410 protein-coding genes, 7 tRNA genes, 3 rRNA genes, 9 pseudogenes and 1 riboswitch (1 of these 430 running past the window's edge) are annotated in these 461,373 nt (G+C 57.9%); of the genes and pseudogenes, 250 read left to right on the top strand and 179 right to left on the bottom strand.

Translation table 11 applies throughout. The annotated features are described in order from the left end of the window. Positions 1–33: 33 nt before the first annotated feature. Positions 34–381 (top strand): DUF4156 domain-containing protein, encoded by a 348-nt coding sequence (locus AC6I7J_RS17015; RefSeq protein ID WP_021507764.1) that lies wholly within the window; start codon positions 34–36, stop codon positions 379–381. 145 nt (positions 382–526) lie between these two features. Here the strand turns inward: AC6I7J_RS17015 and epmB are convergent, their stop codons facing one another. Then, entirely contained in the window at positions 527–1,555 is a 1,029-nt protein-coding gene (epmB, locus tag AC6I7J_RS17010; protein ID WP_058759602.1) for an EF-P beta-lysylation protein EpmB, read from the bottom strand. 40 nt (positions 1,556–1,595) lie between these two features. On the opposite strand from epmB, the gene efp reads away from it, so the two are divergent. The 3 genes from efp to epmA all read left to right on the top strand — a co-directional run bounded on the left by efp (position 1,596) and on the right by epmA (position 3,590). Continuing rightward, on the top strand, positions 1,596–2,162 hold the full coding sequence (gene efp, locus AC6I7J_RS17005; RefSeq protein ID WP_021507762.1) for an elongation factor P: 567 nt from the start codon (positions 1,596–1,598) through the stop codon (positions 2,160–2,162). A gap of 151 nt (positions 2,163–2,313) precedes the next feature. Then, entirely contained in the window at positions 2,314–2,448 is a 135-nt protein-coding gene (locus AC6I7J_RS17000) for an entericidin A/B family lipoprotein (protein ID WP_031279745.1), read from the top strand. A gap of 164 nt (positions 2,449–2,612) precedes the next feature. Then, positions 2,613–3,590 carry an elongation factor P--(R)-beta-lysine ligase gene (gene epmA / locus AC6I7J_RS16995; protein WP_021507760.1) on the top strand — a complete coding sequence of 326 codons (978 nt, stop codon included), beginning with the start codon at positions 2,613–2,615 and terminating at the stop codon, positions 3,588–3,590. Positions 3,591–3,654: 64 nt separating this feature from the next. On the opposite strand, the gene degS is transcribed toward epmA, so the two are convergent. The 3 genes from degS to zapG form a co-directional block, all read right to left on the bottom strand. Continuing rightward, on the bottom strand, positions 3,655–4,728 hold the full coding sequence (degS, locus tag AC6I7J_RS16990; RefSeq protein WP_021507759.1) for an outer membrane-stress sensor serine endopeptidase DegS: 1,074 nt from the start codon (positions 4,726–4,728) through the stop codon (positions 3,655–3,657). Positions 4,729–4,814: 86 nt separating this feature from the next. Then, on the bottom strand, positions 4,815–6,185 hold the full coding sequence (gene degQ, locus AC6I7J_RS16985; RefSeq protein WP_031279744.1) for a serine endoprotease DegQ: 1,371 nt from the start codon (positions 6,183–6,185) through the stop codon (positions 4,815–4,817). 108 nt (positions 6,186–6,293) lie between these two features. After that, positions 6,294–6,698, bottom strand: a complete 405-nt coding sequence (gene zapG / locus AC6I7J_RS16980) for a Z-ring associated protein ZapG (RefSeq protein WP_021507757.1) — start codon at positions 6,696–6,698, stop codon at positions 6,294–6,296. A gap of 184 nt (positions 6,699–6,882) precedes the next feature. On the opposite strand from zapG, the gene zapE reads away from it, so the two are divergent. The 5 genes from zapE to sspB all read left to right on the top strand — a co-directional run bounded on the left by zapE (position 6,883) and on the right by sspB (position 10,545). Next, on the top strand, positions 6,883–8,010 hold the full coding sequence (gene zapE / locus AC6I7J_RS16975; protein WP_058759600.1) for a cell division protein ZapE: 1,128 nt from the start codon (positions 6,883–6,885) through the stop codon (positions 8,008–8,010). A 238-nt stretch (positions 8,011–8,248) separates the two neighbouring features. Further along, entirely contained in the window at positions 8,249–8,677 is a 429-nt protein-coding gene (rplM, locus tag AC6I7J_RS16970) for a 50S ribosomal protein L13 (RefSeq protein ID WP_021507755.1), read from the top strand. Between the two features lie 15 nt (positions 8,678–8,692). Further along, positions 8,693–9,085 (top strand): 30S ribosomal protein S9, encoded by a 393-nt coding sequence (gene rpsI, locus AC6I7J_RS16965; RefSeq protein ID WP_021507754.1) that lies wholly within the window; start codon positions 8,693–8,695, stop codon positions 9,083–9,085. 329 nt (positions 9,086–9,414) lie between these two features. Beyond that, a complete protein-coding gene (gene sspA / locus AC6I7J_RS16960; protein ID WP_021507753.1) occupies positions 9,415–10,056 on the top strand; it encodes a stringent starvation protein SspA in 642 nt (213 codons plus the stop codon). Between the two features lie 3 nt (positions 10,057–10,059). Next, a complete protein-coding gene (gene sspB, locus AC6I7J_RS16955) occupies positions 10,060–10,545 on the top strand; it encodes a ClpXP protease specificity-enhancing factor (protein WP_021507752.1) in 486 nt (161 codons plus the stop codon). A 111-nt stretch (positions 10,546–10,656) separates the two neighbouring features. Here sspB and AC6I7J_RS16950 read toward each other — a convergent pair whose 3' ends face one another. Continuing rightward, positions 10,657–12,411, bottom strand: a complete 1,755-nt coding sequence (locus AC6I7J_RS16950) for a sulfite reductase subunit alpha (RefSeq protein ID WP_021507751.1) — start codon at positions 12,409–12,411, stop codon at positions 10,657–10,659. A 53-nt stretch (positions 12,412–12,464) separates the two neighbouring features. After that, a complete protein-coding gene (locus AC6I7J_RS16945) occupies positions 12,465–17,996 on the bottom strand; it encodes a glutamate synthase-related protein (protein WP_498006233.1) in 5,532 nt (1,843 codons plus the stop codon). An 884-nt stretch (positions 17,997–18,880) separates the two neighbouring features. On the opposite strand from AC6I7J_RS16945, the gene arcB reads away from it, so the two are divergent. Next, positions 18,881–21,214 (top strand): aerobic respiration two-component sensor histidine kinase ArcB, encoded by a 2,334-nt coding sequence (arcB, locus tag AC6I7J_RS16940; RefSeq protein ID WP_498006231.1) that lies wholly within the window; start codon positions 18,881–18,883, stop codon positions 21,212–21,214. Positions 21,215–21,471: 257 nt separating this feature from the next. Here the strand turns inward: arcB and AC6I7J_RS16935 are convergent, their stop codons facing one another. Next, positions 21,472–21,807, bottom strand: coding sequence for a hypothetical protein (locus AC6I7J_RS16935; protein WP_104188002.1), 336 nt, complete (start codon positions 21,805–21,807; stop codon positions 21,472–21,474). 306 nt (positions 21,808–22,113) lie between these two features. Here AC6I7J_RS16935 and mtgA point away from each other — a divergent pair, with 306 nt between their 5' ends. Continuing rightward, positions 22,114–22,836 (top strand): monofunctional biosynthetic peptidoglycan transglycosylase, encoded by a 723-nt coding sequence (gene mtgA / locus AC6I7J_RS16930; protein ID WP_031279742.1) that lies wholly within the window; start codon positions 22,114–22,116, stop codon positions 22,834–22,836. A gap of 5 nt (positions 22,837–22,841) precedes the next feature. Here mtgA and npr read toward each other — a convergent pair whose 3' ends face one another. The 11 genes from npr to AC6I7J_RS16875 form a co-directional block, all read right to left on the bottom strand. Continuing rightward, the gene (npr, locus tag AC6I7J_RS16925; RefSeq protein WP_058759594.1) at positions 22,842–23,114 is read right to left on the bottom strand and encodes a PTS phosphocarrier protein NPr; all 273 of its coding nucleotides are present in this window, start codon (positions 23,112–23,114) and stop codon (positions 22,842–22,844) included. Continuing rightward, positions 23,111–23,965 carry an RNase adapter RapZ gene (gene rapZ, locus AC6I7J_RS16920; RefSeq protein ID WP_021507744.1) on the bottom strand — a complete coding sequence of 285 codons (855 nt, stop codon included), beginning with the start codon at positions 23,963–23,965 and terminating at the stop codon, positions 23,111–23,113. Before rapZ ends, npr begins: the two co-directional genes overlap by 4 nt. A gap of 52 nt (positions 23,966–24,017) precedes the next feature. Continuing rightward, complete coding sequence (gene ptsN / locus AC6I7J_RS16915; RefSeq protein WP_031279741.1) at positions 24,018–24,500, bottom strand: PTS IIA-like nitrogen regulatory protein PtsN; 483 nt, start codon at positions 24,498–24,500, stop codon at positions 24,018–24,020. 166 nt (positions 24,501–24,666) lie between these two features. Beyond that, positions 24,667–24,954: a ribosome hibernation promoting factor gene (gene hpf, locus AC6I7J_RS16910; protein ID WP_010618250.1), complete on the bottom strand. Its 288-nt coding sequence runs from the start codon at positions 24,952–24,954 to the stop codon at positions 24,667–24,669. A 21-nt stretch (positions 24,955–24,975) separates the two neighbouring features. Then, complete coding sequence (rpoN, locus tag AC6I7J_RS16905) at positions 24,976–26,409, bottom strand: RNA polymerase factor sigma-54 (protein WP_031279740.1); 1,434 nt, start codon at positions 26,407–26,409, stop codon at positions 24,976–24,978. Between the two features lie 48 nt (positions 26,410–26,457). Then, complete coding sequence (lptB, locus tag AC6I7J_RS16900; protein ID WP_010618248.1) at positions 26,458–27,183, bottom strand: LPS export ABC transporter ATP-binding protein; 726 nt, start codon at positions 27,181–27,183, stop codon at positions 26,458–26,460. A gap of 5 nt (positions 27,184–27,188) precedes the next feature. After that, the gene (gene lptA / locus AC6I7J_RS16895) at positions 27,189–27,743 is read right to left on the bottom strand and encodes a lipopolysaccharide ABC transporter substrate-binding protein LptA (RefSeq protein WP_031279739.1); all 555 of its coding nucleotides are present in this window, start codon (positions 27,741–27,743) and stop codon (positions 27,189–27,191) included. Then, positions 27,718–28,290 (bottom strand): LPS export ABC transporter periplasmic protein LptC, encoded by a 573-nt coding sequence (lptC, locus tag AC6I7J_RS16890; protein ID WP_021507740.1) that lies wholly within the window; start codon positions 28,288–28,290, stop codon positions 27,718–27,720. The genes lptA and lptC overlap by 26 nt, the downstream gene beginning before the upstream one ends. Next, a complete protein-coding gene (kdsC, locus tag AC6I7J_RS16885) occupies positions 28,287–28,853 on the bottom strand; it encodes a 3-deoxy-manno-octulosonate-8-phosphatase KdsC (RefSeq protein WP_021507739.1) in 567 nt (188 codons plus the stop codon). Before kdsC ends, lptC begins: the two co-directional genes overlap by 4 nt. 13 nt (positions 28,854–28,866) lie before the next feature. Continuing rightward, entirely contained in the window at positions 28,867–29,847 is a 981-nt protein-coding gene (kdsD, locus tag AC6I7J_RS16880) for an arabinose-5-phosphate isomerase KdsD (protein WP_021507738.1), read from the bottom strand. Positions 29,848–29,859: 12 nt separating this feature from the next. After that, the gene (locus tag AC6I7J_RS16875) at positions 29,860–30,843 is read right to left on the bottom strand and encodes a calcium/sodium antiporter (protein ID WP_021507737.1); all 984 of its coding nucleotides are present in this window, start codon (positions 30,841–30,843) and stop codon (positions 29,860–29,862) included. Between the two features lie 227 nt (positions 30,844–31,070). On the opposite strand from AC6I7J_RS16875, the gene mlaF reads away from it, so the two are divergent. From mlaF to murA, 7 genes are all read left to right on the top strand, one after another. Further along, positions 31,071–31,886 (top strand): phospholipid ABC transporter ATP-binding protein MlaF, encoded by an 816-nt coding sequence (gene mlaF, locus AC6I7J_RS16870; RefSeq protein ID WP_021507736.1) that lies wholly within the window; start codon positions 31,071–31,073, stop codon positions 31,884–31,886. Positions 31,887–31,890: 4 nt separating this feature from the next. Continuing rightward, a complete protein-coding gene (gene mlaE / locus AC6I7J_RS16865) occupies positions 31,891–32,673 on the top strand; it encodes a lipid asymmetry maintenance ABC transporter permease subunit MlaE (RefSeq protein WP_021507735.1) in 783 nt (260 codons plus the stop codon). Between the two features lie 4 nt (positions 32,674–32,677). Then, a complete protein-coding gene (mlaD, locus tag AC6I7J_RS16860; RefSeq protein WP_021507734.1) occupies positions 32,678–33,220 on the top strand; it encodes an outer membrane lipid asymmetry maintenance protein MlaD in 543 nt (180 codons plus the stop codon). A gap of 19 nt (positions 33,221–33,239) precedes the next feature. Next, positions 33,240–33,878, top strand: a complete 639-nt coding sequence (mlaC, locus tag AC6I7J_RS16855) for a phospholipid-binding protein MlaC (protein WP_021507733.1) — start codon at positions 33,240–33,242, stop codon at positions 33,876–33,878. After that, positions 33,878–34,183, top strand: a complete 306-nt coding sequence (gene mlaB, locus AC6I7J_RS16850; RefSeq protein ID WP_021507732.1) for a lipid asymmetry maintenance protein MlaB — start codon at positions 33,878–33,880, stop codon at positions 34,181–34,183. Before mlaC ends, mlaB begins: the two co-directional genes overlap by 1 nt. Positions 34,184–34,297: 114 nt before the next feature. Continuing rightward, positions 34,298–34,555: a BolA family iron metabolism protein IbaG gene (gene ibaG / locus AC6I7J_RS16845; protein ID WP_007886637.1), complete on the top strand. Its 258-nt coding sequence runs from the start codon at positions 34,298–34,300 to the stop codon at positions 34,553–34,555. A gap of 46 nt (positions 34,556–34,601) precedes the next feature. After that, entirely contained in the window at positions 34,602–35,861 is a 1,260-nt protein-coding gene (gene murA / locus AC6I7J_RS16840; RefSeq protein ID WP_021507731.1) for a UDP-N-acetylglucosamine 1-carboxyvinyltransferase, read from the top strand. 63 nt (positions 35,862–35,924) lie between these two features. On the opposite strand, the gene AC6I7J_RS16835 is transcribed toward murA, so the two are convergent. Both AC6I7J_RS16835 and ispB read right to left on the bottom strand, forming a co-directional pair. Further along, on the bottom strand, positions 35,925–36,218 hold the full coding sequence (locus AC6I7J_RS16835) for a helix-turn-helix domain-containing protein (RefSeq protein ID WP_021507730.1): 294 nt from the start codon (positions 36,216–36,218) through the stop codon (positions 35,925–35,927). Between the two features lie 238 nt (positions 36,219–36,456). Continuing rightward, positions 36,457–37,428: an octaprenyl diphosphate synthase gene (ispB, locus tag AC6I7J_RS16830; protein WP_021507729.1), complete on the bottom strand. Its 972-nt coding sequence runs from the start codon at positions 37,426–37,428 to the stop codon at positions 36,457–36,459. A gap of 254 nt (positions 37,429–37,682) precedes the next feature. Here ispB and rplU point away from each other — a divergent pair, with 254 nt between their 5' ends. The 3 genes from rplU to cgtA all read left to right on the top strand — a co-directional run bounded on the left by rplU (position 37,683) and on the right by cgtA (position 39,692). Further along, positions 37,683–37,994 carry a 50S ribosomal protein L21 gene (gene rplU, locus AC6I7J_RS16825; RefSeq protein WP_021507728.1) on the top strand — a complete coding sequence of 104 codons (312 nt, stop codon included), beginning with the start codon at positions 37,683–37,685 and terminating at the stop codon, positions 37,992–37,994. Positions 37,995–38,009: 15 nt separating this feature from the next. After that, complete coding sequence (gene rpmA, locus AC6I7J_RS16820; protein ID WP_006121751.1) at positions 38,010–38,267, top strand: 50S ribosomal protein L27; 258 nt, start codon at positions 38,010–38,012, stop codon at positions 38,265–38,267. Between the two features lie 249 nt (positions 38,268–38,516). Continuing rightward, a complete protein-coding gene (gene cgtA, locus AC6I7J_RS16815) occupies positions 38,517–39,692 on the top strand; it encodes an Obg family GTPase CgtA (RefSeq protein ID WP_058759590.1) in 1,176 nt (391 codons plus the stop codon). 294 nt (positions 39,693–39,986) lie between these two features. Here cgtA and AC6I7J_RS16810 read toward each other — a convergent pair whose 3' ends face one another. Genes AC6I7J_RS16810 through AC6I7J_RS16790 form a run of 5 tightly spaced genes read right to left on the bottom strand, consistent with a single transcriptional unit; the run spans position 39,987 to position 44,837 of the window. Further along, entirely contained in the window at positions 39,987–40,403 is a 417-nt protein-coding gene (locus AC6I7J_RS16810) for a hotdog fold thioesterase (protein ID WP_058774892.1), read from the bottom strand. 3 nt (positions 40,404–40,406) lie between these two features. Then, on the bottom strand, positions 40,407–41,165 hold the full coding sequence (gene dhbA, locus AC6I7J_RS16805) for a 2,3-dihydro-2,3-dihydroxybenzoate dehydrogenase (protein WP_058759589.1): 759 nt from the start codon (positions 41,163–41,165) through the stop codon (positions 40,407–40,409). Beyond that, positions 41,165–42,016 (bottom strand): isochorismatase family protein, encoded by an 852-nt coding sequence (locus AC6I7J_RS16800; protein WP_215800410.1) that lies wholly within the window; start codon positions 42,014–42,016, stop codon positions 41,165–41,167. Before AC6I7J_RS16800 ends, dhbA begins: the two co-directional genes overlap by 1 nt. An 18-nt stretch (positions 42,017–42,034) precedes the next feature. Continuing rightward, entirely contained in the window at positions 42,035–43,648 is a 1,614-nt protein-coding gene (locus AC6I7J_RS16795; protein ID WP_058780376.1) for a (2,3-dihydroxybenzoyl)adenylate synthase, read from the bottom strand. A 10-nt stretch (positions 43,649–43,658) separates the two neighbouring features. Continuing rightward, a complete protein-coding gene (locus AC6I7J_RS16790) occupies positions 43,659–44,837 on the bottom strand; it encodes an isochorismate synthase (RefSeq protein WP_498007238.1) in 1,179 nt (392 codons plus the stop codon). A 179-nt stretch (positions 44,838–45,016) separates the two neighbouring features. Between AC6I7J_RS16790 and fepB the strand changes: the two genes are divergently transcribed. Beyond that, a complete protein-coding gene (fepB, locus tag AC6I7J_RS16785; protein ID WP_498006226.1) occupies positions 45,017–45,982 on the top strand; it encodes a Fe2+-enterobactin ABC transporter substrate-binding protein in 966 nt (321 codons plus the stop codon). Here fepB and entS read toward each other — a convergent pair. Then, on the bottom strand, positions 45,977–47,227 hold the full coding sequence (entS, locus tag AC6I7J_RS16780) for an enterobactin transporter EntS (protein WP_058774889.1): 1,251 nt from the start codon (positions 47,225–47,227) through the stop codon (positions 45,977–45,979). The genes fepB and entS overlap by 6 nt on opposite strands. Before the next feature lie 146 nt (positions 47,228–47,373). Between entS and fepD the strand changes: the two genes are divergently transcribed. Genes fepD through AC6I7J_RS16765 form a run of 3 tightly spaced genes read left to right on the top strand, consistent with a single transcriptional unit; the run spans position 47,374 to position 50,137 of the window. Further along, entirely contained in the window at positions 47,374–48,363 is a 990-nt protein-coding gene (fepD, locus tag AC6I7J_RS16775; RefSeq protein ID WP_031279737.1) for a Fe(3+)-siderophore ABC transporter permease, read from the top strand. Beyond that, a complete protein-coding gene (fepG, locus tag AC6I7J_RS16770) occupies positions 48,360–49,343 on the top strand; it encodes an iron-enterobactin ABC transporter permease (protein ID WP_021507718.1) in 984 nt (327 codons plus the stop codon). The genes fepD and fepG overlap by 4 nt, the downstream gene beginning before the upstream one ends. Beyond that, a complete protein-coding gene (locus AC6I7J_RS16765) occupies positions 49,340–50,137 on the top strand; it encodes an ATP-binding cassette domain-containing protein (RefSeq protein ID WP_058780378.1) in 798 nt (265 codons plus the stop codon). The genes fepG and AC6I7J_RS16765 overlap by 4 nt, the downstream gene beginning before the upstream one ends. Before the next feature lie 79 nt (positions 50,138–50,216). Here AC6I7J_RS16765 and AC6I7J_RS16760 read toward each other — a convergent pair whose 3' ends face one another. Together AC6I7J_RS16760 and fes are read right to left on the bottom strand one after the other, a co-directional pair. Beyond that, positions 50,217–54,101, bottom strand: a complete 3,885-nt coding sequence (locus AC6I7J_RS16760) for an enterobactin synthase subunit F (protein WP_498006222.1) — start codon at positions 54,099–54,101, stop codon at positions 50,217–50,219. Next, positions 54,094–55,368 (bottom strand): enterochelin esterase, encoded by a 1,275-nt coding sequence (gene fes / locus AC6I7J_RS16755; RefSeq protein ID WP_348879927.1) that lies wholly within the window; start codon positions 55,366–55,368, stop codon positions 54,094–54,096. Before fes ends, AC6I7J_RS16760 begins: the two co-directional genes overlap by 8 nt. A 262-nt stretch (positions 55,369–55,630) precedes the next feature. Between fes and AC6I7J_RS16750 the strand changes: the two genes are divergently transcribed. Beyond that, positions 55,631–57,907, top strand: a complete 2,277-nt coding sequence (locus AC6I7J_RS16750; RefSeq protein WP_498006220.1) for a TonB-dependent siderophore receptor — start codon at positions 55,631–55,633, stop codon at positions 57,905–57,907. Positions 57,908–57,913: 6 nt separating this feature from the next. Here the strand turns inward: AC6I7J_RS16750 and pmrB are convergent, their stop codons facing one another. The 3 genes from pmrB to dacB are packed head-to-tail and all read right to left on the bottom strand — an operon-like array spanning position 57,914 to position 61,067. Further along, positions 57,914–58,975, bottom strand: a complete 1,062-nt coding sequence (gene pmrB, locus AC6I7J_RS16745) for a two-component system sensor histidine kinase PmrB (RefSeq protein ID WP_058774882.1) — start codon at positions 58,973–58,975, stop codon at positions 57,914–57,916. Beyond that, positions 58,972–59,634, bottom strand: coding sequence for a two-component system response regulator PmrA (gene pmrA, locus AC6I7J_RS16740; protein WP_021507711.1), 663 nt, complete (start codon positions 59,632–59,634; stop codon positions 58,972–58,974). The genes pmrB and pmrA overlap by 4 nt, the downstream gene beginning before the upstream one ends. After that, on the bottom strand, positions 59,634–61,067 hold the full coding sequence (dacB, locus tag AC6I7J_RS16735; protein ID WP_031279733.1) for a serine-type D-Ala-D-Ala carboxypeptidase: 1,434 nt from the start codon (positions 61,065–61,067) through the stop codon (positions 59,634–59,636). The genes pmrA and dacB overlap by 1 nt, the downstream gene beginning before the upstream one ends. Before the next feature lie 248 nt (positions 61,068–61,315). Between dacB and greA the strand changes: the two genes are divergently transcribed. Further along, positions 61,316–61,792, top strand: a complete 477-nt coding sequence (greA, locus tag AC6I7J_RS16730; RefSeq protein WP_021507709.1) for a transcription elongation factor GreA — start codon at positions 61,316–61,318, stop codon at positions 61,790–61,792. A gap of 128 nt (positions 61,793–61,920) precedes the next feature. Here the strand turns inward: greA and yhbY are convergent, their stop codons facing one another. Continuing rightward, on the bottom strand, positions 61,921–62,214 hold the full coding sequence (yhbY, locus tag AC6I7J_RS16725) for a ribosome assembly RNA-binding protein YhbY (RefSeq protein WP_010617345.1): 294 nt from the start codon (positions 62,212–62,214) through the stop codon (positions 61,921–61,923). A 126-nt stretch (positions 62,215–62,340) separates the two neighbouring features. Between yhbY and rlmE the strand changes: the two genes are divergently transcribed. The 17 genes from rlmE (at position 62,341) to AC6I7J_RS16640 (ending at position 80,448) form a co-directional block, all read left to right on the top strand. Further along, complete coding sequence (gene rlmE / locus AC6I7J_RS16720) at positions 62,341–62,970, top strand: 23S rRNA (uridine(2552)-2'-O)-methyltransferase RlmE (RefSeq protein ID WP_021507708.1); 630 nt, start codon at positions 62,341–62,343, stop codon at positions 62,968–62,970. Between the two features lie 174 nt (positions 62,971–63,144). Further along, the gene (gene ftsH, locus AC6I7J_RS16715) at positions 63,145–65,073 is read left to right on the top strand and encodes an ATP-dependent zinc metalloprotease FtsH (RefSeq protein WP_021507707.1); all 1,929 of its coding nucleotides are present in this window, start codon (positions 63,145–63,147) and stop codon (positions 65,071–65,073) included. 85 nt (positions 65,074–65,158) lie between these two features. Next, positions 65,159–65,992, top strand: a complete 834-nt coding sequence (folP, locus tag AC6I7J_RS16710; protein WP_021507706.1) for a dihydropteroate synthase — start codon at positions 65,159–65,161, stop codon at positions 65,990–65,992. A gap of 4 nt (positions 65,993–65,996) precedes the next feature. Next, the gene (gene glmM / locus AC6I7J_RS16705) at positions 65,997–67,331 is read left to right on the top strand and encodes a phosphoglucosamine mutase (protein ID WP_021507705.1); all 1,335 of its coding nucleotides are present in this window, start codon (positions 65,997–65,999) and stop codon (positions 67,329–67,331) included. A 217-nt stretch (positions 67,332–67,548) separates the two neighbouring features. After that, positions 67,549–67,884, top strand: a complete 336-nt coding sequence (gene secG / locus AC6I7J_RS16700) for a preprotein translocase subunit SecG (protein WP_010617340.1) — start codon at positions 67,549–67,551, stop codon at positions 67,882–67,884. Positions 67,885–67,930: 46 nt separating this feature from the next. Beyond that, positions 67,931–68,017 (top strand) — tRNA-Leu (locus tag AC6I7J_RS16695). Positions 68,018–68,076: 59 nt separating this feature from the next. Beyond that, positions 68,077–68,153: transfer RNA gene (locus tag AC6I7J_RS16690), tRNA-Met, on the top strand. Positions 68,154–68,365: 212 nt separating this feature from the next. Next, on the top strand, positions 68,366–68,818 hold the full coding sequence (rimP, locus tag AC6I7J_RS16685; RefSeq protein ID WP_031279732.1) for a ribosome maturation factor RimP: 453 nt from the start codon (positions 68,366–68,368) through the stop codon (positions 68,816–68,818). A 24-nt stretch (positions 68,819–68,842) separates the two neighbouring features. Beyond that, positions 68,843–70,330, top strand: a complete 1,488-nt coding sequence (gene nusA / locus AC6I7J_RS16680; protein WP_021507703.1) for a transcription termination factor NusA — start codon at positions 68,843–68,845, stop codon at positions 70,328–70,330. Positions 70,331–70,347: 17 nt separating this feature from the next. Beyond that, on the top strand, positions 70,348–73,038 hold the full coding sequence (gene infB, locus AC6I7J_RS16675; protein ID WP_021507702.1) for a translation initiation factor IF-2: 2,691 nt from the start codon (positions 70,348–70,350) through the stop codon (positions 73,036–73,038). 64 nt (positions 73,039–73,102) lie between these two features. Next, a complete protein-coding gene (rbfA, locus tag AC6I7J_RS16670) occupies positions 73,103–73,510 on the top strand; it encodes a 30S ribosome-binding factor RbfA (RefSeq protein WP_021507701.1) in 408 nt (135 codons plus the stop codon). Beyond that, the gene (gene truB, locus AC6I7J_RS16665) at positions 73,510–74,454 is read left to right on the top strand and encodes a tRNA pseudouridine(55) synthase TruB (protein WP_498006217.1); all 945 of its coding nucleotides are present in this window, start codon (positions 73,510–73,512) and stop codon (positions 74,452–74,454) included. Before rbfA ends, truB begins: the two co-directional genes overlap by 1 nt. A gap of 132 nt (positions 74,455–74,586) precedes the next feature. Then, positions 74,587–74,856 (top strand): 30S ribosomal protein S15, encoded by a 270-nt coding sequence (rpsO, locus tag AC6I7J_RS16660; RefSeq protein WP_010615981.1) that lies wholly within the window; start codon positions 74,587–74,589, stop codon positions 74,854–74,856. A 308-nt stretch (positions 74,857–75,164) separates the two neighbouring features. Continuing rightward, positions 75,165–77,297, top strand: coding sequence for a polyribonucleotide nucleotidyltransferase (gene pnp / locus AC6I7J_RS16655; RefSeq protein WP_058770684.1), 2,133 nt, complete (start codon positions 75,165–75,167; stop codon positions 77,295–77,297). Positions 77,298–77,489: 192 nt separating this feature from the next. Further along, positions 77,490–78,374 carry a lipoprotein NlpI gene (nlpI, locus tag AC6I7J_RS16650; protein WP_021507697.1) on the top strand — a complete coding sequence of 295 codons (885 nt, stop codon included), beginning with the start codon at positions 77,490–77,492 and terminating at the stop codon, positions 78,372–78,374. Between the two features lie 105 nt (positions 78,375–78,479). Then, a complete protein-coding gene (yrbN, locus tag AC6I7J_RS16645) occupies positions 78,480–78,536 on the top strand; it encodes a protein YrbN (protein ID WP_098053093.1) in 57 nt (18 codons plus the stop codon). 16 nt (positions 78,537–78,552) lie between these two features. Continuing rightward, positions 78,553–80,448 (top strand): DEAD/DEAH family ATP-dependent RNA helicase, encoded by a 1,896-nt coding sequence (locus AC6I7J_RS16640; RefSeq protein ID WP_058759574.1) that lies wholly within the window; start codon positions 78,553–78,555, stop codon positions 80,446–80,448. 62 nt (positions 80,449–80,510) lie between these two features. Here the strand turns inward: AC6I7J_RS16640 and AC6I7J_RS16635 are convergent, their stop codons facing one another. Continuing rightward, complete coding sequence (locus tag AC6I7J_RS16635) at positions 80,511–81,257, bottom strand: SDR family NAD(P)-dependent oxidoreductase (RefSeq protein ID WP_498006215.1); 747 nt, start codon at positions 81,255–81,257, stop codon at positions 80,511–80,513. A 181-nt stretch (positions 81,258–81,438) separates the two neighbouring features. Here AC6I7J_RS16635 and AC6I7J_RS16630 point away from each other — a divergent pair, with 181 nt between their 5' ends. Next, on the top strand, positions 81,439–82,353 hold the full coding sequence (locus AC6I7J_RS16630; protein WP_059009545.1) for an AraC family transcriptional regulator: 915 nt from the start codon (positions 81,439–81,441) through the stop codon (positions 82,351–82,353). 3 nt (positions 82,354–82,356) lie between these two features. Here the strand turns inward: AC6I7J_RS16630 and AC6I7J_RS16625 are convergent, their stop codons facing one another. The 3 genes from AC6I7J_RS16625 to ubiU form a co-directional block, all read right to left on the bottom strand. After that, positions 82,357–83,367 carry a luciferase-like monooxygenase gene (locus AC6I7J_RS16625; RefSeq protein ID WP_021507693.1) on the bottom strand — a complete coding sequence of 337 codons (1,011 nt, stop codon included), beginning with the start codon at positions 83,365–83,367 and terminating at the stop codon, positions 82,357–82,359. Positions 83,368–83,483: 116 nt separating this feature from the next. Next, a complete protein-coding gene (locus AC6I7J_RS16620; RefSeq protein WP_058770682.1) occupies positions 83,484–84,368 on the bottom strand; it encodes a U32 family peptidase in 885 nt (294 codons plus the stop codon). 9 nt (positions 84,369–84,377) lie between these two features. Beyond that, the gene (gene ubiU, locus AC6I7J_RS16615) at positions 84,378–85,373 is read right to left on the bottom strand and encodes a ubiquinone anaerobic biosynthesis protein UbiU (protein WP_498006213.1); all 996 of its coding nucleotides are present in this window, start codon (positions 85,371–85,373) and stop codon (positions 84,378–84,380) included. A 205-nt stretch (positions 85,374–85,578) separates the two neighbouring features. Between ubiU and ubiT the strand changes: the two genes are divergently transcribed. Both ubiT and AC6I7J_RS16605 read left to right on the top strand, forming a co-directional pair. Next, positions 85,579–86,103: a ubiquinone anaerobic biosynthesis accessory factor UbiT gene (ubiT, locus tag AC6I7J_RS16610; RefSeq protein WP_058759570.1), complete on the top strand. Its 525-nt coding sequence runs from the start codon at positions 85,579–85,581 to the stop codon at positions 86,101–86,103. Then, on the top strand, positions 86,097–86,603 hold the full coding sequence (locus tag AC6I7J_RS16605; RefSeq protein WP_021507689.1) for a GNAT family N-acetyltransferase: 507 nt from the start codon (positions 86,097–86,099) through the stop codon (positions 86,601–86,603). The genes ubiT and AC6I7J_RS16605 overlap by 7 nt, the downstream gene beginning before the upstream one ends. Here AC6I7J_RS16605 and AC6I7J_RS16600 read toward each other — a convergent pair. Beyond that, positions 86,587–86,874, bottom strand: a complete 288-nt coding sequence (locus AC6I7J_RS16600; protein ID WP_058770681.1) for a GIY-YIG nuclease family protein — start codon at positions 86,872–86,874, stop codon at positions 86,587–86,589. The two genes, AC6I7J_RS16605 and AC6I7J_RS16600, sit on opposite strands and share 17 nt — an antisense overlap. A 77-nt stretch (positions 86,875–86,951) precedes the next feature. Between AC6I7J_RS16600 and AC6I7J_RS16595 the strand changes: the two genes are divergently transcribed. Continuing rightward, the gene (locus AC6I7J_RS16595; protein ID WP_058759569.1) at positions 86,952–87,365 is read left to right on the top strand and encodes a YhbP family protein; all 414 of its coding nucleotides are present in this window, start codon (positions 86,952–86,954) and stop codon (positions 87,363–87,365) included. Positions 87,366–87,399: 34 nt separating this feature from the next. Here AC6I7J_RS16595 and AC6I7J_RS16590 read toward each other — a convergent pair whose 3' ends face one another. Further along, the gene (locus tag AC6I7J_RS16590) at positions 87,400–87,921 is read right to left on the bottom strand and encodes a type 1 glutamine amidotransferase domain-containing protein (protein WP_021507686.1); all 522 of its coding nucleotides are present in this window, start codon (positions 87,919–87,921) and stop codon (positions 87,400–87,402) included. Between the two features lie 237 nt (positions 87,922–88,158). On the opposite strand from AC6I7J_RS16590, the gene AC6I7J_RS16585 reads away from it, so the two are divergent. Beyond that, positions 88,159–89,193: a permease gene (locus tag AC6I7J_RS16585; RefSeq protein WP_282954766.1), complete on the top strand. Its 1,035-nt coding sequence runs from the start codon at positions 88,159–88,161 to the stop codon at positions 89,191–89,193. Here AC6I7J_RS16585 and nrdG read toward each other — a convergent pair. Together nrdG and nrdD are read right to left on the bottom strand one after the other, a co-directional pair. After that, positions 89,188–89,652: pseudogene (gene nrdG / locus AC6I7J_RS16580) on the bottom strand (anaerobic ribonucleoside-triphosphate reductase-activating protein); the annotation flags it as partial. The gene AC6I7J_RS16585 and the pseudogene nrdG overlap by 6 nt on opposite strands. After that, the gene (gene nrdD, locus AC6I7J_RS16575; protein WP_498006210.1) at positions 89,649–91,787 is read right to left on the bottom strand and encodes an anaerobic ribonucleoside-triphosphate reductase; all 2,139 of its coding nucleotides are present in this window, start codon (positions 91,785–91,787) and stop codon (positions 89,649–89,651) included. The gene nrdD and the pseudogene nrdG, both read right to left, overlap by 4 nt. Before the next feature lie 278 nt (positions 91,788–92,065). On the opposite strand from nrdD, the gene AC6I7J_RS16570 reads away from it, so the two are divergent. Continuing rightward, positions 92,066–94,450 (top strand): beta-N-acetylhexosaminidase, encoded by a 2,385-nt coding sequence (locus AC6I7J_RS16570; protein WP_282954764.1) that lies wholly within the window; start codon positions 92,066–92,068, stop codon positions 94,448–94,450. Positions 94,451–94,562: 112 nt separating this feature from the next. On the opposite strand, the gene ridA is transcribed toward AC6I7J_RS16570, so the two are convergent. The 4 genes from ridA to argF all read right to left on the bottom strand — a co-directional run bounded on the left by ridA (position 94,563) and on the right by argF (position 97,688). Continuing rightward, positions 94,563–94,949, bottom strand: a complete 387-nt coding sequence (gene ridA / locus AC6I7J_RS16565) for a 2-iminobutanoate/2-iminopropanoate deaminase (protein WP_498006207.1) — start codon at positions 94,947–94,949, stop codon at positions 94,563–94,565. A gap of 78 nt (positions 94,950–95,027) precedes the next feature. Continuing rightward, positions 95,028–95,492, bottom strand: coding sequence for an aspartate carbamoyltransferase regulatory subunit (gene pyrI, locus AC6I7J_RS16560; RefSeq protein WP_010615964.1), 465 nt, complete (start codon positions 95,490–95,492; stop codon positions 95,028–95,030). An 11-nt stretch (positions 95,493–95,503) separates the two neighbouring features. Next, a complete protein-coding gene (gene pyrB / locus AC6I7J_RS16555) occupies positions 95,504–96,439 on the bottom strand; it encodes an aspartate carbamoyltransferase (protein WP_058770675.1) in 936 nt (311 codons plus the stop codon). A gap of 241 nt (positions 96,440–96,680) precedes the next feature. Continuing rightward, positions 96,681–97,688 carry an ornithine carbamoyltransferase gene (gene argF / locus AC6I7J_RS16550; protein ID WP_136545806.1) on the bottom strand — a complete coding sequence of 336 codons (1,008 nt, stop codon included), beginning with the start codon at positions 97,686–97,688 and terminating at the stop codon, positions 96,681–96,683. A 162-nt stretch (positions 97,689–97,850) separates the two neighbouring features. Between argF and rraB the strand changes: the two genes are divergently transcribed. Together rraB and miaE are read left to right on the top strand one after the other, a co-directional pair. After that, positions 97,851–98,270: a ribonuclease E inhibitor RraB gene (gene rraB / locus AC6I7J_RS16545; protein ID WP_010615961.1), complete on the top strand. Its 420-nt coding sequence runs from the start codon at positions 97,851–97,853 to the stop codon at positions 98,268–98,270. A 56-nt stretch (positions 98,271–98,326) separates the two neighbouring features. Beyond that, positions 98,327–99,088, top strand: a complete 762-nt coding sequence (gene miaE, locus AC6I7J_RS16540) for a tRNA isopentenyl-2-thiomethyl-A-37 hydroxylase MiaE (protein ID WP_088516037.1) — start codon at positions 98,327–98,329, stop codon at positions 99,086–99,088. Positions 99,089–99,250: 162 nt separating this feature from the next. Here the strand turns inward: miaE and AC6I7J_RS16535 are convergent, their stop codons facing one another. Next, positions 99,251–99,733, bottom strand: a complete 483-nt coding sequence (locus AC6I7J_RS16535) for a YlaC family protein (protein ID WP_021507677.1) — start codon at positions 99,731–99,733, stop codon at positions 99,251–99,253. Between the two features lie 102 nt (positions 99,734–99,835). Beyond that, a pseudogene (locus tag AC6I7J_RS16530) lies at positions 99,836–101,551 on the bottom strand (flagellar biosynthesis protein FlhA); the annotation flags it as partial. Between AC6I7J_RS16530 and AC6I7J_RS16525 the strand changes: the two are divergent. The 6 genes from AC6I7J_RS16525 (at position 101,541) to AC6I7J_RS16500 (ending at position 107,311) form a co-directional block, all read left to right on the top strand. Beyond that, positions 101,541–102,443 (top strand): flagellar motor protein MotB, encoded by a 903-nt coding sequence (locus AC6I7J_RS16525; protein ID WP_236569444.1) that lies wholly within the window; start codon positions 101,541–101,543, stop codon positions 102,441–102,443. The pseudogene AC6I7J_RS16530 and the gene AC6I7J_RS16525 overlap by 11 nt on opposite strands. A 258-nt stretch (positions 102,444–102,701) precedes the next feature. Next, the gene (locus tag AC6I7J_RS16520) at positions 102,702–103,304 is read left to right on the top strand and encodes a hypothetical protein (protein WP_021507674.1); all 603 of its coding nucleotides are present in this window, start codon (positions 102,702–102,704) and stop codon (positions 103,302–103,304) included. A 125-nt stretch (positions 103,305–103,429) separates the two neighbouring features. Then, positions 103,430–104,869: a circularly permuted type 2 ATP-grasp protein gene (locus AC6I7J_RS16515; RefSeq protein ID WP_058770669.1), complete on the top strand. Its 1,440-nt coding sequence runs from the start codon at positions 103,430–103,432 to the stop codon at positions 104,867–104,869. Then, positions 104,863–105,792, top strand: coding sequence for an alpha-E domain-containing protein (locus AC6I7J_RS16510; RefSeq protein ID WP_498006204.1), 930 nt, complete (start codon positions 104,863–104,865; stop codon positions 105,790–105,792). Before AC6I7J_RS16515 ends, AC6I7J_RS16510 begins: the two co-directional genes overlap by 7 nt. Next, positions 105,789–106,589, top strand: coding sequence for a transglutaminase family protein (locus AC6I7J_RS16505; protein ID WP_498006202.1), 801 nt, complete (start codon positions 105,789–105,791; stop codon positions 106,587–106,589). Before AC6I7J_RS16510 ends, AC6I7J_RS16505 begins: the two co-directional genes overlap by 4 nt. 17 nt (positions 106,590–106,606) lie before the next feature. Then, the gene (locus tag AC6I7J_RS16500) at positions 106,607–107,311 is read left to right on the top strand and encodes a proteasome-type protease (protein WP_031279727.1); all 705 of its coding nucleotides are present in this window, start codon (positions 106,607–106,609) and stop codon (positions 107,309–107,311) included. Positions 107,312–107,355: 44 nt separating this feature from the next. On the opposite strand, the gene AC6I7J_RS16495 is transcribed toward AC6I7J_RS16500, so the two are convergent. Then, positions 107,356–107,976, bottom strand: coding sequence for a response regulator transcription factor (locus AC6I7J_RS16495; protein ID WP_021507669.1), 621 nt, complete (start codon positions 107,974–107,976; stop codon positions 107,356–107,358). Positions 107,977–108,251: 275 nt separating this feature from the next. Between AC6I7J_RS16495 and olsF the strand changes: the two genes are divergently transcribed. Further along, complete coding sequence (olsF, locus tag AC6I7J_RS16490) at positions 108,252–109,955, top strand: bifunctional ornithine lipid synthase OlsF (protein WP_498006200.1); 1,704 nt, start codon at positions 108,252–108,254, stop codon at positions 109,953–109,955. Between the two features lie 256 nt (positions 109,956–110,211). Continuing rightward, positions 110,212–113,055: a sensor domain-containing protein gene (locus AC6I7J_RS16485; protein WP_498006198.1), complete on the top strand. Its 2,844-nt coding sequence runs from the start codon at positions 110,212–110,214 to the stop codon at positions 113,053–113,055. 64 nt (positions 113,056–113,119) lie between these two features. Here the strand turns inward: AC6I7J_RS16485 and ftnA are convergent, their stop codons facing one another. Further along, complete coding sequence (gene ftnA, locus AC6I7J_RS16480) at positions 113,120–113,626, bottom strand: non-heme ferritin (protein WP_058774869.1); 507 nt, start codon at positions 113,624–113,626, stop codon at positions 113,120–113,122. A gap of 456 nt (positions 113,627–114,082) precedes the next feature. Here ftnA and AC6I7J_RS16475 point away from each other — a divergent pair, with 456 nt between their 5' ends. Genes AC6I7J_RS16475 through AC6I7J_RS16465 form a run of 3 tightly spaced genes read left to right on the top strand, consistent with a single transcriptional unit; the run spans position 114,083 to position 116,328 of the window. Continuing rightward, positions 114,083–114,751, top strand: coding sequence for a nucleoside recognition domain-containing protein (locus tag AC6I7J_RS16475; RefSeq protein ID WP_021507665.1), 669 nt, complete (start codon positions 114,083–114,085; stop codon positions 114,749–114,751). Beyond that, entirely contained in the window at positions 114,741–115,214 is a 474-nt protein-coding gene (locus AC6I7J_RS16470; protein ID WP_021507664.1) for a YjiG family protein, read from the top strand. The genes AC6I7J_RS16475 and AC6I7J_RS16470 overlap by 11 nt, the downstream gene beginning before the upstream one ends. Before the next feature lie 10 nt (positions 115,215–115,224). Continuing rightward, a complete protein-coding gene (locus AC6I7J_RS16465; RefSeq protein WP_058759555.1) occupies positions 115,225–116,328 on the top strand; it encodes a M20 peptidase aminoacylase family protein in 1,104 nt (367 codons plus the stop codon). A gap of 6 nt (positions 116,329–116,334) precedes the next feature. Here AC6I7J_RS16465 and AC6I7J_RS16460 read toward each other — a convergent pair whose 3' ends face one another. After that, positions 116,335–116,949, bottom strand: coding sequence for a hypothetical protein (locus AC6I7J_RS16460; RefSeq protein ID WP_498006196.1), 615 nt, complete (start codon positions 116,947–116,949; stop codon positions 116,335–116,337). A gap of 315 nt (positions 116,950–117,264) precedes the next feature. On the opposite strand from AC6I7J_RS16460, the gene prfC reads away from it, so the two are divergent. From prfC to mrdA, 10 genes are all read left to right on the top strand, one after another. Then, on the top strand, positions 117,265–118,854 hold the full coding sequence (gene prfC / locus AC6I7J_RS16455) for a peptide chain release factor 3 (RefSeq protein WP_021507661.1): 1,590 nt from the start codon (positions 117,265–117,267) through the stop codon (positions 118,852–118,854). Positions 118,855–119,113: 259 nt separating this feature from the next. Further along, on the top strand, positions 119,114–119,704 hold the full coding sequence (gene osmY, locus AC6I7J_RS16450; protein WP_021507660.1) for a molecular chaperone OsmY: 591 nt from the start codon (positions 119,114–119,116) through the stop codon (positions 119,702–119,704). A 98-nt stretch (positions 119,705–119,802) separates the two neighbouring features. Beyond that, positions 119,803–119,964, top strand: coding sequence for a DUF1328 domain-containing protein (locus AC6I7J_RS16445; RefSeq protein ID WP_007893192.1), 162 nt, complete (start codon positions 119,803–119,805; stop codon positions 119,962–119,964). A 178-nt stretch (positions 119,965–120,142) separates the two neighbouring features. Continuing rightward, the gene (locus tag AC6I7J_RS16440; RefSeq protein WP_031279725.1) at positions 120,143–121,195 is read left to right on the top strand and encodes a patatin-like phospholipase family protein; all 1,053 of its coding nucleotides are present in this window, start codon (positions 120,143–120,145) and stop codon (positions 121,193–121,195) included. Beyond that, positions 121,192–121,968 carry a TatD family hydrolase gene (locus AC6I7J_RS16435; RefSeq protein WP_222985838.1) on the top strand — a complete coding sequence of 259 codons (777 nt, stop codon included), beginning with the start codon at positions 121,192–121,194 and terminating at the stop codon, positions 121,966–121,968. The genes AC6I7J_RS16440 and AC6I7J_RS16435 overlap by 4 nt, the downstream gene beginning before the upstream one ends. A gap of 413 nt (positions 121,969–122,381) precedes the next feature. Further along, positions 122,382–123,161 (top strand): deoxyribose-phosphate aldolase, encoded by a 780-nt coding sequence (gene deoC / locus AC6I7J_RS16430; RefSeq protein WP_058770662.1) that lies wholly within the window; start codon positions 122,382–122,384, stop codon positions 123,159–123,161. A 111-nt stretch (positions 123,162–123,272) separates the two neighbouring features. Next, on the top strand, positions 123,273–124,595 hold the full coding sequence (deoA, locus tag AC6I7J_RS16425) for a thymidine phosphorylase (protein ID WP_498006193.1): 1,323 nt from the start codon (positions 123,273–123,275) through the stop codon (positions 124,593–124,595). Between the two features lie 94 nt (positions 124,596–124,689). Further along, a complete protein-coding gene (deoB, locus tag AC6I7J_RS16420) occupies positions 124,690–125,913 on the top strand; it encodes a phosphopentomutase (RefSeq protein ID WP_021507655.1) in 1,224 nt (407 codons plus the stop codon). Between the two features lie 34 nt (positions 125,914–125,947). Continuing rightward, entirely contained in the window at positions 125,948–126,661 is a 714-nt protein-coding gene (deoD, locus tag AC6I7J_RS16415; RefSeq protein ID WP_021507654.1) for a purine-nucleoside phosphorylase, read from the top strand. A gap of 257 nt (positions 126,662–126,918) precedes the next feature. Next, positions 126,919–128,808: a penicillin-binding protein 2 gene (gene mrdA / locus AC6I7J_RS16410; protein ID WP_498006191.1), complete on the top strand. Its 1,890-nt coding sequence runs from the start codon at positions 126,919–126,921 to the stop codon at positions 128,806–128,808. Here mrdA and AC6I7J_RS16405 read toward each other — a convergent pair whose 3' ends face one another. The 5 genes from AC6I7J_RS16405 to AC6I7J_RS16385 form a co-directional block, all read right to left on the bottom strand. After that, the gene (locus tag AC6I7J_RS16405) at positions 128,809–129,519 is read right to left on the bottom strand and encodes a GGDEF domain-containing protein (RefSeq protein WP_021507652.1); all 711 of its coding nucleotides are present in this window, start codon (positions 129,517–129,519) and stop codon (positions 128,809–128,811) included. After that, positions 129,516–129,902, bottom strand: a complete 387-nt coding sequence (locus AC6I7J_RS16400) for a DUF1987 domain-containing protein (RefSeq protein ID WP_021507651.1) — start codon at positions 129,900–129,902, stop codon at positions 129,516–129,518. The genes AC6I7J_RS16405 and AC6I7J_RS16400 overlap by 4 nt, the downstream gene beginning before the upstream one ends. Before the next feature lie 6 nt (positions 129,903–129,908). After that, entirely contained in the window at positions 129,909–130,460 is a 552-nt protein-coding gene (locus AC6I7J_RS16395) for a SiaB family protein kinase (RefSeq protein WP_104093971.1), read from the bottom strand. Between the two features lie 10 nt (positions 130,461–130,470). Continuing rightward, positions 130,471–131,694, bottom strand: coding sequence for a SpoIIE family protein phosphatase (locus AC6I7J_RS16390; protein ID WP_334316667.1), 1,224 nt, complete (start codon positions 131,692–131,694; stop codon positions 130,471–130,473). 93 nt (positions 131,695–131,787) lie between these two features. Beyond that, a complete protein-coding gene (locus AC6I7J_RS16385; protein WP_498006188.1) occupies positions 131,788–133,113 on the bottom strand; it encodes a methyl-accepting chemotaxis protein in 1,326 nt (441 codons plus the stop codon). A 193-nt stretch (positions 133,114–133,306) separates the two neighbouring features. On the opposite strand from AC6I7J_RS16385, the gene AC6I7J_RS16380 reads away from it, so the two are divergent. Next, positions 133,307–133,382: transfer RNA gene (locus AC6I7J_RS16380), tRNA-Phe, on the top strand. A 394-nt stretch (positions 133,383–133,776) separates the two neighbouring features. On the opposite strand, the gene AC6I7J_RS16375 is transcribed toward AC6I7J_RS16380, so the two are convergent. Further along, complete coding sequence (locus AC6I7J_RS16375; protein ID WP_498001478.1) at positions 133,777–134,115, bottom strand: integrative conjugative element protein, RAQPRD family; 339 nt, start codon at positions 134,113–134,115, stop codon at positions 133,777–133,779. Positions 134,116–134,220: 105 nt separating this feature from the next. Between AC6I7J_RS16375 and AC6I7J_RS16370 the strand changes: the two genes are divergently transcribed. Beyond that, a complete protein-coding gene (locus AC6I7J_RS16370) occupies positions 134,221–134,793 on the top strand; it encodes a hypothetical protein (protein WP_498001476.1) in 573 nt (190 codons plus the stop codon). Between the two features lies 1 nt (position 134,794). Here the strand turns inward: AC6I7J_RS16370 and AC6I7J_RS16365 are convergent, their stop codons facing one another. After that, the gene (locus tag AC6I7J_RS16365) at positions 134,795–135,436 is read right to left on the bottom strand and encodes a hypothetical protein (RefSeq protein WP_498001474.1); all 642 of its coding nucleotides are present in this window, start codon (positions 135,434–135,436) and stop codon (positions 134,795–134,797) included. 383 nt (positions 135,437–135,819) lie between these two features. Here AC6I7J_RS16365 and AC6I7J_RS16360 point away from each other — a divergent pair, with 383 nt between their 5' ends. After that, the gene (locus AC6I7J_RS16360) at positions 135,820–136,632 is read left to right on the top strand and encodes a hypothetical protein (RefSeq protein WP_498001472.1); all 813 of its coding nucleotides are present in this window, start codon (positions 135,820–135,822) and stop codon (positions 136,630–136,632) included. A gap of 302 nt (positions 136,633–136,934) precedes the next feature. Here the strand turns inward: AC6I7J_RS16360 and AC6I7J_RS16355 are convergent, their stop codons facing one another. From AC6I7J_RS16355 to AC6I7J_RS16330, 6 genes and pseudogenes are all read right to left on the bottom strand, one after another. Next, entirely contained in the window at positions 136,935–138,278 is a 1,344-nt protein-coding gene (locus AC6I7J_RS16355) for a hypothetical protein (RefSeq protein ID WP_498006186.1), read from the bottom strand. Between the two features lie 566 nt (positions 138,279–138,844). Beyond that, a pseudogene (locus AC6I7J_RS16350) lies at positions 138,845–139,612 on the bottom strand (TIGR03747 family integrating conjugative element membrane protein). A 25-nt stretch (positions 139,613–139,637) separates the two neighbouring features. Continuing rightward, positions 139,638–140,014, bottom strand: a pseudogene (locus tag AC6I7J_RS16345) (type IV conjugative transfer system coupling protein TraD); the annotation flags it as partial. A 68-nt stretch (positions 140,015–140,082) separates the two neighbouring features. Further along, positions 140,083–140,589, bottom strand: a pseudogene (locus AC6I7J_RS16340) (integrating conjugative element protein). Then, positions 140,586–141,221, bottom strand: a pseudogene (locus tag AC6I7J_RS16335) (transglycosylase SLT domain-containing protein). The pseudogenes AC6I7J_RS16340 and AC6I7J_RS16335 overlap by 4 nt, the downstream one beginning before the upstream one ends. After that, positions 141,200–141,915 (bottom strand): annotated as a pseudogene (locus AC6I7J_RS16330) (TIGR03759 family integrating conjugative element protein). The pseudogenes AC6I7J_RS16335 and AC6I7J_RS16330 overlap by 22 nt, the downstream one beginning before the upstream one ends. A gap of 107 nt (positions 141,916–142,022) precedes the next feature. On the opposite strand from AC6I7J_RS16330, the gene AC6I7J_RS16325 reads away from it, so the two are divergent. Both AC6I7J_RS16325 and AC6I7J_RS16320 read left to right on the top strand, forming a co-directional pair. Then, positions 142,023–144,275, top strand: coding sequence for a retron Eco8 family effector endonuclease (locus AC6I7J_RS16325; protein ID WP_498006184.1), 2,253 nt, complete (start codon positions 142,023–142,025; stop codon positions 144,273–144,275). 120 nt (positions 144,276–144,395) lie between these two features. Beyond that, positions 144,396–145,493, top strand: coding sequence for a reverse transcriptase family protein (locus AC6I7J_RS16320; protein ID WP_498006182.1), 1,098 nt, complete (start codon positions 144,396–144,398; stop codon positions 145,491–145,493). A 282-nt stretch (positions 145,494–145,775) separates the two neighbouring features. Here the strand turns inward: AC6I7J_RS16320 and AC6I7J_RS16315 are convergent. Further along, positions 145,776–146,266 (bottom strand): annotated as a pseudogene (locus AC6I7J_RS16315) (DUF3577 domain-containing protein). 26 nt (positions 146,267–146,292) lie between these two features. On the opposite strand from AC6I7J_RS16315, the gene AC6I7J_RS16310 reads away from it, so the two are divergent. Next, a complete protein-coding gene (locus AC6I7J_RS16310) occupies positions 146,293–146,550 on the top strand; it encodes a hypothetical protein (RefSeq protein WP_498006180.1) in 258 nt (85 codons plus the stop codon). Between the two features lie 93 nt (positions 146,551–146,643). On the opposite strand, the gene AC6I7J_RS16305 is transcribed toward AC6I7J_RS16310, so the two are convergent. The 6 genes from AC6I7J_RS16305 to AC6I7J_RS16280 form a co-directional block, all read right to left on the bottom strand. Then, positions 146,644–148,704 carry an FAD-binding oxidoreductase gene (locus tag AC6I7J_RS16305; RefSeq protein WP_498006178.1) on the bottom strand — a complete coding sequence of 687 codons (2,061 nt, stop codon included), beginning with the start codon at positions 148,702–148,704 and terminating at the stop codon, positions 146,644–146,646. A 14-nt stretch (positions 148,705–148,718) separates the two neighbouring features. Beyond that, a complete protein-coding gene (locus AC6I7J_RS16300; RefSeq protein ID WP_309473858.1) occupies positions 148,719–149,333 on the bottom strand; it encodes a glutathione S-transferase family protein in 615 nt (204 codons plus the stop codon). A 159-nt stretch (positions 149,334–149,492) separates the two neighbouring features. Further along, positions 149,493–150,848, bottom strand: a complete 1,356-nt coding sequence (gene celB, locus AC6I7J_RS16295; protein ID WP_021507630.1) for a PTS cellobiose transporter subunit IIC — start codon at positions 150,846–150,848, stop codon at positions 149,493–149,495. A gap of 124 nt (positions 150,849–150,972) precedes the next feature. Beyond that, entirely contained in the window at positions 150,973–152,280 is a 1,308-nt protein-coding gene (locus AC6I7J_RS16290) for a 6-phospho-beta-glucosidase (RefSeq protein ID WP_264441647.1), read from the bottom strand. Further along, the gene (locus AC6I7J_RS16285; protein ID WP_230201125.1) at positions 152,273–152,617 is read right to left on the bottom strand and encodes a PTS lactose/cellobiose transporter subunit IIA; all 345 of its coding nucleotides are present in this window, start codon (positions 152,615–152,617) and stop codon (positions 152,273–152,275) included. The genes AC6I7J_RS16290 and AC6I7J_RS16285 overlap by 8 nt, the downstream gene beginning before the upstream one ends. Before the next feature lie 59 nt (positions 152,618–152,676). Further along, positions 152,677–152,982 carry a PTS sugar transporter subunit IIB gene (locus AC6I7J_RS16280; protein ID WP_021507627.1) on the bottom strand — a complete coding sequence of 102 codons (306 nt, stop codon included), beginning with the start codon at positions 152,980–152,982 and terminating at the stop codon, positions 152,677–152,679. A gap of 291 nt (positions 152,983–153,273) precedes the next feature. On the opposite strand from AC6I7J_RS16280, the gene AC6I7J_RS16275 reads away from it, so the two are divergent. After that, a complete protein-coding gene (locus AC6I7J_RS16275; protein ID WP_348879966.1) occupies positions 153,274–154,218 on the top strand; it encodes a MurR/RpiR family transcriptional regulator in 945 nt (314 codons plus the stop codon). Positions 154,219–154,234: 16 nt separating this feature from the next. Here AC6I7J_RS16275 and AC6I7J_RS16270 read toward each other — a convergent pair whose 3' ends face one another. Together AC6I7J_RS16270 and AC6I7J_RS16265 are read right to left on the bottom strand one after the other, a co-directional pair. Beyond that, entirely contained in the window at positions 154,235–155,323 is a 1,089-nt protein-coding gene (locus AC6I7J_RS16270) for a tartrate dehydrogenase (protein WP_498006175.1), read from the bottom strand. A gap of 16 nt (positions 155,324–155,339) precedes the next feature. Next, entirely contained in the window at positions 155,340–156,650 is a 1,311-nt protein-coding gene (locus AC6I7J_RS16265; protein ID WP_136547046.1) for an MFS transporter, read from the bottom strand. Between the two features lie 130 nt (positions 156,651–156,780). Here AC6I7J_RS16265 and AC6I7J_RS16260 point away from each other — a divergent pair, with 130 nt between their 5' ends. The 4 genes from AC6I7J_RS16260 to AC6I7J_RS16245 all read left to right on the top strand — a co-directional run bounded on the left by AC6I7J_RS16260 (position 156,781) and on the right by AC6I7J_RS16245 (position 160,943). Further along, positions 156,781–157,689, top strand: coding sequence for a LysR family transcriptional regulator (locus tag AC6I7J_RS16260; RefSeq protein ID WP_058780408.1), 909 nt, complete (start codon positions 156,781–156,783; stop codon positions 157,687–157,689). A gap of 118 nt (positions 157,690–157,807) precedes the next feature. Beyond that, the gene (locus AC6I7J_RS16255) at positions 157,808–158,353 is read left to right on the top strand and encodes a winged helix-turn-helix transcriptional regulator (RefSeq protein ID WP_058780409.1); all 546 of its coding nucleotides are present in this window, start codon (positions 157,808–157,810) and stop codon (positions 158,351–158,353) included. Beyond that, a complete protein-coding gene (locus tag AC6I7J_RS16250) occupies positions 158,350–159,390 on the top strand; it encodes an HlyD family secretion protein (protein ID WP_498006173.1) in 1,041 nt (346 codons plus the stop codon). The genes AC6I7J_RS16255 and AC6I7J_RS16250 overlap by 4 nt, the downstream gene beginning before the upstream one ends. Further along, positions 159,387–160,943 (top strand): DHA2 family efflux MFS transporter permease subunit, encoded by a 1,557-nt coding sequence (locus AC6I7J_RS16245; RefSeq protein ID WP_058774855.1) that lies wholly within the window; start codon positions 159,387–159,389, stop codon positions 160,941–160,943. Before AC6I7J_RS16250 ends, AC6I7J_RS16245 begins: the two co-directional genes overlap by 4 nt. A gap of 18 nt (positions 160,944–160,961) precedes the next feature. Here AC6I7J_RS16245 and uxuA read toward each other — a convergent pair whose 3' ends face one another. From uxuA to AC6I7J_RS16230, 3 genes are all read right to left on the bottom strand, one after another. Continuing rightward, on the bottom strand, positions 160,962–162,026 hold the full coding sequence (uxuA, locus tag AC6I7J_RS16240) for a mannonate dehydratase (protein WP_166719824.1): 1,065 nt from the start codon (positions 162,024–162,026) through the stop codon (positions 160,962–160,964). Positions 162,027–162,158: 132 nt separating this feature from the next. Beyond that, a complete protein-coding gene (locus AC6I7J_RS16235; RefSeq protein ID WP_215480857.1) occupies positions 162,159–162,863 on the bottom strand; it encodes a response regulator in 705 nt (234 codons plus the stop codon). Continuing rightward, entirely contained in the window at positions 162,863–166,114 is a 3,252-nt protein-coding gene (locus AC6I7J_RS16230; RefSeq protein ID WP_498006170.1) for a transporter substrate-binding domain-containing protein, read from the bottom strand. The genes AC6I7J_RS16235 and AC6I7J_RS16230 overlap by 1 nt, the downstream gene beginning before the upstream one ends. A gap of 370 nt (positions 166,115–166,484) precedes the next feature. Between AC6I7J_RS16230 and AC6I7J_RS16225 the strand changes: the two genes are divergently transcribed. Continuing rightward, positions 166,485–167,447, top strand: coding sequence for a sensor domain-containing diguanylate cyclase (locus AC6I7J_RS16225; protein ID WP_275026419.1), 963 nt, complete (start codon positions 166,485–166,487; stop codon positions 167,445–167,447). A gap of 27 nt (positions 167,448–167,474) precedes the next feature. Here AC6I7J_RS16225 and AC6I7J_RS16220 read toward each other — a convergent pair whose 3' ends face one another. Beyond that, entirely contained in the window at positions 167,475–169,343 is a 1,869-nt protein-coding gene (locus AC6I7J_RS16220; RefSeq protein WP_021507615.1) for an amidohydrolase, read from the bottom strand. Positions 169,344–169,505: 162 nt separating this feature from the next. Here AC6I7J_RS16220 and AC6I7J_RS16215 point away from each other — a divergent pair, with 162 nt between their 5' ends. Next, the gene (locus tag AC6I7J_RS16215; RefSeq protein ID WP_021507614.1) at positions 169,506–170,414 is read left to right on the top strand and encodes a LysR family transcriptional regulator; all 909 of its coding nucleotides are present in this window, start codon (positions 169,506–169,508) and stop codon (positions 170,412–170,414) included. On the opposite strand, the gene AC6I7J_RS16210 is transcribed toward AC6I7J_RS16215, so the two are convergent. Next, positions 170,415–172,004: an MFS transporter gene (locus tag AC6I7J_RS16210; RefSeq protein WP_498006167.1), complete on the bottom strand. Its 1,590-nt coding sequence runs from the start codon at positions 172,002–172,004 to the stop codon at positions 170,415–170,417. 215 nt (positions 172,005–172,219) lie between these two features. On the opposite strand from AC6I7J_RS16210, the gene AC6I7J_RS16205 reads away from it, so the two are divergent. Next, positions 172,220–173,041 (top strand): alpha/beta fold hydrolase, encoded by an 822-nt coding sequence (locus AC6I7J_RS16205; RefSeq protein ID WP_215480860.1) that lies wholly within the window; start codon positions 172,220–172,222, stop codon positions 173,039–173,041. 270 nt (positions 173,042–173,311) lie between these two features. On the opposite strand, the gene treF is transcribed toward AC6I7J_RS16205, so the two are convergent. Both treF and AC6I7J_RS16195 read right to left on the bottom strand, forming a co-directional pair. Beyond that, positions 173,312–174,970: an alpha,alpha-trehalase TreF gene (treF, locus tag AC6I7J_RS16200; RefSeq protein ID WP_058759659.1), complete on the bottom strand. Its 1,659-nt coding sequence runs from the start codon at positions 174,968–174,970 to the stop codon at positions 173,312–173,314. A 348-nt stretch (positions 174,971–175,318) separates the two neighbouring features. Continuing rightward, the gene (locus tag AC6I7J_RS16195; protein ID WP_058770640.1) at positions 175,319–176,173 is read right to left on the bottom strand and encodes an SDR family oxidoreductase; all 855 of its coding nucleotides are present in this window, start codon (positions 176,171–176,173) and stop codon (positions 175,319–175,321) included. 101 nt (positions 176,174–176,274) lie between these two features. On the opposite strand from AC6I7J_RS16195, the gene AC6I7J_RS16190 reads away from it, so the two are divergent. Beyond that, the gene (locus AC6I7J_RS16190; protein ID WP_021507610.1) at positions 176,275–176,646 is read left to right on the top strand and encodes a winged helix-turn-helix transcriptional regulator; all 372 of its coding nucleotides are present in this window, start codon (positions 176,275–176,277) and stop codon (positions 176,644–176,646) included. A 22-nt stretch (positions 176,647–176,668) separates the two neighbouring features. Here the strand turns inward: AC6I7J_RS16190 and yghX are convergent, their stop codons facing one another. Beyond that, positions 176,669–177,559, bottom strand: a complete 891-nt coding sequence (yghX, locus tag AC6I7J_RS16185) for a YghX family hydrolase (protein WP_215480862.1) — start codon at positions 177,557–177,559, stop codon at positions 176,669–176,671. A gap of 568 nt (positions 177,560–178,127) precedes the next feature. Here yghX and AC6I7J_RS16180 point away from each other — a divergent pair. The 7 genes from AC6I7J_RS16180 (at position 178,128) to nhaR (ending at position 184,687) form a co-directional block, all read left to right on the top strand. Beyond that, complete coding sequence (locus tag AC6I7J_RS16180; RefSeq protein WP_125308900.1) at positions 178,128–179,552, top strand: cytochrome ubiquinol oxidase subunit I; 1,425 nt, start codon at positions 178,128–178,130, stop codon at positions 179,550–179,552. Continuing rightward, positions 179,553–180,557 carry a cytochrome d ubiquinol oxidase subunit II gene (cydB, locus tag AC6I7J_RS16175; RefSeq protein ID WP_021507607.1) on the top strand — a complete coding sequence of 335 codons (1,005 nt, stop codon included), beginning with the start codon at positions 179,553–179,555 and terminating at the stop codon, positions 180,555–180,557. It begins immediately after the preceding gene. A gap of 1 nt (position 180,558) precedes the next feature. Further along, on the top strand, positions 180,559–180,726 hold the full coding sequence (locus AC6I7J_RS16170) for a DUF2474 domain-containing protein (protein ID WP_021507606.1): 168 nt from the start codon (positions 180,559–180,561) through the stop codon (positions 180,724–180,726). Between the two features lie 399 nt (positions 180,727–181,125). After that, positions 181,126–181,992, top strand: coding sequence for a helix-turn-helix domain-containing protein (locus AC6I7J_RS16165; RefSeq protein ID WP_150360677.1), 867 nt, complete (start codon positions 181,126–181,128; stop codon positions 181,990–181,992). 251 nt (positions 181,993–182,243) lie between these two features. Continuing rightward, complete coding sequence (locus AC6I7J_RS16160) at positions 182,244–182,387, top strand: hypothetical protein (protein WP_498006164.1); 144 nt, start codon at positions 182,244–182,246, stop codon at positions 182,385–182,387. 189 nt (positions 182,388–182,576) lie between these two features. Next, the gene (gene nhaA, locus AC6I7J_RS16155; protein WP_031279712.1) at positions 182,577–183,755 is read left to right on the top strand and encodes a Na+/H+ antiporter NhaA; all 1,179 of its coding nucleotides are present in this window, start codon (positions 182,577–182,579) and stop codon (positions 183,753–183,755) included. A 29-nt stretch (positions 183,756–183,784) separates the two neighbouring features. Beyond that, a complete protein-coding gene (gene nhaR / locus AC6I7J_RS16150; RefSeq protein WP_058780421.1) occupies positions 183,785–184,687 on the top strand; it encodes a transcriptional activator NhaR in 903 nt (300 codons plus the stop codon). 51 nt (positions 184,688–184,738) lie between these two features. On the opposite strand, the gene rpsT is transcribed toward nhaR, so the two are convergent. Continuing rightward, positions 184,739–185,002 (bottom strand): 30S ribosomal protein S20, encoded by a 264-nt coding sequence (rpsT, locus tag AC6I7J_RS16145; protein ID WP_013507813.1) that lies wholly within the window; start codon positions 185,000–185,002, stop codon positions 184,739–184,741. Between the two features lie 319 nt (positions 185,003–185,321). On the opposite strand from rpsT, the gene ribF reads away from it, so the two are divergent. The 10 genes from ribF (at position 185,322) to folA (ending at position 199,064) form a co-directional block, all read left to right on the top strand. After that, the gene (ribF, locus tag AC6I7J_RS16140; RefSeq protein WP_058774845.1) at positions 185,322–186,260 is read left to right on the top strand and encodes a bifunctional riboflavin kinase/FAD synthetase; all 939 of its coding nucleotides are present in this window, start codon (positions 185,322–185,324) and stop codon (positions 186,258–186,260) included. A 27-nt stretch (positions 186,261–186,287) separates the two neighbouring features. After that, on the top strand, positions 186,288–189,107 hold the full coding sequence (gene ileS / locus AC6I7J_RS16135) for an isoleucine--tRNA ligase (RefSeq protein ID WP_088516070.1): 2,820 nt from the start codon (positions 186,288–186,290) through the stop codon (positions 189,105–189,107). Then, entirely contained in the window at positions 189,107–189,607 is a 501-nt protein-coding gene (gene lspA / locus AC6I7J_RS16130) for a signal peptidase II (protein WP_021507598.1), read from the top strand. Before ileS ends, lspA begins: the two co-directional genes overlap by 1 nt. A 9-nt stretch (positions 189,608–189,616) precedes the next feature. Next, positions 189,617–190,087, top strand: a complete 471-nt coding sequence (gene fkpB / locus AC6I7J_RS16125) for an FKBP-type peptidyl-prolyl cis-trans isomerase (protein ID WP_021507597.1) — start codon at positions 189,617–189,619, stop codon at positions 190,085–190,087. After that, complete coding sequence (ispH, locus tag AC6I7J_RS16120) at positions 190,068–191,021, top strand: 4-hydroxy-3-methylbut-2-enyl diphosphate reductase (RefSeq protein WP_021507596.1); 954 nt, start codon at positions 190,068–190,070, stop codon at positions 191,019–191,021. The genes fkpB and ispH overlap by 20 nt, the downstream gene beginning before the upstream one ends. 223 nt (positions 191,022–191,244) lie before the next feature. Beyond that, positions 191,245–192,060, top strand: coding sequence for a 4-hydroxy-tetrahydrodipicolinate reductase (gene dapB / locus AC6I7J_RS16115; protein WP_021507594.1), 816 nt, complete (start codon positions 191,245–191,247; stop codon positions 192,058–192,060). 470 nt (positions 192,061–192,530) lie between these two features. Continuing rightward, the gene (gene carA, locus AC6I7J_RS16110; RefSeq protein ID WP_031279710.1) at positions 192,531–193,679 is read left to right on the top strand and encodes a glutamine-hydrolyzing carbamoyl-phosphate synthase small subunit; all 1,149 of its coding nucleotides are present in this window, start codon (positions 192,531–192,533) and stop codon (positions 193,677–193,679) included. A 13-nt stretch (positions 193,680–193,692) separates the two neighbouring features. Then, positions 193,693–196,917, top strand: a complete 3,225-nt coding sequence (carB, locus tag AC6I7J_RS16105; protein ID WP_021507592.1) for a carbamoyl-phosphate synthase large subunit — start codon at positions 193,693–193,695, stop codon at positions 196,915–196,917. Between the two features lie 234 nt (positions 196,918–197,151). Next, positions 197,152–198,294 carry a porin gene (locus tag AC6I7J_RS16100; RefSeq protein WP_088516073.1) on the top strand — a complete coding sequence of 381 codons (1,143 nt, stop codon included), beginning with the start codon at positions 197,152–197,154 and terminating at the stop codon, positions 198,292–198,294. 287 nt (positions 198,295–198,581) lie between these two features. Beyond that, positions 198,582–199,064 carry a type 3 dihydrofolate reductase gene (gene folA / locus AC6I7J_RS16095; protein ID WP_031279709.1) on the top strand — a complete coding sequence of 161 codons (483 nt, stop codon included), beginning with the start codon at positions 198,582–198,584 and terminating at the stop codon, positions 199,062–199,064. Between the two features lie 234 nt (positions 199,065–199,298). Here folA and apaH read toward each other — a convergent pair whose 3' ends face one another. Genes apaH through lptD form a run of 6 tightly spaced genes read right to left on the bottom strand, consistent with a single transcriptional unit; the run spans position 199,299 to position 206,124 of the window. Continuing rightward, positions 199,299–200,168, bottom strand: coding sequence for a bis(5'-nucleosyl)-tetraphosphatase (symmetrical) ApaH (gene apaH, locus AC6I7J_RS16090; RefSeq protein WP_498006160.1), 870 nt, complete (start codon positions 200,166–200,168; stop codon positions 199,299–199,301). Positions 200,169–200,220: 52 nt separating this feature from the next. Further along, on the bottom strand, positions 200,221–200,598 hold the full coding sequence (gene apaG / locus AC6I7J_RS16085; RefSeq protein ID WP_021507588.1) for a Co2+/Mg2+ efflux facilitator ApaG/CorD: 378 nt from the start codon (positions 200,596–200,598) through the stop codon (positions 200,221–200,223). A 4-nt stretch (positions 200,599–200,602) separates the two neighbouring features. Beyond that, positions 200,603–201,427, bottom strand: coding sequence for a 16S rRNA (adenine(1518)-N(6)/adenine(1519)-N(6))-dimethyltransferase RsmA (gene rsmA / locus AC6I7J_RS16080; protein ID WP_021507587.1), 825 nt, complete (start codon positions 201,425–201,427; stop codon positions 200,603–200,605). Further along, complete coding sequence (gene pdxA, locus AC6I7J_RS16075) at positions 201,420–202,412, bottom strand: 4-hydroxythreonine-4-phosphate dehydrogenase PdxA (protein WP_059010320.1); 993 nt, start codon at positions 202,410–202,412, stop codon at positions 201,420–201,422. The genes rsmA and pdxA overlap by 8 nt, the downstream gene beginning before the upstream one ends. Then, the gene (gene surA, locus AC6I7J_RS16070; RefSeq protein WP_031279707.1) at positions 202,402–203,697 is read right to left on the bottom strand and encodes a peptidylprolyl isomerase SurA; all 1,296 of its coding nucleotides are present in this window, start codon (positions 203,695–203,697) and stop codon (positions 202,402–202,404) included. The genes pdxA and surA overlap by 11 nt, the downstream gene beginning before the upstream one ends. A gap of 54 nt (positions 203,698–203,751) precedes the next feature. Then, positions 203,752–206,124 (bottom strand): LPS assembly protein LptD, encoded by a 2,373-nt coding sequence (gene lptD / locus AC6I7J_RS16065; protein WP_230857095.1) that lies wholly within the window; start codon positions 206,122–206,124, stop codon positions 203,752–203,754. 182 nt (positions 206,125–206,306) lie between these two features. Here lptD and djlA point away from each other — a divergent pair, with 182 nt between their 5' ends. Next, a complete protein-coding gene (gene djlA / locus AC6I7J_RS16060) occupies positions 206,307–207,119 on the top strand; it encodes a co-chaperone DjlA (RefSeq protein ID WP_021312869.1) in 813 nt (270 codons plus the stop codon). A gap of 14 nt (positions 207,120–207,133) precedes the next feature. Here the strand turns inward: djlA and rluA are convergent, their stop codons facing one another. The 3 genes from rluA to polB all read right to left on the bottom strand — a co-directional run bounded on the left by rluA (position 207,134) and on the right by polB (position 213,233). Next, the gene (rluA, locus tag AC6I7J_RS16055) at positions 207,134–207,793 is read right to left on the bottom strand and encodes a bifunctional tRNA pseudouridine(32) synthase/23S rRNA pseudouridine(746) synthase RluA (RefSeq protein ID WP_346302387.1); all 660 of its coding nucleotides are present in this window, start codon (positions 207,791–207,793) and stop codon (positions 207,134–207,136) included. A gap of 21 nt (positions 207,794–207,814) precedes the next feature. Beyond that, positions 207,815–210,721 carry an RNA polymerase-associated protein RapA gene (gene rapA, locus AC6I7J_RS16050; RefSeq protein WP_215786593.1) on the bottom strand — a complete coding sequence of 969 codons (2,907 nt, stop codon included), beginning with the start codon at positions 210,719–210,721 and terminating at the stop codon, positions 207,815–207,817. A 151-nt stretch (positions 210,722–210,872) separates the two neighbouring features. Next, positions 210,873–213,233, bottom strand: coding sequence for a DNA polymerase II (gene polB, locus AC6I7J_RS16045; RefSeq protein ID WP_088517914.1), 2,361 nt, complete (start codon positions 213,231–213,233; stop codon positions 210,873–210,875). 168 nt (positions 213,234–213,401) lie between these two features. On the opposite strand from polB, the gene AC6I7J_RS16040 reads away from it, so the two are divergent. Beyond that, positions 213,402–214,166 (top strand): DedA family protein, encoded by a 765-nt coding sequence (locus AC6I7J_RS16040; RefSeq protein ID WP_058759640.1) that lies wholly within the window; start codon positions 213,402–213,404, stop codon positions 214,164–214,166. Here AC6I7J_RS16040 and thiQ read toward each other — a convergent pair. The 4 genes from thiQ to sgrR form a co-directional block, all read right to left on the bottom strand. Further along, positions 214,163–214,864: a thiamine ABC transporter ATP-binding protein ThiQ gene (gene thiQ / locus AC6I7J_RS16035; RefSeq protein ID WP_021507579.1), complete on the bottom strand. Its 702-nt coding sequence runs from the start codon at positions 214,862–214,864 to the stop codon at positions 214,163–214,165. The two genes, AC6I7J_RS16040 and thiQ, sit on opposite strands and share 4 nt — an antisense overlap. Then, positions 214,848–216,458 (bottom strand): thiamine/thiamine pyrophosphate ABC transporter permease ThiP, encoded by a 1,611-nt coding sequence (thiP, locus tag AC6I7J_RS16030; protein WP_498006156.1) that lies wholly within the window; start codon positions 216,456–216,458, stop codon positions 214,848–214,850. Before thiP ends, thiQ begins: the two co-directional genes overlap by 17 nt. After that, complete coding sequence (gene thiB, locus AC6I7J_RS16025) at positions 216,434–217,420, bottom strand: thiamine ABC transporter substrate binding subunit (RefSeq protein WP_498006154.1); 987 nt, start codon at positions 217,418–217,420, stop codon at positions 216,434–216,436. The genes thiP and thiB overlap by 25 nt, the downstream gene beginning before the upstream one ends. A 46-nt stretch (positions 217,421–217,466) precedes the next feature. Next, a riboswitch (TPP riboswitch) is annotated at positions 217,467–217,560 on the bottom strand. Between the two features lie 70 nt (positions 217,561–217,630). Next, positions 217,631–219,292: an HTH-type transcriptional regulator SgrR gene (gene sgrR, locus AC6I7J_RS16020; protein WP_058774832.1), complete on the bottom strand. Its 1,662-nt coding sequence runs from the start codon at positions 219,290–219,292 to the stop codon at positions 217,631–217,633. Positions 219,293–219,546: 254 nt separating this feature from the next. Here sgrR and AC6I7J_RS16015 point away from each other — a divergent pair, with 254 nt between their 5' ends. Next, complete coding sequence (locus AC6I7J_RS16015) at positions 219,547–220,728, top strand: MFS transporter (RefSeq protein ID WP_021507575.1); 1,182 nt, start codon at positions 219,547–219,549, stop codon at positions 220,726–220,728. Between the two features lie 92 nt (positions 220,729–220,820). Here AC6I7J_RS16015 and leuD read toward each other — a convergent pair whose 3' ends face one another. The 5 genes from leuD to leuL form a co-directional block, all read right to left on the bottom strand. Beyond that, complete coding sequence (gene leuD, locus AC6I7J_RS16010; protein WP_021507574.1) at positions 220,821–221,426, bottom strand: 3-isopropylmalate dehydratase small subunit; 606 nt, start codon at positions 221,424–221,426, stop codon at positions 220,821–220,823. A 3-nt stretch (positions 221,427–221,429) separates the two neighbouring features. Then, positions 221,430–222,836 carry a 3-isopropylmalate dehydratase large subunit gene (gene leuC, locus AC6I7J_RS16005; RefSeq protein ID WP_058759634.1) on the bottom strand — a complete coding sequence of 469 codons (1,407 nt, stop codon included), beginning with the start codon at positions 222,834–222,836 and terminating at the stop codon, positions 221,430–221,432. 4 nt (positions 222,837–222,840) lie between these two features. After that, positions 222,841–223,932: a 3-isopropylmalate dehydrogenase gene (gene leuB / locus AC6I7J_RS16000; RefSeq protein ID WP_058759633.1), complete on the bottom strand. Its 1,092-nt coding sequence runs from the start codon at positions 223,930–223,932 to the stop codon at positions 222,841–222,843. A 2-nt stretch (positions 223,933–223,934) separates the two neighbouring features. Continuing rightward, entirely contained in the window at positions 223,935–225,497 is a 1,563-nt protein-coding gene (leuA, locus tag AC6I7J_RS15995) for a 2-isopropylmalate synthase (protein WP_021507571.1), read from the bottom strand. Between the two features lie 93 nt (positions 225,498–225,590). Beyond that, the gene (leuL, locus tag AC6I7J_RS15990) at positions 225,591–225,674 is read right to left on the bottom strand and encodes a leu operon leader peptide (protein ID WP_125308910.1); all 84 of its coding nucleotides are present in this window, start codon (positions 225,672–225,674) and stop codon (positions 225,591–225,593) included. 731 nt (positions 225,675–226,405) lie between these two features. Here leuL and ilvI point away from each other — a divergent pair. The 21 genes from ilvI to secA all read left to right on the top strand — a co-directional run bounded on the left by ilvI (position 226,406) and on the right by secA (position 251,680). Further along, positions 226,406–228,130, top strand: a complete 1,725-nt coding sequence (ilvI, locus tag AC6I7J_RS15985) for an acetolactate synthase 3 large subunit (protein WP_058774831.1) — start codon at positions 226,406–226,408, stop codon at positions 228,128–228,130. 2 nt (positions 228,131–228,132) lie between these two features. Then, on the top strand, positions 228,133–228,624 hold the full coding sequence (gene ilvN / locus AC6I7J_RS15980; protein ID WP_010615603.1) for an acetolactate synthase small subunit: 492 nt from the start codon (positions 228,133–228,135) through the stop codon (positions 228,622–228,624). Positions 228,625–228,821: 197 nt separating this feature from the next. Further along, positions 228,822–229,832: a catabolite repressor/activator gene (cra, locus tag AC6I7J_RS15975; RefSeq protein WP_010615604.1), complete on the top strand. Its 1,011-nt coding sequence runs from the start codon at positions 228,822–228,824 to the stop codon at positions 229,830–229,832. Positions 229,833–230,324: 492 nt separating this feature from the next. Next, entirely contained in the window at positions 230,325–230,783 is a 459-nt protein-coding gene (gene mraZ, locus AC6I7J_RS15970) for a division/cell wall cluster transcriptional repressor MraZ (RefSeq protein ID WP_021507569.1), read from the top strand. Between the two features lie 2 nt (positions 230,784–230,785). Further along, on the top strand, positions 230,786–231,727 hold the full coding sequence (gene rsmH / locus AC6I7J_RS15965; RefSeq protein WP_211724840.1) for a 16S rRNA (cytosine(1402)-N(4))-methyltransferase RsmH: 942 nt from the start codon (positions 230,786–230,788) through the stop codon (positions 231,725–231,727). Next, positions 231,724–232,044: a cell division protein FtsL gene (ftsL, locus tag AC6I7J_RS15960; RefSeq protein WP_021507567.1), complete on the top strand. Its 321-nt coding sequence runs from the start codon at positions 231,724–231,726 to the stop codon at positions 232,042–232,044. Before rsmH ends, ftsL begins: the two co-directional genes overlap by 4 nt. Positions 232,045–232,060: 16 nt before the next feature. Continuing rightward, positions 232,061–233,830: a peptidoglycan glycosyltransferase FtsI gene (locus AC6I7J_RS15955; protein WP_021507566.1), complete on the top strand. Its 1,770-nt coding sequence runs from the start codon at positions 232,061–232,063 to the stop codon at positions 233,828–233,830. Further along, positions 233,817–235,304, top strand: coding sequence for a UDP-N-acetylmuramoyl-L-alanyl-D-glutamate--2,6-diaminopimelate ligase (gene murE, locus AC6I7J_RS15950; protein WP_088516655.1), 1,488 nt, complete (start codon positions 233,817–233,819; stop codon positions 235,302–235,304). The genes AC6I7J_RS15955 and murE overlap by 14 nt, the downstream gene beginning before the upstream one ends. Next, entirely contained in the window at positions 235,301–236,662 is a 1,362-nt protein-coding gene (gene murF, locus AC6I7J_RS15945; RefSeq protein ID WP_394515618.1) for a UDP-N-acetylmuramoyl-tripeptide--D-alanyl-D-alanine ligase, read from the top strand. Before murE ends, murF begins: the two co-directional genes overlap by 4 nt. After that, on the top strand, positions 236,656–237,738 hold the full coding sequence (gene mraY / locus AC6I7J_RS15940) for a phospho-N-acetylmuramoyl-pentapeptide-transferase (protein ID WP_021507563.1): 1,083 nt from the start codon (positions 236,656–236,658) through the stop codon (positions 237,736–237,738). Before murF ends, mraY begins: the two co-directional genes overlap by 7 nt. Positions 237,739–237,740: 2 nt before the next feature. Further along, positions 237,741–239,057: a UDP-N-acetylmuramoyl-L-alanine--D-glutamate ligase gene (gene murD, locus AC6I7J_RS15935; protein WP_394515617.1), complete on the top strand. Its 1,317-nt coding sequence runs from the start codon at positions 237,741–237,743 to the stop codon at positions 239,055–239,057. Continuing rightward, positions 239,057–240,271, top strand: a complete 1,215-nt coding sequence (ftsW, locus tag AC6I7J_RS15930; protein WP_021507561.1) for a cell division protein FtsW — start codon at positions 239,057–239,059, stop codon at positions 240,269–240,271. Before murD ends, ftsW begins: the two co-directional genes overlap by 1 nt. After that, the gene (murG, locus tag AC6I7J_RS15925) at positions 240,268–241,326 is read left to right on the top strand and encodes an undecaprenyldiphospho-muramoylpentapeptide beta-N-acetylglucosaminyltransferase (RefSeq protein ID WP_059010288.1); all 1,059 of its coding nucleotides are present in this window, start codon (positions 240,268–240,270) and stop codon (positions 241,324–241,326) included. The genes ftsW and murG overlap by 4 nt, the downstream gene beginning before the upstream one ends. Before the next feature lie 70 nt (positions 241,327–241,396). Beyond that, positions 241,397–242,872, top strand: coding sequence for a UDP-N-acetylmuramate--L-alanine ligase (murC, locus tag AC6I7J_RS15920; RefSeq protein ID WP_031279704.1), 1,476 nt, complete (start codon positions 241,397–241,399; stop codon positions 242,870–242,872). Then, on the top strand, positions 242,865–243,785 hold the full coding sequence (locus tag AC6I7J_RS15915) for a D-alanine--D-alanine ligase (protein WP_058770620.1): 921 nt from the start codon (positions 242,865–242,867) through the stop codon (positions 243,783–243,785). Before murC ends, AC6I7J_RS15915 begins: the two co-directional genes overlap by 8 nt. Position 243,786: 1 nt before the next feature. Beyond that, positions 243,787–244,626, top strand: a complete 840-nt coding sequence (gene ftsQ / locus AC6I7J_RS15910) for a cell division protein FtsQ (RefSeq protein WP_021507557.1) — start codon at positions 243,787–243,789, stop codon at positions 244,624–244,626. After that, the gene (gene ftsA, locus AC6I7J_RS15905; RefSeq protein ID WP_013507861.1) at positions 244,623–245,879 is read left to right on the top strand and encodes a cell division protein FtsA; all 1,257 of its coding nucleotides are present in this window, start codon (positions 244,623–244,625) and stop codon (positions 245,877–245,879) included. Before ftsQ ends, ftsA begins: the two co-directional genes overlap by 4 nt. A 71-nt stretch (positions 245,880–245,950) precedes the next feature. Continuing rightward, complete coding sequence (gene ftsZ, locus AC6I7J_RS15900) at positions 245,951–247,105, top strand: cell division protein FtsZ (RefSeq protein ID WP_021507556.1); 1,155 nt, start codon at positions 245,951–245,953, stop codon at positions 247,103–247,105. A 101-nt stretch (positions 247,106–247,206) separates the two neighbouring features. Next, a complete protein-coding gene (gene lpxC / locus AC6I7J_RS15895; protein ID WP_031279703.1) occupies positions 247,207–248,124 on the top strand; it encodes a UDP-3-O-acyl-N-acetylglucosamine deacetylase in 918 nt (305 codons plus the stop codon). A gap of 272 nt (positions 248,125–248,396) precedes the next feature. Then, positions 248,397–248,897, top strand: a complete 501-nt coding sequence (gene secM, locus AC6I7J_RS15890; protein ID WP_141496248.1) for a secA translation cis-regulator SecM — start codon at positions 248,397–248,399, stop codon at positions 248,895–248,897. A gap of 77 nt (positions 248,898–248,974) precedes the next feature. Beyond that, positions 248,975–251,680, top strand: a complete 2,706-nt coding sequence (secA, locus tag AC6I7J_RS15885; RefSeq protein ID WP_058780441.1) for a preprotein translocase subunit SecA — start codon at positions 248,975–248,977, stop codon at positions 251,678–251,680. 40 nt (positions 251,681–251,720) lie between these two features. Here the strand turns inward: secA and AC6I7J_RS15880 are convergent, their stop codons facing one another. Next, entirely contained in the window at positions 251,721–252,059 is a 339-nt protein-coding gene (locus tag AC6I7J_RS15880; protein WP_227746431.1) for a winged helix-turn-helix domain-containing protein, read from the bottom strand. A gap of 233 nt (positions 252,060–252,292) precedes the next feature. Between AC6I7J_RS15880 and mutT the strand changes: the two genes are divergently transcribed. Next, positions 252,293–252,688, top strand: a complete 396-nt coding sequence (gene mutT / locus AC6I7J_RS15875) for an 8-oxo-dGTP diphosphatase MutT (protein WP_010618124.1) — start codon at positions 252,293–252,295, stop codon at positions 252,686–252,688. A 26-nt stretch (positions 252,689–252,714) separates the two neighbouring features. Here the strand turns inward: mutT and yacG are convergent, their stop codons facing one another. The 3 genes from yacG to coaE are packed head-to-tail and all read right to left on the bottom strand — an operon-like array spanning position 252,715 to position 254,277. After that, complete coding sequence (gene yacG, locus AC6I7J_RS15870) at positions 252,715–252,912, bottom strand: DNA gyrase inhibitor YacG (RefSeq protein WP_021507551.1); 198 nt, start codon at positions 252,910–252,912, stop codon at positions 252,715–252,717. An 8-nt stretch (positions 252,913–252,920) separates the two neighbouring features. Further along, on the bottom strand, positions 252,921–253,664 hold the full coding sequence (gene zapD / locus AC6I7J_RS15865; RefSeq protein ID WP_498006148.1) for a cell division protein ZapD: 744 nt from the start codon (positions 253,662–253,664) through the stop codon (positions 252,921–252,923). Positions 253,665–253,668: 4 nt separating this feature from the next. After that, on the bottom strand, positions 253,669–254,277 hold the full coding sequence (gene coaE / locus AC6I7J_RS15860) for a dephospho-CoA kinase (RefSeq protein ID WP_088516649.1): 609 nt from the start codon (positions 254,275–254,277) through the stop codon (positions 253,669–253,671). A 207-nt stretch (positions 254,278–254,484) separates the two neighbouring features. On the opposite strand from coaE, the gene AC6I7J_RS15855 reads away from it, so the two are divergent. Further along, complete coding sequence (locus AC6I7J_RS15855) at positions 254,485–255,525, top strand: GMP reductase (protein WP_021507548.1); 1,041 nt, start codon at positions 254,485–254,487, stop codon at positions 255,523–255,525. Between the two features lie 30 nt (positions 255,526–255,555). Here AC6I7J_RS15855 and hofC read toward each other — a convergent pair whose 3' ends face one another. The 4 genes from hofC to nadC form a co-directional block, all read right to left on the bottom strand. Further along, positions 255,556–256,755 carry a protein transport protein HofC gene (hofC, locus tag AC6I7J_RS15850; RefSeq protein ID WP_498006146.1) on the bottom strand — a complete coding sequence of 400 codons (1,200 nt, stop codon included), beginning with the start codon at positions 256,753–256,755 and terminating at the stop codon, positions 255,556–255,558. Further along, positions 256,748–258,136 carry a type II secretion system protein GspE gene (gspE, locus tag AC6I7J_RS15845; protein ID WP_058770613.1) on the bottom strand — a complete coding sequence of 463 codons (1,389 nt, stop codon included), beginning with the start codon at positions 258,134–258,136 and terminating at the stop codon, positions 256,748–256,750. The genes hofC and gspE overlap by 8 nt, the downstream gene beginning before the upstream one ends. Further along, positions 258,129–258,578 (bottom strand): prepilin peptidase-dependent pilin, encoded by a 450-nt coding sequence (gene ppdD / locus AC6I7J_RS15840; protein ID WP_058759497.1) that lies wholly within the window; start codon positions 258,576–258,578, stop codon positions 258,129–258,131. The genes gspE and ppdD overlap by 8 nt, the downstream gene beginning before the upstream one ends. Before the next feature lie 176 nt (positions 258,579–258,754). Then, positions 258,755–259,651, bottom strand: coding sequence for a carboxylating nicotinate-nucleotide diphosphorylase (gene nadC, locus AC6I7J_RS15835; RefSeq protein ID WP_059010285.1), 897 nt, complete (start codon positions 259,649–259,651; stop codon positions 258,755–258,757). Positions 259,652–259,833: 182 nt separating this feature from the next. Here nadC and ampD point away from each other — a divergent pair, with 182 nt between their 5' ends. Both ampD and ampE read left to right on the top strand, forming a co-directional pair. Continuing rightward, a complete protein-coding gene (gene ampD, locus AC6I7J_RS15830; protein WP_010618114.1) occupies positions 259,834–260,385 on the top strand; it encodes a 1,6-anhydro-N-acetylmuramyl-L-alanine amidase AmpD in 552 nt (183 codons plus the stop codon). A gap of 16 nt (positions 260,386–260,401) precedes the next feature. Beyond that, on the top strand, positions 260,402–261,256 hold the full coding sequence (gene ampE, locus AC6I7J_RS15825) for a beta-lactamase regulator AmpE (protein WP_031279700.1): 855 nt from the start codon (positions 260,402–260,404) through the stop codon (positions 261,254–261,256). Here the strand turns inward: ampE and AC6I7J_RS15820 are convergent. From AC6I7J_RS15820 to aroP, 3 genes are all read right to left on the bottom strand, one after another. Next, positions 261,238–262,191 carry a glycoside hydrolase family 43 protein gene (locus AC6I7J_RS15820; protein WP_498006144.1) on the bottom strand — a complete coding sequence of 318 codons (954 nt, stop codon included), beginning with the start codon at positions 262,189–262,191 and terminating at the stop codon, positions 261,238–261,240. The two genes, ampE and AC6I7J_RS15820, sit on opposite strands and share 19 nt — an antisense overlap. Next, positions 262,188–263,594: a glycoside-pentoside-hexuronide (GPH):cation symporter gene (locus AC6I7J_RS15815; protein WP_031279699.1), complete on the bottom strand. Its 1,407-nt coding sequence runs from the start codon at positions 263,592–263,594 to the stop codon at positions 262,188–262,190. Before AC6I7J_RS15815 ends, AC6I7J_RS15820 begins: the two co-directional genes overlap by 4 nt. A 154-nt stretch (positions 263,595–263,748) precedes the next feature. After that, positions 263,749–265,104, bottom strand: coding sequence for an aromatic amino acid transporter AroP (gene aroP / locus AC6I7J_RS15810; protein WP_021507540.1), 1,356 nt, complete (start codon positions 265,102–265,104; stop codon positions 263,749–263,751). A gap of 512 nt (positions 265,105–265,616) precedes the next feature. Between aroP and pdhR the strand changes: the two genes are divergently transcribed. The 4 genes from pdhR to lpdA all read left to right on the top strand — a co-directional run bounded on the left by pdhR (position 265,617) and on the right by lpdA (position 272,680). Then, positions 265,617–266,381: a pyruvate dehydrogenase complex transcriptional repressor PdhR gene (gene pdhR, locus AC6I7J_RS15805; protein WP_021507539.1), complete on the top strand. Its 765-nt coding sequence runs from the start codon at positions 265,617–265,619 to the stop codon at positions 266,379–266,381. A gap of 126 nt (positions 266,382–266,507) precedes the next feature. Then, positions 266,508–269,174, top strand: coding sequence for a pyruvate dehydrogenase (acetyl-transferring), homodimeric type (gene aceE / locus AC6I7J_RS15800; RefSeq protein WP_021507538.1), 2,667 nt, complete (start codon positions 266,508–266,510; stop codon positions 269,172–269,174). A 14-nt stretch (positions 269,175–269,188) separates the two neighbouring features. Continuing rightward, positions 269,189–271,081, top strand: coding sequence for a pyruvate dehydrogenase complex dihydrolipoyllysine-residue acetyltransferase (gene aceF / locus AC6I7J_RS15795; protein WP_498006141.1), 1,893 nt, complete (start codon positions 269,189–269,191; stop codon positions 271,079–271,081). 174 nt (positions 271,082–271,255) lie between these two features. Next, the gene (lpdA, locus tag AC6I7J_RS15790) at positions 271,256–272,680 is read left to right on the top strand and encodes a dihydrolipoyl dehydrogenase (RefSeq protein WP_021507536.1); all 1,425 of its coding nucleotides are present in this window, start codon (positions 271,256–271,258) and stop codon (positions 272,678–272,680) included. Between the two features lie 148 nt (positions 272,681–272,828). Here the strand turns inward: lpdA and AC6I7J_RS15785 are convergent, their stop codons facing one another. Further along, on the bottom strand, positions 272,829–272,975 hold the full coding sequence (locus tag AC6I7J_RS15785) for a Hok/Gef family protein (protein WP_021314460.1): 147 nt from the start codon (positions 272,973–272,975) through the stop codon (positions 272,829–272,831). Between the two features lie 766 nt (positions 272,976–273,741). On the opposite strand from AC6I7J_RS15785, the gene acnB reads away from it, so the two are divergent. Together acnB and yacL are read left to right on the top strand one after the other, a co-directional pair. After that, on the top strand, positions 273,742–276,339 hold the full coding sequence (acnB, locus tag AC6I7J_RS15780; RefSeq protein ID WP_141496256.1) for a bifunctional aconitate hydratase 2/2-methylisocitrate dehydratase: 2,598 nt from the start codon (positions 273,742–273,744) through the stop codon (positions 276,337–276,339). Positions 276,340–276,507: 168 nt separating this feature from the next. Beyond that, positions 276,508–276,870: a protein YacL gene (gene yacL / locus AC6I7J_RS15775; RefSeq protein WP_031279698.1), complete on the top strand. Its 363-nt coding sequence runs from the start codon at positions 276,508–276,510 to the stop codon at positions 276,868–276,870. Between the two features lie 39 nt (positions 276,871–276,909). Here the strand turns inward: yacL and AC6I7J_RS15770 are convergent, their stop codons facing one another. The 4 genes from AC6I7J_RS15770 to AC6I7J_RS15755 form a co-directional block, all read right to left on the bottom strand. Continuing rightward, positions 276,910–278,229, bottom strand: coding sequence for an MFS transporter (locus tag AC6I7J_RS15770; RefSeq protein WP_021507533.1), 1,320 nt, complete (start codon positions 278,227–278,229; stop codon positions 276,910–276,912). Between the two features lie 41 nt (positions 278,230–278,270). Further along, positions 278,271–279,224 (bottom strand): phosphoglycerate dehydrogenase, encoded by a 954-nt coding sequence (locus tag AC6I7J_RS15765; protein WP_215480887.1) that lies wholly within the window; start codon positions 279,222–279,224, stop codon positions 278,271–278,273. A 171-nt stretch (positions 279,225–279,395) separates the two neighbouring features. After that, positions 279,396–280,280 (bottom strand): dihydrodipicolinate synthase family protein, encoded by an 885-nt coding sequence (locus tag AC6I7J_RS15760; protein ID WP_498006138.1) that lies wholly within the window; start codon positions 280,278–280,280, stop codon positions 279,396–279,398. Positions 280,281–280,291: 11 nt separating this feature from the next. Continuing rightward, positions 280,292–281,446: an iron-containing alcohol dehydrogenase gene (locus tag AC6I7J_RS15755; RefSeq protein ID WP_058780452.1), complete on the bottom strand. Its 1,155-nt coding sequence runs from the start codon at positions 281,444–281,446 to the stop codon at positions 280,292–280,294. 188 nt (positions 281,447–281,634) lie between these two features. Between AC6I7J_RS15755 and dtnK the strand changes: the two genes are divergently transcribed. The 3 genes from dtnK to AC6I7J_RS15740 are packed head-to-tail and all read left to right on the top strand — an operon-like array spanning position 281,635 to position 284,647. Then, a complete protein-coding gene (gene dtnK / locus AC6I7J_RS15750; protein WP_498006136.1) occupies positions 281,635–282,906 on the top strand; it encodes a D-threonate kinase in 1,272 nt (423 codons plus the stop codon). Next, on the top strand, positions 282,851–283,879 hold the full coding sequence (locus tag AC6I7J_RS15745; RefSeq protein WP_168715021.1) for a D-threonate 4-phosphate dehydrogenase: 1,029 nt from the start codon (positions 282,851–282,853) through the stop codon (positions 283,877–283,879). The genes dtnK and AC6I7J_RS15745 overlap by 56 nt, the downstream gene beginning before the upstream one ends. Before the next feature lie 6 nt (positions 283,880–283,885). Then, complete coding sequence (locus tag AC6I7J_RS15740; protein ID WP_022547144.1) at positions 283,886–284,647, top strand: DeoR/GlpR family DNA-binding transcription regulator; 762 nt, start codon at positions 283,886–283,888, stop codon at positions 284,645–284,647. Positions 284,648–284,725: 78 nt separating this feature from the next. Here AC6I7J_RS15740 and speD read toward each other — a convergent pair whose 3' ends face one another. The 3 genes from speD to AC6I7J_RS15725 form a co-directional block, all read right to left on the bottom strand. After that, on the bottom strand, positions 284,726–285,535 hold the full coding sequence (gene speD, locus AC6I7J_RS15735) for an adenosylmethionine decarboxylase (protein WP_021507527.1): 810 nt from the start codon (positions 285,533–285,535) through the stop codon (positions 284,726–284,728). Positions 285,536–285,554: 19 nt separating this feature from the next. Next, positions 285,555–286,409, bottom strand: coding sequence for a polyamine aminopropyltransferase (speE, locus tag AC6I7J_RS15730; protein WP_260641688.1), 855 nt, complete (start codon positions 286,407–286,409; stop codon positions 285,555–285,557). A 109-nt stretch (positions 286,410–286,518) separates the two neighbouring features. Beyond that, positions 286,519–286,866: a YacC family pilotin-like protein gene (locus AC6I7J_RS15725; protein WP_021507525.1), complete on the bottom strand. Its 348-nt coding sequence runs from the start codon at positions 286,864–286,866 to the stop codon at positions 286,519–286,521. Between the two features lie 177 nt (positions 286,867–287,043). Between AC6I7J_RS15725 and cueO the strand changes: the two genes are divergently transcribed. After that, positions 287,044–288,657, top strand: a complete 1,614-nt coding sequence (gene cueO / locus AC6I7J_RS15720; protein ID WP_498006133.1) for a multicopper oxidase CueO — start codon at positions 287,044–287,046, stop codon at positions 288,655–288,657. On the opposite strand, the gene AC6I7J_RS15715 is transcribed toward cueO, so the two are convergent. Beyond that, positions 288,644–289,939, bottom strand: coding sequence for a cystathionine gamma-synthase family protein (locus AC6I7J_RS15715; protein ID WP_498006131.1), 1,296 nt, complete (start codon positions 289,937–289,939; stop codon positions 288,644–288,646). The genes cueO and AC6I7J_RS15715 overlap by 14 nt on opposite strands. Positions 289,940–290,093: 154 nt before the next feature. Between AC6I7J_RS15715 and hpt the strand changes: the two genes are divergently transcribed. The 4 genes from hpt (at position 290,094) to AC6I7J_RS15695 (ending at position 293,728) form a co-directional block, all read left to right on the top strand. Continuing rightward, on the top strand, positions 290,094–290,630 hold the full coding sequence (gene hpt, locus AC6I7J_RS15710; RefSeq protein ID WP_021507522.1) for a hypoxanthine phosphoribosyltransferase: 537 nt from the start codon (positions 290,094–290,096) through the stop codon (positions 290,628–290,630). A 245-nt stretch (positions 290,631–290,875) separates the two neighbouring features. Next, positions 290,876–291,802, top strand: a complete 927-nt coding sequence (locus AC6I7J_RS15705; RefSeq protein WP_021507521.1) for an ABC transporter ATP-binding protein — start codon at positions 290,876–290,878, stop codon at positions 291,800–291,802. After that, positions 291,799–292,569, top strand: coding sequence for an ABC transporter permease (locus tag AC6I7J_RS15700; RefSeq protein ID WP_021507520.1), 771 nt, complete (start codon positions 291,799–291,801; stop codon positions 292,567–292,569). The genes AC6I7J_RS15705 and AC6I7J_RS15700 overlap by 4 nt, the downstream gene beginning before the upstream one ends. A gap of 151 nt (positions 292,570–292,720) precedes the next feature. Continuing rightward, positions 292,721–293,728: an acyltransferase family protein gene (locus tag AC6I7J_RS15695; RefSeq protein WP_498006129.1), complete on the top strand. Its 1,008-nt coding sequence runs from the start codon at positions 292,721–292,723 to the stop codon at positions 293,726–293,728. A gap of 36 nt (positions 293,729–293,764) precedes the next feature. Here AC6I7J_RS15695 and panD read toward each other — a convergent pair whose 3' ends face one another. The 9 genes from panD to thpR all read right to left on the bottom strand — a co-directional run bounded on the left by panD (position 293,765) and on the right by thpR (position 300,871). After that, complete coding sequence (gene panD, locus AC6I7J_RS15690) at positions 293,765–294,145, bottom strand: aspartate 1-decarboxylase (RefSeq protein WP_021507518.1); 381 nt, start codon at positions 294,143–294,145, stop codon at positions 293,765–293,767. Between the two features lie 85 nt (positions 294,146–294,230). Then, on the bottom strand, positions 294,231–295,085 hold the full coding sequence (gene panC / locus AC6I7J_RS15685) for a pantoate--beta-alanine ligase (RefSeq protein ID WP_021507517.1): 855 nt from the start codon (positions 295,083–295,085) through the stop codon (positions 294,231–294,233). Positions 295,086–295,100: 15 nt separating this feature from the next. Next, entirely contained in the window at positions 295,101–295,895 is a 795-nt protein-coding gene (panB, locus tag AC6I7J_RS15680) for a 3-methyl-2-oxobutanoate hydroxymethyltransferase (protein ID WP_088516660.1), read from the bottom strand. A gap of 82 nt (positions 295,896–295,977) precedes the next feature. Then, positions 295,978–296,463, bottom strand: coding sequence for a 2-amino-4-hydroxy-6-hydroxymethyldihydropteridine diphosphokinase (folK, locus tag AC6I7J_RS15675; RefSeq protein ID WP_498006127.1), 486 nt, complete (start codon positions 296,461–296,463; stop codon positions 295,978–295,980). Beyond that, positions 296,460–297,875: a polynucleotide adenylyltransferase PcnB gene (pcnB, locus tag AC6I7J_RS15670; protein WP_206099480.1), complete on the bottom strand. Its 1,416-nt coding sequence runs from the start codon at positions 297,873–297,875 to the stop codon at positions 296,460–296,462. Before pcnB ends, folK begins: the two co-directional genes overlap by 4 nt. A 38-nt stretch (positions 297,876–297,913) precedes the next feature. After that, entirely contained in the window at positions 297,914–298,849 is a 936-nt protein-coding gene (gluQRS, locus tag AC6I7J_RS15665; RefSeq protein ID WP_371824662.1) for a tRNA glutamyl-Q(34) synthetase GluQRS, read from the bottom strand. Positions 298,850–298,919: 70 nt separating this feature from the next. After that, positions 298,920–299,375, bottom strand: a complete 456-nt coding sequence (dksA, locus tag AC6I7J_RS15660) for an RNA polymerase-binding protein DksA (RefSeq protein WP_021507512.1) — start codon at positions 299,373–299,375, stop codon at positions 298,920–298,922. 239 nt (positions 299,376–299,614) lie between these two features. Continuing rightward, a complete protein-coding gene (gene sfsA, locus AC6I7J_RS15655) occupies positions 299,615–300,331 on the bottom strand; it encodes a DNA/RNA nuclease SfsA (RefSeq protein WP_021507511.1) in 717 nt (238 codons plus the stop codon). Then, on the bottom strand, positions 300,332–300,871 hold the full coding sequence (thpR, locus tag AC6I7J_RS15650; RefSeq protein WP_215480895.1) for an RNA 2',3'-cyclic phosphodiesterase: 540 nt from the start codon (positions 300,869–300,871) through the stop codon (positions 300,332–300,334). Positions 300,872–300,906: 35 nt separating this feature from the next. Between thpR and hrpB the strand changes: the two genes are divergently transcribed. The 6 genes from hrpB to fhuB all read left to right on the top strand — a co-directional run bounded on the left by hrpB (position 300,907) and on the right by fhuB (position 312,268). Then, positions 300,907–303,384 carry an ATP-dependent helicase HrpB gene (hrpB, locus tag AC6I7J_RS15645; RefSeq protein ID WP_498006125.1) on the top strand — a complete coding sequence of 826 codons (2,478 nt, stop codon included), beginning with the start codon at positions 300,907–300,909 and terminating at the stop codon, positions 303,382–303,384. Between the two features lie 98 nt (positions 303,385–303,482). After that, positions 303,483–306,017 carry a bifunctional glycosyl transferase/transpeptidase gene (mrcB, locus tag AC6I7J_RS15640; RefSeq protein ID WP_150059262.1) on the top strand — a complete coding sequence of 845 codons (2,535 nt, stop codon included), beginning with the start codon at positions 303,483–303,485 and terminating at the stop codon, positions 306,015–306,017. Positions 306,018–306,345: 328 nt separating this feature from the next. Further along, positions 306,346–308,565: a ferrichrome porin FhuA gene (gene fhuA, locus AC6I7J_RS15635; RefSeq protein WP_141496270.1), complete on the top strand. Its 2,220-nt coding sequence runs from the start codon at positions 306,346–306,348 to the stop codon at positions 308,563–308,565. A 44-nt stretch (positions 308,566–308,609) separates the two neighbouring features. Then, positions 308,610–309,404: a Fe3+-hydroxamate ABC transporter ATP-binding protein FhuC gene (fhuC, locus tag AC6I7J_RS15630; protein WP_021507505.1), complete on the top strand. Its 795-nt coding sequence runs from the start codon at positions 308,610–308,612 to the stop codon at positions 309,402–309,404. A 9-nt stretch (positions 309,405–309,413) separates the two neighbouring features. Beyond that, a complete protein-coding gene (gene fhuD, locus AC6I7J_RS15625; protein WP_021507504.1) occupies positions 309,414–310,292 on the top strand; it encodes a Fe(3+)-hydroxamate ABC transporter substrate-binding protein FhuD in 879 nt (292 codons plus the stop codon). After that, the gene (gene fhuB, locus AC6I7J_RS15620; RefSeq protein WP_309785117.1) at positions 310,292–312,268 is read left to right on the top strand and encodes a Fe(3+)-hydroxamate ABC transporter permease FhuB; all 1,977 of its coding nucleotides are present in this window, start codon (positions 310,292–310,294) and stop codon (positions 312,266–312,268) included. The genes fhuD and fhuB overlap by 1 nt, the downstream gene beginning before the upstream one ends. A gap of 35 nt (positions 312,269–312,303) precedes the next feature. Here the strand turns inward: fhuB and hemL are convergent, their stop codons facing one another. Continuing rightward, on the bottom strand, positions 312,304–313,584 hold the full coding sequence (hemL, locus tag AC6I7J_RS15615) for a glutamate-1-semialdehyde 2,1-aminomutase (protein WP_498006121.1): 1,281 nt from the start codon (positions 313,582–313,584) through the stop codon (positions 312,304–312,306). A 221-nt stretch (positions 313,585–313,805) separates the two neighbouring features. Between hemL and erpA the strand changes: the two genes are divergently transcribed. Beyond that, positions 313,806–314,153 carry an iron-sulfur cluster insertion protein ErpA gene (gene erpA / locus AC6I7J_RS15610; protein ID WP_021507501.1) on the top strand — a complete coding sequence of 116 codons (348 nt, stop codon included), beginning with the start codon at positions 313,806–313,808 and terminating at the stop codon, positions 314,151–314,153. Positions 314,154–314,186: 33 nt separating this feature from the next. Here erpA and AC6I7J_RS15605 read toward each other — a convergent pair whose 3' ends face one another. The 3 genes from AC6I7J_RS15605 to mtnN form a co-directional block, all read right to left on the bottom strand. Continuing rightward, complete coding sequence (locus AC6I7J_RS15605) at positions 314,187–314,438, bottom strand: hypothetical protein (RefSeq protein WP_058780468.1); 252 nt, start codon at positions 314,436–314,438, stop codon at positions 314,187–314,189. Between the two features lie 105 nt (positions 314,439–314,543). Continuing rightward, positions 314,544–315,350, bottom strand: a complete 807-nt coding sequence (gene btuF / locus AC6I7J_RS15600; RefSeq protein ID WP_058774800.1) for a vitamin B12 ABC transporter substrate-binding protein BtuF — start codon at positions 315,348–315,350, stop codon at positions 314,544–314,546. Beyond that, entirely contained in the window at positions 315,343–316,041 is a 699-nt protein-coding gene (gene mtnN / locus AC6I7J_RS15595) for a 5'-methylthioadenosine/S-adenosylhomocysteine nucleosidase (protein WP_498006119.1), read from the bottom strand. The genes btuF and mtnN overlap by 8 nt, the downstream gene beginning before the upstream one ends. 98 nt (positions 316,042–316,139) lie before the next feature. Between mtnN and dgt the strand changes: the two genes are divergently transcribed. From dgt to AC6I7J_RS15580, 3 genes are all read left to right on the top strand, one after another. Continuing rightward, entirely contained in the window at positions 316,140–317,633 is a 1,494-nt protein-coding gene (gene dgt / locus AC6I7J_RS15590) for a dGTPase (RefSeq protein WP_021507497.1), read from the top strand. A 136-nt stretch (positions 317,634–317,769) separates the two neighbouring features. Continuing rightward, complete coding sequence (degP, locus tag AC6I7J_RS15585; RefSeq protein WP_058759526.1) at positions 317,770–319,209, top strand: serine endoprotease DegP; 1,440 nt, start codon at positions 317,770–317,772, stop codon at positions 319,207–319,209. Positions 319,210–319,410: 201 nt separating this feature from the next. Beyond that, the gene (locus AC6I7J_RS15580; protein WP_021507495.1) at positions 319,411–320,568 is read left to right on the top strand and encodes a CdaR family transcriptional regulator; all 1,158 of its coding nucleotides are present in this window, start codon (positions 319,411–319,413) and stop codon (positions 320,566–320,568) included. A gap of 38 nt (positions 320,569–320,606) precedes the next feature. Here AC6I7J_RS15580 and AC6I7J_RS15575 read toward each other — a convergent pair whose 3' ends face one another. The 4 genes from AC6I7J_RS15575 to map all read right to left on the bottom strand — a co-directional run bounded on the left by AC6I7J_RS15575 (position 320,607) and on the right by map (position 325,937). Next, on the bottom strand, positions 320,607–320,999 hold the full coding sequence (locus AC6I7J_RS15575) for a DUF3461 family protein (protein ID WP_010616197.1): 393 nt from the start codon (positions 320,997–320,999) through the stop codon (positions 320,607–320,609). A gap of 294 nt (positions 321,000–321,293) precedes the next feature. Continuing rightward, on the bottom strand, positions 321,294–322,118 hold the full coding sequence (gene dapD, locus AC6I7J_RS15570; RefSeq protein WP_021507493.1) for a 2,3,4,5-tetrahydropyridine-2,6-dicarboxylate N-succinyltransferase: 825 nt from the start codon (positions 322,116–322,118) through the stop codon (positions 321,294–321,296). Positions 322,119–322,290: 172 nt separating this feature from the next. After that, a complete protein-coding gene (gene glnD / locus AC6I7J_RS15565; RefSeq protein WP_021507492.1) occupies positions 322,291–324,945 on the bottom strand; it encodes a bifunctional uridylyltransferase/uridylyl-removing protein GlnD in 2,655 nt (884 codons plus the stop codon). Positions 324,946–325,142: 197 nt separating this feature from the next. Then, entirely contained in the window at positions 325,143–325,937 is a 795-nt protein-coding gene (map, locus tag AC6I7J_RS15560) for a type I methionyl aminopeptidase (RefSeq protein WP_021507491.1), read from the bottom strand. A gap of 317 nt (positions 325,938–326,254) precedes the next feature. Between map and rpsB the strand changes: the two genes are divergently transcribed. The 21 genes from rpsB (at position 326,255) to AC6I7J_RS15455 (ending at position 350,549) form a co-directional block, all read left to right on the top strand. Further along, entirely contained in the window at positions 326,255–326,974 is a 720-nt protein-coding gene (gene rpsB, locus AC6I7J_RS15555; RefSeq protein WP_031279692.1) for a 30S ribosomal protein S2, read from the top strand. A gap of 180 nt (positions 326,975–327,154) precedes the next feature. Beyond that, positions 327,155–328,006 carry a translation elongation factor Ts gene (gene tsf, locus AC6I7J_RS15550; protein WP_058780470.1) on the top strand — a complete coding sequence of 284 codons (852 nt, stop codon included), beginning with the start codon at positions 327,155–327,157 and terminating at the stop codon, positions 328,004–328,006. A gap of 153 nt (positions 328,007–328,159) precedes the next feature. Beyond that, positions 328,160–328,885, top strand: a complete 726-nt coding sequence (gene pyrH / locus AC6I7J_RS15545; protein WP_010616191.1) for a UMP kinase — start codon at positions 328,160–328,162, stop codon at positions 328,883–328,885. Positions 328,886–329,033: 148 nt separating this feature from the next. Next, a complete protein-coding gene (gene frr / locus AC6I7J_RS15540) occupies positions 329,034–329,591 on the top strand; it encodes a ribosome recycling factor (protein WP_021507488.1) in 558 nt (185 codons plus the stop codon). 115 nt (positions 329,592–329,706) lie between these two features. Continuing rightward, positions 329,707–330,909 carry a 1-deoxy-D-xylulose-5-phosphate reductoisomerase gene (gene ispC, locus AC6I7J_RS15535; protein WP_498006117.1) on the top strand — a complete coding sequence of 401 codons (1,203 nt, stop codon included), beginning with the start codon at positions 329,707–329,709 and terminating at the stop codon, positions 330,907–330,909. A 165-nt stretch (positions 330,910–331,074) separates the two neighbouring features. Then, positions 331,075–331,827: a (2E,6E)-farnesyl-diphosphate-specific ditrans,polycis-undecaprenyl-diphosphate synthase gene (gene ispU / locus AC6I7J_RS15530; protein WP_021507486.1), complete on the top strand. Its 753-nt coding sequence runs from the start codon at positions 331,075–331,077 to the stop codon at positions 331,825–331,827. 18 nt (positions 331,828–331,845) lie between these two features. After that, complete coding sequence (gene cdsA / locus AC6I7J_RS15525) at positions 331,846–332,703, top strand: phosphatidate cytidylyltransferase (protein ID WP_010616187.1); 858 nt, start codon at positions 331,846–331,848, stop codon at positions 332,701–332,703. Between the two features lie 12 nt (positions 332,704–332,715). After that, positions 332,716–334,065, top strand: a complete 1,350-nt coding sequence (gene rseP, locus AC6I7J_RS15520) for a sigma E protease regulator RseP (protein WP_498006115.1) — start codon at positions 332,716–332,718, stop codon at positions 334,063–334,065. 51 nt (positions 334,066–334,116) lie between these two features. Further along, complete coding sequence (gene bamA, locus AC6I7J_RS15515; protein ID WP_021507483.1) at positions 334,117–336,528, top strand: outer membrane protein assembly factor BamA; 2,412 nt, start codon at positions 334,117–334,119, stop codon at positions 336,526–336,528. A gap of 113 nt (positions 336,529–336,641) precedes the next feature. Continuing rightward, positions 336,642–337,139: a molecular chaperone Skp gene (gene skp, locus AC6I7J_RS15510; RefSeq protein ID WP_021507482.1), complete on the top strand. Its 498-nt coding sequence runs from the start codon at positions 336,642–336,644 to the stop codon at positions 337,137–337,139. 3 nt (positions 337,140–337,142) lie between these two features. After that, entirely contained in the window at positions 337,143–338,168 is a 1,026-nt protein-coding gene (gene lpxD, locus AC6I7J_RS15505) for a UDP-3-O-(3-hydroxymyristoyl)glucosamine N-acyltransferase (protein WP_058780471.1), read from the top strand. A gap of 194 nt (positions 338,169–338,362) precedes the next feature. Beyond that, on the top strand, positions 338,363–338,818 hold the full coding sequence (fabZ, locus tag AC6I7J_RS15500; protein WP_013507953.1) for a 3-hydroxyacyl-ACP dehydratase FabZ: 456 nt from the start codon (positions 338,363–338,365) through the stop codon (positions 338,816–338,818). A 3-nt stretch (positions 338,819–338,821) separates the two neighbouring features. Then, complete coding sequence (gene lpxA, locus AC6I7J_RS15495) at positions 338,822–339,610, top strand: acyl-ACP--UDP-N-acetylglucosamine O-acyltransferase (protein ID WP_021507480.1); 789 nt, start codon at positions 338,822–338,824, stop codon at positions 339,608–339,610. 3 nt (positions 339,611–339,613) lie between these two features. Further along, complete coding sequence (lpxB, locus tag AC6I7J_RS15490; RefSeq protein WP_058774796.1) at positions 339,614–340,762, top strand: lipid-A-disaccharide synthase; 1,149 nt, start codon at positions 339,614–339,616, stop codon at positions 340,760–340,762. Further along, positions 340,755–341,381, top strand: coding sequence for a ribonuclease HII (gene rnhB, locus AC6I7J_RS15485; protein ID WP_058774795.1), 627 nt, complete (start codon positions 340,755–340,757; stop codon positions 341,379–341,381). Before lpxB ends, rnhB begins: the two co-directional genes overlap by 8 nt. A gap of 31 nt (positions 341,382–341,412) precedes the next feature. Then, positions 341,413–344,895 (top strand): DNA polymerase III subunit alpha, encoded by a 3,483-nt coding sequence (gene dnaE, locus AC6I7J_RS15480; protein ID WP_058780472.1) that lies wholly within the window; start codon positions 341,413–341,415, stop codon positions 344,893–344,895. 12 nt (positions 344,896–344,907) lie between these two features. Further along, positions 344,908–345,867 carry an acetyl-CoA carboxylase carboxyl transferase subunit alpha gene (gene accA / locus AC6I7J_RS15475; protein WP_021507476.1) on the top strand — a complete coding sequence of 320 codons (960 nt, stop codon included), beginning with the start codon at positions 344,908–344,910 and terminating at the stop codon, positions 345,865–345,867. A 389-nt stretch (positions 345,868–346,256) separates the two neighbouring features. Next, positions 346,257–348,407, top strand: coding sequence for a lysine decarboxylase LdcC (locus AC6I7J_RS15470; RefSeq protein WP_058759535.1), 2,151 nt, complete (start codon positions 346,257–346,259; stop codon positions 348,405–348,407). A 75-nt stretch (positions 348,408–348,482) separates the two neighbouring features. Continuing rightward, positions 348,483–348,872, top strand: coding sequence for a VOC family protein (locus tag AC6I7J_RS15465; RefSeq protein ID WP_058770579.1), 390 nt, complete (start codon positions 348,483–348,485; stop codon positions 348,870–348,872). Between the two features lie 54 nt (positions 348,873–348,926). Continuing rightward, positions 348,927–350,225 carry a tRNA lysidine(34) synthetase TilS gene (gene tilS / locus AC6I7J_RS15460; protein WP_498006111.1) on the top strand — a complete coding sequence of 433 codons (1,299 nt, stop codon included), beginning with the start codon at positions 348,927–348,929 and terminating at the stop codon, positions 350,223–350,225. Positions 350,226–350,240: 15 nt separating this feature from the next. Further along, on the top strand, positions 350,241–350,549 hold the full coding sequence (locus tag AC6I7J_RS15455; protein ID WP_031279691.1) for a c-type cytochrome: 309 nt from the start codon (positions 350,241–350,243) through the stop codon (positions 350,547–350,549). 39 nt (positions 350,550–350,588) lie between these two features. Here the strand turns inward: AC6I7J_RS15455 and rof are convergent, their stop codons facing one another. After that, positions 350,589–350,852, bottom strand: coding sequence for a Rho-binding antiterminator (gene rof, locus AC6I7J_RS15450; protein ID WP_021507471.1), 264 nt, complete (start codon positions 350,850–350,852; stop codon positions 350,589–350,591). After that, a complete protein-coding gene (locus AC6I7J_RS15445) occupies positions 350,839–351,039 on the bottom strand; it encodes a YaeP family protein (protein ID WP_021507470.1) in 201 nt (66 codons plus the stop codon). Before AC6I7J_RS15445 ends, rof begins: the two co-directional genes overlap by 14 nt. Positions 351,040–351,255: 216 nt before the next feature. Here AC6I7J_RS15445 and arfB point away from each other — a divergent pair, with 216 nt between their 5' ends. Continuing rightward, positions 351,256–351,666, top strand: a complete 411-nt coding sequence (gene arfB, locus AC6I7J_RS15440; protein ID WP_058774792.1) for an alternative ribosome rescue aminoacyl-tRNA hydrolase ArfB — start codon at positions 351,256–351,258, stop codon at positions 351,664–351,666. Positions 351,667–351,698: 32 nt separating this feature from the next. On the opposite strand, the gene proS is transcribed toward arfB, so the two are convergent. The 6 genes from proS to metN form a co-directional block, all read right to left on the bottom strand. Beyond that, positions 351,699–353,417: a proline--tRNA ligase gene (gene proS / locus AC6I7J_RS15435; RefSeq protein WP_058759538.1), complete on the bottom strand. Its 1,719-nt coding sequence runs from the start codon at positions 353,415–353,417 to the stop codon at positions 351,699–351,701. A 91-nt stretch (positions 353,418–353,508) separates the two neighbouring features. Further along, positions 353,509–354,216 (bottom strand): tRNA (N6-threonylcarbamoyladenosine(37)-N6)-methyltransferase TrmO, encoded by a 708-nt coding sequence (tsaA, locus tag AC6I7J_RS15430; RefSeq protein ID WP_498006109.1) that lies wholly within the window; start codon positions 354,214–354,216, stop codon positions 353,509–353,511. Continuing rightward, positions 354,213–354,614, bottom strand: a complete 402-nt coding sequence (gene rcsF / locus AC6I7J_RS15425; protein ID WP_494261001.1) for an envelope stress sensor lipoprotein RcsF — start codon at positions 354,612–354,614, stop codon at positions 354,213–354,215. The genes tsaA and rcsF overlap by 4 nt, the downstream gene beginning before the upstream one ends. A gap of 127 nt (positions 354,615–354,741) precedes the next feature. Beyond that, positions 354,742–355,557, bottom strand: coding sequence for a MetQ/NlpA family lipoprotein (locus AC6I7J_RS15420; protein WP_021507465.1), 816 nt, complete (start codon positions 355,555–355,557; stop codon positions 354,742–354,744). Positions 355,558–355,594: 37 nt separating this feature from the next. Further along, positions 355,595–356,248 carry a methionine ABC transporter permease MetI gene (locus tag AC6I7J_RS15415; protein ID WP_021507464.1) on the bottom strand — a complete coding sequence of 218 codons (654 nt, stop codon included), beginning with the start codon at positions 356,246–356,248 and terminating at the stop codon, positions 355,595–355,597. Then, a complete protein-coding gene (gene metN / locus AC6I7J_RS15410) occupies positions 356,241–357,272 on the bottom strand; it encodes a methionine ABC transporter ATP-binding protein MetN (RefSeq protein WP_498006106.1) in 1,032 nt (343 codons plus the stop codon). Before metN ends, AC6I7J_RS15415 begins: the two co-directional genes overlap by 8 nt. Before the next feature lie 188 nt (positions 357,273–357,460). Between metN and gmhB the strand changes: the two genes are divergently transcribed. From gmhB to dkgB, 7 genes are all read left to right on the top strand, one after another. After that, a complete protein-coding gene (gene gmhB, locus AC6I7J_RS15405; protein WP_058759541.1) occupies positions 357,461–358,021 on the top strand; it encodes a D-glycero-beta-D-manno-heptose 1,7-bisphosphate 7-phosphatase in 561 nt (186 codons plus the stop codon). 406 nt (positions 358,022–358,427) lie between these two features. After that, positions 358,428–359,969, top strand: a 16S ribosomal RNA gene (locus AC6I7J_RS15400). An 88-nt stretch (positions 359,970–360,057) separates the two neighbouring features. After that, a tRNA-Glu gene (locus AC6I7J_RS15395) sits at positions 360,058–360,132 on the top strand. A 215-nt stretch (positions 360,133–360,347) separates the two neighbouring features. Then, a 23S ribosomal RNA gene (locus AC6I7J_RS15390) occupies positions 360,348–363,252 on the top strand. A gap of 223 nt (positions 363,253–363,475) precedes the next feature. Beyond that, a 5S ribosomal RNA gene (gene rrf, locus AC6I7J_RS15385) occupies positions 363,476–363,591 on the top strand. Together the 16S, 23S and 5S rRNA genes with 2 tRNA genes alongside form the textbook arrangement of a ribosomal RNA operon. Before the next feature lie 100 nt (positions 363,592–363,691). Beyond that, a tRNA-Asp gene (locus AC6I7J_RS15380) sits at positions 363,692–363,768 on the top strand. A gap of 170 nt (positions 363,769–363,938) precedes the next feature. Then, a complete protein-coding gene (gene dkgB / locus AC6I7J_RS15375; RefSeq protein ID WP_498006104.1) occupies positions 363,939–364,742 on the top strand; it encodes a 2,5-didehydrogluconate reductase DkgB in 804 nt (267 codons plus the stop codon). 11 nt (positions 364,743–364,753) lie between these two features. Here the strand turns inward: dkgB and yafC are convergent, their stop codons facing one another. Then, positions 364,754–365,662, bottom strand: a complete 909-nt coding sequence (gene yafC, locus AC6I7J_RS15370; RefSeq protein WP_125310440.1) for a DNA-binding transcriptional regulator YafC — start codon at positions 365,660–365,662, stop codon at positions 364,754–364,756. A 100-nt stretch (positions 365,663–365,762) separates the two neighbouring features. On the opposite strand from yafC, the gene AC6I7J_RS15365 reads away from it, so the two are divergent. Together AC6I7J_RS15365 and AC6I7J_RS15360 are read left to right on the top strand one after the other, a co-directional pair. Beyond that, entirely contained in the window at positions 365,763–366,941 is a 1,179-nt protein-coding gene (locus AC6I7J_RS15365) for an MFS transporter (protein ID WP_021507311.1), read from the top strand. A gap of 148 nt (positions 366,942–367,089) precedes the next feature. Beyond that, entirely contained in the window at positions 367,090–367,890 is an 801-nt protein-coding gene (locus AC6I7J_RS15360; RefSeq protein WP_031279675.1) for an endonuclease/exonuclease/phosphatase family protein, read from the top strand. Positions 367,891–368,083: 193 nt separating this feature from the next. Here AC6I7J_RS15360 and mltD read toward each other — a convergent pair whose 3' ends face one another. After that, a complete protein-coding gene (gene mltD, locus AC6I7J_RS15355) occupies positions 368,084–369,460 on the bottom strand; it encodes a murein transglycosylase D (RefSeq protein ID WP_031279674.1) in 1,377 nt (458 codons plus the stop codon). A gap of 71 nt (positions 369,461–369,531) precedes the next feature. Further along, complete coding sequence (gene gloB, locus AC6I7J_RS15350) at positions 369,532–370,287, bottom strand: hydroxyacylglutathione hydrolase (protein WP_021507308.1); 756 nt, start codon at positions 370,285–370,287, stop codon at positions 369,532–369,534. A gap of 40 nt (positions 370,288–370,327) precedes the next feature. Here gloB and AC6I7J_RS15345 point away from each other — a divergent pair, with 40 nt between their 5' ends. Continuing rightward, positions 370,328–371,062: a class I SAM-dependent methyltransferase gene (locus AC6I7J_RS15345; RefSeq protein WP_021507307.1), complete on the top strand. Its 735-nt coding sequence runs from the start codon at positions 370,328–370,330 to the stop codon at positions 371,060–371,062. Here the strand turns inward: AC6I7J_RS15345 and rnhA are convergent. Continuing rightward, positions 371,047–371,614: pseudogene (gene rnhA, locus AC6I7J_RS15340) on the bottom strand (ribonuclease HI). The gene AC6I7J_RS15345 and the pseudogene rnhA overlap by 16 nt on opposite strands. On the opposite strand from rnhA, the gene dnaQ reads away from it, so the two are divergent. Beyond that, positions 371,568–372,299, top strand: a complete 732-nt coding sequence (dnaQ, locus tag AC6I7J_RS15335) for a DNA polymerase III subunit epsilon (protein ID WP_058776026.1) — start codon at positions 371,568–371,570, stop codon at positions 372,297–372,299. The pseudogene rnhA and the gene dnaQ overlap by 47 nt on opposite strands. A 134-nt stretch (positions 372,300–372,433) precedes the next feature. After that, a tRNA-Asp gene (locus AC6I7J_RS15330) sits at positions 372,434–372,510 on the top strand. A gap of 100 nt (positions 372,511–372,610) precedes the next feature. Here AC6I7J_RS15330 and AC6I7J_RS15325 read toward each other — a convergent pair. After that, a complete protein-coding gene (locus AC6I7J_RS15325; protein WP_021507305.1) occupies positions 372,611–374,104 on the bottom strand; it encodes an NCS1 family nucleobase:cation symporter-1 in 1,494 nt (497 codons plus the stop codon). A gap of 144 nt (positions 374,105–374,248) precedes the next feature. Between AC6I7J_RS15325 and AC6I7J_RS15320 the strand changes: the two genes are divergently transcribed. From AC6I7J_RS15320 to puuE, 3 genes are read left to right on the top strand one after another with little or no spacing between them, the layout of a single operon-like run. Further along, positions 374,249–374,971 carry a GntR family transcriptional regulator gene (locus AC6I7J_RS15320; RefSeq protein WP_058758029.1) on the top strand — a complete coding sequence of 241 codons (723 nt, stop codon included), beginning with the start codon at positions 374,249–374,251 and terminating at the stop codon, positions 374,969–374,971. Further along, a complete protein-coding gene (gene hpxA, locus AC6I7J_RS15315; protein WP_021507303.1) occupies positions 374,968–375,699 on the top strand; it encodes an allantoin racemase in 732 nt (243 codons plus the stop codon). The genes AC6I7J_RS15320 and hpxA overlap by 4 nt, the downstream gene beginning before the upstream one ends. Before the next feature lie 35 nt (positions 375,700–375,734). Then, positions 375,735–376,688 carry an allantoinase PuuE gene (puuE, locus tag AC6I7J_RS15310; protein WP_021507302.1) on the top strand — a complete coding sequence of 318 codons (954 nt, stop codon included), beginning with the start codon at positions 375,735–375,737 and terminating at the stop codon, positions 376,686–376,688. A 74-nt stretch (positions 376,689–376,762) separates the two neighbouring features. On the opposite strand, the gene hpxZ is transcribed toward puuE, so the two are convergent. From hpxZ to AC6I7J_RS15290, 4 genes are read right to left on the bottom strand one after another with little or no spacing between them, the layout of a single operon-like run. Continuing rightward, positions 376,763–377,146, bottom strand: a complete 384-nt coding sequence (gene hpxZ, locus AC6I7J_RS15305; protein WP_058769325.1) for an oxalurate catabolism protein HpxZ — start codon at positions 377,144–377,146, stop codon at positions 376,763–376,765. 2 nt (positions 377,147–377,148) lie between these two features. Beyond that, on the bottom strand, positions 377,149–378,546 hold the full coding sequence (locus AC6I7J_RS15300) for an AtzE family amidohydrolase (RefSeq protein ID WP_058769326.1): 1,398 nt from the start codon (positions 378,544–378,546) through the stop codon (positions 377,149–377,151). Further along, on the bottom strand, positions 378,543–378,728 hold the full coding sequence (gene hpxX / locus AC6I7J_RS15295; RefSeq protein ID WP_104092603.1) for an oxalurate catabolism protein HpxX: 186 nt from the start codon (positions 378,726–378,728) through the stop codon (positions 378,543–378,545). Before hpxX ends, AC6I7J_RS15300 begins: the two co-directional genes overlap by 4 nt. 11 nt (positions 378,729–378,739) lie before the next feature. Beyond that, entirely contained in the window at positions 378,740–380,326 is a 1,587-nt protein-coding gene (locus AC6I7J_RS15290; protein WP_498006100.1) for a gamma-glutamyltransferase family protein, read from the bottom strand. Between the two features lie 192 nt (positions 380,327–380,518). Here AC6I7J_RS15290 and hpxU point away from each other — a divergent pair, with 192 nt between their 5' ends. From hpxU to katG, 10 genes are all read left to right on the top strand, one after another. After that, complete coding sequence (hpxU, locus tag AC6I7J_RS15285; RefSeq protein WP_021507298.1) at positions 380,519–381,358, top strand: MurR/RpiR family transcriptional regulator HpxU; 840 nt, start codon at positions 380,519–380,521, stop codon at positions 381,356–381,358. Positions 381,359–381,552: 194 nt separating this feature from the next. Then, positions 381,553–382,338 (top strand): transporter substrate-binding domain-containing protein, encoded by a 786-nt coding sequence (locus AC6I7J_RS15280; RefSeq protein WP_264249316.1) that lies wholly within the window; start codon positions 381,553–381,555, stop codon positions 382,336–382,338. Positions 382,339–382,350: 12 nt separating this feature from the next. Then, positions 382,351–383,019: an amino acid ABC transporter permease gene (locus AC6I7J_RS15275; protein WP_021507296.1), complete on the top strand. Its 669-nt coding sequence runs from the start codon at positions 382,351–382,353 to the stop codon at positions 383,017–383,019. After that, the gene (locus tag AC6I7J_RS15270) at positions 383,016–383,672 is read left to right on the top strand and encodes an amino acid ABC transporter permease (protein ID WP_021507295.1); all 657 of its coding nucleotides are present in this window, start codon (positions 383,016–383,018) and stop codon (positions 383,670–383,672) included. The genes AC6I7J_RS15275 and AC6I7J_RS15270 overlap by 4 nt, the downstream gene beginning before the upstream one ends. Then, the gene (locus AC6I7J_RS15265; RefSeq protein ID WP_021507294.1) at positions 383,653–384,384 is read left to right on the top strand and encodes an amino acid ABC transporter ATP-binding protein; all 732 of its coding nucleotides are present in this window, start codon (positions 383,653–383,655) and stop codon (positions 384,382–384,384) included. The genes AC6I7J_RS15270 and AC6I7J_RS15265 overlap by 20 nt, the downstream gene beginning before the upstream one ends. A 21-nt stretch (positions 384,385–384,405) precedes the next feature. After that, positions 384,406–385,641 (top strand): pyridoxal-phosphate-dependent aminotransferase family protein, encoded by a 1,236-nt coding sequence (locus AC6I7J_RS15260; protein ID WP_498006097.1) that lies wholly within the window; start codon positions 384,406–384,408, stop codon positions 385,639–385,641. Next, positions 385,638–386,897 (top strand): allantoate amidohydrolase, encoded by a 1,260-nt coding sequence (gene hpxK / locus AC6I7J_RS15255; protein ID WP_058781167.1) that lies wholly within the window; start codon positions 385,638–385,640, stop codon positions 386,895–386,897. Before AC6I7J_RS15260 ends, hpxK begins: the two co-directional genes overlap by 4 nt. Before the next feature lie 12 nt (positions 386,898–386,909). Next, entirely contained in the window at positions 386,910–387,404 is a 495-nt protein-coding gene (uraD, locus tag AC6I7J_RS15250) for a 2-oxo-4-hydroxy-4-carboxy-5-ureidoimidazoline decarboxylase (protein WP_215480041.1), read from the top strand. Further along, the gene (gene uraH / locus AC6I7J_RS15245; RefSeq protein WP_021507290.1) at positions 387,401–387,736 is read left to right on the top strand and encodes a hydroxyisourate hydrolase; all 336 of its coding nucleotides are present in this window, start codon (positions 387,401–387,403) and stop codon (positions 387,734–387,736) included. Before uraD ends, uraH begins: the two co-directional genes overlap by 4 nt. 245 nt (positions 387,737–387,981) lie before the next feature. After that, positions 387,982–390,180, top strand: a complete 2,199-nt coding sequence (katG, locus tag AC6I7J_RS15240) for a catalase/peroxidase HPI (RefSeq protein ID WP_215480042.1) — start codon at positions 387,982–387,984, stop codon at positions 390,178–390,180. 41 nt (positions 390,181–390,221) lie between these two features. On the opposite strand, the gene AC6I7J_RS15235 is transcribed toward katG, so the two are convergent. The 5 genes from AC6I7J_RS15235 to fadE form a co-directional block, all read right to left on the bottom strand. After that, positions 390,222–390,638 carry a helix-turn-helix domain-containing protein gene (locus AC6I7J_RS15235; RefSeq protein ID WP_021313564.1) on the bottom strand — a complete coding sequence of 139 codons (417 nt, stop codon included), beginning with the start codon at positions 390,636–390,638 and terminating at the stop codon, positions 390,222–390,224. Then, positions 390,635–390,946, bottom strand: coding sequence for a type II toxin-antitoxin system HigB family toxin (locus tag AC6I7J_RS15230; protein WP_058758055.1), 312 nt, complete (start codon positions 390,944–390,946; stop codon positions 390,635–390,637). The genes AC6I7J_RS15235 and AC6I7J_RS15230 overlap by 4 nt, the downstream gene beginning before the upstream one ends. Before the next feature lie 121 nt (positions 390,947–391,067). Beyond that, positions 391,068–391,838: an amidohydrolase gene (locus AC6I7J_RS15225; RefSeq protein ID WP_498006094.1), complete on the bottom strand. Its 771-nt coding sequence runs from the start codon at positions 391,836–391,838 to the stop codon at positions 391,068–391,070. Next, on the bottom strand, positions 391,826–392,986 hold the full coding sequence (locus AC6I7J_RS15220) for a pyridoxal phosphate-dependent aminotransferase (protein WP_498006092.1): 1,161 nt from the start codon (positions 392,984–392,986) through the stop codon (positions 391,826–391,828). The genes AC6I7J_RS15225 and AC6I7J_RS15220 overlap by 13 nt, the downstream gene beginning before the upstream one ends. A 184-nt stretch (positions 392,987–393,170) precedes the next feature. Next, positions 393,171–395,621, bottom strand: a complete 2,451-nt coding sequence (gene fadE / locus AC6I7J_RS15215) for an acyl-CoA dehydrogenase FadE (protein WP_021507285.1) — start codon at positions 395,619–395,621, stop codon at positions 393,171–393,173. 229 nt (positions 395,622–395,850) lie between these two features. Between fadE and lpcA the strand changes: the two genes are divergently transcribed. Beyond that, positions 395,851–396,429: a D-sedoheptulose 7-phosphate isomerase gene (gene lpcA, locus AC6I7J_RS15210; protein WP_021507284.1), complete on the top strand. Its 579-nt coding sequence runs from the start codon at positions 395,851–395,853 to the stop codon at positions 396,427–396,429. Positions 396,430–396,477: 48 nt separating this feature from the next. After that, positions 396,478–397,245 carry a class II glutamine amidotransferase gene (locus AC6I7J_RS15205; RefSeq protein ID WP_021507283.1) on the top strand — a complete coding sequence of 256 codons (768 nt, stop codon included), beginning with the start codon at positions 396,478–396,480 and terminating at the stop codon, positions 397,243–397,245. Here the strand turns inward: AC6I7J_RS15205 and dpaA are convergent. Further along, the gene (gene dpaA / locus AC6I7J_RS15200) at positions 397,216–397,959 is read right to left on the bottom strand and encodes a peptidoglycan meso-diaminopimelic acid protein amidase (protein ID WP_021507282.1); all 744 of its coding nucleotides are present in this window, start codon (positions 397,957–397,959) and stop codon (positions 397,216–397,218) included. The genes AC6I7J_RS15205 and dpaA overlap by 30 nt on opposite strands. Positions 397,960–398,203: 244 nt before the next feature. Between dpaA and dinB the strand changes: the two genes are divergently transcribed. Then, positions 398,204–399,259, top strand: a complete 1,056-nt coding sequence (gene dinB / locus AC6I7J_RS15195) for a DNA polymerase IV (RefSeq protein WP_058758014.1) — start codon at positions 398,204–398,206, stop codon at positions 399,257–399,259. Between the two features lie 109 nt (positions 399,260–399,368). On the opposite strand, the gene pepD is transcribed toward dinB, so the two are convergent. After that, the gene (pepD, locus tag AC6I7J_RS15190; protein ID WP_021507280.1) at positions 399,369–400,829 is read right to left on the bottom strand and encodes a beta-Ala-His dipeptidase; all 1,461 of its coding nucleotides are present in this window, start codon (positions 400,827–400,829) and stop codon (positions 399,369–399,371) included. Between the two features lie 254 nt (positions 400,830–401,083). On the opposite strand from pepD, the gene gpt reads away from it, so the two are divergent. From gpt to crl, 3 genes are all read left to right on the top strand, one after another. Then, positions 401,084–401,542 (top strand): xanthine phosphoribosyltransferase, encoded by a 459-nt coding sequence (gpt, locus tag AC6I7J_RS15185; RefSeq protein WP_021507279.1) that lies wholly within the window; start codon positions 401,084–401,086, stop codon positions 401,540–401,542. 120 nt (positions 401,543–401,662) lie between these two features. Next, positions 401,663–402,910 carry an esterase FrsA gene (gene frsA, locus AC6I7J_RS15180; protein ID WP_498006089.1) on the top strand — a complete coding sequence of 416 codons (1,248 nt, stop codon included), beginning with the start codon at positions 401,663–401,665 and terminating at the stop codon, positions 402,908–402,910. 109 nt (positions 402,911–403,019) lie between these two features. Then, the gene (gene crl, locus AC6I7J_RS15175; protein ID WP_021313042.1) at positions 403,020–403,421 is read left to right on the top strand and encodes a sigma factor-binding protein Crl; all 402 of its coding nucleotides are present in this window, start codon (positions 403,020–403,022) and stop codon (positions 403,419–403,421) included. Positions 403,422–403,502: 81 nt separating this feature from the next. Here the strand turns inward: crl and ompC are convergent, their stop codons facing one another. Continuing rightward, positions 403,503–404,585 (bottom strand): porin OmpC, encoded by a 1,083-nt coding sequence (ompC, locus tag AC6I7J_RS15170; protein WP_021507277.1) that lies wholly within the window; start codon positions 404,583–404,585, stop codon positions 403,503–403,505. Between the two features lie 246 nt (positions 404,586–404,831). Here ompC and proB point away from each other — a divergent pair, with 246 nt between their 5' ends. From proB to AC6I7J_RS15120, 10 genes are all read left to right on the top strand, one after another. Then, a complete protein-coding gene (gene proB, locus AC6I7J_RS15165) occupies positions 404,832–405,935 on the top strand; it encodes a glutamate 5-kinase (RefSeq protein ID WP_498006087.1) in 1,104 nt (367 codons plus the stop codon). A gap of 10 nt (positions 405,936–405,945) precedes the next feature. Further along, a complete protein-coding gene (gene proA / locus AC6I7J_RS15160) occupies positions 405,946–407,199 on the top strand; it encodes a glutamate-5-semialdehyde dehydrogenase (RefSeq protein WP_498007237.1) in 1,254 nt (417 codons plus the stop codon). Between the two features lie 353 nt (positions 407,200–407,552). Then, positions 407,553–408,284, top strand: a complete 732-nt coding sequence (locus tag AC6I7J_RS15155; RefSeq protein ID WP_031279669.1) for a S24 family peptidase — start codon at positions 407,553–407,555, stop codon at positions 408,282–408,284. Positions 408,285–408,696: 412 nt separating this feature from the next. After that, positions 408,697–408,975 (top strand): transcriptional antitermination N peptide, encoded by a 279-nt coding sequence (locus tag AC6I7J_RS15150; RefSeq protein ID WP_021507273.1) that lies wholly within the window; start codon positions 408,697–408,699, stop codon positions 408,973–408,975. 178 nt (positions 408,976–409,153) lie between these two features. After that, complete coding sequence (locus AC6I7J_RS15145; protein WP_059011010.1) at positions 409,154–409,621, top strand: lysozyme family protein; 468 nt, start codon at positions 409,154–409,156, stop codon at positions 409,619–409,621. A 2-nt stretch (positions 409,622–409,623) separates the two neighbouring features. After that, positions 409,624–409,968 carry a DUF7940 domain-containing protein gene (locus AC6I7J_RS15140; protein WP_031279668.1) on the top strand — a complete coding sequence of 115 codons (345 nt, stop codon included), beginning with the start codon at positions 409,624–409,626 and terminating at the stop codon, positions 409,966–409,968. Further along, positions 409,965–410,258, top strand: coding sequence for a hypothetical protein (locus AC6I7J_RS15135; protein WP_498006085.1), 294 nt, complete (start codon positions 409,965–409,967; stop codon positions 410,256–410,258). The genes AC6I7J_RS15140 and AC6I7J_RS15135 overlap by 4 nt, the downstream gene beginning before the upstream one ends. Further along, positions 410,206–410,409 carry a hypothetical protein gene (locus tag AC6I7J_RS15130; RefSeq protein WP_498007247.1) on the top strand — a complete coding sequence of 68 codons (204 nt, stop codon included), beginning with the start codon at positions 410,206–410,208 and terminating at the stop codon, positions 410,407–410,409. The genes AC6I7J_RS15135 and AC6I7J_RS15130 overlap by 53 nt, the downstream gene beginning before the upstream one ends. Positions 410,410–410,459: 50 nt before the next feature. Then, the gene (locus AC6I7J_RS15125) at positions 410,460–412,205 is read left to right on the top strand and encodes a putative phage tail protein (protein ID WP_021507268.1); all 1,746 of its coding nucleotides are present in this window, start codon (positions 410,460–410,462) and stop codon (positions 412,203–412,205) included. 198 nt (positions 412,206–412,403) lie between these two features. Continuing rightward, positions 412,404–412,479, top strand: a tRNA-Thr gene (locus AC6I7J_RS15120). A 205-nt stretch (positions 412,480–412,684) separates the two neighbouring features. Here the strand turns inward: AC6I7J_RS15120 and AC6I7J_RS15115 are convergent. Then, positions 412,685–414,103, bottom strand: coding sequence for an aldehyde dehydrogenase family protein (locus tag AC6I7J_RS15115; protein WP_498006083.1), 1,419 nt, complete (start codon positions 414,101–414,103; stop codon positions 412,685–412,687). A gap of 104 nt (positions 414,104–414,207) precedes the next feature. Between AC6I7J_RS15115 and AC6I7J_RS15110 the strand changes: the two genes are divergently transcribed. Next, a complete protein-coding gene (locus AC6I7J_RS15110) occupies positions 414,208–415,110 on the top strand; it encodes a LysR family transcriptional regulator (RefSeq protein ID WP_498006081.1) in 903 nt (300 codons plus the stop codon). Between the two features lie 24 nt (positions 415,111–415,134). On the opposite strand, the gene AC6I7J_RS15105 is transcribed toward AC6I7J_RS15110, so the two are convergent. Next, entirely contained in the window at positions 415,135–417,033 is a 1,899-nt protein-coding gene (locus AC6I7J_RS15105) for a flagellin N-terminal helical domain-containing protein (protein ID WP_498006079.1), read from the bottom strand. Positions 417,034–418,237: 1,204 nt separating this feature from the next. Between AC6I7J_RS15105 and AC6I7J_RS15100 the strand changes: the two genes are divergently transcribed. The 4 genes from AC6I7J_RS15100 to AC6I7J_RS15085 all read left to right on the top strand — a co-directional run bounded on the left by AC6I7J_RS15100 (position 418,238) and on the right by AC6I7J_RS15085 (position 423,220). Then, entirely contained in the window at positions 418,238–419,215 is a 978-nt protein-coding gene (locus AC6I7J_RS15100) for a glycosyltransferase family 2 protein (RefSeq protein WP_283341808.1), read from the top strand. 16 nt (positions 419,216–419,231) lie between these two features. After that, complete coding sequence (locus tag AC6I7J_RS15095; protein ID WP_058758004.1) at positions 419,232–420,539, top strand: oligosaccharide flippase family protein; 1,308 nt, start codon at positions 419,232–419,234, stop codon at positions 420,537–420,539. Then, entirely contained in the window at positions 420,536–421,531 is a 996-nt protein-coding gene (locus AC6I7J_RS15090) for a glycosyltransferase family 2 protein (RefSeq protein ID WP_498006076.1), read from the top strand. Before AC6I7J_RS15095 ends, AC6I7J_RS15090 begins: the two co-directional genes overlap by 4 nt. 399 nt (positions 421,532–421,930) lie before the next feature. Next, positions 421,931–423,220, top strand: a complete 1,290-nt coding sequence (locus AC6I7J_RS15085; RefSeq protein ID WP_498006074.1) for an HAAAP family serine/threonine permease — start codon at positions 421,931–421,933, stop codon at positions 423,218–423,220. Positions 423,221–423,319: 99 nt separating this feature from the next. Here the strand turns inward: AC6I7J_RS15085 and AC6I7J_RS15080 are convergent, their stop codons facing one another. From AC6I7J_RS15080 to dbpA, 4 genes are all read right to left on the bottom strand, one after another. Beyond that, complete coding sequence (locus AC6I7J_RS15080) at positions 423,320–424,876, bottom strand: methyl-accepting chemotaxis protein (RefSeq protein ID WP_414057308.1); 1,557 nt, start codon at positions 424,874–424,876, stop codon at positions 423,320–423,322. Between the two features lie 235 nt (positions 424,877–425,111). Then, positions 425,112–425,480, bottom strand: coding sequence for a hypothetical protein (locus AC6I7J_RS15075; protein WP_498006072.1), 369 nt, complete (start codon positions 425,478–425,480; stop codon positions 425,112–425,114). Positions 425,481–425,988: 508 nt separating this feature from the next. Further along, positions 425,989–426,951 carry a chemotaxis protein gene (locus AC6I7J_RS15070; protein WP_021507259.1) on the bottom strand — a complete coding sequence of 321 codons (963 nt, stop codon included), beginning with the start codon at positions 426,949–426,951 and terminating at the stop codon, positions 425,989–425,991. 141 nt (positions 426,952–427,092) lie between these two features. Further along, positions 427,093–428,472, bottom strand: a complete 1,380-nt coding sequence (dbpA, locus tag AC6I7J_RS15065) for an ATP-dependent RNA helicase DbpA (protein WP_278708103.1) — start codon at positions 428,470–428,472, stop codon at positions 427,093–427,095. 391 nt (positions 428,473–428,863) lie between these two features. Between dbpA and AC6I7J_RS15060 the strand changes: the two genes are divergently transcribed. Further along, positions 428,864–429,061, top strand: coding sequence for a hypothetical protein (locus AC6I7J_RS15060; protein ID WP_010618157.1), 198 nt, complete (start codon positions 428,864–428,866; stop codon positions 429,059–429,061). Between the two features lie 109 nt (positions 429,062–429,170). On the opposite strand, the gene AC6I7J_RS15055 is transcribed toward AC6I7J_RS15060, so the two are convergent. Beyond that, positions 429,171–430,532 (bottom strand): amidohydrolase family protein, encoded by a 1,362-nt coding sequence (locus AC6I7J_RS15055; RefSeq protein ID WP_498006070.1) that lies wholly within the window; start codon positions 430,530–430,532, stop codon positions 429,171–429,173. A gap of 89 nt (positions 430,533–430,621) precedes the next feature. Further along, positions 430,622–431,482 carry a LysR family transcriptional regulator gene (locus AC6I7J_RS15050; protein WP_498006068.1) on the bottom strand — a complete coding sequence of 287 codons (861 nt, stop codon included), beginning with the start codon at positions 431,480–431,482 and terminating at the stop codon, positions 430,622–430,624. A gap of 87 nt (positions 431,483–431,569) precedes the next feature. Between AC6I7J_RS15050 and AC6I7J_RS15045 the strand changes: the two genes are divergently transcribed. The 6 genes from AC6I7J_RS15045 to yniD all read left to right on the top strand — a co-directional run bounded on the left by AC6I7J_RS15045 (position 431,570) and on the right by yniD (position 437,269). Next, the gene (locus AC6I7J_RS15045) at positions 431,570–432,742 is read left to right on the top strand and encodes a cyanate transporter (RefSeq protein WP_152391320.1); all 1,173 of its coding nucleotides are present in this window, start codon (positions 431,570–431,572) and stop codon (positions 432,740–432,742) included. 227 nt (positions 432,743–432,969) lie between these two features. Next, positions 432,970–434,619, top strand: a complete 1,650-nt coding sequence (gene lldP, locus AC6I7J_RS15040; protein ID WP_021507254.1) for an L-lactate permease — start codon at positions 432,970–432,972, stop codon at positions 434,617–434,619. Then, complete coding sequence (gene lldR / locus AC6I7J_RS15035) at positions 434,616–435,401, top strand: transcriptional regulator LldR (RefSeq protein WP_021507253.1); 786 nt, start codon at positions 434,616–434,618, stop codon at positions 435,399–435,401. Before lldP ends, lldR begins: the two co-directional genes overlap by 4 nt. Then, positions 435,401–436,591, top strand: coding sequence for an FMN-dependent L-lactate dehydrogenase LldD (gene lldD, locus AC6I7J_RS15030; RefSeq protein ID WP_058769356.1), 1,191 nt, complete (start codon positions 435,401–435,403; stop codon positions 436,589–436,591). The genes lldR and lldD overlap by 1 nt, the downstream gene beginning before the upstream one ends. Before the next feature lie 62 nt (positions 436,592–436,653). Beyond that, on the top strand, positions 436,654–437,082 hold the full coding sequence (locus AC6I7J_RS15025; RefSeq protein WP_498006064.1) for an OsmC family protein: 429 nt from the start codon (positions 436,654–436,656) through the stop codon (positions 437,080–437,082). A gap of 79 nt (positions 437,083–437,161) precedes the next feature. Next, positions 437,162–437,269: a small membrane protein YniD gene (yniD, locus tag AC6I7J_RS15020; protein ID WP_021507251.1), complete on the top strand. Its 108-nt coding sequence runs from the start codon at positions 437,162–437,164 to the stop codon at positions 437,267–437,269. A 111-nt stretch (positions 437,270–437,380) separates the two neighbouring features. On the opposite strand, the gene AC6I7J_RS15015 is transcribed toward yniD, so the two are convergent. Together AC6I7J_RS15015 and AC6I7J_RS15010 are read right to left on the bottom strand one after the other, a co-directional pair. Next, positions 437,381–437,620: a hypothetical protein gene (locus AC6I7J_RS15015; protein WP_021507249.1), complete on the bottom strand. Its 240-nt coding sequence runs from the start codon at positions 437,618–437,620 to the stop codon at positions 437,381–437,383. 111 nt (positions 437,621–437,731) lie between these two features. Next, positions 437,732–438,055, bottom strand: a complete 324-nt coding sequence (locus AC6I7J_RS15010; RefSeq protein WP_125310664.1) for a hypothetical protein — start codon at positions 438,053–438,055, stop codon at positions 437,732–437,734. A gap of 58 nt (positions 438,056–438,113) precedes the next feature. Here AC6I7J_RS15010 and AC6I7J_RS15005 point away from each other — a divergent pair, with 58 nt between their 5' ends. The 5 genes from AC6I7J_RS15005 to AC6I7J_RS14985 all read left to right on the top strand — a co-directional run bounded on the left by AC6I7J_RS15005 (position 438,114) and on the right by AC6I7J_RS14985 (position 441,987). Further along, on the top strand, positions 438,114–438,299 hold the full coding sequence (locus tag AC6I7J_RS15005; protein WP_021507248.1) for a hypothetical protein: 186 nt from the start codon (positions 438,114–438,116) through the stop codon (positions 438,297–438,299). Between the two features lie 208 nt (positions 438,300–438,507). After that, positions 438,508–438,816, top strand: coding sequence for a PTS sugar transporter subunit IIB (locus AC6I7J_RS15000; RefSeq protein WP_031279665.1), 309 nt, complete (start codon positions 438,508–438,510; stop codon positions 438,814–438,816). An 88-nt stretch (positions 438,817–438,904) separates the two neighbouring features. Continuing rightward, positions 438,905–440,221 carry a PTS sugar transporter subunit IIC gene (locus AC6I7J_RS14995; RefSeq protein ID WP_498006062.1) on the top strand — a complete coding sequence of 439 codons (1,317 nt, stop codon included), beginning with the start codon at positions 438,905–438,907 and terminating at the stop codon, positions 440,219–440,221. Further along, positions 440,221–440,535 (top strand): PTS lactose/cellobiose transporter subunit IIA, encoded by a 315-nt coding sequence (locus AC6I7J_RS14990; protein ID WP_010618140.1) that lies wholly within the window; start codon positions 440,221–440,223, stop codon positions 440,533–440,535. The genes AC6I7J_RS14995 and AC6I7J_RS14990 overlap by 1 nt, the downstream gene beginning before the upstream one ends. A gap of 12 nt (positions 440,536–440,547) precedes the next feature. After that, positions 440,548–441,987 (top strand): glycoside hydrolase family 1 protein, encoded by a 1,440-nt coding sequence (locus AC6I7J_RS14985; protein ID WP_498006060.1) that lies wholly within the window; start codon positions 440,548–440,550, stop codon positions 441,985–441,987. Positions 441,988–442,038: 51 nt separating this feature from the next. Here AC6I7J_RS14985 and AC6I7J_RS14980 read toward each other — a convergent pair whose 3' ends face one another. Beyond that, positions 442,039–443,418 carry an NAD-dependent succinate-semialdehyde dehydrogenase gene (locus AC6I7J_RS14980; protein WP_021507244.1) on the bottom strand — a complete coding sequence of 460 codons (1,380 nt, stop codon included), beginning with the start codon at positions 443,416–443,418 and terminating at the stop codon, positions 442,039–442,041. A 152-nt stretch (positions 443,419–443,570) separates the two neighbouring features. Between AC6I7J_RS14980 and AC6I7J_RS14975 the strand changes: the two genes are divergently transcribed. Beyond that, entirely contained in the window at positions 443,571–444,458 is an 888-nt protein-coding gene (locus AC6I7J_RS14975) for a LysR substrate-binding domain-containing protein (protein ID WP_211726365.1), read from the top strand. Here the strand turns inward: AC6I7J_RS14975 and AC6I7J_RS14970 are convergent. Together AC6I7J_RS14970 and AC6I7J_RS14965 are read right to left on the bottom strand one after the other, a co-directional pair. Then, complete coding sequence (locus AC6I7J_RS14970) at positions 444,453–445,472, bottom strand: LacI family DNA-binding transcriptional regulator (protein WP_146068673.1); 1,020 nt, start codon at positions 445,470–445,472, stop codon at positions 444,453–444,455. The genes AC6I7J_RS14975 and AC6I7J_RS14970 overlap by 6 nt on opposite strands. Before the next feature lie 93 nt (positions 445,473–445,565). Next, entirely contained in the window at positions 445,566–446,213 is a 648-nt protein-coding gene (locus AC6I7J_RS14965) for a CPBP family intramembrane glutamic endopeptidase (RefSeq protein WP_021507241.1), read from the bottom strand. Between the two features lie 534 nt (positions 446,214–446,747). Between AC6I7J_RS14965 and AC6I7J_RS14960 the strand changes: the two genes are divergently transcribed. Next, the gene (locus tag AC6I7J_RS14960) at positions 446,748–447,047 is read left to right on the top strand and encodes an I78 family peptidase inhibitor (RefSeq protein WP_058758053.1); all 300 of its coding nucleotides are present in this window, start codon (positions 446,748–446,750) and stop codon (positions 447,045–447,047) included. Between the two features lie 250 nt (positions 447,048–447,297). After that, the gene (locus AC6I7J_RS14955; RefSeq protein WP_021507239.1) at positions 447,298–447,615 is read left to right on the top strand and encodes a hypothetical protein; all 318 of its coding nucleotides are present in this window, start codon (positions 447,298–447,300) and stop codon (positions 447,613–447,615) included. Between the two features lie 12 nt (positions 447,616–447,627). On the opposite strand, the gene AC6I7J_RS14950 is transcribed toward AC6I7J_RS14955, so the two are convergent. Then, positions 447,628–447,879 carry a biofilm development regulator YmgB/AriR family protein gene (locus tag AC6I7J_RS14950; protein WP_021313231.1) on the bottom strand — a complete coding sequence of 84 codons (252 nt, stop codon included), beginning with the start codon at positions 447,877–447,879 and terminating at the stop codon, positions 447,628–447,630. A 393-nt stretch (positions 447,880–448,272) separates the two neighbouring features. Between AC6I7J_RS14950 and AC6I7J_RS14945 the strand changes: the two genes are divergently transcribed. Further along, the gene (locus AC6I7J_RS14945; protein ID WP_088516215.1) at positions 448,273–449,571 is read left to right on the top strand and encodes a multidrug efflux MFS transporter; all 1,299 of its coding nucleotides are present in this window, start codon (positions 448,273–448,275) and stop codon (positions 449,569–449,571) included. On the opposite strand, the gene AC6I7J_RS14940 is transcribed toward AC6I7J_RS14945, so the two are convergent. Continuing rightward, positions 449,504–452,590, bottom strand: a complete 3,087-nt coding sequence (locus AC6I7J_RS14940) for a beta-galactosidase (RefSeq protein ID WP_498006057.1) — start codon at positions 452,588–452,590, stop codon at positions 449,504–449,506. The two genes, AC6I7J_RS14945 and AC6I7J_RS14940, sit on opposite strands and share 68 nt — an antisense overlap. A 489-nt stretch (positions 452,591–453,079) precedes the next feature. Then, positions 453,080–453,232 (bottom strand): hypothetical protein, encoded by a 153-nt coding sequence (locus AC6I7J_RS14935; protein WP_222985686.1) that lies wholly within the window; start codon positions 453,230–453,232, stop codon positions 453,080–453,082. Between the two features lie 18 nt (positions 453,233–453,250). Here AC6I7J_RS14935 and iraP point away from each other — a divergent pair, with 18 nt between their 5' ends. The 4 genes from iraP (at position 453,251) to AC6I7J_RS14915 (ending at position 456,680) form a co-directional block, all read left to right on the top strand. Further along, positions 453,251–453,505, top strand: a complete 255-nt coding sequence (iraP, locus tag AC6I7J_RS14930; RefSeq protein ID WP_021507236.1) for an anti-adapter protein IraP — start codon at positions 453,251–453,253, stop codon at positions 453,503–453,505. A gap of 85 nt (positions 453,506–453,590) precedes the next feature. Beyond that, the gene (locus tag AC6I7J_RS14925) at positions 453,591–453,896 is read left to right on the top strand and encodes a PsiF family protein (RefSeq protein WP_058757988.1); all 306 of its coding nucleotides are present in this window, start codon (positions 453,591–453,593) and stop codon (positions 453,894–453,896) included. Between the two features lie 199 nt (positions 453,897–454,095). Then, the gene (gene lpxO, locus AC6I7J_RS14920) at positions 454,096–455,007 is read left to right on the top strand and encodes a lipid A hydroxylase LpxO (protein WP_021507234.1); all 912 of its coding nucleotides are present in this window, start codon (positions 454,096–454,098) and stop codon (positions 455,005–455,007) included. Positions 455,008–455,153: 146 nt separating this feature from the next. After that, the gene (locus tag AC6I7J_RS14915; protein ID WP_498006054.1) at positions 455,154–456,680 is read left to right on the top strand and encodes an FAD-dependent oxidoreductase; all 1,527 of its coding nucleotides are present in this window, start codon (positions 455,154–455,156) and stop codon (positions 456,678–456,680) included. Positions 456,681–456,753: 73 nt separating this feature from the next. Here AC6I7J_RS14915 and proC read toward each other — a convergent pair whose 3' ends face one another. Then, the gene (gene proC, locus AC6I7J_RS14910) at positions 456,754–457,566 is read right to left on the bottom strand and encodes a pyrroline-5-carboxylate reductase (RefSeq protein ID WP_021507232.1); all 813 of its coding nucleotides are present in this window, start codon (positions 457,564–457,566) and stop codon (positions 456,754–456,756) included. Between the two features lie 144 nt (positions 457,567–457,710). Between proC and AC6I7J_RS14905 the strand changes: the two genes are divergently transcribed. Next, positions 457,711–458,154, top strand: coding sequence for a YaiI/YqxD family protein (locus tag AC6I7J_RS14905; RefSeq protein WP_010616571.1), 444 nt, complete (start codon positions 457,711–457,713; stop codon positions 458,152–458,154). Here AC6I7J_RS14905 and AC6I7J_RS14900 read toward each other — a convergent pair whose 3' ends face one another. Continuing rightward, positions 458,155–458,841, bottom strand: a complete 687-nt coding sequence (locus tag AC6I7J_RS14900) for a DUF2076 domain-containing protein (protein ID WP_058775202.1) — start codon at positions 458,839–458,841, stop codon at positions 458,155–458,157. It abuts the gene before it with no gap. Positions 458,842–459,173: 332 nt separating this feature from the next. On the opposite strand from AC6I7J_RS14900, the gene aroL reads away from it, so the two are divergent. Continuing rightward, entirely contained in the window at positions 459,174–459,698 is a 525-nt protein-coding gene (gene aroL / locus AC6I7J_RS14895) for a shikimate kinase AroL (protein WP_021507230.1), read from the top strand. A 110-nt stretch (positions 459,699–459,808) separates the two neighbouring features. Beyond that, entirely contained in the window at positions 459,809–460,000 is a 192-nt protein-coding gene (locus AC6I7J_RS14890; RefSeq protein WP_021507229.1) for a YaiA family protein, read from the top strand. A 76-nt stretch (positions 460,001–460,076) separates the two neighbouring features. On the opposite strand, the gene AC6I7J_RS14885 is transcribed toward AC6I7J_RS14890, so the two are convergent. Further along, positions 460,077–460,271: a hypothetical protein gene (locus AC6I7J_RS14885; protein ID WP_132466392.1), complete on the bottom strand. Its 195-nt coding sequence runs from the start codon at positions 460,269–460,271 to the stop codon at positions 460,077–460,079. A gap of 17 nt (positions 460,272–460,288) precedes the next feature. On the opposite strand from AC6I7J_RS14885, the gene AC6I7J_RS14880 reads away from it, so the two are divergent. Further along, a complete protein-coding gene (locus AC6I7J_RS14880; RefSeq protein WP_058757986.1) occupies positions 460,289–461,047 on the top strand; it encodes an IclR family transcriptional regulator in 759 nt (252 codons plus the stop codon). A 182-nt stretch (positions 461,048–461,229) separates the two neighbouring features. Continuing rightward, positions 461,230–461,373 carry the beginning of an OPT/YSL family transporter gene (locus AC6I7J_RS14875; protein WP_058769365.1) on the top strand. Its footprint extends 1,416 nt past the window's final position, so the window shows 144 of its 1,560 coding nt (coding positions 1–144); it begins with the start codon at positions 461,230–461,232; its stop codon lies off the right edge, out of view.

The raw sequence follows: 461,373 nt of genomic DNA, 5'->3' as shown, positions 1-461,373 counted from the left end.
GCCCGACACTGATGATAATAAATGGGGATTATAATGCGGATTAACCTCTCGCTCGGACTGGCAGTCGGTACCTTACTGCTGGCGGGCTGTAGCACCTCCAACCAACTGAGTGCCGCCGGCGAACGTGTCACCTTTGTTGATCAACAGCCAGGCAGCCAATGTCAGCTGCTGGGCAATGTTACCGGCTCGCAGAGCAACTGGCTGACCGGCTCAGGTGGTGAAGGCAGTTCACTGCGCGGTGCGGCCAACGACCTGCGTAACCGCGCAGCGGAGATGGGCGGCAACGTAATTTATGGTGCCACCAGCCCGACGCAGAACCTGCTGTCTGCCTTTGCCCCGCTCGACAGCAAAATGTCGGGTCAGGTGTATAAGTGCCCGTAATGGCAGAGCAGCAATAAAAAAGCCGCGATAGCGGCTTTTTTGTTTTTGAGTTCAGCCCCTGCGCGGTCGCCATCAATGGCTCCTGCGGAGATGGCGCCGACTGTAGGGTGCGCATTCATGCGCACCGGGCAGCTGGCAGGGAACGTCACTCCTGACGTAGCTGCAGATCCAGCGGCGTTTTGCTCGGCTCACCACCAATTTCTCGCGCCAGCTTCGGCACCATATAGCCCGATACCATGGTCAGCAGCTGCCGCACCAGCGCCCGCGCCTGCTCATCCGGCACAAAGAAGTGCGCCGCACCCTGCACCTTATCCAGCACATGTAAATAGTAGGGCAGGATGCCGGCATCAAACAGCGCATTGCTGAGCTGTGCCAGAGTCTGCGCATCGTCATTAACGCCGCGCAGCAGCACGCTCTGGTTCAGCAGGGTGACGCCGGCGCGCTTTAGCCTCTGCATGCGTTCGCGCAGCGCCTCGTCAATCTCCTGCGCGTGGTTGATGTGGCTGACCAGCAGCACCTGCAGACGCGTATCCGCCAGCAGCTGGCATAGCCCTTCGGTAATGCGCGCCGGGATCACTACCGGCAGCCGGCTGTGAATGCGCAGGCGTTTCAGGTGCGGAATGTTTTCCAGCGCGCCAATCAGCCACGCCAGCTCCTGATCTTTCGCCATCAGCGGATCGCCGCCGGAGAAGATGATCTCGTCGAGCTCGGGATGGGCGGCAATGTAATCAATCGCCGCCTGCCAGTTGCGCTTGTTGCCCTGATTATCCTGATAGGGGAAATGCCGGCGGAAGCAGTAGCGGCAGTTCACCGCGCAGCCGCCCTTGACCAGCAGCAGCGCGCGGTTTCTATACTTATGCAGTAAGCCCGGCACCACGCTGCTCTGCTCATCGAGCGGATCGGTGCTGTAGCCCGGCGCATCGGTAAACTCCTGACGGCTGGTCAGCACCTGCAGCAGCAGCGGGTCCTGCGCATTGCCGCGCTGCATGCGCTGAATAAAGGCGCGCGGTACGCGCAGGGCGAACAGACGGCGCGCCTCGCTCCCGGCTGCCAGATCCGCGTGGTTTTCGAGGGCTAAAAGTTGCAGTAATTCAGCAGGATCGGTGACAACATCAGCAAGTTGCTGCAACCAATCTTCTCTGACGGGGGGATTTAGGGTTACAATGTGTGCCATTTTTTTGGCTATTACCAGTTAATATCTACAGAGGGCCTTTATGGCGACTTATCTTAGCAACGATTTTCGTGCCGGTCTTAAAATCATGTTCGAAGGCGAACCGTATGCCATCGAATCCAGTGAATTCGTTAAGCCGGGTAAAGGCCAGGCGTTTGCACGTGTTAAAATGCGTCGTCTGCTGACCGGTTCACGCGTTGAGAAAACCTTCAAGTCTACCGACTCCGCCGAAGGCGCAGACGTGCGTGACATGACGCTGCAGTACTCCTACAACGACGGTGACTTCTTCTACTTCATGCACCCTGAAACCTTCGAACAGTATCAGGTTGAAGCCAAGGTGCTGGACGACGTGACCAAATGGCTGCAGGACAACGCCGAGTGTATCGTAACCCTGTGGAACGATAAACCGATCGCCGTTCAGCCACCGAACTTCATCGAAGCAGAAATCACCGAAACTGACCCAGGTCTGAAAGGTGATACTGCCGGTACCGGCGGCAAGCCAGCGACGCTGTCTACCGGCGCCGTGATCAAAGTGCCACTGTTCGTACAGATTGGCGAAGTGGTAAAAGTGGACACCCGCTCTGGCGAATACGTTTCCCGCGTAAAATAATCGTCAAATCAGGCGCATCATCGATGCGCCTTTTTTATTTCCGCGCTCTTCCCCGCACCGCGTCTTTTTTCAGCAGCTTAACCGCCATCATGGCGTATCCGGTCTATGCTTTAAAAGCTGTACTTTTACTGCAACCAACAAGGATATGGCTATGTTAAAGAAAAGTATTGTCGCGATTTTCTCGGTACTGGTGCTTTCCTCGCTGCTTTCTGCCTGTAACACCACGCGTGGCGTAGGCGAAGATGTTGAAGCGGGCGGTCAGGCAATTCAGCGCAGCGCGCAGTAACTAAAACCGGTGCGAAACCTGCTTTCGTACCGGCTTTCTCTTCCTCCTGTTGTCCTGCCAGCACCTGTGATTTCTGAAACTGCCTGCCGCGACGGCGGTGCCGTTGTTTGCCGTCAGCAATACGGGTAGACTTCCTCCCCTTGTCTGTATAAGGAGTCATCACCATGAGCGAAACGGCAAGCTGGCAGCCGAGCGCACCCATTGCCAATTTGTTGAAACGCGCCGCCATCCTGGCGGAAATCCGGCGTTTCTTTGCCGATCGCGGCGTACTGGAAGTGGATACGCCTGCCATGAGCCAGGCGACGATCACCGACATCCATCTGGTGCCATTCCAGACGCGCTTTGTCGGACCTGGGGCGGCAGACGGGCGCGATCTGTGGCTGATGACCAGTCCGGAATATCACATGAAGCGCCTGCTGGCGGCGGGCAGCGGCCCGATTTATCAGATGGGGCGCTGCTTCCGTAATGAAGAGGCCGGGCGCCACCATAATCCAGAATTCACCATGCTGGAGTGGTATCGGCCGCACTACGACATGTATCGGCTGATGAACGAAGTCGACGACCTGCTGCAGCAGGTGCTGGAGTGCGACAGCGCCGAATCGCTATCGTATCAGCAGGCGTTTATCCGTCATCTGGAGATCGATCCGCTGTCGGCGGACAAGGCGCAGCTGCGCGAAGCGGCGGAAAAGCTGGGTGAGGGCGAGCTGGCGAATCGCGAAGACGATCGCGACACGCTGCTGCAGCTGCTGTTTATGCTGGGCGTGGAACCGAAAATTGGTCTCGATAAGCCGTGCTTCGTCTATCACTTCCCGGCCAGTCAGGCGGCGCTGGCGGAGATCAGTACCGAAGATCACCGCGTGGCAGAGCGTTTTGAGGTCTATTACAAAGGCGTGGAGTTGGCCAACGGTTTCCGCGAACTGACCGACAGCCGCGAACAGCGTCAGCGTTTTGAGCAGGATAATCGTCGTCGCGCCGCGCGCGGTTTGCCACAGCATCCGATTGATACTTACCTGCTGGATGCGCTGGCGCACGGCATGCCGGCCTGTTCCGGCGTGGCGCTGGGCGTCGATCGCCTGATTATGCTGGCGCTGAAGGCCGATGCGCTCAGTGAGGTGATCGCTTTCCCGGTCGATCGCAGCTAGTTACGCCGCGTTTCTGCACACCCGGCCGCGGCTCAGCGACAGCGCTGTCCGCGGCCGGGTGCGTTTACGGCGAGGTATTATTGGCCGCTTCCGGAAACTCCTGGATGGTAACCGGCAGCGTCATCTTCTGCTCATTGCGCAGCACCTGCACATCAATCACCGATCCCGGGCGGATTTCTGCCACCTGGTCCATGGTCTCCTGCGCGGACAGCGCCGGCTTACCGTTTACCTGCAGCAGGACATCATTGGCCTGAATGCCGGCGCGATCCGCCGGACCGCCCGGCGTCACTTCACTAACAATAATGCCCTGCACCCGATCGAGGTTGCTGCCCTGACCGTGCAGCGGCGGCAGCTCGCGCCCGGTAATACCGATATAACCGCGGATCACCCGGCCATCGCGAATCAGCTTATCCATAATTTTGGTCGCCAGCGCGGTCGGAATGGCAAAACCAATGCCTTCCGGAGTTTCGCCGTCGTTGCTTTTGTCGAAGGTCAGCGTGTTGATGCCCATCAGCTCGCCCAGCGAGTTAATCAGCGCGCCGCCGGAGTTCCCCTGGTTGATCGAGGCATCGGTTTGCAGGAAGTTCTGCCGACCGGAGGAGCTCAGACCGATGCGGCCGGTGGCGCTGATGATGCCCTGGGTGACCGTCTGGCCGAGGTTGTACGGGTTGCCAATCGCCATCACCACATCACCAATATGCGCGACACGTTTGGCGTTAATCGGGATCACCGGCAGATTAGAGGCGCTTATTTTTAACACCGCCAGATCGGTCATGGCGTCGGAGCCCACCAGCGTCGCTTCAAAAAAGCGTCCGTCCTGCAGCGCGACGATAATCTGGTCAGCGTTATTGATGACATGTTTGTTGGTGAGGATGTAGCCTTTCGCGTTCATGATGACGCCGGAACCGAGCGTGGTAATGCCGCGATTATTGTTACCGTGCGCGCTGCGGTTATAGACGTTGACCACCGCCGGCACAGCACGGCGCACGCCCTGATTGAAACTGAAGGGCGCTTCATCGGCGCTGCTGTCGTGATCAAAGGTGACGTTGCTGCCCATTCGCAGCGCCGGGATCGCGACAAGCAGTAAACCTGCCACGATCAGGCCCATCACCACAGAACGTAAAAGTTTAAGAAACATGGTGTTATTTCAGGCAAGAGTTGATCGCAGGGCAGAATAGCACGAGAAGGGCGGACAAACACCTGCTTGTCCGCCCGTTGCGAGGATTATCGCAGAAGCAGGTAAATACTCTCGTCGCCGCGCACCACGTTCAGCGCCAGTACCGGCGGTTTGCCCTCCAGCACTTTGCGCATCTCGGCGAGGCTCTGCACCCGCGTACGGTTGACGCCGACAATCACATCGTCTTTCTGCAGGCCAACCTGTTCTGCCGGCGTGCCTTTTTCGATGGTATCGACTTTGACCCCTTTATCGCCGGCTTTGGTATTGCCGTCACTGAGCGTGGCGCCCTGCAGCGCCGGCGACATCAGCTGGGCGCTGGCGGTGCTCTGCGCGCTCTGTTCCAGCGTTACGGTCACCGTCAGCGGTTTGCCATCGCGCAGCAGACCGATTTTCACCTGCTGGCCTGGCGGCGTGGTGCCGACTTTCACCCGCAGCTCGGCAAAACTGGTGATTGGCTTATCGTTAATGGCGGTGATGATGTCGCCCGCTTTGATGCCCGCCTGTTCCGCCGCCGACTTCGGCAGCACTTCAGAGACAAATGCTCCGCGCTGCGCATCGACGTTAAACGCTTTCGCGATATCGGCGGTCATTTCTGTCCCTTTGATCCCGAGCTGACCGCGCTTCACTTCGCCGAACTGAATCAGCTGCTGCGCCAGGTTCATCGCCATGTTGCTGGGGATGGCAAAGCCAATACCAATATTGCCGCCGCTCGACGCCAGAATGGCGGTGTTAATGCCGATCAGCTCGCCATTGAGGTTCACCAGCGCGCCGCCAGAGTTACCACGGTTGATGGCGGCATCGGTCTGAATAAAGTTTTCCAGCCCTTCCAGATTCAGCCCGCTGCGGCCCAGCGCCGAGATAATGCCAGACGTCGCCGTCTGGCCGAGGCCGAACGGGTTGCCGATCGCCACGGCGAAATCACCCACTTTCAGCGCGTCAGAATCAGCAATTTTCACCTGCGTGAGGTTTTTTGCGCCTTCTACCTGAATCAGCGCGATGTCGGTTTGCTCGTCATGACCAATCAGCTTTGCGTCATATTCGTTGCCATCGCTCAGCTGCACGCTGATTTTATCCGCACCGTTTACCACGTGATTGTTGGTCAGGATGTAGCCTTTAGCTGCGTCGATGATGACGCCGGAACCCAGTCCTTCAAACGGCTGTGGCTGAGACTGCCCGGGCGCCTGGCCAAAGAAGCGCTTCAGCGGCTCGGGAATATCCTGGCCCTGCTGACCGCTGTCGGTGCCCTCGACATGCACGCTGACCACCGCCGGCAGCACTTTTTCCAGCATCGGTGCCAGGCTTGGCAGTGCTTGTCCCTGAATCTGTGCCGGCAACGTGGCCATGGCACCCGGCGTCGCCGCCAGACTCATCCCAATGCTCAAGGCTAATGCGCTTAACAGTCGTGCTGGTTTTTTCATTGCTATGACGCTCTCGCTGCGAAAAGGGGGATAAAAGAAGTGTGACAGTTATTGGTAATAAGCGTTCGGAAAACAAAAAGGGCACAGCCATGCTGTGCCCCAAAAGGATTAACTGCGGGTGGTGCGTTCGCCGCTGCGCAGCAGGCCCGATGCGCCTTCAGAGTAGTCGCGCGGGATCTGCACCGGCGCCTGGTCGTTATCGGCCTCGGCTTCCGTCAGCTGGTAAGCAAACGGGTTTTTCTCGCCCGGCAGATTTGGCAGCAGGTCATTCGACCCTTTCGCCATATGCTGATACAGCTGGCGATAGTCGCGCGCCATGTTGTCCAGCAACTCTGCGCTGCGCGCAAAGTGGTTGGTGAGCTCTTCGCGGTAATCCGCCAGCTCCGCTTTGGATTTTTCCAGTTCGTACTGCATGCTGCGCTGCTCACGCAGCTTTTTGTTGCCAAAACGCATCGCTACCGCGCCGACAATAATGCCAATCACTAAACCAATCAGCCCGTATTCCCAGGTCATAATGACTCCCGTGTAATTTCCGTTGCTTCGTAGGGCATTGCTTCTGTTTCAACTTCAATAGTAGCCACTATACCCGTTAATCCATCGGAAGTGGAATCCTCGGGCTGTATCGCTTAGTGTAGAGCGGCCTAATTTTCGACAACCGACACGTGAATCGGACTTTTTCAGGGATTCTGAGAGAACCATGCAAACCTCATCTCCGCTTGCGCGCTATGAGCAGGCGCTGTCGCAGGGCGAGTTTCGTCCGGACGATGTACAACGTGACGCCATCACCCGTTTAGATCGCATCCAGCAAGGCCTGATTGCCCGCCAGCAGCAGCCGCAGCCGGCAGCTAAAGGGCTGTTTGGCCGCTTATCAAAGCTGATGAATAAAGCGCCGGAGAGCCATGAAGCGCCGGTGCGTGGCCTGTATATGTGGGGCGGCGTCGGACGCGGTAAAACCTGGGTAATGGATCTGTTTTTTCAGTCTATTCCTGGCGATCGCAAACTGCGTCTGCATTTCCATCGCTTCATGCTGCGCGTGCACGAAGAGTTAACGCAGCTGCAGGGCCACAGCGACCCGCTGCTGATTGTCGCTGACCGTTTCAAAGCGGAAACCGATATTCTCTGTTTCGACGAGTTTTTCGTCTCCGACATCACCGACGCAATGCTGCTAGGTACGCTGATGGAAGCGCTGTTTGCCCGCGGCATTACGCTGGTGGCGACCTCCAACATTCCGCCGGATGAGCTGTACCGCAACGGCCTGCAGCGGGCGCGTTTTCTGCCGGCTATCGAGCAGATCAAGCGCCACTGCGATGTGATGAATGTCGATGCCGGCATTGATTATCGCCTGCGCACCCTGACATCGGCCCATCTGTGGAATTTCCCGCTTAACGACGCAACGCACGCGGAGATGGAGCGCATGTTCAGCGCGCTGTCCGGTAAACCGCGCGGCGACGCGCCGGTGCTGGAGATTAACCATCGCCAGTTGCCGACGCTCGGCGTTCACGAAGGCGTACTGGCCATCAACTTCCTCGCGTTGTGCGGTGAAGGGCGCAGCCAGCACGATTACATCGAGCTGTCGCGCCGCTTCCACAGCGTGCTGCTGTACGATGTGCCGGTGATGATTTACAAAACGGAAGACCAGGCGCGGCGGTTCCTCGCGCTGGTGGATGAGTTCTACGAGCGCCACGTCAAGCTGGTGGTGGCGGCAGAAACCTCGCTGTTTGAAATCTATCAGGGCACGCGGCTGAAATTCGAATATCAGCGCTGTCTGTCGCGCCTGCAGGAGATGCAGAGCGAGGAGTATCTTCGCCTGCCGCACCTGCCCTGAGGGGCAAACAGAAATCACCGCTTCGGGCGCAAAAAGAGTCGATCTTTAGATTCGACTTCTCTATAATCTTGCGACCCCACGTTACAGCACAGGCTTTCTTTTCCCGGAAAACTGTGTGATCCGGTAACTCTACCTGAGGGGGTGGGCTTGCTGGGCGAATTGGTCGTGTGAGCCTCAATCGTTAACTTAGCGTTTGGGATTTCACCAACGTGTAACTTTTATTTGGGTAAGCTTTTCAATGAAAACTTTTACAGCTAAACCAGAAACCGTACAGCGTGACTGGTATGTTGTTGACGCAACTGGCAAAACCCTGGGTCGCCTGGCGACTGAACTGGCGCGCCGTCTGCGTGGTAAGCACAAAGCGGAATACACTCCGCACGTTGATACCGGTGATTACATCATCGTTCTGAACGCTGACAAAGTTGCTGTAACCGGCAACAAGCGTAACGACAAGATTTACTATCACCACACTGGCCACATCGGTGGTATCAAGCAAGCGACCTTTGCAGAGATGATCGAACGCCGTCCTGAGCGTGTGATTGAAATCGCGGTTAAAGGCATGCTGCCAAAAGGCCCACTGGGTCGTGCTATGTACCGTAAACTGAAAGTTTACGCAGGTAACGAGCACAACCACGCGGCGCAGCAACCGCAAGTTCTTGACATTTAATCGGGATTATAGGCAATGGCTGAAACTCAAAACTACGGCACTGGTCGCCGCAAAAGCTCTGCCGCTCGCGTCTTTATCAAGCCGGGTAGCGGTAACATCGTAATTAACCAGCGCTCTCTGGAGCAGTACTTCGGTCGTGAGACTGCACGCATGGTCGTGCGTCAGCCGCTGGAGCTGGTTGATATGGTTGGTAAACTGGACCTGTACATCACCGTTAAAGGTGGTGGTATTTCTGGTCAGGCTGGTGCGATCCGTCACGGTATCACCCGCGCTCTGATGGAATACGACGAGTCTCTGCGTTCTGAACTGCGTAAAGCGGGCTTCGTTACCCGTGACGCGCGTCAGGTTGAACGTAAGAAAGTCGGTCTGCGTAAAGCACGCCGTCGTCCACAGTTCTCCAAGCGTTAATTGCTGGCTGCTTCGGCAGTTACAATTGGCTCAAAAAACCCGCTTCGGCGGGTTTTTTATTGCCTGAATCGCGGCTTTTTCAGCGCAAAAACGCGAGCTTTCCCCGCATTTTGCCCGCAAATGATTATCCCCGCCCCACAAGCTGCTTAAAATCTGGTAAACTGACTGACACTTTGCGCCCGCGAGTCGCGGCGTTGTGCATACTGCTCCTGTCGGGACGACCGGACAATGCCCGTAACGCCCGGCTGTGTGCGAATCTGATGAGCAGGTGAGTCGCCGCGTGGTTGGCTATTCGCAGTATTTTTTTGTGAACAAACTTGGAGGTTTTCATGGCTGTCGCTGCCAACAAACGTTCGGTAATGACGCTGTTTTCTGGTCCGACTGACATTTTCAGCCATCAGGTACGTATCGTGCTGGCTGAGAAGGGCGTCAGCGTGGAGATCGAGCAGGTTGAAACGGATAATCTGCCGCAGGATCTGATTGACCTCAACCCGTATCGCACTGTGCCAACGCTGGTCGACCGTGAACTGACGCTGTATGAATCCCGCATCATCATGGAATACCTCGATGAGCGTTTCCCGCATCCGCCACTGATGCCGGTTTATCCGGTCGCGCGCGGTGAAAGCCGTCTGATGATGCACCGCATTGAGCAGGACTGGTACAGCCTGATGCGTACCATTGAAACCAGCAGCGGTGCCGAAGCCGATGCCGCGCGCAAGCAACTGCGCGAAGAGCTGCTGGCCATTGCGCCGCTGTTCTCACGTACGCCGTTCTTTATGAGCGAAGAGTTCAGCCTGGTTGACTGCTATCTGGCGCCGCTGTTGTGGCGTCTGCCGCAGCTGGGTGTGGATCTGGCTGGCGCAGGTTCGAAAGAGCTGAAAGGCTACATGACGCGCGTATTTGAACGTGACTCCTTCCTCGCTTCTTTGACGGAAGCCGAACGTGAAATGCGCCTGCAAGCCCGGGGCTAATCTATGGAAATGTCGCAACTTACTGCCCGCCGTCCCTATCTGCTGCGGGCCTTTTATGAATGGCTGCTCGACAACCAGCTGACGCCGCATCTGGTGGTGGATATCAATCTGCCTGGCGTACAGGTGCCGCTGGAGTACGCTCGTGACGGACAGATTGTCCTGAACATCGCACCGCGCGCGGTGGGTAACCTTGAGCTTGCCAACGATCAGGTGCGCTTCAATGCGCGTTTCGGCGGCGTGCCGCGCCAGGTATCCGTGCCGATGGCTGCGGTGCTGGCGATTTACGCGCGCGAAAACGGCGCCGGCACCATGTTCGAACCGGAGCCGGCTTATGAGCTGTCCGGCGACGAGCAGGAAGGCGGCCAGGAAGAGACGCTGATGTCGGTGATTGATGGTGACCGTCCGGACGATGCGACGGATGACGACTCTTCACCGGATGACGAACCGCCGCCGCGCGGTGGACGTCCTTCACTGCGCGTAGTGAAGTAAATCGCGGAAAATAAAAAACGGGCTGATTAGCCCGTTTTTTTATGCCTGTGTCGCAGCGCGGCTTAGCGCGCGGCAGACCAAAGGGAGCGTAGCGCTCCCTTTGTACCGATCTTAATAAACGTCGCGCAGATAACGCTTATCTTTCTTCAGCTGATCGATATAGGCTGCGGCACGTTCGCTGGAAAGACCACCGAACTGACGCACCACTTCATACAGCGCGGCATCGACATCCTTCGCCATGCGTGAGGCATCGCCACAGACATAGAAGTAGGCGCCTTCCTGCAGCCAGGCGTACAGCTCAGCGCCTTTCTCCAGCATGCGGTTCTGCACGTAAATCTTCTCTTCCTGATCGCGGGAGAAGGCCAGGTCGAGATGCGTCAGCAGACCGCTCTGCTGCCAGCCCGCCAGCTCATCCGCGTAAATGTAATCATGTTCCTGATGCTGGTCGCCGAAGAACAGCCAGTTTTTACCTTCAGCACCGGTCGCCTGACGCTCCTGCAGGAAGGCGCGGAACGGCGCGATGCCGGTACCCGGACCGACCATGATCAGCGGGGCGTTATTGTTCGCCGGCACGCGGAACGCTTTGTTCGGCGAAATAAAGATCGCCGGCTTCTCTCCGCGACGCACGCGTTCAGCCAGATAGGTTGAGCACACGCCTTTACGCTCGCGGCCACCGCTGTGATAGCGCACGGAAGCGATGGTCAGATGCACCTGGTTAGGGTGCGCCTTCGAGCTGGACGAAATGGAGTAAGCACGGTGCTGCAGCGGACGCAGCATCGCCACCAGCTCCGGCACCGACAGGCTGCGCTTCAGCTCGAGCTGCAGCAGATCCAGCGTATCTTTGCCCCACAGCCAGTTGGCCAGAGTGTCTTTATCGTCGTGCTGCAGCACGTGCAGCAGCTCCTGGTTGGTTGTGTGCTGTCCGACCCACTCAATCAGCTTGCGCGACGGCTCAGAAATCTCGAACTGATAGGTCAGCAGATCGCCGAGGTTACGGTCAAAGCCCGGCACCGGGGTTTCGTAGTCGGCTTTCAGTTCGCTCAGCAGCAGGCTCACCAGCCCGGCATCGTTCACCGGGATCACGCCCAGCGCATCACCGGCTTCGTATTTCAGGCCGCTGTCGCTCAGGTCAAATTCGAAGTGACGGATATCTTTGGCGGACTGCTCGCCTGACAGACGCTTATTGGTCACCAGCGCCGCCGCGTATGGGTTTTGCTTGTTGCTGCCTGGGATTACCGGCGCTTCCGGCGCGCTCTCCAGCACCGTGCCGCTGCTGCCCGCGCTGGCGGCAAACTGTGGCATGGCGCTGCCAATCCACTCGCTGGAAGGCTCTTCGTAATCGATGTCGCAGTCGATGCGATCCACTACGCGTTTCGCCCCCAACTGCTCCAGGCGCATATCAATGAACTTACCGGCCTGGCAGAAACCGTCGTAGCCGGTATCGCCGATTGCCAGCACGGCAAAGTGCATCTGCTCCAGACGCGGCGCGGTGCTGGCTGAGATGGCCTGCCAGAACAGCTGTGCGTTGTCTGGCATTTCGCCTTCGCCGTAGGTGGAGGTGACGATCAGTACATGACGCATGGTGGCGAACACATCCAGATCCACTTCACCCAGCGCCTGCACTACCGGCACCAGGCCTTTAGCGCGCGCCGCTTTGGCTGCGGTCTGCGCCAGCGCTTCGGCGTTACCGGTCTGGGAACCAAACAGAATATGCAGCTGGGTGGTGGCGCTGGCGCCCGCTGCCGGTGCGGTCTGCTTGTCTTCTAATACCAGCAGGCGCGAGTGGAGACCGGCGAGAAACCCCGCCAGCCAGTATTTCTGTTCGCCGTTAAACGGCGCGTCTTCAGGAATGTAAGGAATCTTCATGGATATCAGTACTCAAACCGTTTTATCGTCATCAATCTTCTTTCGCAGCGCAATCAGGAGAGTTTCCCGACCGCGGCGGCAATCTCTGGCAGTGCGGCGCGTGCAAACAGCTCTTCAAAATCAGGTAGATGGCCCAGCACCTCACGGTTGCAGGCGTCCTGATAAATGATCCAGCCATAGGTTGCCAGGCTGTCCATGGAGCGAATGTTGCGCTGCGTCAGCGCGGCTTTGTAATCCGACATACGCTTGGCGGCGATCAGGCTTGCCAGCTCATCATCGCTGTAGTTCTCAATGGCCGCACGGGCATGACGCTGCAGCTTGCTGACCAGCGCGAAATCTTCGGTCATCAGCAGGTTGCGAACCGCTTTCTCGACTGCCGCGTCTTCCACCGCTGTGCCTTTCGGCAGTTTGCCCAGCGCCAGCTGCTGCGCGAAGCTCAGAACGGTGTAGTTATTCAGCAGAACAAACATCTCCTGCGTATCGGTCGCGCCGTAGGCCGGTACCGCACCGTCGGCGATGGTTTTGCCCGCACGCCAGGCTGATTTGAACTTGGCAACCTGATGCGCGGCCAGCGACGTGGACAGCTCTTCCAGTAAATCCTTACGCGTTTTCGCTTTCAGGATCTCGCCGCCGTCCTGGTACAGCAGCAGCGAGCGTGGCATCACGTAAACGAAGTGCTGACACTCGGTTTCCCAGTGCTCCAGCAGCCACGCCGCGCGCGGCGACTGGGTGGCTTCGAGGTGCCAGTGCAGCATGGTCAGCACTGCCTGCTTGTGCACCTGCGCCATTTCGTCTTCGTCAGCGATGGAGCCGAACAGCACCGAATCACCGGCGGCGTGCGCGGCCAGGGAACGGTACGGATCGTACTGATAGGCGAAGCCGCCGCTCATGCCGTTACCGAAACCTTTACCAAAGGTGCCGAGGTTAAGAATCGCGCCGTTGGTCATGTATTCACAGCAGAAGTCGCCGACGCCTTCCACCACCGCGGTGGCGCCTGAGTTACGCACGGCGAAACGGTCACCGGCCTGGCCCTGAACAAACAGACGACCGCCGGTCGCGCCGAACAGCGCAAAGTTACCGATCAGCACGTTGCCGTCGCTGTCCTGTGCGCCGCCGCCCGGTGACATCACCACCAGTTCGCCGCCACACTGACCTTTACCGACGCCATCGTTACAGGTGCCGTAATGCTTCATCTGCATGCCGTCGTTGCAGAACGCGCCAAATGACTGACCGGCTGACCCGCGGGTATCAATCTGCACTGTGCGCGGTGCCAGATATTTCCGGCCACGGTCATCCTGCAGTACCGCCGGCAGCGCGGCCAGCTGCTGCGCCGACAGCTCGTGGTTCAGCATGCGCTCAATATCGATCGCCAGCTGACCGCCAACGCTCTTGTTACGGTTGTTCAGCGTTACGCCGTTACCCAGCGTAATCTCGCGGCGGGCAGCATCAACCAGCTGCGCTTTCAGCTCGTCTGCCCAGCCATCGTCCAGCTCGAAATCTTTTTCCAGATACACCGGCTGAGCGATCTTCTGCTCCGGCACCACAGTCAGCATGGCGCGCAGATCGAGTTTGCCCACTTCCAGCGGATGATCCATCAGGTGCAGCAGGTCAGAGCGGCCGCGCGCTTCACGCAGCGAACGCAGACCGAGGCGTGCGAGGAACTCACGCACTTCCTGCGCCACGTTGATGAAGTACTGCGCCAGCTGACGCGGATCGCCATCGAAGGCTTCAGCGTTAGTGGTGAGGCCAGCCGGGCATTTGACGTTACAGTTTTTCGCCATCACGCATTTCAGCATCATCAGCGCGGTGGTGCCGAACTCGAAGCTGTCGCCGCCGAGCAGCGCTGATTTGATCACGTCGCTGCCGGTCTGCTGTGCGCCGGAGCAGCGCAGCTGCACTTTGTCACGCAGCCCGTTAGCGCACAGCGCCTGGTGTACTTCGGCGATACCGATTTCTGCCACGCGCCCGGTGTATTTCAGGCTGGTGACCGACGCCGCGCCGGTGCCGCCGGTGTTACCGGCGACGTTGATGACGTCTGCGCCGGCTTTTGCCACGCCGACTGCGATAGTACCGATGCCTTCAGACGACACCAGTTTGACGATAACGCGCACGCGCGCCGCTTTACAGTCGTGGATCAGCTGCGCCAAATCCTCGATAGAATAAGTATCGTGATGCGGCGGCGGTGATACCAGCTCAACGCCCGGCGTACCGCCACGCGCGGCCGCAATCTCCACCGTCACTTTCGGTGCTGGCAGCTGACCGCCTTCGCCCGGTTTAGCGCCCTGGCCGATTTTGATCTCCAGCTCTTCCAGCATCGGGTCGGCCAGATAAGCCGCCCACACGCCGAAACGACCGGACGCCAGCTGTTTGATGCGCGATGCGCGAATGGTGCCGTGACGTGAATAGTGTTCGCCACCTTCACCACAGTTACTCATTCCGCCCACCATATTGGTGCCGTGCGCCACCGCTTCGTGCGCCGGCGCGACCAGCGCGCCGTGGCTCATGGCGCCTGAGGCGAAGGTACGGGTGATTTCGTGCGCCGGCTGGACCTCTTCCAGCGGCAGCGAGGGCAGCGCGGTAAAGATTTTTGCCAGATAGTCTGCTGCCTGACCGTAAGCGGTAATGTACAACACGCCTTCAGTGATGCTGCTGCTTTCGATCTCATCGTTAAAGCGGGTTTTCAGCGCGCGTGACAGCGCGGCCAGACGCTCGCTCTCCGGCTTCAGGCCGGCAATGGCATCAATCAGACGCAGCTCAAACTGGTTGAGGCTGCCGTTCACCGCTTCGCAGCGCAGGCCGCGAATGGCGAAGCCGTTGTTGACCAGCGAGTAGCGGCCCAGCTTGCGGCCAAATTCGGCTTCGCTGTCCACGTGGGTCAGATCGCACGGCAGCGCGAGGATGTCGCGCAGTGCCGCCGGACGACGCTTACGCTCAGCGTGCATCAGGCTGGAGAACTGACGGTAATCCGGCGTGATAGCAAAGCTGTCGATCACCGCATTCGGGATGCGCTCGAAGCTGCTGTCTTTAAACGACTCGGCTTTGATGCTGAACGCGTTGTCCAGCCTGGCCAGCGTCATCAGACGGATAAAGTTGTCCTCTTCGCGCGCTTTGTCGGCGAAACGAATCGGCTGCTCTGTCATATCAATAAAGGTACGTACCGCGATGGTGCCATACGAGTGGCCCGCACCCTCAGAACGTTCTTTGAACAGACCCAGCAGTGGCACTTCGGCTTCGCCCTGAATTTTCAGCGCGCTCTGGTGCCAGTCCACCGCCATCTGCGCGATGGCCGGGAAGCCCGCGCCGCCTACCGGGGTTTTGATATTCGGGAAATATTTCTTCAGCACCGGATCTTCGGTATCGAGGAAGTTCGGCTCGAAGAACTCACCGCAGCTGTAGCTCTCAACGGTACACAGGCCCACTTTGCCCATGGTTTTCATCAGCGCTTTTTCTGCCGCTTTGGCATAGCGTTTGAACGCTTTGTTGCCTTCTTCACCTTCGCCAAACTTCTCTTCTGCACGCATCTGTACGCCCAGCGGATACACGGCAGAGGCGCCGAAGCCGAGCGTGGCGGCGATATGGTGTGAGGAGATGCTCTGGCCGCTCTCGACCACCAGTGACACATCCAGACGCAGGCCTTCCTGCACCAGACGCTGGTTGATGGCCGACACCATCAGCAGCATCGGAATGGCAGCATGAGTTGAAGAGATATGGCGATCGGTAATCACCGCGATGCCGCCCTGCTGACGGGCAAAATCCACCACCTGCTGCGCCAGGTTATCGATAGCGTTTTCCAGCGCTTTGGCGTTGGCGGCGCGGCTGACGATGTCTTTACCGATGACTGGCTCATACAGCATCTCGAAGCGCGCATACGGCGCCACTTTCTGCTCGCGCAGACGCAGCATGTCCAGGTGCGTCAGAATTGGGCTTGGCACGATGATCTGCTGGCCTTTACTGCGGCCGAGGTGCGGTTTAGCGCCGAGCGCCACGCGCAGCGTCATGCCGTCCGCTTCACGGATGGAGTCGAGCGGCGGGTTGGTGACCTGTGCAAAGCGCTGCGAGAAGTAGTGCGCCATGCCGCCTTCATGATCGGACAGGCCATTGATGGCGTTGCCGTAACCCATCGCGGAGATCTTCTCAGCGCCGGTTTGCAGCATCGGGTCCATCATGAATTTGAAGCTTTCCTGGTTGTAGTAGTAAGCCACAAAGCGCTGATAGGTTTTCAGGTCGCCGCGATAGCGCAGCGGCGAGCCGAGTTTCTCTGCCGGCACTTCCGGCAGCTGCTGCAGTTCAACGCGTGCCGCCTGCACCAGGGAGAGATAATCTTTTTCCGCCGCCAGCTTTTCCAGCGCCTGCACGGTGGTGTAAGAGCGTTTCTCTTTGTGATCGTAATAGAGCATGCCGCCAGCTTCGATACGGCCACGGCGCAGCACGCTCTCCGGTGGGAAGGCGATCTGGCCGGCTTCTGACATCGCACCGATGTATTCAGCGGTTTCTACGGAGCGCAGCGGACGCAGACCAAGACGGTCCAGCCGTGCGCCAATCACTTCGCCGTTACCGAAGATCAGCGCGGCGGGGCCGTCGTTCTTCTCTTCATACAGCGAGAAGTATTCGAGCATGGCGCGCACTTCAGCCGACAGCGAGGTGTCGTTTTCCCACGCCGGCGGCATCATTGAAACCACGGCGTTGATCAGATCGAGGTTATCTTCCATCAGACGGCTGTGGATGCTCTGATCGAGACGTGAACTGTCAGACTGGCCTTTTGGCCGCACGATCTTTTTGCCGCGCGCCAGCATCAGTGCCGCTTCCGCGATGCGGTTTTTACGGTCCGTGTTCAGCTCACCGTTGTGCGCCATCAGACGGAACGGCTGCGCCATCGTGGTATGCGGATCGGTATTGGTGGAGAAGCGGGTATGGAAAAACAGTCCGCGCACCTGATGATCGGGATCGGTCAGATCTTTGAAGTAGGGAATCACTTCGTTGGAGTTCAGGCGGGCTTTGAACACCTGAGTACGCGACGACAGCGACAGCGGATAAAGGCCGCCGAATTCGCTTTCGGTAAAAGCGCGTGCTTCGATGTCCAGCAGCGCACGGTAAATGTGGCGCTCGAAGTCGCTCTGCTCGGTAACGTCCTGCGGTGCGGCAAACACCCACTGCACGATCGGCAGCTGGAACTGCTGTGCGGCCGGGCGCGTGACGCTGTTGTCCAGCGGCATATCACGCTTCAGCAGCACCGGGAAGTTGTAAGCGGCCAGCGTCTCTTCAACCAGACGCTCTGCGTTCGTGCGCAGCGCCGCATCTTTTGGCACAAAGAAGTTGCCCACGCCAAAGCGGCCCGCTTCCAGCGCCTGACCGGTCAGCTTACGGAAGAAGTTCAGGGAGAGGTCAACGTTAACGCCTGCACCATCGCCCACACCCTCTGCAGACATCCCGCCACGGTGCGGTACCGTGCACAGGGCGCTATGCGCCATCTGCAGGATTTCATGGGTCTGCTCGCCGTCCTTGCGGGTAATAAAACCTACACCACAGCTGTCGCTTCCTGCTGATGGATCATACAAACCCCAGGGGTTAGGTTGTTGAGTGGACATTGAGGGTCTCCTTAAACTGCTTTAGACATTACCTGCATTATTTCAGGCACAGAGCGCTGCTGCGTGCTGTATCAATTTGTTTTCGCGCGCTTTTACGCGGACGTCGCAACACCGGACAACGACAATCAAGGCACTGATTCACGTCCTTGATTGGCTGTCCATAAAATCCGGTCTCTAAGGGAGATAACTTGCATCCAGAGGGAGTCTTCTTGCTGCATAGATATGCCGAGACACAGTCCCGACTGGAAAGCATCCAGCGGAATTCCAACTTATCGGGAAAGCGAACTCAGGTCAAATAGCCAGCTTTATTACGGTTAATCAGCCTTTTTGCGATTTAACTGTATGATTATTATGTTTTTATTACGTAAATATATGTCAATCTGACCTTTCTGATTCCCTTATGAAGTGTGAGCCGTCTCACTGTGTGATCGGCCTCATATTTCCAGACCATGCTGTTGAATGTGGGGATGCCAGCACAAAATTCTGTTTGGACCGTTTCGTGCACAGCATGTATCTGTTTTTCTTATGGCGGAACATTTGAATCAAAACGCGGTTGCCATTAGTAAAATTAATTAACCAGGGTGTGATTAAAACAGCACTTAAGCTGAATGGATATGCAATAACGGAAGGCAACCATCAGGAGGGATGGCTGCAGAAAGCGGATGCGCCGGGCACGCGGCACCGGGACCCGCAAAAGCGCGGCCCTCCAGATTATTCAGTTAGCAGAATTAGTCAAGCGCTTTAGGCATAAAGGCGGGAACGTCGGCGAAACGCCGCGCTGTTGCACCATAACAGGGCGTAAAGTCAGTCCGCACGGCGCGTGCGGCGGCGCAGCGCGCAGATAATTACGCTATGATGAGCCAGATTCGTTCAGGGAGCGCGTAATGAAACAGATTCGTCTTTTAGCACAGTACTACGTGGATTTAATGGTCAAGCTCGGGCTGGTGCGGTTTTCGCTGCTGCTGGCTTCGGCGCTGGTGGTGCTGGCAATGGTGGTGCAGATGGCGGTCACCATGGTGCTGCGTGGCCACGTTGAAAGTATCGACGTCGTGCGTTCGGTGTTTTTTGGCCTGCTGATTACCCCGTGGGCGGTCTACTTTCTCTCCGTGGTGGTCGATCAGCTGGAGGAGTCGCGCCAGCGGCTGTCGAAGCTGGTGGATAAGCTGGAGGAGATGCGCACGCGCGACCTTGAACTGAATCAGCAGATGAAAGAGACCATCAGCCAGCTGAACCAGGAAATCAGCGACCGTATTAAAGCAGAGCAGGCGCGCGAGCAGGTGATGGATAAGCTGCGCGAAGAGATGACGCGGCGTGAACAGGCGCAGATTGAGCTGGAGCAGCAATCTTCCTTCCTGCGTTCGTTCCTTGATGCCTCGCCTGACCTGGTGTTCTATCGCAACATCGACAAACAGTTCTCCGGCTGTAACCGCGCCATGGAACTGCTCACCGGCCTGAGCGAGAAGCAGCTGATTGGCCTGACGCCGCGCGACATTTATGACGAAGATGCCGCCACCAAAGTGCTGGAGACCGATGAGAAGGTGTTTCGCCACAATGTGTCGCTCACCTATGAACAGTGGCTGCAGTATCCGGACGGGCGCAAAGCCTGCTTTGAAATCCGCAAAGTGCCGTATTACGACCGCGTCGGTAAGCGCAGCGGCCTGATGGGCTTCGGACGCGATATTACCGAGCGTAAGCGCTATCAGGACGCGCTGGAGAACGCCAGCCGTGAAAAGACCACCTTTATCTCCACCATCAGCCACGAGCTGCGTACGCCGCTTAACGGCATCGTCGGGTTAAGCCGCATCCTGCTGGATACCGATCTCAACCAGGAGCAGCTGAAGTACCTGAAAACCATTCACGTCTCGGCCATCACCCTCGGCAACATCTTTAATGATGTGATTGAAGTCGACAAGATTGAGCGGCGCAAAGTGCAGCTGGATAACCAGCCGCTGGATTTCACCGGCTTCCTCGCCGACCTGGAAAACCTCTCCGGCCTGCTGGCGCAGCCGAAAGGTCTGAAGTTTGTCATGGCACCGGAGTTGCCGCTGCCGCACAAAATCTCCGCCGACGGCACGCGCCTGCGCCAGATTCTGTGGAACCTGATCGGCAATGCCGTGAAGTTTACCCGGCAGGGCGAAATCGTGGTGCGCGTCGCCTATCGCCAGGACGAAACGCTGCACTTTGAGGTGCAGGACTCCGGGATGGGCATTCCGCAGGAAGAGCAGGACAAAATCTTCGCCATGTATTACCAGGTAAAAGATCAGCACGGCGGTAAACCGGCCACCGGCACCGGGATTGGCCTGGCGGTGTCACGCCGGCTGGCGCAGGCGATGGGCGGCGACATTACTGTTAGCAGCGCACCGGGTCAGGGCTCGTGCTTTACCGTGGAAATCCACGCGCCGCGCGTGGCGGATGAAGTGGAAGATGAGGATCAGGACGACAGCATGCCGCTGCCGGCGCTGCACGTGCTGCTGGTAGAAGACATCGAACTCAACGTGATTGTGGCGCGCTCGGTACTGGAGAAGCTGGGTTGCAGCGTGGAGGTGGCGATGACCGGCGGTGAGGCGCTGGCGATGTTCGATCCGCAGGAGTTCGACCTGGTGCTGCTGGATATCCAGCTGCCGGACATGACCGGCCTCGATGTGTCGCGCGCCATTCATCAGCAGCATGCCGGCGTGACGCTGCCGCCGCTGGTCGCGCTGACTGCCAACGTGCTGAAGGATAAAAAAGAGTATCTCGATGCCGGCATGGACGATGTGCTGAGCAAACCGCTGGCGGTGCCAGCGCTGACCGCGATGATCAAGAAATTCTGGGATTACCAGGCTGAAGCGGAAGCGGTGGTGAGTGACGCCGACGCGGAACAGTCACGCACGCTGCTGGATGTCGACATGCTGGAGCAGTATATCGAGCTGGTTGGTCCGGGGCTGATCACCCAAAGCCTGACGATGTTCGAGCAGATGATGCCGGGTTATCTTGAGGTGCTGGACTCCAATATGATGGCGCGTGACCAGAAGGGCATCGCCGAAGAGGGGCACAAAATCAAAGGCGCGGCGGGCTCCGTCGGCCTGTTGCATCTGCAGAATCTGGCGAAACAGATTCAGTCACCGGAATTGCCGGCCTGGTGGGATAACGTGCAGGAGTGGGTTGACGAGCTGAAGCACGAGTGGCGGCACGACGTTGAAGTATTACGGAACTGGGTTGCGGAGCGGGAAAAATAGCGCGGGCCAGAAAAAAAATGACCCCAGTCGAAACCGGGGTGCGCGAATACTGCGCCAACACCAGGGAAATGGGCGCTGCTGCTATTATTAGAAATCGAATACAAAAGCAACAGCGTGGTATTGGTTAACGCTTCAAAATCACCTTAGCAAATTCGCCACAGCTTGTGACAAGATTCATTAAATTGTGTGATGTTGAGCAGCGTTTAAATACAGAAAACATTAATTTGCTGACACAGTCAAGCAAGGAATCAATTTCTTTAGCGTATTGCACTATTTTTGAGCAAATGTTCGGTTTTTTGCCTGGTTTTCCCACAGTCGCGGTCCGGAAAGCGCTGCGCAGCGAAGGGAAACGGCAAAAAGCGCAGCGCAACGGCCGTTTTTATGCTCATGTTATTGATTCTAATAATGAATAACCAGATTTTGCCGCGGTTATCCAAAACGTTTTGGAAACCCCCGGCTGAAAGTTCCAGTTCGGGCATTGAACGGTTAGCGTAAACCGGATGGGCGGTAAAACGTTTTACAGGTTGCGCCCTGGCCTGAAGCGTAATTGTCGCTATTTGCGCCGTGTTTTTCAGAATGGTCTCGGTTGTCAATGAACATCTTCACTGACTACTAAAGATGATAGTTAAACATTGTGAAAGGTTTAACGTGAGCAGTATCACAATCGGTTAAGTATTTATGCCCGTGGGCGCTGCGCGATTTTTCTGCATGGAACCGATTCCTTTTTGCCGGAAGTGCTTGATGCGACTGGCTCTAATAGAGGAACGATGGTTGCCCGCGCAATGAGTTTGGCTGGTGGTCGCGATGCCGCAGAGATAAAATTCCGGCTTGCATCACCGCTATTTGAAATCATGACCTGAGTAATTGATTAATCCAGGGAACCGGTAAGAGACGATTGCATGAGTAAGAGTAAAGGGAAGATGGTCCAGCGCCTGAAGCGGCTGGCTGGCAGGGTGCTTCTGGCATGGCTGGGTCTGTGGCTGGCCGGTATTGTGCTGTTCGCATTTTTGCCGGTGCCGTTTTCGGCGGTAATGGTGGAGCGGCAGCTTGGCGCGTGGTTCAGCGGACGCTTCGATTATGTCGCCCATTCAGACTGGGTGGGAATGGATGAGATTTCACCGTGGATGGCGCTGGCGGTGATCGCCTCGGAAGATCAGAAGTTTCCTGAGCACTGGGGCTTTGACGTGCATGCCATTCAGCAGGTGCTGGACAATGACGGCAGCGAACGGATGCGCGGCGCTTCAACGCTGTCTCAGCAGACGGCGAAGAATCTGTTCTTGTGGGATGGCCGCAGTTGGGTGCGCAAAGGGCTGGAGGCCGGGCTGACGGTGGGACTGGAAACGGTATGGACCAAACGCCGCATTCTGACGGTGTACCTGAATATTGCGGAATTCGGTAATGGAGTGTTTGGTGTGGAAGAGGCATCGCAGCGCTATTTCCACAAGCCTGCCAGCCGGCTGAGCATGGCGGAAGCCGCTTTGCTGGCGGCGGTGCTGCCGAATCCGATTCGCTTCCGCGCGGATGCACCGTCCGGCTACATTCGTCAGCGCCAGCAGTGGATTATGCGCCAGATGCGCCAGCTGGGCGGCGAGGGTTTTCTCAACCGTTACCAGCTGCACTGACGCGGTTAGTCTTCGTCAAAACCGGCTTCAAACAGCTCAATGACCGCGGCCAGCGCCTGGGTTTCCTGCGGGCCGCTGGCCTCGATTTCGATATGACCGCCTTTAGCGGAGTCGAGCATCAGTAGCGCAATCACGCTGCTGGCTTCGGCTTCGGTACCGGCCTCGTTACGCAGCAGCACTTCCGCATCAAAACTCTGCACCAGCTCAAATAGCTTCATCGCCGGGCGCGCATGCATACCCAGCTTATTTCGAATCTCAACGGTTTGCTTCACGGTCATGATTTGCGTTTTTCCAGGGTGCGATGACGGGACTGCACATTTTTACCGCGCGAACGGAAATAGTCTGCCAGCTGTTCGGCAATGTAGACCGAACGGTGCTTACCGCCGGTACAGCCAATCGCCACCGTCAGATAGCTGCGGTTATTGGTTTCCAGCATCGGCAGCCACAGCTCGAGATAGCTGCGCGTCTGGTAGATAAAGTTGTGCACTTCGGTGTGACGATCGAGGAAGGCCGCCACCGGACGATCGAGCCCGGTCATCGGACGCAGCTTCGGATCCCAGTGCGGGTTAGGCAGGAACCGCACGTCAAACACGTAATCGGCGTCGATCGGGATGCCGTGCTTGAAGCCGAAGGATTCAAACACCATGGTGAGTTCACGCTCACGCTTGCCCAGCAGGCGCGTGCGCAGCATTTCTGCCAGCTCATGCACCGACATCTCTGAGGTATCGATGATCAGATCGGCACGCGAGCGCAGCGGCTCCAGCAGATCGTTTTCCTCATCAATGGCGCTTTCCAGCGACAGATTTTTGCTGGAGAGCGGATGCAGGCGGCGCGTGTCGCTGTAGCGGCGGATCAGCGTGTTGCGATCGGCGTCCAGAAACAGCAGCTGCGGCGAGAACGCTTCCGGCAGATTGTTCAGTGCCTGCTCAAACACCTCCGGTGATTCCGGCATGTTGCGCACGTCAATGCTAACCGCCGCTGAGATATTGCGCTCGGTTAAGGTGTTCGCCAGCTCCGGCAGCAGCACCACCGGCAGGTTATCGACACAGTAGAAGCCCATATCCTCAAGGGCGCGCAGCGCGACTGATTTTCCTGAGCCTGACCGACCGCTAACGATCATCAGCACCATCACATTTCTCCCGTGTTAAACCGGCACGCAGGCCGGTAAAAGTGTCTGTCGCTTAAGCGTGATCTTCCTGAGCTTCTGTAATGATGGCGTAGAGCTCTTCATCGCTCTGTGCCGCGCGCAAACGGCGGCAGACGGTTTTATCCGCCAGGCGTTTCGCCACCAGCGACAGGGTGTGCAGATGGGTTTTGCACTGGTCTGCGGGCACCAGCAGGGCAAACAGCAGGTCAACCGGCTGGTTGTCGACGGCGTCAAAGGCGATAGGCTGGTCGAGGCTGATAAACACGCCAACGGCGCGCAGCGTATCCTCCTCCAGCTTGCCGTGCGGGATGGCGATGCCGTTGCCAATGCCGGTACTGCCCATGCGTTCACGGGTCAGGATGGCTTCAAAAAGCGTCTGGTGCGGCAGATTGAGCTGCTTAGCGGCCAGCTCGCTGATAATTTCCAGCGCGCGCTTTTTACTCTGGCAGTGTACGCCGCTGCGGGTGCAGTCCAGCGAAAGGACCGCGCTCAATTCCAGTGTCAGATCGTTGTTCATCATCGTTTCACTTGCGTGTTCACATAGCCGTAAGGCACGTACCGGGACACCGCGAACGGGCAGGGCAGGTGACTGCAGGCGCTTGCGCAGATGACAAAACGGGGCGGTGACCCGCCCCATTTCTCCTCTGAGTGCTGAACCCGTCAGCACTCTGCAAGCGTGAAGGTTAGTGTTTTTTCAGTTTGTCTTTGTGTTTGGTCAGCTGACGGGCCAGCTTGTCAATCAACCCGTCGATGGCCGCGTACATGTCTTCCGCTTCCGATGTGGCGTGCAGCTCCCCGCCGTTGACGTGCAGGGTTGCTTCCGCAATCTGCGTCACCTTCTCCACTTTCAGAACAATATAAACCTGATTGATACGATCAAAATAGTGTTCCAGTTTGGCAAATTTGTTATTTACAAATTCGCGCAGTGGGTCGGTTATCTCAACATTCAGTCCGGTAAGGTTTAGCTGCATAGGTCTTCCTTCTTGTTTCGGTCAAACCAGCTGCTTGCGCTGGTTTGATGGCGGTATAGATAAAGACTCGCGATACTTAGCAACCGTACGTCGCGCCACCATGATGCCCTGTTCAGATAACATGGAGGTCAGTTTGCTGTCGCTCAAGGGTTTTGCGGGATTTTCCGCGGAGATTAATTTTTTCACCAGTGCACGGATCGCCGTCGACGAGGCTTCGCCACCGCCTTCGGTGCTGACGTGACTGGAGAAAAAATACTTCAGTTCAAAAATGCCACGCGGGCTGTGCAAATACTTTTGCGTGGTGACGCGGGAAATGGTGGATTCATGCATATCCACGGCCTGGGCGATATCCGCCAGCACCATCGGACGCATATACTCTTCACCCTGTTCAAAAAACGCCTGCTGCTGTTCGACAATACAGCGCGTCACTTTCAGCAGCGTGTCGTTGCGGCTCTCCAGGCTCTTAATCAGCCAGCGGGCTTCCTGTAAGTTGCTGCGAATAAACTGACTGTCACTGTCATTACGCGCAGAACCGCCCATCGCGGCGTAATGCTGATTAATCTTCAGGCGCGGCAGGCTGTCAGCGTTCAGCTCCACCGTCCAGCGCGTGCCAGTCTTGCGCACCAGCACATCGGGAATTACATACTCGGGCTCGCTGGTATTGATGGACTGCCCGGGGCGCGGATCGAGCGACTGGATCAGCAGCATCGCTTCCTTCAGCACCTCTTCCTTCAGCCGCGTCACGCGCATCAGGCTGCGGAAATCGTGGTTAGCCAGCAGGTCGAGGTGCTCGCTGACAATCAGCCGTGCTTCGTTCAGCATCGGCATATCAGCCGCATACTGCGACAGCTGCACCAGCAGGCAGTCACGCAGATCGCGTGCGCCGACGCCCACCGGATCGAAACGCTGTACGCGCTTCAGCACCGCTTCCACCTCTTCCAGCGTCAGCTCTTCGTCACCAATACTGTCACAAATGTCCTGTAAGCTGACGGTGAGATAACCGGTATCGTCGATGGCATCGACGATGGAGGTAGCGATGGCGCGGTCGGTGTCGGTGAACGGCGTCAGTTCTACCTGCCACATCAGATAGTCCTGCAGCGACTGCGTGGTTTCACCCTGATACACCGGCAGCTCGTCGTCCTGGTAATCGGTGCCGGTGCCGGAGGGCGTGCCGGCCGTGTAGATCTCGTCCCAGGTAGCATCGAGCGGCAGCTCTTCCGGCATCTCTTTCTGTTCGAGTGCCTCACGGGTATCTAACGCCTCGTTCTCCTGAAATTCGCGGGCGTCGACTTCATCGTGCAGATCGGTTTGTTCAAGCAGCGGATTGCTTTCCAGCGCCAGTTGCAGTTCCTGCTGGAGTTCAAGCGTAGAGAGTTGCAGCAAGCGGATTGCCTGCTGCAACTGGGGGGTCATCGCCAGCTGTTGGCTGAGCCTGAGTTGCAAACCTTGCTTCATAATCCGGCTAGAATTTCCTAAGCAAATGTCGGGTATGCCGACACCTTATCAGAGTCTGAACTCTTCGCCCAAATAAACCCGCTTAACCTGCTCATCTGCAAGAATTTCATCTGGCGTGCCGTGGGCAATCAGATGGCCCTGGCTGACGATATATGCGCGCTCACACACCGCGAGCGTTTCACGCACGTTGTGGTCGGTGATCAGCACGCCGAGGCCGCTGTCACGCAGATGTTCGATGATCTTTTTGATATCGATAACGGAGATGGGGTCAACACCGGCAAAAGGTTCATCCAGCAGGATAAACTTTGGATTGGCGGCCAGCGCACGGGCAATCTCGACGCGGCGACGTTCACCGCCCGACAGCGCCTGGCCCATGCTGTCGCGCAGATGGCCGATGTGGAACTCGTCCATCAGCTCATTGGCGCGATCCTGACGCTGCTCTTCCGTCAGGTCGTCACGCACCTGCAGTACCGCCATCAGGTTGTCGTAGACGCTCAGACGGCGAAAGATCGACGCTTCCTGCGGCAGATAACCGATGCCGCGCCGCGCGCGCGCATGCAGCGGCAGAATACTGATATCTTCTTCATCAATGATGATGCGGCCGGCATCACGCGGCACGATGCCTACCACCATGTAGAAGGTGGTGGTTTTACCGGCCCCGTTGGGGCCCAGCAGGCCGACAATCTCGCCGGATTTCACCTGCAGGCTGACATCTTCTACTACGCGACGGCCTTTGTAGGCTTTCGCCAGGTTTTCAGCGACTAATGTGGCCATAGCGATCAGTTACTCTTTTTGGGGCTCGCAGACGAACCGTTTTTATCCTGCAACTGCGACGGCACCAGCACGGTGGTGACGCGCTTGCTCTGGCCCTGACTGTAGGCCTGCATTTTCTGCTCTTTCACCAGATAGGTGATGCGATCGCCTTTGATGTTGCTGTCCTGCTGCTCAATAAAGGCGTTGCCGGTCAGCTCGACGAAATCGTTGGCCAGCTCATAGTGCAGTTTGGCGGCGTGACCCTGCACCGGTTTGCCGTTGTCCTGCATCTGATAAAAGGTGGCCGGATTGCCGTAGGCATCGACGATGGTTTTGTTGCTGTCGCCGCCGGGACGGGTTACCACCACTTTATCGGCGGTAATTTTGATGGTGCCCTGGGTCACGATCACGTTACCGGTAAAGGTGGCGACGTTACCCTGCAAATCGAGCGCCTGGTTCACCGAGTCGATGTTAACCGGCTTGTCCGAATCGCCCGTTAACGCCAGCGCCGGCAGGCTGGTTGCCAGCAGCGCACTCACCAGCAGCAACTTAAGGCTATTTTTGTTCATTTTGAATTTCATAGGAGGTTTTGACCTTTTCAAGCAGCTCGGCATTCTTTGTCCGTAGGTTGCCGCGCATCTTCATGCCAGTGGAGTTAAAACTGCGGCCAAATAGGGTGACCTGATCGTCAGACGTCACATCCTGGCTGACCAGATTAACCTGAGCATTATCCGTGATGATGCGCTCAAGCTGGGAATCCTGCGTCAATGTGTGTACTTCAACGTGGCCATAAAGATACAGCATACGATCTTTCGTCAGCTTTGCCTTGTCAGCACGAACCGACCACGTGGGCACTTTGTTTTCGTCGTAAGTGGTCATCACCGGATTATCGAACCAGCTCACTTCTTCGGCCGAAAAGTAGGTCACTTTATCCGAGACCAGCTTATAGGCCAGCGCACCCGTCGGGTTATACACCACGGTGCTGGAGTTGGCGCTGGTGTAGGTCGGCGCCTGATCGTTGGTCGCCACCGGCGTGGCGCTGTCGTCCTGGTTGGTAAGATTCCAGCCGATCAGCACCAGGGCGATCAGCGCCAGAATCAGCGTTATCCAACGCCTGCTTTTACTCATACTGATTGCCCTTTGGCATCCTCAAATTTGTTCTGCGCCAGCAAAATCAGGTCGCATAGCTCACGTACTGCACCGCGACCGCCAGCAATGCGCGTCACGTAATGCGCGCGCGGCAGTAATACCGGATGCGCATCGGCGACGGCCACGCTCAGACCCGCCTGTGCCATTACCGGCCAGTCGATCAGGTCGTCACCAATATACGCGACCTGATCTGCCGATAGTGACAGTTTATCCAGGAGTTCGCGCCAGGCCAAAAGCTTATCCGACTGTCCCTGGTAAAGATGCGTAATGCCGAGCGTTTTACAGCGATCTTCCAGCAGTTTAGCGCGACGGCCGGTAATAATAGCCACTTCGATGTCCGAGGTCAGCAGGCAGCGCACGCCGTAACCGTCGCGCACGTTAAAGGCCTTTAGCTCTTCACCGCTGTTGCCCATGTAAATCAGGCCGTCGGACATCACGCCATCGACATCGCAAATCAGCAGGCGGATGTTGGCCGCCCGCGCCATCACGTCGGCGCTCACCGGGCCGTAGCAGGTGTCGACCATCGTGGTTTCAGCACTCATTGTTGTTTCCCGTTCAGACCACGCCAGCGCGCAGCATGTCATGCATATGTACCACACCGAGCAGGCGATCGTCATCGGCCACCAGCAGCGCAGTGATGTTTTTGTTTTGCATCAGATTAAGCGCGTCCACCGCCAGCAGGTTAGGGCGCACGCGAATCCCGCCGCGCGTCATCACATCCTGGATGCGGGCCGACTGGAAATCGATGCCCATATCGAAGATGCGGCGCAGGTCACCGTCCGTGAAAATCCCTTCGATTTTCATCAGGTCGTCGACAATCACCGTCAGGCCGAGGTTTTTGCGCGTGATTTCCAGCAGCGCGTCGCGCAACGAGGCGTCACGGGTGACGTGGGGAATTTCATCGCCGCTGTGCATAATGTCGCTGACGTGCAGCAGCAGTTTGCGCCCCAGCGCGCCGCCCGGGTGCGACAGCGCGAAATCTTCCTGCGTGAAGCCGCGCGCTTCCAGCAGCGCCACCGCCAGCGCATCGCCCATCACCAGCGTGGCGGTGGTGCTGGAGGTCGGTGCCAGCCCGAGCGGACAGGCTTCCTGCGGCACTTTCACGCATAAATGCACATCGGCAGCCCTGCCCATGGCGCTCTCCGGACGGCTGGTCAGGCAAATCAGCTGCACTTTCTGCCGTTTGAGCACCGGGATCAGCGCGAGGATTTCGCCTGACTCGCCGCTGTTCGAGATGGCGATCACCACATCGTTGGTGCTGACCATGCCGAGATCGCCGTGGCTGGCTTCACCCGGGTGGACGAAGAACGCCGGCGTGCCGGTGCTGGCGAAGGTGGCGGCCATTTTCTTGCCGATATGGCCGGATTTGCCCATGCCCATCACCACCACTTTGCCACGGCAGGCAAAGATCATTTCGCAGGCGCGGCTGAAGTCGGCGTTAATATACTGGTCGAGCTGTTCCAGCCCTTCGCGTTCAATGCGCAGTACCGCTTTACCTGCCTGCTGGAAGTCGAAATCCGGTTGCTGATGTGACATGGTCAGTCATCCTTAATAGCTTGCGATAAGCGTGGGGCTGAGCCACAGCCACAGCACCCACACGATAAATCCACCTAACAGCAGCGTGCCCGCTATGCGGCCGATGCGGCGCTTGCGCAGCAGGCACAGCAGGGCGAACAGCACGCTGACGCCCAGCATAATCCAGTAATCCCGTGCAAAGGCGTGCGCATCGATCGCGCCGGGATGCACCAGCGCCGGCAGGCCCAGCACAATCGCCAGATTGAAGATATTGGCGCCAATCAGGTTGCCGATGGCGATATCGTCTTCGCCTTTCAGCGCGCCGGCCAGCACCGTGGCCAGTTCCGGCAGGCTGGTCCCGACGGCAATCAGCGTCAGTCCCATCACCAGTTCGCTAACGCCGAAGTAATCCGCAAACACCGTGGCGTTGTCGATCACCATGCGCGTCGACATCGGCAGAATAATCAGCGCCACCGCCAGCCAGAGAAACGCCACTGTGTTGCCGCTTTCGTCGCGCGGCAGCTCCGCCAGTTGTTCACGCGTCAGGGTGTCATTATTATCGCGCTCGGCCCGCCGGGCGATGCGGATCGCCACCAGCAGATAACCCAGCGCCAGCAGCAGCAGTGCCACGCCATCCAGCCGGCTGAGCTGGTTATCAAACAGCATGATGCCGCTGAGCAGTGAGACCAGCAGCAGCAGAGGGAGTTCGCGGCGAATCAGATTGGAGTGTACGGTTAAAGGGTGCAGCAGCGCAGCGCCACCCAGAATCAGCAGAATATTGGTGATGTTCGAGCCCAGCGCGGTACCCACGGCTAAATCCATCTGACCATGCTGCGCGGCAGAAAACGAGACGATCAGTTCCGGCAGTGAAGTGCCAATGCTCACCACCGTCATGCCAATGATCAACGGGGGAATGCCAAGGGATCGACACAGGATCGCGGCGCTGAACACCAGGCGGTCAGCTCCGTAAGCCAGTAAAATCAATCCGATAAACAGCAGGGCAGTGGCTACGAACATGAAAAATCCTTGATGGATAACGGTGCCGGCAAACCTTGTCCGACAGGTAAAAGCAGTGCGCGTGCGGAATCAGGCGCTGATTTTGACTGTCTGAGAGGCAAAAGTAAATTTTAAGGCCGTTTTCGCCACACCGGACGGGTAAGTTTCTGTAAAACTATCGTGCATTGTGGTTTACCAGGCTACCATCCACCACGTTAATTACGCCCGATCCGTTTAAAGAGGTAATGATGATCCAGCAGCAAACGAATCTGGTTGAGGTTCGTGGCGTCAGTTTTACGCGCGGCAATCGCACCATCTTCGACGACATTTCGCTGACCGTTCCGGCGGGCAAAGTCACGGCGATTATGGGCCCTTCCGGCATCGGTAAAACCACCCTGCTGCGCCTGATTGGCGGGCAGCTGCAGCCGGACAAAGGTGAGATCTGGTTTCGTGACCAGAACATTCCGACGCTGTCGCGCCGTAAGCTGTATGACGTGCGTAAAAAAATGAGCATGCTGTTCCAGTCCGGTGCGCTGTTCACCGACCTTAACGTCTATGAAAACGTTGCCTGGCCGCTGCGCGAACACACCCGGCTGCCAGCGGAATTGCTGCACAGTACGGTGATGATGAAGCTGGAAGCCGTCGGACTGCGCGGCGCAGCCCAGCTGATGCCGGCCGAACTCTCCGGCGGCATGGCGCGCCGGGCGGCGCTGGCGCGTGCAATTGCGCTGGAGCCGGAGCTGATCATGTTCGACGAACCCTTTGTCGGCCAGGATCCCATTACCATGGGCGTGCTGGTCAAGCTGATCGATGAGCTCAACCATTCGCTGGGCGTCACCTGCATTGTGGTTTCACACGATGTGCCGGAGGTCTTGAGCATTGCCGACCATGCCTATATTGTTGCCGGGCAAAAGATTATTGCTCAGGGTAGTGCGCCGCAGCTGAGGGAGAATCCCGATCCGCGCGTGCGCCAGTTTATTGAGGGTCATGCGGATGGTCCGGTGCCGTTCCGCTTCGCTGCCGGAGATTACCTCAGCGATCTGACCCGCACAGGGAGAAGCTAAACTGATGTGGTTACAGGCACTGGCGTCATTTGGGCGTCAGGGAATTAACACCTGTGCGGCCTTTGGCCGGGCGGGCTTAATGCTCTTCCATGCGCTGGTGGGTAAACCGGCGTTTCGTAAGCATGCGCCGCTGCTGGTGAAGCAGCTGTATAGCGTGGGCGTGCTGTCATTGCTGATCATTGTGGTCTCCGGCCTGTTCATTGGCATGGTGCTGGGGCTGCAGGGCTATCTGGTACTCACCACTTACAGCGCGGAAACCAGCCTGGGTATGCTGGTGGCGCTGTCGCTGCTGCGCGAACTGGGGCCGGTAGTCACCGCGCTGCTGTTTGCCGGGCGCGCCGGTTCGGCGCTCACTGCGGAAATTGGCCTGATGAAAGCCACTGAGCAGCTCTCCAGCATGGAGATGATGGCGGTCGATCCGCTGCGCCGCGTAGTGTCGCCGCGCTTCTGGGCCGGCTTTATCAGTATGCCGCTGCTGGCGCTGATCTTTACCGCGGTGGGCATTGCCGGTGGCGCGCTGGTCGGGGTGGCCTGGAAAGGCATCGACCCGGGCTTTTTCTGGTCGGCGATGCAGAACGCGGTGGATTTTCGTACCGATGTGATCAACTGCCTGATCAAGAGCGCGGTGTTTGCCATCACGGTGACCTGGATCGCGCTGTTCAATGGGTATGACGCCATCCCGACTTCGGAAGGGATCAGTCGCGCGACGACGCGTACCGTAGTCCATGCTTCGCTGGCGGTGCTTGGACTGGATTTTGTGCTGACGGCACTGATGTTTGGGAATTAATGCAATGCAAAGCAAAAAAAACGAAATCTGGGTTGGCGTGTTTATGCTGGCTGCGCTGCTGGCGCTACTGTTCCTCAGCCTGCGCGTCGCCGATCTTAAATCGCTGGGTACCGAGCCAACGTGGAAGCTGTACGCCACCTTCGATAATATCGGCGGCCTGAAAGTCAGCTCGCCGGTGAAAATTGGCGGCGTGGTGATTGGCCGCGTCACCGACATTTCACTGGATGACAAAACGCTGTCGCCGCGCGTCACCATGGACATCAGCGAACAGTATGCCAATAAAATTCCTGACACCAGCTCGCTGGCGATTCGCACCCAGGGTCTGCTGGGTGAGCAGTTCCTCGCGCTCAACTTAGGTTTTGACGATCCGGAGCTTGGCTCGGCGATGCTGAAAGATGGCGGCACGCTGCGGGATACCAAATCGGCGCTGGTGCTGGAAGACCTGATCGGCCAGTTCCTCTACAAGAGCGGCGACAACAAGGACAATGAGAAATCGTCGGGCGCCGCCAGCGCGAGCGCCCCGGCAGCACCTGCTACAACGGAATAACCCAGAGAGGTACAACACGATGTTAAAACGTTTCCTGATGGTGGCCCTGCTGGCCATCGCGCCGCTGGCGGCAAACGCAGCGGACGCCAACCAGAGCAATCCGTACAAGATGATGAACGAAGCGGCGGAGAAGACCTTTACCCGCCTGAAGAACGAACAGCCGAAGATTAAGCAGGATCCGAATTACCTGCGCGAAATCGTGCGCCAGGAGCTGCTGCCGTACGTGCAGATTAAATACGCGGGGGCGCTGGTACTGGGCCGTTACTACCGCGAAGCCACGCCGGCGCAGCGCGACGCCTACTTTGCCGCGTTCGGGGATTACCTGGCGCAGGCTTATGGTCAGGCGCTGGCGTTGTACCACGGCCAGACTTACCAGATTCAGCCTGAGCAGCCGATTGGCGATGCCAATATCGTGGCGATTCGCGTCACCATCATCGATCCCAACGGTCGTCCGCCGGTGCGCCTTGATTTCCAGTGGCGCAAGAACAGCCAGACCGGCAACTGGCAGGCTTATGACATGATTGCCGAAGGCATCAGCATGATCACCACCAAACAGAATGAGTGGAGCGATCTGCTGCGCACCAAAGGCATCGACGGCCTGACTGCGCAGCTGAAAACCTATGCCGCGCAGCCTATCACCCTGGACAAGCAGCAATAATGAGCGAACCGTTACGCTGGCAGCGCACTGCCAGCACGCTGGCCCTGAGCGGCAAACTGGACCGCGATACGCTGCTGGCGCTGTGGCAGGCGCGTGACAGCGCCATGGCCGGTATCACCACGATTGACGTGGCGGCGCTGGACCGGGTTGATTCTGCCGGGCTGGCGCTGCTGGTGCATCTGCGCGAAATCGCGCGGGCGCAGGGCACAACGCCGCTTTTCAGTGGTATCACCGATAAGCTCGACTCGTTAATCAAGCTGTACAACCTGCAGCAGATTATTGTTTCTGCGGAACAAATCGCCTGATTAACGGCGCTGCTGACAAAGCCCCTGATTTTTTCAGGGGCTTTTGCGTATTTAAGAGTCAGGCGCTTTCCTCTAAGATATCCGCCTTATTATTATCAAGTGAAGCAATGAGCGATGGAAAATAGTGAAGTTCAGGCCGTGCTAATGCAGGCGCTGCCGTTAGAAGAAGTACATGTCCTCAGCAACGATGGCAGCCATTTCCAGGTCATTGCCGTGGGCGAAATGTTTGGCGAGCTGAGCCGCGTAAAGAAACAGCAGGCTGTGTACGCGCCGCTGATGGAATACATTGCGGATAACCGTATTCATGCGGTGTCCATCAAGACTTATACCCCAGCCGAGTGGGCGCGCGACCGTAAACTCAACGGTTTCTAAGCGCCACTCTGGCTGTTTTGTTGATAGATAATTGAGAGCCGTGTTAATGGACAAATTTCGTGTGCAAGGCCCCACCCGTTTAAGCGGTGAAGTGACCATTTCCGGGGCGAAGAATGCTGCGCTGCCGATTCTGTTTGCTGCGCTGCTGGCTGAAGAGCCGGTAGAGATTCAGAACGTGCCGAAGCTGCGTGACATCGATACCACCATGAAGCTGCTGAGCCTGCTCGGTGCGCGCGTGGAACGCAATGGTTCGGTCCACGTTGATGCGCGCGAAGTTAATGTCTTCAGTGCGCCGTACGATCTGGTGAAAACCATGCGTGCCTCCATCTGGGCGCTGGGGCCGCTGGTGGCGCGTTTTGGCCAGGGCCAGGTTTCTCTGCCGGGCGGCTGTGCGATTGGTGCGCGTCCGGTCGATCTGCACATTACCGGCCTGGAGCAGCTGGGTGCCGAGATCAAACTGGAAGAGGGCTATGTTAAAGCCTCTGTGGATGGCCGCCTGAAGGGCGCGCACATTGTGATGGATAAGGTCAGCGTGGGCGCGACCGTGACCATCATGAGCGCCGCAACGCTGGCGACGGGCACCACTATCATTGAAAACGCGGCGCGTGAACCGGAGATTGTCGACACGGCAAACTTCCTTAACACGCTGGGCGCGAAAATCAGCGGCGCCGGCACCGACAAGATCACCATCGAGGGCGTTGAGCGCCTCGGCGGCGGCGTCTATCGCGTGCTGCCGGACCGAATCGAAACCGGCACCTTCCTCGTGGCCGGCGCTATCTCGCGCGGCAAAGTGGTGTGCCGCAATGCGCAGCCAGACACGCTGGACGCCGTGCTGGCGAAACTGCGTGACGCGGGTGCGGAGATTGAAGTCGGCGAAGACTGGGTGAGCCTGGATATGCACGGCAAGCGTCCGAAAGCGGTTAACATCCGTACCGCACCGCACCCGGGTTTCCCGACCGACATGCAGGCGCAGTTCACGCTGCTCAACCTGGTGGCTGAAGGCACCGGCGTGATTACCGAGACCATCTTCGAAAACCGCTTCATGCACATCCCTGAGCTGATTCGTATGGGTGCGCACGCCGAAATCGAAAGTAACACCGCTATCTGTCACGGTGTTGAAACTTTGTCCGGCGCGCAGGTGATGGCGACCGATCTGCGTGCGTCAGCCAGTCTGGTACTGGCAGGCTGCATTGCTGAAGGTGCGACGCTGGTGGATCGTATCTACCACATCGATCGTGGCTACGAGCACATTGAAGACAAGCTGAAAGCGTTAGGCGCCAACATCGAGCGCGTCAGCGGCGAGTAATCCTTTGTCCTGATTGCCAGGCATGAAAACCAGTCACGACAGCGTGGCTGGTTTTTTTTTGCTTTACCCGCGTGAGACGATCTTTTTCAGATCCTGGGGCGATCGAATGCGCTTTTTACGATCCAGCAGACGCTGTGTGACCGGATCAAAATAGCGGCTGGGCCAGATCTCGGAAGGATGGACCTTCAGCGCCGTGGCGATCAGCCATTCACCTTTAGGCCAGGGGCGTGACAGCGCGTTGGCCAGCGTCGATGAACTGAGGCCAGATTGACGTGACAGGGCGGCCAGTGACGTACCGCGCTTGCGCAGGGCCGCAATGATATCTGCCGGATGCCAGTCTTCTCTCCTTGCATGCATAACTCTCTTCTCCGTGTCCGTGTTAGTGCTCCATCTCTGCAGCGCTGTGGCTCTCCTGCGCAGAGATAACTGGAAAAATCCGGATTTTTATAGCAAATAATTTCCATATGTTTCCAGTAATTGTTTTGCCTGTGCACGAAACTGCGCAGTTTTTCGCAAAAATGCTGCAAGGGAATGTAATCAGACCGGCAGAGCAGGGGGGAGAAATAAAAACGGGGCCGGACGGCCCCGTAGCAGGTCAGAAATCGCGCTGCACCGACATGTGTGCCAGCGCTTCCAGCGCGCTGCGCCACGGCGTTTCTGGCAGTGCCTGTAGCGCGGCGATGGCTTTATCCGCCTCTTCTTCGGCGCGTTTGCGCGTCCATTCCAGCGAACCGGTTTGCTGCATTGCCGCCAGCACCGGCTCCAGCAGATGACGGCCATTACCCTCTTCGATCGCCTTGCGGATCATCTGCGCCTGCTCGGGCGTGCCGTTGTGCATGGCGTGCAGCAGCGGCAGCGTCGGCTTACCTTCGCTCAGATCGTCACCGGTATTTTTGCCCAGCGTCTCGCCGTCGGCGCTGTAATCCAGCAGATCGTCGATCAGCTGAAACGCCGTACCGAGATAGCGGCCATAATCCTGCAGCGCTTTCTCCTGCGCCGGCGTGGCCTCCGCGAGGATAGCCGAAGCCTGCGAAGCGGCTTCAAACAGGCGGGCGGTTTTGCTGTAGATCACCCGCATGTAGCTCTCTTCGGTGATATCCGGATCGTTGCAGTTCATCAGCTGCAGCACTTCCCCTTCGGCGATCACGTTCACCGCTTCGGACATCAGCGCCAGGATCTTCAGCGATCCCATGCTGGTCATCATCTGGAAGGCGCGGGTATAGATAAAATCCCCGACCAGCACGCTCGCCGCATTGCCGAACGCGGCATTAGCGGTGGCTTTGCCACGGCGCATATCGGATTCATCCACCACATCATCGTGCAGCAACGTCGCCGTGTGGATAAATTCGATCAGCGCCGCATTGGTCACATGCAGCGATCCCTGATAATTCAGCGCGCGTGCTGACAGCACCGCGATCATCGGACGGATGCGTTTGCCTCCCCCGCTGATGATGTAATAGCCCAACTGGTTAATCAGTGAGACATCTGAATTCAGCTGGTCGAGGATGGTCTGGTTGACGGCCGCCATGTCCTGCGCGGTTAATTCGTTAATCTGTTCTAAGTTCATTCGTCTGTTCAGCTTTGACTCGTTTTCTGCATGGTAAGCGCTTTTACCCAGCGTGAGTTCAGGTAATCTGTTACTGATTGTACTTGAAAAATCGGGTTGAGAAACGTTTGCATTCGTCCTGCGCTTTTTTTCTGCAAGAGAGTGCAAAGTGCACTTGTCTTCTGCTGGAGTTTTGCGTAGAATTCGCGCCCTATTGTGAATATTTATCGCGCCGCCTGATGAACAGAAAGGCATGCGCAGAAGCGGAGTTTTATATGTACGCGGTTTTCCAAAGTGGTGGTAAACAACACCGAGTAAGCGAAGGTCAGACCGTTCGCCTGGAAAAGCTGGACATCGCAACCGGTGAAACCATCGAGTTCGACCAGGTTCTGATGATTGCAAATGGCGAAGACGTGAAAATCGGCGCGCCACTGGTTTCAGGCGGTGTGATCAAGGCAGAAGTTGTTGCTCACGGTCGTGGCGAGAAAATTAAAATCGTTAAGTTTCGTCGTCGTAAACACTACCGTAAGCAAGCTGGTCACCGTCAGTGGTTCACTGATGTGAAAATCACTGTGATCAGCGCGTAAGAGGAGATCTGACAAATGGCACATAAAAAGGCTGGTGGCTCGACTCGTAACGGTCGCGACTCCAATGCAAAACGTCTGGGTGTTAAGCGTTTCGGTGGTGAATCTGTTCTGGCAGGTAGCATCATCGTTCGTCAGCGTGGTACCAAATTCCACGCCGGTAACAACGTAGGTTGTGGTCGTGACCACACTCTGTTTGCTACCGCAGACGGCAAAGTTAAATTCGAAGTTAAAGGTCCTAACAACCGTAAATACATCAGCATCGTTGCTGAGTAAGGTTGTTGTGCCGCAGACGATTAACGTCTGAACACACGAATGAAAGGCCCCGCAGCTTTGCGGGGCTTTTTACATTCTGCCGCAGGTTACGGCAATCACGCTGACCTTGCGCCTCAGTTTGCTGTACACTTTATGTACACATAGCTTTGCCAATCCTGTATTATCCGCCGCCGGTCAGCGCAGAAGACCCTGGCGGACCCGTTTGTCGCCCGCAGCGTGGCGCAAACGACAGTGTGACGGAGATAAAAAATGAAGTTTGTTGATGAAGCGACGATCCTGGTGGTCGCGGGTGATGGTGGCAACGGTTGCGTCAGCTTCCGCCGCGAGAAGTACATTCCCAAAGGGGGACCGGACGGCGGTGACGGCGGTGACGGCGGTGATGTTTACCTGCTGGCGGATGAAAACCTCAACACCCTGATCGATTATCGTTTCGAAAAATCTTTCCGCGCCGAACGCGGCCAGAATGGCCAGAGCCGTGACTGTACCGGTAAACGCGGTAAAGACATCATTGTTAAAGTGCCGGTGGGTACGCGCGTGATCGATCAGGGCACGGGCGAAACGCTGGGCGACATGACGCGCCATGAGCAGAAGCTGATGGTGGCGAAGGGTGGCTGGCACGGTCTGGGCAACACCCGCTTCAAATCGTCCGTGAACCGTACGCCGCGTCAGAAAACCATGGGCACGCCGGGCGAGAAGCGCGACCTGCAGCTGGAACTGATGTTGCTGGCAGACGTGGGTATGCTGGGTCTGCCTAACGCTGGTAAATCGACCTTTATCCGCGCGGTATCAGCGGCGAAGCCAAAAGTGGCGGATTATCCGTTCACTACCTTAGTGCCAAGCCTCGGCGTGGTACGTATGGACAGCGAAAAGAGCTTCGTGGTCGCCGACATTCCCGGCCTGATTGAAGGCGCAGCGGAAGGCGCGGGTCTCGGAATTCGCTTCCTCAAGCATCTGGAGCGCTGCCGTGTGCTGCTGCACCTCATCGACATCGCGCCAATCGACGAATCCGATCCGGTAGAGAACGCCCGCATCATTCTCGGCGAGCTGGAGAAATACAGCGACAAGCTGTACCAGAAACCGCGCTGGCTGGTATTCAATAAAACCGACCTGCTGAGCCGTGAAGAGGCGGAAAGCCGCGCTAAAGCGATTGCCGAAGCGCTGGGCTGGGATGAGAAATACTATCTGATCTCCGCTGCCAGCCGTGATGGTGTCAATGAGCTGTGCTGGGATGTGATGAGCTTTATCATCGCGAATCCAAAAGAAGCGGAAGAAGAAGCGAAGCAGCCAGAGAAAGTGGCCTTTATGTGGGATGATTACCACCGTGAAGCGCTGGAAAATGCTCAGGAAGTGGAAGAAGACGAAGACTGGGATGACGACTGGGATGAAGACGACGACGAAGGCGTCGAGATCATTTATCAGCGTTGATGTCAGCAAAAAAAGCGGCCAGATGGCCGCTTTTTTTATTGCTGCTTAGCGCAGAGCACCAGCCCGCACCATCATCCCTCTCCCTGTGGGAGAGAGCACCAGCCCGCACAAACATTCTCTCTCCCCGTGGGAGAGAGCACCAGCCCGCACCATCATCCCTCTCCCTGTGGGAGAGAGCACCAGCCCGCACAAACATTCCCTCTCCCCGCAGGAGAAAGCACCAGGCCGCACCATCATTCCCTCTCCCCGTGGGAGAGGGCAGGGTGAGGGCATCAGGCCGCAGCGGAGCCAAACCTACCCCAGCACCGCCACCGTCAGCCGCGAACTGCAACACAGCTGATCGCGACTATTGCGTATCTCAATCTGCCAGCTCTGATTGCGCGCCCCCAGATGCAGCGGACGACAAACACCGCGCACCTCGCCGCTGCTCACCGCCCGATGATGGCTGGCGCTCACCTCAATGCCCACCACGCTTTTACCTTCTTCCACGCTCAGGTAACCGGCAATGGAGCCCATCGACTCCGCCAGCACCACCGACGCGCCGCCGTGCAGCAGGCCAAACGGCTGCTGCGTGCGGTTGTCTACCGGCATGGTGGCCTCCAGATAATCGTCACCGATCGCGGTAAACACGATGCCCAGATGCGCCACCAGCGAGTTATCGCCCAGCTGATTCAGCGTGGCGAGATCCACCGTACGTTTCCAGATTGCCATGCCTCAGGCTCCCAGCGTTGCGCCACCGTCCACCACAATATCCTGCAGCACCACGTGGCTGGCAAGATCCGAGGCCAAAAACAGGATGTTGTTCACGATCTCCTGCGGCTGGGCGATCTTACGCAGCGGGATCCCCAGTTTGTACTGATCCGGGAAACCGTTGATCATCTCCTGCTCGGCTTCCGGCGTATGCCACAGGCTGCGCTGCATATCGGTATCGGTTGATCCCGGTGAGACAATATTGCAGCGCACGCCATACGGTGCCATCTCAAGGCCAACCGTCTGGCACAGGCTGCGCAGTGCTGCTTTGGACGCGCCATAGGCTGACATGCCAAGGCGCGGGGCGTGCGCGGCGTTAGAGGCGATGGTGACAATCGCGCCAGCGCGCTGCTGGCGGAAGACCGGCAGCGTCTGCTGGAACAGGTTAAACGCGCCGCCGGCGTTCACGGCGAGGCACGCCTGCCAGTCAGCAAACGACAGCGCATCGGTGCTGCCGATGCGCAGAATACCCGCGCCGTTCACCAGGATATCCAGCCGCGGCTGGCTGGCCAGCAGTGACTGACAGCAATCGCGCACCGCAGCGCTGTCGGCGACGTCCAGCTGGCAGGTGGCAAACGGATAGTCATCCTGGCCAAAGTGCAAATCAAAACCGGTCACCTGCGCACCGGCCTGATGGAACGCCAGCGCGGTGTGATAGCCGATGCCTTTACCGGCACCGGTCACCCAGACAATTTTTCCGCTGAAATCAAAACAGGCGCTCATTATGCTGGTACCCGTGACAGCAGCGCCCACCAGCCATCAATGCTGGGGTTTTTCGCCAGGTTGATGAAGTCGATATCGCTGTGCACCTGACGCCAGCGCGCCGCCAGCGCCATCACGCGCACCGAATCCAGCCCATAATCGATCAGGTTTTCATCATCTTCCGGCACGTCATCATCTTCCAGCAGCGGCAGAATCAGCGCGCGCAGCGCGTCCTTGCTCTGTGGCAGCGGCATCAGGTCGGCGGTCATCACCACTTTGCCACTGCGGCCTGCGGTGTAGGTCAGCGCCATCATATGCTCGTCGCGCGAGAAGTCGGCCAGCGCATCGGCCACCATAAACGGCTGGATGTTACGCATGAAGGCGTCGGTAGCGGTGGTCAGGCAGCCGATGTGGGCATACACGCCAGTAATGATCAGCTGATCGCGGCCCATCTCCTGCAGGATAGATTCCAGCGGCGAGCGCACGAACGCGCTGTAGCGCCATTTAGTCAGCACCTGATCATCCTGATCCGGCGCCAGCGCGTCGACGATCTTCTGCTGATCCGGATGTTTGTTCAGCCCCGGTCCCCACATATCATTCAGCAGCGCGCGATCCTCATCGCTTTGCTGGTTGGGCTGGGCGGTATAGAACACCGGAATGCCCTGCGCTTTGCAGTAAGCGCGCAGGCGGGCAATGTTCTCCACCACCTGATTCACCAGCGGGCTGTCTTCGCCCCAGAAGTTGAGGAAATAGGCCTGCATATCGTGAATCAGCAGCGCCGCGCGCTGCGGCTCCAGCGCCCATTGTACTTTGTTAGCCGGCAGCTCAGTGGCGGCGGGCAGCGCATAAGACGTCAGTTTTGGAATAGCCATTACAATCTCCGGAAAAAATCAGGCTTGCGTCTGCTCAGCAAGCTGTTGGCGTAAACGTTTTTTATCCACTTTGCCCACCGGAGTCAGCGGCAGGGCGTCGACGCAGGTAATGCGGTCGGGAAGTTTGAATTCGGCAATGCCCAGCTCGCGCAGATGGCGGCGCAGCGCGACCGGTTTCACCGGCTGGCGCGCCACAATGAAGGCACAGCTCTTTTCACCCATCAGCTCGTCATGCATGGACACCAGCGCGGCGTGGATCACATCCGGATGGCGCAGCAGCAGGTTTTCGATCTCTTCTGCGGCGATCTTCTCGCCACCGCGGTTGATCTGATCCTTTTCGCGTCCCTGTACGGTGATGTAACCCTGAGCGTTGATCTCAATCAGATCGCCTGAGCAGTAAAAACCGTTGGCATCGAAGCTGGCGGCATTGTGCTCCGGGCTGTTGTAGTAGCCCCGGAAGGTGTAAGGGCCGCGCGTCATCAGGCGACCCACCTGGCCCGGCGGCAGCGGATTGCCGTTCTCGTCGGCCACCCACACTTCGTCATCTTCCGAAATCGGACGCCCCTGGGTAGTCAGAATGGTTTGCTCGTCATCGCCGAAGCGCGTGTAGTTAACCAGCCCTTCCGCCATGCCAAACACCTGCTGCAGCTGGCAGCCGATTTCACGCTGAATGCGTGCGGCCAGCGTTTCGCCCAGTTTGGCTCCGCCCACCTGAATGCGCTGCAGCGAGGCCAGCGCTGTATTGCTGCCCCACTCCTGAATCGCCTGCAACCACAGGCTGACCGCCGGCGGCACCAGTCCGGTATCGGTCACCTGGTGCTGCTCAATCAGCGGGAAGCAGAGCGTGGCGCTGGGATCCGCGGCGAGAATCACCTGGCCGCCGGCATAGAACACCCCGAGCGAACCGGGGGAACTCATGGCAAAGTTATGCGGCGCGGGCAGGGCGATCAGATAGCGCGTGTCGGCGTTGATGTGGCAAATCTCGTCGCTGGCGCGGATGCTGTAGTAATAGTCGTTGTGGGTGCGCGGAATCAGCTTCGGCGTGCCGGTGCTGCCGCCGGAGAGCTGGAAAAACGCCACTTCATCGGCGGCCGTCGGTGTCGCGACAAAATCGCCAGCCGCTTCATCCTGCAGCGACGCCAGCGTATTTTCCGCCTGCGCGTCGTTACGCAGGATCACCTGCTGCAGCGTGGGCTGCGCCTCGCACAGCGTGGCGATGAAGTCGTCGCTGGCAAACAGCGCGTGCTGGCGATCGGCGATCAGCAGTTTCGGTGCAATCTGCTGCGCATAGGCCAGCAGTTCAGTGCGCTGATGGCTGAACAGCGCGTACACCGGGACCACGCCCAGCTTAAACAGGGCAAACAGCGTAACGTAAAAGTCCGCTACGTTGCCGAGCTGCACCAGCGCCGTGTCACCGCGCTGTAAACCGCGCCGCTGCAGCGCCGCCGCCAGATTATCACTGCGTTGCGCCAGCTGGCGGTAGCTGAGCTGCAAAGGGCCGTCGATCACGGCGATAGCGTCGTTTTCGCGATGGCGGTCGATGATGTCGGTCAGCGGCACGTCGATCCAGTAGCCTTTTTCGCGGTAGCGCGCGGCCAGATGTGCCGGCCAGCGGCTGAAGGGAATGCTCATGCTTGTTCCTTTATTGCAGTCCAAAAGCGCGCAACATGGTGTCCAGCTTCACACCCGTTTCACGCCATTCTGATTCCGGTTGTGAGTCGGCGACGATGCCAGCGCCGGCAAACAGCCGCACGCGCGTGCCGTTTACCGTTCCGCAGCGAATGGTCACCACCCATTCGCCGTTGCCTTCGCTGTCGCACCAGCCGACGATGCCGCCAAACAGCTGGCGATCAAAGGGTTCGAGCTGCTGAATCAGCTGCTGTGCGCGGGCGTGCGGGAAGCCGCTCAGCGCAGGGGTTGGGTGCAGCAGCGCCGCCAGCGACAGCGCGTTTTCGCGCTCATCCTGCACTTCGCCATCGATTTGCGTCGCCAGATGCCACAGCGTGGCGGTGGTGATCAGCGACGGCACGGTAGGCACTGACAGTAGTCGGCTACGCGGCTGCAGCGTGCTGCGCATCGCGTCGGTCACCAGCTGATGTTCGTGGCGATCTTTGGCTGACGCCATCAGGGTGTTACCTGCCGCGCGATCGGCGCTGACGTCGTCATGATGGCGCCGCGCCGAGCCGGCCAGCGGGCAGGAGGAGAAATCGCGCCCCTGTTTGCGCAGCATCAGTTCCGGGCTGGCGCCTACCAGCGCGCCGCCTTCCGCCAGCGGCAGATGGAAATGGTAGCTATTGGGATTTTGCGCGATCACGCGCTGCATCAGCGCGGCGGTATCGACCGGCTGCTCCGTGACGATATCCATCAGGCGCGACAGCACCACTTTGTCCGGATCGCCGCGCTGGATGGTGGCAACGGCGTCGGCCACCATGCGGGTAAACACTGCGTGATCCGGTACTGCCGTCCGCCGCCGCACTGCCGGCAGTTCGCTCTGCTGCGCCGGTAACGCCTGTTGCAGGTCGGCGCGATTAAAGCTCTGCCAGGATTCGGGTATGAACAGCGACGCTGGCTGGCTAACGTCAAACGGAATCGCGCCCACCAGCAGCGGATTGACGATCCCCTGCTTTTTCGCCGCGGCAAAGTGCTGGCGCAGCTGCTGTTGAAAGTCGCCCTGCAGCAGCGCGGCATCGCCCACCGGCGTGTTGATCGTGGTATAGCAGCCCTGGGTGGCCAGGCTGCGCCATGGCGAGGTGAAAAGGAAACCGCGGCACAGCGCGGAAAAATCCTTCAGCCAGGCATTTTCAAACGTGGAGCTTTCCACCATAATTTTCACCTATAAATGATAAGAATATTAAGAATGATTATCATTTTTATTATGGCTCTGTAACCTACGTCGAAAGGGGCAAAGAGTCAATCCATTCGCGGGATTTACCGTGCTGTCAGACGTAAGCGGCGGCTGACGCCGGGCCAGGCATTAAGCTAAAAGGTGGATCAAAACTTATGAATAAATGCGGTTTATGGGGCATGGCTGTCCTGTTGTTCATTTTCCAGTCGCTGTCAGGGACAGCGCGGGCCGACCAGGGCTGGCCGCGCAGCGTACAGGGCGCGACCGGAACGGTAACGCTTAACCAGGCACCACAGCGCATTGTCTCCACCAGCGTCACGCTGACCGGCTCGCTGCTGGCGATTGACGCGCCGGTCATCGCCTCAGGCGCGACCGCGCCGAAAAGCCGCCTGGCCGACGATCAGGGCTTCTTCCGTCAGTGGGGCGAGGTGGCAAAGCAGCGCCACGTTAAGCGGCTATACATTGGTGAGCCGAGCGCCGAGGCGATTGCGGCGCAATCCCCGGATCTGATCATCGTCAGCGCCACCGGTAATGACTCCGCCCTGAAGCTGGTCAGTCAGCTGTCCGCCATTGCCCCCACGCTGGTGGTCAACTACGACAATAAGAGCTGGCAGGATGTGGTTACGCTGCTGGGGCAGGCCACCGGCCATGAAGCACAGGCAGCGCAGCGCGTAAAAGAGTTCGACGATCGCGAAGCGGCGCTGAAGCAGGCCATTACGCTGCCACCGCAGCCGGTCTCCGCGATGGTATGGAACGGTGATGGCCGGGCGGTAAATCTGTGGACCGCCGCATCGGCGCAGGGCAAACTGCTGCAGCAGCTCGGTTTTACCCTGGCGCAGCCGCCGGCCGGCACGCAACAGGGGCACAGCATGGGCCAGCGCAAAGACATTATTCAGCTCTCGGGCGAGAATCTCGCCGCCAGCCTGACCGGTCACAGCTTCCTGCTGTTTGCCGGCGATGACAAAACCGCGCAGTCAGTGCTGAGCAACCCGTTCCTGGCACAAAACGCGGCGGTGCGCGATAAGCAGGTCTATGCGCTGGGTATCGACACCTTCCGCCTGGATTACTACAGCGCCAGCAATCTGCTGACGCGTCTGCATCAGCTGTTCGTCAAATCATGATGTTTGCTGCGCCAGCACGGGCGCGGGCGCCTGATAGCGCCGTAATCCTTTCATCATCAGCCACATCATGACGCCAAGCAGTGTCGCGGCACAGCCAAACGCCGCGGCAGCCTGCGCCGGTAACAGCCACGAACCGAGGGCACCAATCAGCGCGGCACCGAGGGCATCGCCGCACACGTTCTGCGCCGTCCACAGGCTGTTGATGCGGCCCAGCAGATGATCTGGCGTCAGCAACTGAATCATCGCGTACTGCACCAGGCTGTTGATGGCGCTGAAATAGCCGAAGCCCGCCAGACACAGCAGCGCCAGCCACAGCGTCGGCATCAGGCTGAACAGGCCCAGGGCGACGAAACCGGCCACGGCACTGCCCAGCACCAGCCGCCCCGGGCGCGCCGCCTGTTTCAGCCTGCCGCTGGTAAATGCGCCCACGGCGGCACCGAGCGGCACGGCGGCGTACAGCATACCGAGCTGGTCGGCGCTGACTGACCAGTGCGGTGCCAGCGCCGGGTACAGCACGCGGATGGCGCTGGCCAGCGTCACCAGCGCACCGGTCAGCGCCACCATGCCGACCAGCGGGCTGGCAAACAGGAACTGCACGCCGGTTGCCAGCGCCCGCAGCGGATGCTCGCGCGGCTGCGGAGGCGGGGGCAGCGCAGGCAGCTGCAGCAGCGTCAGCACCGTCAGCAGCGTGCCGAAGGCGGTCAGTCCGTAATTCCACAGCACGCCGCCGTGCGCGATTACCACACCAGCAATTGCCGGCGATAAAATCGAGCCGAAGCGCACCGTCAGCATGGTAATGGCACCGGCCTGCATGATGTTTTCGCGCCCCACCAGCGCTGGCGTAGCGGCCAGCAGCGCCGTGACGCCAATCGCACCGAAAAAGCCGTCCCACAAGCCCAGCAGATAGACCGCCAGCAGCGAAGGCGCGGGCAGCGCGGCATTTATCGCCAGCGCGACAAAGCCCAGCCCGCAGGTGGTGCGGGCAAACAGGATCAACTTCTTACGCTCATAGCGATCGGCGAGCACGCCGCCGGTCAGCAGGCCAGTAAACATGCCGGCAGCGGACAGTGTGACGGCGAGGCCCACCAGCAGCGGTGAATGGGTCATCTGCTGAATCTGCACCGGTACGGCAACGGCCAGCATGCCGAGCGCCACAATCGAGATAAAACGCGCAATAAATACCGCGCGAAACGCCGCGTGGGTTTTCAGCAGTGAGAGATCGATAAAGTGAGAGGGTTTGTTCATTGTTTCGCCTTTTTGCACCAATTTTCCTCATCATCCGCGAGGCGACTCATGGTAACATAGGCAAACGCGAGTAATAACGATAACAAATATCATTATCACATTACGTTGCACCGCAACGACGTCGAACAGTGAAGGTTTAGAACGCTATGCGCCAGATCCGTGCATTAGCAGGCTCAGGGATTCTGCTTTTGCTCCTCATGGCGCTCAGTCTGATGCTGGGTGCCAAATCAATACCGCTTTCCGATGTGTATCACGCTCTCACCGCCTCCTGCTCCAGCGCGGAGTGCATCATCGTGCGCGATGCGCGCCTGCCGCGCACGCTGGCCGGTCTGCTGGCGGGTGTGGCGCTGGGGCTGGCTGGCGCGCTGATGCAGAGCCTGACGCGTAATCCGCTGGCCGAGCCGGGCATTCTGGGTGTGAACGCCGGTGCCGGTTTTGCCATCGTGCTCGGCATCGCGCTGCTGGGGGCGGACTCCCCGCTGCAGTGGCTGACGCTGGCCTTCAGCGGCGCACTGCTGGCGGCATTGCTGATGACGGTGATTGGCGCGATGGGCGGCGGGCGCGTCAATCCGGTGCGTCTGACGCTGGCGGGCGTGGCGCTGGCGGCGGTGCTGGAGGGCTTAACCTCCGGCCTGTCGCTGCTCAATCCGGACATTTACGATCACCTGCGCTTCTGGCAGAGCGGCTCGCTGGATATCCGCGATTTCAGCGTGTTGCGCACCCTGAGCCCGGCGGTGCTGGCCGGTGCGGCGCTGGCGCTGGGGCTGGCGCAATCGCTGAACAGCCTGAGCATGGGCGGCGATATGGCGGCGGCGCTGGGCACGCACGTGGTGCGCACTCAACTGCTGGGCCTGCTGGCGATTGCCTTACTGAGCGGCGCGGCGACCGCCGCCGTCGGGCCGATCGCTTTTATCGGCCTGATGACACCGCATTTTGCCCGCTGGCTGGTGGGCAACGATCACCGCTGGCTGCTGCCGGCGACGGCGCTGATCACCCCGGCGCTGCTGCTGGCGGCGGATATTCTGGGGCGGATGATGGTGGCAGGCGAACTGCGTGTCTCAATAGTGACCGCCATCCTTGGCGCGCCGATGCTGATTTTGCTGGTACGGCGCCAGCGCGGGCGAGGTGGACTATGACGCGGCGTGCCTGGTTGCATGGCGGCTGGCTGCTATTAGCGTGTGCGCTGCTGACGTGGCTGGCGCTGACGCGCGGTGCGCTGCCGGTTACGGCGGAGCAGGTGTGGCAGGCGCTGCGCGGGCAGGGAGCGGCCAACGTGCAGCTGATTGTGGTGGAGTGGCGGCTGCCGCGCGTGCTGATGGCGCTGCTGATCGGTGCGGCGCTGGGTGTCAGCGGGGCAATTTTTCAGTCGCTGCTGCGTAACCCGCTCGGCAGCCCGGATATCCTCGGCTTCAATACCGGCGCTTATAGCGGTGTGCTGGTGGCGCTGGTGCTGTTCAATCAAAGTATTACCGCGATGACCGGGGCCGCGCTGATCGGCGGTATCGCGACGGCTGCGCTGGTGTATCTGTTTGCCTGGCGCAACGGGGTGGAAACGTTTCGGTTAATCATCGTGGGCATTAGCGTGCGCGCGCTGCTGATGGCGCTCAATGCCTGGCTGATTATCAGCGCTTCGCTGGAGTCGGCGCTCAGCGCCGGGCTGTGGAGCGCCGGCTCGCTCAACGGCATCACCTGGGCGAAAACGCCGCCGGTGGTGACGGTGCTGCTGCTGTCACTGCTGCTGGTGGCGCTGTTAACGCGCCGCATGCGTCTGCTGGAGATGGGCGACGACACCGCCTGCGCGCTCGGCGTGCCGGTGGAGCGCAGCCGCCTGTGGCTGATGCTGCTGGGCGTGCTGCTGACCGCAGCGTCCACCGCGCTGGCGGGGCCGATCTCGTTCGTGGCGCTGCTGGCCCCGCAGATTGCGCGCCGGCTGAGCGGCGGGGAAAAAGGCGCGTTGTGGCTGGCAGCGCTGTGCGGCGCGCTGCTGTTGTGCGCCGCCGATTATGCCGCGCAGCATCTGTTCCTGCCTTATCAACTGCCGGTTGGCGTGATCACCGTCAGCCTGGGCGGACTCTATCTGATTGCGTTACTGGTGCGGGAGGCGCGACGCCAATGATCGATATTCCTTCACGGCTGTATGGCGAAGGCCTGACGCTGGGTTATGACAAAAAAGTGGTGGCGGAAAATCTCTCGGTGGCGATTCCGCAAGGGGAGCTGACCGTGATTATCGGCCCTAACGCCTGCGGTAAATCCACCCTGCTGCGCACCCTCAGCCGCCTGCAGGCGCCGCTGAAAGGTGACGTGCTGCTGGACGGCGAGGCGATTGCACGTTATCCCACCAAAGAGGTGGCGCGCCGCCTTGGCCTGCTGCCGCAGAGTTCGAACGCACCGGCGGGCATCAGCGTGAGCGAGCTGGTGGCGCGCGGACGTTATCCGCATCAGTCACTGTTTGGCCGCTGGCGCGCGGAGGATGAAGCGGCGGTGCAGCAGGCGATGCTGGCCACCGGCGTGGCGGATCTGGCGCAACAGGCGGTCGATACCCTGTCCGGCGGGCAGCGTCAGCGCGTGTGGATTGCCATGGTACTGGCGCAGCAGACGCCGCTGCTGCTGCTGGATGAGCCCACCACCTGGCTGGATATTACCCACCAGATTGAGCTGCTTGAGCTGATGCAGACGCTCAACCAGCAGCATGGCCGCACGCTGGTGGTGGTGCTGCACGACCTCAATCACGCCTGCCGCTACGCCACCCATCTGATCGCCATGCGTCACGGGAAGATCATTGCCGAGGGCAAGCCTGGCGAGATTGTGACGCCGGCGCTAATTGAGCAGGTGTACGGATTACGCTGTGTGATTGTTGAGGATCCGGTGGCGCATACGCCAATGATTGTGCCGCTGGGGCGCGGGCGCTAAGGCGGGAAATGGGCTGTGGTGTAAACGTTTTCTGCCATACGGTTCCCTCTCCCGCCGGGAGAGGGTTAGGGCAAAACCGCTACGCCAGCAACTGCTGCAACAGCGGCCCGATCTGCTCAAACATGCGAGGCGAGATAATCTCGACGTGGGCGCAATCCATCGGCCACACCGCCAGCTCACCGACATAGGGCGCCCAGGCGCGGCGCGCATCCTGGCCTGGCTGCTGCGTCTGTTCGGCGAGGAACAGCGTAGCGCGGCCGCCGAAGCGTGCGCTGCGCGCCGTGGCCAGCAGACGCACCGAGCTGGCGTAGTTGGCTTCGATGGTATCGAACATGGCCTGCATCTCTTCACCGGCCTGATGGCGCTGCGCGGCGATAAACTGTTCGCGCTCGCGATTCACCTCCTCCAGCACCGCCGGATCCAGCACATTCTCGCCGCGCTTCTCATCCCAGTTCTGCGTTTCCGGCGGCCAGGTGTCGAGCAGGCCAAGGAAGGCGACCTCTTCACCCGCCGCTTCCAGCCGGGCAGCAATGCCCTGCGCCAGCGTACCGCCCAGCGAGTAGCCGAGGAAATAGTAGGGCCCGTGCGGTTGTACCTCGCGCAGCGTACGCAAATGCGCCTCACAGACCTCATCGAGGTGCGCGCTCTGATTCAGCGGTCCCTGCGTGTCAGGCGACTGAATGCCGACCAGTGACCAGCGTGGGTCAAGATAACGCTGCAGCACGCTGAACTGCCAGGCGAAGCCGGACGCCGGGTGGAAGCAGAACAGCGTCGGTCCGCTGCCTTTACGCAGCGGCAGCACCGCTTCAAAGCCCGCCTGCTGATGGGATTGTCCATCGCTCAGCAGCGTCGCCAGTTTTTCCACCGTCGGCGCGATCATGATCTGCCCAACCGAGACCGGCAGCTGGAGCTCGCGGCGCAGCTGCGCGGCCAGGCGCATCGCCAGCAGCGAATGGCCACCGAGCGCAAAGAAATCATCCTGCGCACCGATCGTGTCGCAGGCCAGCAGGCGGCAGAACGCTGCGGCCAGCGTGCTCTCTAAACCGGGCAGTGGCGCGCGCCCCTGGGGCTGCGCGGTGCTCTGCGGCAGCGGCAGCGCTTTGCGATCCAGTTTGCCGTTGCTGCTGAGCGGCAGCGCCTCCAGCTGGACGATGGCCACCGGCACCATGTGTGCCGGTAGCTGCTGTGCCAGCGCGTGACGCAGCGCGTCGCCATCCACCGGCTGAGGCGCCACCACGTAGCCCACCAGCTGACGCGCATCGCCCTGTGCCGTCGCGCTACCCAGCACCACCGCATGCGTCACCGCCTGCTCAATGCCGGGCTGGGCGCACAGCGCATGATCGATTTCGTTCAGCTCAATGCGCTGACCGCGGATCTTCAGCTGGTCATCGCTGCGTCCGAGATACTCCACCGCACCGTTGTCCAGCCAGCGCGCTACGTCGCCGGTCAGGTACATGCGCTCGCCAGCGGCGTACGGGTCGGCGATAAAGCGGCTGGTGGTCAGCTCCGGTCGGTTGAGATAGCCATGCGCCAGCTGAATGCCGGTAAGATAGAGATCGCCGGCCACGCCCGGCGGCACCGGCTGCATTTGCGCATCAAGAATGCGCAGGCCGGTGTTCCACACCGGGAAGCCGATCGGTACGCTCGGGCCATCGACGGCGGCGAGCGCCGCGCCATACGCCGGATACCAGCTGACATCAACGGCCGCTTCGGTCGGCCCATACAGATTGTGCAGCGGCACGCGGGTCAATGTTTCCCAGCTGCGCGACAGATCGGTGGGCAATGCTTCACCGCTGCAGAACACGTTGCGCAGGCTGGCGCAGCACGCTATCGCGGCCGGGTGGTCGAGCGCCGCGACAAAGGCCGCCAGCATTGAGGGTACGAAATGCGTGGTGGTGACTTTGTAGCGGGCAAACAGTTGCTGTAAGGCTTCTGGATCGCGGTGTGCATCCGGCGGCGCCATCACCAGCTGCGCGCCGACCAGCAGCGGCCAGAAGAACTCCCACACCGAGACATCAAAACTGCTTGGCGTTTTCTGCAGCACCACGTCATCCGCCTGCAGCGGATAACGATCCTGCATCCACAGCAGGCGATTAACGATCGCCTGATGGCCGACCAGCACGCCTTTCGGCCGGCCGGTAGAGCCGGAGGTATAGATGATGTACGCGCCATCCTGCGGCGTCGGCGCGCTGGCCGGTGCCGGTGCATGTTCGGCATTGTACAGGGTGTCAAAGTGCAGCTGACTGACCGGCGCGATGGCGCGGAAGCGGGCACTGAGCGCGGCAGCGGTAATCAGCGTTTTGGGCGCGGCATCTTCCAGCATCAGCTGGAGCCGCTCGTCCGGATAGCCGGTATCCAGCGGCAGATAAGCGGCCCCGAGCGTCACAATCGCCTGCAGCGCCAGCGACAGCTGCACCGAACGCGGCAGCGCCACGGCGACGATATCACCCCGCTGCACGCCAGCCGCACTGAGATCGGCCGCCAGCGCGAATACCTGCTGCTGCATCTGGCGATAGTTCAGCTGGTGCTGCGCATCGGCCAGCGCCGGTGCGTCCGGCGTGCGCTGCGCCTGCTGCGCCAGCAGCGACGCCAGGGTTTCCGCCGGCAGCGGATGGGCGGTCTGATTGATGGCCGCAATCTGCTGCTGCTCCGCTGGCGTCAGCAGATCGAGCTCGCCCAGCGCGCGCTGCGGCTGCGCGGCCAGCTGGCTGAGCAGCAGGGCAAAGCGGCTGGCATGGCGCTGCAGCGTCTCCGCAGCATAGCGCTGCGCGTTCGCCAGCAGCTCCAGCGTCAGATCGCCGTGCTCGCTGAGGTAAATCGCGATTTCCAGATCGCGCACCGGGCCGGAGGCCAGCTGATGCGTGATGCCTTCAATGCCGGCGAAATCGAGCTGGTAGTCAAACATCTTCAGGTTGATCACCGGGCCATACAGCGGATCGCTATCGCCGAGGCGGCCGAGATCGCGCTGCACCTGTTCAGCATCGTAACGCTGATGGCGGCGCATTTTTTTCACTTCCGCGGCCAGCTGAGCGGCGAGATCGCCGAGCGTTTGTTCCGGCTGATAGTGCACCGCCATCGGCAGCACGTTAATCACCGGACCGGTGGCGCACAGCGCGGCGGAGCCGATGCGGCGCATGAAGATGAAGCCGGCAGCAAAATCATTTTGTCCGCTGAGACGAGCCAGCCACAGCGCCACCAGCGCAAAGGCCAGATCGGCGGCGCTGTGCTGTGGATGCTGGCTGGTCAGCGTCTGGAAGCGGTGACGATCCAGCGTGACGCTGTGGCGCAGCAGATCGGTGCTGGCGCTCTGACCGGCCAGCGGCAATGGCGACAGCGAGGCGGGCGCGGGCAAGGCGCGGCCTTTTTCGCGCCAGAATTCGCCGTCACGGGTGTAAGACGCCGATTGCTGATAGCGCTGATACTCGTCAACCACGGCGCTGAAAGGAATAAACGGTGTCGGCTCAGGCGGCTGCTGCTGTACGGCGGCGCTGTACAGATTGGCGATGCGGCGCGTCAGCGCGGTAAAGCTGAAGCCATCCACCACCAGATGGTGATAGCGCTGATACCAGAACCAGTGCTGCTCGCCGAGGCGGAACAGACGATGGTGCCACAGCGGTGCGCCACTCAGCACACGCAGGTCACCCTGCATATCGGCACGCATCAGGGCGCGTGCGGCGGCAGCGGCATCCGCTTCGCCGCGCAGATCAACGATGTCTGGCAGGCTGAAGGTCTGCGGCTGCGGCCACTGTAGCGGCTCGCCGTCGATTTCGCCGAACGCCATATTCAGGGTATCGGCTTCCTGCATGCCGTCGACGATGGCCTGCGCCAGCAGCGCACTGTTGATGTCGCCGCGCAGTTCGACAAAGTGCGCGACCGCGTAGGCGTTGTGATGGCGGCTGAGCTGGTCGGCGATCCAGATGCCAGGCTGCGCCGCCACCAGCGGCAGAGTTTGTTGGTCAATCATAGTGTCGTTCATCAGAGAATTTACTGTCGCTCCGGTTCACGTCTGGCGTGATGAATGAATTTGGATTGCGCCACAAAGCTTGCAGACCGTCGAGCAGGCCACCGCGCCAGCACAGCGCGTCATGGCCGCCCTCTACCGGCTGGTAATGCACCTGATAGCCGGCAGCGGTAAGTTGTTGTTGTAATTGTTGATTGGCTTGCAGAATCAGGCCTTCACGCTGGCCTGCTTCCAGCCAGAAACGCAGCGGCTGGCGAGGTGCCAGGCCATGGTCCAGCGCCTGCAGCAGCCAGCCATGCGGGTTACCACGCTCCGGCCACCAGAAGGAGCCGGACAGGCTGAGCGCATTACCAAAGGTGTGGGGAAAGTGCAGCGCGGCAAACACCGCGGCCAGACCGCCGAAGCTTTGTCCGGCAACCAGCGTGCGCGCCGGCTGCGCATCGTACGGCATCCAGCGTGCCACCTGCGGCAACAGCTCCTGCTGCACCGCCTGCCAGAATTGCGGATTGCATGGCAGCTCGCGGCTGCGGTGTTCGCGATCGATGATGTCGATAAACAGGTAGACCGCCGGCGGCAGCTTGCCCGCGGCCGTCAGCTGCTGCAGCGGTCCGGCAATCGGCATCTGCTGCGCCCAGAACTGACCATCGAGCAGTATCGCCAGCGGACGCGGGCCGTGCTGCGCCTCGCCTGTGGCGTACAGCCACACCCGGCGACGATTGCCGAGCAGCGCGCTGTCCCACTGCTGCTCCTGCAGCGTCAGCGCCGGGGCGCGGCCCTCATCCACCGCACGCCACACCTGCTGGTCGGGCGCGTCAGGCAGGTGCAGCGGTGACACGCCCATGCCGCGTCCGCCGGACCAGCTGCGCAGCGGATTGAGCGCATCGGCCTGCGCGGCAGGGAATTTTTCGCGCCACCAGTGGCGCAGCGCATGCATGTCAGGCTCGCCGCTGAAATCGCTGGCCTGCCGATCCGGCATCAGGCAGTAGCTGCCGCGCCAGTGTGACGGCAGCACGGTTTGCCAGTACCAGACATCGCTACTGGCGACGCGCATCAGCGATTGCGGCGGGCGCTGCTGGTGATGATCGGTCACGCCGGTGATGTTGATCCACACGCGCTGGGTGTGGGAGGTGGTTTCACTGCCTTGCGGATCGCGCCAGAAGAAGGTCACCAGACAGGTGCCATCCTGCTGCGGCTCAATGCGCGGAATGCCCTGAGTCTGTTGCTCCTGCCACCAGGCTTCGCTACCAATTCCATCATTTCGCCAGGTCATAGGGGCTGCCAGTCGCCGTCTGTACGGGGAGGTTTACATAGGATTGATAAATAATACTATTGATAATTATTTGCATTTGCAATAGGGTGACTGCGCTCAAAATGAGCACGCACGTTCCGTCTGGCACCCGGTAAGTCATGGGATTCAGCAAAGGATGGCCCTGCCAGGTGTGAACGGCTGCGCGATAAAGACAGGGATCTTCTCACCGGCTCGCCAGTCACTCCGCTGTGGCGCAGAACTGGCCTTCCAGGAATGAAAAAAAATGAAGCATTACTCGCGGTTAACCTTCGCTATTTTGATCGAACTGGGGCTCAGCGCCTCACTGCTTTCCGGCAGCGCCTGGGCAGCAGAGACTTCCAGCAAGACGATTTCCAGCAACGCCTCTTCTCCCGACGCCAGCGCAATGGACGGTGGCACCTTAATGGTGACTGCCCAGCAGCAGACGCTGCAGGCACCGGGGGTTTCCACCATCACCGCCGATGAGATCAAAAAGCATCCGCCGGCGCGCGATGTCTCAGAAATTATCCGTACCATGCCGGGGGTTAACCTGACCGGTAACTCGACCAGCGGCCAGCGCGGCAACAACCGTCAGATCGATATTCGCGGCATGGGACCGGAAAATACCCTGATCATGGTGGACGGCATGCCGATCACCAGCCGTAACTCAGTGCGTCTCGGCTGGCGCGGTGAGCGTGATACGCGCGGCGATACTAACTGGGTGCCGCCGGAGATGATTGATCACATCGACGTGATTCGCGGGCCGGCCGCGGTGCGCTACGGTAACGGCGCGGCGGGCGGTGTAGTGAACATCATCACCAAAAAGTACAGCGATCAGCAGTGGCACGGTTCGTGGAATACCTACTTCAACGCGCCGGAACACAAATCGGAAGGGGCGACCAAACGCACCAACTTCAGCCTTGAAGGGCCGCTGGGCGACGACTTCAACTTCCGGCTGTATGGCGGTTTAGCCAAAACCCAGGCCGACGCATACGACATCAATGAAGGACATGCGGCAGCGCGCACCGGCAGCTATGCCGGCAGCTACCCGGCAGGCCGCGAAGGCTCGGTAAACAAAGACATCAATGCGTTGCTGAGCTGGGCGTTTGCCCCCATGCAGACGCTGGAGCTGCAGGCCGGTTACAGTCGTCAGGGCAACCTGTACGCGGGCGATACGCAGAACACCAACACTAACGCGCTGGTGAAGAGCCTGTACGGCGATGAAACCAACCGTCTGTATCGCCAGAATATTTCACTGAAATGGACCGGCGCGTGGGATAACGGCATCAGCACCAGCAGCTGGGCGCGCTACGAGAAAACCCGCAATACGCGCATTAATGAAGGTCTGGCGGGCGGCACGGAAGGGATCTTCTCCAACAGCGGGTTCAATACCATTCAGCTGGACGATGTGCTGCTGCACAGTGAAATCAGCCTGCCGTTTGAGCTGGGCGTCAATCAGACCGCGACGCTGGGCACCGAGTGGAACCAGCAGCGCATGAAAGATCCTTCGTCGACCACCCAGGCTGCCAGCAACGGCGCTGTGCCAGGCATCACCAGCACCGGCCGCAGTCCTTATGCCCAGGCGGAGATTTTCTCCCTGTTTGCCGAAGACAACATGGAGCTGACCGACAGCACCATGCTGACGCCGGCGCTGCGCTTCGATCATCACTCCATCGTTGGCAACAACTGGAGCCCGTCGCTTAACCTGTCACAGGGGCTGGGCGATGACTTCACGCTGAAGATGGGGATTGGCCGGGCCTATAAAGCGCCGAGTCTGTACCAGACGAACCCGAACTACCTGCTGTACAGCAACGGCCAGGGCTGCGCCGCCAGCACCGGCGCCTGCTATTTGCAGGGTAATCCGGATCTGAAAGCGGAAAACAGCATCAATAAAGAAGTTGGGCTGGAGTGGAAGCATGAAGGTTATCAGGCCGGTCTGACCTGGTTCCGTAACGACTACCGTAACAAGATTGAAGCCGGCTATGCGCCTTCAGCTAAAGCCTCTAACGGCACCACGGATATCTATCGCTGGGAGAACGTGCCGAAAGCAGTGGTGGAAGGGCTGGAAGGTACGGTCAATGTTCCTTTCTCTGACAGCGTGATGTGGAATAACAACTTCACCTACATGCTGCAGAGCAAGAACAAGGAGACCGGCGATCGTCTGTCGATCATTCCGGAGTATACGCTGAACTCGACGCTAAGCTGGCAGGCAACGCAGGATCTGTCGCTGCAAACCACCCTGACGTGGTACGGCACCCAGACGCCGAAGAAGTACGACTACAAAGGACAGCCGGTGACCGGCAGCGCCACCGACAAAGTGAGCCCGTACTCGATTATCGGCCTGAGCGGTACTTACGATATTAATAAGTACGCCAGCGTGACGCTGGGCATCGATAACCTGTTCGATAAGCGCCACTTCCGTGAGGGCAATGCGCAAACCACCGGTAATGCTACCACCGGCGCTTATCTCTACGGTGCCGGTGCCAATACCTATAACGAATCAGGCCGTACTTACTATATGAGCCTCAACACCCACTTCTGATGGCGTTCAGCCAATCAGTTGCGTTGGCAAACAGCAGCGGGCGACCAGTCCGCTGCTGTCTTCGCGGTTGACCAGTTCCAGTTTGCCGCGATGCATCTGCACAATACGCAGCACAATATTCAGGCCCAGACCGCTGCCGCCATAGCGTTGATCGCGCCGCCGGAACGCCTGCGTCAGCTCTTCTGCCGCATCGGCATCAATACCCGGCCCCTGATCCCACACTTCAACCCAGACCTGCTGTTGCACCTGACGCAGCTTCACCTGCACGCTGCTGCCTTCCGGACTGTAGCGCGATGCGTTCTCCAGCAAATTGCGCAGCATCAGGCGCAGCAGCACCGCTTCACCCTGCTGTGGCACATCGTCGCCGTCTGGCCAGTGCAGCGTCTGCTGACGCTGAGCATACAGTTCAGCCATCTCCGGCATTAGCGGCTGCATGATGTCACGCTGCCACTGCAGCTGCTGATAGTGGCCGCCCGCCAGCGCCTGACCGGCGCGCGACAGCATCAGCAGCTGTTCGACGGTGTGCATCAGCTGGTCGATACGCTCAATCAGCATGGCGCTTTGCGGCACCTGCTGCTGATGCAGAAGCTCGAGATGCAGGCGCAGCCCGGCCAGCGGCGTACGCAGCTCGTGCGCGGCGTCGGCGGTGAATAATCGCTCCTGCTGCAGCGTGTGGTCGAGACGGGAAAACAGCTGGTTGATGGAGGAGGTGACCGCAACGATCTCATCCATCTCGGAGTAAATCGGCAGCGGCGTCAGGTTGTCGGCAGAGCGGTGGGCAAGGCTGTCCTGTAACGATTTGAGCGGACGGATAATCCAGTTGATGGCCCAGAACGACAGCAGCAGCGTCAGGCTTACCATCACCAGCGAAGGCAGCAACAGCGAAGCGATGGCCTCACGGATCTCATTCTCCACGCGATCGTTACGCGCCTGGGCCGACAGGGTTTCGTTGACGAGGAAACTGATCTGTTCGCGGCTTTCGTGCCACAGCCAGATGGCACTCATCACCTGGCAGGTGAGGAGAATCAGCGCCAGCATAATCAGTAACCGCTGACGCATGCTGTTCATTCGCGCAATTCCAGCCGGTAGCCAACGCCGCGCACGGTTTTGATGCGATCTTTCCCCAGCTTGCGGCGCAGATTATGAATGTGAACTTCTAAAGTGTTGGAGCCGGGATCGTCGTTCCAGCTGTAGAGATCCTGCTGCAGCGTTTCGCGATGCACATTCTGCCCCACGCGCATCAGCAGGCGGGTGAGCAGGGCGAACTCTTTGGGGGTGATCTCCAGCGGCAGATTTTCCAGCAGCACCTGCTGCGAGCTGAGATTGAGCGTCAGATCGCCCTGCTGCAGCAGGTTGTCGCTGTGCCCCTGATAACGGCGGATCAGCGCGCGCACCCGCGCCTGCAGTTCTGCCAGCGCAAACGGCTTGACCAGGTAATCATCGGCACCGGCGTCCAGCCCGTCGACGCGATCCTCCAGCGCATCGCGCGCGGTCAGGATCAGCACCGGCACCGCGATGCCGTCGCGCCGCCACTGGCGCAGCAGCGTGGCGCCATCGCGATCCGGCAGGCCGAGATCCAGCACGATCAGGCTGTACTGGCTGCTGCGCAGCAGGGCGTTGCTTTCCGCCGCGCTGCCAGCGCAATCCACGGCGTAGCCCTCGCTGCTCAGCGCCTGCGCCAGCCCCGATTGTAGTAACGCATCATCTTCAACGATCAACAGTTTCATTAGTTGTTCTTGTTAATGTCGGTATAGAGGCGGCTCTCAAAGCGCACCAGCGGAATCCGCCGTGTTTTCTGGTCTTCCGGCGGTACCGCATAGCCAGAGAGGAACTGGACAAAGGCCACGCGCGCACCGCTCGACGTGGTGATGAACCCAGCCAGATTATAGACGCCCTGCAGCGAACCGGTTTTTGCCGACACTTTGCCATCCAGCCCCGCTTCGTGCAGACCGCCGCGATACTGCAGCGTGCCGTCATAACCTGCCAGCGGCAGCATCGAAATATAATTCAGCGTGGCGTCATTTTTGGCGATGAACTGCAGCACCTGCATCATGGTATCCGGCGCGATCAGGTCGTGACGCGACAGGCCGGAACCATCCACCTGAATACTGTTGCCGAGGTCGACGCCAGCTTTTTCACGCAGCACACGCCTGACCGCATCCGAACCGGCGCGGAAGGTGCCCGGCACGTTAAAGTAGTGATGGCCGATGGTGCGGAACACGGTATCAGCGATCATGTTGTCTGACTTTTTCAGCATGGTGTGCAGCAGGTTGTGCAGCGGTGCGGACTGCGTTGAGGCCAGCACCGTGCCCGGTGATGTCACCTGCGTCTGGCGCACTAAATGGCCGCTGTAATCAATATCGGCGTCGCGCAGCTGCGCTTTAAGGATCTCGCCGGCCCACGCGGCGCCATCCTGCACGGCAAACGCCAGGGGTAGCGGTTCCGCACGCTGGCGCATACAGCCGGTCAGCGTGTAGCGATTGAGCTCGCCGGGCACCACGTCGAGCTCGCAATACTGCCCGTCACCGCTGTTGCGTCCGATCGTCCGCACCTGACTGAACATGTGCGCCGGATAGTAAGAGGCGATGCGCACAAAGGCGTTTTCGCCGGGCGTATTGGCACTGTAGAGCGAAACCGAGAAGCAGTTTTTATCAACAATCGCCGCACCTGGCGGGGCGCTGAAGCACTGTGTCAGATCGTTCCACGGCCAGCCTGGCGCCATATCGTGACTGGCGAACACCGAGGTGTCGATCACCAGATTGCCTTTGATATGGTTGATGCCCTGCTTTTTCAGCGCCGCCACCATATTGCGCAGATCCTGGCGGCTGAGCGTCGGATCGCCGGCAAAGCGCGCCACCAGGTCGCCGTTTAAGGTGCCATCGCTGACCGCGCCTTTGGTCTCCAGCGTGGTCTGAAAACGGAAGTCCGGACCCAGCTCCAGCAGTGCCGCCAGCGCGGTGATCACTTTCATGGTACTGGCCGGCAACGCCATCTGTTTGCCGTGATAGTCGATTATCGGGGTGGATGCGCCCACTTTTTGTACCATCAGCGCCAGGTTTGCGCCGTCTGGCAAATACTGCATGTATTCTTCAACGGGTGCTGCTTGTGCCTGCAGCATAAACGCACAGGTTAATCCGGTAACAAGTCGTGAAAATCGCATAATCTCGCGGTAACTGACGGGTGAAGGCGTCAATACTATGTCCCCGGACGGTGCAAAGTAAACAATGACCCACAGGGAACTCTGGGGTAAAATACGTATCAAAATGCAAAACCGATACCTGACCCGGAAAGCTTTCCGGGTCAGGATTCTTTTGCTTGTGAAAAGAGGTTACGCGCCGCAGAAGCCGATCTTCTGCTGTCACCGGTCAGGATGACGCCGTTAACCAGGATAGATGACGAGGAGCCAAAATGAATCAGATTCCGATGACGTTGAAAGGCGCTGAGAAGCTGCGTGAAGAGCTGAACGAACTGAAAACCGTTAAGCGTCCGCGCATCATCGCCTCTATCGCCGAAGCCCGTGAGCACGGCGATCTGAAAGAGAATGCCGAATACCACGCCGCGCGCGAAGAACAGGGGTTCTGCGAAGGGCGTATTCAGGAGATCGAAGCCAAGCTCTCCAATGCACAGGTGATTGACGTGACCGCCATGCCGAAAACCGGCCGCGTGATTTTTGGCGCCACCGTCACCGTGCTGAATGTCGATACCGATGAAGAGTTTACTTACCGGATTGTCGGTGATGACGAAGCGGACTTTAAACAGAACCTGATTTCCGTGAATTCGCCGATGGCGCGCGGTCTGGTGGGCAAAGAGGCGGATGACGTGGCTATTGTTAAAACCCCAGGCGGCGATGTGGAATATGAAGTGCTGAAAGTGGAATACATCTAAGATATTGCTACGCTTTGAAATGCGCAGCTGCATATTGTAAAGAAAGGAAAAAGGCCGCGCTGCGGCCTTTTATCCCATGCAGGAGCATGGCACTTTCTCTGCCCGTCGGACGAGCCGTAACGGTACGCTTAACGTGGCAGAGTAATTTTGCGCTCTTTGGCAGGGCGATACAGCACCAGCACGTTGCCGATGACCTGAACGTTGTTTGCCTTAGTTTCACGCACGATAGCGTCCACGATCAGCTGCTTGGTTTCACGATCTTCCGAGGCAATTTTTACCTTGATCAATTCGTGATGTTCGAGCGCCTGTTCGATCTCGGCGAGCACGCCTTCAGTCAGGCCATTGCCGCCCAGCATGACCACGGGCTTCAGTGGATGGGCAAGGCCTTTCAGGTGCTGTTTTTGTTTGGTACTCAGATTCATCGTATTTTTTGCTTACTCAGGGATTGAAAACGGTTCATTCTACCGCCATCTCGGGTATATCGCCAAATCAACGCGACCCATTGCGTGCTGATTTATCGCTACGATGACGATTTAACTGGAAATATTATGACGGGTAAAAAGCGTTCGGCCAGTTCCAGTCGCTGGCTTCAGGAACACTTTAGCGATAAATATGTGCAACAGGCACAGAAAAAAGGGTTGCGCTCGCGCGCCTGGTTTAAACTGGATGAAATTCAGCAGGGTGACAAGCTGTTCAAACCCGGTATGACCGTGGTTGACCTGGGCGCTGCGCCCGGCGGCTGGTCGCAATATGTGGTACAACAGATTGGTTCGGGTGGCCGTATTATTGCCTGCGATCTGCTGCCGATGGATCCCATCGTTGGCGTTGACTTCCTGCAGGGCGATTTTCGCGACGAAGCGGTGTTGAAAGCGTTACTGGAGCGCGTGGGCGACCAGAAAGTGCAGGTGGTGATGTCGGACATGGCGCCGAACATGAGCGGTACGCCTGCGGTCGATATCCCGCGTTCCATGTATTTAGTTGAACTGGCGTTAGAAATGTGTCGGGATGTACTGGCACCTGGCGGCAGTTTTGTAGTGAAAGTGTTTCAGGGAGATGGCTTCGATGAATACCTGCGGGAAATTCGCTCCCTGTTTACGAAAGTGAAAATTCGTAAGCCGGACGCTTCGCGATCACGTTCGCGCGAAGTGTACATTGTGGCGACAGGGCGCAAACTGTAGCCCTCCATACCGGAATCAAAGCAAGGCGAAACGGCGTTTATTCTGATGCGTAATTCTGAGTTTCAGGCTAAACAGGCAAAATCATCAGCGCCGCGATTCCAGGTATGAAGGATATATAGTACCCTACGCTGTCTGTTAACACCGTTGTAATATGAGGTTAATCCCTTGAGTGACATGGCGAAAAACCTGATTCTCTGGTTAGTCATCGCGGTCGTGCTGATGTCAGTATTCCAGAGCTTTGGGCCCAGCGAGTCGAATGGCCGTAGGGTTGATTATTCAACCTTCCTGTCGGAAGTGAACCAGGATCAGGTCCGCGAGGCACGTATTAACGGGCGTGAGATCAACGTAACCAAAAAAGACAGTAATAAATACACGACCTACATTCCTGTCAACGATCCCAAGTTACTCGATAACCTGTTGACCAAAAACGTCAAAGTTGTGGGTGAACCACCAGAAGAGCCGAGCCTGCTGGCTTCCATCTTCATCTCCTGGTTCCCGATGCTGCTACTGATTGGCGTGTGGATCTTCTTTATGCGGCAGATGCAGGGCGGCGGCGGCAAGGGCGCGATGTCCTTCGGCAAGAGCAAAGCCCGTATGCTGACCGAAGACCAGATCAAAACCACCTTTGCTGACGTTGCGGGTTGCGACGAAGCAAAAGAAGAGGTGGGTGAGCTGGTGGAATACCTGCGTGAGCCGAGCCGCTTCCAGAAGCTGGGCGGTAAAATCCCGAAAGGCGTGCTGATGGTGGGCCCTCCGGGTACCGGTAAAACGCTGCTGGCGAAAGCGATTGCCGGCGAAGCGAAAGTACCGTTCTTCACGATTTCCGGTTCTGACTTCGTAGAAATGTTCGTCGGTGTCGGTGCATCACGTGTGCGCGACATGTTTGAGCAGGCGAAGAAAGCGGCACCGTGCATCATCTTTATCGATGAGATCGATGCGGTGGGTCGTCAGCGTGGCGCCGGTTTAGGCGGTGGTCACGACGAACGTGAGCAGACGCTGAACCAGATGCTGGTTGAGATGGATGGCTTCGAAGGCAATGAAGGCATCATCGTCATCGCCGCGACTAACCGTCCGGACGTACTGGACCCGGCGCTGCTGCGTCCAGGCCGTTTTGACCGCCAGGTGGTGGTAGGTCTGCCAGACGTGCGCGGCCGTGAACAGATTCTGAAAGTGCATATGCGTCGCGTGCCGCTGGCAACCGACATTGATGCAGCGATTATCGCACGTGGTACGCCGGGCTTCTCCGGTGCGGACCTGGCGAACCTGGTCAACGAAGCGGCGCTGTTCGCTGCGCGTGGCAACAAGCGCGTGGTGTCGATGGTCGAGTTCGAGAAAGCGAAAGACAAAATCATGATGGGTGCGGAACGTCGCTCCATGGTGATGACGGAAGCGCAGAAAGAATCCACCGCGTATCACGAAGCGGGCCATGCGATTATTGGTCGCCTGGTGCCGGAACACGATCCGGTGCATAAAGTGACGATTATCCCGCGCGGCCGTGCGCTGGGTGTGACCTTCTTCCTGCCTGAAGGCGACGCGATCAGCGCCAGCCGTCAGAAGCTGGAGAGCCAGATTTCAACGCTGTACGGCGGTCGTCTGGCAGAAGAGATCATCTACGGGGCGGAACACGTTTCTACCGGTGCTTCAAACGACATCAAAGTGGCGACCAACCTGGCGCGCAACATGGTGACGCAGTGGGGCTTCTCGGAAAAACTCGGTCCGCTGCTGTATGCGGAAGAGGACGGTGAAGTGTTCCTCGGCCGTTCAGTGGCGAAAGCCAAACACATGTCGGACGAAACGGCCCGCATCATCGACCAGGAAGTTAAACACCTGATCGACAGCAACTACCAGCGTGCACGCCGTATTCTGGGTGAGAACATGGACATCCTTCACGCGATGAAAGACGCGCTGATGAAGTATGAAACCATTGACGCACCGCAGATCGACGACCTGATGGCGCGCCGCGAAGTGCGTCCGCCAGCAGGCTGGGAAGATCCAGGCAGCAACAACTCTGACAGCAACGGTACGCCAAAGGCGCCACGTCCGGTTGATGAACCGCGTACGCCAAACCCAGGCAACACCATGTCAGAACAGTTCGACAAGTAACAGGCCTGTTCCTAAGCAAAAACCCCGGCTGGTCCGGGGTTTTTTACATTCCACAATCCAGTGATTCCTCAGGGAGATTTTCGCCATGAAGTTGTACGCCCGTGATACCCATCTCGATCTGTCGTTTCCCCATGTGATGGGAATTTTAAATGTCACGCCGGACTCCTTTTCTGATGGCGGAACGCACAACACGCTGGTCGACGCGCTCACGCACACCAACGAGATGGTGAATGCCGGTGCCACGATTATCGATGTGGGCGGCGAATCAACCCGTCCCGGTGCCGATGAAGTCTCAGTGGAAGAGGAACTGGCGCGGGTGATCCCGGTGGTGGAAGCCATTGCGCAGCGCTTTGAAGTGTGGATTTCGGTGGATACGTCAAAAGCAGAAGTGATTCGCGAAGCCGCGCGAGTGGGCGCTCACATCATCAACGATATCCGCTCGCTGTCCGAGCCGGGTGCGTTACAGGCCGCCGCAGATACTGGTCTGCCGGTATGCCTGATGCACATGCAGGGCGAACCGCGCACCATGCAGCAGGCACCTGAATATCAGCATATCGTAAGCGAAGTGGACGCTTACTTCGCTGCGCAGATTGCGCGCTGTGAAGCGGCCGGCATTAAAAAAGAGCGTCTGCTGCTCGACCCGGGCTTCGGTTTCGGTAAGAATCTCAGCCACAATTATGAGCTGCTGGCGCATCTCAGTGATTTTCACCATCACGGTCTGCCGCTGCTGGTGGGCATGTCGCGTAAGTCGATGATTGGCCAGCTGTTAAACGTCGGCCCGGCACAGCGTCTGACCGGCAGCCTGAGCTGCGCGGTGATCGCCGCCATGCAGGGCGCGCAGATTATTCGCGTGCATGACGTTAAAGAAACTGTCGAAGCGATGCGCATCGTCGAGGCGACACGGAGAGCAAAAGGATAAAGGCATGAGCGATCGTAAATATTTCGGTACGGATGGGATTCGCGGCAAAGTGGGTGAAGCGCCCATTACCCCGGACTTTGTGTTGAAGCTGGGTTTTGCTGCCGGCAAAGTGCTGGCCCGTTCCGGCTCGCGCAAGGTATTAATTGGTAAAGATACCCGTATTTCCGGCTACATGCTGGAATCGGCGCTGGAAGCCGGTCTGGCGGCTGCCGGGCTGTCTGCGGCTTTCACCGGCCCGATGCCTACGCCGGCCATTGCCTACCTGACGCGCACCTTCCGCGCCGAGGCGGGCATCGTGATCTCCGCGTCGCACAACCCGTTTGACGACAACGGCATCAAATTCTTCTCTGCCGAAGGCACCAAACTGCCCGACGACGTCGAAGCCGCCATTGAGCTGGAGCTGGAGAAGCCGCTGACCTGCGTCGAGTCCGCTGAGCTGGGCCGTGCCAGCCGTATCGTCGATGCCGCCGGGCGCTACATCGAGTTCTGCAAAGGCACTTTCCCCAGCGAGCTGAGCCTGAACGGGCTGAAGATCGTGGTGGACTGTGCCAACGGCGCGACCTATCACATTGCGCCGAATGTGCTGCGTGAACTGGGTGCGAAGGTGATTGCGATTGGCGTGCAGCCGGACGGCATGAACATCAACAAAGAGTGCGGCGCTACCGATTTGCGTCAGCTGCAGCAGCGCGTGCTGGATGAAAAAGCCGATCTCGGCCTGGCCTATGACGGCGACGGCGACCGCATCATGATGGTGGATCATCTTGGACAGAAGGTGGATGGCGACCAGATTCTCTACATCATTGCGCGTGAAGCGCTGCGTCAGGGCCAGCTGCGTGGCGGCGTGGTCGGCACGCTGATGAGCAACATGGGGCTGGAGCTGGCGCTGAAACAGCTGGGGATTCCATTTACCCGCGCCAAAGTGGGTGACCGCTACGTGCTGGAAAAAATGCAGGAGAAGGGCTGGCGCATGGGCGCGGAGAACTCCGGCCACGTGATCCTGCTGGATAAAATCAGCACCGGTGACGGCATCGTAGCAAGTTTGCAAGTACTTACTGCGATTGTGCGCAACCACATGAGTCTGCACGATCTGTGCAGCGGCATGAAGATGCTACCACAGGTGCTGGTGAATGTGCGTTTCAGCGGCAGCCACGATCCGCTGGAGAGCGACAGCGTCAAAGCGGCTGCCGCAGAGGTGGAAAAAACGCTGGCCGGGCGCGGGCGCGTGCTGTTGCGTAAATCCGGCACCGAGCCGCTGATTCGCGTGATGGTGGAAGGCGAGGATGAGGCGCAGGTAACCGAACTGGCGCACAAAATTGCCGATGCGGTAAAAGCGGTTTAACCGCGTTACGGGCGGTCAGTTTGCTGCTTTCCGCCTGTAAAATCACCGGGATGGCGCTTTTTTCCGCAATCGCAAAACTTCGTGTAAATTGCGCTTGCAGAGGTATGCGCCTTTGGTTAGTATTCACACCCGCTTCTGATGGGTGATGACGAGACTCCCCGTCAATATTGGTTGAAGCTTTAACTGTGCGGATAACGCGCAAGGAAACAGGTTGATTATGTACGAAGCTCTGTTGGTTGTTTTCCTTATTGTAGCGATTGGCCTCGTTGGTCTGATCATGCTGCAGCAAGGCAAAGGCGCTGATATGGGAGCCTCATTCGGTGCAGGCGCTTCTGGTACGCTGTTCGGTTCAACCGGGTCTGGTAACTTCATGACTCGCATGACCGCAGTACTGGCTACGCTGTTCTTCATTATCAGTCTGATTCTGGGCAATCTGAACAGTAACAAGACTTCCAAAGGAAGCGAGTGGGAAAACCTCAGCGCGCCGGCTCAGTCTCAACAGCAGACTCAGCCAGCTAAACCGGCCACGCCGGGCAATGATATCCCGCAGTAAGATCGTCAGCGCTAAAGCGACATCGTATCGTCGCAGTCAGTGAAGTGCCGAGGTGGTGGAATTGGTAGACACGCTACCTTGAGGTGGTAGTGCCCGATTGGGCTTACGGGTTCAAGTCCCGTCCTCGGTACCAAATCTCAGTATAACTTGCATTTTTCGCAAGATCGGCGTAATATTCGCCACGTTTTCGGACGCGGGGTGGAGCAGCCTGGTAGCTCGTCGGGCTCATAACCCGAAGGTCGTCGGTTCAAATCCGGCCCCCGCAACCACTTTCCCTTAGAGTTCTTTTTCAAATATACTGTATGCATCGACGGACGCATCCGCAGTCAGTTTTGAAAAAAATTCTGCTGGATGGTGTGCCGAAGCCGCATCGCGGCATACAGGGTCCAGTCACAAAAAGCCCCGAATTTTCGGGGTTTTTTGTTATCAGGAAATCGTAACACTGGGCTTTAGGCCCTTTTTTTATGTCTTGGGGGTGGGCTTGTCCACATTAGAGCAAAAGTTGACAGAGTTGATCTCTGCTCCGGTAGAAGCGCTTGGCTACGAATTGGTCGGTATCGAGTTCATTCGTGGTCGCACATCAACCTTGCGCATCTATATTGATAGTGAAGAGGGTATCAATGTTGATGATTGCGCCGATGTTAGCCACCAGGTCAGCGCTGTAATGGATGTGGAAGATCCTATTACGGTGGCTTACAACCTTGAAGTTTCCTCACCGGGTCTCGATCGCCCTCTGTTCACCGCGGAGCACTATGCGCGTTTCGCTGGCGAAGAGGTGAGCCTGGTACTGCGTATGGCCGTGCAGAACCGCCGTAAATGGCAGGGCATCATCAAGTCTGTCGAAGGCGAGATGATCACGGTAACCGTTGAGGGTAACGATGAAGTGTTCGCGCTGAGCAACATTCAGAAAGCGAACCTGGTCCCCCACTTTTAAAAGTCCGGATTGAGGCTAACCAGGATGAACAAAGAGATCTTAGCTGTAGTAGAAGCCGTTTCTAACGAAAAAGCCCTGCCGCGTGAGAAAATCTTCGAAGCGCTGGAGAGCGCTTTGGCCACTGCGACCAAGAAGAAGTATGAGCAGGAAATCGACGTGCGCGTCAGCATTGACCGTCGCAGCGGCGATTTCGACACCTTCCGTCGCTGGGTGGTTGTAGAAGAAGTCACGCAGCCAACGCGCGAGATCACGCTGGAAGCAGCACGCTTTGAAGATGAAGCCTTCAATCTGGGCGATTATGTTGAAGATCAGATCGAATCTGTCACCTTCGACCGTATCACCACGCAGACCGCGAAACAGGTTATCGTCCAGAAAGTGCGTGAAGCCGAGCGCGCGATGGTGGTCGATCAGTTCCGCGAGCAGGAAGGCGAAATCATCACCGGCGTGGTGAAGAAAGTGAATCGCGACAACATTTCACTGGATCTCGGCAACAACGCCGAAGCGGTGATTGTACGTGAAGACATGCTGCCGCGTGAAAACTTCCGCCCGGGTGACCGTATTCGCGGCGTGCTGTATGCCGTGCGTCCGGAAGCGCGTGGTGCGCAACTGTTCGTTACCCGCTCCAAACCGGAGATGCTGATCGAACTGTTCCGCATTGAAGTGCCGGAGATTGGCGAAGAAGTTATCGAGATCAAAGCGGCAGCGCGCGATCCGGGTTCACGCGCCAAAATTGCGGTAAAAACTAACGACAAACGTATCGATCCGGTCGGTGCCTGCGTCGGTATGCGCGGTGCGCGCGTGCAGGCGGTGTCCAGCGAGCTGGGCGGCGAGCGTATTGATATCGTGCTGTGGGACGACAACCCGGCACAGTTCGTGATTAACGCCATGGCACCTGCCGATGTGGCGTCAATTGTGGTGGATGAAGACAATCACACCATGGATATCGCTGTTGAAGCCGGCAATCTGGCTCAGGCGATTGGCCGTAATGGCCAAAACGTGCGTCTGGCATCCCAGCTGAGCGGCTGGGAGCTGAACGTGATGACCGTCGATGATCTGCAGGCGAAGCATCAGGCCGAAGCCCATGCAGCGATCGATATGTTCACTAAACATCTCGACATCGACGAAGAGTTCGCCACCGTTCTGGTGGAAGAGGGCTTCTCTTCGCTGGAAGAATTGGCTTACGTGCCAATCAACGAGCTGCTGGAAATCGACGGCCTCGACGAAGAGACCATTGAAGCCCTGCGTGAACGAGCAAAAAATGCGTTAACCACCCTGGCATTAGCGAAAGAAGAGAGCCTTGGTAATCAGGAACCTGCTGAGGACCTGCTGAATCTTGAAGGCCTGGATCGTGCGCTGGCGTATCGCCTGGCGTCAAAAGGCGTTTGCACGCTGGAAGATCTCGCTGAGCAAGGTGTTGACGATCTGACAGATATTGAAGGGCTGGATGATGAGAAAGCCGGTGCGCTGATTATGGCTGCACGTAATATCTGCTGGTTCGGCGATGACGCGTAATAACAGGAAGGAACAGCATGACAGATGTAACCGTAAAATCGCTGGCCGCCGAAATTCAGACTCCGGTCGATCGCCTGGTACAGCAATTTGCTGATGCAGGGATCCGTAAGTCTGAAAACGACGCCGTATCCCAGCAAGAGAAAGAGACCTTACTGTCCCACCTGAATCGTGAGCACGGTCAGACCGGTTCAGGCAAACTGACGTTGCAGCGCAAAACGCGCAGCACCTTGAATATTCCAGGCACCGGGGGTAAAAGTAAGTCGGTGCAAATCGAAGTCCGCAAAAAGCGCACATACGTGAAAGGTGATGCCGACGCTGAGCAAGCTCAGGCGGAAGCAGAAGCTGAGGCGCAGCGTGAAGCGGAAGAGCAGGCGCGTCGCGAGGCTGAAGAACAAGCCCGTCGCGAAGCTGAACAAAAAGCGCAACGTGAAGCCGAAGAGAAAGCCAAGCGCGAAGCCGCTGACAAGGCTAAGCGTGAAGCAGCGGAAAATGAGAAAGTGACTAATCAACCTACCGACGAAATGACCAAGGCTGCGCAATCTGACAAAGCCCGTCGTGAAGCTGAAGCCGCCGAACTGAAGCGTAAAGCGGAAGAAGAAGCGCGCCGTAAGCTGGAAGAGAATGCGCGCCGCGCGGCGGAAGAAGCCCGTCGTCTGGCCGAAGAGAAAGCCGCTGAATGGGAAAAACCAGAGGAAGAAGATAAGGGCGACTACCACGTCACCACTTCAACTCATGCCCGTCAGGCAGAAGACGAAAACGATCGCGAAGTCGAAGGTGGTCGTGGTCGCACCCGCACCACCAAGGCAGCGCGTCCGGCCAAAAAAGGCAACAAGCACTCTGAAGCCAAAACTGACCGTGAAGAAGCGCGTGCTCAGGTACGCGGCGGTAAAGGTGGCAAACATCGTAAACCAAGCACGCTGCAGCAGGGCTTCAATAAACCTGCTCAGGCGGTGAACCGTGACGTCATCATTGGCGAAACCATCACCGTTGCCGAACTGGCCAACAAAATGGCGGTGAAAGGCTCGCTGGTTATTAAAGCGATGATGAAGATGGGTGCCATGGCGACCATCAACCAGGTTATCGATCAGGAAACCGCCCAGCTGGTGGCCGAAGAGATGGGTCACAAAGTGATCCTGCGCCGCGAGAACGAGCTGGAAGAAGCGGTAATGGACGATCGTGATACCGATGCTGCGCAGGAAAGCCGTGCGCCGGTCGTGACCATCATGGGTCACGTTGACCACGGTAAAACCTCGCTGCTGGACTACATCCGCTCCACCAAAGTCGCCTCCGGCGAAGCGGGCGGGATTACCCAGCACATCGGTGCGTATCACGTTGAAACCGATAACGGCATGATCACCTTCCTCGACACCCCGGGCCACGCCGCGTTTACCGCAATGCGTGCACGTGGTGCGCAGGCCACGGATATCGTTATCCTGGTGGTGGCGGCTGACGATGGCGTGATGCCGCAGACTGTCGAAGCTATCCAGCACGCGAAAGCAGCCGGTGTGCCGGTGGTCGTGGCAGTGAACAAGATCGACAAGCCAGAAGCCGATCCGGATCGCGTGAAGAACGAGCTGACCCAGTACGGTATCATTCCGGAAGAGTGGGGCGGCGAGAACATGTTCGTTAACGTCTCGGCGAAAGCCGGTACCGGCATCGACGACCTGCTGAACGCAATTCTGCTGCAGGCGGAAGTACTGGAGCTGACTGCGATTCGTCAGGGTATGGCGAGCGGCGTGGTGATCGAATCGTTCCTCGACAAAGGTCGTGGTCCGGTAGCAACCGTGCTGGTGCGTGAAGGTACGCTGAACAAGGGCGATATCGTACTGTGCGGCTTCGAATATGGCCGTGTGCGTGCGATGCGTGACGAACTGGGTCGCGAAGTGCTGGAAGCGGGTCCATCGATTCCGGTGGAAATCCTCGGTCTGTCCGGTGTGCCGGCAGCGGGTGACGAAGCGACCGTGGTGCGTGACGAGAAGAAAGCGCGTGAAGTGGCACTGTATCGTCAGGGCAAATTCCGTGAAGTCAAACTGGCGCGTCAGCAGAAGTCCAAGCTGGAAAACATGTTTGCCAACATGACCGAAGGCGAAGTGTCCGAGCTGAACATCGTCCTGAAGTCCGACGTACAGGGTTCTGTGGAAGCGATCTCCGACTCGCTGCTGAAACTCTCCACCGACGAAGTGAAGGTGAAGATTATCGGTTCTGGCGTGGGCGGTATCACCGAAACCGACGCCACCCTGGCCGCTGCGTCCAACGCGATCATCCTCGGCTTCAACGTGCGTGCTGATGCCTCTGCGCGTCGCGTGATTGACGCTGAAAACGTTGACCTGCGCTACTACTCCGTCATCTATAACCTGATTGACGAAGTGAAAGCAGCCATGAGCGGCATGCTGGCACCGGAGTTCAAACAGCAGATTATCGGTCTGGCCGAAGTCCGTGACGTGTTCAAGTCACCGAAATTTGGCGCGATTGCCGGCTGTATGGTCACCGAAGGCAACATCAAACGTCACAACCCGATCCGCGTACTGCGCGACAACGTGGTTATCTATGAAGGCGAGCTGGAATCTCTGCGTCGCTTCAAGGATGACGTCAACGAAGTGCGTAACGGCATGGAGTGTGGTATCGGCGTTAAGAACTACAACGACGTTCGCGTTGGCGATATGATCGAAGTGTTCGAAGTGATTGAAGTTAAACGCACCATCGAGTAATTGCTGGTCGATGTGATGCAATTTGGGAGGCCTCTGGCCTCCCGAATTATTTGGGAGAAATAGTATGGCGAAAGAGTTTGGTCGCCCACAGCGCGTGGCGCAGGAGTTGCAGAAAGAGATTGCGATCATCCTGCAGCGCGAAATCAAAGACCCGCGTCTGGGTATGATGGTCACCGTGTCTGGCGTTGAGGTGTCACGCGATCTGGCGTATGCCAAAGTGTTCGTGACCTTCCTGAACGACCAGGATGAAGAAGCGGTGAAAAATGGCCTCAAAGCGCTGAAAGAAGCGTCTGGCTACATCCGTATTCTGCTCGGTAAAGCGATGCGTCTGCGCATCGTGCCAGAGCTGACCTTCTTCTACGATAACTCGCTGATTGAAGGGATGCGCATGTCGAATCTGGTGTCTAACGTGATCAGAAACGATGCTGAGCGACGGGGTGAAAGCCCGGCGGAAGACGACAAGGAGGACTGATGAGTCGTCCTCGTCGCCGTGGTCGCGATGTCCACGGTGTTTTCCTGCTGGATAAACACCAGGGCGCATCCTCCAACGATGTGCTGCAAAAAGTCAAACGCCTGTTTAATGCTAACAAGGCGGGCCATACCGGCGCGCTCGATCCGCTGGCCACCGGTATGCTGCCGATTTGCCTCGGCGAAGCCACCAAGTTTTCCCGCTATCTGCTGGATTCGGACAAGCGTTACCGCGTGATTGCCCGTCTGGGCCAGCGCACCGATACCTCCGATGCGGACGGCAATATCGTCGAAACGCGGCCGGTGACCTTCAGTCAGGCTGAGCTGGACGCCGCGCTGGAGAGCTTTCGCGGCGAGACGCTGCAGGTGCCCACTATGTTCTCGGCGCTCAAGTATCAGGGCCGCAAGCTGTACGAATATGCGCGCGAAGGCATCACCGTGCCGCGTGAAGCGCGACCGATTACCGTATTTGAACTGCAGTTTATTCGCTGGCAGGGCGACGAGCTGGAGCTGGAAATTCATGTTTCCAAAGGCACCTACATTCGCACCATCATTGACGATTTAGGTGAGAAGCTCGGCTGCGGTGCACACGTAATCATGCTGCGCCGTCTGCAGGTGGCGCGCTACCCGATTGCGCGCATGATGACGCTGGAACAGCTGCAGACGCTGGCGGCGCAGGTTAATGCGGCGGAAACGCTGGATTACGCACCGCTGGACGCGTTGCTGTTGCCGATGGACAGCCCGGCGGAAGATTTTCCAGCGGTCAATCTGCCCACGCCGGTCGCGGCCTGGTTCAAACAGGGCATGCCGGTCCAGGCGGAAAACGCGCCGGCCAGCGGGCTGGTGCGGGTGACCGAAGGTGAGCAGCAGAAATTTATCGGTATGGCGGAAATCGCCGACGATGGTCGCGTGGCACCGCGTCGTCTGGTAGTGGAGTTTGCCGACTGACCGCGTATTACCGCTGGGCGTTACAGCGCATTTGCGTTGCTACCGGGCGAAGAGTAGAATAGCGCGGCTTTAAAAGCGGGCTGCTGAATTAGAGATCGGCACCCATACATTCATTTTTTACTGGAGTTTATTATGTCTCTAAGCGTAGAAGCTAAAGCAGAGATCGTTGCTAAATACGGTCGTGGCGCTAACGACAGCGGTTCAACTGAAGTTCAGGTTGCTCTGCTGACTGCTCAGATTAACCACCTGCAGGGTCACTTCTCTGAGCACAAGAAAGACCACCACAGCCGTCGCGGTCTGCTGCGCATGGTATCCCAGCGTCGTAAGCTGCTGGACTACCTGAAGCGTAAAGACGTTGCACGTTACACCAGCCTGATCGAAAGCCTGGGTCTGCGTCGCTAAGTCTGAAGAATCTGATCAACGATGTAGCGCATGCAGTATGCAAAAAACCGCATCTGGCGATCAGATTTGTGCGAGTTTCGCGAAAAGGGGGCCTTTATGGCCCCTTTTTTCGAGCAATCCGCAGCAATCCGGACCAAACTCATGTATTGTTGCTGAGAGTGATCTTTGCTTGCAGAGGTTCGCGCGGCTAATGAGAGGCTTTACCGCAGGGGCGGTTAAGGGTTGTCATTAGTCGCGAGGATGCAACTAAAGATCGGTAATCCCCGGCGGGCCGAGCAGGCTTTGCCACGAATTTAAGGACTTAAATTTTGCTGAACCCGATCGTACGCAAATTCCAATATGGTCAGCATACCGTCACGCTGGAAACCGGCATGATGGCGCGCCAGGCCACCGCAGCAGTAATGGTAAGCATGGACGACACCGCGGTATTCGTTACCGTCGTGGGCCAGAAAAAAGCCAAAGCCGGTCAGGACTTCTTCCCTCTGACAGTGAACTATCAGGAGCGTACTTACGCCGCTGGCCGTATTCCGGGCAGCTTCTTCCGTCGTGAAGGCCGTCCAAGCGAAGGCGAAACCCTGATTGCGCGTCTGATTGACCGCCCGGTGCGTCCGCTGTTCCCGGAAGGTTTTGTTAACGAAGTACAGGTTATCGCGACTGTGGTATCCGTGAACCCGCAGGTTAACCCGGACATCGTTGCAATGATCGGTGCTTCTGCTGCGCTGTCACTGTCTGGCATTCCGTTCAACGGCCCAATCGGTGCGGCACGCGTCGGTTACATCAACGATCAGTACGTGCTGAACCCAACCGCGGATGAGATCAAACAGTCTCGTCTGGATCTGGTGGTTGCCGGTACGCAGAATGCAGTGCTGATGGTGGAATCTGAAGCGGACATCCTGACCGAAGACCAGATGCTGGGTGCTGTGGTGTTCGGCCACGACCAGCAGCAGGTTGTGATTGAAAACATCAATGCGCTGGTGGCCGAAGCCGGCAAACCACGCTGGGACTGGCAGCCAGAGCCGGCGAACGATGCGCTGATCGCACGCGTTGCCGCCCTGGCCGAAGCGCGCATCAGCGATGCTTACCGCATCACTGACAAGCAGGAGCGCTATGCGCAGGTTGGCGTCATCAAAGACGAAACCATCGCCGCACTGCTGGCTGAAGACGAAACGCTGGATGATGCCGAAATCGGTGACATCGTACACAGCCTGGAAAAGAACGTGGTGCGTACCCGTATCCTGAACGGCGAACCGCGTATCGATGGCCGCGAAAAAGATATGATCCGTGGTCTGGACGTGCGCACTGGCGTACTGCCGCGTACCCACGGTTCTGCGCTGTTTACCCGTGGTGAAACGCAGGCGCTGGTCGCTGCCACCCTCGGTACCGCGCGTGACGCACAGAATCTCGATGAGCTGATGGGCGAGCGTACTGACAGCTTCCTGTTCCACTACAACTTCCCTCCGTACTCCGTGGGCGAAACCGGTATGGTTGGCTCACCGAAGCGTCGTGAAATTGGTCACGGCCGTCTGGCGAAGCGTGGCGTGCTGGCAGTAATGCCTAAACAGGATGCGTTCCCGTACACCGTGCGCGTCGTGTCTGAAATCACCGAATCGAACGGTTCTTCTTCTATGGCTTCCGTGTGCGGTGCATCACTGGCACTGATGGACGCTGGTGTACCGATCAAAGCGGCCGTTGCCGGTATCGCGATGGGTCTGGTGAAAGAAGACGAGAAGTTCGTGGTGCTGTCTGACATCCTCGGCGACGAAGATCACCTCGGCGATATGGACTTCAAAGTAGCCGGTAGCCGTGAAGGTATCACCGCGCTGCAGATGGACATCAAAATTGAAGGTATCACCCGCGAAATCATGCAGGTGGCACTGAACCAGGCCAAGGGTGCGCGTCTGCACATTCTGAGCGTGATGGAACAGGCGATCAGCACGCCGCGTCAGGAGATCTCCGAGTTCGCGCCGCGCATCTACACCATCAAGATCAATTCAGACAAGATCAAAGACGTCATCGGTAAAGGCGGTTCAGTTATCCGTGCGCTGACCGAAGAGACCGGCACCACCATCGAAATCGAAGATGATGGCACCGTGAAGATCGCAGCGACCGACGGCCTGAAAGCCAAAGAAGCGATTCGCCGCATCGAAGAGATCACCGCTGAGATCGAAGTGGGCCGTATCTACGCCGGTAAAGTGACCCGTATCGTTGATTTCGGTGCCTTCGTGGCGATCGGCGGCGGTAAAGAAGGTCTGGTACACATTTCTCAGATCGCCGACAAGCGCGTAGAGAAAGTGACCGATTACCTGCAGATGGGTCAGGAAGTGCCAGTTAAAGTGATGGAAGTGGATCGTCAGGGCCGCGTTCGTCTCAGCATCAAAGAAGCGACAGAGCAGAAGCCAGCAGAAGAAACCGCTGCGGTGACGACGCCTGACGCCGAGTAAGCGTTTTTCCTGATCAGCCGCTCCCTGCCAGCTGGCGGGGAGCGGTGTTTGTATACCCGGAATGCGTGGCGCGCTGGTCAGCGTGTCAGTGCAGCTGAAGCAGGACGGGTATCATCGCGAGGGCGGGAACCCTTGTGCATAGCAGGCGGATGACAGGATGGTTATCCCAATGTTTGTATTCGGGAGTGGGAAATGAAGCCTTTTTTGCGCTGGTGTTTTGTTGCGACAGCTATCACGCTGGCAGGATGCAGCAACTCCAATTGGCGTAAGAACGAAGTTCTGGCAGTACCTTTGCAGCCCACACTGCAGCAAGAGGTTATTCTGGCGCGAATGGAACAAATTCTTGCCAGTCGGGCCCTGACCGATGATGAACGCGCACAGCTGTTATATGAGCGCGGAGTGTTGTATGATAGTTTGGGTCTGAGGGCATTAGCGCGAAACGATTTCTCGCAAGCGCTGTCTATCAGACCGGATATGCCGGAAGTGTTTAACTATCTCGGCATTTACTTAACGCAGGCAGGCAATTTTGATGCTGCCTATGAAGCGTTTGATTCTGTACTTGAGCTTGATCCAACTTACAACTATGCGCATTTAAACCGTGGTATCGCCCTCTATTACGGCGGTCGATACAAGTTAGCGCAAGATGATCTGCTGGCGTTTTATCAAGACGATCCTAACGATCCGTTCCGCAGCCTGTGGCTCTACCTCGTTGAACGCGAGATGGACGCCGACAAGGCAAAAGTGACGCTACAACAGCGTTACGACAAGGCGGCTAAGGACCAATGGGGATGGAATATTGTCGAGTTCTACCTGGGCGACATCAGTGAAAAAACATTGATGGAACGTCTCAAGGCGGACGCAACGGATAACACCTCGCTCGCTGAACATCTCAGTGAAACCAACTTCTATTTAGGTAAGTACTACCTAAGTCTGGGGGAGAAGGACGACGCGAAAGCGTTGTTCAAACTGGCGGTGGCCAACAACGTCAATAACTTTGTTGAACACCGATACGCATTGTTGGAACTGGCGCAACTCGGCCAGACACAAGACGATTTATCAGAATCTGACCAGCAATAGCTGACGAACTTTTATTGCCTGATTTACCCGTAAAGTCATCGCCTGAACAGGTGAGGGCTTTTCTGTTCGTCAAAACTTCTAATTTGAGCCGGTTCACACTTTTTGATGAAAATGACTGAAAGTTTTCACGACGAGTTATGTAGACTGGCCGCCGCAATCTAAGAGGCACGTGTACTACATGACTGATATTCAAACCACTTTTGCTGATCTGGGCCTGAACGCCGACATCCTCGAATCACTGAACGGTATGGGCTACGTTAAGCCATCGCCAATCCAGGCTGAGTGTATTCCTCACCTGCTGGCGGGCCGTGATGTGCTGGGTATGGCGCAGACCGGTAGTGGTAAAACAGCAGCGTTCTCGCTGCCGCTGCTGAACAACGTTGATCCTTCTGTCCGCGCACCGCAAATCCTAGTGCTGGCGCCGACCCGCGAACTGGCGGTTCAGGTGGCTGAAGCGATGACAGAATTCTCTAAACACATGCGCGGTATTAACGTTGTGGCCCTGTACGGTGGCCAGCGTTATGACGTGCAGCTGCGCGCACTGCGCCAGGGTCCACAGATCGTGGTTGGTACCCCGGGCCGTCTGCTGGATCACCTGAAACGCGGTACCCTGGACCTGTCCAGCCTGCGTGGTCTGGTACTGGACGAAGCCGATGAAATGCTGCGTATGGGCTTCATCGAAGACGTTGAAACCATCATGGCGCAGATCCCGGAAGGTCATCAGACCGCACTGTTCTCTGCAACCATGCCGGAAGCGATTCGCCGTATCACTAAGCGTTTCATGAAGGATCCGCAGGAAGTGCGCATCCAGTCCAGCATCACTACACGCCCGGACATTTCTCAGTCTTACTGGACCGCTTACGGTCGTAAGTCTGACGCGCTGGTGCGTTTCCTCGAAGCGGAAGACTTTGATGCTGCCATCATCTTCGTGCGCACCAAAAATGCCACGCTGGAAGTCGCAGAAACGCTGGAGCGTAACGGCTACAACAGCGCCGCGCTGAACGGTGACATGAACCAGGCGCTGCGTGAGCAGACGCTGGAGCGCCTGAAAGACGGTCGTCTGGATATCCTGATCGCGACTGACGTTGCGGCCCGTGGTCTGGACGTTGAGCGTATTAGCCTGGTGGTTAACTACGACATCCCGATGGATGCCGAATCGTATGTACACCGTATCGGCCGTACCGGTCGTGCGGGTCGTGCTGGCCGTGCGCTGCTGTTCGTTGAGAACCGCGAGCGTCGTCTGCTGCGCAACATCGAACGCACCATGAAGCTGACTATTCCGGAAGTTGAGCTGCCTAACGCCGAGCTGCTGAGTCAGCGTCGTCTGGCGCAGTTCGCTGCCAAAGTTCAGCAGCAGCTGGAAAGCAGCGATCTGGATCAGTACCGTGCGCTGCTGGCTAAAATGCAGCCAGAAGAAGAGCTGGATATGGAAACGCTGGCCGCTGCACTGCTGAAAATGGCGCAGGGCGAACGTCCACTGATTCTGCCACCGGATGCACCACGTCCACAGCGTCGTGAATTCCGCGATCGCGATGAGCGTGGCGGCGACCGTCCACGTCGTGACAGCCGTGACAGCCGCGAAGGTGGCGATCGTCCACGTCGCGAACGTCGTGACGTTGGCGAAATGCAGCTGTACCGCATTGAAGTGGGCCGTGATGACGGTGTTGAAGTGCGTCATATCGTGGGCGCGATTGCTAACGAAGGCGACATCAGCAGCCGTTACATCGGTAACATCAAGCTGTTTGGTACTCACTCCACTATCGAGCTGCCAAAAGGCATGCCGGGTGAAGTCCTGCAGCACTTCACGCGTACGCGTATTCTCAACAAGCCGATGAATATGCAGCTGCTGGGCGATGCACAGCCACACGAGCGCACCGAGCGTCGTAGCGGCGGTCGTGACTTCGGTGGTGAGCGTCGTGGTAACCGCGAGGGTGGCAACCGTGAAGGTGGCGCACCGCGTCGTTTCTCTGAGCGTCGCGAAGGCGGTCGTGAAGGCGGACGTTTCAGCCGTGAAGGTGGCCGTGGCCCACGTCGCGACGAAGGCGCAGCTGCACCACGTCGCCGTGATGCATAAGCGTTAATCGCTTAAAAATAAAAAGGACGCGCAAGCGTCCTTTTTTATGTGTAACGCGGGCTTTACACGCCGCCGGCAATCAGCACCCGCTCACCGGTAACATAAGCCGACTCTTCCGACGCCAGAAACAGCGCCACCTGCGCCACATCCTCCGGCAGGCCAAAGCGTCCCAGCGGCGTGGCCGCGATCAGCTGCGCTTTAAATTCTGCATTCATTTTTTTCGCTGCCAGCAGCCCTTCGGTCAGAATGATCCCCGGTGCCAGCGCGTTGACGCGAATGTTGCGCGGGCCCAGCTCACGTGCCAGCCCCTGCGTTAAGGTGTCGATTGCGCCTTTAGTCGCTGACCACAGCACCGAGCCGGGCAGGCTGCGCTGGCTGTTCAGCGCGCTGAGGTTAATGATGCAGCCGCCGCGCGCCGGGAAATGCTGCGCCGCCTGCTGGCACACCAGCAGCGTACCGAGCAGATTGACGTTGAGCTGCTGCTGCATGTCGCTGACGCTGAGGCTGGCGAAGTCGCCATGGTGAAACATGCCGGCGTTGTTGACCACGATGTCTGGCGCGCCAAACTGCGCAATACTGCTGGCGAACAGGCGCTGCACGTCAGCTTCACGGGATATATCGGCCTGTACGGCGATGGCGTCGCTTCCCAGCGCGCAGATATCGGTCACCACATCCGCCGCGCCCGCTTCATCCTGACGATAATTCACCACCACCCGGGCGCCCGCCGCGGCGAAATTCATGGCGATGGCGGCGCCAATGCCTTTCGACGCGCCCGTCACCAGCGCAATTTTGCCTTCAAGTGCTTGCATTGTTTCTCTCCACCTGAGATTTCGGGTGAGTAAAGCATGCGCTGTTGCCGCTTTGTGCGGTAGCGCAATCCTGCAAGCTTTTTGCACGATCCTGCAAATCTGTGGCGCAGGGACTAGGCGCAACCGCATCGGCAGGTAAGAATGGGGATTCAGTGATTTTTCATCGCGGAGTGCATAACGCATGATTCATCAGGAACAGTGGCAGCAGCTGGTGGCGATGATTGCCCGTCACGCGCAGCAGGATGGGCGTACCGCCAGCGCGATTGACTTTCTCTCTTTTGGCCGCAGCTCGCACCCCTCCAGCCTGGCGCATATTGCCAGCTGGGCGGGGTTTGCGCTAATGGCCCAGGGCCAGAAAGCACTGCGCATGGGCGATGATGTGATGCATTACGGGCCGGGCGATCTGCTGCTGGTCACCATGGACATGCCGGTGCAGTCCTGCGTGGTGCTGGCGACACCAGAGAAACCCTGTCTTGGCGTCGGCATCACCATCAACGAAGCGCGCCTGCTGCGCTATCTGGAGCATTTCCCGCCGCAGCAGATTGGCAGCGCCGCCCCAGAACGCAGCATTACCGTCCATAAAGTCGCGCCGCCGCTGGTGGATGCGGTGATGCGGCTGGTGGCGCTGCTGGATCAGCCGCAGGATATCGCCGCGCTGGCACCGCTGATTGAGCAGGAGATTTTCTATCGCCTGCTGACCGGGCCGGAAGGGCCGCGTATTCTGAACATGGCGCTGACCGAGCGCCCAGGCAATAAAGTGGCGCGCGCGGCGCGCTGGCTGCGCGAAAACTTTCATCAGCCGCTGAAGGTGGATCAGCTGGCCAGCAGCGTTGGCATGAGCATTTCATCGCTGCACCATCACTTTAAAGCGGTTACGGCGATGACGCCGATGCAGTATCAGAAGCAGCTGCGGCTCAACGAAGCGCGCCGGCTGATGATGATTGAGAAGCTGGATGCCGGGACGGCGGGCTACCGGGTGGGCTATCAGAGTGCGTCGCAGTTCAGCCGGGAGTACAGCCGTTTTTATGGCCAGTCACCGGCGCGCGATGTGCGCAAGATGGCGGTGGGGCCGGAAGGACTCTCCCCACCGCAGTAAGGCTTACAGCGTGCGTGCGGCTTCCATCGCCAGCGCGAACGAACGCAGGCGCGCCTGCGGATCGTAAATCTGGCCGTTGACCATGATCTCATCCGCCTGGGTTTCGCGCAGCAGCGCGGCAAGGCCGTGGCGCACTTTATCTTTATCGCCCACCACCGACATGCTCAGCGCCTGCTGCACGCCATACTGTTCGGACGGCGACCACAGGTTATCCATGTTCTCCACCGGCGCCGGCAGCGGGCCGGGCTTGCCGCGACGCAGATTAATGAACTGCTGCTGCATCGAGGTGAACAGGAAGCGCGCATCACGATCGCTGTCTGCCGCCACCACGTTGACACACACCATAGCGTAAGGTTTTGCCAGACGCGCAGAGGGCTGGAATTTTTCGCGATACAGGTGCAGCGCCTGCAACAGCAGGTCTGGCGCGAAGTGCGAAGCAAAGGCAAACGGCAGACCAAGCTGCGCCGCCAGCTGCGCGCTATACAGGCTGGAACCCAGCAGCCACACCGGAATTTTCAGCCCGAGGCCAGGCACCGGCTGCACCGGCGGATGCTCGCCCTCTTCGGCATCGAACCAGCGGATCAGATCGGCCACATCTTCCGGGAAGCTGTCGGCCTGGGCGCTCGAAAGATGACGGCGCAGCGCCAGCATGGTGCGCTGATCGGAGCCGGGCGCGCGGCCCAGTCCGAGATCGATACGGCCAGGGTAGAGGGATTCCAGGGTGCCAAACTGTTCGGCAATCACCAGCGGTGCGTGGTTGGGCAGCATGATCCCGCCGGAGCCGAGGCGCAGCGTTTCGGTGTTAGCGGCGAGATAGCCAATCAGCACCGACGTTGCAGCGCTGGCGATGCCGGTCATGTTGTGGTGTTCGGCCAGCCAGTAGCGATGAAAGCCAAGGGCTTCAGCCTGACGCGCCAGCGCCAGCGAATTATGGAAGGCATCGCGCGCAGACGAGCCTTGCGGAATGGGGGCCAGATCCAGCACGGACAGGCGAACAGTTTTCTTCTCAGACATGGGTACTCCAGCAAAGGATGGCGCAGGTGATAAGTAAACCTGCACCAGTCAGTATTACGCATCATTACCCATATTAAAACTGCTAATAACGGCAGGAATATAGCCGGAATGTGCCTTTAACCGCCGCTATCCAGCGCCATTCCGGCCAGGCGGCGCCAGTAACCGTTGCTGTCGCTGCCGCGCGCCATCATCAGCGGTGCTTCACCCGCTTCGTTAGCGCGGAAGCGATCAACCTGTGCCAGCGTGCTCTCATCCTGCGGCGACAGGCGCACAATATCGATCCAGCCATGCATACCGGCGAGATCGTTGCCAAGGTTGTAACAGTAGCCGCTCATGGTCTGAATGCCGTTCAGGACAAATACCTGCTGGCCCTCCTGCGACAGCACGCGGCGCCCGGTGGGATAATCAATACAGCAGGTCTGGCAATCATCTTTGGCACGGTTTTCGGAACGCGCGGTAAAACAGCGCGCCGATAGCGCCAGCGGCAGATGGCCATAGCCGAGCACTTCAACCTCAAACCGGTCGCGCAGGCCAGCGTCATGGCACTGCTGCAACAGCTGAATCAGCCAGTCGCGTGACATCTCCACCGGCATGCACCAGCGCGTCATGCCCTCCTGCAGCAGCAGCTGGAGCGTCTGCGCGTTATACACATTCAGGGTGGGACCGGCGACAAACGGCAGTTTGCGCTCTGCCGCCATGTTCACGGTGCCGATATCGTTGGCTTCCAGTAAGAACTCACCGTTTTCAACATAGCGGCGCAGCTCTTTGACTTCCGAAGGGGACTGCAGCAGCGCCAGCGTGCTCAGCACCACCTGTTTGCCGCTGGCCGCCAGCGTGCGGCCCATCTCCATCCACTGACTGAACGCAGTGGCGCGGCGTTTGCTGCACACCGCTTCGCCGAGGTAGACAATCTCTGCGCTGCTTTCTGCGGCGCGCTGGTAAAACTGCTCCAGCGTGGCGGTTGGCCAGTACCACAGCACCGGGCCGATGGCGTATTTCATACGGTCTCCTTATTGCCAGTCGCGGTGATAGGCGCCGAGCGTGGTCTGGCTGCCTTCAGAAAGTTCACCGAGCGCGCGCATCCACGGCGCCTGCACCGTGAACTGTTGCGGATCGGCCATGCAGCGATCGATCGCCTGACGCCACACTTTAGCCACCTGCGCCACATAGGCCGGGCTGCGCTGGCGTCCCTCAATTTTCACCGACGCGATATTGGCGCGCAGCAGTTCTGGCAGCAGCGCCAGGGTATTGAGGCTGGTGGGCTCTTCCAGCACGTGATAGCGCTGGTTATCCACCTCGTAGCGTCCTTTACACAGCGTTGGATAGCCCGCGCTCTCATCGGCGGCGTAACGGTCAATCAGCACTTCGTTCAGGCGCGACTCCATGCCCTGTGCCGTCTGCTGCCAGCGCACAAATTTGGCCGGTGAACAGGCACCCGCGCTGTTCGGCGACTCGCCGGTCAGCCACGACGAGAGATAGCAGCGGCCTTCGGCCATGATGCACAGGCTGCCAAAGGCGAATACTTCGAGCGGCACCAGCGTTTCGCGTGCCAGTTGCTTCACCTGGTGCATCGACAGCACGCGCGGCAGCACTACGCGGCTCAGCGCAAAGTGGCGGTGATAAAACTGAATGGCCTGCAGATTGGTGGCGGACGCCTGCACTGACAGGTGACGTTCAACCTGCGGATAGCGGCTGGCGGCATACTCCAGCGTGGCGATATCGGCCAGAATCAGCGCATCGGCACCGTTCTGTGCGGCGACGTCAATGGCGCTTTGCCAGCGGTTAAGGCCGTCGGGATGGGCGAAGGTGTTGATCGCCACGTGCAGTTTACGCCGGTGCTGATGCAGGAAGCGCGCGGCTTCTGCCAGTTTTTTATCGGTAAAATTGAGGCCAGCAAAGTGGCGGGCGTTGGTGTCATCTTTCAGGCCGACGTACACCGCGTCAGCGCCGTGCTCCACCGCCGATTTCAGCGCAGGTAAATTCCCCGCCGGACACAGCAGTTCCATACAATTTCCTCCCCCGGATTCTGAACGCCGTTGAGTGTAAGGAAGCGCAGGTGCTGCAATGTTGATTTAAGGCAGTGAAAGCGGGATTGCCAGGGCGGAATGGAGAATTTTCGCACAGACGTGGGGCGATTTCCTTGATCCCGGTTGAGGCGAAAGCCGACGGATGTGGCAATATAGATAAAATTTTCTCAAGGGAGTGCAGCGCATGTTCGCACGCTTACGCGGCCTGTTAATTGAAAAAGGGCCGGAATTCCTCGCTTTACCGGTGTCGCTAACACCATTCGCCGTGAAAAAAACGGTTTTGCAACAACTCCTAAACTGGCAATTTCGTCATGCTTTGGCTGAAGGTGAGTTAGACTTTCTGCAAGGGCGCTATCTCGGCATTGAGATCGCGGACGTCAATCTGCGCTGGATCACCACGCTGCAGGACGGGCGCCTGACCGTTTCGCGCGACGCCGAAGCAGATGTCTGGTTTCGTGGCGAAGCCAACGATCTGCTGCTGGTAGCAGCACGCAAAGCCGACCCCGATATGTTGTTCTTTCAGCGCCGTCTGGTGATTGAGGGCGACACGGAGCTGGGACTGGAGGTGAAGAATCTGATGGATGCCATAGAACTGGACGCCATGCCCACGCCATTGCGCACGGGGTTGCTGCAGCTGGCTGCTTTTGTTGAGGCAGGAATGACACAGGACGCGAAGGCCGCTGAGGCGCGCGCGGGGATCTCATGTTGATTCGTACTGAAATTGGTGTGGACGCGGCAGGCATCGACAGCCTGTTAAAGCGCAGTTTTGCCACCGCAGCCGAAGCGGAACTGGTACAGCAGCTGCGTGAAGACGGTTTACTCACGCTGGGCGTGGTGGCCACCGATGACGAAGGCCAGGTGCTGGGTTATGCGGCCTTCAGTCCGGTGACGTTGCAGGGCGAGGATCGTAACTGGGTGGCGCTGGCGCCGCTGGCGGTTGATGCCTCGGTGCGCAGTCAGGGCATTGCTAAACAGCTGGTGTATGAAGGGCTCGATTCGCTCAATGAGTTCAGCTACAGCGCCGTGGTGGTGCTGGGCGATCCGCAGTTCTACAATCCGCTCGGCTTTGAACCGGCGGCGCGTCACGGCCTGCACTGCCGCTGGCCCGGCAGCGAAGCGGCGTTTCAGGTGTATAAACTGGCGGACGATGCGTTCGATGGGGCAGAAGGGCTGATCGCCTTCTCGGCACCTTTCAATCGTATCGACTAAACCACGCCGTTAAGCAGGCCGGCTGCTGGGCAACCAGCAGCAGTTTCTGCGTCCGGCTCAGCTGTTTTACCTGATACTCCAGCCGGGAAGCCGCCGCGCGATCGCCAGCCGCGCAGTGAAACACCAGCGTCAGTGGACCTTTGCCGCGCAGCGCACGGGCACCGCGCCCCTGCTGGTGCTGCTGCAGGCGACGGTTGACGTCAGTGGTGATGCCGGTATAAAGCATCCCGGCGGCGGTTTGCAGCATATACAGCTGCCAGCCCTGTTCCATTTACAAACCTCGTTCATGTGCTGGCGGGCAGTGTAACGCGCCTGCGGCCGCATCGCTATCAACGCACGGAGTTGCTCTTGTCTGACCATTCTCATCTGATTCGCTATCTGAAAAAACAGCACGTGCTGTCGCTGTGTGCCAGCGACGGCGATGCGCTATGGTGCGCCAACTGTTTCTACGTATTCGATGAAGCGCGCATGGCGTTCTGGCTGATGACCGAAGCCGATACGCGTCACGGCGCGCTGATGGCGCGTCATCCACGCGTTGCCGGCACGGTGAACGGCCAGCCGAAAACGGTGCTGCTGATTAAAGGCGTGCAGTATCGCGGGCGTATACAACTGACCGATGAGGCGCAGGCGCTGAAGGCCTATCAGTCGCGCTTTCCGGTGGCAAAAAAAGTCACCGCGCCGCTGTGGGAAATTACGCTGGATGAGTTGAAAATGACCGATAACGCGCTGGGGTTTGGCAAAAAGATTGTCTGGCAGCGTTAGCCCGGCACGCGCGCAGGCGCACCGGGCGACCGCCTTACGCTGCGTTCAGAATGCGCAGGGATTCGCGGTTAAACGCGGGCAGGTCTTCAGGCGTGCGGCTGGTAACCAGCTTGTCATCATCAACCACCACCTCTTTATCGTAAAAGTCCGCGCCGGCATTACGCAGATCGATGGCGATAGCTTTCACGCAGGTCATTTTGCGACCGCGCACGCCGTTCGCGCTGATCAGCAGCTGCGGACCGTGACAGATGGCGAAAATCGGTTTGCCGCTGGCAACAAACTCTTTGGTAAAGGTGACAAAGCGATCGTCACCGCGCAGCGCGTCAGGCGAATGACCACCGGGCAGCAGCAGCGCGTCGAACTCGGCCGGGCTGACATGGTCAATATCCTTGTCGATTTTGACTTCGGCTTTGCCCTGTTTTCCCTTCACGGTTTTGCCCGCCTGCATCTCAATAGTGACCACTTCATGGCCCGCTTTGGTGAAGGCCTCGGCTGGTGAGGTAAACTCTGAGTCTTCAAATTCATCGGTAATCAGAACCGCTATTTTCTTGCTCATCTTTCTCCTCCTTGCTGGTCACGCACCTGCTGTGCGTGACACGTTTCAACAGACAAGTCTGGACCCTGAGCGCGGAAACGCAAGCCAGCCGGCGCAGGCGGGATTGGTTAAATTCCGGAGACAGATCAAGTTTAAGCGTGACGACGCTGGCACACGGGCATAACCTGAATAACACTGTGGGATCTGCGTCGCGCCCTCCGCGCGGCATACGTTATTCAGTTGAATACGGAACCGGTCATGACCCAATTCGCCTCACCTGCACCAGCGGCCCGCTTCGCCTGGTGGAAACCGCTGCTGTTCCTCGCCGTGGTGCTTATCGGCCTGTGGTACGTAAAATGGCAGCCTTACTATGGCAAAGCCTTCACGGCCGCAGAAACCCATTCCATCGGCCGCTCTATTCTTGCCAATGCCGCAGATTCGCCGTGGCGCGCCGCGCTGGATTACGCCATGGTCTATTTTCTCGCGGTGTGGAAAGCCGCGGTGCTCGGTGTGGTGCTGGGCTCGCTGGTACAGGTGCTGATTCCGCGCCGCTGGCTGCTGCGCCTGATGGGCAGCAACCGGCTGGGGGCCACGCTGGTCGGCACCGGTTTTGGCCTGCCGGGCATGATGTGCAGCTGCTGTGCCGCGCCGGTGACCGTCGGCCTGCGCCAGGCGCAGGTTTCAAGCGGCGCGGCGATGGCGTTCTGGCTGGCGAATCCGCTGCTCAATCCGGCAACGCTGGTGTTTATGGGCTTTGTGCTCGGCTGGCAGTTTGCCGCCATTCGGCTGGTGGCGGGTGGGGTGATGGTGCTGGGCATTGCCCTGCTGGTGCAGCGCAGCGTACCGGAAACCGCCGTTGCCGCGCCGCTGTTGCCGCAAGAAAGCCATGAACGGTTTGTGACGCGCTGGCTGCGCGTGATGTGGCGGCTGTTCTGTAACACCATTCCACTCTACATCGTGGCGGTGCTGCTGCTCGGCGCCGCGCGCGTCTGGCTGTTTCCGCACGCGGACGGCGCGGTAGGGAATACGCTGTTCTGGGTGATGCTGATGGCCATCGCCGGCTGCCTGTTTGTGATCCCGACCGCCGCCGAGATCCCCATCGTGCAAACCATGATGCTGGCGGGCATGGGCGTCGCACCGGCGCTGGCGCTGCTGGTGACGCTGCCCGCGGTCAGCGTGCCGTCGCTACTGATGCTGCATCGCGCGTTCCCGCCGCGCGCGCTGTGGATCGCCTTCTGCGGCGTGGCCGTCAGCGGCATGCTGCTCGGCATCCTCGCACTGTGGCTGGCGTAGATACCAGATAGTCTGATTGCGGCTGCCGCGCCACAGCAGCCGCGCATCTTTTTCCGCTTCGATGAAACGTCCATCAATCAGCACGTCGATTTCCGCAATCACTTCACGCTGCGCCGCCGTTAGCTCCGCCAGGGTGTAGCCGGTCCACAGCCAGATATCTTTATCCGGACAGTCGCGCCGCACGCGCTTCACCAGCCGGCGAATATGCGGCACATTGTGCGGATGCAGCGGATCGCCGCCGCTCAGCGACAGCCCCTGACGTGGAATGCGGCGATCCTGCAGATCGGCGATCAGCTGCTCCTCCATGGCCAGCGTAAACGGCACGCCGGAGTCAGGCCGCCAGGTGCTCTGGTTGTAGCAGCCGCGGCACTGATGTTCACAGCCCGCGACAAACAGCGTGCAGCGCGTGCCGGGACCATTCACGATATCCACATCGTAGTAGCGATGAATGTGCATCATCCCAGCTGTCCGGTATCAAGGTGTTTGACGCGGCGCTGCACCTCTTCCTGCTTGCCGGCGTTGAACGGCCGCGCATCCGGGCTGCCAAGATAGCCGCAGACGCGGCGCGTGACCGAGACACGCGCTGGATCGTGATTGCCGCAGCACGGACAGGTAAAGCCTTTGCTGGTACAGCTGAACTCGCCGCTGAAGCCGCACTCGTAGCACTCATCGATCGGCGTGTTGGTGCCGTAATAGGGCACGCGGTCGTAGCTGTAATCCCACACATCTTCCAGCGCCCGCAGGTTGTGCTGGATGTTGGGGTATTCGCCGTAACAGATGAAGCCGCCGTTAGCGATGGCCGGGTAGGGCGCTTCAAAATCGATTTTGTCGTACGGATTGACCTTTTTCTCTACGTCGAGATGGAAGCTGTTGGTGTAATAGCCCTTGTCGGTCACGCCCGGCACTACGCCAAATTCGGCGGCATCAAGGCGACAGAAGCGATCGCACAGGTTTTCACTGGGCGTACTGTACAGGCTAAAGCCGTAGCCGGTTTCCGCTTTCCACACATCCACCGCCTGGCGCAGATGCGTCACAATCGCCACGCCGGTTGCGCGCAGGTGCGCGGCATCATACGGATGCACGGCGTTGCCGCTTAGCGCGTTGAGTGTTTCATGCAGACCGATATAGCCCAGCGAGATCGAGGCGCGGCCGTTGCGAAAGATCTTGCCCACCTCGTCGTCCGCGTTGAGCCGTACGCCGCAGGCGCCTTCCATGTAAAGAATCGGTGCGACGCGCGCTTTGGTTTTTTCCAGCCGGGCAATGCGGGTCATCAGCGCCCGCTTCGCCAGCGCCAGACGCGCATCCAGCAGCGTCCAGAAGCGGGCTTCGTCTCCCTCGGCTTCTAACGCAATGCGCGGCAGGTTGAGGCTGATCACGCCGATGTTGTTGCGGCCCTCATGAATCTGCTCGCCGTTTTCCTCGTAAACGCCGAGGAAGCTGCGGCAGCCCATCGGCGTTTTGAACGAGCCGGTGACTTCCACCACTTTGTCGTAGTTGAGGATATCCGGATACATGCGCTTGCTGGCACACTCCAGCGCCAGCTGTTTGATGTCGTAATTGATGTCGCCGGCGCGGCGATTGACGCCTTCGCGAATGGCGAACACCAGCTTAGGAAACACCGCGGTTTTATGGTTTTTGCCCAGCCCGGCAATGCGGTTGCGCAGAATCGATTGCTGAATCAGGCGCGCCGCCCAGTCGATGCCGAGGCCAAAGCCAAAAGTGACGAACGGCGTCTGGCCGTTGGCGGTGTGCAGCGTATTAACCTCGTACTCCAGCGACTGAAACGCGTCGTAGCACTCTTTTTCCGTGCGCGCGCGCGCGTAAGCTTCCACGTCAGCAATCTGCCATTCGCGGGCAATCTGGCGATGTTTTTCGAGGCTGAGGGTGACAAACGGCGCCAGCACTTCGTCAATGCGGTTAATGGTGGTGCCGCCGTAAATATGGCTGGCGACCTGCGCAATGATCTGCGCCGTCACCGCAGTGGCGGTGGCGATGGATTTTGGCGGTTCAATCTCGGCGTTACCCATTTTGAAGCCGTGCGTCAGCATGCCGTGCAGATCGATCAGCATGCAGTTAAACATCGGGAAGAAGGGAGAGTAGTCGAGGTCGTGATAGTGGATTTCCCCACGCTCGTGCGCCAGCACCACATCGCGCGGCAGCAACTGCTGCTGGGCATAATGTTTGGCCACGATGCCGGCCAGCAGGTCGCGCTGCGTCGGGATCACTTTGCTGTCTTTGTTGGCGTTTTCGTTGAGCAGCGCCGCGTTGGTCTGTTCCACCAGGCCGCGAATGGCATGATGCAGCTTGCCGCGCTGCTCGCGCGCCAGATCCCGGTCGTGACGGTATTCGATATAGGCGCGCGCCAGCTGTGGCCAGCGTCCGCTCATCAGCGCCTCTTCCACGGCACACTGGATGTCACGAATATCGACTTCAGTCTGGGTTGCCAGCTGCGCGCTGACCTGCTGAGCGACCGTCGTGCACCAGGCCAGGTCGTCAACCTGGGCAGCCTGCGCGGCGGCCCGCACTGCAGCTTCAATGCGCCGGGCATCAAACGGCACCCTGCAGCCGTCACGCTTAATCACTACCGTTGCCATCTTCCCTTTCTCCGCTGGAAACTACATGTAGATAATTTTAAGGAGTGTAATCGCAACATGTGGTGTTTCAGAGGGAATTAATCGCACTGTTTTTGACCTGTCGCAAAGAAGCGCGGCCAGCGCCTGAAAGCCGTGCAGTGGTCAACAGCCGCTACACTGAAAAGTTTTAAGCCGCACAAACTTCAGCCGGCTGCAACTTGCTTTGCGTTGCGAAACAGGTTTAATGAGCGTTTTGCGCCATTTCCGGCCCATCTTTTTGCCTTACAAGGATGCCCACCATGCTTCTGCCCCGTACGCTGCTGGCCGTTTTGTGTTCCCTGACGTTTTCCACGCAGGCCGCACCGGCAGGCGATCTGCCGCTGATGCCGTGGCCACAGCAGGTGACGCAGCCCGCAGGCGGTGGTGCGTTTACCCTGACGCCGCAATTTTCGCTGCACATCACCGGCGATCACCTGGAAGGGGCCGAAGCGCGCTGGCGCGCCCGCATTGCGCGGCAAACCGGCTGGGCGCTGCTGCCCGCCAGCCCGGCCAGCGATCGTCCCGCCATTCAGGTCCGGATTGCCGACGCGGTCGATCCGCTACCGCAACCGGACAGCGACGAAAGCTACCATCTGGAGGTCAGCAGCAGTGGCGTACTGCTGCAGGCACCTACCCGTTTTGGCGCGATGCGCGGCATGGAAACCCTGCTGCAGCTGATCGCCAACACCGCCAGCGGCACGCAAATTCCCTTTGTCACCATTGACGATCGGCCGCGCTTCCCGTGGCGCGGCGTGCTGATCGACCCGGTACGCCACTTCCTGCCGCTGGAAACCCTCAAGCGGCAGATTGATGGTATCGCCGCGGCGCGCATGAACGTGTTTCACTGGCACCTGACCGACGATCAGGGCTGGCGCTTTGCTTCCAGTCACTATCCGCAGCTGCAGCAGCAGGCCAGTGATGGCCTGTTCTACAGCCAGCAGCAAATGCGCGAGCTGGTGCACTATGCCACTCTGCGCGGCGTGCGCGTGGTGCCGGAAATCGATCTGCCCGGTCATGCTTCCGCCCTGGCCGTAGCGATGCCGGAGCTGATGAGCGCGCCGGGTCCATATGCCATGGAACGCGGCTGGGGGGTGTTTAAACCCTTGCTCGATCCCAGCAATGAAGCGGTGTTTCGCTTTATCGATACGCTGATTGGCGAAGTCGCGGCGATCTTTCCCGATCCCTACATTCACATCGGCGGGGATGAAGTCGATCCCAGTCAGTGGAACGCCTCACCGAAGATTCAGCAGTTTATGCGCGACCACGGCCTGCAGGACGCCCATGCGCTGCAGGCGTGGTTCAACCAGCGGGTTGAAAAGATTCTCGCCGCGCATCAGCGGCGCATGCTTGGCTGGGATGAGGTGTACCATCCCGACCTGCCGAAAAGTATTGTGATTCAGTCGTGGCAGGGGCAGGATGCGCTCAGCGAAGTGGTAAAACAGGGGTATCGCGGCATTCTATCCACCGGTTTTTATCTCGACCAGCCGCAGAGCGCCGCGTATCACTATCGCAATGATCCCTGGCCGCAGGGGCTGAACGGCATCGATCAACTGCGCGCCGACGATCAGGCGCAAAGCTGGCAGTTCACTATGCCGCGTCTGAAAGGCAGCGCGGTGCAGGGCAGTTTCACCCTGATTGAGAGCAAAAACGGCTGGCGCGGTTTTATCGATTTCAGCGGCAAGGCGCGACGCCAGGTCAGCGACATTCGCTGGCTATCACCGACGCAGCTGACCTTCAGCGTCGACAGCTGGATGGGGCCGTTTCAGCCGGTGGTGACGCTGACGCGTGACAGCCTGACCGGCTACGTGCTGGTGGGCAACGTGCGCTATCCGACCACAGGCAGCAGGCTGGCGCAGATACCGGCCGGTATTGCTCCGGTACTGCCCACGCCCGCTCAGCTGCAGCGTGATTTGCTGGGCGGTGAAGCGGCGCTGTGGGCGGAGAACGTGAATAGCCGGGTGATTGATACACGGCTGTGGCCGCGCGCCTTTGTGGTGGCGGAGCGGCTGTGGTCGGCGCAGGATGTGACCGACAGCGAGAATATGTACCAGCGGCTCAGCGCGATTGATCGCTGGGGGACGGTGTCGGTCGGCCTGCAGCAGCATCAGCAGGCCGAGGTGCAGATGATGCGGCTGGCCAACAGCAGCGATATCACTCCGCTGCGCGTGCTGGCGGAAGTGCTGGAACCCGCGCAGTATTACACCCGCCAGCACCTGAAGTTTCAGGCCGGGCATTATGACTATTTTGAGCCGCTGAACCGGCTGGCGGACGTGTTGCCAGCCGAGAGCGAGCCGGTGCGGCTGCTGGATAAGCAGGTGGATGCGCTGATTGCTAATCGCGGCGATCACGCTGCCGCCAGCGCCCTGCGCCTTCAGCTGCAGCGCTGGCAGCGCAACAGCGATGCGGTGATGCCGCTGGTGCTGGGCAATTATCAGCTGAAAGCACTGCAGCCGCAGGTGCGCCAGGTCGCAGAGCTGAGCCGGATGGGGCTGGATCTGGTGAACGCGCTGGAGCGCAACCAGGCCTACGGTGCAGGCGAGGTGGCGCAGATGCACGCCCAGCTGGATGCGGCGGCGCAGGTGCAGGATGAAACGGTGCTGGCGCTGGTGCGACCACTGGAGAAACTGCTGCGATCGTCGAGATAGGGAAGATCGGAAGTCACGAACTATGCAGGGTCGTCATTGATGACGACCAGGCGATCTCGCCAGGTGCGCACGGATACGCCCCCTGCATGCTGGGTGATTGATGACCGCTAAATCAGCGACGTACCGCGATGGCTTCGATCTCAATCTTCACGTCTTTCGGCAGACGCGCCACTTCCACGCAGGAGCGCGCCGGGAAGCTGGCCTGATGATCGGTGAAAAACGCTTCATAGGTGGCGTTGACCGTGGCGAAATCGTTCAGGTCTTTGACGAACACGGTGGTCTTCACAATGTCGCCCACCTGCAGGCCAGCGGCCAGCACAATCGCCTTCACATTCTCCAGCGACTGACGCGCCTGCGCGGCGATGTCGTCCGGAACCGCACCGGTGGCCGGATCGACCGGGATCTGGCCGGAGGTGATGATCATGCTGCCGAGATCCACGCCCTGGACGTACGGGCCAATCGCTGCCGGGGCTTTTTCAGTACTGATTTCGCGAGACATTGTTTCTCCTTAGGCATGCGCGGCGAACCCTTGCCCGCCGCGAAAATGTTCGCCCCATTATAGGGAGGAAACGGGCGATTACCAGTGACCGAGCACCACGTGGCGCGCGAACTCTTTCTCGCAGTATTTACACTTCAGGTGCACATCGTCGTCACGCTGTTTCACCGCAAAGCTGGAGAACACCGGCTCGCTGCGGCTGATGCAGTTGCCGTTGGGGCAGGTCAGCACGCGCTCGATGCGTTCCGGCAGCGTCGGTGCGATCTTCGCCACCACTTCATACTCATCAATGCGATTCACCGTGGCGTGCGGCGCGTATACTGCCAGCTGATTGATCTGATCATCGGTCAGAAAAGTATTTTCGATTTTGATCAGATCCTTACGCCCCATCTCGCCCGACGGCAGATTAAGGCCGATGGTGATGCGCTGATCGGTTTCAGTGAGGCGGAACAGTGACAGTAACTTAAAGCCGACCTGCGCCGGAATATGGTCGATCACCGTGCCGCGTTTGATGGCTTCAACCTGCAGTTTGTTATCGTGGGTCATCGTTCTGCTCCTTACAGTGCCAGTTCGCTATTCAGTACCAGCGCCAGCAGGGCCTGGCGGGCATAGATGCCGTTGCCGGCCTGCTGGAAATACCAGGCGTGCGGTGTGCTGTCGACATCGGTGGTGATCTCATCAATGCGCGGCAGCGGATGCAGCACCTTCATGTTATCGCGCGCACCGGCCAGATCGGCCGCCCGCAGGATGAACTGCGCTTTCACGTTGGCATACTCTGAGGGATCGAGACGCTCTTTCTGTACGCGCGTCATGTAGAGAATATCCAGCTCCGGCATCACTTCTTCGATGCTGTCGTGGCGCGACCAGGCAATGTTCTGTTCATCCAGCATATCGGTGATGTAGGACGGCATCGCCAGCGCATCCGGTGCGATGAAGTAGAAGCGGTTGCCGCTGAATTTCGCCAGCGCCTGGGTCAGCGAATGCACGGTGCGGCCATACTTCAGGTCGCCGACCATCGCCACGTTGAGGTTGTCGAGGCGGCTCTGCGTTTCGCGAATGGTAAACAGATCGAGCAGCGTCTGCGTCGGATGCTGGTTGGCGCCGTCACCGGCGTTAAGGATCGGTACGCCGCCCGAGAACTCCGTGGCCAGGCGCGCCGCGCCTTCCTGTGGATGGCGCATCACGATGGCATCCACATAGGTGCCAATCACCGAAATGGTATCGGCGAGGGTTTCGCCTTTCTTGCCCAGCGAGGTGTTGCTGCCGTCGGCAAAACCGACCACCGATGCGCCCAGCCGGTGCATCGCGGTTTCAAACGACAGGCGGGTGCGCGTTGAAGCCTCAAAGAAGCAGCTGGCGATAACGTTGTGTTTCAGCAGCTCCGGCTGCGGATGGGCTTTCAGCTGGGCGGCGGTATGCAGCACCAGCTCCAGCTCATCGCGGTTGAGGTCGTTGATGGAAATAATGTGCTTGCGATATAGCGGGTTGGCCATAGCTCTCTCCTCTGCGCTGCCGGATTGCGGACAAAAAAAAGCCCCTTTACAGGGGCTTTCTGGCGATCGATGAATGACGGAAAGAAACAGGAGCGCCGCCTGCATTCAGGCGTACGGGAGCGGCAAATTGTGCGCTGCGCTGTTGCATGTTTCCTCCGGCAAATTGTGGCGCATTATACGCATTCATTGAGCCGCATCAAGCAGAAATCACGCGCGAGGTAAACGTTTGCGCCGTGCAGGCTTAGCGCTGACTCAGCGTCGCCACCATCACCGCTTTAATGGTGTGCATGCGATTTTCCGCCTGGTCAAACACCACGCTATGGTCGGATTCAAACACCTCGTTGCTGACTTCCATGCCGTCGTGCAGGCCATACTGTTCGGCCATCTGCCGTCCGAGCGTGGTTTGGTCATCATGAAACGCGGGCAGGCAGTGCAGGAACTTCACCTGCGGATTGCCGGTCAGCGCCAGCATCGCGCTGTTCACCTGATAGGGACGCAGCAGGGCGATGCGCTCTTCCCACACCGATTTCGCTTCGCCCATCGATACCCAGACGTCGGTATAGATGAAATCAGCACCCTGCACGCCTTCGGCAATCTCTTCTGTCAGGGTGATTTTGCCGCCGGTGTGCTGCGCTGCCGCGCGGCACTGCGCCACCAGCTCCTCTTCTGGCCAGCAGCCTTTCGGCGCCACCAGCCGCAGGTCCAGCCCCACCAGCGCCGCCGCTTCCAGCATGCTGTTGCCCATGTTGTTGCGCGCATCGCCGACGTACACCAGCGTCATCTGGTTCAGTGCTTTGCCCGGCAGATGCTCCTGCATGGTCAGCAGGTCAGCCAGCAGCTGCGTCGGATGGAACTCGGTGGTCAGGCCGTTCCACACCGGCACGCCGGCATATTCGGCCAGCGTCTCTACCAGCGCCTGACCGTAGCCGCGATACTGAATGCCGTCATACATGCGTCCCAGTACGCGCGCGGTGTCTTTCATCGACTCTTTATGGCCGATCTGGCTGCCACTCGGACCGAGATAGGTGACGTTAGCGCCCTGATCGTAGGCGGCAACTTCGAAAGAGCATCGGGTACGGGTCGAGTCTTTTTCGAAGATGAGCGCGATGTTTTTGCCTTTCAGGTACTGGGTTTCGCTGGCGTTTTTCTTTGCCTGTTTTAATTCACTGGCGAGTGATAACAAACCGGTGATTTCGGCTGGGGTGAAATCCAGCAATCTCAGGAAATGTCTCGAATACAGCTGACTCATACTGCGCTCCGCATTACATCAATAATGAATTAAAATTCAATCTAACCGTATGAATATGCATTTTCAACCCCAGCGATAAGAAACTTTCTGTTTTGTGTAGTGGCGCGCGAGGCAGTGTGGGAAAATAATTGCATTCACTGCCACCATTTTGAGGACACGCCCATGGCATACGAAGCATTGCTGGAAGAACAGCGCGAAGAGACGCGCCTGATCATTGAAGAGTTGCTGGAAGACGGCAGCGATCCGGATGCGCTTTACACCATCGAGCATCATCTCTCCTGCAACAACTTCGACTCGCTGGAGAAAGCCGCGGTTGACGCTTTCAAGCTGGGCTATGAAGTCACCGAGCCGGAAGAGCTGGAGCTGGAAGACGGCAGCACCGTGATGTGCGTCGACATCCTGAGCGAATCGGCGCTGAAGCCGGAACTGATTGACGCGCAGGTCGAGCAGCTGGTGAATCTGGTCGGGAAATACAACGTCGATTACGACGGCTGGGGCACCTACTTTGAAGATCCGGATGCCGAAGATGAAGACGACGGCGAAGAGATCGACGACGAAGACGATGACGGTGTGCGTCACTAAGCCCTGACGGGCGGCACGTGCCGCCCGGTAATTTTCCTGCCAGCAAAGAACCTCCGATGAATTACGCTTCGCTATTAGACCCCATTCACCAGTTTTTACAGTGCCGCACGCCGCAGGCGTGGATTGATGAAGCGCGCAAGCCGGAAAATCTCACGCTGCTGCTTACCGATCACATGGTATGCGAGTTGAAAGCGGCGCAGACCGCGGTGTGGCTGATTCGCAAATACGTCGCGGATAAACCCAGTGGCGACGCGATTCTGGCGTGGCTGCAGCCGTACGAAGATTTTATTTTCGGCGAGAATCACGACAGCGATTTTATCAATGCCCACAAGAATCTCAGCAAAAGCATCATTGTGCGCAATGAACTGCCGTGGGCTGATGAGATGGTGGAAAAGATGGTGCTGCTGATCAAAGAGGAGCTGCACCACTTTTATCAGGTGTGGGAAATCATGCAGGCGCGCGGTTTGCCCTATCGTAAGATCACCGCCAGCCGCTACGCCAAAGGGCTGCTGCGTGAAGTGACCACCCATGAACCGGATACGCTGGTGGATAAACTGATTTGCGGGGCGTATATCGAAGCGCGTTCCTGCGAGCGCTTCGCCAGCCTGGCGCCGTATCTGGATGCGCAGCTGGAGAAGTTTTACATCTCGCTGCTGCGTTCCGAAGCGCGCCACTATCAGGATTACCTGACGCTGGCGGCACAGATTTCACCGAAGGATATCGCGCCGCGCGTGCGGGCGATCGGGGCAGCGGAAGCGCGCTTGATCAGCGAGCCGGACGCTGAGCTGCGCTTTCACAGCGGCGTGCCGGCGTTTTGATTTGGTGCGCGCGGCGAAACTTCCTGACCCAGCCTTGAGGCGTTGTCTTACTACCCTCTTTAGCTTCGCATACCTTCTGTGTAAAGACGCTGGGGGTAGTAATTAAGCAGTGAGTCATTAAGGGCTTATAAATACCATGGAAGCAGGAATGAATTTGCCCGATCAGATCTTCGCGGCGCGCTGATGGCCCCAGGTCAGGTAGTAGACATCATAAAAATCCACTTCTCCTTTCTGCTGCATCAGGCGATCGATGCCGCTGCGCACGCGCTCGGGCGTGCCTGGATTCTCAAGGATCTTGTCCAGCGCCTGCTGTGAGACCGGCTGCACGTAATACCACTCGCCGTTGTAGCACACGCGCAGATCCAGCGTATCGATGTCCTCGAAGCGGTATTTCGGGTTGATGTCCAGCAACATCAGAAAACTCATCACCAGCACGAACACCGTGGCGAACCAGAAGGCCGGCCAGCCGAGCATCTCAGTCGAGAAAATCAGCGCCACGCACAGGCCGTAGCACAGGTACATCACGCCCCACAGCCCCGGATGGGTTTTCAGGAAGTTAAAGCTAAAACGCGGCAGATTATCGCGCCGCTCTTCGCGGTTGAGCGTGTCGATTTCATCGATCAGAATTTGTTTAATCGCGTCCATTATTCACCTCTGAATATCACTGCCTGCCAGTAAACCACATAACAGTGAAGGGCGGCAGAGACAGATCAGCGGTGTTTTTTTATAACAGTTTTCCGCAACGCATCAGCTCACCTGCCCGACAATCTGCAGATTGGCATCGTCCGGTACCTCGTTATACGACAGCACATTCAGCCCGCTGGCGAACAGCCGGGCGTAGCGCGCAATCAGCGGCCGCAGCTGCGGCGTCACCAGCAGCACCTGCGTCAGGTTCTGCGCTTTCAGCTGCTCCATCATCACCGGCAGCGTGCTCTGCAGCTGGGTGAGAATGTTAGGGTCGACCGGGAAACTGTCCAGCGCCACTTTGCCGCCCTGCTGCGCCTGATTGAGCGCTGCCAGCAGCAGGTTTTCCAGGCTGTTATCCAGCGTATAGGCCGACAGCGGTTTGTTGTCCGGCGCAATCGCCGCCACCATGGCGCGGCGCAGCGCATAACGCACGTCGGAGGTCAGCAGGATCGGATCTTTGGTGATCGCCACGCTCTCCAGCAGCGTGGTGGCGATGGTCGTGATGTCCTTGAGCGATACCTGATCGTTGAGCAGCAGACGATACACCTTGAGCTGCAGACTGTAGTTCACTGCCGCGTTGAGATCCTCCGACAGCTTCGGTGCCACGCTCGCCAGCCGCTGATGCAGCTGAGTAATATCATCGTAGTTGAACAGCTCCGGCAGGTTTTCGCGCACCACTTTGTTGACGTGCGTGGCCACCACGCTGGCGCAGTCGACTACCTGATAACCCAGATTCAGCGCTTTGGCTTTCTGCTCCGGCAGGATCCAGGTCACCGCCATACCGTACGCGGGATCGGTATCCAGCAGGCCGTCGATCTCACCGTACTGATCCGGCGTCGGCAGCGCCATCAGGCGGTCGGCGTGCACTTCACCCACCGCGGTGCGAACGCCGTTGATCTTGATGGCGTACTGCGACGGCTTTAAGTGGAAATCTTCACGCAGGGCGATCTCCGGCAGCAGCACGCCGCTGGTTTCCGACACCACCTGGCGCACGCCGCGCATACGCTGGGTCAGCGGCGCGCCTTTGCCTTTGTCCACCAGCGTGACCAGCTTGTAGCCCAGGTTAAGGCCGATGGGCTCGACCAGCGGAATATTGTCCCAGCTGATGGTCGGCTGTTCGTCCGGCTGCGCCAGCGCCTGATTGATCGCTTCCATGTCGACATGGCTTTGCGTCGGCTTCTGCACCACGCGGCTCTGGCGCCACGCGGCGAACAGCAGCAGGGCGGTGAAGACGAGGAACACCATGTGCGGCATGCCCGGCACAATCGCCAGCACAAACATCACGCCTGCGGCGGTATACAGCGTGGCCGGTTTCGCCAGCAGCTGCGACTTCACTTCCTCGCCCATGTCAGCGCCGTCGCTGATGCGCGTCACGATGATCGCCGCCGCCGTCGACAGCAACAGCGACGGGATCTGCGCCACCAGACCGTCACCGATGGTCAGCAGCACATACTGTTCGAACGCCTGGCCGGCCGGTAAACCGTGTTTGAAAACGCCGATCAGGATGCCGCCCAGCACGTTGATCAGCAGGATCATGATGCCGGCGACGGCGTCACCGCGCACAAACTTGGAGGCACCGTCCATCGCGCCGTAGAAGTCCGCCTCGTTGGCCACATCCTGACGCCGCACGCGCGCCTGTTCCTGATTGATCAGCCCGGCGTTGAGATCGGCGTCGATCGCCATCTGTTTGCCCGGCAGCGCGTCGAGGGTAAAGCGCGCCGACACTTCAGAAATACGCTCGGCCCCTTTGGTCACCACCACAAAGTTGATCATTAAACGCGGCGGCAGGAAAGCGCATCACGGGGCTCACGGCGGCGCATGGAAGGTGGCCTTTGCCGACTTCACGCTGGCGATGATGGCGCTGTTTATGGTGCTGTGGATCATGGGCGCCGTCACCGAAGACGAGCGTAAGGAGATCGTCGCGCAGCTTAACGGCACCTCGGTGTTTAACGGTTCCGGCTTTAATCCGTTCGATGTCGAAACCGGACGCGGCTCCGCCATCATTGGTGAAACTCTGGCGATTGCGCCGCCGACCGAGGGCGCCACCGTCAGTGACACCAGCGCGGAAAACAGCGACAGCAACAGTAACGCCAGCCAGCCGCAGGAAGACCTGGATAGCGTGCTGTCGCGCTCCGACGCCGAGCTGGCGCAGCTGCGTCAGCAGATCCAGAGCATCATCAACAGCTATCACGCTCAGAACCTGCTGACGCTGGAAACCCTGCCGCAGGGGCTGCGTATCCTGATTCAGGATGACCAGGATCGCATGATGTTCCCGCGCGGCAGCGCGGTGCTGACGCCGTTTTATCAGCGCCTGCTGACCGAACTCGGTCCGGTGTTTAACCGTATCGACAACAAAATCATGATCAGCGGCCACACCGACGCCGCGCAGTACAGCGGCAACGCGGCGTACAACAACTGGAATCTCTCCGGTGACCGTGCGCTGGCGGCGCGGCGCGCGCTGGAGCGCGGCGGGCTGGAAAGCACGCGCGTGCTGCAGGTGAATGCCATGTCGTCCCGTATGCCGCTCGACAAAGCCGATCCGCTCAGCGCACGTAACCGCCGCATTGAAATCATGGTGCTCACCGAGGCGGCAGCCGAGACGCTGTTTCAGTTTTATGGTCGCGAAGGGGAGAACGTGGTGAAACCCATCGCTGACCGCCTGCGATAACCTGTCAGTGCCTTTGAATCAACTGTTGATTCTACCGGTGGCGAAATCCACCGGTTTTTTTTTGCCTGTTTTTAGCTGCGGCAGACGCCGGGTAAAGGAGGCGCGCCATGGCATGCCACGAAATGTTAAATATGTTAATAAGTAATTTGGCTTTAGTAAGCTAAATCATTCTTTTATGTGAATTTTGCCGGTGTGCGCACATTGCAATGCCCGGTGGCTTTGCCACAATTAGGCAACGTGGCTATCCGGAGAAAGAGTATGTCTGCCCAATCTTCCAGTCTGCTGTTACTGATGTCTTTCGCCGCCGGTACCTTTTCCGCGGGATCGTCAGGTAACCCGCAGCATTTAATGTTATCGCTGCCGTCCGGCGGTGTACCCAATAATCCGCTGCCGCTGATCATCTGGCCGTGCGTGGTGCCGGAAGAGGAGGAGGACAGCGCGGCCTGGTTTGAAAAAACCTTTAGCGCCAGCGGCTGGCCTGCGGCGTGGCGCGCGCCGATTTTTCCTTACACCCACTATCATCCCAACACCCATGAGGTACTGGGCGTCGGCGCGGGCTGGGCGGAAGTGCTGTTTGGCGGCGACAGCGGCCGCATGGTGACGCTGCGTGAGGGGGATGCGGTGCTGATCCCGGCCGGCGTGGGCCATAAACAGGTGTTTGCTTCCGACGACTTTTTCACCGTTGGCGCCTATCCTGAAGGAATGTCACCGGAAACAGTGCGCGACGAACCCTCCCGGCTGCGCGCGTCGAAAGAGCAGATCCAGCGCGTGCCGCTGCCGGATCGCGACCCGTTCACCGGCGGCGAAGGAGCAATGACCGAAATCTGGCTGCCAGTGGCGCAGCAGCTGATGCACCAGTAAGGTGCAAGGCAAGGATTATCCGGCGCGGCTCCGCTTTCGGGGCGCGCGTGCCGTTGCGGCGGCGGGCCTCTGGCACACTTTGTGCAGGAGAGAAGTCAGGTCCTCTGACAAGCGCCGGGTAAATCATGAAAGCACGCGACCAGATAGCATCAACCTTCTACGATGAGATGTTGCAGAGCGACGGTCAGCACCGCGCTCACTATCAGCATTACTGGGAATGGTTACAACAGGCGGACAAAGAGGCGGTGGCGCGTAAACGTGAAGAGGCAGAACTGCTGTTTCATCGCGTTGGCATCACCTTCAACGTCTACGGTGACGATGGCGGTGCCGAGCGGCTGATCCCGTTCGACAGCGTGCCGCGCATCATTCCTGCCAGCGAGTGGGCGATGCTGGAACGCGGCATTCGCCAGCGCGTTCAGGCGCTCAACGCCTTCCTGCACGATATCTACCATCAGCAATATATTCTCAAAGCCGGCATCGTGCCGGCCGAGCAGGTGCTGGTTAACGATCAGTATCAGCCCTGTATGCAGGATGTCGATCTGCATCGCCAGATCTACGCGCACATTACCGGTGTCGATATGGTACGCAACAGCGACGGTGACTATTACGTGCTGGAGGATAATCTGCGCACGCCGTCCGGCGTCTCCTACATGCTGGAAAACCGCAAAATGATGATGCGCCTCTATCCGGAGCTGTTTGCCGCGCAGCATATCGCGCCGGTGGAGCGCTATCCATCGCACCTGTTGCAGACGCTGCGCGAAAGCTCGCCGGTTAACGATCCGGTGGTGGTGGTGCTGACGCCGGGACGTTTCAACAGCGCCTACTTCGAACACAGTTTTCTCGCCCAGCAGATGGGCGTGGAGCTGGTGGAGAGCGCCGATCTGTTTGTCAAAGACGGCGCGGTGCTGATGCGTACCACCGCCGGGCCGTGCAAAGTGGATGTGATCTATCGCCGCGTGGACGACGCTTTTCTCGATCCGCTCGCCTTCCGGCCGGATTCGATGCTCGGCGTGCCGGGATTACTGTCGGTATACCGATCCGGCAATGTGGTGCTGGCGAATGCGATCGGCACCGGCGTTGCCGATGACAAGTCGATCTATCCGTACGTGCCGGAGATGATCCGCTACTACCTTGATGAAGATCCGATCCTCAACAATGTGCCCACCTGGCAGTGCCGCAAGCCGCAGGATCTGAGCTACGTGCTGGCCAATCTGGCGCAGATGGTGGTGAAAGAGGTGCACGGTGCCGGCGGTTACGGCATGTTGATTGGCCCGGTCGCCAGCCAGCAGCAGCTGAGCGAGTTTCGCGAACGGCTGCTGGCGCGGCCGGATAATTACATCGCGCAGGATACGCTGTCGCTCTCCACCTGCCCGACCTTTATCGACAACGGTCTGGCGCCGCGCCATATCGACCTGCGGCCTTTTGCGCTGTACGGCGCGGATATCCGGCTGGTGCCGGGCGGCCTGACGCGCGTGGCGCTGACCGAAGGCTCGCTGGTGGTGAACTCGTCGCAGGGCGGCGGCACCAAGGACACGTGGGTGCTGGAGGATGACACATCATGCTAAGCCGGACGGCCAGTGGCCTTTACTGGATGGCGCGCTATCTGGAGCGCGCAGAACAACTTGCCCGGGTATTGGATGTGACCCATCGCCTGTCGCTGATGCCGGTGCGCAATCGCCAGGGCGACGAACTGCTGTTGCCGCTCAACCTGACCGGCACGCGTCAGCTGTTTGAAACCCTCAACGGGCGCTGCACCATGCCGCAGCTGTTCAACTTCTTCGCGCTGGATGATCGCAACCCGAGCAGTATTTTCAGCTGCTGGCAGGCGGCGTGGAATAACGCGCACGCGGTGCGCGGCAGCCTGTCATCCGAAGTGTGGGAAAGCATTAACTCGACGTGGATCGAGATGCGCAACACGCGCCGCCGCGGCATCTCGCCGGCCGGTGCCGACAGCTTCTTCGACTGGGTGAAAGAGCGTTCGCATCTGTTTCGCGGCGCGATGTCCGGCACGCTATTGCGCGGCGATGCGCTGCGTTTTATCCGGCTTGGCACGCTGATGGAGCGCAGCGACGGCACCGCGCGGCTGCTGAGCGTCAACCAGCAGCTGCTGGAGCAGCATCCCGACACGGTACGGGAATATTACTGCCTCGATAGCCTGCTGCGCGCAGTGTCGGCGCGCGAGGCCTACAACGCCATCTTTAAGCAGCAGCTGATGCCGCCGCTGGTCAACGAAATGCTGATCCTGCGCAGCGAAAGTCCGCGCTCGCTGCACTCCTGCATTGAAGAGATCGCCAGCCAGCTGGAGCAGATTGGCAGCAGCGGCGAGGATCGCCCGCGCTATCTCAGTACGGTCCTGCTGGCGGAGATGCGCTTCAGCACCTGGGAGAGCCTGACGCGCGACGGCCTGCAGCCGTGGCTGGACCATTTTCTCAGCCGCATCAACGCGCTGGCGGAGAGCATCAATCACACCTATCTGGAGGCGAAATGAGACTGAACATTGAGCACAAAACCTGGTACGCCTATGAGCAGCAGGTAAAACTCAGCACCCAGTATCTGCGCCTGACGCCGCAGAATTCGGTGCACCAGCAGGTGCTGTCGTGGCAGCTCGATCTGCCGTGTGAGGCGACGCGCACGCTGGATGCTTATGGCAACGTGCTGCACGTGCTGACGCTGGACAGGCCGCATCAGCTGCTGGAGATTGCCGCGCGCGGTGTGGTCGAGATTCTGGATGCCAGCGAGCTGTCGCCGGATCCGCAATCGACGCTGTCGCCGCTGGTGTTTCTGCGCGCTACGCCGCTGACCCAGCCGGACGGGGCAATCCGCGACTTTGCCCGACGCTACTGGCAGGCGGAGAAACCGCTCGCCAGCCTGGAAAAACTGATGGACGAGCTGCTGCTGAAAATGCCGTACCAGCCCGGCAGCACGCAGGTAAGCGACAGCGCGGCGAAAGTGTTTGCTGCCGGCAGCGGCGTTTGCCAGGATCACAGCCACGTGTTTCTCGCCTGCTGTCGCAGCCTGGGGATCCCGGCGCGCTACGTCAGTGGCTATCTGTATACTGACAACGTTGAACACGTTGCTACCCATGCCTGGGTTGAAGCCTGGCTGGATGGCAGTTGGCACAGCTTTGATATCACCAATAACACGCGCAGTACGCGGCAGCATTTGCGGCTGGCGGTGGGCGTCGACTATCTCGATGCCTGTCCGGTGCGCGGCATTCGTCTGGGCGGCGGCGGTGAAGATATGCTGGCGGTGGCTGCGGTGCAACAGGTGCACGGGCAGCAGTAATCGGAACAGGCGTAACTATGACTTATTGTGTGGCAATGCGTTTATCGGCCGGGATGATTTTTGTCTCGGATTCACGCACCAATGCGGGCGTGGATCATATCTCCTCGTTTCGCAAACTGCATGTGTTTCAGGTGGATGATGAGCGCACGCTGGTGCTGCAAAGCGCCGGCAATCTGGCGACGACGCAGAGCGTGATGAGCCTGCTGCGGCGCAACTGTAACGACAGCGAACAACCCAATCTGCTCAACGGGCGTTCACTGTACGACATTGCGCTGCTGGTAGGCGCCACGCTGCGTGAAGTGATTGCGCGCGACGGCGAGGAGTTTGGCGGCACGCTGCTGCTGGGCGGGCAGATTCGCGGCGAAGAGCCGCGGCTGTTCCAGATCTATCCGCAGGGCAACTTTATTGAAGCCAGCGTCGACACGCCGTACTTCCAGATTGGTGAGAGCAAATACGGTAAGCCAATTATTGACCGCGTGCTGCGCTATGAGACCTCGCTCAGCCAGGCGATGCAGTGTGCGCTGATCTCCATGGATTCGACGCTGGCGAGTAACATCTCCGTCGGCCTGCCGCTCGACGCGATGGTTTACCACAGCGACAGCTTCAGCGACAGCGAGCAGTACCACATCACCGAACAGCATCCCTACTTTTCCCAGATCCGCCAGCTGTGGAGTAAAGGGTTGCTGAGCGTATTCTCTCAGCTGCCGCCGCTCAAGCTCTGATCTGCTGCCCGGTCGTCACGCTGGCGGACCGGGCCGGGTTTGACTCACACCAGCTCATTGGCGCGCGCCGCCGTATTAATTCCGCTAATCCCTTTCAGGCCGAGCTTACGCAGAATTTTAATTTTATAAGTGCTGATGGTTTTACTGCTCAGCTGTAATTGTGAGGCGATCTCTTTATTACTCATCCCGGAGGCCAGTTTCACCAGCACAATCAATTCGCGGCGCGTTAAACTCATCAATTTCTCGCTTTCAATCAGCTCGGCGGCATCCGCCGCACTGTGCGTGACCGGATAAAAACGTTTTCCGCGCTCGACTTCTTTTATTGCTGTCAATAAAGTTTCCAAATCGCCGCGTTTACACACATAGCCTTCTACCCCTAACTGCAGACAACAGCGTTGATAAAACAGGCTTTCTGAGGCGGTAAAAACAATGATTTTTTGCTGCGGCAAAATACGTTTAATGTCGGCAATCAGCGGAATGCCCGCGCGGCCGGGCATGGTCAGGTCCAGCAGCACCACGTCTGGCTGCGCATGATGTAATTCGCTAATCAATAAATCGCCTTTGTTGGCAATGCCTGCAACCGAATAGTCATAAGCGTGCAGCAGTGCCTGAATACCCGCACAGATTAATGGGTGGTCATCAACTATAAATACCGAATGAATCATATGTGTAGTCCAAAAATAAACAAAAAAAAGAATGCAAGGAATAAACACCGATGAAAATTCATTAGCAGAGGTGTGACCAGATTAATTCACGGGTCTTAAGAATAAGATTTAAGTCCTGTCTGGAAAATTCTCATTTAAGGTAAATTTGACTTTTTTATGCGCCAGCACAAAGCGCGCCGATACTTTTTCCTGTCCGCATCTGCCGTGGTCATAAATCTGAAAACAAGCCGTTTTAACGTCAGGGGAATAAACCGCTGCGTATAAAAAGGTGCACCATGTTTTCCGTTGATCAGCTTCTCAATACTTACTGGCCAGGCCAGCAACCGGCGCACTGGCAGAAAAGCCTGCTGAAGTGGGCGGTGCGTGAACAGGAGTTTCAGGACTTTGCCCAGCGCTATCCGCATCTGAAAGGGGTGGATATGGTGGAGCAGGTGCTGGAGCACCTGGATGTGCGCTGTGAGCTCAGCGAACGCGACCTTGAACAGATCCCGACGCACGGGCCGGTAGTGATCGTCGCCAACCATCCGCTTGGCGCGCTGGACGGCCTGGCGCTGCTGGCGGCGGTATCGCAGGTGCGGCGCGACGTGAAAATCGTTGCCAACCGCATGCTGATGATGCTGGAACCCATCAACAACCTGATGCTGCCGGTGGATAACATGGGCAACCGCACCAGCCGCGAGCAGCTGACGCGCATGCAGCAGCATCTCGACAACCAGGGCGCGCTGATTATCTTCCCGGCCGGTGAAGTCTCGCGCCTGTCCAGCCGCGGCGTGCGTGACCGTCACTGGCACCACAGTTTTCTGCGCCTGGCCGCCCGCGCCCGCGCGCCGCTGGTACCGGTGCACTTGGTAGGACGTAACAGCCTGGCGTTTTACGCCGCGGCGAAGGTGGCGGCACCGCTGGCGCTGCTGATGCTGGTGCGCGAAATGTTCCGCCAGCGCGGCACGCGCATCAAACTGCATATCGGCGAGCAGATTCCCTTCGCCAACTGGCACGATGGCCATACGCCGGGCAAAGAGCTGGCGAAGCGGCTGCGCAAGCATCTGTACCGCATCGGTCAGGGACGGCGCGGTCTGTTTCTTACCGAAGCCGCCATCGCCCGCCCGGAAGATCGCGCTGAGCTGAAAAAAGCGTTGCTGGAGAGTGAACGGCTCGGGACGCTGCCGGACGGCAAACAGATTTACCTGTGGCGGCGCAACGGGGCCAGTTGGGTGCCGCTGCTGCGTGAACTGGGCCGGCTGCGCGAAATCGCCTTCCGTGCGGTGGGCGAGGGCAGCGGCAGGCGGCGCGATCTCGACAAGTATGACGATGATTACTATCACCTGATTTTATGGGATGACGAGGCGCTGGAGATTGTCGGGGCCTACCGTTTTATTCCCGGCGCCGAGCAGCTGGCACGGCGCGGGCTGCAGGGCATCTACAGCGACAGCCTGTTCCACTATGACGAGCGCATGCTGCCGATTATTCAGCAGGGGCTGGAACTGGGGCGCAGCTTCATTCAGCCGGCCTACTGGGGCAAGCGCGGGCTGGATTATTTATGGATGGGCATCGGCGCTTACATTGCGCGCTATCCGCAGACGCGCTACCTGTTCGGTCCGGTATCAATCTCCGGCACCATGCCGCTGGCGGCGCGCGATCTGCTGGTGGCATTTTACCGTCTCTACTTTCCGACCGACCTGCCGCTGGCGAAGTCGCGCCGCCCTTATCCGGCGTCGCTGCCGGAGGTGCTGGCGCAGTTCACCGGCGATAACTACGCCGACGATTTGCGGCGTCTCAAGCATTTGCTGGCTAATCTCGGTACCGCGATTCCGACGCTGTACAAACAGTATTCGGAAGTGTGCGAGCCGGGCGGCGTGCAGTTTATCGATTTCGGCAGCGATCCGGATTTCAATCACTGCATTGATGGTCTGGTGCTGGTCGATCTGTCACGCGTGAAACCCGCACGTTATGAGCGCTATATCGGCATGCATTTAACCTGAACGCGCCAGATGACGTCAGTTAATGCCACCTGACAGCACGCCGCCGGAGAATCTCCGCGCGGCGTGCTGTCAACTTTGCGCAATAAATCCACTATCCCACTGAACATTTTCTCGCCACTGCCGATAACCACACTACCAACTTTTGTCTGCGGATGATTTGCGCTTGTAAGCGATGCGCTTTTGCGTTTAAGTCTGCCTGAAGATTAAGAATTATCTTAACTGCGCATCGAGACCAGGCCAGCATAGGCGAACAACAATGAACAATAACTCTGACGTAATGTACCGGCTACTGGTGCAGAGCGTGGTGGATCACGCCATCTACATGATTAAGCCGGATGGCACGGTGGCTAACTGGAACATCGGGGCGCAACGCGCCAAAGGCTATACCCCCGAAGAGATCGTCGGGAAGAATTTTGCGCTGTTTTACAGTGAAGAGGATCGGCGCAACGGCGCGCCGCAGCGCGGTCTGGCCATCGCCACCGCCACCGGGCGCTATGAAACCGAAGGCTGGCGCTATCGCAAGGACGGCAGCGCCTTCTGGGCGCACGTGGTGATCGACGCCATCCGCGATGAGTACGGCGAATTGCTGGGCTTTGCCAAAATCACCCGCGACTGCACCGAACAGCAGGCGCAGCAGCGTAAACAACAGGAACAGGAGCAGCGTTTCCGTTTATTGGTTGAAGGCGTAACGGACTACGCCATCTACATGCTCGACCTTGACGGCAACGTCGAAAACTGGAACGCCGGCGCGCAGCGCGCCAAAGGCTACGTGGCCGAAGAAATTGTCGGTCAGCACTTCTCGCGCTTCTACAGCGCACAGGATCGCCTGAACCATATCCCGGAACGCAACCTGACCACCGCGTTTAAAACCGGTCGCTTTGAAGACGAAGGCTGGCGCTATCGCAAAGATGGCAGCGCCTTTTGGGCGCACGTGATCATCGATGCGATTCGCGATGACGCCGGCAAACTGATCGGCTATGCCAAAATCACCCGCGACTGCACCGAACAGCAGGCGCTGCTGCGCAAGCAGCGTGAATACGAGAAAACCTTCCGCCTGTTAGTGGAAGGCGTGACGGATTACGCCATCTACATGCTGGATTTACAGGGCCGGGTGGTGAACTGGAACGCCGGCGCGCAGCGCGCCAAAGGCTACATGGCTGACGAGATCGTGGGCCAGCACTTCTCCGTGTTCTACGGCTCACCGGAACGTCAGGCGCGCACGCCGGATGCCAATCTGGGCATCGCGCTGAAAACCGGTCGCTTTGAGGACGAGGGCTGGCGCTACCGCAAAGACGGCTCCGCCTTCTGGGCGCATGTGGTGATTGACGCGATTCATGATGAAGAGGGCAAAATGATCGGCTTTGCCAAGATCACCCGCGACGTCACCGAGCGGCGTGAGCACGAGCAGCAGCTGCTGCGCGCGCGCGATCTGGCGCAGGCGCAGAGCGCCAAAATGTCGGAGCTTTCCGGTTTCCTCGACACCATCATCAGCAACATTCCCTCCTGCGTGATCGTCGAAGACGCCATCAGCCGCGAAATCCTGATGGTCAATGACAAAGCCGAGCAGCTGTTTGGCTTCAGTAAGTCGCTGATTATGCATAAGCGGCCGCACGAATGTATGTCGGCGGAACTGAGTGATTACTTCAACAGCCTGGCGGATATCGCGCTGCGCAGCGAAGGCATTCACGCGCGCGAGCAGCTGTTACTGACCGCCGGCGGTGAGCGGGTGCTGCACACCCGCGCCACTACCATCAGCGGCAAAGACATGCGGCAGAATTACGTGATGCTGATTGTGGAAGACGTCACCGATCAGCGCGAAGCCGATGCGCGCATTCGTCACATGGCGCATCACGATAATCTTACCAGCCTGCCGAACCGCATCCTGTTTCGCCAGAAGCTGAGCGAGGCGCTGCGTGTCGATCAGCAGCAGGGCCAGACCAGCGCCACGCTGTGTCTCGATCTGGATAACTTCAAGAACGTGAACGATGCGTTGGGGCATCAAATCGGTGACGATCTGCTGCGCGTGGTGGCGAAGCGGCTGCGCAGCGTACTGCGCGATCAGGACACGCTGGCGCGCATCGGCGGCGATGAGTTTGCCATCGTGCTGCCGAACGTGCGTAACGCCGATGAGGCTGCGATCGTGGCGCAGCGCCTGATCGAGGCGATCCGCCCGCCGGTGAATGTTGAAGGCCACAACCTGTCGGTCGGGCTGAGCGTCGGCATCGCGCTGACTTCGCAGGCCACCAATACGCCGGAACACATGCTGCGCTGCGCCGACATGGCGCTGTATGAAGCCAAGCGTAACGGCCGTAACCGCTATGAGCACTTTACGCTGGAGATGGATAATGTGGCGCGCAGCCGCCGGGTGATCGAGAACGATCTGCGCGAGGCGATCACCGGACGGCAGCTCAAGCTCTACTATCAGCCGATCACCAACGAAACCGGCATCATTGGCTATGAGGCGCTGATGCGCTGGCATCATCCGATCAAAGGATTGATCATGCCGAATGACTTCATTCCGATTGCCGAAGAGACCGGGCTGATCCATATGCTCGGCGCCTATGCGCTGTACGAAGCCTGCCGCGAGGCGCAGAGCTGGGAAACCGAACAGTCGGTGTCGGTCAATCTGTCGCCGCTGCAGTTTAAGAACAGCTCGCTGGTGTCGGTGGTGGAGGGCGCGCTGCGCGAATCCGGCCTGGCGCCGCATCGGCTGGAGGTGGAGATCACCGAATCGGTGCTGCTGGATGATACGCTCGGCAATATCCGTACGCTGCAGAGCCTGAAAACGCTGGGCGTGCAGATTGCGCTCGACGACTTCGGCACCGGCTACTCGTCGCTCAGCTATCTGCGTTCGTTCCCGTTCGATAAGATCAAAATCGACAAGTCATTTATCAATGATATGGGCGACAGCCGCGAGGCGCTGGCGATCATCCGCGCGATTACCGGCATGAGCCGCAGCCTGGATATTCAGATCACCGCAGAGGGCGTGGAGAGTAATGAGCAGTTTGTCCGCCTGCGCGAAGAGGGCTGTACGCTGTTCCAGGGCTACCTGTTTGGCCGGCCACAGCCGTCGGAGCTCAGACTGAAGGCGCTGGAGTAAGCACAAAAAAACGCCCGACAGGGTCGGGCGTTGTGCATGCTGCTGTGCATAATCTTTATTATTTTTACTGGCCGTGGCCTTCGACGTTCATGCGGCCCAAATCTTTGTCCACCAGGAACAGACCTTCGCCTTTGTTGCCCACCAGCGCCAACTTGTCCAGCACGGTTTTGAACAGCTTCTCTTCTTCGTGCTGCTCGGCAACGTACCACTGCAGGAAGTTAAAGGTGGAGTAATCCTGCGAAGTCAGCGCGGCGTGCACCAGCTCGTTGATTTTGCTGGTGATCAGCTGCTCGTGCTTGAGCGCTTCTTCCAGGACATCATTCAGCGAGTTCCAGCTTATCGCCGGCGCGGCGATGCTGCCCAGCACCGGCAGTGAACCGGCATCGCTGACGTAATCAAACAGCTTCTGCATATGCTGCATCTCTTCACGCGAGTGCATTTTCAGGAACGAGGCGGCACCTTCGAAGCCTTTATCGCTGCACCAGGCACTCATCTGCAGATAGAGGTTGGCGGAGAAGAATTCGAGATTGAGCTGGTCGTTCAGGCGTGAGGTCATTTCAGCGGTTAACATGGCTGAGTCCTTTTTAATTTGTCAGGTGAAGTACGGCGAATTATGCATCAATCTATACTTTTTTGTGAAGGTTTTTTCGTAAAAAAGTTGAATTTATCTTATTGATTATAAATGGAATTATTCCGCTAGTTGAATGCGAAGAATTCTCAATTTTGACTAATTTTCATTCACAGTCCGCAGCACTGTTTTAGTGCAGCTGCGTTGCCTGCTGGCGGTGCAGCGCACAACTGCACCGATCACTTCTTCGCCAGTCACCCCGCCGATAAATAAGCACTGGCGCAACCAGCAATAAACCTGACACGGCGATTTAAACGCTTATTCCGGCTGCTGCTTGTTACTGAACAAAATTAGCCATAGCGAAATTAAAGAAAGTACGCATTGGCATAAATCCTGCTTGGTTAATAGTTCCGTATATTGCAACCACGTCTGGCAGAAATAGGGCCAGCAGGAGAAAAGATGTCTGAAGAAAAAATCATGGCCGCGCCACAAACGGTCACGGCAAGCGCCGGAAATTATCTCGCGCTGATACTGGCAATACTGTTTTTTTCCGGTTTGCTTTATAAGGTCGAAGGCTTTAGCTGGCTGGGCGCGTTTGATTTCACCACGCTGGGTGGCAGCTTTGGCACCATCAAAGAGTCAGGTTCCACCTTTCTCGGTGCCGGCGGCATCAGCGCCAAAGCCGGCTTTCTGTTCGCGCTGTCGCTGGCACCTACTGTAATGCTGGCGCTGGGCGTGCTGGAGATTTTCACCCACTACGGCGCGATTCGTGCCGCCCACACGCTGCTGACGCCACTGCTGAAACCGCTGATGGGGTTGCCGGGACGCTGCGGCCTGGCGCTGATTACCGATCTGCAAAGTACCGATGCCGGCGCGGCGCTCACTAAAGAGATGGCGGATCAGCAGCAAATCGGTAAAAAAGAGCTGGTGGTGATGAGCGCCTGGCAATATTCCGGTGCCGGACTGATCAATAATTATTTTGCCATTGGCTCGGCGCTATTTGCGTCCATGAGTGCACCAATCATTATTCCGCTGCTGCTAATGTTTGTGCTGAAATTCGTCGGTGCGGCATTTGTCCGTTTTGTGTTAAACAGTGTTTATAAGAAGGATTTTGCTGATGTCAAATAACGTACAGACGCGGGTCAATAATAATCCGTTTGATATTTTTATTGTCGGCGCGCGTAAAGGCTTCCATATTGCTATTCACAATCTGATGCCCAATGTGGTGATGGCCTATGTGCTGGCGGAAGTGCTGAATCTGCTCGGCATCATGCAGTTTCTTGGCCACGCGTTTGCACCGCTGATGGGGATTTTCGGTTTGCCCGGCGAGGCGATCACCGTGCTGCTGACCGCATGGCTGTCATCCTCGGCCAGCGTCGGGGTGGCGGTGAGCCTGATGGCCAAAGGCCTGCTGAGCGGTACCGACATCACTATCCTCGCGCCGGCGATTTTTCTCATGGGTTCGCAGTTGCAGTACATGGGCCGCCTGCTGGGCGTCGCCGATGTGCCGAAAAAATACTGGCCGCTGCTGATGCTCACCAGCATTATCAATGCGGTTATCGCTATGTTCGTGATGCGTTTTTTTGTTTAGGAGCGAAACGGTGTCCAGAGTTCTCGATCACTACCATTTTCTGCATGAAATCCCCGAGCTGGGGTTTCAGGAAGTTAAAACCTCGGCCTACATCGCCGGCCAGCTGGAACAGGCTGGCATTAAGGTCACGCGCGGTATCAACCAGACCACCGGCATCGTGGCGGAGATCGACAGCGGCGTGCCCGGCCCGGTGCTGGCGCTGCGCGCCGACATGGATGCGCTCGGGCACGTGATTGACGGCGTTGCCTGCGCCCGCCATACCTGCGGCCATGACGGCCACTCGTCGGTGGTGCTGACCGCCGCGCAGGAGCTACTGCAGGAAGGCGCTATTAAAAAAGGGCGGCTGAAGCTGCTGTTCCAGCCGGCTGAAGAGCTGGGTGCCGGCGCGCTGGCGATGATTGAGGGCGGCGCGCTGGATGACGTGGAGATGATCCTCGGCTTCCATTTGCGCCCGCTGGAGGAGTGCCAGGTCGGGCAGGCGACGCCTGCGGTGATCTATTCAGCGTGCAGCACGCTGGAGGCCACCATTAAAGGTGTTCCGGCCCATGCCGCGCGACCGCATCTCGGCGTCAATGCGCTTGATGCGGCAGTCCAGGCGGTGCAGGCGGTGAATAGCATTCATCTGGCACCGGGCCTCACCTGGAGCGTAAAAGCGACGCGCTTCCTGTGCGACGCCGGCGTGACCAACTCGGTGCCGGACGAGGCGCGCGTGGTGTGGGATCTGCGTTCGCAGGAGAACGCGCCGATGGAACTGCTCAAAGAGAAAGTCAGCCAGGCGATTCAGCACAGCGTGGCCGCGCTGGGCGCAACCGCTGAAGTGGTGGTGCTGAAAGAGATGCCGGCGGCGGAAATTGATGCCGATGCCACCGCGCTGCTGAGCGCCGCGATTGTCGATGTGCTCGGCGAGCAGGGATTACTGGCGGCGAAAACCACGCCGGGCAGCGAGGATTTCTTCTACTATCCGGTGAAAAATCCGCAGGTGAAAGCCGGTTTCTGGGGGCTGGGAACCAATCTGGTGCCGGGACTGCACCATCCGCAGATGCGCTTTGAGCTGAGTTCGCTGGAGATCGGTGTGAAAATCTTCAAGGCGGCAGTGGTGCGCATGCTGGGGTAACGCGCCTCAGCGCGCGCCCACGCCCACGGTCTGATTCCACACCATCTCATCGAGCAAAATCGAGCTGTGCTGGCTGGTCTCAATCACCAGTGAGACCGGCTTCATGCCGGCGAAGCAGAACACTTCGTGGCGCTTTTTGCTGGCGTTCAGGCGACGAAACGCCACGATGCGTCCGGCACGGTTGTAGAAGCGCACTTCGCTAAAGTAGGTGTTGAGACCGATGTAGCTCAGCACCAAATCGTGTAGCGGCGGCAGATCAAATTTCACCAGCGTCTGCCGCTCAATCACCAGCGCGCACTTATCACTGTCGGCGTGATACGGTGCTAACGACACCGCGCCCCGGCGGGCGGTGACCGACAGCGCGGCGTCCAGCATGTATGGATACTCCGGGACAAAATGCTGACCGGCAGAAAAACCGGGGCGCGGCGTGAGCAGATAATGCAGGTGCGCTGGCAGGCTGCTGCGGGAAAAATCAGCGCGACCGGTGGCTGGCACGGCGGCGTTATCCGGCGCGTTGATCAGCAGCATCTCGCCGGGTTTGCGGTACATCTGCGCGGGCGAAGCCAGGGCGGCGTTTCGGTGCGACGGGCTGTAGGTATGTGGGTTGAGCTGTAGAGTCATTTTGCTGTCCTTGCCGGGGTGACGGTTCCGGACAGGCATTCTCAGCCAGACATCGCTTAGTGTTTACAAGACATGTCCTGAACTGCGCGAGCATCGTCTCATCCTGCCGCAGATTCCCCCGCCTGCTGAAATATTGTATGCTATGCCGCCTCAATGCTGATGGGATAACTGGACTGCCGCCAATGTAGATCGCACACACCCTGCTGTGACCCGACGCGCATGCGTCGCCATTGGCACCGTTATCCGCCGGACTGGCTCCGGAATGATTTATTCGCAGCGCGCCGCTCGCGCGTTGCCCTGAAGAAGAATTCACTCATGTCTATTGCTCCCTTTTTAGAAGAAGTGGCGCGCCGCCGTACCTTTGCGATCATCTCGCACCCGGACGCCGGTAAAACCACAATCACCGAAAAAGTCCTGCTGTTCGGACAGGCGATCCAGACTGCCGGTACCGTCAAAGGTCGCGGCTCCAGCCAGCATGCCAAATCAGACTGGATGGAGATGGAGAAGCAGCGCGGTATCTCCATCACCACCTCGGTGATGCAGTTCCCGTATCGCGACAGCCTGGTTAACCTGCTGGATACCCCCGGGCACGAAGACTTCTCGGAAGACACCTACCGTACGCTGACGGCGGTGGACTGCTGCCTGATGGTGATCGACGCCGCGAAAGGGGTTGAGGATCGTACCCGCAAGCTGATGGAAGTGACCCGTCTGCGCGACACGCCGATCATCACCTTTATGAACAAACTGGACCGCGACATTCGCGATCCGATGGAGCTGCTGGATGAGGTCGAGAGCGAGCTGAAAATCGCCTGTGCCCCGATCACCTGGCCGATTGGCTGCGGCAAGCTGTTCAAAGGCGTTTACCACCTCTACAACGATGAAACTTACCTGTATCAGAGCGGCAAAGGCCACACGATTCAGGAAGTGCGCGTGGTAAAAGGGCTGGCGAATCCGGAACTGGACGCGGCCGTCGGCGAAGAGCTGGCGCAGCAGCTGCGCGACGAGCTGGAGCTGGTGCAGGGCGCATCGCACGAGTTCGACAAAGAGCTGTTCCTGAGCGGCGAAATCACGCCGGTGTTCTTCGGTACCGCGCTGGGCAACTTTGGCGTCGATCACATGCTGGATGGTCTGGTTGCCTGGGCGCCGGCGCCGATGCCGCGCCAGACCGATACCCGCAAAGTCGAAGCCAAAGAGGAGAAGTTCAGCGGCTTCGTGTTTAAGATTCAGGCCAACATGGACCCGAAACACCGTGACCGCGTGGCCTTTATGCGCGTGGTGTCCGGCAAATATGAGAAGGGCATGAAGCTGCGTCAGGTGCGCACCGGTAAAGATGTGGTGATCTCCGACGCGCTGACCTTTATGGCGGGCGACCGTTCGCACGTTGAAGAAGCTTATCCGGGCGATATCATCGGCCTGCATAACCACGGCACCATCCAGATTGGCGACACCTTCACCCAGGGCGAAACCATGAAGTTCACCGGTATTCCGAACTTCGCCCCGGAACTGTTCCGTCGCATTCGCCTGCGCGATCCGCTGAAGCAGAAACAGCTGCTAAAAGGGCTGGTCCAGCTGTCGGAAGAGGGCGCCGTGCAGGTGTTCCGTCCGGTGCACAACAACGATCTGATCGTGGGTGCGGTGGGCGTGCTGCAGTTTGATGTGGTCGTGGCGCGTCTCAAGAGCGAGTACAACGTTGAGGCGATTTACGAGGCCATCAACGTGTCGACCGCCCGCTGGGTTGAATGCAGCGACGCGAAGAAGTTCGACGACTTCCAGCGCAAAAACGAGATCAACCTGGCGCTCGATGGCGGTGACAACCTCACCTATATCGCCCCGACCATGGTCAACCTCAACATCACGCAGGAGCGCTATCCTGACGTGACCTTCCGTAAAACGCGCGAGCACTAAGTTCGCCGTCTTCACCGGGCTGCTGCTTTCTGCCGCCCGGTTTTCTCCGATACAGACTCCTCTTAATTGCGCTGCGGTTATCGCTTTTTGGCGAGATATCAACCACAAAAGCCAGCAAAAGCTGTAATCCCTACTATGATTATTCTGTCGGACGAGAAAACGGACCTGTGGGTCTGATTACGTCCATCACGCAGCAACGTGGTGTGTTGCTGGCGCATTCGCGGTTGCGAGTGGGTTAACTGATAGAAGGATGATATCGATGAATAAGACTAAGATTGCTAAAACCCTGATTGCTGCACTGGCCGGTACTGCGCTGTTAAGCGGCGCGGCAATGGCGGCTGATACCAGCAGCAGCGCGGGTTCCAAAATCGATAGTTCTATGAAAAAAGTCGATGGCTTTATGGATGACAGCGGCATCACCGCCAAAGCCAAAGCCGCGCTGGTGGACGATGAAGCAATTAAAAGTACGGATATCTCCGTCAAAACGCAGCAAGGCGTGGTTACGCTGAGCGGTTTTGTCACCTCGCAGGACCAGGCCGAGAAGGCTGTGGCGCTGGTGCAGAAGGTGGAAGGGGTTAAATCCGTCAGCGACAAACTACACGTCAGAGACAGCAAACAGAGTTCATTGAAAGGTTATGCAGGTGATGCAGCAACCACCAGTGAAATAAAAGCTAAACTTTTAGCAGATGACATTGTGCCATCGCGCAACGTGAAGGTGGAAACCACCGATGGCGTGGTACAGCTGTCCGGGGAAGTGGCGAATCAGGCCCAGTCCGATCGGGCTGAGAAGATCGCCAAAGCCATTGAAGGCGTGAAAAGCGTGAAGAATGACCTCAAGGTGAAATCTTAACGCAACCGGAACGGCATCACCAACGGTGCCGTTCCGTATTAAAAACAGTGATGTGAAGAATAAGCAGTTCGATTTTCACTATGGTAAAGGAGAGGCTTATGTTTCGTTGGGGTATTATCTTTCTGGTCATCGCTCTGATTGCTGCAGCATTAGGTTTTGGCGGTCTGGCGGGTACGGCAGCATGGGCAGCTAAAATTGTCTTTATTGTCGGTATTATTCTGTTCCTCGTGAGCCTGTTTACCGGGCGCAAACGACCCTGACCCACTGCGTTAACCATGTTAACCCGCTAGTCACATAAAGCGGAGGCCAGTCATTGCCACCATTGAAGGTGCGCCGCGACGATTGCAGGATGCGGTTGGTCAGGGAACGACAATGACTGGTTCTCCGGGATGCTGATTGAGCGCCTCCCTCAGAGCAGCAAACACTGAGGGACATCCATTGGGAATACGCATCCCGGTGTCGCTGGACACCTTTGAGCCACTGGCACTCACGCCATTCAAATCCAAAAAAATTGCGCTGGTCTGCGAAGGCGGCGGGCAACGCGGCATCTTCACGGCGGGCGTACTGGATGAATTTCAGCGCGCAGGCTTCAATCCCTTTCAGTTGATGCTCGGCACCTCGGCCGGTGCACAAAACCTCTCAGCCTTTGTCTGTGCTCAGCCCGGTTATGCGCGGCGCGTAATTACCCGTTACACCACCAGTAAACTGTTTTTCGATCCGCTGCGTTTTGTGCGCGGTGGTCACCTGATCGATCTCGACTGGCTGGTGGATATCACTAAACAGGAGTTCCCGCTGGCGCTGAGCAGCGCCGAAAGCCTGTTTGCCAAAGGCAGCGAATTTTACATGTGCGCCTGCCGCAGCGATGATTACAGCGCGCAGTACTTCAATCCCACCAACCTGACCTGGCATGACATCATTAAGGCTTCCAGCGCGATCCCCGGTTTCTACCGCAGCGGCGTATTGATGGATGGCGTGAGCTATCTCGACGGCGGCATCAGCGACGCCATTCCGGTGCGCGAAGCGGCGCGGCGTGGCGCCGATACCATTGTGGTGATCCGTACCGTGCCGTCACAGATGGCGTATACGCCGAAGTGGTTTAAACGCATGGAGCGCTGGCTGAGCGACAGCGCCCTGCAGCCGATGATCAATATCCTGCATCAGCACGAAGAGAGCTACCGCCAGATTCAGCAGTTTATTGAACAGCCGCCGGATAATCTGCGCATCATTGAAATCTTTCCGCCAAAGCCGCTGGCCAGCATGGCGCTGGGCAGTCGTCTGGCGTCGCTGAATCAGGATTATCATCTGGGCCGCCGCAGCGGGCGCTATTTCCTGGCAACGCTGGGCCAGTGGCTGAGCGATGCTGAACCGCTGGCGCGACCGATTGCCGTGACGCCGCCCGCCGCCGTCGCCAACGCGCCGGATAACCGGCCGGTCAGCACGCCGCCGCTGGCGGGCAATGACGCCGACTACGATGCAGGATCGCTGGCATGAGATTTATCGACACCCACTGCCACTTTGATTTTCCGCCATTTGTCACCGCTGCCGAGCACAGTATCGCGCAGGCGGCGCAGGCGGGCGTGGAACGCATCATCGTGCCGTGCGTGGATGCCAGCCGTTTTGCCGTGGTGAGCCAGCTGGCGCAGCAGCATCCGGCGCTGTATAGCGCGCTCGGGCTGCACCCGATCAATATTGCGCAACATCAGGATGACGATCTCGATCGCCTTGAGCAGTACCTGCAAACGCCGGATGTAAAACGCGTGGCGATCGGGGAAATCGGGCTGGATCTGTATATGGAAACGCCGGATTTTGCGCGGCAAACCCGGCTGCTGGAGGCGCAGCTGAAGCTGGCAAAGCGCTATGATTTGCCGGTGATCCTGCATTCGCGACGTACGCACGATCAGCTGGCGCAGTATCTGCGCCGTCACGACGTGCCGCGACGCGGCGTGGTGCACGGCTTTGCCGGCAGCCAGCAGCAGGCGGAGCGTTTCATCGCCCTTGGCTACGCGATTGGTGTCGGCGGCACCATTACCTATGCGCGCGCCAGCAAAACCCGCCACACCATCGCCAGCCTGCCATTGCAGGCGCTGCTGCTGGAAACCGATGCGCCCGATATGCCGCTGCACGGTTTTCAGGGCCAGCCCAATCGCCCGGAGCGCGCGCGTAATGTGTTTGAAGTATTGTGCCAGCTGCGCCCGGAACCGCCCGATGAGATCGCCGATGCGCTGTGGCACAACAGCCTGCGTTTGTTCGCGCTGCCGGATTGAGTATTGATCCTGCGCCTGCCGTCACCTCACTTCATCTAATAGCGCCGTCACGGTTATTGGCCGTTGCAGTTTTGCCAGCGGCACAATTTATTGCGCGATGAATCGCGTCGCTGCAACGCCTCTGCCACTTCTCATGATGTGCTGACAACTCCCGCTCTGTCGCAAATTAACTACGCTTTAACGATATCCGATACCTTTTTGCGGCAACATTTGTGATAATAATCACAATCACATCGTGCCGCGCTGTTCGGCAAAATAGCGATTTAATGTGATTAAAATCGCTAAATTCATGTATATCAGAGCGCGGTTTCCTTTTCCTTGTGACAAGCCTCGCAATTCCACGCGGCGTGGGTTGTTATAATTATCACATTCTCCGGTGAGCAGATTTCACCGGCCTGACTTTGGAGAGCACCATGACCGATCTGAACGCGGCCGCGCAGCGCGCGCTGCAACTGATGGACCTGACCACCCTGAATGAAGACGACACCGATGAAAAAGTGATCGCGCTGTGCCATCAGGCGAAATCACCAGCCGGTAACACGGCGGCGATCTGTATCTATCCGCGCTTTATCCCGATTGCACGTAAAACGCTGCGCGAGCAGGGCACGCCGGAAATTCGTATCGCGACCGTCACTAACTTCCCGCACGGTAACGACGACATCGACATCGCGCTGGCGGAAACCCGTGCGGCAATCGCCTACGGCGCGGATGAAGTTGACGTGGTGTTCCCGTACCGCGCGCTGATTGCCGGTAACCGTGACGTCGGCTTTGCGCTGGTAAAAGCCTGTAAAGAGGCCTGTGCGGCGGCGAACGTGCTGCTGAAAGTGATCATTGAAACCGGCGAGCTAAAAGAGGAAGCGCTGATTCGTGCAGCGTCCGAAATCGCGATCGATGCCGGCGCGGATTTCATCAAAACCTCTACCGGTAAAGTGCCGGTCAACGCCACGCCAGAGGTGGCGGCGATCATGATGCAGGTAATCCGTGACAAAGGCGTGCAGCAGCAGGTGGGCTTCAAACCGGCTGGCGGCGTGCGCACGGCGGAAGATGCCGCTATCTATCTGCAGCTGGCCGACGACATCCTCGGCAGCGGCTGGGCGGATGCGCGTCATTTCCGCTTCGGCGCTTCCAGCCTGTTAGCCAGCCTGCTGAATACCCTGGGCCACGCTACGGCGACCAGCAAAGCCGGTTATTGATCCACGCGGTCGCCAAAATGGCGGCCCACGGTGTTACTGCCGTCAGGTGCGCATTGCTGCGCAGCTGGCGGCTTTCATTCAGCGATAGATCGCTTTTCCGGGGAGGCAACCTTGTTCCTGCCACAAGAAATTATTCGTAAAAAACGCGACGGCCAGCCGCTGAGCGAAGCGGAAATCCGCTTTTTCATCAACGGCGTGCGTTATAACAGCGTATCTGAAGGGCAAATCGCCGCGCTGGCGATGACGATTTATTTTCACGACATGAACCTGGAAGAACGCGTGGCGCTGACCATGGCGATGCGCGATTCCGGCACGGTACTCAACTGGCAGGCGCTGAATCTCAACGGACCGATTGTTGATAAACACTCGACCGGCGGCGTGGGCGATGTCACTTCGCTGATGCTGGGTCCGATGGTGGCGGCCTGCGGCGGCTACGTGCCTATGATTTCCGGGCGCGGCCTCGGTCACACCGGCGGCACGCTGGATAAGCTGGAAGCCATTCCCGGCTTTGATATCTTCCCCAGCGACGATCGCTTCCGCCAGATCATCAAACAGGTCGGCGTTGCCATTATCGGTCAGACTAATTCGCTGGCGCCGGCGGACAAGCGGTTCTACGCCACGCGCGATATCACCGCCACCGTGGATTCTATTCCGCTGATCACCGCCTCGATCCTCGCCAAAAAATTAGCCGAAGGATTAGACGCGCTGGTGATGGATGTCAAAGTCGGATCCGGGGCGTTTATGCCAACCTTTGAGGCCTCGCAGCAGCTGGCGCAGGCGATTGTCGGCGTCGCCAACGGTGCGGGATGCAAAACCACCGCGCTGCTCACCGACATGAATCAGGTGCTGGCATCGAGCGCCGGTAATGCGCTGGAAGTGCGCGAAGCAGTGCATTTCCTCACCGGTGAGGCGCGCAATCCGCGGCTGCAGGAGGTCACGCTGGCGCTGTGCGCCGAGATGCTGATCTCCGGCAAACTGGCGGCGAACGACGCCGAAGCGCGGCAAAAACTGCAGCAGGTGCTGGATAACGGCAAAGCGGCTGAGGTGTTTGCCCGCATGGTGGCGGCGCAGAACGGCCCGACGGATTTCATCGAGCAGATGGACCGCTACCTGCCGGCACCGATGCTGAGCAAAGCGGTGTACGCCGATCGTCCCGGCATCGTCAGCGCCATGGACACGCGGGCGCTGGGCATGGCGGTGGTGGCGCTGGGCGGTGGCCGTCAGCGCGCCAGCGACAGCATTGATTACAGCGTGGGCCTCAGCGACATGATCACGCTGGGCAGTGAAGTAAATGCGCAGCAGCCGCTGGCGGTGATTCATGCCGCGTCGGAAGCGCAGTGGCAGCAGGCTGCTGCGGCAGTGAAAGCGGCGATAACGCTCAGCGACCTCGCCCCGGCGGCCACGCCGGTGGTGTATCGCCGCATCAGCGAATAGTGGCGTAACTGCGTGCCAGGCAGCGGCCGTTCGGGTATACTGATCTGATCGCTTTTTTTTGACTTGTCATCGCGCTATGGCGCAGGAGACTTGCATGAAACGTGCTTTTATTATGGTTCTCGACTCCTTCGGGATTGGTTCCAGCAAAGACGCCGATAAATTCGGTGATGAAGGATCGGATACGCTCGGCCATATCGCCGAAGCGTGCTTTGAAGGCCGCGCCAATGAAGGCCGCGAAGGTCCGCTGCATCTGCCCAACATGACCGCGCTCGGCCTTGGCAAAGCGGCGGAACTCTCTACCGGCCGCTTCCCGCCGGGACTGGATCCGCAGGCGGAAATTATCGGCGCGTACGCCTACGCCAGCGAACTCTCTTCGGGCAAAGATACGCCGTCCGGCCACTGGGAAATCGCCGGGGTGCCGGTGCTGTTTGACTGGGGCTACTTCAGCGACAAAGAGAACAGCTTCCCGCAGGAGCTGCTGGATACGCTGGTAAAACGCGCCGATCTGCCGGGCTACCTCGGCAACTGCCACTCCTCCGGCACGGTAATTCTTGACCAGCTGGGCGAGGAACACATGAAAAGCGGCAAGCCGATTTTCTACACCTCGGCAGATTCAGTGTTCCAGATTGCCTGTCATGAAGAGACCTTTGGCCTCGATCGCCTGTACGCGCTGTGTGAAATTGCCCGTGAAGAGCTGACCAACGGCGGCTATAACATTGGCCGTGTGATTGCGCGTCCGTTTGTCGGCGATAAAGCCGGTAACTTCCAGCGCACCGGTAATCGTCACGATCTGGCGGTCGAACCACCGGCACCGACCATGCTGAAAAAGCTGGTGGATGAGAAGGGCGGCGAAGTGATTTCAGTGGGTAAAATCGCTGATATCTACGCGGAGCAGGGCATCACGCAAAAAGTCAAAGCCACCGGTCTGGATGCGCTGTTTGACGCCACCATTGAGCAGATGAAGAAGGCGCCGGACAACTCGATAGTGTTCACCAACTTCGTCGATTTTGACTCGACCTGGGGCCATCGCCGCGATATCGCCGGTTATGCCGGTGGGCTGGAGCTGTTTGACCGTCGTCTGCCGGAGCTGATGGCGCTGGTGAAAGAGGGCGATATCCTGATCCTCACCGCTGACCACGGCTGCGATCCGAGCTGGCATGGCACAGAGCACACGCGCGAGCACATCCCGATTCTGATCTACGGTCCAGAAGTTAAACCGGGCTCGCTGGGTTACCGCGATACCTTCGCCGATATCGGCCAGACTATCGCCAGCTATTTTGGCCTGTCCAGCATGGACTACGGCAAAAGCTTGCTGTAAAACAGCCACCACTTTTTGATAAGGAAGAACAACAATGGCAACTCCTCATATTAATGCCGAAATGGGCGATTTCGCGGACGTGGTGCTGATGCCAGGCGATCCGCTGCGTGCAAAACACATTGCCGAGACTTTCCTCGACGATGTGGTCGAAGTGAATAACGTACGCGGCATGCTGGGCTTCACCGGGACTTACAAAGGCCGCAAAATCTCCGTAATGGGCCACGGTATGGGTATTCCATCCTGCTCGATCTACACCAAAGAGCTGATCACCGATTTCGGCGTGAAGAAGATCATTCGTGTGGGTTCCTGCGGTGCCGTACGTGCAGACGTGAAACTGCGTGATGTGGTGATTGGTATGGGTGCCTGCACCGATTCAAAAGTTAACCGCATGCGTTTCAAAGATCACGATTTTGCCGCCATCGCGGATTTCGACATGGTGCGTAACGCGGTTGACGCGGCTAAAGCGCTGGGCGTGGACGCACGCGTCGGTAACATCTTCTCAGCTGATTTGTTCTATACGCCGGACCCGCAGATGTTCGACGTGATGGAGAAGTACGGCATCCTCGGCGTGGAGATGGAAGCGGCCGGCATCTACGGTGTGGCGGCAGAGTTTGGTGCCAAAGCGCTGACCATCTGTACCGTGTCGGATCATATCCGTACGCACGAGCAAACCACCGCGGCAGAGCGTCAGACGACGTTCAACGATATGATCAAGATCGCGCTGGAGTCGGTGCTGCTGGGGGATTGATTTTCCTCGGTTTTTCTTCGCCCTCACCCTACCCCTCTCCCGCCCGCGGGAGAGGGAACTGATCGAGCAACGGTTAACGCCCTCGCGCGGGAGAGGGGACTGATCGAGCAACGGTCAACGCCCTGTCCCGCATTCCTGACGTAGCCGCTCCACCGTAAACATCTGACACACTTTTACCCAGGCTTGTGCATCTTCCTGCTGGCTCTGCGGCGATCTCTCCCTATCATTAGCGTGATAATGAAGAGACTAAGCCCCTGATGAATTTCCGCAATTTCGAAGCCGAAGAGAAACTGTTTGTGCGCCGCGCGCTGGTGGCGTTTGCCCTGGTTGTTATCTGCTTCACCATTCTTGGCATCAACCTGTATCGCTTACAGGTGGATCAGCACAGCTATTACCAGACGCGTTCCAACGAGAACGACATCAAAATGATCCCCATCGCGCCGACGCGCGGGCTGATCTTCGATCGCAACGGCATACCGCTGGTGCGCAACGTCACCTGGTACGACATCCTCGTCACGCCGTACAAAATCGACAACATGCAGGCGACGCTGAAGGCGCTGACGCCTATCGTCGATCTGACACCGGATGATATCGAAACCTTTGAGCATGAACTGAAGCAGAGCAGCCGCTATAAACCGGTGGAGCTGAAAGCCGAGCTCACCGACGAGGAGGTGGCGCGCTTCTCGGTCAATCAGTTCCGCTTCACCGGGGTCACCATTGATACCTATCAGGATCGGGAATACCCGTACGGCGCCGATCTGGCGCACGTGGTCGGCTACGTGTCGAAGATTAACGATAACGATTACAAGCGGCTCAATGCCGAGGGCGTGGGCGAAAACTATGCCGCCGACCATAACATCGGCAAGCAGGGTATTGAGGGCTACTATGAATCCCTGCTGCACGGCAAGACCGGCTATCAGGAAGTGGAAGTGGATAATCACGGCCGTATCGTGCGCGTGCTGAAAGAGGTGCCGCCGGTGGCGGGCAAAAACATCTGGCTGACGCTGGATCTGCATCTGCAGCAGTATGTGGAGAGCCAGCTGGCCGGGCAGCGTGCGGCGGTGCTGATTGAGGATCCGCACGATGGCGGCGTGCTGGCGATGGTCTCCAGCCCGAGCTACGATCCCAACCCGTTCGTGAAGGGCATCAGCTACAAAGCCTATAAAACGCTGCTGCAGGATAAAAACCTGCCGCTGATCAATCGCGTCACCCAGGGGCTGTATCCACCGGCATCGACGGTAAAACCCTACATGGCGATGTCGGCGCTGCTGAGCAAAGTGATTACGCCGGGCACCACCTTCTTTGGTGCGCCGACCTGGACGCTGCCGGGCACCGATCGCAAATACCGTGACTGGAAAAAGTCCGGCCACGGCATGCTCGACGTCACCAAAGCGATTGAAGAGTCCGCCGACACCTTCTTCTATCAGGTGGCGTTCATGATGGGTATTGACCGCATCCACAGCATGCTCAGCCAGTTCGGCTACGGCAAACCTACCGGTATCGATTTGAATGAAGAGTACGCCGGGCTGCTGCCGAGCCGCGAATGGAAGCTGAAAGTGCATAAGCATACGTGGTATCAGGGCGATACGGTATCGGTGGGCATCGGCCAGGGCTACTGGATTGCCACGCCGATTCAGATGGTGAAAGCCATGGTGGCGCTGATCAATAACGGCCGGGTGATTAATCCGCACCTGCTGGCTAAAGCACAGCGCGGCACCTGGCAGCAGGTTTATCAGCCGACCGCGCCGCAGCCGCAGATTGGCGATGCGAAATCACCGTACTGGTCGCTGGTGCGGCATGCCATGTTTGGTATGGCTAACGCGCCTAACGGCACCGGTTATAAATATTTCCATACCGCGCCGTACGGCATCGCCGCCAAGTCCGGTACGTCGCAGGTGTTTAGCCTGAAGCAGAACCAGACTTACAACGCGAAGATGATCCCGGTGCGCCTGCGCGACCACATTTTCTATACCGCCTTTGCGCCGTTTAACAACCCGCAGGTGGCGGTGGCGCTGATTCTGGAAAACGGCGGTAACGAAGGCATTACGGCCGCGCCGGTGATGCGCAATATCCTCGACCACATTTTCCTGCCGCCGCCGGATAGCAGCGTGCCGATGCAGACGGCCAGCACCGCGCAGGCGCGCTGATCAGCGGAAAAATACCCGGTTGCGGCCGTGGTGTTTGGCATCGTAGAGCGCGGCATCGGCATTGCTGTACAGCGTGTCGAAATCGGAGCCCGGCTTGCCGTAGCTCACGCCGAGGCTGGCGGTCACCAGCTGCTGCGGCAGCACCGCCAGCGGCGAGGCGTTAAGCGAGGCGTGGATCGCACCGGCGACAATCACCGCGTCGGACAGACGATAGTGCGGCAGCAGCACGGTAAACTCTTCGCCGCCGATGCGGCCAATGCTGGCACCGGCCGGGCAGTGCGCCTGAATGCGCGTCACCAGCCCGCAAATCACCTTATCGCCCATCGGATGGCCGTATTCGTCGTTGATCTTCTTGAAGTGGTCGATATCCAGAATGATCAGCGCCGCCGGACCGCTCTCCAGCGTCTGGCTGATGCGCTGAATAATCGCGCCGCGATTCCACACCGCCGTCAGCGGATCGTGGCTGGCTTTGTACTCCAGCTCCTGCGCCAGCTGGTTTAACTGCTCATTCACGCGGTTCAGCTCGCGCTCCGCGCGATCGCTGCGGGAGATGAGCCGCCAGGTTTCGCGCATCAGGCGCTGATAGTGGCGATTCAGGTGCAGCAGCGCCTCGCGGTAATCCTGCGCGCTCAGCGTGTTTTGCGCCGCCACATGCTGTGAGCGATTCAGCACCTCGCTCTCTTCACGGAACAGCTCATTGAGGTCCATCATGACGCCAGTTCCGCCTGCAGATTAACCTGCAGATCGGTAAAATCCAGCGCCAGTTCCTGACCAAACTCTTCCGCGATGTCATCTTCCGCATCAAACAGCCAGTTGAGCGTGACGCGCTGACCGCGCTGCGCCAGCTGGTTAAACAGATCGAACAGGCTGAACAGCATCTTGGTGCTGGAGCTGTTGAAGTAGCGCAGCGCGATAGTGACGACCACCGCGTCGTTGTCGGTGGGTTGCCACTGCTCAAGGGCATCCAGCAGCGGGCGATAAAACGCCGCCGCGTTCTCCGGCCACGACTCGCCGCGCAGCGCAAACTGGCGGGTGGCAAAATCGAAACTCACTTCGGGCGTGCTCTCAGTGGCAGCGATAATCAGGTTTTGCATACAACCTCAATCCTGGTGAATGGTGGCTTTAAGCCAAAACGTGGCGTAGCCGCTGGCGGGCAGCGGACGCAGTTCATACTCCAGCGGTTCACTGACATCACGGGCAAGCGTCAGCAAACCGATATTGGCCCCTTTGCTGGTGGCGGGGCTCTCGGTGCGCAGACCGACACGGTAGGCCTGCTTAATTTCGTCGTTACTCATGGTACGCAGCAGATCGAGCCAGTCGCGCAGCTGCTCGCAGGCGGCCTGTTCGATCTGATTACTGCTCTCCAGCACATAGCTATCGCCGTCCACATGCAGCGTTACGGTGCCAAAGCGAAAGTGCTGTTCGGCGTGGCTCAGGGTACGGCTGTCCTGCGAATAGCGCAGGATGTTCTGCACAATCTCGACAAAGCTGGAGAACAGCCGGCGGCGCACTTTCAGTGGGGCCTGCTGGTTTTCCAGAAACACTTTGATCACTTCACCCATCGCGGTGATGTTCTGCGGCGAAAAGAAGCCGGTATAGTGCAGCGCAACGCTGTCGGGCGGCAGGTGCGTGCCGGTGGAAGCTGGATGCATAAGAGGCTCGTTAATAACGCAGGCCAAACCAGGTGACGTCATCGCGTCGCGGCTGGTTGCCCTGCCAGTGAAGAAATGCCTGCGCAAACGCCGTGGAGAGCTCGGCCATCGGCAGGGTTTTATGTTGTGCAATGACCGTCTGAATCCGCTTTTTACCGAACATGATCTGCCGCGCGCCGCCGGGTTGATCGGTCACGCCGTCGCTCATCACCAGCAGCACATCGCCGGGCTGCAGTGTGCGCTGCTGCTGCGGCCAGCAATAGTCGTGCGGCGTATCGGTGTAGCCAACGCCGACGCGATCGGCCTGCAGCGCGGCGGCTTCACCCTGTAGCGGCTGCAGCACCGCGTGCATGCGCGCGCTGGCCCAGCTCAGCTGATGGCTGGCCGTCTCCAGCCGCAGCGCAATCGCATCGCAGCCGTCATTGGACAGCGAAGTCTGCTGCGAGGCGTTAAGCTGGCCCAGGGTTTGTTTGATGTGGCGGTTAAGCGCCTGCAGCAGGGCAGACGGCGTACGATGGTTGTGCTGCAGCGCACGCTCCAGCGCCGCATGCAGAATCACCGTCATAAACGCGCCGGGAATGCCGTGACCGGTGCAGTCGGCAATCAGCGCCAGCCAGCCGTACTCGTCGCGGTGAAAGGCGTAATAGTCGCCGCCCACGCCATCGCGCGGCTGCCAGTGCAGGCACCAGTCGCTCAGCTGCTGCGCCATCTGCTGCCGCGAGCGGTCCAGCATCGCGTCCTGAATCACCCGCGCGTAATCGATGCTCTGTAAAATCTGCTGATGCTGCTGCGCCTGCAAATCGGAGACGGTACGAATCAGGTCGATACCCAGACCGATGCCAATATAGCGGCCCTGTTCAGTTACGATAAAACCATCGGTCACTGATTTATCTCCGCTGGCGACCACCTGCTGCGCGACCCGATCGAGTTCGGTTTCGGCATCGATCACCAGCGGTTGTTTATCCATAAAGGCTATACAGCTTTTACGATCGTACAGCTCGCGGAAGAACGGGCGCGTCATTTGCGACAGAAAGATGTGGCGGTTAATCATGCCGAACGGCGTGCCGTTTTCCACCACCGGCAGGCCAATCAAATCTTTGTGTTCGCTAAACAGCGCCATTACCGCCGTGTTGTCCATCGCTGGCGTGACGAACGGCACCGCAATACACAGCGAACGCGCGCGGGCACGACCCGTCAGGGCGCTAAGCCCGGTGCGGAAATCAGGCTGCTGCATGAGAAAGAGTCTGGCGTTGATTAGGAATAATCTTAGGTTACGGCACGGCGATGACACTTTTATGTCACCGCCGGCCAGTGCACGCTACGGCGCTTACTGCGGGGCTTTTAGTGCATCGGCGACGTGGCTGATGGCGCGCACCACCTCACTGGAGCTGCCGCGAATTTCGGCAATCACACCGCCCGCCTGCTGCGCGAGCACTACGCCCTGATCGGCACGTTTCAGGTTCGAAGCGATGCCTTTCTGCGCCTTATCCGCCAGCAGGTGGTTATGCCTCACCCGATTCTCGATTTCGCTGGTGGCGCGATTGATGTTCGCTGCGAGGGTGCGCACTTCACTGGCAACCACGGCGAAGCTGCGGCCATGCTGACCGGCGCGCGCGGCTTCCACCGCCGCATTGAGCGCCAGCAGATTGGTTTGGTCGGCAATACGGCGAATACTCTCCACGATGGCGCCGATGCGATCGGAAGAGTCGCTTAGGTCATTAATATTACCAGAAATACCGTGCAGTTCGCTGGCCAGCGCATTGATATTCTGCACGCTGTTCTCAATGACGGCTGCACCCTGTTGTGTGCTTTCGCTGGTATGCAGCGCGGTTTGCCAGGCCTGCTGCGCTGCTTCGCGCTCCAGCTGGTTTTTTTCAACCTGCGCGGTAACGTCGGTGGCGAACTTCACCACTTTGTACAGCTCGCCGGCGCTGTTAAACACCGGATTATAGGTGGCGCGCAGCCAGACGGTGTTGCCCTGCTTATTGACGCGCTCGAACTGGCCGGAGATATATTCACCCTGATTGAGCTTGTGCCAGAAGCGGCGATAGGCCTCGCTGGTGCGCATTTCGGGCGGACAGAACAGGCTGTGATGGCGACCGATGATCTCATCAGCGCGATAGCCCATGGTATTAAAGAAGTTATCGTTGGCCATCAGCACTTCACCTTTGAGGTTGAAAGCAATCACCGCCATCGAGCGCTCAATGGCGGTGGTCATGGCGCGCTGCTCCTGCGCATCCATGATGCGTGCGGTGATATCACTCGCCAGCTTAACGATTTTAATCACCCGACCGTGGCGATCCTGCACCGGTACGTAGTTGGCTTCCAGCCAGATCGGACGGCTGTGCTTCGCCACGCGCAAAAACTTATCGCTGAAGCCTTCGCCGCGATTCAGACGCTGCCAGAACTCGCGATACTGCGGTGACTGCACCATATCTGGCGTGCAGAACAGGCTGTGATGCTGGCCGACAATTTCTGCCAGCGTGTAGCCCATGCGCTCCAGAAACAGCGCGTTGGCGGTAAGGATGTGACCATCAGGCGTAAACTCAACCATGGCGATGGCCTCCTGCAGCGAACTGAGCGTTGCGCTGTTGTGACTGCGTTTCTGCCACGCGAGGCGCGACAGGATTCCCGATGTAATAGTGCTGAACATGGTGGACCTTATTATGGTTATGGGATGTCAGCACGGTTATCGGCGTGAGTGGCTAAAAATTCACCACTAAATAACGCGGTTGCGCAGGTTTTTACCATCGGGTCCGGCGGTTGCTGCAAAAGGCAGCAGTCAGCTGATTTTTACCGAAAAGCGTTTGACGGTACGGCGCGAGTAAGGTTTAATGCGCCCCGTTGCCCGGATAGCTCAGTCGGTAGAGCAGGGGATTGAAAATCCCCGTGTCCTTGGTTCGATTCCGAGTCCGGGCACCAACATTCTGAAAACCCAGCCTTTATGGCTGGGTTTTTGCTTTTTGAAGCACCAATGATTTCTGGTCACTTTGACTGCTGAGGTCACTGTACTGCTTCAGCTATCCAGTATGAGCCTTCCTCTTAAGCAACCTGACGGATAAAAGCACTTCGAAAATGTCTGCTTTACTGGCGAACATCCAGATGCAGACGATCGGTAAAGTCATAGAACGGATAACAAATCGGACTAGCGCGGCATCCCTGACTTAGGTATTTTCCCGTCCATGCCTGACATCCACTGCAGCCCAGGCTGCCCAGAGAAACAGCACACACAGCAGTAGACCAACGGTCACCCGTTACAAAACGCCAATATCGATTTTGCCGGATGCCGTTTTAAATGCGTTGATCTGCGCGGCAGTCATCGCCATAACGGACGGCCTCGCATGTAATCGCCGCTGACCTTGCCGTAATCCAGCGGTTGCGCACGCGAAGGCTGCGTGTAGCGGTCGAGGCCAGCACGTATGGTGTTGAGGTCTTCATTGGCTTTCTTGTAGTCGAACAGGTAACGGCGGCTGTTGTTAGGATCGGACTGCGCGGCGACGGTGCGGGCGCGGTCGAGGGAGAGTTGGACTTGGTCTAGTAGGCGTTGGGTGGTGGCGAGTTCGTCGAGCTCTGAAGCTGCGGAAAAAAGTGATGTGAATATTAAAAATATACCTATAACAGTTCTTGTGGCCTTAGATAAAGATAACCTTTTCATGTATTCCCCCTCTTAACGATAATATTTTGCTATCATGGTTTCCGCTGAGGATTACATACAGCTTAAAATAAGATGTATTTCTGAATAATTAAAGAAAGGACAGTCATGAATATGTTTAAGTCTGTTTTATCAAGTTGGAAGAGAACACTTACTTTGAGCTTTATTCTTTCAAATGGCTTGGGGCTTTATTATTACTTACACCCTACAGAGCCAAATAGTGAAATTAGTGGGAATTTGATTGGCGACTGGCGAGTTGATTATCAATATGGGTATGGGGAATTCTCTGAAAGGGTAACAGGGATAACGTCATACTTTGCCAATGGGAAATATAATTTTTCCGGAGATTTGATTATTGAAGGGGGGGGTTCGGGAAACATGGTGAAAGTCATTTATCATAGTGATGCTGCAGGCTCGTGGGTAAGATATGACAATAAAATAATAACTTCACTGGATAACATGAAATCATTCCCCATTAGGTTTCAGTTGAACGGCAAGGAAATGCCAAAAGAAATAATTGAAAAGAGTGAGGCGATGAAGAAACATTACCCAGAAGACGTGAGGGCTATAGGAAAAAACCAACAGTATGAGTTAGTCGAGGAAAGAAAAAATTCTATAACTTTTAGAACTTTTAATCCGTATGGGAGCGATTTTGATTCTGTAATGGAAAGAGTTAAGTAAGTCAAACATAGTGGCTGGATTTTAAAAAATTAACTGAACTCTCTATTAGGCCAATGGCATGCCAGGTACGTAAAAATGTAAATGTGAAAAATCCTATCATGATTGGAAATCCTACATCAAGAATGCCTTTAATAACTATCCAAAACCACTGTCCTGAATGGAGTGTTGCCTCAATGTTTGCTAGCGGGTTACCTCCCCAATAATTATTGATAAAAATTGCCGATGTGAAATAGCAGGTGAGTGCAAAGGACATATTCATCACTCTCATCTTTTTTATTTTCTTGCTTGAATTCCAACCGTCATTCAAATCTACGCGAACCATCCCATTAACAAATCTTAGTTTGAATGCGTTAACATGCCGTTTTACTTTTAAATATTCTTCTGTTGCCATATATGGATGGTGGTGTTTTAGTAATACAACTATATCACTAAATGGCATGGGTCCACATTTAAATGCTGAAGAAAATAAAAACTCAACAAGGAGTTTATTGGGAGTGCTTTTTTCTATTTCTTTAGCTAGCTCAATTACTATGGAGCTTTTATCTTTCCTTACACTATTTGTGTACACAAAATAGCTTATCAATACACCTAAAAATGGTAATCCAAAAGATATTAAAAGTGTCATTTGTATTTTTAGCTCCATAAAAAGTGCCATATTAATAATAAACTGTATTAAAATTTCTTTTGAAAAGCCAGTGATAAGATATCACTGCCGTGCTGCCATAGCTGCTCGCCTGCTGACGAGAGCGTTTAAGTCATGCTTTGTTCGCTCTCGCCCAACTTACAGATATTAATACGGGAGCCTCTTACCACGCGGATTGAGTTAGAACTGACCTTTAGTGACAGCCCGTTTGGTGCCTGAGACAAACTTTTATGATTATAATCATTGACTAAAGAACTTAGAAAAGTATACTGTTATACGAACTGGCATCATCGTCTAATTGGTTAAGACACTAGAAACTAAAGAATTTTTGAAATCTGGAAATGCGGGTTCAAGTCCTGACAATGCCATCAAGGTTTAAGAAAATGACTGAGACTAAATATCTTCAATTTATTTTGAATGAAATTGGATATGGTGTGCATAATCTTAATACTATAGCTGTTGCCCTCTCCAATCTGCCTTCTAATTCGATTCAAAATCCAGCTTTAAATATTAAATGGGAACCTAAAAACTTAGAGCAGTCCTGCATTGCTGCACGTAAATTTGCAGTGCGTTCTTCTTTAGTGTTCGCAGTCGAAGCTCTATTCGAATATATGAGTAACATTAGTAGCGATGGCTTGTGGAAGAAAGTTAATTTTGAGTTGGACTTTAAAAATCAACTTTCTGCTAATGACTCAAAAGCGAGAAGATTTAGTGAGTTTTGCAAGGCTATACCTGGAATAGAAAAAGAATGGTATTTGTTAGTTGAGCTTATGTGCCATTGGCGCAACCGAATTGTCCATGCTAGCACTTCAAATGCAGAATTATCTTCTTCCGACAAAAAATTTTTAGAATCAAAACATTCTTTATTATACGATGATTTTTATCATTTTGATGTAAAGAAAGCATTAGAGGACTATGATGCTGACAGAGTTACTCTTAAAGAAGCAACGACACTGATTACCTTTTTAATTAAATGCTGCAGAAAAATAGACGAGTATTATATCTCCTCTATTTCTTGCTTAAGCGACGAAATATATAATGAAATTTTAGATAATGATGCTAAATTTAGTTTGCTGAGAAATCAGATGAGGAGTGGTAAACGCTCTCGCCAAATTAAAAAGTATATTGAAATAAACCTATCTTACCTTACCGAAGAAAAAATAACAGCATTAGCTAATAAATATATAGAGGAGTAATTTTTCTGGAAGTGATTATTAATTCTGGTTGTTGAGTTCTTTAAATTATTTATTAATTAAAACTCACTTCCCCTCACAATAAAAAATAGAGACTCTAGTCCAGTTTTGAGAGGAGATTAATACCTCGAATAAATCTAACCCATGCTTTTCTACAGGCGTTTTAATCCATTAAAAGCTAATTGCATTGTAGAGATTATTAGTTCACAGAGAAAATTGCCCAGCATACAGGCGGATCCAGCCAAAAACGAAAATAATTGAACAGAGCACTATTGCGAGCATGGAGGAAATTTAAAAAAGTTAATTCAATTAGATTCATCATGGTTTTTAAGATCATATTTATAAGCAGCCAATTGAAAAGGACAGTTATTACTAGTCGCATCAACTTTTGGATGATTATGCGGCGCGGTTAAACAATGGTTTTTATTTTTTGTTTTGTTCATGTTTTCACAATAGTTAAAGGCAGGGCATGCGTATTCTTTCTCTACATTAGAGACACTATATCCATTAATATTTTTCGCTGCTAAAAATACTGAGCATTGAAATGTCATAAATTCTTTTTCTTGATTGAACACTGAGTTTTCACCTATTACTATCTTTTGGTAACCTATAGATAATTCTCTGCTTTGGTCATCGACGTAAATAATACAACCGCCGAAACGTTCAATAAATTGGACTAGCTCATCCTTATAATTGTTTTCGGTAATGCGATCTAAGAAGTCTAGTTCAAAGAAGGGATTTTCAACTCGCATGCTAAGATTCTTTTCTATTGAAGAATTTATTAATTTAAACACATCACCCAAAAAAGGGTCTTCATAAGGAAATCCATTATCTAACGTCTCTTTGGAAAGAGTAATCCATTCTTTATTTGAATTGATGAAGATACGTGCATGTTCTTCACAAACCTCTCTTACTATTTGATCTGGAATTTCAGGATTATTAAAGTGAGAAGACAACATTACAAACATTTGATGTGGGTAGGAATGCTGCATAGATGTGAGCAATAGTATTAAAAGGCGATAATCACTGCATTGTGGGTTAAAGAATTTTACAATGCTCTCTCCTGTCTTATATGGTATAGAATCTGCAATGGAAAAATCATCAGAATAGTTTATTTTTTCGCAAAATAAACGTTCAAGCACATCGGCACAGCTTTCATAAAACTCGCCAATTCCAAACATAAATTCAAATTCAGAATCGTTGTGTATGTATGAAACGGCAACTGGGTCACTATTATAATTTTGCCCCTCAATAACTTCGATGTTATGGATTTTTATAACTTCCAAAAGGTTACGCTTCTGAATTTTTTTATTTTTATTTAGCGGGTATGTGTTCAGGATAGTGACGGCGTTTGTATTGGATGTTTTACTCTCTTCATCCTTAGAGTCATAATTGTAACTTCTTCCATTATGCCAAATTGATGTAATTAAGTTGAAAAACTGATATCCAATGACTGAAGATGTATTTTGTAACTTGTGACAAAACTCATGAAATAGCGTTGTGCAATCTCGTGGGTTGAATGAGTCAATACCTGCATCTGTTGTCATGGCAGTGCTCTGAGTCTTATTAATTTTTATAGCTAATGCCGATGGATTGTATGATCCTAATGTAGCATTTAGATAATCCGTTGGTATAATTTCATTTTTCATCAAGATGATTTCCGTGTTAATTAGTTTTAGTTTAATTCTAACTCATCAGTCGTCTATAAAAAATCGAGGAGTTGAAAAAACATTCAAAAAAGATAATTATTGAGAGTGATCTTAGTGTTAATTAGCATGAGATTGAATATCTAACCTTTTCGCATCTTTTACTTTCTCTACAAACTAATAATTAAATAATTTGCAACGGTATACAACTTCAGCGCTACTTGGTTTGAAAGATTACAGTTTTTATCCCAAAAAATCGATTATTGCCAGCCATACACGAGGCACGTTCTCATGACAACACGGCATATTGCACATACCAACTCCGTTGACCTATTGCCTGTTCATTAACACATCGACAATGCTAGTAATGTACTTTATCAGTAGCAACTAATAGCTACATCCATCCTTCGCTTTATGCCGTTATCCGCTTTGGTTACAATTGGCTTTGGCTGCTGTAGCATCAAAAAATATTATTTTTTATGAATTGAATATGAATCTGCCGCGCCACTCTCGCGGCTTGCCTGCTGATGACAGCGCACAAAGTCGAGCTTTGCACGCTGTCGTCCAGCTTACAAATACTTTTTGAATGAAGCAGTTAATATCGCTAGCGCCATTCCCAGTATCAGCGCAGCAGGCAGCAGGCAGCAGAAGCAGGTTCGGGTACACAGCCGATGGCCACGACAAATACACCATGCAGGGCACATAGAAGGCGGGTTTAACGAAACGTTTGGCGTGGTGATAAACAAAGCTGGATTCATATGCCGCGCCATAACGCCGCAGGTCTCGCCGTCTCAGACCATCAACCACCGAGACCAACACCACCATCAGAAACAGCGGTATTGAAAGCACCAGAATCATCACGCGAATCAGCGTCACAAAAGCAACATAAACTGTAACCAGCAGATATTCCTGCAGTGCCGATGCCAGCCAGCGGCTACCGGTGCTCAATCCAGCTGCCACCGCATTCCACAGTTTTCCATCGCCTGATTTTGCAGTGCGCTCCATCCCTGCAGGCCGCTATCGACAACCAGCCACTGATAAATCTGAGTTATCCAAGCCGTAACCGTTACCGTGGGCTGTGACAGCAGCAGGCTGCGCGTAAACTCAGTGGATAGATAGCCGCTCTCGATTTGCATCACTTGCTGACTATGCGCCGCGCCTTGTTCTGGCCAGAAGAAAGCAATGTCGACGTACTCCATTACCAGGTTGAAAAGCAACGACGCCAGCAACATGCCGATCAGCTTTCATGGCCATCCCCATAGCAGACTTAACAAAAAGCCATGCTCTTTGGGCTGCTGAACGCGAGCTGGAGGTGCTGAAGTGTTTGGCGGTGTCATCATCACCTCCCGGCGGTTCTATACCAGCAGCACCAGACCACCAGGCTTCACTAGTGCGGTAATTGCGTCGCATCTCAGCAGCGATCCTCTGCAAGCTTTCTGGCATCAAATCGGTTTATGCGCAGCAAGCAGCGGCCTACGAGTCTTCCACAGCTGACCACCTTCTAACAGTGCGAAAGCCTGGCCTTTGGGCAGGTTGATGGTGTCAGCGGGAGTAAGTATCGGTGTTTTCACCATGCTCACACGATCCTGCGTGTTTGAAATGAATTCAGAGACTTGCTCCCGGCTGGTGATATCGGTGTAACCCGAAACCAGCGTTTTGGAATACACATCCACTTCAGGCAGTTGGCTGGTTAGCAGTTCGGCGGTGCGGTTCTCACGCACGCGCAGCAGTGCCAGAGAAAGGATGAAGAACAGTGGAAGCAGCATCAGCGCTGCATGGGGCACTCCATGCAATCCGGCGAATCCCATCACTGAGCTGATACCTGCTGGCTCCTTAAATGCTCGGTGATCAGAACCGGGTAATATTCCAACTTGAGGCGGCGCGCCAGATCGCTACCTGATACCGATGCGAGCTACAGATTGGGCGCTATCTGACGAAACTGCTTTAATGACGCTGAGCTGCTAACGTTCACCACCATTCCAACCGCACCGCGACGGGTTAGTAGTTCAGCATTGCGTGATAGCCATTCCTGCGATTGACCATCGTCACCAATAAGAAACAGCGCCCCAATACCCGGCAACCCCGACGCGCGTGGTTCAACCATGCCGGGAGTGAGTTCAGGTGTTGCCACTGGCAACACTGAACCTTCAATGTAGTCAGGAAAATTTAATTACTCTTGCGGCTGAGGCTCAGCGTTGATTCCTTCATATAACGGCGCTGTCGATTTGCCGCCGAGATCAGCGATAACGTTGAGTTCCGCATATGAGAGAAATGGCCACGCGGCGATCGCGCCAGCCAGCATCAATTTATTCATTGCTGCCTCCGGGGTTCTGTCCAGATGATTTTGGTTGTTGGTGTTTGGTTACTCGCAAGATTGGCAGGAGCCTGAGTTGCGATTGGGCAAGGTTGAGCTGGAGAGAGTGAAGCCAGCTTTTGGCTGGCAATCTGCCGATAGCGCGCTGCAGGTTTACCGCCAGCCGGATGGTGATAGCAGCCAGCAGCTTTCAACCAACTGCCGGGGCTGCGTTCCCAACACTCGCGAAGAATGCTCGCCGCTGCGTTCAGGTTGATATACGGATCAAACGCATCCCATGTTGAGTTGAAGCGATGGCCATTCCAGCCGAGATTGACCTGCGCGATGCCGACATCGATTCTCTGTAGCGGATGAATTTTCATAAACTGCTGCAGCGCCTGCCTGGCAGCGTGTCGGCTTTCATAGCGATAGCCTTTACCCGCAACGTTGATAGTCCAGAGCCACGGGCGTGTGCCGTGTGGTAGTTGGCGCGATGATTCAGCCAGTGCCAGCAAATAAAGTTATTCAGCTGGAACACCGTGCTGCAGCGCGACTTTCTGATAACCCGAGGGCACGCTTTGCATGTTGGTTGTCGCCACAGAGCTGGCGGCACTCAACAACAAAGCGGCGGTTAGAACGCTGCGATATGCCATCCGCTTTCCCCTGCTGGAGAAGAACCGGCATGATGCCGTTTCCGTAGCGCATCCAGCGGCCTGCATCGTGGTTCAGGGTGATACGGCGCTCGCGAACCTGTTCGGCGGGAATGCGGTGTTGCTGAGCCCAGTTGCGGAGTTTCTGATCGCTGCCTTCGCTATCTACGAGGTAGATATCAACGGGACGTTTATCGCCGAGAACGGCGGAAAGTCGGGCGTCGCAGCGCTGGCAATCTGCTTCGCGAACAAACAGCGCGAGTCGGCCACCTGAATCATGCGCGATACCTGCGGCATTACCCATGTTGACGGGCAGGATGTTGGGCATCAAGCGCTTCCAGGCCTCATCAACTTCGCGCTGGAATTTGAGCTCTTTTTCGGTGCGCTCGTATTCTTGTTTTACCCAGAGTTCTGCGTAGTGGCGACGTTTGGCATCATCTTCCTCTTCAATACCAAGAGTGCTAATAGGATCTTGTCCGGGGGATATCACACCTCGGATACCTGCTTTTAAAGAAATGTACTTGCTATATTCTTCTTCAGAAATCCAATAATCAGAAATATTACTCTTTAAATCTTTTGTTCTTTCTGGTTTATCATCTGACGTAAGAGATCTGGATGAAATTTCATCTGCCTTAGAGGTGTTTATAAACACTATAAAAAAAGCAAGAATGAAGACTTGTAAGTTTTTCTTATGCATACAATAATCTCACATTATGTTCATGCTCCTTATTTGAGTTGATGCATGTTTGTTCTTAAACATTAAAATCTTTATCAAAATGACAAAAAGATCTAAGGATGGTGGAAATGAGCTTACAAAGCATTAGGATCAAAAATTTACTATCATTTGATGATGTGACGATAAATTCTTTAGAGGATATAAATTGCATTATTGGAATGAATAATGCTGGCAAGTCTAATCTAATGAAGATGATAAGATATTTTTATGATAAATTAGATGATGTAAAAGTTCTGCCTCCTGACTTTCACTCCAATTATACGCCATCAGGTTCAATTACACTGACTTACGATGTTACTAGGATAAAAAAAATCGTAATGAATTCTAATAATAATGGGCGGTTCCATAAGCATATATATAATACATTATTTAAACCGCAGTCATTTATTAGAAGGCCGCCTAAGTTTGTATTCCCGTTATTCTTCCAAAGAAAAAGCACTTATAGCATTACTCTAACTGTTTCGAAAGATGATTCTATAACTTGGTCGATAAAAGATGCCAAGGCTCGCAAACTTATAAAAACCCTATTCCCATTTTTTCACATTGAAACAAGACACATTGACCTATATGACTGGAATAGCATTTGGAAAATGGTCAGCAGTATAAATTCTTTTAACTTTTCGGAAATAAAAAGGGATGATCTGCTGGATTTTCTCGATGAGAAGATTTCCACGAAGCGTGGAAACTATAGAAGATACATTGAAAGAGTAGAAGATGTAATAAGCACTAAACCTTACAATTATAAAGAAAAAGTAGTTAACTATCTCAAGATCGTTTTAGAAGGTGATATTTTCACTAATAAAGGGGAGGATTTGAGCATTCAATCTGATGGTACAAACTCTCATAAATATCTCGAAGTTATACTTGGTTTACTGATATCACTGACCAGAACAGAATTTATTACACCTATTATATATATTGATGAACCTGAAATTGGTCTACATCCTAAACTCAGTGAGAGTTTTATTGAAAATCTCAGCTTAACATATAAAAAATATGACAAAACCTCAACTGAAGTTGAACCTAATAAATATTCAACACCTTACCCGACTCTGTTATTCAGCACTCACTCTCCAAGTTTGTTAAAACTTACTTTAAAATCATTTCTGAATAGTCAGCAGGTTTTGCACTTTTCTAAAAGTAGTGATGGTGCGACGCTAGTAGCTAAGCTAAATTCTAAATATGACGATCCTAGATTTATAAACATGATAAGCGATAATGAGGCTCGTCTTTTTTTTAGTGAATATATTCTATTTGTTGAAGGTTCTACTGAAGTAGAGCTTTTTAGAAACTATAATCTGCAACAGCAATTCCCAGCACTCAAGAGATTGGATGTATATGATTGTGATGAAGTAATGCTGAAGAATATAAACCCAGGATACTCAAATGCGGCCATTCCTTATTTGGTGGTGAAAGATATTGACCAAATAGCGGTGGTTGACTTCGTTAATGAAAAGTTCAACTTCAACTCAAAAGGCAAGTCTATAGTTAGCAAGGCAATTAAAAAGAACCGGCTAGACTATTTTTCAAGGCGCAGGGATCCATATTTTGATGCTGCCAAATTTCTTGTTAATCAGGATGGAAGAAAAGTGACTTTTAGCGATAACGGTCTTAAGTTCAAAAACTTTAGTATTGCCAGGGTCATTAATGGGATAAATACTTTATCATCTAGGGATAATATTTTTTATACATCAACAACTATCGAAGGTTCACTAATTAATGAGTTTTCTTTAGAAGTTTTTTCATTATGGGTTAAAAGTATAGTAATGAAAGAACTAAATGTTAATAATGAAAACCCTTCAAAAATGATTGATGCATTATTACGTAGGTTTAGTATTGACACCCAATTCAAACAGCTTTTTCCAAAGCTATTCTCAAAATGTAGAAAAAACAACTCCTTATCGTTAAGACATGAAAGGTTATTAAAGATCATAAAATTAAGGTACTTCAGGGAGTTAATTAGTGAATTTGAAAGTAAAATCCCAAACATGAAGGATCAGTTGGCAGTAATTCGCCTTGCCTTTTACGGCAAAACTGAAACTCTTGTGAGCATCGAAATGCATTATAAAATCGATGAAAAGCCAATAGATAAAGAAATCTTAGATTACATTAAAGAAATCAAGTCAGCAGAATTTTCATTTTTAACCCCATATATGGGTAAAACCTCTGGTTGGGTGACAAGTTTTATAGATTTTAGCTTACAATATTATGAAATCTTGGGAAAAGAGGATGTTGGTAAAAAATTCCGCTTGGCATTCCCAGAACTATCATATATTATCGATCATGCTTCTTCTTCGATAGAAGCTGGAGGACTCAAATGAGTTGACGTTCGTCGTCACTTGCTCCAGCAAACACTAGCTCGGGTTACTTGGCGTCCGCCAGGCCGCTTTAAGCCTCACGGGGTGTAAAGATGTTATTGGTATCGAAGAGGAAGCTTTTTCATGAAACAAAACATAACGAAAATTAATAGCGATTTTTATAAGAACTTCTATTTAAGAGAAACATTCTCCGATGATATTATTATCACTCGTGGAGTACCAGTGATAACCAATGATGATTACAAATGTATTACAGCTAATGACAGAGTTTTCTTCTCCTTAAAAAACTCATCTCCTCATAAAAGAATTCAAGAAAGGCTAATTAAAAACTTCCTGCAAAAAATCCCTCTGAATTCATCTGCTATTGCATACCGTAAGAAACTTAGCTACCTACATTACTTAGAACCCCACGTTTATGGTGAAAACTTTTGCAGACTTGACTTAAGTAATTTTTTTCACAAAATTGATTACGACTTCGCAAAAGAATGTTTCAAATATTATTTTTCTGATGAATATTTAGTAAGCAATAAGCTTAAGTTAATTGATGCATTTTTGAATAGCATCACAGTTGAAACTGAAATTAATGGTGTGCCAAAGAAGTTTTTCCCAATGGGATTTCCTACCTCACCATTCATTTCAAATATTATTTTCAGGAAGCTGGATATTTTAATTAAGAATTTTTGTGACAAACGTGGTGTCTCATATACCCGGTATGCTGATGACATGCTTTTCTCAAGTACGGGTAAAGATAAGCTTCTTGGTAGTGATTATTTTGATAATGAAATAGCATCAATTGTTCGGTTGGCAGGATTATCGATAAATAACAGCAAGAAGGTATACAAAAAAAACATCATTTCCCTTAATGGATACATAATCGAAAATAAAGATGGTGCAGGTGAACGAGGCAGTTTAAGGATATCTAATGATAAAACATATTTAATCAGAAAGGCATTGTATAAGTATAAGAAAGGCCATACCAAAGAAAATATATGCAAAAAGGTTTTTTCTGTTAAACCACCAAAGGTTAAGTACAAAAGAAAAGCCCGTGAATTTGTGCAGTCTTATTATGACTCTCAATTTTTCAATAAGCTTGCTGGATATCGTTCATATCTGATATCTTTTGTGAAGTTTAATGAGAAATTTGACTGCATTGATAAAAAGGAAATAGAGAAGTACTCTGCTATTATTGATGAAATATCTACAGTCTTGCTAAGTAAATAGCATAAGATCAAAGTGAGGGCTCTGAAAAGGGCCTGGAATTTAATTTTAACCCAGCTTAATTAAAGCAATTTAATAAAGCGCAACCTAATGTTAACTCGTTGAATATTAAGTTAAATTAAGTTTGGATGGTATTTATCTATCAGTTAGCGCTGATACAAGTCTTATGTAATTGCTAAGATTTAATTATACAGGCTATAAACTCTTCTAAGCTTCATCTTTACTTTGATATTAACGGCATGTCATTTTTATAAAAAGCACCTCTAGTATAAGAGGTGCTGGAAATTAAGATGCATTTTTTGCGTATTCTAACTTATGGTTTTGCTGAATCGGAGGAGTTGACTCAGTACGTTCAGCCTTATAAACCATCGCCGGACCAATCTTGATCCAGTCAACCTTAATCAGTCTGGCTTTCAAGCTAACCCGCTGTTCACCCGCATGATCATCTTTGTTGAGCGTGAAAATTTCAGACGTCAGGTTGCTGAAGGTACACCCAGGCAGCAATTTCTGATCCTCGTCTACGGCTATCTGGCTGCGGCTTATAAGGTCCGTTGCTTCCTAACCGGCGACAGTGGCATCAAAGCGCACATAGGTAGGGTTGTCAGTGGGGCCGCTCAGCGCATTAATCACTACGCTAAGGAAGCCACCATTCAGGGTTTCAATTCTGCGAATGTTGCTCAGATAACCCAGGCCTTGATGTTGAGAGTGAAGTATTCAGCTTTGGTAGATGTCGTATAGGCGTTGTTTGCAGCGTTATTGATAGTGGTAGCAGTCATGATGTTTACTCCAGTAGTGGGAAATAGTGACGGAGAAACATTCATCCCTGACGGATAAATGCTTTCCGTCAGGAAGCGCGGATAGCTATGCCGCGCTGGCTGGTCAGTATAAAGAACCTCATTACACAGGTGATATCCGCATTAAGAGGTTGAGCGGATCGACCACTGCAAAAGCAGCACTTCTCTCAGGTCATGAAGTTTTAGATGGCAACTGCGTAAGCGTTTCTCTCAGGCTGCTGAAACATTGGCTGGTTGTTGAGACTGACCTGCTCCCCTTTGATTAATACGCTGTGATGTTAGTAATGTTTTCAATTTCACCCTGACCCCGAATATGATCCATGCATAACCATGAATAACCGGCTTGCCGGGCACTCACCTCACAACGCCAGCTGCACCGCCGCGTCCCCGTCTTCGACTTGCGCCGGCACCGCGCAGCAGATCAGCACTTCATCCTGCGCCAGCGTGATGCCTGGCCGGGTGGTGTAAGTCACCGCACCTTTCACCAGTTTTGTCTTACAGCTGCCGCAATGTCCGGCGCGACAGCTGTAGGCCGGGCTCAGGCCGCGCGCTTCGGCCAGCTCCAGCAGCGTGCCGGACTGCGGTGTCCAGCGCGCTTCTTTCAGCGATTCAGTAAACACCACCGGCACCGCTTCGGTCGCCACCGGCGGCAGCGCGGCGGGCTCTGGCACATTCTCCTGCTGACGCTGCAGCGACGACGGACCAAACGCTTCAGCGTGAATACGCGCGTCGGCAATATTCAGGCCGCGCAGTCCGTCATACATCGCCTGGGTAAATGACGGCGGACCGCACAGATAGAAATCGTAATCGTTGAACGGCAGCACCTGCGACAGCAGCGCCATATCGATGCGTCCGGCAACGTCGTAATCCACGCCCGCTTCGGCTTCGCCCGGCTGGCTGAGCACCCGCACCAGTTTCAACGCACCTTCGCTGGCTGCCAGCAGCGCATCGATCTCACGCGCAAACGGGCGTTCGGCGACGTTACGCGCCGACTGCAGCAAATACACCGGGCGCATCCGGCGTTTGCGTCGGCCTTCATAGATCAGGTGACGCAGCATCGCCAGCAGCGGCGTGATGCCGACGCCCGCTGCCAGCAGCACCGCTGGCCGCGTTTCGTGTGCATCAATAGTGAAATCACCGGCCGGTGCGCGCACCTCCAGCCGATCGCCGACGCGCAGGGCATCGTGCAGATACTGCGACACGGCGCCTTCACGCTTCACGCTGATGCGGTAATAACCATCCGACGGCGCAACTGACAGCGTGTATTGCCGAATCAGTGGCTTAGCGCTGCCCGGCAGCGTCAGGCGGATCGGCAGATGCTGGCCTGCCAGATGCGGCAGCACGCCAGCGCCATCATCCGGCATAAGATGAAACGAGCGAATCTGCGCGCTCTCATCGACGATCTGCGTGATGCGGAATGGTCGCCACTGCGCCGCCAGCTGCTGTGCCTGCAGGCGTTCGCTGGCGGACGGCCAGTCGCCGGTCATCAGCGAGGCGGGCGATACGCCGTCTGGTTGATCGGTCCAGCGCAGGGCGAGGGCAGCGCGCCGGCGCACGATGCGGCGCGCGCTAAAGCGCCACAGGCGCTCGGCGCCCTGAAAGGCCGCGATTTCGGCGGAATCGGTTATCACCGTGGCATCGCCGCTCATTTGCAATACATCGCCGCTGGCGTAGTCGATAAACAGCAGCCCGGCCTTGCCGTTGAGCACGATATTGCCGAGGGTGGAGAAGAACAGGTTGCCGTTGAAGTCCGGAATGGTCAGTACATCATCGGCAGCGATGCGCACAAAACCGGCTTTGCCGCCGCGATGCGAAACGTCCACCTGCCGGCGCGCCTGGTCGGCATAGGTGGTGACATAAAACGTATCTGCCTGCCGGATGGCGGCGCGCGCGGCGTCATCCAGCGCGCTGAGCGTCTCAACCTCGCCCTGATAAGCCCTGCCGGGCGCATGGTCGAAGCGGAAATCGCGCAGCTGAATATAGCGCGGGCAGTTGCCGAAGCTCTGGTCAACCTGCACGCGCAGGCCGCCGCCAATCGCCGTGAGCACGCCGTTCATGCGGTTGCGCCGCCGCGTGTGCAGCTCGATGCCGAGCAGGCCCACCGGCGCGCCATCGGTCATCCCGCCGGCCGCCGGATCGCTGGCGTCAGGGCGGGCCGCGATATCCAGCGTGGTGGCGTTGGGCGAGAAGATAAAACCGGGCTGGCCTTCCAGCAGCGTGGCCCAGGCATCACCCTGTGCATCAACGCTGCCGGCAACGATAAACGGCAGTTGCGCGTAAAAGTCACGATGCTGATCGGGCATGTAATCGCGAATCACGCGCTGCCCGACATCGGCCATACGTTCCGCTACGCCCGCCTGCTGCTGCAGCGCAATTTCGCCGTCATGCCATACCGGCAGCGTAATCAGTTTCTCGCCCATGATGCTGGCTCCTGTCAGGCGCGCAGGCCGGCGGCGGTCTGCGGAAAAGGCACAAAGCCGGGTAGCGCTTCAATCCGACGCAGCAGCTGGTTCACCGCAGGGTAACCGGACATCTCGACATTGCCTTCGGGGGCACCGGCCAGGTAGCTATATAAAGCGATGTCAGCAATGGTGGGATGGTCGCCCACCAGCCACTCACGCTGGCTGAGATGGCTTTCCAGCCGTGAAAGAATCAGATGCGCGCGCGCCAGCACCTCTTCAGCATTAAATTTGGCACCAAACACGGTAATCAGGCGCGCCGCCGCCGGACCGTAAGCCAGTTCACCGGCCGCCACTGACAGCCAGCGCTGCACCTGGGCTGCGCCCAGCGCATCTTCCGGCAGCCAGTCGCTGCGGTTAAATTTCTTCGCCAGGTATACCAGAATGGCGTTGGAATCCGCGATGTAAACGCCATCGTCTTCCAGCACCGGCACCTGACCGAATGGGTTGATGGCGAGAAATGCCGGGGTTTTATGTTCGCCGCCAGGCAGGTCAACTTCGACCGTTTCATGCGCTATGCCGAACAGTGACAGCGCCAGCAGTGCGCGGTGAGCGTGGCCGGAGAGCGCTAAATTGTACAGTTTCATCATGCGATTCCTCAGGTAGTGGCCGGGGTGATCCCGAGCCGTGGCCTAAGGTTCGCACAGCCGTATTGCTGGCAGAATAGCCAGATCTGCGAAGTCATTATTGCAAAAAGTGGAAGGATGCGGCCGGGTGCGCAGCAGGGCGCACCCGGCAGAGGAAGTGGTTCAGGAAGGTACGACGGCACTGCCGCTGGCGGCCTGCGCCTGCTGTTCGTTCTGCTGCTCTTCGCGCAGTTTCAGGCGATCCCACACGCGGAAAAACGGATAGTAGACCACCAGCGAAATCGTCAGGTTGACCACCTGCAACACCGTGCCGGAAATATGGCCGCCGGTGGCGAGATAGCCGCTGACGAAGATTGGCGTGGTGAAGGGCAGGGCGATGCCGGCCGGCGGCGCCACCAGACCGCTGCTCATTGCCGCCCATGAAACAATCACCAGCAGCACCGGCGTCAGGATAAACGGCAGGAACAGGTACGGGTTCATCACCAGCGGAATACCGAACACCAGTGGCTCGCTGATGTTGAACAGCGCCGCCGGCGCGGCGATTTTCCCCAGCTGTTTCATCTGGCGGCTGCGCGCGCGGATCAGCATAAAGATCACCAGCCCAAGCAGCGCGCCGGTGCCGCCGGGCGCAATCCATAAATCGTAAAACTGCTGGGTAAAGATGTGCGGAATCGGCTGGTTATGCTGAAAGGCTTCGAGGTTTTCACTCATGTTCGACAGCCATACCGGCTGAATGAACACCAGCACGATGGCATCGCCGTGCAGGCCGAGCGTCCACAGAATGCCAATCAGCAGCACCGAGAAAATCATCCCCGGCAGCGTGCCGCCGACGTGGTGCATCGGCAGACCAATCACCGTGGCGATCAGGTTGTTGATGTCGTGGAACGGTGAGGCTTCAACGGCCAGGCGCAGCAGCAGTACCACGGCCAGCACGCAGAAGCCGGGAACCAGCGCGAGGAACGATTTCGCCACCGCCGGCGGCACGCCTTCCGGCATCTTGATCACCAGGTTACGGCTGTGCACAAAGCGGTAGATTTCGGTGGAGAGCAGCGCAATCACGATCGCCACGAACAGGCCCTGACTGCCGATCAGCGAAATCGGCAGCACGCCGGTGACCAGCTGCGCGGGCGCGCCTTCAACCGGGGCGAACAGCGTCTGCTGCGGAATGGTCATCACAAACGCCACCAGCGCCATCGCGCCGCTGGTCAGCGGATCGAGCGTGCGGTATTTCTCCGCCAGCCGGTAGGCGATGCCGAAGCTGGAGATCAGCGCCATGATGTCGTAGGTGGCACGCACCGGATAGAGCAGTTTATTGCGCCAGCTGTCGCCGAACAGGTCCGCCATCAGATGGCCCCAGGCCGGGATCGGCAGGTAGGCGAAGATCAGAAAAAAGCTGCCGATCAGCATGAACGGCATGTTGAGAATGATGCCGTCCCGCACGGACAGCACATGCTTCTGCCCGGCCACCTTGAGCGCGGCGGGCAGCACATAACGTTCGATGATATTACGGTTGGACATAGGGCCTCCTCGGGCACAATGGCGCAACAAATTAACAGGTCAATGCGTGTCATTTCGGCGCGGCGCAATTTATTGCGCGATGAAGCGCGCCGCGACGGCCTGGGTGCGGTTTGCGACAGGGATATCACGCAAACTGCGGCAGCCACGGTTGATTCAGCGTCAGCACTTCGTCCAGCAGCGCTTCGGCGCTGGCGACATCGCCGACCAGCGGATTGCCGACCAGCGCCAGCAGCGCGGCACCGCGATCGCCGTGCACCGCCGCGTCGATGGTCAATCGCTCGAAGGCTTTGATCTGCTGCGTCAGCCCGTGCATCAGCGGTGGCAGCGCGCCAAACACCAGCGGGTGCGCGCCCTGCGCATCGACCACACAGTTCACTTCCACCACTGCGTCGTCCGGCAGACCGTGAATCGCCCCACGGTTCTGGCAGTTCACCACCAGATTTTGCCCGCTATTGTTATGGATGGCGCTGATGAGCTCAACGGCCACTTCGGAGTAATATGCGCCGCCGCGAAAACTCAGCTGCTCCGGCTTGTGCGCCAGCTGCGGATCGGCATACAGCGTGAACAGCTCGGCTTCCACCTTCATCACCTGCTCGGCACGCGTTCCGGCCTGGCCGTGCTGCGCTTTCTCCTGCTCCTCGGCCAGCATCTGCGGCGTTTGCCAGTAATAACGATGATAAGGGCAGGGAATCGCCTGCAGCGCCCGCAGAAACGCCGGCGACCACGGCATCTCTTTGATGTTATTCATGGTCAGCGACTGGCCTTCGCACAGCTGTTCGATCACCCCGGCGGTCACGTCCTCGCCGCGGCACAGCACCTGATGCACCCACACCAGATGGTTCAGCCCGGCGAAGCGCAGCGCCACCTCGTCAAACGGCGCCTGTAACATGCCGGCGATCATATGGTGCATATTCACCGGCACGTTACACAGGCCGATGATCTTCGCGTTGCTGAAGCGCGCCACCGCTTCGGTGACGATGCCCGCCGGATTGGTGAAGTTGATGATGAACGCGTCGGGTGCCAGCTGTTCCACTTTGCGCGCAATCTCCAGCATCACCGGAATGGTGCGCAGCGCTTTGGCGAAGCCGCCGACACCGGTGGTTTCCTGGCCGAGACGGCCATACTTCAGGCCCAGCCGTTCATCGGCGGCGCGTGCCGCCAGCTGGCCGACGCGTAGCTGCGTCAGCACAAAGCGCGCGCCGCGAATCGCCTCATCCAGCGCAAAGTGCACGCTGACCTTAACCTGCTCCAGCCCGTTTTTTTGCAGCATGCGGCGCGTGAGATCGGCGATGATCTGCACTTTTTCGCGTCCTGCCGCCACATCCACCAGCGCCAGTTCGGTTACCGGCAGCTGCGCATAACGGTTAATGATTCCCTCCACCAGCTCCGGCGAATAGCTGCTGCCGCCGCCAATGATTGCTATCTTAAGCATCGTTTTCTCCTGCCGTAGTACGGCGATAGAGTTCAATGATTTCGCCCGCTAAATCCTGAATCAGCATGGCGTTCATCAGGTGATCCTGGGCATGAACCAGAATCAGGGTAACCGGCAGCCGGCCGCTGCCTTCGTCCAGGCTAATCAGCGCCGTCTGCTGCTGATGCGCGCTGCTCACGTTTTCCCGCGCCGCCGCCAGCTGCTGCTGTGCCGCATCAAACTGGCCGGCGCGCGCCAGCCGCAGGGCGCTGAGGGCGGCGCTGCGCGCAGCACCGGCCTGCACCAGCAGCAGCATGATCTCCTCTTCCGGAACCACCATTACGTCATCTTCAGGCATGCCGAATCTCCCACAGCGCAGCGCCGTGTGTTATCAGTCAGATTGGGGGAAACGAAGAATCAGGAAGCGCGCAGCGCCAGCGCTTTATCCAGCACCTGTTCGCCGCGCATCATGCCGTAATCCATCATGTCGATAACGGCGACCGCCTTGCCCTGCGGGGCTGCGATGGCGGTGAGGCGGGCAGCTTCAAACTGCACCTGCGGGCCGAGCAGCACCACGTCTGCGTCCGGCAGGATACGTTCGAAATCGGCCACCGGGACGGCCTGAATGTTGATCGCCAGCCCGCGCGCTTGTGCGGCGTGCTGCATTTTATTCACCAGCATGCTGGTAGACATGCCGGCGGCACAGCAAAGAACAATGCGCATAATTTATCCTCCTGTGAATTGACTCCGGCATTTAAGACCTGTCGCAGTCGCACTGTAAATACCCTGCGGCCAGATGATTTTGTGATGAAAGTTATTTAAGGTATTATTTATCAATAGCTTAATCATTAAACTGCCATGAAAATAATTTTCATTGGTGTGATCGGCACGATGATTTTCTGTTGCGAGTGCTTTAATTCCAGGAAAATTCAGTGCGCTCAGCTGAAAAAAATCTCACCATGAAAAATATTTTCATGCATCATGAGAGTTCGTTACTGAGGATGTGATGAGCTAATGGATATTGTCTGGCAACTGCAGCAGCAGTCGGCGCGTTTTGATGCGCAGGAATCAAAGCTGGCGCGATTTATTCTGGATAACCTGCACGCCAGCGCGCAGGCCACTATGGAGAGTCTGGCGACGCAGGCGGGTGTCAGCCCGGCTGTACTCCAGCGCTTTGCTGCCTCGGCGGGCTACCGCGATCTGGATGATTTTCTGCACCAGGTGCGCCAGGCCGGCCAGCAGGAAAGTGCGTTTATGACGGTGATTCGTCAGCGGCAGGCTTCGCTCAGCCAGCAGGAGCAGCGGGTGGCGCGCGCCATCCTGCGTGACGCCGCGTTTGCGGCCTCGGCCACCATTGAACAACTGGCCAGCCGGGCGGAAGTCAGTGCGGCGACCATTACCCGCTTTGCCCGTTCGGTCGGCTGCGACGATATTCGCGATCTGCGTATGCGGCTGGCACGCGCCAGCGCCGAGCCAGCCAGCGCCAGCCACGGTGCGGTGCCGCAGCTGGTGAGTCTGCATCAGGCGCTGACCCGGCAGTGGCAGCTGCTGGATGACAGCCGCTGGCAGCAGGCGGCGCAGGCGCTGCGTCAGGCACGCAGCGTGTTGCTGATCGGTGCCGCCGGCCAGCACACGCCGCTGGTGGCGGAAGTGCAGCAGCGGTTGAGTGAAGCCGGGCTGGCGCTGGCGTGGATCCAGGACGACAACCTGCTGCGCCTGACGCTCAGCCGTTTGCAGCCGGACGATCTGCTGCTGATACTCGCGCCGGACACCATCAACAGCAGCGTGCTCAGCGCGGTGCATCACGCTCACATCCAGCAGACCCCAGTGATGGCGCTGTGCCCAGCGGCGCTGGATCTCGCCAGCCAGGCCAACTACTGGCTGCCGCTGCCGGATGCAGCACCGGCGCGGCGCTATGGCATTCTGCTGGCGCTGGACCGGCTGGCGGCGGCGCTGTAACACCCCGCCTTTCGACTCAGGCGGTTGCCGCCATCTGAGATTTGGCTTCAATAAACTGCACCAGCGCGCGCGTCACGTCAGCGGTGGTGGCGCTGCCGCCGACGTCCGGCGTCAGAATGCCCGCCGCGCACACGTGCTCAATGCCCTGCATTATCAGCGCGGCCGCGTTGCGCTCGCCCAGATGTTCCAGCATCTGTACCGCGGTCCAGAAGGTGGCGATCGGGTTAGCGATGCCTTTACCGGTGATATCGAACGCCGAGCCGTGAATCGGTTCGAACATCGACGGAAAACGCCGCTCCGGATCGATGTTGGCGGTTGGCGCGACGCCGAGACTGCCGGCCAGCGCGCCGGCAAGGTCGGAGAGAATATCCGCATGCAGGTTCGTGGCGACAATGGTATCCAGCGATTGCGGGTGCAGCGTCATGCGGTGCGTCATGGCATCCACCAGCATCTTGTCCCACTGCACATCCGGAAACTCCTGCGCCACTTCCGCCGCAATTTCATCCCACATCACCATGCCGTGCCGCTGGGCATTGGATTTGGTCACCACCGTCAGCAGTTTGCGCGGCCGCGACTGCGCCAGTTTAAAGGCGTAGCGCATGATGCGCGTCACGCCGACGCGGGTAAAAATCGCCACTTCAGTGCCCACCTCTTCTGGCAGGCCGCGGTGCGCACGGCCGCCGTTGCCGGAGTATTCCCCTTCCGAGTTCTCGCGCACGATTACCCAGTCAAGATCGCCCGGTCCACGGTTGCGCAGCGGCGAGGTCACGCCCGGCAGAATTTTGGTAGGCCGCACGTTGGCGTACTGATCGAAGCCCTGACAAATCGGCAGGCGCAGCCCCCATAGCGTGATGTGATCCGGCACGTCCGGCGCGCCCACCGCGCCAAAGTAGATGGCATCAAACTGCTTCAGCATCTGCAGGCCATCTTCCGGCATCATCACGCCGTGCTGTTTGTAGTAATCCGAGCCCCAGTCAAAGGTCTGCACGTCAAACTTTAGCTGTTCATCGTGCTGCGTCAGCGCCTGCAGCACCTCAACGCCAGCCGAAATCACTTCCGGGCCAATACCGTCTGCCGGAATCGCGGCAATTTTGTAGTTACGCATAGTGTTCTCCAGTCAATTAATGGGTATGAGGATGAGGCAGATCGGCGCTTTGCGGTTTTGGCGTGTGCGCGGCGAGAATCAGCACGATGAGCGCGGACAACGCCAGCAGCGCGGCGACGAAATAGAGTCCCCAGGTGTAGCTGCCGGTTTGCTGGCGGATCACGCCAATCATCATCGGGCCGACAAAACCGCCGAGGTTGCCGATGGAATTAATGGTGGCGATGCCGGCGGCTGCGGCCGGCCCGCTGAGAAACAGCGTCGGCATGCTCCACAGCGGCGGCTTGGAGGCGCTGATGCCGACCGTGACCAGCGTCAGCGCAATAATCACCGCCAGCAGCGTGCTGACGTTGCCGGCGTAAATCAGCCCGGCGGCAGCCAGTAAACAGGCGCCAATGACGTGCCAGCTGCGCTCGCCGCGACGATCGGAGTGACGTGCCCACAGGATCATGCCGATCACGCCGATCACCGCCGGGAAAGCATTGAGGAAGCCGATTTCCAGCGAGGAGGCGCCGAAGCTGCGAATAATTTGCGGTGACCAGATCCCCAGCGTGTACAGCCCGGCCGAGGTGCCGAAGTACACCAGCGCCAGGGCCAGTACGCGCTTGTCCGCCAGCCCGCGCCAGGCGCTGCTGTGGCCGTGCTGCGTCGACCGCGCCTGCTCTTCAGCCTGCATGGTCTCCTGCAGCCAGCGCCGCTCCTCTGCGTTCAGCCATTTAGCCTGCGCCGGACGGTCGGTGAGGAAAAACAGCACCACGATGCCCAGCAGTAACGCCGGAATTGCCTCTAACACGAACATCCACTGCCAGCCGGCGTAGCCCAGCAGACCGTGCATCTCCAGCAGCGCCGCAGAGACCGGCGAGCCGAGCGCGGTAGAGAGCGGGGCGGCGGCCATGAAGATGGCGGTAACCTGCGCGCGCTTCGCCGCCGGGAACCAGTAGCTGAGGTAGAGAATGATGCCCGGGAAGAAGCCGGCTTCCGCCACGCCGAGCAGAAAGCGCAGGACGTAGAAGCTGGTGGTGCCCTGCACCAGCGCCATGCAGCCGGAGACCAATCCCCAGCTGATCATCACGCGGGCGATCCAGATGCGTGCGCCCACTTTATGCAAAATTAAATTCGACGGGACTTCAAACAGAAAATAGCCGAGGAAAAAAATCCCGGCGCCAAAACCAAATACCGTGGGCGAGAAACCTAAATCCTGATTCATGGTTAACGCGGCAAAACCAATATTGACGCGATCGAGAAACGCGATGAAATAGAGCAGCATGATGAAGGGCACAATGCGCAACGTCACTTTACGCATCACCCTTTTTTCGAGGTGAGAGTTCATATTAAAGTGCTCCAGATTGTGTAGGGTAGTATTATTTTCTGGTTGTCGAATGCAGTATGCAGGTTTGTATTGCGCGATCATCAGGCGTGGATTATATAAACTATTTGAATAATCGTGCGGTGAGGGAAATGTGGATATAAATCAATTGCGTTGTTTTGTCGCGGTGGGTAAAGAACTGCATTTCGGTCGGGCGGCACAAAGTATGGAAATGATGCCTGCATCACTTTCCCGCTTTATCCGCCTGCTGGAAGAGGATCTGGGCGTGCGCCTGTTAAACCGCTCAACGCGCAATGTTTCATTAACCGCCGAGGGAGCCCTGTTTTTTGACGAAGCGGGAAAACTGATCGATCAGTTTGATGCGCTGGCGCTGCGTTTTAAAGGCGGATTAAAAGATGAACGCCGGACATTACGCATTGGCGCTATCGATAGCGCCGCGCGCGGTTTAGTTCCGGCACTGCTGAATTTATTTGTGCCGCGTCATCCGCTGAGCGATATCCATATTATCGAAGATAAAACCCTTAACCTGATTCCCAAATTAAAATCCGGCTGGCTGGATATGATTATTATCCGCGCGCCGCAGCGCATGGATGCGTCACTGGCGCTGCGTTTTATTACCCGCGAAAGTTGCGTGCTGGCAGTGCCGCTGACGCATCCGCTGGCGGATAAAGCGCAGGTGACGGTGGCAGATTTTCAGCATGAAGCCATGATCATTCCGGACCGCCGCACCCGGCCGCACAGCCACGATCTGACCATCAGCCTGTTTAAGCAGGCCGGCCTGACGCCGCATATCGCGCAATATGCCGAAGAGAAGCAAACCATTCTCAGCCTGGTGTCCGCCGGCCTCGGTCTGGCGGTGGTGCCAGCCTCTTATCGCACCATGAACAGCGACAGCGTGCGCTATATCCCGCTGACGTTACCTGAGCAGATCAAAGGCTTGCCGCTGAGTATTGCGTGGCAGAAGGGCAACGAAGATCCGCTGCTGCGTGAAATGCTGCGTCTGCTGCATGACCACCGGCAGGAATTGATCGACAGGCTGTGAGGCTGCGCCAGAACGCGTGCTGACGTTCTGTTTATTACTTTCATTCTGCAAGTGACTTGCAAAATGAAAGTTACCCTGCCACAGTATCCCGCATCGACTTCACATCGGGAACTGGCCCATGAAAAACCAACCTCTGTGTAATATGCCGTGCCCTATCGCACGCAGTCTTGGACGCGTCGGCGACGGCTGGAGCATGCTGATCATGCGCGATGCGCTGGCCGGCTTTACCCGCTTTGATGAATTTCAGAAAAGCAGCGGCGTGGCACCCAATATTCTGTCGCGCCGGCTGAAAGAGCTGGTAGAGGATGGATTGCTGGAAAAGGTGTGTTACAGCGACGCTCCGGCACGCTACGAGTACCAGCTCACTGCGGCGGGCCGCGATTTTCGTACGGTAATACTGGCGCTGGCCGAGTGGGGCAGCACCCACTTTTCACCGGAAGGGCGGCAGATGCAGCTGGTTGAAAGCGCCACTCAGCGCCCGGTGACGCCGCAAATGGTCGACAGCGCCACCGGCCAGCCGCTCTCCAGTGACAAATACCAGATGGTGCCAGGCCCGGCGGCCAGCCCGATGATGCACTATCGCCAGCAGTATCTGGCGAGAAAGCGCGCGGGCGATACGGCGCAAAAATTCGCCCCGCAGACGGTGGCCGGGAACGAACCATGAGCCTGACGCGGAAAAAAGCGGCACTGCTGCTGATGCTGGCCTGCGGCGGCGTGGCGCTGGCCGGCTATGGCTATTACTGGTGGCACAGCGCGCGCTTTATGCCTTCGACCGATGATGCCTACGTCGGCGCGGATATCAGTGCGATTTCGGCCAAAGTGTCCGGCTATGTCCAGACCCTTGCAGTGCAGGATAATGCGGCGGTTAAAAAGGGCGACCTGCTGGTACAGCTGGATAACCGCGACTATCGGGCGGCGGTTGACCATGCGGCGGGCGAAGTCGCCGCGCAGCAGGCGGCGCTGCAGGATATCGCCGCCACGCGTCAGCTCCAGCTGGCTACCATCGACGGCGCGCGTGCTGCGCTGCTGGCGGCGCAGGCGGTGACGCAGAAAACCACCGCCGACCAGCGCCGCTATGACGCGCTGGTGAGCAGCGCTGCGGTGTCGCAGCAGATTCGCGATCATGCGCAGGCCGATTACCATCAGGCGCTGGCGCAGGAAGGCAAAACCCGTGCCGATCGCGCGGTCGCCGAACGTCAGCTGCAGGTGCTGGATGCGCGCGAGCAGCAGACGCACGCCGCGCTGGCGCAGGCACAGGCCGACCTGGCACTGGCACAGCTCAATCTGGAATACACCGCTATCCGCGCGCCGTTTGATGGCGTAATCGGCAATCGCCGCGCCTGGGCTGGTTCGTATGTCAGCAGCGGCACGCAACTGCTGTCGCTGGTGCCGGCGCAGGGGCTGTGGATTGACGCCAACTTTAAAGAGAGCCAGCTGGCGCACATGCGGCCAGGCCAGACGGCAACAATTGTCGCGGACGTGCTGCCAGGCCGCACCTTCAGCGGGCATGTCGCCAGCCTGTCGCCCGCGACCGGCTCGCGCTTCAGCATTCTGCCGGCGGAAAACGCCACCGGTAACTTCACCAAAATTGTCCAGCGCGTGCCGGTGCGCATTGCGCTGGACGGCGATGCGGCCACGCTTGGGCTGTTGCGTCCGGGACTGTCGGTGACTGTTACCGTCGATGAGCGCAGCGCGCAATGAGCCGCGTGGTCGCCGCGCCGATCGCGCCCGCGCAGATGCCGGTCAGCCGGAAAGTTTTCGCCTTTGCCACCCTGTGCATCGGCATGTTTATCGCGCTGCTGGATATCCAGATTGTCTCAGCTTCGCTGCGCGACATTGGCGGTGGCCTGTCGGCGGGCGATGATGAAACCGTGTGGGTGCAGACCAGCTACCTGATCGCCGAAATCATCATTATTCCGCTCTCCGGCTGGCTGGCCAGCGTGCTGTCTACGCGCTGGCTGTTCGCCGCCTCGGCCTGTGGCTTTACGCTGATGAGCCTGCTGTGCGGCTGGGCGTGGAACATTCAGAGCATGATCGCGTTCCGTGCGCTGCAGGGGCTGGCGGGCGGCTCAATGATCCCGCTGGTGTTCACTACCGCCTTCGCCTTTTTCCAGGGCCGGCAGCGGGTGATTGCCGCCGCGACCGTCGGCGCGCTGGCATCGCTGGCGCCGACGCTCGGCCCGACCGTTGGCGGCTGGATCACCGATAACTTCAGCTGGCACTGGCTGTTTTTCATCAACATCATTCCCGGTATTTACATCACCATTGCGGTTCCGCTGCTGGTGAACATCGACGCGCCCAACCGCGAACTGCTGCGCGGCGCGGATTATCTCAGCATCGTGCTGCTGGCGCTGTCGCTCGGCTGTCTGGAATATACGCTGGAAGAGGGGCCGCGCTGGGGCTGGTTTGATGATGACACCATTGCCACCACTGGCTGGATTGCGCTGGCGGCGGGCGTGTTGTTTGTGATCCGCACGCTGCGGCATGCCAAACCGATCGTCGATTTACGCGCGCTCAGGGACCGCGACTTTAGCCTCGGCTGCTACTTCTCGTTTATGGCGGGCGTAGGGATCTTCGCCACCATTTACCTTACGCCACTGTTTCTCAGCCAGGTGCGCGGCTTCAGCGCACTGGAGACTGGACTGGCGATCTTTTCTACCGGGGTGTTTCAGATTCTGTCGATCCCGCTGTATGCCTGGCTGGCGAACCGCGTCGATCTGCGTATTTTGCTGGCGGCGGGGCTAATCTGTTTTGCGCTGTCGATGCATTTCTTCGTGCCGATTACCCATGACTGGGGGGCGAAGGAGTTGCTGTTCCCGCAGGCGTTTCGCGGTATGGCGCAGCAGTTTGCCGTGGCACCGACGGTGACGCTGACGCTGGGCAGTTTGCCACCGGCCCGCCTGAAGCTCGCGTCTGGCCTGTTTAATCTGATGCGCAACCTTGGCGGTGCGATTGGTATTGCCCTGTGCGGTACGGTGCTCAACGACCGCACCAACCTGCACTTTAGCCGGCTGGCGGATCATCTCAACAGCGCCAGCCTGACGCTGGGTGATTTTCTGCAGGGGCGCGCTCAGGCGCTGATGACCAGCGGCCTGAGCCCGGATGCCGCGCATACGGCCGCGCTGCAGTCGCTGGCGGCGCTGACGCTGCGTGAAGCGCGCACCCAGGCCTTTTCCGACGCGTTCTGGCTGATCATGACAGGATTTTTCGTCGCGGCGCTGCTGGTGCCGTTGCTGAAAAAGCCGCAAGGGTGAGCGCCAGATCGTAGCCCATTAACGTTTACTCAGCGCTTCCCACAGGCCCAGCAGATAGGTGGTGCCCAGCGCGCGGTCGTACAAACCGTAGCCTGGGCGCCCGGTTTCACCCCAGATAAAGCGGCCGTGATCCGAACGGATATAGCCGTCAAAGCCGTTGTCATACATCGACTGCAGCACTTTATACATATCCAGCGAGCCATATTCCGTCGGATGCGCGCACTCGTAGAAATCTTTATCGCGGATGATCTTGATGTTGCGCACGTGGGCAAACGGGATGCGCTTGCGGCGCGAGAATTCGGCCAGAATGGCATAGACATCGTTCTGCGGATCCTCGGCAATCGATCCGGTGCACAGCGTGATGCCGTTGGCTTCAGAATCGACGACGTTACAGATCCAGTCGAGATCGTCGCGGTTCTTCACCACGCGCGGCAGACCGAAGATCGAATACGGCGGATCGTCCGGGTGGATCGCCATCTTCACGCCCACCTCTTCGCACACCGGGATCACCGCTTTGAGGAAATAGGCGAGGTTTTCACGCAGCTTCGCGTCATCAACGTCCTGATATTTGGCAAACAGCTCCTGAACTTTTGCCAGCCGTTCCGGCTCCCAGCCCGGCAGCGCGAAGCCGTTGGCGCTGCCCAGCACCTCTTTCACCACCTCGTCGAGGCTTTTATCGATGCCCTGTTTCTCGAAGGCCATGGTGATGGAGCCATCCGGCAGCACGTAATGCATATCCGTCTTCATCCAGTCAAACACCGGCATGAAGTTGTAGCAGATCACTTTTACCCCGGCGGCCGCCAGGTTGCGGATGCTTTGCTGATAATTAGCGATGTAGCGATCGCGGCTCGGCAGGCCGATCTTGATGTCGTCGTGAATATTAACACTCTCAATCACTTCAACTGTCAGTCCGGCTGCGTGCACCTGATCGACCAGCGCCTGGATCTTCTCCTGCGGCCAGGTTTCGCCCACCGGCACATCATAAAGTGCGCCCACCACGCCGCGTACGCCCGGCACCTGGCGAATATATTCCAGCGAAACCTTGTCTTCCTTCGGCCCAAACCACCGCATTGTCAGCTGCATTATGTCATCCACCGTCATCGTGTCTGTATGATAATGGCTAAACTACCATACTAGAATTCATGAGGGCAGCATTGCGCGGCGATTAAGCCTTGATCCGCGTCACAGAACCGGTTTTATCCGCAGCGCAGTCGCTTACTGGGTGGTCACCAGCTCGGTGAAATATTGCTTGTACTTAAACAGTTCGAGATCCGAGCGCAGCCCCAGTTTGCGCAGCGCGGTCTGCTTCTGACCGCTGATGGTTTTGCGGCTGCGCGCGTATTTACCGGCGATCTGCGTAATACTCAACCCGTCGAGATAACAGCGAATCACCTCGATTTCGCGCGGGCTCAGCTCGCGCAGCAGCAGCGTGATGTCGTCGCCCGCCTGGCGCGGCGTCAGGTAGTCGTGCATCTCGCGATCGCTCTCCTGGAATTTATCCAGCTCCAGCATTATGTCCGGCGTCAGGAAGCGCTTGCCGCGACAGATTTGATGGATGGCGTCGATCAGTACCTCCTGATCGTGGCTTTTGCCGACAAATCCCTGTACACCGGCTTTCAGCAACAGCTGGACAATCGCCGGTTTCTCCACCGCGGATGACACCAGAATCTTCAGCTGCGGGTAGTGCAGGCGCAGCTGTTTCACCATTTGCAGCCCGTCGAGCTGGTCTTCACCCAGCATGTAATCCAGCACCAGGATATCGAGCGGGTGGCGCTGCAGGAAATTCATCAACTGCTGGCGCTGGGCAAAAGCCCCGGCCAGATCGAGCTGCGGCTCCTGCGCTAAGCGGTACTGCATGGCTTTACCAATCAGCGGATGATCGTCCAGCACGGCAATCTGCCAGATTGCGCTCTCTTTCATTACATCACCTCTTCAGGAATAGGCGTTTCCAGGGCACGCAGGAACAGCGCGTCCAGCTCGGCCACCGCCCCGGCGACCTCCGGCAGCAGCTGTTGTAATAGCGCACCATCTTCATGCTCCGCCGCCTGTTCGGCGGCGCGGCAGCGATGTTGCAGCGCGTCGGCGCGCAGCATTCGGGCACTGCCGAGTAGCTGATGCGCGGCGTGACGCGCCGAAGCAAAATTGTTCGCAGCCACCGCCTGCGTCAGCTGGGCGAGATCGTAACTGTTCTGCTGGCGCGCGGTGGTCACCAGGTCGCGCCACGCCTGCGGGTTGTTTGCCGCCAGATTCTCCAGCGTCAGCAGGGTATCGTCGCGCGTCGGGTTCATCGGTGCGCCGGTGATCACCTGCAGCAGCTGCGCGCGCTCCAGCGGTTTAAACAGACAACCGTTCATGCCGGCGTCCTGCGCCAGCTGCGCCACGCGCTCCTCCGCCATCGCCGTCAGGCCGTAAACCGGCACCGCGCGTCGCACCAGGCGCTTCTCTTCGGCGCGCAGCTGGCGGGTGAATTCGAAGCCGTCCATCTCCGGCATGTTGCAGTCGGTAATCACGCGGTCCGGCTGATTTTCGCGCCACAGCGCCAGTGCCGCTGCACCGCCGTCCGCCACCAGCACATGGTGCCCGGCGTAGCGCAGCTGCTGGGCCAGCAGCAGACGGTTAGTGGCGTTGTCATCGACAATCAGAATGCGCAGTGCAGCCTGTTTTGCTGGCTCCACCGCCTGTGGCAGGGCGGGCTGCTCATGTTCAATACGCGCCGCTTCCGCGCGGAAGCGCAGCATAAACACGCTGCCGTCACCCGGTTCACTCTCGACGTGCAGCTCGGTGCCAAGCATCACCGCCAGCCGGCGACAGATATTCAGGCCTAACCCGGTGCCGCTGGCGCGGTTGCTGCCCTGATCGACCTGAATGAACGGCTCGAAGATCGCCTGCTGCTGCTCTGCCGTCAGGCCAACTCCGCTGTCGCTCACCTCCAGCACATACTCCGGCAGCGCGCTATTCGCCTGATACAGCGCCACTTCCACTGCGCCCTGCGAGGTAAACTTGATGGCGTTGCTCACCAGATTGGAGAGAATTTGCTTCAGCGCCACCGGGTCAAACAGCACCTGGTCCTGCTCCAGCTCCAGCACGATATTCAGCTCAAGGCCTTTATTCAGCGCCACCTGGCGGAACAGCGCTTCGCAATCCCGCACCACTTCACTGAGCGACATCGGCTGCAGCTGCACGCTGAAATGCCCGGATTCGATTTTGGCCAGGTCGAGAATATCGCCCACCAGCGACAGCAGCGATCGCGACGACTCCCAGGCAACATCAATGTTCTTCTGCCGCTGCTGTTCATTACTCTGGCCGAGATGCTCGATTTCCAGCAGGCCAATCAGCGCCGCCAGCGGCGTGCGGATTTCATGACTCATGTGCGACAGGAAGGTGCTTTTCGCTTCGCTGGCGCGCACCGCAACTTCGTTGGCTTTACGCAGGTCGGCCATCAGCGCTTCGATATGCGCCAGCTGCTCGCTGATTTCACGCTCGTGCTCGCGCTGTTTGGCCAGCGAGGCTTTCAGCAGATGGTTACGCCACAGGAAAAACAGCAGGCCCAGCCCGGCCACGGCGACGATGCGCAATATATAGCTGCGATAGCTTTGCCACGAGGTGCTGGTGGCGGGCGGCGTGTATTTGATCCAGCGCTCCATCAGCGACTGCATGGTCGGCTGCGGAATATCAGACAGCGCTTTGTTAAGGATCGACAGCAGCACCTGATCCTGACCATTGACTGCCATCGCCATGCGGAACATCGGTAGCGGCGCGACAAACGCCACTTTGAAGCTGTCATTGAAGTGATTGTTGAGCAGAAACAGCGACGACTCGTACGGCACGATAAAGCCATCCAGCTGCTTATCGAGTAGCTGACCGAGCGAATCAATCGATACGCCGTTTTCGACGAAGTTGATGCCCGGCCAGCGCTCACGTAAATCGTAACGATAGTAGGCGCGCTCATAGATTCCGACGCGCTTGCCCGCCATCTCATCAAAGCTTTTCCACGGGCTGTCTTTGCGCGTCACCACTACCCATGACGAGTAGATGTAGGAGCGGGTGTAGCGGATTTTGTCGTCCTGCTGCGCGGTGGTGTCGCTGACGGCGATAATCGCATCGCGCTGGCGGTTGAGCGTATCGCGCATGTTGCTCAACCCCTGAATCGGATTGTAGCGAAAGCGAATGCCGGTACGCTGGGAAATCATTTTCAGCAGGTCCACGCTCAGGCCGACCACGCGCTGGCGGTTATCAGTAAAGGTAAACGGCGTATGCGAAGGATCGTAGTTAACGGTGATCTCGCGGTGTTCTGCCAGCCACGCGGCCTCTTTGTCGCTGAGATCCAGCGGATGGTTTTTAACCACCGACTGATAATCCAGGCTCCAGGCTTCCGCAATCTGTACCGCGTTGCGCAGCGGAATGTTTTTCAGGATTTCATCGATGGCTGCGATCAGCGGCAGATTGGCGTGGTTGCTGGCAAAGCGCGCGTCGACATCGTTAGTGTACGGCGTGCTGTGCGCTTCAATCACATTCTGCAGGCCGCGATGCGAAAGAAAGCGCTGAGTGGCGCTGTTGCTCCAGAACAGGGTGTTTTCGCTGAACGCGGTGTCGGTGTAGGCCCACAGCGGCGGCGCGGCCGGCGCCAGCGTGGCGCGCGGATAGCGCTTGTGCAGCAGTGCTTTAAGTTCCGCATCACCGTAATAGAGCAGACGATAGCGGCTATTTTTCAGCTCACTGTCGAAGGTCGCGTTACGTTTGCTGATTAACACGCTGCGCGCCAGTGAATACGGCAGGCTCAGCGCCAGCTGCGTATCCTGATTGGCGGCCAGCGTGTAGTAAGGAATCAGATCGACTTCACCGTCGTTAAGCGCATCCACCAGCTCCAGCCGGGTTTTATACACCTTAATTTTCACCGGCAGATTTAACGCCTTCGCCACAATGGCCAGATAATCGGCCGAGAGTCCTTCGTAGGTATTGGCTTCAAACGACACGGAATAGGGCGGCAGCGGGTTGTTCCACACGCCGACGCGCAGTACAGAGTGCTGTTTCAGCCACTGCTGGCTCTGCGGCGACAGCGTGACTTCCGGTGCTACCAGACCATAGCGCGGCGAGAAATTTAACGTGGTTGCACCCCAGGCAGACAGGCAAAAGCCCAGTAACAGAAGGAGGCTGAGGATGCGTTTACTCACGGATGGTTTCACTCGCTGGACCGGTTGCGCGCGCTGCCACCATGACGGCGCTTCTTCTCTGACGGCACGTTGCGCGTCAGGCATCCTTCAACAGCGACTTAATACAAGTGGACTTAAATCGCGCTTAAGAAATTTCTTAAAAACAGGAGAGAAAATTCCTGGTGAAAGCCAGGTTTCGCCGGCGCTACGAAGCGAAGCGCGCTGCTATTTTTAGTAAGTGTAAGTTTTGTTTGCTGAAATTACCGCGTTGCTTCGCCATTCCTGCTGAACCCGGCGCAATTTTCCGACGCTAATCGCCTTTTCATTTGTTTTATTTACAGAATCTATCGTGCAGGCAAAATAGCCCTTATTTTCTCTCCAGCGATCAACCATGTCCGAAGAAGCGCTGCGCCAGCAGATTCAGAACCTGAAAAAGCACAATGCGCGCCTCAAGCGCCTGGCGCACGACGCGCGTAATAAGCTGAACGCGGCGCTGGACGGCACCGGCTTGTGCCTGTGGCAGCTGGATATTCCCAGCGGCAAGCTGGTGATTTTTAACCGGCGCTGGGGCGCGATGCTCGGCTTTCAGGCGAAAGAGACCAAAGCGCGCTTTGATGCCTGGCGCGAGTGCCTGCATCCGGAAGATGCCGATGAGGTGCTGCGCGCCTTTTACGATCATATTGAAGGACGCGCGCCCTATTACGAGGCGCTGCACCGTATGATCGGCAAGAACGGCAAAATCACCTGGGTGCTGGATCGCGGACGCGTCAGCGAGTGGGATGAACAGGGGAATCCGCTCAAAGTGACTGGCACCCACATCGACATGACCAAAGAGAAGAATTACGAAGCCCAGCTCTCCCTGCTGGCGCATCACGATCCGTTAACCGCGTTGCCCAACCGCCACGCGCTGCAGGCGCATTTTAGCCAGCTGCAACGCGCCGGGCCGCTGTGCGTGGCGTTTATCGACCTCGACAACTTCAAGCACGTTAATGACACGCTCGGCCATCGCAGCGGTGACGAGGTGCTGATTCAGCTCAGCCAGCGCATCCGCGATTTGCTGCCGTCAGAGGCCATCGTCGGGCGGCTTGGCGGCGATGAGTTCGTGCTGCTGCTGCCGTTTTTGATTGATTACCCGAAGGTGCGCATTCTGGCGCAGGCGGTGCTGGATGCGGCGCTGACGCCGTTTGATGTCGACAATGGTCATGCGCAGATTGGCGCCTCAATCGGTATCGCCCCGGTACACCGGCGCGACAGCTTCGATGACGCGCTGACCCGGGCGGATGGCGCGATGTACCAGATTAAGAGAAACGGTAAGCAGGGCTTTGGCCTGGCAGGCAATATATCGGCGGGGTGAGGGCCAGTGCCCGCCCCCCTTTATCACTTAAAACGCAAAACAGGAACAGCCCAGCGCACCCCAGAACGCGTTATTGTCTGACACCGGCACCGATGACTGGCGCGCCACATCATGAGCGTGGCTGTGCACGCCACAGGGGCCGCTGCACTGGTGTACCTGCGGCATCCGCGCGGCGCGGCCGCTGGTCTGCGGCGGGGCGCTGCGGTAGTGGCCAGGCACGGTAACCACCGGCGACCACTCCGGCAACACCGGCACCGGCGGCGGTGCCAGCGGCGTGAAGCTGCCAGCGGCATACACCACATTGCCATCCACCAGCGTCAGCACCGATTCAATGCCTTTGATCTCCTCTTCCGGTACGCTGAAGAAATCTTTCGATAACAGCACCAGATCCGCCAGCTGGCCGACTTTGATCTCACCTTTGGCGCTCTGCTCGCTGGAGAACCAGGCACTGCCTTTGGTCCATAGCATCAGCGCGGTTTCACGGTCGATGCGTGCGTTGTCATCGTACAGCTGCATCCCGCCGACGGTACGGCCTGAAACCAGCCAGTACAGTGCGGTCCACGGGTTATAGCTGGCAACGCGGGTGGCATCGGTACCGAGGCCGACCGGCACGCCGGCCTCCAGCATGCGCGCCACCGGCGGCGTCTGCTTCGCGGCCTCTTTACCGTAGCGATCGACAAAGTATTCTCCCTGGAAAGCCATGCGATGCTGCACCGCCAGGCCGCCGCCGAGCGCTTTTACCCGCTCAATATTGGCTTCAGTGATGGTTTCCGCATGGTCAAAGAACCAGTGCAGGCCATTGAACGGAATGTCGCGGTTCACCTTCTCAAACACATCCAGCATGCGGCTGATCGATTCGTTATAGGTGGCGTGCAGGCGGAACGGCCAGCGATGCTCCACCAGGTGGCGCACCACGCGCTCCAGCTCATCTTCCATGCCGGGGGCCAGATCCGGGCGCGGTTCGAGGAAATCTTCGAAGTCCGCCGCCGAAAACACCAGCATTTCACCGGCACCGTTGTGGCGCAGGAAATTGGTGCCCTGGCCCGGCTTCAGCATATCGGTCCACTTCTCAAAGTCTTCCAGCTCGTGGCCGGGCCGCTGGGTGAACAGGTTATAGGCGATGCGTACCGTCAGCTGCTTTTTCGCGTGCAGTTCGGCGATCACGTCGTAATCGTCCGGGTAATTCTGGAAGCCGCCGCCGGCGTCGATGGCGCTGGTCAGACCGAGGCGGTTCAGCTCGCGCATAAACTGACGCGTCGAGTTAACCTGCTGTTCCAGCGGCAGCTTTGGCCCTTTCGCCAGCGTGGCGTACAGCAGCATGGCGTTGGGACGGGCGATCAGCATGCCGGTCGGATTGCCATTGCTGTCGCGCTGGATTTCGCCGCCCGGCGGGTTGGGGGTCTCTTTGGTGTAGCCCACCACTTTCAGCGCGGCGCGATTGAGCAGCGCGCGGTCATACAGATGCAGAATGAAGACCGGCGTATCGGGCGCGGCGGCGTTGATTTCGTCCAGCGTCGGCATGCGGCGCTCAGCAAACTGGAACTCGCTCCAGCCCCCGACCACGCGCACCCACTGCGGTGACGGCGTACGCAGGGCCTGTTCGCGCAGCATACGCAGCGCATCGGCCAGCGACGGCACGCCTTCCCAGCGCAGCTCAAGGTTGTAATTGAGGCCACCGCGAATCAGATGCAGGTGGGAATCGTTCAGGCCGGGGATGCCGGTGTGCCCTTTGGCGTCGATGATTTGCGTGTCGCTGCCGGCAAAGCGCATGACGTCCGCTTCGCTACCTACGGCGAGGAACTTGCCGTCTTTGATGGCTACGGCGGTGGCCAGCGGGTTTGCGCGGTCGACGGTGTGAAACTTACCGTTGGTAAAAATCAGGGATGCGGTCGTCATTCTGTTCTCTCCGTTAAATTAAGCGTAGCGGCCCTCAGCCACCGTGTTAATGCGCGGTTAAAAATGCTTGCGCCGATGAGGAAAAAAATACGAAATGACAGCAGTTATTGATAACGGATTGTTTTTACGTTGTCGTTCAACTTTTTTTACGGAGGGTAGGGAATGCGTTTAAATCTGGAGGCGCTGCTGATTCTGGATGCGCTCGATCGTCATGGCACCTTTGCCGCTGCGGCCGCGCGACTGTTCAAAACCGCGTCGGCGTTGAGCTATACCGTGCAGAAGATGGAGAGCGATTTAAAAATCACGCTGCTCGATCGCTCCGGCCATCGCGCCACGTTCACGCCGACCGGCCGTCTGATGCTGGAAAAAGGGCGAACGCTGCTGCGTGCGGTGAACGAGCTGGAGCAGCAGGCGCGCTACGTGGAGAGCGGCTGGGAGAGTCTGCTGACCATCAGCGTGGATGCTTCGCTGCCGTTCAGCATCCTCACGCCGCTGATTGACGAATTTTATCAGCAGCACCCGCACACCCAGCTGCAGTTCCGTCAGGACGTGCTGGCCGGCTGCTGGGAAGCGCTGCACTACGGCGAAGCGGACATTGTCTTTGGCGCGGTTCAGGAACCCGCCACGCGCAAAGAGATTGTCTGCCAGCCGCTGGGCTGGCTGGAGTATGTGTTCGCTGTCGCTCCTGACCATCCGTTGGCGGCAGAGCCCGAACCGCTGCTGCGCGAACAGATTCGCCAGTATCGCGCGGTCACGGTGCATGATTCATCCCGCCACGGTGCCGGGATGGATTTACGCGTGCTGGATGAGCAGAAGACGCTGAGCGTGCATGATTTCCCGGCCAAACTGCAGGCGCATCTTGCCGGGCTCGGCTGTGGTTATCTGCCGCTTTACCTGGCGCGCCCGCACCTGGCGAGCGGTGCGCTGGTGGCGCGCCAGCTGGATAGCGAGTGCCGGCGCGATATCGCCTATCTGGCGTGGAATGAGAGCGCCTGCGGCAACGCGGCTATCTGGTGGCGCGAGCGCCTGCCGACGCTGCCCGGCCTGAGTGACATCTACGCGCCAGCCTGATCACAGCGCAATATGATGGCTGACCTGCGGGGGTTCATCACCCTGATGGTACTGCAGTACCGCCTGCTGTAACTCAGCATCGGCGCGCGAGACGCGCTGGTGCTGACGCAAATGCTCCTGCCATGACTCCACCATAAACCACTCCAGCAGCGCTCCGGCATCGTCGGTCTGCTCCATTAATCCCCACGCATAGGCACCGTCACGGCGTCGCGCCTGCGCCAGTTTGTGCATGGCGTGCTGGAAAGCGGCGCGATCGGCCTGGGGAACACGGTAGCGAATCTGGATCAGTACGGCGCCACGGCGGATATCCACCGCATCGCTCACCACTGGTTCAGCCCAGTGCTGCGCTGGCTGCAGATCCGCTTCGCCCGCCGGCAGCGCCAGCCGTTTTGCCAGCAGCGCCGTGATGAGCAGCGCCGCGCCGGCCAGCATCAGCGTTGGCGCCAGGCCCATGTGCTGGGCGATCAGCCCCCAGGCCAGACTGCCACCCGCCAGCGTGCCGTTGAACACCATCAGATAGACCGCCAGCCCGCGACCGCGCACCCAGTCGGGCAGCACCGCCTGCGCCACGCCGTTGAGGGTCGTCAGCGCGATGATCCAGCCGGTGCCCAGTACCAGCATCAGCAGCAGCGCCAGCCACTGCGGCGGACTGAGCGCCAGCGCCACCATGACCAGCGCGCTGAGCACGGCGGAGAGCAGCATCAGTCCATCATGGCTCAGCCGGGCACGCAGGCGCGGCAGCAGCAGCGCGCCGGCAATAGCACCGGCACCGACGGCCCCGAGCAGCAAGCCGTAAAAGCCTGCGGTGCCGTGCAGCATGGTGCGCGCCACCAGCGGCAGCAGCGCCCAGATGGCACTGGCAAAGGCAAAATACAGCGCGGCACGCAACAGTACGCGGTGCAGTTCGCGGCTGGCTTTCACATAGCGCAGCCCGGCGCGGAAAGCGCCAAAGAAGTGCTCATTCAGCGCGGTAGCGGCTTTCGCCGGACGTTTCCACCACAGCAGCGCGGCGATGACGAAAAAATAACTGGCGACATCGGCACCGTAAGCGGCCATAGCACCTAAACTTGCCAGCAGCAGGCCGCCGGTAGCCGGTCCAATCGCCCGGGCAATGTTGATGCCCAGCGAGTTGAGCGCGACGGCATTTTTCAGCTCATGGCGGGGTACCAGTTCCGGCACGATGGCCTGCCATGCCGGACCGAACAGCGCCGCGCCGACGCCGCCGACAAAGGTCAGGCCGATCAGCCATTCAACGGTGAGCCAGTGGTTGTGCGACAGCAGCAGTAGCGTGCCGCTGACGCTGGCCATCAGCAGCTGCACCACAATTAGCAGTCGGCGGCGGTCAACAATATCTGACAGCACGCCGGCCGGCAGCGCCAGCAGGAACACTGGCAGGGTGGCGGCGGTTTGCATCAGCGCGACGGCGGTTGGGTTATCCGACAGTCCGGTAATCAGCCAGGCGCTGGCAACGTCACGGATAAAGCTACCGGTATTGCCGAGCACCGAAGCGGTCCAGATCACGGCGAAAAGCCCGTAGGCGAAAGGGGAAAACGCGCCGCTGCGCGCTGTTTGTGGATTTGGCTGGTTCATCAGGCTGTTCCTGTCTGTGTGCGATGAGAGCACGATACGAAGCTCGCCCGTCAGGAGATAGCGGAAAAAATCGGCCAACTTGTACAAGGATTTTTGACGGCAGGGCTTAGCAAAAATCTTTGCACAAGTTGTCAAAATCTCTGCTTTAGGTTTTTCCAGCATCCCACGCTAGTTTGATTGCCAGACACAACATCACTGACTAACGGAGAAAAAACATGAGCACATTCAAGACTAAAGACGGCGTAAACCTGTACTTCAAAGACTGGGGCAAGGGGCAGCCGGTGCTGTTCAGCCACGGCTGGCCGCTGGATGCCGATATGTGGGACAGCCAGCTCAACTTCCTCGCCGAGCGCGGCTACCGCGTCATCGCGTTTGACCGCCGCGGCTTTGGTCGCTCCGATCAGCCGTGGGAAGGCTACGATTACGACACTTTTGCCGACGATATTCACGGCCTGATCGAGCATCTGCAGCTGGATGAGGTGACGCTGGTGGGCTTCTCGATGGGCGGCGGGGATGTGTCGCGCTACATCGGTCGTTATGGTACCGCGAAAGTGAAAGGACTGGTGCTGCTGGGCGCCGTTACCCCGATTTTTGGTAAAACCGACGATCACTCGGAAGGGGTGGAAGCAGCGGTGTTTGACGGGATCAAAGCGGGTTTGCTGAAGGATCGTGCGCAGTTTATCAAAGAGTTCGCCACGCCGTTTTACGGCACCAACGCGGGCCAGACGGTTTCCGATGGGGTGCTGACGCAGACACTGAACATTGCGCTGCTGGCGTCGCTGAAAGGTACGCTGGATTGCGTGACCGCGTTCTCTGAGACGGATTTCCGTGCGGATATTGCGAAGGTGGATGTGCCGACGCTGGTGATCCACGGCAGTAACGACCAGGTGGTGCCGTTTGAAGCCACCGGCAAGCTGGTGCATGAGATGATTGCGGGTTCGCAGCTGAAAGTGTATGAGAATGGCCCGCACGGTTTTGCGGTGACGCATCAGGACCAGCTGAATGCGGATCTGCTGGCGTTTTTGCAGGGGAATTGAGGGGGAGTGCGTTTTTTCCCCTCACCCTAACCCTCTCCCGCACGCGGGAGAGGGGACCGATCGAGCGGGGGATTGGCTCTTGAATTAACCTGGGCTGTCTCAGTCCTGCATATGGCAGCGTTTCCCACTCCCGGTGGGAGAGAGGGCCGATCGAGTGAACTATTAGTTCATTAATCACATATGGCAGCGTTTCCCTCTCCCGGTGGGAGAGGGCCAGGGTGAGGGCATCAGGCCGCAGTATCCCGCCTGTTACCACACCCAACCGCATTATCAGTCCGCCAGCAAATGCCCGTACATCGCCAGCAGGCGACGGGTGACGCCGTTGGTCCAGCCGAAGCCGTCCTGCAGCGGATACTCACCGCCGCCGCCCGGGCGGGCGCGATCGCCGCTGATATCGTACTTCTCTACCAGCTTATGGTGCAGCGAATAGAAATTCTTCACCGTGGTCAGCCAGTTGACCGCAATCTCGGTTGCCAGCGTCTCTTCACCGTAGTTATTCAGTCCGACCACCGCCATCCACTGCAGCGGTGCCCAGCCGTTGGGTTTATCCCACTGCTCGCCGCTCTCCACCATGGAGGTCACCAGCCCGCCCTGCGTCAGCAGCAGCTGGCGCAGCGCCACCGCCTGCAGATGCGCCTGCTCGGGTGATGCCAGCCCCAGGAACAGCGGTACCACCGCCGCTGCGGTAAAGGCACCAAAGCGTTCACGTCGCCAGTCGTAGTCGCGGTACACGCCAGCGGTGTTGTCCCACAGATAGCGATGAATCGCCTGCTTGCGCGCATCCGCCTTCTTCTGCCACGCCAGGCCGGTGAGTTCTTCGCCCTTCGCGTGCGCCAGCGTCGAGATCATCAGCTCCAGCTTGTAGAGAAACGCATTCAGATCCACCGGAATAAACTGGGTGGTGCGAATGCTGGCCAGACGCTGTGGATCGCGCAACCAGCGCGAAGAGTAATCCCAGCCGGAAGCGGCACCGGCGCGCAGATCGCGATAGACCTCGCTGGCCGGCCGACGCGATTTGCTGGCGGTTTCCACATCTTCCATCCACGACTCATCGCGCGGCGTGTCGCGATCGTCCCAGTAGCGGTTGAGCAGCGAACCATCCGGCATGCGCACCACGTGGCGATAGGCCTGGTGCGGCATCAGCTCGCCGGCTCCGTCCATCCAGAACTGATACTCTTTCATCAGCTGGTCAAGATAGCGCTTCGCGCCGCGAATGCCGTCCTCTTCAAACAGCTCGACCATCAGCGCGAACACCGGCGGCTGCGAGCGGCTGAGGTAATAGGTACGGTTGCCATTCGGCACGTGACCGTAGTTATCAATCAGCCAGGCGAAGTTGTCCGCCATATGACGCAGCAGATCGTCGCGGCCCGCTTCGGCCAGTCCCAGCATGCTGAAGTAGGAGTCCCAGTAATACGTTTCACCAAAACGCCCGCCGGGCACCACGTAGGGCTTCGGCAGCGGCAGCAATGACGAATGCGGTAAATGCTGCTGCGGCATTTTGGTTAACACTGGCCACAGATCGTCAATATGCTCCGTCAGGGTTTTATCCGGATTGGAAACATAAAAACTCTCATTGACCTGCGGTAAATAAAAATGCTCGTGGACAAATTTTTCCAGGTCGAACTCCGCCGAACGTTTGCGGCGGCGATAGCGGATTAAAATATCCAGCGGATCGAATTTAGGCGCGCAGTCCGGAAACGTTTTGCTGTCGGCAAAAATACGTGACGTCTGCACGTGCTCAAACAGCTCCAGATAGCGATCGGCAGGCGTCAGCGCATCAGGCGCAGGCAGGCCTTCGATCAGCTCGGGTTCCGGCTCCGAATCCTGCATACCTTCGCGGATAAACTCGTGAGGATCGTATTGATACCCCAGATCAGCATGGGCTTCGTGTTCTCCGAAAGCTTGACGTTGCTGGTGGTTAGTATTAATAGCGGCCTCCTGAAATTGCCTGGTTGCTCAAAGGACAAATTATAGATCTCTGACCCGATGAGACAACAATGCGAAATATCTATGAACGTAATAAATCTTGTCGATTGATCGGCTATTTTAGGCTTTTTTCAGCGAATACAACGCCCTATATTTCAGGAATTGAAAGCAGTGTTTCAGATGAAGCTTTAAATAAATGAACAGATTTATCTGTAAATAAGAAAATCGTCAGTGATAACGGCAAAAAAGCGGGAAGAGGTTGATCATTTGATGGCAAACGAGACGGGGAAAAGAGGGCTTTTCGTCGCCCTCACCCCGGATTTCACCGCAGGTGAGGGCGCCATCAGCGCCTTACTTTGCCAGCGTGGCCTTAATTACCGCGGCGAACGGTGTGGTCGGGCGGCCAATGAGTTTGCTGAGCGTGTGACTGTCGTCGAACAGGGCACCCTGAGCGGCACCGGCGTCGGAATCCGCCAGCAGTTCGGCCAGCGGCGCGGGTAAACCGGCTCCGATCAGCGCCGCGCTGAACTCCGCAGGCGGCAGGTTAACGTACTCCACCTGTTCGCCGGACTGGCGGGCGATCTCCGCACTGAATTCTGCCAGCGTATAGCTGTCATCGCCGGCCAGTTCGTATACTTTGCCGGCCTGATCGTCACGACTGATCACCTCTGCCGCCGCGGCAGCATAATCCTCGCGCGCCGCCGACGCGATGCGCCCGTTGCCCGCCGCGCCGATAAAGGCATGATGCGCTAACGCCGGTGCGATGCTGGCCGCATAGTTTTCGCTGTACCAGCCGTTACGCAGCAGGGCATAAGGGATGCCTGAAGCCTGCAGCAGCGCTTCGGTGGCGCGGTGTTCGACGCCCAGACCCAGCGGCGAGGTATCGGCATGCAGCAGACTGGTATACGCGATAAATGACACGCCCGCCGCTTTGGCGGCATCAATCACCGCCCGGTGCTGGGCTTCGCGCTGGCCCACTTCGCTGGAGGAGATCAGCAGCACTTTCTGCACGCCGGCAAAGGCGCCCTGCAGCGTCTGTGGCTGGTTGTAATCCGCGGTACGCAGCGCGACGCCGAGCGCCTGCAGGTCCTGCGCCTTTTCCGGTGAACGTACCACCGCGATGATCTCGCTGGCCGGTACTTTTTTCAGCAAGGCATTAATCACTAAACGGCCCAGTTGGCCAGTGGCTCCGGTAATCGCAATCATGGTGTTTTTCCTCAGGTTGAACTGGTATGGAAACAGCCTACGAGATAAACTAACTTTTAGTAAGTACTTACAGATTTGTTAGTTTGAGCGGAGTGATGTAAATGGCTGAAAACCTGAGTGATAAATTTTCCCGTGGTGAATTGCTCAATGTGAACTGCCCGTCACGTGAAGTGTTAAAACGGATTACCAGCCGCTGGAGTGTGCTGGTGTTACTGGCGCTGCGTGCTGAGACGCTGCGCTTCAGCGAACTGCGCCGCCGGATTGGTGGCATCAGTGAACGCATGCTGGCGCAGACGCTGCGCTACATGGAAGAGGATGGCTTCATTGAGCGTATCGCTTATGAAGTGGTGCCGCCGCACGTGGAGTACCGGCTGACGGCGCTGGGCCATGAGGTGGAAGGGCAGGTCATCGGCCTCGCCGACTGGCTGGAAAGCAATGTCCACCGCATCATTAAAGCGCCGCAGACAGCGTGAGTGCCGTCGCGGCGCGCCAGGCTCAGGCGTGCAAATATTTCTCAAACCAGCCGAGTGTGCGACCCCATGCCAGTTCTGCGGCAGCTTTGTCATAGCGTGGCGTTGAGTCGTTGTGAAAGCCGTGATTCACGCCGGGATAAATATACGCTTCATAGGTTTTGTGGCTGGCTTGCAGGGCGGCTTCATAGGCTGGCCAGCCTTCGTTGATGCCTTTATCCAGCGCGGCATAGTGCAGCAGCAGCGGCGCCTGAATGCGCGCCACATCTTCCGCTTTTGGCTGGCGGCCGTAGAACGGCACGGCGCAGGCCAGCTCAGGAAACGCCACTGCCGCCGCATTTGCTACGCCGCCGCCATAACAGAAGCCGGTGATGCCGACCTTGCCGTTCCCCTCGGGATGCTGCATCAGGAAATCGACCGCCGCGAAGAAATCGTTCATCAGTTTGGCCGGGTCGACTTTGGCCTGCATCGCGCGGCCCTCTTCATCATTGCCCGGATAGCCGCCCAGCGAACTTAAGCCATCCGGCGCCAGCGCGACATAGCCCGCTTTGGCGACCCGTCTCGCCACGTCTTCAATGTAAGGATTCAGGCCGCGATTCTCGTGTACCACCACCACGGCACCCAGCTTGCCGCTGGCGTGAGTCGGGCGCACCCGATAAGCGCGTACCTCGCCATGTCCCTGGGGCGACGGGTAGTGAATGTATTCGGCGTTGATATCAGGGTCGGTAAACGACACCTGCTCTGCCAGCGCATAATTGGGGCTCATGGCGCTGAGCAGGGTGGCTCCGGTCATGCCGGCGATGGTGAACTTCGCGGCCAGCGAGAGAAACTCGCGCTTGCTGATGCGACCGTGCGCATAGTAGTCATAAAGCTCAAGCAGTTCCTGGGGAAAATCCTGGGCGGTAAGACGGGTCATAACCTCTCCTTCGCTGATTAACCGGACTGTGCTGCTTTAACAAAGCACAGCCTGACGCCGCTGGCAAATGCCATGCCCCATCGGGTTAATGCGCGATGGCTCACAGAATGTCACCGAAAGACAGCAAATTAATTTCTTTTTGGTCTATAAAAATTATCTTTTAATTAACAAAGTTTCTTTCTGGCGACTGTGCAGGAAATTTTACAGCGTAACGTGAAGGTGCGGTCCTCTGCCGTTTTGTCTGGCGCAGTAATTAACAGCTAAATTAGCCAGTTACCAGATTAACGCCTTTTCCTCTCGCTCTGCTTAATAACAAGATTGTCACAATAAATCACGGGCTTTAACCTTAACTTAGTGATTTTAAACAAGTAGTTTCTGGTGAAAACAATGATCGAAATCAAAAAATACTGTTATAGTTTTAGCCATTCCCACTGTTTCTTTTTGTTCTCGCCGCTTGCCTTACAATTGGCGTGAATCTCTTTCGACGTCACGAAATAATAATTTTGTGCGTCAACCTTGTTAATTATAAGTAAAAATTCGGTGCAATCTTGTGGCAAAGAGGTAAGCAATGTTTGGATTAGATGCCTTCCACCTGGCCAGGATTCAGTTCGCCTTTACTGTTTCCTTCCATATTATTTTCCCGGCCATCACCATCGGTCTCGCCAGTTTCCTGGCGGTGCTCGAAGGCATGTGGCTGAAAACCCGTAACGAGACCTATCGCGATCTCTACCACTTCTGGTCCAAAGTCTTTGCCGTTAACTTCGGTATGGGCGTGGTGTCCGGGCTGGTGATGGCGTATCAGTTTGGTACCAACTGGAGTGGCTTCTCGCAGTTTGCCGGCAGTATTACCGGTCCGCTGCTGACGTATGAAGTGCTCACCGCCTTCTTCCTTGAAGCGGGCTTCCTCGGCGTGATGCTGTTTGGCTGGAACCGTGTTGGACCGGGCCTGCACTTCTTTGCCACCTGCATGGTTGCGCTCGGCACTATCATCTCGACCTTCTGGATCCTCGCGTCCAACAGCTGGATGCATACCCCGCAGGGCTACATCATAGAGAATGGCATCGTGGTGCCGCAGGACTGGTTTAAGATTGTCTTCAACCCGTCGTTCCCGTACCGCCTGTTCCATATGTCGGTGGCGGCCTTCCTCGCCAGCGCCTTCTTTGTTGGCGCGTCTGGCGCGTGGCATCTGCTGCGCGGTAACGATAACCCGGCAATCCGTAAAATGTTCTCCATGGCACTGTGGATGGCACTGATCGTGGCGCCGATTCAGGCGATGATCGGCGATGCGCACGGCCTGAATACCCTTGAGCATCAGCCAGCAAAAATTGCGGCGATTGAAGGCCACTGGGAAAACCCGCCGGGGGAAGCGACGCCGCTGATTCTGTTCGGTATTCCGGATATGGATGAAGAGCGCACCAAATATGCGCTGGAAGTGCCGTACCTCGGCAGCCTGATTTTGACCCACAGCCTGGACAAACAGGTCCCGGCGCTGAAAAGCTTCCCGAAAGAGGACCGCCCGAATTCGCTGGTGATTTTCTGGTCGTTCCGCGTCATGGTGGCAATGGGCCTGCTGATGATCACCCTCGGCGTGCTGAGCCTGTGGCTGCGTTACAAAAAGCGGCTGTATAACTCCCGGCCATTCCTGTGGTTCGCCCTGCTGATGGGCCCATCCGGCCTGATCGCCATTCTTGCCGGCTGGTTTACCACGGAAATTGGTCGTCAGCCATGGGTGGTGTACGGCGTGCAGCGCACCATTGATGCGGTGTCGGCGCATGGTGATTTGCATATGAGCATCAGCCTGCTGGCCTTCATCCTCGTCTATTCGTCGGTGTTTGGTGTCGGCTACGTTTACATGATGCGCCTGATCAAGAAAGGTCCGCTGACCGGCGAGGGTAAAGATGTGCGCCACGGTGGTCCGGGGCAGGGTAAAACACCTGCGCGTCCGCTTTCTGCGGCCCATGAGAGTCTGAACGAACCGCAGGAGGGTAAATAAATGATCGATTTCTCCATTATCTGGTTCGCCATTATCGTGTTCGCCACCCTGATGTATATCGTGATGGATGGCTTCGATCTTGGCATCGGTATCCTGTTCCCGTTCAATAAAGATGCAGTTGAGCGCGACATGATGGTGAATACCGTTGCGCCGGTCTGGGATGGCAACGAAACCTGGCTGGTGCTGGGCGGTGCCGGTCTGTACGGTGCGTTCCCGCTGGCCTATTCGGTGATTGCCGATGCGCTGGCTATTCCGCTCACCGCGATGCTGATTGGCCTGATTTTCCGTGGCGTAGCGTTTGAGTTCCGCTTTAAGGCCACCGAAGAGCACCGCGCGTTCTGGGATAAATCGTTTATTGCCGGCTCGCTGCTGGCGACCTTCAGTCAGGGCGTTGCGGTCGGTGCGATTATCGATGGCTTCCCGGTGAAAGGACGCGAGTTTGCCGGCTCGGCGCTGGACTGGCTGGCGCCGTTCCCGCTGTTCTGCGGCGTCGGTCTGGTGGTGGCGTACGCGCTGCTGGGCTGTACCTGGCTGATCATGAAAACCGAGCATGAGCTGCACCGTAAGATGTCCGCGCTGGCGACGCCGCTGGTGATCGCGCTGCTGCTGATTGTCGGCATTATCAGCCTGTGGACGCCGTTCACCCACGATGCGATTGCGCACCGCTGGTTCAGCCGTCCTAACCTGTTCTGGTTCCTGCCGGTGCCGGTGCTGGTGCTGCTGTGTTCGTGGGGCATCGTGCGCGCCATTAAGCGTGAGGCGCACTACTCGCCGTTCCTGCTGACGCTGGCGCTGGTGTTTCTCGGCTTCTCCGGCCTTGGTATTAGCGTGTGGCCGCACATTATTCCGCCGTCGATCACTATCTGGGACGCCGCGTCACCGCCGCAGAGTCAGGCCTTTATGCTGGTCGGTAGCTTACTGATTATTCCGGTGATTCTGGGTTACACCTTCTGGAGTTACTACGTGTTCCGCGGAAAAATCAAAGCCGACGAAGGATACCACTGAGATGCAAACCGAGGTCAGCAATATGAACAACCCCACTGAAACGAAAGCCCCCTGGTGGAAGCGCGTGCTGTGGTTAGTAATCATCTACGGCGCAAGCGTGCTGGCACTGGGCGTGGTGGCATCACTGTTTCGTATGATGATGACGGCAGCGGGCATGCGTTCGCACTGAGTGGTCGATGAGGGCAGGCACGCCTGCCCGGTGTTATCGGTCGCCATTAATGGCGACCCTACAGGTGATGCACGATGTTACAGGGTGCGCATTAATGTGCACCGATCATGTGTCGGCTCATCAGATTGGCCAGCATTTGGTCGCCATACATGGCGCCCCGACAGAGTACTGGCACGCTTTTCGTAGGGTGCGCATTGATGCGCACCGATATGAATCGAATTATCAATGCCTCTCATGCGCGATGCCGTTAAGACGATAAAAGGTTAGTCACCTAAGCAATTAATGCTTTTCCCGTCTCGCTGTCTTTACTCTTCCTTACGTTATCCATACGATTTTGTTATATTTATGTGACGGATTACGCAAAAGCACCGCCTTTCCCAACCCATTCAATTAAAAAAAATGCTCAGCCTGAATCTGAAAAAACAGTACATCAACGATCTGGTGGACTGGATCGAGGCCAATCTGACCGACGAGCTCAACATCGATCTGATTACCCTGAAATCCGGTTACTCCAAGTGGCACATGCAGCGCATGTTCAAAGAGATGACCGGCCAGACGCTGGCCTCGTACACGCGCAAACGTCGTCTGACGCTCGCTGCCATGGCGCTGCGCCTGACCAGCATGCCGCTTATTGATATCGCCGTGCGGTTTGGCTTTGATAATCAGCAAAACTTTACCCGGGTGTTTAAAAGCCACTTCGCCATGACGCCAGGCGCTTATCGCCGCATCCCTGAGATGCAGATGAAAGACTTCCACAGCCGCATCTCAACCCAGCGGCAGTGGGTGAGTGCGCGCCTGGCAGAGAAGCCGGAGCTGAAGCTGTGCGGAGAAGTGATTGAGTGGGAGTGCCGCTTCGGCGAATACATTGACCACCATAATCACGTGGTGGCGCAGCATACGCGTGATTTCATCGCCTTCGCCGGCCAGCATGTGCAGCGCGGCTGGCTGGGTTTCCAGTTCAGCCCGGGGGTTAACTCCAGCGATCAGCAGCATATCAGCATGTTCCAGGCGCTGGAGAGCCAGTACGCCGACGTGCTGACCGGCAATGTACAGAACTGGACCGGTGAAAGTGGACTGTATGCAGAAATTGACTGGCATGGCGCGCCGGAAGAGATCAATGCGTTCACCGCAGAGGTGTACTACAACCATCTGCCTGCGCTCGGCGTGGCGCGGCGGCCGGGCAAGGACCTGATTAAGCTCGATCTCCGCTACAGCACGCCGGATCTGCTGCAGGGCACCTTTTACATTCCGGTCAAAGTCGGATAATGCATAAATCGTGCGGTAAACTGTGATAAACCGCACGATTTTATAAATTCCTGCGCCTGAGTGGCGTAAAATCCTTCACTGAAACCTGACTGACCGTGGAAAACACTGTTTGCCACCTCTCAGGCTGGATCATCACCTGCATGCCTGGTCCATTCCGGACCGTTATAGTGAAAAGACAAAAAATTATGCGACTTCTACCGTTGTTACTTTCAACAGCGCTTGTGGCGTTTTCCGCGCTGGCAAGTGCCCAGATGGCTAAGCCTTTCTCACCGCCAGGCGGTCTGCATCCGCATCAGCCTCACTGCGCCCAGCATGAGATTGCCGGCGATAATGCGCTGCCACAGCAGCGTACGGATGACGTGACGCTGCTGACCTGCACGAACCACCAGGCCTGACGGCGCGCTACCTGCTTAACGACCAGCGCCGTATTGCGTCCGTCCGCTTTTAGCCCTCCCACCGCTGCAATACGCCCGGCCTGGCGAATAACTCGAAAATCCCGAGCAATAAACGAGACATAAGCTGCTTTTAACGAGGTGTTACAGCGGCTAAACTTCTCCACCAAATGTCTCTGCTCAGGAGGAGTTGTGAACAAACCCCGTAGTATTCGAAGCTTGCTGAAAAGCTTTATCGAAAGTGACGCCAGCAACGGCATGGTGCTGATTCTGGCGGCGGTGGCGGCGATGGTGCTGGCCAATAATGCCGCCACCGCGCAGGGCTATCAAAACCTGCTGGCGGAGCCGGTACAGATTCGCTTCGGCGCGCTGGATATCAGCAAAAACCTGCTGCTGTGGATTAACGATGCGCTGATGGCGCTGTTCTTTCTGCTGATTGGCCTCGAAGTGAAGCGCGAACTGATCAGCGGCGAGCTGGCCAGCCGCGATCGCGCGATCTTCCCGGTGATTGCTGCGCTGGGCGGCATGGTTGCGCCGGCGCTCATTTTCCTGCTGTTCAATCATGATAACGAAGTTGCCCGCAACGGCTGGGCTATTCCCACGGCCACCGATATCGCCTTTGCGCTCGGCGTGCTGGCGCTGCTCGGCAGCCGGGTACCAGCGGCGCTGAAAGTGTTCCTGATGGCGCTGGCGATCATTGATGACCTCGGTGCCATCGTGATTATTGCGCTGTTCTATACCAGCGATCTGTCAGTGTTGTCGCTGAGCGTGGCGGGCGGCGCTATCGTGCTGCTGGCGATCCTCAATCGTTGCGGCGTGCGCAACATCGCGGTGTATATGCTGGTGGGCGTGGTGCTGTGGACCGCGGTACTGAAGTCCGGCGTGCATGCCACGCTGGCGGGCGTGGTGGTGGGCTTCTTTGTGCCGCTGGAGGAGAAAGAGGGACACTCACCGGCTGAGCACCTGGCGCACGGCCTGATGCCGTGGGTGAACTGGCTGATCCTGCCGCTGTTCGCGTTCGCCAATGCCGGCATCTCGCTCAGCGGCATTACCTTTGGCGATGTGCTGTCGCCGGAGCCGCTTGGCATTATCCTCGGTCTGCTGATTGGTAAACCGTTAGGTATCACGCTGTTCTGCTGGCTGGCGGTGAAGCTGCGGCTGGCGGCGTTGCCAGGCAGTACCACCATTCGCGACATTATGGCAATCGGCGTGCTGTGCGGTATCGGCTTTACCATGTCGATCTTCATCAGTTCGCTGGCGTTTGATGCCGCGCATGAACAGCTGGTGACGTTCTCGAAGCTGGGCATTCTTAGCGGTTCACTGCTGTCGGCGGTGATAGGTTATACGCTGCTGCGCATCAAACTGCGCTAATAAGGAGAGGCGCAAGCCTCCTTTATGGTATGAATCAGCTCAATTTTAATCATCTCTACTACTTCTGGCAGGTGTGCAAAACCGGTTCGGTGGTGCGCGCCGCTGAAGTGCTGTGCCTCACGCCGCAGACCGTAACCGGCCAGATCAAAGCGCTGGAAGAGCAGCTGGATGGCGTGCTGTTTCGCCGTCAGGGGCGCGGCCTGGTGCCCACCGAGCTGGGGCAGCTGGTGTTTCGCTATGCCGATCGCATGTTTATGCTCAGCCAGGAAATGCTCGATATCGTTAACTACCGCAAGGAGTCGCATCTGCTGTTTGATGTTGGCGTGGCGGATGCGCTGTCAAAACAGCTGGTGAGCAAGGTGCTGGAAACGGTGGTGATGGCCGGCGAGAAAATTCAGCTGCGCTGCTTTGAATCAACGCATGAAATGCTGCTGGAGCAGCTCAGCCAGCATAAGCTGGATATGATCCTCTCCGACTGCCCGATAGATTCAACCCAGCAGGCCGGGCTGTTTTCGGTCAAGCTCGGCGAATGTCCGGTTAGCTTCTGGTGTAATGCGCCACTGCCTGAGCTGCCGTTTCCGGCCTGTCTGGAGCAGCGGCGCCTGCTGCTGCCCGGCCGGCGTTCGATGCTGGGGCGCAAGCTGCTGAACTGGATCCACAGCCAGGGGTTACAGGTTGAGATTCTCGGTGAATTTGATGATGCGGCGCTGATGAAGGCGTTTGGCGCGCAGAATAATGCGATCTTTGTCGCACCGACGCTGTACGGGGATGATGTCTATCGTGACGATAGCGTGCGCGAGATCGGCAGGCTGGAGACGGTGATGGAGGAGTATCACGTTATTTTTGCCGGGCGCATGATTCAGCATCCGGCGGTGCAGAGCATTTGCCATCGCGACTTCAGCGCGCTGTTCAGCCACGGATCGCAGGCATAAAAAAACCGGCGAAGCGCCGGTTCTTTTAACAAAGCGATTAACAGACGGCGATTAAGCCAGTTTGTTGATCTGAGCAGTCAGGTTTGCTTTATGACGTGCAGCTTTGTTTTTGTGGATCAGACCTTTAGCAGCCTGACGGTCCACGATTGGTTGCATTTCGTTGAATGCGTTCTGCGCAGCAGCTTTGTCGCCGGTTGCGATAGCCGCGTATACTTTCTTGATGAAAGTACGCATCATAGAACGATTGCTCGCGTTATGCTTGCGACGTTTCTCAGATGTTACGGCGCGTTTCTTAGCTGATTTGATATTAGCCAAGGTCCAACTCCCAAATGTGTTCTATATGGACAAATCAAAGGCCGAGGACTATGCCTTTTGCGCCTTCTTTTGTCAATGGATTTGTGCAATAAAGCGTCGTTTTAACCACGACACCCGCTTACGTAATTGATGGCGCAAGATTCTACCAGCAACACCGCGCTGAATACAGTATTTCGCAACAAAATTGTTGTGATGGGGCCGGAGCCGCCAGCCAGCGGGCGCCTGACGCTGAATCAGGCGCAGGAAAGGCACGCAGACGGGTTAACCTGAACGCTATTCAAGGGTATAATCCGCCGATTTCCACCGGTTTGAGTCAGCCATGAAGTTTATCCGCGGTATTTACAATCTGAAAGAGCAGCATCGCGGCTGCGTCCTGACCATTGGTAATTTTGACGGCGTGCATCGCGGCCACCAGGCGCTGATGGCGGAGTTAATTGCCGAAGGACGTAAACGCAACCTGCCGGTGGTGGTGATGCTGTTTGAGCCACAGCCGCTGGAGCTGTTTGCCGGCGACAAAGCGCCGGCGCGCCTGACGCGTCTGCGTGAAAAGCTCAAATACCTCGCACTGGCCGGCGTTGATGCCGTGGTGTGCGTGCGCTTCGATCGCCGTTTTGCGGCACACTCAGCACAAAGCTTTATCAGCGAACTGCTGGTCGACAAGCTCAATGTGAAATTCCTCGCAGTGGGGGATGATTTCCGCTTTGGCGCTGGTCGCCAGGGGGATTTCCTGTTATTACAGAAAGCCGGTGCGGAGTATGGCTTTGAGGTCATCAGCACCCAGACCTATTGTGATGGCGGCAAACGTATCAGCAGTACGGCGGTACGTCAGGCGCTGGCGCAGGACGATTTTGCTCAGGCGCAGCAGCTGCTCGGTCATCCGTTCAGTATTTCTGGCCGCGTGGTGCACGGTGATGCACTGGGACGCACCATTGGTTTTCCGACTGCCAATCTCCCGCTTCGACGCACCGTGACGCCGGTAAAAGGTGTCTTTGCGGTTGAAGTGCTGGGGCTGGGCGAGCAGCCGATTCCCGGCGTGGCAAACATTGGTACGCGCCCGACGGTAAAAGGTCTGCGTCAGCAGCTTGAAGTTCACCTGCTCGACACACATATGAATCTTTATGGGCGCCACATTGAGGTGGTGCTGAAGCAGAAGATTCGCGACGAACAGCGTTTCGCTTCGCTGGACGCGCTGAAAGAACAAATTGCGAAAGATGTGGTGACGGCCCGCCAATTTTTTGGGCTAAAAACACCGGTTTAATGACCGAAATACGGAACCGAGAATCTGATGAGTGACTATAAATCTACCCTGAATTTGCCGGAAACGGGGTTCCCGATGCGTGGCGATCTGGCCAAACGCGAACCGGGAATGCTGCAACGTTGGTATGATGACAACCTGTACGGCATCATCCGCGCAGCCAAAAAAGGGAAAAAAACCTTTATCCTGCATGATGGCCCTCCGTATGCGAACGGCAGCATTCATATTGGTCACTCAGTTAACAAGATTCTGAAAGATATTATCGTTAAGTCGAAAGGTATGGCGGGCTTTGACTCGCCGTATGTTCCCGGCTGGGACTGCCACGGCTTACCGATTGAGCACAAAGTTGAGCAGATGATTGGCAAGCCGGGCGAGAAAGTCAGCGCGGCTGAATTTCGCGCAGCCTGCCGCAACTACGCGGCGGAGCAGGTTGAAGGCCAGAAAAAGGACTTCATCCGCCTTGGCGTGCTCGGCGACTGGGATCGTCCTTATCTGACCATGAATTTCCAGACCGAAGCCAACATCATTCGCGCGCTGGGCAAAATCATCGGTAATGGCCATCTGCACAAAGGCGCCAAGCCGGTGCACTGGTGCATGGACTGCCGTTCCGCGCTGGCGGAAGCGGAAGTGGAGTATTACGACAAAACCTCACCTTCTATCGACGTGATGTTTAACGCGCTGGACGCCGATGCGGTACGCGCGAAGTTTGGCGTTGCGGCGTCGGAAGGCCCGGTTTCACTGGTTATCTGGACCACCACGCCGTGGACCATGCCGGCAAACCGCGCCATCTCGCTGCATCCGGAATTCGACTACCAGCTGGTGCAGATTGCCGGCCGCAGCCTGATCCTCGCGAAAGATCTGGTGGAATCGGTGCTGAAACGCGCAGGCATCAGTGAGTGGCAGGTGCTGGGCGAGTGCAAAGGCGCCGCGCTGGAGCTGCAGCTGTTCCAGCATCCGTTCCTCGAGCAGATCCAGTCGAAAGTGGTGCTGGGCGAGCACGTCACGCTGGACGCCGGTACCGGTGCGGTGCACACCGCGCCAGGCCACGGTCCGGATGACTATGTGATCGGCCAGAAATACGGCATCGAAACCGCTAACCCGGTCGGACCGGACGGCGCGTATCTGCCGGGCACCTATCCAACCCTGGATGGCGTTAACGTATTTAAAGCCAACGACATGATCGTTGCGCTGCTGCAGGAGAAAGGCGCGCTGCTGCACGTGGAAAAACTGCTGCACAGCTATCCGCACTGCTGGCGTCATAAAACGCCAATCATCTTTCGTGCTACGCCGCAGTGGTTTATCAGCATGGATCAGAAAGGCCTGCGTGCGCAGTCGCTGAAAGAGATCAAAGGCGTGCAGTGGATCCCGGACTGGGGCCAGGCGCGTATCGAAGCGATGGTCGCTAACCGTCCGGACTGGTGCATCTCGCGTCAGCGCACCTGGGGCGTGCCGATGGCGCTGTTCGTCCATAAAGAGAGCGAGCAGCTGCACCCGGATACGCTGGAGCTGATGGAGAAAGTGGCGCAGCGCGTCGAGCAGGACGGTATTCAGGCGTGGTGGGATCTCGATCCGCGCGATCTGATGGGCGATGACGCCGATCACTACGTCAAAGTGCCGGATACCCTCGACGTCTGGTTTGACTCCGGATCGACCAGCTTCTCGGTGGTGGATGCGCGTCCGGAATTTGACGGGCACGCACCGGATATGTATCTGGAAGGCTCGGATCAGCATCGCGGCTGGTTCATGTCCTCGCTGATGATCTCCACGGCGATGAAGGGCAAAGCGCCTTACCGCCAGGTACTGACCCACGGCTTCACCGTCGACGGTCAGGGCCGCAAAATGTCGAAATCAATCGGCAATACCGTGGCACCGCAGGATGTGATGGACAAGCTGGGCGCGGATATTCTGCGTCTGTGGGTGGCCTCAACCGACTACTCCGGTGAGATGGCAGTATCCGACGAAATCCTGAAACGGGCCGCCGACAGCTATCGCCGTATCCGTAACACCGCGCGCTTCCTGCTGGCGAACCTTGCAGGCTTCAACCCGGCGACCGACTGCGTCAGCCCGGAAGAGATGGTGGTAGTGGATCGCTGGGCCGTAGGCCGTGCGCTGGCGGCACAGCAGGACATCGTGCAGTCGTACGAGAACTACGATTTCCACGAAGTGGTGCAGCGTCTGATGCACTTCTGCTCCATCGAGATGGGCTCGTTCTATCTCGACGTGATCAAAGATCGTCAGTACACCGCGAAGGGCGACAGCCTGGCGCGTCGCAGCTGCCAGACCGCGCTGTGGCATATCGCTGAAGCGCTGGTGCGCTGGATGGCGCCGATCATGTCGTTCACCGCGGATGAGATCTGGGGCTATCTGCCTGGCGAGCGTCCACAGTACGTGTTCACCGAAGAGTGGTATCAGGGCCTGTTTGGTCTGGCGCAGGATGAAGCGCTGAATGATGCTTACTGGGCAGAACTGCTGAAAGTGCGCGGTGAAGTGAACAAGGTGATTGAGCAAGCGCGCAGCGACAAACGCATCGGCGGCGCACTCGAAGCCACCGTCACGCTGTACGCGGATCCGGAACTGGCGGCGAAGCTGCAGGCGCTGGGCGATGAGCTGCGTTTCGTGCTGCTGACTTCGGGCGCGACCGTGGCGGATTACGTGACGGCCAGCGACGAAGCGCAGCAGAGCGAACTGTTAAAAGGTCTGAAAATCGCGCTGCATAAAGCAGAAGGCGAGAAATGCCCGCGCTGCTGGCATTACACTACTGACGTCGGCCAGAATCCGGAGCATGCTGCGGTGTGTGGACGTTGCTACACCAACGTAGCCGGAAACGGTGAAGTGCGGAAATTTGCCTGATGAGTAAACTGTGCTCAACCGGACTGCGCTGGGTATGGCTGGTGCTGGTGGTGATCGTGGTCGATTTTGCCAGCAAGCAGTGGGTCATGAACAACATGATGCTGCATGAAACCCAGCCGCTGATGCCGTTCCTGAACCTGTTCTACGCGCACAACTATGGCGCGGCGTTCAGCTTCCTGGCAGACAAAGGCGGCTGGCAGCGCTGGTTCTTTGCCGGTATCGCCATCGCCATTGTGGTGTCGCTGCTGGTGATGATGTATCGCAATCGCGCCAGCAATAAATTAACCAACATTGCCTACGCGCTGATTATCGGCGGGGCGCTGGGTAACCTGTTTGATCGTGCCTGGCACGGCTTTGTGGTCGACTTTATCGACTTTTATGTCGGTGACTGGCACTTCGCCACCTTTAACATTGCCGACTGCGGAATCTGCATTGGTGCGGCGCTGGTGGTGCTGGAGGGTTTTCTCAGCCCGAAAGGCAAACAGGTCACGAATAAATAAGGGTAACAGATGACAGACATCGTTCAGCGCGACAGCGCGCTGCTGGTGCATTTTACACTGAAGCTGGAGGATGGCTCGACGGCTGAATCCACGCGCGCCAACGGCAAGCCTGCGCTGTTCCGTCTGGGAGATGGCAGCCTGTCGGCGGCGCTGGAGCAGGAGCTGGTCGGGCGTAAAGTGGGCGATCAGCACGCCTTTACGCTCGAGCCGGAAGACGCCTTTGGCGCTGCCAGCCCGGATCTGATCCAGTACTTCTCGCGCCGTGATTTCATCGACGCGGGCGAGCCGGAAGTCGGTGCCATCATGCTGTTCAGCGGCATGGGCGGCAGCGAAATGCCGGGCGTGATTCGTGAAATTTCCGGTGACTCGATTACCGTCGATTTCAACCATCCGCTGGCGGGGCAGCGCATTAAATTCGAGATTGAAGTGCTGGAGATCGATCCGGTGCTGGAGGCCAGCGATGCAAATCCTGTTAGCTAACCCACGCGGTTTCTGTGCAGGCGTCGACCGCGCCATCAGCATTGTCGAGCGGGCGCTGGAGATGTATGGCGCGCCAATCTACGTGCGTCATGAAGTGGTGCATAACCGCTATGTGGTCAGCAGTCTGCGCGAGCGCGGTGCGATCTTCATTGAAGAGATCAGTGAAGTACCGGACAACGCCATCCTGATTTTCTCGGCACACGGCGTTTCCCAGGCCGTGCGGGCTGAAGCGAAAGCGCGCAGCCTCACTATGCTGTTTGACGCCACCTGTCCGCTGGTGACCAAGGTGCATATGGAAGTAGCGCGTGCCAGCCGTAAAGGCGTGGAAGCGATCCTCATCGGCCACGCCGGCCATCCGGAAGTGGAAGGCACCATGGGTCAGTACAGCAATCCGAACGGCGGCATGTATCTGGTGGAGTCGCCAGAGGATGTGTTTAAGCTGCAGGTAAAAGATGAAAACAACCTGTGCTTTATGACGCAGACCACGCTGTCGGTGGATGATACCTCGGACGTGATCGATGCGCTGCGTCAGCGCTTCCCGGCAATCATTGGACCGCGTAAGGATGATATCTGCTACGCCACCACCAACCGCCAGGAAGCGGTGCGCGTGCTGGCGCAGGATGCGGAGGTGGTTCTGGTGGTCGGCTCGAAAAACTCCTCCAACTCGAATCGTCTGGCGGAGCTGGCGCAGCGTGCCGGCAAGCTGGCGAAGCTGATTGATTCTGCGGATGATATTCAGGAAGAGTGGGTCAAAGGCGTGCAGTGTATCGGCGTTACCGCCGGCGCTTCGGCTCCGGATATTCTGGTGCAGCAGGTGATTCAGCGTCTGCGTGAGCTGGGCGGCGAAGCGGCGATTGAGCTGATTGGCCGTGAAGAGAATATCGTGTTTGAAGTGCCGAAAGAGCTGCGCGTCGACGTACGCAACGTGCAGTAAGCACTTCAATTTGCTGACAGAAACAGGCCGACAATGTTCGGCCTTTTCTTTATCCTTTATCACCTCAGCCGTGACTTCCAGCGGGCGGGATTGCTTTTACTGATAATCTATCGCGGCTGGCCTAAAATTCTTATTATCCCGTTATTATTGTGGCGTGACTGTTATCTGACCGTTAACCTGTTTACGCTTTGCATGCATAGTTTTGTATCAGGAATGAATAAATATGAGTGAAATCCGCATTGCTATTGTTGGTGCGCCGGGTCGCATGGGACGCAATCTGATTCAGGCCGCACAGCAGGCGGAAGGCGTGGTGTTAGGCGCGGCGCTGGCGCGCAGCGGTTCCTCGCTGCTGGGGGCGGATGCCGGTGAACTGGCGGGAATCGGCAAAACCGGCGTACGGGTGACCGACGATCTGCGGCAGGTGGTGAATGATTTCGATGTGCTGATCGATTTCACCCGTCCGGAAGGCACGCTGGAATATCTGGCGTTCTGCCGTCAGCATCAAAAAGCGATGGTGATTGGCACCACCGGTTTTGATGAAGCCGGTAAGGCAGCCATCCGTGAAGCGGCTGAAGAGATTGGCATCGTGTTTGCCGCGAACTTCAGCGTAGGCGTCAATCTGGTGCTTAACCTGTTACAGCAGGCGGCAAAAGTGATGGGCGACTATGCGGATATTGAGATTGTGGAAGCGCATCACCGCCACAAAGTGGATGCGCCATCAGGCACGGCGCTGGCGATGGGAGAGGCGATTGCCGACGCCATGCACTGGAAGCTGGATGAGCACGCGGTTTACGCGCGCGAAGGCCATACCGGCGAGCGCAAGGCGCAAACCATCGGCTTTGCCACCGTGCGCGCGGGCGATATTGTCGGTGAGCACACCGCGATGTTTGCGGATATCGGCGAGCGCGTAGAGATTACGCACAAGGCTTCCAGCCGCATGACCTTCGCCAATGGGGCCGTTAAAGCCGCTGCATGGTTGAAAGATAAAAAATCCGGCCTTTATGATATGCGTGATGTGCTGGATTTATCGATGTTGTGAGTGTTGTGAACCATCGTGATGTGGTTATTTCAATCGGTAAGATATTGATTGAACAGGGCAATGTTTTCATTGCCCTTTATTTTGTCTGTAAAATGGCAAGCTGAAAGTGATTTTTGTTTATGATGGTTATTTTTGTGATTTATCTGCACGTTTTTTCATGTTGAGTGGCTTTTTTTGACCATTTGGTCAAAAATTTACGCAGTTAGCCGGTGTTTTGCCATTAATTGCGTCAGGCAACCGATTATTTATCGGAGATCTCTCACTATTTTGTCGCCTTGCTTCACTTTTAACATTCAGTAGCCCGAAATATACAAAAAAATAACCGCTCAGGGTAGACAATTACCAGGTCGATCATTAGAATGCGCGCAATTTGCCAAAAATCGAGCGGTCAGGCGGTTTTTGCATTGATTCAGCGCATCATTTTGAATTAATATGCAGATATTGTGACTGTTTATTCCCTGGAGGATGTTTTGATTAAGTCAGCGCTCTTGGTTCTGGAAGACGGAACCCAATTCCACGGTCGGGCCATCGGGGCAACGGGATCGGCAGTGGGGGAGGTCGTTTTCAATACGTCAATGACCGGTTATCAAGAAATCCTCACTGATCCCTCCTATTCCCGCCAGATCGTCACCCTCACTTATCCTCATATCGGCAACGTTGGTGCCAATGCCGCCGATGAAGAATCCAGTCAAATCCATGCTCAGGGCCTCGTCATCCGCGATCTGCCGCTGATTACCAGCAACTTCCGTAGCGAAGAGAGCCTGTCAGCCTATCTGCAGCGCAACAATATTGTCGGTATCGCCGATATCGATACGCGCAAACTGACGCGCCTGCTGCGTGAGAAAGGGGCGCTGAACGGCTGCATCATCGCTGGCGACAGCCCGGATGCGGCGCTGGCGCTGCAGAAAGCCCAGGCGTTTCCGGGCCTGAAAGGCATGGACCTGGCGAAAGAAGTGACCACGGCGGAAACCTACGCGTGGCAGCAGGGGAGCTGGGCGCTGAAAGGCGGCCTGCCTGAGCAGCAAAGCGCTGACGCGCTGCCGTTCCACGTGGTGGCTTATGACTACGGCGCCAAGCGCAACATTCTGCGCATGCTGGTGGATCGCGGCTGTCGCCTGACGGTTGTCCCGGCGCAAACGCCGGCTGATGAGGTGCTGGCGCTGAATCCGGACGGGATTTTCCTGTCGAATGGCCCTGGCGACCCGGAGCCGTGCGACTACGCCATCAGCGCGATTCAGGCTTTCCTGAAAACCGACATTCCGGTGTTTGGTATCTGTCTTGGCCATCAGCTGCTGGCGCTGGCCAGCGGTGCGAAAACCGTAAAGATGAAACTTGGCCATCACGGTGGCAACCATCCGGTGAAAGACCTCGATAACAATACTGTGATGATCACCGCGCAGAACCACGGTTTTGCCGTCGATGAAACCAACCTGCCGGCTAACCTGCGCGTGACCCATGTTTCCCTGTTTGACCAGACCGTACAGGGTATTCACCGCACCGACAAACCGGCGTTCAGCTTCCAGGGACATCCGGAAGCCAGCCCAGGCCCGCACGATGCGGCGCCGCTGTTCGATCACTTTATCGAACTGATCGAAGCTTACCGTTCTAACGCGAAGTAATCAGGAGCCCACGATGCCAAAACGTACTGACATAAAATCTATCCTGATCCTTGGCGCTGGCCCGATTGTGATTGGCCAGGCATGTGAATTCGACTATTCAGGTGCGCAGGCGTGTAAAGCGCTGCGTGAAGAGGGTTACCGCGTCATTCTGGTGAACTCTAACCCGGCCACCATCATGACTGACCCGGAAATGGCGGATGCGACCTACATTGAGCCTATCCACTGGGAAGTGGTGCGTAAAATCATTGAAAAAGAGCGCCCGGATGCGGTGCTGCCGACCATGGGTGGCCAGACCGCGCTGAACTGTGCGCTGGAGCTGGAGCGCCAGGGTGTGCTGGCCGAGTTTGGCGTGACCATGATTGGTGCCACCGCCGATGCGATTGATAAAGCCGAAGACCGTCGCCGCTTCGACGTGGCGATGAAGAGCATCGGCCTGGATACCGCACGTTCCGGTATCGCGCACACCATGGAAGAAGCGCTGGCAGTAGCGGAAGAGGTCGGTTTCCCGTGCATCATTCGTCCGTCATTTACCATGGGCGGCACCGGTGGCGGTATCGCTTACAACCGCGAAGAGTTTGAAGAGATTTGCGAGCGCGGCCTCGATCTGTCGCCAACCAATGAGCTGCTGATTGATGAGTCGCTGATTGGCTGGAAAGAGTACGAGATGGAAGTGGTGCGTGATAAAAACGACAACTGCATCATCGTCTGCTCGATCGAAAACTTTGACGCCATGGGGATTCACACCGGTGACTCCATCACCGTGGCGCCAGCCCAAACGCTGACCGACAAAGAGTATCAAATCATGCGTAACGCCTCGCTGGCGGTACTGCGTGAAATCGGTGTCGAAACCGGCGGTTCCAACGTCCAGTTCTCGGTGAACCCGAAAGATGGCCGCCTAATCGTCATTGAGATGAACCCGCGCGTGTCGCGCTCCTCAGCGCTGGCCTCGAAAGCGACCGGCTTCCCGATTGCCAAAGTCGCGGCCAAGCTGGCGGTGGGCTTTACCCTCGATGAACTGATGAACGACATCACCGGTGGCCGTACGCCGGCCTCGTTCGAACCGTCCATCGACTACGTCGTCACTAAGATTCCCCGCTTCAACTTCGAGAAGTTTGCCGGTGCCAATGATCGTCTGACCACGCAGATGAAATCGGTCGGTGAAGTGATGGCGATTGGCCGCACGTTCCAGGAGTCGATGCAGAAAGCGCTGCGCGGTCTGGAAGTGGGCGCCAGCGGCTTCGACCCGAAAGTGGATCTGGATGATGGCGAAGCCCTGACCCGTATCCGCCGCGAGCTGAAAGATGCCGGTTCTGACCGCATCTGGTATATCGCTGATGCGTTCCGTGCCGGCATGTCGGTCGACGGCGTGTTCAACCTGACCAACGTTGACCGCTGGTTCCTGGTGCAGATTGAAGAGCTGGTGCGCCTGGAAGAGCAGGTGGCGCGCGAAGGTGTCAACTCGCTGAGCGCGGATTTCCTGCGTGCGCTGAAGCGTAAAGGCTTTGCCGATGTGCGTCTGGCAACGCTGGCAGGTGTGGCGGAAAGTGAAATTCGCAAGCTGCGTCATCAGTTCAACCTGCATCCGGTTTACAAGCGCGTGGATACCTGTGCGGCAGAGTTCGCCACGGACACCGCCTATATGTACTCCACCTATGAAGAAGAGTGCGAAGCCAATCCTAATCAGGATCGCGACAAAATCATGATTCTGGGCGGCGGGCCAAACCGTATCGGTCAGGGCATTGAGTTCGATTACTGCTGCGTGCATGCGGCGCTGGCGCTGCGTGAAGACGGTTACGAAACCATTATGGTCAACTGTAACCCGGAAACCGTGTCAACCGATTACGACACCTCAGACCGTCTCTACTTCGAGCCGGTGACGCTGGAAGACGTGCTGGAGATCGTGCGCATCGAGCAGCCAAAAGGCGTTATAGTGCAGTACGGTGGCCAGACGCCGCTGAAGCTGGCGCGCGCGCTGGAAGCGGCTGGCGTGCCGGTGATTGGTACCAGCCCGGATGCCATTGACCGCGCGGAAGACCGTGAGCGTTTCCAGCAGGCGGTGGATCGCCTGAAACTGAAACAGCCGGCTAACGCCACGGTGGCGACGCTGGAACAGGCGGTAGAAAAAGCCGCAGGGATTGGCTATCCGCTGGTGGTACGTCCTTCTTACGTGCTGGGCGGCCGGGCGATGGAAATCGTCTATGACGAAGTGGATCTTAAGCGCTACTTCCAGACTGCGGTGTCCGTGTCCAACGATGCGCCAGTGCTGCTGGATCGCTTCCTCGATGATGCGGTGGAAGTGGACGTCGATGCGATTTGCGACGGCGAACGCGTGCTGATTGGCGGCATCATGGAACACATTGAGCAGGCGGGCGTGCACTCCGGTGACTCGGCCTGTTCGCTGCCGGCGTACACCCTGAGCACTGAGATTCAGAACGTGATGCGCCAGCAAGTGGAAAAGCTGGCATTCGAACTCAACGTACGTGGCCTGATGAACGTGCAGTTTGCGGTCAAGGACAACGAAGTTTACCTGATTGAGGTGAACCCACGTGCCGCGCGTACCGTGCCGTTTGTCTCCAAAGCCACCGGCGTGCCGCTGGCGAAAGTGGCTGCGCGCGTGATGGCTGGTAAAACCCTGGCTGAACAGGGCGTGACCGAAGAGGTGATTCCGCCGTACTACTCGGTGAAAGAAGTGGTGCTGCCGTTCAACAAATTCCCGGGCGTGGACCCGATTCTTGGTCCGGAAATGCGTTCGACCGGTGAAGTGATGGGCGTGGGCCGCACCTTCGCGGAAGCATTCAGCAAAGCTATGCTCGGCGCGCAGAGCAATATGAAGAAACAGGGGCGTGCGCTGCTGTCGGTGCGTGAAGGCGACAAGAAACGTATTGTTGACCTGGCCGCGAAGCTGCAGAAGTTTGGCTTCGAGCTGGATGCGACGCACGGTACCGCCGTGGTGCTGGGTGAAGCCGGCATCAATCCGCGCCTGGTGAACAAGGTGCACGAAGGGCGTCCGCACATTCAGGATCGCCTGAAGAACGGTGAGTACACTTACATCGTCAACACCACCGCAGGACGTCAGGCGATTGAGGATTCGAAACTGATTCGCCGCAGCGCACTGCAGTACAAAGTGCATTACGACACCACGCTGAACGGTGGTTTTGCTACCGCGATGGCGCTGAATGCGGATCCGACCGAAAAAGTGATTTCGGTGCAGGAAATGCACGCGCAGATCAAAGGCTAAACCGCCTGCTCTGTGACTAAACGGCCCCGCGCGGGCCGTTTTTTTTGCCTGTTTTGCCTGTGCTGCATAAGGTTATACGTTACAAATCTATTGATTTGACATAATTTTTATCAGTTGATGCGAAACCAGTTACATTCAGGCGTATCCGCACAAAATTATAAATACCTCCCCGCTAAGCGCACCGTACTATTCCGCTGCTCACTCATAGAGCGCTCACCTTAACGGGATATAAAAATGAAAATGCGTGCTTTCACTCTCAGCGCAGTGGCTGCGTTACTTGTTGCTGCACCTCTCGCCAGTCAGGCGGAAATCACCCTGCTGAAGCAGGATCCGCAGGCCGGCGATCCGCTTAGCCGTCTTGATTTCAAAGTGGGCGGCAGTATTCGTCCGCAGTATCTGCATCAGAACGGGGTTAACGATAAATCGTATAAGCGTAACGGCTACGACGGCGGTTCACGTTTCCGCTTCAGCGCCAACTACTACCTGTTTGACGATGTCAGCTGGGTGGGTTACTACGAGCTGGGCGTTAACTTCCCGGCCTGGTGGGGCTGGGATAACCACTATGCGGACGGTGCCCACAACACCACGCGTCGCCAGCTGTATACCGGTTTCAAAAGCGCATCGCTGGGCGAGCTCTATTTTGGCCAGCAGAACAGCGTTTATTACGATGTCGTCGGCGCTAAAACCGATATCTGGGACTACGATATGCTGGCCCAGGCACCGGGCAACGGCATCAACGGTGACTACGACGGATCTTACCGCTCGCGCAAGATGCTGAAGTATAAAAATACCTTTGGCGATGCGGATGTCTATGCCGCTTATCTGTTTGAAGATAACGACTATCTGCCGGGCAACGGCCTGCGCTACAAGCGCAAGGGCGGCGGTTCGCTGGGCGTGAACTATCACATCACCAAAGATCTGGCGTGGGGCACCGCGTGGAACTACACCCGTGCGGATATCCGCAATCCGGGCAATGGCGACAGCAAGCGTTACGACCAGAATATCTACGGTACCGCGCTGAGCTGGACGCCGGACAACTGGACGCTGTCCGCCGGTGCGGGCTGGTATGAGAACTTCTCGCCAACCAAACGCAACACCGTTAACAACTACTTCGCGGATGATGCGTGGGGCGTTGAATACTTCGCCGGTTATAAATTCCCGATCGGCCAGTATGCTGTGAAGAGCATCCAGCCGTACTTCATGGGCGATCGCCTGGAGTTCGTCAACGGACGTAACTACAAGCGTATCGATAACGGCGTGGGCGTCAGCGCGCAGCTCGACTACGGTTTCCGCGTCGACTACGAGTACGTGATCACTTCCAGTACCGATAAATCACTGGGCAACGTTAATCTGGTGCGCCTGCGCTACGATTTCTGATGCGTAAATCAACGGCTCCTGCGGGAGCCGTTTTTTTTGGGGGGGCATAGTGCGCTTTTCTTTACACAGCACGCGGTCAGCGCGGAGCATCACCCTGAGTTGTAGCGCCTTCACCGCGAATTCTGGCGGCTCTTTCCGCTAACGGCCGCAAAGCCGGAGTAAAACTCTGTCGCTCAGACAAAACGCCGAGCCAAGCGGGCTTTACGTAAATAGCACGGTCGTCCTATCGACGAAAGTTTCACCTTTACGTATCATTGCGCCAATTTTTTTCCTGTAGGTCTTTTAACATGATTAGTTTGATCGCGGCACTGGCAGCAGATCGTATTATTGGCATGGAAAACGCCATGCCATGGCACCTGCCTGCCGACCTCGCGTGGTTCAAGCGCAACACGCTGAACAAACCGGTGATTATGGGCCGTCTGACCTTTGAATCGATTGGTCGCCCGTTACCGGGACGCCTGAATATTGTGGTCAGCAGCCAGCCCGGCAACCATGACGGCGTGACCTGGGTGACGTCGCCGGAAGAGGCAATTGCCGCAGCGGGTGAGGCAGAAGAGATCATGGTGATTGGTGGTGGCCGGATTTATGCGCAGATGCTGGCGCGCGCCGATCGTCTCTATCTGACGCATATCGATGCGGAAGTGGAAGGCGACACCCAGTTCCCGGATTACGAGCCGGACGAGTGGCAGTCGACGTTCAGTGAGTTCCACGATGCTGATGCGCAGAATTCGCACAGTTACTGCTTTGAGATTCTGGATCGCCGCCGTTGATTGTGGCCAGGTGCGCATGAATGCGCAGCCTGTAAAGGCAGGGATCAATCGCTGTTTATGCCTTCCAGGTGCGCATAAATGCGCACCCTACAACGACAGGGACTCATCGCTATTTATGACGCGATAAACCTGCGCAATATCAGGCAGATGGCTGTCACGGTACAGATGGTCTTTGTAGGGTCGCCATTTATGGTGACCGAAAAAAAGCCCCGCTAACATCGCGGGGCTTTTTGTTTACTGCATATCGCTCAGGGGGGAGGGCGCATTCACCGCGTTTTCCGCCATGGCCTGGTCACGGTTCGAGACCTGGGTGTAATACTGGCCGCTCTCCCAGTGCAGCAGGGTCAGCGTTCCGCCCCAGCAGCAGCCGGTGTCGAGCCCGATCACATGCTCTGGCGTGCCTTTTCCTTCCAGCGAAGCCCAGTGACCAAAGATTTGCGTATAATCGCTGCTGATTTTGCCGGGCACCTGGAACCACGGTTTCAGCGGCGGCGGCGCTGAGGCGGGCGCCTCTTTGCAGATCATATCGAGCTGACCATTGGGGAAACAGAAGCGCATGCGCGTCAGCGCATTGGTGCTGAAACGCAGGCGCGCCAGTCCGCTCAGTTCCGGTGTCCAGTTGTTCGGCATGTCGCCATACATGGCATCGAGAAACAGCGGATAGCTGTCGCTGGACAAGACCGCCTCAACTTCGCGCGCGCACTGCTGTGCCGTCTCCAGATCCCACTGCGGCGTAATGCCAGCATGCGCCATCAGCAGCTTTTTCTCTTCATGCACCTGCAGCAGCGGCTGGCGACGCAGCCAGTTAATCAGCTCGTCGGCATCGTCCGCTTCCAGCAGGGGCGTCAGGCGATCCTTGGGCTTGTTACGGCTGATACCGGCATACACTGCCAGCAAATGCAGGTCATGGTTGCCCAGCACTATGCGCACACAGTCTCCGAGCGACCTGACGTAGCGCAGTACCTCAAGCGAACCCGGACCGCGCGCCACCAGGTCGCCGGTCAGCCATAGCTCGTCCTGCTGCGCATCGAAATTGACCTGCGCCAGCAGCGCACGTAATTCGTCATAACAGCCGTGAATATCGCCAATCAGGTATGTACTCATTAAGTCAGTCCGATCAAAACGCGCCGCCCGGACTGGCCGGGCGGAGGAGGAATTAGTGAATGTGGGTTTGCACCGCGAGGCGGAACACCGGAATCTCCACGTGGAAGGTCTCGCCCTCTTCGTCGATCATCACATAGTGTCCCTGCATGGTGCCCATCGGCGTTTCCAGAACCGCACCGCTGGTGTACTGAAACTCATTGCCGGGCGCGATATGCGGCTGCTCACCGACCACGCCTTCACCCTGCACTTCGGTCTCGCGCCCGTTGCCATTGGTGATCAGCCAGTAGCGGCTGCGCAGCTGCACGCTGTTGCGCCCGAGGTTACGGATGGTGATGGTGTAGGCGAACACGTAACGATCCTCATCGGGAGAGGATTGCGATTCCACATACTGACTCAGTACCTGAACACAAACGCGGGCCAGTTCACTCATGCACTCAGTTCTCCGCAGATTCAGCCTGATGATTGCCCAGCCAGTTTGCCAGCTGGCAATACTGCGCCACGGTGACATTTTCTGCCCGCAGCGAGGCGTCGATGTTGAGTTCATCCAGCGCACCGGCCGTGAACAGGTGTCCCAGGCTGTTACGCAGGGTTTTGCGTCGCTGACCAAACGCTTCGGTGGTGATACGGCTCAGTAAACGCACATCGCTGACCGGATACGGTGGCTGGGTAAAGGGCACCAGACGCACTACCGCCGAATCCACTTTCGGTGGCGGGGTGAACGATTGTGGTGGCACTTCCAGCACCGGAATCACCTGACAATAATATTGCGCCATCACGCTGAGACGCCCGTAAGCTTTGCTGCCCGGGCCGGCTACCAGACGGTTAACCACCTCTTTCTGCAGCATGAAGTGCATATCTTTAATCGAACCAGTATAGCTGAAAAGGTGGAACATCAGCGGCGTCGAGATGTTGTAAGGCAGGTTGCCAAACACGCGCAGCGGCTGACCCTGCTCCTTTGACAGCGCGGAGAAGTCGAAGGTCATCGCATCCTGCTGATAAATCGTCAGCTTAGGACCGAGGAACGGGTGCGTCTGCAAACGCGCGGCAAGGTCGCGGTCCAGCTCGACGACAGTCAGCGCATCAAGACGCTCGCCCACCGGCTCGGTTAACGCACCCAGCCCTGGGCCAATCTCCACCATGGCTTCACCCTTTTGCGGATGAATAGCGGAGACGATGCTGTCGATAATGTACTGATCGTTCAGGAAGTTCTGCCCGAAACGTTTACGGGCGTAGTGCCCCTGATGGACGCGATTATTCATTACTGCTCTTGATCATAGTGATGGCGAGGTTAAGCGCCGTAATAAAGCTGCCCGGCTCTGCGCTGCCCAGACCGGCGAGTTCCAGCGCGGTGCCGTGGTCAACAGAGGTACGGATAAATGGCAGGCCGAGGGTGATATTCACCGCGCGACCAAACCCCTGAAATTTTAGCACCGGCAGGCCCTGGTCGTGATACATCGCCAGCACCGCATCGGCGTGCTGCAGATATTTCGGCTGAAACAGCGTATCGGCCGGTAACGGACCGGTGAGCTGCAGGCCCTGCTGGCGCAGTTCGTCGAGCGCCGGAATGATGGTATCGATCTCTTCCCGGCCCATATGACCGCTTTCGCCAGCATGCGGGTTGAGCCCGCAGACAAAGATATGCGGCTGCGGAATGCCAAACTTACGCTGCAAATCCTGATGCAGGATGGTGATCACTTCATGCAGACTGTCACGGGTGATGGCGTCCGCGACATCTTTCAGCGGCAGATGCGTGGTGGCCAGCGCCACGCGCAACGCTTCGGTCGCCAGCATCATCACCACGCGATCGCCACCGGCGCGCTCAGCGAAGAACTCGGTGTGACCGGTGAAGGGGATGCCGGCGTCATTGATCACACCTTTGTGCACCGGACCGGTTACCAGCGCGGCAAACTCGCCGCTGAGGCAGCCGTCGCAGGCGCGGGCCAGCGTCTCCAGTACGTAATGACCGTTGGCGACCGTCAGTTCGCCGGCGGTCACCGGCTGCGCCGTCGCGATGGGCAGCAGCGTCAGCGTACCGGCCTGCTGCGGCTGTGGTGCCACGCCGGGCTGATAGTCACGCAGCGTCAGCGGCAAACCCAGTTGAGCCGCGCGCTGGCGCAGCACGTCGCCGTCTGCGCACACCACCAGCTCAACCGGCCAGTCACGCTGAGCCAGCGCAACGGCGAGATCGGGACCAATCCCGGCGGGTTCGCCGGGCGTGATCGCCACACGATAATTACTGACCATTGCCATCCAGAATCTTCACGTAAGCACTGGCGCGCTGTTCCTGCATCCAGGTTTGCGCTTCTTCGGCAAACTTACGGTTGAACAGCAGACGGTAAGCGCGCTCTTTCTGCGCGGCATCGGTTTTATCCACCTGACGGGTATCCAGCAGCTGAATCAGGTGCCAGCCGAAGGAGGAGTGCACCGGCGCGCTGACCTGGCCTTTCTGCAGCTTCAGCAGCGCATCACGGAACGCCGGATCGTAGATTTCCGGTGACGCCCAGCCGAGGTCGCCGCCCTGGTTCGCTGAACCCGGATCGTCGGAGAACTGTTTCGCGGCAGCGGCGAAGGTGGTTTTGCCACTCTTGATGTCTGCGGCAATCTGTTCAATCTTCTGACGTGCCTGATCGTCGGTAAGGATCGGTGACGGCTTCAGCAGAATGTGGCGGGCATGCACTTCGGTGACCGAAATGTTTTTGCTCTCGCCGCGCAGATCGTTCACTTTCAGGATATGGAAGCCAACGCCAGAGCGGATTGGGCCGACGATGTCGCCTTTCTTCGCGCTGCTCAGCGCCTGCGAGAATAGCGTTGGCAGCTCTTCAATTTTGCCCCAGCCCATGTTGCCGCCTTTCAGCGCCTGCGGATCGGCAGAGTAGGTCACGGCCAGTTTACCGAAATCGGCACCACCTTTCAGTTCACCCACCAGCTGACGCGCCAGCGCTTCCTGGTCGTCAACCTGCTGCTGGGTTGGATTTTCCGGCAGCGGCAGCAGAATCTGACTGATGTTAAGTTCGGTGCCCTGGGTATTCTGCGAGCCAATCTGCTTAGCCAGCGTATCCACTTCCTGCGGCAGAATGGTGACGCGACGACGCACTTCATTGTTACGCACTTCAGAGATCAGCATCTCTTTGCGGATCTGCGCGCGATAATCGTTGTAGTTCATCCCGTCATAGGCCAGACGGCTGCGCAGCTGATCAACGCTCATGCGGTTCTGCGCGGCGATGTTCTGAATCGCCTGATCCAGTTGCTGATCGCTCACCTGCAGACCGGCTTTTTCGCCCATCTGCAGAATGATGGCGTCCATGACCTGGCGTTCAAGGATCTGATGACGCAGGGTTTTGTCATCCGGCAGCTGCTGACCCGCCTGCTGCGCCTGTGACTTCACCGTGCGCAGCATGTTGTCTACGTCACTTTCCAGCACCACGCCGTTGTTCACGACTGCGGCAACTTTATCGACCATCTGTGGGGCTGCGAACGCAGTGTTAGCGGTAATCGCCACACCAAGAATCAGCATTCTCCAGTTCTTCATACTTTATCCATTGTTGTTTCCGCACTGCGGGATAGCCTGTCAAATATCACAACATCAGAAAGCGCGCTGATAAGGGATGATGCCCTGACGCAGCATTTCATTGGTGCCTAAGCCATAGTTAGAACTCAGACCACGCAGCTCAATGTTGAATGAGATTTGGTTGTCATACTTGCTGTCGTTGTTTTCCCAACCGTTGATCTTGCGTTCGTAACCCAGACGAATGGCGTAGCAGCAGGAGCTGTACTGCAGACCGACTAGCTGCTCGGCCGGACGGCTGTTACGGGTGTCATAGTAGTAACCCCCCACCAGCGACCAGGCATCGGCAATCGGCCAGCTGGCCGTGGCGCCCACCTGCGAGATACCGTTTTTGTAGATCGGGTTAGTGACATAGCTGGGGTTATTCAACGCCTGCGCCACATACTCCGGGCTGCTGTAGCGGTAGCTCAGCTGCACCATACGGTCGGCATCACGACGGTATTCCACAATGGCATTGCCCTGGGAAACGTTGTCCAGCCGCGTATCGTATTGCAAGCCACCGCGCACGCCCCAGCGATCGCTGACTTTCCAGTAAGTATCACCCGCCCACACCAGGCTACCGGTATCATCTTCTTTATTCGTCTGGTTTACGCCGGTACGAGACGGGGTAAACGAGTAGATTTGACCCACGGAAACGTTAAAACGTTCAACCAGATCGTTATCATAAATACGCGTGGTCACGCCGGTCGCCACTTCGTTAGACGAAGCGATACGATCGAGGCCGCTGTAGGTGCGATCGCGGAACAGGCCGGTGTAATCGGTCTGCAGCAGCGTGGAGTCGTACGGATAGATGTTGCTCTGGTTGCGGTACGGGATATACAGGTACTGCACGCGCGGTTCCAGCGTCTGGGTGTAGCCTTCGGCCCAGTCCATATTGCGGTCAAATACCAGGCGACCATCTACCTTGAACTGTGGCAGGGTGCGGTTGACCGACTCTTTCAGCTGATTGGTGCGGGTGGTATCGATATTTTCGTTGTAGTAGTTAACGTTATCCTGCTGGTAATGCGTCGCCAGCAGCTTTGCCTCGGTATCCAGGCTGGCCCAGCCGTTGGACAGCGGCAGGTTGAGCGTTGGCTCGATGTGCAAACGCGTCGCTTCCGGCATTCGGTTACTGACGTTAGTGAACTTCACCGCCTGCGCATAGATGCGACCGTCAAACGGCCCGATATCGTTCTGGTACAGATTGACATCCAGCTGCGGCATCGCCCGGTACACGTTCTGGCTGCTGGTATTACCAAACACCTGGAAGTCTTTGCTGGACAGCGTCGCATCCCAGTTGGTATCAGCGTAGCCTACGCTGAATTTCTGCGTGGCGTAGCCGTCAGTCGAGCTGTAGTACTTCGAATCAAGATCGTTGAAGTAATAAGGATCGCTGACTTTGGTGTAGTCCGCGTTGAAGCGCCAGTGCTGATCGTAGACGCCGGAGTGACGCCAGTAGAACAGCCAGCGGTCGTCGTTGCTGTCGTTCTGCACCGACGGTCGCGCGGCTTTATCTTTGTTGTACTGGTTGTCAGACGGCAGATAGTCCAGCTCTAACAGGCCGGCACCAAACTGCGTCAGGTAGCGGAACTCGTTCTGCAACTGCAGGCCGCGCTTGCTCATGTAGTGCGGCGTAATAGTGGCATCGGCCTGAGGCGCGATGTTCCAGTAGTACGGCAGCATGAATTCGAAGCCGTTGTTGCTGCCGTATTTCGCGTTGGGGATCAGGAAGCCGGAGCGGCGGCGGTCGCCAATCGGCAGCTGCAGATACGGGCTGTAAAACACCGGCACGTTGCCGAGCTTGAAGCGCGCATTCCAGATCTCCGCCACTTCTTCTTCTCGGTCCTGAATCACTTCCGAACCGACCACGCTCCAGCTGTTGGAACCCGGCAGACAGGAGGTAAAGCTGCCGTTTTCCAGAATGGTATAGCGGTTATTACCGCGCAGTTTCATCTGGTCAGCATCACCGCGACCCTGACGGCCGACCATCTGATAATTACCGTTCCACACGTTGGTGTCTTTGGTGTTCAGATTGGACCAGGCTTTCGGACCTTTCAGGATGACCTGGTTGTCGTCATAGTGCACATTACCCAGCGCATCGACGGTACGCACCGGCGTCGTTTGTCCGTCCTGCTGACGCTGATGCAGCTGCATCTCGTCGGCAACCAGACGGCTGTTCCCCTGCTGCACATCAACATTACCGGTGAACACCGCGTCGTTCGGATAGTTCCCTTTTGCTGAGTCAGAGTTGATGGTTACCGGCAGCGAATTCGCGTCGCCACTGACCAGCGGACGGTTGTAGCTCGGCACGCCCAGCATACACTGCGACATCAGATCGTCGGCCAGTGCATGCTGACTATAAAGCGCTGCACCAATCATGGTAGCCAGCAGGGTAGGTATACGTTTTTTCATACGCGGTTTCGATAATTCCATGAAAACTGGCATCATGCCGACAATCCGGACAGAGACTAACGTACCGCCCGGCGTTGCGCCAGTGTTAATCCTGCTCTGCCTGCGTTGCCGTTAGGCGCGGAGATAAATGACAGGTATGATAATGCAATTTTCAGCCGCAAGCATGGCGAATTGAGGAGTTTATGCGCTACTGGGGAAAAGTTATTGGTCTGGCTCTCGGCTTACTTTCCGGAGCAGGCTTTTGGGGCATCGTACTGGGTCTGATCATTGGTCATCTGTTTGACAAAGTGCGCAGCGTAAAAGGACAGGGCTACTTCGCCAACAATCAGGCGCGTCAGACGCTGTTCTTCAGCACCACGTTCCAGGTGATGGGCCATCTGACCAAGTCGAAAGGGCGCGTCACCGAAGCGGATATCCAGATTGCCTCTTTATTTATGGATCGCATGCAGCTGCATGGCGAGGCGCGTACCGCGGCGCAGCGTGCGTTTCGTGAAGGTAAGCAGAGCGAATATCCGTTACGTAACAAACTGCGCGAGCTGCGCAGCGCCTGCTTTGGCCGTTTCGACCTGATTCGGATGTTTCTGGAAATTCAAATCCAGGCGGCGTTTGCTGATGGTTCGCTGCATCCCAACGAGCGTCAGGTGCTGTACGTCATCGCGGAAGAGCTGGGGATTTCCCGCGCGCAGTTCGATCAGTTCCTGCGCATGATGGAAGGCGGTCAGCAGTTTGGTGGTGGCTCGTCGTACGGCGGCGGCGCTTATCAGCAGGCGAAACGTGGCCCGACGCTGGAAGATGCCTGCAGCGTGCTGGGGGTGAAAAGCAGCGACGACAGCACCACCATCAAGCGCGCTTACCGCAAGCTGATGGCCGAGCACCATCCGGATAAGCTGGTGGCGAAAGGTCTGCCGCCGGAGATGATGGAGATGGCGAAGCAGAAAGCGCAGGAAATTCAGGCCGCGTACGACCTGATTCGCAAAGAGAAGGGCTTTAAATAAGGGGCTGCGGCCCCTTAAAAATCGGCCGGCTGGCGAAACGTCATGCTGTTGCCAAACGCCGGATGGGTAATGGTCAGCGATTCGGCGTGCAGCTGCAGGCGTGGCGCCATGGCTAACGCCTCGGGATGGGCATAGAAGCGATCGCCGAGAATCGGATGCCCCAGCGCCAGCAGATGCACGCGCAGCTGGTGGGAACGGCCGGTGATCGGCTTCAGCTGCACCCGCGCGCTGTTATCGGCGTCATACGCCAGCACCTGATACTCCGTCTGCGCCGGCTTACCCAGCTCCACACTCACCATCTGCTTCGGCCGGTTAGGCCAGTCGCAAATCAGCGGCAGATCGATCATGCCCTGTTCCGCCGCCGGATGTCCCCAGACGCGCGCCACGTACTGCTTCGCGGGCTCGCGCTCGCGAAACTGCCGCTTCAGCTCGCGCTCGGCCGCCTTGGTCAGCGCCACCACAATCACACCGCTGGTGGCCATATCGAGTCGGTGCACCGACTCCGCCTGCGGAAAGTCACGCTGGATGCGCGTCATCACGCTATCCTTGTGCTCCTCAAGGCGGCCGGGCACCGACAGCAAACCGCTTGGCTTGTTAACCACCATGATGTGCTCGTCCTGATACAGAATATGCAGCCAGGGGGCGAGCGGCGGATTGTAGGGTTCCATCAGCATGATTGGGCGCGGCCTCAGCGATTATTGGTGCGTAACAACGATCAGACGCAGCGCATCAAGGCGCCAGCCGGCTTCACCGAGGCTGGCCAGCACCTGCTCGCGGTTGCTCTCCAGCGCATCAACCTCATCATCACGGATGTTGGGGTTGACCGCTTTCAGCGCTTCGAGGCGCGACAGCTCGGCGCTCAGCTTCTCATCGGCTTCGGCTTTGGCCGCCGCAATCAGCGCCTGCGCTTCCGGCACGATGACTTTTTCCGCCTGCGTCAGAATGTGATGCACATCCTGCTGCACCGCGTTCACCAGCTTGCTGCCGGTATGGCGATTGACTGCGTTGAGCTGACGGTTAAAGCTTTCGAACTCCACCTTGCCGGCGAGGTTATTTCCGGCGCGATCCATCAGCAGGCGGACCGGCGTGGGCGGCAGGAAGCGGGTAAGCTGCAGGTGTTTCGGCGCCTGCGCTTCGACCACGTAGATCATCTCTACCAGCAGCGTGCCCACCGGCAGCGCCTTGTTCTTCAGCAGCGACAGCGCACAGCTGCCGGTATCGCCGGAGAGAATCAGGTCGAGGCCGTTGCGAATCAGCGGATGTTCCCAGGTAATGAACTGGGTATCTTCGCGTGACAGCGCCTGGTTACGGTTAAAGGTTACGGTGCAGCCATCTTCCGGCAGGCCGGGGAAATCCGGCACCAGCATGTGGTCAGACGGCGTCAGGACGATCAGGTTATCGCTGCGATCTTCCTGGTTGATCCCGACGATATCAAACAGGTTGAGCGCAAAGTTCACCAGCTCGGTGTCGTTATCCTGCTCGCCGATGGCATCGGCCAGCGCCTGCGCGGCTTCGCCGCCGTTGGAGTTCAGCTCCAGCAGGCGGTCGCGCCCCTGCTCCAGCTGCGCCTTCAGCGTGTCATGCTGTTTGCGGCTCTGGGCGATAAAGTCGTCCAGTCCCTGCGGGTTGTCCGGCGCGGCCAGATACTCAATCAGCTGCGGGTAGGCGCTGTCGTAGATGGTGCGGCCGGTCGGGCAGGTGTGCTCAAACGCGTCCAGCCCTTCGTGGTACCAGCGCAGCAGCACCGCCTGGGCGGTTTTCTCCAGCCACGGCACCAGAATCTGGATGTCATGCAGCTGGCCGATACGATCGAGACGGCCGATACGCTGCTCGAGCAGATCCGGGTTAAACGGTAAATCGAACATCACCAGCCGGCTGGCGAACTGGAAGTTACGCCCTTCCGAGCCGATCTCCGAACACAGCAGCACCTGGGCGCCATCTTCCTGCGAAGCGAAGAAGGCGGCCGCGCGGTCGCGTTCGATAATTGATAGTCCTTCATGGAACACCGCGGCGCGGATGCCTTCGCGCTCGCGCAGCACCTGCTCCAGCTGCAGCGCAGTGGCCGCTTTGGCGCAAATCACCAGCACTTTCTCTTTACGGTTGCTGGTGAGGTAGCCCATCAGCCACTCAACGCGCGGGTCGAAGTTCCACCAGGTGCCGCTGTCGCCTTCAAATTCCTGATAAATCTGCTCGGGATACAGCATGTCGCGCGCGCGCTCTTCCGCCGTTTTGCGCGCCGCCATAATGCCGGAGACTTTAATCGCCGTCTGATACTGCGCCGGCAGCGGCAGGCGAATCTGATGCAGTTCGCGTTTCGGGAAGCCCTTCACACCGTTACGCGTGTTACGGAACAGCACGCGGCTGGTGCCGTGGCGATCCATCAGCATTGAAATCAGCTCTTTGCGCGCGTCGTCTTTGCCGTCGCGATCGCTGTTCGCCACCTGCAGCAGCGGCTCAATATCCTGCTCACCGACCAGATCGTTGATCAGGTTCATCTCCTCTTTGCTGATGGCGTGATCGGCCAGCAGCGTACTGACGGCGTCTGCCACCGGGCGATAGTGCTGCTGCTCGGCCACGAACTGCGCGAAATCGTGGAAACGATTCGGGTCCAGCAGACGCAGACGGGCAAAGTGGCTCTCCATGCCGAGCTGTTCCGGCGTCGCGGTCAGCAGCAGCACGCCGGCGGTCTTTTCCGCCAGCTGTTCGATAACCTGATATTCGCGGCTCGGCGCGGCTTCGCTCCACGCCAGATGGTGCGCTTCGTCGACCACCAGCAGATCCCAGTCAGCTTCGGCCAGCAGCTCCAGCCGCTGTTTGTTGCGGCGGACAAAATCCAGCGAGCAGATAATCAGCTGCTCGGTATCAAATGGGTTGTCGCTGTCGTGCTGCGCTTCGGTGTAGCGATCGTCGTCAAACAGGGCAAAGCGCAGGTTGAAGCGGCGCAGCATTTCCACCAGCCACTGGTGCTGCAGGGTTTCCGGCACCACGATCAGCACGCGCTCGGCGCGTCCGGCCAGCAGTTGCTGCTGAATAATCATCCCGGCTTCAATGGTTTTACCGAGGCCGACTTCATCGGCCAGCAGCACGCGCGGTGCGTGGCGGCGACCGACGTCATGCGCGATGTGCAGCTGGTGCGGAATCAGGTTGGTGCGCATGCCGCGCAGGCCGCTGATCGGCAGGCGATACTGTTCGCTCTGGTATTTGCGTGCGCGGAAGCGCAGGGCGAAGCGATCCATGCGGTCCAGCTGGCCGGCAAACAGGCGATCCTGTGGCTTGCTGAACACCAGTTTGCTGTCGAGCATCACTTCGCGCAGCACCACGTTGCTTTCGTCGGTATCAAGACGCGTGCCGATGTAAGTCACTAAATCGTTTTCGTTGCGGACTTCATCAACCTGCATCTGCCAGCCTTCGTGGCTGGTGACGGTATCACCCGGATTAAAAATCACGCGGGTGACCGGAGAATCATTACGGGCATAGAGGCGGTTTTCGCCGGTGGCGGGAAACATCAGTGTGACCATGCGCGTATCCAGCGCCACGACTGTCCCCAGTCCCAGCTCACTTTCCGTATCACTAATCCAGCGTTGACCCAGTGTAAAAACCATATATTTTTTGCTCGATTCTCTAAAAGATAGAAAGACGTTCGCCTGCTCTCAGACAATACCCCACCGCCAGACAGTTATCTGGTCAGCTGGTGCACGCGGTGAGAATCAGGAAGGGCGCTATGGTACTGGATGGCAGGGCATTCGTCACCTGTCAAAAAAGCCCCAGTTGCCCGGTGATCAGTGTAGCAAAGTCATCGCCGACAAACGGTAAAATCCCCTCGGCGATCGGCTGTAGCTGTTTGCTGACGTAGTGATCGTAATCCAGCGGCGTGCTGCGCGCTTCCAGCGGCTCCGGCCCGGCGGTGGCCATGACGTAGCGGATCGATCCGCCATTCTGATACTGCAGCGGACGCTGCAGTTTACGGTTATGTTCATCGGCGAGGCGCGCGGCGCGCACATGGGGGGGCACGTTGCGTTCGTAATCTTTCAGCGGCCGGCGCAGGCGCTTTTTATACACCAGCAGATCGTCCAGCTCGCCGGCCAGCAGCTGTGCCACCGTGTCGCGAATGTAGTCCTGCCAGGGTTCACCGCGGAAGATGCGGCCATACAGCGTCTGCTGGAACTGCTGCGCCAGCGGCGTCCAGTCGGTGCGCACCGATTCCAGCCCCTTAAACACCAGCCGTTCGTCGCCGTCGCGGCGAATCAGTCCGGCATAGCGCTTTTTACTGCCCTGTTCGGCGCCGCGAATGGTTGGCATCAGGAAGCGGCTGAAGTGGGTTTCGTACTCCAGCTCCAGCGCGCTGTCGAGACCGTAAGTCTGCTGCAGATGCTGTTGCCACCAGCGATTCACGTGCCCGGCCAGCCGCTGGCCGATCGCGGCGGCATCGGCTTCGCTGTGGGCGCTTTTCAGCCAGACAAAAGTAGAATCGGTGTCACCGTAAATCACGTCAAAACCTTCGGCTTCAATCAGCTCACGCGTTTGCTGCATGATGGCGTGGCCGCGCAGGGTAATCGACGAAGCAAGGCGCGGATCGAAAAAGCGACAGGCGCTGGTGCCAAGTACGCCATAAAAAGCGTTCATGATGATCTTCAGCGCCTGCGACAGCGGCTGGTTGCCGTCACGTTTGGCGGCCTCGCGCCCCTGCCAGATCTGCCCGACAATCGCCGGTAAACAGTGGGTGCGGCGCGAAAAGCGCGCGTGGCGAAAACCGGGAACCGAATCGGCGTCGTCCGGATGCGCCAGGCCTTCGACCAGCCCGACCGGATCGATCAGAAAGGTGCGGATGATCGACGGATAGAGGCTTTTATAATCCAGCACCAGCACCGAATCATACAGTCCGGGGCGCGAATCCATCACGTAGCCGCCAGGGCTGGCTTCCGGTGCCACTTCGCCGAGATTAGGCGCGACAAAGCCGGCGCGGTGCATTCGCGGAATATACAGGTGGCTGAACGCCGCCACCGATCCGCCGTGGCGATCCACCGCCAGGCCATTGACGGTGGCGCGCTCCAGCAAAAACGGCATGATGGCGGTGTGCTGGAAAATACGCGTAACCAGCTCGCAATCCTTCAGGTTGTAGGTGGCCAGCGCCGGTTTGTCGTGGGCAAAGCGCCAGTTGATCTCTTCCATGCGCTGCCACGGATTGTTGATGGCTTTGCCTTCGCCCAGCAGCTCGCGCGACACCGCTTCAAGGCTGAATGAGGCGAAGTCCCAGAACGCCGATTTCAGCGCCTCAATACCGTCAATCACCAGCCGGCCGCTGGCCTGAGCGAAGAACACGCCGGGCTTAAAGCCGTGCTCGCGCCACTCCAGCGGCTGCTGCTGACGGCCAAGACGCAGCGGAATACCGTAGCGGTCGGCATGTTTTTGCAGCACGCGCAGGTCGAACTGCACCACGTTCCAGCCGATGATGACATCGGGATCGTGACGGGCGAACCAGGCGTTAAGCTGCTCCAGCAGCTGCGGCCGGCTGTCGAGGTAGATCAGCTCAAAATCCAGCTGGCTGGCATCACCGTTCGGCGGGCCGAGCATATACACCTGGCGCTGGCCGCAGCCTTCCAGCCCGATGCAGTACAGCTCGCCGTGCTCGGTGGTTTCGATGTCGAGCGATACCCATTTCAGTTGCGGACGGTAATCGGGATGCGGCTTGAGGCGCGCGTTGACGAGGCTGTCGCCGCGCGGCTCGCCGCTGAACCACACCGGTGCCGTGATAAAGCGCTCCATCAGGTAGCGTTCCGGCGGGCGGATATCTGCTTCATATACCGCAATGCCGTTTTCACGCAGGCGTTTTTCAATGCTTTGCAGCTGTCGGTGGCTGCGGCAATAGAGTCCCAGCACCGGTCGGCGACGAAAATCTTTCAGATCCAGCGGTTGCAGGCGCGTATGGCGCTCGTCGCGAATCAGCGCTTCGGTTTGCGCCTGGAACTCCCGGGGAATAAACGCCACTGACTCCTGCGCAGGCAGCACCAGGCGCTGCGGGCCCTGGTCGGTGGCCAGCCACAGCACTACTTCGCTGCCGGTCGGGGTATCCCGCCAGTGGCGAGTCAGCAAAAATCCTGCGCGCGGTTCGGTCACGTTAACTCCGGTGAATGAATTCATTTCAGTATATCATGGATGTTTATACAGTGTACTGCGGTGGTGCCGTCGTCTGTGCGGCGCGGGCGTGCGGCAGCGCGGGGAATTGCTTGACGCTGTGGGGCTGTCTCAGGACAATCCAGCCTCTATATTCCGCAGAGGATAGTTATGGAAGCCTGGATCCAACACCTGTTTACGCAATCGCTGGAGTACGCGCTGATTGCCGTGGCGCTGGTGACCTTTCTTGAGTCGCTGGCGTTTGTCGGCCTGCTGCTGCCGGGAACGGTCCTGATGGCCAGCCTCGGCGCGCTGGTGGGCAGCGGACAAATCGGGCTCTATCCGGCGTGGGCCGCCGGGCTGGCCGGGTGTCTGATTGGCGACTGGGTGTCGTACGGCATTGGCTGGAAATTCCAGGGACCGCTGCACCGCTGGAAATACCTGCAAAAATACAAAGGGCTGCTGGATAAAACCGAGCACGCGCTGCATCAGCACAGCATGTTTACCATCCTCGTGGGGCGCTTTGTCGGACCGACGCGTCCGCTGATTCCGCTGGCGGCCGGCATGCTGGAGCTGCCGGTGCGTAAGTTCCTGCCGCCGAACATTATCGGCTGCATCCTGTGGCCGCCGGCCTACCTGATGCCGGGCATTCTGGCGGGCGTGGCGATCGACGTGCCGCAGGCGGCGCAGGGCGACAGCTTCAAATGGCTGCTGCTGGCGGTGGCGCTGCTGCTGTGGATCGGCGGCTGGCTGCTGTGGCGCTGGTGGCGCAGCGGCAAAAGCGTCGACTGGGCCACGCCTTATCTGCCGCAGGCGCGGCTGCGCTGGCTGGCTCCGCTGATGGCGCTCATCGGCGTGGGTGCCTTTATTGCGCTGCTGTTCCACCCGATGATGCCGATTTTCCTGCAGCTGCTGTGGAAGGTATTCTTCGCTTAACGCGGTGATACGCCAAGGATGGCGGCCGCCGGGCTCTCGCCGCGCAGCAGGCTGGCGGTGCTGCCATCCCAGTACACCCGACCGTCAACAATCACCAGGCTGCGTGACGCAATCTGCTGCGCATCCTCCAGACTGTGCGACACCATCAGCAGCGTGATAGTGCGTGCCTCGCACACCGCGCGCACCAGCTGCAGCATCTCGCTGCGCAGCGCCGGATCGAGTGCCGAAAACGGTTCATCCAGCAGCAGTACCGGCTGATTGCGCAGCAGGCAGCGCGCCAGCGCCACGCGCTGGCGCTGACCGCCGGAGAGCTGGCCGGGCAGACGCGTCAGCATCGATTCCAGCCCGGTTTGCTCCGCAATCTGCTGTACCTGCTGCTGCTGTTCGCGCGTCAGCTTCAGGCCGGGATGCAGGCCCAGCCCCAGATTTTGCTGCACCGTCAGGTGCGGAAACAGATTGTTCTCCTGAAACAGCATCGATACCGGTCGCGCGGAAGGCACGCTGCGGGTATGGTCGACGCCATCGATCAGCAGGCTGCCCTGACTCACTGGCAGAAAGCCGCCGAGCAGGCTCAGCAGGGTACTTTTGCCCGCGCCGCTCGGGCCGAGAATGGCGAGACGTTCACCGGCCTGTGCGCTAAAGCTGAAACGCATCGGCAGATGCTGGTAGAGATAAGTAAGGTTATTCAGTGTCAGCATGGCGACCCGGTAATTTTTCCATCAGCGTAAACAGCAGCAGGCATAACAGCAGCAGTAGCAGCGCGGTTACCGCGCCATCGGCACCGCGATAGGCGCCAATCTGCTGGAACAGATAAAACGGCAGGGTGCGGAAATCGGCGCTGCCGAACAGCGCCACCACGCCGAAGTCCCCAATCGACAGCACGCAGGCAAAGGCCAGCGCCTGTGCCAGCGGACGTTTCAGCGCCCGCAGTTCAATCAGCCGCAGGCGAGTAAACCCACTGATGCCCAGCGAGGCGCACAGCTGAGCGTAGCGCGCGCTGAGATCGCGCATCGGATTTTCCAGCACTTTCATGGCGTAGGGGATGGCGATCAGCGCGTTGGTGAAGATCACCAGCGCATCGGCACGCTGCGGCAGGCCAACGGTGGCGTTGAATAGCAGAAAGAACCCGCTCGCCAGCACGATGCCCGGCATCGCCAGAATCAGCATTCCGCTGAGTTCCATGGCCTGCGCGGCGAAGCGCTGCTGACGCTGGCGCAGTTCGCGACTGCTCCACAGCAGCATCATGGTCAGCAGCACGCACAGCACACCAGCACCGAGTGCGATGCGCAGCGACGTCCATGTGGCCTGCCACAGCGCGGGCTGTTGCAGCGCGCCGGCGATGCCGCCGCGTAAGCCGTCGACCAGCACCGCCGTCAGCGGTGGCAGCAGTAACAGCAGTGCCAGCGTAATCAGCAGCGTATCCGCGACGCGTGCGCGCCAGGAATCCTGCGGATCGCGCCAGCCGCGCACCGTCTGGCTACCGGCCGGAATCGCTTTACTGAAGCGCTGGCTGAGCAGCACCAGCAGCAGACAGCAGCCGAGCTGCAACAATGCCAGCAGCGCGGCGCGGCCGGGATCGTAATCAAAGCTAAGCGCCTGATAAATGGCCAGCTCCAGCGTGGTGGCCTGCGGACCGCCGCCCAGTGCCAGCACGGTGGCAAAACTGGCGAAGCACAGCATAAAGATCAGCGCCGCCGTTGGCAGCAGCGGACGGCGCAGCCACGGCCACTCCAGCAGGCGAAACAGCGACCAGCCGCGCAGACCGAGCTGCGCCGCCAGCTGGCGCTGCTCGCCGGGAATGCTCTCCAGCGCCTGCAGCAGCATGCGCGTCGCCAGCGGCAGATTAAAGAACACGTGCGCCAGCAAAATACCCTGCAGGCCATAGGGCGAGAAGTGATAATCGATACCGACTGTGGCACACAGCTGCGCCAGCCAGCCGCTGCGCCCATAGACGCTCAGCAGACCGAATACGGCGACCAGCACCGGCAGCACCAGCGTCATGGCGCACAGGCGCAGCAGCAGGGTGCGGCCGGTAAAGCGGCGGCGATAGAGCGCGCGGGCCAGCAGAATGGCCGGCAGCACCGAGAGCAGCGCTGACAGCAGCGCCTGCTCAAAGGAGAACGCCAGCACATGGTGCAGATAGCTATCGCTGAGTAGCGCGCGCCAGTCGGTGGCCGGCGCGGCGAGCAGCAGGGCACCGAGCGCCAGCAGCGCGACCGCACATAATAGCAGCGCGCTAAGCGCTCCGGGCAGTAGCCAGCCGGGCATCAGCGGCTGACGGCGCGCTGCCACGCGCTAATCCACGCCGCGCGATGGTCGGCCACCTCTGTCGGGGTGTATTGCAGCGCATTCGCAGGCACCGGTAACGCCTGATAACCGGCGGGTAAATCGCTTTTGATCACCGGATACATCCAGTTGCCGGTGGGAATGGTGCTCTGAAACGCTGGCGACACCATAAACTGCATGAATTGCTGCGCCAGCTGCAGCTGTTTGCTGCTGGCGAGCTGCGCGCCCACTTCTACCTGCAGATAGTGGCCTTCGCTGAACGGCGCGGCGGCGTAGTTATCCTTTTTCTCTTCAATGATGTGGTAAGCCGGCGAGGTGGTGTAGCTCAGCACCAGATCGCTTTCGCCTTTGAGGAACAGACCATAAGCTTCGCTCCAGCCTTTGGTGACGGTCACGGTTTTGCTGGCCAGCTTCTGCCAGGCCGCCGGCGCATCATCGCCGTACACTTTCTGCATCCACAGCAGCAGACCGAGCCCCGGCGTGCTGGTGCGCGGGTCTTCATAAATCACCCGCCATTTTACCGGGCTTTCGACCAGCTCCTTCAGGCTGTGCGGCGGATTCTTCAGCTTGTTTTTGTCGTAAACGAACGCGAAGTAGCCGTAATCAAACGGGATAAAAGTGTCATTGTGCCAGCCGTCCGGCAGTTGTAGCCCGCGGGTATCCACCGTACTTTTGCTGAACAGGCCGGTTTTTTCCGCCGCCTGAATCAGGTTATTGTCCAGCCCCAGCACCACGTCGGCCTTGCTGTTCTTTCCTTCCATACGCAGGCGATTAAGCAGCGATACGCCATCCTCCAGCGCCACATAGTTCAGCTCACAGCCGCACCGGGCCTCAAAGGCTTTTTTCACTGCCGGACCGGGGCCCCAGTCGGCGGCGAATGAGTCGTAGGTATAAACCGTGAGGACGGGTTTGGCCGCCAGAGCCGGCGCAGCGATCAGCAGCAACAGGGGCAGAACTTTATTTAACACTTTGCGTTCCTTAAGGAGAAGGTAAGGTTGCGTCGCAAAGGATCTGAGGGCGGAGCATCTCAAATCCCTACGCCGGTACGAGCCGGATCAGGTTCGACGGGTCTCTCTCAGCCAGTTAACCGGCACCCCGTTGAGAACGACATATTCTAGACATTTACAGGACAACGCGAAAGGTTCACCTGCCGGTCGTGTTGTCCGATGCTGCCCTTTTTACAGCTCCGGCGGGGCGAACCAGGCAGACTTGAAGTCAAACCAGCCGAGCGTGTTCAGCCGCACGCCACGCATGCTGCGCTGGCCCTCCAGCAGCAGCCAGTGATGAAACAGTGGATGCAGATAGTCGCTGTTTACCAGCTGTTTGCTCCACTCCGCCAGCGGCAGCGCTTTCTCACGCCAGCGCGCGGCGTCGGCCTGCCAGTCGAGCGGGATACAGTGATGCATCAGCGGTAGCTCGTAGAGCTGAGCGAACAGGGCGTAGTCGAGCGGCAGGGTAAAGTTGACGCTGCCCAGCCAGATGTCACTCTCGCCCGCGCCGTCGAACCAGCTTTCGTAGCTCACTTCGCGGGTAATCAGCTCGACGCCCTGCTGCGCCAGCAGCGGCCGCAGCGCATTGGCGATGCCCTCGTGTTCGACGTGGTGGCTGTACCAGCTGAGCGTCAGCTGGGTCACGCCGTCGGGCTTGTGGGCTGGGGTGATATCGCGCCGATGGTGCCAGCGCGGCAGCAGGCCATAAGCCGGGAACCAGTAGCGCTGATAGCCGACGCCGGCATGATTGAGCAGCGCGATAGGGTTAAGCAGATCGCTCACCCAGCGGCGGAAACCGGCATCGCGCCCGCGTTCAGAGCGCTGATCGAACAGCAGAAAATAGCAGCCCTCTTCGAGACGACTCTCTTCCGATTTTTCGTCGTCGTTTTCGCCTTCCAGTTTTACACCGGCGTAGACCAGCTCATCGCTGATCTCCGGCAGCACCCAGATCGAGACATCATCAATCAGCGCGCGGTAGCCGAAGTAGTCATCAAACGCGGCGATTTTCAGCTGGGTTTGCTGATTGCGCACCACGCTGTACGGACCGGTGCCAATGGGCTGACGGGCGAAGTGGCGCAGCGTCGGCCACTCACGCGGCAGAATCATGGCGCTGACGCTGGCCAGCAGCCACGGCAGCCAGCAGTCCGGCTGGCTGAGATGGATATCCAGCGTCCACGGTGCCGGCGAGTGCAACTGGTCGATGTGCGAAAACAGCGGCTGGCTGCGCACCCGGTCCAGCGAGGCGATGACATCCTCCATCTCCAGCTCGCGGCCATGATGAAAGCGGATTGCCGGCCGCAGGAAGAAGCGCCAGTGCAGCGGAGAGGTTTGCTGCCAGTGATGGGCAATGTCGGCGGCGATTTCCCCCTTTTCCTCATTTATACGCGTCAGGCCGCTGAATATCTGCCGCGCCAGATGGGTTTCTGAACGGCGCAGCGGCGAGCCGGGCAGCAGGTTAGGCAGGGGCCGGTAGTAGAGCACGCGCAATATATGCTTGCCCTGGCGAAAGCTGCGGCCAAGGTGCGCGGCAATCATCTGTCGCACCTGGTTTTTATCGCCCACCAGCTGCACCAGCTGGTCGATGCGATCCTGCTCCAGCAGGTCTTCGGCGCGCTGCTGCTGTAGCGCCAGTCCGGTGTAGCAGAAGCTCAGCAGCGAGCGTTTACCGCGGCCAGCTTCAGCCTGCCAGATCAGCCAGCCCGCCGCCTGCATGGCGTTCAGCAGGTTACGCATGTGGCGGCGTGAGCAGTGCAGCAGTTCGGCCAGCTCGCTCAGCGTGGTTTCCTGATCCTGGCCCTGACAGTGTTGCCACAGGCGAATGAATTGCTGTTGCAGACGCGCAGAGGACATAAAAGGGGAACTCCTTCTCGACTTCGCTCAGTTTTTCCTGCCCCATATTAGAGGCATACTGGCGGGCAATGGAAGAGCGGGAGGCATTCAGTAATGAATGGCGCTCTGCCAGCGGTTCCGCCGACGTGGAACCTTTTCTGAGTAGGGTGCAATTTCACCGCCAGCGGAGTTTTTCTCTGCTGGCTTTTTTCGTTTTGCTGTGGAATCTTCTACGCTGTTTTTTTCCCGGTCTTTTTCCTCAAAGGGATTTCTGCATGAAATCGCTGTTACCGCGGCCGCGCCGCCTGAATCCGGTTTACCTCTCCTTTATGGCGGTGTCATTTATGGTCGGCGTGGCGGGGGCGTTACAGGCGCCGACGCTCAGCCTGTTTTTGACGCGCGAGGTGCAGGTGCGGCCGTTCTGGGTCGGCCTGTTCTTTACCATCAACGCCGTCGCCGGGATCGTGATCAGCCTGCTGATGGCGAAGCGTTCGGATAACCGTGGCGATCGCCGTCATCTGATTCTGTTTTGCTGCCTGATGGCGGTGGCCAACGCGCTACTGTTTGCCTTTAACCGTCACTATCTGACGCTCATCACCCTCGGCGTGCTGCTGTCGGCGCTGGCCAGCGTGGCGATTCCGCAGATCTTCGCGCTGGCGCGTGAATATGCCGATCAGTCAGCGCGGGAAGTGGTGATGTTCAGTTCGGTGATGCGCGCGCAGCTGTCGCTGGCGTGGGTGATTGGGCCGCCGCTGTCGTTCGCGCTGGCGCTCAACTACGGCTTCGTCACGCTGTTCTGCGTGGCGGCGGTGATTTTTCTGCTAAGTATGCTGCTGATCTGGCGCACGCTGCCCTCGGTGCCGCGCATCGCCGCCACGCCGGAGCAGGTGCTGATGCAGCTCAGCCCGTGGAAAGACAGCCAGGTGCGGCTGCTGTTTATCGCCTCGGTGGTGATGTGGGCGTGTAATACCATGTATATCATTGATATGCCGCTGTACATCAGCGCAACCCTTGGCCTGCCGGAGAAGCTGGCGGGTCTGCTGATGGGCACCGCCGCCGGGCTGGAGATCCCGATCATGCTGCTGGCCGGCCATTACGCGAAGCGCTACGGCAAGCGCAAGCTGATGCTGCTGGCGCTGGTAGCAGCGATTGTGTTTTATCTCGGGCTGGTGCTGTTCCGTTCTCAAACCGCGCTGATGGTGCTGCAGCTGTTTAACGCCGCGTTTATCGGCATCATCGCCGGCATTGGTATGCTGTGGTTTCAGGATTTGATGCCGGGCCGTGCCGGTGCGGCGACCACCATGTTCACCACCTCGATTTCAACCGGGTTGATTATCGCCGGCCTGATTCAGGGGATACTGAGTGAGCGCTTTGGTCATGAGTCGGTGTATTGGCTGGCGCTGGTGATGGCGGTGGTGGCGCTGGTGCTGGCGGCGCGGGTACGCGATGCGCGGTGAGGGCGATTTGGAGATTGAAGGTCGCCATCAATGGCGACCAAATTACTGACGCGTTTGCTGTAGGGGGCGCATTGATGCGCACCGGGTAAACCTTAACGCAGAAACGCTGGCTGGCTGGATTCGTAGCTGGCGATGGACGCTTCATGCTGCAGCGTCAGGCCAATGCTGTCGAGGCCGTTGATCATGCAGTGACGGCGGAAGCTGTCGATTTCAAAGTGGTAAACCTTGTCGCCGGCGGTGACGGTCTGCGCTTCGAGATCCACGGTGAAGCGGATACCCGGCTGCGCGGCCACCAGTTTGAACATCTCATCGACCTGCTCTTCGCTCAGCTTCACCGGCAGCAGCTGGTTGTTGAAGCTGTTACCGTAGAAGATGTCGGCGAAACTCGGCGCAATCACCACGTGAAAACCGAAGTCGGTCAGCGCCCACGGCGCGTGTTCACGCGAGGAGCCGCAGCCAAAGTTCTCGCGCGCCAGCAGGATGCTGGTGCCTTTGAACTCCGGCTTATTCAGCACGAAGCTGGCGGTTGGCTGGGTGCCGGCATCATCATCAAAACGCCAGTCGTGGAACAGGTGCGCGCCAAAGCCGGTGCGCGTCACTTTCTGCAAAAACTGCTTCGGGATGATGGCATCGGTGTCGACGTTTGCGGCATCCAGTGGGGCCACAATCCCGGTGTGTTGGGTAAATTTGTTCGCCATGGCTTAAGCTCCCTGAGTCAATTCACGAATGTCGGCAAAACGACCGGTTACCGCCGCCGCAGCAGCCATCGCCGGGCTCACCAGATGGGTGCGACCGCCGCGACCCTGGCGACCTTCAAAGTTACGGTTACTGGTTGAGGCACAGCGCTCGCCCGGATTCAGACGGTCGTTATTCATTGCCAGGCACATCGAACAGCCCGGCAGACGCCACTCAAAACCGGCTTCGAGGAAGATTTTGTCCAGGCCTTCGGCTTCAGCCTGCGCTTTCACCGGACCAGAACCTGGCACCACCATCGCAACCACACCCGGCGCCACTTTGCGGCCTTTGGCGATCGCGGCAGCCGCGCGCAGATCTTCGATACGTGAGTTGGTGCAGGAACCGATAAACACTTTATCGATCGCTACCTCAGTCAGTTTGATGCCCGGCTGCAGATCCATATAGGCCAGCGCTTTCTCGGCGGAAGCGCGTTCAACCGGATCGGCAAACGAGGCCGGATTCGGGATGGCCTGATCCACGGCCATCACCTGGCCCGGATTGGTGCCCCAGGTGACCTGCGGCGCGATATCGGCAGCATTCAGCGTCACGACGGCGTCAAACTGCGCGTCGCTGTCGGACTTCAGGGTGCGCCAGTAAGCCACCGCCTGCTCCCACTGCTCGCCCTTCGGCGCAAACTGCTTGTCTTTCAGATAGGCAAACGTGGTGTCATCCGGTGCCACCAGGCCCGCTTTGGCGCCCATCTCAATCGCCATGTTGCACAGCGTCATGCGGCCTTCCATGCTCAGCGCTTCAATCGCCGGGCCACAGAATTCAACCACGTGACCGGTGCCGCCGGCGCTGCCGGTTTTACCGATGATCGCCAGTACGATGTCTTTGGCGGTGATGCCCGGCGCAGCTTCGCCCAGCACTTCAATCTTCATGGTTTTCGCCCGGCCCTGTTTCAGAGTCTGGGTGGCGAACACGTGCTCCACTTCGGAGGTGCCGATACCGAACGCCAGGGAACCGAAGGCGCCGTGCGTTGCGGTGTGCGAGTCGCCGCAAACGATGGTCATGCCCGGCAGCGTCATGCCCTGCTCAGGACCGATCACGTGCACAATGCCCTGGAACGGGTGGTTCAGGTCATACAGCTGAATGCCGAACTCAGCACAGTTCTTCATCAGCTCCTGCATCTGAATACGCGCCATCTCACCCGAGGCGTTGATGTCTTTGGTCTGGGTGGAAACGTTGTGGTCCATGGTGGCAAAGGTCTTCGACGGCTGGCGCACTTTACGGCCGTGCGCACGCAGACCGTCAAACGCCTGCGGCGAGGTGACTTCGTGAATCAGGTGACGATCGATATACAGTAACGGCGTTTCGTCTGGCGCTTCGTGAACGACATGTGCATCAAATAACTTCTGGTATAAGCTTTTCATTTTGTTATTTTTCCTCGCTGATGTAACCGGCAATGATGCTGCCCATTTCATCGGTGCTCACGGCAGGGCCGTCACCGGCCAAATCACGGGTGCGATGGCCCGCTTCCAGCGCACGGCTTACCGCGCGCTCAATGCTATCCGCAGCGGCGTCAGCGTTCAGGCTGAAACGCAGCAGCATCGCCAGCGACAGAATCTGCGCAATCGGGTTGGCGATGTTCTGGCCGGCGATATCCGGTGCGGAACCGCCCGCCGGTTCGAACAGGCCGAATCCCTCTTCATTCAGGCTGGCCGAAGGCAGCATGCCCATCGAGCCGGTAATCATCGCGCACTCGTCCGACAGAATGTCACCAAACAGATTCGAGCAGAGTAAAACGTCAAACTGCGACGGATCCTTAATCAGCTGCATGGTGGCGTTGTCGATGTACATATGGCTCAGCTGCACATCCGGATAATCTTTTGCCACTTCGTTGACGATTTCACGCCACATCACCGAGGTCGCCAGCACGTTAGCTTTATCAACGGAAGTCACTTTGTTACGACGCTTGCGCGCAGCTTCAAAGGCGTTGCGGGCAATACGTTCGATTTCAAAACGGTGATAGACCTCGGTATCAAAAGCGCGTTCATGCGCGCCGCTGCCTTCGCGGCCTTTCGGCTGGCCGAAATAGATGCCACCGGTCAGCTCACGCACGCACAGGATATCGAAGCCGCGGGCGGCGATGTCACTGCGCAGCGGGCAAAATGCTTCCAGACCTTTGTACAGTGCCGCCGGGCGCAGGTTGCTGAACAGTTTGAAGTGTTTACGCAGCGGCAGCAGCGCACCGCGCTCAGGCTGGCCGGCCGGCGGCAGGTGTTCCCATTTTGGACCGCCGACCGAGCCGAACAGAATGGCATCGGCCTGCTCAGCACCGGCCACGGTGGCGGCGGGTAAAGGTTCACCGTGACGATCGATGGCGATACCGCCGACATCATATTCGCTGGTGGTGATGCGCATATCGAAGCGCGCGCGAATCGCGTCGAGAACTTTCATGGCCTGCGCCATCACTTCCGGACCGATTCCGTCGCCTGGCATTACCGCAATATGATAAGACTGAGTCATAGTTACACCGTTTCCTTCTGATCTTTAAATTTACGCTGCAATTCTTTTTCGACCTGCTTTGCCCGCCAGATGTTGTTCAGGGCATTCACCATCGCTTTCGCCGAGGATTCGACGATATCGGTCGCCAGGCCCACGCCGTGGAATTTACGCCCGTTGTAGTTGACCACGATATCGACCTGACCCAGCGCGTTTTCGCCGTGGCCTTTCGCGGTCAGCTTGTAGTTCACCAGCTCAGCATCGAAGCCGGTAATACGGTTAATGGCCTGGTAGACGGCATCAACCGGACCGTTACCGGTGGCGGCGTCGGCTTTGGCCTCTTCGCCGCAGCCCAGCTGCACCGACGCCGTCGCGGTGACGCTGGAGCCGGTCTGCACGTTGAATTCGTTCAGCTGGAAGTACTCCGGCTCTTCATTCTGCTTATTAATGAAGGCCAGCGCTTCCAGGTCGTAATCGAACACCTGGCCTTTTTTGTCCGCCAGCTTGAGGAAGGCGTCGTACAGCGTATCCAGGTTGTAATCGGACTCTTTATAACCCATCTCTTCCATACGGTGCTTCACGGCGGCACGGCCGGAGCGGGAGGTCAGGTTAAGCTGAATTTTGTGCAGGCCAATCGATTCTGGCGTCAGAATTTCGTAGTTTTCGCGGTTCTTCAGCACGCCATCCTGATGAATGCCGGAGGAGTGGGCGAAGGCGTTGGAACCGACCACCGCTTTGTTGGCCGGGATCGGCATGTTGCAGATCTGGCTGACAATCTGGCTGGTGCGGTAGATTTCCTGATGATTGATATTGGTGTGCACGTTCATGATCTGCTGACGGGTTTTAATCGCCATGATCACCTCTTCCAGCGCACAGTTACCGGCGCGCTCACCCAGGCCGTTCAGCGTGCCTTCGACCTGACGCGCACCGGCCAGCACTGCCGCAATGGCGTTACCGGTCGCCATACCCAGATCGTCATGGGTGTGCACCGACAGAATCGCTTTGTCGATGTTGGGTACGCGCTGTACCAGCTGACCAATAATGTTGGCGTACTCGCCCGGCAGGGTGTAGCCCACGGTGTCCGGAATATTGATGGTGGTGGCACCGGCGTTGATTGCGGCTTCTACCATGCGGCACAGGTCGTCAATCGGCGTACGGCCACCGTCTTCGCAGGAGAACTCAACGTCATCGGTATAGTTGCGCGCCCGCTTAATCATGTGCACCGCGCGTTCAATCACTTCCGGCAGCGTGCTGCGCAGTTTAGTGGCGATATGCATCGGCGAAGTAGCGATAAAGGTGTGAATACGGAAGGCATCGGCCACGCGCAGCGATTCGTAAGCCGCATCGATATCTTTCTCGACACAGCGCGCCAGACCACACACGCGGCTGTTTTTGATGGTCCGGGCAATGGTCTGCACGGATTCGAAATCACCCGGCGAAGAGACCGGAAAACCGACTTCCATTACATCCACGCCCATCCTTTCCAGCGCCAGGGCGATCTGCAGTTTTTCTTTAACACTCAGGCTGGCCTGTAATGCCTGTTCGCCGTCGCGCAGAGTGGTATCGAAAATTATTACTTGCTGGCTCATGGTCATCTTCCTTTTGCATTGACTTCGCCGGTGCTACGAGCATAAAAAAACCCGCGCAGTGGCGCGGGTTTTTTAACTTTCAGCAGGTTCGAATCAGTTGTTGATTTCGCCCACGAGTCTACCGCGCAAACTGGATGCGTTAAGTAGTAGACCGAGTAGACGAAAAGAACGTGACATGAATCAAACCTCGTAAAATGAGTGCTGCACATATTGGTACTGGATTCGCCTGGCGATGTCAACCCTAAGTGAAAGGGTATTTCTCTGGCCGGTAAAGGGCGATGTGCTGGGATTATCGGCCATCACAGAGCATTGCCATTAATTAACGGTAGCTTAGCGCGTTATGCCACTTTAAAAAATCTTTTAAAAAAGGCGGATAATTTTAAGTTGCTGAATTATATGTTTTTAGTAAGGCTTATTCGTCAGGTGGAAAAACAAGATAAAGCTTGTTGCTTAGCAGATTGTGATGTGGAAGAGGGATTTAAGAGTTAATCACGCCAGAAACGCGGTAGCGGAAAAAATTGTGGGCTAAACACGCTGGCAATATGAAAATCATATTTCTTACAACACGCTGTAAATAATCTGCAAACCAGCATTTTCCTCTGTCCTTATGCCGTCGCATTAGTTTATTCCTCCCGGGCGATAATCACGCGTCAGTGCCTTTTTTGTCACTGACAGCGCTGTGCCGCCTTATGACGTTTGCAGGCCGGGTTTTCTGCGGTTATGGTAATCGACCTACTCTCAAAAGAATCCACGCAGGTAGATTCCCTGTACCTGGAAGACGAAATGAATGGCGTCTTCTGAGCATAAACATAAGGTTTTGATCTTAATTGGCAATAAAGGGACAGATGCGAGCGGCACGCAGGATAGCGTTTGCTGGCGCAGCTGGCTCTCAAGCCTGGAGGCAGAAAATGGAGATGTTGTCAGGAGCCGAAATGGTCGTCCGTTCGTTAATCGATCAGGGCGTTAAGCAGGTATTCGGTTATCCGGGCGGTGCGGTGCTCGATATTTATGATGCGCTGCAAACGGTCGGTGGTATTGACCACGTGCTGGTGCGCCACGAGCAGGGCGCCGTACATATGGCGGATGGCCTGGCGCGCGCGACCGGCGAAGTCGGCGTGGTGCTGGTCACCTCAGGTCCTGGCGCCACCAACGCTATCACCGGTATTGCGACCGCGTATATGGATTCCATTCCGCTGGTGATCCTCTCCGGTCAGGTGCCGTCCTCGCTGATTGGCTATGACGCCTTCCAGGAGTGCGACATGGTGGGGATTTCGCGTCCGGTGGTGAAGCACAGCTTCCTGGTGAAAAGCACCGAAGAGATTCCGACGGTGCTGAAAAAAGCCTTCTGGCTGGCGGCCAGCGGTCGTCCGGGACCGGTGGTGATTGATCTGCCAAAAGATATTCTGAATCCGGCCAACAAGCTGCCATATGTGTGGCCGGAAACCGTCAGCATGCGCTCTTACAACCCGACGCTGCAGGGCCACAAAGGCCAGATCAAGCGCGCGCTGCAGACGCTGCTGGCGGCGCACAAGCCGGTAATTTATGTCGGCGGCGGGGCCATTACTTCAGGCTGCGAGGCGGAACTGCTGCAGCTGGCAGAGCAGCTGAATATTCCGGTCACCACCTCGCTGATGGGGCTGGGCGCGTTCCCGGGCACGCATCGTCAGTGTGTGGGCATGCTCGGTATGCACGGCACCTATGAAGCCAACATGACCATGCACAATGCCGATCTGATCTTTGGTATCGGCGTACGCTTTGACGACCGCACCACCAACAATCTGGCGAAGTATTGCCCGAATGCCACCGTGATGCACATTGACGTCGACCCGACTTCGATTTCCAAGACCGTCAGCGCCGATATTCCGATTGTCGGCGATGCCAGACAGACGCTGACGCAGATGCTGGAGCTGCTGGCGCAGAGCGAGGCGAAGCAGGAGCTCGACAGCCTGCGTGACTGGTGGCAGAGCATTGAAGGCTGGCGCAGCCGCAAGTGCCTGGAATTTGACCGTACCAGCGACAAAATTAAACCGCAGGCGGTGATCGAAACCATTTGTCGTCTGACGCGCGGTGAGGCTTATGTGACCTCGGACGTCGGCCAGCACCAGATGTTCGCCGCGCTTTACTATCAGTTCGATAAACCGCGTCGCTGGATCAACTCCGGCGGCCTCGGCACCATGGGCTTTGGCCTGCCGGCGGCACTCGGCGTGAAGATGGCGCTGCCGCAGGAGACCGTAATTTGCGTAACCGGCGACGGCAGTATTCAGATGAATATTCAGGAGCTGTCGACCGCGCTACAGTATGACCTGCCGGTGCTGGTGCTGAACCTGAACAACCGCTTCCTCGGCATGGTGAAACAGTGGCAGGACATGATTTACTCCGGCCGCCATTCACAATCTTATATGGAGTCGCTGCCGGACTTCGTGCGCCTGGCGGAAGCCTATGGCCACGTGGGCATCGCGATTCAGCATCCGGCTGAGCTGGAAGAGAAGCTGCAGCTGGCGCTCGATACGCTGGCGAAAGGGCGTCTGGTGTTTGTGGATGTCACGGTGGACGGCAGCGAGCACGTCTACCCGATGCAGATTCGCGGTGGCGCGATGGATGAGATGTGGTTGAGCAAAACGGAGAGGACTTAATTATGCGTCGTATTTTATCAGTTCTGCTGGAGAACGAATCCGGCGCATTGTCGCGCGTGGTGGGGCTGTTTTCCCAGCGCGGCTATAACATTGAGAGCCTGACCGTCGCGCCGACCGATGATCCTACCCTGTCGCGTATGACCATTCAGACCGTGGGCGACCAGAAAGTGCTGGAGCAGATCGAAAAGCAGCTGCATAAGCTGGTGGACGTGTTGCGCGTCAGCGAACTGGGGCAGGGCGCTTACGTCGAGCGTGAAATCATGCTGGTGAAGATTCAGGCCAGCGGGTACGGTCGCGAAGAGGTAAAACGCAGTGCGGAAATTTTCCGTGGGCAGATCATCGATGTGACGCCGACGCTGTACACGGTTCAGCTGGCCGGCACCAGCGATAAACTCGACGCGTTCCTCAACACCGTACGCGAAGTGGCGGAAATCGTTGAAGTGGCGCGTTCCGGCATCGTCGGGGTATCACGCGGCGATCGCGTAATGCGTTAATACCGCAAAGTTATCATCGGTTTTCAAGCTAACCCGGCGGAATGCCGGGTTTTTTTATTTTATGCGCTTCGGCCGCTTGTGCATGAAAAGCGGTTGCTCAGCGTACTGTTCTGCGGTTAGATGTTACAAATGTTTTACCCTTAGCTACTCTGCGGACATTTTCGCCAGCCCTGGCTTATCAGAATTAAGGTGTCATCGTGAAACTGGATGAAATTGCGCGCCTGGCGGGCGTGTCGCGCACCACGGCGAGCTATGTCATCAATGGCAAAGCGCGGCAGTATCGTGTCAGCGACAAAACCGTTGAGAAAGTCATGGCGGTGGTGCGTGAGTACAACTATCACCCCAACGCGGTGGCTGCGGGCCTGCGCGCCGGACGCACCCGTTCGATTGGTCTGGTGATCCCCGATCTGGAAAACACCAGTTATACCCGCATCGCCAACTATCTCGAACGCCAGGCGCGTCAGCGCGGCTATCAGCTGCTGATTGCCTGTTCCGAAGATCAGCCGGATAACGAAATGCGCTGCATTGAGCACCTGCTGCAGCGTCAGGTGGATGCGATCATTGTCTCCACGTCGCTGCCGCCGGAACATCCGTTCTATCAGCGCTGGGTCAACGATCCGCTGCCGATTATCGCGCTGGACCGCGCGCTGGATCGTGAACACTTTACCAGCGTGGTCGGTGCCGATCAGGATGACGCGCAGGCGCTGGCGGCTGAATTGCGTCAGCTGCCGGTGAAAAATGTGCTGTTTCTCGGCGCGCTGCCGGAGCTGTCGGTCAGCTTCCTGCGTGAAATGGGGTTCCGCGAGGCGTGGCAGGGCGATGAACGCCCGATCGATTTCATCTATTGCAATAGCTTTGACCGCGCCGCTGCGGCGACGCTGTTTGAAAAATACCTTGAAGACCACGCGATGCCCGAAGCGCTGTTTACCACCTCGTTTGGCCTGCTGCAGGGGGTGATGGACGTGACGCTGAAGCGTGACGGCCGCTTGCCGACAGACCTGGCTATTGCAACTTTCGGCGACCACGAATTATTAGACTTTCTGGAGTGCCCGGTGCTGGCGGTAGGGCAGCGCCATCGCGATGTTGCTGAGCGTGTGCTGGAGCTGGTGCTGGCTTCGCTGGATGAGCCACGCAAACCGAAGCCGGGTTTAACCCGTATTCGCCGTAATTTATTCCGCCGCGGACAATTAAGTCGTCGCGCTAAATGAAGCGTCGGGCGAGACGTCGCCCGCGCTAATTTCTCTCATCCATATTTAACCAGACGCACACGGGCGTAAAAAAGCGTAAATTATCATCGCCCCGGCTAACGAATTATCGGCGCTGGATTTTCTTATTTGTTTACATCTTCAGCAATCGCGCATAGCAGAGCTGACGCGATGGTGCTGGGCTTCCTTTCAGAAATCCCCTAAAATGCCGCCGCCGTCGCAGATTGGGGCAGAATAATCGCAGCGGTAAAATTGCGCTAATTTTCACCGATAAATCTGACGCAAGTTTTTTTTATACTGTTATTCATCAGGTTAATTTTAAATTGGCCTTTCATTCTCCTCTTATTCTTCTCTCCGGTTAATTTCATTCGGTGTAAAGAGTGATATTCACTTGCCGTTGCGGCTTGACAAGGATTTCATCGGCTCCGTAAACTCGTTTCGTGGTAAAAAGTGGGATAAAGTGGTGAAAACGGGTAACTGAGGGGTAGGGCTGGCATGTTCCGTGGAGCAACGTTAGTCAATCTCGACAGCAAAGGGCGCCTGGCGGTGCCGACGCGTTATCGCGAATTGCTGCTCGCAGAGTCTCAGGGTCAAATGGTTTGCACCATTGACCTCCATCAGCCCTGCCTGCTGCTTTATACCCTGCCCGAATGGGAAATTATTGAGAAAAAACTGGCCCGGTTATCCAGTATGAATCCGAACGAGCGTCGCGTGCAGCGTCTGCTGTTAGGTCATGCCAGCGAGTGCCAGATGGATAACGCAGGCCGTTTACTGCTGGCGAATACGTTGCGCCAGCATGCGAGCCTGACCAAAGAAGTGATGCTGGTTGGACAGTTCAACAAGTTTGAGCTGTGGGATGAACAGACCTGGTATCAACAAGTTAAGGACGATATTGACGCAGAACAGTCAGCTCAGGAGCCTTTATCTGAGCGGTTGCAGGACTTGTCGCTATAGCTATGCAGGAAAATTTTAAACACACCACGGTGCTGCTGGATGAGGCGGTTAACGGCCTTAATATCAGGGAAGACGGCATTTATATTGACGGCACCTTTGGTCGCGGCGGTCACTCACGCCTGATCCTGTCGCAGCTTGGCGCGCACGGACAGTTACTGGCGATCGACCGCGATCCGCAAGCCATAGCCGCAGCCGCTGAGATAAAAGATCCACGTTTTTCGATTGTGCACGGGCCGTTTTCAGCGCTGGCTGAGTATGTCGAAGAGCGCGGGCTGACCGGCAAAATCGACGGCGTACTGCTGGATTTGGGCGTCTCTTCGCCTCAGCTGGATGACGCCGAGCGCGGTTTCTCCTTTATGCGCGACGGGCCGCTGGATATGCGTATGGATCCGACGCGCGGTCAGTCGGCAGCCGAGTGGTTGCAGAGCGCGGAAGAAGCAGACATTGCGTTTGTGCTGAAAACCTACGGCGAAGAGCGTTTTGCGAAACGCATCGCCCGCGCCATTGTCGAGCGCAACCGGGAACAGCCGATGACGCGCACCAAAGAGCTGGCCGATCTGATTGCGGCGGCAACGCCGGTAAAAGACAAGTTTAAGCATCCGGCGACGCGCAGCTTCCAGGCGATACGCATCTGGATCAACAGTGAGCTGGAAGAGATCGATATCGCGCTGAAAGGGGCATTGACGGTGCTGGCACCGGGCGGGCGTTTATCCATCATCAGCTTCCACTCGCTGGAGGATCGGCTGGTGAAGCGGTTTATGCGTGATCAGAGCCGCGGACCGCAGGTGCCGGCCGGGATTCCGATGACCGAGAGCCAGCTGAAAGCGCTGGGCGGACGTGAACTAAAAACCCTCGGCAAGCTGATTCCTGGCGAAGCGGAAGTCCAAGACAACCCGCGCGCGCGCAGTTCGGTCCTGCGTATCGCTGAGAGAACCGCATCGTGATTGGCAATGAGCGTCACAGCCTGCCCGGCGTCATTGGTGGCGATCTGCTGCGTTTTGGCAAGATCCCGCTGCTGCTGCTGATCGCCGTGCTGGTTTCTTCGGTGCTGGTGGTGACCACCACGCATAAGACCCGTCTGCTGACGGCGCAGCGTGAGCAGCTGGTGCTGGAGCGTGATGCGCTGGATATCGAATGGCGCAACCTGATCCTCGAAGAGAATGCGCTGGGCGATCACAGCCGGGTAGAACGGATAGCAACCGATAAGCTGCAGTTGCAGCATGTTGATCCTTCACAGGAAAATATTGTGGTGCAGAAATAAGGAATCGCAGACCTCAATGAGCGGCGCAGGCAAAACGCTGAAGTTAAGAAAACAGGAAGATAAGGCCAGCTTTGTAAGCTGGCGTTTTGCGTTGCTGTGCGGCTGTATTCTTCTGGCGCTGGGCGGATTGCTGTCGCGCGTGGCGTGGCTGCAGGTCATTAGCCCGGATAAGCTGGTGAAGGAAGGCGATTTACGTTCGCTGCGCGTGCAGGAAGTGCCTACCGCACGCGGCATGATCAGCGATCGCGCCGGACGCCCGCTGGCAGTAAGCGTGCCGGTTAACGCCATCTGGGCCGATCCCAAAGAGCTGACCGAGCACGGCGGCGTCACCGTTGATAGCCGCTGGAAAGCCTTGTCGGATGCGCTGTCGATCCCGCTGGATCAGCTGGCGGCGCGCGTCAACGCCAACCCAAAAGGGCGCTTTATTTACCTCGCCCGTCAGGTTAACCCGGCGATTGGCGAATACGTGAAAAAGCTCAAGCTGCCCGGTATTTACCTGCGCCAGGAGTCGCGCCGCTACTATCCCGCCGGTCAGGTCACTGCCCACCTGATTGGCTTCACCAACATTGACGGCCAGGGCATTGAAGGCATCGAGAAGAGCTTTGATAAATGGCTGACCGGCGAGCCGGGCGAACGTACCGTGCGCAAAGACCGCTACGGGCGGGTGATTGAAGATATCTCCTCGGTCGACAGCCGCGCCGCGCACAACCTGACGCTGAGCATCGACGAGCGCCTGCAGGCGCTGGTGTACCGCGAACTGAACAATGCCGTTGCCTTCAACAAAGCCGAATCTGGCACTGCGGTGCTGGTGGACGTGAACACCGGCGAAGTGCTGGCGATGGCCAACAGCCCGGCTTACAACCCCAATAATCTCAGCAACACGCCGAAAGACGTCATGCGTAACCGCGCTATTACCGACATCTTCGAGCCGGGTTCCACCGTGAAGCCAATGGTGGTGATGACCGCACTACAGCGCGGCGTGGTGAAAGAGAACAGCGTTCTGAACACCGTGCCGTATCGCGTCAATGGTCATGAGATCAAAGACGTGGCGCGCTATAACGAATTGACCCTTACCGGGGTTCTGCAGAAGTCGAGTAACGTCGGGGTTTCGCGCCTCGCGTTAGCGATGCCCTCCTCAGCGCTGGTAGAAACTTACGCGCGCTTTGGCCTGGGTAAACCGACCAATTTGGGGCTGGTCGGGGAAAGTAGTGGCTTATACCCTCAAAAACAACGGTGGTCTGACATAGAGAGGGCCACCTTCTCTTTCGGCTATGGGCTAATGGTAACGCCGTTACAGTTAGCGCGAGTCTACGCAACCATTGGCAGCTACGGCATCAACCGCCCGCTGTCGATTACCAAAGTTGACCCGCCGGTGGCGGGCGAGCGCGTTTTCCCGGAAGACCTGGTGAAAACCGTGATGCACATGATGGAAAGCGTGGCGCTGCCGGGTGGCGGTGGTGTTAAAGCCGCCATCAAGGGCTATCGCATCGCGATCAAAACCGGTACCGCGAAAAAAGTCGGGCCGGACGGACGCTACGTCAATAAATACATTGCTTACACCGCGGGCGTTGCGCCTGCCAGTCGCCCGCGTTTTGCGCTGGTGGTGGTGATCAACGATCCCCAGGCCGGTAAATATTATGGTGGTGCGGTTTCTGCACCGGTGTTTGGCGCCATCATGGGCGGTGTCCTGCGCACCATGAACATTGAACCGGATGCGCTGCCAACGGTGGATAAAAACGAGTTGGTGAAGAATAAGAGAAGTGAGGAATCAAGTGACAGATCGTAACCTGCGCGACTTGCTGGCCCCGTGGGTGCCTGGCGCGCCGGCGCGTCCACTCCGTGACATGACACTGGACAGCCGCGCTGCGGCTGCTGGCGATCTGTTTATCGCCGTGGCGGGCCATCATGCTGATGGACGTCGATTTATTCCACAGGCCATCGCCCAGGGTGTGGCGGCGGTCATTGCCGAGGCTGAAGGCGAAGCCAGCGATGGTGATATCCGCGAGATGCACGGCGTCCCGGTCATCTATCTGGCCCAGCTGCCGCAGCGCCTTTCCGCGTTGGCCGGGCGTTTCTACCAGCAGCCGGCTGACAAATTAAAGCTGATTGGTGTGACCGGCACTAACGGCAAAACCACCACCACGCAGCTGATCGCGCAGTGGGCCAACCTGCTGGGCGAAACCGGCGCGGTGATGGGCACGGTGGGCAATGGCCTGTACGGTCAGCTGGTGCCGAGTGAAAACACCACCGGTTCGGCGGTGGATGTACAGCATATTCTGCACGACCTGGTCGGGCAGGGAGCTACCGTCGCCGCGATGGAAGTCTCTTCGCACGGTCTGGTGCAGCATCGCGTGGCCGCGCTGCCGTTTGCCGCTGCGGTATTTACCAATCTGAGCCGCGATCACCTTGATTATCACGGTGACATGCAGGGCTACGAATCGGCCAAGTGGCTGCTGTTTTCTGAGCATCAGGTAGGCGAGGCCATCATCAACGCTGATGATGAAGTGGGCCGCCGCTGGCTGGAAAAATTACCGGATGCCGTGGCCGTTACGCTGGGCAACAATCTGCAGCCCGGCTGTCGTGGCCGCTGGCTGCAGGCGACGGCGATCGATTATCACGACGGCGGCGCACACGTGCAGTTCAGTTCAAGCTGGGGCAACGGCGAGTTTGACAGCCGCCTGATGGGTGCCTTTAACGTCAGCAATCTGCTGCTGGCGCTGGCGACACTGCTGACGCTGGATTATCCGCTCGACACGCTGGTGGCCAGTGCCAGCCAGCTGCAGCCGGTGTGCGGTCGTATGGAAGTGTTCACCGCCGCGCACAAGCCGACGGTAGTGGTGGATTACGCACATACGCCTGACGCGCTGGAAAAAGCGCTGGAAGCGGCCCGGCTGCACTGCAAGGGCCAGCTGTGGTGCGTATTTGGCTGCGGTGGCGACCGTGACAAAGGCAAACGCCCGCTGATGGGCGCGATTGCCGAACAGTTTGCCGATATCGTGGTGATCACCGATGACAATCCGCGGAGCGAAGAGCCGACGGCGATTGTTAACGACATTCTCACCGGCCTGCTCGATCCGGGCCGGGCTCGCGTCATTGCAGGACGAGCGCAGGCGGTCACCCATGCGGTGATGCAGGCCAGCGCCGACGACATCGTGCTGGTGGCCGGTAAAGGCCATGAAGATTATCAAATCATCGGCAACCGCCGTCTTGACTACTCTGACCGCGACACCGTCGCCCGTTTGCTGGGGGTAATGGCATGATTTCGGTTACGCTGAAAACCCTGGCAGAGATTAGCGGTGGGCAACTGCACGGCAGCGATCTCACTATTGCGGATGTCACCACGGATACCCGTAAAGTCACCCCAGGCAGCCTGTTTGTCGCGCTGGTGGGCGAACGTTTCGATGCACACGATTTTGCCGCCGACGCTATCGCCAGTGGCGCTCAGGCGCTGCTGGTGAACTGTCGTTTAGCGGTTGACGTGCCGCAGGTGGTGGTCGCTGACACGCGTATCGCTTTTGGTCAGCTCGGCGCCTGGGTGCGTCAGCAGGCGAAAGCGCGCGTGGTAGGGCTGACCGGCTCCTCCGGTAAAACCTCCGTGAAAGAGATGACTGCGGCGATTCTGCGCCAGTGCGGTGAAACGCTGTATACCGCCGGCAATCTCAACAACGATTACGGCGTGCCGATGACGCTATTGCGTCTTACCCCGCAACACGCGTATGCCGTGATTGAAATGGGCGCGAACCATCAGGGTGAAATCGCTTACACCACCAATCTGGTGCGTCCGGAAACCGCGCTGGTCAACAATCTGGCGGCGGCGCATCTGGAAGGCTTCGGTTCACTGGCGGGCGTGGCAAAAGCCAAAGGCGAAATCTTTGGCGGCTTACCGGTACACGGCACCGCAATCATCAACGCTGACAGCAACGATCTGCCCAACTGGCAGCCGCAGTTCGCAGACAAAACCCTGTGGCGCTTTTCGCCGCAGCCGATGGCAGACGCGGAATTCCGCGCCAGCGATATCGTACTGCGCGCTGACGCCACGCTGTTTACCCTGCACACGCCGCGCGGCGACATCGCCGTCGAGCTGCCGCTGCCGGGTCGGCACAATATCGCTAATGCGCTGGCTGCTGCCGCGCTGGCGCTGTCGGTTGACGCGCCGTTAACCGCTATCCAGTCTGGCCTTAAAACCTTACAGCCCGTTCCTGGGCGCCTGTTCCCGATTCGCCTCGCCGGTAATCAGCTGCTGCTGGATGACAGCTACAACGCTAACGTTGGTTCGATGACCGCCGCTGCGCAGGTGCTGGGCGATATGCCGGGCTTCCGCGTCATGGTGGTCGGCGATATGGGCGAGCTGGGCGACGAAGCCGAAGCCTGTCATCGTCAGGTGGGCGAAGCGGCGAAAGCCGCCGGTATTGATTGTGTGCTGAGCACCGGCAGGTTCAGCCATTTGATTAGTGAAAGCAGCGGCCGGGGCGAACATTTCGCCAGTAAAGCTGAACTGACTGAACGTTTACGCACGCTGCTGTCCCAACATGCGGACATCACTATTTTGGTTAAAGGTTCACGTAGTGCCGCCATGGAGCAGGTAGTACAGAGCTTACAGGAGAAAGGAACATGCTAGTCTGGCTGGCCGAACATCTGGTCGCATTTTATTCCGGCTTTAACGTCTTTTCCTATCTGACGTTTCGCGCCATTGTCAGCCTGCTGACCGCTCTGTTCATCTCTTTATGGATGGGCCCGCGCCTGATCGCCTGGCTGCAGAAACTGCAGATTGGCCAGGTGGTACGTAACGATGGTCCGGAGTCGCACTTCAGCAAGCGCGGCACGCCGACCATGGGCGGCATAATGATTCTGACCTCCATCACGGTTTCGGTGCTGATGTGGGCTTATCCGTCCAATCCTTACGTCTGGTGCGTGCTGGTGGTACTGGTCGGTTTTGGCGTAATTGGCTTCGTTGATGACTACCGCAAAGTGGTGCGTAAAGACACTAAAGGCCTGATCGCGCGCTGGAAATATTTCTGGATGTCAGTGATTTCGCTCGGCGTGGCGTTCGCGCTGTTCATCGCCGGTAAAGATACGCCTGCCACACAGCTGGTGGTGCCGTTCTTCAAAGATGTTATGCCGCAGCTCGGCCTGTTCTACGTGGTGCTGGCCTACTTTGTGATTGTCGGAACCGGTAATGCGGTAAACCTGACAGACGGTCTGGATGGTCTGGCCATCATGCCAACGGTGTTTGTCGCGGCGGGATTTGCGCTGGTGGCCTGGGCGACCGGTAACGTGAAATTTGCCGAGTATCTGCACATTCCGTATCTGCGTCACGCCGGTGAGCTGGTGATTGTCTGTACCGCGATTGTCGGGGCCGGTCTCGGCTTCCTGTGGTTCAACACCTATCCGGCGCAGGTCTTTATGGGCGACGTGGGGTCGCTGGCGCTGGGTGGCGCACTGGGCACGCTGGCAGTGCTGCTGCGTCAGGAATTTTTGCTGGTGATCATGGGCGGCGTATTTGTGGTCGAGACGCTGTCGGTGATTCTGCAGGTGGGTTCGTTCAAGCTGCGCGGTCAGCGTATTTTCCGCATGGCACCGATTCACCACCACTATGAACTGAAAGGCTGGCCGGAGCCGCGCGTGATCGTGCGCTTCTGGATTATTTCGCTGATGCTGGTGCTGATTGGCCTGGCAACGCTCAAGGTACGTTAATCATGGCTGACTATCGGGGCAGAAAAGTCGTCATCATTGGATTAGGCATTACCGGCCTGTCCTGTGTTGATTTCTTCCTCGCGCAGGGCGTGACGCCCCGCGTGATGGATACCCGTGTGTCACCGCCGGGGCTGGACAAACTGCCAGAGCAGGTGGAGCGCCACGTTGGCGGTATCAACAGCGACTGGCTGCTGGCATGCGATCTGATCATCGCCAGCCCGGGCATCGCGCTGGCGCACCCGGCGCTGAGCGAAGCGGCTGACGCCGGCATTGAAATTGTCGGCGATATCGAACTGTTCTGCCGTGAAGCTCAGGCGCCGATTGTGGCGATCACCGGTTCCAATGGCAAAAGTACCGTCACCACGCTGGTGGGCGAAATGGCGCGCGCCGCGGGCTGGCAGGTGGGCGTAGGCGGCAACATTGGGCTGCCGGCGCTGACGCTGCTTAAATCGCCGGCGCAGCTGTATGTGCTGGAGCTCTCCAGCTTCCAGCTGGAAACCACCTACAGCCTGAAAGCGGCGGCAACAACCATCCTCAACGTCACTGAGGATCATATGGATCGCTATCCGCTCGGCATGCAGCAGTACCGCGCCGCTAAATTACGCATCTATGAAAACGCGGATATCTGCGTGGTGAATGCCGACGATGGCATGACCATGCCGGTGCGCGGCGCCGATCGCCGCTGCGTCAGCTTTGGCATCGACGTGGGCGATTATCACCTCAACCAGCAGCAGGGCAGTACCTGGCTGCGGGTGAAGGGCGAGAAAGTCCTTAATACCGACGAGATGAAGCTGGTCGGGCAGCACAATTACACCAATGCGCTGGCCGCGCTGGCGCTGGCCGATGCGGTGAATATCCCGCGCGCCTCCAGCCTGAAAGCGTTAACCACCTACAGCGGCCTGCCGCATCGCTTCCAGCTGGTGCACGAAGCGCATGGCGTGCGCTGGATTAATGATTCGAAAGCCACCAACGTGGGCAGCACCGAAGCCGCGCTTAACGGCCTGCAGGTGAAAGGTACGCTGTGGCTGCTGCTGGGTGGCGATGGCAAAGGGGCGGACTTTACGCCGCTGGCGCGCTATCTGCAGGGCGACAACGTGCGGCTGTTCTGCTTTGGCCGCGACGGCGACGCGCTGGCCGCGCTGCGTCCGGCAGTGGCGACGCGCACCGACACGCTCGAACAGGCGATGACGCAGATTGCCGCGCAGGTGCAGGCGGGCGACATGGTGCTGCTGTCACCGGCGTGCGCCAGCCTCGACCAGTTCCGTAATTTTGAACAGCGTGGCGATCGCTTCGCGCAACTGGCGAAGGAGCTGAGCTGATGCGTATTCCCGGAGCCAGTATCGCCAGTTTTATTTCGCTGCGCCTGCGTGATTGGGTGATGGGCGCGCGCGACAACGACGACGCGCCGGTGGTGCTGTATGACCGCACGCTGCTATGGCTGACGTTTGGCCTGGCGATTATCGGTTTTGTCATGGTCACCTCGGCCTCGATGCCGGTTGGACAGCGTCTTAACGACGATCCGTTCTACTTTGCCAAGCGTGATGCCTTTTATATCGCCCTGGCGCTGGGGATGGCGTTAGTGACGCTGCGTGTACCGATGGATTTCTGGCAGCGCTACAGCAACGCGATGCTGATGGCCTCGGTGGCGATGCTGCTGATTGTGCTGGTGGTCGGTAGCTCGGTTAACGGCGCATCGCGCTGGATCGCGCTCGGGCCGCTGCGTATTCAGCCGGCGGAGTTATCCAAGCTGTCGCTGTTCTGCTATCTCGCCAGCTATCTGGTGCGCAAAGTGGAAGAGGTGCGGAACAACTTCTGGGGCTTCTGTAAGCCGATGGGCGTGATGGTGGTGCTGGCGGTGCTGCTGCTGGCCCAGCCGGACCTCGGTACCGTGGTGGTGCTGTTTGTTACCACGCTGGCGATGCTGTTCCTCGCGGGCGCCAAACTGTGGCAGTTCCTGGCGATTATCGGCTCCGGCATTTTCGCCGTGGTGCTGCTGATTATCGCGGAACCTTACCGTATGCGCCGCGTGACCTCCTTCTGGAACCCGTGGGAAGATCCGTTCGGCAGCGGCTACCAGCTGACCCAGTCGCTGATGGCGTTTGGCCGCGGTGAGTTCTGGGGGCAGGGCCTGGGCAACTCGGTGCAGAAACTGGAGTATCTGCCGGAAGCGCACACCGACTTTATCTTCTCAATTATCGGTGAAGAGTTGGGTTATGTCGGTGTGGTTTTGGCGCTGTTGATGGTATTCTTCGTCGCTTTTCGCGCAATGTCGATTGGCCGTCGCGCGCTGGAGATCGACCAGCGTTTTTCCGGCTTCCTCGCCTGTTCCATTGGCGTGTGGTTTAGCTTCCAGGCGCTGGTTAACGTTGGTGCGGCGGCGGGTATGCTGCCGACCAAGGGCCTGACGCTGCCGCTGATCAGTTACGGTGGATCGAGTCTGATCATTATGTCGACCGCCATCGTGTTTTTATTGCGCATTGATTATGAAACGCGTCTGGCAAAAGCCCAGGCGTTTACCCGAGGTGCCCGATGAGTGGTAAACGGCTGATGGTCATGGCAGGGGGGACCGGCGGACATGTGTTCCCCGGACTGGCCGTGGCGCATCATCTGATCGAACAAGGCTGGCAGGTGCGCTGGCTGGGAACGGCAGACCGGATGGAAGCCGATCTGGTGCCAAAGCATGGCATCGATATCGACTTCATTCGCATCAGCGGACTGCGCGGTAAAGGCGTAAAGGCCCTGCTGCTGGCACCGGTGCGCATTTTCAATGCGTGGCGCCAGGCGCGCCGCATCATGAAAAACTGGCAGCCGGATGTGGTGCTGGGCATGGGCGGTTATGTTTCCGGTCCGGGCGGCCTTGCGGCGTGGAGTTGCGGCATCCCGGTGGTGCTGCACGAGCAGAACGGTATTGCCGGCCTGACCAATAAGTGGCTGGCGAAGATCGCCACCACAGTGATGCAGGCCTTTCCGGGCGCGTTCCCCACTGCCGAGGTGGTGGGCAACCCGGTGCGTAATGATGTGCTGGCGCTGCCGCTTCCGGCGCAGCGTCTGGCACACCGCAGCGGGCCGATTCGTGTGCTGGTGATTGGCGGTAGTCAGGGGGCGCGCATCCTCAATCAGATCGTGCCGCAGGTCGCCGCCGAACTGGGTGACGCCATCACGTTGTGGCATCAGACCGGCAAAGGTGCACGGGAGACCGTGCAGCAGGCGTATCAGGCCGCTGGCCAGCCGCAGCACAAGGTCACCGAGTTCATCGATGACATGGCGCAAGCCTATGCGTGGGCCGATGTGGTGGTGTGCCGCTCCGGCGCGCTGACCGTCAGTGAAGTGGCGGCGGCGGGTTTACCGGCGATTTTCGTGCCGTTCCAGCACAAAGATCGTCAGCAGTACTGGAATGCGCTGCCGCTGGAAAAAGCCGGCGCGGCCAAAATTTTCGAGCAGCCGCAGTTTACTGCTGCGGCCGTCGCAGACACGCTGCGCCACTGGGATCGCGCCACGCTGCTGGCGATGGCGGAAAAAGCCCGCCAGGTCGCGATTCCTGATGCGACCGAACGGGTGGCACAAGAGGTTGCGCGCGTCGCGAAGTAAGTTAACCGGTCAGTTTGACTGGCCCGCATCTGAATGCAGGTGCAAACGGGAAAACAGGTAACAGAGACAGATGAATACACAACAATTGGCAAAACTGCGTTCTATTGTGCCCGAGATGCGTCGCGTCCGGCACATCCACTTTGTCGGCATCGGCGGTGCCGGCATGGGCGGTATTGCCGAGGTGTTGGCGAACGAAGGCTATCACATTAGCGGCTCCGATCTGGCGCCCAATCCGGTTACGCAGCATCTGGCCTCGCTGGGCGCGACCATTTACTTCAACCATCGCCCGGAAAATGTTACCGACGCCAGCGTCGTCGTGGTTTCCACCGCCGTGGCGCAGGACAACCCGGAGCTGGTGGCGGCGCGTGAGCAGCGTATCCCGGTGATCCGCCGGGCGGAGATGCTGGCTGAGCTGATGCGTTTCCGTCACGGCATCGCGATTGCCGGCACGCACGGCAAAACCACCACCACCGCGATGGTGACCAGTATTTATGCGGAAGGCGGTCTCGATCCGACGTTCGTCAATGGCGGTCTGGTCAAAGCGGCGGGTACGCACGCACGCCTCGGCAGCAGCCGTTATCTGATTGCGGAAGCGGACGAAAGCGACGCGTCTTTCCTGCATCTACAACCGATGGTGGCGATTGTCACTAACATCGAAGCGGATCACATGGATACCTATCAGGGCGATTTTGAGAACCTGAAGCAGACGTTTATTAACTTCCTGCACAACCTGCCGTTCTACGGGCGCGCGGTGATGTGCGTGGACGATGTGGTGATTCGCGATCTGATTCCGCGCGTGGGCCGTCAGGTCACCACCTATGGTTTCAGCGACGATGCGGATGTGCGGGTCGAAAACTACGAACAGCGCGGCGCGCAGGGCCACTTCACCCTGATTCGTCAGGACAAGCCGGTGCTGCACGTGACGCTGAATGCGCCGGGTCGCCATAACGCGCTGAACGCCGCGGCAGCCGTGGCGGTTGCCAGCGAAGAGGGCATTGACGACAACGCTATTCTGGCGGCGCTGGAGAGTTTCCAGGGCACCGGTCGACGTTTCGACGTGCTGGGCGAGTTTGACACCGCAGCCGTTAACGGTAAGCCAGGCAGCGCGATGCTGGTCGACGATTATGGCCATCATCCGACCGAAGTGGATGTCACCATCAAAGCGGCGCGCGCCGGCTGGCCAGAGAAAAAGCTGGTGATGGTGTTTCAGCCGCATCGCTATACGCGCACCCGCGACCTGTTCGATGATTTCGCCAATGTGCTGTCGCAGGTGGATGTGTTACTGATGCTGGATGTCTACCCGGCGGGCGAAGCCGCTATTCCGGGCGCGGACAGCCGTTCACTGTGCCGTGCCATCCGCAATCGCGGCAAGGTCGATCCGATTCTGGTCTCCGAGCACGAAGCGCTGCCGGATGCGCTGGCACCGCTGCTGTCTGGCGACGACCTGGTGATTGTGCAGGGCGCCGGCAACATCGGCAAAATTGCCCGCAAGCTGGCTGAGATTCAGCTGCAGCCGGCTCTGAACACGGAGGCGCGCCATGGCTGAGAAAGTCGCGGTATTGATGGGCGGTACCTCCGCCGAGCGCGAGGTGTCACTGATGTCCGGCAGCGCGGTGCTGGCGGGACTGCGCGAGATGGGCATTGATGCGCACGGTGTCGACACCCGTGACGTCTCAGTGCTGGACCTCCGGCAGCAGGGCTTTGCCAAAGCGTTTATCGCGCTGCACGGTCGCGGTGGCGAAGATGGCACGCTGCAGGCGCTGCTGGAGTTTCTGCAACTGCCCTACACCGGCAGCGGCGTCATGGCGTCGGCCATCACCATGGATAAACTGCGCAGCAAACTGCTGTGGCAGGGCAGGGGATTGCCGGCGGGCAAATTTGTCTGGCTGACGCGCCAGCAGTATGAGCAGGGGCTGGATGCTGCAGCGCAGGCGTCGATTGACGCGCTCGGACTGCCGCTGTTTGTGAAGCCAAGCTGTGAAGGTTCCAGCGTTGGCATCAGCCGCGTGAACCAGGCGGAAGCGCTGCCAGCCGCGCTGCAGGAGGCGTTTCGCCATGATGATGACGTGCTGGTGGAAGCTTTTCTCAGCGGTGCCGAATACACCGTGGGCATCGTCGGCGACGAAATTCTGCCGTCAATCAGAATTCAGACCGCCAGCGAGTTCTATGACTATGAAGCAAAATACATTTCTGACGATACTCAATACTTCTGCCCGAGCGGCCTGAGTGCGGAGAAAGAGGCGGAACTGCAGACATTAGTGCTGGCCGCGTGGCGCGCGTTAGGCTGCAGCGGCTGGGGACGGGTTGATGTGATGGTCGACGGCGACGGCAACTTCCAGCTGCTGGAAGTGAACACCTCGCCTGGCATGACCAGCCACAGCCTGGTGCCGATGGCGGCAAAGCAGGCGGGATACAGCTTCCCGCAACTGGTGGCGCGCATTCTGGAGCTGGCTGACTGATATGTCTCAGGCGGCACTGCGCGTTAGAAATCGCGAACCTCAGGAGCGTGCGCGCTCCGGACGGAGCAACGGAGCACGGCTGTTTGGCATCGTGTTCCTGCTGCTGGTGATGGGCATCATGGTGGCTGGCGGCCTCGTGGTGCTGAAGTGGATGAATGATGCGTCGCGTCTGCCGCTGTCGAAGCTGGTGGTGACGGGCGAAACCCACTACACCACGCACGATGATATTCGTCAGGCGATTTTATCGCTCGGCGCGCCGGGAACGTTCATGTCGCAGAACGTGGACATTATCCAGCAGCAGATCGAGCGTTTACCGTGGATTAAACAGGTTAGCGTGCGCAAGCAGTGGCCTGATGAGCTGAAGATAAACCTGGTGGAGTACGTCCCGGTGGCACGCTGGAATGACTCGCACATGGTGGACGCCGATGGCGTCTCCTTCAGCGTCCCGGCCAGCCACATCGGCAAAGAGACGTTGCCGATGCTGTATGGTCCGGAAGGCAGTGAGAAAGAGGTATTGGCCGGCTATCACACCATGAGTGATGTGCTGCGGGCCAGTAAGTTTACCCTGAAGGTCGCGTCGATGACGGCGCGGCGCTCGTGGCAGCTGGTGACCAGTGACGATGTGCGCATCGAACTGGGGCGCAGCGATACCATGAAGCGTCTGAACCGTTTTATTGAGCTCTATCCGGAGTTACAGCAGCAGGGCCAGAGTCAGAACCAGCGCATCAGCTATGTTGATCTACGCTATGACTCCGGCGCCGCAGTAGGCTGGGCACCGGCACCGATTGAGCCACAGGACAGTAATCAGCAACAAAACCAGGCACAGGCTAAACCACAATGATCAAGGCAACGGACAGAAAACTGGTAGTAGGACTTGAAATCGGCACTGCGAAGGTCGCCGCCCTGGTTGGGGAAATTCTGCCCGATGGTATGGTCAACATTATTGGCGTCGGCAGCTGCCCGTCCCGCGGTATGGACAAAGGCGGCGTGAACGATCTGGAGTCGGTGGTGAAGTGCGTTCAGCGCGCCATCGACCAGGCGGAATTGATGGCAGACTGCCAGATTTCGTCGGTATACCTTGCTTTATCGGGCAAACATATTAGTTGTCAGAACGAAATCGGGATGGTTCCGATTTCCGAAGAGGAAGTCACTCAGGATGATGTGGAAAACGTGGTGCATACGGCGAAATCCGTTCGCGTGCGCGACGAACATCGTATTCTGCATGTGATTCCACAGGAATACGCCATCGATTATCAGGAAGGCATCAAAAATCCGGTTGGCCTTTCCGGCGTGCGTATGCAGGCCAAGGTGCATCTCATCACCTGCCACAACGATATGGCAAAAAATATCGTGAAAGCCGTTGAACGTTGTGGCCTGAAAGTTGACCAACTGATTTTTGCCGGACTGGCATCCAGTTTTTCGGTGCTGACCGAAGATGAACGTGAGCTGGGAGTCTGTGTTGTTGACATCGGTGGCGGTACAATGGATATCGCGGTGTACACCGGCGGCGCGCTGCGTCATACCAAAGTGATTCCCTATGCCGGGAACGTGGTGACCAGCGACATCGCCTATGCCTTTGGCACACCGCCAACCGATGCCGAAGCGATTAAAGTGCGTCATGGTTGTGCGCTGGGTTCGATTGTCGGCAAAGACGAAAACGTCGAGGTGCCGAGCGTGGGTGGACGTCCACCGCGCAGCCTGCAGCGCCAGACGCTGGCAGAAGTGATTGAGCCGCGTTACACCGAACTGCTGAATCTGGTGAACGACGAGATTCTGCAACTGCAGGAGCAACTGCGCCAGCAGGGCGTAAAGCATCACCTGGCAGCCGGTATTGTGCTGACCGGCGGTGCGGCGCAGATTGAAGGTCTGGCGGCCTGTGCACAGCGGGTGTTCCACACCCAGGTGCGCATCGGTCAGCCGCTTAACATCACCGGCCTGACGGATTATGCGCAGGAGCCGTACTACTCGACGGCGGTTGGCCTGCTGCATTACGGCAAAGAGTCACACATGAACGGTGATGCAGAAACGGAAAAACGTGCTTCAGTGGGCAATTGGTTTAAACGCATCAACAGCTGGCTGAAGAAAGAGTTTTAATTTTTTGAAAAAGGAGATCATCAGGCAATGTTTATGATCTCCAGGCGACAGGCACATAACGGAGAGAAATCATGTTTGAACCTATGGAATTAACCAATGACGCGGTGATTAAAGTCATCGGCGTCGGCGGTGGCGGTGGCAACGCCGTAGAGCACATGGTACGCGAGCGTATCGAAGGTGTGGAATTCTTCGCTGTGAATACCGACGCACAGGCGTTGCGTAAAACGGCGGTCGGCCAGACGATTCAGATCGGGACCAATATCACCAAAGGTCTCGGTGCGGGTGCTAACCCGGAAGTCGGTCGTACCTCGGCGGAAGAGGATCGCGAAGCACTGCGTTCTGCGCTGGAAGGGGCAGACATGGTGTTTATCGCCGCGGGCATGGGTGGCGGTACCGGTACCGGTGCAGCTCCTGTGGTGGCAGAAGTAGCCAAAGATTTAGGTATCCTGACGGTTGCGGTGGTGACGAAGCCCTTCAACTTCGAAGGGAAAAAACGCATGGCGTTTGCTGAGCAGGGTATCGCTGAGCTGTCCAAGCATGTTGATTCACTGATCACCATTCCTAACGACAAGCTGCTGAAAGTGCTGGGCCGTGGTATCTCTCTGCTGGATGCCTTCGGTGCGGCTAACGACGTGCTGAAAGGTGCGGTGCAGGGTATCGCAGAACTGATTACCCGTCCGGGTCTGATGAACGTCGACTTCGCCGACGTGCGTACCGTGATGTCAGAAATGGGTTACGCGATGATGGGTTCTGGCGTTGCCTGTGGTGAAGACCGTGCTGAAGAAGCGGCCGAAATGGCGATCTCCAGCCCGCTGCTGGAAGATATCGATCTGTCGGGTGCGCGTGGCGTGCTGGTCAACATCACGGCGGGCTTCGACCTGCGTCTGGATGAGTTCGAAACCGTGGGTAACACCATCCGCGCCTTCGCCTCGGACAACGCGACCGTGGTTATCGGTACCTCGCTGGATCCAGAGATGAACGACGAGCTGCGCGTCACCGTGGTGGCGACCGGTATCGGCATGGACAAACGTCCGGAAATCACCCTGGTGACTAACAAGCCTGCGACTCAGCCGGTCATGGATCATCGCTACCAGCAGCACGGCATGGCGCCGCTGCCGCAGGAGCAGAAACCGGCCGCGAAAGTGGTGAATGACCAGCCAGCGTCATCCAGCAAAGAGCCTGACTATCTTGATATTCCAGCCTTCCTGCGTAAACAGGCAGACTAAGAATATCCTGAGAATTGGGATTCTCCGCTCTTTGTGCTAAAGTGTTCGCCCGCCGGTAATTTATACTGGCGGTCGGATGGGTAATATTGCGAGATAATGCGATGATCAAACAAAGGACATTAAAACGTATTGTTCAGGCGACTGGCGTCGGTTTGCATACCGGCAAAAAAGTCACGCTGACTTTACGCCCTGCGTCGGCTAATACCGGGGTCATCTATCGTCGCACTGACTTGAATCCACCGGTTGATTTCCCGGCTGATGCAAAATACGTGCGCGACACCATGCTGAGTACCTGCCTGGTGAATGATGAAGGCGTGCGTATTTCGACGGTTGAACACCTGAATGCTGCATTGGCAGGTCTGGGTATCGACAACATTATTGTTGAAGTCGATGCGCCAGAAATTCCGATCATGGATGGCAGTGCCGCGCCTTTTGTTTATTTGCTGATGGATGCCGGTGTCGAAGAGCTGAACAGTGCGAAGAAATTCGTGCGCGTGAAGCAAACGGTACGGGTAGAAGATGGCGATAAGTGGGCCGAGATCAAACCGTACAACGGTTTTTCACTCGACTTCACCATCGACTTCAAACATCCGGCGATCGACTCAAGCTCGCAGCGTTACCAGCTCAATTTCTCGGCTGAATCCTTTGTGCGTCAGATTAGCCGTGCGCGCACCTTCGGCTTTATGCGTGAAATCGAATATCTGCAGTCTAAAGGCCTGTGCCTGGGCGGTAGTTTAGATTGTGCGATTGGCCTCGATGACTTCCGCGTATTGAATGAAGATGGCCTGCGCTTTGAAGATGAGTTTGTGCGTCACAAAATGCTGGACGCCATCGGCGACCTGTTCATGTGTGGTCATAACGTGATTGGCGCATTCTCTGCGTTCAAGTCCGGCCATGCGCTGAACAACAAACTGTTGCAGGCGGTACTGGCGAAGCAGGAAGCCTGGGAATGGGCGACCTTCGAAGACGAAGCTGAACTGCCACTGGCCTTCAAAGCGCCAAATTTAGTGCTGGCGTAATAAGTCAGCCATCAAACGGCGGGCTTCCCTGACACCCTCTCCGGTCAGTGGAACCCGCCGTTTTTTATTGCCCGCCGCTGGCGCTGTAATCCCGCTCGCAAAACCCTGTTGTCAGTGATCAAACCCTGCGCAAAAAAACGTGAAATCCGCCGTAAGCCCTTTAATCCCTGATGTCGAAGCCCCACATAAGTGCTATTATCTGGCGCTCATGTAAGCAGGGTACGTAACGCAACTCTGGCTTAGCGCTTAATGACTGGCATGATGGACGAAAGGTGATCGGGATTTTCTCACGCTGGCGACAACTCGGCAGACGCTATTTCTGGCCTCATCTCCTGTTGGGAATGGTGGCGGCCAGTCTCGGCCTGCCTGCCTGTGCACAAAGCGCAGAGCTCACCAGCAGCGACTCGCCGGTCAGCAGCCTGTTTACCGGCAAGGTGGTGCGGTTTGATCACCTGATTCGCCTGCAGGAAAGCGCGCGTCGCCCCAGTTTCAACGTTGATTACTGGCATCAGCACGCCATCCGCACCGTTATTCGCCATCTCTCATTTAGCATGACGCCGCCCGCGACAGCGGAAGCGGAACATGCGTTGCCGCTGGCGGCGCAAAAGCTGGCGCTGATTGACTCGCTGCAGGCGCTGCTGACTTCACCCGCGCAACCTTTAGCCACGATGGCACCGCCGTCGCGAGCGCATCATGTTTCGCCCAACGTTCACTCTTCTGCTGACTGGCAGGCTGCTATTCATGGCATCCGCGCCGGACCTTTCATTGTTTAACGCTAACGTTATTTTCCTTTTTCTGTTTTTTGCCTTTGCAGCCCGTATTGTCACGGCTGAATTGAGATAAATTTATTATGTTAATCAAATTGTTAACGAAAGTTTTTGGTAGCAGCAATGATCGTACTCTGCGCCGCATGCGTAAAGTGGTCGATGTCATCAACAAGATGGAGCCGGAGTTCGTCAAACTGTCTGACGACGAACTGAAAGCGAAAACCGATCAATTCCGCGAGCGCCTGAAAAAAGGTGAAACGCTGGAGAGCCTGATTCCTGAAGCTTTCGCCACCGTGCGTGAAGCCAGTAAGCGCGTGTTTGGCATGCGCCACTTTGACGTGCAGCTGATCGGCGGCATGGTGCTCAACGAACGCTGCATCGCGGAGATGCGTACCGGTGAGGGTAAAACCCTGACTGCGACGCTGCCGGCTTACCTGAACGCGCTGAGCGGCAAGGGCGTGCACGTTGTGACCGTCAACGACTATCTGGCGCAGCGTGACGCCGAAAACAACCGTCCGCTGTTTGAGTTCCTTGGTCTGACAGTCGGTATCAACCTGCCGGGCATGCCGGCAGTGGCCAAGCGCGCTGCCTATGCAGCCGATATCACCTACGGCACCAACAACGAATACGGCTTCGATTATCTGCGCGATAACATGGCCTTCAGTCCGGAAGAGCGCGTACAGCGTAAACTGCACTATGCGCTGGTGGATGAGGTGGACTCGATCCTGATCGATGAAGCGCGTACCCCGCTGATTATCTCGGGTCCGGCCGAAGACAGCTCCGATCTCTACATCAAGGTCAACAAAATCATTCCACACCTGGTGCGCCAGGAAAAAGAAGACTCGGATAACTTCCAGGGCGAAGGTGACTTCTGGGTAGATGAAAAAGCCCGTCAGGCGCACATGACCGAACGCGGTCTGGTGAAAGTGGAAGAGCTGCTGGTCAGCCAGGGCATCATGGATGAGGGCGAATCACTCTACTCGCCGACCAACATCATGCTGATGCACCACGTGACGGCAGCGCTGCGCGCCCATGCACTGTTCACCCGCGACGTTGACTACATCGTGAAGGACGGCGAGGTGATCATTGTTGATGAACACACCGGCCGTACCATGCAGGGACGTCGCTGGTCTGATGGCCTGCACCAGGCGGTCGAAGCCAAAGAGGGTGTGGAGATCCAGAATGAAAACCAGACGCTGGCTTCCATCACCTTCCAGAACTACTTCCGTATCTACGAGAAACTGGCCGGTATGACCGGTACCGCTGATACTGAAGCGTTTGAATTCAGCTCCATCTACAAGCTCGATACCATCGTGGTGCCGACCAACCGTCCGATGGTGCGTAAAGATATGGCCGATCTGGTCTACATGACCGAGAAAGAGAAGATTGACGCCATTATTGAAGATATTCGTACCTGTACGGCTAACGGGCAGCCGGTACTGGTGGGCACCATCTCGATTGAAAAATCGGAAGTGGTATCCCAGGAGCTGACGCGCGCGGGTATCAAGCACAGCGTACTGAACGCCAAATTCCACGCCAGCGAAGCGGATATCGTGGCGCAGGCAGGTCAGCCAGCCGCGGTAACCATCGCGACCAACATGGCCGGTCGTGGTACGGACATCATGCTCGGCGGTAGCTGGCAGGCGGAAGTGGCCGCGCTGGAAAACCCGACGGAAGAGCAGATTGAAGTCATCAAGGCGGCGTGGAAACTGCGCCATGATGCGGTGCTGGCGGCAGGCGGTCTGCACATTATCGGTACCGAACGCCACGAATCACGCCGTATCGATAACCAGCTGCGCGGCCGTGCGGGCCGTCAGGGTGACGCCGGTTCTTCGCGCTTCTATCTGTCGATGGAAGATGCGCTGATGCGTATTTTTGCCTCCGATCGTGTGTCCAACATGATGCGTAAGCTGGGTATGAAGCCGGGTGAAGCGATTGAGCATCCGTGGGTAACCAAAGCAATTGCTAATGCGCAGCGCAAAGTGGAAAGCCGCAACTTCGATATCCGTAAACAGCTGCTGGAATACGATGACGTCGCTAACGATCAGCGCCGCGCCATTTACAGCCAGCGTAACGAACTGCTGGATGTCTCTGACGTTTCGGACACCATCAACAGCATCCGCGAAGATGTGTTCAAAGCCACTATCGACACTTACATTCCGCCGCAGTCGCTGGAAGAGATGTGGGATGTTCCGGGGCTGGAAGAGCGTCTGCGCAATGATTTCGATCTGGATCTGCCGATTGCTGAGTGGCTGGATAAAGAGCCGGATCTGCATGAAGAGACGCTGCGTGAGCGCATCATGAGCCGCGCCAGCGAAAACTATGCGGCGAAAGAAGAAGTGGTCGGCGCAGAAATGATGCGCAACTTCGAAAAAGGCGTGATGCTGCAAACGCTCGACTCGCTGTGGAAAGAGCATCTGGCGGCGATGGACTATCTGCGTCAGGGTATCCATCTGCGTGGCTATGCGCAGAAGGATCCGAAGCAGGAGTACAAACGTGAATCTTTCGCCATGTTTGCCGCGATGCTGGAGTCGCTGAAGTACGAAGTGATCAGCACCCTGAGCAAAGTGCAGGTGCGGATGCCGGAAGAAGTGGAAGCGATGGAGCAGCAGCGTCGTGAAGAAGCAGAGCGCCTGGCACAGCAGCAGCAGCTCAGTCACGTCGATGACGACACCGCAGCGGCCGCTGCACTGGCGGCACAGGGCGGTGAGCGAAAAGTGGGACGTAACGATCCGTGCCCATGCGGCTCAGGTAAAAAATACAAACAGTGTCACGGTCGTCTGGCCTGATAACAAAAAGGAGCCCGCGGGCTCCTTTTTCTTTGGCTGATTAGCGGGTAATCGCCATCAGCTTCTCCTCATTCAGCCGCACGCCATGGTAGGGCAGCGTAACCAGCAGCCCATCCGGCAAACCATAGCGTTTCAGCAACGCCCGGCTCTGAAACAGCAGCTGGTGATAGTTGTTATCGCTGATCCCCGGATAGCTCTCATTCCATACCGTGGCAATGATCTGCCGTTTGGACGTGATGCGCAGCAGCAGGCAGGAGAAGAAGCGCTTCTGCGCTTCATTAAGCGGGATGGTCTTCTGTTCTGGCCACCAGGTTAAGGTGTTTTGCGCGCTGTCGAGCGTCAGGATGTCGTGAAAAACCAAATGGCGTAAGGTATTCATCTGTTTCTGTGCGTCTTGCGCCAGAAACGTTGTTAGTTTGCGTTCCATGTGTAGTCGGCCTGGCTAGAGTAAAGTGGCTGCGAGTATTCCCAACATGGCGCCGTGCGATCATTACGACCTGTCTTAATAACTGGAATCTGTGCGACAGGATCGCGGTGAAGCCGACAGCAGTTAACATCGTCCGGCGTCTGCTTTAAAATCAGCGCTCACTCACTACAAGCGGAATCCAGCTTATGAAACACCTGCAGGTGGCGGTGGGCATCATTCGCAATGCCAGTCGTCAGATCTTTCTTGCCCAGCGCGCAGCAAGCTCCCACATGGCCAACAAATGGGAGTTCCCGGGCGGAAAAATTGAACAGCACGAAAGCGCAGAACAGGCGTTAAAACGTGAGCTGATGGAAGAAACCGGTATTGAAGTGACGGCGGCGAAAGCGATTGGTCAGGCCGACCACAGTTACGATGACCTGCGTGTTACGCTGCATTTTTTCCTGGTGGAGGGCTGGCAGGGTGAGCCGTGGGGACGCGAAGGTCAGCCGCAGCGTTGGGTCGAGCAGCGTGATTTAGTGGCCGATGAATTTCCACCTGCCAACCACGCCCTGATTGCCCGCTTAGTGGCGGGCGAGATTTAAACTCAGGGGCCGCGTGCCCCTGCCGATCACGACTGCTCTTCACTCCAGTCGTCACTCTCCGTCATGTCTCCGCTGCTGGGAATGCGTTTCTCCTCAGCGGCCCACTCGCCCAGGTCGATCAACTGACAGCGTTTGCTGCAAAACGGGCGCCACGGGCTGAGTTCATCCCACATCACGGCTTTACCGCAGTTGGGGCAAGGTACGGTAATCATCTCTTCCTGCATAACATCCTCTAACAACAGGCTAATTCAAAATTCAGTCGCGCCGGTACTTCGCCGCGTTCGCTATCGAGCGGTAAAAAGCGGATGGCATAGCGGCTTTTATGACCAGAGACCTGCGGATAGAGCGCATCTTCCAGCGTCAGCTGCAGGCGCAGCAGGTCGGACCCTTCGGCGTTATCCTGATAAAAGCCGTTGAGGCTGGTCTGATGGCGAAACACGCCCGACTGACGAATCAGGTTGAGGATCATCGTCAGGCTGTTGCGCAGCGGATCGAGCGAGGCCAGCCAGCTATTCACCACAGTATCGCGCAGCGCCTGTGGCTGGTGCAGCCAGATGTGTAAACCCGGCAGATCAAAACTGCAGCAGCCGCCGGGAATGCTCAGGCGCTGACGCACTGAGGCAATCAGCCGGTCTTCGCGCAGCTGCTGGCCCATGCGCGGCGCGGCCATCAGCTCGCTGGATTGCTGCTTCAGCTGTTCGCGCAGCTGGCTGACGGTGTGTTCATCGACACCCGGCACATCCAGCCAGGCACGCAGTTTTTGCTGCTGACGCTCCAGCTCTTTTAACAGCTCGGTGCGCATATCGCCGCGTTCGAAGATATCCAGCAGGTCGCCAATAATACGAAACACACCCAATGCCGCAACCGAGCTGTTGACCGGCAGCGTTTCGTGCAGCTGGTTGATCAAAAACTCCACGCGCAGCCAGGTGCGCATTTTCTCATTCAATGGGTGTTCAAACAGAACCACTGTGCTCATGATATTAATCCCGTCCGGTTGCTGCCAGGCGCAAATAGCGCTGGTGAAGTTCAGCAACGCGCGGCAAAGCCTGTTCCGGCGTGCCACTGTTATCAATGATGTCATCCGCGCAGGCTAAACGCTGCTGACGGCTGGCCTGCGCGGCAAGAATCCGTTGCGCCTGGCTGAGAGAGATACCATCACGCTGGCGGGTGCGCTGCAGCTGCGTGGCCTCATCGACATCCACGACTAATACCCGATCAGCCTGATGCTGCAGACCATTTTCTACCAGCAGCGGCACTACCCACATGACGTAAGGCGAAGCCGCCTGCGCCTTCAGCTGCTGGGTACGGGCGTTAATCAGCGGGTGCAGCAGTTGATTGAGCCAGTTTTTCTCTTGCGGCTGCTGGAAAATAATTTCCCGCAGCCGCGCGCGATAAAGCGTGCCTTCTGCGGTCAGAATCGATTCTCCGTGGCGTTTCACAATCGCATTGAGCGCAGGTGTGCCCGGTTCAACCACCTCGCGGGCAATCACATCGGCATCAATGATGTCGACGTTCAGCGCGGCAAAAGCGTTAGCAATGGTGCTTTTACCACTACCAATGCCGCCGGTCAGTGCAACGGTAAAAGGCATAGCGTTCTCTCAACATTTTCTCATCTGCCGCAGCGTGATGAGAGCCCGATCACAATCGGTTTTCTCAGCTAAATTTAACGGATTGTAGCTTAAATAAAGTGAAATTCGCAGTCTTGTCGCGGAACGAATGGCGCGTATGATAACGACACTGGAGCCGTGAGCGCTACCCGAACTGCGGTTCGTCGTCACTAACCAGGACACTCTGCTATGCGTATCGAAGAAGATGTAAAACTGGGCTTTAAAGATGTATTGATCCGCCCGAAACGCTCCACCCTGAAAAGCCGTTCTGAGGTTGAGCTGGAACGCACGTTCACCTTCAAACATTCAGGCCTCGCCTGGTCCGGCGTTCCGGTGATTGCCGCCAACATGGATACCGTCGGCACCTTTACCATGGCCGAAGCGCTGGCTGGCTTCAACGTGCTGACCGCCGTTCACAAGCACTACAGTGTTGAAGCGTGGCAGACCTTTATCCAGCGCGTACCGGCCACGGTGCTCAGCCACGTGATGGTCTCCACCGGGACCTCAGAAGCAGATTTCACAAAGTTAAGCGCGATCCTCGCACTGTCACCCCAGCTCAATTTTATCTGTATTGATGTGGCAAACGGCTACTCCGAGCACTTTGTTGCCTTCCTGCAGCGCGCGCGGGAAAGCTTCCCGGGGAAAACCATTTGTGCCGGGAATGTGGTGACCGGTGAAATGGTCGAGGAGCTGATTCTGTCCGGTGCCGACATTGTGAAGGTGGGAATCGGTCCGGGTTCGGTCTGCACCACACGCGTCAAAACCGGCGTTGGCTACCCGCAACTCTCTGCGGTGATTGAGTGTGCTGATGCGGCGCACGGCCTCGGCGGGCAGATTGTCAGTGACGGCGGTTGCGCCGTGCCGGGCGATATCGCCAAGGCGTTCGGCGGCGGCGCTGACTTCGTGATGCTCGGCGGCATGCTGGCGGCACACGATGAGTGCGAAGGCACTCTTGTTGAAGAGCAGGGCGAGCAGTTTATGCTGTTCTACGGCATGAGCTCCGAATCCGCGATGAAACGTCATGTGGGCGGTGTGGCGGGCTACCGCGCCGCAGAAGGTAAAACCGTTCGTCTGCCGCTGCGTGGACCGGTCGCGGAGACGGTGAAAGATATCCTCGGCGGGCTGCGTTCGGCCTGTACTTACGTCGGCGCAGAGCGCCTGAAAGAGCTGACCAAACGCACCACCTTTATTCGTGTGGCAGAACAGGAAAACCGCGTCTTTAACCGCTGATGTGCCGCAACGGGCGCCGCGTGCGCCCGTTTAACGTATGGCGTCTCCCAGACCAAATACCGGCAGATACATGGCAATCACCAGCGTGCCGACAATGCCGCCAATCACCACCATCATTAATGGCTCCAGCGAAGCGGCGAGGCTGTCTGCGCGCGTCAGCGTTTGCGCTTCGTGCCACTCCGCCAGTCGCGCCAGCATCACATCCAGCGCACCGGCCTCTTCACCAACGCGGATCAACTGAGCGCACAGCGGTGTAAACAGCGGATGTCCCTGTAGCGCCTGATGCAGCGGTGCGCCAGCGGCAATGTGCTGCTGTAACGCCACGATGGCATCGCGCCATAGTCGCGCGGCCAGCGTCACTTCCACCGCCTGCAGGCTTTGCAGCAGCGTCAGTCCGGCCTGCTGCGTCAGTTGCAGAATCGCATATATCTGGCTGAGCTGACCGCCGCGCCACAACGGGGCCAGCAGCGGAAGCCGCAGCAGCCACTGCTGGCAGCGCTTTTGCCACGCAACGGATCGTCGGTAGGTCAGACGCGCCAGCCACCCGGACGCCACACCGCACAACAGCAGCGGCAGCGCCGCCTGCTGCAACAGTGCCGACAGCGCCATCACGCCGGCGGTAAAGGCCGGCAGCGGTGCGTCAAAGCTGGCGTACACCGCAACAAATTCCGGCAGTACAAACAGCAGCATCCCGGCGCTGACCGCCAGCGCCACCAGCAGGATAAACAGCGGATAGCGCAACGCTTTCACCACTTTCTGGCGCAGAAACTGTTGCCTGCTCTGCTGTAGTGCCAGCTGACGGCAGCACTCGTCCAGTTGCCCGGTCAGCTCACCTACCTGCATCAGTGCCGGAAACAGCGGCGGGAAAATATCCGGCCAGGCGCGCAGCGCCTGAGAAAACGGCTCTCCGGCCATGACCCGCTGTTGCAGAAGGCTCAGCAGCACGCGCCAGCCTGCATGAGGATGGCCGCTGGCCAGCAATGTCAGACTCTCCGCCAGCGGCAGCCCGGCTTTCAGCAACGTCGCCAGCTGGCGCATCAGGTCAATTTTCTGCTGCCACTTCCAGTCACGCGCGCGCCAGCATTTCCCGCGCTGCCAGCTCACCACCAGCAGGCCGCGATCGCCCAGCTGGCCGAGCAGGGCATCCTGCGTGGGCTGCAGCGACTCTCCCTCCTGCAGCAGGCCCATACTGTCCAGTGCCTGCCAGTGAAACTGGTAGCGATTAGCCATTGCCAAGGCCCACCACGCGCTGCATCTCCTCGAATGAGGTGTCACCGCGGCTCACCGCCTCCAGCCCGGCGGTCAGCAGCGTTTTCATTCCCTGCTCCGCGGCCAGCGTCAGCAGGTGCTCCAGCGGCATATCAGCCGAGATGGCGTTCTGCAATCTGCTGCTCATCGGCAGGATTTCAAACAGCGCCAGGCGGCCGTAGTAACCGGAGAAGCAGTGATCGCAGCCGGGCGCACGCCAGGTTTGCAGCGTGCCGGGCCACATGTCGCCCGGCAGATGGGCAATCGCCTGGCCCGGCTGACGGCAGTGCACGCACAAACGGCGCACCAGCCGCTGCGCCACCACCAGCTGTAACGCCGGGCCAAGCAGATAGCCGGGAATGTCCATCTGCCGTAAGCGGGTCAGGGTTTCGGCCGTCGAGTTGGTGTGCAAGGTTGAGAGCACCAGGTGTCCGGTCTGCGCCGCTTTTACGGCGATGCTGGCGGTTTCAGCATCACGGATTTCGCCGATCATAATGACGTCCGGATCCTGCCGCAGCAGCGCGCGCAATACGCGGTTAAAATCGAGACCGCTCCGTGGCTGTACCTGTGTCTGGTTAATCCCCTGTAGCGGAATTTCCAGCGGGTCCTCCACGCTGCAGACGTTTTTCTCCGGCACGTTGAGGGCGCTCAGGCTGCTGTACAGCGTAAAGGTTTTGCCGCTGCCGGTTGGGCCGGTGACCAGAATCAGCCCCTGCGGTTTGGCCAGCGCGTTTTTCAGCAGGCGCAGCTGTGGTACTGGCATGCCCAGCTTATCGAGCGCAATGGCGCTGTTTTCGCTTTGCAGCAGGCGCACCACCGCTTTTTCCCCCTGGCTGACCGGCAGGGTCGACAGGCGGAACGCCGCCGGTTTGTCATCCATCTCCAGACTGAACTGGCCATCCTGCGGCAGCCGACGCTCCGCGATATCCAGACCGCCGAGAATTTTCAACCGTGCCAGCACGGCGGCGGGTGGGGCATCCGGTAACTGCGGCAGCGGATGCAGCACGCCGTCAATCCGCAGCCGTACGCGCAGCCCGTGACGCTGCGGTTCAAAGTGCACATCGGAGGCGCGTCGCTGTATGGCCTGGCGCAGAATCTGATCCACCGCGTGAATGGCGGACTCGGCGCTGGCCTGTTCGCGCGGTGCCGCACTGCTTTCTGGCTGGTGCAGCAGCTGCTCCAGCCGTGCGGCGGGCCAGCATTCGACCTCGACTGCGCACTGGCTGGCAAACTGCAGCGCCTCTAACAACAGCGGGTCTGGCGCGTCCGCGACCGCCACGCGCAAGTGCGTGGCGTCGTGGTGCAGTATCACGGCCTGATAGCGGGCACACAGCGCCTGCAGGGTGCTATCCGGCTTATCCATTGTTTTCTTCCTTGTCGGCAAAGCGGAACTGCTCGAGACAGCTGTCGCGCAGGCTGGTGTTGTCGCTGGTGCAGCTGCGTTGCCAGCTGAGTGCGCCTTCCGCCGCATTCCATATCGGCAACATTGCAACGGTTAACCCCGTCAGGCTCTCCTGGCCGGTCAGCGTAATGGCACCATTGACCACGCTCAGGTTCGCCACATAGCGTGAGCCTTTGGCGGCGGGAATACCGCGCTCGCCGGCCTGACACTGCGCCGGTCCGCCGCGCTCAATGGCGCACAGCTCCACGGCAGTTTTATAGGGCACCATGGTTTGCAGCATGTCGGTCAGCGCGGCACGTTGCAGATAATTTTGGTAAGCGGGCAGGCCAATGGCGCTGAGGATGGCGACGATACCGATAACAATCATCAGCTCGATCAGGGTAAAACCGCGTTGTTTATCCATAATGAGGCTCCTTGTTGTGGAGCCGCAACGGTAAGAAAGGGCGGGCAAAAGCGGAAGGGGGCGCGTTTCAATCCCGGAAAGGGGCGCGCAGACAATGTAGCGCGTTACAGGCGAAGCCACATGATGATGGAAGCCGGCTCGCAAACTGCCGCCAGCACCGGCGGCATGGCCAGACGTCAGACTTCGCGAAAACGCATCGACAGATCGAGTGCCTGCACGTGCTTAGTCAGCGCGCCCACCGAGACATAATCCACTCCGGTGGCGGCGATCTGCGGCAGCGTCGTCTCCGTCACGTTGCCGGACACCTCCAGCAGTGCGCGCTTCGCAGTCAGCGTAACCGCCTGCTGCATCATCGCCAGCGTGAAGTTATCCAGCATGATGATGTCGGCGCCGGACGCCAGCGCCAGCTGCAGTTCGCTGAGACTTTCCACTTCCACCTCGACCGGCACATCCGGGTGCAGCCACAGGGCTTTCTCCACCGCTTTACTGACCGAACCGCTGGCAATGATGTGGTTTTCTTTAATCAGGAAAGCGTCGGACAGGCCCAGGCGATGATTCTGCCCGCCGCCGCACAGCACCGCATACTTGAGCGCGGTGCGCAGGCCTGGCAGGGTTTTGCGCGTATCCAGCAGCTGGGTATTGCTGCCAGATAAGAGCGCCACATAGCGGTTCACGGCTGTCGCTACGCCGGAGAGCGTCTGCACAAAGTTTAACGCGGTGCGTTCTGCCGTCAGCAGCAACCGCGCCGGTCCCCGTAATTCAAACAGCAGCTGATCGGCCACCAGCGGTTGGCCGTCTTCGACGTGCCAGGTAATGGAAACGTTATTGCCCAGCTGGGTAAACACCTCTTCCACCCAGCGTTTACCACAGAAAACACCGGCTTCGCGGGTGATAACGCGCGCTTCAGCCTGCGCCGCCTGCGGCAACAGCTGGGCGGTGATGTCGCGGTCCGCGTCAACGTCACCGCCTAAATCCTCCTGAAGCGCGCGCGCCACGGTTTCCGGGATATCCAGCTGAATACGTTTAAGCAGTTCCTGACGACGATGTTCGGGATTATAACGACGCGACACCATGATTTTGCGGCTCCACCCTGCGGATTACGTGCGCTCACCTTAGCCTGATTTTGCAGCTATTGCCAGACACGCCAGGTGAAATGTTTAGTATCCTTAACTTGCTGATGCCATAACGCATTAAGTCACAAGCAGTGAGGTGGAATCATGGTATTCTCAGCCAGATTTTGTTCAGGATAACAGGCATGAAACTGGAACACGGCTGGATCACGAGCGCACGCAAGGTGCCGTCGCCGCACTTCAATGCGCGGCCGGATAACGAAGCGCCGTCGCTGCTGATCATTCATAACATCAGTCTGCCGCCGGGCGAATTTGGCGGTCCGTGGATTGACCGGCTGTTCACCGGTACGCTACCGGCTGATGCGCATCCCTATTTTGCGGATATCGCCCAGTTACGCGTGGCGGCGCACTGTCTGATTCGCCGTGACGGTGAGCTGGTACAGTATGTTTCCTTTGACCAGCGCGCCTGGCACGCCGGCATTTCGCAGTTTGCCGGACGGGAAAACTGCAACGATTTTTCTATGGGCATTGAGCTGGAAGGCACTGACACGCTGCCCTATACCGATGCCCAGTACGCTACGCTGCAGCAGGTTACCCGCCTGCTGATGCAGCATTATCCGCTGACGCCGCAGCGTATCACCGGTCACAGCGATGTTGCGCCGGAACGCAAGACCGATCCCGGTCCGGCATTTGACTGGATACGCTATAAACAGGCTATCGGGCAGGAGCACCCCTGACACCGCAGGAGCAGGTATGACGTTGTTTAGTTTGTTGTTAGTTTTGGGTTGGGAACGCCTTTTTAAATTAGGTGAACACTGGCAGCTGGATCATCGGCTTGAGCCGCTGTTTCGCGGTCGCCAGCGCTTCTCGTTGCTGCGTACGCTGCTGATGACCGTGATCGCCATGCTGCTGGTCTGGCTGGTGGTGTGGAGCCTGAAGGGTATTCTGTTTGGCGTGGCGCAGCTGCTGTTCTGGATTGTGGTCGGTTTGCTGTGCATTGGTGCCGGCTCGGTGCGGCTGCATTACCACCAGTATCTTAAAGCGGCGAGCCACGATGATGAAGCGGCCCATCAGGCGATGGCGGCAGAGCTGACGCTGATTCACGGCGTGCCGGTTGACTGTAGCGAGCGCGAATTTCTGCAGGCGCTGCAAAACGCGCTGATCTGGATTAATTTCCGCTTCTATCTTGCGCCGCTGTTCTGGTTTGTGGTCGGTGGCCCATATGGGCCGGTGTTGCTGGTGGGGTATGCGTTTCTGCGCGCCTGGCAGAGCTGGCTGGCAAAACACCGTTCCCCGCTGGAACGCGCACAGTCCGGCATCGATCGCATTCTGCACGTGCTGGACTGGATTCCGGTGCGGCTGGCCGGTGTGGCTTATGCGCTGCTGGGCCACGGCGAGCGTGCGCTGCCGGCATGGTTTGCCGCGCTCAGCGATGTGCATCGTCCACAGTATCAGGTGCTGACCAGCCTGGCGCAGTTCTCGCTGGCGCGCGATCCGCATCTGGATAAAGTGGAAACGCCACGGGTCGCCGTGGCGCTGGCCAAACGCGTTTCGCTGGTACTGGTCGTGGTAGTGGCGCTGCTGACCATCTACGGCACGTTAGTGTGATCGGCAGGCGGCACGCCGAAATCCGGTGTGCCGTCTTCGCGCCAGACAAAATATTTAAGCCGCGTATGGCGGTTGGGATCCCACAGCGGATCGCCCTCAATTTCGGTGTAATTCCGTGCGTGATACACCAGCACATCCCGTCCTGCTTCATCCACGGTAAAACTGTTATGCCCCGGACCGTACTGATGATTATCCCAGCTGGTGGCAAATACCGGCCGCGCCGATTTGTGCCATGCGCTGATGTCGAGCGGATCGGCCTGCGCGTCAATACTCAGTATGCCGAGGCAGTAATTTTCATCCGTGGCGCTGGCTGAGTAGGTGACAAACAGCCGCTCGCCATGGCGAATCACCGCCGGTCCCTCATTGACGCTAAAGCCGGCACACTCCCACTCATACTCCGGCCGGCTGAGCATCAGCGGCTGGGTTTTCAGTGTCCACGGATTCAGTAATTCCGCCAGATAAAGATTGGAGTTACCGGGAATGGCCGGGTCTTTTTGCGCCCACAGATACCAGTTTTTACCCTGATGCACGAAGTGGGTGGCGTCGAGGGCGAAGGTATCGAGGTGGGTTTGCACGCGGCGGCACGGCTGCCAGTGACCGCTGAGCGGATCGGCATCATCACATACCAGCGCGTACATACGGTGCTGAAACAGCCCCTCTTTGATTTCGCGGGACGGCGCGGCGGCGAAGTAAATCACCCACTGGCCATTAATCAGGTGCAGTTCCGGTGCCCAGATCAGGGCGCTGCAGGGACCACTGTCCGGTTTATGCCACACGGTTGTGGCCGGGGCGGTAATCAGGCCGTTAAGCGTGCTGGCATAGCGCAGCTCCAGCCGATCGTACTCGGGCACCGAAGCGATAAAGTAATAGCCATCGCTGTGGCGCAATATAAACGGATCGGCACGTTGCGTAATAAACGGGTTAGGCCAGCTCATTTAATTTCTCCTGGTTGTGAGGTTGCGCGGCGAACAGGGGCGGACAGGTCATGGAAGTTGGCGCGACGCAGCGCGAGATCCTGCTGGATGGTGCGCATCAGCGCGCGGTCCACTTTCAGCAGGCGCACCACGCCGGCGGTGATCAGATAGCCGACGCCGGGGATCAGGGTAAACAGCAGCACAATGCCGTTAAGCGCGCTGGCAGACTGCTGCTTCGCCGCTGCGTCATAGCCATACATCGACAATAAAAACCCGACCATGGCACCCGCTACCGCCAGTCCGACCTTGAGGAAAAACAGGTTGCCGGAGAAGCTGATCCCGGTGATGCGTTTACCGGTTTTCCATTCGCCGTAGTCATCGACATCAGCCATCAGCGACCAGTGCAGCGGCGACGGAATTTGGTGCAGGATGTTCAGCAGGAAATAAGCAATTACCACGGTGACGGTGGCGTGTGGATCGATCCAGTAAAAGCCGCTGGAGAACAGCGCCAGCGCAATGTTGGTCCAGAAAAACACCTTGAGCTTGCACCAGCGGTCGGTGAGGACTTTCGCCAGTGTGCTGCCCAGCATCATGCCGATGACGCCCAGGCTGATAAACAGCGTCGCAAAGTGCGTCGACTGGCCCATCACCCAGGTGACGTAATACATGGTGGCGGCCATGCGAATAAAACCGGGACAGACATTACAGAACGTCAGCAGCAGAATGCGCACCCACTGATCGTTCTTCCATACATCGCGCAAATCTTTCTTCAGATCATCGTTGCTCGGTACCGCCGGGCGAATACGCTCGCGCACCGTGGCAAAACAGAACAGAAACATCACCAGGCCAATCAGCGCCAGCACGCTCATTGCCAGCTGATAGCCGCGCGCTTTGTTGTCGCCGCCAAACCACTCGGCCATCGGCAGCAGCGACAGCGAGAGGATCAGCGTGGCGATGCCCACCATGACAAAGCGGTATGACTGGCAGGAGACGCGTTCACCGGGATCGTTAGTGATGACGCCGCCCAGCGAGCAGTAAGGAATATTGATGGCGGTGTAGGTCAGCGACATCAGGAAATAGGTGACAAATGCCCAGATCACCTTGTTGTCGTAGCTCCAGTCCGGGGTGGTAAACATCAGCACGCTGAACAGCACGTAGGGCAGCGATATCCACAGCAGCCATGGGCGAAAGCGTCCCCAGCGGCTCTGTGTGCGGTCGGCAATTGCGCCCATTATCGGGTCGGTCACCGCATCCAGCACCCGTACTGACAGCAACAGCGTGCCGACCAGCGCCGGAGCAAGGCCAAATACGTCGGTGTAGAAGTAGTTGAGGAACAGCATGATGGCACCGCCGATCATGTTGCATCCGGCGTCACCCATGCCGTATCCCAGTTTTTCTCTGAACGAGAGGGCTGCTCCTTTCATCAGTCGTCTCCTGCGACAAGTGGAGCAAAAATTATCAGCGTTAAATCAGTAACCTGGTGGGGAACAATCGGTCAGGATGATGGACAAAATACGCGGGCGGGGAAAAGTGTGAAGCGGATCGGCCCGGCAGCAGCGTGCCGGGCCCGGTGAAGCATCAGGCTTTCTGTACCCGATTTTTAACGGTATAACCCACGGCCAGCACCAGCAGCCACACCGGAATCAGCCACACTGAAATCGCCATGCCCGGCGTCATCAGCATGATCACCAGAATGGCCGCCAGGAACAGCAGGCAGATCCAGTTACCCAGCGGATACAGCACCGCTTTGAAACGGGTGGTCACGCCCTGCTGATCTTTCTTCTTACGGAATTTCAGGTGCGCGAGACTGATCATCGCCCAGTTGATGACCAGCGCGGAGACCACCAGCGACATCAGCAGGCCGAAGGCTTCACCTGGCATCAGGTAGTTGATCAGCACGCACAGCGCAGTGGCGACCGCCGAGACCAGAATGGTCGCCACCGGCACACCACGACGGTCCACTTTCAGCAGCGCTTTTGGCGCGTTGCCCTGCTGCGCGAGGCCGAACAGCATGCGGCTGTTACAGTAAACACAGCTGTTATACACCGACAGCGCGGCGGTCAGGATCACCACGTTGAGCGCATTCGCCACCAGCGCATCACCCAGTTCGTGGAAGATCAGCACAAACGGGCTGGTCTCTTCGGTGACGCGCGTCCATGGCAGCAGCGAGAGCAGCACCGCCAGTGAGCCGATGTAGAAAATCAGGATACGCCACAGCACCTGGTTGGTGGCTTTAGGGATGCTCTCTTGTGGATTGTCGGCTTCTGCGGCGGTGATACCCACCAGTTCAAGGCCGCCGAAGGAGAACATGATGATCGCCATCATCATCACCAGCCCGCTGACGCCGTGCGGCAGGAAACCGCCCTGGTTCCACAGGTTGCTGACGCTGGCCTGAGGGCCGCCGTTGCCGCTAAACAGCAGCCAGCCGCCAAACAGGATCATGCCGATGACCGCCACCACTTTGATAATCGCGAACCAGAACTCCATCTCACCGAACACTTTAACGTTGGTCAGGTTGATGGCGTTGATCACCACAAAGAAGATAGCCGCAGTGGCCCAGGTGGGGAATTCCGGCCACCAGAACTGAATATATTTGCCGACGGCGGTGAGTTCAGCCATCGCCACCAGCACATACAGCACCCAGTAGTTCCAGCCGGAGGCAAAGCCGGCAAAGTTGCCCCAGTATTTATAGGCGAAGTGGCTAAAGCTGCCGGCCACCGGCTCTTCCACCACCATTTCACCGAGCTGGCGCATGATCAGGAAGGCAATAAAACCGGCGATGGCATAGCCGAGAATCACGGCCGGACCGGCCGATTTAATCACTGATGCGCTGCCCAGAAACAGACCGGTACCGACGGCACCGCCCAGCGCAATCAGCTGAATATGGCGATTTTTCAGGCCGCGATGCAGCGTTTCGCCATGCTGTTGTTCCATACAAACCTCATGATGTTGTTATTGTGCACCTGCAGTGCGCGCACTGTAAGGCTGTTCTATCTGTGTACGTTTTTCTTTACGGTATCCGGCGGGCTGTGTGCAAGCCTGAGCTACCCTGGCGACCAGAATAGTGATAAGCGCGCCGCTTTGCACCTGCTTTTGCTTTTTGTGCTGAGAGATGGCTGAAAAAGCAGCAGCATCCTCTGCGCTTCCCTTGCGCTATTTCTGCCATGAATAAGGCTTAAACACGAATAGCATTCGCTTATGGCTACGCAGCCTGGTGCGCGCTAATGCAGTGTAAGGTTTGGTAAAAGTGAAATCTGTTAACATTTGCCGCGCTGAGACGCTTTTCTGCCAGATCCCGGTAAGTTAGCGCACGGTAACCGGTGTCTGCGGTGAAAGTGTGCGGGGGGCCATATAGACACAAGGTGAATACTTTGTTACTTTACGGGCACCATTTTTCAATTGGTATTACCAATTTACTCCGGACGTTTGGCTCATAAGAAGGGATGATGGCCTACAGTAAAATTCGCCAACCCAAGCTCTCCGATGCAATCGAGCAGCAGCTGGAATCCCTGATTATGGAAGGGACGCTCCAGCCGGGTGAAAAACTGCTTCCCGAGCGTGAACTGGCCAAACAGTTTGATGTCTCACGTCCATCGCTGCGCGAAGCGATCCAGAGTCTGGAAGCTAAAGGCCTGCTGCTGCGCCGTCAGGGTGGTGGCACCTTCGTACAGCAGAATCTCTGGCAAAGCCTGAGCGACCCGCTGGTCGGCCTGCTTGCTGAACATCCTGAATCCCAGTTTGACCTGCTGGAAACCCGCCATGCGCTGGAAGGCGTTGCGGCCTACTACGCTGCGCTGCGCGGCACCGATGAAGACCTGCAGCGTATTCGCGACTGTCACGTCAACATCCAGCAGGCGCAGGACAGCGGCGATTTAGATGCTGAGGCCGATGCGGTCATGAAGTATCAGATCGCTGTCACAGAAGCCGCCCATAATGTGGTGCTGCTGCATTTGCTGCGTTCGATGGGCCCTATGCTGGAACAGAACGTCCGTCAGAATTTCGAATTGCTCTACGCTCGCCGCGAAATGCTGGCGAAAGTGAGCGGTCACCGCGCCAGTATCTTTGAGGCGATTGTGGCTCGTGAGCCAGAACAAGCACGCGAGGCATCCCATCGTCACCTGGCGTTCATTGAGGAAATCTTGCTGGACAGAAGTCGGGAGCAGAGCCGTCGTGAACGCTCCCTGCGTCGTTTACAGCAACGTAAGGAATAACGCACGGCAATGAACGTGCGACATAAACGACGGGCCTGTCTTCTTGTGCTGTGAATCAGAAGCAAAGCACAAGCAGACAGGCTCCTGATAATTCAACGTATTAGACACAGATAAGGAATACACCCCATGTCAGAACGTTTACAGAATGACGTGGATCCGATCGAAACTCGTGACTGGCTACAGGCGATCGAATCGGTCATCCGTGAAGAAGGTGTTGAGCGCGCGCAGTATCTGATTGATCAGGTATTGAGTGCTGCACGCAAAGGCGGTGTGAAAGTGGCAGCGGGCGGCAACGCCGTCAGCAACTACATCAACTCCATTGCGGTCGAAGATGAGCCGGAATATCCGGGGAACACCTCTCTTGAACGTCGTATCCGTTCCGCAATCCGCTGGAACGCCATTATGTCGGTTCTGCGTGCGTCGAAGAAAGATCTGGAGCTGGGTGGTCACCTGTCGTCTTTCCAGTCTTCTGCCACCATTTATGAAGTGTGCTTCAACCACTTCTTCCGCGCGCGTAGCGAGCAGGATGGCGGCGATCTGGTCTATTTCCAGGGCCACATTTCTCCGGGCATCTACTCGCGTGCGTTCCTTGAAGGACGCCTGACTGAAGAGCAGATGAACAACTTCCGTCAGGAAGTCCACGGCAACGGTCTCTCTTCCTATCCGCATCCAAAACTGATGCCGGACTTCTGGCAGTTCCCGACCGTGTCGATGGGTCTCGGCCCACTGAACGCCATCTATCAGGCGAAGTTCCTGAAATATCTGGAACACCGCGGCCTGAAAGATACCTCTAAGCAGACCGTTTACGCCTTCCTTGGCGATGGCGAGATGGACGAACCAGAATCCAAAGGGGCGATCACCATCGCTACCCGTGAGAAGCTGGATAACCTGGTGTTCATCATCAACTGTAACCTGCAGCGCCTCGACGGTCCGGTCACCGGTAACGGTAAGATCATCAACGAGCTGGAAGGCATCTTTGCCGGTGCTGGCTGGAACGTGATCAAAGTGATCTGGGGCGGACGCTGGGACGAGCTGCTGAAGAAAGATACCAGCGGCAAGCTGATTCAGCTGATGAACGAAACCGTTGACGGCGACTATCAGACCTTCAAATCACGCGACGGTGCGTACGTGCGCGAGCACTTCTTCGGTAAATACCCGGAGACCGCAGCGCTGGTGAAAGACTGGTCAGACGAAGAGATCTTCGCCCTGAACCGTGGTGGTCACGATCCGAAGAAAATCTACGCGGCACTGAAGAAAGCGCAGGAGACCAAAGGTCAGCCAACGCTGATCCTGGCGCATACCATCAAAGGCTATGGTATGGGTGACACCGCGGAAGGTAAGAACATCGCGCACCAGGTTAAGAAGATGAACATGGATGGCGTTCGCTACATCCGCGATCGCTTCAACGTGCCAGTGGCTGACGACAAGATCGAACAACTGCCGTATGTGACCTTCGAAAAAGGCTCAGAAGAGTACAACTACCTGCACGGCCAGCGCGAGAAGCTGGGTGGCTATCTGCCAACCCGTCAGGCTGAGTTCAGCGAAAAGCTGGAAATGCCGGCGCTGGAAGAGTTCAGTGCGCTGCTGGAAGAGCAGAGCAAAGAGATCTCTACCACCATCGCCTTCGTGCGTGCGCTCAACGTGATGCTGAAGAACAAGTCGATCAAAGATCGTCTGGTGCCGATCCTCGCGGACGAAGCGCGTACCTTTGGTATGGAAGGTCTGTTCCGTCAGATTGGTATTTACAGCCCGAACGGCCAGCAGTATACGCCGCAGGACCGTGAGCAGGTTGCTTACTATAAAGAAGACGAGAAAGGCCAGATTCTGCAGGAAGGGATCAACGAGCTGGGCGCAGGGTCTTCCTGGCTGGCGGCGGCGACCTCTTACAGCACCAACAACCTGCCGATGATTCCGTTCTACATCTACTATTCGATGTTTGGTTTCCAGCGCATCGGCGATCTGATGTGGCTGGCAGGCGACCAGCAGGCGCGCGGCTTCCTGGTGGGCGGCACGTCCGGTCGTACCACGCTGAACGGTGAAGGTCTGCAGCACGAAGATGGTCACAGCCACATTCAGTCGCTGACTATCCCGAACTGTATCTCTTACGATCCGTCTTACGCGTACGAAGTGGCAGTCATCATGCATGACGGTCTGGTACGTATGTACGGCGAAGCGCAGGAAAATATTTACTACTACATCACCACGCTGAACGAAAACTACCACATGCCTGCGATGCCGCAGGGTGCGGAAGAGGGTATCCGTAAGGGTATCTACAAGCTGGAGACGGTAGAAGGCAGCAAAGGCAAAGTGCAGCTGCTGGGCTCAGGTTCTATCCTGCGTCACGTGCGCGAAGCGGCACAGATCCTGGCGAAGGATTACGGCATCGGTTCTGACGTCTACAGCGTGACCTCGTTCACCGAGCTGGCACGCGACGGTCAGGATTGTGAGCGCTGGAATATGCTGCACCCAACGGAGACTCCACGCGTACCGTACATCGCTCAGGTGATGAACGACGCGCCGGCGGTGGCATCGACCGACTACATGAAGCTGTTCGCAGAGCAGGTTCGCAGCTACGTGCCAGCCAGCGATTATCGCGTGCTGGGTACTGATGGTTTCGGCCGTTCAGACAGCCGCGAAAACCTGCGTCACCACTTCGAAGTGGATGCGTCATACGTAGTGGTTGCAGCCCTGGGTGAACTGGCTAAACGCGGCGAAATCGAGAAGAAAGTGGTGGCGGATGCGATCGCGAAATTCAACATCGATGCCGATAAAGTTAACCCGCGTCTGGCTTAAGAGGTAAGAGAGTAATGGCTATCGAAATTAACGTACCGGATATCGGGTCAGACGAAGTTGAAGTCACCGAGATTCTGGTCAAGGTGGGCGACAAGGTTGAAGCCGAACAGTCGCTGATCACCGTGGAAGGCGATAAAGCCTCGATGGAAGTGCCTTCGCCGCAGGCCGGCGTGGTCAAAGAGATCAAAATCGCGACCGGTGACAAAGTGAATACCGGTTCACTGATCATGATTTTCGACGCCGAAGGTGCAGCTGCTGCGGCACCGGCCGCCGAAGAGAAACCAGCGGAAGCCGCACCTGCTGCGGCTGCCGCCAGCGAAGCGAAAGACGTTAACGTACCGGATATCGGCGGCGATGAAGTCGAAGTCACCGAAATTCTGGTTAAAGTGGGCGACAAAGTGGCGGCTGAGCAATCGCTGATCACCGTCGAAGGCGACAAAGCCTCCATGGAAGTGCCTGCACCGTTTGCCGGTGTGGTGAAAGAGATCAAAATCGCCACAGGCGACAAGGTGAACACCGGTTCACTGATCATGATCTTTGAAGCCGAAGGCGCGGCGCCAGCAGCGGCTGCCAAACCTGCCGTGAAAGAAGCGGCGGCCTCCGCGCCAGCCGCGGCTGCGGGTGCCAAAGACGTTAACGTCCCGGATATCGGCGGCGACGAAGTGGAAGTCACCGAAGTGCTGGTCAAAGTAGGCGATAAAGTTGAGTCTGAGCAGTCACTGATCGTGGTGGAAGGCGATAAAGCGTCAATGGAAGTTCCGGCGCCGTTTGCCGGTACGGTTAAAGCGCTGAAAGTAGCTACCGGCGATAAAGTCAGCACCGGTTCGCTTATCATGGTGTTCGAAGTAGAAGGCGCTGCGCCGGCTGCTGCGGCACCGGCAGCGAAACAGGAAGCCGCACCCGCTGCAGAAGCCAAACCGGCTGCTGCACCTGCGCCAGCAGCGGCGAAAGCCGATGCGAAGAGCGAATTTGCTGAAAACGATGCTTACGTGCACGCCACGCCGGTGATTCGTCGCCTGGCGCGCGAGTTCGGTGTTAACCTGGCGAAAGTCAAAGGCACCGGCCGTAAAGGTCGCATCCTCAAAGAGGACGTGCAGGCTTACGTGAAAGACGCAGTGAAACGCGCTGAAGCGGCCCCGGCTGCGGCCGCAGGCGGCGGTATTCCGGGCATGCTGCCATGGCCGAAAGTGGACTTCAGCAAGTTCGGTGAAATCGAAGAAGTGGAACTGGGTCGTATCCAGAAAATCTCGGGTGCTAACCTGAGCCGTAACTGGGTAATGATTCCGCATGTGACCCACTTCGACAAAACCGATATCACCGATCTGGAAGCGTTCCGTAAGCAGCAGAATGCGGAAGCCGAGAAGCGCAAGCTGGATGTGAAGTTCACCCCGGTGGTGTTCATCATGAAAGCGGTCGCGGCGGCACTGGAGCAGATGCCACGTTTCAACAGCTCGCTGTCGGAAGATGGCCAGAAGCTGACACTGAAAAAGTACATCAACATCGGTGTGGCGGTCGATACGCCAAACGGTCTGGTGGTTCCGGTGTTCAAAGACGTGAACAAGAAAGGCATCACTGAGCTGTCGCGTGAGCTGATGGCGACGTCGAAGAAAGCGCGTGATGGCAAACTGACCGCCAGCGATATGCAGGGCGGCTGTTTCACCATCTCCAGCCTTGGCGGCCTCGGCACCACGCACTTCGCGCCAATTGTTAACGCGCCGGAAGTGGCTATCCTCGGGGTGTCTAAGTCGGCGATGGAGCCGGTGTGGAACGGCAAAGAGTTCGCTCCGCGCCTGATGATGCCGATTTCGCTGTCGTTCGACCACCGCGTCATCGACGGTGCGGATGGTGCGCGCTTCATCACCATCATTAACAATATGCTGTCTGATATTCGCCGTCTGGTGATGTGACATTAATCAAGGCCGGCAAATGCCGGCCTTGTTGTAAGCATTCGGAGTTGCCGCGGTTGGCAGTTTGTTAACAATTCTGTAAACTCTCGCGGTGAAATGTCCCGGTGGAGATAGGGCATCAAGAGCCTGGGAAAGGGTCGCTTTTGACCGCCGGCAATCTAACAAGAGGTCATGATGAGTACAGAGATTAAAACTCAAGTCGTGGTACTTGGGGCAGGTCCTGCAGGTTACTCTGCAGCCTTCCGTTGCGCTGATTTAGGTCTGGAAACCGTACTGGTAGAGCGCTACAGCACCCTCGGCGGTGTCTGTCTGAACGTCGGCTGTATCCCGTCAAAAGCGCTGCTGCACGTGGCGAAAGTCATCGAAGAAGCTAAGGCTCTGGAAGAGCACGGTATCGTGTTTGGCCAGCCGCAGACTGACATCAACAAAATCCGTACCTGGAAAGAGAAAGTCATCACTCAGCTGACCGGCGGTCTGGCTGGCATGGCAAAAGGCCGCAAAGTGAAAGTGGTCAACGGTCTGGGTAAATTCACCGGCGCCAATACGCTGGTGGTAGAAGGGGAAGGTGGCGCAACCACCATCAACTTCGATAACGCCATCATCGCTGCAGGCTCGCGTCCTATCGAACTGCCTTTCATTCCACATAACGATCCGCGCGTGTGGGATTCTACCGATGCGCTGGAGCTGAAAGAAGTTCCGAAGCGTCTGCTGGTTATGGGCGGTGGCATCATCGGTCTGGAGATGGGTACCGTCTACCATGCGCTGGGTTCAGAGATCGACGTGGTCGAGATGTTTGACCAGGTGATCCCGGCCGCCGATAAAGACGTGGTGAAAGTGTTCACCAAGCGTATCAGCAAGAAATTCAACCTGATGCTGGAAACCAAAGTCACCGCGGTAGAAGCGAAAGACGACGGTATCTACGTATCAATGGAAGGTAAAAAAGCGCCGGCTGAACCACAGCGTTACGACGCAGTGCTGGTGGCGATTGGCCGTGTACCGAACGGTAAAGGTCTGGATGCTGGCAAAGCAGGCGTGGAAGTGGACGATCGCGGCTTTATCCGCGTCGACAAACAGATGCGCACCAACGTGCCACACATCTATGCTATCGGTGACATCGTCGGTCAGCCAATGCTGGCGCACAAAGGCGTGCACGAAGGTCACGTGGCGGCAGAAGTGATTTCCGGTCTGAAGCACTACTTCGACCCGAAAGTGATCCCTTCTATCGCTTATACCGAGCCAGAAGTGGCCTGGGTGGGTCTGACCGAGAAAGAAGCCAAAGAGAAAGGCATCAGCTACGAAGTGTCCACCTTCCCGTGGGCGGCATCGGGCCGTGCTATCGCGTCTGACTGTGCAGACGGTATGACCAAACTGATCTTCGACAAAGAGACGCACCGTGTTATTGGTGGCGCGATTGTCGGTACCAACGGCGGCGAGCTGCTGGGTGAAATCGGTCTGGCTATCGAGATGGGTTGTGATGCCGAAGATATCGCGCTGACCATCCACGCGCACCCAACCCTGCACGAATCGGTTGGCCTGGCGGCGGAAGTGTTTGAAGGTAGCATTACTGACCTGCCAAATCCGAAAGCGAAAAAGAAATAATTTCGCCTGAGGCTTAGGTTAATTAACGGCTCCTGTAAGGAGCCGTTTTTTTATTAATCGAAAACGTAAGTTGAATAGATAAAAGCGGGCGCAGGAGCAACACGTTAACGATGCCGGAATAGCGGAGGAGACCCTCCGCTATTGAAGTTTACTGTTGTGCTTCGTAAGCCATGACAGCCGATAATTCAGCCGCGAATATCCGCAATCGTAATTCACACAGTGAACTGCGATTTGCCAGGCATAAACCTAACAGGATGAGCCCGCTGATAATCAGCGTGCTGAATTTCACCTTCATAATCACTTACTCCTTGCATTAGCACGAGCAAGCCATTACCCTGACACTGTCTGGGTGTAGGGTAGTGGCTCACCCGTGCGGTTAATGAAAATTAATCGCACGGTTCACCTTCCACCATCCACCTCAATTTCTTTTGCAGATCTTAAGGCAGATAGCCTCAAGCGCCCGCAGGCAGTCTACGCTATTTATTTATCATTTCCTCTTTTATTTTTTTATCTCTTTTTTAAATCGCAGTTATTTTTTAAGGGTGTATTTTAATTGAGTGACTAAGTTTAAAGGTTAATTTAAACCGGCACTGCGTTGATAATTAATTAAATACGCGCAAGGCATCACGTTCAATATTTATCAGGTGATGTGGTATTAATTTTTCCTCAGGAAAACGTGTGCGGGAAGCTGAAGGGTAGCCGTTTAGTGCAAGCGCATTAGCACATAACCAAAAGTGAATGAACCGGCCTGAAAGGGGATTGCAGGTTATGGATTCGCTGTGTGAGGGCCGGATGCAACAAATTACGCGCTACAACCTGGCTCCGCTGGCTACCGGCACAGGCGCGAACAGGCACTATTAGAGCCGTTCTGGCTTCTCTCCTGGCGCAAAGCGCAGTCAAATCTGCTAAATAACGCGCGGATGTTGCTTTTTTGTAAACGGATTAACAATCAGCCGAAATCCTGCTATGCTGGCCGACGCAGAACCGGGCACCTCACCCTACTGTTTGACAGCATCAACAGGTGCACCGGAAAGCTATACAATGAGAGCGAGGAGAACGTCGTGCTAGAAGAATACCGTAAGCACGTTGCCGAGCGTGCTGCCCAGGGAATCGTACCTAAGCCGTTAGATGCTTCCCAGATGGCCGCGCTGGTTGAACTGCTGAAAAACCCGCCAGCGGGTGAAGAAGAATTCCTGACTGACCTGCTGGTCAACCGTGTCCCGCCGGGTGTTGATGAAGCGGCGTATGTAAAAGCCGGATTCCTGGCAGCTATCGCAAAGGGCGAAGCCCACTCTCCTCTGGTCACTCGTGAAAAAGCAGTCGAACTGCTGGGCACCATGCAGGGCGGCTACAACATCCATGCGCTGATCGAGGCGCTTGACGATGAGGCTCTGGCACCGATTGCCGCTGAAGCACTGTCCCACACGCTGCTGATGTTCGATAACTTCTACGACGTCGAAGAGAAAGCCAAAGCGGGTAATCCCCACGCGAAGAAAATCCTCCAGTCCTGGGCTGATGCAGAATGGTTCCTTAAGCGTCCTAAGCTGGCAGAAAAAATCACCACCACCGTGTTCAAAGTGACCGGCGAAACCAACACCGACGACCTCTCTCCGGCGCCGGATGCATGGTCACGTCCGGATATTCCACTGCACGCGCTGGCAATGCTGAAAAACCCACGTGACGGTATCGAACCCGACGATGCTGGCAACGTTGGCCCGATCAAACAGATTGAAGCTCTGCAGCAGAAAGGCTTCCCGCTGACCTACGTCGGTGACGTGGTTGGTACCGGTTCTTCACGTAAGTCCGCGACCAACTCAGTGCTGTGGTTCATGGGTGACGACATTCCGTATGTGCCGAACAAAAAAGGCGGCGGTCTGTGCCTCGGCGGTAAAATCGCGCCGATCTTCTTCAACACCATGGAAGATGCCGGCGCGCTGCCGATCGAACTCGACGTTGAGCGCCTGAACATGGGCGATGTGATTGACGTTTACCCATACAAGGGTGAAGTACGCAATCACGAGACCAATGAACTGCTGGCGACCTTTGCGCTGAAAACCGACGTGCTGCTGGATGAAGTGCGCGCCGGTGGCCGTATTCCGCTGATTATCGGTCGCGGCCTGACCACCAAAGCGCGTGAGTCGCTGGGTCTGCCGCACAGCGATGTGTTCACCAAAGCCAAAGATGTGGCCGAAAGCAACCGTGGTTACTCGCTGGCGCAGAAAATGGTGGGCCGCGCCTGCGGCGTGGCAGGGATTCGTCCTGGCGCCTACTGTGAACCGAAAATGACCTCGGTCGGCTCTCAGGACACCACCGGTCCGATGACCCGTGATGAACTGAAAGATCTGGCGTGTCTGGGCTTCTCCTCCGATCTGGTGATGCAGTCCTTCTGTCACACTGCCGCTTATCCGAAGCCGGTCGATGTCACCACACACCACACGCTGCCGGACTTCATCATGAACCGTGGCGGTGTCTCGCTGCGTCCGGGCGATGGCGTGATTCACAGCTGGCTGAACCGTATGCTGCTGCCGGATACCGTCGGCACCGGCGGTGACTCACACACCCGCTTCCCGATTGGCATCTCGTTCCCGGCCGGCTCTGGTCTGGTGGCGTTTGCCGCGGCGACGGGCGTTATGCCTCTGGATATGCCGGAGTCAGTGCTGGTGCGCTTCAAAGGCGAAATGCAGCCGGGCATCACGCTGCGCGATCTGGTGCACGCGATTCCGCTGTACGCCATCAAGCAGGGCCTGCTGACCGTTGAGAAGAAAGGCAAGAAAAACATCTTCTCCGGTCGCGTGCTGGAAATCGAAGGTCTGCCGAAGCTGAAAGTTGAGCAGGCGTTTGAGCTGACCGATGCCTCGGCCGAGCGTTCTGCGGCGGGTTGTACCATCAAGCTGGATAAAGAGCCGATCATCGAGTATCTGAACTCCAACATCGTGCTGCTGAAGTGGATGATCTCCGAAGGTTACGGCGACCGTCGTACGCTGGAGCGCCGTATTCAGGGCATGGAAAAATGGCTGGCCGATCCGCAACTGCTGGAAGCCGATGCCGATGCGGAATACGCAGCGGTGATCGAAATCGATCTGGCGGAAATCAAAGAGCCCATCCTGTGTGCGCCGAACGATCCGGACGACGCGCGCTGGCTGTCTGACGTGCAGGGCGAGAAGATCGACGAAGTGTTCATCGGTTCGTGCATGACCAACATCGGTCACTTCCGTGCGGCAGGTAAATTGCTGGACGCGCACAAAGGCCAGCTGCCGACCCGCCTGTGGGTAGCGCCGCCAACCAAGATGGATGCCGCGCAGCTGACAGAAGAGGGCTACTACAGCGTCTTCGGTAAGAGCGGTGCGCGTATTGAGATCCCGGGCTGTTCACTGTGCATGGGTAACCAGGCGCGCGTGAAAGACGGCGCGACGGTGGTTTCCACCTCGACCCGTAACTTCCCGAACCGTCTGGGTACCGGTGCCAACGTGTTCCTGGCATCAGCCGAGCTGGCCGCGGTCGCTTCCCTGCTGGGTAAACTGCCTACGCCGGACGAGTATCAGCAGTTTATGGTGCAGGTGGATAAAACCGCTGCCGACACCTACCGCTACCTGAACTTCGATCAGCTGGGCCAGTACACCGAAAAAGCGGACGGAGTGATTTTCCAGACCGCGGTGTAAAATACGCCTGCCAGTGAAAAAGGGACGAGCGCATCGTCCCTTTTTTTATGCGCTTTTTTCCCTCGCCGTCTCCAGGCATAATGCGAGCGCGATCCCACTTTCTTGCGCGCGCTGCGCACAAAATGCACGAAAGCGTGCCGTCTGGCGCGCCACTGGTATGAGGCCAACATGGAATATGAATTTCTGCGTGACGTGACCGGTCAGGTCCGGGTGCGCATGTCGATGGACCACGAAGCGGTGGGGCACTGGTTCAATGAAGAAGTGAAAGAGAACTTTGCGCTGCTGGATGAAGTCGAAGCCGCGGTGCGTGCAGTCAAAGGCACGCAGCAGCAGTGGCAGCGCGTCGGGCACGAATATACGCTGTGGCTGGATGAGGAAGAGGTGATGATCCGCGCCAATCAGCTGGCGTTAGAGGATGACGGCCTGGAAGAGGGCATGACTTATTACGATGAGGAGAGCCTGTCGTTCTGCGGCGTGGAGGATTTTCTTGCGGTGATTGCTGCTTATCGCCGGTTTATGGCCGGCCGCTAACGGGCGCCCGCAGCCGGGGCGCCACTGCCGTTACGCAGGTTACACGCCGTTAATGGCGGAACGGGCGTGGGATAAAGGTTCCTCATCCACAATCGGTTCGACCTTGCCGAGCAGGAACAGGTAGTTAAGGATTCCGATCACCACCAGCACCGCCGAGAACACCAGCGCCCAGGTAAAGTGGCCGGTGGCACCGACGATAGCGCCGGTAATGATTGGCCCGACCGCGCCGCCCATATTGGAGACGGTATTCTGCAACCCGGCAACAATTGACACGCTGTTGGTGGGCGCAACATCGCCCGGCAGCGCCCACACCTGAGAGGCCGCGACGGTGGTGCCGGACTTAGCAATACACAGCAGCAGCACCGTCATGAACACGGAATCGGTGAACGGCGCGAACCCGATGCACAGCGCCATCAGCAGGCCAATCGTCAGGAACAGCTTGCGCGTGGCGGTCAGCGACAGCACTTTTTTGTGCACCATACGGTCCGACGCCCAGCCCGCCAGCACCTCAATCACCATGCCGCAGATCAGCGGCAGCGCCGCCACCATGCCCATTTTCAGGAAATCCATCCCTTTGTCTTTCACCAGGTAAGTTGGCAGCCAGGTGATAAAGAAGTAGGAAGTGTAATTGATGGTGAAGAAGCCAATACACATCGCCCAGATGTTGCGGTAACGCAGCAGCTTGTACCACTTCATCGGCCGCACGTTCTTATCGCCGTGCTTCTGCGCCTGGCCATCGCGGATCAGGCGCACTTCATCGGCGCTGATCGCTTTGTGGTCTTCCGGGTTCTCGGCATAAATGAAGTACCAGGCGATGACCCAAATTAGCCCGACGGCACCAATCGCCAGAAAGGTCAGACGCCAGTCGAACAGCGCGATCATAAAGACGATCAGCGGCATGGCGACGGCCCCGCCAAATTTTGATGCGCTGTCAAACAGGCCGGAGACGGTGGCGCGCTCGCGATCCGGGAACCAGCGCGCGGTAATACCGGCGTTGCTGGGATAAGCCGCCGCTTCACCCACGCCGAGCGCCAGACGCAGCGCCAGCAGTGATTTAAAGCCGGTGGCGAGCCCCATCGCCATGGTGGCAATCGACCACCAGCCGACAGCGATTCCGAGGCCTTTTTTCTGGCCGAAGCGGTCGGCAAACCAGCCTGCCGGGATCTGCAACAGCGCGTAGGACCAGAAAAATGCCGCCATGATAAAGCCCATCATCTCCGGATTGATGTCGAGCTCGGTGATCAGGTGCGGTGCGGCGGCAGAGAGTACGGTACGATCAATATAGTTAATGGCAATGGCCAGCCACATCAGGCCGGCGATCCACCATCTGATGCGTGTTGAGCGTGCGGTGTTGGTCATAATCATTATCCACGCGAAAAGGGTGACAGAGGAGGGCGGCGTCAGGCCAGCCCGTTCATGATATTCATCGGGCGTTCGCCCTGTTTTATACACTGCACAATCTGCGTCACGCAGCGTTCACCAATGGCGCTGATGGCACCGTCGGTATATCCGGCAAGGTGCGCCGTGGGGATAAAGTTGCTCAGGGTGAACAGCGGATGCTGCGCCAGCGGCTCCTGCACAAAGACATCCGCCGCCGCACCGGCAATCACGTTATCCTGCAATGCCTGGTAGAGATCCTGCTCATTCACTACGCCACCGCGTGACGCGTTGATGAGAAACGCGCTCTTCTTCATGCGCTTCAGGCGCGCAGCATCGAACAGGTTTTGCGTCTGGTCGGTGAGCGGCATATGTAAGGTGATGAAGTCGCTGTGCTCCGTCAGCTGATCGAGGCTGACAAACGTCACACCGTGTTCGGCGGCGAAGGCGTCATCGGGGTAAAAATCGAAGGCGAGGATGCGCATATTGAAGCCTTTAGCGCGCAGTGCCACCTGCTTACCGATATTGCCCAGGCCGATGATGCCGAGTGTTTTGCCGTAGACGTCGGTGGCAAAAATGCGTGGCCAGTGGCCGGCGCGGGTCTCTATTGCGGCGGTGGTGATCTGGCGCGCGCTATTGAGAATCAGCGCAAAGGCGAAATCGGCAACCGCGTGTTTGTTCGCGTCCGGCACGTTCGTCACGTAAATACCGCGCGCACGCGTCGCGTCGAGGTCGATGTTATCAACGCCCACGCCGTGCTTGCAGACAATTTTCAGCTGCGGTGCCAGCGACAGCAGCGCATCGTTGACCTCGGTGAAGGCCACGATCAGGGCGACGGTGTCGGCGAGATGCGGCGCCAGCGCGCTGAGCGGCGCGTCGGCGGGCAGCGTAATCAGCTCAAAGCCCTGCTGGCGCAGTGTGTCGATCGGCGCGGCGTCGTAGCGGGCGAACGAAGGTGAGGTACAGATGACTTTCATAGCAAATGCGTCCCGGTGTTAATAACAGCAGCCATCGCTGCCTGAATCCGCCCCGCCACCGTCAGATTAACCCTAACCCTGATGGCGGCAGGGGGTAGCGGCGCCTGTATTGCGCGATGAATCGCGCCGCTACCACAGCTGCGTGCGGTAAGTGCTTTGAATTTACTGGCTTTACTGAAAATACTGATTCACGATCTGGCGGATCTTCTGCTCTTCCTCCGCAGAGAAGCGCACCGCATAGCGGCTGTCGCCGACCTCATAGCCGAGCAGCGCCACGGCTTTTTTCACCGCCGCCGGGGAAAAACCAATGCTGTAGAGATCGGTACGCAGGCCGGTGACGTTCTCCTGAGCGGCGCGCGATCCGGCGATGTCACCGGCATGGAAGCGCGCCCAGATGGCGTTAATCTCTTTCGGCGCCACGTTAGCCAGCCCGGAAATACAGGCGGAACAGCCATCGACGAAGCCCTGATGAATCAGTGAATCCGGCCCGTTCAGCACGTTGAAATGCGCAATACCTGCCGCTGCCTGCAGAAAGCCGCTCAGGCTTTCGTAGCTGCCGGCGCTGTCTTTGATGCCAATGATGTTGGGATGCGCTGCCAGCGTGCGCACGGTTTCCGGCTGTAACGTATTACCGGTGCGCGCCGGAATGTTGTAGAGAAACAGCGGGACGTCGAGGGCGTCGGCCACGGCGCGGTAGTGATCAATCAACTCTTCCTGTTTAAGCGGGACAAAGTAAGGGGTGATGACCGAGACGGCATCCACACCCAGCTTTGCCACCTGCCTGCCCAGCCGGATAGTCTCACGCGTCGAGATCTCGCCAATGTGCGCCACCACCGGTGCAGTGCCGTTTACTTCGTCGACGCAGGTCTCGGTCACCGCCAGCTTCTCCTGCTCGTTCAGCACGAAAAATTCCCCGTTGGTGCCGCCGCAGAAAATACCGTTACCGGCGCTCAGCTGACGCCGAATCTGTTCACGCTGCGCGGCAGGATTGTAGGCTCCGTCGCGATCAAAAGTGGTGACGATGGCGGTCAGTACGCCCTGAATGGTATTGCTCATGATTTCCCCGCTCATGCTGAGTGATTTAACGCCGGAAACAGCGTCAGGTAGACGTTGCGCACATCGTCGGCGCTGACTTTCATCGGTACATTCTTCATCAGGCGCTGCACGTCCAGCGCGGCTTCGACCAGATACGGCAGATGATCCGGCCCGATGCCCAGCGCTTCCAGGCTGGCCGGCAGTTTAAGGCGCTGCACCAGCGCGGCGAAGTAGGCCACCAGTGCGTGTGATTTGGCCTCTTCATCCAGTGCGCTATCGGCATCCGGCAGCAGATCGTAGGCCTGCGCGAACTTGCTCACCGCCGCCGGACGCACAAACTGCATGCACGGCGCCAGCAGAATGGCGTTGGCCACGCCGTGCGGCAGATGATACTTGCCGCCCAGCGGATACGACATGGCGTGCACCAGGTGCGTCCCGGCATGGGCAATCGCCGCTCCGCCGTAGTAGGACGCCCACAACATATTCAGCCGTGCTTCCAGGTTGTCCGGTTCGGCAAGGGTCTTTTCGAGGCTGGCGAACAGCTTTTTCATGCCGATCAGCGCATAGTTATCACTCACCGGATTGGCCACGGTGGCGGTGAAGCACTCAATCAGGTGGCACAGCGCATCAATTCCGGTCGACGAGGCGATGTGCGCCGGCATGCTGGTGGTCAGTTCCGGAATCAGCGCCACGTAGTCCGGCAGCATCACCGGCGAAATAATACCGACTTTGGTCTCTTTCTCCGGAATGGCAAGGATGGCGTTGGGCGTGGCTTCCGAGCCGGTGCCGGCCGTGGTCGGGATCAGTAAAGAAGCGGTACGCGTGTGCGGCTTCTCACCGGCCAGCAGCGCCGTCAGGGTTGGCGCATCGGCCACGCACAGCACGGACAGCAGCTTGGCCACATCCAGTACGCTGCCGCCGCCAATGCCGATCACCAGATCGACGTCGCCGTGCGGCAGCGCCGCAACAATCGCCGCCACATCATGCTGGCTCGGTTCGGGCGGCACAGTATCAACCAGGCTCAGGCTGGCGATCTGCTGCTGCAGCCGGGCGACAAGCGCCTGCACCGCCGGAATACCCAGAATGTTTTTATCCGTGACCAGCAACGCCTTCTGCTTATCCTGCAGTAAATAGCTGAGATCGTTCAGAGCCTGATAGCCACTGATCACGGTGCTGTTGATATTCATGTCATGCCCTTATAACGGTTTTGCACATTATGATTAGGTTTGCTCAATGTTGTGCGGGGTATATCTCTTTCTGAGGCTAAATTTATAGGCGATATCGATTTCAATTAATTTGATCTTGCTCACATATAATCAATCATGATTGAATATAATCAAATGCAGCGCGGCAAGGGGCCGTGACAGGAGAGAGAATGACTTCATCGCCATGGAAAACGCCCGTTCTGGTGATTGCCGACGATTTTACCGGCGCCAATGACGCAGGCAGCGGCTTCGCGCTGGCCGGCGCGCGCGTCCACGTGCTGTTCAATAACCTGACACCCTCGGAGGCCGGCGCAGCGGATGTGCTGGTGATCAGCACCGATAGCCGTGCGGTCAGCGCAGCGGAAGCCGCCAGCCGCACGCATGCCGCCATTCAGCCGCATCAGCAGATAGCGCAACACGGCTGGCTGTTTAAGAAGATCGACTCAACGCTGCGCGGCAATCCAGGCGCTGAGGTAGCCGCCGCGCTGCAGGTCAGCGCGAAACGGCTGGCGCTGGTGGTGCCGGCGGTGCCTAAGCTGGGCCGCATCACGCGCGGCGGGGAAGTGTGGATCCATCAGCAGCGCCTGACTGACACCGAATTTGCCAGCGATCCTAAAACCCCGGTGACCAGCAGTAACGTGCTGATGCGCCTGCAGATGCAATGCGAGCTGCCGGGCGAGCAGATCGATCTTGCCACGGTACGCAGCGGCACGCTGGCCGCACGGCTGGCGACCAGTCAGGGCCTGCTGGTACTGGACGCGGAACAGCAGGCGGATATCGACGCCATTATCGCGGCGGCCGCGACGCTGCCGGAACGTCCGCTGCTGGTCGGCGCGTCCGGGTTAAGCGATGCGCTGGGTGCGCATCTTGCTGCGCGGCCCTCTCGCCCGGTGCTGGCGATAGTCGGTTCGATGAGCGCCATGGCGCAGCAGCAAATCGCCCGGCTCGCCAGCCAGCGTGACATCCGCTTGATTGATATTGATATTTGCCAGCTGTTTGCCACACCGGCATGGCCGCAGGCGGCGGCCTGGCAGCAGGCGATGATCCAGGCGCTGCGCGAGGGCGTGCACTGTGTGGTGCGCACTACGCAACAGGCTGAGCAGCGCCACGCGATTGCGCAGCTGTGTCAGCAGCAGCAGATTACGCGCCAGCAGCTCGGTGAGCGCATCTGCCAGTTCCTGGCGCAGCTGACGCGCGCCGTCTGTGCACACATTCAGCCTGCCGGCCTGTTTCTTTCCGGCGGTGACGTGGCCATCGCAGTGGCGCAGGCATTCGGGGCCAGCGGCTTTCAGATTCAGGGCCAGGTAGCGGGCTGTGTGCCGCACGGGGTTCTGCTTAACAGTGAATTACACCTGCCGGTGATGACCAAAGCGGGTGGCTTTGGTGATGAAAACACCCTGGCAGAAGCCATTCGTTTTATTGAGGAGAAGTCGAGTGAATAACACTATTGCGGTGACCATGGGCGATCCGGCGGGCATCAGCCCGGAAATCATCATTAAAGCGCTGGCAGAAGGGGAGCTGGCGGGCATTCCGGCGGTGGTGGTCGGCTGTGCCGCGACGCTGCGTCGGGTGCTGGCGCTGAATATTACGCCGCACGCTGAGCTGCGCGTGCTGGACAGCGTGCAGGATGCGCATTTCGCACCGGGCATCATTAACGTCATCGATGAGCCGCTGGCCGATCCTGATGCGCTGCAGCCGGGCAAGGTACAGAAGCAGGCTGGCGATCTGGCCTGGCGCTGCGTGAAGCGCGCCACCGAACTGGCGCTGGCGGGCGACGTGCAGGCGATTGCCACCGCCCCGCTGAACAAAGAGGCGCTGCACGCGGCGGGCCACCTTTATCCCGGTCACACTGAACTGCTGGCACAGCTGACCCAGACCAAAAATTACGCCATGGTGCTGTATACCGACCATCTGAAAGTGATCCACGTGACCACGCACATCGCGCTGCGTAAGTTCCTCGACACGCTGAACGGCGAACGTATTCAGACGGTGATCGGCATGGCTGACAGCTTCCTGCGCCGCGTGGGCTATGACCAACCGCGTATCGCGGTCGCGGGGGTCAATCCACACGCGGGCGAGAATGGCCTGTTTGGCGACGAAGAGATCACCACGGTGACGCCAGCGATCAAGGCGATGCAGCAGCAGGGCATTGATGTCTATGGCCCGTGCCCGCCGGATACGGTGTTTTTGCAGTGCCAGCAGGGGCAGTACGATATGGTGGTAGCGATGTACCACGATCAGGGGCATATCCCGTTGAAACTGCTTGGCTTTTACGATGGCGTCAACATCACGGCGGGACTGCCGTTTATCCGCACTTCCGCCGACCACGGCACGGCATTTGATATCGCCTGGACAGGTAAAGCGAACTCTGCGAGCATGGCGATCTCGATAAAACTCGCGATGCAGCTTGCATAGGGAAATATGAAGGGACAAAGCCGTCTCGACCAGATTATGGACTATCTCAAAAGTCATAATCTGGTCACTGTTGAACAGCTGGTGAGCGCCATTTCTGCTTCGCCAGCCACCATTCGCCGCGATCTGATTAAGCTGGACAAGGAAGGGGTGATTAGCCGCAGCCACGGCGGCGTCACGCTGAACCGCTTTATCCCGACGCAGCCGACCACGCTGGAGAAGATGCAGCGTAACCTGGCGGAGAAGCAGGCCATCGCCCAGTTCGCCGCCAGCTATGTGCAGTCCGGCGATGCGGTAGTGCTGGATGCCGGCACCACTATGCTGGAACTGGCACGACAGCTGACCCATTTGCAGCTGCGGGTGATCACCGCCGATCTGCACATTGCGCTGTTTTTGTCGGAGTTTAAACAGATCGAGACCACCATCATCGGCGGCCGCATCGACGACTCCAGCCAGTCGTGCATTGGTGAGCACGGCCGGCGTCTGCTGCGCAGCATCAATCCGGACATTGCGTTTGTCAGCTGTAACTCATGGAGTATTGAGCGCGGTATTACCACGCCGACGGAAGACAAAGCCGGGCTGAAGATGGATCTGCTGGCCAACGCGCGCCGGCGCATTCTGCTGGCCGACAGCAGTAAATATGGCTCATGGTCGCTGTACTGCGCGGCACCGATTGATAGCCTGACCGATGTGGTGACCGATTCCCGCCTTGATGAAGCGGTATGCCGTGATTTGCGCGAGCGCGGCATTGGCCTGCAGCTGACCGCGTAAATGTGCCGCCCGCATCAGCGGGTGAATGACGTGCGCTGCGCTACCGCGGCGCAGCCTTCACCCACTGCTGGCGCTGAGTTATAACAACTTCAATCCCGTCGCCGGAATATTGCGTCCGTAGTAAATCTCACGCATCTCCTTCCACAGCAGATTGGTAATGCGCTTGTGTTCCTGCGGGCTCAGCTCTTCAGGTTTGGTGTTGAACAGGTAATACTTCAGATCAAATTCTTTCAGCAACATCTTGGTATGAAAGATGTTTTCCTGATAAACGTTAACGTCCACCATGTCGTACATCGCTTTCATATCCTCGGACATGAAGTTCTGAATGGAATTGATCTCATGGTCGATGAAATGCTTCACGCCATTGACGTCGCGGGTGAAGCCGCGCACGCGGTAATCCACGGTCACGATATCCGACTCCAGCTGGTGGATCAGATAATTCAGCGCCTTCAGAGGCGAAATCACGCCGCAGGTCGAGACTTCTATGTCGGCGCGGAAGGTACATAAACCGCCTTCCGGGTGACTCTCCGGATAGGTGTGCACGCAGATGTGACTCTTGTCGAGGTGCGCTACCACCGAACTGGGCAGCGGGCCGGGATGCTCGGAATTATCGATATCCTGCGGATTGATCGGCTCTTCACTGACCAGAATCGTCACGCTGGCACCCTGCGGCTCATAATCCTGGCGCGCGATATTCAGCACGTTAGCACCGATAATCGAACAGGTCTCGGTGAGGATTTCCGTCAGGCGGTTGGCGTTATATTGCTCATCAATATAGGCGATATAGCCATCACGTTCGGCTTCGCTATTGGCATAGCAAATGTCGTAGATACAAAAACTCAGGCTTTTGGTCAGATTATTGAAGCCATGTAGTTTTAGCTTTTGCAATTGGGTTCACCTCCTGAGGTCAGCTGAGCGCGTTTAAAAGGTATTGCGGCAGGGCAAAGCTGCCGATGTGCAGCTGTGGCGTGTAGTAACGGCAGGGCAGTCCGGCCGCGGCAAAACGTGACTGCAGCGTCGCAAGGTCCGGCTGGCGCAGCGCCGGATTATCGCTCGCCCAGGCAAAGGTCATGATGCCGCCGTAGTAGGTCGGAATCGCTGCCTGGTAAAAGCTGACGTCAGCAAAATAGTGGCTGAGTTTGCGGTGGCTGTTGATCGCTTCATCCTGCTGCAGGAAGCAAACGCCGTTCTGCGCGACAAACACGCCGCCGGGGTTGAGCGCCTGTTTGCAGCCGGCATAAAACGCCGAGGTAAACAGGCTCTCGCCGGGACCGATCGGATCGGTACAGTCGGAGATGATCACATCAAAGCGTTCCTGGGTCTGGCTGACGAAGTTAACGCCATCGTCGATCACCAGCTGCAGACGCGGATCGTCATAGGCGCCCGCGCTGTGGTTGGGCAGATAGGTTTTGCAGAAATTCACCACGCCGGCATCAATTTCCACCATGGTGATGTGCTCAACGCGCTGATGCCGGGCGACCTCGCGCAGCATCGCGCCGTCACCGCCGCCGATAATCAATACGCGCCGGGCATTGCCGTGCGCCAGAATCGGCACGTGCGTCATCATTTCGTGATAGATAAACTCATCGCGCTCGGTGGTTTGCACCACGCCGTCCAGCGCCATCACGCGTCCAAACGCAGCGTTCTCAAAGATCACCAGATCCTGATGCGCGGTTTTATCGCGGTATAGCAGATTGTCTACGCTGAAATATTGGCCAAAGCCGCTATGCAGCGTCTCATGCCAGGTCTCTTTGTCGGCCATGCCGGAGCGCTCCTTATGCTGTTAACGCGCAATAATGCCAGAAAAAAGCATAACGAATTATGACCGTGCTTGCACGGTCAGGGCGTTAACAGCAGCGCAGGGCGGAGGATTATTTCACGTAGGCAAGCAGGCTGAGGGAATCGCGCGCCAGCGACTTACACTTTTTGTCGTTGGTGATGGCGATACCGCTCAAATCTTTGTAGCTCTCTTCACCGAGGGATTTCATGTTGTAAGCGCTGTAATTGCTCAGATCCCAGCGGTTTTGCTGGGCAAAAAACACCAGTGCTTTACGAATCTGCGCGTCGGGCAGATCCTGATAGCCGCAATCATTTTTCAGATAGACAAACACCGCGGTGAGGTCAGCCAGATCTTCTGCTTCGGATTCGCTCAGGGCAAAACTGGTGGAGGAGAAGCCAAGGAGTCCCGCCAGCAGCAGGATCTTGATGCTTTTCGTCATAATCGTTCTCAACAAGGGACAATTTAATGACGTTAGCACAGTTATTGCCGGGATTCCGCTAAATTTGGCTAAATGGGCCACTGGCGCGCTTTTTATCCCGGCGGGCGCTTTCATCGCTTGACCCTACCGCAGGGGAAAGGTTTACGCTGTGCCCCTATTCACGATAAGGATATGAATATGCAACGTCGTCATTTTCTCAAGCTGACCGCCGCCCTCAGTGCAGCCGGCGCGCTGCCCTTGTGGAGTCGCTCGCTGATGGCCGCTACGCGCCCGCTGTTGCCCATCCCGTCACTGCTGGAGCCCGATGCACACGGCCAGTACACGCTGACCGCCATGACCGGCAGCAGCCAGTGGAACGGCAAATCCGTCCCAACCTGGGGTTACAACGGTAGCCTGCTCGGCCCGGCGCTGCGCCTGCAGCGTGAGAAAAGCGTCACCGTCAATATTCATAATCGCCTGCCGGAAGCCACCACGCTGCACTGGCACGGGCTGGAAATTCCCGGCGCGGTGGATGGCGGTCCGCAGGCGCTGATTGCGCCCGGTGCCACGCGTCAGGTGAGTTTTACCCCCGATCAACCGGCGGCGACCTGCTGGTTCCATCCGCATCAGCACGGCAAGACCGGCTATCAGGTGGCGCAGGGGCTGGCGGGGCTGGTACTGCTGGAAGATGAGGCGTCCGGCAAGCTGCGGCTGCCGATGCAGTGGGGCGAAGATGATGTGCCGCTGATTTTCCAGGATAAGCAGCTCACTCAGGACGGTACGCGTATCGATTATCAGCTGGATATCATGCGCGCCGCCGTGGGCTGGTTTGGCGATTTGATGCTGACCAACGGCGTGCCGTATCCGCAGCACGCGGTGCCGCGCGGCTGGCTGCGGCTGCGCCTGCTCAACGGCTGCAACGCGCGCTCGCTGCACATCGCCGCCAGCGATAAACGTCCGCTGTACGTGGTGGCGAGCGACGGTGGCCTGCTGGCTGAACCGGTGAAGGTGGAGAGCCTGCCGCTGCTGCCGGGCGAGCGCTTTGAAGTGCTGGTGGATACTTCAGACGGCAAAACCTTCGATATCGTAACGCTGCCGGTCACGCAGATGGGCATGACGCTGGCGCCGTTCGATCAGCCGCTGCCGCTGGTGCAGATTCTGCCGCTGCGCGTGATGGCCAGCGGTACGCTGCCGGACCAGCTGGTGGATGTGCCGCCGCTGCCGGCAACGGAAGGGCTGCAGAGCCGCTGGCTGCAGCTGATGATGGATCCGCAACTGGATCAGCAGGGCATGCAGGCGCTGCAGCAGCGCTACGGTGCCAAAGCGATGGGCAGCCAGCACGGCGCGGGCAAAGCGATGGATCACGGCAGCATGAACATGGACCATGGCGCGATGGATCATGGCAACATGGAGCACGGCGATATGGCGATGGATCAGGGCAACCCTGCCAGCAGCGCCGCATATGATTTCCACAACGGCAACAAAATCAACGGCCAGGCCTTCAACATGGAAAAGCCCATGTTTGCCGTGCCGCTGGGCAAATATGAAAAATGGACCATCTCTGGCGAAGGCGACGCCATGCTGCATCCGTTCCACATTCACGGCACGCAGTTCCGTATTCTGTCCGAGAACGGCAAGCCGCCTGCGGCGCATCGCGCCGGCTGGAAAGATATGGTCAGCGTCAACGGCTGGCGCAGTGAAGTGCTGGTGCGCTTCAACTACGTCGCCGATACTGAAAATGCCTATATGGCGCACTGCCATCTGCTGGAGCATGAAGATACCGGCATGATGCTGGGCTTTACGGTGAGCTGACGGCCGCTTCCAGCGCCAGGCGAATATCTTCAATCAAATCATCGGCATGTTCGATGCCGATCGACAGGCGCACCGTCGCGTCGGTGATGCCGATGCGCTCCCGCACCTCCTGCGGCACGCCGGAATGGGTGGTGCTGGCGGGATGGCTGGCGAGCGACTCGGTGCCGCCGAGGCTCACCGCCAGTTTGAACAGCGCCAGCGCGTTGAGAAAGCGGAATGCCGCAGCCTGGCCGCCCTCGATATCAAAGGAGAAGGTGGAACCGGCGCCGCTGCACTGGCGCTGCCAGGTTTCTCCTGCCGGACTGCTGGCGTCGAGATAGGGCAGCCAGTGCAGTTTCGCCACCTGCGCGTGATCGCGTAAAAATGCCGCGACCTGTTCCGCATTGCTGGCGGCTTTCTCCATGCGCAGCGATAGCGTTTCCAGTGAGCGGCCAATCATCCAGCTGGAGTGCGGATCGAGCTGGGTGCCAATCGCGCTGCGCAGCGAACGCACTTTGTTTATTAACGCCCGGCTGCCCAGCGCGGCGCCGGCAATCAAATCGGAATGACCGCCGACATATTTGGTCAGCGAATAGAGCGAGATATCCGCGCCGTGCTGCAGCGGACGCTGAAACAGCGGGCCGAGTAGGGTGTTGTCGCAGGCGAGAATCGGCCGGGAGCCCTGCTGCTGTGTAATCACCTCCGCCACCTGACGCATCAGTTGGATGTCCACCAGACTGTTGGTGGGGTTGGCCGGCGTTTCGATCAGAATCATCGCGACGCGCCCGCGCTGCCACGCCAGCTTCGCGGCTTCATACACTTTATCTTCGTCGGTGCCGTCGCTGAATCCCACCGCTTTGATCTCCAGATCGTGCAGCGTTTTGCTCAGCAGCGTTTCGGTGCCGCCGTACAGCGGCTGCGAGTGCAGGATCACTTCGCCGGGACGGGCAAAGGTCAGCAGCGTGGTGGCAATCGCCGACATGCCGGATGAGAACAGCGCGGCGCTTTCGGCACCTTCATAAATGGCCAGCCGATCTTCGACGATCTCGCTGTTAGGATGGTTGAAGCGGGAATAGACCAGCCCACCGCTTTTGCCCGCCGGCGGTTGCTGGCGGCCGGCAACGAAATCGAAAAATTCTTTGCCCTCTTTGGCGCTGTTAAACACAAAGGTTGATGTCAGAAATACCGGCGGCTTCACCGCACCTTCTGACAGGCGCGGATCGTAACCGTAGTTGAGCATCTGCGTTTCCGGATGCAGTTTACGCGTGCCGATCTGCGTTTTTTTACCTGATGAAGCGGCCATAGGGATCTCCAGAGAGAGCGGGCAGGATGCTTACAGTTAACGCCAGCGCAATAAATTTCGCCACGATAACGTTTGCGTTCTGTGCGCGGCGTTAGCCTGTGCGTCGACTATGATAGAATGCGCGGCTTTCTGAAAACCTTCTTAGGCGAATGCAATGAAACACACCGTCGACGTGATGATCTCTGAGCAGGAGATCGCAACCCGTATTGCCGAACTGGGCAAGCAGATCAGCGAGCACTACCGCAACAGCGGCAGCGAAATGGTGCTGGTCGGCCTGCTGCGCGGCTCCTTCATGTTTATGGCTGACCTGTGCCGCGCCATTGATGTCGCGCACGAAGTCGACTTCATGACCGCCTCCAGCTACGGCAGCGGCATGTCCTCCACGCGCGACGTGAAAATCCTCAAAGATCTCGACGAAGACATTCGCGGCAAAGATGTGCTGATCGTCGAGGACATCATCGACTCCGGTAACACCCTGAGCAAAGTGCGTGAAATTCTGCAGCTGCGTGAGCCAAAATCGCTGGCGATCTGCACGCTGCTGGATAAGCCGGAGCGTCGTGAAGTTGAGGTGCCGGTCGAGTTTGTCGGCTTTACCATTCCGGATGAGTTCGTGGTCGGCTTCGGTATCGACTACGCACAGCGCTACCGTCATTTGCCGTATATCGGCAAAGTTACGCTGCTGGACGAATAACCGCACAATCTTCCAAGGCTGATTCCCTCCGCCTGCGATAAGATGCGCAGCCCGTAACTCAATGACTTACGGGCTCGGCACGCGTTTTCCTGCGGCACGCAGAGTGGTAGAGTGTGGTGGGTTATCACTCTGCGCAATTCCTTTGATTTCACAACCGTTATCGCTGAATAACCCCGCACGCTCGACGCGAGCGCACTATCATTTCATATGGCTATGATGTCACTACAACAGGGTACGGACTCGCAATGACTTATGCACTGGAACTTTCCGGGCTGACCAAGACCTATCCCGGCGGCGTACAGGCGCTGAAAGGCCTCGATCTCAACGTGGAAGCAGGCGACTTTTATGCCTTACTGGGCCCTAACGGTGCCGGTAAGTCCACCACCATTGGCATTATCAGCTCGCTGGTGAACAAATCCAGCGGCAGCGTGCGCGTGTTTGGCTACGACCTGCAGAAAGATGTGGTCAACGCCAAGCGGCAGCTTGGGCTGGTGCCACAGGAATTCAACTTTAACCCGTTTGAAACCGTAATGCAGATTGTGGTTAATCAGGCCGGTTATTACGGCGTGGAACGCGCCGAAGCGAACAAGCGCGCGGAAAAATACCTCAATCAGCTCGACCTGTGGGGCAAGCGTAACGAACGGGCGCGCATGTTGTCCGGCGGGATGAAGCGCCGGCTGATGATTGCCCGGGCGCTGATGCATGAACCGAAACTGCTGATTCTTGATGAACCGACGGCTGGTGTGGATATCGAACTGCGCCGCTCGATGTGGGTGTTCCTGAAAGAGCTGAACGCCAAAGGCACCACCATCATCCTGACCACCCACTATCTGGAAGAGGCGGAAATGCTGTGCCGTAACATCGGCATCATCCAGAGCGGCGAGCTGGTGGAGAACACCTCAATGAAAGGGCTGCTGTCCAAGCTGCAGTCGGAAACCTTTATCCTCGACCTGGCGCCGCGCAGCCCGCTGCCGCAGCTGGAGGGCTTCCAGTATCGTCTGGTTGATACCTCAACGCTGGAAGTGGAAGTGATGCGTGAACAGGGGCTGAATAGCGTATTCAGCCAGCTGAGCGCGCAGGGCGTGCAGGTGCTCAGCATGCGCAATAAAGCGAATCGTCTGGAAGAGCTGTTCGTCAGCCTGACGCAGGGAAAAACAGGAGTAACCGCATGACGCATCTGTACTGGGTGGCGCTCAAGAGTATCTGGAGCAAAGAGATCAACCGTTTTGCCCGCATCTGGATTCAGACGCTGGTGCCGCCGGTGATCACCATGACGCTGTACTTCATTATCTTTGGCAATCTGATCGGCTCACGCATCGGCGATATGCACGGCTTCAGCTATATGCAGTTTATCGTGCCGGGCCTGATTATGATGGCGGTGATCACCAACGCTTACGCCAACGTCGCTTCGTCATTCTTCAGCGCTAAGTTCCAGCGCAACATTGAAGAGCTGCTGGTGGCGCCGGTGCCGACCCACATCATTATCGCCGGTTATGTCGGCGGCGGCGTAGCGCGCGGCGTGTGCGTGGGCGTGCTGGTGACGGCGGTGTCGCTGTTTTTTGTGCCGTTCCACGTATTCTCTTGGCCGATGGTGGCGATCACGCTGCTGCTGACAGCGATTCTGTTCTCGCTGGCGGGCCTGCTGAATGCGGTGTTTGCGCGCACCTTTGACGATATCAGCCTGATCCCGACCTTCGTGCTGACGCCATTAACTTACCTCGGTGGCGTATTCTACTCGCTGGCGCTGCTGCCGCCGTTCTGGCAGGCGGTGTCGAAGCTCAATCCGGTGGTGTACATGATCAGCGGGTTCCGCTATGGCTTCCTTGGCATCAACGATGTTCCGCTGGTGTTGACGCTGTCAGTGCTGGTGGCGTTTATCGTGGTGTTTTACGTGCTGGTGTATGCGCTGATTCAGCGCGGACGCGGCTTGCGCACCTGAGGCGCCGGTCCGAATAAGAAGCCGCTGCCGGCGTCATCCGGCGGCGGCTTTTTTTTACCTGCTCTTCGCAGTTCCAGACGCGTCTTGTGCTTTCAGCCCGTGGCTTTCCCCATAGTGGCCGCTGACCAAAAAAGCAGCGGGGAAGCGAAGAGTGAATCGGGTATCATGGATTGATAATTTACGCGGCATGAGCATTCTGGCGGTGATTTTTTTGCACTGCATGATTGCAGTGAACCAGCAGGCCGGGCACTTCACTGCCTTTAACGAGCTGGTAAATCAGCTGCTGGCGCCGGTGCGTATGGGGCTGATGTGCTTCGTCTCCGGACTGTTCGTCGCCAGCGGTTTACGCCACGGGCAGGCGCGCTATCTGCGAAACAAAGTCAGCAGCATTCTCTATCCGTTTGTCGTCTGGGCGCTGATCTACGGCGGACTGAAGTGGACCTTCAGCGCGATGGCCAATCACCCGCAGTCGCCATTGGCCATCGCGCTCGGCCATCTGAGCGGCGGCGATATCACCTGGTTTCTGCACTCGCTGTTTCTGTTTTTTGTGCTGATTATCCCGGCGCGCCGCCTGCCTGCGGCGCTGGTGCTGACACTGTGCATTGCCGGTGCGGTGCTGCTGCCGCCGGTGCCGCCTGACTCGCTGTTTGCCAGTTTCGACAACCTGCATCTGAACAAGTCGCTGGTGCTGTTTGCCTTCTTCTACAGCGCCGACTGGCTGGTGCGAAAGGATGTTGATATTGCCGCGTTCGCGCAGCGTCGTACGCCGCTGCTGCTGTCGCTGATCGCCTTTATGCTGCTCGCGGCGTTCAGCCTGTGGGGCTGGCTGCGTCAGCATTCGCCGTGGCTGATGCCGCTGGCGCTGCCCTCAATCCCGCTGTTCGTTGCGCTGGCCTGCCGTATCAATCTGCGGGCGGTTAACTACGTTGGCCGCCATTCGATTGTGTTTTATCTTTCGCACTATCTGGCGATTCAGGTGTGCAGTAAATTGCTGCGCCACGACGGCCACTCTGCGTGGCTGGCTGACCTGCATTTTGTGCTGGCGTTCAGCGTCGCGCTGGCGTTGCCAACGGCGCTGTGCTTACTGCGGGCAAAAGGGTGGTTTGACTGGTTGTTTACGCTGAAGCGCAAAGGGCAGCCGCAGCTGGCGGGCGTATAAGGAAAAGGCGCGCTGTCAGTACAGCGCGCGGGATGATCAGGCCACCTGCACCGGTAGCGCTTTAGCGATACGTTTCATCTCGTTATCGCCGTCGAAGTAGGCCACTTTGGGCTGCCAGCTGCGCGCCACTTCATCTTCCACCTGCACATAAGAACAGATGATCAGCAGATCGCCCTGACAGGCACAGCGCGCGGCCGCACCGTTGACCGAAATGATTTTCGAGCCACGCTCGGCGGCAATGGCATAGGTAGAGAAGCGCTGGCCGTTGGTGACGTTATAGATGTCGATGGCTTCGTATTGCAGAATGCCGGAGGCATCAAGAAAATCCTGATCGATGGCGCAGGAGCCTTCATAATGCAAATCCGCCTGCGTCACTTTTACGCGGTGCAGTTTGCCTTGTAATACGGTACGAATCATAGCGTGATACCTTTGTTATACCCGTGTGCGGCCGGTTTCCACCGCGCAGTGTGTAGCGGGTACATGCTGCCCATAAACGACGGCGTTAAACCGTCAGATCCACTTGCTGATTATCAATCAAACGCGCATTGCCGAGCCAGGCGGCCATCAGAATCACTGCGCGCTGGCTGTCGACCGTCAGCGGCTGCAGCGTATCGGCATCGCAGATGGCCAGGCCGTCCGGGCGCAGGCCCTGATCGCGCAGCGTCTGTTCGGCGTGCTCAATAATCTCATCCACGTGCCGCTCGCCGTTGCTGAGGCGCTGCGCCATGCTGTTCATCACCTGGCTGAGCACCGGCGCCAGCTTGCGTTCATCGGCAGTAAGATAGCCGTTACGTGAGCTGAGCGCGAGACCGTCTTTGGCGCGCACCGTCGGCACGCCAACGATGTCAATGTCAAAGCCCATGTCCGCCACCATCTTGCGGATGATCGCCAGCTGCTGAAAATCCTTCTCGCCAAAACAGGCGATATCCGGCTGTACCAGATTAAACAGCTTACTGACGATGGTCGCCACGCCGCGGAAATGACCGGGACGGCTGGCGCCCTCCAGCAGCGAGGAGAGGCCCGGGACTTCAACAAACGTCTGGCTGTCGAGACCCTGCGGATAGACATCGGCCGGCGCCGGGGCAAAGACCAGGTCGACGCTGTGGCGATTGAGTTTTTCACAATCGTCCTGCAGCGTGCGCGGATAGCGCGCCAGGTCGTCGGCGCGATCAAACTGCATCGGGTTAACGAAGATCGATACCACCACGATATCTGCGCGCTGGCGTGCTTCATCCACCAGCGTCAGATGCCCCTCATGCAGGTTGCCCATAGTGGGCACCAGCGCGATGCGTTTACCTGCCTGGCGCCAGCGTCGAATCTCGCGGCGCAGCAGCGGCAGCGTTTCAATGATCAGCACTGCAAATCTCCTGATTTACTGGAAACTGTGTTCGGCAGCAGGGTAGGTGCCTGCCTCAACGTCGGCCATATACTGGCGAATTGCCGCACGAATGTCGCCGGTTTCCGCAAGGAAATTTTTGGCAAATTTTGGAATGTGGCCGCCGGTAATACCAAACGCGTCGTGCATCACCAGAATCTGGCCGTCGGTGACGTTACCGGCACCGATGCCGATCACCGGTACCGACAACGCTTTTGTGACGCGCTCAGCCAGCGCGACCGGCACGCATTCCAGCACCAGCAGTTGCATACCGGCCGCTTCCAGCGCCAGCGCATCCGCCAGCAGGCGCTCGGCTGCCGCTTCATCGCGCCCCTGCACCTTGTAGCCACCGAAGATATTAACCGACTGCGGTGTCAATCCCAGATGACCACACACCGGCACGGCGCGTTCGGTCAGCATGCGCACGGTCTCTGCCAGCCAGGCGCCGCCTTCCAGTTTTACCAGGTTGGCACCGGCGCGCATCAGCTGCGCGGCACTGTCAAAGGTTTGCTGCGGCGTGGCGTAACTCATAAATGGCAGGTCGGCCATCACCAGCGCGTTAGGCGCACCGCGCCGCACGGCGGCGGTGTGATAAGCAATATCGTCGACCGTCACCGGCAGCGTGGAATCATGGCCCTGCACGGTCATGCCGAGCGAATCGCCAATCAGCAGCAGCGGAATGCCCTGGTCGGCAAACAGGCGCGCGAAGCTGAAATCGTAGGCGGTCAGCGTGGCGAACTTGCGGCCGCTGGCTTTCAGCTGGCGTAAGTGAGAGAGGGTGGTGGGTTTCATCGCAATCTCCAGCATTTTCTGATGCGCGCAGTGTACTGGATTGATTGCAAAGGCGATACGACGGGCGTGCGATTCTGCCGCGTCAGGCGGACCACAAGCGAATGATGCTGCGGTCCAGCGTCGCCAGAATGCCGGCCAGCGGCTGGCCGTTCGGCAGGCGCAGCGTCGGCGCGATTTCCAGCAGTGGCACCAGCATGAAGGCGCGGTTGTGCATATCGTAGTGCGGCACCGTCAGGCGCGGCGTGTGGATCACTGCATTGCCGAACAGCATGATATCGAGGTCCAGCGTGCGCGGTCCCCAGCGTTCAGCTTTGCGCACCCGGCCATGCTCCAGCTCAATGCGCTGGGTGTGATCGAGCAGCGTTTCCGCGGCCAGTGTGGTCTCCAGTGCCACCACGGCGTTGAGGTAATCCGGCTGATCCGGCGGGCCGTACGGTGGCGTGCGATAAAACGCGGAGGTGGCTACGCGGTGGGTATCGGGAATGGCATCCAGCGCGGCCAGCGCTGCATCAACCTGATGCAGCGGATCGGCGAGATTACTGCCTAAGGCGAGATAGACCCGCGTCATGACGCGCTGTGGTTGCTGTCGCGGCGCGGGCCAGCTGGACGACGGCGCGGACGGCGTGGTTTACGGCGCGGAGCCGGATCGTCACCCAGGGTGTTGAGCATGGTCTTCTGCTGTGTCGGCACCGCCGACTGGAACTCGCCCCACCACTGGCTGAGGCGCAGCAGCTCGGCGTTGTTCTCGACTTCTGCGCGCAGCGCCAGCAGGTCGTAGGCGGCACGGAATTTAGGATGCTCCATCAGCTTCCATGCGCGCTTACCGTGACGGCGCGACATGCGCAGCTGCAGCTGCCAGATATCGCGAATCAGCGTGGTGATACGTTTCGGAATCGCCAGCGCACGGCAGGCTTCATCCAGCGTTTCGTTCATGGACAGCGCAAAGGCGTCGAAATAGGTCAGGCCGCTCTCCTGCGCAATCTGCTCGGCTGACTCCAGCTGCGGATACCAGAACATCGCCGCAAACAGGAACGCCGGATTCACGCGCATATCGTTGTGCAGGCGGGTATCGGTGTTTTTCAGCACCTGGGCCAGCATGCGCTCCATCGGGCTGTCGCCCTGTTCGGTGAAGTTGCGCGCCAGCGTCGGGAACAGCGGCTGGAACAGCTGGTATTCACGCATCATCAGATAGGTGCGATAACCGTAACCGGCCTGCAGCAGCTTCAGCGACTCTTCAAACAGGCGCGCCGGCGGAATGTCATTCAGCAGCGTGGCGAGGCGGGGAATCGGCTCGGCGGTTTCCGCCGCAATGCTCATGTCCAGCTTGGCGGCGAAGCGCACCACGCGCAGCATACGCACCGGATCTTCGCGGTAGCGCGTTTCCGGATCGCCAATCATGCGGATGATGCCTTCCTGCAGATCCTGCAGGCCACCGACGTAATCGCGTACGGTGAAATCAGCCACGCTGTAATAGAGGCTGTTGATGGTTAAATCGCGGCGCTGCGCATCATCTTCAATGTTGCCAAAAATGTTGTCGCGCAGCAGCATGCCGTTCTGACCGCGCTGCGAACCGTTGCGATCGTCGACGCTCTCTTCCTGATGGTGGCCGCGGAACGTAGCGACTTCGATCACTTCCGGACCGAACATCACATGCGCCAGACGGAAGCGACGCCCGACCAGGCGACAGTTGCGGAATAGCTTACGCATCTGCTCCGGCGTGGCGTTGGTGGTCACGTCAAAGTCCTTCGGCTTTTTACCCAGCAGCAAATCGCGCACGCCGCCGCCAACCAGATAAGCCTCGTATCCGGCTTTATTCAGGCGATACAGCACTTTGAGAGCGTTTTCGCTGATATCTTTGCGTGAGATATTGTGGCTTTCCCGGGGGATAACGGTCATCAGACTTACGGTTTCCACCTCTTCAGGGGCCTCCTCATCACGCTTGAGGACTCTCCGGCAAAAATTAGCGACTCGGGTAAAAATGGGACACCTCGACAGTGAGAAAATGGGTGTGAATAAAATCAGCGGCTAATCATAGCCTGTTGCGAACCATTTAGGAATGGCGTTGTCGCCTCATCCGGTTGTTGCGCATCATGCCGCGGAATCGATGCGCTATCCCAGTGTGTAACCGCATGGTCCAGCAACGCCTCCAGCCCATGGTCCTGCCAGCCTGGCAAAACCGACTGCCCCAGAAAGCTCAGCGCCTGCACCAGCACCGGTCGCGGATCGCCGTCCGGTAAGGCTGGCGCGTGGTTCTGCTTCGACAATTTATTACCGTCCGGGTTAATTGCCAGCGGCAGATGCAGATAAGCCGGCACCGGCCAGCCAAACTGCTGATACAGCGCAATCTGGCGCACCGTTGGCTCAATCAAATCCGCACCGCGCACAATCTCCGTCACGCCCTGAAAATGGTCATCGACCACCACCGCAAGGTTATAGGCGAACAGTCCGTCACGACGGTGAATAATAAAGTCTTCCTGCGCCAGACGCGGCTCCGCCTGCAGATGGCCGCGCAGGCGATCGTCAAAACCGTACACCGGCGCATGCTGACGCAGCCGCAGCGCGGCGCCGTCCGGCGGCAAATGTAAATCGCGGCAGTGACCGTCGTAAAAGCCGCCCAGCTGCTGAATGCGGCTGCGCGGGCAGGTACAAAAGTAGCTTTGACGGTGTTCGCGCAGCCAGCTCAGCGCCGCGCGATAGGCCTCGTGGCGCTGCGACTGCCACAGCACGTCGCCGTCCCAGTGCAGCCCATAATGCGTCAGCTGACGCAGGATGCGCGTTGCGGCACCGGCGACTTCACGCGGCGGATCAATATCTTCAATGCGCACCAGCCAGCGGCCCTGCTGCGCGCGCGCGCTCAGGTAGCTGCCTAATGCGGCTATCAGCGAACCGAAATGAAGATCACCGGAAGGAGAGGGGGCGAAACGCCCGATGCAGGGAAGCGTGGCGGACATCATGCTGTGGTACACCGCACGGCGGGAAAACAGTGGTTTTCCCGGCTGTGCGGCGACAGTCTGTTAACGGCCATTAGCCTGCCATCTGCTTCTCGCGGATTTCTGCCAGCGTTTTGCAGTCAATGCAGAGATCGGCGGTCGGACGCGCTTCGAGACGGCGGATACCAATTTCGACCCCACAGGATTCGCAGTAGCCAAAGTCGTCGTCTTCCACTTTCTTGAGCGTTTTCTCAATCTTTTTAATGAGTTTGCGCTCACGATCGCGGTTACGCAGCTCCAGGCTGAACTCCTCTTCCTGGGCGGCACGGTCAACCGGATCCGGGAAGTTGGCAGCTTCGTCCTGCATATGCGACACAGTACGGTCTACTTCATCCCTGAGTTGGTTGCGCCAGGCTTCCAGAATCTTGCGGAAATGGCTCAGCTGGGCGTCATTCATATACTCTTCGCCCGGTTTCTCCTGATACGGCTCCACCCCAGCGATGGCGAGGATACTCAGGGACGATGTTTTACGGTTTTGCCCTTCTTGCATGTTGTTTCTCCTGGATAACACGCACTACCCGTTCTGTTTCAGATTGCGAAAGCCTTTGCCTGCAACCCGACGCATGCGGGGCATATCGATTCCCATCAGGGAAAAAAACAGGCCGCTATAAATAGCAGAAGCAATCAAGGTTGGCAATTATTCATGAACGCACCTTGACAAGCCTGTGAGGAACAGCGTATTTAGCGCACCGCTCAGAACATTCTTATCACAGCAAATAACGTTAAATATTACAACTGTGCGTTAATCGTTACCGTTAACGGCCGGGTAAGTAACATTTCTGCCGGTGAAATCTGAGCCTGATACGCCAACACTTCCACACCGCAGCGCTGCGCCTGTACCAGTAGTTCTGCGTATTGCGCATCGATATGGTGCGCCGGGGAAACGTCCTCAATCCCCGTGTGCAGAACAGCAAACAACAAAACGGCCCGGTGGCCTTCTGCCGCGATAGTGCTTAATTCGCGCAGATGTTTCTGTCCACGAGCCGTCACCGCATCCGGAAAATAGCCTTTACCATTTTGTAAAAGGGTGACGGACTTGACTTCAATATAGCAGTTGGCTTTGCCCTCCGCTTGCAATAGGAAGTCAATTCGGCTTTTTTCCGTGCCGTATTTCACCTCAGCCTGGCAGTGGCTATAAGCGGATAATTCCGGAATTGCATCGCGCAGCAGCGCCTCGCGCACCAGTTGGTTGGCGCGCAGGGTGTTGACGCAAATCCAGTGGCCCTGCGCGGTTTGCGTTATTTCCCAGCTATGCGGATATTTGCGCGTCGCGCTGGCCGAGGTGGAGTACCACACCGTGTCGCCTGGCGTGGCGCAGCCGGTCATCGCACCGGTATTGGCGCAGTGCAGGGTAAAGGTGTCACCTTCAGGCGTAATGACATCGGCTAAAAAACGTTTATAGCGGGTGATTAAGCGGGCTGATTGTAACGGCGGATCGAACTGCATTTATGCTCCTGCGGCAGATAACAGCGGCCAGCGCGCCAGCCGGCGATAGCGCGTGCGTCCCTGCGTGAAACTGGACGCAAACAGCGCGAAATGACTCACCTCAACGCGCCAGTGAAAACCGCGCGGCGGCAGCGCCACGGCCTGCGCCGCGTGGCGCAGCAGGGTGATGTGGGGATGGAACGGCTGCGTACTCTGCGCACAACCATGGCGCGCGGCCTGGGCGCGCAGCAGGTTGGCCAGCTGCAGTAAACCGCGCGGCGCGCGCTGGCAGCCAAGCCACACCACGCCGGGACGCGGCCAGTGACCGGCGTCATCGAGATCCAGCGTAAAGCCCGGCTGGCGGATGCGTGCCGCCAGCTGCTGCAGCTGCTCCGCCGTTTCCGTGCTGACCTCACCGAGAAACGCCAGCGTCAGGTGCAGATTCGCCGACGCCACCGGTTTACCCGCGTCTGCGGCGAAGCAATCGGCCCGCCATTGCACCAGTTGTTGCTGGAGGGCATCAGGCAATTCGAGGGCAAAAAACAGTCGTTGCGTGGCCATGCTGAACTCCGGTAATTGGCGCCGGGTGGTGTACAATGCGCGCCATCTTAGCACAGGCAGAGTGGGAGTTGAGTGTGAGTGAGTTACCGGTAAGCGAGGTACTGCCTGCATTGCTGGCCGCGCTGGCGCAGTCGCCACAGGTGCTGCTGGCGGCCCCGACCGGCGCCGGGAAATCCACCTGGCTGCCGCTACAGCTGCTGCAACAGGCGCAGCTGTCAGGGCAAATCATCATGCTGGAGCCGCGCCGGCTGGCGGCACGCAACGTGGCACAGCGGCTGGCGGAACAGCTGGGTGAACAGCCGGGCGGGACGGTAGGCTATCGGCTGCGCGGGGAAAACTGCAGCAGCGCAGCGACGCGTCTGCTGGTGGTCACCGAAGGCATTCTGACGCGCATGCTGCAGCGCGATCCGCTGCTGGAGGGCGTATCGCTGGTGATCCTCGACGAATTCCATGAGCGCAGCCTGCAGGCTGATCTGGCGCTGGCGCTGCTGCTTGATGTGCAGCAGGGATTGCGCGACGACCTGAAAATTCTGCTGATGTCGGCAACGCTGGATAATCAGCAGCTACGCACGCTGCTGCCCGACGCGCCGTTTATTGCGTCACAGGGGCGCAGCTTTCCGGTGATTCGACGTTACGCCTCGCTCAATCCGCAGCAGCGGTTTGAAGAGGCAGTGGCGCGCGAGGTGGCACAGTTGCTGCGGGATGAGCCCGGTTCGCTGCTGCTGTTTCTGCCCGGCGTGGCGGAGATTGAACGGGTGAAGCGTGAACTGGCGTCGCGCGTCAGTGATGAGGTGGATTTATCTCCTTTATATGGTGCGCTGTCGCTGGAGGCACAGCGGCGAGCCATCCTGCCGGCCGCGCCGGGCCGGCGTAAAGTGGTGCTCGCCACCAATATCGCCGAGACCAGCCTGACGATTGAAGGCATTCGCCTGGTGGTGGACAGCGCGCTGGAGCGCGCGGCGCAGTTTGACGTGCGCAGCGGCGTGACGCGTTTGCTGACCCAGCGCATCAGCCAGGCATCAATGACGCAGCGCGCTGGCCGCGCCGGTCGCCTGGCGCCGGGGATCTGTCTGCATCTGCTGCCGCAGGAGCAGGCGCTGCGTGCGGCGGCGCAGAGTGAGCCGGAGATACTCACCAGCGATCTGGCCTCGCTGCAGCTGGATTTACTGCAGTGGGGCTGTCAGGACGCGGCTCAGCTGCAATGGCTGGATAGTCCACCGGCGCGCAGCCTGCAGGCGGCACGTCAACAGCTGCAGCGGCTCGGCGCACTGGATAGCGAATGGCGGCTCAGCGCGCGCGGCCGTAAAATGGCGCAGCTCGGCAGCGATCCACGTCTCACGGCGATGCTGTGCGCCGCCGGCGACGATGTGCACGCCATCGCCAGCGCGGCGTTGCTGGTGGCGATTCTGGAGGATCCGCCGCGCAGCGGCAGTGTCGATCTGCGTGATGCGCTCAACCAGCCACAGCCGCAGTGGCTGCGGCGCGCGCGCCACTGGCAGCAGCGCCTGAATGCAGGTCAGGGGCGCGTTGACGCCGATCGCTTCCCGGCGCTGCTGGCCGCCGGATTTGCTGACCGGCTGGCGCAGCGTCGCGGTCACAGCGCGCGCTATCAGCTCGCCAATGGTATCGGCGCAATGCTGGATGAGCACGACGGCCTGAGCCGCTATGAGTGGCTGATTGCACCGAGCCTGCTGCAGGGGGCCAGCAGCGCCGATGCACGCATGCTGCTGGCGCTGCCGGTAGAGATGGATGCGTTACGCCAGCAGTGCCCGCAGCTGGTTGAGCAGCGCACCGATGTGGACTGGGATGACGACAAAGGCACGCTGCGCGCGTGGAAGCGGGAAGCGATTGGCGCGCTGATCCTGCGGGCCCAGCCGCAGGCGCGGCCCGAGCCGGAGATCCTGCATCCGGCGATGCTGCGCTGGATCCGCGAAAAAGGGCTGGTGGTGCTCGGCTGGACGCCAGAGGCAGAGCAGCTGCGTCTGCGCCTGCAGTGCGCCGCGCAGTGGCTGCCGGAAGAGGCGTGGCCGACGCTGGATGATGACACGCTGCTGGCCTCGCTGGAGCACTGGCTGCTGCCGGAGATGGGTGCAGTACGCGATTTGAAAGGGCTGCAGAGCGTTAATCTTGTCAGCGCTTTATTACATTTGCTGACATGGTCACAGCGGCAGCGGCTGGATACTGTGCTGCCAACTCATTACACTGTGCCGACCGGAAGTCGCCTGCCGATTCGCTACGACGCGGAAAAGCCCCCCGCGCTGGCGGTGCGTATGCAGGAGATGTTTGGCGAGGCGCAGAACCCGGCGGTTGCCGATGGGCGCGTTCCGCTGGTGCTGGAGCTGCTTTCGCCGGCGCACCGTCCGCTGCAGATCACCCGTGACCTCGCGGCGTTCTGGCGCGGTGCGTATCCTGAAGTGCAGAAAGAGATGAAAGGGCGCTATCCCAAACATCCGTGGCCGGACGATCCGGCCAGCGCCTTGCCGACGAGGCGCACTAAAAAATATTCCTCGTAGCCCGCAGTGGATCGAATTCAGAGGGTTCTGCCATGCGCGGCACGAGAAAGCAGTTAGAGTAGCGGCGCTGCCGTAGCTATGCCTGGAGAAAACAAAGCATGTCTGGGAACGATCGCGAACCTATTGGGCGCAAAGGAAAAGCGCCAAAGCCGCCGCGTAACGTTACGCGCCGGGGTCGCCGCAGGGAGCCTGAAGATGATATCGATCAGGACGATTTTGACGAAGATGATGAGGAGAGTGCGCCGGTGCCACCCAAAGGTAAAGGAAAACGACCCGCGCGTGGCAAACGCCGCTGGTTAGGCTGGTTGATTAAACTCTTCCTGGTGTTTGTCGTGGTGATGGCCGCCTGGGGCGTCTATCTCGATTCGGAAATCCGCAGCCGCATTGACGGTAAAGTGTGGCAGCTGCCAGCGGCCGTATACGGGCGCATGGTCAGCCTCGAACCGGGCATGGCTTACGACAAGAAAGAGATGATTGCGCTGCTGGAAGGCACGCAGTATCGCGAAGTGTCGCGCATTACCCGTCCGGGTGAGTTCAGCGTGAAAGGCAACACCATCGACCTGCTGCGCCGTCCGTTTGATTTTCCGGACAGCAAAGAGGGCCAGATTAACGCGCGCCTCACCTTCAGCAACAACGAGCTGAGCGAGATTAAAAACCTCGATACCGGACGCGACTTTGGCTTCTTCCGCCTCGATCCGCGGCTGATCACCATGTTGCAGTCGCCAAACGGCGAGCAGCGTCTGTTTGTACCGCGCGCCGGGTTCCCGGATCTGCTGGTCGATACGCTGATCGCCACCGAAGACCGCCACTTCTATGAGCATGACGGCATCAGCCCGTACTCGATTGGTCGCGCCTTCCTCGCCAATATCACCGCCGGTAAAGCGGTGCAGGGCGGCAGTACCCTGACGCAGCAGCTGGTGAAAAACCTGTTCCTCACCAACGAACGCTCGCTGTGGCGTAAAGCGCGTGAAGCCTATATGGCGGTGATCATGGATGCGCGCTACAGCAAAGATCGCATTCTTGAGCTCTACCTGAACGAGGTGTATCTCGGCCAGGCGGGCAACGACCAAATCCGCGGTTTCCCGCTGGCCAGCCTGTACTACTTTGGCCGCCCGGTGGACGAACTGAGCCTTGATCAGCAGGCGATGCTGGTCGGCATGGTTAAAGGTGCGTCGCTGTACAATCCGTGGCGTAATCCGCAGCTGGCGCTGGAGCGACGTAACCTGGTGCTGCGTCTGCTGCAACAGCAGAAAGTGATCGACCAGGAGCTGTACGACATGCTGTCGGCGCGGCCGCTTGGCGTTCAGCCGAAAGGTGGGGTGATCACGCCGCAGCCGGCATTTATGCAGATGGTGCGTAATGAGCTGCAGGCGAAGCTGGGCGATAAGGTCAAAGATCTCTCCGGCGTGAAGATCTTCACCACGCTCGATCCGATTTCGCAGGATGCGGCGGAAAAAGCGGTTGAAGACGGCATTCCCACGCTGAAGAAACAGCGCGGGCTGAAAGATCTGGAAACCGCGATGGTGGTGGTCGACCGCTTCAGTGGTGAAGTGCGCGCCATGGTCGGCGGTGCCGATCCACAGTTTGCCGGCTATAACCGCGCGCTGCAGGCGCGTCGCTCGATTGGTTCACTGGCAAAACCGGCGACCTATCTGACCGCCCTCAGCCAGCCAAACAGCTATCGCCTGAACAGCTGGATCGCCGACGAGCCGATCGCGCTGAAACAGCCAAACGGTTCGGTGTGGAAGCCGATGAACGACGATCGTCGCTTCAGCGGTAAAGTGATGCTGGTGGATGCGTTAACTAACTCGATGAACGTGCCAACCGTTAACCTCGGTATGACGCTGGGACTCGACGCGGTAGTGGATACCTGGACCAAACTGGGCGTGCCAAAAGATCAGCTGCATCCGGTACCGGCGATGCTGCTGGGGGCGCTTAACCTGACGCCGATTGAAGTGGCGCAGGCGTTCCAGTCAATTGCCAGCGGCGGTAACCGCGCTGCGCTGTCGGCGGTGCGCTCGGTGATTGCGGAAGATGGCACGGTGCTGTATCAGAGCTTCCCGCAGGCGCAGCGCGTTGAGCCGGCGCAGGCGGCGTATCTGACGCTGTATACCATGCAGCAGGTGGCCGATCACGGTACGGCGCGGGCGCTGGGCGCACGCTTCCCGGGTGCGCATCTGGCGGCGAAAACCGGTACCACCAATGACCTGATCGACAGCTGGTTTGCCGGTATTGATGGCAAAGAAGTGGCGATCACCTGGGTTGGCCGCGACAACAACCAGACCTCGAAGCTGTACGGTGCCAGCGGTGCGATGCAGATCTATCGTCGCTACCTTGACAACCAGGCGCCGATGCCACTGGTCCTGACGCCACCGGAAGATATCACCCAGATGAATATCGATTCGGCCGGTAACTTTGTCTGCGGCAGCGGCAGCAGCACCTGGCGTTCGCTGCCGGTGTGGGCGCTGGATCCGAACGCGCTGTGCCAGCAGCAACAGCAGCAGATTCAGCAGCAGCAACAGCAAGAGCAGCAACAACAGCAACAGCAACAGCAACAGCAACAGCCGCAGGGCGAGCAGAAAGACTCTGACGGCGTCGCGGGCTGGATTAAAGATATGTTTGGCAGTAAATAAGCCATCCGGCACTGCACCGGCTTTATACCTTCAGAGCCTGTGCGGTGCCGGCGCTTTACCACCACGTTGCGGCGCCAGATACATGGCGGCGCTCCAGCCTGAGTCTTGCATAAAAGCTGAATTTAACTCCCTCTGGCGCTGCGGCGCCTTTTTCTTTGCCCGCCATTTTTTTAGCCGCGATCATGGATATGTGCGATCCGCTGGCAAACTCACCGCCAGCAGGCATTACATCTTGCGGTGCTTGCCAGGTTTCGCCTAAAATCCGTGCGTCTAATAATCATTCTCGTTTCCATTCGCCTGCATTGTTCTATTTTCATGAGATCCCACTATGAATGCGCGAAACACTTTTCCTTGTTCTCTGCGCGCGGTGACCACCCGTCGACCGCTCGCGTTATTGATTTCCCTGACTCTGGGCACACTCAGCATGCAGGCGCTGGCCGAAGATACCGTGGTGGTGACGGCTGATGGCGGCAGCGGCGTCGCGCAGGAGAGCGCATGGGGACCGTCGCCGACCATCGCCGCCAAACACAGCGCGACCGGCACCAAAACCGATACGCCAATCGAGAAGAATCCGCAGTCGGTGTCGGTGGTGACGCAGGAAGAGATGTCAATGCATGCGGTGACCAGCGTCAAAGGTGCGTTCAATTACACGCCAGGCGTGCTGACCGGTAACCGCGGCAGCTCGGACGTTATCGACGCGCTGTCGATTCGCGGCTTCAGCGAAACCAACACCAATCAGTATCTCGATGGCCTGAAGCTGCAGGGTGACAACTACTCCGAATTCGCTATCGATCCTTACTTCCTTGAGCGCGCGGAGCTGCTGCGCGGCCCGGTGTCGGTGCTGTACGGTAAGAGCAACCCGGGCGGTGTGGTGTCACTGGTGAGCAAGCGGCCGACCCAGGAGACGCTGCGTGAAGTCCAGTTCCAGATGGGCACCGACAACCTGTTCTCCACCGGCTTCGATTTTGGCGGCTCACTGGATGATGACGGTGTTTACAGCTATCGCCTGACCGGCCTGGCGCGCAGCGCCGATGCGCAACAGGAGATGAACAAAGAGAAGCGCTATACCCTTGCGCCTTCGTTCAGCTGGCGTCCCGATGCCAATACCCGCTTTGACCTGCTGACCTACTTCCAGAACGAACCGGAAACCGGCTATTACGGCTGGCTGCCGCGTGAAGGCACCGTGGTGGGCATCACCCGGCCGGACGGCAGCAGCTATAAGCTGCCCACCAATTTTGATGAAGGCGAAGACAGCAATAAGATCTCGCGCAACACCAAAATGGTTGGCTACAACTTTGAGCACAGCTTTAACGATACCTGGACGGTGCGCCAGAATCTGCGCTATGCCGAAATGCAGACCGATTATCGCAGTATTTATGGCTTCGGTTATAACCCTGAGAATCAACTGATTACCCGCAATGCCGCATTCTCAAAAGAAAAACTCAACCAGTTTGCCGTGGATACGCAAGCGCAGGCTAAATTCGCAACCGGTGATTTAGCCCATACGTTACTGCTGGGCGTCGATTTTCAGCGCACCCGTAACGATATTGATGGTCAGTTCGGCACCGCCACCGGCCTGAGTCCATTCAATCCGCAATATGGCAACGACAGTTACACCCCTTATGACGATCCTTATCAGCGTTTGAACCAGCAACGCCAGACCGGTCTGTACGCGCAGGATCAAATGGAGTGGAACCGCTGGGTGCTGACGCTCGGTGGCCGCTACGACTACGCGATGAACTCCGTTACCGACCGCGTAGCGCAGAGCGTTGATCGCCAGAACGATCAGGCCTTTACCTGGCGTGGTGGCGTTAACTATGTGTTCGATAATGGCATTGCACCTTATTTCAGTTACAGCGAAGCGTTTATTCCTAATGCTGGCGCAACATGGGGCGGCGAAGCGTTTGATCCGTCACGCGCTAAACAATATGAAGCGGGCGTAAAATACGTTCCCAAAGATCGTCCGATTGTCATGACGGCGGCGGTCTATCAGCTGACCAAAACGAAGAACCTGACGGCCGATCCCGATGCAAGCCATCAATTTGCCAGCGTGCAAAGCGGTGAAATCCGCTCACGCGGCGTCGAGCTGGAAGCCAAAGCGGCGCTTAACGCCAACATCAACCTGACGGCGGCTTACTCATATACCGATGCGGAATACACCGAAGACACCTTGCTGAAAGGCCGTACGCCGGTGCAGGTGCCGAAGCATATGGCTTCGCTGTGGGGCGATTACACCTTCCATGAAACCGCCCTGTCGGGCTTCACCGTGGGTGCCGGGGTGCGCTACGTGGGTGAAAGCAAAGGCCTGTACGCTGACAATGAGCAAAATGGCGTGAAATCCAACCAGAACTTTGACGTCGCCGCGTACACCACTGTAGATGCCGCACTGAAATACGATCTGGGCCGCTTCGGCTTGCCGGGCTCAACCGTCGGCGTCAACATCAACAACCTGTTCGATCGCGAATACGTTGCCAGCTGCTACCGCGACTACGCCTGCTACTGGGGCGCAGAGCGCCAGATCGTCGGTACCGCCACCTTCCGCTTCTGATACTGAACACAGGGCGCTGCGGCGCCCGTTAACCAGGGATTATCATGCAGCATCCGCACCACGCAGAAACCACCTTTTCACTGGAAAACGTCAGCTTCCGTGTACCCGGCCGCACGCTGCTGCATCCGCTGTCGCTGACTTTCGCCCCGGGCAAAGTCACCGCGCTGATCGGGCATAACGGTTCCGGTAAATCCACGCTGCTGAAGATGCTCGGCCGTCACCATGCCGCCAGCGAAGGGCGCGTGATGCTCAACGGTGAAGCGGTTGATACCTGGAGCAGTAAAGCTTTTGCACGTCAGGTAGCCTATCTGCCGCAGCAGCTGCCCGCGGCGGAGGGCATGACGGTGCGCGAGCTGGTGGCGATTGGGCGCTATCCGTGGCACGGTGCGCTGGGGCGCTACGGCCAGGAAGATCGCGATCGGGTAGACGAGGCGATTGCGCTGGTTGGACTGAAACCCTTCGCCGGGCGGCTGGTGGACAGCCTGTCCGGCGGCGAGCGGCAGCGTGCGTGGCTGGCGATGCTGGTGGCGCAGAACAGCCGCTGTCTGCTGCTGGACGAACCCACGTCTGCGCTGGATATCGCCCATCAGGTTGATGTGCTGGCGCTGATTCAGCGCCTCAGCCACGAACGCGGCCTGACGGTGATAGCGGTACTGCACGATCTCAACATGGCGGCTCGCTACTGTGACCAGCTGGTGGCGCTGCGCGCGGGCGAAGTGATCGCGCAAGGCGGACCGGAAGCGATTATGCAGGCCGGGGTGCTGGGTGATATTTATGGCATTCCGATGGGCATTCTGCCGCATCCGCAGGGCGGCGCGCCCGTCAGCTTTGTCTACTGAGGCCTCGTGATGTTCGACCTTTCCCGTCGCCGTCTGCTGACCGCGCTGGCGCTCTCACCGCTGATGAACCTTGCACCGCTGCGCGCCGCGCCGCCGGACAGCCAGCGCATCCTGGCGCTGGAGTGGCTGCCGGTAGAGCTGCTGATGGCGCTCGGCGTCGCCCCGCTCGGCGTGGCCGATCTGCATAACTACGCCATCTGGGTGGGTGACCCGGTCTTGCCGGCCGGCACCCTCGATCTCGGCTTACGCACCGAACCCAATCTGGAACTGATGACCCAGCTGGCACCGTCACTGATCCTGCACTCCAACGGTTACGGCCCGGCGGTCGACAAGCTGGAGCGCATTGCGCCGACGATGGGCTTTGACCTCAACAGCGGCGATGGCAAACCGTTCACCACCGCGCGCACATCGCTGCATGCGCTGGGTGCCCGGCTTGGCCTTGAAGCGCAGGCACAGGCCCATTTGCACTGGGTGGATGGTGAAGTGGCTGCCGCGCGTGAGCGGTTACGTCCGTGGGCGCAACGTCCGCTGCTGCTGATGTCGCTGATGGATCCGCGTCACGCCATTACCTTCGGTAAAGGCAGCCTGTTCCTCGAAGTGATGGAGCAGCTTGGCCTGCGCAATGCCTGGCAGGGCGAAACCAACTTCTGGGGCAGTGCGGTGGTCGGGCTGGAGCGGCTGGCGGAGGTCGGTGACGTTGAGGTGATCTGCTTCGATCACGATAACGAACGCGATATGCAGCAGGTGACGCAAAGCGCACTGTGGCAGGCGCTGCCGTTTGTCCGTTCCGGCCGTTTCCGGCGCGTGCCGGCGGTGTGGTACTACGGCGCCACTTACTCAGCCATCAAATTTATTCGCGTGCTGGAACGCGCGCTGGAGTCGCACTGATGCGCAACCGTCTGTTTCCCGTCGCGCTGCTCAGCGTGCTCAGTTTACTGGCGCTGGCGCTCACGTTTATCAACCTGCGCCAGGCGCTGCCATTGGCGCAGTGGCAGCAGGCGATGTTCGCGCCGGATATCGATAACATCCGTCAGGTGGTGTTCCACTACAGCCTGCTGTCGCGGCTGGCGCTGGCGCTGCTGGTTGGGGCCGGACTTGGCCTTGCGGGCCTGCTGTTTCAGCAGGTGCTGCGCAATCCGCTGGCGGAGCCGACCACGCTGGGCGTCTCTTCCGGCGCGCAGCTTGGCCTGACCGTCGCCACTCTGTGGCAGCTGCCGGGCGGGGAGCTGACGCAGCAGTTTGCCGCGATGGGCGGGGCGGTGCTGGTCGGCGTGCTGGTGTTTGGCATTGCCTGGGGCAAGCGTCTGTCGCCGGTGACGCTGATCCTCGCCGGTCTGGTACTGAGCCTGTATGCCGGCGCGGTTAATCAAATCTTTGCCATCTTCAATCACGATCAGCTGCAAAACATGTTTCTGTGGAGCACCGGCGCGCTGAACCAGCTCGACGGCCACAACGTGGCGCTGCTGTGGCCGCGCCTGCTGCTGGCGTTCGCACTGGCGCTGGCGCTGTTGCGTCCGCTGACGTTGATGGGGCTGGATGATGGCGTGGCAAAAAACCTCGGTCTGGCGCTGTCGGCGGCGCGCATTGCCGCGCTGGCGCTGGCGATCCTGCTCAGTGCCCAGCTGGTTAACGTCGCCGGTATCATCGGCTTTATCGGGCTGTTCGCGCCGCTGCTGGCGAAGATGCTGGGGGCGCGTCGTCTGCTTAGCCGCTTGCTGCTGGCGCCGCTGATTGGCGCACTGCTGCTGTGGCTGGCCGATCAGTGCGTGCTGTGGCTGACCGCGCACTGGCGTGAAGTGTCAACCGGGACGGCTACTGCGCTGATTGGCGTGCCGATTCTGCTGTGGCTGCTGCCGCGTCTGCGCACAGGCTCGCTGCCGCCGGCGATGAATGCCGGCGACACAGTGCCGCAGGAGCGGCAGGCCGTGCTGCGCTGGTGCCTGGCGGGCGTGATGATTCTGGCGCTGTGCAGTCTGGCGGGCATCGCGTTTGGGCGCGACGCACACGGCTGGACGTGGGTCAGCGGCGATATGCTGCAACAGCTGCTGCCGTGGCGCGTGCCGCGCGTGCTGGCGGCGCTGGTGGTCGGCACGATGCTGGGCGTCGCCGGGGTGCTGATTCAGCGCCTGACCGGTAATCCGATGGCCAGTCCGGAAGTGCTGGGCATCAGCTCCGGAGCGGCCTGCGGGGTGGTGGTTATGCTGTTCTTTGTGCCCGGCAACGCGGTCGCCTGGCTGCTGCCGGCCGGCGTGCTGGGTGCCGCGCTGACGCTGCTGGTGATTATGCTGGTGGCCAGCCGCGGCGGTTTTGCACCGGAACGCATGCTGCTGGCCGGAATGGCGCTGAACAGTGCGTTTGTCACGTTACTGATGGTGTTGCTGGCGAGCGGCGATCCGCGCATGGCCGGGCTGCTGAGCTGGATTTCCGGTTCGACGTATAACATCTCAATGACGCAGGCGCTGCAGAGTGCTGTTGTGGGCATGATACTGGTGGCGCTGGCACCGCTGGCCAGCCGCTGGCTGACGCTGCTGCCGCTCGGCAGTGCCACGGCGCGCTCAGCCGGCATGGCGCTGAACCGATCGCGCTTCGGCCTGCTGTTGCTGGCGGCCGCGCTGACTGCCACCGCGACGCTCACTATCGGTCCGCTGAGTTTTATTGGCCTGATGGCGCCGCATATTGTGCGTATGCTCGGCTTCCGTCGCGCGCTGCCGCAATTGCTGATGGCTGGCCTGCTCGGCGGGTGCCTGCTGGTGTTCGCCGACTGGTGCGGCCGCATGCTGGCCTTCCCGGATCAAATCCCGGCAGGCCTGATGGCGACCTTCTTCGGCGCGCCGTATTTTATCTGGCTGCTAAGGCGCGCTTAGTGAAGCGGGGCGCTATCAATGGCACCCCGGCAGGTTTACAGCTGCGCGAAGCAGCGGCGGGCGGCATCGACGGTGTGCTGAATATCTTCCTGGCTGTGCGCCAGTGACATAAAGCCGGCCTCATAGGCCGATGGCGCGAGGTAAACACCTTCCTGCAGCATCAGATGGAAGAAACGCTTAAAGCGCTCCACATCGCACTTCGTCACGTCGGCGTAGCAGGTCACGCTGTCGGCGTCGGTGAAGAAAATACCGAACATGCCACCGACGTGGTTCACTACCAGCGGGATATTTTCCGCCTCCGCCGCCGCCAGCAGGCCAGCACACAGCTGGTCGGTGAGTCCGGTTAAGGTCGCATGGGTGCCAGGCTGCGCAATCTGCGACAGGCAGGCAAAACCGGCAGCCATGGCAATCGGGTTGCCGGACAGCGTGCCCGCCTGATACACCGGGCCGGTGGGAGCCAGCGCGGCCATCACTTCGCGGCGGCCGCCAAAGGCACCAACCGGCATACCGCCGCCGATGATCTTGCCGAGGCAGGTCAGGTCTGGTGTAACGTCGTAATACGCCTGGGCACCGCCCAGCGCCACGCGGAAGCCGGTCATCACTTCATCGATAATCAGCAGCGCGCCAAACTCATCGCACAGCGCACGCAGGCCCGGCAGGAATTCTGGCTGCGGCGGGATGCAGTTCATGTTGCCTGCCACTGGTTCAACGATAATACAGGCGATCTCTTGCGGATACTGCTCAAACGCCGCGCGCACCGAGTCGAGATCGTTATAGGTGCAGGTCAGGGTGTGACGGGCAAAATCCGCCGGCACGCCCGGCGAGTTGGGCTGGCCGAGGGTCAGCGCACCGGAACCGGCTTTCACCAGCAGGCAGTCAGCGTGGCCGTGGTAGCAGCCCTCAAATTTGATGATCTTGTCACGCTGGGTGAAACCGCGCGCCAGGCGGATGGCGCTCATGGTGGCTTCGGTGCCGGAGTTAACCATACGCACCATGTCCATGCTCGGCACCAGCTCGCACACCAGCTCGGCCATCTTCACTTCCATCTCGGTCGGCGCGCCAAAACTCAGGCCGCGAGCGGCGGCTTCGATCACCGCATTGCGAATGGTGGCGTTATTGTGGCCCAGCACCATCGGTCCCCAGGAGCCGACGTAATCGATATAGGCTTTGCCATCGGCATCATACAGATAGGCACCGTCGGCGCGTTCGATGAACAGCGGCACGCCGCCCACGCCGGTAAAGGCACGCACCGGGGAGTTCACGCCGCCCGGGATCAGGCGTTGTGCTTCGGCATACAGGTTTTCTGACTTACTCATGGTTCGGCTCCTGCTGTTCTGGAAAAAATCTGGCGCCATTCTACGGAAGAGCGGCCGGTGAAGAAAGGCGCGCGGCCGCTTGCGCCTGCGACATTGCTATACTTTATGCCATAACTGGCGGCACACAGTGTCAAGGGCGCTACTTGATTGCACTGGACGGCTGGCAGATAATAGCGAAATTGAGGTCGTTTTCTGACCTGGACGTTTACCCGGAGTAAAAGATGAGTGACGACGTAGCCGCGCTGCCTCTGCAGTTCACCGATGCAGCAGCGAAAAAAGTAAAAAACCTGATTGCGGATGAAGAGAATCCGGCGCTGAAACTGCGCGTATATATCACCGGCGGGGGCTGCAGTGGCTTCCAGTATGGTTTTACTTTTGACGATCAAATGAATGACGGCGACATGACCATCGAGAAGCAGGGTGTGGCGCTGGTGGTTGACCCGATGAGCCTGCAGTATCTGGTGGGTGGATCGGTTGACTACACCGAAGGTCTGGAAGGTTCCCGCTTTATCGTGACCAATCCCAACGCCAAAACCACCTGCGGCTGCGGCTCCTCTTTCAGCATCTGATGCTGGGCTGGCTGCCGTTCTGGCAGCCATGATTTACCACTCAATTGTCACTAAGCGAGCCGTTTCACGGCGCATCGCATCGCGGTTCAATACGCTTTGTGTCACGCGCGGCTGCGCGCTGAAATGCCGGCCGCAGTCAACAGACGGCAGCGTCTGCTCACTCGGGCGTGAGATATCGCAGCGGGAGAAAATCGTTAGCGAGACGGCGATAGAGCCCGTGGTGGTTGCCGCACCGATCGGTGCAGCCACGATCAGCCCTATGGCCAGCAGCAGCGCTCTGGTCATGGTGAAATCCTGGTGATGTCAAAATGCGCTACGCGCTAAAAGGGCACAGAGCATACGTGGCCGCTGTGCCTTGTTATTTGATTTTCGACATGAATCGTCGAATCTTTAGTCTGGTAATGCTTTATTTTTCGTCGGATGTAAAGCTTCGCACAATTGTTTTGCCGCCAGCAGCAGGCGCGGACCCGGCCGGCTCAGCCAGTCATCGTTAAGCGCAATCACCGGCACGTTAAGCTGCGGCTGCCAGAAGCGCGCGACGCTGGCGGCGCGGCTGGCATCACCGCCAGTGACAATCGCCTGCGGATGCCGCGTCAGCACCTGCTCCCGGCTCACCTGAGGCCAGCTCACACTGCTGTCAGCAAAGATATTGCGACCGCCGCACAGGGTGATGACCTCATTCTGCAGCGTGCTGCGCGCGGCGGTAAACAGCGGCTGCTGGCCAAACTGCAGAAACAGCGGCACCGGCGTTTGCTGCTGATAGCGCTGACGCAGCGTCTGCAGCTGCTGGTGTAACGCCTGCGCGGCCGCTGTGGCCCGCTGGGGCTGTGGGCTCCAGCGCTGCAGCGCCGCCAGTGCATCAATCATCTGGTCGAGTGATTGCGGATCGATCCATTCCACATGGATGCCCAGACGCTGCAGCTGCTCCACCTGGCGCAGTGGATTGCCGCCGCGCCAGGCCAGCACCACATCCGGCCTGAGCTGGACAATGCGTTCAACGCGAATGCCCTGCCAGTTCGCCACCTGCTCCAGCTGGCGAGCAGCGGCGGGATAGTCTGACCAGGCGCTCACCGCCACTGGCGTGATGCCGGCGGCAAACGCCAGTTCGGTGAGATGCGGCGACAGGGTAATGACGCGCGGTGCGGCCAGCAGACTGTGGCACAGCAGCCACAGCCCGAGCAGCAGATATTTAGCCACGCGCCAGCTGAGCCAGCAGGTTTTCTACCATCAGTGACGACTGTTTAGCCGCCACGCTGAGGAACTCTTCGAAACTCAGATGCGACGCTTTATCGGCCACGTCAGAAATAGCGCGTACCACCACGAACGGCACCTTAAACTGATGGCAAACGTGACCAATCGCCGTGGCTTCCATCTCTACCGCAATCGCCTGCGGGAAGGTGCTGCGGATACGCTCCAGCGGCGCGGCGCCATTGATAAAGGCGTCACCGCTGACCACCAGCCCGCGCACCGCGTTGAGATCCAGCTGTTTGATCACCCGCTCTGCGGCGGCAATCAGCGCACTGTCCGCGACAAACGCCGCCGGGCAGCCCGCCATCTGACCAGGCTCATAGCCAAAAGCAGTGACATCGGCATCGTGATAACGCACTTCATCGGACACCACGATATCGCCCACCTGCAGGGTTGGCGCCAGACCGCCTGCGGAACCGGTGTTGATCACCAGATCCGGTTTGCACAGCTCCAGCAGCAGCGTGGTACCGAGCGCCGCCGCGGTTTTGCCGATGCCCGATTTCAGCAGAGCCACCTCAACGCCGTTGAGCGTACCGGTGTAAATTTCGCATCCGGCCAGCGTCAGCGTCTGACGGTTTTCAATTTTGTCACGCAGCAGTGTGACTTCCTGCTCCATCGCGCCAATAATGCCTGCTTTCATAAAGAATCTCGCTGTAGTTATGGATGTATAAGGCTAAAGTGAGGCATAGTCTAACATGGCTCAATGGGGATCAATTCAGGAAAAAATAAGGGGTAACAATGGCGACGATCAATTTCAGGAAGAAGATCAGTTTCACCCGCCCTTATACCAGCCGCAAAGATCCCGAAGGCGAATACTTTATTACCCGCCATTTTGAAAGCGATCGTGGACGCATTATTAATTCTGCCGCGATTCGCCGTCTGCAACAAAAAACCCAGGTGTTTCCGCTGGAGCGGAATGCGGCCGTGCGCTCGCGCCTGACCCATTCGCTTGAGGTGCAGCAAACCGGGCGTTACATCACCAAAGAGATTCTGCATACGCTGAAAACCCAGGGCGGTGGGCTGGCGGCTTACGGCCTCGATGGCTTTGAGGGCGCGGTCGAGAGCCTGGTGGAGATGGCCTGCCTGCTGCACGACGTCGGCAACCCGCCGTTTGGCCATTTTGGTGAAGCGGCGATCAATGACTGGTTTGATGACAACCTGCCGGCCGAACTGGTGGATCCGCTGGTGGCGGGCGTGGCGGATGACGCGCAGCGTGCCGATTTCGACCGGTTAAATGCAATGATTCGTCAGGATTTGTGCCATTTCGAAGGGAATGCGCAGGCCATTCGGCTGGTACATACCCTGCTGCAGCTAAATCTTAGCTATGCGCAGGTAGCGTGTATTTTAAAATACACCGCGCCGGCGTGGTGGCAGGGCGATAAGCCGGCGGAGTTCAGCGTATTAATGAAAAAGCCGGGTTTCTATTTATCTGAGCGTGAATATGTGGCCGATCTCCGCGCGGCAACGGATATACCTGAGCACCACCGTTATCCGCTGACCTGGATAATGGAAGCGGCTGACGATATCTCCTATTGTATTGCCGACCTTGATGACGCCGTAGAAAAAGACATCTTCACCGTCGATACGCTCTATCATTCTTTGCTCAACGCCTGGGGCCCGGTGAAACCCGGCGACGCGTTCAGCCGCACCATTAATGAAGCGTGGAAAGAGGCCAATCAGAAAAAGCGTCGCAGTATTAGCGATCAATTTTTCATGTCGCTGCGGGTTAACGTCCAGAGCGTGCTGGTCAGCCATGCGGTGCGCCGCTTTGTTGATAATTTACCTGCCATTTTTGCCGGCAACTTTAACCATGCGCTGCTGGAAGACGACGGTGATGAAGGGCGCCTGTTAAAATTATTTAAAACCGTGGCGCGCCAGCAGGTGTTTAATCACCCTGAAGTTGAGCAGCTGGAATTACAGGGTTATCGGGTCATTAAAGGATTACTGGAAATTTATCAGTCGCTGATGCAGCTCGATTATGAACAGTTTACCACGTTAATGAATGAGGATTTTCTTGCGAAACATCCGATTGAAACCCGACTGTTTCATAAACTTTCCGGTAAACATCGCAAAGCTTATCAGCAACAGATGCGTAACCTGGTGGTGCAGCATAAATATCAGCGATTGTTATGGGAACGTTATTATCGCTCGCGGCTGATTCAGGACTATATCAGCGGGATGACGGACAATTACGCCTGGGATGAGTATCGTCGGTTGATGGCGGTGGAATAAGCGCAGTTTTGTAAAGACGAAGAATAAATTTTTACCTTTGCCCAATACTTTATCAGGAACTTCGCGCTAAAAACTTAATCTCATCATCACGACCACAGCAATGGTCTGCACGTTAATTTCAGAGAGACACAGACGAATGAAAAAAAGCACATTAATGTTAAGTGCGCTGGCGCTTAGTCTGGGCATGGCGTTAAGCCCTGTCAGTGTTTTCGCGGCGGAGACAGCGTCTTCCTCCAGTCAGCAACTGCCCAGCCTGGCACCGATGCTGGAAAAAGTGATGCCTTCCGTGGTCAGTATCAGCGTGGAAGGCAGCACCACGGTAAAAACCCCGCGCATGCCGCAGCAGTTCCAGCAATTCTTTGGCGATAATTCCCCGTTCTGTCAGGACGGATCGCCGTTCCAGGGTTCACCCATGTGCCAGGGCGGCGGCGGTGACGGTAGCGACGATGGCGCCAACGCGCAGAAGCAGCAGTTCCGCGCGCTCGGTTCTGGGGTAATCATCAACGCCGACAAAGGCTATGTGGTGACCAACAACCACGTGGTAGATAACGCCACCAAAATTCAGGTACAGCTGAGCGATGGCCGTCGCTACGATGCTAAGGTCATCGGCAAAGATCCGCAGTCTGACATCGCGCTGATCCAGCTGCAGGATGCGAAAAACCTGACGGCAATTAAGATCGCAGACTCCGACAATCTGCGCGTCGGTGATTACACCGTGGCCATCGGTAACCCGTACGGCCTGGGTGAAACGGTCACCTCCGGTATTGTCTCGGCGCTGGGGCGCAGCGGCCTTAACGTTGAAAACTACGAAAACTTTATTCAGACCGATGCGGCGATCAACCGCGGTAACTCCGGCGGTGCGCTGGTTAACCTCAACGGTGAGCTGATCGGTATCAACACCGCGATCCTGGCACCGGACGGCGGCAACATCGGCATTGGCTTTGCCATCCCGAGTTCCATGGTGAAAAACCTGACCGCGCAGATGGTGGAGTATGGCCAGGTGAAACGCGGCGAGCTGGGCATTATGGGCACCGAGCTCAACTCCGAGCTGGCTAAAGCGATGAAAGTGGATGCGCAGCGCGGCGCCTTTGTCAGCCAGGTGCTGCCAAACTCCGCGGCGGCGAAAGCCGGCGTGAAAGCGGGCGATGTGGTGGTCTCTATGAACGGTAAAGCGCTGACCAGCTTTGCTGCGCTGCGTGCGGAAGTCGGTTCGCTGCCGGTCGGCACCAAACTGCAGCTGGGCCTGCTGCGCGACGGCAAACCGCTGAACGTGACGGTTGAGCTGCAGCAGAGCTCACAGGATAAAGTGCAGTCCGCGACGATTTACACCGGCATTGAAGGCGCCGATCTCAGCAACGTCGACAGCAACGGCCAGAAGGGCGTGCGCGTTGACAGCGTGAAAGCCGGCAGCGCAGCGGCACGTATCGGCCTGAAGAAAGGCGATGTGATCCTCGGTGTGAACCAGCAGGCGGTAAGCAACCTTGGCGAGCTGCGTAAAATCCTCGACACCAAACCGTCGGTGCTGGCGCTCAACGTCAAGCGCGGCGACAGCAGCCTCTATCTGCTGATGCAGTAATCCTTTTATTGGTCTCTCAGGCGAGCTGCGGCTCGCCTTTTTTATTGCCTGTATGCTGCTGCGCCCCCAGTCATCTGTGCCTTCCCAGTGTGACCGCTGCCGCAATTCCGGTAATCACCCTGCGGCTATGTGCAGTTGCACAATGCCAGGGGCAATCGGGATGCGTATTCTGTCGGTTCGTCCCGAATTCTGGAGTGTTTGATGGCCACCTATCATCTTGATGCGCGACTGGCTCAGGATATCGTTGCCCGCACCATGAAAATTATCGACAGTAATGTCAATGTGATGGATGCGCGCGGCCGCATTATTGGCAGTGGCGATCGCGAGCGTATTGGCGAATTGCACGAGGGCGCGCTGCTGGTGCTGTCACAGGGCAGGGTGGTTGATATTGACGAAGCGGTGGCTAAACACCTGCACGGCGTGCGGCCGGGCATCAATTTGCCGTTGCGCATTGACGGCGACATCGTCGGCGTGATTGGCCTGACCGGCCAGCCCAGCACGTTACGCCATTACGGCGAGCTGGTGTGCATGACGGCAGAGATGATGCTGGAACAGGCGCGCCTGCTGCATATGCTGGCGCAGGACAGCCGCCTGCGTGAGGAGCTGGTGCTGAACCTGATCCGCAGCGATACGCTGTCGCCAGCGCTGAACGAATGGGCGCAGCGACTGGGCATCGATCTCAATCAGCCGCGCGTGGTGGCGGTGGTTGAAGTGGATAGCGGACAGCTGGGAGTCGATAGCGCGATGTCGGAGCTGCAGCAATTACAGACGCTGCTGACCACGCCCGATCGCGACAACCTGATCGCCATTGTTTCGCTCACCGAAATGGTGGTGCTGAAGCCAGCGCTGAATGCCCATGGCCGTTACGATCAGGACGATCATCGCCGCCGCGTCGATCAACTGCTGCAGCGCATGAAAGAGAGCGGTCAGGTGCGGATGCGCATCGCGCTCGGCAATTTCTTTACCGGGCCCGGCAGCATTGCGCGCTCTTACCGCACCGCCCGCACTACCATGATGGTGGGCAAACAGCGCATGCCGCAGCAGCGGAGCTTCTTCTATCAGGATCTGGTGCTGCCAGTGCTGCTGGATAGCCTGCGCGGCGGCTGGCAGGCCAGCGAGCTGGCACGTCCGCTGGCAAAGCTGAAGAGCATGGACAATAACGGTTTGCTGCGGCGCACGCTGGTTGCGTGGTTCAGCCATAACGTGCAGCCGAGCGCCACGGCGCGCGCGCTGTTTATTCATCGCAATACGCTGGAGTACCGCCTGAACCGCATCTCGGAACTGACCGGCCTTAATCTGGCGAACTTTGACGATCGGCTGCTGCTGTATGTGGCGCTGCAGCTTGATGAGCAGGCATAAAAAAGGCCAGCAGTGGCTGGCCTGAGAAGCGGCGGGAATTAGCGACCGTTGCGGGTCAGCTGATCGAGATCGGATTCGATTTCGGCGATTTTGTTCGACACCACGTTCTCCAGATGGCGCAGATCGGCGAGGATTTTGCGCTTCAGATCCACTTCTACCTGATCGCGCTGGCAGATCTGATCCAGTTCGTCGATCACGTAACGCAGGTTAGGGCTGATTTCCTGAATCTCTTTATAACCCTGGGTGGTGTGATCGGCCACCACGGTTTTGCGCTGACGCGGGTATTTGAACTTCACGCTTTTGGCGAAGAACTCGCCCTTGTCTTTGCGGAAGTAGATTTTCAGGATGTCGTTGTTGGCTTCCTGACGCAGGCTGTAGCGGTCAATGTCTTCAGGATTGCTGATACCTAAGCTTTTCAGGTTGTCGTACATAGCGTTTATATTCCATCTGAGAGTGAGTGAGCGCGCAGGATTATCATCATCATTCGGCTGCGTAATAAGCGCAACGAACCGAACGCTTACGGCATACTTAATCAACTGTAGACACAAAAACCGGGATGAACAGTGCGCGACCGGAGTTAACTGGCGCGGATTATGACCTGTTTGAAAAACAAACGCACCTGTTAATTCGCGGCGCGAAACAGGTAATAGCGGCAGGAGTGTAAAGAAAAAATGACGGGCCTGAATACAGGCCCGTGGGTATAAAAATACGCGGGAAGAAAAAACTTAATCGATGGTACGCAGCAGTTCGTTGATGCCGGTTTTTGCCAGCGTTTTCGCGTCGACTTTCTTCACGATCACCGCACAGTACAGGCTGTAGCTACCGTCTTTAGACGGCAGGTTACCGGAAACCACCACCGAACCCGCCGGTACGCGGCCGTAGTGCACTTCACCGGTTTCGCGGTCATAAATTTTGGTGCTCTGGCCGATGTAAACGCCCATAGAGATCACCGAACCTTCTTCGACGATCACGCCTTCAACGATCTCGGAACGGGCACCGATAAAGCAGTTATCTTCGATGATGGTTGGATTGGCCTGCAGCGGTTCCAGTACGCCGCCGATGCCGACGCCGCCGGACAGGTGCACGTTTTTACCAATCTGCGCACAGGAGCCGACGGTGGCCCAGGTGTCAACCATGGTGCCTTCATCGACATACGCACCGATGTTGACATAGGACGGCATCAGCACGGTGTTGCGCGCGATGAATGCACCCTGACGCACTGCGGCCGGTGGCACGACGCGGAAGCCGGCGCTTTTAAAGCGCGCTTCATCCCAGCCGGCAAATTTCATCGGCACTTTGTCGTAGAAGCGGGTCTCTGCCCCGTCGATCACCTGGTTGTCGTTGATACGGAACGACAGCAGTACCGCTTTTTTCAGCCACTGATGCGTTACCCATTCGCCGTTGATCTTTTCTGACACGCGCAGTTCACCGCTGTCCAGCAGGCCAATCACCTGGTTGATCGCTTCACGGGTGGCGCTGTCCACGCTGGTCGGCGTAATGTCGGCGCGGCGTTCAAAGGCAGATTCGATAACGCTCTGTAACTGTTGCATATTTAATTCCTGAGTCTGTCATTGCGGATGCACGCCAGCTGGCGTGCAGAGTAAAATTATCAGGCAAACATCCTTCATGCTGCAGAACGGTGGCGCGCCTATCGGAGCGAGATCCACGGATGGGCCGGGTCACCAGGCCAATGCATCGGCAACGTGAAGAATGGAAGCCGGGTCACATTTTATCGTTTGGATTAAGTACCTCTGTCAACCGTTGTTGCAGCACGGAGCGCATTTCGGCATCCAGCGCACGTCGTTCGCTGTTGGCAAGGATGAACAAATCCTCCACCCGTTCGCCGATGGTACTGATGCGGGCGCCGTGCAGCGAAACGCCGAGGTCAGCAAACACTTCGCCCACGCGCGCCAGCAAACCTGGCTGGTCCAGCGCCACCAGCTCCAGATAGCTGCGGCGGTCGGTATGGGTGGGCAAAAAGTTGACTTCGGTATCGACGCTGAAGTGTTTCAGACGTGACGACGGCCGGCGCGTACGCGGTGGCACCCACTGCGTTTGCGTGATCGCCTGCTCCAGCGCCTGGATAATCAGCGGATGGCGATCCGCTGCCAGCGGACTGCCGTCCGGCTCCAGCACAATAAAGGTGTCCATGGCCATGCCGTCGCGGCTGGTAAAGATCTGCGCATCGTGCACGCTCAGATTACGGCGGTCGAGCTCTCCGGCTACGGCGGCAAACAGGTAAGGGCGATCCGGGCTCCAGATGAAGATCTCGGTGCCGCCGCGCGTGGCCTGCGGGCTTACCAGCACCAGCGGTTTGCTGAGGTCATGATTGATCAGATGCCGCGCGTGCCACGCCAGCTGGTTGGGCGTATGGCGCAGGAAGTAGTCGGCGCGGCAGCGGCTCCAGATATGGTGCAGGCGCTCTTCGTTGAGATTTTCCATGCGCAGCAGCGCCAGCGCCTGCAGCCGGTGATGACGCACGCGCTCGCGCAGATCCGGGCTGTTCTCCATACCGCGGCGCAGCTGTTTTTCGGTGGCGAAGAACAGTTCACGTAGCAGGCTCTGTTTCCAGCTGTTCCACAGGCTTTCATTGGTGGCGCAGATGTCGGCAACCGTCAGGCAGGCCAGATAGCGCAGCCGGTTTTCATTTTGCATCACTTCAGCAAACTGCTGAATCACCGTGGGGTCCTGAATGTCGCGACGCTGAGCAGTCACCGACATCAGCAGGTGATGACGCACCAGCCACGCCACCAGCTGCATTTCGCGCGAATTGAGGCCGTGCAGCTCAGCAAAGTCCAGCGCGTCCTGCGCGCCAAGAATCGAGTGGTCGCCGCCGCGCCCTTTGGCGATATCGTGCAGCAGCGCGGCCATCAGCAGCAGCTCCGGCTGCGGCAGGCGCGGCCACAGCTCGACGCACAGCGGGTGCATCGGGCGCGTGGCTTCGTCGGCAAAACTCTCCAGCTTCTGCAACACGCGGATGGTGTGCTCATCCACGGTGTAGGCATGGAACAGGTCGAACTGCATCTGGCCGACAATGTTGCCCCACAGCGGCGTATAAGCCCACAGTACGCTGTGGCGGTGCATCGGCAGCAGCGCGCGCTTTACCGCGCCAGGGTGGCGCAGAATCGCCATAAAAGTGCGGCGCGCTTCGGGGATCTGACACAGCGGCTGTTGCAGATGACGGCGGGCGTAGCGCAGCTGGCGCAGCGTGGTGGAATAGATGCCGGTGATGGTTTCGTTACGCACCATCACGTAAAACATGCGCAGAATCGCCTGCGGCTCGCGCTCAAACAGCGTGGGATCGCGCAGGTCGATCAGATTACCGCGCAGCTGAAAATCCTCATCGATGCTGCGCGGCTTCTCGGTGGTCGACAGCGCCAGAATGGCTTCGTCAAACAGCTGCAGCAGCATCTGGTTCAGCTCGCCGATACGGCGCGTGACGCGATAGAAATCTTTCATCATGCGCTCAACCGGCTCATTGCCTTCACCGCCATAGTTGAGGCGCTGTGCCACGTTGAGCTGGCGATCGAACAGTAAGCGGTTATCGTAGCGCGGCAGCGTCAGGTGCAGCGCGAAACGGATGCGCCAGAGAAATTCCTGGCACTCATTGATTTCATTGCGTTCGGCTTCAGTGAGAAAGCCAAAGCCGACCATCTCATCCATGGTGGTGGCGCCAAAGTGGCGGCGCGCGACCCACTGCAGAGTATGAATGTCGCGCAGCCCGCCCGGGCTGCTTTTGATATCCGGTTCGAGGTTGTAGCTGGTGCCGTGATAGCGCTGATGGCGTTCCAGCTGCTCCTCAATTTTGGCGGCGAAGAACCGTGACGACGGCCAGAAACCGTCGCTGAAGATATTTTTTTGCAGTTCGAGAAACAGCGCCACGTCGCCGGTCAGCATGCGCGACTCAATCAGGTTGGTGGCGACGGTGAGATCCGACAAGCCCTCCAGCAGACACTCTTCCAGCGTGCGTACGCTGTGGCCGACCTCCAGCTTGAGATCCCACATCAGCGTCAGCAGTTCTGAGGTGCGCTGCGCGGCAGCTTCGTCCAGTGGCTGACGGCTCAGGATCAGCACGTCGATGTCCGACAGCGGATGCAGCTCGCCGCGGCCATAGCCGCCCACCGCCACCAGCGCGATCTCTTTCATCTGGTCAAAGCCAAACAGCCGCCACAGCCGGCGCAGCAGGCGATCGATAAACAGCGTGCGCGCATCAATCAGTGATTCGATATCGCTGCCGGCGTCAAAAGCGCTGCCCAGATGCTGCTGGAACTGTTCTAGATATTGTTTGAGTTTGTCGCGCGTCAGCGCGTCGTCTGGCCAGCTGGCGGGGGAATCGGTCAGGCCTTTGTGTACTGCTTCGGTCACGCTACCACTCATCAACATGCCTCTTCTGCGCCATAAAAAGCGGGCTTAACGCCGTGATGCCGTTCAGTTAGCCACCGTCCGTGACATCACCGCAGTAGCGGCGCGGGTTAACGCGCAACTGATGGCGCCGCTACGGGAGGTGCAGGGATGGGTGAACCTAAACTGACAGGCGTTCGTTTTGAGCCGGCCTGTTATCCTGATGACGAGCGTTACGCGTTGTTTTCCAGCACCGCTGGAATAGTGTCGTCGGCGCGCAGCGTCAGGATCTCACAGCCGTTTTCCGTCACCACAATAGTATGCTCGTACTGTGCGGACAAGCTGCGATCTTTGGTTTTCACCGTCCAGCCATCTTTCATGGTGCGGATGCGATAATCACCGGCGTTTACCATCGGTTCGACGGTAAACGTCATGCCAGCCTGCAGCACCACGCCGCTGTCGTCGGCATCGTAATGCAGCACCTGCGGCTCTTCATGGAAGCCTTTACCGATGCCGTGTCCGCAATACTCGCGGACCACGGAAAAATCCTGTGCTTCCACGTATTTCTGAATCGCCCGGCCCAGTTCACGCAGGCGAATGCCCGGCTTCACCAGACGCAGCGCAATGTACAGGCTCTCCTGCGTAACCCGGCACAGGCGCTCGCCCTGAATCGTCGGTTTGCCGACGATGAACATCTTTGACGTATCGCCATGGTATTCATCTTTGATCACCGTGACGTCGACGTTAACGATATCCCCGTCTTTCAGCACGCGATCGTCGCTGGGAATACCGTGACATACCACTTCGTTGACCGAAATACACACTGATTTCGGGAAACCGTGGTAGCCGAGACAGGCTGAAATGGCCTGCTGCTTTTCGGTGATGTGCTGGTGGCACAGACGGTCAAGCTCGCCGGTGGTGACGCCTGGCACGACGTGTGGAGCAATCATCTCCAGCACTTCGGCAGCCAGACGGCCCGCCACGCGCATTTTTTCGATTTCTTCTGGGGTTTTGATTGAAATGGCCATTAAATAATCCGCAATCGCCGCAATTTTCGACAATAATGAGTTCTGTGGCAGTCATGTTAGCAGTCAGCAAATGGGCTGCCAAATCGGGATTATACCCTGCCGCTCATGCTAACAACTGTTGGCGTATTCCTGCGCATTGTGGTATAAAGCGCGCCGACGATTCTCTGTCACCTCGTATGAGAGGGCAGGAAACGCATAAATCTCATTATGTGTACTAAAACACACATGTATCGACACGTACGCCGGGGTGCCTCGTAAGAGGTCGGTTGTATGGGATACATGGAGGCCCAACCCCAAACAAACTTTTAGAGGTAATCATGGCAACTGTTTCCATGCGCGACATGCTCAAGGCTGGTGTTCACTTCGGTCACCAGACCCGTTACTGGAACCCAAAAATGAAGCCATTCATTTTCGGTGCGCGTAACAAAGTTCACATCATCAACCTTGAGAAAACCGTACCAATGTTCAACGAAGCCCTGGCTGAGCTGAACAAGATCTCTTCCCGTAAAGGTAAGATCCTGTTTGTTGGTACCAAGCGCGCTGCTGCCGAAGCGGTAAAAGAGTCTGCACTGAGCTGCGACCAGTTCTTCGTTAACCACCGCTGGCTGGGTGGTATGCTGACCAACTGGAAAACCGTTCGTCAGTCAATCAAACGCCTGAAAGATCTGGAAACTCAGTCTCAGGACGGTACTTTCGACAAACTGACCAAGAAAGAAGCACTGATGCGTGCTCGTGAGCTGGCCAAGCTGGAAAACAGCCTGGGCGGTATCAAAGATATGGGCGGTCTGCCGGATGCACTGTTCGTTGTTGACGCTGACCACGAACACATCGCAATCAAAGAAGCAAACAACCTGGGTATCCCGGTATTTGCTATCGTTGATACTAACTCTGATCCAGACGGCGTTGATTTCGTTATCCCAGGTAACGACGATGCGATCCGTGCTGTAAGCCTGTACCTGACTGCCGTTGCCACTACCGTGCGCGAAGGCCGTTCACAGGACCTGGCTGAGCAGGCTGAAGAAGCTGCTGAAGCTTAATAAGGTTCGCTCTTTCTGAGAGCCCTTAGACATCAGATGTGATCTGTTAAGGGGCCGTGAAGGCCCCTTTATTTATCTCACTTAGTCACGCACCCTGTTCGGGCTGGCGGGGCAAGTAAATTTTCCGCAACAAGTTTCTGACAGTGTGAAAGCACTGCGAGACGAATCGAGGATTCTGGAATGGCTGAAATTACCGCTGCACTGGTAAAAGAACTGCGCGAGCGTACTGGCGCAGGCATGATGGACTGCAAAAAAGCGCTGACCGAAGCGAACGGCGACATTGAGCTGGCGATCGAGAACATGCGTAAGTCTGGTGCGATCAAAGCTGCTAAGAAAGCAGGCAACGTGGCTGCTGACGGCGTGATCAAAACCAAAATCGCTGACGGCTACGCCGTGATTCTGGAAGTGAACTGCCAGACTGACTTCGTGGCAAAAGATGCCGGTTTCCAGGCCTTTGCTGACAAAGTGCTGGACGCTGCTGCTGCCGGTAAAGTGACTGATGTGGAAGTTCTGAAAGCGCAGTTCGAAGAAGAGCGCGTGGCACTGGTTGCGAAAATCGGTGAGAACATCAACATCCGTCGTGTTGCTGTCCTCGAAGGTGCTGAGCTGAACGGCTATCTGCACGGCGCACGTATCGGCGTACTGGTTTCTACCACCGGTGCTGATGAAGAGCTGAGCAAGCAGATTGCTATGCACGTTGCTGCCAGCAAGCCAGAGTTCGTGAAGCCAGAAGACGTTTCTGCTGACGTGGTTGAGAAAGAGTACCAGGTTCAGCTGGACATCGCGATGCAGTCTGGCAAGCCAAAAGAGATTGCTGAGAAGATGGTTGAAGGCCGCATGAAGAAATTCACCGGCGAAGTCTCTCTGACCGGTCAGGCTTTCGTTATCGATCCGAGCAAAACTGTTGGCCAGGCGCTGAAAGAGAAAGGCGCTGACGTGATCAACTTCATCCGCTTCGAAGTGGGCGAAGGCATTGAGAAAGTCGAATCTGACTTTGCAGCCGAAGTTGCTGCCATGTCCAAACAGTCTTAATGGTTTGCAGGAACCGCCGAGAGGCGGTTCTTTTTTGTCTGCGTTTTGGCGCAGCAATTTTCAGTCTCATCCCAATAGCTTTTCTCACGCGCTAAGCGGATGATCGATCAGATTTAACTTCTCATTCATCTTATCTTCCAGGAAGAATTGACCATGGCGACCAACGCAAAACCTGTATATCAACGTATCTTACTGAAACTGAGCGGCGAAGCACTGCAGGGTGCCGAAGGTTTTGGTATCGACGCGAGCGTGCTTGACCGTATGGCGCAAGAGGTGAAAGAGCTGGTTGAGCTGGGCATTCAGGTGGGTGTGGTAATTGGTGGCGGTAACCTGTTCCGTGGCGCGGGTCTGGCGCAGGCAGGTATGAACCGCGTGGTCGGCGACCACATGGGGATGCTGGCGACCGTGATGAACGGCCTGGCAATGCGTGACGCACTGCATCGTGCGTACGTCAACGCGCGCCTGATGTCGGCGATTCCGCTGAACGGCGTGTGTGATAACTACAGCTGGGCAGAAGCCATCAGCCTGCTGCGCAATAACCGCGTGGTGATTTTCTCTGCCGGTACCGGCAACCCGTTCTTTACCACCGACTCAGCGGCCTGCCTGCGCGGCATCGAAATCGAAGCGGACGTGGTACTGAAAGCCACCAAGGTCGACGGCGTCTACTCAGCCGACCCGGTGAAAAATCCGGATGCCACGCTGTATGAACAGCTGACCTACGGTGAAGTGCTGGAAAAAGAGCTGAAAGTGATGGATCTGGCCGCCTTTACGCTGGCGCGCGACCATCAACTGCCGATCCGCGTCTTCAATATGAACAAGCCTGGCGCGTTGCGTCGCGTGGTGATGGGTGAAAAAGAAGGCACCCTGATTACGCATTAATACCCGACGCAGGATAAAATAAGGTATATTCTGTTGGCGCGCTGCACTGCTGTCGCGCAGCATTCAGGATGATCGATGTTTATCGATACCGTTTCCGTTCCGCTGCGTCCGGAAGTGGCCAGGTCAAACCGAATCCAAGGGTTTCAACGTGATTAACGATATTAAAAAAGATGCTGAAACGCGCATGGACAAATGCGTGGAAGCATTCAAAAACACCATCAGCAAAGTGCGCACCGGTCGTGCTTCGCCTTCACTGCTCGACGGCATCGTTGTGGAATATTACGGTACGCCAACGCCGCTGCGTCAGCTGGCCAGCGTCACCGTTGAAGATTCACGCACGCTGAAAATCAACGTGTTCGATCGCTCAATGGGTCCGGCAGTCGAGAAAGCCATCATGGCTTCTGACCTCGGCCTCAACCCAAGCTCAGCCGGTAGCGACATTCGTGTTCCACTGCCTGCGCTGACCGAAGAGCGTCGTAAAGATCTGATCAAGGTTGTGCGTGGCGAAGCCGAGCAGGGCCGTGTTTCCGTGCGCAACGTGCGCCGTGACGCGAACGACAAGATCAAGGCGCTGCTGAAAGACAAAGAGATCAGCGAAGACGACGAACGTCGCTCGCAGGACGAGATCCAGAAAATGACCGACGTTCGCATCAAGCACGTTGATGCGGCGCTGGCCGAGAAAGAGAAGGAACTGATGGAATTCTGATTCCGTCATTTGCCTGACAAAACGCCGTTCAGAGACGTAGTACGACTCTGGCGGCGTTTTACATTGTGCCCGGCGTACGCGCGGGCGCGCACCACGACTTCACAGGGACAGCACCATGAAGCGATTAACTCTGCTGGGTTCGACCGGCTCAATTGGCACCAGCACGCTGGCGGTAGTGGCGGCGCATCCTGAACGCTATCAGGTGACTGCGCTGGTGGCAGGTCAAAATGTGGCGCTGATGGCCGAACAGTGTCAGCAATTTAAACCGCGCTACGCGGCGATGTCGGACGACGCTTCCGCTACGGCGCTGCGTGAACGACTGAAAGCACTCAACATCGATACGGAAGTGCTCTCCGGCGTTCAGGCCGCCTGCGAACTGGCCGCACTGGATGAGGTCGATCAGGTAATGGCCGCCATTGTGGGCGCTTCCGGCTTACAACCGACGCTGGCCGCCATTCGCGCCGGCAAAACCGTCCTGCTTGCCAATAAAGAATCGCTTGTCACATGCGGCCGTTTGTTTATGGAGGCGGTACGCCAGCATCAGGCGCAGCTGCTGCCGGTCGACAGCGAGCACAACGCCATTTTTCAGAGTTTGCCCGCTTCCATACAGCATCAGTTGGGGTACGCTGATCTGCGGGAGAATGGCATCGAGTCGATTCTCCTTACGGGATCGGGTGGCCCTTTTCGTGACACGCCATTAGCCGAGCTGGCCGCTATGACGCCAGATCAGGCCTGTGCGCATCCGAATTGGTCAATGGGGCGTAAAATCTCCGTTGATTCGGCCACCATGATGAATAAAGGTCTTGAATACATTGAAGCCCGCTGGCTGTTCAACGCCACCGACGCACAAATGGAGGTCATCCTGCATCCGCAGTCGGTGATTCACTCCATGGTGCGATACTGCGACGGTAGCGTGCTGGCGCAGCTGGGTTCACCCGATATGCGCACGCCAATCGCCCACAGCATGGCCTGGCCGGCACGTATTACCGCAGGCGTAACGCCGCTTGATTTCACCCGAATGAAGGCGCTGACGTTTGCTGAGCCGGACTACGCACGCTATCCCTGCCTGAAGCTGGCAATCGATGCATGCGCAACCGGACAGGCGGCCACCACCACGCTGAACGCAGCCAATGAAGTCGCGGTAGCGGCATTTCTGCAGCATCAGATTCGCTTTACCGATATCGCGGCCATCAACAGTGAAGTGCTGGCAACCCTGCAGTGTCAGGAGCCGGGCAGCGTGGATGACGTGATGGAGATTGATCGGATCGCACGCGTGCGGGCTACGGCGTTGCTGCCGCGCTTTCGTTTAGCCGGTTGATGGTGGCGCTATTTGTTCGCTCAGGGTGAAAATGGTATAGTCGCTCGCTCGCGTTTTACGGCCCGACATTGTTTCGATGTCATCCGGTGAGGTTACCGGCGTTTGCCGCAGGCGCAATGTATTCAGAAACCACAGCATTTCTGATGAAAGGAATTATTACGCGTTATGTCGTCCAACAATCACAATACAATCGATGACGGGTCGTACTGCACGCCACGTCACGTGGCCATCATTATGGATGGTAATGGTCGCTGGGCAAAAAATCAGGGCAAACTGCGTATTTCAGGCCACAAAGCCGGGGTAAAATCAGTACGCCGGGCTGTCAGCTTTGCGGTCAGCAACAAGCTGGAAGCGCTCACGCTCTATGCGTTCAGCAGTGAAAACTGGAGCCGACCGGTACAGGAAGTGACGGCCTTAATGGAACTGTTTGTCTGGGCGCTCGACAGCGAAGTCAAAAGCCTGCACAAGCACAATGTGCGTCTGCGCATTATTGGTGATATCAGCCGTTTCAATAACCGCATTCAGGAACGCATTCGCCGCGCCGAGGAACTGACTCAGCAAAATGATGGACTCACCCTCAACATTGCTGCCAACTATGGTGGCCGTTGGGATATTATCCAGGGTGTAAAAAAACTGGCTGAACAGGTTCAGGAAGGACTGCTACGTCCTGACCAGATAACTGAAGAAAGTCTGGCTCCGCATCTGTGTATGCAGGAGCAAGCGCCGGTGGATTTAGTGATAAGGACCGGGGGAGAGCATCGGATCAGCAACTTCCTGCTGTGGCAGATCGCCTATGCTGAGTTTTGGTTTACCGATGTTCTCTGGCCTGATTTTGATGAACACGTTTTTGAAGGTGCACTGAATGCATTCTCTCTGCGGGAGCGACGCTATGGCGGCGCTGCACCAGGCGGCGCCTGAGCAACCTGGGGGTAACCTTTGCTGAAGTCTCGTCTGATCACCGCGTTTATTCTGATTCCGCTGGTGATCGCTGCTCTGTTTTGGTTGCCGCTGTCCGGTTTTGCGATTACCACCATCATCATCTGCATGCTTGCCGCCTGGGAGTGGGGGCAGCTGGCGGGGATGGCAACGCGTCAGCAGCGTATCTGGCTGGCGGTGCTATGCGGCCTGCTGCTGGCGGTGATGCTGTTCACCCTGCAACCCTATCAACGTAATCTGCACCAGTTCCAGATGGAGAGCTCGCTCTGGGCCTCGCTGGGCTGGTGGATTGTCGCGCTGTTTCTCGTGCTGTTTTATCCGGCCTCCGCTGCGCTGTGGCGCGCATCGCGTCCGCTGCGCCTGCTGTTTGGCGTGCTGACCGTGGTGCCGTTCTTCTGGGGCATGATGGCGCTGCGCCAGTATCACTATGACACCGACCATTTCGCCGGCGCCTGGTGGCTGCTGTTCGTGATGTTCCTCGTCTGGGGCGCGGATTCCGGTGCTTACATGTTTGGTCGTCTGTTCGGCAAGCATAAGCTGGCGCCGAAAGTCTCGCCGGGCAAAACCTGGGAAGGCTTCTTTGGCGGACTGCTGTCATCGGCGATTATCGCCTGGCTGTTTGCGCTGCTGGCCCCGCTATCGGTGGCGCCGGGCACGCTGATTATCTGCGCCGTGATTGCCACGCTGGCCTCCGTGCTGGGCGATCTCACGGAAAGTATGTTCAAACGTGAAGCCGGTATCAAAGACAGCGGTAACCTGATTCCGGGGCACGGTGGTATCCTCGATCGCATTGATAGCCTGACAGCCGCGGTGCCGGTATTTGCCTGCCTGCTGCTGCTGGTGTTCCGCACCCTCTGAGGATAAGCGACGATGTTGAGCATACTCTGGAGTTTTGTCGCCTTTATCGTGGCGCTCGGCGTGCTGATTACGGTGCACGAGTTCGGCCACTTCTGGGTGGCGCGTCGCTGCGGTGTCAAAGTAGAACGCTTCTCGATCGGTTTCGGCAAAGCCCTGTGGCGTCGCACTGACCGCCAGGGCACGGAATACGTGATCGCGCTGATTCCGCTCGGTGGCTACGTCAAAATGCTCGACGAGCGCGTAGAGAGCGTGCCCGCTGAGCTGCGTCATCAGGCCTTCAACAATAAAACCGTGCTGCAGCGTGCCTCAATCATTGCCGCCGGTCCCATCGCCAATTTCATCTTTGCCGTGTTCGCCTACTGGGTGGTGTTCATCCATGGGGTGCCGGGTGTTCGCCCGGTGGTCGGCGAAATTATGAGCGGTTCCGTCGCGGCAGAAGCGCAAATTACCTCCGGCATGGAACTTAAAGCGGTTGACGGTATCGAAACGCCTGACTGGGATGCTGTGCGCCTGGCGCTGATTGGTAAAATCGGCGACAGCAGTGCCACGCTGACCGTGTCACAGTTTGGTCAGCAGGCGACGCAGCAGAAGCAGCTCAATCTGCTTGACTGGCAATTTGAACCGGACAAACAGGACCCGGTGGTCGCTTTAGGTATCCGACCACGCGGGCCGCAAATCGAAACCACGCTGGCCGAAGTGCAGGCGCGTTCACCGGCAAGTGCTGCCGGTTTGCAAGCCGGCGACAGGATCGTTAAAGTCGATGGTCAGCCATTAACGCAATGGCAGGTTTTTGCGGCTCAGGTTCGGGATAATCCCGGCAAAAACATGGCGCTGGAGGTTGAGCGTAACGGTGAACCGTTAACGCTGACACTAACGCCGGAAGCGAAACCGGGCAACGCAGCGGAAGGTTTTGCCGGGGTGATCCCGCGTGTGATCCCGCTGCCGGATGAGTACAAAACGGTAAAACAGTACGGACCTTTCGCCGCGATTGGTGAAGCCGGTGTCAAAACCTGGCAACTGATGAAGCTGACGGTTTCGATGCTGGGCAAGTTGATAACCGGGGACGTCAAGCTGAATAACCTGAGCGGGCCAATTTCGATTGCGCAGGGTGCCGGATTGTCAGCTGAATATGGGGTGATTTATTACCTGATGTTCCTCGCGCTGATTAGCGTCAACTTAGGGATCATCAATCTGTTCCCTCTGCCGGTTTTAGATGGTGGACATCTGCTCTTTCTGGCGATCGAAAAGATCAAAGGTGGACCGGTGTCCGAGCGAGTTCAGGACTTCAGTTATCGCATCGGCTCAATTTTGCTGGTGCTTTTAATGGGGCTTGCACTTTTCAATGATTTCTCTCGCCTGTAATCGCTGGAACGCAGACAGGCGCGGGATGTGTTAGGAAAACGCATAACAACGATGGCGATGAAAAAGTTGCTCATAGCGTCGCTGCTGTTTAGCAGCGCCACCGTTTACGGTGCAGACGATTTCGTAGTGAAGGACATTCATTTCGAAGGTCTACAGCGAGTCGCCGTCGGCGCGGCTCTGCTCAGCATGCCGGTACGCGTCGGTGATACGGTGAATGATGATGACATCAGAAACACCATTCGCTCACTGTTCGCTACCGGTAACTTTGAAGATGTCCAGGTTCTGCGTGACGGCACCACCCTGATTGTTCAGGTGAAGGAACGTCCGACCATTGCCAGCATCACCTTCTCCGGTAACAAAGCGGTGAAAGAGGATCAGCTGAAGGAGAACCTTGAGGCCTCCGGTGTGCGCGTTGGCGAAGCGCTTGACCGCACCACGCTCTCTTCCATCGAGAAGGGGCTGGAGGACTTTTACTACAGCGTCGGTAAATATACCGCCAGCGTCAAAGCCATCGCGACGCCGCTGCCGCGTAACCGTGTCGATCTGAAATTCGTCTTCCAGGAAGGCGTCTCGGCCAAGATCCAGCAGATCAACATTGTCGGCAACAAAGCGTTCAGCTCAGACGAACTGATTTCCCGCTTCCAGCTGCGCGATGAAGTGCCGTGGTGGAACGTGGTGGGCGATCGTAAATACCAGAAGCAGAAACTGGCGGGCGATCTCGAAACCCTGCGCAGCTTCTATCTGGATCGCGGTTATGCGCGTTTCAATATTGATTCCACGCAGGTGAGCCTGACGCCGGACAAGAAAGGCATCTACATCACCGTCAACATCACTGAAGGCGATCAGTACAAGATTGCCGGCGTGATCGTCAACGGCAGTATGGCGGGCCACTCGGCGGAAATTGAGCACCTGACGCAGATTCCTAACGGTGAGCTGTATAACGGCACCAAAGTCACCCAGATGGAAGATGACATCAAGAAGCTGCTGGGCCGTTATGGCTACGCCTATCCTCGCGTGGTGACGCAGCCGGAAATCAACGATGCGGATAAAACCGTTAAGCTGCACATCAACGTTGATGCCGGTAACCGTTATTACGTGCGTAAAGTGCGTTTTGAAGGTAACGACACCTCGAAAGATGCCGTACTGCGCCGCGAAATGCGTCAGATGGAAGGCGCATGGCTGGGCAGCGACCTCGTCGATCAGGGCAAAGAGCGCCTGAACCGTACCGGTTACTTCGAAACCGTGGACGTTGATACCCAGCGCGTTCCGGGCTCGCCAGACCAGGTTGACGTGGTTTACAAAGTCAAAGAGCGTAACACCGGTACCTTCAACTTTGGTGTGGGTTACGGTACTGAGAGTGGCGTCAGCTTCCAGGTTGGCGTGACCCAGGAGAACTGGCTCGGCACCGGTAATACCGTCGGCATCAGCGGTACCAAGAACGACTACCAGACTTACGCAGAATTCTCACTCACCGATCCGTACTTCACGGTGGACGGTGTGAGCCTCGGCGGCCGCCTCTTCTACAACGATTTTAAAGCGGATGATGCTGATCTCTCCGACTACACCAACAAAAGTTACGGTGTGGACGGTACGCTCGGCTTCCCGGTTAACGAAAACAACACGCTGCGCGTCGGCTTAGGTTATGTGCACAACGACCTGTCCAACATGCGTCCGCAGGTGGCCATGTGGCGTTACCTTGACTCGGTGGGTCGTCATCAGGGGCTGAATGATGACGGTGATTTCTCTGCGGATGACTTCACCTTTAACTACGGCTGGACGTACAACACGCTCGATCGTGGTTTCTTCCCGACGCGCGGTAACCGTACCAACCTGAACGGTAAAGTGACCATTCCGGGCTCTGATAACTCGTTCTACAAAGCGACGCTGGACACCCAGCAGTACGTGCCGCTGAACCGTGATGGCACCTGGGTGGTGCTGGGTCGTGGCCGTGTTGGCTACGGTGACGGACTCGGTGGCAAAGAGATGCCGTTCTATGAGAACTTCTACGCCGGCGGTTCCAGCACCGTGCGTGGCTTCCAGTCCAACACCATTGGTCCGAAAGCCGCTTACCTGAACGATCGCTCGTCGAGCTGTAATCTGACCGATCCGGACGGCATCTGTAAGTCTGACGATGCGGTGGGCGGTAACGCCATGGCGATCGCCAGCCTTGAGCTGATTACGCCAACGCCGTTCCTGAGCGAAAAATATGCAAACTCAGTACGTACCTCGGTATTTATGGATGCCGGTACCGTCTGGGATACCAAGTGGCAGAACACCGCGGAAACCCGCGCGGCGGGCATTCCGGACTACAGCGACCCGAATAACATTCGCGTCTCTGCCGGTCTTGCGCTGCAGTGGATGTCGCCACTTGGACCACTGGTGTTCTCCTACGCACAGCCAGTGAAGAAAGTCGAGGGAGACAAAGCAGAACAGTTCCAGTTTAACATCGGTAAAACCTGGTAAGGTTCTGAGCACGGAAGCAGAGTCGTAGTACGGCATCGCGCCGGCGCCAGACGGGAGCCGGACGATGCCAACACTGTGTCGCTGACACAAACGTTGATGGTAAGGAGTTTATAGTGAAAAAGTTGTTGTGTGCCGCAGGTCTGGGTCTTGCTTTAGCGGTTTCCGCGGGCGTTCAGGCTGCTGACAAAATTGCAGTGGTAAACGTGTCCAGCATTTTCCAACAGTTACCGCAACGTGCGACCGTTGCTAAACAGCTGGAAAACGAATTCAAGGGCCGTGCCACTGAGCTGCAGAGCCAGGAGCGCGATCTGCAGACTAAAATGCAGAAACTGCAGCGTGATGGTTCAACCATGAAGGCCAGCGACCGCAGCCGCATGGAAAAAGACATCATGTCACAGCGCGAAGCATTCTCGACGAAAGCGCAGGCTTTCGATCAGGATAACCGCCGTCGTCAGATGGAAGAGCGTAACAAACTGCTGAGCCGTATTCAGGACGCAGTGAAGAAAGTGGCGGACAGCGAAGGGTATGACGTGGTAATCGACGCCAATGCCGTTGCCTATGCTTCTAACGCGAAAGACATTACTGCTGACGTGCTGAAACAGGTTAAATAATCGATGTCATCAATTCGACTGGCTGATTTAGCCCAGCAGTTGGATGCAGAATTGCACGGAGATGGCGATATCGCCATCTCCGGCATTGCTTCTATGCAATCCGCCACCCCTGGTCAAATCACTTTTCTTGCCAACAGCCGCTACCGCGAGCAGCTCGCACAGGTTCAGGCCTCAGCCGTGGTGCTGACGGAAGCGGATCTGGAGTGGTGTAAAACCGCCGCGCTGGTGGTGAAAAACCCTTACCTGACTTATGCCCGCATGGCACAACTGCTGGACACCACGCCGCAGCCCGCGCAAAATATCGCGCCCAGCGCCGTGATCGATCCGAGCGCGAAGCTGGGGAACAATGTCTCGGTGGGCGCTAACGCGGTCATCGAGTCCGGCGTTGAGCTGGGTGATGATGTGGTGATTGGCGCCGGCTGCTTTGTCGGCAAGCGCACGCGCATTGGCCGTGGTTCCCGTCTGTGGGCCAACGTTACGGTTTATCATGAAATTCAGATGGGTCAGGATTGTCTGATTCAGTCTGGCACCGTGATTGGTGCCGATGGTTTCGGTTATGCTAACGACCGCGGCAACTGGGTGAAAATTCCTCAGCTGGGCACCGTGGTGATTGGCGATCGGGTAGAAATTGGTGCCTGTACCACGATCGATCGCGGTGCGCTGGATAACACTCTGATCGGCAATGGTGTTATCATAGACAACCAGTGTCAGATTGCGCATAACGTCGTGATTGGTGATAACACCGCGGTTGCCGGTGGTGTGATCATGGCGGGTAGTCTGAAGATTGGGCGTTACTGTATGATTGGCGGAGCCAGCGTCATTAACGGCCATATGGAAATCTGTGACAAAGTGACGGTAACCGGCATGGGCATGGTCATGCGTCCCATCACAGAGCCTGGGGTATACTCATCGGGTATCCCGCTGCAACCCAACAAAACCTGGCGTAAAACGGCAGCGCTGGTGATGAACATCGATGACATGAGCAAACGCTTAAAAGCCATCGAACGCAAGGTCGGCAAAGACGACTGAGCACATCCCGGCTCTACCCGCTTTCATAATAAAGCAGCGTACCTTCTTTCACCTCGGGGTTAACCAGAGTGCGGCAGCAGGTATCATGGTAAGCGAAACGCCACTGAACTGATTTGCGGCCTGCGAAAGATCATTTTGATCGGTGCAGGCCGTGTTATTGTTGCCATCAGATTTTTTAGGACAGGAAGAGTATTTTGACAACTGAAACGCATACTCTGAAAATTGAAGAGATTTTAGAACTGCTGCCGCACCGCTACCCGTTTTTGCTGGTTGACCGCGTGCTGGAATTTGAAGAGCATAAATATCTGCGTGCGGTAAAGAACGTTTCTGTTAATGAACCGTTTTTCCAGGGACACTTCCCTGGTAAACCGATTTTCCCAGGCGTTCTGATCCTGGAAGCGATGGCGCAGGCGACCGGTATTCTGGCGTTTAAAAGCGTTGGAAAACTGGAACCGGGCGAGCTGTACTATTTCGCCGGTATCGACGAAGCCCGTTTCAAGCGTCCGGTAGTGCCGGGCGACCAGATGATCATGGAAGTCACCTTCGAGAAGACCCGCCGTGGCCTGACGCGCTTCAAAGGCGTGGCAACCGTAGACGGTAAGATTGTCTGTGAAGCGACCATGATGTGTGCCCGTAGTCGGGAGGCATAATTAGTGATTGATTCAACCGCCAGCATCCATCCAACGTCCATCATTGAAGAAGGTGCGGTGATCGGCGCCAACGTCCAAATCGGTCCGTTTTGTGTTGTCGGAGCGAACGTGGAAATTGGCGAAGGCACGGTGCTGAAATCGCACGTGGTGGTGAATGGCCACACGCGTATCGGTAAAGATAACCAGATCTACCAGTTCGTTTCGATTGGCGAAGTGAATCAGGATCTGAAATATGCCGGTGAACCGACCCGCGTTGAAGTCGGCGATCGCAACCGCATCCGCGAGAGCGTCACCATTCATCGTGGCACCACGCAGGGTGGCGGCCTGACCAAAGTCGGCAGCGACAACCTGCTGATGGTCAACGCGCACATTGCCCATGACTGCGTGATCGGCAATCGCTGTATTCTGGCCAACAACGTAACGCTGGGCGGCCACGTTACCGTGGATGATTTTGCCATCATCGGCGGCGTGACGGCGGTGCACCAGTGGTGCACCATTGGTGCCCACGTGATGGTAGGCGGTTGTTCCGGCGTCGCGCAGGACGTGCCGCCGTACGTGATTGCGCAGGGCAACCATGCCACGCCGTTCGGTGTCAATATCGAAGGCCTGAAGCGTCGTGGCTTCAGCAAAGAAGCACTGCACGCCATTCGTAACGCGTACAAGCTGCTGTACCGCAGCGGTAAAACGCTGGATGAAGTGAAGCCGGAGATTGAAGAACTGGCTAAACTTCATAGCGAAGTGCAGCCTTTCTACGACTTCTTTGCCCGTTCTACCCGTGGATTGATTCGTTAATTCATGTCAGTGCGTCCCTTAACGATTGCCCTGGTCGCCGGAGAAACCTCCGGCGATATTCTTGGTGCCGGATTGATTCGTGCGCTGAAAGCGCGCCATCCTGACGCGCGCTTTGTTGGCGTTGCCGGTCCGCTGATGCAGGCCGAAGGCTGCGAAGCCTGGTACGAGATGGAAGAGCTGGCGGTAATGGGCATCGTTGAGGTGCTTGGCCGCCTGCGCCGTTTGCTGCACATCCGCAAGGATTTAACCCAGCGCTTTACCGAACTGCGGCCGGATGTCTTCGTCGGCATCGATGCCCCGGATTTCAACATCACGCTGGAAGGCAACCTCAAGCGTGCCGGCATTCGCACCATTCATTACGTCAGTCCCTCCGTGTGGGCCTGGCGACAAAAGCGTGTGTTCAAAATTGGCCGCAACACCGATCTGGTGCTGGCGTTTCTGCCTTTTGAAAAAGCGTTTTACGATCGCTACAACGTGCCGTGCCGCTTCATCGGGCACACCATGGCCGATGCGATGCCGCTGCAGCCGGACAAACTGGCCGCGCGGCGTGAATTAGGCATCGCTGACGATGCGCTGTGCCTTGGCCTGCTGCCGGGCAGCCGTGGCGCGGAAGTGGAGATGCTCAGCGCCGATTTCCTGCGCGCTGCACAGCTGCTGCGCCAGCGCTATCCGGCGCTGGAGATCGTGGTGCCGCTGGTTAACGCGAAGCGGCGCGCGCAGTTCGAGCAGATTAAAGCCAGCGTCGCGCCGGAATTGCCGATGCACCTGCTGGATGGCAAAGGGCGCCAGGCGATGATCGCCAGCGACGCGGCGATTCTGGCTTCCGGCACTGCAGCGCTGGAGTGCATGCTGGCGAAATGCCCGATGGTGGTGGGCTATCGTATGAAGCCGTTAACCTTCTGGCTGGCGAAGCGGCTGGTGAAAACCCCGTACGTTTCGCTGCCTAACCTGCTGGCCGGCCGTGAGCTGGTGCAGGAGCTGCTGCAGGAGGAGTGCCAGCCTGCTGCGTTAGCCGCGGCGCTGGAGCCGCTGTTGCATGCCGGTCCGGAGCGTGACGCGCTGCTGGCCACTTTCACCCAATTGCATCAGCAGATTCGCTGGAACGCCGACGAACAGGCGGCGGATGCGGTACTGGAGATTGCCAATGGCTGAATTTATTTATCCTGATGCCCGGCTGATTGCCGGCGTTGATGAAGTCGGACGTGGCCCGCTGGTCGGTGCCGTGGTGACCGCCGCCGTGATCCTCGATCCGGCGCAGCCGATTGCCGGCCTGGCGGATTCCAAAAAGCTGTCTGAAAAGCGCCGCCTTGTGCTGTTTGATGAGATCAAAGAGAAAGCGCTGGCGTGGAGCCTGGGCCGCGCTGAACCGGAAGAGATTGACCAGCTGAACATCCTGCACGCCACCATGCTGGCGATGCAGCGCGCGGTTGCCGGTCTGCATATTGCACCAGATTTTGTTCTGATTGATGGCAACCGCTGTCCGGCACTACCGATGCCGTCGCAGGCAGTGGTGAAGGGCGATAGTCTGGTGCGGGAAATCAGCGCCGCCTCGATCATCGCCAAAGTCACGCGCGACCGTGAAATGGCCGAGCTGGACCTGCTGTTTCCGCAGTACGGTTTCGCCCAGCACAAAGGCTATCCGACCGCGCTGCACATGGAAAAACTGACGCAGTTTGGTGCCACACCTCACCACCGCCGCAGCTTTGCGCCGGTGCGTAACGCCCTGATTGATGCTGATGTGCTGGCCGCGCGCCAGCCGACTACGCTTTAATAGCCTGACGCTGTTTTAACCGGAAACTGATATGGCTGAACCTCGTTTTATACATCTGCGCGTACACAGCGATTACTCCATGGTCGATGGTCTGGCCAAGACCGGGCCGCTGGTAAAAAAGGCGGCCGCGCTCGGCATGCCAGCCATTGCCATCACCGACTACACCAACCTGTGCGGGCTGGTGCGCTTTTATGGCAGCGCGCACAGCGCCGGTATCAAACCGATCGTCGGGGCTGACTTCCAGGTGGCCAGCGATTTGATGGGCGATGAGCTGACGCAGCTCACCGTGCTGGCGGCTAATAACACCGGTTACCAGAATCTGACGCTGCTAATTTCGCGCGCTTACCAGCGCGGTTACGGTATCGCCGGACCGATTATCGATCGCGACTGGCTCCTGGAGCTGGGCGAAGGGTTGATTCTGCTGTCGGGCGGACGGCGCGGTGACGTCGGTCGCAGCCTGCTGCGCGGCAATAACGCGCTGGTGACGCAGTGCCTGAGCTTCTATCAGCAGCATTTCCCGAACCGCTACTATCTGGAACTGACGCGTACCGGCCGGCCAGATGAAGAGGCCTATCTGCACGCCGCGGTTGAGCTGGCGATTGCTGAATCGGTGCCGGTGGTGGCCACCAATGAAGTCTGCTTCCTCAACGAAGAAGATTTTGATGCCCATGAAATCCGCGTGGCGATTCACGACGGCTACACGCTGGACGATCCTAAACGTCCACGCAACTACAGTCCTCAGCAATATATGCGCAGCGAAGAGGAGATGTGCGAGCTGTTCTCGGACATCCCGGAAGCGCTGGAAAACAGCGTAGAGATTGCTAAGCGTTGTAACGTCACGGTGCGCCTCGGCGAATATTTCCTGCCGCAATTCCCGACCGGCGACATGTCGACCGAAGATTTCCTGGTGATGAAGTCGCGCGAAGGGCTGGAGGAGCGCCTGGCGTTTCTCTTCCCGGATGAGCAGGTGCGTGCCGAACGCCGGCCGGAGTATGACGAGCGTCTCGACATCGAGCTCAACGTCATTAACCAGATGGGTTTCCCCGGCTACTTCCTGATCGTGATGGAGTTTATCCAGTGGTCGAAGGACAACGGCATTCCGGTGGGGCCGGGGCGTGGTTCCGGTGCCGGTTCACTGGTGGCCTACGCGCTGAAAATTACCGATCTCGATCCGCTGGAGTTTGACCTGCTGTTCGAACGTTTCCTTAACCCGGAACGTGTCTCGATGCCCGACTTTGACGTCGACTTCTGCATGGAAAAACGTGACCAGGTGATCGATCACGTGGCTGAGATGTACGGCCGCGATGCGGTGTCGCAGATTATCACCTTCGGTACCATGGCGGCGAAAGCGGTGATTCGCGACGTTGGTCGGGTGCTGGGGCATCCGTACGGCTTTGTTGATCGCATCTCAAAACTGATCCCGCCGGATCCGGGCATGACGCTGGAAAAAGCGTTCCAGGCGGAACCGCAGCTGCCGGAGATCTACGAAGCTGACGAAGAGGTCAAAGCGCTGATCGACATGGCGCGCAAGCTGGAAGGGGTCACGCGTAACGCCGGCAAGCACGCCGGTGGCGTGGTCATTGCGCCGACCAAAATCACCGATTTTGCGCCGCTGTACTGCGATGAGAACGGCCAGTTCCCGGTCACCCAGTTCGATAAAAACGACGTGGAATACGCCGGACTGGTGAAGTTTGACTTCCTCGGCCTGCGCACGCTGACCATCATCGACTGGGCGCTGAAGATGATCAACCCGCGGCGTGAAAAGCAGGGTTTACCGCCGATCGATATCGCCGCCATCCCGCTGGATGACAAAAAAAGCTTCGACATGCTGCAACGCTCGGAAACCACCGCGGTGTTCCAGCTTGAATCGCGCGGCATGAAAGATCTGATTAAGCGCCTGAAGCCGGACTGCTTCGAAGATATGATCGCACTGGTGGCGCTGTTCCGTCCGGGGCCGCTGCAGTCGGGCATGGTCGATAACTTTATTGACCGTAAGCACGGCCGTGAAGCCATCTCCTACCCGGACATTCAGTGGCAGCATGAGAGCCTGAAGCCGGTGCTGGAGCCGACCTATGGCATCATCCTCTATCAGGAACAGGTGATGCAGATTGCCCAGGTGCTGTCCGGCTATACGCTGGGCGGCGCGGATATGCTGCGTCGTGCCATGGGTAAAAAGAAGCCGGAGGAGATGGCCAAGCAGCGTTCGGTGTTCCAGGACGGTGCTGAGAAGATGGGTATCAACGGCGAACTGTCGATGAAAATCTTCGATCTGGTGGAGAAGTTCGCAGGCTACGGCTTTAACAAGTCGCACTCTGCTGCTTATGCGCTGGTCTCCTATCAGACGCTGTGGCTGAAAGCGCACTATCCGGCCGAGTTCATGGCGGCGGTGATGACCGCCGATATGGATAACACCGAGAAGGTGGTTGGACTGGTGGATGAGTGCTGGCGCATGGGGCTGAAAGTGCTGCCGCCAGACATTAACTCCGGGCTCTATCCGTTCCACGTCAACGATGACGGGGAGATCGTGTACGGCATCGGCGCCATCAAAGGCGTGGGTGAGGGGCCGATCGAAGCGATCCTCGAAGCGCGTAATCAGGGCGGCTACTTTAAAGAGCTGTTTGATCTCTGCGCGCGCACCGACACTAAAAAGATCAACCGTCGCGTGATGGAAAAACTGATCATGTCCGGCGCGTTCGATCGCCTTGGCCCGCACCGCGCGGCGCTGATGAGCGCGCTGGGGGACGCCCTGAAGGCGGCGGACCAGCATGCCAAAGCCGAAGCGACGGGGCAGGCGGATATGTTCGGCGTGCTGGCGGAAGAGCCCGAGCAGGTTGAGCAATCTTACGCGGCCATTACGCCGTGGCCGGAACAGGTGCAGCTGGACGGCGAGCGTGAGACGCTCGGTCTGTATCTCACCGGTCATCCGATCAATCAGTATCTGAAAGAAATTGAGCGCTACGTTGGCGGCATGCGCCTGAAAGACATGCATCCAACAGAACGTGGTAAAGTGACCGTTGCGGCCGGGCTGGTGATTGCCGCCCGCGTCATGGTCACCAAGCGCGGCAACCGAATTGGTATCTGTACTCTTGACGACCGCTCTGGCCGTCTTGAGGTGATGTTATTTACCGATGCGTTAGATAAATACCAGCAGCTGCTGGAGAAGGACCGTATCCTGATCGTCAGTGGACAGGTCAGCTTTGATGACTTTAGCGGTGGGCTTAAAATGACCGCCCGGGAAGTCATGGACATCGACGAAGCGCGGGAAAAATACGCGCGCGGACTTGCTATCTCGCTGACGGACAGGCAAATTGATGACCAGCTTTTAAACCGTCTCCGCCAGTCTCTGGAGCCTCATCGCTCCGGGACCATTCCGGTGCATCTCTATTATCAGAGAGCAGATGCGCGGGCGAAGCTGCGCTTTGGTGCAGCGTGGCGTATTTCGCCCAGCGATCGTTTACTCAACGATTTGCGGTCGTTAGTAGGGTCGGAGCAGGTGGAACTGGAGTTTGACTAAAACAGGAACATTATGAGTCTTAATTACCTGGATTTTGAACAGCCAATCGCTGAACTGGAAGCGAAAATCGACTCGCTGAAATCGATTGGTCGTTCGGATGAGAAACACGATATTAATCTGGATGAAGAAGTGCAGCGTCTGCGCGAGAAAAGCGTCGAGCTGACCCGTAAAATCTTCTCCGATTTGGGTGCATGGCAGGTTGCGCAGCTGGCGCGCCATCCGCTGCGTCCTTATACGCTGGACTATGTCCGCAATGCGTTTGACGATTTTGACGAGCTGGCCGGTGACCGCGCCTATGCCGATGATAAAGCCATTGTCGGCGGCATCGCTCGTCTGGATGGGCGTCCGGTGATGGTCATTGGCCATCAGAAAGGCCGCGAAACCAAAGAGAAAATCCGGCGTAACTTCGGTATGCCAGCACCCGAGGGCTACCGTAAAGCACTGCGTCTGATGGAGATGGCCGAGCGCTTTAAGATGCCACTGATCACCTTCATCGACACGCCGGGTGCCTATCCGGGCGTGGGCGCGGAAGAGCGCGGTCAGTCTGAAGCGATTGCCCGCAACCTGCGCGAGATGTCAGGCCTGAAGATCCCGGTGATCTGTACCGTGATCGGCGAAGGCGGCTCCGGCGGCGCGCTGGCGATTGGCGTTGGCGATAAAGTGAATATGCTGCAGTACAGCACCTATTCGGTGATCTCACCGGAAGGCTGTGCGTCAATTCTGTGGAAGAGCGCCGACAAAGCGCCACTCGCCGCAGAAGCGATGGGCATCACCGCCGGGCGTCTGAAAGAGCTGAAGCTGATCGATTCGATCATCCCGGAACCGCTGGGCGGCGCGCACCGTCATCCGGTGGACATGGCGGCAGCGCTCAAGCAGCAGCTGCTGGCCGATCTGGCCGATCTCGATGTGCTGAGCACGGAAGAGCTGCTTAACCGCCGCTATCAGCGTCTGATGAGCTACGGCTACGCGTAAGCGCCGAAAAGCCTTCACAGAAGCGGACCCCGGTCCGCTTTTTTTATGCCTGTTTTCCGCGATCAGGCTTGAGTTCTCCGCTGGGTTGCCATTTATGGCGGTGCGCATTAATGCGCACCCTACAAAATACCGACAATGATCCTGCAGGGGCACCATTTATGGCGACCTGATAAAACCGTGCAGTTACCCGGCAGGTGCGCCATTTATACCGGTGCGCATCAATGCGCACCCTGGGAAAAACCGGGCAGTAATCCTGTAGGGGCGCCATTCATGGCGACCTGAGATGCCTCGCTGACAAACATCAGGCCAACAACGGCGCTATTCCGGAACATTCACCCGCCACTTTTCGCTATCCTTATTCCGTGCCACAACACCACAGGAGGTGAGCATTGAATATTATTGCGATCATGGGACCGCACGGCGCGTTCTACAAAGATGAACCGATTCGCGAACTGGACGCGGCGCTGAAGCTGCAGGGTTTCCAGACCGTTTATCCCAACAATGCCAGCGACCTGCTGAAACTGATCGAACACAACCCGCGCGTCTGCGGAGTGATATTTGACTGGGACGACTACAGCCTGGCGCTATGCAGCGACATCAATCAGCTCAACGAATCGCTGCCGCTGTATGCCTTCATCAACACCCATTCGCAGATGGATGTCAGCATTAATGAAATGCGCATGGCGCTGCACTTCTTCGAATACGCGCTCAATGCCGCTGACGATATCGCACTGCATATCCGGCAGTACACCGATGAGTACATTGACAAAATTATGCCGCCGCTGACCAAAGCACTGTTCACCTACGTCAAAGAGGGGAAATACACCTTCTGTACGCCGGGCCACATGGGCGGCACGGCGTTTCAGAAAAGCCCGGTCGGCAGCCTGTTCTATGATTTCTTCGGCGCCAACACGCTGAAAGCGGATGTTTCGATCTCGGTCACCGAACTGGGCTCGCTGCTCGATCACACCGGTCCGCACCTTGAAGCAGAAGAGTATGTGGCGCGCACCTTTGGCGCTGAACAGAGCTATATGGTCACCAACGGCACGTCGACTTCAAATAAAATCGTCGGAATGTACGCCGCACCGGCCGGCAGCACGGTACTGATTGACCGCAACTGCCACAAATCGCTGACCCATCTGCTGATGATGAGCGACATCATCCCCATCTGGCTTAAACCGACGCGCAACGCGCTGGGCATTTTGGGTGGCATCCCTAAGCGCGAATTCACCCGCGACAGCATCCAGCAGAAAGTTAACGATACCCCGCGCGCCAGCTGGCCGGTGCATGCGGTGATCACCAACTCAACCTACGATGGTCTGCTGTATAACACGCAATACATCAAACAGACGCTGGACGTGCCGTCCATCCATTTCGATTCCGCCTGGGTGCCATACACCAATTTTCACCCTATCTACAGCGGCAAAAGTGGCATGAGCGGCGAGCGTATCCCCGGCAAAGTGATCTATGAAACCCAGTCGACTCACAAACTGCTGGCGGCGTTCTCACAGGCGTCGCTGATTCACATCAAGGGCGATTACGATCACGATACCTTCAACGAAGCCTACATGATGCACACCACCACCTCGCCGAGCTACGCGATCGTCTCTTCGATTGAGACCGCGGCGGCGATGCTGCGCGGTAATCCGGGCCGGCGGCTGATAAATCGCTCGGTGGAGCGCGCGCTGCATTTTCGCCGCGAGATCCAGCGGCTGCGCGAAGAGTCTGACGGCTGGTTCTTTGATATCTGGCAGCCGGAGCAGGTGGATGAAGCCGAATGCTGGCCAATTCAGCCGGGTGACGAGGCGTGGCACGGCTTTACGCACGCCGATCGCGATCATATGTACCTTGATCCCATCAAAGTCACCATACTTACGCCGGGCATGAGCGAACTGGGCCAGATGGCGGAAGAGGGCATTCCGGCCGCGCTGGTGGCGAAATTCCTCGATCAGCGTGGCATCGTGGTGGAGAAGACCGGACCGTACAATTTGCTGTTCCTGTTCAGCATTGGCATCGATAAAACCAAAGCGATGAGCGTGCTGCGCGGACTGACGGAGTTTAAACGCGCCTACGATCTCAATCTGCGGGTAAAAAACATGCTGCCGGATCTCTATGCTGAAGATCCTGACTTCTACCGTAACATGCGCATCCAGACGCTGGCGCAGGGTATTCATCAGCTGATCCTGCAGCACGATCTGCCGCGTCTGATGCTGCGGGCATTCGACGTTCTGCCGGAGATGAAGATGACGCCGCACCAGGCGTTTCAGCGGCAGGTGCAGGGACTGGTGGAAACCGTGGACATTCGCGAGTTGGTCGGGCGGATTTCAGCCAACATGATCCTGCCTTATCCGCCAGGCGTGCCGCTGGTGATGCCGGGCGAGATGATTACCGAACAGAGCCGGGCGGTGCTGGATTTCCTGCTGATGCTCTGCACCATCGGGCGGCACTATCCCGGCTTTGAAACGGATATTCACGGTGCCACGCTCACCGACGACGGTCGCTATCTGGTGCGCGTGCTGCGTGACGAGCCTGCGCGCTAACTTCAGATAATTGCCTCTTTTCAGCGTCGCGCCGGGCACGTAGGCTAAGCGGCTCAGAATACTTTCGGAGCCGCTATGCTGCAGATAAAACAGATCCACCACATCGCCATTATTGCCACCGATTATCAGCGCAGTAAGGCGTTTTACTGCGACGTGCTGGGCTTTGAGCTACTGGGCGAATACTATCGCGCTGAGCGCGACTCATGGAAAGGCGATCTTGGCCTTAATGGCGTCTATACCATTGAGCTGTTCTCGTTTCCTGCGCCGCCGCCGCGCGTCAGCGGGCCGGAAGCGTGCGGGCTGCGCCATCTGGCGTTTTGTGTGGATGATGTCGAACAGTCGGTTGCCGCGCTGGCAGAGAAGGGCGTGGTGTGCGAGCCAATCCGCATCGATGCTCTCACCGGTAAAGCCTGTACTTTCTTCCCCGATCCGGACGGTTTGCCGCTGGAGCTGTATCAGGCGTAAAATAGCGCGCGCAGTGAGCCGCAATCCGGCGGTTCACCTCAACGGAATGCGTGCATGTCCTTTTCTCATCTTGCTGCGCTGCTGCCAGCCGATGCCCGCTGCGTGCTGGCATTCAGCGGCGGGCTCGATTCCAGCGTTCTGCTGCATCAGTTAGTGAACTGGCAACGCCAGCAGCCGCAGCTGCACGTGCGCGCATTACACGTGCATCATGGTTTAAGCCCCAACGCCGATCGCTGGGCGGCGCACTGCCAGCAGCAGTGTCAGCAGTGGCACATTCCCTGCGAGGTGCTGCGCGTGCAGGTGGACGCTCGCGATGGCGGCATCGAAGCAGCGGCACGCACGGCGCGCTATCAGGCGCTGTTCACTCACCTGCAACCCGGTGAGTACTTACTTACTGCTCAGCATGTTGATGATCAGGCTGAAACGCTGCTGCTGGCGCTGAAGCGCGGTAGCGGTCCGGCGGGTCTGGCGGCGATGCCGCAGCAGCGGCAGGTTAACGGCCACTGGCATCTGCGCCCGTTGCTCAACCTCAGCCGTCAGCAGCTGGAAGCTTACGCTGTCGGGCACCAGCTGGACTGGATTGACGATGAGAGCAACGCTGACCGTCGCTATGATCGCAATTTCCTGCGCCAGGACGTGCTGCCGCTGCTGCAGGCGCGCTGGCCACACTTCAGCGCGGCCAGTGCCCGCAGCGCAGCGCTATGCGGTGAGCAGGAGCAACTGCTGGATGAGCTGCTCAGCGAGCAGCTGGCGCAGCTGACCGATGCCCAGGGCGCACTGCATTTTCCGCCGCTGCTGGCCTGTAGCGAGGCACGGCGGCACGCGCTGCTGCGGCGCTGGATTAGCGAACGTGGTGGTGCAATGCCCGCGCGCGACGCGCTGCAGCGCATTACCGACGAGGTGATGCACAGCCGTGAAGATGCGCAGCCGTGTCTGCGCTTTGGCGCGCACGAACTGCGGCGCTACCGGGAACGGCTTTACTGGCTGCCGCGACAGCACTCACTGAGTCAGCACTCGCTAACCTGGCAGCCGCAGACGCAGCCATTAATTTTGCCTGATGGGCTGGGTGAACTGCGCGCCATTCCGGCGCAGGCGGAACTGCGCCAGCCGGCGGCGGATGAGCAGGTTATTGTGCGCTTTCAGGCCCACGGCTATCACCATGTTGTCGGCCGGGCTGGTGGTCGCGAAATGAAAAAACTGTGGCAGGAGCTGGGCGTCCCGCCGTGGCAGCGCGAACGCATTCCGTTGATTTACTACAACCAGACGCTGATTGCTGCGCCGGGGCTGTTTGTCACCCGCGCAGGCGCGGCGGGCGAGACGCAAGGCTGGCAGGCGATCTGGTCAACACCCTAAAAAGGAACAGCAATGATGAAACAGTGGATTGTCGCGGCGCTACTGGCTGCTGCGCTGCCGGCGTTTGCGCAGGGCGACGTCAAGGCTGGCGCGCAGAAAGCCGCCAGCTGTATGGCGTGCCATGGCGCGGAAGGTAAGAGCGCGGTGCCGCTTTACCCTAATCTGGCCGGGCAGCATGCGCCCTACCTGCTGCATTCGCTGCAGGCCTACAAAAAAGGCGAGCGCAGTGGCGGTCAGGCAGAGGTGATGAAAGCCTTTGTGGCCGGGTTGAGCGATCAGGATATGGATGATTTAGCGGCGTACTACGCTTCGCTGCAGCCTTAAGCGAGGTGGGCGGGAATAGCTTTCCCGCCCGGGGAGAGATTATTCGTCTTCGCTGACGATAACGGTGCCCAGCTCAGGATGGCTGAAGCTGGCGATGTGGTCGAGGCGCAGCTCGCGCGTTTCACCGGAGAGGTCGACCGCAAGATACTCGACGTTTTTACGTGAGACCATGTCCACGGCTTTCGCTTTCAGCTGGTCGCCGTTTTTGAGCTCCAGCGACAGCGTCCAGTGTTTGGTACAGGCGAGCTCGAGGTTGTCGTAATCATCACAGTTGATGGGTTTGTAGGCTTCATTCGTCAACATAGTCGCTCACCAATAAGTTTGCAGCGGCATACGCTGCCTGTTCCCTGACAGAAGAGTTTAGCGCAGAATTAGCGGCAATATCATTGAGTGCTTTCAGTGCGCATCCGATCGCGTCTGGCACATACCCCAGGTCGCCGCTGCCAATCCCGGCATACTTCTGGCGAACTAACTCACAATACTTTTGCACATACACCTCCTCAGCAGAGCATCAATACTCTGGTTGATATGCGACTATATCACAGGGGTTCGCTGGAAATCAGCCAGGGGGCGCAGGGAAGGTGGCAAAGAAAGGGCAAAAAGTGACAGCCAGCACTGGTCTCAGCCAGCCTGGCGGCGCACAAAAGGTTAAGTTGATGAACAGGTTATTTCCGGATACAACGGCGCTGATAACGGCAGGTGGCAGATGATTGTGCTGTCACATAGTGTTTCAATTGCGGACAATGAAGTGGAGCTCAGTGCCATTCGCGCTCAGGGCGCGGGCGGCCAGCACGTCAATAAGACGTCGACCGCTATCCATCTGCGTTTCGATATTCACGCCTCGTCGCTACCGCCGTTTTATAAACAGCGGCTGCTGGAGGCGAACCACCATTTGATCAGCGCCGATGGCGTGGTGATTATCAAAGCGCAGGAGTATCGCAGCCAGGAGATGAACCGCGAAGCGGCGCTGCAGCGGCTGATCAACCTGATACGCGAGCTGACGACGGTGGAGAAAGTGCGCCGCGCGACGCGCCCGACGCGGGCGTCCAGAGAGCGGCGGCTGGAAGGTAAATCACGACGCAGCAATGTGAAGGCGCTGCGCGGCAAGCTACGCTAAAAAAAACGCCTCCGGCAGGAGGCGTCAGGGGATTACTTGTTGAGTGCGCGGCTGAGGAAGTCGACGATGTCGTGCTGCTTAATCATCTGCTTCTCGCTGGCGGCGCGGGCTTTGTACTCGATCTCCTGGTTATCCAGGTTGCGATCGCCAATTACAATAGTGTGCGGTACGCCAATCAGTTCCATATCGGCGAACATCACGCCCGGACGCTCTTTACGATCGTCAAGAATGACATCGATGCCTTTGGCGCGCAGCTCGTTGTACAGCTGTTCCGCCAGCTCTTTCACGCGGAAGGATTTGTGCATGTTCATCGGCAGAATCGCCACTTCGAACGGTGCCAGCGCCGCTGGCCAGATAATCCCGCGCTCGTCGTGGTTCTGTTCGATAGCCGCCGCCACGACGCGGGTGATACCGATACCGTAGCAGCCCATGGTCATGATCTGATTGCGACCATCTTCACCCTGTACCGCTGCTTTCATCGCGTCCGAATATTTGGTGCCGAGCTGGAAGATGTGGCCAACTTCAATGCCGCGCTTAATCATCAGCACGCCTTTGCCATCCGGGCTCGGATCGCCTTCTACCACGTTACGAATATCTTCTACGCGTGCTTCTGGCAGATCGCGGCCCCAGTTGATGCCGGCATAGTGCTGGCCATCAATGTTGGCGCCTGCTGCGAAGTCACTCATTTTTGCCACGGTGCGGTCAGCAATCACCGGGATGGTCAGACCGACCGGACCGAGAGAACCAAAACCGGCACCGATGGCGGCGCGAATCTCTTCCTCGCTGCCCATTTCCAGTGGCGCGGCCACAATGTCCAGATGCTCGGCTTTGATTTCGTTGAGCTCGTGGTCGCCGCGTAACAGCAGCGCAACCAGCGAATGACCGCTCTCTTCGCTGGCTTTCACGATCAGCGTTTTCACCGTTTTTTCTACCGGGATCTGGTGCTGTTCGACCAGTTCGGCGATGGTTTTCGCGTTTGGCGTAGCGAACTGCGTCAGCGCCTGCGTTGCCGCCGGGCGCTCACCGGCAGGAGCCAGCGCTTCGGCTTTCTCAATGTTGGCCGCGTAATCGGACTCGCTGGAGAAGATCACATCATCTTCACCACTCTGCGCCAGCACCTGGAACTCATGCGAGCCGCTGCCGCCAATCGAACCGGTATCGGCCTGTACGGCGCGGAAATCCAGCCCCATGCGGCTGAAGCTCTGGCTGTAGGCGCGGTACATCGCATCGTAAGTTTCCTGCAGCGACTCCTGCGAGGTGTGGAACGAATACGCATCCTTCATGATGAATTCGCGCGAACGCATCACGCCAAAACGCGGGCGTACTTCATCACGGAATTTGGTCTGGATCTGATAGACGTTGAGCGGCAGCTGCTTATAGGAGCTGAGCTCGTTGCGGATCAGGTCGGTGACCACTTCTTCATGGGTCGGACCCAGCACAAACGGACGTTCGTGGCGGTCTTTAATGCGCAGCAGCTCCGGGCCGTACTGCTCCCAGCGTCCGCTCTCTTCCCACAGATCGGCTGGCTGAACCACCGGCATGGAGATCTCAATCGCACCGGCGTTGTTCATCTCTTCGCGCACGATGTTTTCAACTTTTCGCAGCACGCGAATACCGGTCGGCAGCCAGGTATAGAGACCGGAAGCCAGTTTGCGGATCATACCGGCGCGCAGCATCAGCTGGTGGCTGATCACTTCAGCATCGGAAGGCGTCTCCTTCAGGGTGGAGAGCAGATATTGAGTAGTACGCATTAATTTACGATTCCAGTTGTACGGAAGGATACGAACAAAAAATTTGCTGGCGGCTAGTGTACCAGCGAGATCCGTCACTCAAAAGCTTGTTTTAGCGCGGATCGAGCGCGATCACCTCGGTTCCCGCCGCGTCAATGCGCCAGCGCACATTAAAGTCGAGCAGCCACGCGGCATATTCACGGCCAGGGCTTTCGCCTTTGCGATAAGCCGGACGCGGATCCTGCGCCAGCACTTCAGTGATAAAGCGCGCCAGCTGCGGGTAGTGGCGTTGCTGCTGTTGCAACTGCTGCTGCGCCTGCGCGGAGAAACGCACCGGCATGCTGGCGTCGGGCGCGCTCTGAGCGAAACCCGCGCGCGCCTCAGGCAGCGCTTCGGCGAAGGGCAGGTATGGCTTGATATCCACCACAGGGGTGCCGTCCACCAAATCGAGGCTGCCTAATTGCAGAATCACCTGTTGCTGCTCGCAGCGGATGCCTTTGAGCTCAACCAGCGACATGCCGATAGGATTGGGGCGAAAGGTCGAGCGGGTGGCAAATACGCCCATGCGGGCATTACCGCCGAGGCGCGGCGGGCGTACGGTTGGGCGCCAGCCGCCGGCCATGGTCTGGTGAAAGACAAACAGCACCCACAGATGGCTGAATGCCTCCAGTCCACGCACCGCTTCAGGCTGATTGTACGGTGCCAGCAGATGCAGTTCGCCACCGCCGTCCTGCACCAGACCCGGCTGGCGCGGTACGGCAAATTTCTCTCTCCACGGCGAACGGATCACGCCGATTTGCGCAAAGGCAAATTCACTCATTGATTCGAAACTTTCAGCGCAGAGCCCTGGCATACGGCCTGGCGATAGCAGCCTGGCGTGCTGGAGACAATTTCACACTTGTGCAGCAGCACGGCGTTGGCTTTCATGCCGGCCGCTTTAATCTGCAGGCGTTTACGCGCGGTATTGAGGTTCGGCGGCGAGTCCTGGGTGTTGCTCTGGCAATCATCACCCGACACTTCGCCCAGATCGCGGAACGGATTGCTGACCAGATCGGTCGCATCGGTATAGATCTTCACCGGGGCCGGACGCGCAGCCGGTTTGCGTTGAGGTTCGCTGGTTGATTGCTGCGGGCGAGACGGAGCACTGCTTATTGGGTGATATTCACGCACGCACCCGGTCAGCATCAATGCCAACAAGCAGAGCGGTAAAAAACGCATGGCAACATCCTCATGTAATAAAAAGTGGCGTTATTGAAACAAGGACGACCAGAAATAACAAGTCAGCTGCCACATGCTGAAATAGAAAGGGCGGCCGAAGCCGCCCTGCACCGCATGAAAGGGATAATTACCAGCCTTTCACTGCGCCGCCGTTGAAGATTTTGTTGGCGGCTTCAGACACTTCGTCTGACTGATAAGCCTCAACAAACTTCTTCACGTTCTCCGCGTCTTTGTTGTCTTCGCGGCTAACGATCAGGTTCACGTACGGCGAGTCTTTATCTTCTACGAAGATGCCGTCCTTCGCCGGGGTCAGGCCAATCTGGCTGGCGTAAGTGGTGTTGATCACCGCCAGCGCAATCTGCTGATCGTCGAGTGAACGTGGCAGCTGTGGCGCTTCCAGCTCAACAATCTTCAGGTTCTTTGGATTCTCAGTGATATCCAGTGAGGTTGGCAGCAGGCCCACGCCATCTTTCAGTTTAATCAGGCCCACTTTCTGCAGCAGCAGCAGAGAACGACCGAGGTTGGTTGGATCGTTCGGGATAGCGATCTGCGCACCGTTCTGCAGCTCATCCAGCGATTTGATTTTTTTCGAGTAGCCGGCAATCGGATAAACGAAGGTGTTGCCGACCGGCACCAGTTTGTAACCGCGGTCTTTGATCTGCTGATCGAGGTACGGCTTGTGCTGGAAGGCGTTAACGTCAATATCGCCTTTGCTCAGCGCTTCGTTAGGCAGCACGTAATCGTTAAAGGTAACCAGTTCAACATCGAGACCGTATTTCTCTTTCGCGACTTTCACGGCAGTTTCCGCAACCTGCTGTTCAGCCCCGACAATCACACCCACTTTAATGTGGTTGGGATCTTTCTCTTTCTGATCGCATCCTGCCAGCGCAATCGCGCCAATCAGAGCACCCACAGCGGCAATCTTTTTAAATGTGAAAGACATATCCTTTCCTTAATAGAGGACTATTGATGTTGTTTGCTTATTTATGTGATACCGCACGCACGATGCGGTCACCACAGAACTGAATTAAATACACCAGCACCACCAGCAAAATCAGCACGGTATTCATCACGGTGGCGTTATAGCCGATGTAACCATACTGATAGCCAATCTGGCCCAGACCGCCCGCGCCCACAGCACCACCCATGGCGGAGTAGCCCACCAGCGTAATCAGGGTAATTGTAGCGGCATTCACCAGCCCTGGCAGCGCTTCCGGCAGCAGCACTTTACGCACGATCTGCAGCGGTGTGGCACCCATGGCGCGCGAGGCTTCAATCAGTCCGGTCGGCAACTCAAGCAGCGCATTCTCCACCATACGGGCGATAAATGGCGCCGCGCCTACGGTCAGCGGAACGATGGCCGCCTGCAGACCAATGGAAGTGCCGACGATGGCGCGGGTAAACGGAATCATCCACACCAGCAGGATAATGAAAGGAATAGAACGGAAAATATTGACGATGGCTGACAGCACGCGATACAGCGCAGTGTTGGCCAGAATCTGCCCCGGACGCGTGACGTACAGCAGTACGCCAACCGGCAGGCCAAGCACAAAGCCAAAGAAACCAGAAACGAAGGTCATCATCAGCGTTTCCCAGACGCCACGCGTCAGTAACCACAGCATCGCTTCAGACATAACCCAGCACCTCTACTTTCACATGATTTTCTTTCAGCCAGGCAATCGCGGCTTGTGTATCTGTTTCACTGCCGTCCATTTCGGCCAGCATGATGCCGAACTTCACGCCACCGGCGTAATCCATCTGGGCACTGATAATGTTGTTATTGATGTTGAAACGGCGCGCGGCTTCTGACAGCAGCGGCGCATCCACCGATTTACCGGTGAACTCCAGTCGCAGCAGCGGCACGCTCTCGCTGCCCGCGCTCGCCTGCATGCGCTGCTGGTAATCATCCGGAATATCCAGATGCAGCGTTGACTGAATAAACTGCTGGGCCAGGGGCGTTTTCGGGTGGGAGAACACTTCGCTGACGCTGTCTTTTTCAATCAGTTCGCCGTTGCTGATCACCGCTACCTGATCGCAGATGCGTTTCACCACATCCATCTCGTGGGTGATCAGCAGAATGGTGATACCGAGACGACGGTTGATGTCTTTCAGCAGCTCCAGAATCGAACGGGTGGTGGCCGGGTCCAGTGCGCTGGTGGCTTCATCACACAGCAGGACCTTCGGATTGCTGGCCAGCGCACGGGCAATTGCGACGCGCTGTTTCTGACCGCCGGACAGATTCGCCGGCCAGCTGTCGTGTTTGTCCGCCAGACCGACCAGCTCCAGAAGTTCGCTGACGCGCTTTTTGATCGCCTCGCGTGACAGGTTACCCAGCTCAAGCGGCAGCGCAACGTTGCCCGACACGGTGCGGGAGTTCATCAGGTTGAAGTGCTGGAAGATCATGCCAATCTGGCGGCGCGCCAGTGTTAACTGCCCGGAAGAGAGCGCGGTGAGATCCTGACCGTCAACCAGCACGCGACCGGATGTCGGGCGCTCCAGCAGGTTGACGCAGCGGATGAGCGTACTTTTACCGGCACCGGATGAACCGATGACGCCATAAATTTGTCCGGCAGGCACGTGCAGGCTAACGTTTGACAACGCCTGAATAGTGCGTGAACCCTGCTGGAACACTTTGGTTATATTTTCGAGTATAATCATTAGTTTAATTGTTATCGTGTTGCGTTGTCCGTGGTGTATCGGTCTTCGCGCCGCCGGGGCAGGCGAAATCTGGATGGATGGTAAGGCATCCAGACGGCTAAATCAATCAAAGTCATTCAATCTGCCATTCTCACGGTACGCGCAATCATGCGATACTGCGCGGCACTATTTGCAGCAGGAGTTTCTACGTGGCGAACCCAGTCCCGGCTATTTTTCTCGATCGTGATGGCACCCTGAATGTCGATCACGGCTATGTTCATGAGATCGATAATTTTCAGTTTATTGATGGCACCATTGAAGCGCTGCAGGCGTTAAAGAAGATGGGCTACGCGCTGGTGCTGGTGACCAACCAGTCTGGCATCGCGCGCGGCATGTTTACCGAAGATCAGTTTATGCAACTCACCGAGTGGATGGACTGGTCGCTGGCCGATCGCGATGTCGATCTCGACGGCATCTATTTCTGCCCGCATCTGCCAGATGCAACGGTCGTGGAGTACCGCCAGACTTGCGATTGCCGCAAGCCGCAACCGGGCATGCTGCTTTCGGCACAGAAACACCTGAACATCGATATGGCGGCTTCTTATATGGTGGGCGATAAGCTGGAAGATATGCTGGCAGCGCAGGCGGCAGGTGTGGGAACCAAAGTGCTGGTGCGCAGTGGTAAGCCGGTCACCGCCGAAGGCGAAGCGGCCGCGGACTGGGTGATTGATAGTCTCGCAGACCTGCCGGCGCGCATGAAAAAGGCCTGAAATCAGGCCTTCTGCACAAATCTTAAGCGAACAGTAAAAAAGTTGAAATTTGCACTTGCGCTTCCATAAGTTCGCCCTATAATGCGCCACCACTGAGACGGCAAAGCGGCAACGCAGACGGCTCAGCAGGGCGTGAAGCGATTCACCCCGCCGGAGAAAAACGCTGAAAAAAGTGTTTGACTCTGAAGGAGGAAAGCGTAATATACGCCACCTCGCGACAGCAGGCCGAACGCCGCGTCGCACCGCTCTTTAACAATTTATCAGACAATCTGTGTGGGCACTCGCAGGATTGATATCAGCGTCTCCGGACGTAAAAAATATCAAGTCTTTGCTGAGTGAACACGTAATTCATTACGAAGTTTAATTCACAGAGCATCGCTGCACTCGTTGCAGCAAATCAAACTTTAAATTGAAGAGTTTGATCATGGCTCAGATTGAACGCTGGCGGCAGGCCTAACACATGCAAGTCGAACGGCAGCACAGAAGAGCTTGCTCTTTGGGTGGCGAGTGGCGGACGGGTGAGTAATGTCTGGGAAACTGCCCGATGGAGGGGGATAACTACTGGAAACGGTAGCTAATACCGCATAACGTCGCAAGACCAAAGTGGGGGACCTTCGGGCCTCACACCATCGGATGTGCCCAGATGGGATTAGCTAGTAGGTGGGGTAATGGCTCACCTAGGCGACGATCCCTAGCTGGTCTGAGAGGATGACCAGCCACACTGGAACTGAGACACGGTCCAGACTCCTACGGGAGGCAGCAGTGGGGAATATTGCACAATGGGCGCAAGCCTGATGCAGCCATGCCGCGTGTATGAAGAAGGCCTTCGGGTTGTAAAGTACTTTCAGCGGGGAGGAAGGCGGTGAGGTTAATAACCTCGCCGATTGACGTTACCCGCAGAAGAAGCACCGGCTAACTCCGTGCCAGCAGCCGCGGTAATACGGAGGGTGCAAGCGTTAATCGGAATTACTGGGCGTAAAGCGCACGCAGGCGGTCTGTTAAGTCAGATGTGAAATCCCCGGGCTTAACCTGGGAACTGCATTTGAAACTGGCAGGCTTGAGTCTCGTAGAGGGGGGTAGAATTCCAGGTGTAGCGGTGAAATGCGTAGAGATCTGGAGGAATACCGGTGGCGAAGGCGGCCCCCTGGACGAAGACTGACGCTCAGGTGCGAAAGCGTGGGGAGCAAACAGGATTAGATACCCTGGTAGTCCACGCCGTAAACGATGTCGACTTGGAGGTTGTGCCCTTGAGGCGTGGCTTCCGGAGCTAACGCGTTAAGTCGACCGCCTGGGGAGTACGGCCGCAAGGTTAAAACTCAAATGAATTGACGGGGGCCCGCACAAGCGGTGGAGCATGTGGTTTAATTCGATGCAACGCGAAGAACCTTACCTGGCCTTGACATCCAGAGAACTTAGCAGAGATGCTTTGGTGCCTTCGGGAACTCTGAGACAGGTGCTGCATGGCTGTCGTCAGCTCGTGTTGTGAAATGTTGGGTTAAGTCCCGCAACGAGCGCAACCCTTATCCTTTGTTGCCAGCGGTTCGGCCGGGAACTCAAAGGAGACTGCCGGTGATAAACCGGAGGAAGGTGGGGATGACGTCAAGTCATCATGGCCCTTACGGCCAGGGCTACACACGTGCTACAATGGCGCATACAAAGAGAAGCGACCTCGCGAGAGCAAGCGGACCTCATAAAGTGCGTCGTAGTCCGGATTGGAGTCTGCAACTCGACTCCATGAAGTCGGAATCGCTAGTAATCGTAGATCAGAATGCTACGGTGAATACGTTCCCGGGCCTTGTACACACCGCCCGTCACACCATGGGAGTGGGTTGCAAAAGAAGTAGGTAGCTTAACCTTCGGGAGGGCGCTTACCACTTTGTGATTCATGACTGGGGTGAAGTCGTAACAAGGTAACCGTAGGGGAACCTGCGGTTGGATCACCTCCTTACCTGAAGATACTTTCCCGCGAAGTGCTCACACAGATTGTCTGATAGAAAAGTAACGAGCAGGACGGCTGCGAAGTCGTGACACTTTGTGTCCCCTTCGTCTAGCGGTTAGGACTCCGCCCTTTCACGGCGGCAACAGGGGTTCGAATCCCCTAGGGGACGCCACTGCTTGGTGACAGGTGAAAGGTGTCTCCACAGAATATCTCAAAACTGACGGTAACGTCGTGTTTGAGATATTGCTCTTTAACAATCCGGAACAAGCTGAAAATTTGAAACGACGCGTCGTATTCATTCTCCGTAATAAGAATGAAATTAACGATGCGTTCGGGTCTCTCAAATGCTTGCAGTCCGCAGCGTTGCAAAACGCCTGTGGGTTGTGAGGTTAAGCGACTAAGCGTACACGGTGGATGCCCTGGCAGTCAGAGGCGATGAAGGACGTGCTAATCTGCGAAAAGCGACGGTAAGGTGATATGAACCGCTACAGCCGTCGATGTCCGAATGGGGAAACCCGGTGCACTCTGTGCATCATCGTTTGATGAATACATAGTCAAACGAGGCGAACCGGGGGAACTGAAACATCTAAGTACCCCGAGGAAAAGAAATCAACCGAGATTCCCCCAGTAGCGGCGAGCGAACGGGGAGCAGCCCAGGACCTGAATCAGCTTGTGCATCAGTGGAAGCGTCTGGAAAGTCGCGCGATACCGGGTGACAGCCCCGTACACGAAGATGCATGAGTTGTGAGTCCGACGAGTAGGGCGGGACACGTGGTATCCTGTCTGAACATGGGGGGACCATCCTCCAAGGCTAAATACTCCTGACTGACCGATAGTGAACCAGTACCGTGAGGGAAAGGCGAAAAGAACCCCGGCGAGGGGAGTGAAACAGAACCTGAAACCGTGTACGTACAAGCAGTGGGAGCCTACTTGTTAGGTGACTGCGTACCTTTTGTATAATGGGTCAGCGACTTATATTCTGTAGCAAGGTTAACCGCATAGGGGAGCCGAAGGGAAACCGAGTCTTAATTGGGCGTTAAGTTGCAGGGTATAGACCCGAAACCCGGTGATCTAGCCATGGGCAGGTTGAAGGTTGGGTAACACTAACTGGAGGACCGAACCGACTAATGTTGAAAAATTAGCGGATGACTTGTGGCTGGGGGTGAAAGGCCAATCAAACCGGGAGATAGCTGGTTCTCCCCGAAAGCTATTTAGGTAGCGCCTCGTGAACTCATCCTCGGGGGTAGAGCACTGTTTCGGCTAGGGGGCCATCCCGGCTTACCAACCCGATGCAAACTGCGAATACCGAGGAATGTTATCACGGGAGACACACGGCGGGTGCTAACGTCCGTCGTGAAGAGGGAAACAACCCAGACCGCCAGCTAAGGTCCCAAAGTCATGGTTAAGTGGGAAACGATGTGGGAAGGCACAGACAGCCAGGATGTTGGCTTAGAAGCAGCCATCATTTAAAGAAAGCGTAATAGCTCACTGGTCGAGTCGGCCTGCGCGGAAGATGTAACGGGGCTAAACCATGCACCGAAGCTGCGGCAGCGACACTATGTGTTGTTGGGTAGGGGAGCGTTCTGTAAGCCGCTGAAGGTGTGCTGTGAGGCATGCTGGAGGTATCAGAAGTGCGAATGCTGACATAAGTAACGATAAAGCGGGTGAAAAGCCCGCTCGCCGGAAGACCAAGGGTTCCTGTCCAACGTTAATCGGGGCAGGGTGAGTCGACCCCTAAGGCGAGGCTGAAAAGCGTAGTCGATGGGAAACAGGTTAATATTCCTGTACTTGGTGTTACTGCGAAGGGGGGACGGAGAAGGCTAGGTTATCCGGGCGACGGTTGTCCCGGTTTAAGCGTGCAGGTGTGAAGACCAGGCAAATCCGGTCTTCTTTAACACTGAGGCGTGACGACGAGCCGCTACGGCGGTGAAGTAACTGATGCCCTGCTTCCAGGAAAAGCCTCTAAGCTCCAGGTAACACGAAATCGTACCCCAAACCGACACAGGTGGTCAGGTAGAGAATACCAAGGCGCTTGAGAGAACTCGGGTGAAGGAACTAGGCAAAATGGTGCCGTAACTTCGGGAGAAGGCACGCTGGCGCGTAGGTGAAGGGACTTGCTCCCGGAGCCGAGGCCAGTCGAAGATACCAGCTGGCTGCAACTGTTTATTAAAAACACAGCACTGTGCAAACACGAAAGTGGACGTATACGGTGTGACGCCTGCCCGGTGCCGGAAGGTTAATTGATGGGGTTATCCGCAAGGAGAAGCTCTTGATCGAAGCCCCGGTAAACGGCGGCCGTAACTATAACGGTCCTAAGGTAGCGAAATTCCTTGTCGGGTAAGTTCCGACCTGCACGAATGGCGTAATGATGGCCAGGCTGTCTCCACCCGAGACTCAGTGAAATTGAAATCGCTGTGAAGATGCAGTGTACCCGCGGCAAGACGGAAAGACCCCGTGAACCTTTACTATAGCTTGACACTGAACATTGAGCCTTGATGTGTAGGATAGGTGGGAGGCTTTGAAGCGCGGACGCCAGTCTGCGTGGAGCCAACCTTGAAATACCACCCTTTAATGTTTGATGTTCTAACGTAGGCCCGTAATCCGGGCTGCGGACAGTGTCTGGTGGGTAGTTTGACTGGGGCGGTCTCCTCCCAAAGCGTAACGGAGGAGCACGAAGGTTGGCTAATCCTGGTCGGACATCAGGAGGTTAGTGCAATGGCATAAGCCAGCTTGACTGCGAGAGTGACGGCTCGAGCAGGTGCGAAAGCAGGTCATAGTGATCCGGTGGTTCTGAATGGAAGGGCCATCGCTCAACGGATAAAAGGTACTCCGGGGATAACAGGCTGATACCGCCCAAGAGTTCATATCGACGGCGGTGTTTGGCACCTCGATGTCGGCTCATCACATCCTGGGGCTGAAGTAGGTCCCAAGGGTACGGCTGTTCGCCGTTTAAAGTGGTACGCGAGCTGGGTTTAGAACGTCGTGAGACAGTTCGGTCCCTATCTGCCGTGGGCGCTGGAGAATTGAGGGGGGTTGCTCCTAGTACGAGAGGACCGGAGTGAACGCACCGCTGGTGTTCGGGTTGTCATGCCAATGGCACTGCCCGGTAGCTAAGTGCGGAAGAGATAAGTGCTGAAAGCATCTAAGCACGAAACTTGCCCCGAGATGAGTTCTCCCTGACCCTTTAAGGGTCCTGAAGGGACGTTGAAGACGACGACGTTGATAGGCCGGGTGTGTAAGCGCAGCGATGCGTTGAGCTAACCGGTACTAATGACCCGTGAGGCTTAACCTTACAACGCCAGAGGCGTTTTGGTCTGAGAGACAGAAAGAATTTTCAGCTTGTGACGGATAAAGAATCAGCTTTGTTCTGCGGACGCGAGTCCGGAGGATTTTGCGCTGAGGCGAGGCGGCAGGCGAAGGAAAGGAAGGAGCATACACGAGTATGTGACTGACTTTGCGAGCGCGGCCAACGCGGCATCAGTGCGAAAGACGCGGGACAGGGCACAAAGAATTTGCCTGGCGGCAACAGCGCGGTGGTCCCACCTGACCCCATGCCGAACTCAGAAGTGAAACGCCGTAGCGCCGATGGTAGTGTGGGGCCTCCCCATGCGAGAGTAGGGAACTGCCAGGCATCAATTTAAGACCCCTAATCGGGTCGTGACCTTCCCGGTGACGCGGAAAGGGCGAAACACCTGAAATCAGCGACGGTCTGATATCAGTACAGAATCGGTGGAGCGGTAGTTCAGTTGGTTAGAATACCTGCCTGTCACGCAGGGGGTCGCGGGTTCGAGCCCCGTCCGTTCCGCCACTTAAATTGAGAAGCCCTGACTGTAAAGTCAGGGCTTTTTCATGTCCGCTAAAAACCTGCCATTGTTGAGTAAAACGCAAAATTCCTCTGCTTATAAGCGGATTTTTTAGCAACAATAATCCTGCCACAATACGCCTCATCGCAACATTCAACGCAATAATGAGGAAAACATGACAATCCCCGCTTTTGGTTTAGGAACATTTCGTCTGCAGGACGATGTCGTTATTCATTCAGTGAAAACCGCACTGGAACTCGGTTATCGCACTATCGATACCGCACAAATTTATGAAAACGAAGCTGCCGTAGGTCAGGCTATTGCCGAAAGCGGCGTGGCACGTGATGAGCTGTTTATCACCACTAAAATCTGGATTGAGAATCTCGCCGCCGATAAACTGATCCCCAGCCTGCAGCAGAGCCTGGCGAAACTGCGTACCGACTATGTCGATTTGACGCTGATTCACTGGCCATCGCCGGGTGCAGCGGTATCGGTCAAAGAGAGCATGCAGGCATTGATGGCAGCGAAAAAGGCGGGTTTGACGCGTCAGATTGGTATCTCCAACTTCCCGATTGCCCTGATGAAAGAGGCCATTGCCGCTGTGGGCGCAGAGAACATTGCGACCAACCAGATTGAGCTGCACCCGTTCCTGCAAAATCGCCAGGTCGTGGAGTTCGCGAAACAGCAGGGCATTCACATCACTTCATACATGACGCTGGCATATGGCGAAGCGTTAAAAGAACAGGTGATAAAGCAGATTGCGCAGAAACATCAGGCCACACCCGCGCAGGTCGTCCTGGCGTGGGCACTGGCACTGGGTTATGCCGTGATCCCCTCCTCAACCAAGCGTGAGAACCTGGCCAGCAATATGGCGGCGCAGGAGCTGACGCTGGATGCGGACGACATGGCGCAGATCGCCGCGCTGGATCGTCAGCAGCGTCTGGTCAGCCCGGAAGGCCTGGCACCAGACTGGGATTAATTCTCCATGCATCAGCCCTGCACGCGCCAGGGCTGATCTCTGACCCACTCGCTGAGAAAATCAATAAAGGCCCGCACGCGCTGGCTCACCCCTAAATCGCTGTAATACACCGCATTAAAAGGCATCTCAACCGGTACCGACTGGTGCGCCAGCACCTCAACAAAAGTGCCCGCCGCAATTTCCGCATTCACCATGAAGTCCGACAGACAGGCGATACCCTGATCGTTAAGGCACAGCTGCTTAATCGTCTCTCCGCTGTTTGATGACATCGCCGCGTCAATTTCATACAGATCGCTGCCATTGGCCGACACGGGCCAGCGATTAAGACGAGGCGTCTCGACAAAACCGAGGCACTGATGATGTGCCAGCGCCTCCACCGACGCCGGCGTACCATATTTAGCCAGATAAGCTGGCGTAGCGACCATTTTACGATAGCTGGTGAACAGCAGCCGGGCACGCAGCGTGGAGTCGGTTAAATCCCCGGCACGAATAGCGACATCCACTTTACGATCGATCAGGTTAATAAAGCTTTCAGAGGAGATTAGCGATAGCGTGACCGCCGGATAGCGCTCGCGAAAGGGTTTAATCATCGGCATCAGCAGGTTAAGGATCACCGGTGTAGCCGCGTCGATGCGCAGCACGCCCTGTGGCGCCTGCTGGCGCTCAATCAGCTCATTCTCTGCTGTCGCCATCTCAAGGATCAGCTTCTGCACGCGCCGGAAATAGAGTTCGCCTTCATAAGTCAGCGCCAGCTGACGGGTGGTACGCGTCAGCAGCGACACGCCAAGCTTGTTCTCCAGCTTCTTCACCGTGCGGCTCACCGCTGAATTGGCCATCTGTAACTGCTCCGCTGCACGGCTAAAACTGCCGCTTTCTACCACAGCGATAAAGACTTTTAACTCCTCTGAAGATGCCTTCATTATGCCTCCTCAGGCAAAAGTTTATTGTTACTTTGCTTCTTTTTGTTATTAAAGCACGAGTCGATAATGGCGCCCATCAAAACATTATTGGGAGTCAACCATGCCACTTGCACTCTGGGCGCTGACCATCAGCGCCTTCGCTATCGGAACCACCGAGTTTGTTATCGTCGGGCTGATTCCGACCATCGCTGAACAGCTCAGCATTACGTTACCTTCTGCCGGGATGCTGGTATCCATCTACGCGCTTGGCGTGGCCGTCGGCGCGCCAGTGCTGACCGCCTTAACCGGCAAGCTGCCGCGCAAGCAGTTGCTGATGGGTCTGATGGCGCTGTTTACCGTCGGTAATCTGGTGGCCTGGCTGGCACCCAACTATGAAACGCTGGTGATGGCGCGTCTGCTGACCGGACTGGCGCACGGCGTTTTCTTCTCCGTCGGCTCAACCATTGCGACCAGCCTGGTAAGCAAAGAAAAGGCTGCCAGTGCGATAGCCATCATGTTTGGCGGCTTAACCGTGGCGCTGGTCACCGGCGTACCACTTGGCACACTGATTGGTCAGCATTTTGGCTGGCGTGAAAGTTTTCTGGCGGTCTCTCTGCTGGGTGTGATTGCACTGGTCAGCAGTATGATACTGGTACCGCGTAACATCGCACAGCCGCCTGCCACCTCCCTGGCACAGCAGGCCGCGGTGATGATTAATCCGCGTTTGCTGCTGATTTACGCGATTACCGCGCTGGGCTACGGTGGCATCTTTACCACCTTTACCTTCCTGGCACCGATGATGCAGTCACTGGCCGGTTTCTCGCCGACCGCCGTCAGCGGTGTGCTGCTGGGGTACGGTATTGCGGTGGCGATCGGGAATATCTGGGGCGGCAGGCTCGCCGATCGCCGCGGGGCGGTACCGGCGCTGACGCTGATTTTTATCGCGCTGGCCATACTGTTAGTGGTATTCCAGTTCACCGCCAGCATGCATTACCTCGCGCTGCTCACGGTGCTGGTGATGGGCGTCTTTGCCTTTGCTAACGTACCTGGCCTGCAGGTTTACGTGGTGCAAAAGGCCGAACACTATGCGCCAGGCGCAGTTGATGTCGCGTCCGGGCTGAATATCGCGGCCTTTAATATTGGCATCGCACTGGGTTCAACCGTCGGCGGTCACATCGTGGAACATTACGGTCTGGCGCAGACGCCATGGGTGGGTGCCGTCATCGTGTTTGCGGCTCTGCTGCTGGTCCGCCTCAGCGGCCAGCTGGATAAGCCGCGCACGGCAGCCATTACTGAATAAGCCGCACAACAGCCTGCCGCATGGCGGGCTGTTGCCGTTGCTGGCTGTGAGGCGAATTCCGACAATCAATAACAGCAATTGAAACCCCGCGCTAAAATCCCTATAACAGTCAGGTGAAGTTGTAGTCGTAAATCAGCCAGGCGGGACAGTGCGAAAAAAAACTTATGCAATGCGGTATGTAGCAGGTCAGCCTGCTGAGCGGATTTTTCCGCCAGGGGCGATGCTGCATCTCGGGCAGGCGTTACCGCCCGGTGCACCGCTGCCAGCCGACCCAACCCTGCGCGTGCTGGTGTGGAATATCTTCAAACAGCAGCGGGCAGACTGGATGTCAGTACTGCAGGGCTTCGGTAAAGATGCCCATCTGGTGCTGCTGCAGGAGGCGCAGACCACACCGGAACTGGTGCAGTTCGCCACCAGCAATTATCTGGCGGCCGATCAGGTACCGGCCTTTGTGCTGCCACAACACCCCTCTGGCGTCATGACGCTGGCTTCTGCCCATCCGGTCTACTGCTGTCCGCTGCGTGAACGTGAGCCGCTACTGAGGCTGTCTAAATCCGCTCTGGTCACTGCCTATCCGCTTCCCACCGGCGAAATGCTGATGGTGGTCAACATTCATGCGGTCAATTTCAGCCTCGGCGTTGATGTGTACAGCAAACAGCTGGGGCCGATTGGCGAGCAAATCCAGCATCATCGCGGGCCGGTGATCATGGCCGGCGACTTCAATGCCTGGAGCCGCCAGCGTATGAACGCGCTCTACCGCTTTGCCCGTGAGATGGCGCTGCGCGAAGTAAACTTTACTGATGATCATCGACGCAAGGCATTTGGCCGCCCGCTGGATTTTGTCTTTTACCGCGACATGAAAGTCAGCGAGGCGTCGGTGCTGGTGACGCGTGCCTCTGACCACAATCCTCTGCTGGTTGAATTCAGTCCCGGCGCGGCTAAACGTTAAGCCAGGCGCGGCGCGCCAAAGGCGAATGATTCACAGCGCTGATGCCGCATCCTGCTCAATAAACCATTTCAGACCGCTAAAGGCATGGCGCAACGGCGAAAATAACGAGGTTTACGCGTGAGTGTGTCGGACTGCGGGAACGGGAAAAGGTAAATAATGAAAAAGGCTGACAAAAGTCAGCCTTTTCGGTGCATCAGGTATCAGGTGTTGCGCTATTCTTCACAAACAGCGTCAGCTTGTCGCCGGGCTGAATGTCTTTAGCGTCACTGTTCCAGCGCATCACGTCTTTGGTGTTAACACCGTGACGTTTGGCGATACTGGCAAAAGAATCACCCTTACGTACACGGTAGGTGATGCTGTTGCCGTTATCCGCCAGCTGCGACGCGCCAGCTTTGCTGCCAACGGTCAGTGTCTGACCGATGCGTACTGACGCACTGCGCAGGTTATTCTGCTGCTTCAGTGCACTAACGCTCACACCAAGCTTACTGGCAATGCCCGATAAGGTGTCGCCTTTGCGGACCTTATAGCTATTGCCTGCAGCGCTGACTTTCGCCAGCTCGCCGGGCTGTACCGCAGCAATATCACCGGAAGCCAGCGAATTACGCAGCTGAGCCACGTTGGACTTTGGCACCATAATATAGTGCGGTCCGTTTGGCGCGGTGGTGCCGTTTTTATACCCGGCATTGAATGTCTTCAGCTTGCTGAGCGACATACCGGCCATATCTGCGGCCTGCGTCAGTTCAATCTGCTGTCCCACTTCAACGCGAGCCAGTGCACGGCTCTCATTGGCGGTTGGCAGCTTAATACCGTAACGCTTGCTGTTCTTGAGAATATCACTCAGGGCCAGCATTTTAGGTACGTAAACCGTAGTCTCGCGTGGCAGCGATAAATGCCAGAAGTCGGTCGGCTTACCGCGCGCCTTGTTCTGTTTCATCGCCTTCAGCACACGCCCTTCACCGCTGTTGTAGGCGGCGATGGTCAGTAACCAGTCACCGTCAAACATGCCGTTCAGACGCTGCATCATATCCAGCGCAACTTTGGTTGAGGCCACCACATCGCGGCGTCCGTCGTACCATTGGTTTTGTTTCAAACCATAGTTTTTGCCCGTCTGCGCAACGATCTGCCAGATGCCAGCGGCATTCGCAGAAGAGGTTGCGTGTGGGTCAAAAGCGCTCTCCACTATGGGTAGCAGTACCAGTTCCATCGGCATTTTACGTTTCTGTATCTGCTCGACAATCCAGTACATGTACGGCTCTGCCCGTAATGTTACATCGTGGAGATAGCTCTTATTTTTTAAGTACTTTGTTTTTTGTTCGCGGATTCGCGGGTTTTCCGGAATCCCCATCTTCAACTCGTCACTAATGTGATTCCAGAGATCAGTGTCTTCTGCGAGGCTGGTTCCATCATCTTGCCAGCGCGGCGACAACAAGCGATCTCCGTACTTTCCATTTTCACCTTGACCAGCTGAAGACAGACTCTGTGCATGCTGTACCGGGATACTGGCGTCATTCCTTGATGCCTGACATCCAACCAGCAAGACCGAGGCGAGTAATATCGCTTTAGCCTTCATGTGTGTGTCAATAGTTCGCTTAAAAGACGAGCAACTATACGTTAGCGACCGGCACAACACAACCAGAAATATCAAAAACGGTCTTTCTTCTCGCGTAGATCGGCAAAAGTCTGCCATAACGGAGCCGACGACACATTAATGCCTAAAGCCTTTTGCAAATCAGGATCTTGCGTACGCAGGAATAAATTTATTTCACGCTCCAGCGCCAGTTTTGTTGGCAAAGTAATGCGATTTTCTGCGCGTAAGTCCTTAATTTGCTGATACCTTGCCAAAATTTTCGGGTCCTGAGGCAGAATAGCCGCAGCAAACTTCATATTGGATAAAGTGTATTCATGCGCACAGCAGATAAGCGTATCGGCAGGGAGTTGATTAAGCGCCTGAAACGACTCAAACATTTGCTGCGCAGTGCCTTCGAACAGTCGTCCGCAGCCACCCGAAAACATCGTATCGCCACAGAAAAGATAAGGTGAGCTGAAATATGAGATATGTCCTAAAGTGTGTCCAGGCGTTGCGATGACGCGGAAATTTAGCCCGAGCAGCGTAAATTCATCACCGTCACTGAGAATAGTGCGCGCGCCTTTATCGGCGGTCTCCTGCGGACCATAAACCTCAAGTTGTGGATAGTGCTCCAGCAGTTCGCTAACGCCGCCCACGTGATCGTGATGATGATGGGTCAGCAGAATGGCCTGCGGCTGCCAGTGATTGGCGTGAATTTTTTCCAGCACCGGCCGGGCTTCACCCGGATCGACAATCAGACAGCGTCCCTGTTCATCGTTCAGTGTCCAGATGTAGTTATCCTGCAACGCGGGAATACTGGTAAGATTCATAAACACCTCTCAGGTCGTAGAAAAAGGAAAATGGTAGAGCATGAAGCCAGCGAAAACACGCCAAATCCTGACTGCGCCGCGCTCCTGGCAGGATATGCCCTGGGGCGACTATTTCCGCGACGCGTTAACCCAGCAACTGCAACCGTATCTCGGCAAGCTGTACGGCTTTCATATGCTTAAAATTGGCAGCCTCAGCGCAGAAATCAATACCCGCCAGTGTGCCATATCGCATCAGGTTAATGTGGGCGATGAGGGCGATGGGCTGCACGTCATCGCCAGCGCAACGCAGTTGCCGTTTGAAGCCAAATCGATTGATGCCTGTCTGCTGGCACACACGCTAGCCTGGAGCCAGGATCCGCACCGCGTCCTGCGCGAAGTGGATCGTGTACTGATTGATGACGGCTGGATGATTATCAGCGGCTTCAATCCGTTCAGCCTGCTGGGCATCAGTAAAGGCCTGCCCGGATTACAGCGCCGCGCACCGTGGAGCGGACGGATGTTCAGCCAGGTGCGCCTGCTCGACTGGCTGAGCTTACTCAACTATGAAGTGGTGTATCGTACGCGCTTTCAGGTGGTGCCGTGGCACCGCCAGGGCGGCAAGATGATCAGCACGCACCTGCCGGCGCTGGGCTGTCTGAATATCGTGGTTGCGCGTAAGCGCACCTTCCCGCTGACGCCGGGCAAAGTGAAGATGATGCCCGGCAAAACCCAGTTACGGCCAGCGGTCAATGCCACGCGGCAGTTTCGTGAAGCCAGCGATCAGGACTCAACCTGATAGCCAATATCGTCGAGGGAAGGATTGCCGGCAGCGCTGCGTGCCATTTCATCGCAGCGTTCGTTCTCGGGATGACCGGCATGGCCTTTTACCCACTCCCATTGAATCTGATGGGTGCTGAGCGCCGCGTCGAGTCGCTGCCACAGATCAACGTTCTTCACCGGCTTCTTTTCTGCGGTTTTCCAGCCGCGCTTTTTCCAGTTGTGAATCCAGCTGGTGATGCCCTGGCGCACGTACTGGCTGTCGGTGCTGAGTACCACGTCACACGGCTGGGTCAGCGCTTCCAGTGCCACAATGGCCGCCATCAGCTCCATGCGATTATTGGTAGTAAGGCGGTAGCCGGCGCTGAATAATTTCTCGTGCTGGCGGTAGCGAAGAATGGCGCCGTAGCCGCCGGGACCGGGATTGCCCAGGCAGGATCCATCGGTGAATATTTCTACCTGTTTGCGCATCTCTGGTAGACTTCCTTCTGACAAAACGCCAAGTCTGACATAAAACGAGTCCTATGAGCACTGCAAATAACCGCCAGATCGTCCTCGATACCGAAACCACCGGCATGAACATGATCGGGGTGCATTACGAAGGACATCGCATCATTGAAATCGGTGCGGTTGAGGTGATCAACCGTCGCCTGACCGGCAACAACTTCCATATGTATCTCAAGCCCGATCGGCTTGTGGATCCGGAAGCGTTCGGCGTACACGGTATTGCCGATGAATTCCTCGCCGATAAACCGACCTTTGCGCAAATCGCCGACGAATTCCTCGATTACATTCGCGGCGCGGAGCTGGTGATCCATAACGCTTCGTTCGACATCGGCTTTATGGATTACGAATTTGCCATGCTGCAGCGCGACATCGGTAAGACAGAAACCTTCTGTCAGATCACCGATAGCCTGGCGATGGCGCGTAAAATGTTCCCGGGCAAGCGCAATAGCCTGGATGCGCTGTGTAACCGTTTCGAGATCGACAACAGCAAACGTACGCTGCACGGCGCTTTGCTTGATGCCGAGATTCTGGCCGAAGTGTTCCTCACTATGACCGGCGGCCAGACCTCGCTGGCGTTTTCGATGGAAGGCGAGCAGAGCAATCAGGTGGCAGGCGAGCATATACAGCGCATCGTTCGTCCGGGCGCCGGCCTGCGCGTGGTTAGCGCCAGCGATGAAGAGATAATGGCGCATGAGAGCCGGCTCGATCTGGTGCAAAAGAAGGGCGGCAGCTGCCTGTGGCGCGCCTGAAGCCGCTGATTTTGCGTGGAAAAGCGTCGTTAAGCTGAAAAAACCGGCAAACGAGAGATTCCCCTGCAAAAAGCGTTGACGAGGGATGAGGCTGCCATTAATATGCGCCTCGTTCCCGACGGGGAACAAAGCGCGGAGCGGTAGTTCAGTTGGTTAGAATACCTGCCTGTCACGCAGGGGGTCGCGGGTTCGAGCCCCGTCCGTTCCGCCAATCTCTTTAAAGAAGCCGATGCAGCAATGCATCGGCTTTTTGCTTTTCTAAATCATACCCATCTGGCGTACGGTCGCCATTCATGGCGACCACCAGCGCATTAATCCTTCTGTACCGCCACTTCCGCACGATAGGTGGCTTGCGGCACCTCACGTTCAGCGCGCGCCAGCCAGCGGTAGCAGCCAGCGCCCAGCGCCACGCCGATGAACCAGCTAAAGTTTGCCACTGCGTGCAGGGACGGAATAAAGCTAATCACCAGACAAATGCCAACGGAAGGCAGCAGTGCAGCAATCGCTTTCGGATTGAAACCGCCGCGATACCAGTAGCGGCCTTTTGGCGTATCGTTGAACAGGTCATCAACGTACACCTTGCTGCGTTTGATCAGGTAGAAATCGGCGATCAGGATGCCAAACAGCGGCCCGATAAACGATCCCAGCACATCCAGCGTGTAGTGAATCAACTCCGGCGACTGGAACAGATTCCACGGCGTCAACAGCACTGAACCCACGGCGGCGATCATGCCACCGGCGCGGAAGCTGATCTTCTGCGGTGAGCAGTTAGAGAAATCAAACGCTGGTGAAACGAAGTTCGCCACGATATTGATGCCGATGGTGGCAGTAATCATGGTCAGCAGCCCGATAGCGACGGCTACATCGTTGCCTACCATGCTCACGGTTTCAATCGGGTCGGTGATCATTTTGCCAAACAGCGACTGAGTACCCGAGACAATGACCACGGTCACAATCGAAAACAGCAGGAAGTTGAACGGCAGGCCCCAGCGGTTGCCGCGGCGAATCTCACCCATGCTTTTGCCGTAGCGCGAGAAGTCACCAAAGTTGAGCAGCGGACCGGAGAAATAAGAGACCACCAGCGCGGTCGCGGTAATCATCTGCCAGGTTTGCTCGCCCGCGCTCAGTGATTTACTGGCGAGGGTGAAGGAGATACCGTCAAAACCGGTTTTGTATACAATCCAGCCCGCCAGCGCCACCATCACCACGTATACCGCCGGACCGGCGATATCAATAAAGCGTTTAATCGCGCTCATGCCGTGCCAGAACACCATCGCCTGCAGCAGCCACATGACGCCGAAACAGCACCAGCCAAGCTGCGACAGGCCGAGCCAGCTGCTCTGCGTCATGCTGCTTAACGACGGGTAGAACTTCAGCAGCACCAGCATCAGCGCATTCGCCGCCAGATAGGTCTGAATGCCGTACCAGGCGAAGGCGATCAGCCCGCGAATCACCGCCGGGATGTTGGCCCCGAACACGCCAAATGCCTGACGCGAAATCACCGCATAAGGCACGCCGGCCATCTGGCTCGGCTTTGCCACCAGGTTAGCGCACAGCTGCACGATGCAAATTCCCACCAGCAGACACAGCAGCACCTGCCAGCTGGCCAGACCGAGGGTGAAGAAGCTGGCCGCCACCACATAGCCCCCCATGCTGTGCACGTCCGACATCCAGAACGAAAAAATGTTGTACCACGACCAGCTCTGGTTGCGGGTCGGCGCCAGGTCGTCGTTACACAGACGCGGGCTGTAATGGGCGTTGGCTTCAGAGGCCACCGCAGAGGTCACTTCAGAATGATTTGGCATGAAACCTGCTCCTCTTAACTTCATGGAAAAATAATGACAGCGTGAAACGGTATTGCAGGATTCAGGCCAGAATTGATTTCTTGTATACAAAAAATTAATTTCACGTATACGATGTCTGCATACAGTCACTTGCCGGAGCGGGTAATGAAGAGTGAAACAGGCCAGAAAACGGCTGCCGATCTGAATGACAGAGACGAACCTATCTATCAGGCGTTGCTGAACGCCATCGTGGAGCATCAGCTGCCGCCGGGCAGCAAATTGCCGGAAGAGGCGCTGTCGGAGGTGTTTGGCGTCAGCCGCACCGGCATTCGTAAGGTGCTGCAGCGCCTCGCGGCGGTGCAAATGATCACCCTGTCGCCCAGACGTGGTGCACAGGTGGCGACGCCGGGCGTGGAGGAAGCGCGCGACATCTTCGCCACGCGCAGCCTGCTGGAGTGCGCCAATCTGCCGGCGGTGCTGGCGCATCTGCAGCCTCCGCATCTCGCCGCGCTGAGTGGCTTAATTGCCGACGAGCAGCAGGCGCACCAGCAGCACGACGGGGCCGCCGCCATCCGTCTGTCTGCGGCTTTTCATATCCAGCTGCAGGCGATTTCCGGCAACCAGGTGCTGACTGACATGGTGACGCGCCTGACGCAGCGCTCCTCGCTGGTGATCGCCGCCTACGGTGCACCGTGGCAGCGCGGCTGTCGTTGCGATCATCACGATCGGCTGGTGGATCTGCTGCGGCAAAACGATCTGCCAGCGTTAACCACGGCGCTGCAGCATCACTTCGAACATATCGTCGCCAGCCTGCACTTTGAACGCAGCGGCGAAACCCTGCCTGATTTCACCCGGTTATTTGCCGGTCATAAAGGAGCGGCATCATGAGCCTGATCCAGGTGATCAACCCGAATACCAGCGCCGCCATGACGGCGACCATCGGCGCAGCGGCACGCGCCGTGGCCGCACCTGGCACGGAGATTGTGGCGGTGTGCCCGAGCGAGGGCGTGCCCTCCATTGAAGGACACTTTGATGAAGCGATTGCCGCGGTGGGCGTGCTGGAACAGGTAAAACGCGGCAAAGAGCAGGGCGTCAGCGGCCACATCATCGCCTGCTTTGGCGATCCGGGACTGCTGGCGGCGCGCGAACTGGCGAGCGGACCGGTGATTGGCATTGCCGAAGCGGCGATGCACACCGCGACGCTGGTGGCGACGCGCTTTTCGATTGTCACCACGCTGCCGCGCACGCTGGTGATCGCCCGCCATCTGCTGCAGCAGTACGGATTCAGCCATCACTGTGCCGCGCTGCACGCCATTGACCTGCCGGTGCTGGCGCTTGAGGACGGCAGCGGCGTCGCGCAGGAGAAAGTGCGCGAGCGCTGCCTGCAGGCGAAACGTGAAGATGGCAGCGGGGCGATTGTGCTGGGCTGCGGCGGCATGGCGTCGCTGGCGCAGGATCTGACTAAAGAGCTGGGCCTGCCGGTGATTGATGGCGTCAGTGCGGCGGTGAAAATGGTCGAGTCATTACTGGCGCTGGGCTTTGGTACCAGCAAACACGGCGATCTGGCTTACCCGATTAAAAAACCGCTCAGCGCGGCATTTCAGCACCTAAACTAAGGGCTGGTTGAGGACTGATGACAGGAACTTGCAGAATGAGTGATGTATCTGAAAAGAAAGAGTACAGCTTCAACAAAAATTATCCGCGCGATCTGATTGGCTATGCGGGCCAGCCGCCACACGCGCAGTGGCCGGGTGAGGCGCGGGTGGCGGTGCAGTTCGTGCTCAACTATGAAGAGGGCGCTGAAAACAATGTGCTGCACGGTGACGCGGGCTCTGAGCAGTTTCTCTCCGACATCATCGGAGCCGCCAGCTATGCCGATCGCCACATGTCGATGGATTCCCTGTATGAGTACGGTTCGCGTGCCGGTTTCTGGCGCATCCATCAGGAGTTTCAGCAGCGCGGCCTGCCGCTGACCATCTTTGGCGTCGCGATGGCGCTGGCGCGGCATCCGCAGATTGTCGAGGCCATCAAAGCCGCCGATTACGATGTGGTCAGCCACGGCTGGCGCTGGATTCACTATCAGGGGATGGATGCCAAAACCGAGCGTCAGCACATGCAGCAGGCAGTGGACGTGCTCACCGAGTTATTCGGTAAAGCGCCCACCGGCTGGTATACCGGGCGCGACAGCCCCAATACGCGGCGGCTGGTGGTCGAGCAGGGCGGCTTCAGCTACGACAGCGATTACTACGGTGACGATCTGCCCTTCTGGACGCAGGTCACCTGTCAGGACGGCACGGTGAAGCCGCATCTGATCATTCCCTATACGCTGGAGTGCAACGACATGCGCTTCGCCACGCCGCAGGGATTCAACACCGCCGAGCAGTTCTATACCTATCTGCGCGATACCTTTGATGTACTGTATGAAGAGGGCGCGACTGCGCCGAAGATGATGTCGATTGGCATGCACTGCCGTCTGCTGGGGCGTCCGGGGAAATTCCGCGCGCTGCAGCGTTTCCTCGACCATATTCAGCAGCACGACAAGGTGTGGGTGTGCACGCGTCAGCAGATTGCCGATCACTGGATGAAGACGCATCCGGCTGCGTAAGCAGCCTTACCTTTCACGGATATCAGGTCGTTTTTGCCCTCTCTTGCCAGGAGAGGGCAACACTCGCGCCTGCGTCAGCTCATCAAACTCACCTGCGCTGCCACGATGCGCCAGCCGCACGGCAGCCGTACCCAGGTCTGCTGCTGACGGCCGATCTTCTCTACGCCCTCGCGGGTGAACTCGGTGCTGCACACCGCATAGTCATCGCCAAAAGTGGTGATGACCGTATTGCGCAGCGTGCGATCGAGCCCCTTTGACGGACGCGCCGCGCGAAAGGCGCGAATCTCGTCAATCCCGTACAGATTCTCTCCGGCACCGAGTCGCACCGTACGCGCATCGTGCCAGAACAACTCGTCCAGCACGGCGACATCATTGCTCACCAGCGCCTGCTCGTAGCGGTAAAACGCGGCGGTGACTTCAGCCAGTATCGCCGGACGATCGATATGTTCAGGTGTCATCTTCAGGCATCCATAAAAGAGGTTTGTGGCAGCGTCACACCCTGCTGCTGCAGTGCCCAGGCGGCGCGCAGCGCCAGCTGTTCGTTAAACGGCGCAGCAATCAGTTGCAGGCCAATCGGTAAGCCGCTGGCGGTGAGCAGCGGTACGCTACACACCGGCAGGCCGAGGAACGAAATCGGCTGCGTCAGCATGCCCATGCTGGCGCGTGTCGGCAAATCCTGACCGTTGATGTGAATGGTTTCCTGGCCGATGGTGGTGGCGGTACAGGGCGTGGCCGGGGCGATCAGCACGTCATAATGGTCGAACAGCGGCAGCACCTGCTGCTGGAAGTGACGGCGGAAACGCTGGGCCTGCACATACCACGCGGCGGGCAGCATCGCGCCAGCCAGCAGGCGTTCGCGTGAATTCGGCTCAAAGCGTTCTGGCTGGGTGCGCAGCGCCGGCAGATAGTGATTGCCGCCTTCCGCGGCGGTCATGATAAACGCGGCCGAGCGCGCCAGTTCGGCCTGGGGCAGCGTCACTTCTTCTGTCGCGCCGAGCGCGCGGGCTGCTACCGCCACCGCCGCGCGCGCCTCATCGCTGCACCAGTCAGCAAAAAAGCCGCCCAGCACCGCGCTGCGCAGCTTTTCGCTGCCAGCAGAGAGCCTGTCACTGACCGGTTCCGCAGGCCGCGCCGCCTGAAACGCATCGCTGGCGTCGCCGCCCTGCAGCGCATCGTAGACCAGACTCAAATCTTCCACCGAGCGGGCAAACGGACCGATGTGATCGAGGCTGGCGACAAACGGATGGCTGCCGCTGCGCGACAGACGACCAAAGGTGGGTTTCAGGCCGAAAATGCCGCACAGCGAAGCAGGCACGCGAATCGAGCCGTTGGTGTCGGTGCCGAGTGAAAAGTGCACCAGCCCGGCAGCGACGGCTGCCGCGGAACCGCCAGATGAGCCGCCGGCCACGCGCGACAGATCGCGCGGGTTGCGGGTGGCACCATAATGGGTGTTCTCGGTGGTAAAGCCGTAAGCGTAGGCATCCATATTCAGCATGCCGGAGAGCAGTGCGCCGCTCTGCTGCAGCTTAGAGACCGCCCACGCATCCTGCTGTGCCACCGGCCGCTCGCTGAACAGGCTGGCGCCGGCAAGCGTGCTGTGACCGGCGACGTCAAACAGGTTTTTTACCGCATAGGGAATGCCAGCCAGCGCCGGCAGCGGCTCGCCGCGCTGACGCTGTTGATCCAGCCGATCGGCTTCCCGCAGCATGCGCTGCGCGGTGACGGCGGTCCAGGCGTTGATGGCCGGGTTATGCTGTTCAATGGCGGCCAGCGTCTGCTGTGCGATGTCGCGCGCGCTGAGATCGCCCTGCGCCAGTGCCTGCTGCAGCTGGCTAATCGATAAGGCTGCCAGCGTCATGGATGAAATACTCCCGCCACTTCCAGGCGATCGTCCAGCGGCAGCGCCATCAGCGGCTGCGCCATTGCGGCGATACGGTTAAACTGCGTCAGCAGCTCGGCGCGGCGCGTGTCGTCCAGCTCCAGCGCCAGAATCTGTTCCATTTGGGCGATATAGGCCGCCCAGTCCGGTTGTGCATTCATGATTGTCTCCGTTAAAAGCCGGCAGCGCTGCCGTTGCTGCGCGGATCAAACGCGCCTTCCAGCATGCCATTGTTGTGTCTGACGATGGCGCCGGCGTGGCCCACCACTTCACTGTATTCAGCCAGCAGTTCGACCTCATGACCGAGCGCGCGCAGCTGCTGCACGGTTTCAGGCGCGATGCGCGCCTCCAGCTTGAGGGAGTCTGAGGATTGTCCCCAGGTGCGGCCAAGCAGCCAGCGCGGTGCGCTGACCGCCTGCTGCAGCGGCTGGCCCTGAATGACATAGCGGGTAAAGATCGCCGCCTGGGTTTGCGGCTGGCCATCACCGCCCATCGAGCCGTACACCAGCGTGCGGCCATCTTTCAGGCGTGCAGCCGCTGGATTGAGCGTATGGAACGGCTGTTTGCCCGGTGCCAGCGTCAGCAGGTGATCCGGCTGCAGGCTGAACGCCGCGCCACGGTTTTGCCAGGTAATACCGGTGCCGGGCAGCACGACGCCGCTGCCAAATTCGTGGTAAATGCTCTGGATAAAGGAGACGGCCAGGCCGCTGCTGTCCATCACCCCCATCCACACGGTATCGCCCGGTCCGCGTCCGGTGCCCCAGGGCGCGGCGCGATCGTCCTGCACCTGCGCGGCCAGCGTGCCGAGATGATCGGCATTCAGCAGCGGCTGCACATCAATCGCCATGTGACGCGGATCGGTGATGTGTTGATCGCGCAGGGCAAAGGCCTGTTTGGTGGCTTCAACGATGCGGTGCACCGTCTGCGCTTCACTGGCGTCGGCCATCGCCAGACGATCGGTGATCCCGAGGATCGCCAGCGATACCAGCCCCTGCGTTGGCGGCGTCATGTTCCAGATATCGCCTTCGCTGTGCGTGAGGTGCAGCGGCGTGCAGCGCCGGGCGCGCTGGCGGTGTAAATCGTCCAGCGTAATCGGCATGCCGAGCGCGCCCATTTCGCGCGCCAGATGGTGCGCCAGCTCACCGCGATAAAAGCTCTCCAGCCCTTGCTCGCTCAGCACGCTCAGCGTCTGCGCCAGCGCTGGCTGGGTAAAACGACTGCCGGCGGCGGGCGGTGCGCCATCAGGCAGAAAGGTGGCAGCAAAACCGGGCTGATGTTGCAGCTCATGCTGTTTTGCCGCCGTCGCTGCCGCCTGCGAGGCGGTGACCGGAATGCCATCGGCCGCATAGCGAATCGCATCGCGCAGCAAACGGCTCAGCGGCAGCGGCGTCGCGCCCAGTTCGTGCGCCAGCGTCAGCGCTTCCTGCCAGCCGCTGACGGTGCCGGCGACCGTCAGTGCCGCTTTAGGGCCGCGATGCGGAATATGGCTCTCACCGTGATAGAAGTCGGGGTGCGCCAGCGAACCGGCGGCGCCGCTGGCATCGATAGCAATCGGATCGCCGCCGGGCGGCACCACCAGCCAGAAGCCGTCGCCGCCGAGGCCATTCATGTGTGGGTAGACCACCGCAATGGTCGCCGCGGCGGCCACCATGGCTTCCAGCGCGTTGCCGCCTTCACGCAGAACCGCCAGTGCGCTTTCGCTGGCAAGGTGATGTGGCGTCACCGCCATGCCCATCGGGGCCATATTGCTTTGAATCATAATGAACTGTTCCCGGATTATTCTTTTGTAGCGGCGCGATTTGGCGCGCTGGATAGGGAAAACAAGCGCAACAAATTGCGCCGCTACCAGTCTGTACCAATGGTAAAGCAAGAGCCGTTCCAGTTTTGGTGTTACGCCAGCCTGGATCGATTTATGCTAGCTTGTGATGAAACGAAAGTTACAGGACCGATGATGAAACAGCTCGATGAACGCCTTCGCAGTCACTATCCACAACTGTCGCCGCAGGAGCAGCGCATTGCTGACTTTGTGTTTGACCATTTTGATGATCTGATTAGCTATAACAGCGCTGAGCTGGCGCGGCTCAGCGGCGTATCAAAGGCCACGGTGAGCCGGCTGTTCAAACGCCTCGGCTATGAAAAATACAAAGATATGCGTGACGAGCTGCGCACGCTGCGCCAGAGCGGAATGCCGCTGACCGATAACCGCGACGCGGTGCAGGGCAACACCCTGCTGTCGCGTCATTACAAGCAGGAGATGGCGAACCTGACGCAGTGGGTCAACAGCATTGACGCCCGGCAGTTTAGCGAGGTGATTGCTGCGCTGGGCGCTGCACGGCGGGTGTTCATCATTGGGATGCGCAACGCGTATCCGGTGGCGCTGCATCTGCGTCAGCAGCTGCTGCAGGCGCGCGCTCAGGTGCAGGTGTTGCCGCAGCCCGGCCAGACGCTGGGCGAAGAGCTGGTGGACATGACGCCGGAAGATGTGGTGGTGGTGATGGCGTTTCGCCGCCGGCCACGCATCATCCGTCCACTAATGCAGCAGCTGCAGCAGAGCGGCATCCCGGTACTGGTGCTGTGCGAACCGCAGGCGCAGGGCATTCTCACCCTGGCGCGCTGGCAGCTGTGCGCACCGCTCGACAGCGTTTCCGCCTTTGACAGCTACGCCTCGGCAATGAGCCTGATCAACCTGCTGGCCAACGCGCTGCTGCACGAAATGCTGTCGCAGGGGCGTCAGCGCATCCATCAGATTGCCGATCTTTACCAGCAGCTCGACGAGCTGGAACACCGCTAAAGGGCACCGTTTTGGTGCTTTGCACCTTTTTTGATCGCGTCTGCTAACGGGGTGATCCCCGTTATGATGCGCCCTTAACCGCTTTAAATCCTCCGCTTAGCCGCTGCGTTTGCTGCCCGTTGTGGTTGGCACATTAGTTGCAAATCAATTTATCAAGAATCTTTTGTTTCACCATTAACTCACCGGGGTGCATAATGAATAAAGTATCACTGGCAGTAGCAGGGGCAGCATTGCTGCTGGCACAGGCAGGCAGCGCGATGGCCGATCAGCTGCAGGATATCCAGAAGCGTGGCGTGATTCGCGTGGCGGTGCCGCAGGACTTCCCGCCGTTTGGCTCGGTCGGTACCGATCTGCAGCCGCAGGGCTATGACATCGACATGGCGAAATACCTCGCGAAGCAGATGAAACTGAAGTTGCAGCTGGTGCCGGTGACCAGCGCCAACCGCGTACCGTATCTGCAGACCGACAAGGTTGACCTGGTGATCTCCAGCATGGGCAAAAACGCCGAGCGCGAAAAAGTGATCGACTTCAGCCGCGCCTATGCGCCGTTCTTCCTCGGCGTGTTCGGCCCGAAAGGCGAGACGCTGAAAGATGCGGCGGCGCTGAGCGGGAAATCGATTGGCGTGACGCGCGGTGCGGTAGAGGACATGGTGCTGAGCGATGTCGCTCCGAAAGATGCTCAGGTGAAGCGCTACGAAGATAACAACACCACGCTGTCCGCCTATCTCTCCGGTCAGGTGCAGTATGTCGCCACCGGAAACCTGGTGGTCGCGGCGATTGCGCGCCAGAACGCGGAAAAAGCCCCGGTGCCGCAGTTTATGCTGAAAGATTCACCGTGCTTTATCGGCCTGAAAAAGAATGAGCCAGCGCTGAAAGAGAAAGTGAACGCACTGATTGAGCAGGGTATTAAAGACGGCACGCTGAACAAGCTGTCGGAAGAGTGGCTGAAAGCGCCGCTGCCTGCCAACCTCGGCGCATAACAGGAACGGCCAATGATTGGGCAACTTAACTTTGCAGATCTCTGGCCGCACTGGCCAGAGCTGCTGGCCGGACTGTGGGTCACGGTGCAGCTTACGGTGCTGGCGACGGTAGGCGGTGTCGGACTGGGTATTCTCGGCGCGGCGCTGCGCAGCGGCAAACCGGGCTGGGCCAGCCGCCTGTGGGGCATCTACGTCGAGCTGATTCGCAACACGCCGTTCGTGGTACAGCTGTTTTTTATCGTGTTTGGTCTGCCTAATCTCGGGCTGAAACTGACGGCCGGTGAAGCGGCGCTGCTGGCGATGCTGATTAACCTTGGCGCCTATAGCACTGAAATCATCCGTGCCGGTATCCAGGTCACGCCGCGCGGGCAGTGGGAAGCGGGGCGCGTGCTCGGGTTGAGCCGCACGCAAACCTTCATCCGCGTGGTGCTGCCGCCCTCGCTGCAGCGCATTTATCCGGCGCTGGTCAGCCAGTGCATCATTGTGATGCTCGGCTCGTCGGTGGTGTCGCAGGTCTCGTATGAAGAGCTGACGTTTGCCGCCAACCTGATTCAGTCGCGCACCTTTTTGAGTTTTGAAGTCTATCTGGTGACCACGCTGATCTATCTGGCGTTGTCGATTGCCATGCGTCAGCTGCTGCTGGCGCTGGGTCGCAAATGGTTTGGAGCGCAGCCGGCATGACAACGTTTACTGACTGGGACATCCTGCGCAACCTGCTGCTGGCGGCGCGCTGGACGATTTTGCTGTCGCTGGTGGCCTTTTTCGGCGGCACGCTGGTGACACTGCCGCTGCTGTTTCTGCGTCTGCTGCAGCGTCGCTGGCTCACCCGCCTGATCCGCTGCTACACCGAGCTGTTTCAGGGCACGCCACTGCTGATGCAGCTGTTTCTCGCCTTCTTCGGCGTCGGCCTGTTCGGCATCGACGTCGCGCCCTGGACCGCGGCGTCGCTGGCACTGACGCTGTATACCAGCGCGTTTTTACTGGATATCTGGTACGGCAGCATTCGCGCGCTGCCAAAAGGGCAGTGGGAAGCGTCGCGCTGCCTCGGCCTAAACTTTGGCCAGACGCTGTATCGCGTGGTGGCACCGCAGGCGATCCGCATCGCCATCGCGCCGACCGTTGGCTTTGCCGTGCAGGTGATCAAGGGCACCGCGCTGGCGTCGATTATCGGCTTTGTCGAGCTGACCAAAGCCGGCACCATTCTCAACAATGTGACGTATCAGCCCTTCAAGGTGTTTGGCCTGGTGGCGCTCGGTTACTTCCTGATGTGTTATCCGCTGTCGCGTTACAGCCAGTACCTGGAGAAAAAATTCAATGCCGCTCATCACCATTAATCAGGTCCAGAAGTACTACGGTGATAACCACGTACTGAAAGGGGTCGATCTGGATATCGACAACGGCGAAGTGATTTCCATCATTGGCCGCAGCGGATCTGGCAAAAGTACCCTGCTGCGCTGCATGAACGGGCTGGAAGGCTATCAGGAAGGCAGCATTAAACTGGGCGGCATGACGATTACCGATCGTGAATCGCAGGCGCGTGAAATCAGCCGCTCGGTGGGCATGGTGTTTCAGAACTTTAACCTGTTTCCGCACATGACCGCGCTGGAAAACGTGATGCTGGCACCGCGCCGCGTGCTGAAAAAGAGCGAGGCGGAGTGCCGCACGCTGGCGACGCAGATGCTGGAAAAAGTCGGGCTCGGCGAACGCCTCAATTACTACCCGGCCAACCTGTCGGGCGGTCAGCAGCAGCGCGTGGCGATTGCCCGCGCGCTGGCGATGCAGCCAAAAGTTTTACTCTGTGACGAAATCACCTCGGCGCTCGATCCGGAGCTGGTGGGTGAAGTACTGAAAGTGCTGGAGCAGCTGGCCGCCGAAGGCATGACGCTGATTCTCGTCACCCATGAAATGAACTTCGCCCGCGACGTGGGCGACCGCGTGGTGTTTATGCATCAGGGACGCGTGTGGGAGCAGGGTGACAGCAAAACGCTGTTTGCAAATCCACAAACCGCCGAGCTGAAGCAGTTTATTTCGACCGTGCGTCTGTAACCGAACAATAAGGAACCCCTCATGGATATCAGCCAGTTCTCGCAAATCAATCCGCCACAGCGTCTGCTGATGGGACCGGGCCCGATCAACGCCGACCCGCGCGTGCTGCGCGCCATGTCGAGCCAGCTGCTTGGGCAGTACGATCCGGCGATGACGCACTATATGAACGAGGTGATGGCGCTGTACCGTGGCGTATTCCGCACTGAAAACCGCTGGACCCTGCTGATTGATGGCACCTCACGCGCCGGTATCGAAGCCATCCTGCTGTCGGCGATTCGTCCGGGCGATAAAGTGCTGGTGCCGGTGTTCGGCCGCTTCGGCCATCTGCTGTGCGAAATTGCCCGTCGCTGCCGCGCGGAAGTCCATACCATTGAGGTGCCGTGGGGCGAGATATTTACCCCGGATCAGATCGAAGATGCGATCAAAAAAGTCAAACCGCGCCTGCTGCTGACGGTGCAGGGCGATACCTCAACCACCATGCTGCAACCGCTGGAGCAGCTCGGTGCGATTTGTCGCCAGTACGGCGTGCTGTTGTACACCGATGCCACCGCATCGCTGGGCGGCAACCCGCTGGAAACCGATGCCTGGGGGCTGGATGCGGTCTCTGCCGGCATGCAAAAGTGCCTCGGCGGTCCGTCCGGCACCTCGCCGATCACCCTGAGCCCGCAAATGGAAGCGGTGATCCGCCAGCGTAAGTGCGTGGAGCAGGGGATCCGCACCGACGCACATCAGGATGGCGACGACGAGATGATCTACTCCAACTACTTCGATCTCGGCATGATCATGGATTACTGGGGACCGGAGCGGCTCAACCATCATACCGAAGCCACCTCGGCGCTGTTTGGCGCACGCGAATGTGCCCGTCTGATCCTGCAGGAAGGGCTGGATAACGGCATCGCGCGTCACAAGCTGCACGGTGATGCGCTGTTGAAAGGTATTCAGGGCATGGGGCTGGAAACCTTTGGCGATCTCAGACACAAGATGAATAACGTGCTTGGCGTGGTGATCCCGCAGGGCATCAACGGCGACCAGGTACGCAAATTGATGCTGGACGATTTCGGCATTGAGATTGGCACCTCGTTCGGTCCGCTGCACGGCAAAGTGTGGCGCATCGGCACCATGGGCTACAACGCGCGCAAAGATTGCGTGATGCTGACGCTGAGCGCGCTGGAGTCCGTGCTGAATCACGTCGGTTTCCGCACCACTCAGGGCGCGGCGCTGCAGGCTGCCTGGGACCACTACGGGAGCCACGCATGAGTCATAGCCTGATGAGCGCCAGTGAGGCGCAGTCAGCGGCGGCGCGGGTGATGGCGCGCTGTGACGCGCTGGCAGCAATCAGTGAAAGCGAAGAGGGTCTGACCCGCGTCTATCTGTCGCCGGAGCAGGTGCGCGCCAACGCGCGCGTTGCTGAGTGGATGCAGGCGGCAGGTATGCACACCTGGCAGGATGCGGTCGGCAATATCTGCGGTCGCTATGAAGCGGCGGAGCCTGGCGCACCGGCGCTGCTGCTCGGCTCGCACCTTGATACCGTGCGCAACGCCGGACGTTACGACGGCATGCTGGGCGTGCTCAGCGCCATCGAAACCGTGCAGTGGCTGCACGACCATCAGCAGCGCCTGCCGCTGGCGATTGAAATTGTCGGCTTCGGCGATGAAGAGGGCACGCGCTTTGGCATCACGCTGCTTGGCAGCCGCGGCCTCACCGGCAGCTGGCCGGAGAGCTGGGTGTCACATCCGGACGGTAACGGTATTACGGTGGCGCAGGCGATGCAGGACCTCGGCCTGGACGCGGCGCTGATCCCGCAGGCGGCACGTGAGGTGAGCGACATTGTGGCTTATCTCGAACTGCACATTGAGCAGGGACCGTGTCTGGAACAGGACGATTTGGCGCTTGGTGTGGTGACGGCGATTAACGGCGCGCGCCGTCTTAACTGCCGCTTTGTCGGGGAGGCCGGTCATGCCGGCACGGTGCCGATGACGCACCGCAAAGACGCGCTGGCAGCAGCGGCAGAGTGGATGGTGTTTGTGGAACAGGCCACGCAGGATCAGGATGCGCAGCTGGTGGCAACGGTGGGCACGCTGAGCTGTCTGCCGGGCGCCGTTAACGTTATCCCCGGCGAGGTGCAGCTGTCGCTGGACGTGCGCGGACCGCAGGATGAACCGCTGGAACGTCTGCTCTCCAGCCTGCTGACCCAGGCGGAAGCCATCGCGCTGCGGCGCGGGCTCAGCTTCAGCGCTAACGAGTACTATCGCATCGCGGCCACCGCCTGTGATACGCGGCTGCAGCAGGCGCTGAGCCATGCGGTAGAAACCGTGCAGGGGCGCAGTCTGGCGCTGCCGAGCGGAGCCGGTCACGACGCGATCGCGATGGCTGAGCGCTGGCCGGTGGGCATGCTGTTTGTGCGCAACCATCGCGGTATCAGCCATCATCCGGCGGAATCGGTGCAGGTGGCCGATGTGGCGCTCGGCGTGCAGGCCTATCTGCAGGCGGTGTGCGATCTGGCGCGCAGCTAAAGGAGCCGCGAAATGGATCTGAACGATTTTAATCAGGCGAGCACCGCGCAGGCGCAGGCGGCGATTGCCCACTGCGTGGCGATTCCCGCCTGGCAGCAGGCGCTGGTGGCGGCGCGGCCGTTCGCCAGCCTGACGGCGCTGTACACCACGGCGCAACAGCTGGCGCTGGCGTGGCAGGGCGACGCCTTGCAGCAGGCGCTGAGCGCCCATCCGCGCATCGGCGAAAAAGCGAAGGGCGCGGGTAAAGAGGCCGCGCTGTCGCAGCAGGAACAGGCAGCGATGCAGCAGGCTAACGGTGCGCTGCAGCTGGCGATGCTGGCCGGTAATGAGCGCTATGAGCAGCGCTTCGGCCGGGTGTTTCTGATTCGCGCCAAAGGGCGCAGCGGTGAACAGATGCTGGCGGAATTGCAGCGCAGGCTCAACAATGATGAAGAGACCGAGCAGCAGGAAGCGCTGGCGCAGCTGCGGGAAATTACCCTGTTACGGCTTAAGGAGAGCATCAGATGAGCACCATCACCACCCATATTCTCGACACCGCGCTGGGCAAACCGGCGATTGGCGTCGCGATGTCGCTGGAGCAGAACAGCCCTGAGGGATGGCTGCCAGTGGCCGAGGGCGAAACCGACAGCGACGGGCGCATCAAAGATCTCACGCCTGAACCGCTGGCGCCGGGCCACTATCGCTTAACCGCGGAGATCGGTGACTATTTCGCCGCCGACGGGCGTGATGCGCTGTACGTCAGCGCGCAGATTGATTTTGTGATTGGCTCCGCCGGCAGCCATTATCACCTGCCGTTCCTCATTTCCCCATGGTCGTGGTCGACCTACCGCGGGAGTTAATCCAGGTCGCCATAAATGGCGCCCCTGTAAAATCGTTATGCGGTTCCGTAGGGTGCGCATTGATGCGCACCGGTATAACCCGATCCATCATGAGGTGTACCTATGCGCCCTGAAATTCGTGCTCTCTATCACAAACCTCGCGCTTGAAAGCCAGTAACTATCAAAACCTTCGGTCCATCCAAATATATTCTGCAACACGGTGCGGTTATCTTAACCGGACAACGTGAAGCCAATGGAGCCGAGAAATGAGCACGCCCGAAAATAATGATAATGCAGCCGCCTCAGGAAAATGCCCCTTTCATCATGGAGCATCGGAAGAGAAAAGCGTTTTAGCGCGTGGCGCCGGAAGCGGGACCACTAACCGCGACTGGTGGCCAAACATGCTGCGCGTCGATCTGTTAAACCAGCATTCCAGCCGTTCTAACCCCCTCAGTGACACTTTCAACTACCGTGAAGAGTTCAGCAAACTGGATTACGCCGCGCTGAAAGCCGACATTCGTGCGCTGCTGACCGACTCGCAATCCTGGTGGCCAGCCGACTGGGGCAGCTACATCGGGTTGTTTATCCGTATGGCATGGCACAGCGCCGGCACCTACCGCACCATCGACGGTCGCGGCGGTTCCGGACGTGGCCAGCAGCGCTTTGCGCCGCTCAACTCCTGGCCGGATAACGTCAGCCTCGACAAAGCGCGTCGTCTGCTGTGGCCGGTGAAACAGAAGTATGGCCAGAAAATTTCCTGGGCCGATCTCTACATTCTTGCCGGTAACGTGTCGCTGGAAAACGCCGGCTTCCGTACCTTTGGCTTTGGTGCCGGTCGTGAAGATGTCTGGGAACCGGACATGGACGTGGACTGGGGACATGAGACCGAATGGCTGGCGCACCGCCATCCGGAAAGCCTGGCAAACGCGCCGCTCGGTGCGACGGAAATGGGCCTGATCTACGTGAACCCGGAAGGTCCGGAAGCCAGCGGCGATCCGCGCTCGGCGGCCCCGGCGATTCGCGCTACCTTCGGCAACATGGGCATGAACGATGAAGAGATCGTCGCGCTGATTGCCGGCGGTCACACGCTGGGTAAAACGCACGGTGCCGCTGCGGCCAGCCACGTGGGCGTCGATCCGGAAGCCTCGCCGCTGGAAGCGCAGGGTCTGGGCTGGCACAGCAGCTACGGCAGCGGTGCCGGTGCCGATGCCATCACTTCCGGTCTGGAAGTGGTATGGACGCAAACCCCAACGCAGTGGAGCAACTACTTCTTCGAGAACCTGTTCAAATATGAGTGGGTACAAACGCACAGCCCGGCGGGCGCGATTCAGTTCGAAGCGGTTGATGCCGAAGCGATTATCCCGGATCCGTTCGATCCAGAGAAAAAACGCAAGCCGACCATGCTGGTCACCGACCTGACGCTGCGTTTCGATCCGGAGTTCGGGAAGATTTCGCGTCGTTTCCTCAACGATCCGCAGGCGTTCAACGAAGCCTTCGCCCGTGCCTGGTTTAAATTAACGCACCGCGATATGGGACCAAAAGCGCGTTACCTCGGTCCGGAAGTGCCGAAGGAAGATCTGCTGTGGCAGGATCCGTTACCGCAGGCCACGCATCAGCCGACGCCGGATGACATCACCGATCTGAAAGCGAAAATTGCCGCTTCGGGTCTGAGCGTCAGCCAGCTGGTCTCTGCGGCCTGGGCGTCCGCTTCCACCTTCCGTGGCGGCGACAAACGCGGCGGCGCGAACGGTGCCCGTCTGGCGCTGGCACCGCAGAACGGCTGGGCGGTCAACGCCAGTGTCACCCGCGATGTGCTGCCGGTGCTGCAGAAGATTCAGCAGGAGTCAGGTAAAGCGTCGCTGGCGGATGTGATTGTGCTGGCGGGCAGCGTCGGGATTGAGCAGGCGGCAGCAGCGGCAGGTGTCGCGGTGCAGGTGCCGTTCACGCCGGGCCGCGTGGATGCGCGTCAGGACCAGACGGATGTCGAGTCATTCAACGTACTGCAGCCGCTGGCCGATGGTTTCCGTAACTATCGCCGCGTTCAGGGCGGTTCTTCTACCGAAACCCTGCTGCTGGACAAAGCGCAACAGCTGACGCTGAGCGCGCCAGAGCTGACGGTACTGCTGGGTGGTCTGCGCGTGCTGGGTACCAACTTCGACGGCAGCGCGCACGGCGTGTTTACCGATCGTGCCGGCGTGTTGAGCAACGACTTCTTCATCAATCTGCTGGATATGCGCACCGCATGGCGCGCCACCGATGAGAGCGCTGAGCTGTTCGAAGGCCGCGATCGTCAGAGCGGAGAAGTGAAGTACAGCGCCACCCGCGCCGATCTGGTGTTTGGTTCTAACGCCATCCTGCGCGCGCTGGCGGAAGTTTACGCCAGCAGCGATGCGAAGCAGAAGTTCGTTAACGACTTCGTGGCCGCCTGGACCAAAGTGATGAACCTCGACCGGTTCGATCTGTAATCCCCTGAGCCGCAGCGTCATGCGCTGCGGCTCATTCCTGCTTATGCCTCACGAAATGCCTCAAACGGCAGATTAAAGCGTCGCGCCAGCGCCGCCTTATGCTTATCCGTTAATCTGCGCTCGCCTTTCAGAATGCGATTCACATACGAACGCTGACCGATTTCTGCCACGAAAGAGGATTGATTCAGACCGTGCTGGTCCATCAGTACCCGCAGCAGCGCCACGCCGCCCGGCAGCGCCTGAGTGCGTGCATTAAACGCGGCGAATTCCGCTGCGGTTTCTTCATACTTCGCGACTTTGACGGCCAGCATCTCGATCAGCGGATGCCCCGGCTGATGCTCAACCAGGTATTCCACCAGTTCAAGCGCCTGTTCATAATCGGCTCTGGACTGACTCCCGCCCAGCAGCGGCACGGCTTTAATCAGATTGTTGGAGGCCTGAATCGCTTCGCTAATCATTCTTTGTTCTCCCGGTAATGCTTAACCAGCTTGTCATACTCAGCATGCGTCACGATATGCTTTACGAAGACTCTTTTTGCCACAAAATCCGCAAAGAACATCAGCCGGAGATTGTTGCCGCCGACATTAATTACCCACCATTTTGCCCGATACTTCATGCGATCCAGGCTGGGAAACCAGGCTTTTAACACCTGTGGATCGGCAAAATCATGGCCGCTTAATAGTCGGTAAGTGGCATCCAGTGCTGCGGCATCATTAGGAAATCTCTGTGTCGCTTCGTTAAACACTTTCCTTGAGATAATGTGCATCATTCCCTCGAACTGTTCCAGGGTGGAAACATTGTAACGCACAACATAGAATGTTTCCACACAGGAAACAACAGGGCAGGAGGATATGTGGAAGCCGCATCGCAGGGATGCGGCTAAAATATTACTTCAGCGTATATTTATCCGCGTCGCGCCAGGCCGGGAAGCGCTCGCGATAGTCCTGCAGCGCCTCCAGTGATAACTCGGCGTCGAGGCGCGCGCGGGCGAAGGGTTCAGCGGCCGCGAGGATCTCACCCTGCGGCGAGATAATCCGGCTGTCGCCGCTGTATTGATGCTGATTGCCGTCACTGCCGACGCGGTTACAACCGGCTACATAGGCCTGATTCTCAATGGCGCGCGCCAGCAGCAGCGCCTGCCAGTGCAGCGCGCGCGGTGCCGGCCAGTTGGCGACGTACAGCGCCAGATCGTAATCATTCTGGTTGCGCGAAAACACCGGGAAGCGCAGGTCGTAGCAAATCTGCGGCAGAATACGCCAGCCGCGCCAGTGGAACACCTTGCGCGTTTCACCGGGCACATAGTGCTGGTGCTCACTGGCCATGCGGAACAGATGGCGTTTGTCGTACTGGTGCAGCGTGCCGTCGGGCTCCACCAGCAGGAAACGGTTTACCGCGCCCTGGTCGCTCTGAATCGCCGCGCTGCCGCCGACCAGGGCATTCAGGGCTTTGGCATGACCGTGCAGCCACGCCACTACCTGATCCTGCGGCAGCGAACTGGCCGCCGCCTCCATGGCAAAGCCGGTGGTAAACATCTCCGGCAGCAGAATGACATCGCGGCCCGTCATGCCCTGCAATACCTCATCAAAATGGCGCAGGTTGGCCGCGCCATCCATCCAGCTCAGGGTTTCCTGTAATACGGTAAGTTTTAAAGCTGACATAAACGCTCCGCAGCGGCGTCGAGCGTCGCTTCCTGTTTAGCAAAGCACAGGCGAATGAGCTTGTGCGGGAAAGGGTCCGCGCAGAACACCGACAGCGGAATCGCCGCCACGCCCACTTCGCGGGTTAACCACTGGCAGAAACTGACATCATCCAAATCGGAAATGGCGCTGTAATCCACCAGCAGGAAATAGGTGCCGGCACAGGGCAGCACCTTAAACCGGCTGGCGGCCAGCGCCTGCGTCAGGCGGTCACGCCGGGCGCGATAGAATGCCGGCAGCGCATCAATATGTTCTGGCTGCTGGCGCAGCATATCGGCAATCGCCAGCTGCGCCGGGGTATTCACTGAAAAGGTGAGATACTGATGCACTTTGCGGATTTCGGCGCTGATCGCCGCCGGAGCAATGCAGTAACCCACTTTCCAGCCGGTCATATGAAAGGTTTTGCCGAAGGATGAGACTGCGATAGCGCGCTGACGCAGGTCGGTATGTGCCAGCACGCTGGCATGGCCCTGCTCATCAAAACAGATATGCTCATAGACTTCATCGCTGAGCACATAAATTTCCTGTCCGGCGATCGCCTGCCACAGCGCGGCGTAGTCGCTGGCGTGCCACACGGTGGCGGACGGATTATGCGGCGTGTTGACGATCACCAGCCGGGTGCGCACGCTGAGCAGGCTGCTGAAGGCCAGCCAGTCGACCTGAAAAGCGGGCGGCTGCAGCGCGATGCGTTTCAGCACGCCGCCGGCCAGCTGAACCGCTGGCGCATAGCTGTCGTAGCTGGGATCAAAGCAGATCACCTCGTCGCCCGGCCGCACCAGCGCGGTGATCGCGGCATACAGCGCTTCGGTTGCGCCCGCCGTCACGGTGATGTCGCTGTTGATATCCGGCCGGTGACCGTACATATCTGCGGTTTTATCGGCGATCGCCTCGCGCAGCGGCAGGGTGCCAATCATCGGCGCGTATTGGTTAGCGCCTTCGCTGACGTGATGTGCCAGGCGCTGCTGCAAATAGCGCGGGCCGTCAAAATCGGGAAAGCCCTGTGACAGGTTGATGGCGTTGTGCTGGGCGGCAAGGGCGCTCATTTGGGTAAAAATGGTGGTGCCGAGCGCCGGTAGTTTGCTCTCGGGGATCAGGTTGGGCTGCGTCATTATCGGGTGCCTTAAGCGCGAATGTCGTTGCGGAGTAACCTTGTGCTGCAGCCACTATAAACAGGATGTTAAAACTTGGCAATCGAGACGCTTAGACGTCTAAACGTGGCTGGCACATACGCTGAGTGCACTTATCCGCTGCCGCAGGCTATAAAAAAAGCCTCCGGCTGGAGGCTTTTTACGGTTACGCCGCTTCGCTGGGGCGGGCGCTCGGTTTGGGTTTGCTGTCCGGTTTGGCCACCGCCAGCGCCTCGGGCGCAAAATCATCCACGTTGATGGCCTTCAGCCGGCTGGCTTCGGCCCGCGTCAGCACCTTCGCTTCACTCTCGTCAATCCAGCCTTCTTTCAGCGCGCGCTGGGCCAGCGCATCCAGCCGGGTGAAGGAGAAGTGTTTTTTCTGCTGCTGACACAGACGATCGTGAATCACTTCCGCCGCCATCACATCCTGCAGCGCCTGCTCCAGCTGACCGGCCGGGTTGTGCTCACTCGGCGTCAGATACTGGCCGCGGCCCAGACGGGTGCGAGTTGCGGACGGCAGCTGCAGCATTTTGGCCAGCTTATGATCCAGTTTATCGGACGGTGCCGGGCAGTGTTTCCCGCCGGCGAAAATCACCAGTCGCAGCGCACCCGCAACCAGGCGATTCGGGAAGTTGCGCAGCAGATCGTCCATCGCCACTTCCGCCTGATGCAGCGCATCCTGCACGCCCCAGTGCACCAGCGGCAGATCCGCCTCGTTGCGGCCTTCATCGTCATAGCGTTTCAGCGTGGCGGATGCCAGATACATCTGGCTCAGCACATCGCCGAGGCGTGCCGAAATACGTTCGCGACGTTTCAGGCTACCGCCCAGCACCGCCATCGACACATCCGACAGCAGCGCAAGGTTGGCGCTCAGGCGATTCAGCTGCTGATAGTAGCGGCGGGTTGCGTCACGGGTTGGCGTAGCGCTGGTGCGGCCGCCGGTCAGGCCAAGCCACAGGCTGCGCACTTTATTGCTGCCGACGTGGCCGATATGGCTGAACAGCGCGCGGTCAAAGGCGACGAGATCGTTGTTCGCGGCGGCGTTCATCTCTTCCAGCACCCACGGGTGGCAGCGGATTGCGCCCTGGCCAAAGATAATCATGCTGCGCGTCAGGATGTTCGCGCCCTCAACGGTGATGGCGATCGGGGCGCCCTGATAGGCACGCGCCAGGAAATTATTCTCGCCAAGCATGATGCCTTTACCGCCGGCGATATCCATTGCATCAATGATGGCGCGCTGGCCGCGATGGGTGCAGTGGTATTTGACAATCGCTGACAGCACCGCCGGTTTTTCGCCCAGCATAATGCCGCTGGTGATCAGTGTCGCCGCCGCGTCCATCACGTAAGCGTTACCGGCGATGCGCGCCAGCGGCTCCTCAATCCCTTCCATTTTACCGATAGAGACTTTGAACTGGCGCCGAATGTGCGCGTAGGCACCGGTTGCCAGCGCCAGGCTTTTCAGGCTGCCGGTGGCGTTAGACGGCAGGGTAATGCCGCGCCCCACCGACAGGCACTCAACCAGCATACGCCAGCCCTGACCGGCCATCGCCGGACCGCCGATGATGTAATCGATCGGCACAAAGATATCTTTGCCGCGCGTCGGCCCGTTCTGGAACGGCACGTTCAGCGGGAAGTGACGTCTGCCAATCTCAACGCCTGGCGTGTGGGTCGGGATCAGCGCACAGGTAATGCCCAGCTCTTCGGTTTCGCCCAGCAGATGATCGGGGTCGGAGAGCTTAAAGGCGAGGCCGAGCACGGTGGCAATCGGCGCCAGGGTAATGTAGCGCTTGTTCCAGGTCAGGCGCATGCCCAGCACCTGCTGGCCCTGCCAGTCGCCCATGCACACCACGCCGGTATCCGGAATGGCGCCGGCGTCGGAGCCCGCTTCCGGGCTGGTCAGCGCAAAGCAGGGGATTTCATCGCCGCGCGCGAGGCGTGGCAGGTAGTGATCTTTCTGCTCATCGGTACCGTAATGCTGCAGCAGTTCACCCGGGCCCAGCGAGTTCGGCACGCCGACGGTGATCGCCAGGATCCCGGACACGCCTGCCAGTTTCTGCAGCACGCGAGCCTGCGCGTAAGCGGAAAACTCCAGACCGCCGTACTCTTTTTTGATGATCATGGCAAAGAAGCGGTGCTGCTTGAGGTAAGCCCACAGCTCCGGCGGCAGATCGGCCATTTCATGGGTGATTTCGAAGTCGTTAGCCATGCGGCAGGCTTCTTCCACCGGGCCATCCAGAAACGCCTGTTCCTCTTCGGTCAGGCGCGGCTGCGGATAGTTGTGCAGTTTCTGCCAGTCCGGTTTGCCGCGAAACAGATCGCCTTCCCACCAGGTGGTACCGGCGTCGATCGCCTCTTTTTCGGTGCGCGACATCGGCGGCATCACCTTCTGGAAGCTGTGCAGAGCCGGCTTAGAGAACATGCTGCGGCGCATCGCCGGCAGGTTGAAAGGCAGCAGAATAATGGCCAGCGGCAGCAGCAGCCACGGCGTCCACAGGCCGGTGGCGGCCAGTGCCGCGGTCCACAGCAGCACAATTGCACTGCTGAGCCGCAGTGAAACCTGATGGTAGAAGAGGGCGCTAATTAACACCAGCGTCGCGATGATCGAGGCAAGCAACATAATGAACCGCTCCGTAAGTTGTAAGAGGTCTGACCTGTTAGTGATAAGGTTTAGAGCAGCGCACGAAATTTATCAATCTGTTTACATCGCAATTACAACCGAACTCACAAAATCGCGCCGGCAAGCGGACGTCAGCGCGGCGTCGCGCTTTTCCCTGCTGCGGGCGCTTTGCGGCTCTGGCCCATTCCGTTAAACTTGCTGGGTCAATTTTCCTCTAAAGGACATCCCTATGTATCAGGACATTATTCGCTCAGAACTCAATGAAGCCGCCGATACGCTCAATAAGTTCCTGAGTGATGAAGCCAACATTCACGCCATTCAGCGCGCAGCCGTGCTGCTGGCCGACAGCTTCAAAGCCGGTGGCAAAGTGCTCTCCTGCGGCAACGGCGGCTCGCACTGCGATGCCATGCACTTCGCTGAGGAGCTGACCGGGCGCTACCGCGAAAATCGTCCTGGCTATCCGGCCATCGCCATTTCGGATGTCAGCCATCTCTCCTGCGTCAGCAACGATTTTGGCTACGACTACGTGTTCTCCCGCTACATCGAGGCGGTCGGGCGCGAGGGCGATGTGCTGCTGGGGCTGTCCACTTCGGGTAACTCGGCCAACATCATCAAAGCCGTAGAAGCCGCGCGCGCCAAAGGCATGAAAGTGATTACCCTGACCGGCAAAGACGGTGGCAAAATGGCCGGTACGGCCGATATCGAAATTCGCGTGCCGCACTTTGGTTATGCCGATCGCATCCAGGAGATTCACATCAAAGTGATCCACATCCTGATGCTGTTAATCGAAAAAGAGATGGTTAAGTGATGACGTGCTCCTCCCGCGCCCGCGGGAGGTTCTGATAAGGCGGTTGCTATGTGCGAATTGCTCGGGATGAGCGCCAATGTCCCCACGGATATCTGTTTCAGTTTTACCGGTCTGGTGCAGCGTGGCGGTGCAACCGGGCCGCACAAAGATGGCTGGGGCATCACCTTTTACGAAGATAAAGGCTGCCGCACGTTTAAAGATCCGCTGCCGAGCTACAACTCGCCGATTGCCCGCCTGGTGCAGGAGTATCCGATCAAGTCGCATTCGGTGGTGGCGCATATTCGTCAGGCCAATCGCGGCCAGGTATCACTGGAAAATACCCATCCGTTTACCCGCGAACTGTGGGGCCGCAACTGGACTTACGCGCATAACGGCCAGCTAAAGGGCTATCGCCAGCTGGAGACCGGGCATTTCCGTCCGGTAGGCGAAACCGACAGCGAAAAGGCGTTTTGCTGGATTCTGCATAAGCTGGCTGAGCGCTATCCGCGCACGCCGGGCAACTGGCCGGCGGTGTTTCGCTATGTGGCGGAACTGGCGACGGAGCTGCGCCAGAAGGGCGTATTCAATATGCTGCTGTCTGACGGACGCTATTTAATGGCCTTCTGCTCAACCAATCTGTACTGGATTACGCGCCGCGCGCCGTTTGGCAAAGCGAAGCTGCTCGATCAGGATGTGGAGATTGATTTTCTGCAGCAGACCACGCCGAAAGACGTGGTGACGGTGATTGCGACGCAGCCGCTGACCGGTAATGAAACCTGGCACCGCATCGTGCCAGGTGAGTGGGCATTATTTTACCTGGGTGAGCGCCAGGAATGATTTCGACGCCGCTTCCGGCGTGGTCATGACCGGCGTGTTGTTCACCGCATACTGACCGGTTGCCGTCACGTTGACCGTTGGCGGCACGTGGTATTTGGCGAAGTAAGCATAGCCCGGCTGCAGTTCACGCCAGAAGCTGATGTAAGTCGAGTAACGATGACGCTGCATGTTGCTGTCGGTCATGCGGAACGGGAAGATGTTGACCTGCACATCCTGCTGACCGTTGCGCAGCGCGGCGTTCACGTAAGTGAAGATCTCATCCATCGACGCGTTGGTCATGGCATAGCAGCCCACGGATACGCAATCGCCGTGAATCATCAGATAGTTACCGTTATAGCCTTTGGCGCGATCGTACTGATTCGGAAATCCGGTATTGATGGCGCGATAAAAACGGCTGTCCGGCTTAAGCTGATTCATCTTCACGTTATAAAAGCCTTCCGGACTTTTAAAATCGCCCTGACGACGTTTCGGCCCGAGGCCGCCGGAGAAGTTACAGATGCGATAGCTGTCCAGCAGACGATATTCATTACCGATTTTGCCGTACAGTTCCAGCGTACGCTCTTCCTTGAAGATCTGAATAAATACCGGTGTACCCAGTAATTGTTTCTTTAACTCTTTGCTCACCGGAGCCAGCGGCTGCATTGGCTCAGGCGTCATTGCCCAGCTCAGGAGCGGCATAAGAATCATCGCAAACAATAATGCGATTCTGCCCATTCTGTGTGTACCTTGAAGTGAAGAGGAACGCTGACGCAGTGCGTCACTGTATTGCATTATCGGAAATATCCGCTACCGCAGCGCAACATTATCATTGTCTGGCGTTTAATCAAGCCGGAGTCCGAGAAAATGGTGCAATCCTAAAGGGAATACGACCACAAATTTGTAAACTTTAATCGCACGCGCCACAAATATTGCTGTTGTTTTTCTCTGCTGTATACTTATCCAGTATCCGGAGGGGCGTATGCGCAAAATCATTCATGTCGATATGGACTGCTTTTTCGCGGCAGTGGAAATGCGCGACGATCCTTCATTACGTGATATCCCGATTGCCATCGGCGGCAGCCGCGTGCAGCGTGGGGTAATCAGCACCGCCAACTATCCGGCGCGGAAATACGGCGTGCGCAGCGCGATGCCGACCGCCACAGCGCTGCGCCTCTGCCCCCATCTGAAACTGCTGCCCGGCCGCTTTGATGCCTATAAAGAAGCCTCGCAGCAGATTCGCGCCATCTTTACCCGCTATACGCCACTGATTGAGCCATTGTCGCTGGATGAAGCCTACCTGGACGTCACCGACAGTGAACACTGCCAGGGATCGGCCACGCTGATGGCGCAGGCGATTCGCGCCGATATCCTGCGCGAAACCGGCCTGACCGCGTCCGCCGGCATTGCGCCGATCAAGTTCCTCGCCAAAATCGCTTCAGATATGAACAAGCCCGACGGCCAGTATGTGATTACGCCGCAGGCGATGCCGGACTTTCTGCTGACGCTGCCGCTGAGCAAGATTCCCGGCGTTGGCAAAGTGGCCACCAAAAAGCTCGAAGAGATGGGGCTGCGCACCTGCGCTGACGTACAACAGGCCGATCTGGCGCAGCTGCTGAAGCGCTTTGGAAAATTTGGCCGCGTGCTGTGGGAGCGCAGCAACGGCATCGACGATCGCGACGTAGTGGTGGAGCGCGAACGCAAATCGCTGGGCGTCGAGCGTACGCTGGGCGAGGACATCCATCACTGGGAGCAGTGCCTGGAAATTATTGATTTTCTCTACGCCGAACTCGATCGCCGTCTCAGCGCGATCCGCCCGGATAAGCAGATTGCACGTCAGGGCGTAAAGCTGAAATTCAACGATTTTCAGCTCACCACCCAGGAGCATGTCTGGCCGGTGCTGAATAAAGACGACATGATTGCCGTGGCGCGTCAGGCCTGGGACGAACGCCGCGCCGGACGCGGTGTGCGGCTGGTGGGGCTGCACGTCACGCTGGTAAATCCGCAGCTGGAGCGCCAGCTGGTGCTGGGGTTGTAATGGCTGAGCTGCCGCTGGAAGAGCGCTACAGCGCGGTCGCCTGACGTGGCACCGTTACCGTAAATAAAAAATCCTGCCCGGGGGCAGGATTTTTTTTATCGCAACGGCGTTACGCTTTTTCCGGCACCACGTTCAGCAGCGCGGTCAGCAGTTTCCAGTACAGACCGACGCTGTCGATGTGCACCTGCTCGTCCGGCGAGTGCGGACCGGTGATGGTTGGCCCAATCGACACCATGTCCATGTCCGGATACGGTTTTTTGAACAGACCGCACTCCAGACCGGCGTGAATCACCTGAATGTTTGGCGTCTTACCAAACAGCGCTTCATAGGTCTTACGCGTCAGCGCCATGATGGGCGAGTCGGCATCCGGCTGCCAGCCCGGGTAACCGCCTTTCGGCGCGGTTTTCGCCCCGGCCAGCGCACCCAGCGAAGTCAGGGTTTCGACCACCCAATCTTTACCGGTGTCGATCAGCGAGCGAATCAGGCAGATGATCTCGGCGCTGTCCTGCTCCATGGTGACCACGCCGACGTTAAGCGAGGTTTCCACCACGCCTTTCGCCACGTCCGAGTTGCGAATCACACCGTTTGGCGTGCTGTTCAGCAGGTTGATGAAGCGATCGCGGCTGTCTGCGGTCAGCGCCTGGCCCTGATGCGCCAGCGGCTCACTCAGCACGGCGACGTTCTTCTCTTTACTGCCCAGCTCATTCTGCAGCGTGGCCTGGAAATGGGCGGCAGCAGACTTCAGCGCATCCACTTTATGGCTGTCGATGGCCAGCGTAGCGAACGCCTCGCGCGGAATCGCATTGCGTAGCGTACCGCCGGTGAACTCAATCAGACGGATATCCAGCTCAGCCGCGTGCACGGCAAGGAAGCGCGCCAGCAGCTTGTTGGCGTTGCCGAGACCAAGATGAATGTCCGCGCCGGAGTGGCCGCCTTTCAAACCTTTCAGCGTCAGCTTCAGGGTTTCGAAACCGGCAGGCACGGCCTCGCGGCTCAGCGGTAGGGTAGTGATAAAGTCGATACCACCGGCGCAGCCCATGTAGATCTCACCTTCCTCTTCCGAGTCGGTGTTGATCAGGATGTCCGCCTGCAGCCAGTTTGGTTGCAGACCAAAGGCGCCGTCCATGCCCGACTCTTCGGTCATGGTCAGCAGCACTTCCAGCGGACCGTGGGTCAGGCTGTTGTCAGCCAGCACCGCCAGCGCAGAGGCCATACCGATACCGTTATCCGCACCCAGCGTGGTGCCGCGCGCTTTCACCCACTCGCCATCAACGTACGGCTGAATCGGGTCTTTGGTGAAGTCGTGTACCGTGTCATTGTTCTTCTGCGGCACCATATCGAGGTGCGCCTGCAGCGCCACCGGAGTACGGTTTTCCATGCCTGCGGTAGCAGGTTTACGAATCAGGATATTGCCGACCTGATCGCGTTCAACCCAGAAACCTTGCTCTTTAGCCCAGCCAACAACGTATTCGGCCAGCGCTTCTTCATGGTAAGAAGGGTGCGGAATCGAGCAGATTTTTGCGAAGATATCCCACAGCGGCTGCGGGGAAAGTTGAGACAATTCAGACACAACGCGTCTCCTGTGTCAGCGCGGCGGACATACCGCTCGCACGCGGGTTTCCAGTGAAAGATCGCCGTCAGCACATCTGACGTGATGGGCCAGAGAATATCACTGTTTCCTGCCGGGTGCGCCATCGGGCGCGCTAAAAACCTGCAACCGATGTGACGGGTGCTGGTTTTTAACGCGTCAGATCCTTATAATCTCGCGCAACCTTTTCCCCCTTGCATATTTTTAAGCCAATCTCATTGGCCGGGATTCCTTTTATGAGCGAAAAATACGTCGTTACCTGGGACATGCTGCAGATTCATGCCCGTAAACTGGCCCAGCGCCTGCTTCCTGTGGAACAGTGGAAAGGCATCATCGCGGTCAGCCGCGGTGGTCTGGTTCCGGCATCGCTGCTGGCGCGTGAACTGGGGATTCGCTACGTCGATACCGTGTGCATCTCCAGCTACGATCACGATCACCAGCGTGAAATGAAAGTGCTGAAGCGCGCAGAAGGCGACGGTGAAGGTTTTGTGGTCATCGACGATCTGGTGGATACCGGCGGTACCGCGCAGGCGATTCGTGATATGTATCCAAAAGCGCGTTTCTGCACCATCTTCGCCAAGCCGGCCGGCCGCGCGCTGGTGGACGACTACATTGTCGATATTCCGCAGAACACCTGGATCGAGCAGCCGTGGGACATGGGCGTGGTGTACATTCCGCCGATTGTAAAAAGCTGATTGATGCAACGCAAACAACGCCCGGTTATGCCGGGCGTTGTGCTTTCTGCGCCTCGCGCCCGTGCGGCGGGTGCAGTACACTCTTAGCCATCTATGCGACTGCCGCAGGAGAAGCTTAAGATGGCCGAGAAAAATCTCAGCGAAGAACTGTTCAAACCCCGCTTCAAACACCCGGAAACCTCCTCGCTGGTGCATCGCCAGCACCACCCGACGGCGCAGGTGCACAATGCCCTGGAAGGCGATACCCAGCGCGGCTGGTATCGCATGCTGAATAAGCTGCTGTGGACGTGGCGCGGCCTGGCGCCGCAGGAGATCAGCGAAGTGCTGGCGCGCATTGCCGTCAGTAAGTTTGAACACACCGACGAAACGCTGCTGGACACGGTGATTGGCTATCGCGGCGGCAACTGGAACTATGAGTGGTCGAAGCAGGCGGCGCAGTGGCAGCAGCGCGCGATGCAGAACGCCGATCACGATGAGGCCGGCCAGCAGTGGCTGCATGCCGCCAGTCTTTACAGCCTGGCCGCGTATCCCTACATTAAAGGTGATGAGCTGGCGGATCAGGCGCAGGTGCTGGCGAATCGCGCTTATGAAGAAGCCACCCAGCGCCTGCCCGGCGAGCTGAAATCCCTGACCTTTCCCATCAGAGGCGGCAGCCCGGTCACCGGCTTCCTGCATATGCCGGCGCAGGCCAGCGCGCCGTATCCCACCGTGCTGCTGTGCGGCGGTCTCGACTCGCTGCAGAGCGACCATTACCGGCTGTTTCATGATTATCTGGCACCGCGCGGCATCGCCATGCTGACGCTGGATATGCCGTCGGTGGGTTTCAGCAGCAAATGGACGCTCAATCAGGACACCAGCCAGCTGCATCAGCAGGTGCTGCGCGAGCTGAGCAACGTGCCGTGGATTGACCACACGCGCGTGGCGCTGTTCGGTTACCGCTTTGGCGCCAACGTGGCAACGCGGCTGGCTTACCTTGAGGTGCCGCGTCTGCGCGCGGTGGCGTCGCTCGGGCCGATGGTGCATCACGTGTTTGTCGATGCGCAGCGCCAGCAGCAGCTGCCGGATATGTATATGGACATGCTGGCCAGCCGGCTGGGCATGTCGTCGACCTCCGACAGCAATCTGCGCATCGAGCTCAACCGCTATTCGCTCAAAGTGCAGGGCCTGCTGGGCCGCCGGACGCCAGTGCCGATGCTGGCCGCTTACTGGCCCAACGATCTGTTCAGCCCGGAAGAGGAGGCGCAGCTGATCGTCAACTCCTCGGCGCAGGGCAAGGCGCTGGCGATTCCCGCCACGCCAGTGTTTGCCAGCTTTGACAAGGCGCTCAATCAAATTTGTGACTGGCTGGCAAAACAGTTGCAGCGCTAACTGGCGAAATACGCAGACTCTGCTACAACTTATCTTCGGGAAAATACGTGCGGTGGCGTTTTGCCGCCGCGCTGCGTTTTATACGGTTTATTTGAGGGAGAGAGTTAGCATGACGTTACCGAGTGGTCACCCCCGTAGTCGCCTGCTTAAGCGCTTCACCGAATTGGGGCCGTACATACGTGAAGGACAGTGTGAAGAGACGCGTTTCTTCTTTGATTGCCTGGCGGCGTGCGTCAACGTCAAACCGGCGCCGGAAAGTCGCGAGTTCTGGGGCTGGTGGATGACGCTGAACGCCTATGAAGATCACTTCACCTACGAATACCACTTCGGCCTGTTTGATAAAGACGGCGACTGGAGCGTGGCCGCCATCAAGGGCAAAGAGAACAATGAGAAAGTGGAGAGCACGCTGCGTAATTTCCACGAGCGCCTGAAAGCCACGCTGCATGAGTTTAAGCTTGATCTCAGGCCCGCGGCGGGGTTCAAAGAAGAGCCGGTTAAACTCAGCGCCTGAACCTGAGCTAGACCTGAATAAGAAAGAGCCGGTGATGAGCCGGCTCTTTTTTTACAGACACAGACAGGGTAATGCTGAAGCTTAGAACTGGTAGGTCAGACCGACCGCCACCACGTCATCGCTGTTGATGCCCAGCGGGTTGTTGTCATCCAGCTGGTTGATTTTGTAGTCAACCATGGCCGACATGTTTTTGTTGAAGTAGTACGTCATCGCCACGTCGACATATTTCACGATGTCCGCATCGCCAATGCCTTCAATGTCTTTGCCTTTGCTCTGCACGTAGCCCAGCGATGGACGCAGACCGAAGTCGAACTGATACTGTGCAACTACTTCAAAGTTCTGCGTTTTATTCGCCACGCCGCCTGTGATTGGCGTCATGTTACGGGTTTCAGAGTAGGTCGACGCCAGGTAGATGCTGTTCGCATCATATTTGATGCCCGCGCCCCAGGCTTCCGCTTTGTCACCACGGCCCAGACGAGTCGCCACGTCCTGCGAGTTGGTACGGTCAGCAGAGGAGATCGCACTCATCAGGCTGACACCGCTATCGCCGAGGGTGTAACCCAGTGACGCACCGTAACCGTCGCCGTTCTGCTTAGGAATCTCTGAACGGCCGTTGGCGCTGGTGGAATCGTTCTTGCCCTGATACTGCACCGCGAAACGCAGGCCATCCACCAGACCGAAGAAATTGCTGTTGCGGTAAGTGGCGACGCCAGAAGTACGGCCCAGCATGTAGGTGTCGGTGTAGGCGCTGTCGCCACCGAATTCTGGCAGCACGTCGGTCCATGCCAGCACATCGTAAACCACGCCGTAGTTACGACCGTAATCAACAGAGCCGTAGTTACCAAACTTCAGACCGGCAAAGCCCAGACGGGTTTTGTTACCGATATTAGCGTCGGTGTTGGTTTCTGCGCGGTTACCCTGGAACTGATATTCCCACTGACCGTAGCCGGTCATCAGGTCGTTAATCTGCGTCTGCCCTTTGAAGCCCAGACGGATGTAAGTTTTGTCGCCGTCAGCGGCTGCGTTGTCGCTGAAGTAGTGCATGCCTTTCACACGACCGTACAGATCCAGTTTGTTACCGTCTTTGTTATAAACTTCTGCGGCTTGTGCGGTTGAGGCCAGAGCCAGCGCGGAAACGATGAGTGCCAGTGTGCTTTTCTTCATTTTGCTATCAATCCCAATGAGTAAAATTTGTTGTACCCGTGAAAAGGTTTGTAAAACACGGGACGTTTTACCGACTGGCAATGAAGGATTTATGACATTTTTTCTGATTTCTTGTTAATCGCGAACTTTTGGTCTACCCGCTTGTCAGGCGTTTTTTGTGCTTTTCCCCTTGCTGCTGTTGGCTTCCTTGCTGACTCCTGTTAAAACGTCCCTTCGCAGATTTTTTTCTTACATGGCAGGAAAAACATGAGTGGCAGTCAGACCCTGGTGGTCAAATTGGGTACCAGCGTCCTCACCGGCGGATCGCGCCGGCTGAACCGGGCGCATATGGTGGAGCTGGTTCGGCAGTGTGCACAACTGCACGCCGCCGGTCATCGCATTATCATCGTCACCTCAGGCGCGATTGCCGCCGGTCGCGAACACCTTGGTTACCCGGAACTGCCACCGACCATCGCCTCAAAGCAGCTGCTGGCTGCGGTGGGGCAGAGCCGTTTAATCCAGCTGTGGGAGCAGCTGTTCTCCATCTACGGTATCCATATCGGGCAGATGCTGCTGACGCGCGCCGACATGGAAGATCGTGAACGTTTCCTCTACGCGCGCGATATGCTGCGCGCGCTGCTCGACAACCATATCGTGCCGGTGATTAACGAGAACGACGCAGTGGCAACCGCGGAAATCAAGGTTGGCGATAATGACAACCTGTCCGCGCTGGCGGCGATGCTCGGCGGTGCCGATAAACTGCTGCTGCTGACCGATCAGCCTGGTCTGTTTACCGCCGATCCGCGCACCAATCCCGATGCAGAACTGATCAGCGATGTGCATCAGATTGATGATGCGCTGCGCACGCTGGCTGGCGGCAGCGTCTCCGGTCTCGGCACCGGCGGCATGGCCACCAAACTGCAGGCGGCGGATGTTGCCTGTCGCGCCGGCATTGACGTGATCATTGCGGCCGGCAGTCGCCCGGATGTGATCGGGGATGTGCTGCACGGCAAACCAGTGGGGACGCGCTTCCACGCGCAGCAGTCACCGCTGGAAAACCGCAAGCGCTGGATCTTCGGCGCGCCACCGGCGGGCGAGATCACCATAGACGACGGCGCGCTGGCGGCGGTGCTGGAGCGCGGCAGTTCGCTGCTGCCGAAAGGCGTCCGTGACGTGCAGGGCAATTTCTCGCGCGGCGAAGTGATCCGCATTCGTAACCTGCAGGGGCGCGATATCGCCCACGGCGTCACGCGCTATAACAGCGATGCGATGCGCATGATCGCCGGTCATCACAGTCAGGAGATTGGTGAGATCCTCGGTTACGAATATGGTCCGGTTGCGGTGCACCGCGACGATATGATCGTCAGTTAAGGAGCGGATGATGTTAGAACAGATGGGTAAAGCGGCGCGTGAAGCGTCGTATAAACTGGCGGAGCTCTCCACCGAACAAAAAAATCAGGTACTGCTGACCATCGCCGATCGGCTGGAAGCGGAAAGCGCCGACATTCTGGCGGCTAACCAGCAGGATCTGGCCGATGCGCGTACTAACGGCATGAGTGCGGCGCTGCTCGATCGTCTGACGCTCAACCCGCAGCGCCTGAAAGGCATCGCGGACGACGTGCGCCAGGTGTGCCGTCTGGCCGATCCGGTTGGCCAGCTGATCGACGGCGGGCTGCTCGACAGCGGCCTGCGCATTGAACGACGTCGCGTGCCGCTCGGCGTGATCGGGGTGATCTACGAAGCGCGCCCGAACGTCACGGTCGACGTGGCGTCACTGTGTTTGAAAACCGGCAACGCGGCGATTCTGCGCGGCGGCAAAGAGACCTGGCGTACAAACGCCGCCACGGTGCGGGTGATCCAGAACGCGCTCATCGAGCATGGTTTACCGGCAGCAGCGGTGCAGGCGATTGAGAACCCGGATCGCGAACTGGTGAATCAGCTGCTGAAGCTGGATCGCTACGTTGACATGCTGATCCCGCGCGGCGGCGCCGGGTTGCACAAGCTGTGTCGCGAAAATTCCACCATTCCGGTGATCACCGGCGGTATCGGCGTGTGCCATCTCTATCTCGACGAAACCATGGAGACGGACGCCGCGCTGGAGGTGATTGTTAACGCTAAGAAGCAGCGTCCCAGCGCCTGTAACTCGCTGGAAACCCTGCTGATTCATCGCGATCAGGCCGAACGCTTCATTCCGGCGTTTCTGCAGCGTATGGCGCAGGAGAACATTGTGCTGCACGCCGACGAAAACGCGCTGGCGCTGCTGCAGCAGGGCCCGGCCAGCGTGGTGGCGGTGCAGATGCACCAATACGACGATGAGTGGCTGTCGAACGATCTGAACGTCAAGCTGGTGGCGGACCTCGATGAAGCGGTCGCCCATATCCGCGCGCACGGCACCCAGCACTCCGACGGTATTCTGACGCGCAGTATTGGAAACGCCAATCGCTTCGTGAATCAGGTCGACTCATCGGCGGTGTACGTCAACGCCAGCACCCGCTTTACCGACGGCGGCCAGTTCGGTCTCGGCGCTGAAGTGGCGGTCAGTACGCAGAAACTGCATGCGCGCGGTCCGATGGGCCTCGAAGCGCTCACCACCTACAAATGGATTGGCTGGGGCGACGATACCCTGCGCCGTTAGTTTTCTCTCCGGCATCACAATGGGCACCTGACGCGGTGCCCTTTTTGATCGCTTTCGATCCAGTTATTTCCAGAGCTTTTCGTTTTATTCCTGTCATCTGTGGCGCGCCTGCGGCTTTTCGCCCATTTTTTGCTGTGGGTGCTGGTCTCAGCGTTACAGAACAATCCTGAAAACCCCTGTCAGAACAAGCTGTCAGAGATTCATTACTGGTTTCCACCAGGGCGAAGAGGATAATGATCGTCCAGCTTTATTGATAAAAGCGGTTGGGTAGTAAACTAGCGGTAATATAAAATGAACTGGTAGCAAAAATGAAAATAACATTCAGTCTTTTACTGATGGCAGACTATTAACTGATGGTTAAAAAAGAGAGTACGAGACAAGCTTTTACTGCCAGGCTGATTGCCGCATGCGAGAGCGCGGGAATTGTCGGACATGGACGGAACAAACAGGTCGCTCAGGCACTGCAACAACGGGGATGCAGGATCTCAACTCCAGGGGTCTGGAAATGGTTTAACGCGCAATCCATTCCGGATGACAGTAATCTGCTGGCGCTCAGCCAGCTGTTAGGCGTGCGCGTCGAGTGGCTGCAGTTCGGCATGGAAAAACCGGATGTGGCGCTTGCCCGTCAGCGCCTGATCGATCCGCAGCACATGTTCCGCGTCGAAAGCCTGGACATCGGGCAACGCAGCGCACAGGGTATTGTCGCGCGCGACGAACTGGTCGAGACCATTCAGGCGATTGAATACGGTCTGGATGAGGCGCGCGTGCTGTTTAACGGTCGTCCGGCCGAAAATATCCGGCTGATTGCCCTGAACAGTGACTCCATGGCCGGTACTTTTGCTCCGCGCGATCAGCTGTTCGTCGATATCAGCGTGCACCGCTTCGACGGTGACGGCATCTATCTGTTCAATCTCGACAACCAGCTCTACCTCAAGCGGCTGCAGTTACAGCACAAGAAGGTGGCGGTGATCTCCGACAATAAACGCTACGAGACCTGGTATCTGACGCTGGACGAAGCGGCGTCGCTGCAGGTGATTGCCCGCGTCATCATGAGCCAGGCGCGTGACTATCAGATTCTGGGCTGAGCAGCAGTGCGTTAACCGGCAAAAAAATAATCCGGCTGAAATCAAAAATTTAACTGTCGGTAAATAAAAAATTAACTGTCAGTGTTTGCCAATGCATTAGAACCTGTTAATAATTTGACCATAGATGGACGACATCTCTGCTCCCGGATGAGCCCGCTCTTAAACAATTGAGGCGCTGCACAAGCGCGAGACAACCCACCCAAAGTCAGTGAATTTTGGGATGGGGTGGATACGCACTTAGCAGCGTCGTCAGTTGTCCTCTGCTTTTACTCTCCTCTGCTTATACCTGGCCGTTTTTTACGGCCGGGCAAGCCAGTTGCGGGTGATTGCAGAGGGGCCACGGACGTCCCGGTCTGTGCCGAATCGCCGTGCTCACCACCCCATCGCCAAAGACTCATTCACAGGAGGAGTTATGGCGATTATTCAATATGGCAAATCAGTCTTTAGCGGAAACGCGCGCACCCGTCGCCACCGGCGGCGTCAGCCGCTCAGCCGCCTGAAGCGCAGCATCGACAGTGCCCTGGGCCTGGAGTGTGATGAGATCACCCTGCGCACCGCCGAGCGCATCTGCCAGCGGGAAATCCGCTCCCGGGTAGACCGCGCAGTACTGGCGCCTACGCGGCCCTGCAACGACAACCCCAGCTTTGATAACTGCTGTTTGCCCCACGTTCATCTGTACGCCGTGCGTTAATTCTCTGCTGTTTTTCCAGTTCTGAACGGAACGTTTCACCTTTCCTCACTGTTTAGTTGCGCTTGAGCGTTGCGCTTAACGGCTGCCTGTCGCCCGGCGCAACCGATCAGCGAGGTTTATGTGTTGTGGTTATTTGCGCAGCTTTTCATGCCGTTGCGCCCGTCAAAGAGGAACCGTTATGAGCCAAATCATTGCCATTTTGAATTTCGAAGAGGGATACCGCGAAGCGCCTTACCTCGACACGCAGGGGTTTCCCACCGTTGCGGGCGGTATTCGCATCGGGCCGAAAGGCGCGTCGCTCAGCCACTATATCTTCCGCGTGCCGCGCCGCGTTGGCGACGTGTGGAAGCAGTGCATCGTTGAGGGCAAGGTGCAGGAGATGCAGCAGCGCGCGCTGCTGCAGCAGGCACTGAGTCAATGCAATGAAGCGCGCAGCGATGTGCTGATCAGCATGGCCTACCAGATGGGCGTTGACGGTCTGGCGCTGTTTCGCGGCATGCTCACCGCGGTGACGCAACGCGATTTCGACGCGGCGGCGAACGCCATGCTCGACAGCCTGTGGGCGCGGCAAACTGCGGGGCGCGCCCGGCGTCATGCCGAAGTGATGCGCACGGGCACCTACGACATTTATCGGGGGCTGTTATGAACATGCGCTGGCTGTTGTTCGTTATCGCCGTGCTGGCGGCCATCATCCTGCTGCTGTTGCTGCAGCGCTTCACCACGCTGGAGTTTGTTAAACACGCGCGCCTGCTGTTTAAAACCTGGTCGGTGTGGCTGGCGTCGCTGGGTTCAATGCTCAGCGCCTGGGTGCAGTCGTTTCCCTCGTCAGCGCTGGATGCATGGAACGCACTGCCGGCGGATATCAAAGAGATTCTGCCGCACAACTATCTCGGCCTGATCGGCGCCTTCATGGTGGCGATGGGCGTACTGGCGCAGTTCGTGCGTCAGAAGAACCTGGTGGAGCAGAGAAAAACGCTGGAGGACAAACCATGAGCTTTCTTCTTTCTCAGCTTGCCGGCAGCTGGCACTGGCTGGCGGCGATTGGCGGCGTGATTGCCGCGCTGATTGCCAGCTACGCCGGCGGCAAAAAAATCGGCAAGGTGCAGCAGCAGGCGATAGCTGATGTTGCGCAGGCCGAAAAGACCGCCGCGCAGGCGGTTGAAGTTAATCAGCAGCAGCAACAGCTGCGTGAGGAGGCCAGACGTGTGGAAACCCGTAACGGTAATCTTGATGACGCTGCTGCTCGTGACAAGCTGCAGCAGTCGAAATACCACCAACCCTGAGGCGCCCGTCGTTATCGACTCCGCCTGTTCGTTATTTTCCCCGATTTACACCTACGGCAATGACGCCGAACGCATGGACATTCGCACCGTGCGCGCCATCAACAACCACAACGATCTCTGGGACCAGCACTGCCGCCCGGCGGCGCACTGACGCTGTTCTCTCGCTTTGTATTGCAAACCTGAAATGCCGAGGAGGCTAAGATGATCGAAGTTAACTCTTTTGCTGAACTGCGTACCACTGTGCCGGCCAAAAACGGCGATCTGGCGTTCCTGCGCCGCTATAACCCGGACTCCACCTTCCGTGGCGGCGGTGATTTCACCGGCTTTATCGGCACCACCACGGCCGCCGATGACGGCGGTACGCTGGCGGTCGGCAATGGCTTTTACTGGAAACGCGTGATCAACGATCCGGCCGACGTCAACGTCTACCACTTCGGCGCGAAAGGGGACGGTTACGCTAACGATACCGACGCCTTTAACCGCATGCTGGCGTGGACGCAGGGCTACAGCGGTAATATCCGTGACCTGCCGGTGCGTTTCCCGGGCGGTAAATTTTTGATCAACCCGATCGACATCAGCGCTACCGAGATCGCCTTTTTTGGTCTGCAGGGGGATGACGTGGAGCTGGGTTCGCTGCCGCGCACCACCATCATCTCCGACAAAAGTGCCAACACGGTGTTCAAAGTGAAGGCACGGCGGACCGCGATCAAAGGCATCACCTGGCACGGTCAGGCATCGGCCGACGTCACCACCAACAAAGGTACCATTACCGCCGAGATGTGTACCAACGTGCAGCCGTTCTTCGAAAACACCTGCATCGAAGGCACCACGTTAAATATTTACTGTTTCCGCGCGCAAAACAGCGGCGGCACGGTGATTAAAGCGCTGGATACGCTCGACAGTAAATTTGACCAGATCTACACGCTGTGGACCTATGGCCGGGTGTTTGACATTGGCTGGTCGAACTCGCCAAACGGCAAGTGGGACCACTCAACGGCTATCGAGATCTGCAACTGTAACTTCCAGACCGGCTACGGCGACGCCACGCTGTACATGCCGCGCGTGACGCAGGGCATCATGCGCAACGTGTGGATTGAGCACACGCGTAATCCGGGCGATCTGTCGGACGGTGCCTGGAGCATTGATACGCTGAACATTGAGGATTGCGGCACGCCGTTCAATCTCAATAATGCGCGCGTCATCATGCGCCAGATTGGCCTGCAGTCCGGGGCGAAAATCTCGAACGATATGGCCGGCACGCGCTGGCTGTCGACTTTTGACTACGGCTATCGCCGTGAAGAGCATCACGGCACGCTGATCACCGGCTCATTCCGCGCGGGCTACTACAGCGGCCACAAAGTCACCAACAATACCGACACCGATAACTGGTATCGCCTCGGCCAGCTGTTCTTCCCGACGGCGAATCAGCAGTGGGTGATGGAGCTGATTGGTAAAGCCGACGCCACCCAGCCAACCGGAACGGCCGCTTCGCCGGTCAATCTGGCGGGCACCGGGAAAACGTGGATTAACCTGCAGCGGCTGGAAACGGTATGGGCTGACGCCTGCCATATGGGGCAGCCAGCGGTGCTGGATATTCGCTACAGCCGCGTCGGCACCACCTATGCCGTGGTGTGGGTGAAACTGCGCGCCAACAGCGGCGACACGCTGATTAACCTGAAGACTACCGGTCCGACGCGTTTTGAAGCCGGCTCCTGCTCGCTGTTCCAGCCTGACTTCTCGGTGGTGACGGATACTACCAAAATGGGCACCCTCAAACCGGCGGCGCGCTTTGGCCTGCACAATGGCGTCGCGGGTATTGGGGCTAACGAGAAAGGCGTGCTTACCGTCGCGACGGCAGCAGGTACGCCGACCAATAAAACCACGCCGACGGGCTTTGTGCTGGTCAATATCAACGGTGTCGATCGTAAGCTTCCTTATTACGATTGAGGCCAGCACCTTTTGGCGAGGCTGCGGCCTCGCCTTTTTTTGAGCCTGGCGCGAGAGGGCGCTGTTCGCGGCGGTTTTTCCGCGTCAAAATCGTAAGGCCAGCGCGGCTGATGCTGAAAAACGCAGCACTTAACCGGCACCATCTTGACTCATCCCCCCGATTTTTCTATGTTTACTCCCCGTAGTTCCCGCCTCAATGCCGGTATAGCTCAGTTGGTAGAGCAGCGCATTCGTAATGCGAAGGTCGCAGGTTCGACTCCTGTTTCCGGCACCAGTTAAATCAATCCCTTATCTAATATTGTTACTGTCCCGATTCAGCCTGTGTGACAGATTTGTGCCCTCAACACCTATAAACATGGCGATTTTTGCGTGCGCAGAAAGGTGATGGGCGTCAGGATAATCACAATCTAAAAGAGGCGCATTGCTCTGGCGCGACACCCTGCGCCGCAGTGCTATTCACTGCAGCGCTCACCTCATCCTTAACCAGCAATCAGCGCCCTTGGTTCCAGAAACGCGCTGATACCAGCCTGACCCATCTCCCGGCCGATGCCGGAGTGGCGGAAACCGCCGAACGGCGCGCGCGGTTCGTGAGCCAGCGTGTTGATCATCACGCGGCCGGCGATCAGCTGCTCTCCTACGTTGCGTGCATGCTGTTCATCCGCACCGATCACCAGTGCCGACAGGCCGTAATCGCTGTCGTTGGCCATGGCGATGGCTTCGGCTTCATCGCGGTAGGTCAGGATGCTCAGCACCGGGCCAAAAATCTCTTCGCGCGCCAGCGGCATTTCATTGGTGACATCGCTGAACAGCGTCGGGCGGATATACCAGCCGTGGTGCAGCCCGTGTGGGCGGCCGCTGCCGCCGGTCAGCAGGCGCGCGCCCTGTTGTTTGCCAAGCGCAATATAGTGCTGCACGCGCTGCCACTGTTTCTCGTTGACCATCGGCCCGATGGTGGTGCGCGCGTCAGCCGGATCGCCGGAGACCTCCGCAGCGACTGCCGCCGTCAGCGCCTGTTCGAACTCGGCCTTGCGCTGCTCCGGCACCAGAATGCGCGTGCCGGCAATACAGGCCTGGCCGCTGTTGATAAAGCCAGCCTGAACCGCCAGCTGGGCTGCCTGGGCGGCATCGGCATCCGGCAAAATCAGCGTCGGTGATTTACCGCCCAGTTCCAGCGTGACGCGTTTAAAGGTGTCGGCGGCGCTGCGCAGAATCGCTTTGCCGGTGGCGGTCGAGCCGGTAAAGGAAATTTTCGCCACCTGCGGACTGCGGCTCAGGGCTTCGCCGACGCTGGCACCGCGCCCGGTGACGATATTAAACACTCCCGCAGGCAAACCGGCGGTGTGCAGCGCCCTGGTGATCACCTGGGTCTGCAACAGGCTGAACTCGCTGGGTTTGATCACGGCGGTACAGCCTGCGGCAATCGCGGTCGCCAGTTTATGGCAGATAAAGCCCGCGTTGCTGTTCCATGGTGTGATCAGGCCGGCAACGCCGAGCGGCAGCATCTGCACCTGCGCGCGGCCTGCCTGTTGTACAAACGGATAGCGTTTCAGCTCTTCAATGACCTGCAGAATTACGTCAGCCGGATAGCGGCTCATCCACTCGGAGCGTGCGGTGGGCGCGCCGTATTCCTCAAGGATCGCCGCGTGCAGCTCACTTTCGGCTCCGTTAACCGCATGGTACATCTGTTCCAGCAGGGTGATGCGCTGCGCCACCGTGGTCGCGGCGAAGGCGGGAAACGCCGCCGCGGCCGCCGCAATCGCGCGTTCAGCATCCTGCGCATTGGCCAGACGCGCTTTACCGATTACGCTGCCGTCGGCAGGTTTGATAATATCCAGCCATTCATCGCCGTCAGGAGTGACAAACTGGCCGTTGATATAGATGTGTTCAATCATGTGCATGGCTATGCTCCTTTGCATGTTGCGTGGCGGCAAAGTAGCACGCACCACCGGCGGCGATAATCCGCCTTCGCCTGCAAAGGGTATTGCGCGAAACGGAATAATAGATGAACCGGACAGGTCTGACTGAACTGGAAATTGTGCTGGCGGTCGCGCGGCGCGGCACCTTTAAAGCGGCGGCCAGCGAGCTGGAGATGTCGCCTTCGGCGGTGACCAATGCGGTTGCCGCGCTGGAGAAACGGCTGGGCGTGCGGCTCTTCAACCGCACCACGCGCAGCGTCGCGCTGACCGATGCCGGACGGCGTTTCAGCGAGAAAATTGTGCCAGCGCTGGCGATGATACGCAGCGCGGCTGAGGAAGCCGGCAGCGATCCGGGCGATCCGGCCGGCATGCTGCGTCTCAACGTGCCGCCCGAGAGCAGCGCGCTGTGGTACGCATCGATATTGCTGCCGTTCCTGCAGCGCTATCCACGCATTCGCGTCGATATATACAGCCAGAAAGAGCGGGTGGATATCGTGGCCGACGGCTTCGATGCTGGCATTCGGCTGGCAGAGGACGTGCCGGGCGATATGATTGCCGTCAGGCTGACGCCGGAAATGCGCATGATTGTGGTGGCCGCGCCAGCCTACCTCGCACACGCGGGCACACCGCAGACGCCAGAGGCGCTCGATCAGCATCAAACCCTGTGTATGCGCATGGCGGACGGCAGCGTTTACCGCTGGGAGCTGAGCCAGCAGCAGCAGCGTTATCGGCTGCAGGGCGAGCCGCGTATGGCGGCCAGCGACATGAGCGCCATCCACCAGGCGGCGCTGGCGGGTCTGGGCATTGCCTGCATGACGGAACAGCAGGTTGCGGCGGATGTGCAGGCGGGCCGACTGGTGCACTTGCTGCCCGGCTGGCAGGTGCCCCTCGGTGCGCTCTGCCTCTACTATCCGGGACACCGGCTGGTGCCGCCGGCACTGCGGGCGCTCACCGAATTTGTGCGTGCGCAGCGTGATGCTTCTGCCTGATCTGAAGCCGGATGACGTCCTTTATCAGGCGTTCAGTAACTTCAGCACCTGCTGCGGCAGCTGATTAGCCTGCGCCAGCAGGGCGCTGCTGGCCTGCTGCAGAATTTGCTGGCGCGACAGGCTGGAGACTTCCGTAGCGTAATCCGCATCCTCAATACGGGAGCGCGATGCCGCAATGGCGGCGGTCGCGTTACCCTGCAGCGTTTGCGCCGAGAGCAGCCGGTTAGCAACGGCGCCCAGACGGGTGCGCTGACTGTCGATTTGCCCGATGGCGCGATCCAGCGTGGCGAGTGGATCGTCCGGATGCTTCAGGCGGATCTCTGAACCGGTCTCGGCCACGCGCAGCGTCGTAAAGTTGGTGGAGGCATCGGTAACTGACGACAACGCCGCCTGGAAGTAAATCTGCACGTCACCCACGCCCTGCAGGGTTTTCAGCATCAGGTTGCCGCTGCTGTCACTGCGCACGAAGGTGGCGGTTTTATCCAGATTGCCGTTCGGCACATCCATGTAGTAATTGCCGTCGGCGTCGAGTTTCAGCACATCATTACTGCTGTTGCCATCGACATCGGTATAGCGCACATCCACATTGGCCGGATCGAGCGTGATGTAAGAGGTGCCGGTCACGCTGTTTACCGCACTGAAGCTGTTAATGCTGCTGGCGCTGGTCGCGACGATGCTCAGGGCGTTACTGGTGCCATCCGAGGTCGCGCTGACGGCGGCGTTGTAATACTGGTAGTTACCACCGCCGTTATCCACTTCCATTACATACTGCCCGCCGCTGGTGCGCAGCAGACGGCCATTGCTCACCGCGTTGCCGCTGGCATCGCTGAAGCTAAGGCTGGCGGTGCTGGTGTCGATCGCCGGCGTGTCGGTCACCGTGGTCGGCAGGGTGGCGAAATCACTATCGGTTTTGGCGGCACCGCCGGTCATGCGTGCCGTTACTGCGCCGCTGCTGCCAAAGCTAAGTGTGGCTGGATACCAGCTGTTGTTCTGCTCAATATAATACTGGCCATTATCCTGCGTTAACGTGGCTGCGGGCGTGGTGCTCAGCGCGCTGCCGCTGTTGTCCTGAAAATTAACCGCCGGGATGGTGCGCGACGCAATGCTGCTGACGTTGCTGTACAGCGGCGCAGGATTGCTGCGGCTAATCGAGACGTTACCGGCAGCCGTGGCGGTGTCCCAGCGCGCACTGACGGCGGCCAGATAATAGACCGGCTTGCCGTCGGCGTCGCTGCTCTGCACGTACTGGCGGTTATCACCACTGCTGCGCACCAGTTGCGGTGAGCCGCTGGCGGGCACATAGTTCACGGTAATTGCCGGGTTGCTGAACGCCATATTGGTGGCGAGGCCGGTGAGGGTAGTGACATTGGTCACTTTGCCGCTGATGCCGCTGATCACCAAATCCTTAAGTCCCAGCGCCTCCACGCTGAAGCCGGGCGCCGACAGGTCGAGACTGATTTTCTCGTTGTCATTAGCGCCAACCTGGAATCCCAGCTTACCGGCGCTGCCATCCAGCAGCCTGATGCCGTTAAAGCTGCTGGTGGTGTTGAGCCGGTCAATCTCTTTCAGATTGAGGTTAATCTCCGCCTGAATGGCGTCTGAGTCGCTCTGCGAATTGGTGCTGTTTAATCCCTGAACCGCCAGCTGGCGAATCCGCTGCAGGCGGTTATTGATCTCATCCAGCGCGCTTTCCGCGGTTTCGACCAGTGACAGGCCGTCACCGGTATTACGCTGCGCCACCGTCAGGCCGTTCTGCTGGCTGCTAAAACGGTTACCAATCGCCTGACCTGCCGCATCGTCACGCGCGCTGTTGATGCGCATACCCGACGATAAATGGCGGATCGCATCGCCCAGCGCCGCGCCACTTCTGGCAGATTGCTTGCTGGCGTTGAGGGCAGACAGATTGGTTTGCAGGCTGATCATTTCCGGGCTCACTGATAAATACACTGATAGCGTTATCGGCATTTACCGGCTTTCTTTAAAAAAATATTTGGCCTAAGTCACGTCAGCGAAGCGCTGATTGTTAAAATAAGCAGCATGAAATCGCGCTAAGTTGAGTTTGTGCTGCAGTAAGGATCTGTATTTTTCTGCACGGCGCTAATTTATAGAGGCAGGGCTTGACGACTACTAAAAATAGCAGGTCAGCAGAATGAATAAAGATTATTACTGCTTAAGCGGGACGGCGAGGGCGTAACCCATAGCGATAACAACCGCTTAGGATGCTACTGGACTTATCCGCCGGTTTCCCTGCTCTTATTCCTGGTCAGCAGCGCGCGCCGCCCTTATCAATCGCCGCGGTTGCGCTTTATCCATGCTAATCAGTCAGCGCGAAATATTATGGCGGGGCGAGTGAGTAAATTCCGTTTTGGTCTGGAAGGCATTGACCTTATAACTGCGCCTGGTAAGAATGCGGTAAAAGTTTTGAATCAGATCGCAATTTTGGGCCTTGTGCCATTTGCAGTCCGGCTGCGATAGCCGGACTGAATTAACGCCACTTGCACCTCGCGCCGCGCAACACACATCGCGGCGTAATAAAAGTGCAGGGCATACAGCAAATATCGTTAATGTCGTAACGCTCGTTGGGAAGGCCCGTCGAAAGATGCACCTTTTCAACCACGGTCGGCAGTTCCCGTTCTCCTGATGCGGCAAAAAATAGCTGGAGAGATAGCGCCGATCAGGATAACGAATAAAACCTCTATCTGATAAATGTTTTACCCGGCAGCAACGCAATAAATACGTTGCTGTGCAGGAAGCGTTGGGGCTAACTGGCTGATAAATCACTGAACTCTGCGGAGTGCAGCGCCCCTTCTTTACGCATGAAAATGCACCAAAGAGAATTCCAGCACGCTGGTCGCTGTAAGCCAGGGGCGGTAGCCTGCGGTTTTTATCCTTTAAATCGCCAGATAAACCTGACCTGAATATATAGCGAAATTCTTATCTGGCGCCAGCGAAAAATAGACGTGTTCCGGCGGTCATATTTTGCTGAGGAAACTCTGAAAACAGCGGTGTATTAATGTTAAGCCGGATGAAAGCATAGGCCGTTAAACGTTAAGCATTAACGGTTCAGTATCAATTTTTATTTTGTCACGGCGGGTTCAACCCGCAATAAATTATGTTTTGAGGTCATATGCAAACTCCCGTTAACGACGTGCTGATTAGCGTCATTGTGCCGGTGTATAACGCCGCAGCTTATCTGGAAAGATGCATCGACAGCCTGCTGCAGCAGGATGAGGTTCGCTTTGAGGCCATTTTTATTAATGACGGCTCCAGCGATGACTCGCTGGCGATCCTGCAGCGTTACGCCGGTTATCCGCAGTTCCACCTTATCAGCCAGGCCAACGCGGGCGTCTCGGCGGCGCGCAACCGGGGCATTCACGCCTCGCGCGGCCGGCTGCTGTGTTTTTTAGACGCCGATGACTTTCTGCCGCCCCAGGCCTTCTCGACGTATGTGCGGCTGATGAGTAATGAAACGGCGATGGTGGTGGGCGAGTCACAACACTTCAACCCGGACGGTGCCCCGCTGGATTTTCCCGCCAACCGTGAACAGGCGCACGCGCTGTCGGTGTCGGCGGCGATTAACGATCTGCTCTATTACCATCCGCGCCACGGTATCTGCGACAAGGTGTTTCGCGGCGACGTCATTCGTCAGCACCGGCTACGGTTCAACGAAGAGATCGCCAATTTCGAAGACCTGCTGTTTGTCATGAACTACCTGCATCTGCAGCAGGATCGCCAGATAGTGATGACGCAGCGGGTGGTTTATCACTACGTCAAATCCCCGCATTCCGCCACGCGTTCGGCGCTGCGGGAAAAACATTTCTCTTTTGCCCGCTCGTTCAGCGGCATGAAAGCATTTTTATCGAGCCAGCATTATCGCTGTTATTACCACCTCTATTTAAAAGTCACGGCGTCTTACATCCACAAAGGGCTGCACAGCGACAGCCTGAGCCGCGCCTTTATTGATGAATACATCACGCTCTATCGCCGCAGTTTCCGCAGCTGGTGCTCCGCCGGACCGCTATTAAATCCGTGGAGCCTGTACTTTGCGCTGTTTTTCATTAGCCCGCGCCTGGTTTCACGGCTGCGCCGGCTGGCAGAGAAATAATCGCACCGGAGGCGTTGTGAAAGACAAATTAAAAAACTCCATGTGGATGATTGCCGAAAAGCTGATTGCGGTATTCGGCCTGATCTTTGTCACCTCCTACGTGGCGAAATACGTCGGGCCCACCACCTTCGGCATTATCTCCATCGCCATGCTGGTATTTCAGTTTATTCAGACCATCGCACTGATGGGCAGCGATGTGATTTTGCTAAAACGCATCGCGCAGAATCATCACTCCGGCCTGCGCCTGATGATGGCGACCTTCCTGCTGGTACTGGTGCTGTATTGCGTGCTGTCGATTGTTGGCATGGCGATTATGGAAGAGGAGTGGAGCGCCGACGCGCTGGTCTTTATCTGCGCGGCAGCCATTGCCTGCCTGTTCTCATCCATTGACCTGGTCAATATTTACAATGAAGCGAGGCTCAACGCGCGTCTCAATGTGATTGCCAACGTCATTGGCCTGGCAATCAGCCTGACGGTGCGCTTTCTGATCTCCTATTACCAGCTGGAACCGGCCTGGCTGGCGATTCCGATTGTGCTCGCCACCTTTATTCCTTTCACCATCAAGTTAACGCTGTTTTTGCTGTATGAGCGGCGTGCACCGCTTCCGGCGCTGCGCCACGTGAAAAAGTATTCGCGCTATATGCTGGTGTCCGGCATGTCGCTGATCTTCTCTGCGATTGCCGTTGCGCTCTATACCCGCGTCAACCAAATCAGCGTCTCTTATTTTCTCGGCGTGAAAGAGGCGGGCATTTTTTCCGTGGCGCTGACGTTGTCGACCGCCTGGGTATTTTTACCCAGCGCGCTGCTGGCGTCGTTTTATCCGGCGTTTTTTGCCGAGCGTAATGACCAGCAGGCGATCGTCAAAGCGCAGAAATTGCATCTGCTGGTGATTGGCGTTTCCGCTGCGGTAATTGTGGCGATCTGGCTGCTGTCGGGCTGGTTTATTCGTGACTTCTACGGTGAGCAATATCTTGATGCGGTCGCGCCAACGTTATTACTCAGCCTCGGTGCGATGTGCGCGGTGCTGAGCAGCGTCATGGATCGTTTCATCATTAAATATAACGGCTACCGCTATCTGGTGAAGAAAACCTTCGCGGTATTAGTGATTTGCCTGCTGTCGTCGCTGCTGCTGGTGCCACATTTCGGTTTAACCGGTGCCGCCATGAGCGTGGTATTAACCGAGTTTTTATCGTTCTCCCTGCTGAATTACTTTTTCCCGGCACAGCCGGTCATGCGTATTCATCTGATCTTTTTCAACCCCAGGAAACTATGGCAGCTCTTTAGCACTATCAAAACCTCAGACAGTAAAGAGAGTTTATCATGAATGAAAAAACGCTATTTAGTATTATCATTCCCGTCTTTAACGCGCAAAACACTATCCGGCGTACGTTGCAAAGCGTATTAAATCAAACCTTCAGTAGCTATGAAATTATTGTTGTCAACGATGGCAGTCGCGATAACAGTGCCCGGATTTTGCAGGAGTTTGCTCACCATCCGCAGGTTACGGTGCTTAATCAAATTAACGCAGGCGTCAGTGCGGCACGCAATAGCGGGCTGCAGCAGGCCAGCGGGGAATATGTCCTGTTTCTCGATGCGGATGACTGGGTTGACGATAACTTCCTGATGAGTTTCAAACTCAATCTCAATGCCTGGCCGGCCGAATCGGTGGACTTAATGGTTGGCAATCTCAACGACAACCGTATCGGCAAAGTCTCGCAGGCGGGATTCTTCAGCCAGCAGGATATTCCTTACGTGCTGGGCGAGCTGGAGATGAGTGACAACATTGGCTATCTGCATAATAAATGTTATCGCCGCCAGATTATTGACGATCTTCATCTGCGCTTCATGGAAGGCGTCTCGATGAGTGAGGACCTGCTGTTTAACCTGAAGTTTTTCAGCTGCGTCAGTAATTTTTTGATCACTCCAGGCGCGGCTTATCACTATGAGGATGTGGCGGGATCGCTGTCGAAACGTAAAGTGCAGTACAGCGAACTGAAAGTGCGTAAACAGTCGCTTACCGATTTGTACGATTCGATTGTGGAAAAGTACGCGTCGGGTAATCTCGACCATTTTTTAAAAGCGATCTCGAAACGCGTGCTGGCACTGGATATGCAGATTGTCACCGCTATGTATCACGCCTCGTTTTCACCTGCTGATATTGCGCAGGAAATTAATCAAATCAAGCGCGGAAAATATTCTAAAGGTATTTTTACGCTGCTGAATAAAAATGAAAAACTGAAGTACATGATTATGAATTTGAATACTATCACAGCGTACTATTTCCTTTATGCCCTCTATAGAATGCGGGCATTCTGATTTTCAATTCTCCCGGCGTTATCCTCTGGCGACGTGCTGCATTGCCCGAGGCTAGCTGCCGGGGGAGTTTCCTCCACAGCGCTCTGCTGCAGGCAACACCCCCGCACTTCATTCTCCCGCTCACGTCCACTTCGCGCTGTGTCTTGCACTCCTGACGCTTCTCAGGTCAAATAGCGCCCCAGGCAATCGATTGCGTGCGTGTTTCGTGCGTTATTGTTGCTTTTATCGCCATCTCGCGCATTTTTACCGCCTTTGTGATGCATGTCTTGCGTTGCGGCAATCCACGCCGGGCAAAAACGGGTAGCATAGGCGCGTTTTGTGAAGCGACCGCACGCTGCAGGCCGCCGCGAATTTTTAGCCGTCGTTCCGGCTGCATTTGAGACAATTTTGGAGAGACAGATGGATAACTCACAAACCGGTACCCTCGGTACGGTGGAGGCGGCAGCTACCGGCTGGCGCAAGAGTGATACGGTGTGGATGCTGGGCCTGTACGGCACCGCGATTGGCGCAGGGGTACTGTTTCTGCCGATTAACGCCGGCGCGGGCGGGCTGATTCCGTTACTCATCATGGCGATTCTCGCCTTCCCGATGACCTTCTTTGCTCACCGTGCGCTGACGCGCTTTGTGCTCTCCGGCAAAAATCCCGATGCGGATATCACGGACGTAGTGGAAGAGCATTTCGGTGTCGGCGCCGGTAAGATCATCACGCTGCTCTACTTCTTTGCCATCTACCCGATCCTGCTGATGTACAGCGTGGCGATCACCAATACCGTGGACAGCTTTATTGTGCACCAGCTCGGGCTGGTATCGCCGCCGCGTGCGCTGCTGTCGCTGATTTTGATCGCTGGCATGATGACGGTGGTGCGCTTCGGCGAGCAGATGATTGTCAAAGCGATGAGCGTGCTGGTGTTTCCGTTTGTGGCAGTGCTGATGTTGCTGGCTGCATATCTGGTGCCGCACTGGCACGGAGCGGCGCTGGAGACCTTATCGTTTGCACAAAGCGGCAGCGACAGCAGTATCTGGATGACGCTGTGGCTGGCGATTCCGGTGATGGTGTTCTCCTTCAACCATTCGCCGATTATCTCGTCTTTTGCCGTGGCGAAACGCGCCGAGTACGGTGCCGGCGCGGAGAAAAAGTGTTCACGCATTCTCGCCAGCGCCCATCTGATGATGGTAGTGACCGTGATGTTCTTTGTGTTCAGCTGCGTGCTGAGCCTGTCGCCCGCCGATTTACAGGCAGCAAAGGCGCAGAACATCACCATTCTCTCTTATCTGGCGAACCACTTTAACGTGCCGATGATTGCCTGGATGGGGCCGATTGTCGCCATCGTGGCGATCACCAAATCGTTCCTCGGCCACTATCTGGGCGCGCGTGAAGGCTTTAACGGCATGGTGGCGAAGTCGCTGCGCAGCCGCGGCAAAACCATCACACCGCAGAAAATGAATCGCCTGACCACGCTGTTTATGCTGCTGACCACCTGGCTGGTTGCCACACTGAACCCGAGCATTCTCGGCATGATTGAGACGCTGGGCGGGCCGGTGATTGCGATGATTCTGTTCCTGATGCCGATGTACGCTATTCATAAAGTCCCGGCGATGCGCCGGTACAGCGGCAAAATCAGCAACCTGTTTGTGGTGCTGGTGGGGATTCTGGCGATTTCATCCATCGCTTATTCGCTGATGAATTAACAGCAGGACGCGGTGCGCCGGACCCGATGCGCACCGCCATGACAATGCCAGCGACACTGAACGGCCCCGTCTGACGCATGCAGAACGGGGCTGTCTGTTTTAAACCGCAGCGGTTTTAAACACGCTCATCGACTGCGCCAGACGATCGGCCTGCTCCTGCAGCGCCTGAGACGCAGCGGACGCTTCCTGTACCAGCGCGGCGTTCTGCTGCGTCACCGCTTCCATCTGCGTAATGGCCTGATTGATTTCACTGATGCCGCTGCTCTGTTCACTGCTGGCGATGGTGATTTCGCTCATGATCTCCGCCACGCTGCTTACGCTATTGACCACTTCACCAATGGTTGAACCAGCGTGCGTCACCAGACGGCTGCCTTCATCCACCTTCGCCACTGAGTCTTCAATCAGCACTTTGATCTCTTTCGCCGCGGAGGCAGAACGCTGCGCCAGGTTACGCACTTCAGTGGCGACGACGGCAAATCCGCGACCCTGTTCACCGGCGCGCGCCGCTTCGACCGCCGCGTTGAGCGACAGGATGTTGGTCTGGAAGGCGATAGAGTCAATCACGCTGATGATGTCGACAATCTTCTTCGAGGAGAGGGCAATCGCCTCCATCTTCACAATCACCTGCTCCATCACTTCACCGCCTTCTTTGGCGACGCCGGAGGTTTTCGCCACCAGCGAGTTGGCTTCGCGCGCATTGTCGGCGTTGTGCTTCACGGTAGCGGTCATCTGCTCCATCGCGGACGCCGTCTCTTCCAGCGAGCTGGCCTGCTGTTCAGTGCGCGAAGAGAGATCGATGTTGCCGCTGGAGATCTGGCTGGACGCCACAGCGATGGTGTCGGATCCGGCGCGTACGTCGGAAACAATGGTCAGCAGGTTATCGTTCATCGCCTGCAGAGCCTGCATCAGCGCGCCGGTTTCATCTTTGCTGCGTATTTCAATGCGCGAGCTGAGATCGCCGGCAGCGACTTTGCTGGCGATGGTCACCGCTTCATTCAGCGGATGCACAATCGAGCGGGTCAGCAGCCAGCCCATCACCACGGCAGCGAGAATGGCGAGCGCGGAGAACACCAGCGTGACTTCAATCGCCGTGGTGCCATCATCAATAATGCCGGCGCCTTCCTGCTGAAGCTGCGAGGACTGGGAATCAGCAAACGCCACCGCCAGGTCGAGGTAGGCATTCTGCACGGCGGTAATTTTTTTCAGCACGTAGTAGCTGGCGTCATCGGCTTTACCGGCCCGCACCAGATCCAGCACCTCATTTTTCTCTTGTTCAAACTGCTGACTGGCAGCCAGCAGGCTGGCAATTTTCTTTTTGCCCACGGCGGTAATCTGAATCGCTTCGATCTTCTTCATCGCCGCGTTGGTACGGGCGGTGGCGTCTGCCAGTTGCTGAAAGCGCTGCACGTTGAACTGCGGTCGGGTGGTATCGATGACGATGCCACGCAGGTATTTGATCTGATCGTTGACGCCATCGCGCACGTCAAAGCCGAGCCGCACTTTTACATAGCGATCTTCCACAATCGAGGTAATGCCGCTCTTGATGTTGTTGATCTTCATGATTGAGGTAATACCAATCACCACCAGTAGTGCCACCACTAAACCAAAGGCGATGCCCAGGCGGACGCCGACCTTCATATTCTTTAAGCTCAACATTGGATCTCCCCGCAATGCCAGAATGCTGTTGTGTTAAAACGGAAACGCAGACGATGGGCCTGCAATATGTCGATGATGTGTAAAGGAAAGATTTTTTGCCGTTGCGACGAGACGGGTCTGGCGCCACCAGCGCAGGCGCTAAAGTTATCGGTTGCTAATGTTTTAACTTTAATTTTTTAGGGATTTGTCACAAAACGGTTAACAGGGCTTAAGGTTGATTAATCACTGGTCGTAATTAGGTGGCGTCACGGCCTGTGCCGGTGCGCAAAATTGCGCACCCTACAAAAACGCGCAGAGGCGGATGCGATATCTGCATTATCCCGTCGCACAAACCGTAGCGGCGCGATTCATCGCGCATTTCATTTCCCGCACCGCGGCGGAATGCGCAATAAATTGCGCCGCTACCACCCGTGCGGTTATCAGCGGCATCACATGGAAGGAATATCTGCATTATCCTGTCGCACAAACCGTAGCGGCGCGATTCATCGCACATTTCAATCCCCGCACCGCGGCGGAATGCGCAATAAATTGCGCCGCTACCACTCGTGCGGTTATCAGCGGCATCACATGAAAGGGATATCTGCGCGAGAAATCGCGCCATCATGATTCATTGCGAATGCGATATCTGCATTATCCCGTCGCACAAACCGTAGCGGCGCGATTCATCGCGCATTTCATTTCCCGCACCGTGGCGGAATGCGCAATAAATTGCGCCGCTACCCCCCGTGCGGTTATCAGCGGCATCACATGGAAGGAATATCGGTCACCCATGCGGTTATCAGCGGCATCACATGAAAGGAATATCTGCAAGATAAGTCGCGCCATCATGATTCATTGCGGATGGGATATCTGCATTATCCCGTCGCACAAACCGTAGCGGCGCGATTCACCGCGCATTTCAATTCCCGCACCGTGGCGGAACGCGCAATAAATTGCACCCCTGCAAAAAACACGCAGAGACCCTGTAGGGTCACCATTCATGGTGACCTAAGACGATTAATAGATCAGTAAGACAGGATAAATACGCCGTTACGCTAATGCAGCGGATGACAGGCGAGCGGGCACAAAAAAGGCGCGAACATCGCGCCTGAGGGGATAATCGGGGCAAGCGCTTAGCGCTTCTTCTCCAGCACGCGATAAATCACGCTGGAAAGCTCGTTGATTTCAAACTTTGCGACGTAACCGTCAGCGCCCACTTTGCGCACGTGATCTTCGTTGGCGCTACCTGAGAGCGAAGAGTGAATCACCACCGGAATCTGCCGCAGTGCGTCGTCGCGCTTGATGTTGCGCGTCAGGGTAAAGCCGTCCATCTCCGGCATTTCGAGGTCGGTCAGCACCAGCGCGATTTTGTCGTGAATCGACTCGCCGTTAGCCTGCGCTTCTTTCTGCATCTCGCTGATTTTAATCCACGCTTCAAGCCCGGTATTGTGCATGATGGCCGGAATGCCCATGCTTTTCAGCCCCTGTTCCAGCAGCTGACGCGCCACTTTGGAGTCTTCAGCAACAATCGCTACCTGGCCGGGTTTAAGGTTGAAATTCTTCGCCGTCTCTTCGCTCGGCTCAACGCCACGCACCGACGGAATGATGTCATACAGAATCTGCTCGACGTCGAGCACCAGCGCCAGATTGTTGCTCTGACCGTCGGTGTCCAGACAGGCGATGCTGGTGATGTTACGGCTGCCGATGCCCGCTTCCGCCGTGTGCACCTGATTCCAGTCGAGACGCACAATGTTCTCCACCGATTCCACCGCAAATGCCTGGGTGCTGCGCGCGTATTCGGTCACCAGCAGCAGGTTGAGGCCGGTTTCCGGTTTGCAGCCGGTTACTGCCGGCAGGTCGATTACCGGAATAAACTGGCCGCGAATGCTGGCCATGCCGAGCAGCGGTGAATTCATGCCGGCGGCGCGGGTAATGGTCGGCATCGGCACAATTTCACGCAGTTTAAATACGTTGATGCCGTACAGCTCAGACTTGCCTTTCAGCCGATCGGAACCCAGCCGGAACAGCAGCAGTTCGAATTTGTTAGAAAGCGCAAGGTTGGCGCGTTCATCGATCTCTTTCTGAAAATTATCCATTGTGGCCTCGGGGCAGAATCTGGGCGGAGTAAAGGGCAGGGCAATAGCGCCATGATTAACTTATCGGCAGCGGAGAAAAAAAATGAAGGGAAGGGCGATGAAAATTTAGCGTAAGGGCGATCGCCCTCACGCTCACGACAGTTACTTCAGCAGAATCGCGCGCACACTTTTGCCTTTGATCTTGCCCTCTTTCAGCTTGATCAGCGCTTTCTTCGCCTGTGTGGCGTCGATGGCGACATACGCATGGGTCGGGGTGAGATCGATTTTACCGATCTGATCGCCGCTGAAACCGGCTTCACCGGTCAGGGCGCCCAGAATATCGCCGGGACGCATCTTGGCTTTACGCCCACCGTCAATGCACAGCGTCATCATCGCCGCCGGCAGCGGCTGTGCGCCTTTGCCTTTCAGCGTGCTGGCCGGCTGCCAGTTGAGCTTCTGCTGCAGGTAATCTTCCAGCGCATGAGCGCGCACCATTTCGTCGGCCGCCACAAAGCTGACCGCCAGCCCCTGTTCGCCGGCGCGGCCGGTACGGCCAATGCGGTGAATGTGCACTTCCGGATCCCACGCCAGCTGGAAGTTAACCACCAGTGCCAGCGATTTAATGTCGAGGCCGCGCGCGGCGACGTCGGTGGCGATCAGCACGCGGATGCTGCCGTTGGCAAAGCGAATCAGCACGCGTTCGCGATCGCGCTGTTCCAGATCGCCGTGCAGCGCCAGCGCGCTGATCTGGCGATCGTTGAGCGCGGCTGCAATCTCATCGCATTCCCGTTTGGTGTTACAAAACACCACGCAGGAAGCCGGTTGCTGCTGGCTGAGCAGGGCGCTGAGCAGGTTGATACGCTCGCTGGCGCTGGCTTCAATAAACTGCTGCTCAATCGCCGGCAGTTCCGACTGCGCTTCGGTCGCTACTGCCAGCGCATCGCGCTGAAAGCGCTGACTCAGGCTGGCAATGGTATCGGGCCAGGTGGCCGAGAACAGCAGCGTCTGACGCGAATCCGGCGTAAAGCCAATGATGGCTTCCATGTCGTCGCGGAAACCCATCTCCAGCATGCGATCGGCTTCGTCCAGTACCAGGCTCTGCAACTGACTTAAATCGAGATTGTCACGCTTGAGGTGATCGAGGATGCGCCCCGGCGTGCCGACCACAATATGTGGCGCGTGCACCAGCGAGTCGCGCTGCGCGCTCATTGGCTGGCCGCCGCACAGCGTCAGGATCTTGATATTGCGGGTGAAGCGCGCCAGCTGACGCAGCACGTTGCTGACCTGGTCGGCCAGTTCACGCGTCGGGCACAGCACCAGCGCCTGGGTATGAAAACGCCCGCTGTCGATGCGGTTCAGCACGCCAATACCGAAGGCGGCGGTTTTGCCGCTGCCGGTTTGCGCCTGCGCCCGCACATCGCGTCCGCTAAGGATGGCTGGCAGGGAAGCGGCCTGAATCGGCGTCATGGCGTTGAAGCCCATCTCGCGCAGGTTGTCGAGCTGGCTGGCAGGCAGTTGCGTCAGGGTAGAAAAAGCAGTCACAGGAGCATCTCAGGTAGTAGCAGGAATAGCGGCGGCCAGTCTGGCAGAAAGGCGGGCTATCGGCAACGGCAATTGCGGCAATAATCACGCGGCGAAATTAGTCAGCCGTTGCGCTTTGTCAGGTCAATGATGAGGTGCAACTATCGCAAAGTTTTAATGAATGTTCCGAATTTCACACGAGGCAGCACGAACGGTAAAAACGCTTTTTCGAGGGAAAAAATGATATTAGCGGCAGGTAAGCGGCAATATCGCCGCATGTTACGGCTATTTTCAGTAAGATTTCGCTTATATGTTACCTGTTACGCGGAAAATCTGAGTAAAAATCCTAACCGCTTTGCTTTATATTTAGCGCGCCATTTGGCAATTAATAATTACTTCAGAGGTCACCTCATTGAGTCACTATGTCCAGGGACAAAACGAAGACGTTCTGAAAATCGTCGGCCGCGCCGTGCTAACGCTGCATCTGCATGGAGAGACGTTATCCTCCGATAAAGTCAGCTCCATGATTGCCTGTTATGCGGAAGAAGAGCCTGTTAATGACGATGAGCACCAGCGCCTGTATGCGCTGGCGATTCAGATGTTGTCTTAAATCCAGCATTATCATCGGGCTTGCCGCGCCGGTGTCACCTTCCAAAGCCTCCTGCGGGAGGCTTTTTTCTGGCCGGGTCTGGCGTGCTGGTGCTGGCTGCGATGCGCCTTCAGGCGCTGAATACCGGCGTGCCGCGCTGGAACGTAGCGCGCACCGGCGCAATGCGCGCCACGGCTTCCGCCGAGCAGCTGGCGTCGACCAGCATCATACTGGCTTCATCCTGCAGCTGCGGCCACTGGCGCTCACCGCTATTGGCGAGCGGCAGAATGCCGCCGGTGGCGATATGCAGCGCGCGGCTCAGGCCAAACTCATCCGAACCGCGATACAGCTGGGCATACAGATTGGCTTTCTCCAGCATGCTGCCGGTACCGAACGGCGACCAGTGATCGATCACGCTGTCGGTGCCGGTCATCACCGTCACGCCCGCTGCCTGCAACTGCGGCAATGGCATCGTCAGCTTGCCAATCGGAATCGTTGACGCCACGCTCATCTGCTGTTCGGCCATGCCGGCGATAATTTCATCCAGCGCCTTACCTTCCAGCGTGGCGAGCGCGAAACCGTGACTCAGCGTCACTTTGCCTTTCAGCTGCGGGTTACGGGCGATAGTGGCGATCATGTACTGAATGGCTGCCACGCCGGCGGCGCTGGTCTCATGCAGGTGAATATCCACGCCGCGATCGTAATCCAGCGCGATGCGGAACATCGCATCAAGTGAAGCCTGCATGGCACCATCCACGTTGGTGGGATCCAGCCCACCGACATACTGCACGCCGAGCTGCATCGCCTCACGCATCAGACCATCGACCTGCGAATGCAGCAAACCATGCTGCGGAAAGGCGACGATCTCACAGCGAAACGCCGGATGGTTGGCCAGCGCCAGCTGCAGATGTTCGAGACTTTTCAGGCCACTGACCGGATCGATGTTGCAGTGGCTGCGCGCTTCGGTGCTGCCTTTACTGTGCAGCAGGCCAATCAGCGCTTCGGCGCGCGCCTGCGAGGTTGGTAGCAGCTGGGGAATCAGCACCTGCTCGCGCGCAATCATATCCATGATGGTCTTGCCCTGCCGCGGGCGCGGTGCCTGCCATGGTCCGCCGTAGAAGGTTTTATCCAGATGGATGTGCATGTCCCGCGTGCGCGGTAACAGCAGCGCACCGCCGGCATCCCACTGCGGCAGGGCAGGCTGGCACGCCTGGCCGGCGGCGCTAATGGCGCTGAACTTGCCTTCTTTAATGGTGATGTCGTACAGCGCGGTGCGGGTGGCGACTATCTCCGCGCCGTCGCGCTCAAATCCCTCTTCGAGGCGCACATTCAGCAGCTGATAGTGCGCCACGGCAGGCGGCGGTGTGGACGAGACCGGCGGTGTGTCGGGGCGGGCGGCGCTGCTCATGCCAGCCATCATCAGGCTGCCTGCGGCAGTAAGGCGCACGCCGTGGCTGAGGAAATCACGTCGGCTGGAAGCGGTCAGAGGCATCGGAAACTCCAGGCAAAAGGAAAAAACCTAATCTGGCAAAACCGACGCCGCCGCGCTGCGATATTTCCCACTGCCTGGCAGTGGAAAAATCACTGCCACTGTAGCTGGCAGAATTGCACCAGCGCAGCGGCCAGCGCCTGTTGCAGCGCATCCTGCGGCTTACGGCAGAACAGCGCCAGCTCAAAATGGCTGATCACTGGTAAACCCTCAGCGCTGCCCAGCACGCGGTGACCGGGCAGGCGGCAGCTGGCGGGCAGCAGCGTCAGGCCGAGACCGGCGGCGCTGGCGCTGGCGAGGGCCACCAGGCTGGCGCTGCTGTAGCTGATGCGCCAGCTGCGGCCGAGCGCATCCAGCGTCTGACACATCTCTTCGCGATACAGCCCCTGCTGCGGAAACACCACCAGCGGCAGCGGCGTCTGGTCAAAGCAGGGGTGTTCGGCACTGTCCAGCCACAGCAGTGGCTCGGGCCGGCCGGCCAGCGGGCGATCGCCGCCCGGCTGCTTGATCAGCATCAGATCCAGCTCTTCGCGCTGCCATGCGCGGTGCAAATCGACGTACATGCCGCTCATCACGTCAAGACGCAGCTGCGGATGCTGTCGGCTGAATCCGGCCAGCAGGCTGGCGGTCGGGGCGGCAAAATCCTCCGGCACGCCAATGCGCACAATGCCGTCGCGCCACTTATCGCTCAGCACATCGTGCGCTTCACCGTTGAGGGCGATAATGCGCCGCGCGTAGCCGAGCAATTTTTCTCCCTCTTCGGTCAGCGCCACCTGATGTGAGGTGCGCTGTAACAGCGCTTTACCCACCATCTCTTCCAGTCGCCGCACCTGCTGACTGACCGTCGACTGTGACAGGTGCACACGCTCGGCGGCGCGGGTAAAGCTGGCGGTCTCGCACACCGCCACAAAGCTTAATAGCTGCTGCGGCGTAAACATTGGCTGACGATTCATTTATCCACTGCCCATCATGGTGTTATTTCATTTCCAAATAGTACTGTCTGCTGCGATGCTGACAACCTTTTCACTGCAGGATGGGTTATGAACCGACATGCCAATACGTTAACGCTGGCTGCGCTGGTGCTGGCCGGGCTGAACATGCGCCCGCTGCTGACCTCGGTCAGTCCACTGCTGGGCCAGCTGCGCCACAGCCTGCATCTGTCAGGGCTGGCCGCCTCGCTGCTGCCGGCGGTGCCGATGGTGATGATGGGCGCGGTGGCGCTGTTCAGCGCCAGGCTGATGCAGCGTGTGGCCTTAAAGCCCTTACTGCTGGCTGGGCTGACGCTGCTGCTGCTGGCGCTGGCGGCGCGCGGCGTAATCGACAGCGGCAGCGGGCTGGTGCTCAGCGCGTTGTTTGCCGGCATCGGCGTCGGCGTGGTGCAGATGGCGATGCCGGGACTGATTCGACAGCGTTTTAGCCGGCGCAGCGCGGCGGTCACCGGGCTGTGGGCGGGCGCGCTGATGGGCGGCGGCGGACTGGGCGCGGCGCTGTCGCCGTGGCTCAGCGCGCAGCTTGGCGTACCGCTGGCGCTCAGCGGCTGGGCGCTGCCGGTGCTGCTGGCTATCCTGCTGTGGCTACTGGTGCGCGTGCCTGCCGCGCCGGATGCCGCGCAGGTAACGCTGCCGCCGCTGTGGCGTAAGCCGCGCGCCTGGTCGCTGGCGCTGAGCTTTGGCCTGGTCAACGGCGGCTATGCCACCTGCGTGGCCTGGCTGCCGGATGCGTATCACCGGCTGGGCTGGTCGGCGCAGGCCGGCGGCTCGCTGCTGGGCGTGATGATTCTGAGCCAGGTTGCCGGCGCGCTGCTGATGCCGCTGCTGGCGCGCGGTGCCGATCGCCGTCCGCAGCTGATTGTCAGTCTGCTGTGCCAGCTGGCCGGGATGAGTGGGTTTCTTTTTGCGCCACTGCTGGCGCCGTGGCTGTGGGCCGCCATCGCCGGCTTCGGCCTCGGTGCCGCGTTCCCGCTGGCGATGGTGCTGGCGCTCGATCATCTGCCGCAGCCGCAGGCAGGCGCGCGGCTGGTGGCCTTCATGCAGGGCGCAGGATTCATCATCGCCGGCTGCATGCCATTTATTGCCGGTCAGCTGCAGGTGCTCACCCACAGCTTTGCCAGCGTCTGGCTGATGCAGGGCGTCGTGACGCTGGGGCTGATCGGGCTCAATCTGCGCTTTCACCCGCGCAGCTATGCACGCGCCTTTGGTTCTGCAGCACGCTGATTGGTCCTACCAACGTTATAAAAATGTAGCCACATGGTCACATAACACGAAAAATCACGCCTGCCGCGTTGCTTTGGGTTAACAATGCATTAACTATCTGGAGCCAGAAAGCCCGTCAGCCGCAATGTGGTCCTACCAATTGTGGTGCGGAACCGGGCAACAATCTGCGGCGCACGCCTGCTTTTGCCGATGCGCCGCATTCCTCTGGTGACCTCTGGAGAAACGGCATGCAGGTGTGGCAACAAAACTACGATCCGCTCAACAATTTGTGGCTATCCAGCCTGGTGGCGGTGATCCCGATTGTTTTTTTCTTCTTCGCGCTGATTAAGCTCAAGCTGAAGGGCTATCAGGCCGGTACGATCACCGTGGTGCTGGCGCTGCTGGTGGCGCTGTTGCTGTACGGCATGCCGGTGCCCCAGGCGCTGGCGTCGGTGGCGTATGGTTTTTTATACGGCCTGTGGCCGATTGCCTGGATCATCGTGGCGGCGGTATTTGTCTACAAGATCTCGGTGAAAACCGGCCAGTTCGATATCATTCGCGCCTCGATTCTCTCCATCACGCCAGACCAGCGTTTGCAGATGCTGATCGTCGGCTTCTCGTTTGGCGCGTTTTTAGAGGGCGCGGCAGGCTTTGGGGCACCGGTGGCGATCACCGCCGCACTGCTGGTCGGGCTGGGCTTTAATCCGCTCTATGCCGCCGGCCTGTGCCTGATCGTCAATACCGCGCCGGTGGCATTCGGCGCGATGGGGATTCCGATCATCGTCGCCGGTCAGGTCACCGGGCTGGACAGCTTCCAGATTGGCCAGATGGCGGGACGCCAGCTGCCGTTTCTCACCCTCATCGTGCTGTTCTGGATCATGGCGATCATGGATGGCTGGCGCGGCATCAAAGAGACCTGGCCGGCGGTGATGGTGGCCGGCGGCTCGTTTGCCATCGCCCAGTACCTCAGCTCTAACTTCCTTGGCCCGGAGCTGCCGGACATCATTTCGTCGCTGGCTTCGCTGATCTGCCTGACGCTGTTTCTGCGCCGCTGGCAGCCGGTGCGCATCTTCCGCTTTAAAGAGCCCGCGCCAGAGGCTGCGCCCTCAGGGACGCAACGCTACACGCTGGGGCAGATTGTGCGTGCCTGGATGCCGTTCCTGTTCCTTACCGCGACCGTAACGCTGTGGAGTATTCCGCCGTTTAAAGCGCTGTTCGCTAAAGGCGGCGCGCTGTATGACTGGGTGTTTAGCGTGCCAGTGCCGCTGCTGCACGAGCTGGTGGCACGCATGCCGCCGGTAGTGAGCGCAGCAACGCCGTATGCGGCGCTGTTCAAATTTGACGTGGTCTCCGCCACCGGCACTGCGATTCTGCTGGCGGCGGTGATTTCGGTGATTTTCCTGCGTATGAAGCCGGCGGCGGCGCTGCGCACCTTTGGCGAAACCCTGAAGGAACTGGCGCTGCCGATCTATTCCATCGGCATGGTGCTGGCCTTTGCGTTCATCTCAAACTACTCCGGGCTGTCGGCCACGCTGGCCCTGGCGCTGGCGCACACCGGCCAGGCCTTCACCTTCTTCTCGCCGTTCCTCGGCTGGCTGGGCGTCTTTCTGACCGGCTCCGATACCTCTTCCAACGCGCTGTTCGCCGCGCTGCAGGCGACCACCGCACAGCAGATTGGAGTGTCGGATGTGCTGCTGGTGGCCGCCAATACCACCGGTGGCGTCACCGGTAAAATGATTTCGCCGCAGTCGATCGCCATCGCCTGCGCCGCCGTGGGGCTGGTGGGGCGCGAGTCCGATCTGTTCCGGTTTACCGTTAAACACAGCCTGATTTTTACCTGTATGGTCGGCGTGATCACCACGCTGCAGGCGTATGTCTTTACCTGGATGATTCCATGACTGAACCCACACCGCGGCTGGCGGATACGCTGCGCGCGCGTCTTGGCGCCTGGATTGAAGAGCATCAGCTGAAACCCGGCATGCGTTTACCTTCGGAGCGTGCGCTGGCCGCCCGCTTCGGCGTGTCGCGCTCGTCGGTGCGTGAGGCCATCCAGCAGCTGATCAGCAGTGGCGTGCTGATCAGTAAACGCGGCGGCGGTACCTGGCTGTGCGAGCCGCAGGAGCCGTGGTCAGAACAGCGCATCGTCGAGCCGATTCGTCAGTTGCTGGCCGCCGATCCTGACTACCGCTGGGATATTCTTGAGGCGCGCCACGCGATTGAGGCCAGCACCGCCTGGCACGCCGCGCAGCGCGCCACCGAGGCGGATAAAGAGCGGCTGCGCTATGCCTTTGACGCGCTGATACAAATGAACGACTGCGACGATCCCGAACTGGCCGCGCAGGCGGATCTGCGCTTCCACCTCGCCATTGCCGAAGCCTCGCATAATCTGGTGCTGCTGCAGACCATGCGCGGATTTTTCGATCTGTTGCAATCCTCCGTGCTGCACAGCCGCCAGCGTATGTACACCCAGCCGGTGATTTTCAACCAGCTCAACGCCCAGCATCAGGCGATGTTCGATGCGGTGATGGCGGGCGACGCCGACGCGGCGCGCCAGGCGGCGATGGATCACCTCGGCTTTGTTCACACCACCATGAAAACGCTGCATGAAGACGAAGCGCGCCAGGCCCGCATCACGCGGCTACCGGGCGCCACGCAGGTTACCCGTAAGGAAGACAACTGATGATTATTTCTGCTGCCAGTGACTATCGCGCCGCGGCGCAACGTATCCTGCCGCCATTCCTGTTTCACTATCTGGACGGCGGGGCCTACGCAGAACATACCCTGAAGCGCAACGTGGCCGATCTCTCTGACGTGGCGCTGCGTCAGCGCGTGCTGAAAAACATGGCTGAGCTGAGCCTGGAAACGCGGCTGTTCAATGAAACGCTGTCGATGCCGGTGGCGCTGGCGCCGGTCGGCCTGTGCGGCATGTACGCGCGACGCGGTGAAGTGCAGGCGGCGCGCGCAGCAGCGAATCGCGGTATTCCATTTACCCTGTCGACGGTGTCGCTGTGCCCGATAGAAGAGGTGGCACCGGCGATTAACCGTCCGATGTGGTTTCAGCTGTATGTGCTGCGCGATCGCGGCTTTATGCGCAACGCGCTGGAGCGGGCCAAAGCGGCAGGCTGCTCGACGCTGGTGTTCACCGTCGATATGCCGACGCCGGGCGCGCGCTACCGCGATGCGCACTCCGGCATGAGCGGCCCGCATGCCGCGCTGCGCCGTTACTGGCAGGCGGTCACCCATCCGCAGTGGGCGTGGGACGTCGGGCTGCACGGGCGTCCGCACGATCTCGGCAATATCTCCACGTATCTCGGTAACCCTACCGGGCTGGAAGATTATATCGGCTGGCTGGCGAACAATTTCGATCCGTCGATCTCGTGGCAGGATCTGGAGTGGATTCGCGAATTCTGGGAAGGGCCGATGGTGATCAAAGGCATTCTCGACCCGGAAGATGCGCGCGATGCGGTGCGGTTTGGCGCCGATGGCATCGTAGTCTCCAACCACGGCGGACGTCAGCTGGATGGCGTGCTGTCGTCGGCGCGCGCGCTGCCGGCCATCGCCGACGCGGTTAAGGGCGACATCACCATTCTGGCCGACAGCGGCATTCGTAACGGGCTGGATGTGGTGCGCATGATTGCGCTGGGGGCTGACAGCGTGCTGCTGGGACGCGCGTTTATCTATGCGCTGGCGACGCACGGCCAGCGCGGCGTGGAGAATCTGCTAAGTCTGGTTGAGAAAGAGATGAGGGTGGCGATGACGCTGACCGGCGCGAAAACCATTGCGGACATCACGCAGGATTCGCTGGTGCAGGCGAATGCGCTGCTGAGCGAAGCCGGACTCAGCCCGGCGCGCCCGCACGCGGTGCGCTAAGCCAGGCAAAGCGCCGGCTCTTGTCTATACTGAATAGCTGTCTGACTAACAGGAGGAATGACATGACCATTCATAAGAAAGGATTGGCCCATTGGGAAGGCGACATCAAAGGCAAAGGTACGGTTAGCACTGAAAGCGGCGTGCTCAGCAACCAGCCATACGGTTTTAATACCCGTTTTGAAGGCGAGAAGGGCACCAATCCGGAAGAGCTGATTGGCGCGGCACACGCCGCCTGCTTCTCCATGGCGCTGTCGTTGATGCTGGGCCAGGCCGGTCATCCACCGAAAAGCATCGACACCACCGCCGATGTTTCACTGGACAAAAAGGGCGACGGCTTCGCCATCACCAAAATTGCCCTCAACAGCACCATTGCGCTGCCGGGCATCGATGATGCCAAATTTGATGAAATCATTCAGAAAGCCAAAGCAGGCTGCCCGGTGTCTCAGGTGCTGAATGCCGAAATCACCCTCGACTATACGCTGAATAATTAATCGCCCTCACGGGTGACCAGCGGTAGACTATGCGATGCGCCTGCGGGCGCATCGTTGCTTTCTGCTGTCTGGAGGAAACGTGGCAAAAAAACTGGCTGCGACAAAACACTGGAAGATGATTGTGGTGTTGCTGTGCATCTGCGGCGCGCTGATGCTGATTCGCTGGGCGGCGATGATATGGGGCTAAAGGATTGGGTATGCCGCCACAAGCTCGGGGTGCTGGTGATGATTATTCTGGTGCTGGAACTGGTGCACTACCTGCTGACGGCCTCGTGGCTGCCGTGGCAGTTCTGACGCCTCAGGCATATTCGCCGTCATGCTCATGCTGGCGCAGATTGCGCACGCTGCTGCGCGCAATGCGGTAGGCCTTGCGCGGATCGCCCGCGACAAATTCAAAGGTGGGCGAATAGTAAAACGGCAGCCAGCCGCCGAAGCCGCTCTCCCACTCCCAGCGCACCGGACAGGGCCAGAGAATGCCGTCATACAAAATGTAATAAACCCAGCGTCCGTTGGGACGACGGGGGCGAGTTTTTTTCATGGGATTCACAACTGTAATAGTGTAAAGCAGCTTATATTTTGAACGCTGCGGGCCCAGGTTGCAATGCCGTCTGGCTGTTTTTTATGCAATTGATGACGCACTGGCACCGAATTAACGGTGCACTTCCCCACAAAGCAGCACCACGTTCGGCCGGACTTTATGGATGCGATCGGCCATCTGTTCGCAGGCCACTTTCGTGGGGTAAATCCGCTCCGACACCGGCAGGGCATCACAGGCATCGTGGCCGCAGGCACTCACTAACAAGACAAAACCAATCAACATAACCGACTCCTTCTGCACCATTCCCGTGGTACGGAATGCGTGGCTGTGTGTTCCTTTTTTTGATCCAGTATAGCTAAACGCCTCAGGCGTCAATGAACAGCCTGAGCGGCTTTTTTGTCCGAACAGGATGATGATAACCAGCGCCGCGCCCATTAGCAGCACAATCTGGGCTAAACTGTGCGGCACTGACAACAATAAGGAGTGATATCTGATGTCTCATGAAATTGCCCATCCGGCCAGCAGCCCAAAACAGGCCGCCCTGCAACTGGTCATCGAACTGGTGCGCGCCGGTAAACTGAGCCCGCTGCACGGCGATGCTTCCAATATGATCTCCATCTACGAGCAGTTCAAGGCACACTTCGAAGCCGACAAGCAAAAAGATTCCGCCATCTCCTGACGTTCTGCCCCCGGTGGCGCGCTGTGTCTGGCCGCGCCACTGTTCCCCGACTTTCACATAATCTCTTCCGTTTATTATTGCATCCCGATTAAATTTGCAGCGCGCTTTTTGATATTTCTCACAGATCCGTAACGCAAATCTGAAACCGGTTGCAGAAAATCTTTAGCACGGGTATTCGTTAATTAAACCCCACACTGAGGATTGAATGATGCCAAAGATTCTACTCTGCTGCGCCGCCGGGATGTCCACCAGCATGGTGGTGCAGAAAATGGAGAAGGCCGCCAAAGAGAAGGGCGTCGAGGTTGAGATAAAAGCCGTTGGCATTGAAGAGTTTAACGATCAGATCGCGAACTTTGACTGTTGCCTGCTCGGGCCGCAGATTAAATACAAACTGGCGGACTTTCAGCCGCTGGCGCAGCAGCTAAATAAGCCTATCACTGTGATTAATAGCATGGATTACGGCATGATGAATGGCGCGAAAATATTAGATGATTCGCTAAAGCTGATTCACGCCTGACGATTGTTCCGAAAATAAAATAATTGTTTACGCTTGTGCGCCAATGCACAGGCTTATTCTGTTGTTGCCTGATGCAAGGAGCTCGCCGATGAGCAGCATAAGCGAATCGTTATTTGGTGTGATTGAAAACCGCATCAGCCCGCTGGCCGGACGCCTCTCCAGCCAGCGCCATGTGATTGCCATCCGCGATGGATTTATCGCCTCGATGCCGTTTCTGATTGTGGGCTCGTTTATGCTGCTGTTTGCCCATCCGCCGTTCTCAGCTGACAGCTCATGGGCGTTTGCCCAGTGGTGGCTCGGTATGGTGCGCGCGCATGAAGCGCAAATCATGATGCCGTATAACATGACCATGGGCATCATGGCGCTATATATCGCCAGCGCCATCGCCTATAACCTGGCGAACAGCTACAAAATGAACGGCTTTATGGCGGCCAGCCTGGCGCTGATGGCGTTTCTGGTGGTGGCCGCGCCCCAGAGCAACGGCACGCTGCCGGTTGGCTCACTCGGCGGCGAGGGCATTTTCACCGCGATTCTGGTGGCGCTGTTCGCCACTGAGCTGATGCACTTCCTGCAAAAGCACAACATCGGCTTTAAGCTGCCGGAGCAGGTGCCGCCCAAAATTCGTCAGTCGTTCGATCTGCTGATCCCGATCATCGCCATCTTCATCACGCTGTTTCCGCTCAGCCTGTGGGTGCAGGCGCAGTTTGGCCTGCTGCTGCCGCAGGCGATCATGGCGCTATTCGCACCGATTATCTCCGCCTCGGATTCGTTACCGGCGGTGCTGGTGGCGGTGCTGCTGTGCCACATGCTGTGGTTCGCCGGCATTCACGGTGCGGTGATTGTCGGCGGCATTCTGCAGGCGTTCTGGCTGACTAACCTCGGTCTCAACCAGCAGGCGCTTAACGCCGGTGAGCCGATCACGCACGTGTTTATCGAGCCGTTCTGGCAGTTTTTCATCGTTATTGGCGGCTCCGGTTCCACCATGGGGCTGGTGCTGCTCTACCTGCGCAGCCGCTCGGCGCATCTGCGCTCGATTGGCAAGCTGAGCATTGTGCCCAGCATGTTCAACATCAACGAGCCGGTCATCTTCGGTTCGCCGGTGGTGATGAATCCGATTCTGTTCATTCCGTTTATCTGCGCGCCGTTAGTCAACGCCACGCTCGCCTGGACAGCCACCAAAACCCATCTGATTAACCACGTGGTGTCGCTGGCCCCCTGGACCACGCCGGCACCGATCGGGGCGGCCTGGTCGACCGGCTGGGACTGGCGCGTCATCGTGCTGATTGTCGTGCTGGTAACCATCGCCACGCTGATTTACTACCCGTTTTTCAAAATTTATGAGCGGCAACTGCTGCAGCAGGAGCTTGAGCAGGCCGCCGCAGCGCAACCGGTTAAGGAGGCATGATGGAAATTGATGAGAGCACGGTCATGGAACTGATCATTCAGGCGGGAGAAGCGCGCTCCTGCTCAATGGAAGCGCTGCGCGCGGCGCGGCGCAAAGAGTGGCCACGCGCCGATGCGTTGCTGAGCGAAGCCAGCGAGGCGGCCAGAGCCGCGCACCGTATCCAGACCGAATTGATTGGTGCCGACGAAGGCTGCGGCAAAATTCCGGTCAATCTGATCATGGTGCATGCGCAGGATCATCTGATGAACGCCATGCTGTGCCGTGAACTGGCGGAAGAGATCATCCAGCTGCGGCGCGAGCTGGCTGCAGACTAACAAGGAGGCAGTATGCAACATCCTAACCCCGGTGCGTTTCCGCACGGCTTTCTGTGGGGCGCTTCAACCTCGGCGTATCAGGTCGAGGGTGCCTGGAACGAAGACGGCAAAGGGCCGTCGTTGATCGATAAAGGCCATTTTCCTGAGGGGATGACGGATTTCACCGTCACCAGCGATCACTATCATCGCTTCCGGGAAGATATCGCGCTGCTGGCGGAGCTGGGCCTGAAAACCTATCGATTCTCTATCGCCTGGAGCCGCATCTATCCGCAGGGAGACGGCGAGCTGAATCCGGCGGGCATTGCGTTTTATCAGCAGCTGATTGATGAAATTTGCCGCTACGGCATTGAGCCGCTGGTCACGCTCTATCACTTCGACCTGCCGTGGGCGCTGCAGCAGGATGGCGGCTGGTCAAACCGGCGTACCGTGGCCGCTTTTGAGCGCTTCGCCATCACCTGTTTCGAGCACTATGGCGACCGGGTGAAATACTGGCTGACCATCAATGAACAGAACATGATGATCCTCAAAGGCGAGGTGATTGGCACGCTGCCGGCCGGCACGGTGGATGCGCAGAAAACGCTGTATCAGCAGAACCACCATATGATGCTGGCGCAGGCCAAAGCGATGATTGCCTGTCACCAGCGCTTGCCGCAGGCCAAAATTGGCCCGGCACCGAACATCTCCTGTATCTATGCCGCCAGCGCCAGACCGGAAGATGTGCTGGCCGCCGATAACTTTTCAGCGATCCGCAACTGGCTCTACCTCGACCTGGCGGTGCACGGCCATTACAACAACGTGGTGTGGGCGTTTCTGCAGCAGCGCGGCTGGCTGCCGCACATTGAGACAGAGGATATGGCGACCATCGCCGCCGGCCAGCCGGACTTTATCGCCTTCAACTATTATGCATCGGCCACCGTCAGTGCTGACATGCCTGAGGTCGCGCGCGGTGAGCTGAACAGCAAGCAGCAGGCCGACCAGCAGATGGCCGGCATCGACAAATCGGTGTACGTCGGCTGCAACAATCCGCATCTGCAGCAGAATCAGTTTGGCTGGTATATCGATCCGGTCGGTTTCCGCATTACCGCGCGCGAGATCTACGCGCGCTATCGCCTGCCGCTGATTGTGACAGAAAACGGTCTCGGTGCGTTCGACACGCTGGAGGCGGGGAACAAAGTGTATGACGACTATCGCATTGCCTATCTGCGTGAGCACATCACTCAGCTGCGGCTGGCAATTGCCGATGGCGTCGAGCTGTTTGGCTACTGTCCGTGGTCGGCCATCGATCTGGTCAGCACCCACCAGGGCATCAGCAAACGTTACGGCTTTATCTACGTTAACCGTGATGAACACGATCTGCGCGATCTGGCGCGCTATCGCAAGAAGAGCTTTTTCTGGTATCAGCAGTTGATCCGCAATAACGGCGCACAGCCTGATGCGGAGGTGGAATACTAACGCGCGGCGCGGCGGCATCCCGGCTGGGTCGCCGCCGCGCCAGTAGCGTGATTAGCGGTGTTGTCCCGCCATCAGCACATATTTTACCTGCACATACTCTTCAATACCGTAATGGCCGCCCTCGCGGCCGTAGCCGGAGTGCTTGATACCGCCAAACGGCACTGACGCCGTTCCGACCGAGCCGGAATTGAGGATCACCATGCCGGCTTCCAGTTTTTTCGACAGGCGGAAAGCGCGGCCAACGTCCCGCGTCCACGCATAGGCCACCAGACCGTATTCGGTGTCGTTAGCGCAGCGAATCACCTGCTCTTCATCACTGAAACGGTACAGGGCAAATACCGGTCCGAAAATCTCGGTGTTGTGCACGGCAAACGAGGCGTCCAGATCGCACAGGATGGTGGGTTCATAGAACAGCCCGCCTTTCGCGTGTGGCTTGCCGCCGAGGCGCAGCGTCGCCCCCTGTGCAACCGCATCATCCACCAGCGCGGTGACTTTATCGAGCGCCATGCGGTTAATCAGCGGGCCAACCACAAATTCCTGCTGCATACCCTGATCGACACGGATCTCACTGACTGTTTTCACCAGTTGCTGCACAAAGGCATCGTAAATCGCGTCATGCACAAAGATGCGGTTAGGCGAAATACACACCTGGCCGGAGTTACGCAGTTTGGCGCTGACCAGCCCGGCCACGCTCTCTTCCAGCGGGCTGTCGGCGAACACGATAAACGGCGCGTTGCCGCCCAGCTCCATGGTCATCTTTTTCAGCGTGGCCCCGCACTGCTGCGCCAGCAGTTTGCCGACGCGGGTAGATCCGGTGAAGGAGATTTTGTGGATGCGCGTATCGCTGGTAAAAGCTTCGCCGATGGCTTGCGGATCGCCGGTCACCATCTCAAACACGCCCGCGGGAATACCGGCCTGACGTGCATACTCCAGCAGTTTATACGCGGTAAGCGGCGTCTCTTCTGCCGGTTTGATGATCATGGTGCAGCCTGCGGCCAGCGCGGTAGCAATTTTGCGGGTGATCATCATAAACGGGAAGTTCCACGGCGTGATGGCCGCGGTCGGGCCGACCGGTTCTTTTACCACCAGCACGGAGGCGTTAGCATCGTGCGACGGCAGGGTATCACCGTTGACGCGTTTGGCCTCTTCCGCATACCACTCAATAAAGCCGAGACCGTACTCGATTTCGCCCAGCGCTTCGCTCAGGCATTTGCCGTTCTCCCTAACCATCAGTTCAGCAAACAGGTGCTTATCGGCGCGTACCAGATCGTACCAGCCACGCAGCAGGTCGCTGCGCTGTTTCGCGCTTTTTGCCGCCCATGCCGGAAACGCGGCACAGGTGCGATCGATAGCGGCCGCGACCTCGTCGTGGCGCATGAACGGTGCTTCGCCGACGAGGCTGCCGTCGGCAGGATTGGTGACTTTAATCATTCCAGTGTGCTCCAGTGTCAGAATCAATGTGACAACCTGGCAGTCAGCATTATCGGGCTGGCTGCCGCTGTGCAGAAATGATGCGCGTCTGGCCTTTTCGCCACAATCGATTAAAATTGCTCCATCATTGAGAAAAACTGAACGGTTAACTGATGCGTGATTTGCCACCGCTGAATGCCTTGCTGGCGTTTGAATATGTCGCCCGTAGCGGCAGCGTGCGGGCAGCGGCTGATGGCCTGTCGGTGACGCCAGGCGCGGTGAGTCGTCAGATTCGTCTGCTGGAAGAGTACTTTGGCACGGCGCTGTTTCAGCGTCAGGGGCGCGGGCTGGTACTGACGCTGCCCGGCAATGCCTATTTTCTGCAAATCAGCCAGCACCTCGACGGTATTCGCCAGGCGAGCGCCACGCTGCAGCGCAATGCCGGCCGCACGGTCATCCGGCTGCACTCCTTCACCACCTTCGCCACCCGCTGGCTGATTCCGCGGCTGGCACAGTTTCAGCTGGCGCATCCGGCGATTGACGTGCGCCTGACGACCGCGTCGGAATGGGACGATACGGTGGATTGCGACGCGGCGATTCGGCTTGGTGATGGTACGTGGCCGCAGCAGCACGCCACGCCGCTGGTGAAAAACGTGCTGGTGCCGGTGTGCCGTCCGACAGCTGACCGGCGCGCCAGCATGCATCTGGCCGGGCTGGCGCAGCATACCCTGCTGCTGGTGCGCGGACGTCCTGATGACTGGCAGCGCTGGTGCGAAGCATTTGGCGTGGAAATGGACGCGCTGCCGCACCGGCGGCAGATGGAAAGTTCGGCGCTGGCCTATCAGGCCGCCCTTGAAGGGCAGGGGATTGCGCTGGCGCAGCGCGTGCTGGTGGAAGCGGAGCTGAAGGCGGGCACGCTGATCGCCATGGAGGATTACCAGCTGGACTGTGGCCGGCACACCTATTACCTGGTGCGCCCGCAGGAGAGCGTTAAGGCTGCTACGCTACAGCAGCTGGAGCAGTGGCTGGTCACGCAGGATGACGGCGATCAGGCGTTATGAGCGGCGAAATGGTCCATCTGCCACGGAGGCGCGCTCAATCAGCCGTCCGCTGAACGGCGGCAGGGGCGCAATCGCTTCGCCCTCGAGCATCGCCACCAGCTGCGCCAGCGTGTGCTGAATCATCTCCGCCACCGGCACGTGAACCGTCGTGAGCGGCGGCAGGAAAAATTCGGCCATGCGAATATCATCAAAGCCCATCAGCGATACATCCTGCGGCAGCCGTTTGCCCGCCGCATTCAGCGCCAGCGCGGCACCAATCGCCATATCGTCATTGCTGGCCATCAGCGCGCTGAACGGTACGCCGGCACTCAGCAGCTGGCGTGCCGCTGCCTGACCACTCTCCGGCGTCCACGCGCCCGGCAGTACGCGCGCCGCTTCATACGGCAGCTGATGATCGGCCAGCGCCTGTTGGTAGCCAGCCAGACGCGCGTCGGCGGTGGGCGATCCCGCCAGTCCGGTGATAAAAGCGATGTCATGGTGACCGCGCGCAATCAGGTAGTTCACCGCATCGCGGGTATTTTGCTGATGCGAAGCCCAGACGCAGTTCGCCGCGTGCTGCGTCAGACGGCGGTTAACCACCATGATCGGGATATCGTGCTGGTCGATGATCGCTTCCAGCGCGGCGGTGTCGAGAAAACGCGGATAGATAATGATGGCGTCGCAGCGCAGATCGAGCAGAAACTCAATTGCCGCGCGCTCATCGTCAGCGCTGGTTTTGCCATCGGCGAGGATTAGCTGGCGGCCATAGTTATTGGTCAGCGTGGCCGTCTGGTACAGCAGCTCGCTGAAATAGGGGCCGTTAAACAGCGAATGAGTGACGATCAGGCCGATATTCTGCGATTTTTGCGTCGCCAGACTGCGCGCCAGCAGATTCGGGCGGTAGCCGGTTTCCTCTATCGCCTGAAACACTTTCTGCTGCGTGGATTTGCTGACATAGCGGTTGCCCGCCAGTACGCGCGACACGGTGGCTTTAGAAACGCCCGCTTTGCGGGCCACATCCAGCATAGTAATCATCAGCGCTTCGACCATCATTCCTGCAGGCTAAAAAGCGATAGTACCTGAAAATGCAGGGAAATTAATGGCATCGTTAGCAAACAGTGAGGGGGATCAGGCGTAGAACCAGGCGGGCAGGATGGCGATCAGGTTATTCAGCGTATGCAGAAAAATCGGCAGCGCCAGGCTGTTGCTGCGCAGACGCGCGTAGCACAGCAGCAGCGAGAACAGCGTCAGCGCAACGATGGTTTCCCAGTGCACGTACTGCGTGTGTAATGCGGCGAACAGCAGCGATGTGAGCAACATGCAGGCAAAACGGCTTTTGGGCGCCCACAGCAAAAACGCCTGCAGCAGAAAGCCGCGGAACAGCACCTCTTCAAACACCGGCGCCAGCAGCACGGCGGTGAGCAGCAGAATCAGCATTGAGCTGCGTCCCTGCTGGCTCTGTTCAATCAGCCAGCCTTCCGGCTGCAGGAACTGCGTCTGCGCCACCATCAGCACAAACAGTGCGCCGATAAACAGCAGTGCCTGGCCGGGGCGCAGAAAGCCCAGAGGAATGTCGCTGCGGCGCTGGCAGTAGAAACGGTACAGGGGATAGATCACGGCAAATTCAAACAGGCACAGCACTGGCACCAGCAAGCCGTTATTGCGCAGCGTCCCGTAATTGGGAAACAGCGTAATCAGCATGGTCACGAGGTAATAAACCACAAAGCTACCGACGTAAAACAGGGTCAACGTAACTTTGTCGGATTGGGTGTCCATAGGCGACTCAGCGGGCAGAGGAAGACGCATAGTAGCAACGGCGATCGGTGCTGTCGAGGTGCGTTTGCGGAGATTTTCGCCGGTTCAGATACGCCACAATCGCGGCGCTAACCGACCGCCTCATCACAGGCGTTACGCGGCATGGCAGCTTGCGCTTTCATCGCTGGCGAGCAGGCGGAGAGGGAACCGAATGACCTGTCTGGCGCGGAGGATGCCGCTGGCACCGTCTGGTGCACAACGGCAGAGAGAAAATTAACGAGGCTTAACGCACCCGGACGGCCACGAAGGTCATCACGATGGCGAAGCCGATAAAAATAGCCAGTTCCATCATTATCTCCTCAGAAAAGTCTTAGATAATTGTAGCGTCTGCGCGGGTGATTTTTAGACACAGCGTGCGATTAATCCGAAAATGTGAGCAGAAAATCGCGCCTTTTGTCACGCAATGCGACCAGTCTGCTGGAAAAATTTTCGCATCGGCGGCACGCTTTGTTACTCTCAGGAACCCGCTTGTTCATTATCCAGGAGGAGAAAATTGTGAACCATTATGGAAAAGCGCTGCTGCTGACGGCGATGCTCGCCTTAACGGCCTGTCAGTCAGCCAGTAAAACTGACAGCAGTCACGCCGTCAGCCACGATCCGGAAACCGACCAGTGCGGTGCCTCGCAGTATCAGAACTACCTCGGTCAGCCGCTGAGCGCGCTTGATACCCAGCGCTTTGCCGTACCGGTGCGCGCGATTCCGTGGAACGGCGCCGCCACCATGGACTTCAATCTGCGCCGCCTGAATTTCCTCGGCGATCAGAACGGGAAAATTTCCCGGGTTTACTGCGGGTAACACCAAACGGACACGGCATTGTCATCGGGCTGTCACGGCGGCGGGCGAGGATAGCTGCGCATTACGGAGATTTCCTCGTCACTCTCGAATATGCAATGCTCGTCTTGTTTCTTCCCGCTACGGCGGGAATTTTTTTCGCTATAACCTGCCTGCTGCGCCATATTGCCTCCGCCATAGCGCGCGATGAATCGCGGCTCTGCGGCGCCTGGCGTACAGGCAGCAATAACAGACTGACCTTACAGGAGTGACGATGAAATACCTGACCCGAACGCTGTGTCTGACGCTGCTGCTCAGCCCGCTGGCGCAGGCCTCAAGCGAGGCGGCATGGCAGCAACACGATAAAAACCTGCAGCAGGCGTGTGTGCAGGCCAGCGGTCTGAAAGCGGTGAAAGTGGTGGGTAAGCCGATCATGTACGACGACAGCGTTGGCTACGATGCGCTGTTGCTCGAAGGCCGCTATCCGCAAAAGCACATGAAAAATCAGCTGGGGCGGGAACTGTGCCTGTATCAGCGTCAGAGCGGTAAAGCAGTGGTCAGCGAAGCCGACCAGCTGCGGGTGGTGAAATAATCTCCGGGGCCGCTATTTTTGCGGCCCTGCTTCTAACAGCTGCGCCAGCAGGTTGCGGTAACTCTGCAGGCGCTGTTCATCGCCTTCCACTTCCAGCCGGGTAATCACGCGGGCAATCACCGCTTTATTGGTGGCGGGCTGGCCATCATCCATCAGCTCGCGCATGATGGCGGCCAGCAAATCGCTCTCGTGCGGCGCGTGCCAGGCGGGGCTGTTGAAATAGTCGGTAATCGCCCGACTGGCGCTGTCATGGTGCGTTCTCATAGCCGACCTCCGCAGAGACAACGAAGCCTGCCACCCACGACGGGCAGCAACTGAAAACCTGAATTAAGCATGCGGACTGTCCAGGACGGGCAGCGCCTCGCCAGTGATGACTGGTGATTTTTTAAACATAGATGCGGTGTGGAATATTGTCAGTAACGAATCGTCATATTTTTTCACGTTTGCCGTCTCTCGCGATGCGCTTATCGGGCCTTATGCCAGGTAACCGCACATAAAGACACTACAAAAGTGAGGCATTGCCCTATTTGCTGTGAGCAGAATCACGCCCGGCAGCGAAAAACTGCGTTTTCATCCTCATGCCATGTTTTGCCGTCCGGCAATGTTACGAGGTTGTTAGACTGAACCCTCGTTTCATTTTTTCTGACATCTGCGCTCATGCTACGCTCCATCGAATCCTGGAAGATCAATCTGATATCCGTCTGGTTTGGCTGCTTTTTTACCGGCCTGGCCATTAGTCAGATCATTCCTTTCCTGCCGCTTTACGTGGAAGAGCTGGGTATCCGTGGCGGCAACGCGCTCAGTATCTGGTCAGGCCTGACCTTCAGTGTCACCTTTATTGTTTCTGCCGCCGTGGCGCCGCTGTGGGGCAGCCTTGCCGATCGCAAAGGGCGCAAGCTGATGCTGCTGCGCGCTTCGTTTGGCATGGGCGCGGTGATTCTGCTGCAGGCGTTTGTCACTCAGGCGTGGCAGCTGTTGCTGCTGCGCGCGCTGATGGGACTGACGTCCGGTTATATTCCCAACGCCATGGCGCTGGTGGCCGCGCAGGTGCCGCGTGAGCGCAGCGGCTGGGCGCTGAGCTGCGTGTCGACCGGACAAATTGGCGGCGTGATCCTCGGGCCGATGATTGGCGGTCTGCTGGCTGACTGGCTGGGCCTGCGCATGGTGTTTATCGTTACCGCGGTACTGCTGATGGTCAGCTTTCTGGTGACGCTGTTTCTGATTAAGGAGACCGGCTACACGCCGGTGAGCAAGCAGGACAAACTGAGCGGGCGTGAGGTGATGCGCAGCCTCGATAATCCACGCCTGATGTTCTGCCTGTTCGTCACCACCATGGTGATTCAGATGTGTAACGGCTCGGTGAATCCTATCCTGACGCTGTTCGTGCGTGAGCTGGCGCCGGATGCGCAGAATATCGCGTTTCTCAGTGGTGTGATTGCCGCACTGCCCGGCGTGTCGGCACTCATCGCCGCACCGCGTCTCGGCAAACTCGGCGATCGCATCGGTACCCAGCGTATTTTACTGGCGACCATGATCGCCTCGCTGCTGCTGCTGATTGCCATGTCGTTTGTCACCAGCGCCACGCAGCTGGGCGTCCTGCGCTTTCTGCTCGGCTTTGCCGATGGCGCGATGATGCCGGCGGTGCAAACGCTGCTGGTGCGTCATTCACGCGATAACGTCACCGGCCGTATTTTTGGTTATAACCAGTCGTTCATGTACCTCGGTAACGTCGCCGGACCGCTGCTGGGCGCAGCGGTCTCAGCCGCCACCGGTTACCGCTGGGTATTCTTCGCTACCGCGGTCGTCGTCCTGCTCAACGTGCTGTTGCTGCGGCGCTTCTATCGCCGGCCAAAAACCGAGCTGAAACCCCTTAGCCCGGCGGCCGCCACTAAGCCGGCTGACGCAGCGTCAGCGCATAGTGCCAGCGCCGCTGAGAAAGCAAAAACTCCGGGCTGACGCTCGGGCTCCACGAATCGTCGCCGCCGACGCCCATATGGAAGCCGTCAAGATGCAGCCAGCAGCCGGGTTCGTCCTGCAGCAAATGGCGGTGCGAGGTGGCGCGCAGCTGCTCAAGGCTGTGGCGGCTGAGCGAGAAGGCAAAGTCGCCGCTGATCTGCCAGCTGCCGCTATCCAGCTGGCGCGTGCCGCAGCGCAAGCCATTCTCACCCGGAAAGACGTAGCCGGTGCTGAGCGCCGCCAGCGGCAGCTGCCAGCGTGAAAACTGCGCCGCCAGCTGGCGATCCGGATAGTTTTCATGAGGCCCCAGTCCCAGCCAGCTCACCTGGTGCGGGACCTGAGCCAGCTGGCAGCGCAGGCCGATGCGCGCGGGCGGCGGCAGACCGGCGGCCTGTTGTACATCGACGCTGATAGTCAGTTCGCCATCGCCGCTGATGCCATAACGCTTATGGCTGGTAAACAGATGCTGACCCTCACCCAGTACGCGATGCCAGGTTTCAATCTGCACGCTGTGCTGCAGGCTGTCGACCTGCATCGCCAGCAGCTCTGTTTGCAGCCGATCATAGCCCGCGCGTTTCCAGCGCTCGACCCAGGCGTTAGGGTCGATATTGGCAGCTTCGCTGGTGCCGATATCATTATCGATCGGTGCGCGAATAAAGCACTCCTCCAGCGGTGTCAGCATGGTTTCACGATCGTTCACCCACCACTGCAGCAGCGCGCCGCTGCGGCGACAGAAGTGCCAGCGCTGCGTGGGCAGCACCACCGCCACCAGATTGTGATTGGTTTCCAGCTGGGGCGCGCAGGCGCTGAGCGGCGGCAACGTAACCGGCAGTGCGGCCGGCAGCGCCCACTGATCCCAGGCCACGCGATGATCCGCCTCAGACCAGGGCGTGGCGGCGATCTGATGCACCGCGAGGTTGAGCCACGCTTCACCCTGCAGCGCTTCAGGCGCGGGCACGGTAAAGGTGTGGCTGCCTTCGGCATCGAGATCCAGCACCCATTCACCGCGCGCGAGGGTTACACCGTCCTGCTCAATCCACCAGCGCAGCCGTTCGTTGTCGCTGCGGCGGAATAAATATTCGCTGGTGACGGTCACGCGATACGCATCGCCGGGATCGCGCGTAAACCGGAAAAACTGCTGGGCGCGCTGTGCTTCAAACAGCGCCGGATGCGGCGTGCGATCGGCAAACACCAGCCCGTTCATGCAGAACTGGCGATCGTTGGGCGTGTCACCGAAATCGCCGCCGTACGCCTGCCACGGCTGGCCGTGTTCGTCATAGCGCGTCAGGCTTTGATCGACCCAGTCCCAGACGAAGCCACCCTGCAGCCGCGGAAACTGGCGAAATGCCTGCCAGTATTTGGCAAAGCCGCCAAAGCTGTTTCCCATCGCATGGGCGTATTCACACAGGATCAGCGGACGCGCTTCATCCGGCAGGCTGATCCATTTTTTCAGGGACCACTTCGGCACCGCCGGGAAGGGCTGGTCCTGATCGACGCGCGCATACATCGGGCACAGAATATCGGTGGCCGCCGTGTTGGCACCGCCGCCTTCATACTGTACCGGGCGCGTGCTATCGCTGCTTTTCACCCAGCGGTACAGCGCATCGTGCGTGCTGCCGTGGCCGGACTCATTGCCCAGCGACCAGATGATGATGCAGGCATGATTACGATCGCGTTGCACCATGCGCGTTACGCGTTCGCTATAGGCGGCAAACCAGCGCGGGTCGTCGGAGAGGCGGTTCATCGGCTGCATGCCGTGCGTTTCGATATTGGCTTCGTCAACCACGTACAGGCCGTACTCATCGCACAGCCGATACCACAGCGGATGGTTAGGATAGTGAGCGCAGCGCACCGCGTTAAAGTTGTGGCGCTTCATCAGTTCAATGTCCTGACGCATGCTGGCTTCATCCACCACCTGACCGCGCTCGGGATGGTGCTCATGACGATTAACACCGCGTATCAGCAGCGGCTTGCCGTTGAGGCACAGCTGGCCGTGCTCAATGCTGACGCGTCGGAAACCCACATCATAAGCTTCGGCTTCGATCACCTCGCCGGCATCATCAAGCAGCGTGACGACCGCACGGTAGAGATGAGGCGTTTCGGCGCTCCACAACAGCGGTTGCAGCACCGGCAACACCAGCAGGGTACGTTCCGGATAGTGGCCACGTTCATCAATGATGGCGCTGCCCGGCGGCTGTTCGTGCTGCGCAATACAGTCGCCGTTGCGCCATAGCGTGACGCGTACCCGACACTGACTGAGCGGGCGCGCGCCGGCATGGATTTTGACACTCACCCGTAAATCGCCGCGCAGATATTCCGGGCTGAGCGCGGTTTCGATCTGCACATCGCTCAGGCGGGTGTCCGGTTTGTGCAGCAGCGTCACGTCGCGGAAAATGCCGCTCATGCGCCACATATCCTGATCTTCCAGATAGCTGCCGTCGCTCCAGCGCAGCACCATGACCGCCAGACGGTTGTTTCCCGGCTGCAGCGCGTGGCTGAGATCAAACTCGGCGGGTAAGCGGCTATCCTGCGAATAGCCCATCCACTGTCCGTTGCACCACAAATAAAAGGCCGAGCTGACACCATCGAAGATGATGCGCGTTTGTCCCTGGCTTAACCAGCCTTCATCAACTTTAAATGTGAGCGAGTAACATCCGGTGGGGTTCTCGCGTGGCACTAAAGGGGGATTGACCGGAATGGGATACTGCACGTTGGTATAAATGGGCGCGTCGTAGCCGTGCAACTGCCAGTTGGCAGGCACCGGCAGCGTTGCGGCGTCCGGTAAGTCCTGTAGCAGCCAGCTGTGCGGCACCGCTTCCGGCGCGGTAAAATAACTGAAGGCCCACTGACCATTCAGCCGCTGCTGCGCAGGTGAGGAATGGCCATCGCGCGCGCTGACTTCATCGCGCCAGCTGGCAAACGGTGGATGCGCGTCCAGGCGATGCAGGCTGGTGATAACCGGGTTTTCCCAGTCACGGCGCGCCAGCACTTCACTCAGAGAAACAGCCGCTAAGGTCATAGTGAGATCTCATTAATTGTATTGCGCTCACATTGCGTGAAATGGCGTTAGCTGTAAAGACGCAGCGCGCAATTTTGTTACTGCGCGCACAGCGAGCAGTATTGACGTTTGCGGCACAGCGTTCGCTGTAACTTAAGCTGGTGTATTGCGCGGTCTGTGAGGCTTTTTTAGCGGTTTCTTGCCACTAAAACGTTAAGCGTGGTGAGCAGGCATGAATAGCGCCGGGTTGCGGAGCATTCTGTATTGTCGTGTTAACTGCCGCTTCATACACTCAGCGCAATTTCAGCAACCTGAGGTCAATATGATCCGTATCGTTAAGCTCGCTGCCGTTGTGGCGCTGGTGTCCGCGTTAAGCGGTTGTCTTTTTCCGCCGCCGGGCGGCGGAGGAGGAGGTTGGGGTGGTCCTGGCGGTGGCGGTCCCGGCCATGGGTATCAGGGTCCGCGTTAATTTAGCGCCAGTGCATAATTAATGCAGCGATGCGAAACGTTTTATCTGCGGCGTATTTTGTCAGTGAAACGTTTCGCCGTTATATATTGAATTTCAGCCACTTTTGTTACGCTTCGGCTAACCATTATTTTTCCTCTGGCCGGCAAAAATTCTTGTTGTTTTAATCCTGCCAATGCTAATTTTTGTTTTCCCATTCTGACTGAGTCCATCGCATGAAAAACCTGATTGCGGAACTCCTGCTCAAGCTGGCAGAAAAAGAAGAAGAGTCTAAAGAATTAGTGGTCCAGGTTGAGGCGCTGGAAATCGTGCTCACCGCCATGCTGCGCAGACTGGATGCCGCCCAGGTTAGCGACATCGCGGCGGGTATTGATCGCGCGATGCCGCCCGCCGCTTCCGTGCAGGAAAATCCGGACGCGCTGATGCTGCGCAATTACGTCGAAAAGTTGCTCAACCACCCGCGTGAATAATCCTGCCGTACGCGCATAGATTTTTTTCCGCTTTGCTTATTCCGTGCCATGCTTAACAGGCAATAATCACACGGAGAAACCGGCAATGAAATCGTGTCTTGTGGCAATAATGGCAGCAGGCCTGCTGCTGGCTGGCGGTGCGGGCGCGGCGGAGAAAACCGCGCAGCAGGAAAAAATGACGCTGTGTAATCAGCATGCAGGCGCGCAAAATCTGAAAGGCGATGCGCGTAAAAGCTTTATGAGCGAATGCCTGAAGAAAGACAGCAAAATGGGCAATATGACGCCGCAGCAGATGAAAATGAAAAGCTGTAATAGCGAAGCAGGAGAGAAAAAACTCAGCGGCGATGCGCGTAAAACCTTTATGAGCAGCTGTCTGAAGAAGAGTGCTTAAACCTCTGGCGGCCTGCGGGCCGCTTTTTTGTGTCCGCACTCGCAGGGTTAATGCGCGACGTATTTTTTCTGTCATAAACGGCACGCGTTGCCAAAACTTTACAAAATGCTTACATAAAATTCCATTTCTCCCCATCCAGTCTCTCTGACGCTTAACCGTGGCCAGAGCGGCTTTACGTGCAACATAAGGAACCTGTTGTATGGTCGCTGCGATCATTATTGGTGTATTTATTATTAGTGTGCTTTACGCCCACTCACGCGGCGTGGAAAAGCAAAAGTTTTCCCGTCAGTTATTTGATCACTCCACTTTTATGGCGCCGATCAATATGTTTATGACCGGGCTGTCGCGACTGCCGGCTAAACAGCCCTATTTTCCGGTTGAGGATTTTCCTGAGCTGCGTCAGCTGACCGATAACTGGCAGGTGATTCGCGATGAAGCTATTCGCCTGCAGGATCACATTAAAGCGGCGCAGACGCATAACGATGCCGGATTTAATACCTTCTTCAAGCGTGGCTGGAAGCGTTTCTATTTAAAATGGTATAGCGATGCACATCCGTCAGCGCGCGAACTCTGTCCGGTAACCACCGAACTGGTGAGCAACATTCCCGGCGTTAAAGCGGCCATGTTTGCTGAACTGCCGCCGGGCAGCCATCTGGGCAAACACCGCGATCCTTATGCCGGTTCGGTGCGCTATCACCTCGGCCTGCAAACGCCGAACGACGATCGCTGTTTTATTGAAGTGGATCGTCAGCGCCACAGCTGGCGCGACGGTCAGGCGGTGATTTTCGACGAAACTTACGTGCACTGGGCGCAGAATGAAAGCGAGCAGACGCGTATCATTCTGTTTTGCGATATCGAGCGGCCAATGAAATGGCGCTGGGCACAGGCGGTCAATCACTGGGTGGGCTCGACGTTAATGTCAGCAGCGGCATCGCCCAACGACGAAAACGATCGTACCGGCTTCCTCAACCGCATCTTCAAATACGTTTATGCGCTGCGCGATGCCGGTCAGAACCTGAAGAAACGCAATCGCCGGTTGTATTACTGGGTCAAACATGGACTGATTGTGGCGATTTTCGCGCTGATCATCGTGCCCAGCGTCTTCTTCTGATCCTTTCGTGCCGCTTAAAACGGCGGTTTAACAGTCAGTTAACCGCCGTTTCGCTTTGTTTCTCCTGCTAAATCCTCACGCTTTGCCACACTTACTCTTTGTAAGGAATTGTCGTATCAGACGAATAACCCCGAAGGAGGCGAACCGTGAGCTATCAATCTGTCGTGGAACTCAAGGCGCTGGCGCAGCGTAAACCCACTAAAGTGACCGTCGGCGAAACGGATATGGTGCTGATTCGCGACGGCGACCGCGTGCAGGCGCTGCAGGCAAAATGTCCGCACGCGGGCGCGCCGCTGGAGCAGGGCGCAGTGTGCGGCGACAAACTGGTGTGTCCGTGGCATAAGGCGGTATTTGAGCTGCGCGATGGCAAAATGTGCGAGCCGCTGGCGCTGGCCAATCTCAAACGCTATCCGGTGCGCATTGAACAGGGGCAGGTGCTGATCAATCCGCAGGCGATGTCGCCGGCCATTGCGCCGGTAGCTCAGGGTGAAGCGCCGGTGTGCGTGATTCTCGGCTCTGGCGCGGCGGGCAGTGCTGCGATCTGGACGCTGCGCGATGAAGGCTTTAGCGGCCGTATTGTGCGTATCGAGCGTGAAAGCGACGCACCTTACGATCGCACCACGCTGAGTAAATTTGTCCCTTCCGGCAAGATGGCCATCGATGAGGTACCAAAGCTGCTGAAACAGGATGTGCTGGGCCCGGTGGTGTGGCTGCAGGGGGAGGTGGTGCAGCTGAAGGCGCAGGAGCAGACGCTGGTGCTGAAAGACGGGCAGCAGGTGAAGTTTGACCAGTTGCTGATCGCGACCGGCGGCGTGCCGCAGCCGCTTGATATCCCGGGCAAGGATCTGGAAGGCGTGCACCTGCTGCGTTCACTGCGCCAGGCCGATGCGCTGATTTCCCAGGTGGATGAGGCGCAGCAGCTGGTGATTATCGGCAACAGTTTTATCGGTATGGAAGTGGCCGGTGCGCTGCGAAACCGTGACATTGATGTCACGGTGGTGGCGCGTCATCCGCTGCCGTTTGCCAGCCAGTTCGGCGAAGAGATTGGCCGTCATTTTTATGAGCTGCACCGCAGCAACGGCGTGAAATTTGTCGAGGGTGAACCGGAAGCGCTGACCGGCGAAGGCGCAGTGAGTGGCGTGCGGCTCAAAGGTGGCAAAACCGTGCCAGCCAGCCAGGTGCTGTTTGCCACCGGCATTGTGCCGGCCACCCATTTTATTCACGACCTGCCCTTACAGAAGGATGGCAGCCTGCTGGCCGACAGTCAGCTGCGGGTCAGTGAAAACATCTGGGTCGCGGGAGATATTGCCAGCTATCTCACGCCGCGTGGCGTGCAGCGCATTGAGCACTATCGCGTGGCGCATCAGCAGGGGCGCATTGCCGCGCTGAATATGCTGGGCAAACGCATCATGTACGATCGCGTGCCGTTCTTCTGGACTGCGCATTACGGCACCCGCTATGAGTATCTGGGGCATGCAGAGGAGTGGGACGATTATCGCCTGCTGGGATCGCTGCAGGACAAACGCTTCATCGCTTTTTACTGCCAGCAGGGCATGATTGCGGCAGTGTGTTCAGCCGGCATGTATACGCTCACCGCCGCGCTGGTGCATGAGATGCAGCAGCCAATGACGCTGGAACAAGGCCTGGCGCTGTTTGAAGCGTATCAGGGTTAAGGTTCAAGTCCGCACCCAACAGTCCCCTCTCCCGCCTGCGGGAGAGGGTTAGGGTGAGGGGAAATCCGCACCATCACTGCTTACTCAGCGCCTCGGACTTCGCCATGCACTGCTGCATCGCGCCCATCACCGCAGCGCGGAAGCCTTTCTCTTCCAGCACCTTCACCGCTTCAATGGTGGTGCCGCCCGGTGAGCACACCATATCTTTCAGTTCGCCAGGGTGTTTGCCGGTCTCCAGCACCATCTGGGCGGAACCTTTTACCGCCTGCGCCGCAAACTGATAAGCCTGCGCCCGCGGCATGCCGCCCAGCACGGCGGCATCTGCCATCGCTTCGATAAACATAAACACGTAAGCCGGTGCCGAGCCGCTGACACCCACCACGGCATGAATCAGATACTCGTTCACCACCGCCGCTTTGCCGAAGCTCTCAAAAATGGTCACCACCTCGTCCACTTCCTGCGGTTCTACCAGCACGTTCGGCGTAATAGAGGTCATGCCTTCGTTGACCAGCGACGGCGTATTCGGCATTACGCGGATGATTTTACGATCGTGACCGAGCACCGCCGCCAGCGAATCCAGCGTCACACCTGCGGCAATCGACACCACCAGCGCATCTTTCTTCAGCTGGCCGGCCAGATCCTTGAGCACTTTGAGAATCACGTTGGGTTTCACCGCGCCAAACAGAATGTCCACTTCACGTGCCAGACTCTCGACGCTTTCTGCCGCCGTCACGCCATACTGCTGCGCCATCGCCTGGTTGGTGTCGGGTTTTCGATCGTGCACCCAGATATTGGCCGGGGCGATCTGCCCGCTGTTCACCAGGCCGCTGATGATGGCTTTCGCCATATTGCCGCAGCCGACAAACCCGATTTTCTTCTCCAGCATCGCTTTATCCTTTACGTGGTTCGGTTTTCTCAGTGGGTTAGCTTACGTCAGCGGCGGTGAATAACAAGTCGCGCACAAATAACATTTGCCATTCGCGGTCAGCGCGGCAAGATCGCAGGCATTGCCCGTTAATAAGGATTAAACATGTCGATTTGGGTGGATGCCGATGCGTGTCCCAATGTCATCAAAGAGGTGTTGTATCGCGCCGCTGAGCGCACCAAAGTCACCGTGACTTTCGTCGCTAACCAGCCGCTGCGCGTACCGCCGTCGCCGTTTCTGAAAACGCTGCAGGTGGCTGCCGGCTTTGACGTGGCCGATAACGAGATTGTGAAACGCGTGCAGCCGGGCGAGCTGGTGATTACCGGCGATATCCCGCTGGCAGCAGAAGTGCTGGAGAAAGGGGCGGCAGCGCTGAATCCGCGCGGGGAGCGCTACAGCAGCGATACCATTCGCCAGCGTCTGACCATGCGCGATTTTATGGAAACGATGCGCGCCAGCGGCATTCAGAGCGGCGGCCCGTCGGCACTAAGCCCACGAGACCGCCAGCAGTTTGCCAACGAACTGGATAAATGGTTACGTCAGCGTTAATCAGACGAAGCTGTCGTCGTCGTCAAAATCACCGCCGCTGCCGAAATCGTTGAAATCATTGTTATCGGCAAAGCTGTTGTTGTCCCAGCCTGAATTGTCATTCAGGAAGGCATTGTTGCTGTCATTGCCGTTGAAGGTGTCCAGATTATCATCCACCTGCGGCAGCGCCGGTTCGTTGATGATATTAACGATCTCTTCCGGCTGCGAATGGTGGAACAGGCTGGTGAGCATGTCCGCCATCACCACACCGCCGGCCACGCCGACAGCCGTTTGCAGTGCGCCACCCAGGAAACCGGTACCGCGCGCCGGTGCAGCATACTGCTGCTGAGGCGGTGCGGCATATTGTGGCTGTTGCGGTGCGCTGTTCCATGCCGGCTGTTGCGGCTGCGCCGGGCGTGAACCGCCGCCAAACAGGCTCGACAGGAAGCCGCCGCTGCTTTGCTGCGGGGCCTGCTGCTGCGCCTGCGCCAGACGGCTCTCCAGCTCCGATACCTGCGCGTTGAGCTTTTTCATCGCCGCTTCCTGAATCAGGATCGCCTGCGCCATGTAGTAGGGCGCACCGGGCTGGCTCTGTAAATGCTGATTGATTAACTGTTCGGCACCGGCATCACGCGGGCCGCTCTGGCTTTCTGCCTGTTTCAGACGGCTGAACAGGCTTTCAATAAGTTGTTGTTCCTGGCTCTGCATGGTGAACCTCCGGTTAGGCATAGCGTGTTGTTCTTCAGGCGACCAACAGGACGTCCGTTGCCTGAACTATAAAGCGTATATGCGGGCTGCGTGACAGAAAGTAAATCAGCGGCCTGGTAAGCAAATGTTGCCCCGCGCTTACAAATCGCCTGATGCACGAAATGCGCATCGTTTTCCCGTTAAAAATCAAAATAATGGCATTAGCTATCACTGAAATACGCGTAATTCGTGCTTCGCGGCTGGCTGATAAAATAAAATCCAGGTATCATGCGACGCATTATTGACCTGATGACGTTGCCCGCGCGGCAGACTACGGCGGAGGATGAGCCCGGATGTCATTACCCATCTATCTGATCGGCGCACGCGGTTGCGGTAAAACCACCATTGGCCAGGCGCTGTCGCAAGCGCTGGGCTATGCCTTTCGTGACACCGACCACCACCTGCAGCTCACCACACAGCGCAGCGTGGCAGAGATTGTGGCGACGGAGGGCTGGGACAGCTTTCGCGCGCGTGAAAGTGAATCGCTGCGGGCGGTTACCGCGCCTGCCAGCGTAATCGCCACCGGCGGCGGCATGGTGCTGGCTGATGTCAATCGCCACTTCATGCGCGAGCATGGCCAGGTCATCTGGCTCAACGCGCCCTCTGGCGTGCTGGCCGATCGGCTGGAGCGTCAGCCAGAAGCGGCACAGCGTCCGACCCTGACCGGCCGGCCTATCGCGGAAGAGATGGAAGATATCCTGCGCGAACGCGCGCAGCTCTACCGTCAGGCTGCGCACCATGAAGTCAACGCGATGCAGGCACCGGAGCAGGTGGTGGAACATATTCTGCAATCGCTGTCTCTCGCCCGCGCCAGCTAACTGCCTAAGAATTCTCCCTCTTTTTTACAGCGATCCTCGATTGTCTATACTCAATAGCAGGCAGAGGATCATCGCTGTCTGTGTGGAAACCTGACATAAGAGGGAAAACGATGCCAACCAGACCACCCTATCCGCGAGAAGCGCGCATTGTTGCCGTTGAAAAAGGGCAGGCGGGCAATACCGTCACCTGGTATGAATTACGGGCCGATCATCCACGTCCGGATACCTTAATTAGCGAACATAAATCGGAAGCGGAAGCGCAGGATGCCAAAGACCGCTATGAAGATGTGGAAAAAGAATAATCCCGGCGGGCAGGGATGCCCGCTTTGGCGTAATTACGTCCGGTCGCTAAATAGATTTTTTATTTTCCCTGATGCGCTAATTACGGCGATAAAAGCTGCCGTCTTTTCTGTTTAATCGCTCTCCTGCCTGATAACGTCTTTTTATTTTGCCTTTAGCCCTTATTTTCTGCTGCCTTAAATAGCCTGCGTTTTGTCCGGTGCAAAATTTGCGCTTGACCGATAAACCGTCGCGTTTTACTTTCGGGTTATCGATACAGGAACTCAGTTCCATATAGTGAAACCAGCGCCATGACCACACTCGAAAATGCCGCCGCCGTGCTTAAGCTGTTTCAGCGCTTTGGCGTGGCGCAGGGCCATCCCGGCCTGACCTTTACCGAGGTGGTGGAGGCGCTGGGGCTGCCGAAAAGTACCGTGTCGCGCCTGCTGGCGACCATGGAAAGCGAAGGTTTACTGGAGCGCGATCCCGACAGCCGCTGTTTTCAGATTGGCCGCGTGCTGTTGTCCGTTGCCGGGCACTATCTTTCGACACCGTTGATTGACAGCGCATCGGCGCCGATGGCGCGCCTGGCGGCCAGCAGCGGCTGCATGGGCTATATCTCAGTGCTGGACGGTGACGATGTGCTGGTGATGCGCATGTACCACGGTCGCTTCTTTACCCAGCTGGTGACGCCGCCGGGTACACGGGTATCGGTTACCGGCACGTCGACCGGCCGCGTGCTGTTAGCGCAGCTGAGCGATGACGAGGTGCGCGCGCGCTTCAGCGATAACTGGCAAACCGCGTCGATCAATTCACCGCTGAATATCGATGCGCTGTGCAAAGAGCTGGCGCTGATTCGTCAGCAGGGCTGGGCACTGGCACGCAATGAAACGCTGCCTGGCATTAGCTCGCTTGCCGTAGCGGTAACCAATAAACACCGCGGTGAAAGTGCCGCATTGTGTCTCTCATTTCTTTCGCAGGAAGCGGCCCCGGGTTATCCGGAAGCGCTGCTCAGCGAATTGCGCGCAACGGCTGCACTGATGGCCGAAAAATACGGCGCAGCGTCCTGAATAAAACAGGACAACCCTAATTTGATTTCAAGGCGTAATACTTCGCGCCACACCGGGGAAATAGCAGGTCTTCGGACCTGCTTATTTCAATAATCAGGGAACGATGAATAAAACATTGAGGTTCCGCGTGTCGGGCACAATGTCATTGCGCGTTTTCTACAGGGTGAAAATACGGGGATAATATGCGTCTGGATAATCCAATAAAAAATATTGGCGTGGGCCTGATGCTGGTTCTGCTGTCAGTTGCAGGGGCCATCATTGGGGTACAGCTGATCACAACTATTGGGGTAACGCCCAATACTTCTATTATCGGCGCGCTATTTGCC

The organism is Type-C symbiont of Plautia stali (assembly GCF_059730935.1).
This window is presented reverse-complemented; position numbering and strand designations above follow the sequence as displayed.

Excerpts from the sequence above, each read along its gene's own strand:
- proS (WP_058759538.1), bottom strand. The coding sequence starts at position 353,417 with ATGCGTACTACTCAATATCTGCTCTCCACCCTGAAGGAGACGCCTTCC.
- ompC (WP_021507277.1), bottom strand. The coding sequence starts at position 404,585 with ATGAAGAAAAGCACACTGGCACTCATCGTTTCCGCGCTGGCTCTGGCC.
- mlaB (WP_021507732.1), top strand. The coding sequence starts at position 33,878 with ATGAGCGAACCGTTACGCTGGCAGCGCACTGCCAGCACGCTGGCCCTG.
- AC6I7J_RS16810 (WP_058774892.1), bottom strand. The coding sequence starts at position 40,403 with ATGGCAATCTGGAAACGTACGGTGGATCTCGCCACGCTGAATCAGCTG.
- nadC (WP_059010285.1), bottom strand. The coding sequence starts at position 259,651 with ATGGTGTCGCGTCGTTATAATCCCGAACATCGTCGTCAGGAACTGCTT.
- AC6I7J_RS14905 (WP_010616571.1), top strand. The coding sequence starts at position 457,711 with ATGTCGATTTGGGTGGATGCCGATGCGTGTCCCAATGTCATCAAAGAG.
- AC6I7J_RS16305 (WP_498006178.1), bottom strand. The coding sequence starts at position 148,704 with ATGGGCGAGAAACTGATTACGCTGCCGGTATGGCATGACGGCGAAATT.
- fepB (WP_498006226.1), top strand. The coding sequence starts at position 45,017 with ATGAATAAATGCGGTTTATGGGGCATGGCTGTCCTGTTGTTCATTTTC.
- AC6I7J_RS16265 (WP_136547046.1), bottom strand. The coding sequence starts at position 156,650 with ATGAACTCTCACCTCGAAAAAAGGGTGATGCGTAAAGTGACGTTGCGC.
- AC6I7J_RS15080 (WP_414057308.1), bottom strand. The coding sequence starts at position 424,876 with ATGTTGAGCTTAAAGAATATGAAGGTCGGCGTCCGCCTGGGCATCGCC.
- apaH (WP_498006160.1), bottom strand. The coding sequence starts at position 200,168 with ATGAGTACATACCTGATTGGCGATATTCACGGCTGTTATGACGAATTA.
- AC6I7J_RS16215 (WP_021507614.1), top strand. The coding sequence starts at position 169,506 with ATGCGTTTAAATCTGGAGGCGCTGCTGATTCTGGATGCGCTCGATCGT.
- AC6I7J_RS15275 (WP_021507296.1), top strand. The coding sequence starts at position 382,351 with ATGATTGGGCAACTTAACTTTGCAGATCTCTGGCCGCACTGGCCAGAG.
- apaG (WP_021507588.1), bottom strand. The coding sequence starts at position 200,598 with ATGAGTGAACTGGCCCGCGTTTGTGTTCAGGTACTGAGTCAGTATGTG.
- glnD (WP_021507492.1), bottom strand. The coding sequence starts at position 324,945 with ATGAGTGGTAGCGTGACCGAAGCAGTACACAAAGGCCTGACCGATTCC.
- arfB (WP_058774792.1), top strand. The coding sequence starts at position 351,256 with ATGATTGTGCTGTCACATAGTGTTTCAATTGCGGACAATGAAGTGGAG.
- hpt (WP_021507522.1), top strand. The coding sequence starts at position 290,094 with ATGAAACACACCGTCGACGTGATGATCTCTGAGCAGGAGATCGCAACC.
- AC6I7J_RS15130 (WP_498007247.1), top strand. The coding sequence starts at position 410,206 with ATGACGCTGCTGCTCGTGACAAGCTGCAGCAGTCGAAATACCACCAAC.
- AC6I7J_RS15105 (WP_498006079.1), bottom strand. The coding sequence starts at position 417,033 with ATGATCAGCCTGCAAACCAATCTGTCTGCCCTCAACGCCAGCAAGCAA.
- ibaG (WP_007886637.1), top strand. The coding sequence starts at position 34,298 with ATGGAAAATAGTGAAGTTCAGGCCGTGCTAATGCAGGCGCTGCCGTTA.
- AC6I7J_RS15045 (WP_152391320.1), top strand. The coding sequence starts at position 431,570 with ATGAACCGACATGCCAATACGTTAACGCTGGCTGCGCTGGTGCTGGCC.
- fepG (WP_021507718.1), top strand. The coding sequence starts at position 48,360 with ATGACGCGGCGTGCCTGGTTGCATGGCGGCTGGCTGCTATTAGCGTGT.
- yacG (WP_021507551.1), bottom strand. The coding sequence starts at position 252,912 with ATGCAGGAAGAGATGATTACCGTACCTTGCCCCAACTGCGGTAAAGCC.
- AC6I7J_RS15235 (WP_021313564.1), bottom strand. The coding sequence starts at position 390,638 with ATGATTAGCGAAGCGATTCAGGCCTCCAACAATCTGATTAAAGCCGTG.
- AC6I7J_RS16620 (WP_058770682.1), bottom strand. The coding sequence starts at position 84,368 with ATGAAATACGCCATCGGCCCGGTGCTGTGGTACTGGCCAACCGCCACG.
- ppdD (WP_058759497.1), bottom strand. The coding sequence starts at position 258,578 with ATGGATAAACAACGCGGTTTTACCCTGATCGAGCTGATGATTGTTATC.
- AC6I7J_RS16515 (WP_058770669.1), top strand. The coding sequence starts at position 103,430 with ATGAAAGCACGCGACCAGATAGCATCAACCTTCTACGATGAGATGTTG.
- ftnA (WP_058774869.1), bottom strand. The coding sequence starts at position 113,626 with ATGTTAACCGCTGAAATGACCTCACGCCTGAACGACCAGCTCAATCTC.
- AC6I7J_RS16365 (WP_498001474.1), bottom strand. The coding sequence starts at position 135,436 with ATGGAGCTAAAAATACAAATGACACTTTTAATATCTTTTGGATTACCA.
- AC6I7J_RS15455 (WP_031279691.1), top strand. The coding sequence starts at position 350,241 with ATGAAACAGTGGATTGTCGCGGCGCTACTGGCTGCTGCGCTGCCGGCG.
- AC6I7J_RS16170 (WP_021507606.1), top strand. The coding sequence starts at position 180,559 with ATGCAAACCGAGGTCAGCAATATGAACAACCCCACTGAAACGAAAGCC.
- secA (WP_058780441.1), top strand. The coding sequence starts at position 248,975 with ATGTTAATCAAATTGTTAACGAAAGTTTTTGGTAGCAGCAATGATCGT.
- proC (WP_021507232.1), bottom strand. The coding sequence starts at position 457,566 with ATGCTGGAGAAGAAAATCGGGTTTGTCGGCTGCGGCAATATGGCGAAA.
- AC6I7J_RS16605 (WP_021507689.1), top strand. The coding sequence starts at position 86,097 with ATGTTGATTCGTACTGAAATTGGTGTGGACGCGGCAGGCATCGACAGC.
- nusA (WP_021507703.1), top strand. The coding sequence starts at position 68,843 with ATGAACAAAGAGATCTTAGCTGTAGTAGAAGCCGTTTCTAACGAAAAA.
- AC6I7J_RS16320 (WP_498006182.1), top strand. The coding sequence starts at position 144,396 with ATGAAACAAAACATAACGAAAATTAATAGCGATTTTTATAAGAACTTC.
- AC6I7J_RS16765 (WP_058780378.1), top strand. The coding sequence starts at position 49,340 with ATGATCGATATTCCTTCACGGCTGTATGGCGAAGGCCTGACGCTGGGT.
- ftsW (WP_021507561.1), top strand. The coding sequence starts at position 239,057 with ATGCGTATTCCCGGAGCCAGTATCGCCAGTTTTATTTCGCTGCGCCTG.
- rraB (WP_010615961.1), top strand. The coding sequence starts at position 97,851 with ATGGCATACGAAGCATTGCTGGAAGAACAGCGCGAAGAGACGCGCCTG.
- AC6I7J_RS14945 (WP_088516215.1), top strand. The coding sequence starts at position 448,273 with ATGCTACGCTCCATCGAATCCTGGAAGATCAATCTGATATCCGTCTGG.
- AC6I7J_RS16445 (WP_007893192.1), top strand. The coding sequence starts at position 119,803 with ATGTTTCGTTGGGGTATTATCTTTCTGGTCATCGCTCTGATTGCTGCA.
- gloB (WP_021507308.1), bottom strand. The coding sequence starts at position 370,287 with ATGAATCTTACCAGTATTCCCGCGTTGCAGGATAACTACATCTGGACA.
- lspA (WP_021507598.1), top strand. The coding sequence starts at position 189,107 with ATGAGTAAACTGTGCTCAACCGGACTGCGCTGGGTATGGCTGGTGCTG.
- gpt (WP_021507279.1), top strand. The coding sequence starts at position 401,084 with ATGAGCGAAAAATACGTCGTTACCTGGGACATGCTGCAGATTCATGCC.
- dapB (WP_021507594.1), top strand. The coding sequence starts at position 191,245 with ATGAGTGAAATCCGCATTGCTATTGTTGGTGCGCCGGGTCGCATGGGA.
- AC6I7J_RS14935 (WP_222985686.1), bottom strand. The coding sequence starts at position 453,232 with ATGGGAAAACAAAAATTAGCATTGGCAGGATTAAAACAACAAGAATTT.
- AC6I7J_RS16400 (WP_021507651.1), bottom strand. The coding sequence starts at position 129,902 with ATGCAAAACCTGATTATCGCTGCCACTGAGAGCACGCCCGAAGTGAGT.
- thpR (WP_215480895.1), bottom strand. The coding sequence starts at position 300,871 with ATGGCCACGCAACGACTGTTTTTTGCCCTCGAATTGCCTGATGCCCTC.
- AC6I7J_RS15150 (WP_021507273.1), top strand. The coding sequence starts at position 408,697 with ATGGCGATTATTCAATATGGCAAATCAGTCTTTAGCGGAAACGCGCGC.
- rpmA (WP_006121751.1), top strand. The coding sequence starts at position 38,010 with ATGGCACATAAAAAGGCTGGTGGCTCGACTCGTAACGGTCGCGACTCC.
- AC6I7J_RS17000 (WP_031279745.1), top strand. The coding sequence starts at position 2,314 with ATGTTAAAGAAAAGTATTGTCGCGATTTTCTCGGTACTGGTGCTTTCC.
- zapD (WP_498006148.1), bottom strand. The coding sequence starts at position 253,664 with ATGAGCACAGTGGTTCTGTTTGAACACCCATTGAATGAGAAAATGCGC.
- speE (WP_260641688.1), bottom strand. The coding sequence starts at position 286,409 with ATGGCCGACAAAGAGACCTGGCATGAGACGCTGCATAGCGGCTTTGGC.
- AC6I7J_RS16280 (WP_021507627.1), bottom strand. The coding sequence starts at position 152,982 with ATGCGCATTGTTCTTTGCTGTGCCGCCGGCATGTCTACCAGCATGCTG.
- AC6I7J_RS14925 (WP_058757988.1), top strand. The coding sequence starts at position 453,591 with ATGAAATCGTGTCTTGTGGCAATAATGGCAGCAGGCCTGCTGCTGGCT.
- metN (WP_498006106.1), bottom strand. The coding sequence starts at position 357,272 with ATGATTATACTCGAAAATATAACCAAAGTGTTCCAGCAGGGTTCACGC.
- dnaE (WP_058780472.1), top strand. The coding sequence starts at position 341,413 with ATGGCTGAACCTCGTTTTATACATCTGCGCGTACACAGCGATTACTCC.
- mlaD (WP_021507734.1), top strand. The coding sequence starts at position 32,678 with ATGCAAAGCAAAAAAAACGAAATCTGGGTTGGCGTGTTTATGCTGGCT.
- murA (WP_021507731.1), top strand. The coding sequence starts at position 34,602 with ATGGACAAATTTCGTGTGCAAGGCCCCACCCGTTTAAGCGGTGAAGTG.
- ftsZ (WP_021507556.1), top strand. The coding sequence starts at position 245,951 with ATGTTTGAACCTATGGAATTAACCAATGACGCGGTGATTAAAGTCATC.
- rof (WP_021507471.1), bottom strand. The coding sequence starts at position 350,852 with ATGTTGACGAATGAAGCCTACAAACCCATCAACTGTGATGATTACGAC.
- AC6I7J_RS14890 (WP_021507229.1), top strand. The coding sequence starts at position 459,809 with ATGCCAACCAGACCACCCTATCCGCGAGAAGCGCGCATTGTTGCCGTT.
- bamA (WP_021507483.1), top strand. The coding sequence starts at position 334,117 with ATGGCGATGAAAAAGTTGCTCATAGCGTCGCTGCTGTTTAGCAGCGCC.
- AC6I7J_RS16505 (WP_498006202.1), top strand. The coding sequence starts at position 105,789 with ATGAGACTGAACATTGAGCACAAAACCTGGTACGCCTATGAGCAGCAG.
- AC6I7J_RS15820 (WP_498006144.1), bottom strand. The coding sequence starts at position 262,191 with ATGAGCTGGCCTAACCCGTTTATTACGCAACGTGCCGATCCGTTTATA.
- rplU (WP_021507728.1), top strand. The coding sequence starts at position 37,683 with ATGTACGCGGTTTTCCAAAGTGGTGGTAAACAACACCGAGTAAGCGAA.
- osmY (WP_021507660.1), top strand. The coding sequence starts at position 119,114 with ATGAATAAGACTAAGATTGCTAAAACCCTGATTGCTGCACTGGCCGGT.
- lptD (WP_230857095.1), bottom strand. The coding sequence starts at position 206,124 with ATGAAAAAACGTATACCTACCCTGCTGGCTACCATGATTGGTGCAGCG.
- mrdA (WP_498006191.1), top strand. The coding sequence starts at position 126,919 with ATGAATTTCCGCAATTTCGAAGCCGAAGAGAAACTGTTTGTGCGCCGC.
- cgtA (WP_058759590.1), top strand. The coding sequence starts at position 38,517 with ATGAAGTTTGTTGATGAAGCGACGATCCTGGTGGTCGCGGGTGATGGT.
- AC6I7J_RS15765 (WP_215480887.1), bottom strand. The coding sequence starts at position 279,224 with ATGAAAGTCATCTGTACCTCACCTTCGTTCGCCCGCTACGACGCCGCG.
- lpxO (WP_021507234.1), top strand. The coding sequence starts at position 454,096 with ATGGTCGCTGCGATCATTATTGGTGTATTTATTATTAGTGTGCTTTAC.
- AC6I7J_RS15605 (WP_058780468.1), bottom strand. The coding sequence starts at position 314,438 with ATGACCAGAGCGCTGCTGCTGGCCATAGGGCTGATCGTGGCTGCACCG.
- AC6I7J_RS16635 (WP_498006215.1), bottom strand. The coding sequence starts at position 81,257 with ATGCAAGCACTTGAAGGCAAAATTGCGCTGGTGACGGGCGCGTCGAAA.
- AC6I7J_RS16165 (WP_150360677.1), top strand. The coding sequence starts at position 181,126 with ATGCTCAGCCTGAATCTGAAAAAACAGTACATCAACGATCTGGTGGAC.
- AC6I7J_RS15015 (WP_021507249.1), bottom strand. The coding sequence starts at position 437,620 with ATGAAAAAAACTCGCCCCCGTCGTCCCAACGGACGCTGGGTTTATTAC.
- AC6I7J_RS16630 (WP_059009545.1), top strand. The coding sequence starts at position 81,439 with ATGATTCATCAGGAACAGTGGCAGCAGCTGGTGGCGATGATTGCCCGT.
- AC6I7J_RS15705 (WP_021507521.1), top strand. The coding sequence starts at position 290,876 with ATGACTTATGCACTGGAACTTTCCGGGCTGACCAAGACCTATCCCGGC.
- AC6I7J_RS16585 (WP_282954766.1), top strand. The coding sequence starts at position 88,159 with ATGACCCAATTCGCCTCACCTGCACCAGCGGCCCGCTTCGCCTGGTGG.
- deoB (WP_021507655.1), top strand. The coding sequence starts at position 124,690 with ATGAAACGTGCTTTTATTATGGTTCTCGACTCCTTCGGGATTGGTTCC.
- rpsB (WP_031279692.1), top strand. The coding sequence starts at position 326,255 with ATGGCAACTGTTTCCATGCGCGACATGCTCAAGGCTGGTGTTCACTTC.
- dksA (WP_021507512.1), bottom strand. The coding sequence starts at position 299,375 with ATGCAAGAAGGGCAAAACCGTAAAACATCGTCCCTGAGTATCCTCGCC.
- tsf (WP_058780470.1), top strand. The coding sequence starts at position 327,155 with ATGGCTGAAATTACCGCTGCACTGGTAAAAGAACTGCGCGAGCGTACT.
- AC6I7J_RS15000 (WP_031279665.1), top strand. The coding sequence starts at position 438,508 with ATGCCAAAGATTCTACTCTGCTGCGCCGCCGGGATGTCCACCAGCATG.
- pmrA (WP_021507711.1), bottom strand. The coding sequence starts at position 59,634 with ATGAAACTGTTGATCGTTGAAGATGATGCGTTACTACAATCGGGGCTG.
- AC6I7J_RS15365 (WP_021507311.1), top strand. The coding sequence starts at position 365,763 with ATGCCACTTGCACTCTGGGCGCTGACCATCAGCGCCTTCGCTATCGGA.
- rcsF (WP_494261001.1), bottom strand. The coding sequence starts at position 354,614 with ATGCGTTTTTTACCGCTCTGCTTGTTGGCATTGATGCTGACCGGGTGC.
- rseP (WP_498006115.1), top strand. The coding sequence starts at position 332,716 with ATGTTGAGCATACTCTGGAGTTTTGTCGCCTTTATCGTGGCGCTCGGC.
- crl (WP_021313042.1), top strand. The coding sequence starts at position 403,020 with ATGACGTTACCGAGTGGTCACCCCCGTAGTCGCCTGCTTAAGCGCTTC.
- murF (WP_394515618.1), top strand. The coding sequence starts at position 235,301 with ATGATTTCGGTTACGCTGAAAACCCTGGCAGAGATTAGCGGTGGGCAA.
- AC6I7J_RS16460 (WP_498006196.1), bottom strand. The coding sequence starts at position 116,949 with ATGACTCTACAGCTCAACCCACATACCTACAGCCCGTCGCACCGAAAC.
- epmB (WP_058759602.1), bottom strand. The coding sequence starts at position 1,555 with ATGGCACACATTGTAACCCTAAATCCCCCCGTCAGAGAAGATTGGTTG.
- AC6I7J_RS15085 (WP_498006074.1), top strand. The coding sequence starts at position 421,931 with ATGGATAACTCACAAACCGGTACCCTCGGTACGGTGGAGGCGGCAGCT.
- AC6I7J_RS16405 (WP_021507652.1), bottom strand. The coding sequence starts at position 129,519 with ATGATGGACCTCAATGAGCTGTTCCGTGAAGAGAGCGAGGTGCTGAAT.
- hpxA (WP_021507303.1), top strand. The coding sequence starts at position 374,968 with ATGAGCCTGATCCAGGTGATCAACCCGAATACCAGCGCCGCCATGACG.
- zapG (WP_021507757.1), bottom strand. The coding sequence starts at position 6,698 with ATGACCTGGGAATACGGGCTGATTGGTTTAGTGATTGGCATTATTGTC.
- AC6I7J_RS16570 (WP_282954764.1), top strand. The coding sequence starts at position 92,066 with ATGCTTCTGCCCCGTACGCTGCTGGCCGTTTTGTGTTCCCTGACGTTT.
- AC6I7J_RS15915 (WP_058770620.1), top strand. The coding sequence starts at position 242,865 with ATGGCTGAGAAAGTCGCGGTATTGATGGGCGGTACCTCCGCCGAGCGC.
- ampD (WP_010618114.1), top strand. The coding sequence starts at position 259,834 with ATGAAACTGGAACACGGCTGGATCACGAGCGCACGCAAGGTGCCGTCG.
- ptsN (WP_031279741.1), bottom strand. The coding sequence starts at position 24,500 with ATGAACAACGATCTGACACTGGAATTGAGCGCGGTCCTTTCGCTGGAC.
- AC6I7J_RS16945 (WP_498006233.1), bottom strand. The coding sequence starts at position 17,996 with ATGTCCACTCAACAACCTAACCCCTGGGGTTTGTATGATCCATCAGCA.
- AC6I7J_RS16950 (WP_021507751.1), bottom strand. The coding sequence starts at position 12,411 with ATGAAGATTCCTTACATTCCTGAAGACGCGCCGTTTAACGGCGAACAG.
- rnhB (WP_058774795.1), top strand. The coding sequence starts at position 340,755 with ATGGCTGAATTTATTTATCCTGATGCCCGGCTGATTGCCGGCGTTGAT.
- uxuA (WP_166719824.1), bottom strand. The coding sequence starts at position 162,026 with ATGCAGCTGACAATGCGGTGGTTTGGGCCGAAGGAAGACAAGGTTTCG.
- folA (WP_031279709.1), top strand. The coding sequence starts at position 198,582 with ATGATTAGTTTGATCGCGGCACTGGCAGCAGATCGTATTATTGGCATG.
- AC6I7J_RS16875 (WP_021507737.1), bottom strand. The coding sequence starts at position 30,843 with ATGTTCGTAGCCACTGCCCTGCTGTTTATCGGATTGATTTTACTGGCT.
- AC6I7J_RS16520 (WP_021507674.1), top strand. The coding sequence starts at position 102,702 with ATGTCTGCCCAATCTTCCAGTCTGCTGTTACTGATGTCTTTCGCCGCC.
- AC6I7J_RS16835 (WP_021507730.1), bottom strand. The coding sequence starts at position 36,218 with ATGCATGCAAGGAGAGAAGACTGGCATCCGGCAGATATCATTGCGGCC.
- lldR (WP_021507253.1), top strand. The coding sequence starts at position 434,616 with ATGACTGAACCCACACCGCGGCTGGCGGATACGCTGCGCGCGCGTCTT.
- hpxX (WP_104092603.1), bottom strand. The coding sequence starts at position 378,728 with ATGAATGCACAACCGGACTGGGCGGCCTATATCGCCCAAATGGAACAG.
- fhuB (WP_309785117.1), top strand. The coding sequence starts at position 310,292 with ATGCGCAACCGTCTGTTTCCCGTCGCGCTGCTCAGCGTGCTCAGTTTA.
- dnaQ (WP_058776026.1), top strand. The coding sequence starts at position 371,568 with ATGAGCACTGCAAATAACCGCCAGATCGTCCTCGATACCGAAACCACC.
- sfsA (WP_021507511.1), bottom strand. The coding sequence starts at position 300,331 with ATGCAGTTCGATCCGCCGTTACAATCAGCCCGCTTAATCACCCGCTAT.
- AC6I7J_RS14975 (WP_211726365.1), top strand. The coding sequence starts at position 443,571 with ATGCGTGATTTGCCACCGCTGAATGCCTTGCTGGCGTTTGAATATGTC.
- AC6I7J_RS16795 (WP_058780376.1), bottom strand. The coding sequence starts at position 43,648 with ATGAGCATTCCCTTCAGCCGCTGGCCGGCACATCTGGCCGCGCGCTAC.
- fhuD (WP_021507504.1), top strand. The coding sequence starts at position 309,414 with ATGTTCGACCTTTCCCGTCGCCGTCTGCTGACCGCGCTGGCGCTCTCA.
- arcB (WP_498006231.1), top strand. The coding sequence starts at position 18,881 with ATGAAACAGATTCGTCTTTTAGCACAGTACTACGTGGATTTAATGGTC.
- dinB (WP_058758014.1), top strand. The coding sequence starts at position 398,204 with ATGCGCAAAATCATTCATGTCGATATGGACTGCTTTTTCGCGGCAGTG.
- AC6I7J_RS15745 (WP_168715021.1), top strand. The coding sequence starts at position 282,851 with ATGAAAACACCCTGGCAGAAGCCATTCGTTTTATTGAGGAGAAGTCGA.
- AC6I7J_RS16510 (WP_498006204.1), top strand. The coding sequence starts at position 104,863 with ATGCTAAGCCGGACGGCCAGTGGCCTTTACTGGATGGCGCGCTATCTG.
- lldD (WP_058769356.1), top strand. The coding sequence starts at position 435,401 with ATGATTATTTCTGCTGCCAGTGACTATCGCGCCGCGGCGCAACGTATC.
- puuE (WP_021507302.1), top strand. The coding sequence starts at position 375,735 with ATGAGTGATGTATCTGAAAAGAAAGAGTACAGCTTCAACAAAAATTAT.
- dpaA (WP_021507282.1), bottom strand. The coding sequence starts at position 397,959 with ATGGGCAGAATCGCATTATTGTTTGCGATGATTCTTATGCCGCTCCTG.
- degS (WP_021507759.1), bottom strand. The coding sequence starts at position 4,728 with ATGTTTCTTAAACTTTTACGTTCTGTGGTGATGGGCCTGATCGTGGCA.
- sgrR (WP_058774832.1), bottom strand. The coding sequence starts at position 219,292 with ATGTCCTCTGCGCGTCTGCAACAGCAATTCATTCGCCTGTGGCAACAC.
- pmrB (WP_058774882.1), bottom strand. The coding sequence starts at position 58,975 with ATGAACAGCATGCGTCAGCGGTTACTGATTATGCTGGCGCTGATTCTC.
- degQ (WP_031279744.1), bottom strand. The coding sequence starts at position 6,185 with ATGAAAAAACCAGCACGACTGTTAAGCGCATTAGCCTTGAGCATTGGG.
- AC6I7J_RS16590 (WP_021507686.1), bottom strand. The coding sequence starts at position 87,921 with ATGAGCAAGAAAATAGCGGTTCTGATTACCGATGAATTTGAAGACTCA.
- hrpB (WP_498006125.1), top strand. The coding sequence starts at position 300,907 with ATGCGCGCCATCTTAGCACAGGCAGAGTGGGAGTTGAGTGTGAGTGAG.
- argF (WP_136545806.1), bottom strand. The coding sequence starts at position 97,688 with ATGAGTCAGCTGTATTCGAGACATTTCCTGAGATTGCTGGATTTCACC.
- AC6I7J_RS15090 (WP_498006076.1), top strand. The coding sequence starts at position 420,536 with ATGAATGAAAAAACGCTATTTAGTATTATCATTCCCGTCTTTAACGCG.
- ileS (WP_088516070.1), top strand. The coding sequence starts at position 186,288 with ATGAGTGACTATAAATCTACCCTGAATTTGCCGGAAACGGGGTTCCCG.
- frsA (WP_498006089.1), top strand. The coding sequence starts at position 401,663 with ATGGCCGAGAAAAATCTCAGCGAAGAACTGTTCAAACCCCGCTTCAAA.
- thiQ (WP_021507579.1), bottom strand. The coding sequence starts at position 214,864 with ATGCTGACACTGAATAACCTTACTTATCTCTACCAGCATCTGCCGATG.
- leuA (WP_021507571.1), bottom strand. The coding sequence starts at position 225,497 with ATGAGCCAGCAAGTAATAATTTTCGATACCACTCTGCGCGACGGCGAA.
- aceE (WP_021507538.1), top strand. The coding sequence starts at position 266,508 with ATGTCAGAACGTTTACAGAATGACGTGGATCCGATCGAAACTCGTGAC.
- AC6I7J_RS15755 (WP_058780452.1), bottom strand. The coding sequence starts at position 281,446 with ATGAATATCAACAGCACCGTGATCAGTGGCTATCAGGCTCTGAACGAT.
- AC6I7J_RS15110 (WP_498006081.1), top strand. The coding sequence starts at position 414,208 with ATGAACCGGACAGGTCTGACTGAACTGGAAATTGTGCTGGCGGTCGCG.
- AC6I7J_RS15855 (WP_021507548.1), top strand. The coding sequence starts at position 254,485 with ATGCGTATCGAAGAAGATGTAAAACTGGGCTTTAAAGATGTATTGATC.
- mraY (WP_021507563.1), top strand. The coding sequence starts at position 236,656 with ATGCTAGTCTGGCTGGCCGAACATCTGGTCGCATTTTATTCCGGCTTT.
- rpsI (WP_021507754.1), top strand. The coding sequence starts at position 8,693 with ATGGCTGAAACTCAAAACTACGGCACTGGTCGCCGCAAAAGCTCTGCC.
- ribF (WP_058774845.1), top strand. The coding sequence starts at position 185,322 with ATGAAGTTTATCCGCGGTATTTACAATCTGAAAGAGCAGCATCGCGGC.
- dgt (WP_021507497.1), top strand. The coding sequence starts at position 316,140 with ATGGCGACGATCAATTTCAGGAAGAAGATCAGTTTCACCCGCCCTTAT.
- yghX (WP_215480862.1), bottom strand. The coding sequence starts at position 177,559 with ATGACCCGTCTTACCGCCCAGGATTTTCCCCAGGAACTGCTTGAGCTT.
- pdxA (WP_059010320.1), bottom strand. The coding sequence starts at position 202,412 with ATGGTCAGTAATTATCGTGTGGCGATCACGCCCGGCGAACCCGCCGGG.
- coaE (WP_088516649.1), bottom strand. The coding sequence starts at position 254,277 with ATGCCTTTTACCGTTGCACTGACCGGCGGCATTGGTAGTGGTAAAAGC.
- greA (WP_021507709.1), top strand. The coding sequence starts at position 61,316 with ATGAATCAGATTCCGATGACGTTGAAAGGCGCTGAGAAGCTGCGTGAA.
- lpxB (WP_058774796.1), top strand. The coding sequence starts at position 339,614 with ATGTCAGTGCGTCCCTTAACGATTGCCCTGGTCGCCGGAGAAACCTCC.
- AC6I7J_RS15760 (WP_498006138.1), bottom strand. The coding sequence starts at position 280,280 with ATGAGCAATACCATTCAGGGCGTACTGACCGCCATCGTCACCACTTTT.
- AC6I7J_RS15125 (WP_021507268.1), top strand. The coding sequence starts at position 410,460 with ATGATCGAAGTTAACTCTTTTGCTGAACTGCGTACCACTGTGCCGGCC.
- folK (WP_498006127.1), bottom strand. The coding sequence starts at position 296,463 with ATGACGCGGGTCTATCTCGCCTTAGGCAGTAATCTCGCCGATCCGCTG.
- aroL (WP_021507230.1), top strand. The coding sequence starts at position 459,174 with ATGTCATTACCCATCTATCTGATCGGCGCACGCGGTTGCGGTAAAACC.
- murC (WP_031279704.1), top strand. The coding sequence starts at position 241,397 with ATGAATACACAACAATTGGCAAAACTGCGTTCTATTGTGCCCGAGATG.
- AC6I7J_RS15580 (WP_021507495.1), top strand. The coding sequence starts at position 319,411 with ATGGCCACCTATCATCTTGATGCGCGACTGGCTCAGGATATCGTTGCC.
- rpoN (WP_031279740.1), bottom strand. The coding sequence starts at position 26,409 with ATGAAGCAAGGTTTGCAACTCAGGCTCAGCCAACAGCTGGCGATGACC.
- mutT (WP_010618124.1), top strand. The coding sequence starts at position 252,293 with ATGAAACACCTGCAGGTGGCGGTGGGCATCATTCGCAATGCCAGTCGT.
- lptB (WP_010618248.1), bottom strand. The coding sequence starts at position 27,183 with ATGGCCACATTAGTCGCTGAAAACCTGGCGAAAGCCTACAAAGGCCGT.
- yafC (WP_125310440.1), bottom strand. The coding sequence starts at position 365,662 with ATGAAGGCATCTTCAGAGGAGTTAAAAGTCTTTATCGCTGTGGTAGAA.
- lptA (WP_031279739.1), bottom strand. The coding sequence starts at position 27,743 with ATGAAATTCAAAATGAACAAAAATAGCCTTAAGTTGCTGCTGGTGAGT.
- panD (WP_021507518.1), bottom strand. The coding sequence starts at position 294,145 with ATGATTCGTACCGTATTACAAGGCAAACTGCACCGCGTAAAAGTGACG.
- rapZ (WP_021507744.1), bottom strand. The coding sequence starts at position 23,965 with ATGGTGCTGATGATCGTTAGCGGTCGGTCAGGCTCAGGAAAATCAGTC.
- rsmA (WP_021507587.1), bottom strand. The coding sequence starts at position 201,427 with ATGAATAATCGCGTCCATCAGGGGCACTACGCCCGTAAACGTTTCGGG.
- ispH (WP_021507596.1), top strand. The coding sequence starts at position 190,068 with ATGCAAATCCTGTTAGCTAACCCACGCGGTTTCTGTGCAGGCGTCGAC.
- aceF (WP_498006141.1), top strand. The coding sequence starts at position 269,189 with ATGGCTATCGAAATTAACGTACCGGATATCGGGTCAGACGAAGTTGAA.
- AC6I7J_RS14985 (WP_498006060.1), top strand. The coding sequence starts at position 440,548 with ATGCAACATCCTAACCCCGGTGCGTTTCCGCACGGCTTTCTGTGGGGC.
- folP (WP_021507706.1), top strand. The coding sequence starts at position 65,159 with ATGAAGTTGTACGCCCGTGATACCCATCTCGATCTGTCGTTTCCCCAT.
- fhuA (WP_141496270.1), top strand. The coding sequence starts at position 306,346 with ATGAATGCGCGAAACACTTTTCCTTGTTCTCTGCGCGCGGTGACCACC.
- uraD (WP_215480041.1), top strand. The coding sequence starts at position 386,910 with ATGGATCTGAACGATTTTAATCAGGCGAGCACCGCGCAGGCGCAGGCG.
- mlaE (WP_021507735.1), top strand. The coding sequence starts at position 31,891 with ATGTGGTTACAGGCACTGGCGTCATTTGGGCGTCAGGGAATTAACACC.
- AC6I7J_RS15075 (WP_498006072.1), bottom strand. The coding sequence starts at position 425,480 with ATGATGGCGCGATTTCTCGCGCAGATATCCCTTTCATGTGATGCCGCT.
- AC6I7J_RS14965 (WP_021507241.1), bottom strand. The coding sequence starts at position 446,213 with ATGGACACCCAATCCGACAAAGTTACGTTGACCCTGTTTTACGTCGGT.
- AC6I7J_RS15740 (WP_022547144.1), top strand. The coding sequence starts at position 283,886 with ATGAAGGGACAAAGCCGTCTCGACCAGATTATGGACTATCTCAAAAGT.
- AC6I7J_RS16385 (WP_498006188.1), bottom strand. The coding sequence starts at position 133,113 with ATGTTCAGCACTATTACATCGGGAATCCTGTCGCGCCTCGCGTGGCAG.
- ftsQ (WP_021507557.1), top strand. The coding sequence starts at position 243,787 with ATGTCTCAGGCGGCACTGCGCGTTAGAAATCGCGAACCTCAGGAGCGT.
- AC6I7J_RS16245 (WP_058774855.1), top strand. The coding sequence starts at position 159,387 with ATGAGCCGCGTGGTCGCCGCGCCGATCGCGCCCGCGCAGATGCCGGTC.
- infB (WP_021507702.1), top strand. The coding sequence starts at position 70,348 with ATGACAGATGTAACCGTAAAATCGCTGGCCGCCGAAATTCAGACTCCG.
- AC6I7J_RS16250 (WP_498006173.1), top strand. The coding sequence starts at position 158,350 with ATGAGCCTGACGCGGAAAAAAGCGGCACTGCTGCTGATGCTGGCCTGC.
- ubiT (WP_058759570.1), top strand. The coding sequence starts at position 85,579 with ATGTTCGCACGCTTACGCGGCCTGTTAATTGAAAAAGGGCCGGAATTC.
- erpA (WP_021507501.1), top strand. The coding sequence starts at position 313,806 with ATGAGTGACGACGTAGCCGCGCTGCCTCTGCAGTTCACCGATGCAGCA.
- degP (WP_058759526.1), top strand. The coding sequence starts at position 317,770 with ATGAAAAAAAGCACATTAATGTTAAGTGCGCTGGCGCTTAGTCTGGGC.
- AC6I7J_RS14950 (WP_021313231.1), bottom strand. The coding sequence starts at position 447,879 with ATGAGAACGCACCATGACAGCGCCAGTCGGGCGATTACCGACTATTTC.
- murG (WP_059010288.1), top strand. The coding sequence starts at position 240,268 with ATGAGTGGTAAACGGCTGATGGTCATGGCAGGGGGGACCGGCGGACAT.
- AC6I7J_RS16395 (WP_104093971.1), bottom strand. The coding sequence starts at position 130,460 with ATGCATCCAGCTTCCACCGGCACGCACCTGCCGCCCGACAGCGTTGCG.
- mrcB (WP_150059262.1), top strand. The coding sequence starts at position 303,483 with ATGTCTGGGAACGATCGCGAACCTATTGGGCGCAAAGGAAAAGCGCCA.
- AC6I7J_RS15155 (WP_031279669.1), top strand. The coding sequence starts at position 407,553 with ATGGTTAAAAAAGAGAGTACGAGACAAGCTTTTACTGCCAGGCTGATT.
- AC6I7J_RS16015 (WP_021507575.1), top strand. The coding sequence starts at position 219,547 with ATGAAATCGCTGTTACCGCGGCCGCGCCGCCTGAATCCGGTTTACCTC.
- pyrB (WP_058770675.1), bottom strand. The coding sequence starts at position 96,439 with ATGGCCAACCCGCTATATCGCAAGCACATTATTTCCATCAACGACCTC.
- AC6I7J_RS16535 (WP_021507677.1), bottom strand. The coding sequence starts at position 99,733 with ATGGACGCGATTAAACAAATTCTGATCGATGAAATCGACACGCTCAAC.
- lpxC (WP_031279703.1), top strand. The coding sequence starts at position 247,207 with ATGATCAAACAAAGGACATTAAAACGTATTGTTCAGGCGACTGGCGTC.
- AC6I7J_RS15270 (WP_021507295.1), top strand. The coding sequence starts at position 383,016 with ATGACAACGTTTACTGACTGGGACATCCTGCGCAACCTGCTGCTGGCG.
- AC6I7J_RS16800 (WP_215800410.1), bottom strand. The coding sequence starts at position 42,016 with ATGGCTATTCCAAAACTGACGTCTTATGCGCTGCCCGCCGCCACTGAG.
- nrdD (WP_498006210.1), bottom strand. The coding sequence starts at position 91,787 with ATGGCAACGGTAGTGATTAAGCGTGACGGCTGCAGGGTGCCGTTTGAT.
- sspA (WP_021507753.1), top strand. The coding sequence starts at position 9,415 with ATGGCTGTCGCTGCCAACAAACGTTCGGTAATGACGCTGTTTTCTGGT.
- mraZ (WP_021507569.1), top strand. The coding sequence starts at position 230,325 with ATGTTCCGTGGAGCAACGTTAGTCAATCTCGACAGCAAAGGGCGCCTG.
- carB (WP_021507592.1), top strand. The coding sequence starts at position 193,693 with ATGCCAAAACGTACTGACATAAAATCTATCCTGATCCTTGGCGCTGGC.
- AC6I7J_RS16640 (WP_058759574.1), top strand. The coding sequence starts at position 78,553 with ATGACTGATATTCAAACCACTTTTGCTGATCTGGGCCTGAACGCCGAC.
- rbfA (WP_021507701.1), top strand. The coding sequence starts at position 73,103 with ATGGCGAAAGAGTTTGGTCGCCCACAGCGCGTGGCGCAGGAGTTGCAG.
- dtnK (WP_498006136.1), top strand. The coding sequence starts at position 281,635 with ATGACTTCATCGCCATGGAAAACGCCCGTTCTGGTGATTGCCGACGAT.
- djlA (WP_021312869.1), top strand. The coding sequence starts at position 206,307 with ATGCGCTACTGGGGAAAAGTTATTGGTCTGGCTCTCGGCTTACTTTCC.
- pyrH (WP_010616191.1), top strand. The coding sequence starts at position 328,160 with ATGGCGACCAACGCAAAACCTGTATATCAACGTATCTTACTGAAACTG.
- mlaF (WP_021507736.1), top strand. The coding sequence starts at position 31,071 with ATGATCCAGCAGCAAACGAATCTGGTTGAGGTTCGTGGCGTCAGTTTT.
- AC6I7J_RS16485 (WP_498006198.1), top strand. The coding sequence starts at position 110,212 with ATGAACAATAACTCTGACGTAATGTACCGGCTACTGGTGCAGAGCGTG.
- kdsD (WP_021507738.1), bottom strand. The coding sequence starts at position 29,847 with ATGTCACATCAGCAACCGGATTTCGACTTCCAGCAGGCAGGTAAAGCG.
- prfC (WP_021507661.1), top strand. The coding sequence starts at position 117,265 with ATGTCTATTGCTCCCTTTTTAGAAGAAGTGGCGCGCCGCCGTACCTTT.
- AC6I7J_RS15265 (WP_021507294.1), top strand. The coding sequence starts at position 383,653 with ATGCCGCTCATCACCATTAATCAGGTCCAGAAGTACTACGGTGATAAC.
- AC6I7J_RS15715 (WP_498006131.1), bottom strand. The coding sequence starts at position 289,939 with ATGGCCGCTTCATCAGGTAAAAAAACGCAGATCGGCACGCGTAAACTG.
- ubiU (WP_498006213.1), bottom strand. The coding sequence starts at position 85,373 with ATGGAACTGCTGTGTCCGGCGGGGAATTTACCTGCGCTGAAATCGGCG.
- AC6I7J_RS16180 (WP_125308900.1), top strand. The coding sequence starts at position 178,128 with ATGTTTGGATTAGATGCCTTCCACCTGGCCAGGATTCAGTTCGCCTTT.
- mtgA (WP_031279742.1), top strand. The coding sequence starts at position 22,114 with ATGAGTAAGAGTAAAGGGAAGATGGTCCAGCGCCTGAAGCGGCTGGCT.
- hpxK (WP_058781167.1), top strand. The coding sequence starts at position 385,638 with ATGAGTCATAGCCTGATGAGCGCCAGTGAGGCGCAGTCAGCGGCGGCG.
- dkgB (WP_498006104.1), top strand. The coding sequence starts at position 363,939 with ATGACAATCCCCGCTTTTGGTTTAGGAACATTTCGTCTGCAGGACGAT.
- epmA (WP_021507760.1), top strand. The coding sequence starts at position 2,613 with ATGAGCGAAACGGCAAGCTGGCAGCCGAGCGCACCCATTGCCAATTTG.
- fepD (WP_031279737.1), top strand. The coding sequence starts at position 47,374 with ATGCGCCAGATCCGTGCATTAGCAGGCTCAGGGATTCTGCTTTTGCTC.
- AC6I7J_RS16190 (WP_021507610.1), top strand. The coding sequence starts at position 176,275 with ATGGCTGAAAACCTGAGTGATAAATTTTCCCGTGGTGAATTGCTCAAT.
- AC6I7J_RS16495 (WP_021507669.1), bottom strand. The coding sequence starts at position 107,976 with ATGATTCATTCGGTATTTATAGTTGATGACCACCCATTAATCTGTGCG.
- cueO (WP_498006133.1), top strand. The coding sequence starts at position 287,044 with ATGCAACGTCGTCATTTTCTCAAGCTGACCGCCGCCCTCAGTGCAGCC.
- hofC (WP_498006146.1), bottom strand. The coding sequence starts at position 256,755 with ATGGCTAATCGCTACCAGTTTCACTGGCAGGCACTGGACAGTATGGGC.
- AC6I7J_RS16255 (WP_058780409.1), top strand. The coding sequence starts at position 157,808 with ATGAAAAACCAACCTCTGTGTAATATGCCGTGCCCTATCGCACGCAGT.
- AC6I7J_RS15055 (WP_498006070.1), bottom strand. The coding sequence starts at position 430,532 with ATGCCTCTGACCGCTTCCAGCCGACGTGATTTCCTCAGCCACGGCGTG.
- AC6I7J_RS15070 (WP_021507259.1), bottom strand. The coding sequence starts at position 426,951 with ATGGATAATTTTCAGAAAGAGATCGATGAACGCGCCAACCTTGCGCTT.
- AC6I7J_RS16100 (WP_088516073.1), top strand. The coding sequence starts at position 197,152 with ATGAAAATGCGTGCTTTCACTCTCAGCGCAGTGGCTGCGTTACTTGTT.
- AC6I7J_RS15575 (WP_010616197.1), bottom strand. The coding sequence starts at position 320,999 with ATGTACGACAACCTGAAAAGCTTAGGTATCAGCAATCCTGAAGACATT.
- deoD (WP_021507654.1), top strand. The coding sequence starts at position 125,948 with ATGGCAACTCCTCATATTAATGCCGAAATGGGCGATTTCGCGGACGTG.
- sspB (WP_021507752.1), top strand. The coding sequence starts at position 10,060 with ATGGAAATGTCGCAACTTACTGCCCGCCGTCCCTATCTGCTGCGGGCC.
- map (WP_021507491.1), bottom strand. The coding sequence starts at position 325,937 with ATGGCCATTTCAATCAAAACCCCAGAAGAAATCGAAAAAATGCGCGTG.
- ilvI (WP_058774831.1), top strand. The coding sequence starts at position 226,406 with ATGGAGATGTTGTCAGGAGCCGAAATGGTCGTCCGTTCGTTAATCGAT.
- AC6I7J_RS15140 (WP_031279668.1), top strand. The coding sequence starts at position 409,624 with ATGCGCTGGCTGTTGTTCGTTATCGCCGTGCTGGCGGCCATCATCCTG.
- AC6I7J_RS15300 (WP_058769326.1), bottom strand. The coding sequence starts at position 378,546 with ATGACGCTGGCAGCCTTATCGATTAGCCAGCTGCAGCAGGCACTGGCG.
- ilvN (WP_010615603.1), top strand. The coding sequence starts at position 228,133 with ATGCGTCGTATTTTATCAGTTCTGCTGGAGAACGAATCCGGCGCATTG.
- AC6I7J_RS14940 (WP_498006057.1), bottom strand. The coding sequence starts at position 452,590 with ATGACCTTAGCGGCTGTTTCTCTGAGTGAAGTGCTGGCGCGCCGTGAC.
- AC6I7J_RS16205 (WP_215480860.1), top strand. The coding sequence starts at position 172,220 with ATGAGCACATTCAAGACTAAAGACGGCGTAAACCTGTACTTCAAAGAC.
- hpf (WP_010618250.1), bottom strand. The coding sequence starts at position 24,954 with ATGCAGCTAAACCTTACCGGACTGAATGTTGAGATAACCGACCCACTG.
- panB (WP_088516660.1), bottom strand. The coding sequence starts at position 295,895 with ATGAAACCCACCACCCTCTCTCACTTACGCCAGCTGAAAGCCAGCGGC.
- AC6I7J_RS16750 (WP_498006220.1), top strand. The coding sequence starts at position 55,631 with ATGAAGCATTACTCGCGGTTAACCTTCGCTATTTTGATCGAACTGGGG.
- AC6I7J_RS15225 (WP_498006094.1), bottom strand. The coding sequence starts at position 391,838 with ATGTCAGCTTTAAAACTTACCGTATTACAGGAAACCCTGAGCTGGATG.
- AC6I7J_RS16210 (WP_498006167.1), bottom strand. The coding sequence starts at position 172,004 with ATGAACCAGCCAAATCCACAAACAGCGCGCAGCGGCGCGTTTTCCCCT.
- hpxU (WP_021507298.1), top strand. The coding sequence starts at position 380,519 with ATGAAACAGCTCGATGAACGCCTTCGCAGTCACTATCCACAACTGTCG.
- pyrI (WP_010615964.1), bottom strand. The coding sequence starts at position 95,492 with ATGACCCACGATAACAAACTGCAGGTTGAAGCCATCAAACGCGGCACG.
- entS (WP_058774889.1), bottom strand. The coding sequence starts at position 47,227 with ATGAACAAACCCTCTCACTTTATCGATCTCTCACTGCTGAAAACCCAC.
- fhuC (WP_021507505.1), top strand. The coding sequence starts at position 308,610 with ATGCAGCATCCGCACCACGCAGAAACCACCTTTTCACTGGAAAACGTC.
- nhaR (WP_058780421.1), top strand. The coding sequence starts at position 183,785 with ATGAATCAGCTCAATTTTAATCATCTCTACTACTTCTGGCAGGTGTGC.
- AC6I7J_RS16195 (WP_058770640.1), bottom strand. The coding sequence starts at position 176,173 with ATGATTGCGATTACCGGAGCCACTGGCCAACTGGGCCGTTTAGTGATT.
- rluA (WP_346302387.1), bottom strand. The coding sequence starts at position 207,793 with ATGCTGATGGAACCCTACAATCCGCCGCTCGCCCCCTGGCTGCATATT.
- miaE (WP_088516037.1), top strand. The coding sequence starts at position 98,327 with ATGAATTACGCTTCGCTATTAGACCCCATTCACCAGTTTTTACAGTGC.
- AC6I7J_RS16235 (WP_215480857.1), bottom strand. The coding sequence starts at position 162,863 with ATGAAAGAGAGCGCAATCTGGCAGATTGCCGTGCTGGACGATCATCCG.
- AC6I7J_RS15325 (WP_021507305.1), bottom strand. The coding sequence starts at position 374,104 with ATGCCAAATCATTCTGAAGTGACCTCTGCGGTGGCCTCTGAAGCCAAC.
- AC6I7J_RS15100 (WP_283341808.1), top strand. The coding sequence starts at position 418,238 with ATGCAAACTCCCGTTAACGACGTGCTGATTAGCGTCATTGTGCCGGTG.
- AC6I7J_RS15880 (WP_227746431.1), bottom strand. The coding sequence starts at position 252,059 with ATGAATACCTTACGCCATTTGGTTTTTCACGACATCCTGACGCTCGAC.
- AC6I7J_RS15005 (WP_021507248.1), top strand. The coding sequence starts at position 438,114 with ATGTCTCATGAAATTGCCCATCCGGCCAGCAGCCCAAAACAGGCCGCC.
- AC6I7J_RS16040 (WP_058759640.1), top strand. The coding sequence starts at position 213,402 with ATGGAAGCCTGGATCCAACACCTGTTTACGCAATCGCTGGAGTACGCG.
- dhbA (WP_058759589.1), bottom strand. The coding sequence starts at position 41,165 with ATGAGCGCCTGTTTTGATTTCAGCGGAAAAATTGTCTGGGTGACCGGT.
- truB (WP_498006217.1), top strand. The coding sequence starts at position 73,510 with ATGAGTCGTCCTCGTCGCCGTGGTCGCGATGTCCACGGTGTTTTCCTG.
- AC6I7J_RS17015 (WP_021507764.1), top strand. The coding sequence starts at position 34 with ATGCGGATTAACCTCTCGCTCGGACTGGCAGTCGGTACCTTACTGCTG.
- deoC (WP_058770662.1), top strand. The coding sequence starts at position 122,382 with ATGACCGATCTGAACGCGGCCGCGCAGCGCGCGCTGCAACTGATGGAC.
- efp (WP_021507762.1), top strand. The coding sequence starts at position 1,596 with ATGGCGACTTATCTTAGCAACGATTTTCGTGCCGGTCTTAAAATCATG.
- AC6I7J_RS16500 (WP_031279727.1), top strand. The coding sequence starts at position 106,607 with ATGACTTATTGTGTGGCAATGCGTTTATCGGCCGGGATGATTTTTGTC.
- AC6I7J_RS15135 (WP_498006085.1), top strand. The coding sequence starts at position 409,965 with ATGAGCTTTCTTCTTTCTCAGCTTGCCGGCAGCTGGCACTGGCTGGCG.
- mlaC (WP_021507733.1), top strand. The coding sequence starts at position 33,240 with ATGTTAAAACGTTTCCTGATGGTGGCCCTGCTGGCCATCGCGCCGCTG.
- ampE (WP_031279700.1), top strand. The coding sequence starts at position 260,402 with ATGACGTTGTTTAGTTTGTTGTTAGTTTTGGGTTGGGAACGCCTTTTT.
- rplM (WP_021507755.1), top strand. The coding sequence starts at position 8,249 with ATGAAAACTTTTACAGCTAAACCAGAAACCGTACAGCGTGACTGGTAT.
- AC6I7J_RS14980 (WP_021507244.1), bottom strand. The coding sequence starts at position 443,418 with ATGATTAAAGTCACCAATCCTGCCGACGGCAGCCTCGTCGGCGAAGCA.
- AC6I7J_RS15345 (WP_021507307.1), top strand. The coding sequence starts at position 370,328 with ATGAAGCCAGCGAAAACACGCCAAATCCTGACTGCGCCGCGCTCCTGG.
- AC6I7J_RS15415 (WP_021507464.1), bottom strand. The coding sequence starts at position 356,248 with ATGTCTGAAGCGATGCTGTGGTTACTGACGCGTGGCGTCTGGGAAACG.
- AC6I7J_RS15785 (WP_021314460.1), bottom strand. The coding sequence starts at position 272,975 with ATGAAGGTGAAATTCAGCACGCTGATTATCAGCGGGCTCATCCTGTTA.
- npr (WP_058759594.1), bottom strand. The coding sequence starts at position 23,114 with ATGACCGTGAAGCAAACCGTTGAGATTCGAAATAAGCTGGGTATGCAT.
- rlmE (WP_021507708.1), top strand. The coding sequence starts at position 62,341 with ATGACGGGTAAAAAGCGTTCGGCCAGTTCCAGTCGCTGGCTTCAGGAA.
- AC6I7J_RS16300 (WP_309473858.1), bottom strand. The coding sequence starts at position 149,333 with ATGATGAAACTGTACAATTTAGCGCTCTCCGGCCACGCTCACCGCGCA.
- mtnN (WP_498006119.1), bottom strand. The coding sequence starts at position 316,041 with ATGAAAGCAGGCATTATTGGCGCGATGGAGCAGGAAGTCACACTGCTG.
- AC6I7J_RS16390 (WP_334316667.1), bottom strand. The coding sequence starts at position 131,694 with ATGCAGCAGCCTGATTTCCGCACCGGGCTTAGCGCCCTGACGGGTCGT.
- rsmH (WP_211724840.1), top strand. The coding sequence starts at position 230,786 with ATGCAGGAAAATTTTAAACACACCACGGTGCTGCTGGATGAGGCGGTT.
- yacL (WP_031279698.1), top strand. The coding sequence starts at position 276,508 with ATGGAATATGAATTTCTGCGTGACGTGACCGGTCAGGTCCGGGTGCGC.
- hpxZ (WP_058769325.1), bottom strand. The coding sequence starts at position 377,146 with ATGACACCTGAACATATCGATCGTCCGGCGATACTGGCTGAAGTCACC.
- AC6I7J_RS15465 (WP_058770579.1), top strand. The coding sequence starts at position 348,483 with ATGCTGCAGATAAAACAGATCCACCACATCGCCATTATTGCCACCGAT.
- AC6I7J_RS15320 (WP_058758029.1), top strand. The coding sequence starts at position 374,249 with ATGAAGAGTGAAACAGGCCAGAAAACGGCTGCCGATCTGAATGACAGA.
- uraH (WP_021507290.1), top strand. The coding sequence starts at position 387,401 with ATGAGCACCATCACCACCCATATTCTCGACACCGCGCTGGGCAAACCG.
- iraP (WP_021507236.1), top strand. The coding sequence starts at position 453,251 with ATGAAAAACCTGATTGCGGAACTCCTGCTCAAGCTGGCAGAAAAAGAA.
- leuL (WP_125308910.1), bottom strand. The coding sequence starts at position 225,674 with ATGTCACGTTCTTTTCGTCTACTCGGTCTACTACTTAACGCATCCAGT.
- lpcA (WP_021507284.1), top strand. The coding sequence starts at position 395,851 with ATGTATCAGGACATTATTCGCTCAGAACTCAATGAAGCCGCCGATACG.
- surA (WP_031279707.1), bottom strand. The coding sequence starts at position 203,697 with ATGAAGAACTGGAGAATGCTGATTCTTGGTGTGGCGATTACCGCTAAC.
- fadE (WP_021507285.1), bottom strand. The coding sequence starts at position 395,621 with ATGTTGCTTGCCTCGATCATCGCGACGCTGGTGTTAATTAGCGCCCTC.
- AC6I7J_RS16470 (WP_021507664.1), top strand. The coding sequence starts at position 114,741 with ATGTCAAATAACGTACAGACGCGGGTCAATAATAATCCGTTTGATATT.
- fkpB (WP_021507597.1), top strand. The coding sequence starts at position 189,617 with ATGACAGACATCGTTCAGCGCGACAGCGCGCTGCTGGTGCATTTTACA.
- secG (WP_010617340.1), top strand. The coding sequence starts at position 67,549 with ATGTACGAAGCTCTGTTGGTTGTTTTCCTTATTGTAGCGATTGGCCTC.
- AC6I7J_RS16290 (WP_264441647.1), bottom strand. The coding sequence starts at position 152,280 with ATGCTTAAGATAGCAATCATTGGCGGCGGCAGCAGCTATTCGCCGGAG.
- lpdA (WP_021507536.1), top strand. The coding sequence starts at position 271,256 with ATGAGTACAGAGATTAAAACTCAAGTCGTGGTACTTGGGGCAGGTCCT.
- rapA (WP_215786593.1), bottom strand. The coding sequence starts at position 210,721 with ATGGTTTTTACACTGGGTCAACGCTGGATTAGTGATACGGAAAGTGAG.
- AC6I7J_RS16160 (WP_498006164.1), top strand. The coding sequence starts at position 182,244 with ATGGCTAAGCCTTTCTCACCGCCAGGCGGTCTGCATCCGCATCAGCCT.
- proA (WP_498007237.1), top strand. The coding sequence starts at position 405,946 with ATGTTAGAACAGATGGGTAAAGCGGCGCGTGAAGCGTCGTATAAACTG.
- AC6I7J_RS15010 (WP_125310664.1), bottom strand. The coding sequence starts at position 438,055 with ATGGGCGCGGCGCTGGTTATCATCATCCTGTTCGGACAAAAAAGCCGC.
- AC6I7J_RS15025 (WP_498006064.1), top strand. The coding sequence starts at position 436,654 with ATGACCATTCATAAGAAAGGATTGGCCCATTGGGAAGGCGACATCAAA.
- AC6I7J_RS15230 (WP_058758055.1), bottom strand. The coding sequence starts at position 390,946 with ATGCACATTATCTCAAGGAAAGTGTTTAACGAAGCGACACAGAGATTT.
- AC6I7J_RS16355 (WP_498006186.1), bottom strand. The coding sequence starts at position 138,278 with ATGAAAAATGAAATTATACCAACGGATTATCTAAATGCTACATTAGGA.
- dacB (WP_031279733.1), bottom strand. The coding sequence starts at position 61,067 with ATGCGATTTTCACGACTTGTTACCGGATTAACCTGTGCGTTTATGCTG.
- AC6I7J_RS16285 (WP_230201125.1), bottom strand. The coding sequence starts at position 152,617 with ATGCCTGAAGATGACGTAATGGTGGTTCCGGAAGAGGAGATCATGCTG.
- hemL (WP_498006121.1), bottom strand. The coding sequence starts at position 313,584 with ATGAGTAAGTCAGAAAACCTGTATGCCGAAGCACAACGCCTGATCCCG.
- AC6I7J_RS16325 (WP_498006184.1), top strand. The coding sequence starts at position 142,023 with ATGAGCTTACAAAGCATTAGGATCAAAAATTTACTATCATTTGATGAT.
- AC6I7J_RS15815 (WP_031279699.1), bottom strand. The coding sequence starts at position 263,594 with ATGAAAGGAGCAGCCCTCTCGTTCAGAGAAAAACTGGGATACGGCATG.
- AC6I7J_RS14880 (WP_058757986.1), top strand. The coding sequence starts at position 460,289 with ATGACCACACTCGAAAATGCCGCCGCCGTGCTTAAGCTGTTTCAGCGC.
- zapE (WP_058759600.1), top strand. The coding sequence starts at position 6,883 with ATGCAAACCTCATCTCCGCTTGCGCGCTATGAGCAGGCGCTGTCGCAG.
- gluQRS (WP_371824662.1), bottom strand. The coding sequence starts at position 298,849 with ATGATGTCCGCCACGCTTCCCTGCATCGGGCGTTTCGCCCCCTCTCCT.
- lptC (WP_021507740.1), bottom strand. The coding sequence starts at position 28,290 with ATGAGTAAAAGCAGGCGTTGGATAACGCTGATTCTGGCGCTGATCGCC.
- ridA (WP_498006207.1), bottom strand. The coding sequence starts at position 94,949 with ATGTCTCGCGAAATCAGTACTGAAAAAGCCCCGGCAGCGATTGGCCCG.
- mltD (WP_031279674.1), bottom strand. The coding sequence starts at position 369,460 with ATGAAGGCTAAAGCGATATTACTCGCCTCGGTCTTGCTGGTTGGATGT.
- AC6I7J_RS15955 (WP_021507566.1), top strand. The coding sequence starts at position 232,061 with ATGAGCGGCGCAGGCAAAACGCTGAAGTTAAGAAAACAGGAAGATAAG.
- katG (WP_215480042.1), top strand. The coding sequence starts at position 387,982 with ATGAGCACGCCCGAAAATAATGATAATGCAGCCGCCTCAGGAAAATGC.
- ispC (WP_498006117.1), top strand. The coding sequence starts at position 329,707 with ATGAAGCGATTAACTCTGCTGGGTTCGACCGGCTCAATTGGCACCAGC.
- AC6I7J_RS14995 (WP_498006062.1), top strand. The coding sequence starts at position 438,905 with ATGAGCAGCATAAGCGAATCGTTATTTGGTGTGATTGAAAACCGCATC.
- olsF (WP_498006200.1), top strand. The coding sequence starts at position 108,252 with ATGTTTTCCGTTGATCAGCTTCTCAATACTTACTGGCCAGGCCAGCAA.
- AC6I7J_RS16435 (WP_222985838.1), top strand. The coding sequence starts at position 121,192 with ATGAGATTTATCGACACCCACTGCCACTTTGATTTTCCGCCATTTGTC.
- AC6I7J_RS16370 (WP_498001476.1), top strand. The coding sequence starts at position 134,221 with ATGAATATGTTTAAGTCTGTTTTATCAAGTTGGAAGAGAACACTTACT.
- ftsH (WP_021507707.1), top strand. The coding sequence starts at position 63,145 with ATGGCGAAAAACCTGATTCTCTGGTTAGTCATCGCGGTCGTGCTGATG.
- yhbY (WP_010617345.1), bottom strand. The coding sequence starts at position 62,214 with ATGAATCTGAGTACCAAACAAAAACAGCACCTGAAAGGCCTTGCCCAT.
- AC6I7J_RS16360 (WP_498001472.1), top strand. The coding sequence starts at position 135,820 with ATGACTGAGACTAAATATCTTCAATTTATTTTGAATGAAATTGGATAT.
- AC6I7J_RS15260 (WP_498006097.1), top strand. The coding sequence starts at position 384,406 with ATGGATATCAGCCAGTTCTCGCAAATCAATCCGCCACAGCGTCTGCTG.
- AC6I7J_RS15145 (WP_059011010.1), top strand. The coding sequence starts at position 409,154 with ATGAGCCAAATCATTGCCATTTTGAATTTCGAAGAGGGATACCGCGAA.
- AC6I7J_RS15205 (WP_021507283.1), top strand. The coding sequence starts at position 396,478 with ATGTGCGAATTGCTCGGGATGAGCGCCAATGTCCCCACGGATATCTGT.
- AC6I7J_RS15050 (WP_498006068.1), bottom strand. The coding sequence starts at position 431,482 with ATGAATCGTCAGCCAATGTTTACGCCGCAGCAGCTATTAAGCTTTGTG.
- gspE (WP_058770613.1), bottom strand. The coding sequence starts at position 258,136 with ATGGATAAGCCGGATAGCACCCTGCAGGCGCTGTGTGCCCGCTATCAG.
- AC6I7J_RS15280 (WP_264249316.1), top strand. The coding sequence starts at position 381,553 with ATGAATAAAGTATCACTGGCAGTAGCAGGGGCAGCATTGCTGCTGGCA.
- ftsA (WP_013507861.1), top strand. The coding sequence starts at position 244,623 with ATGATCAAGGCAACGGACAGAAAACTGGTAGTAGGACTTGAAATCGGC.
- ispB (WP_021507729.1), bottom strand. The coding sequence starts at position 37,428 with ATGAACTTAGAACAGATTAACGAATTAACCGCGCAGGACATGGCGGCC.
- AC6I7J_RS14900 (WP_058775202.1), bottom strand. The coding sequence starts at position 458,841 with ATGCAGAGCCAGGAACAACAACTTATTGAAAGCCTGTTCAGCCGTCTG.
- AC6I7J_RS14990 (WP_010618140.1), top strand. The coding sequence starts at position 440,221 with ATGGAAATTGATGAGAGCACGGTCATGGAACTGATCATTCAGGCGGGA.
- kdsC (WP_021507739.1), bottom strand. The coding sequence starts at position 28,853 with ATGAGTGCTGAAACCACGATGGTCGACACCTGCTACGGCCCGGTGAGC.
- tsaA (WP_498006109.1), bottom strand. The coding sequence starts at position 354,216 with ATGAGTGAATTTGCCTTTGCGCAAATCGGCGTGATCCGTTCGCCGTGG.
- AC6I7J_RS16475 (WP_021507665.1), top strand. The coding sequence starts at position 114,083 with ATGTCTGAAGAAAAAATCATGGCCGCGCCACAAACGGTCACGGCAAGC.
- accA (WP_021507476.1), top strand. The coding sequence starts at position 344,908 with ATGAGTCTTAATTACCTGGATTTTGAACAGCCAATCGCTGAACTGGAA.
- rpsO (WP_010615981.1), top strand. The coding sequence starts at position 74,587 with ATGTCTCTAAGCGTAGAAGCTAAAGCAGAGATCGTTGCTAAATACGGT.
- AC6I7J_RS15115 (WP_498006083.1), bottom strand. The coding sequence starts at position 414,103 with ATGCACATGATTGAACACATCTATATCAACGGCCAGTTTGTCACTCCT.
- leuC (WP_058759634.1), bottom strand. The coding sequence starts at position 222,836 with ATGAAAAGCTTATACCAGAAGTTATTTGATGCACATGTCGTTCACGAA.
- murD (WP_394515617.1), top strand. The coding sequence starts at position 237,741 with ATGGCTGACTATCGGGGCAGAAAAGTCGTCATCATTGGATTAGGCATT.
- AC6I7J_RS14970 (WP_146068673.1), bottom strand. The coding sequence starts at position 445,472 with ATGATTACTATGCTGGATGTGGCCCGCAAAGCGGGCGTTTCTAAAGCC.
- AC6I7J_RS16600 (WP_058770681.1), bottom strand. The coding sequence starts at position 86,874 with ATGGAACAGGGCTGGCAGCTGTATATGCTGCAAACCGCCGCCGGGATG.
- AC6I7J_RS16760 (WP_498006222.1), bottom strand. The coding sequence starts at position 54,101 with ATGATTGACCAACAAACTCTGCCGCTGGTGGCGGCGCAGCCTGGCATC.
- AC6I7J_RS15700 (WP_021507520.1), top strand. The coding sequence starts at position 291,799 with ATGACGCATCTGTACTGGGTGGCGCTCAAGAGTATCTGGAGCAAAGAG.
- tilS (WP_498006111.1), top strand. The coding sequence starts at position 348,927 with ATGTCCTTTTCTCATCTTGCTGCGCTGCTGCCAGCCGATGCCCGCTGC.
- ispU (WP_021507486.1), top strand. The coding sequence starts at position 331,075 with ATGTCGTCCAACAATCACAATACAATCGATGACGGGTCGTACTGCACG.
- AC6I7J_RS16625 (WP_021507693.1), bottom strand. The coding sequence starts at position 83,367 with ATGTCTGAGAAGAAAACTGTTCGCCTGTCCGTGCTGGATCTGGCCCCC.
- AC6I7J_RS15220 (WP_498006092.1), bottom strand. The coding sequence starts at position 392,986 with ATGACGCAGCCCAACCTGATCCCCGAGAGCAAACTACCGGCGCTCGGC.
- lldP (WP_021507254.1), top strand. The coding sequence starts at position 432,970 with ATGCAGGTGTGGCAACAAAACTACGATCCGCTCAACAATTTGTGGCTA.
- fes (WP_348879927.1), bottom strand. The coding sequence starts at position 55,368 with ATGACCTGGCGAAATGATGGAATTGGTAGCGAAGCCTGGTGGCAGGAG.
- AC6I7J_RS15420 (WP_021507465.1), bottom strand. The coding sequence starts at position 355,557 with ATGTCTTTCACATTTAAAAAGATTGCCGCTGTGGGTGCTCTGATTGGC.
- nlpI (WP_021507697.1), top strand. The coding sequence starts at position 77,490 with ATGAAGCCTTTTTTGCGCTGGTGTTTTGTTGCGACAGCTATCACGCTG.
- AC6I7J_RS15770 (WP_021507533.1), bottom strand. The coding sequence starts at position 278,229 with ATGACCAACACCGCACGCTCAACACGCATCAGATGGTGGATCGCCGGC.
- leuD (WP_021507574.1), bottom strand. The coding sequence starts at position 221,426 with ATGGCGAACAAATTTACCCAACACACCGGGATTGTGGCCCCACTGGAT.
- AC6I7J_RS15725 (WP_021507525.1), bottom strand. The coding sequence starts at position 286,866 with ATGACGAAAAGCATCAAGATCCTGCTGCTGGCGGGACTCCTTGGCTTC.
- dapD (WP_021507493.1), bottom strand. The coding sequence starts at position 322,118 with ATGCAACAGTTACAGAGCGTTATCGAATCTGCCTTTGAACGCCGCGCC.
- AC6I7J_RS16275 (WP_348879966.1), top strand. The coding sequence starts at position 153,274 with ATGGATATTGTCTGGCAACTGCAGCAGCAGTCGGCGCGTTTTGATGCG.
- proB (WP_498006087.1), top strand. The coding sequence starts at position 404,832 with ATGAGTGGCAGTCAGACCCTGGTGGTCAAATTGGGTACCAGCGTCCTC.
- AC6I7J_RS14885 (WP_132466392.1), bottom strand. The coding sequence starts at position 460,271 with ATGGAACTGAGTTCCTGTATCGATAACCCGAAAGTAAAACGCGACGGT.
- AC6I7J_RS16270 (WP_498006175.1), bottom strand. The coding sequence starts at position 155,323 with ATGCGTAACTACAAAATTGCCGCGATTCCGGCAGACGGTATTGGCCCG.
- leuB (WP_058759633.1), bottom strand. The coding sequence starts at position 223,932 with ATGACTCAGTCTTATCATATTGCGGTAATGCCAGGCGACGGAATCGGT.
- AC6I7J_RS16220 (WP_021507615.1), bottom strand. The coding sequence starts at position 169,343 with ATGACGACCGCATCCCTGATTTTTACCAACGGTAAGTTTCACACCGTC.
- pdhR (WP_021507539.1), top strand. The coding sequence starts at position 265,617 with ATGGCCTACAGTAAAATTCGCCAACCCAAGCTCTCCGATGCAATCGAG.
- AC6I7J_RS14955 (WP_021507239.1), top strand. The coding sequence starts at position 447,298 with ATGAAATACCTGACCCGAACGCTGTGTCTGACGCTGCTGCTCAGCCCG.
- glmM (WP_021507705.1), top strand. The coding sequence starts at position 65,997 with ATGAGCGATCGTAAATATTTCGGTACGGATGGGATTCGCGGCAAAGTG.
- AC6I7J_RS16225 (WP_275026419.1), top strand. The coding sequence starts at position 166,485 with ATGTCCGAAGAAGCGCTGCGCCAGCAGATTCAGAACCTGAAAAAGCAC.
- AC6I7J_RS16375 (WP_498001478.1), bottom strand. The coding sequence starts at position 134,115 with ATGAAAAGGTTATCTTTATCTAAGGCCACAAGAACTGTTATAGGTATA.
- celB (WP_021507630.1), bottom strand. The coding sequence starts at position 150,848 with ATGTCCAACCGTAATATCATCGAACGTTATGTGCTGCCCGCCGCGCTC.
- cydB (WP_021507607.1), top strand. The coding sequence starts at position 179,553 with ATGATCGATTTCTCCATTATCTGGTTCGCCATTATCGTGTTCGCCACC.
- AC6I7J_RS15290 (WP_498006100.1), bottom strand. The coding sequence starts at position 380,326 with ATGATTCAAAGCAATATGGCCCCGATGGGCATGGCGGTGACGCCACAT.
- lpxD (WP_058780471.1), top strand. The coding sequence starts at position 337,143 with ATGTCATCAATTCGACTGGCTGATTTAGCCCAGCAGTTGGATGCAGAA.
- aroP (WP_021507540.1), bottom strand. The coding sequence starts at position 265,104 with ATGGAACAACAGCATGGCGAAACGCTGCATCGCGGCCTGAAAAATCGC.